We start from the raw sequence: 458,675 nt of genomic DNA, 5'->3' as shown, positions 1-458,675 counted from the left end.
CCCATCGGGCTGGAGCCGCGGCGGCGCACAGCCTTTACCTTCCCCGTGCCGGCCGGCATGCAAGCGGCCCACTGGCCAGCCGTCATCGGCATTGCGGAGGACTACTACTTCAAGCCCGACGCGGGGCAGATGCTGGGCTCCCCCGCCAATGCCGATGCCGTGGCGCCGCACGACGTGGTGCCTGAGGAACTGGACGTGGCCCTGGGCATCCACCGCATCGAGCAGGTGACGTGCTTTCAGATCCGCCGCCCCTCGCACACCTGGGCGGGGCTGCGCTCGTTCGTGGCCGATGGCGACCTGGTCATTGGCTGGGACAACCATGTGCCCGGCTTCTTCTGGCTGGCCGCGCAAGGCGGCTATGGCATCCAGAGCGCGGCGGGTGCGGCGCTGCTGACCCGGCAGTTGGCACTGGGCGAGCCGCTGGCCCCCGAGTTGGCGCGCGAGGGTGTGGACGTGGCGGGCCTGTCGCCTGCGCGGCTGCGCTGAGCAAGGCCAGAGCTGAAGCCGGCCTGAGCCGGCGAAAAAAAGCCAGCGCGCCGTGCGCGTCAGGCGTAGGTGTTGAGCTGCGTGCCCAGCGGGCCCTCGGTCGCCAGCGGTGGCTGGGGCAGGGCGGCGAGCAGGGTGGCCGCGGCCGTTTCCTGCGTGTCCAGGGCCTTCTTCAGCACGGTGACCTGGACGGCATCGGCCGTCTCGCGGCTTGCGAGGGCGTTGGCGGTGCTGACGATGGATTGGGTGAGGGCGATGTCCATGGCGATCTCCGGTGTACCTCTTGTTATCGGCCAGTTCACCGCGGATTCAAGGGTGCTTCTATAAACATAGCTGTTGGCGCTTGATACGTAAGAATTTCAAGCTGTTTTGGTGCTGAAAATCCATCCTGGCAAGCGCAGCCAGCTATTGTTTTTGTATCAGTCCAGCGCGCTCGCGCCGTAGGCCTCGCAGGCGGCGAGGTCGGAATCGCTGGCCTTGGGCAGGCGCGAGGCCGCGTCGCGCAGCGCCGTGCGCAGGCCTTCCTCCAGCACCGGATGGTAGAAGGGCATGCGCAGCAGGTCGTGCACCGTCAGCCGCTGCTCGACGGCCAGCGCCAGCAGGTGAGCCATGTGTTCGCCCGCTGGCGCGCACAGCTCGGCGCCCAGCAGGCGGCCGCTGCCGTGTTCGGCGTACACGTTCAGGCGCCCGTGGTTGCACTGCGCCACGCGCGCGCGGCCCTGGCGTGCAAAGTCCACCGTGCCCCCCACCCATTGCCCCTCGGGCAGATCGGCATGGCGCTGCCCCACCACGGCGGCATTGGGCTGGCTGAAGGTGATGGCCAGCGGCGTGCGCCGGGCGAAGCCACGCGGCGAGGGCGCCAGGGCGTTGAGCCCGGCAATGTGGCCCTCGTCCGCAGCCTCATGCAGCAGAGGGCGGTCGCCATCGGCATCGCCCGCGATGAAGACGGGCAGATTGCCCACCTGCAGGGTGCACGGATCGATGGGCGGGCGGCCCTTGTCGTCCAGCGCCACGCCCAGCGTGTCCAGTCCCAGGTGTTCCAGGTTGGGGCGCCGGCCCATGGCGGCCACCACCTGGTCCACCACCACGGTCGCGCTGCCGTTGGTGACCTGTATGCCGCCGGCCACCTCGCACAGCTCGGCCTTGTCGCCCACGTTGACGATGAATTCGTCCTTCAGCCGCGCCAGCAGCGCGTCGTTGATGGCGGGGTCGCTCAGGCCGGCCACGCTCTTGCCCGTTGCGAAGGCCATCACTTCCACCCCCAGCCGCGCGAGCGCCTGCGCGATTTCCACCCCCAGCGGCCCCAGCCCGATGACGGCCACGCGCGGGCCGAGCGTGGGCTGCTCGAACAGCGTGTCGGTGGTCAGGATGCGATCGCCAAAAGCCAGCCAGTCCTCCGGCACGATGGGGCGCGAGCCCGTGGCGATGATGATGCGCCGCGCGGTGTGCACCTGGCCGTTCACTTCCACACGTTGCGCGTCCAGTAGTCGGGCGTGGCCGCTGATGGCACGCTCGCCCGCGTCGGTGGCGGCCAGCGTGCCGGCCACGAAGTCATCGCGCAGCGCGCGCACGCGGCGCAGCACGGCGGGCAGGTCCACCCGCAGCGCATCCGCGCCCTCGATGCCGAAGGCGTGCAGCGCGCGCCGCGCATGGTAGGCGTTGGCGGCCTCGATGAGCATCTTGGACGGCATGCACCCCACGCGCGCGCAGGTGGTGCCCCAGGGGCCGTCGTTCACGATGCGCCAGTGGTCGGTGCGTTTGCGCACCTCGCGCAGCGCCGCCAGTCCGGCGGACCCGGCGCCCAGGATGATCACGTCCAGCGGCTGGCTCATGGAGGGGGCTCCTTGTCAATGCGGGCCGCCAGTGTCGCCGCGTGCGCCGGCGCGGCATGTAGGCGCGCAGGCATTGTTGGGCTTGCGCGGGCGCGGCCCCGGTCCCGGCCTTCAATCCGTGGATTCGCCCCAGGCCACGCGGCCCTGGCCTGCTTCGTTCACATGGTGGACGAAAGCCTCGGCCTCGGCCTCGGGCAGGCGCAGTTGCAGCGTGACCAGCGTGGCATGCTGCACCTGCAGCAGCTGCACGCCAGCACCGTCGATCATGCGGCGCAGCAGTCCTTCCAGGGCGTAGGGCACGCTGCATTCCAGGGTGCGCATGCGCTGCAGCGGCACCTTGTCGGCCTGCAGCAGCGCCTGGGCCACGGTATCGGTATAGGCGCGCACCAGGCCACCCGCGCCCAGCTTCACCCCGCCGAAATAGCGCACCACGGTGGCCAGCACGCCCTCCAGGTCCTGGTGGCGCAGCACATCCAGCATGGGCCGCCCGGCGGTGCCGCTGGGCTCGCCGTCGTCCACCGCGGCGGACTGGCCGCCCGCCAGCAGCGCCCAGCACACATGGGCCGCGCCCGGGTGTTCGCGCCACAGCGCATCCACCACGGCCTGCGCGCTCGCGCGGTCGGCCATGGGCTGCACGCAGCCGATGAAGCGGCTTTTCTTGATGATGAGTTCGCTGTGAACGGGGGCGCTGAGGGTGTAGGGCATGGGGGCGGCCGAGCTTACCCCATGGGCCGACGGCGGCAAGGGCCATGCGGAGGCAGTTAGGCGCAAAGGGGGCATGGCTTCTAAAATGCCCGGCCCCCACCTGCAGGCCCGCCCATGAACGCCCCGATCGATGTCTCCTTCTTCCCGCGCAACGCCAAGCCGTTGACCAGCTACCGCCCTTATTGGGCCAAGCGCTTTGGCGTGGCGCCGTACCTGCCCATGAGCCGTGCCGAGATGGAGCAGCTGGGCTGGGACAGCTGCGACGTGGTGCTGGTGACGGGCGATGCCTATGTGGACCACCCGAGCTTCGGCATGGCGGTGATCGGGCGGGTGCTGGAGGCGCAGGGCTTTCGCGTGGGGATCATCGCGCAGCCGGACTGGCAGAGCGCCGACGCGTTCAAGGTGCTGGGCAAGCCCAACCTGTTCTGGGGCGTGACCGCGGGCAACATGGATTCGATGATCAACCGCTACACGGCGGACCGCAAGATCCGCAGCGACGACGCCTACACGCCCGGCGACGTGGGCGGCAAGCGGCCCGACCGCGCCGCCGTGGTCTACAGCCAGCGCTGCCGCGAGGCGTACAAGGACGTGCCCATCGTGCTGGGCGGCATCGAAGGCTCTCTGCGCCGCATTGCCCACTATGACTACTGGAGCGACAAGGTGCGCCGCTCCATCGTGGTGGACAGCAAGTGCGACATCCTGCTGTTCGGCAACGCCGAGCGCGCCCTGGTCGAAGTGGCCCACCGCATTGCGCGGCGCGACCCGGTGGATACCATCACCGACGTGCGCGGCACGGCCTTCGTGCGGCGCGCGTCCGAGCCCGGATGGTTCGAGATCGACTCCACCGAGGTGGACGAGCCCGGCCGCGTGGATGAGCTGATCAATCCCTACATGACCACCAGCGAGCAGGCTGCGGCCCAGGGCCAGGCGTGTTCGCAGGAAGATGCTACAAATTCAATAGCTGCCAGCGCTGATCCACAAAGCGCTGCAGGCCAAAAACCCTTGCAGACCGTGCAGATCGTGCCCAACCCGGCGCTGCCCTCCAAGGGGCGCAGCGGTCGGGCGCTGCCGCCGCGCGAGCGCACCGTGATCCGCCTGCCCAGCTATGAGCAGGTGAAGGCCGATCCGGTGCTCTACGCCCACGCCAACCGCGTGCTGCACCTGGAGACCAACCCCGGCAACGCCCGCGCGCTGGTGCAGGCGCATGGTGAGGGCGCGACGGCGCGCGACGTGTGGCTGAACCCGCCGCCCGTCCCGCTCACCACGGCCGAGATGGACTGGGTGTTCGGCCTGCCGTATGCGCGCAACCCGCACCCGCAGTACCAGGACGCGCAGGGCAGCTACGAGGGGCCGACCAAGATCCCGGCGTGGGAGATGATCCGCGCGTCGATCAACATCATGCGCGGCTGCTTTGGCGGCTGCACCTTCTGCTCCATCACCGAGCACGAGGGACGCATCATCCAGAGCCGCTCGGAAGATTCCATCATTGCCGAGGTGGAGGACATCCGGGACAAGGTCAAGGGCTTCACCGGCACCATCTCCGACCTGGGCGGCCCCACGGCCAACATGTACCGCCTGGGCTGCAAGAGCCCAGAGATCGAAGCCGCCTGCCGCAAGCCGAGCTGCGTGTTTCCCGGCATCTGCCAGAACCTGCACACGGACCATGCGCCGTTGGTCAACATCTACCGCCGTGCGCGCAAGCTGCCGGGCATCAAGAAGATCCTCATCGGCTCCGGCCTGCGCTACGACCTGGCGGTGAAGTCCCCCGAATACGTGAAGGAGCTGGTGCAGCACCACGTGGGCGGGTACCTCAAGATCGCGCCCGAGCACACCGAGGCGGGGCCGCTGTCCAAGATGATGAAGCCAGGCATCGGCAACTATGACCGCTTCAAGCAGATGTTCGAGCAGTACACCGAAGAGGCGGGCAAGAAACAGTTCCTGATCCCGTACTTCATCGCCGCCCACCCCGGCACCACCGACGAGGACATGCTGAACCTGGCCATCTGGCTCAAGAAGAACGGCTTTCGCGCCGACCAGGTGCAGGCCTTCTACCCCAGCCCCATGGCCAGCGCCACGGCCATGTACCACTCGGGCCGCAACCCGCTCACGCGCGTGCGACGGCAGATGCGCGACGTGGCCGAGGAACAGGTGGACGTGGTGCGTGGCGAAAAGCGCCGCCGCCTGCACAAGGCCTTCCTGCGCTACCACGACCCCAACAACTGGCCGCTGCTGCGCGAGGCGCTGAAAAGCATGGGCCGGGCCGACTTGATCGGCAACGGCAAGCACCACCTGATCCCCACCTTCCAGCCGCTGGTCGACGGCAGCTACCAGAGCGCCCGCAAGAAGAACAGCACCGGGCCCAAGGGTGGCGGGGCCGGCGTGGGCTACACCATCAACAAGGACGGCAAGGCCGTGGCGCTGCGCCGCCGCCCGCAGGAGCTGGAGGAGCCGCAGGGAGACGTGCGTTTTCGTAGCAGTGCGCCGCAGCCGGGCCGCATGCTCACGCAGAACACCGGCCTGCCGCCACGTGCCGGCACCGGTGCCCGCACTGGCAGCCGTGGCAATGCCGGCGGCAACGCTGCGGGCGCCGCGGGGCGTCGCCAGGGCGGGGCCGGCACCCCGGCGTCGGGTAAGGGTACGGGCCGGCGGCGCTGACGGGGCGGCACCCGGCCGTCAGCGCGCGGGACCGGCGGGGGCGGACACCAACTCCTCAATGACCAGGCGGCGGTAGTAGAACGCCGCCAGCGGGCCCAGCGGCTGCAGCAGGTCGCGCAGCGTCTCCGGAGCGTCGGAATCCGTGGCACGCAGCAACAGGCCGTGGGCGCCGTCGCTGGCCAGTTGCGCGATGCGGCGCACGATCACGCCCTCCGCACCGACCGAGGGCAGGGGTGCATCGGCATTGCCCAGCGTGCGCACCACATGTTCCAGGATCATCGGCGGCGTGGCGTGCGCCACGTCATCGCGACCCTGGGCCTGCAGCGCCTGGCCTGCGGAGCGCGCCGCCTCCTCGTTCGCAAACAGCGCGAACACATGGCCCGTGGGGTAGAAAGTCCCGGTCGCCGTGGTCATGCTCGGGTCGAGGGCGAAAGGCTTCATGGCGTCGTTCTCCAATGCGGCAAAAAACTGGACCCATTGGAGGCGCAGCAGCATCGCCTGGCTGTCGGGTGATGGAAGGCCGCGCTGTCGGACGTGGCCGCAGGGCATGCCGCAGATCCCGATTAAAACCGGCCTTGCCGCAATGCTGGTAAGCGCGAGCAGCTATAAAAAAGAAAGCACTTCGCGCAGCGTCTGCGGCCGCAGCGTCCACACCGCCAGTGCGGCGCAGTTCAACACCACCGTGCCCCAATACACCGCGCGGAAGTCCTGTTTACGCGATTTATGGCGCAGCCACTGCTGGGCCCACCATGCGGCAGGCCAGCCGCCCAGCAGGGCGAGCAGGTGCAGGTGGCTCTCCCGGGTGCGCCACGTGCCGCGTTGGGCGGCGCTCTTGTCCAGCGCGTAGGTGAAGAAGGTCAGCAGGTTCAGGGCCGCCGCCGCGCCCAGCCACCACAGCGGCAACCGCTGCGCCCAGGCGCCCCAGCCCCACAGGCCCAGCCAGAGCAGCATCAGCGCCAGGGCGATGCCCGCGCCTGCGGGTGCCTGCGGTGCGCAGCGCGGGCGCGTGTGCCTGGCGGTGGCCGGCGTGGGGCGGGCGGTGGGTCGCGTGGATGGCGGGGCGGATGCTGCGCGGGCCGGAGACCGGTGGGCGGAAGGGGAGCCGCTCGGTTGGCTGCGTGGACGCACATCCATCGCGCGCGGTCCCTTGCCGCCCACGTGGATCTCTTCATACTCCACCGGCATCCCGTGGGAGGGCGGCGCCGTGCCCCGGAAGTCCCGTACATGAAAGAACACCTGGGTGCTGCCAGCGCCCTGGATGAAGCCAAAGCCTTTGTCCGCGTTCCATTGCCGGACGATGCCGTGTGTGCGCATGTTCAAACATCCGCCGCGCTGGACGGCGGAAGTGTGGCCATGGGCTGGCCGTCAGGGGGCAGGGTGGTGGCCTGTGGTCCAGGACATGCGCGGACACTGAGCCGGCGGCATGCCAGCGGGGCAGGGGGATCGAGCGCGAGAGGCATGGGTGGAAAGCGGAGGCGGTGAACGGAGGGCCGCGGCTGGAACTTCGGCGCCCGTGCGCGCCCCGATCCCGGCTGACCGCCAAAATCATATCGTGCCCTCTCACGCCTTCCTCTTGCCGCAGCGCCGCAGCACCATGGCCGCGCTGGCGGGCCTCGCCACCCTTCCCGGAGTCTTCATGAGCCCCCTGTCCGAAGCCGCCCCGTTGCTGGAGGCGCTGCGCCCCTCGCCGCGCATGCCGGTGCTGTTCGTGGGCCATGGCAGCCCCATGAACGCCATCGAAGACAACGCCTGGCGCCGCACCTGGCAGGACATGGGGGCGGAACTGCTGGCGCGCGGGCACCGGCCGCAGCTCATCCTGTGCGTGTCGGCCCATTGGCTCACGCGCGGCGGCTGGCAGCTGACGGGCATGGCCGCGCCCCGTACCATCCACGACTTTGGCGGTTTCCCGCGCGAGCTGTTCGAGCAGCAGTACCCGGCGCCGGGCGCACCGCAGGTGGCGCGCAGCCTGGCGCAGGAGCTGCGCTCACCCGCGACGGCGCGCGCCCTGGAGGTGGACGCGGGGGCGTGGGGCCTGGACCACGGCACGTGGTCCGTGCTCAAGCCCATGTTCCCGGCGGCGGATATTCCGGTGCTGCAGCTCAGCATGGACTACGCGCGCCCGGCGGCTGAGCATTACGCCCTGGGCCAGCAGCTGCGCGCGCTGCGCGAGCGTGGGGTGCTGATCGTGGGCAGCGGCAATGTGGTGCACAACCTGCGCGCCGCACGGCGCGGCACAGGTATCAATGCAGCCTACGAGTGGGCGAACGAATTCGACGTCAAGGTGCAGGAACTGGTGAAGGCGGGCCGCCTGGACGCGCTGGTGGCCTTCCAGCAGTGGGGCCCGATGGCGCCGCTGGCGCATCCCACGCATGAGCATTACCTGCCACTGCTGTATGCCGCAGGCGCCGCGCTGCCCACGGAGATGCCGCGCTTTTTCAACACGGGTTTTCAGTCGGCCTCGATCTCCATGCGCTCCATGCTCTGGGGCTGAGCTATCTAAATTGATAGCTATTAGCGCTTGCTGGATGGGTGTTTGAGCCCGAAAACACATGAAAAAACCGCCCGAAGGCGGTTGCTTTTTTGGGGCATCGCTGCGGCTCAGATCACCTTGGCGATGGCCTGGCAGACGTAGTCGATGTTCTTGCTGTTGAGCGCGGCCACGCACATGCGGCCGGTGTCGGTGCCGTACACGCCGAACTCATTGCGCAGGCGCACCATCTGGTCTTTGGACAGGCCCGAGTAGCTGAACATGCCGATCTGCGTGGTGATGAAGCCCATGTCCTGCTTCACACCGGCGGCCTTCAGGCCGTCCACCAGCTTCTGGCGCATTTCCTTGATGCGCACGCGCATCTCGCCCAGCTCCTTTTCCCACAGGGCGCGCAGCTCGGGGTTGTTCAGCACCGCCGCCACCACGGCGCCGCCGTGCGTGGGCGGGTTGCTGTAGTTGGTGCGGATCACGATCTTGAGCTGCGAGAGCACGCGCGCGGCCTCGTCCTTGTCGTTGGCCACCACGGACAGCGCACCCACGCGCTCGCCGTACAGGCTGAAGCTCTTGGAGAACGAGGTGGACACGAAGATGTTCAGGCCGGCCGCGACGAACTTGCCGATCACGGCGCCGTCCTCGGCAATACCGTGGCCGAAGCCCTGGTAGGCCATGTCGAGGAAGGCCACCAGGCCCTTGGCCTTCACGGCGGCGATCACCTGCTCCCACTGCGCGGCGGTGATGTCGTAGCCCGTGGGGTTGTGACAGCAGGCATGCAGCACCACGATGGTGCCGGGCGCGGCGGCGTTCAGGTCCGCCAGCATGCCGTCGAAGTCCACCTTGCGGTTGGCGGCGTCGTAGTAGCGGTAGCTGCCCACCTCGAAGCCGGCATTGGTGAAGATGGCGCGGTGGTTTTCCCAGCTCGGGTCGGAGATCAGCACCTTCGCGTTCGGGCTGATCTTCTTGAGGAAGTCTGCGCCGATCTTCAGGCCGCCCGTGCCGCCAATGGCCTGCACCGTGGCCACGCGGCCGGCCTTGACGACGTCGGACTCCGCGCCGAACACCAGGGCCTTGACCGCGTTGTCATAGGCGGCGATGCCGTCGATGGGCAGGTAGCCGCGCGCGGCAGGCTTGTCCATCATGGCCTTCTCGGCCGCCTGCACGCACTGCAGCAGGGGCAGCTTGCCGTTGTCGTCGAAGTACACGCCCACGCCCAGGTTGACCTTGGCTGGATTGGGGTCGGCGGCGTATTGTTCGTTGAGACCCAGGATCGGGTCGCGGGGAGCCATTTCGACGGCGGTGAACAGAGACATGAAAAGTCCTTGAGGGGATGGAAATCTGACGACGGGACCTCACCTACGGTAGGCTTTCGGTCCACTCTTGATTTTAACGGCCGCCCCCGCGCGCCGTTTACCTCCGCCATGCATGAAGTCACCTCTGAGCCGGCCGCTGGCGCGGCGGACGGGCAGTTCGTCCAGTTTCCAGGTTCGCCCTTTTCGTTGTACCAGCCATACCCTCCCGCCGGTGATCAGCCCGAGGCCATCGCCAAGCTGGTGGAGGGCGTGCAGGACGGCGAGGTGTTTCAGACCCTGCTGGGGGTGACGGGCTCGGGCAAGACCTTCACCATGGCGAACGTGATTGCCCGCCTGGGACGGCCGGCCATCATCTTCGCGCCCAACAAGACGCTGGCAGCACAGCTGTACAGCGAGTTCCGCGAGTTCTTTCCCAAGAACGCCGTGGAGTACTTCGTGAGCTACTACGACTACTACCAGCCCGAGGCCTATGTGCCTCAGCGCGACTTGTTCATTGAGAAGGACAGCGCCATCAACGAGCACATCGAGCAGATGCGCCTGTCGTGCACCAAGAGCTTGCTGGAGCGGCGCGATGTGGTCATCGTGGCCACGGTGTCGGCCATCTACGGCATTGGCGAGCCCGAGAGCTACCACCGCATGATCATGACGCTGCGCGTGGGCGACCAACTGAGCCAGCGTGACGCGATCGCGCAGCTGATCCGCATGCAGTACCAGCGCAACGAGCAGGACTTCAGCCGGGGCAAGTTCCGCGTGCGTGGCGACACCATCGATGTGTTCCCTGCCGAGCATTCCGAGTTGGCGGTGCGCATCGAACTGTTCGACGACGAGGTGGAAAGCCTGCAGCTGTTCGACCCGCTCACGGGGCGTATCCAGCAAAAGATCCCGCGCTTCACGGTGTACCCCAGCAGCCATTACGTGACGCCGCGCGACAAGGTGCTGGCGGCCGTGGAGACCATCAAGCAGGAACTGGACGAGCGGCTCAAGTTCTTCGTGGCCGAGGGCAAGTTGGTGGAGGCGCAACGGCTGGAGCAGCGCACGCGCTTCGACCTGGAAATGCTCAGCGAAGTGGGGCACTGCAAGGGCATCGAGAACTACACGCGTCACCTGTCGGGTTCTGCGCCTGGCGAGCCGCCGAGCACGCTGACCGACTACCTCCCGCCCGATGCGCTGATGTTCCTGGATGAGAGCCACCAGATGATCGGGCAACTCAACGCCATGTACAACGGCGACCGCGCGCGCAAGACCACGCTGGTCGAGTACGGCTTTCGCCTGCCATCGGCATTGGACAACCGGCCGCTCAAGTTCGAGGAGTTCGAGCAGCGCATGCGGCAGGTGGTGTTTGTATCGGCCACTCCGGCTGATTATGAGAAGGAGCACTCGGGCCAGGTGGTGGACCAGGTGGTACGGCCCACCGGCTTGGTGGACCCGGAGGTGGAGGTGCGTCCCGCTACCCATCAGGTGGATGACGTGCTGCAGGAAATACGCATTTGCACGCAAAAGAATCAACGCGTACTCATTACGACGCTGACGAAGCGCATGGCGGAGCAACTGACCGATTACCTGAGCGACAACGGGGTCAAGGTGCGCTATCTGCACTCCGATATCGACACCGTGGAACGCGTGGAAATCATTCGCGACCTGCGCCTGGGAGCCTTCGATGTCCTGGTGGGGATCAACCTGCTGCGTGAGGGGCTGGACATTCCTGAGGTCTCCCTGGTGGCCATCCTGGATGCCGATAAGGAGGGTTTCCTGCGCGCCGAACGCAGCCTGATCCAGACCATCGGCCGGGCGGCGCGCAACCTGCACGGCAAGGCCATTCTGTATGCCGACCGGATCACCGACTCAATGCGCAAGGCGATCAGCGAAACGGAACGCCGCCGCGCCAAACAGATCGCATACAACGAGGCCCGGGGTATTACGCCGCGCAGCATCGTCAAGCAGGTGCGAGACCTGATTGACGGCGTGTACAGCGAGAAGGCAGGCCAGGAAGCCCAGCGACTCCGCGAAGATGCGGCGCGGCAGGCCGAACTGGAGGAGATGTCCGAAAAGGACATTGCCCGCGAAATCAAGCGGCTGGAAAAGCTCATGCTAGAACACGCCCGCAACCTGGAGTTTGAGCAGGCAGCTCGGGTGCGCGATCAATTGACCCGTCTCAAGGACCGGGTGTTCGGAGCGCATGGCGGCGATCAAATCCCTGCCGCATGACCAGGTTTTGCGACCCTGCAGGAGAAAACGCGACTGTTTAGTCTAGTTACCCGACAAAATTAATAGGGATTTGTGCTATACTTGTCTGAAATACTCAAGAAAGAGCCCCACAACAAACAAGGGCCTTGGAGGCTGCAACCGTAGCGCTTCAGGGAAAGGGTGGAGACGGTGCCCGGTTGGCTATACGCATGCCGCGGCGTTTCTATAACGATCAAGCCTAGACAAGGAGCTTGCGATGCGTCTCACAACCAAAGGCCGTTTTGCGGTCACCGCCATGATCGATTTGGCCCTGCGCCAGAACAACGGGCCCGTCACCTTGGCGGCCATCAGCCAGCGCCAACAAATTTCGCTGTCCTATCTGGAGCAATTGTTCGGAAAGCTGCGCCGCCACGAACTGGTGGAATCCACGCGCGGCCCTGGCGGCGGTTATACGCTCGCCCGCAAGGCGGGCGATATCACCGTGGCAGACATCATCGTCTCCGTGGACGAGCCCATTGATGCCACGCAGTGCGGTGGCAAGGAAAACTGCCTGGGCGAGGCGGGCCGTTGCATGACGCACGAGCTGTGGGCCTCTCTGAACCAGCGCATGGTGGAATTCCTGGATTCCGTCACGCTGCAGAAACTGGTGGACGACCAGCTCGCCAAGGGCGTGCAAATCGAAGACAAGCCGGTCACGCGCCGCGCGATCTCCACCACGCCGGTGGTCAAGCCGATCCGTGTGAACGCACCCAATTCGGTGTTTGCCCTCGGCAACGCGTTCGCCAAATCTTGAGCTGCAGGCTGACCTGCGCCGGCCACGGGCTGCGCGCGGGGCGGGCTCGCCACGTCGACCCTATTGCTTTCTGATGCCAGCCAGAACTTTTCACTGAGCCAGCCATGGACATGACTCCGCATTTCCCTATCTATCTTGACTACGGCGCCACGACCCCCGTGGACGGCCGAGTCGTCGACGCGATGATTCCCTGGTTGCGCGAACACTTCGGCAACCCGGCGTCGCGCAGCCACGCCTGGGGCTGGGAGGCCGAAGAGGCCGTGGAGCAAGCCCGCGGCCATGTGGCCGATTTGATCGGCGCCGACCCGCGCGAGATCGTGTGGACCTCGGGCGCCACTGAATCCAACAACCTCGCCATCAAGGGCGCTGCCCATTTCTACCAAGGCAAGGGCAAGCATCTCATCACCGTGAAGACGGAGCACAAGGCCGTCCTTGACGTGATGCGTGAACTGGAGCGCCAAGGCTTTGAGGTGACCTACCTCGATGTGCAGGAGAACGGCCTGCTTGACATCGAGAAGTTCAAGGCCGCCATCCGCCCTGACACGATCCTGGCCAGTGTCATGTTCGTGAACAACGAAATCGGCGTGATCCAGGACATTCCCCAGCTGGGTGCACTTTGCCGCGAGAAGGGCATCATTTTTCATGTGGATGCCGCGCAGGCCACCGGCAAGGTCGAAATCGACCTGAACCAATTGCCCGTGGATTTGATGAGCCTGGCTTCGCACAAGACTTACGGACCCAAGGGCATCGGAGCCCTCTACGTGCGCCGCAAGCCGCGCGTGCGCCTGGAAGCGCAGATGCATGGTGGCGGCCACGAGCGCGGCATGCGTTCAGGCACGTTGCCCACCCACCAGATTGTGGGCATGGGCGAGGCTTTCCGCCTGGCCAAGCTGGAAATGGCCCAGGATTTGGGCAAGGTCCAAGCGCTGCAAAAGCGTCTGCTGGACGGTCTGAAGGATGTGGAGCAGGTCTTTATCAACGGCGACCTGGAGCGGCGCGTACCCCACAACCTGAACATGAGCTTCAACTTCGTGGAAGGCGAATCCCTGATCATGGGCATCAAGGGACTGGCGGTGTCTTCCGGGTCGGCTTGCACTTCGGCGAGCTTGGAACCCAGCTATGTGCTGCGCGCCCTGGGCCGCAGCGATGAGCTGGCCCACAGCAGCCTGCGCATGACCATTGGCCGTTTCACGACGGAAGAAGAAATTGACTACGCGATCAGCACCATCCGGCACAACGTCGCCAAGTTGCGTGAGTTGAGCCCTCTCTGGGAGATGTACCAGGATGGGGTGGACCTGAGCACCATCCAATGGGCGGCTCACTGACCACACGCGGCACGACGGAATACAGGAGAAACACACCATGGCTTACTCGGACAAAGTGATTGACCATTACGAGAACCCCCGCAATGTGGGTTCCTTCGACAAGGGTGACGACTCGGTGGGCACCGGCATGGTCGGTGCGCCGGCTTGCGGCGACGTGATGAAGCTGCAGATCAAGGTGAACCCCGATACGGGCGTGATTGAGGATGCGCGCTTCAAGACCTACGGCTGCGGCTCCGCCATTGCGTCCTCGTCGCTGGTGACGGAGTGGGTCAAGGGCAAGACGCTGGATGAGGCCGCCTCGCTCAAGAACAGCCAGATCGCCGAAGAGCTGGCGCTGCCGCCGGTGAAGATCCACTGCTCCATCCTGGCGGAAGACGCCATCAAGGCCGCCGTCAACGATTACAAGGCCAAGCACGGAGCGGCTGTCCAGGCCGCCTGAAGACCATGGCGATCACGCTGACCGAAGCTGCCGCGCGCCATGTGACGCGCTACCTCGCCCGGCGGGGAAAGGGCGTGGGCGTGCGCCTGGGTGTCAAGACCACCGGATGCTCAGGCCTGGCTTACAAGCTTGAATATGTCGATGAGCAGGCACCCGAAGACGTTGTGTTTGAAAATCACGGCGTCAAGGTGCTGATCGATCCCAAGAGCCTTGCTTATATCGACGGGACCGAGCTGGATTTTGTGCGCGAGGGACTCAATGAAGGCTTTCGCTTCAATAACCCGAACGAGCGCGACCGCTGTGGTTGTGGAGAGAGCTTCCGCGTGTGAGCACGCCGTAGGCCGCTTATTGCACAGGACCGCCATCGCCCGCCGCGCTGGCGGTTTTTTTATTGCCATGAATCTCCAATCCGACGATTTCGAACTTTTTGGCGTGCCACGCCGCTTTGCCCAGGACCGCGACGCCCTCGACGCGCGGTGGAAGGACCTGCAGCGCGAAGCCCATCCCGACCGGTTTGCGGCGCAGGGCGCCGCCGCCCAGCGTGTGGCGATGCAATGGTCGGTGCGCATCAACGAGGCATACCAACGCCTGAAGGATCCTTTGAAGCGGGCCGCTTACCTTTGCGAACTGGGCGGCTCGCCCATCCGCGCCGAGGACAACACCGCCATGCCCGCGGCCTTCCTGATGCAGCAGATGGAGTGGCGCGAAGCCCTGGATGAGGCCCGCAGTGCTGCGGAGCTTGACGCGCTGGACGACACCACCCATATGGCGCGGCAAGTGGCGTTGGCCCGTTGTGCGGAACTGCTGGACCAGCAGCAGGACTATGCCGGCGCAGCCCGCGAGGTCAGAGCCCTCATGTTCATTGCGCGATTTGCGCACGACATCGATTTGCGCCGAGAGCAACTGGGACAATAGGCGCTTTATTCGGTCACTCCTGCCTGGGCGTGCGCTCGCGGGCCCCGGCTTTTCCACACTCATTTCATGGCGCTTCTGCAGATTTCCGAACCAGGGCAATCGCCCGATCCTCACCAGCGGCGCGTTGCCATCGGCATTGATCTGGGCACCACGCATTCGCTGGTGGCGGCGGTGCGCAACGGGGTCGCCGAGTGCTTGCCCGATGCGCAGGGCAGGGTGCTTTTGCCTTCCGTCGTTCGCTACCTGAGCGGGGGCGGGCGGCAGATCGGCTACGAGGCCGCTGCAGCGCAGATGCAGGACCCGGCCAACACGGTGTCGTCCGTCAAGCGATTCATGGGCCGGGGCCTGGGCGACATCACGGGGCGCGAGAAACTGCCCTATGACTTCATTGCAGCGGCTGACAGTGGCGGAATGCTCTCGCTGTCCACCGCAGCAGGCGTGAAATCGCCGGTGGAAGTCAGTGCCGAGATCCTCGCCACGCTGCGCTACCGCGCCGAAGACAGCTTTGACAGTGACCTTTACGGCGCCGTGATCACGGTGCCTGCATATTTCGACGACGCGCAGCGCCAGGCGACCAAGGATGCCGCCCACCTCGCGGGCCTGAATCTGCTGCGCCTGATCAACGAGCCGACGGCCGCCGCGATTGCCTACGGGCTGGACAACGGAGCCGAAGGCGTCTATGCCGTGTACGACCTGGGCGGTGGCACGTTCGATATCTCCGTGTTGCGCCTGGCGCAAGGGGTGTTCGAAGTCATTGCCACCGGCGGGGACTCGGCCCTGGGTGGTGACGATTACGACGCGGCCCTGGCCGAGTGGGTGATGCAGCAGACAGGTGTTCGGGCGAGTACGCCCGAGGACAAGACGGCGGTGCGCTTGGCCGCGCGCGCCTGCAAGGAAGCGCTGACTGCTACTGATAATGTAGCTTTTACCGCAGATGTGGCGGGCGCTACAGTGCAATTTGATGTAAAGCGTGAAGATTTTGCTGCAGTGACAGCGGATCTCACCCAGCGCTCCCTGGCGGCGGTGCGCCGCACCTTGCGCGATGCGCAGATCGAGCGCGACGAGGTCAAGGGCGTGGTGCTGGTGGGCGGCTCCACGCGCATGCCGGTCGTGCGCGCCGCGGTGGCCGAATTTTTCGGCCGTGAACCGCTGACCAACCTCAACCCGGACGAAGTGGTGGCCATCGGCGCGGCCATCCAGGCCAACCAACTGGCCGGCAACGATGCGGCCGGCGATCTGTTGCTGCTGGACGTGATTCCGCTGTCGCTGGGCATCGAAACCATGGGTGGGCTGGTCGAACGCATCATCGGCCGCAACGAGACTATTCCCACGGCCAAGGCGCAGGACTTCACCACCTACAAAGACGGCCAAACCGCTCTTGCCATCCACGTGGTGCAGGGCGAGCGCGACCTGGTGCAGGACTGCCGCAGCCTAGCGCGCTTTGAGCTGCGGGGCATTCCGCCCATGGCAGCGGGCGCGGCGCGCATCCGCGTCACGTTCACGGTCGATGCGGATGGTCTGCTCAGCGTGGCTGCGCGCGAGCAGGCCAGCGGTGTGGAGGCGCGTATTGACGTCAAGCCATCCTACGGGCTCAGCGACGAGCAGATCGCGCGCATGCTGCAAGAGGGCTTTGCGACCGCGCAGCAGGACATGCAGACGCGCGCATTGGTTGAAGCCCGTGTGGATGCCGACCGCCTGCTGATCGCCACGCAGAGCGCACTGGACGTGGACGGCGATGTACTAACGGCCGCGGAGCGCACGCCGATCGACGACCTGATGCATGCACTGCGCGCCACGCTGGAGACCAGCACCGACGCGGCGGCTGTCGAGGCCGCAGCGCAGGCCCTGGCCAAGGGCACCGAGGCGTTTGCTGCGCAGCGCATGAACCGCGGTATCCGCCAAGCCCTGGCAGGCAAGAACGTCAGCGCCCTCTGAGCGCACAAACCTCATCCATTGATTCAAACACCCATGCCCGTCATCAAGATCCTGCCTCATCACGAATACTGTCCCGAGGGCGCGGAAATCACCGCGCCGGCCGGCACCTCAATTTGCGAGGCATTGCTGGACAACGGCATCAAGATCGAGCACGCCTGCGATATGAGCTGCGCCTGCACGACCTGCCATGTGGTCGTGCGCAAAGGATTCGAATCGCTCAATGATGCGGAAGAGGAGGAGGAAGACCTGCTGGACCGCGCGTGGGGCCTGGAGCCGCAATCGCGCCTGTCGTGCCAGGCCATCCTGGCGCAGAGCGATGTGACGGTGGAGATTCCCAAGTACTCGATCAACCACGCCAAGGAGAACCACTGATGTCCCGGCAGATTGTTCTGGACACGGAGACCACCGGCCTGTCGGCGGAAGGGGGCGACCGCATCATCGAGCTGGGCTGCGTGGAACTCGTCAACCGCAAGCTCACCGGCAACAATCTGCATCTGTATCTGAACCCCGAGCGCGACAGCCATGAGGACGCGCTGAAGGTGCACGGCATCAGCAATGAATTCCTGCGCGACAAGCCCAAGTTTGCCGAGCGGGTGCAAGACATCCTGCAATACCTGCAGGGCGCAGAACTCATCATCCACAACGCGAGCTTCGACGTGGGCTTCCTGGACAAGGAGCTGGAGTTGGTCGGCCTGGCGCCGCTGTCCGCGCATGTCGGGGGCGTGATCGACACCCTGGCCATGGCCAAGGAGATGTTTCCGGGCAAGCGCAACTCGCTGGACTCGCTGTGCGACCGGCTGGGTGTGGACAATTCCAGCCGTACGCTGCACGGCGCCTTGCTGGACGCGGAGTTGCTGGCGGATGTCTACATCAACATGACCCGCGGGCAGGATGCCCTGCTGATCATGGATGAGGCCACCGCCGGGGCAGGAGGCACCACCGTGGCCGCGGTAGATCTGAGCCGCATTGCACTGACGGTGCTGACCGCCAGCGCGCAGGAGCTTGCCGAACATGAGGAAGTACTCGTGCAGATCGACAAGTCCAGCAGCGGTAAAACAATTTGGCGGACTTTGTCTGAGGCGTGAGAAAGCTATGCCATAATCGCGGGCTGTCGCAGCAACGACACGGGTGATTAGCTCAGCGGTAGAGCACTGCCTTCACACGGCAGGGGTCACATGTTCGATCCATGTATCACCCACCAGTTTTGTCAGGGCCTGTACTCGCAAAAATACAGTCCTTTGGGTGATTAGCTCAGCGGTAGAGCACTGCCTTCACACGGCAGGGGTCACATGTTCGATCCATGTATCACCCACCAATCCGAACCCCTTGCAGCCGGTATGGCCGCAAGGGGTTTTTTCTTGGCGCTGAGGTCGTGAGGGACTGCCGGCGTCGATGACAATCCGGCAGTCGCGATTGACTTGGCCGCCGTCGATGATCACCTTCCATAACCCGCTGCAGCACACCCACGCTCCCGAGCACGAATTTTTCCGCGGCGAGCGTGTACCGTGTTTCGAGAACCCGACGCGCGCGGCCTATGTGAAAGCCGCTTTGACTGCGCGGGGTCATGTACTGCACCCCCCGGATGTGGATTGCACGGAGGTACTGGCAAAGATCCATGCGCCGCGCTACCTGGCTTTTCTGGCTTCGGCGTGGCAGCAATGGGTGTCGCTGGGTGAAGGGCAGGACCGTGTGCAGCCGTTTCCGTCGGTATGGCCGGTACGCACATTGCGCTCGGATATAGAGCCCGACAATTTCATTGCCAAGCTGGGGCTGTACTCCATGGACAACGGCTCGCCGCTTGCAGCGGGCACCTGGACGGCAGCCAAGGCAGGCGCCGACGCGGCGGCCAGTGCCGCGGCGCGCCTGGCGGCTGGCGAGCGCGCCGCGTTCTGCAGCACACGCCCGCCGGGGCACCATGCAGGTCCCGATTTCATGGGCGGGTACTGCTTCTTGAACAACGCGGCCGTGGCGGCCCAATGGCTGCGCGACCACGGCGCGGCCCGTGTGGCCGTGTTGGACGTGGATTACCACCACGGCAACGGCACGCAGAGCATCTTCTATGACCGTGCGGACGTGCTCTTCGTCAGCATCCATGGCGATCCCCGCACCGAATACCCGTTTTATCTGGGACATGCCGATGAAACCGGCGCGGGCCTCGGCGCGGGCTGCAACCTGAACCTGCCTCTGCCGGCCGGCACCGATGCTGCCACTTGGTTTGCAGCCCTGGAGCAGGCCTGCGCGCGCATCGCCGCTTTTGGAGCGGATGCCCTGGTGGTCTCGCTGGGACTGGATACCTATGAGGGCGATCCGATCTCGCGCTTTCGGCTGGCGACGACGGATTTTCTGCGGCTGGGTGCGCGGCTGCGTGGTGTGGGACTGCCCACCGTGCTGGTGCTGGAAGGCGGCTACGCAGCGGCGGAGTTGGGAACGAATGCGGTGAATGTGCTCGAGGGTTTCGAGCAGGCATGACAACGGAGGCATGAGCGATGAGTGAGACGGTCGATTGCGTCGTGGTGGGCGCGGGGGTGGTGGGGCTGGCGGTGGCGCGTGCATTGGCGCTGCAAGGGCGCGAGGTCTGGCTGCTGGAGGCGGCCAATGCCATTGGCACCGAGACGAGTTCGCGCAACAGCGAGGTGATCCACGCCGGCATCTATTACCCGCAGGGTTCGCTCAAGGCGCGCTTGTGCGTACAAGGCAAGGCCATGCTGTACGACTACTGCAGCGAGCGCGGCGTGCCCCATAGTCGCTGCGGCAAGCTCATCGTCGCCACGTCGACCGAACAGCAGAACGCGCTGACGGGCATCAGAGCGCGCGCGCAGGCCAATGGCGTGGATGACCTGCAATGGCTCTCGCGGGAGGAAGCGCGTGCGCTGGAGCCCGAACTGGAATGTGTGGCAGCGCTGCTCTCGCCCAGTACCGGCATCGTGGACAGCCATGCCCTCATGCTGGCGTTGCTGGGCGACCTGGAGAACGCGGGTGGTGTTCTGGCATTGAATTCGCCTCTGGCCAAGGCCCGTTGCACGCCACAAGCTATCCATTTGGAAGCAATGGATGGCACGTGCATCAGTGCGCGCACCGTGGTCAACGCGGCCGGTTTGCATGCGCCAGTCCTCGCGCGCCAGTTCGAGGGGTTGTCCGCGGTGCATGTACCGCAGGCGGCCTATGCCAAAGGCAACTATTTCACGTTGTCCGGCCGGGCACCCTTCAGCCATCTCATCTATCCCGTACCGGAGGCGGCGGGGCTGGGCGTGCACCTGACGCTCGACCTGGGGGGGCAGGCCAAGTTCGGCCCCGACGTGCAATGGGTGGAAGGCCCCGAGGACCTGGTGGTGGATGCGAGCCGCTCCGAGGCCTTTTACGCCGAGGTGCGCAAGTACTGGCCTGGCCTGCGCGACGGTGCACTGGCGGCGGGCTACGCCGGCATACGCCCGAAGATCCACGGCCCCCATGAGCCCGCGGCAGACTTCCTGATCCAGGGGCCGCGCGATCACGGAGTCTCGGGGCTGGTCAACCTGTTTGGCATCGAATCACCTGGGCTGACCAGCGCGTTGGCAATCGGTGCGCACGTGGCCGGTCTGCTGCACCAAGACGCCGTGTCTTGATGCAACGCGGTCATTCTGTGATAGCGGCCATGCCCTGCGGCGCGAGCACTGGGCTAAGATGAGATACCCGCCTACATGGTTTGCCATGCACGGCGTATTACCGTTGTTTCCTGCTATGAAAGGCTCGCGTATGACCACCGTATCCGAAACCATTTCCTCCACCCAGGCAGAACTCGAAAAGCTGGTGGGCGACCTGCGCGGTCTGCTGGCCAGCAAGGATCTGGACGGTATTCCCGAGATCAAGCAACTGCGCCAGCGCCTGGATGACGGCATTCATTCGGTGCGTGATTCCGCCGTGCGTGCCGCTCAGGAGGCAGCCCTGCAGGCCAAAGATGCCGCGCGCGCCGCCGACCGTTATGCCCACGATGAGCCCTGGCGCGTTGCCGGCGCTGCGCTGGCCGTAGGGGCGCTGGTGGGCTTCATGCTGGCCCGCCGCTGACCGGTAGCGCAATGGCAGGGCGAATCGTCAACGCTGCGGCGCGCTCCAGCGCCTGGGAGGGGCTTGCATGAACTGGTTGTCCCTGCTCGGCCTGGAAGGCTGGGTTGCACGCTGGCGTGCCGCCATCATCGAAGGCGCGATCGCGGCGGAAGACCGTATCGAACTCGCACGGCTCGAATGGGCCGACCAGAAGCGCCGCATGGCCCAGCTGGTGGTGCTGCTGGTTCTCTTCGGATGCGTGGCCGTGATCGCCCTGCTGCTGTTGTCACTGGCTGTGCTGGTCCAGTTCTGGGATTCACCGCAGCGCGTGCTGGTGGCATGGTTGCTGGCTGGCGGCTGGTTGCTGGCCTGGGTGGCAGTGGCGGTGGCCCTGGTGTCCATCGGCCGACAGGCGGGTAATGCCTTTGCCCTTACGCGGCGGGAGTTGCAGCAGGACTGGCGCACCATCAAGGAGCAGTTATGAGCCCCTCTTCCCTGGACTCTGGGCAGCCGACGCGCGTGCCCACCCCACAGCAGCAGAAGGTGCTGGACCGCATTCTGGTGCAGCGTGAGCGGCTGCGTGCTCGGCGCGCGGCCCTGCGCCAGGCGCGCGCCGTGGCCGCAGGCGCGGAAGTTCGGGTGGAACCCGATGCGCCGCTGGCGGCCCGGCTGGTGGCGTTTGCGCGCCTGCATCCCGTTGCGGTGGCAGCGGTGGCGGGCGCTGCTGTGCTGGCGGGGCCTCAACGGCTGGTGCGCTGGGCCACCCTGGTGATGCCGCTGGTCATGCGCATGCGGCGCGGCTAAGGCCCTGTTCCACAGTCTCTATCAGGCCGCATCGCGGCCTTTTTTCTTGGTTCGTTTTCAATGCAGATCGCGGATCGCCTTGGCCGCACGGCCCACGAGGGCAGGGCCTTCATAGATCAGGCCGGTGTAGATCTGCACGACATCGGCGCCTGCGCGGATTTTGCTCACAGCATCTTCGGCGCTCAGAATGCCGCCCACGCCGATGATCGGGAAAGTCGGGCCCAGCGCGGCACGCAACTGGCGGATCACGGCGTTGCTGGCTTCCAGCACGGGTGCACCGCTCAGGCCTCCAGTCTCGCCGGCATGGCGCAGGCCCTGCACGGCGTCCCGGCGGATGGTGGTGTTGGTGGCAACCACGCCATCCATGCCGTGGCGCTGAAGTGTGGTGGCAATCACGGCCACTTGGGCCTCGTCCAAATCCGGCGCAATTTTCACGAAGATGGGCACGCGGCGGCCCTGAGCGGCGGCGAGCTGTTCGCGGTGCTCGGCAATGGCGCCCAGCAGGCCGTCAAGCGCTGCATCGCTCTGCAGAGCGCGCAGGTTCTGCGTGTTGGGCGAACTGATGTTCACCGTAACGTAGTCGGCATGCGGGTACACGCCTTCCAGGCAGGTGAGGTAGTCGCGCGTGGCGTCTTCGATGGGCGTGGTGGCGTTCTTGCCGATGTTCAGACCCAGCAGCAGTTTGCTCTGGCCGCGGCCCTGTGTGCGGACCTGCGAGCGCTGCACGTTGGCAACAAAGGCATCCAACCCTTCATTGTTGAAGCCCAGGCGATTGATGAGCGCACGCGCCTCGGGCAGGCGGAACATGCGCGGCTTGGGGTTGCCGGGCTGCGCACGGGGCGTGACGGTGCCAACCTCCACGAAGCCGAAGCCCATGGCGGCCAGCGCGTCGATACAGCGGGCGTTCTTGTCGAGCCCCGCCGCGAGGCCCACGCGGTTGGGAAAGCGCAGGCCTGCCAGTTCGATGGGGTCGCTCACGGTTTCATTGCACCAGGCCCATTGCAGCGGCGTGCGCTGGCCGCGCGCCAGCATGTCCATGGTGAGTTCGTGGGCGGCTTCGGCGTCCATGCCGAAGAGAAAGGAGCGGGCGAGGGCGTAGGGCAGCAGAGACATGGGGATAATTCAATGATCTTTCCGGATTTTCCCCCATGACTGCACCCACACCCCTTTCCCAAGACGAACTCAAGACCCTGGTCGGCCAAGCTGCACTGCAATATGTGGTGCCGGGCGAACTGGTGGGCGTGGGGACCGGCTCTACCGTCAACAAGTTCATTGACGCGCTGGCGTCTATCAAGGACAGCATCCGCGGCGCGGTTTCCAGCTCCGAAGCCAGCACGGCGCGGCTGAAGGCGCTGGGCATCCCCGTGCTGGACGCCAACGACGTGCGCTCGCTGTCGGTGTACATCGATGGCGCCGACGAGATCGACGGCAACGGCTACATGGTCAAGGGCGGAGGGGCGGCCCTCACGCGCGAGAAGATCGTCGCCGCGCTGGCACGGCGCTTTGTGTGCATAGCGGACGAGTCCAAGCTGGTGAACGTGCTGGGCGCGTTCCCGCTGCCGGTGGAGGTCATTCCCATGGCCGCAGCGCACATCGCGCGGCGCTTCGAGTCGCTGGGGGGGCAGGCGACGCTGCGTCTCAAGGATGGCCAACCGCTCGTGACCGACAACGGCCAACACATACTGGATGTGCGCGGCCTCACCATCAGCGATCCGCTGGCGTTCGAGACCGAGGTGAATCAGTGGCCCGGGGTGGTGACGGTGGGCGTGTTTGCGCTGCAGAAGGCCAACGTCTGCCTGCTGGGCACGGCACAGGGCGTACGCACGCTGTCCTTGTAAGCCGGTGGACGGCAGTGGCGCGGCAATGCCGCGCCGAGCATCCCCTCGCTTTTAGAAGATGATGCCGGCCGGATTGGAGGGAGACGGCCCCGTGGGTGCTGCCGGTGGCGCCGAGGGGCGTCGTGCGGGAGCAGCGGACGCCTTGTCCGCAGCCGGTGCTGCAGGCTGCGCAGGCACCGCAACGAGCGGGGCTGCCGCAGGGCGGCGGTAGTTCGGCGGCAACTGCGACTGCTTGGGGTAGCCGGCGGCGTCCAGGTACTGCGTCCACTCGGTGTCGGAAAAGCCCCGCAGCTGCTGTGCGCCAATGGTGCCGAAGGGCAGGCTGGATTCACCGCTCATGCGCTTGAGCGCGTCGATGTCCTCGTTGGTGCTGACGGTGCGCTCGGTGAAAGGAATGCCACGGTTGATCAGCAGATTGCGCGCGCTGTTGCAGGGCACGCAGTCGCTGCTGGTGTACAGCGTCACGGGAAAGCGCGTGGCCACCTGGCGCAGAGCGTAGGGCAGGGCCTCGGCGCCGCTGCCGCCGCTGCGTGGTCCGGCGCCGACCGCTGTGCCCTCGGCGTTTGCGGCGGGAGCGCGGTCGGAGAAGGTCACCTTGCCATCCGGCCCGACGATGCGGTACACCTGCTGGGCCAGCGCGGCCGTGGACAGCAGGGCGGCCGTGGCGCATGTGGTGGCCAACACGGCAGCGTTGCGAATGATGGACATGGGTTCCTCTCCTCTTGGTTTCTTAAAAATAATAGCTGATCGCGCTTGCTGCAAGCCATTTTCCAGTAGAAAGCAGGCGCAAACGCCCGGCAGACAAGCGCGAACCGCTCACTTTTATGCTGCCATGCCCTGGTGGCGCAGCAGCGCGTCCAGTGTGGGTTCGCGCCCGCGGAAGGCCTTGAAGGAGTCCATGGCGGGGCGGCTGCCGCCCGCTTCCAGGATGGCCTGGCGGTAGCGCCGGCCGGTCTCCGCGCTGGGTTCCCCGCCCGCGCCGGCAGTTTCCTCGAACGCTGCATACGCGTCGGCGCTGAGTACCTCGGCCCACTTGTAGCTGTAATACCCCGCCGCGTAGCCGCCCGCGAAGATATGGCTGAACGTGTGGGCCGAGCGGCTGAAGGCGGGAGGCTTGAGCACGGCCACTTCGTCGCGCACGCGGTCCAGCAGCGCCAGCACGTCGCCTTGGGGGTCGTGCTCGGTGTGCAGCAGCATGTCGAACAACGCGAACTCGATCTGGCGCAGCGTGGCCATGCCGGCCTGGAAGTTCTTGGCCGCGATCATCTTGTCGTACAGCGGGCGCGGCAGCGGCTCGCCCGTGTCCACATGGGCGGTCATGTGGCGCAGCACTTCCCATTCCCAGCAGAAGTTCTCCATGAACTGGCTGGGCAGTTCCACGGCGTCCCATTCCACGCCGCTGATGCCTGACACGTCGCGCTCGTTCACCTGGGTGAGCATGTGGTGCAGGCCATGGCCGAATTCATGGAACAGGGTGATCACGTCGTCGTGCGTGAGCAGGGGTGGGCGGCCGTCCACCCCGTCAGCGAAGTTGCACACCAGATGCGCCACCGGTGTCTGCAGCAGGCCCGTGTCCGGGCGCAGCCAGCGGGCGCGCGCATCGTCCATCCAGGCCCCGCCGCGCTTGCCCTGGCGGGCAGGCTGGTCCAGGTAGAACTGACCCACCAGCTCGCCGCCGCGCTCGATGCGGTAGAACTCCACGGCGCTGTTCCATACGGGCGCAACGTCGCGGCGGATGGCCACCTCGAACAGCGTCTCGACGATCTTGAACAGCCCGGCCAGCACCTTGGGCGCCGTGAAGTACTGCTTGACCTCCTGCTCGCTGAAGGCGTAGCGCGCTTCCTTGAGTTTCTCGGAGATGTAGGGCCAGTCCCAGGACTGGGGGTTGGCCAGGCCCAGATGTTCCGCAGCAAAGGTGCGCAGGTCCGCTACGTCCTTCTCCGCAAAGGGCCGTGCGCGGTGCGCCAGGTCCCGCAGGAAGTGGATGACTTGTTCGGGCGATTGCGCCATCTTGGGCACCAGCGACACCTGGCCGAAGTTGCCATACCCCAGCAGCTGCGCCTCTTCCTTGCGCAGCGCGAGGATCTCGCCCATCACGGCGGTGTTGTCGAAACGCGCGGCGTCGCCGCTGGCCTGGTCCGATGCGCGTGTGACGTAGGCGTGGTAGAGCTTCTCGCGCAGTGCGCTGCTGGTGGCGAACTGCATCACCGGCAGGTAGCACGGCATCTTCAGCGTGAGCTTGTAACCGTCCTTGCCCTCGGCCTGGGCCGCGGCGCGGGCGGCGTTCTGCACGTCGGCCGGCACACCGTCCAGCTCCTCGGCCGTGGCGTAGTAGGCGTACGCGTCGGTGGCGTCCAGCGCGTTCTCGCTGAACTTTTGTTGCAACTCGGCCTGGCGTTCCTGGATGGCGGCAAAGCGCTCCTTGGCTGCGCCCTGCAGCTCGGCGCCCGACAGCACGAAGTTGCGGATCGCATTGCTGTGCGCCTGCCGCTGTTCCGGGTTGAGCGTGGCGGGGTCGATCGCCTTGTATTTGGCGTACAGGCGCTCGTCGGCGCCCAGGCGGGTCCAGAACTCGGTGACCTTGGGCAGCGCCTCGTTGTAGGCGGCGCGCAGCTCGGGCGTGTCCGCCACGCTGTTGAGGTGGCTGACGGCGCCCCATGCGCGGCCCAGCTCCTCGGTGGCGACATCCAGTACCTGCGCAATCGCATCCCAGCGGGCCGGGAAGTCCGGCTGGGTGACGGTTTCCAGTGCGGCGTCTGCGCGTTGCAGCAGCACATCCACCGCAGGGGCTACGTCGGCGGGGGTGATGCGGTCGAAGGGAATGTGGCCCGAGAAGCCGAGGAGGGGATTGCTCATGCTGGCTTAGATGGCGTTGCCGTGAGTGGGTTCAAGCCGTTGGCGCAAACGCGCGCCCACCGGCACTCGGGTCAGGGGTGCCTCGCGTCAGAGGCGCTCAGCCGCTTCCAGGGTGTTCACCAGGAGCATGGTAATTGTCATCGGGCCCACGCCGCCGGGCACTGGCGTGATGTAGCCCGCCACCTGCTTGACGCCCTCGAAGTCCACGTCGCCGCAGAGCTTGCCTTCGTCATTGCGGTTCATGCCCACGTCGATCACCACGGCGCCGGGTTTGACCATGTCGGCCGTGAGCACGTTGCGCTTGCCCACGGCAGCCACCACCACATCGGCCTGGCGCGTCATGGCGGCAAGATCCGCCGTGCCGCTGTGGCAGACCGTGACGGTGGCGTTGGCTGCCAGCAGCATCATGGCCATGGGTTTTCCCACGATGTTGGAGCGACCGATGACCACGGCGTGCTTGCCGCGCAGGTCCTTCATACCGATGGATTCGAGCATCTTCATGCAGCCGTAAGGCGTGCAGGCCTTGAAGCCCACCTCGCCCACCATCAGTGCCCCGGCGCTGGCGACGTGAAAGCCGTCCACATCCTTGAGGGGCGAGATCGCTTCGATGACCTTGTGGTCGTCGATGTGCTTGGGCAGCGGCAGTTGCACCAGGATGCCGTGGATGGCGGGGTCGTTATTCAGCGCCTGCACGCGCGCCAGCAGCTGTTCTTCGCTCATGCTGGCGTCGTACTTTTCCAGCACCGAGTGAAAGCCCACGTCCTCGCAAGCCTTGACCTTGTTGCGCACGTAGACCTGGCTGGCAGGGTTGTCGCCCACCAGCACCACTGCGAGGCCAGGGGTGATGCCGCGGCTTTTCAGCGCGGCCGTGCGCGCGGCGACTTCAGTGCGCAGTTGGCGGGAGAGGGCGTTGCCGTCGATCAGTTGGGCTGTCATTGATGAATCCACGATACAAATGAAAAAGCTGCCTGGCGCTTGTCTGGTATGCGCAGGCAGCTATTAAAAACGGAGCAATTAGGCCTTGGCGCTACCTGGCCCCAGGGCAATCTTGAGCAGGTCGGCCACGGTGTTGGCGTTGAGCTTTTCCATGATGTTGGCGCGGTGCGCCTCCACCGTCTTGATGCTGATGCCCAGGTCGTCGGCGATCTGCTTGTTCAAGCGGCCGGCAACGATGCGTTCCAGCACCTGCGCCTCGCGGCTGGTGAGTTTGGACAGCAGCGCGTCGCGGCTGGCGGCTTGCTGGTAGTCGGCAAAGGCTTCGCGTGCATGGTCCAGCATGCGCTCAACCAGGCCCAGCAACTCTTCTTCGTTGAAAGGTTTCTGGATGAAGTCCAGCGCGCCTTTCTTCATGGTGTTCACGGCCATAGGGACGTCGCCGTGACCGGTGATGAAGACGATGGGCAGGGGCGACTTGCGTTCGACCAGGCGGTCCTGCAGCTCCAGGCCCGTCATGCCGCCCATGCGGATGTCCACGATCAGGCAGGCGACTTCGCGCGGGTCATAGCGTGCGAGGAACGATTCCGCCGAATCAAAGCAGCGTACACGGTAGTCCTTGCCCTCCAGCAGCCACTGGAGCGAGTCGCGGACGGCTTCGTCGTCGTCGACGACATAGACGGTGCCTTTTTTCGGAATCAAACTCATGCAATAGTCCTTGGGGTTGACGTTGCTGCGGAATTGATAGTGGCATCCGCAGCAGTGGCGAGCGGAAGCCAGAAGGAGAACCGGCAGCCGGTGACCTCCGATCCATTGTAGAGGTTCTCCGCGTGCATCCGGCCCTGGTGCGACTCGACGATGCTGCGGCACAGGTTCAGGCCCATGCCCATGCCTTCGCTCTTGGTGGAGAAGAATGCCTCGAACAGGTGCGCCAGCACTTCCGGGGCCAGGCCCTTGCCCGTGTCCTGCACCGAAAACTCGATCACCCCGCGGCCATCCACATGGCGCGGCACCACGCGCAGCTCCACGCTGCGCCCGGATGGGGGGCGGTGGGCCTGGGCGATGGACTCGGCGCCGTTCTTCATCAGGTTGATGAGCACCTGCTCGATCAGGATCGTGTCGGCCATCACCTGGGGCAGGCGGGCGGCGACGTAGTGCGTCAGGTGCACGTTGTGGCGCCGCAGCTCGATGTCGGCCAGTTCCACCGCTTCGCTCACCATCTCGTGCACGTCGGCCAGCGTGCGGTTGGGTTCGCTTTTTTTCACGAAGGCGCGGATGCGCTGGATGATCTGGCCGGCGCGCTGCGCCTGGTGGGCGGTCTTTTGCAGCGCCGTGAGCAGTGCCTCCTCGCTGATCTGGCCGCCCTGGATGCGCGAGACCATGCCGCTGCAATAGTTGTTGATGGCGGTGAGCGGCTGGTTGAGTTCGTGGGCTACGCTGGAGGCCATCTCGCCCATGGTGATGAGGCGGCTGACCGACTGGGCGCGTTCGGCCTGGCGCGCGGCCTGCTCCTCGGCCTGGCGGCGCGGCGTGATGTCGGTGGCAATGACCATTTGCGCCAACCGGCCGTCCACCCAGTTCAGGTAGCGCGAGCGCACCTCCAGCCACTTGCCCAGATCGGGCAGATAGATCTCGGCGTTCTCCGAACGGGCGCTGGTCAGCGAGTCGGTGGGCAGGCCCATCAGGCCATCTTCGTCGTCCATGCCGCCGGAACTGTAGGAGGTGGGCAGCACGCCCGCCTGCGCCACCAGTTGCAGGTGGCCGCTGGTCTGCGAGCCGAACCATTGGCGGTACAGGCGGTTGGCAAACAGCAGCTCCTCGCTCCCCAGCGGCGCCACGGAGACGGAGGCGTCCAGCGCCTCCAGCACGATGGTGAAGCGCTCATGCGAGGCGGTGAGTTGCTCGCGCACGCGGTTGGGCTCGGTGATGTCCGTCATCGAGGTCATCCAGCCTGTCTGGTGACCGCGTGCGTCGATCAGCGGCGAGACGTACAGGCGCGCATCGAACAGCGTGCCGCTCTTGCGCCGCACGCGTACCTGGAATCCACCGGGCACGGTCTTGCCCGAGAGTTCGTCGCGCAGATTGGCGTGCAGCGACTCATATTCGCCCTCGGGCCAGTAGCTGTAGGGCGGGGTCTGCCCGACCAGCTCGGCCTCAGTCCAGCCTGTCATCTGGCAGAACGCGGCGTTCACATATGTGATGCGGCCCTCCAGGTCCAGCGCGCGCATGCCGGTGAGGATGGAGTTCTCCATCGCCCGGCGGAAGTTGGTTTCTGCCACCAGTGCTTCCTGGGCCTGCAGCCGCCTGCGTGTATGCCGCCAGGTGGCGATGAGCATCCATGCCGTCATCACGCTGAGCGTGCCCACGAGCCAGAACAGCCCGCTGCCCACCACGCCCAGCGACGTACGGTACGCCTGCGCCCGCATCACGAGGCCGTTGCCCACCGGGGAGACCGGGATCTCGTACTGGTTGGCCTTGGTGGTCCAGGGCAGCAGCGCATTGGTGCGCGGAGGCAGGGGCGTGCCCGCCAAGGTGCGGCCATTGCCGTCCAGCAACGTGACGGCGTAGCGCGCCAGCACCTCCGTGGGAGTGCCATAGCGCAGCAGGCTGTCGATGGAATATTCCGCCAGCACCACGCCGCCGAACTTGCCCTGGGGCGACAGGGGCACCTGCAGTTGCAGCAGGGGAGCTCTCTCGCCCTCGGTGGCCGTGGGTTGCGAATACAGCGGCTGCTGCAGGTCGCGGACGGCGTTGAAGAGGTTGGAGGTCTCGCCGGGCTTGAGCACCTCGCCGCCCACGCGCAGCTGGCTGCTGGTCACGGCGGGCGCGGCGTGGCTGGCGCGGATGCGCCGGCGCTCGTCGATCCAGGTGATGGCCTGCAGCTCGGGGTATTGGCTGATGAGCGGCTCGGCGCGGCTGCCGAAGTCCGCGCGCTCCACATCCTGGTTGGACAGATCGCGCGCGATGCGCATGATCTGCTCTTGCCGCTCCAGCAAGCGCAAACGCACGCGCTGCTGGGCGTATTCCACGTCGCGCCTGAGGGCTTCCTTCTCGCGTTCCACCTCTTCCGTGCGCAAATACCAGAACGAGGCCACGATGGCAGCGAGGAACATCAGCACCGATGCCACGGGCGCCAGCGCCGCGAACCGGTCCTGGCGCGTGGGCGAGAGGCTGCGCCACCAGGCACGCCACCAGCGCGCCGGGGTTTTAACGGCAGACACGGTGGAAGAGGGCGCGACAGGAGACTCCATGGGCGCGGAGTTTAAAGGCTTCGCGGGGACGATTTCATCTGAAGAAATAATGTGCAATCGCAGCAATTTTTCATATTAAGAGATGAAAAAGCATCATTTGAAATGATGAAAATTTGTGCGAAACTCGCGCCCGTATTACCGTTATTGCCACTGAATCAAGGAGACAGGTATGTCTGATCCGACCAAAGTCCTGACCGCTACCGACATCGACCAACAGGAAACCCGCGAATGGCTGGACGCGCTGTCGGCAGTGATCGACAAGGAGGGGCCGGAGCGTGCCCACTTCCTGCTGGAGCAATTGCTGGAGCAGGCCCGCCAGAGCAGTATTGACCTGCCGTTCTCCGCCAATACGGGATACGTGAACACCATCGAGCCGGACCAGGAGGCCCGCTGCCCGGGCAATATCGCCATCGAGAAGCGCCTGCGCGCCTACATGCGCTGGAATGCCATGGCCATGGTGGTGCGCGCCAACCGCCTGCATCCGCATGACGGCGGCGACCTGGGCGGCCACATCGGCTCCTTCGCTTCGCTGGCCTCCATGTGGGGCGCGGGCTTCAACCACTTCTGGCATGCCGAGAGCGAGAGCCACGGCGGCGACTGCATCTATTTCCAGGGCCACAGCGCGCCCGGCATCTACGCCCGCGCCTACCTGGAAGGCCGCATCACCGAGGACCAACTCGAAAACTTCCGCCAGGAAGTGGGCGGCAAGGGCCTGTCCAGCTACCCGCACCCCAAGCTGATGCCGGGCTTCTGGCAGTTCCCCACGGTGTCCATGGGCCTGGGGCCGATGATGGCCATCTACCAGGCGCGCTTTCTCAAGTACCTGCATGCCCGCGGTATCGCCAATACCGAGAACCGCAAGGTCTGGATCTTCCTGGGCGACGGCGAGATGGATGAGCCCGAGAGCAAGGGCGCGATCAGCCTGGCCGCACGTGAAAACCTGGACAACCTGATCTTCGTTATCAACTGCAACCTGCAGCGCCTGGACGGCCCGGTGCGCGGCAACGGCAAGATCATCCAGGAGCTGGAGGGTGACTTCCGCGGTGCGGGCTGGCATGTCATCAAGCTGCTGTGGGGCAAGGGCTGGGACGAGCTGCTGGCACGCGACAAGAGCGGCAAGCTCAAGCAGCTGATGATGGAGACGCTGGACGGCGACTACCAGACCTACCGCGCCATGGACGGCGCGTATATCCGCAAGCATTTCTTTGGCAGGTACCCCGAGACGGCCAAGCTCGTGGAGCACCTGAGCGACGACGAAATCTGGGAACTGCGCCGCGGTGGTCACGAGCCCGAGAAGGTGTATGCCGCCTTCCATGCGGCCAATGAACACCAGGGTCAGCCCACGGTGTTGCTGGTCAAGACCGTCAAGGGCTATGGCATGGGCAAGGCCGGTGAGGGCAAGAACACCGTGCACCAAACCAAGAAGCTGTCGGACGAGGACATCAAGTACATCCGCGACCGCTTCAACATCCCGATCCCCGACAGCGAGCTGGACAAGCTGCCCTACTACAAGCCGGCCGACGACACGCCGGAAATGAAGTACCTGCACGAGCGCCGCAAGGCCCTGGGCGGCTACCTGCCGCAGCGTCGCACGCACGCCGACGAGAGTTTCACCGTGCCGGCGCTGGAGACCTTCAAGGCCGTGCTGGAGCCCACCGCCGAGGGCCGCGAGATCTCCACCACCCAGGCCTACGTGCGCTTTCTCACGCAGCTGCTGCGCGACAAGGCCCTGGGTCCGCGCGTGGTGCCCATCCTGGTGGATGAGGCGCGTACCTTCGGCATGGAGGGATTGTTCCGCCAGATTGGCATCTACAACCCCAAGGGCCAGCTCTACACCCCGGTCGACCGCGACCAGGTGATGTACTACAAGGAAGACAAGGCCGGTCAGATTCTTCAGGAGGGCATCAACGAGGCGGGCGGCATGTGCTCGTGGATCGCGGCGGCGACGTCGTATTCGACGAACAACCGCATCATGATCCCGTTCTACGTGTACTACTCGATGTTCGGCTTCCAGCGCTTTGGCGACTTCGCCTGGGCCGCGGGCGACATGCAGGCGCGCGGCTTCATCCTGGGGGGCACGTCGGGCCGCACCACGCTCAACGGCGAAGGCTTGCAGCACGAGGACGGCCACAGCCACATCCTGGCCAACACCATTCCCAACTGCGTGAGCTACGACCCGACCTTCGCGCACGAGGTGGCGGTCATCATGCAGGACGGCCTGAAGCGCATGGTGGAGAAGCAGGAAAACGTCTACTACTACATCACGCTGCTCAACGAGAACTACGCCATGCCAGGCCTGCAGCCGGGCACGGAAGAGCAGATCATCAAGGGCATGTACCTGTGCAAGGCCGGCGCGGACGGCGACAAGCGCGTGCAGCTGCTGGGCTCGGGCTCGATCCTGCGCGAGTCGATCGAGGCGCAGAAGCTGCTCGCCGCCGACTGGGGCGTGCAGGCCGACGTGTGGAGCTGCACCAGCTTCAACGAGCTGACCCGCGAGGGCCAGGACGTGGCGCGCTGGAACCTGCTGCATCCGCTGGAGACACCGCGCGTGTCCTTCGTGGCGCAGCAGCTGGGCGGCCGCCCGGGCCCCGTGGTGGCGTCCACCGACTACATGAAGAACTACGCCGAGCAGATCCGCGCCTTCATCCCCGCAGGGCGCTCCTACACCGTGCTGGGTACCGACGGCTTTGGCCGCAGCGACTTCCGCTACCGCCTGCGCGAGCACTTCGAGGTCAACCGCCACTACATCACCGTGGCCGCGCTGAGCGCACTGGCCGACGAGGGCAAGCTGCCCAAGGCGAAGGTGGCCGAGGCGATTGCCAAGTACGGCCTCCAGACCGAGAAGATCAACCCCTTGCACGCCTGATGGCCCGGGAGACAAGACAATGGCATTGGTAAACATCCAGGTTCCCGACATCGGCGACTTCGACGAGGTCGGCGTGATCGAGCTGCTGGTCAAGGTGGGCGACACGGTGAAGGCGGAGCAGTCGCTGATCACCGTGGAGTCCGACAAGGCCTCGATGGAAATCCCGTCGAGCCACGCGGGTGTGGTCAAGGAACTCAAGGTCCAGCTGGGCGACAAGGTCAAGCAGGGCAGCGTGATCGCCGTGCTGGAGGCCGCGGGCGAAGCCGCTGCTTCTGATGAAAAACCGGCTCCAGCGCCTGCCGCACAAGCGCCGGCAGCTATCGAAACGCAAGCGCCTGCCGCGGCTGCTGCACCCGCCGCTCCTGCTGCGGGTGGTGGCGCGGTTGAGGTGCGTGTGCCCGACATCGGTGACTTCAAGGACGTCGCCGTGATCGAGTTGCTGGTCCAGCCCGGCGACGCGGTCAAGGTGGAGCAGTCGCTGTTCACCGTGGAGTCCGACAAGGCCTCGATGGAGATCCCTTCGCCCGCCGCCGGCGTGCTCAAGGAGCTCAAGGTCAAGATCGGCGACAAGATCAATGTGGGCGACCTCGTGGCGGTGCTTGAAGGTGCCGCCGCTGCACCTGCCGCCGCCCCGGCGCAGGGTTCTACACCAGCGGCCGCTTCCGCTCCGGCCGCTGCCGCGCCCGTGGCGGCTCAGGCCTCCGCGCCCGCACCAGCTGCGGCAACGGCAACGGCGCCCGTGCCGGCCCACCAGCCCTCGACGCCCACGCCGGGCCTGCCGCACGCCAGCCCCTCGGTGCGCAAGTTCGCCCGTGAACTGGGTGTGCCGCTAGCGGAGGTCAAGGGCACGGGCATCAAGGGCCGCATCACGCAGGATGACGTGGCGGCCTTCACGCGCCAGGTGATGAGCGGTGCGCTGCAGACCCAGGCGCAGGGCAGCAAGGCGCCCGCTGCGGGTGGCTCAGGGGTGGGCCTGGACCTGCTGCCGTGGCCCAAGGTGGACTTCGCCAAGTTCGGCCCCGTCGAGCGCAAGGAGCTGTCGCGCATCAAGAAGATCAGCGGCGCCAACCTGTCGCGCAACTGGGTGATGATTCCCCACGTCACCAACAACGACGAGGCCGACATCACCGAGCTGGAAGCCTTCCGCGTCTCCACCAACAAGGAGAACGAGAAGAGCGGCGTCAAGGTCACCATGCTGGCCTTCGTCATCAAGGCCGTGGTCGCGGCGCTGAAGAAGTTCCCCGAGTTCAACGCCAGCCTGGACGGCGACGCCCTGGTCTACAAGCAGTACTTCCACATCGGCTTTGCGGCCGACACGCCCAACGGCCTGGTGGTGCCCGTGCTGAAAGATGCCGACAAGAAGGGCATCCTGCAAATCAGCGCCGAGATGGCCGAGCTGGCCAAGAAGGCCCGCGACGGCAAGCTGGGTGCGGCCGACATGCAGGGCGGCAGCATGTCGATCAGCTCGCTGGGCGGCATTGGCGGCACGCATTTCACCCCCATCATCAATGCGCCCGAGGTGGCCATCCTCGGCCTGTCCAAGAGCCAGATGAAGCCCGTGTGGGACGGCCAGCAGTTTGTGCCGCGCCTCATGCTGCCGCTGAGCCTGTCGTACGACCACCGCGTGATCGACGGCGCCTCTGCCGCGCGCTTCAACGCCTACCTGGGCCAGGTGTTGGCGGACTACCGCCGCATCCTGCTGTAAGGACGGAGCACAACATATGGCAATCATCGACATCAAGGTGCCCGACATCGGCGACTTCGCCGAGGTGGGCGTGATCGAAGTGCTGGTGCAGCCGGGCGACACCATCCGGGCTGAGCAGAGCCTGGTCACCGTGGAGTCCGACAAGGCCTCCATGGAGATTCCCAGCAGCCACGCCGGCGTGGTCAAGGAGCTCAAGGTCAAGCTGGGCGACAAGGTGGCCGAGGGCTCCGTGCTGCTGACGCTGGAAGTGGCGCAGGGAGCGGCGGCGCCGGCTGCGGCCCCTGCCGCGGCGAGCACGCCCAGCGCGCCGCCATCTGAGTCAAAACCGGCTCCAGCGCCCGCTGCTCAAGCGCCAGCAGCTCCTAAAACCGAAGCGGCCAGCTTCGGCGGCAGTGCCGACGTGGAGTGCGATGTGCTGGTGCTGGGCGGCGGCCCCGGCGGTTACAGCGCCGCCTTCCGCGCGGCCGACCTGGGCCTGAACGTGGTGCTGGTCGAGCGCTACGCCACCCTGGGCGGCGTGTGCCTGAACGTGGGCTGCATTCCCTCCAAGGCGCTGCTGCACGTGGCCGCGGTGATGGACGAGGCGAGCCACCTGAAGAGCGCCGGCATCGACTTCGGCGCGCCGCAGGTCAACATCGACACCCTGCGCGGCCACAAGGAAAAGGTCATCGCCAAGCTCACCGGCGGCCTGGCCCAGATGGCCAAGATGCGCAAGGTCACCATCGTGCGTGGCTACGGCCACTTTGTCGGCGCCAACCATCTGGAGGTGGAGGAAACCACCGGCACCAGCCAGGACAAGACCGGCGCCAAGAAGGTGGTGGCGTTCAAGCGCGCCATCATCGCCGCCGGCAGCCAGGCCGTGCGCCTGCCGTTCATGCCCGACGATCCGCGCGTGGTGGATTCCACCGGCGCGCTCGCGCTCAAGGACGTGCCCAAACGCATGCTGATCCTGGGCGGCGGCATCATCGGCCTGGAAATGGGCACGGTGTACAGCACGCTGGGCGCGCGCCTGGACGTGGTGGAGATGCTGGACGGCCTGATGCAGGGCGCTGACCGCGACCTGGTCAAGGTATGGCAGAAGATGAACCAGCACCGTTTCGACAACGTGATGCTGAATACCAAGACCGTGGCCGCCGAGGCCACGCCCGAAGGTATCAAGGTGAGCTTCGCGCCCGCCAAGGACGGCGTCACGGTGCCCGAGCCCCAGGTGTACGACCTGGTGCTGCAGGCTGTGGGCCGCACCCCCAACGGCAAGAAGATCGCCGCCGACAAGGCCGGCGTCGCCGTGACGGACCGCGGCTTCATCAACGTCGACATCCAGATGCGCACCAACGTGCCGCACATCTTCGCCATCGGCGACATCGTGGGCCAGCCCATGCTGGCGCACAAGGCGGTGCACGAGGCGCACGTGGCGGCGGAGGTCATCGCCGGCGAACTGCAGGGCAACAAGGAACTGGCAAGCGCCGCCTTCAACGCCCGCGTGATCCCGAGCGTGGCCTATACCGACCCCGAAGTGGCCTGGGTGGGCCTGACCGAGGACCAGGCCAAGGCGCAGGGCATCAAGGTCAAGAAGGGCCTGTTCCCCTGGGCGGCCAGCGGCCGCGCCATCGCCAACGGCCGCGACGAAGGCTTTACCAAGCTGCTGTTCGACGACAGCCCCGAGGCGCACGGCCACGGCCGCATCCTGGGCGGCGGCATCGTCGGCACGCACGCCGGCGACATGATCGGCGAGATCGCCCTGGCCATCGAGATGGGCGCCGACGCGGTGGACATCGGCAAGACCATCCACCCGCACCCCACGCTGGGCGAGAGCATGGGCATGGCGGCGGAAGTGGCGCATGGCAGCTGCACGGATGTGCCGCCTGCGCGCAAGTAAGTCCGCAGCCAAGCTACCCTGACAAGGCCCGAACTGGCGACGGTTCGGGCCTTGTGCTTTGCGTACCCAAACAATCGCCGCAGAATACTGTGCATTTGTACAGTATTCATGTCAGCCACTTCCAAGCCCAAGCTCTACAACCCACGCCACCCCGAACGCACGCTGCTCTACCAAACGGTAGCCGAGCACTACGAGACCTGGCTAGAGTTGGCCAGCGCGGGTCAGTTCGACGGCCAGGGCGACCACCACACCCCCAAGCCCTTCGTGCGCAAAGCGTTTGCCAAGTATCTTGAGTGCGGCATCTTTGCCCATGGCTTCGCCCGCGCTCGTTACGAGGATTGCGGGCATGACTACTTCGTCGCTTTCTCCTGCAAAGGCCGTGGAGTCTGCCCCTCGTGCACCACCCGGCGGATGGTGGAGACGGCGGCACACCTGAGCGACCACGTCTTCCCCCGCCTGCCGGTGCGCCAGTGGGTGCTGTCGGTTCCCAAGCGGCTTCGTTACTTCATGCAGCGCGACGGAGCGGTGCTGAGCATGGTGCTGCGCATCTTTCTGCGGGTGATCGCACAAACTCTGCAGACCCACAGCCCCGGTGCGGCCCATATGGACAAGGCAGGCCTGCACATCGGTGCCATCGCCTTCATTCACCGATTCGGCTCCAGCCTCAATGAACACGTCCACTTCCACGTTTGTGTGGTGGACGGGGTGTTTGAGGAAGTGGAGGGCGAGGGCGATGCTGATGCGACCCCTCGAATCTCATCGCCGGGTGTCATCTTTCACGCGGCCACCGGCATCGATGCGGCTACCGTGGCCCCAGTGCAGACCACACTGCAAAAACGCATCCTGCGCGCCTTCGTTGCTCGGGGCCTGCTGGAGAACTGTGACGCCAAAGACATGCTGGGCTACAAACACAGCGGCTTCTCGGTGGACGCCGGTGTCTGCATCGAAGCCCACGACCGCGCTGCGCTGGAGCGGCTGCTGCGCTATTGCGCGCGTCCACCGTTTTCCATGGAGCGCCTACGCAAAGAGGGAAGCAAACTGGTGTACCGCTGCGGCAAGCAGCGCAGCGAACCCACCAGCGACAAGCGCGGTGCCAAGGTTGATGAGCTGCACCTCACACCGCTGGAGCTGATCGACCGCATTGCCGCGCTGGTTCCCCCGCCACGCACCCACCGGCACCGCTATTTTGGCGTGTTGGCACCCAACTCGCCGCTCAGGGCTGCGGTGACGGCGCTGGCGACACCGGCGCAAGCCGCTCCCGTGCTGGGCGCGTCGATCAGCACGGGGGAGTGCGCGCCTGGTGTGGTACCGATGAGCAGCGCGCTGCCATCCCAGAGCGAGCCGGTGCTGCCCAAGCGTGCAGCGCACTACCTGTGGGCGGTGCTGATCGCCCGCATCTACGAGGTGTTCCCCCTCTTGTGTCCGCTGTGTGGCGGGCAGATGCGCATCATCGCGTTCATTACGCACAGCGCTGACATCCGGCACATCCTGGACCACATCGGGGCAGATTCAGAGCCACCCCGCATCTCCCCGGCGCGCGGGCCACCGCTGTGGGATGACTGTAGTGATGCGCAGATGGATGACGGGGCGCAAACCGAGCCAGCAGACTGGGACCTGGCGGCGCAACCGGCACCGGACTTTGAGGTCGATCAGCGCATCAGTTGGTGAATGAACAAAGCGGCGATTTTGACTTGCCGCGAACTGGCTCTGCGCCCGGTACACGCCGAGCGCCGCAAATCACTCTCCTGAACGCCAAACCCTGGTGGTGAACCTGACACCTGGGCGGGAAAATCGAGTGTCTCAGCCGGCTTGATGGCGCTTCCGCGGTGCGATACTTGGCCTCATGCGGTTAAAACGCCTATCCGTAAACGCGGCTTAAGGAAATATTTCCATGCGCAGTGCAAAGGTCCCGGTTATAACAAGTTAGATGTGGGAAGGCGCGCAAGGCGCCTCGTACAAAGTGGTCCGATGTCTTGAAGCTCTTCTCGGACTCACGGCCTTTTGAAGAAGCAGAACAGCGAGTCTGAGCGCCTGTTGCTTCATTGTCATCTAACCCTTCAGCCTCGGTGGGCGTGGACCTGAATCATTGCCCTAGATTTTGCACGCTCCCCAGTGGCTGGCCCTCGCTGACTTGTTGTTCAAGATGATTCCAAGAAAACAACCCTAACGCGCAATAGCCGCACGCGCGCTGATCCGCGCAAGCGTCGAATGCTCGGGACCGGATGCATTTGGTCCGGCGCGCTCGCTGCTGATCAAAAAATCGTGGAACAAATTTGCAGCAGCTTCGTTTATATACAAGCCCACTCGAATCGAGACCGGGCTCATATTAGAACGAAGTTCGTAACCAATACTGGAAGATTACACATCATGAAATTCAATCGAATCACGGCAAAAGTCTCTGTCCTGGCGGGCATCTCAGCGGCACTGCTGCTCGCAGCAGGTCCTGCATCCGCGCATTGCGATGGCGTGGACGGTCCGGTGATCAAAGCAGCGCAGCAAGCGCTCGATACCGGGAACGTCAATCGCGTGCTGATCTGGGTGCAGCCTTCTGATCAGGCGCAGATCACGGACGCATTTCGCAAGACGCTCGACGTCAGGCAGTTGAATTCTTCAGCCAAGAATCTGGCTGACTACGCCTTCTTCGAGACCTTGGTGCGCGTGCACCGTGCCGGAGAAGGGGCACCCTACACCGGGATCAAACCTGCGGGCCGCGACCTTGGCCCGGCAGTGGTGGCCGCAGACAAGGCGCTTGAAACGGGCGCCGTCAAGCCCTTGGCGGAAATGCTCACGCAGGCTCTCCACAAAAGCGTCGGTGGACAATTCAAGGACGTCATCGCCAAAAAGGATTTCAAGGTTGACGACGTGGCGGCCGGACAAGAGTATGTGAAGGCGTATGTCGGCTATATCCATTCCGTCGAGCGGATCTACAAAGCCACTGAAAAACCCTCGCACAGCACTGCTCAGGGACCCGCCGCAGCAGCCCATCAGGACTAAGAACCTGCTTCAACGTGAGGGGATACCTCTCCTCATGTCCTCCTGTCAATCATTGAGAACATTATCATGAAAACGAAACTTGCAGCAACTGCACTCATCCTCGCTTCCGGCCTGATCGGTGGCACCTCGGCCTTCGCCGGAACCACGCGCGAACAGGTCAAGGCCGAACTTGCCGTAGCCATCCGCACCGGCGATATCACGGCGAACAATGAGAGTGGCCTCAAGCTCAACGAGCTATACCCGAACCAATATCCAAGCAAACAGGTGCAGTCAAGCGTGACTCGTGAACATGTCAAGGCCGAACTTGCCGCAGCCATCCGCACCGGCGATATCACGGCGAACAATGAGAGCGGCCTCAAGCTCAACGAGATATACCCGAACCAATATCCGAGCAAACAGGTGCAGTCAAGCGTGACTCGTGAACAGGTCAAGGCCGAACTTGCCGTAGCCATCCGCACCGGCGATATCACGGCGAACAATGAGAGCGGCCTCAAGCTCAACGAACTGCACCTTAGCCGCTAGGGGCGTCAACGGCTTGGATCGAGGTGGAAGAGTGGTCAATGCCGATCGAGGTGGCAACCAAAAACAGCTGAGCGAAGACTATGATGCTAGAGGATCAAATTTTGTCGCCATTCTTTTTTTCAAAATGCGATGACCGATACGCTGGCCCATGATGGCCGTGACGACGACTGGGTACAGCGCGCACAGGCAGGTGATCGGAAAGCATTTTCCGATCTGGTGCGACGCCATCAGAAATCAGTCTACCGCTATCTGTTGCGCATGCTCGGATCACACGACGAAGCGATGGAACAGGCGCAGGAAGCGTCTGCGGCGACTGTGGGCACGACTACTTTGTAGCCTTCTCCTGCAAAGGCCGGGGAGTCTGCCCCTCGTGCACCACGCGGCGGATGGTGGAGACGGCGGCACACCTGAGCGACCACGTTTTCCCCCGCCTGCCGGTGCGCCAGTGGGTGCTCTCCGTGCCCAAGAGGTTGCGGTACTTCATGCAACGCGACGGAGCGGTGCTGAGCATGGTGCTGCGCATCTTTCTGCGGGTGATCGCACAAACTCTGCAGACCCACAGCCCCGGTGCGGCCCATATGGACAAGGCAGGCCTGCACATCGGTGCCATCGCCTTCATTCACCGATTCGGCTCCAGCCTCAATGAACACGTCCACTTCCACTTGTGTGGTGGACGGGGTGTTTGAGGAAGTGGAGGGCGAGGGCGATGCTGATGCGACCCCTCGAATCTCATCGCCGGGTGTCATCTTTCACGCGGCCACCGGCATCGATGCGGCTACCGTGGCCCCAGTGCAGACCACACTGCAAAAACGCATCCTGCGCGCCTTCGTTGCTCGGGGCCTGCTGGAGAACTGTGACGCCAAAGACATGCTGGGCTACAAACACAGCGGCTTCTCGGTGGACGCCGGTGTCTGCATCGAAGCCCACGACCGCGCTGCGCTGGAGCGGCTGCTGCGCTATTGCGCGCGTCCACCGTTTTCCATGGAGCGCCTACGCAAAGAGGGAAGCAAACTGGTGTACCGCTGCGGCAAGCAGCGCAGCGAACCCACCAGCGACAAGCGCGGTGCCAAGGTTGATGAGCTGCACCTCACACCGCTGGAGCTGATCGACCGCATTGCCGCGCTGGTTCCCCCGCCACGCACCCACCGGCACCGCTATTTTGGCGTGTTGGCACCCAACTCGCCGCTCAGGGCTGCGGTGACGGCGCTGGCGACACCGGCGCAAGCCGCTCCCGTGCTGGGCGCGTCGATCAGCACGGGGGAGTGCGCGCCTGGTGTGGTACCGATGAGCAGCGCGCTGCCATCCCAGAGCGAGCCGGTGCTGCCCAAGCGTGCAGCGCACTACCTGTGGGCGGTGCTGATCGCCCGCATCTACGAGGTGTTCCCCCTCTTGTGTCCGCTGTGTGGCGGGCAGATGCGCATCATCGCGTTCATTACGCACAGCGCTGACATCCGGCACATCCTGGACCACATCGGGGCAGATTCAGAGCCACCCCGCATCTCCCCGGCGCGCGGGCCACCGCTGTGGGATGACTGTAGTGATGCGCAGATGGATGACGGGGCGCAAACCGAGCCAGCAGACTGGGACCTGGCGGCGCAACCGGCACCGGACTTTGAGGTCGATCAGCGCATCAGTTGGTGAATGAACAAAGCGGCGATTTTGACTTGCCGCGAACTGGCTCTGCGCCCGGTACACGCCGAGCGCCGCAAATCACTCTCCTGAACGCCAAACCCTGGTGGTGAACCTGACACCTGGGCGGGAAAATCGAGTGTCTCAGCCGGCTTGATGGCGCTTCCGCGGTGCGATACTTGGCCTCATGCGGTTAAAACGCCTATCCGTTGAAGTGCATCAGGCACCTCGTTCAGGTTCAGGTCATGTTGGCGGAGCCTCCTCACGTCATCAAGGATATAGGAGCCACACCATGAAAGCACTCTTTCCCATCGCCCTCGTGATCGCCATGACCAGTTCGGGCGCCGCAATGGCCAGTGACGATTGCCATCGCCCGATGGCCGAATGGCCGTCGCGCGAGAACGTCACGGCCCATGTCACCGAGCGCGGGATCACAACCGAACGCCTGCGCATCGACGATGGCTGTTACGAGGTCCGTGGCCGCGACGGCGACGGCAACCAGGTCGAACTGAAGATCGATCCAGCCTCGCTTGCGATCCTGGAGCTGGAGGTTCGCTTCCGCCCCGGTGCCGACGCGTCGCGCTACCTGCCAGGCGCACGCAGCCCGGCGGGCAAGACGGGCAAGGCACACGCTGGCAAGCCACTGAACGCGCCGGCTGCCCTCGCGTTAAGGAGCCTGTGATGCGCCGGGTCGGACCCCTCCTGGTCACGCTGGCCGTGCTGTACGCCGGCCTGCTCGGCGCACAGACCTATGCCCCCTTTGGCACAGAGACGGCCTTGGGCATTGCCCTGGGGGCGGGCGCCATTGCCGCGATGAGCCTGGCCTTGATCCTGTCCACCCGCCCTTCCTGGATTGAGCCGCTGTTTGGCGGGCTCGACCGGATGTACGGGGTGCACAAGTGGCTGGGCATTGCCGCCCTGGCGCTGATGCTCGGTCACAACATGATCGAGCCCGAGCTGGAAGACGTGGTGCGTGAAACCCGGCTGGGTGACTTTGCGGCCGATGTGGGCGAGTTCGCTTTCAACGGCTTCATCGGGCTGATCCTGCTGAGCTGGTTCAAGCGGGTGCCCTTCACCCAGCTGGAGCTGCCTTGGCCGCTCTGGCGCTTCACGCACCGCTTCACCGGCCTGCTGTTTGCGGTGGCGGCGTTTCACCAGATCGCCATCGACCAGCCCGAAGGCCTGGACGGCACGCTGAGCCTGTACCTGAACGCCTTGAGCGTGGCCGGAATCGCGGCCTGGCTGTTCACGCAACTGGTGGCGCCTTTCCTGCGTCCACGCAACTTCGTGGTGGCGCAGGTTGAGCCGCACGGCGCGGTCGCGGAGCTGACGCTGCGCCCGGAAGGTCGCCCCCTGCGCTGGCGTCCGGGTCAGTTTGCCTTCGTGTCCGCCCCGGACGCCGGGCTGCGCGAAGCCCACCCCTTCACCATCGCCAGTGCCCCGCGTGCCGACGGCGAGTTGCGCTTGGGCATCAAGGCCCTGGGCGGCTGGACGCGGCGTCTGCCCGATCGCCTGGCCCCGGGGCAGCGCCTGCGGATCGAAGGGCCTTACGGTCGCTTCGTGTTCCGCAAGCGGGTGCGGCGTCAGGTCTGGCTGGCCGGTGGCATCGGCATCACGCCCTTCCTGGCCTGGGCCGAAGCCTTGACCGAGGCCGACCAGCAGGAAATCACCCTGGTCTGGGCGGTGACGACGCGGGCCGAGGCCTTTGCCGCCGAGCGCTTGGCCGCCATCGCCGCACGCCACCCCGGCTTGAGCGTGCACATCGTGGCCAGCGCCGAAGACGGACGCTTGACGGCCTCACGGCTGGTCCAGCTGACACCCTTCCCGCTGCGCGACGCGGAGTTGTTTTACTGCGGACCGGTCGGCCTGCGCGACGCCATCGTCTCCGACCTCCAGGCGACGGGGCAGCGCCCACGCCGCGTTCACCACGAGGCGTTCGCGTTGCGCTGAAGACACCTGCGCCTCACACCACAGCCCTCATTCTTTTCAAAGGTCATCATCATGAAAACGCTCGTCTCAGTCCTGGCCCTGTCCATGGCGCTCGCCCTGCCCGGCCTGGCCCTGCCCTTCATGCCCGACGACCCGCGCGTGGTCGACTCCACCGGCGCCCTGGCGCTGCAGGGTGTACCCAAGCGCATGCTCATCCTCGGCGGCGGCATCATCGGCCTGGAAATGGGCACCGTGTACAGCACGCTGGGTGCACGCCTGGACGTAGTCGAGATGATGGACGGCCTGATGCAAGGCGCCGACCGCGACCTGGTCAAGATCTGGCAGAAGATGAACGCCCCGCGCTTCGACAACATCATGTTGAAGACCAAGACCGTGGGCGCCGAGGCTACGCCCGAGGGCATCGAGGTGACGTTTGCGCCAGCGGAAGAGGGCGGCACCGCCCCCGAGCCGCAAACGTACGACCTCGTGCTGCAGGCCGTGGGCCGCACGCCCAACGGCAAGAAAATCGCCGCCGACAAGGCCGGCGTGGCGGTGACGGACCGCGGCTTCATCAACGTCGATATCCAGATGCGCACAAACGTGCCGCACATCTTCGCCATTGGCGACATCGTCGGGCAGCCCATGCTGGCGCACAAGGCGGTGCACGAAGCGCATGTGGCGGCCGAGGTCATCGCCGGAGAACTGCAGGGAAACAAGGAGCTGGCCAGCGCCGCTTTCAACGCCCGCGTGATCCCCAGCGTGGCGTACACCGACCCCGAAGTGGCTTGGGTGGGCCTCACCGAAGACCAGGCCAAGGCGCAGGGCATCAAGGTCAAGAAGGGCCTGTTCCCCTGGACGGCCTCGGGCCGCGCCATTGCCAACGGCCGCGACGAAGGCGTGACCAAGCTGCTGTTCGACGACTCGCCCGAAGCCCATGGCCACGGCAAGATCCTGGGCGGCGGCATCGTGGGCACCCACGCAGGCGACATGATTGGCGAGATTGCCCTGGCCATCGAGATGGGCGCCGATGCGGTGGACATCGGCAAGACCATCCACCCCCACCCCACGCTGGGCGAGAGCATCGGCATGGCGGCGGAGATTGCCCACGGCAGTTGCACAGACGTGCCGCCGCAGCGCAGGTAAAGGCCACGGCCGTAGCAAAAAAGGCAGCCTCTGGCTCTAGCCGTTCTGTTAAAGTGTTGCTAAGAAAGCTGTAATGGCTCAAAATTCCGCCCTAGTCAACGACTAGGGCGTTTCTTTGTCCAAGGAAAAATCTCATCCAACTTCAGTAAAGCCGACTAAGTGGCCGCCTAGATTTCCGCCGGCCGCGGCGGGTATTCAAGTCAATCACTGCAAGAACCCCAAGTGCGGTAACTTCGGCGTACCGCCCAAGCTTGCGGTTGCCCGAGGCGGGGCCGGTACTCCAGCTTCTTCCGTTGGCCCAGGCGACTACACCGTGGTCGCTACCGGTAAGGACCAGCCGGCACTGAAGTGCCGCCTGTGCGAGGAAATCACCCCTATGCAGAGCAACTTGGCGATTGCCGAGGAGCTTATGCGCATGTCGGAGTACCTTGAACCAGTACTCCCGCAGTGTCCGAACGAGGCCTGCTCTCTATCGGAGGGGGCGCCATCCCTTGAGAATGTGACTCGCTTCGGCACCAACGCCCACGGAACTCCCCGGTTCAAGTGTGTCGGCTGCAAGAAGGCGTTCTCCTTCGGCGGCCGGTCAACCAAGCGCCAACGTCGCAGTCACTCCAATCGCGATATCTTGGTGCATCTGATGAACGCCATGCCGCTGCGGCGCATCATCAAGGTCCTCGATATCTCCCCCAGCCAGCTATACGACCGCATCGACTTCCTCTATGAGCAGGCCCAGATGTTCGCCGGCGAGCGTGAGCGAACCCTCATGGGACGCGACGACCTAGGCTCAAGATATCTGTCGGTTGACCGGCAAAAGCTGGTGGTGAACTGGCACTCTAAGAAGGTGCGAAAGAACACACTTTTGCTGTCCATTGCAACGGCCGACCAGGCTACGGGCTATGTGTTCGGGGTCAACGTCAACTTTGACCCTGCGCTGGACTCTGCTGACGTAGAGAAGGACATGGTTCGCTTTGGCGACCATGCACTTGCCAGAGCGTTTCGCCGCTACGCGAGAGTCTGGCTACCGGCTGATTGGAATGCTGCGGCTGAGAGGGCGGCGCCTCGCGGAGGTACCTCCCGAAAGCCTATGGAATCGGTCATCGAAGAGACGTACGACGCAGCCTTAGGTCGCCCCGATATAGAAGATGGTGAAGGCCCCGCGAACTCATCCCGTGCCCCCGTAAAGGGCATGCTGCTGCATGAGCAAGTGGTGATGTACGCCCACATCCAGCTTGTCACTCGACTGCTCTGCCGTGCCAAGAAGATTCGCTTCTTCACAGACCAGGAGTCGGGCATACGTGCGGCCATTCTGACGGCCGTGCCGAAAAGGGTTCTGGACCGGACGGCTGACGCTTTCTATGTCAAGGTGCTCAAAGATATGTCAGTGGACATGAAGCGCGCGCTGGTTGGTGCAACCAAGCGGCGTCTGGCGCGCTTAGCGGAGAAATACGGGGTAACCCCTGAGGCTGCAGAACTTCTGGCTGCCGAGGAAGAACTGGCGCGCATGGTTGCCATCGGCAAGTGGGGGGACCGCTGGTTCCGCCATCCCATATCGGAGATGCGTGAGCCTGAGAAATCCGTTTGCTGGCTGACCGATATCGACCCGGTCGAAACCGAACCGGACAAGCGTCGGCTCCAGCTTAGGATCTATCCGCAAATTAAACTATGTTCCTGAGTCGCCCGTGATGCGGCGCAGGAGATGTAGATGGCCAAGGTGCATGCCAATTCGTGGGAAGTGACGGACGAGTTCTGGAGCCGGGTGGAGCCGCTGGTGCCGCAGCCTGCGCGCGATCCTGACAAGCAGTACAAGCGCGCAGCCGGAGCGGGCCGCCCGAGCAAACCGCCACGGCTGGTGTTCGAGGCCATCATGTATGTGCTGCGCACTGGCTGCCAATGGAAGGCATTGCCTGCTGAGCGCTTCGGCAGCGCCAGCGCGATCCATCAGAAGTTCATGCTGTGGTCCAAGGCCGGGTTCTTTGAGAACCTGTGGCGTGCAGGTCTTGCTGAGTACGATGATTTCGAAGGCGTTGCCTGGCGCTGGCAAAGCATTGATGGGGCCATGTTCAAGGCGCCACTGGCGCAAGAGGCTGTGGGGCGCAACCCGACGGATCGGGGGAAAAAAAGGCAGCAAGCGTCACCTGCTGGTGGACGGGCGTGGCGTCCCGTTGTCACTCGTCGTGACCGGGGCCAACGCGCACGACGTGACGCAACTTGAGGCCGTGCTGGCGTCCTGCATGATCAAGCGCCCCACACCCAAGCAGCGACGCAGCAAGCACCTATGCGCTGATGCCGGCTACCGGGGAAAGAACGCCATGAAGATCATCCTGGCCCACGGCTATATCCCGCATGTAGTGGGCCGCAAGAGCGAGGCAGAGCGCAAGAAACGCAATCCGCAGAAGAAGGCGCGCCGCTGGGTAGTGGAGGCATGCCATGGGTGGTTCAACAGATTCCGCAAGCTGCTCGTGCGCTACGAAAAGCTGGAGCACACGTTTCTCGCGCTTAACCATCTGGCCGCTGCCATCATCACCTTGCGAAAGATCAGTCTACCTGTCAATATTATTTACGGATAAATCCTTAGCCACCAGGCGCTACTGCACCTGAAAGCCACCCTTACCGCTGTCGACCGCTTCTTTATGCAGGTCCGGCGAGGCCTCACGCTGGCAGAACGCGCGGTGGCCAGCGCCAACACCGACCGACGTCTCTGGTTCGGGAAGAGCGCCTACAACCCCGAAGTCCTGGTGAAGGTGCTCGGCATCTTCCGGACGTACTTCAACTACTGCGAGGTTGGCCGGGACGGGAAAACGCCGGCAATGCGGCTGGGGCTGGCGCGCGGACCCATAGCGCCCGAAGACATCATCTATTTCACTCCCGAACCGCCCGAAAGACGCCGCGCGCCTGCCGCTCGGTCGCTCAAGCCCTCCGGCCCCGTGGCTCACGCAAGCGAGTCACTTGCCGCGTAGGACCCGTAGTTCGAGGTGAGCTTGGTCCGCAGTCAGGGAGCTCACTCGCACTTGGTAGACAGAGAGGGGGGCTCCCGATTCAGGCCCCGAGGACTCTTCCCATTCGGCTACACCCCCTTCACCCTCGCCGCTCACCGAGGAAAGGTACGGGCTCCGCCCTGTGCAGGCCAGCACTACTGCCGGGGCTAGGGTCATCCGCGGCAGAATACCGGTTGGTTTGACCCAATTTGTTACTTCAGCGCCTCTGATAAGGACACGACAAGGCTGGCTGCCATTGTCTCGCCAAGCCTCAACGCTCAGAGAGACAGTCCGATTGCCGTATGCCACGGGAGTGCTGCCCCTGAAGTCCGGAGCGGGCTCGTCGTTGCAGGCAGTGAGGAAGCTGGCGGCACACACGAGCGCGACGCCTAGGGAAAGGGGCTTGAAATTCAGCATGTCCCTTATAGCGACCAAAGAAACGAAGCCCCTCGTGCCGAAGCAGAGGGGCTTGAATCAAGGGCTTAGCAACACCTTAACGGAACGGCTAGGCCTCTGGCTGCCTTTTTTATGCTTTTGATAGCGCCTGGCGCTTGCTGTGCAAGGGCTGGAGGCGTTTTTGAGTATGAGGTGCTGGGTTGGCGAGTGTGCGTGGCAGCTCAGGCCTGCACCAGTGCCACGCGGTAGCCCTGGCCCGTCGCGATCACCTGCAGCAGCCGGTCGATGTTGGGATGGCTGCCGGGATGCTGGCGGGCATCGGCGGTGTGTTCGGCGAACAGTTCCAGGCCTTCCTGCGCCGCGGCGACGGTGATGCCGCCGTGCTTGGCGGCCAGCGCGGCGTACACGGTCAGCGAGCCCGTCTTGCCCGGCTGGTTGGGAATGGTGGCCACCACTTGGCCGGCGTCGTTCAGCAGTTGCAGGGCGGCCAGGTGGGCAATGGAGGGCAATTGGCGCAGGTTGTCAGCGAAGGTCATGCAAAAGCCTTGAACGGAGCGGATGAAACCGTGACGATAACGTAAAAACCATAGCTGTTAGCGCTGGCACAATCTGCGTTAGAGGGCATTTTGATGCCTGTTTTTCTTTGCGCCCGACCCCACTCATGCAAGCCCTGCTCGACGCCATCGCCACCCTCACTCCGCCCGTTGAGGCCTGCCGCATCTTCCATGGGCGTGGCGGGCGGTTTCCCGGCAGCGAGCAGTGGACGCTGGATGCCTATCCACCCGTGCTGGTGCTCACCAGCTTCGCCCCGGTGACGGACGACGCACTCGCCACCATCGACGGCGCCCTGCGCGCACGCTGGCAGCAGGTGGCGCCAGGGCAGCCGCTGAACTGGGTGTTCCAGCACCGCGGCGAGGCGCTGCGCATCGAGGGCCGCAGCGATACGCGGCTGATGGCGGGCGAGGTGCCCGAGCCGCATGTGGTCACCGAGGATGGCGCACGCCTGCGCGTCCAGGTGCTGCGCGGGCAGAACCACGGGTTGTTCCTGGACATGGCCGAAGGGCGTCGCTGGGTGCGCGCACATGTGGCGAACCACCGCGCACGCACCGGGCGCGGCGCTCGGGTGCTCAACCTGTTCGCCTATACCTGTGCGTTTTCGGTCGCTGCGCTGCAGGCGGGCGCGGCAGAGGTGGTGAATGTGGACATGAGCCGGGGTGCCATAGCCACCGGGCAGCAGAACCACCAGCTCAACGGGCTGGGCGCCGGTGCCCGCTTTCTGGCGCATGACATCTTCAGCTCGTGGGGCAAGATCACGCGCAGCGGGCCGTACGACCTGGTGATCGTGGATCCGCCGTCCTACCAGAAGGGCAGCTTCGTCGCGACCAAGGACTATGCGCGGCTCATGCGGCGCCTGCCGGAACTGCTGATACCGGGCGGCCACGCCCTGCTGTGCCTGAACGCGCCGGAGCTGGGGATGGAGTTTCTGCGCGAGCAGATGCGATCCCAGGCGCCTTCGCTGGCGTTCGTGGAACGCGTTCCCAACCCGGCGGTGTTCGCCGATGTGGACGAGGAGCGGTCGCTGAAGGTACTGGTTTTCCGGGATACGGCGGCGGTGGGTTGAAGGGGCTCCGCGCGCCACAATGCGGTGGACATCGCTTCCCACCCACCGGTTGAAACGCAGCACATGAACACCCCTCGCATCGGACTGATCGGCGTAGGCCTGATGGGCCACGGCATTGCCATGAATATCGCCCGCAAGGGCTATGCGCTGACGGTGCTGGAGCACCCTGGCAACCAGCCCCTGGATGCATTGCGCGCCCAGGGCGTGGCCAGCGCCGCGTCGGTGCATGAACTGATGCGACAGGTGCAGGTGCTCATCCTGTGCGTGACGGGATCGCCCCAGGTAGAGGCGGTGCTGCTGGGCGAGGAGGGCGCCCTGGCCGCCCTGCAGCCCGGCACCGTGGTGATCGACTGCTCCACGGCCATTCCTTCGTCCACAGAATCCGTCGCCCGCGCCGTGGCGGCGGCCGGAGGGCGGTTCCTGGATGCGCCGATGACCCGCACCCCCAAGGAGGCCGCCGAGGGCCTGCTGAACCTGCTGGTGGGCGGCGAGGCCGCACTGCTCGACGAAGTGCGCCCGGTGCTGCAGTGCTTTGCCGAGAACATCACGCATACCGGTGCCGTGGGCAGTGGCCACCGCATGAAGCTGCTGCACAACTATGTGTCGCTGGGCAGCGTGGCGCTGATCGCGGAGGCTGCCGCCTGCGCGCTGGCGGCCGACGTGGCGCCGCAGGTGTTCCTGGATGTTCTCGCCAAGGGCGGCGGCGGCGGCGTGGCGCTGGAGCGCCTGCGGCCCTACCTGCTGCAGCAGGACCCCTCCGGGCTGCGCTTCTTCATGTCTAACGCGCTCAAGGACATGGGCTACTACACCGCCATGGCGCACGACGGCGGTGCGGCCGATGGCATTGCCCAGGCCGTGCACGACACCTTTGCCACCGCCGTTGCCGAGGGTGGGCCGCAGGCGCTGGTGCCGGAGTTGGTAGCGCTGCTGCGCGCCAAGGGGACGGGTGGATGAAGGTTGGACTTCTGGCGGGGATTCCGTCTTCCCGCCTCCAGTCCTCCCGCCTCCAGCCTGTTGATGCGTGGCGGGACACCCGCGCGGCCCGCTAGTCTGCCGCGAGCACCTGCGTGATGAAGGTCCACTCCTGCGGCTGCAGCGGCGTGATCGACAACCGGTTGCCTCGCTGCAGTACGCGCATCGACGCCAACTTGGGATGGGTGCGCAGTTCTGCCAGGCCAATGAGCCGTGTCTTGCGCACGGCTTGCACGTCCCGCAGCAGCCACCGGGGTTTCTCAAGGGGTGACTTGGGGTCGTAGTAAGGGGATTCAGGGTCGAACTGTGTGGGATCGGGGCGTACGCCCGAGGCTATGCGTGCAATGCCGGCGATACCGGGTGCAGGGCAGCTTGAGTGGTAGAAGAGCACGCCATCCCCCACCTGCATCTCGTCGCGCATGAAGTTGCGCGCCTGGTAATTGCGCACGCCGGTCCAGGGCACGGTGGCGCCCGGGGCGCCCAATGCGTCGTCAATGGAACACTCGTCGGGCTCCGATTTCATGAGCCAAAAGCGCGTAGTGGGTGTGGTCATGGCTGGAAGGACTCAGGACACCTGTGTGGCTTGCACACCGTCACCCCATGTGCAGGCACTGAAAACGCTGGCCCGGTGCGTAGCTACTTACCGCAATTACTAGAGCAGTGCCGGACAGGGTGCCGGCCTCGGTCTCAGTTGGCGGCCGGAGCGCGAGCGGAAATGGCCATGGCGGCGGCGTCTTCGTCCGTCGTCACGCGCCGTGCACCGTTGAAGCGCCGCTGCCAGTAGGAAGCGCCCATGTCTTCCACGCGCACCTGCGCACCGGAGCGCGGGGCATGGATGAACTTGCCGTCGCCCACGTAGATGCCTACGTGGCTGAACGCGCGGCGCATGGTGTTGAAGAACACCAGGTCGCCGGGTTGCAGGTCTTTTTTGTCGATGACTTCGGTGGCGGCGGCCTGCTCATTGGCGCGGCGTGGAAGCACCATGCCCTTGGCCTGCTCATAGATGGCGCGCACGAAGCCGCTGCAATCAAACCCCGTTTCGGCACTGCTGCCACCCCGGCGGTATGGCACGCCGATGAAGCCCATGGCGGTGGAAATCAGGGAGGAGGTGCGGTCTGCCACGTTGTGCTGAACGTCCTGCAACTGGACGAGCAGGCTGCGGTCAATGCTGGCTGCAGGGGTGGCGGCTGCCCGCTCTACCTCGGGGGAGGGAGCGGCGTAGGCATTCGAGCAAAGCAGCAGCAGCAGGCACAACCGACGAAACATGGGGCGCGAGGGTACCACGGCATGACGGGAAATCTGCCGACAAGTGATAGTAAATAGTTGATTTACATGGATTTTCATGAACGTGCCCGCGGCGATAGGCAACGCCTTGCTGGGTTTTGCCCGGTGATGGGGTGAAGTGCCTTTCGCATGCCGGTCACTCACCATCTCCGGAAAATGCTTCTACTTTGATAGCGGCTCGTGTTTGCTGGACAGGGCCCCACACCGTTTCTACGGACATGAACCGCGCGTCAATCCGCAAACGGGCCCCAATGGCACACTTTGTCCTTCTTTTCTGAGCCCGCCCTGGGCGATTTCATGACGCGTGCACCTGTTTCGCCCACTTCGCGCCAGCCGCTGCTGTGGCTGGTCGCCCTGGGCTTCTTCATGCAGACGCTGGACGCCACCATCGTCAACACGGCCTTGCCGGCCATGGCGCGCGACCTGGGCGAGAGCCCGCTGCAGATGCACTCGGTGATCGTGGCGTATTCGCTGGCCATGGCGGTGCTGATTCCGGCGTCGGGCTGGCTGGCGGACCGTTTCGGCACGCGGCGGGTGTTCATGTCGGCGATCGCGTTGTTCGTGCTCGGCTCGGTGTTGTGCGCGCTGTCGTCCACGCTGCCGCTGCTGGTGGGCGCGCGCGTGGTCCAGGGGCTGGGCGGTGCGCTGCTGCTGCCCGTGGGGCGGCTGGCGGTGCTGCGGGCGTTTCCGCGCGACGAGTTCATCCGCGCCATGAGCTTCGTGGCGATTCCCGGGCTGGTGGGGCCGCTGATCGGGCCGACCCTGGGCGGCTGGATGGTGGAGTACGCCTCCTGGCATTGGATCTTCTGGGTCAATGTGCCCGTGGGGCTGGTGGGCTTGATGGCCGCGCGGCGCTTCATGGCGGCGGGAGAGATGCTGGCCGTGCGTGGATTCGACGCCGTGGGCTATGGTCTGCTGGCCTTCGGCATGGCGGCCGTGTCGCTGGCGGTGGAGGGCATGGCCGGCGGTGGTGCGCGCAGCGCGTCGTCGCTGGTGATGATGATCTTTGGCCTGGCCAGTCTGGCGGCCTACTGGCTGCATGCGCTGCGCAGCGATGCGCCGCTGTTTGTGCCGGGGTTGTTCGCGGTGCGCACGCTGCGCGTGGGACTGCTGGGCAACTTGTTTTCGCGGCTGGGCAGCTCGTGCATGCCCTTCATGATCCCGCTGGCGCTGCAGGTCAGCCTGGGCTACGCACCCATGCAGGCGGGCATGATGATGCTGCCCACGGTGCTGGGCAGCATGGCCGTGAAACCTGCGGTCACCTTCATGGTGCGGCGCTGGGGCTATCGCGAGGTGCTGGTGGTCAATACCTGCGCGCTGGCGTTGCTCATCGCCAGCTTCTGCCTGATCACGCCCGGCCAGCCCCCGTGGCTGCTGATGGTGCAGCTGGCGGCGTTTGGCGGCGTGAACTCCATGCAGTTCTCGGCCATGAACACGGTCACGCTCAAGGACCTGGACACAGGTCATGCCAGTAGCGGCAACAGCCTGCTGTCCATGGTGCAGATGCTGGCCATGGGCATGGGGGTGGCAGCTGCCGGGGCGGTGCTGGCGAGCTTCCAGGGCTACTTTGGCGCCGCAGATGCGCAGGACACGCTCCACGCGTTCCGCGCCACGTTTGCCTGCATGGGTGTGCTGACGCTGGCGGCCACGGCGCTGTTCCTGCAGTTGCCGCCGCACGAGCCGCCGCGCCCCCATCCTCTGGGCCCCGAGGAGCAGAGCTGAACCGGGACTCGTCGGTCTCTTGTGCTATTGTTATAAGAGCTGTTGGCGCTTGCCAGTATTGCCTTGGAGGCCTATTTCCTTCTCGATTGCCATGATCGTGCGCGGCCGATCCTGTATCGCTCAGGCCTCGTCCGGGTCCTGTCCCATGAAGCCGCCGCTCTGGTGCGTCCACAGCCGCGCATAGACACCCCCTTGCGCCAGCAGCTGTGCGTGCGTGCCTTCCTCGACGATGCGGCCGGCGTCCAGCACGATGAGCCGGTCCATGGCGGCGATGGTGGACAGGCGGTGCGCGATGGCGATCACCGTCTTGCCCCGCATCAGTCCGTCCAGGCTCTGCTGGATGGCGGCCTCCACCTCGGAGTCCAGCGCGCTGGTGGCCTCGTCCAGCAGCAGGATCGGGGCGTCCTTGAGCATCACGCGCGCGATCGCCACGCGTTGGCGCTGCCCGCCCGAGAGCTTGACGCCGCGCTCGCCCACCTGGGCGTCGTAGCCGCGGCGGCCCTGCAGGTCGGTCAGCTCGTCGATGAATTGCGCGGCCTCGGCGCGTTCGGCAGCCAGGCGCATGTCTTCCTCGGAGGCATCGGGGCGGCCGTACAGGATGTTGTCGCGCATCGATCGGTGCAGCAGCGAAGTGTCCTGCGTGACCATGCCGATCGCTTGGCGCAGGCTGTCCTGCGTGACGTGGGCGATGTCCTGCCCGTCCACCAGAATGCGTCCGCCCTGCACGTCATGAAAGCGCAGCAGCAGGTTGACCAGCGTGGACTTGCCCGCGCCGGATCGGCCGATCAGCCCGATGCGCTCGCCTGGGCGGATGGTGAGATTCAGCCCGTCGATCACTGCCGCGCCGTCGCGGTAGCCGAAGCGCACGTTCTCAAACTGCACCTCGCCACGCGTGACCTGCAGCGGGCGAGCATCGGGCGCATCCACCACCGTGCGCGGGCGGGTGAGGGTGTTGATGCCGTCCTGGATGGTGCCCACGCTCTCGAACAGCGTGGTCATCTCCCACATCACCCAGTGGGCGTGGCCCGAAACGCGCAGTGCCATCGCGGTCACCGCGGCCACCGCGCCGGCGCCTACCTCGCCCCGTGACCACAGCCATAGCGCCGTGCCGCAGGCACCGAGGATCATGCCCACCACCAGGGCGTGGTTCACGATCTCGAAGCGGCTGACCAGCCGCATCTGTGCGTAGCCCGTGGTCTTGAACGCGTCCATCGCCGCGCGGGCAAACTCGGCCTCGCGCCGCGTGTGCGAGAACAGCTTCACCGTGGCGATGTTGGTGTAAGCGTCCGTCACGCGGCCGGTCATGACGGAGCGCGCGTCGGCCTGGGCCTTGCTCACCTGGCCCAGGCGTGGCACGAAGTACCAGCACGCGGCCGCGTAGCACAGCGCCCACGCAAGAAAGGGCAGCAGCAGCCGCCATTCAAAGCCGCCCGCCAGTGCCAGGATGGTGACCAGGTAGACGCCCATGCCGATCACCACGTCGCAGGTGGTAAAGATCATGTCGCGCACGGCCAGCGCGGTCTGCATGATCTTGGTGGTGATGCGGCCCGCGAACTCGTCTGCATAGAACGCCATGCTTTGGCCCAGCATCAGCCGGTGGAAGTTCCAACGCAGGCGCAGCGGGAAGTTGATGGCCAGCACCTGGTGGCGCACGGTGGTCTGCAGCGCCACTATGCCAATGCTGGCGACCAGCACCGCAGCCACCCCGGCGAGCAGCGTGCCGCGCTCGGCCCAGAAGCGCTCGGGCGCAGTGGCGGCGATCCAGTCCACCACCCGTCCCAGCACGGCAAACAGCAGCGCCTCGTAGATGGCCACCACGGCAGACAGGGCGGCCATGGCCCCGACATAGCCGCGCAGGCCGCGCGTGCTGGCCCACACGAAGGCGAGGAACCCGGCGGGCGGCACGGTCGGCTCGGCCGCAGGGTACGGGGGGACACGATTTTCGAACAACCGAAACAACACGATGGCGGGCACTCCTGATGCGGCCATGGTACGGGCCGACGGCTGGCGACGCCGGCGTGGGGAATTGCGCAGGCGCCGTAGCGGCGCGGTCGCAGTAGACGTTGGCGGTGTCTGTTGCCCCCGCACGGGTAAATGCCGCTATGCTCTGCGGCGCGGCGGCTGCCTATCAGCCGTTGTCCTCCTTGTCCATCTGCCCCGCATGCCGACATCCCACGCACAGCGCTCGTTCCCCTGGCACTGGCTCCCCGGAGCGGCCGTGGCGTTGGCCGGTTGCGCGGCAAGCTACGCGCTGTACCACCAGCAGCAATCCTCCATGCAGGCCATCGCGCGGGTGCGTTTCGAGCAGGAGGCCCGGCTGTTTGCCGAGACGCTGCAGCGGCGCATGGAGTCCCACGCGGATTTGCTGCAGGGCATGCGCGGCTTGCTGACGGTGAATCCGCAGCTGCGGCGCGCCGACTTCGAGCGCGTGGCGCGTGAGCTGGATCTGCAGCATTACCACCCCGGCGTGAAGAACATCAACTTTACGCGGTACGTGCCCGGCCCCCGGCGGGCGGCCTTCGAAGAGCAGGCGCGCTCCGACCCGCATCTGGACGGCGACCTACCGCGGGATTTCGCCATCCATCCGCAAGCCGTATTGCCCGACTATTTCGTGGTGGACTACCTCTGGCCGCAGGGGGGCAACAGCAGCGTGCAAGGGTTGGAGATCCATTCCCAGCCAGCCAACCTCGAAGCCATGCGCCGTGCGCGCGACACCGGCGGGCTGGTCGCCTCCGCGCCGTTCGAGCTGCACCAGGAAACCGAGCACCGCACGGGCGTCATCATCCGCATGCCGGTGTTTGCCGAGCCGGCGGCCGGACAGGCGGGGCCGGCGCGCTTTCTGGGGGCGGTGGGCGTGAGCGTGCGCATCTACGACATCGTGCATGCCGTGCGCACCGCGGGCAACATGCAGGGCCTGGCGCTGCGCATGGCGGACGTGGGCCCCTTCGACAGCGAGGAGCCTGCTCCGCCGCAATCCCTCTTTGAATCGGAGACGCACGTCGGCACCTCTGCCATGGAATATGAGCAAAGCGTGCGCGTGGGCGGAAGGCGCTGGAGCCTGCAGTTCCAGCCCGTCGTTCCGTTCCTCTCGCCGCAGGAGTCGCGCCTGCCCTGGCTGCTGGGCTCCGGCGGCCTGTTGGTGACCGCACTGCTCACCGCGCTGGTATCGATGCTGGTGCTGCGGCGGTCGCAGGCACTGGACCATGCCAAGGAGACCGATACGGCCTTGCGCGAAAGCGAGGCGCGCCTGCGCGCCGTGTTCAACCAGGCCGCGGTGGGCATCGCCCAGACCGACTCGCGCACCGGCCGCCTGGTGCGCATGAACCAGAAGTTCTGCGACCTGCTGGGCTACAGCGCGCAGGAACGGCAGCAGATGCGCTTTCAGGACTTCAGCGAGCCCAGCGACCTGGCCGCGGACCTGGAGCAATTGCAGCGGATGCTGGCCGGTGAGCTGAGCGAATACCGCATGGAAAAGCGCTACCGCCGCAAGGACGGCAGCGAGGTGTGGGTGGACCTCATGGTCTCGCCGCTGCGCCTGGAAGGCCAGCCCGAACACCACCTTGCGGTGGTGCAGGACATCAGCAAGCGCAAGCATATGGAGCAGGTGCTGCGCCAGAGTGAGGAGCACCTGCGCAACATCCTGAACCACATGCCCGTGGGCGTGAACCAGGTGCAGGACGGCAAGATCGTGTTCCGCAACGACCGTCATGTCCAGATCTGCGGCTACGACATACGCGAGGCGCCCGACGTGGACACCTGGTGGCGCCTGGTAATGCCCGACGCACACCAACGCGAGCATGCGCGCGAGGCATGGCTCGCTGCGTGCACGGCGGCGCTGAAGAACCCCGACGGTGCCATCCGTACCGTGGAATGCGTGATCACCGCCAAGTCGGGCGTGCGCCGCGCGGTCGAGCTGTCCGGCATGATCCTGGGCGACTCGCACATCGTCACCATGGTGGACCAGAGCCAGCGCAAGGCGGCCGAGGAAGAGGTGCGCTACCTGGCCTACAACGATCCGCTCACCGGCCTGCCCAACCGCCGCCTGCTGCTGGACCGCCTGGAGCAGGCGCTGGCCATGAGCGCCCGCCACCAGCTGTGCGGCGCGGTGATGATGCTGGACCTGGACAACTTCAAGACCATCAACGAGACACAAGGCCCCGACATGGGTGACCGCCTGCTGCGCGAGGTGGCCCGGCGGCTGCGCGACTGCGTGCCCGAGGACGAAACCCTGGCGCGCCACGGCGGCGACGAGTTCGTCGTGGTGCTCAAAGACCTGGGCGCCGACCCGCAGGAGGCCGCCAACCGCGCCGAGGAGATGGGCCAGACGATCCTGGCGGCCATTCGCGCGCCCTTCGACATCGACGGTCAGCAGCACCACACGGCGCTCAGCGTGGGCATCGCCATCTTCCGCGGGGTGCGCGAATCGGCGGACGAGCTGCTCAAGCGCAGCGACCTTGCCATGTATCAGGCCAAGGCCGCCGGGCGCGATACGCTGCGCTTTTTTGATCCACAGATGCAGGCTGCGGTGTCCGAACGCGCGGCGCTGGAGGCGGACCTGCGCGCCGGACTGGATGCGGGGCAGTTAGAACTGTTCTACCAGCCCAAGGTGGACCAGGGCCGCATCACGGGCGCCGAGGCGCTGGTACGCTGGCGCCATCCGGACAGGGGCTTCATCTCGCCAGCGGAGTTCATTCCCTTGGCGGAAGAAAGCGGACTGATCCTGCGCGTGGGCGAGTGGGTGATGCGCAGCGCCTGCGCACAGCTGGCGCAGTGGAGCGCGCACCCCGTGCTGGGTGAGCTCACCGTCGCGGTGAACGTGAGCCCGCGCCAGTTCCACGAGGGTAGCTTCGTGCCCCAGGTGCTGGAGGCGCTGGCCGCCTCGGGCGCCGACGCGCGCCGCCTGCGGCTGGAACTGACCGAGGGCATGCTGCTGCAGGACGTGGAGGACACCATCGCCAAGATGGTGCAGTTGCGTGGCTACGGCGTGGGCTTCTCGCTGGACGACTTCGGCACGGGCTACTCGTCGCTGGCCTACCTCAAGCGCCTGCCCCTGCACGAGCTGAAGATCGACAAGAGCTTCGTGCGCGACGTGCTCACCGACCCCAACGATGCCGTGATCGCTCGCACGATCGTCGCCCTGGGCACCAGCCTGGGCCTGCGGGTGGTGGCCGAGGGCGTTGAGACCGAGGCGCAGCGCGCCTTTCTGGAGCGCAACGGCTGCCATGCCTGGCAGGGCTATCTGCTCAGCCCACCGCTGCAGGCCGCGGCGTTCGAGGCCTTGGTGCTGAAGCGGGCCGGAGTCTGATCGCTGCGGCCTTCTTTTCCATCACGCATTCACGCATGCTGCCCGTCAAGACCCTGGCCCTGTTCCTGCTCACTGCCGTGGCGGAAATCGTCGGTTGCTATCTGCCCTGGTTGTGGTTGCGCCAGGGGCGCAGCGCCTGGCTGCTGGTGCCGGCGGCCGCCAGCCTGGCGCTGTTTGCCTGGCTGCTCACGCTGCATCCGGCGGCCACTGGGCGTGTGTACGCGGCCTACGGCGGCGTGTATGTGGCCGTGGCGCTGGTCTGGCTGTGGACGGTGGACGGCGTGCGCCCCGGCCCATGGGACTGGCTGGGCGTGGCCGTCACGCTGTGCGGCATGGCCATCATTGCCTTCGCCCCGCGTGGGGGCTGAGCTGCCGTAGGATGCTCTCGTAAGAATAGCTGCTGGCGCTTGCTGGGTAAGCGCTAGAGGCCATTTTTGCTTGCAATCGAAGGATGCCCGGCTGGGCATGGGGCCGACACGAGCGCCACGGTATGATTCCGGTCTTTCCTGCACCTGCGAACCGCCCTGTCCAACGCCTGACCCGTGCGTCTTAACTCGATCAAACTCGCCGGCTTCAAGTCGTTTGCCGAGCCCACCAACTTCATGCTGCCGGGGCAACTCGTCGGTGTGGTGGGCCCCAACGGTTGCGGCAAGTCCAACATCATGGACGCCGTGCGCTGGGTGCTGGGCGAGAGCAAGGCCAGCGAGCTGCGCGGCGAGAGCATGCAGGACGTGATCTTCAACGGCACCACCAGCCGCAAGCCGGCCAGCCGTTCCAGCGTGGAGCTGACGTTCGACAACAGCGACCACCGCGCGGGCGGGCAGTGGAACCAGTTCACCGAGATTGCCGTCAAGCGCGTACTCACGCGCGACGGCACCAGCAGCTACTTCATCAACAACCAGCCGGTGCGTCGCCGCGACGTGCAGGACGTGTTCCTGGGCACGGGCCTGGGCCCGCGCGCCTACGCCATCATCGGCCAGGGCACGATCAGCCGCATCATCGAAAGTCGCCCCGAGGAACTGCGCCTGTTCCTTGAAGAAGCTGCGGGCGTGTCCAAGTACAAGGAGCGCCGGCGCGAGACCGAGAATCGCCTGTCCGACACGCGAGAGAACCTCACGCGGGTGGAGGACATCCTGCGCGAACTCAATGCCAACCTCGACAAGCTGGAAAAGCAGGCCGAGGTGGCCGCGCGCTACAACGCGCTGCAGCAGGACGTGACCCTCAAGCAGCACCAGCTGTGGTTCCTGAAGCGCGCCGAGGCGGAAAGCGAACAGGCCCGCGTGCGCACCGAGGGCCTGGCCGCCGTGAACGACCTGGAGTCGCGCATGGCCGACCTGCGCCATGTGGAGGCCGACCTGGAGACCATCCGCCAGGCGCACTACGAGGCGGGCGACAAGGTCAACCAGGCACAGGGGCGCCTCTATGAGGCCACGGCCGAGGTCGGCAAGCTGGAAGCCGAGATCCGCTACGTGGTCGAGGGCCGTCAGCGCGTGGAGCAACGCCTGGTGCAACTGGCCGAGCAGATCGCCCAGTGGTCCGCGCGCAAGGAAGAGGCTGAAGCCGAAGTCGAGGGCATCGAAGGCGCCGGCATGAATGCCGAGGAGCAGGCCGAGATACTGGCCGCACAGGTCGAGGAGCAGGCGACACGCCTGCCCGAGCTGGAAGACGCCCTGCGCCAGAGCCAGCAGCGCAGCGACGAGCAGCGCGCCGCCGTGGCGCAGGTGCAGCAGCAGATCCAGGTGCTGGCGGCCGAGCAGCGCAGCCTGGACGAGCAAAGCCGCCAGTTGGAGGCGCGCCTGGAGCGCCTGCGCACCGACCGCAATGCCCTGGCTGCGCCCGACGAGGCGCGCCTGGCCAACCTGCGCCAGCAGTTGCAGCAGGCCGAGGAGGGCGCCGAGATGGCCGAGGCGCGCCTGGCCGAGCTGCAGGACAGCGTGCCCCAGCTCGACGAGGACCGCCGTGCGCGCCAGCAGGTCGTGAACCAGGAAACGGCCCGGCAGGCCGACCTGTCCGCGCGGCTGGAGGCGCTCAAGGCCTTGCAGGAGAAGGTCAAGGTGGACGGCAAGCTCCAGCCCTGGCTGGCCAAGCACGGGTTGGAAGGGCTGCAGGGACTGTGGAGCCGCATCCACATCGAACCCGGCTGGGAGAACGCGCTGGAGGCCGCGCTGCGCGAGCGCCTGGCTGCGCTGCCCGTGGGCCGGCTGGACATGGTGCGCGGCTTCCTGGGCGCGGGCGGGCAGGATGCGCCTCCGGCGCGGCTGGCTTTCTACAGCGCGCCGTCTGCGCCCGCGCCCGAAACCCCCGCTGGTTCATCGCGCTTGTCGGATCTGCTGCGCGTGCACGACGCCGGGCTGCACGCCGTGCTCGTGGACTGGCTGCAGGGCTGCTACACCGCGCAGACGCTGGACGATGCGCTGAACCGCCGCGCGCAGTTGCAGCCGGGCGAGGCCATCTATGTGGCAGCCGGCCATGCCGTGGGCGCGCACAGCGTGAGTTTTTATGCGCAGGACTCCGAGCAGTCCGGCCTGCTGGCCCGGGCGCAGGAGATCGAACACCTGGAGAAGGAGCTGCGTGCCCAGGCATTGATCGCCGAGGAGGCGCGCACGGCGCTGGTGCGTGCCGAGAGCCTGTACGCCGACGCGGCGCAGCGCCTGGTGGCCGCGCGCCGCGAGGCCAGCGAGGCCCAAGGCCGCGCGCACGAGCTGCAGGTTGAGACCCTGCGCCTGTCGCAATTGGCCGAGCAGACCCGGGCGCGCAGCGAGCAGATTGGCGCCGATCTGTCCGAGGTCGAGGCGCAGTTGGGCGACCTGCAGGAGCGCCGCGTCACCGCGGAGGCGCGTTTTGAAGAACTGGACATGCAACTGGCCGACAGCCAGGAGCGCCACGCCCAGCTGGGCGACCGTGTGATCGAGGCCGAGCGCCGCCTGGCCGAATGCCGTGAGCAGCAGCGCGCGCTGGAGCGCCAGGCGCAGGAGGCCCAGTTCTCCCAGCGCAGCCTGCAGGCCCGGCGTGCCGAGCTGGCGCGCACCATCGACACCGCGGCCACCCAGGCACGCGCGTTGCACGATGAGCGCCAGCGCGCGCAGGACGAGCTTTCGCGCCTGTCCGATGCCGCCGCCCAGGGCGGCCTGCAGCGGGCGCTGAACCTGAAAATCGAGCGCGAAAAAGACCTGGCCGCCCAGCGCAGCCAGTACGACGACCTGACGGCGCGGCTGCGCGCCAGCGACGAACTGCGCATGCAGAACGAGCGCACGCTGGAGCCCCTGCGTGCACGCATCACGGAGTTCCAGCTCAAGGAGCAGGCGGCGCGCCTGGGCCTGGAGCAGTACAGCACGCTGCTGGCGGACGCGCAGGCCGATCTGGCGGCGGTGGAGCGTTCCATCCAGGACGGTGGCGTGCGCATGGCGGGGTTGCAGGGCGAGATCGACCGCCTGCACCGCGAGATCACGGCGCTGGGCGCGGTGAACCTGGCCGCGCTGGAGGAGTTGCAGCTCGCGCGCGAGCGCAAGGGCTTCCTGGACGCGCAGACCGAAGACCTGACGCTGGCCATGACCACGCTGGAGGACGCCATCCGCAAGATCGACGGCGAGACGCGCACCCTGCTGTCGGGCACCTTCGAGACCGTCAACGGGCACTTCGGCCGCATGTTCCCCGAACTGTTCGGCGGCGGCCAGGCCAAGCTCATCATGACGGGTGACGAGATCCTCGACTCCGGCGTGCAGGTCATGGCCCAGCCGCCGGGCAAGAAGAACCAGACCATCCACCTGCTGTCGGGCGGCGAGAAAGCACTCACCGCGATCGCGCTGGTGTTCGCCATCTTCCAGCTCAACCCCGCGCCGTTCTGCCTGCTGGACGAAGTGGATGCGCCGCTGGATGATGCCAACACCGAGCGGTATGCCAAGCTGGTGTCCAGCATGTCCAAGGGAACGCAGTTCCTCTTCATCAGCCACAACAAGATCGCCATGGAGATGGCCGAGCAACTGATCGGCGTCACCATGCAGGAGCAGGGCGTGTCGCGCATCGTGGCCGTGGACATGGAGTCCGCGCTGTCCATGGCCGAGGCCTGACCCCGTATTCACCATGAGCAACTTCCAACTTGGTCTCATCATCGCCGGCGCGCTCGTGCTGATCGTCGTCGTCGCCTACAACGCCTGGACAACCCACCGCAACGCGCCCAAGCGCCCGCGGCCGGCCGAGGCCGATCCCGCGCAGGAGCCCGTGGCGCGCCATGAGCCCGCCTTTGATGGCGCGGTGCTTACCGGCGCGGGGCTCACCGGTGCGGGGCTTGCCGGGAGTGGCGCCGAAGGCGAGGCCGAGCCCGGCTTTGACGGCCACGCCGTGGATCTGCGTGATGCGCTGGACCTGCCCGTGCCCACGGCCGAGCGCCGCGGCGGCCTGGATCCGCTGATCGACGCCATCGCCCCCATCGTGGCCGAGCAGCAGGTTTCGGGCGATGCGGCCCTGGCCGCGCTGCCGCCCACGCGCCGCGCGGGCAGCAAGCCGTTCGCGGTGGAGGGCTTCAACGACGCTGCGCAGCAGTGGGAAACCCCCCAGCCCGGCCAGCGCTACCTGCAGTTCCAGGCGGGCGTGCAACTGGCCAACCGCCTGGGTGCGCTCAACGAGATCGAGTTCTCCGAATTCGTCATGAAGGCCCAGGGCTTCGCCGACGCGATCAATGCCGCGCCCGACTTTCCCGACATGCTGCACGAGGTGGCCCGCGCGCGCGAGCTGGACCAGTTCGCCAGCGAGCACGATGCGCAGCTCACCTTCGTACTGCGCGCGCGCCACGCGGCCTGGAGCCCCGGCTACGTGCAGCAGAACGCCGCACGCCTGGGGCTCGTCGCCGGTGCCATTCCGGGCCGGCTGGTGCTGCCGGCGCAGGGGCCGGGCCTGCCGCCCGTGCTCACGCTGACCTACGACGCGCAGGCCGCCATGTCCGACGACCCCGAGCAGTCCGCCGTGCGGGACATCGTGCTGAGCCTGGACGTGGCCCAGGTCCACCGCTCGCAGCAGCCCTTTGCGCGCCTGCGCGAGGTCGCGGCCGCGCTCGGTGAGGCCATGGACGGCGTGCTGTGCGACCAGAACGGCACGCCGCTGCCTGCCATGACCATGGAGCCCATCGCCGCCGATCTTGAGCAGCTGTACGACAAGCTGGACAGCCGCGAACTCTCAGCCGGCTCCGCGCTGGCGCGGCGCCTGTTCAGCTAGGAACCGGCATGATCGACCTGCGCGCCCATGATGTGCGCTCTTTCCTCCCAGCCCAGGACTTCGCGCTGTCCAAGGCGTTCTACGCGGCCCTGGGCTGCACCCTGGAATGGTCGGACGACGACTTGGCCCTGTTCCACCTGGGCGGGGCGCGGTTCTACCTGCAGCGCTACTACGTGAAGGAATGGGCGGACAACTGCATGCTGCACATTTCCGTGCAAGACGCGGCCCAGTGCTTTGCAGACGTTTCGCAGCTCATCGGCACGGGCCGCTTTCCTGGTGCCCGCGTGTCCGCGCCGAAGCAGGAACCGTACGGCGCGTGCGTGACCTACGTCTGGGACCCGTCGGGCGTGCTGCTGCACCTCGCCCAATGGGACCGGGCCTGACCCTTTCCGGCATGACTGAACAATCCGACCTTTTTCCGGCTTCTGGGCCCAAGGGGTCTGCGCTGGTAGCTACAAAAATCAAAGCGCTGCGCGAGCAGCTGAACCGCTGGGCGCACGAGTACTACGTCCAGGACACGCCGAGCGTGCCCGATGCCGAGTATGACCGCGCGTTCCAGCAATTGCAGGCGCTGGAGGGCGCTTACCCCGACCTGGTGACGCCCGACTCGCCCACGCAGCGCGTGCTGGGCGCGGTGCTGGACGGGCTGACACCGGTGCGCCACCGCGTGCCCATGCTCAGCATCCGCACTGAAACCGACACAGAGGCCAGCGGCGCTAAAGCCTTCGACGCGCGCGTGCGCCGCGAACTGAAGCTGCCGCCCGATGCGCCGCCGGTGGAATACGTGGCCGAACCCAAATTCGACGGCCTGGCGATGAGCCTGCGCTACGAGGGCGGGCGCTTGGTGCAGGCCGCCACGCGGGGCGACGGCGAGGTGGGTGAGGACGTGACCCACAACGTGCGCACCATCCGCCAGATCCCCCTGAGCCTGCCCGCCGGCGTGCCGCCGGTGCTGGAGGTGCGCGGGGAGGTCTACATGCGCCGCGCGGACTTCAATGCACTCAACGAGCGCCAGCGCGAGAAGGGCGACAAGACCTTCGTCAACCCGCGCAACGCCGCCGCCGGCGCGGTGCGCCAGTTGGACTCAGGCATCACGGCGCAGCGGCCGCTGTCGTTCTTCGCCTACGGCCTGGGCGAGGTCACGCCGGCCGCCGAGGGCGGGCCCGAGTTCGGCACGCACTTCGGCATGCTGCAGCAGCTCAAGGAATGGGGCTTTCCGGTTGCAGCCCAGGTGCAGATTGCGCAAGGCGCTTCTGAACTCATAGCGTTCCATCAGCGTGTGGGGGCCGAACGGGACGCGCTGCCCTACGACATCGACGGCGTGGTCTACAAGGTCAACAGCCTGGCACTGCAGCGCCAGCTGGGCTTTGTGACGCGCGAGCCGCGCTGGGCCGTGGCCCACAAGTACCCGGCCCAGGAGATGGTCACGCGCGTGGAAGGCATCGACGTGCAGGTGGGCCGCACGGGCAAGCTGACCCCCGTGGCGCGACTCGCGCCGGTGTTCGTGGGCGGCGTCACGGTGACCAATGCCACGCTGCACAACCTGTTCGAGCTGCGCCGCAAAAAAGTGCGCGTGGGCGACCAGGTGATCGTGCGCCGCGCGGGCGACGTGATTCCCGAGGTGGTGGGCGTGGTGCCGGCGGGCGCAGGCCTGGCAGTGCTGGCGGGCTCCGACGCGCTGGTGGACGCCGCCAGCAGCGCGGACGGCACCGCACCCGCGCAGCCGCTGGCGGGGCCGCGCCAACCCTACGTGCCTAACTTCCGCATGCCGCGCCAGTGCCCCATCTGCGGCAGCGCCGTGGTGCGCGAGCCGGGCGAGGTCAACCACCGCTGCTCCGGCGGGCTGTTCTGCCCCGCGCAGCGCAAACAGGCGGTGCTGCACTTCGCACAGCGCCGCGCCATGGACATCGAGGGCCTGGGCGAGAAGCTGGTGGACCAGCTCGTGGATGGCCACGTGATCCGCACGCTGCCCGACCTGTACCGGCTCGGGCTGTCCAGCCTTGCGCAGCTCGACCGCATGGCCGAGAAGTCCGCGCAGAACGTGCTGGATGCGCTCGACAAATCCAAGCGCACCACGCTGGCGCGCTTTCTCTTCGGCCTGGGCATCCGCCATGTGGGCGAGGCCACGGCCAAGGACCTGGCGCGCCACTTCGGCCAGTTGGACGCCATCATGGATGCGGGCGTGGAGCAGTTGCTGCAGGTGAACGACGTGGGGCCCGTGGTGGCCGAGGCCATACACACCTTCTTCGCGCAACCGCACAACCGCGAGGTGGTCGAGCAGCTGCGGGCCTGCGGCGTCACCTGGGACGAGAGCGAGCCCGCTGCCGCCGCCACGCTGCCCCTGGCGGGCATGACTGTGGTGCTGACCGGCACGCTGCCCACCTTGGGCCGCGACGCGGCCAAGGACCTGCTGGAGTCCGCCGGTGCCAAGGTGGCAGGTTCGGTCAGCAAGAAGACGCACTACGTGGTGGCCGGCGCCGACGCGGGCAGCAAGCTCGCCAAGGCGCAGGAGCTGGGCATCCCCGTGCTGGACGAGGACGGGTTGCATGCGTTGCTGCGGGGCATGCCGCCCAACACAGGTGGGGCCTAGATGGCACTGACCCGCCGCGCCCCACGACTGGGCCTTGCGCTGGGCAGCGGCTCGGCGCGCGGCTGGGCGCACATCGGCGTGCTGCAGGCGCTGCGGGAGGAGGGCGTGCGGCTGGACGTGATCTGCGGCTCCTCTATCGGTGCGCTGGTGGGCGCGGCCTACGCGGGGGGCGAACTGGAGCGCTTTGCCGACTGGGTGCAGGGCCTGGGCCTGCGCGATGTGTTCGGCTTCATGGACTTCAATTTGTCGGGCGGCATGCTCAAGGGCGAAAAGCTCATCGCCTTCTGGCGCCGCAACTTCGCCGATTTCGACATCGACGCGTCGCCGCTGCCCTTCGGCGCGGTGGCGACCGACCTGCACTCGGGTGCCGAAGTCTGGCTGCGCCACGGCTCCATCGCCGACGCGGTGCGCGCTTCCATCGCGCTGCCGGGCCTGTTCACCCCCGTGAACCACACCGACGGGCGGCTGCTGGTGGATGGCGGACTCGTCAACCCCGTGCCCGCATCGCTGGCCCGTGCCATGGGTGCGGACATCGTCATCGCCGTGGACCTGAATTCCGACATCCTGCACCGCCACATGCATCCGCTGGCGGTGGTGCGCGAGCCGCAGGCCTCCGTGCCCACGGATGCGGCGCCGGTCCCCGGGCCGGAGCCGGTGCCCGAACCGCTGGTCAGCGCCGACTGGATGCGCCGCCTGAAGTTCTGGGCGCCCGCCAGCGGCGAGGCGCCGCCTCCCAAGCCATCGGCGCTGGACGTGATCATGACCAGCGTGAACATCATGCAGATGCGCATCACCCGCAGCCGCATGGCGGGTGACCCGCCCGAGGTGGTGATCGCCCCGCGCCTGGCGCATTTGGGCCTGCTGGACTTTCACCGTGCCAGCGAAGCCATTGCCGAGGGCCGGCGCGCCGCCCATGCCAGCCTGCCGCAATTGCGCCAGTTCATGGGCTGACGCGGTGGCGCGGGCCACCGGGCGGTCAGTGGCATCCGTACAGCGGCCCAGCCTGGCGCGGGATTGGCGGTATAAAGCAGGCCCGGCCCATCGCCAGGCGCCGCGGCTGGTGCGGCGACCGGCGCGGCGGCGCGTGTTCTGCCTGCCGCGCATGGCCGGGCACCCCTGTCTACGCATTGCTTCTGAATTCATAGCTGCTAGCGCTTGCTGATAAAGCGCTACAGGCCATTTTTGCCCATAAATTACATGGATCTTTCCACGACCCTGCGAGCCCGCTGGGCCCGCCTGCGGCCCGCGCTGGCGCAACTGTTGCATCGGCCCGAGCGCTGGTTGTCCGCGCATGGCCTGGTGTGGCTGCTGGCGGCGCTGGCGCTGGCCGGCGTGCTGTATGTGCTGGCGCTGATCCCGTTCACGCCGGGGATCAGCGACATCCGCAAGGCCAAGAGCGACCAGCCTGCGCAACTGGTGTCCGCCGACGGGCGGCTGCTCGCCGAGTACCGGTGGGTGAACCGCGAATGGGTGCCGCTGGAGACCATCGCCAAGCCCGTAGTCGATGCGCTCATCGCCACCGAGGACCACCGTTTCTACGACCACTTCGGCCTGGACTGGCGGCGCACGCTGTCGGCCGTCGTGCGCACCGTGGGCGGTGACAAGCAGGGCGGCTCCACCATCACCCAGCAGCTTGCGCGCAATCTCTACCCCGAGGACATCGGCCGCGCGCCCACGCTCACGCGCAAGATCAAGGAGGCGATCACCGCGCTGAAGATCGAGTGGCTGTACTCCAAGGACGAGATCCTGGAGACCTACCTGAACACGGTGCCATTCCTCTACAACGCCTACGGCATCGAGATGGCGGCGCGCACGTACTTCGACAAGTCGGCCGACAAGCTCAACGTGCTGGAAAGTGCCACGCTGATCGGCATGCTCAAGGGCACGGCCTACTACAACCCGGTGCTCAACCCCGAGCGCGCGCAGGCCCGGCGCAACACCGTGCTGGCGCAAATGGCCAAGCGGGGCAAGCTCTCGCAGACGGAATACGAGCGGCTGATCAAGCGCCCGCTGCGCATCCGCTTCGAGCGGCAGGCCGAGGTGGCGGGACTTGCCCCGCACCTGGCGCAGCAGCTGCGCCGCCAGCTCATCGACTGGGCCGACCGCAACGGCTACAGCCTGTATTCCGATGGGCTGGTGATCCGCACCACCATCGACGGGCGGCTGCAGGAGATGGCCAACCGGGCCGTGCAGCAGCAGGGCCGGGCGCTGCAGGGCGTGGCCGACGGTGCGTGGGCGCCGCGCAGCGCCTGGGGTCCCAAGAGCGCGCTGGTGCAACAGCTGGTGCGCGAGTCGCCCCAGTACGAAAAGGCGGTGGCCGCGGGTGCCGCACCCGAGGAGGCGCTACGCGAGCTGCTGGACGACGGCAGCTTCCTGCGCACGCTGCGCCAGTCCAAGACCCGCGTGCAGGCCGGCTTCATGGCCATGGACCCGCGCAGCGGTGCGGTGCTGGCCTGGGTGGGCAGCCGCGACTACGCGACCGATCCGTTCGACCACGTGCAGGCTGCGCGCCGCCAGCCGGGCTCCACCTTCAAGCCCTTCGTGTACGGCGCGGCCTTCGCGATGGGACTGCAGCCGACCGACACGCTGCTGGACACCGCGGTGGAGATCCCCCTGGGTGGCAAGCGGGTCTGGCGCCCCACGGACGGCCGCACGCCGCCCAGCGAGGAGCCCATGACGCTGCGCGACGGGCTGGCGTATTCCAAGAACACCATCACTGCACAGCTCATGCAGAAGGTGGGGCCGGCGCGCGTAGTGCAGCTGGCCCGCGCCATGGGCGTGCGCGAGTCCGAACTGGAGGCGGTGCCCGCGCTGGCGCTGGGCACGAGCTCGGTCACGCTCAAGGAGATGGTCGCCGCCTACGGCACCATCGCCAACGGCGGGCGTTACCTGGCGCCCCGGGTCATCACGCGCATCGAGGACAAGGACGGCAAGCTGCTGGAGGAATTCAAACCTGCATCGCCCGAGCGCGCGCTGGACGTCACCGCCGCGCAGCAGCTGCGCGACGCGCTGCGGGGCGTGGTGGACAAAGGCACGGGCGCGGCCATCCGCAGCCGCTACGGCATCACGGCGGACGTGGCGGGCAAGACCGGCACCACGCAGGACAACACCGACGGCTGGTTCATCCTGATGCATCCGCAGCTCGTCGCGGGGGCCTGGGCGGGCTTCAACGACGGGCGCATCACCCTGCGCAGCGACTACTGGGGGCAGGGCGCGCACAGCGCGCTGCCTATGGTGGGCGACGTGTTCCGCCAGGCCCTGCGCGCCAAGGTCATCGATGCGCGCGAGCGCTTCGTGGATGAGGAGGAAAGCTCCTGGATCGGCTCGGCCGCAGGCACGCTGCGCAACTGGGTCTATGACCTGTTTGGTCGTCCCACGGGTGAGCAGGCCGGCCCGGCGGGCGCTCCGGCGCCGCAGCCCGAACTGCCGCAGACGCCGGCGCCGGCCGGCAGCGCCCCGCCGCCGGAAGAGCGCCCCGAGATCACGGATGCGCCCCTTGTGCCGCTGCAGGAGGTCACGCCCCGCCCCGCGCCCGCCGAGCCGCCGGTGTGGGTGACCGAGCCGGATGCACCGTTGCCGGGTCCGCCAGCCGCTGCTCCGGCGGCGCCCCCGGCGCCACCCGGTGGCGGCCCCACCGTGCCGCAGGTCGTTCCTGGCGTGGTGGTCGATCCCGTGCAGCGTGGCGTGGTCGTACCCCGGCCGCAGGACAACGCGCCGTTTTTCGTCGAAACCCGCTGACCACGGCCCTTTGGCATGCAGACGCCGCGCCAACCCTCGCCAGCGCGCATCCCCGCCGCCGTATGGGCGCTGGGCCTGGTGAGCATGCTGATGGACATCTCGTCCGAGATGATCCACAGCCTGTTGCCGATGTTCATGGTGGGCGCGCTGGGCATGTCGGCCTTCGCGGTGGGCCTCATCGAAGGTCTGGCAGAAGCCACGGCGCTGATCGTCAAGGTGTTCTCGGGCACGCTCAGCGACTATCTTGGCAGGCGCAAGGGGCTGGCGTTGCTGGGCTATGGGCTGGGGGCCGTCACCAAGCCGCTCTTCGCGCTGGCTTCGGGCGCCGGCTCGATCGTGACGGCGCGCCTGATCGATCGGGTGGGCAAAGGCATCCGCGGCGCACCGCGCGATGCGCTGGTCGCCGACGTGACCCCGCCGGAGATTCGCGGTGCCGCGTTCGGCCTGCGCCAGTCACTGGACACGGTGGGCGCCTTCGTCGGGCCGCTGCTGGCCGTGGGCCTGATGCTGTTGTGGGCCAACGACTTTCGCGCCGTGTTCTGGGTGGCGGTGGTGCCGGGCGTGCTGTCGGTGGCCGTGCTGGCCTGGGGCGTGCGCGAGCCTGCGTCCCAAGGGGGCGTGCGCCGCACCAACCCCATCCGGCGCGAGAACATCCGCCGCCTGGGGCCCGCCTATTGGTGGGTGGTGGCCGTGGGTGCGGTGTTCACGCTGGCACGTTTCAGCGAAGCCTTCCTGGTGCTGCGCGCCCAGAACATCGGCATACCCATGGCACTCGTGCCCCTGGTGATGGTGGCCATGAACCTGGTGTATGCGGCGGCGGCCTATCCATTTGGCAAGCTGTCGGACCGCGTGAGCCACACGCGGCTGCTGGCCTGGGGCCTGGTGGTGCTGATCCTGTCGGACGTGCTGCTCGCAACGGCCCAGCACTGGACCCTGGTGATTGCCGGCGTGGCCGTATGGGGCATTCACATGGGCATGACGCAGGGCCTGCTGTCGGCCATGGTGGCGGATGCGACTCCGGCCGACCTGCGCGGCACGGCCTATGGCGTGTTCCACCTGGCCAGCGGTTTGGCCATGCTGGTGGCCAGCGCGGTCGCCGGGTTGCTGTGGGATGCCGTGGGGCCGGCGGCCACGTTCTGGGCCGGCGGTGTGTTTGCGGCGCTGTGCCTTGCGGGTCTCGGTTGGCGCAGCGCAGGGGCTGGCCGCTTGATCAGGTGATGTCGATGCAGTGCATGCCGAAGCGCCCCGCGCGACGGTCGGCAAAGAACTGCTCCAGCGTGTGCTTGACGGTGCGAAACGCGATCTCGTCCCAGGGGATCTCGTCCTCGGTGAACAGGCGTGCCTCGATGGTCTCGTGGCCGGGGTCGAAGCGGTCGCTGAGCAGCGTGGCCAGGTAAAAAAGGTGCACCTGACCCGCCTGCGGCACGTTCAGCAGCGAAAACAGCGGGCCCATCTGGATTTGCGCGCCCGCTTCCTCGTCGGTCTCGCGCGCGGCGCCCTCGACGGTGGTCTCGTCCAGTTCCATGAAGCCGGCCGGCAGGGTCCACTTGCCCCGGCGCGGCTCGATGTTGCGCTTGCACAGCAGCACGTGGTCCCCCAGTACCGGCACCGTTCCCACCACCATCAGCGGGTTTTCGTAGTGGATTACGTTGCAACTGGGGCAGACGGCGCGCTCGCGCGTGTCACCGTCGTCGGGCACGCGGTAGGCCACGGCCGTTCCGCAGGCGCGGCAATGCTTGATGGGGCGGCGGAAGTTCATTCGTTGTATGAATAAAAAACGGCTGTAGCGCTTATGGGGAAAGCGCTAGCAGCTATTTTTATGATAGTGAATCAGGCCACGGCCACGCGCAGCGTGCCCAGGCCGTCGATGCCGCCTTCCAGCACGTCGCCGCGCACCACCGCGCCCACCCCCTCGGGGGTGCCGGTGAAGATCAGGTCGCCGGGCTGCAGCTCCCATGCGGCGGACAGGTGTTCGATGGTCTCGGCGATGTTCCAGATCAGCTGGCCCACGCTGCTGCGCTGGCGGTCCGTGCCGTTGACCTGCAGCCAGATGGCTGCTTGCTGCACGTCGCCCGCCTGCGCCGCGGGCGTGATCGGGCCGATGGGCGCGCTGGCCTCGAAGCCCTTGCCGATGCACCAGGGGCGGCCCTGCTTCTTCATCTCGCCCTGCAGGTCGCGGCGCGTCATGTCCAGGCCCACGGCGTAACCCCAGATGTGCGACATCGCGTCGGCCGCGGCGATATGCTTGCCGCCCTTGCCGATGGCCACCACCAGCTCGATCTCGTGGTGCAGGTCCTTGGTCAGCGTGGGGTAGGGCATCTGGCCGGTCTCGCCCGGGTTCACGGGCAGCACGGCGTCGGCGGGCTTCATGAAGAAGAACGGCGGCTCGCGGCCGGTGAAGCCCATTTCCTTGGCATGCTCGGCATAGTTGCGGCCCACGCAGTAGATGCGGTGCACGGGAAAGCGCTGGGTTGTGCCCACGACGGGCACGCTGGCCTGCGGTGCGGGAGGGATCACATAGCTCATGGTTCTCTCGGTGGTAGCGGCGGTGTGAAGGGATGAAGCAGTGTGCCACGGCGCGGCGCCGCGCATGGGCTGTGGCCCGCATTACGCCCGGCGCCGGCTTGGCTTATGCTGCGGCCGCATGAAGCTCTACAACTACTTCCGCTCCTCGGCATCGTTTCGCGTGCGTATCGCGCTGGAAGTCAAGGGCCTGCCCTATGACTACCTGCCGGTCCACCTGGTCAAGGCGGAGCATTTGGCGCCCGGCTATGCCGACCGCGTGGGTGACACGCTGGTGCCGGCGTTGCAGACCGATGACGGCCACCTGCTCACGCAGTCGATGGCGATCATCGAATATCTGGACGAGACCCACCGCGAGCCTGCGCTGCTGCCGGGCGACGCGCTGGCACGCGCGCGCGTGCGGGCGCTGGCGCAGATGGTGGCCTGCGAGATCCACCCCCTGAACAACCTGCGCGTGCTCAAGTACCTCAAGCACCAGCTGCAGGTGGAAGACGCCGCCAAGGACGCCTGGTACCGCCACTGGGTGCGCAAGGGCCTGGAGGCGTTCGAGCGGCAGCTGGTGCTGCTGGACGGTGAACGCCAGGCCGCCGGGCTGGCACCCTCGCGCCTGTGCTGGGGCGATATGCCCACGCTGGCCGACTGCTGCCTGGTGCCGCAGATCTTCAACGGCCGGCGCTTCCATGTGGACATGGACGGTCTGCCGCGCACGATGGCCGCGTTCGACGCATGCATGGCGCTGCCGGCCTTCCAGCGCGCGCAGCCGTCTGCCTGCCCGGACCACGAGGCCTGAAGCCCGTGGCACAGACCGCTCCCTCCGCAGTTCCGCACGACTGGCTGGTTCCGGACTGGCCCGTGCCCGCCCGGGTACGGGCGCTGTGCACCACGCGCAACGGCGGCGTGAGCGCGCCGCCCTGGGACAGCTTCAACCTGGGCCGCTTCGTGGGCGACGACCCCGCCGCCGTGCAGGCCAACTGGGCTGCGCTGCAGGATGCGCTGGGTGCTGGCGGCTCCGCGGTACGGGCGGTGTACCTGCGCCAGGTGCATGGCACGGCAGTGCAGCCGCTGGACGCGCACACGCCCGACGGGCTGGACGCCGATGGCTGCACCACGCAAGCCGCAGGCGTGGCCTGCATCGTGATGGCGGCGGATTGCCTGCCGGTACTGTTCACCAACCGCGCGGGTACGCGCGTGGCCGCGGCGCATGCGGGCTGGCGCGGTCTGGCCGCAGGAGTGTTGGAATCGACTTTGGAGTGTTTCAGGCCCGCAGCGCAGGCAGGTCAAGCGCAAGCAGCTATTGAAAACGGAGCAACGGAGGGGGCGGATGACGTAATGGCCTGGCTGGGGCCCTGCATCGGCCCCGAGGCCTTCGAGGTGGGCGCGGAGGTGCGCCAGGCCTTCTGTGCGCAGGACCCGCGGGCGGCTGCGTACTTTCGCCCGCATGCCAGCGATGGCAAATGGCTAGCGGACCTGGCCGGGCTGGCACGCCACCGCCTGCGCGCCTGCGGCGTTACGGCGCTGTACGGCAACGACAGCACCAGCGCCTGGTGCACCGTGGCCAATCCGTCACGGTTCTTTTCGCACCGGCGGGACACCGCCCGGCTCGGCAGCAGCGGGCGCATGGCCGCCTGCATCTGGCTGGCCGCCTGAGACGGCTTCCACCTCGGCCTGCTGCCGGGCGCGCAGCGCGCGTTTGCGCCCGGGCGTGCCCAGGATGTAGAGCACGATGGACATGGGCAGCAGCCCGTACAGCACGAAGGTGACGATGGCGCCCAGCACCGTGCCGTTGGCGGACGTGGCCTCGGCCAAGGCCATCAACACGGTGACATACAGCCATGCGATAACCACCAGGTACATGATCGATTCCGAAGGGGCAAAGCGGCGATTGTGGCCGGCTTACCACGGCGGCGGAAACCCAAAGCCCTGCGAATGCGCTGCAGTTTTCTGCGGCACCGCCTGCTGGGCAACAATGACACATGGGGCCCGCGCCTGGGCCGCGATGGAGGCTGCATGAGCACGAATTTCGACGCCAGCTGGGCCGACAGCGCCCGGCAGTTTCAGCAGATGGTGGGCGAGGGCTGGAGCCAGATGCTGCAGGTCCTGCAGCCCAAAGAAATGGGCGCCGCGCTGTCCATGCCAGCTGCTGGCCCGGTGAGCTTCGCGCCCGACAAGCTGGCTGCGGTGCAGCAGCGGTACCTGCAAGAGGTGCAGGCGCTGTGGAGCCATGCGCTGCATCACGACGAGGCACCCCTCAGCAACGACCGCCGGTTCGCGGGCGAGAATTGGGCGCACAACCCGTTGTCGGCGTTCTCGGTCGCGGCCTACCAGTTGCAGGCGCACGCGCTCATGGGCCTGGTCGACGCGGTGCAGGCCGACGACAAGACCCGCGCACGCATCCGCTTCAGCGTGGAGCAGTGGCTGGCCGCCATGGCGCCCAGCAACTTCCTGGTGTTCAACGCGGATGCGCAGCAAAAGGCCCTGGAAACGCACGGCGAGAGCATCGCCAAGGGCGTGGCCAACCTGCTGCACGACCTGGGCCAGGGGCATATCTCGATGACCGACGAGAGCCGCTTCGAAGTGGGTCGCAACGTGGCCACCACCGAGGGTGCCGTGGTGTTCGAGAACGAGCTGTTCCAGCTGCTGGAATACAAGCCGCTCACCCCCAAGGTGTACGAGCGGCCCCTGCTCATGGTGCCTCCGTGCATCAACAAGTACTACATCCTGGACCTGCAGCCCGACAACTCGCTGATCCGCCATGCCGTGGCCCAGGGCCACCGCACCTTCGTGGTGAGCTGGCGCAACCCCGATGCGTCGCTGGCGCACAAGACCTGGGACGACTACATCGACGAGGCCGTGCTCACGGCCATCGCCACCGTGCAGCAGATCGCTGGCGCCAAGCAGATCAACGCCCTGGGCTTTTGCGTGGGCGGCACCATGCTGGCCACGGCGCTCGCGGTGCTGGCGGCGCGTGGCGAGGAGCCTGTGGCCAGTTGCACTTTCCTGACCACGCTGATCGATTTTGCCGACACCGGCATCCTCGACGTCTTCATCGACGAAGGCTTCGTGCGCATGCGCGAACTGCAGATGGGACAGGGCGGGCTCATGAAGGGCCAGGACCTGGCATCCACCTTCAGCTTTCTGCGCCCGAACGACCTGGTGTGGAACTACGTGGTGGGCAACTACCTCAAGGGCGAGACGCCGCCGCCCTTCGACCTGCTGTACTGGAACAGTGACAGCACCAACCTGCCTGGGCCGTACTACGCCTGGTACCTGCGCAACTTCTACCTGGAAAACAACCTCATCCGGCCGGGGCGGCTCACCGTGTGCGGCGAGTCACTCGACCTGACCCAGGTTCAACTGCCTGTGTACATCTACGGCTCGCGCGAGGATCACATCGTGCCGATCGGCGCGGCCTACGCCTCCACGCAAGTATTGCCGGGGGACAAGCGTTTCGTGATGGGCGCGTCGGGCCATATCGCGGGGGTCATCAACCCGCCCGCCAAGAAAAAGCGCAGCCACTGGCTGCGCGAGGATGGGCAACTGCCCGCCACGCTGGATGCATGGCTGGCTGGGGCCACCGAACTGCCCGGCAGTTGGTGGGACGACTGGTGCGCATGGCTGCACTGCCACGCCGGTCGGCAGATCTCCGCACCCAAGGCCTATGGAAAGGCGCCGAAATTCAAGGCCATCGAACCCGCGCCAGGGCGCTACGTGCAGCAAAAGGCCTGAGGCCGGCGCCGCACGCTCCCGGGGCGGTGTTGCGGCGCGCTGCGGGGTGACTACGCAATAGTCCTGACACCGGGCCGACAGACAATGGCTACTGGCCTGCGGCCGTGCAGCCGGCAGGTGCCACTCCCGAAAGGACACACCATGGAAGACATCGTCATCGTTTCCGCCGTGCGCACGCCCGTGGGCAAGTTTGGCGGCGCACTGGCCAAGACCCCCGCGACCGATCTGGGCGCCATCGTCATCCGCGAGGCGCTGGCACGCGCCCGCGTCGCTCCCGATCAGGTGGGCGAGGTCATCATGGGCCAGGTGCTTGCGGCCGGCTGCGGCCAGAACCCGGCCCGCCAGGCCATGATGAAGGCGGGGCTGGCCCAGGAGACGCCCGCGCTCACCATCAACGCCGTGTGCGGCTCGGGTCTCAAGGCCGTGATGCTGGCCGCCCAGGCCGTGGCGACGGGCGACAGCGAGATCGTCGTGGCCGGCGGCCAGGAGAATATGAGCCTGGCACCGCACGTGCTCAATGGCTCGCGCGAAGGCCAGCGCATGGGCGACTGGAAGCTGGTCGACACCATGATCGTCGACGGCCTGTGGGACGTGTACAACCAGTACCACATGGGCATCACGGCCGAGAACGTGGCCAGGCAGCACGGCATCACGCGCGAGATGCAGGATGCGCTGGCCCTGGCCAGCCAGCAAAAGGCCGCCGCCGCCCAGGACGCAGGGCGCTTCACGGACGAGATCGTGCCGGTGACACTTGCGCAGAAGAAGGGCGACCCCGTCATATTCGCGGCAGACGAATATCTCAACCGCAAAACCAGTGCCGAAGCTCTGGCTGGCCTGCGCCCCGCCTTCGACAAGGCCGGCTCGGTCACAGCGGGCAATGCCTCGGGCATCAATGACGGTGCGGCCGCCGTGGTGGTGATGAGTGCCAGCAAGGCTGCGGCCCTGGGCCTGCAGCCGCTGGCCCGCATTGCGGCCTACGGCACCAGCGGACTGGACCCCGCCACCATGGGCATGGGCCCGGTGCCTGCATCCCGCAAGGCATTGCAGCGCGCGGGCTGGAGCGTGGGCGATGTGGACCTGTTCGAACTCAACGAGGCCTTCGCTGCCCAGGCGTGCGCGGTGAACAAGGAACTCGGCATCGATCCCGCCAAGGTCAACGTGAATGGCGGCGCCATCGCCATCGGTCACCCCATCGGTGCCTCGGGCTGCCGCGTGTTGGTGACCCTGCTGCACGAAATGCAACGCCGCGATGCCAGGAAGGGCCTGGCTGCGCTGTGCATTGGTGGAGGCATGGGCGTGTCCATGGCGCTGGAGCGTTGAAGGCGCGGCACCCTTTGGGACGGGTGCCCTGCATGCAAAAAGGCCGCACGGGGAAGCCCGTACGGCCTTTTTTGTCGGCGCAGGCGGCAACGGCTGGCTACGGAGTGCAAAAACGCGATGATGCCCGGTTTTTTGCGCCGCAACAATAATGCCGGGGCGCAGTGTTTTCCTCCTCGGTATTGTCGTAATTCTTGGGTAGAGTGGTCACTGATCTGATTCACTTTTGACACATCCAAGGAGCACACATGAGCCAGAAAGTTGCGTACGTCACCGGGGGTATGGGGGGCATCGGCACGGCCATCTGTCAGCGTCTGCACCGGGACGGGTTCAAGGTCATCGCCGGGTGCGGCCCCACGCGCGACTACAACAAGTGGCTGGGCGAGCAAAAGGCGCTGGGCTATACGTTTTACGCGTCGGTCGGGAACGTGGGCAACTGGGAGTCCACGGTGGAGGCCTTCACCCAGGCCAAGGCCGAGCATGGCAGCGTGGATGTGTTGGTGAACAATGCCGGCATCACGCGCGACCGCATGTTCCTCAAGATGTCGCGCGAGGACTGGGACGCTGTCATCGAAACCAACCTCAACAGCATGTTCAACGTGACCAAGCAAGTCGTTGCAGACATGGTGGACAAGGGCTGGGGCCGCATCATCAACATCAGCAGCGTGAACGGCGAGAAAGGCCAAGCCGGCCAGACCAACTACTCGGCGGCTAAGGCTGGCATGCACGGTTTTTCGATGGCGCTGGCGCAGGAACTGGCCACCAAGGGCGTGACGGTGAATACCGTCAGCCCCGGCTACATCGGCACCGACATGGTCAAGGCGATCCGCCCGGATGTGCTGGAAAAGATCGTCGCCACCGTGCCCGTGAAGCGCCTGGGCGAGCCCAGCGAGATCGCGTCCATCATTTCGTGGCTGGCCTCCGAAGAGGGCGGCTATGCCACCGGGGCGGATTTCTCGGTCAACGGCGGCCTGCACATGGGCTGACCTAGCGGCAGCTGGAAAAGGCTGCCTTGAAATGCAAAAGGAACGTGGCGGCACGTTCCTTTTTTTGTCTCCACCCTGAAGTGGGCGGTGTGAATCGGGGCCGGTAGCTCCCGGCAGGCCCTGGCAGTGGCTTGGAATTGCGCAGTGCGGCGATTCCTCCAACGAACGGCCTTCAGAACAGGCCGAGTGGACGCTTACAGGCGGGCCGGGGCGCGCTTGCGGTCACGTTCGTCTTCGGGCCAGGCAGAGAGGATTGCAGTCATGGTCATAGGGAAAACTCCTTAGATGTACCCACAACGCGGCCCCCTGGGGGGACGTTGACAGTGCGCTGCAAAAAAATGCAACCCCGGGATATCCCCAGAATTTACTCCTGAAAAAGGAGCTGCCTGCGCTTTATGCGTAAGGCTTGGAGGCTGTTTTTATACAGATATCAAAAATACCTGTATCCCCTCAGCGCGCCAGTTCCTCCAGCGCTGAGGAAACATCCAGCCACTTTTCCTCAAGGGCTGTCACCTCTTCGGTGCAGTCCTTGAGCCTCCGCCCGCATTCCGCGATGTCCGCGGGGGGCAACGGCTGCATGAGCCGTTCTTCCAACTGCGCTTTTTCCCGGTTCAGGGCTTCCAGGCGCTGGTCGATTTTTTCAAGCTCTCGCTTGAGGGGGCGGGTTTTCTCGGCCAGTTGCTGGCGGGCCTGGGCTTCCTGGCGGCGCTGCTCGCGGGCGTCGCGCTGGGGAGGGGCGGCAGTGGCGGTTGGGAACGCGGCCTCGGCAACGACCACCTGCTCGGCTGCGCGGGCCAGTTCGCGCAGGCGTTTGGACTCCTCAAGCAGGTAGCGCTGGTAATCGTCCAGATCGCCGTCGAAGGGCGCCACGGCACCCCGGCCCACCAGCCAGAACTCATCGCACACGGCGCGCAGCAGCGCCCGGTCGTGGCTGACCAGCATCACCGTGCCCTCGAACTCGTTGAGCGCCATGGACAACGCCTCGCGCGTGGCCAGGTCCAGGTGGTTGGTGGGCTCGTCCAGCAGCAACAGGTTGGGACGCTGCCAGACGATCATGGCCAGCACCAGGCGGGCCTTCTCCCCGCCGCTCATGGTGCCCACGGCCTGGTGCACCATGTCGCCGCTGAAGTTGAAGCTGCCCAGGAAGTTGCGCAGGTCCTGCTCGCGGCTGGGTTCCTGGGCCTGGGCACCCAGTTCGCGCGCCAGGCGCACCATGTGCTCCAGCGGGTTATCGCCGGGGCGCAGCACGTCCAGCTCCTGCTGCGCGAAGTAGCCGATCGACAGGCCCTTGCCCTCGGTCAGGGTGCCGGAGAGCGGCGCCATGGTGCGGGCGATGGTCTTGACCAGCGTGGACTTGCCCTGGCCGTTGGCGCCCAAAATGCCGATGCGCTGGCCGGCCAGCACCGAGCGGTTCACGTGGCGCAGGATGGTGGTCTCGCTGCCATCCTCGGCGCGATAACCGAAGGACGCGTCGGTGATGGCCAGCATCGGGTTGGGCAGGTTGGCCGGCTCCTTGAACTCGAAGGTGAAGTCGGCCGAGGCCAGCACGGGGGCGATCTTCTCCATGCGCTCCAGCGCCTTCACGCGGCTTTGTGCCTGTTTGGCCTTGGTGGCCTTGGCCTTGAACCGATCGATGAATTTCTGCAGGTGCGCGATTTTGTCCTGCTGGCGCTCGTAGGCCGACTGCTGCAGTTCCAGTTGCTGGGCGCGCAGCTCCTCGAACTTGCTGTAGTTGCCGCCGTAGCGGGTCAGGCGCGCGTTATCGATGTGCAGCGTGACCTGGGTCACGGCGTCGAGGAATTCGCGGTCGTGGCTGATGACGACCAAGGTACCGTTGTAGCGCTGCAGCCAGGCTTCCAGCCATACCAGCGCGTCCAGGTCCAAGTGGTTGGTGGGCTCGTCCAGCAGCAGCAGGTCGCTGGGGCACATCAGCGCGCGCGCCAGTTGCAGGCGCATGCGCCAGCCGCCGGAGAAGCTGTTGACCGGGCGCTCCAGCTCCGCCACCTGAAAGCCCAGGCCCAGGATGAGCGCCTGCGCGCGCGCGGTGGCGTCGTGCGCACCGGCGTCTGCCAGGTCGGAGTGCGCCTGGGCGATGGCCATGCCATCACCCGCCTGCTCGGCCGTGTGCAGCGCCTGGTGCAGCTCCGACAGGCGGGTGTCGCCCTCCAGTACGAAGGCGGTGGCAGACTCGTCCGTCTCTGGCATGTTTTGCGCCACCTGGGCCATGCGCCAGGCTGCGGGCAGGAAGAAGTCACCGCCGTCTTCGTGCAGCGAACCATTGAGCAGCGCGAACAGCGTGGACTTGCCAGCGCCGTTACGCCCGACCAGGCCGACATGCTCCCCGGGGTTGATGGTGACGGAAACGCCGTCGAGCAATACCTTGGCGCTGCGGCGCAGCGTGACGTTCTTCAGGGTGATCATGGGTCAAACCAATGGACGGGGCCGGGGCCGGATGGGCCGGCGCCGTCACTTTGCGGGAGCGAGTGGGAGCAGGGCCTGGCGCGTGAGCAGCAGCACCTGGTCGCTGCCGGCGCTGGTCTCCAGCCAGAACACGGGCAGGTCGGGAAAGGCGGCCTCGAAGTGTTCGCGTTCGTTGCCGATCTCCAGCACCAGCACGGCGTCTTCGCTCATGCGCGCCGGGGCGTCGGCCAACAGCTGGCGAATGAAGTCCATGCCGTCGCTGCCGCCCTGCATATTGCCGGACAGGGCCAGCTCGGGCTCGGCCCGGTATTCGGGCGGCAGCTGGGCCATGCTGGTGGCGTTGACGTAGGGCGGGTTGCACAGGATCAGGTCCCAGGGGCCGGGCAGGGCGGCCAGGCCGTCGGACTCGACCAGCGTGATGCGCTCCTGCAGCCCGTGCCGGTCCACGTTGATGCGGGCCACGGCCAACGCGTCGGGTGAGAGGTCGGCGCCCGTCACCTGCACGTCCGGGTACGCCATGGCGGCCAGCACGGCCAGGCTGCCGTTGCCGGTGCACAGGTCGAGCACGTGGCGCGTCTGGTCGCTGAGCCAGTCGTCGATGCTGCCGTCGGCCAGCAGTTCGGCAATGAAGCTGCGCGGCACGATGGCGCGCTCGTCCACGTAGAACGGCACGCCCTGCAACCAGGCCTCGCGCGTGAGGTAGGCAGCCGGCTTGCGCGTGGCGATGCGTTCTTCAAAAAGTGTAGCTACCAGCGCTTGATGGGCGGGCGTTACGGGCCGATTTGCCACTGAACCTTCAGCACCCTCGTCGAGCACGCTGTCCAGCGGCAGCCCCAGGCGCCACAGCACCAGCCAGGCGGCCTCGTCCTGCGCGTTGGCAGTGCCGTGGCCGAAGGCCACGCCGGCCTGTGTGAGGCGCGCGGCGCCGCTGGCGACCAGCGCACCGACGGTGTCACCGTGCACTTTCGCGGTCATGCGCCCGCCAGTGCGTTGAGGTGCTCGAGCGTGCGGCGGTAGATGTTCTTGAGCGGCTCGATGTCGACCAAGCGCACGTTCTCGTCGATCTTGTGGATGCTGGCGTTGGGCGGGCCCAGCTCGATCACCTGGGGGCAAATCTGGGCAATGAAGCGCCCGTCGCTGGTGCCGCCGGTGGTGGACAGCTCGGTTTCCAGACCGGTCTCGGCGCGGATGGCTTGCTGCACCGCCTGCACCAGTTCGCCCGGCGTGGTCAGGAAAGGCTGGCCGCCCAGCGTCCAGGTCAGGTCGTATTCCAGTGCGTGGCGGTCCAGTACCGCATGCACGCGCTGCTGCAGCCCTTCAGCGGTCGATTCGGTGCTGAAGCGGAAGTTGAAGTCGATCACCACCTGGCCGGGGATCACGTTGGTCGCGCCGGTGCCGCCGTGGATGTTGCTCATCTGCCAGCTGGTCGGCGGAAAGAAGGCGTTGCCCTCATCCCACACGGTGGCGGCGAGCTCGGTGAGCGCGGGCACGGCCTGATGGATGGGGTTGCGCGCCAGCTGCGGGTAGGCGATGTGGCCCTGCACCCCCCGCACGGTGAGCCGCCCGGACAGCGTGCCGCGGCGGCCGTTCTTGATCATGTCGCCGGTTTGCTCGACCGAGGTAGGCTCGCCCACGATGCACCAGTCCAGCCGCTCCCCGCGCGCGCGCAACTGCTCAATGACCACCTTGGTGCCGTCCACCGAGGGGCCTTCCTCGTCGCTGGTCAGCAGCAGCGCGATGTCCAGGCGCGGGTCGGGCGTGGCGGCCAGGAACTCCTCGACCGCGACGACGAATGCGGCGATCGAGGCCTTCATGTCACTCGCGCCGCGGCCGTACAGGCGGCCGTCCCGGTGTGTGGGGGTGAACGGCGGGCTGCTCCACTGCTCCACGGGGCCCGTGGGTACCACGTCGGTATGGCCGGCGAATACTACTGTTTTGGTAGCTGCTTGCGCTTGTCCAGAGCGCGCTGCAGTGCGTTTTGACCACAAATTGCTGACGCGGAAGTTCTCGGGCCCGCTGTCCAGTCGTTCGCAGGCAAAGCCCAAGGGAGCGAGGCGCCGGGCCAGCAGGTCCAGGCAGCCCGCGTCGTCGGGCGTGACGGAAGGGCGGGCGATGAGCTGTTCGGTCAGTAGCAGGGTGGGGGACATGGGTACAGGCGGCGCACTGCCGTGCAGCGGCCGCGAAACGGGCTCAGGCGGGCTTGACGTCCAGCACGATCTCGGTGAACGAGGGGGCATCGTCCTCGGACTGTTGGCCGGCATCGTTGACGGCGCGTGCCGACTTCGCGGCAGCCGAGAAGTCGTTTTGCAGGCGCCACATGAGGTTGGTGGGGGAATCGGCGTAGGCCAGGCCTTCCTTGCGGTCGATCTTGCCCTCCAGGATCAGGTGGGCCAGCGCTTCCTCGAAGGTCTGCGAGCCTTCGGCCATGGATTTTTCCATGGCCTCGCGGATCCCCGAGAAGTCGCCCTTTTCCACCAGCTCGGCCACCAGCTTGGTGTTGAGCATGACCTCCGCTGCGGGCACGCGATCGCCGGTCGTAGTGCGTACCAGGCGCTGCGAGATGATGGCCTTGAGCGCGGACGCCAGGTCGCCCAGCATCGTGGGGCGCACCTCCACGGGGTAGAACGACAGGATGCGGTTGAGGGCGTGGTAGCTGTTGTTGCCGTGCAGCGTGGCCAGGCACAGGTGGCCCGACTGGGCGTAGGCGATGGCGGCGGACATGGTCTCGCGGTCGCGGATTTCGCCGATCAGGATCACGTCGGGCGCCTGTCGCAGCGCGTTCTTGAGCGCGGTCTGCAGCGACTGGGTGTCGCTGCCGATCTCCCGCTGGTTGACGATGGACTTCTTGTTCTTGAACTGGTATTCGACCGGGTCCTCCACCGTGAGGATGTGGCCGGTCATGGACTCGTTGCGCGCGTCCAGCATCGCCGCCAGCGTCGTGCTCTTGCCCGAGCCCGTGGCGCCCACGAGCAGGATCAGGCCGCGCTTTTCCATGATCAGCTCGCTGAGCACCGGCGGCAGGTGCAGCGTGGACAACTGCGGGATGTTCTGCGTGATGAAGCGGATCACCACCGCATAGGTGCCGCGCTGGCGCATCGCGCTGACGCGAAAGCGCCCTACGCCGGTGAGCGGCACACCCATGTTGAGCTCACCGGTCTCTTCCAGCTCTTCGATGCGGTCGGGGGGGACGATCTCGGACAGCAGGTTCTTGGGCGCGTCAGGCGGCAGGATCTGGCTGTTGATCGGCACGCATTCGCCGTTGATCTTGATCAGCGCCGGTGCGTTGGCCGACAGGTAGACATCGGATGCCTTCTTGTCGGCCATCAGGCGCAGAATCCGCTCCATCGTGCTCATGCTGGTTCCCTCTCAGTGCTGGTTATGTATGCGTGCAGTGCCGGTGCGGCGTAGCTTCAGTCGCGCAGCAGATCGTTCAGGCTGGTGGTGGAGCGGGTCTTGGCGTCCACCTTCTTGACGATGATGGCCGCGTACATGCTGTAGCGGCCACCGTCCTTGGGCAGGTTGCCGCTGACCACCACCGAGCCAGCGGGCACGCGGCCGTAGGTGATCTCGCCCGTGGTGCGGTCGTAGATCGGCGTGCTCTGACCGATGTACACGCCCATGCTGATGACCGAGTTCTCTTCGACGATCACGCCCTCGACGACTTCGGAGCGCGCGCCGATGAAGCAGTTGTCCTCGATGATGGTCGGGTTGGCCTGCAGGGGCTCGAGCACGCCGCCCAGCCCCACGCCGCCGGACAGGTGCACGTTCTTTCCGACCTGCGCGCACGAGCCCACGGTGGCCCAGGTGTCCACCATGGTGCCTTCGTCCACATAGGCGCCGATGTTCACGTAGCTGGGCATCAGGATCGCACCCTTGGCGATGAAGCTGCCGCGGCGCGCCACGGCCGGCGGCACCACGCGCACGCCGGTGGCGGCCATCTCGTCGGCGGACAGGTGGGCGAACTTGGTGGGCACCTTGTCGAAGAAGCCCAGGTCCCCGGCCTTCATGAGCTCGTTGTCCTTCAGGCGGAACGACAGCAGCACGGCCTTCTTGATCCACTGGTGCACGGTCCACTGGCCCACGCCCTCGCGCGTGGCTACGCGCAGCGTGCCGTTGTTGAGCTCGGCGATCACATGCTCGACGGCGTCCACCACTTCCTTGGGCGCGGCGGAGGGCGAGAGGCTGGCGCGGTTGTCCCAGGCGTTGTCGATCAGGGTATGCAATTGTTGGGTCATGGATGGAATCACGTACGGGATTGGATGAATTGCACGATGCGCGAGGCCGCTTCGGCGCATTCTGCGGTCTCGGCCACAAGGGCCATGCGCACGCGCTGGGCGCCGGGGTTGGCGCCACCGGAATCGCGGGCGAGATAGCTGCCCGGCAATACCGTGACATTGTATTGAGCCAGCAGGGCCTGGGCGAACTCCGCATCGCTCATGCGCAGGGCGTCGGGCACCTTGGCCCAGAGGTAGAAACCCGCGTCGGGCAGGCGCACGTCCATCACCTCGGCGAGCATGGGCGTGACCTGGGCGAACTTCTGGCGGTAAAGGGCGCGGTTTTCTTCCACGTGCACCTCATCGTTCCAGGCAGCCACGCTGGCGGCCTGCACGGCGGGCCCCATGGCACTGCCGTGGTAGGTGCGGTACAGCAAAAACGCCTTGATGAGTGCCGCGTCGCCCGCCACGAAGCCGCTGCGCAGGCCCGGCACGTTGCTGCGCTTGGACAGGCTGGTGAAGGCGATCAGGTTGCGGTAGTCGCTGCGTCCGAGCTTGGCTGCAGCCTCCAGGCCGCCCAGTGGTGGCTCGTCGCGGAAGTAGATTTCGCTGTAGCACTCGTCTGAGGCGATCACGAAACCGTAACGGTCGCTCAGCGCGAAGAGCTTCTCCCACTCGGGCAGGGGCATCACGGCGCCCGTGGGGTTGCCGGGCGAGCACACGAAGAGCAGTTGCGTGCGCTGCCATACGTCCTCGGGCACGCTGTCCCAGTCCACGGCAAAGTTGCGGGCTGGATCGCTCGGGGCGTAGTACGGCGTGGCGCCGGCCAGCAGCGTGGCGCCTTCATAGATTTGGTAGAACGGGTTGGGGCACACCACGGTGGCGCCCGCGCGGGTGGGGTCCACCACGGTTTGCGCGAATGCGAACAACGCCTCGCGCGAACCGTTCACCGGCAGCACCTGCGTGGCGGGGTTGACGGGAATACGGTAGCGCCGCTGCATCCAGCCGGCACAGGCTTCGCGCAGGCTGGGGTCACCGGCGGTGGAGGGGTAGCTGGCCAGGCCTGCCAGGTTGGCGGCCAGGGCCTCCTGGATGAACGGCGGCGTTGCATGGCGTGGCTCGCCGATGCCCAGGCTGATGGCGCGGTGAGCGGCCGAGGGCGTCACCCCCGCAAAAAGCTGTCGCAGCCGCTCGAACGGGTAGGGCTGCAGTAGGGAGAGCAGGGGATTCATAGGGGGGCGATTATCAGGGATGCGGCCGGGCGCCATAGGGCGCGGCCCCGCCACCCGTTCCCAAAAACAACTACAGGGTTTGATCGCTCTACACAGCCGTCGAATTTGGTTACAAATGGCATCAATTCATCAGTGCGACGCGCCAGGGCGCGCATTTCAGCCAGCGAGGGGGACAAAAGCGATGACGGTTTCATTCATTCTGCGGCCGGGCGTGGGACTCATGCGGCGCCTGCGTTTCTCGGCCAAGCTGGCCCTGTTGGGAGGCGTGGCCGTGTTGGCACTGCTGGCCGTCGCGGGGGTGCGGGGATGGGGGCCGCGCGCCACGTGGGGCGTGTGTGGCGTGGCGGTGCTGGCCACCGCCTATCTGGCCACGGCTTTCCAGGCCAGTGTGGCGGGCGACCTGCGGCGGCTGAGCGGCGTAATGGAACGTACGGCGCAGGGCGACCTGTGCAGCCGGGCCGAAGTGCGCGGCCGCGATGAACTGGCGCACATGGGCGAGCAACTCAACCGCATGGTGTACACGCTCTCGTCGATGGTGGCCGACATCCGCAGCAACGCGGCGCTGGTGGCGCACGCGGGTCAAAGCCTGGCGGCGGACAACCGCGAACTGGCCGACCGGACCGAGCAACAGGCCGCCAGCCTGGAGCAGACCGCGGCCAGCGTGGAGGAGCTGTCTTCCGCCGTGAACAACAACGCGCAGGCGGCCGGCGTGGCCGATCAGCGCGCCGGCGAGGTGCGCCAAGCCGCTGAGGCGGGCACCCAGGCGATGGCGCGGGCGGTGGAGGCGGTGCAGGGCATCCAGAACGATGCCCGTCGCATGGGCGAGATCATCCAGGTGATCGACGGCATTGCCTTCCAAACCAACATCCTGGCGCTGAATGCCGCCGTGGAAGCGGCACGCGCGGGCGAGCAGGGCCGGGGTTTTGCCGTGGTGGCGGCCGAGGTGCGCACGCTGGCGGGCCGCTCGGCCGAGGCGGCGCGCGAGATCCGCGACCTCATTGGCACGTCCGTGCGGCAGGTGGAGGGCAGCGCGGGGCTGATCCGCACCGCCGGTGAGGGTATTGCGGCCATGGCGCAAGGCATCCGTGGCGTGGCCGGGCATGTGAGCGAAATCTCCCACTCGGTCAATGAACAGGGCACGGGTCTGCGCGAGATCAGCACCGCGGTGCAGCAACTGGACCAGATCACGCAGCGCAATGCCCAGATGGTGAGCGATGCCCTGCGCGAGGCGCAGGCGCTGGAGAGCCGGGCGTCTACCCTGTCCCGGGCGGTGCTGGCGTTTCGCCTGCAGCAGGGTACGGCCGAGGAGGCCGTGGCCCTGGTGCAGCGCGCTGCGGCCGTGCAGCGCGGCCTGCCGCGCGAGGCCTTTCTGCGCACGTTGACCGACCCCGCACAGCCCTACCACGACCGCGACATGTACGTGTTCGCGCTCGATGCGGGCGGCACCTACCTGGCCTTTGGCGGCAATCCCGCCAAAGTGGGAACGCGGGTGCAGGACATTCCCGGTATTGCCGGGGATGCGCTGGTCAGCGCCATCGTGGCCCAGGCCGAACGCGCGCCGGGCTGGGTGGAATACGACATCACCAATCCGGCCACGGGCGCGGTGCAAACCAAGATGTCCTACGTGCAGCGCACGGGAGATGTCTATCTGGGCTGCGGCGTCTACAAGTCGCTCGCGGCCTGATGCGGCAGGCCTGTCGCCGGTTCGCCCCGTATTGCCATAGCCCGCTGCGGTCGTGAGCGGTAGGGCTGCCGGCGCAGCGGCGTCAGCCCCGGTCGGCGCGCTGCGCGCGGGCGCGCGCCAGTGCCGCGGCAATGGCTGCGCGCTTGGGATCGGGCGCGTTGTCCGGCGCCGGAGGGGCGGGTTCGGGGGCGGTGGCCTGCGCCTCCTCGCGCTGCAGCCGCTCTTGCCGCGCCTGGTAGCGCACGCGCGCCTGCTCGGCCTGCGGGGCTGACCATGCGGCCCAGCCAGTGGCCTGGCCGCTGGCATTTTCCATGCGGATGCAATCCACCGGGCACGCGGGCAGGCACAGTTCGCAGCCCGTGCAGTGTGGCGCGATCACGGTGTGCATGCGCTTGTTGATGCCCAGGATGGCGTCTGTGGGGCAGGCCTTGAGGCACAGCGTGCAGCCGATGCACCAGTTCTCGTCGATCACCGCCACGGCGCGCGGGACCTCCGTTCCATGGGCCGCGCTCAGCGGCAGCTCGGGCCGGCCAGTGATGGCGGCCAGGCGTGCAATGCCCTGGGCCCCGCCGGGCGGGCACTGGTTGATCTCGGCCTCGCCCCGTGCGATGGCACGGGCATAGGACTGGCAGTCAGGGTAGCCGCAGCGCGTGCACTGGGTCTGGGGCAGGGCCGCGTCAATGCGCTCAACAAGCGCCTGCTGCGCTGCGGGGGATGTCATGGCCGGCGTCAAGCGGCGCTGCGTGCGCGGCGGGGGCGTGACGTGGGCTGGGCGGACTGGTTGGCACGGATGAAGTCGCGCACCTGCGGGTAGACCAGCTCGCGCCAGCGGCGGCCGCTGAAAATGCCGTAGTGGCCGGCGCCCTTCACCTCAAGGTGGTTGCGCCGGTCCGCGGCGATGCCGGTGCACAGATCCTGCGCCGCCTCGGTCTGGCCGGAGCCGGAGATGTCGTCGAGCTCGCCTTCGATGGTCAGCAGCGCGGTCTGGGTGATGTCCTGGGGGCGCACGCGCTCCACCGCGCCGTCCGGCGAGCGCACGTCCCAGGTGCCGTTGACCAGGCTGTAATCCTGGAAGACGGTCTTGATGGTCTCCAGGTAATAGTCGGCATCCATGTCGAGCACGGCGTTGTATTCGTCGTAGAACTTGCGGTGGGCCTCGGCGCTGGCGTCATCGCCCTTGATGAGGTTCTTGAAGTAATCGTAGTGGCTGCTGGCGTGCCGGTCCGGGTTCATGGCCACGAAGCCCGTGTGCTGCAGAAAGCCCGGGTACACGCGGCGGCCGGCGCCGGGGAAGTTGCTGGGTACGCGGTAGATGACGTTGTTCTCGAACCACTCGAAGCTGCGTTGGGTGGCCAGGTTGTTCACCGCCGTGGGTGAGCGGCGCGCATCGATGGGGCCGCCCATCATGGTCATGGACAGTGGCGTGGTCTCGCCGCGGCTGGCCATCAGCGAGACGGCGGCCAGTACCGGCACGGTGGGCTGGCAGACGCTCATCACATGGCAGTTGCCGTATTGGCCCTGCAGGTAGCGGATGAACTCCTGCACGTAGTTCACATAGTCGTCCAGGTGGAACTCGCCCTCCTGCAGCGGCACCATGCGCGCGTTCTTCCAGTCGGTGATGTAGACCTTGTGGCTCTCCAGCATGGAGCGTACGGTGTCGCGCAGCAGCGTGGCGTAGTGGCCCGACAACGGCGCCACGATCAGCACCACGGGCTGGCCCTTGAGCTTGAGCAAGGTGGCCGGGTCGTCCGAAAACCGCTTGAAGCGGCGCAGTTCGCAGAACGGCTTGTCGACGTCCACGCGCTCATGGATGGCCACGCTCACGCCATCCACGTCCACGGTGCTGATGCCGAACTCGGGTTTCTCGTAGTCCTTGCCCAGGCGGTACAGCAGTTCATAGCCCGCCGAAATGCGATGGGCCAGTTGCGTCTCGCTGAACGGCGACAGCGGGTTGCTGTAGAACTTGGCGGCGGCCTGCGCCAGGTCGGCGAAGGGCTCCATGAGGGAGCGCTGGGTCTCGTAGAGGGTGTACAGCATGGGGCAGGACCAAGTTATGTTGCAGTGCAATATATCAGCAGTTGCATTTGCTTGCGTGTCGTGCAACTACGCATTCAGTGTCCCGCGCGCGACATTGGCGGGCGGGCTTGATGCTATACCTTTGATAGCTGTTAGCGCTTGATGGACAAGCGCTGGAGGTCGATTTGACTTATATCAGGGTGGGATTTTCCTGCAACCACGCTTCGAAGGCTTCGCGCGAGCTGTTGCGCAGCGCGCGGCGAAACGCCTGCCGGTCGCCCAGGTACAGGCAGTGGCGGATCACGGTGAAGGGGTTGAAGCTGCCCTCGGGGTTCTGCGCCTCGTAGAACTGCTTGTAGCGCTTGACGGTGGCAATCGTTTCACGCATCAGCGTGTTGAAGCGGGCACGCGTGATGCCCGGTGACCATGCGCGCATGTCGTCCACGAACAGGTCCACCTTCTGCGCGTCGAACTCCACGTCCTTGAAGAAATGGCGGGCAATCTTCAGGAACGTGAAGGCGTTGAGCTCGCTGCCGGGCGCCGGCGTTCGGCTGGCTTCGGTCTCGGCCTCGGTGGTCTCGTCGGGTGCGTAGAGCAGTTCGGCATCGGTGGCATCGCGGATCTGGCGGAACTCGCGGTCCGCCAGTTCGAACAGGGCGGACAGCACGTTGATGCGGCGCTTGAGTTCGGCCGGAATCGACTTCTTGTACTTGATCTTGTGGTCCAGCACGCTCCACGCGTCCTGGATGATGGTGCGCACCTGCAGCTCGAACGGCTGCGCCGCGTAGGCGGCGTTCTCGGGCAGGGCGGCCTGCACGGCGTTGAGCCGCAGGTCCAGGTGCAGGCCCTTGTAGCCGAAAGAGGCCTCGGTGCCCTCCAGGGCGCTGACCTTGTCGGTCACGTCGATCACGTCGAAGTGCGACTGGACGATCTGCGCCACCTTCTCCAGCTCGTCCTCGTACAGGCAGACCACGCGCACGCCGATCAGGTCGGTGATGTAGGGGCGGATTTCATAGGGGGCCCCGCTTTCCTCCAGCGCCGCGCGGTACTTGCGCGAAAACTTGCGCAGACATTCATCGCGGTCCTTCACGCGCCCTTCGATCTTGGCAATGTCGATGTGGCGCGCCTGCGACAGCAGCGACTGCAGCAGCGCCATGTAGAACGCGCAGGCGTGGTCCAGCGCCGGGCGCTCCTGCGCATAGAACGCGTGGAACGCGGACTCCTCAGGGGTGAGATGGGTCGCGGGTGAGGGGAGGGGCACGGCAGGCGCAGGGGTCAAGGGACAGCCACGGATGGTAGGGCAGGGAAGGGCCTGTGGTGACCCTCGGCGGGGTAGGACAAGGCCGCGTCCCACAGACGGGCCGCGCGGCGCACGGCAATCTGGCGCTTCCCTATTGTGTTGCGGCGGTCGCTATGCGACGCTTGGAAACGCATGAATAAAGAGGTGGCTGCCCCGAGGGGGTTCGCACAGCACTGGGCCCCATGGCATCCGGGCATGAGGAAACGCATGAATAAAGAGGTGGCTGCCCCGAGGGGGTTCGCACAGCACTGGGCCCCATGGCATCCGGGCATGATTGCAGCAGTGGTGCTTTCACTGCTGCTGCTCGCCGTCACCTATCTGGTCTGGCAGGGTGTGGAGCGCGCACGGGACGAGCGCCGGCTGCAGGCTTTCGCCTTGTCCGTGGACCGCGTGGTTTCCAACCTGTCGGACCGCATCGCCGCCTACGAAATGGTGTTGCGTGGCGTCAAGGGCTACTACGAAGGCTCCGACAGTATCGACCAGCAGGAATTCCAGGCCTATGTGGAGGCCTTGCACCTGCCGCAGACACGCCCGGGCCTGCAGGGCGTGGCGCTGCTGTCACGCGTGGCGGAATCCACCGGGGCGCGCACGGGGCAGGCGTTGATCACGCACATCGCACCCCAAACGCCGGAAAACCAGCAGGAATTGGGACAGGATGCCATGCTGCAGCCGGTGCGGCGCGAGGCGCTGCTGCGCGCGCGCGACTCCGGGACGCTGGCGCTGTCGGGCCCGCTGGGCAGCCGCGAAGGGGATGCCGGCAGCTCCCTGGTCATGTACCTGCCGCTGTATGCCAGACACGCTGCCGTGGACACTCTGGCCCAGCGCCGCCAGAACATTGCAGGCTGGGTGGCCGCGCCATTTCGCATGGACGACGTGATCCAGGGCCTGGCGCGCGAGCTGGACAGCGACCTTGCGCTGGCCATCCATGACGGCCCCTCGGTGGCAGGTGGGGTGCTCGTGTTTGCGTCGCGCACGGACTATGCACCCCACGCGGTCAATGGCGGGCTGGAGGCCGTGCGCAGCTACGACGTAGGCGGCAGGCGCTGGACGCTGGTGCTGTACCCGCTGCCCTCATTCGAGCAGCGCTTCGAAGGATCCACACACCATCTGGTTGCCCTGCTGGGCGCCGCCTTCAGCCTGCTGGCGGGATGGTTCGTGGGGCAGCAGGTGAACGCGCGACAGCGGGCCATGGCGCTGGCCCGCGAGATGACGCGCGAGTTGCGCCGCACGCGCGATGAGCTGGAAGCCACACTCAATGCCGTGCCCGATCTACTGTTCGAGGTGGACGCACAGGGAGGCATCCACCACTACCGGTCCGCCCGCGCGGACCTGATCGGCACGCGCGCCCAGGCGCTGGTGGGGCGCACGCTGGGGGATGTGTTGCCGCCCGCTGCCGCCGCCGAATGCATGGCTGCGCTGGACGAGGCGGCCGAGTACGGTTATTCCGAAGGGCGGCAGTACAGCCTGGACATCGGGGGCAGCCAGCATTGGTTCGAGCTATCCGTGGCCTGCAAGCAGGGGGGGGCGCCGCAGACCGGGGCCGGCCCGGGCCAGCGCCACTTCATCGCGCTGTCGCGCGACGTCACGCGGCGCCACGAAGCCGAGGCCGCCATGTACCGGCTCGCGTATTTCGACGCGCTCACCGGCCTGCCCAACCGCCGCCTGCTGCTGCAGCGCCTGCAGGATGCACTGGTCACGGCCCAGCAGCAGGGGGGCATGGGCGCGCTGTTCTACATCGACCTGGACAACTTCAAGGAGATCAACGACGCGCGCGGCCACGGTGTAGGCGACGGGCTGCTGGTGCAGGTCGCCGCGCGCCTGCAGGACGCGGCCGGGCCGCAGGAGACCGTGGCACGGCTGGGGAGCGACGAATTCGTCATGCTGGTGCCGCGGCTGGGCGACGGCCCTTCCGTTGCGCGTGAGCAGGCCTGCCGGCGCGCCCAGCAGCTGCGCGAATGCCTGGATGCGCCCTATGACCTGGGCGGGGTGCACTACGGCAGTACCGGCAGCATCGGCGTGACGCTGTTTCCCAAGAACGGTGAGGGCGTGGAAGACCTGCTGCGCGAGGCCGACACGGCCATGTTCTGTGCCAAGGACCGGGGGCGCAACCAGGTGTGCTTCTTTGAGCAGGACATGCACGCCGCAGCGCAGGAGCGCCTGGCGCTGCTGCAGGACCTCAAGAGCGCGGTCGACAACGACGCGCTGCTGACCTATGCGCAGCCGCAGGTGGATGCCGCCGGCCAGCTCATCGGCGCGGAGCTGCTGCTGCGCTGGCCGCATCCGCAGCGCGGCTTCGTGCCGCCGGCGCAGTTCATCCCGGTGGCGGAACAGGCGGGGTTGATCGTGCGCATGGGTGCGCGTGTCATCCAGCAGGCCTGCGCCACGCTGGCCGAACTGCACCAGCAGGGCCGGGCGCTGTCGATCTCGGTCAATGTCAGCCCCCGCCAGTTCCGTCAGGCGGACTTCGTGGAGCAGGTGCGCGCGGCGCTGCACAGCACGGGCGCGCCCGCGGCGCTGCTCACGCTGGAGGTCACGGAAAGCTTGCTGGTGGAGAACTGGCAGGACACCGCCCGGCGCATGCACGAGCTGGTGGCGCTGGGCGTGCGCTTTTCCATCGATGACTTCGGCACCGGCTACTCCAGCCTGGCGTATCTGAAGCGCCTGCCGCTGTACGAACTCAAGATCGACCGCAGCTTCGTACAGGACGCGCCCTCCGACGCGAACGATGCGGCGATCGTGCAGGCCATTCTTTCGGTCGCGCGCCACTTGCGCCTGCGCGTGGTGGCCGAGGGGGTGGAGACGCGGCAGCAGGCGGACTTCCTCATCGCCCACCACTGCCATGGCCTGCAGGGCTATCTGTTCGGGCTGCCGCAGCCGCTGCGGGACTGGCTGGCGGGCCTCAAAGGCTGAGCGGCTCCGTTGGCAGGGCGCCGGCTTGCACGGCGCTTGCGCGCAGTGCATCGGGCGCGGTGGCGCCCGGCTTGGTGCGCGCCAGGGCCATCACTTCGCGCGCGGGCAGGTGTTTCAAGCGGTGGTCGCTCCACACCTGGCGCCAGCGTCGCGCGCCGGGCAGTCCGTTGCGCAGGCCCAGCATGTGGCGCGCCACCGCATACCAGTGCGTGCCGTGCGCGGTGGCTTCGCGCTCCATGTAGGTCACCATGTCTTCCTCGACCTGCTCGCGCGTGAGCGCGGCGGGCGCGGCGCCAAAGAACTGCTCGTCCCAGCGCGCCAGCCACCAGGGGTTGTGGTAGGCCTCGCGGCCCACCATCACGCCATCCACCCGGGCCAGCTCCTCCAGCACCGCGGCGTCGGTCTGAAAGCCCCCGTTGATGGCGATGGTCAGGTGCGGGAAGTCGGCTTTCAGCCGGGCCGCGACGTCGTAGCGCAGCGGGGGAATCTCGCGGTTCTCCTTGGGCGACAGGCCCTTCAGCCACGCATTGCGCGCATGCACGATGAACACGCGGCAGCCCGCGTCGGCCACCACGCCCACGAAGTCGCGCACGAAACCGTAGTCTTCGTTCTGGTCGATCCCGATGCGGTGCTTGACGGTGACCGGGACCTGAACCACGTCCACCATGGCTTTCACGCAGTCGGCGACCAGTTGCGGCTCGTTCATCAGGCAGGCGCCGAAAGCGCCGCGCTGCACACGCTCGCTGGGGCAGCCGCAGTTGAGGTTGATCTCGTCATAGCCCCACTGCTCGCCCAGACGGGCGCAGTGCGCCAGGTCGGCCGGCTCGCTGCCGCCCAACTGCAGCGCCACGGGGTGCTCGGCCGCGTCAAAGCGCAGATGGCGCTGCACGTCGCCGTGCACCAGCGCACCGGTGGTCACCATCTCGGTGTAGAGCAGCGTGTGGCGCGACAGCAGGCGGTGCAGGTAGCGGCAGTGCCTGTCGGTCCAGTCCATCATCGGTGCGACGGACATGCGCCAGGGACTGTGGGCGATGGAGGAGGGCGTAGCGTGCACGGTGAAGGACGGGGCGGTCTGGGGGACAAGGGAGCGAGGCCGGGGCCAATATTGTCCCAGGTCCGGTGCCGGGCCACAGTTGCAAGGGATTTAGGGCGTTTTTGGCCTCCAGCGCTTGTCCATCAAGCGCTGGCAGCTATTAATTCATGAGTGCAAGCGCGCCGCATCCCCAGGCCCTACACTTGCCGCCCGGCGCCGCGCCGGCACCTCGACCCTCTGCCCACCTTGCTGTCCTCGATCCTCGTTCCCCTGGTTCCCGTCATTCTGTGCATCGGCATCGGCTACTTCACCGCCCGCGTGGGCTGGGTGCGCGCCACGGCGGTGCCAGATCTGTCCAACATCGTGTTCCTGGTGCTCACGCCCGCGCTGCTGTTTCGCACCATGGGCAATGTGCGGCTCCAAGAGCTGGACTTTCAGCCCGTGCTGCTGTACTTCAGCGCGGCGGCGCTGCTGTTCGGGCTGACGCTGGCGTTCAGCCGGTTCTCCACGGCCGCGGCGGCGCGGGCGCTGGCGCACACCTTCAGCAATCTGGTGATGATCGGCGCGCCGCTCATGGGTCTGGTGTATGGGCCGCAGGGCCTGGTGACGCTGTTCACGCTGGTGTCCCTGCATTCGCTGGTGCTGCTGACGGCGGCCACCATGGTGTTCGAGCTGGCCGAGGCGCGCGAGCAGCAGCGCACCGGCAGTGCAGCGCCGCGCCCCATGGCGCACACCGTGTGGCAGGCCGTGCGCAACAGCATCGTGCACCCGGTGCCGCTGCCCATCCTGGCGGGCCTGCTGTTCGCGCAGACGGGCTGGAAGCTGCCCGAGATGCTGGACCGCCCGCTGCAGGTGCTGGCGGCGGCGCTGGGGCCCATGGCGCTGCTGCTGGTGGGTATTGCGCTGGCGCACACACGCATTGGCAACCACTGGCGCGGCGCGTTGCGGGTGGCGATGATCAAGAACCTGGCGCTGCCCGCCACGCTGGGGACGCTGGCGTGGGCGCTGGGGCTGTCAGGCCCGGCGATCGCGGTGATGTTCACCGCCGCGGCCATGCCGGTGGGCGCGAATGTGCTGTTGTTCACGCAGCGCTATGGCGTGATGCAGGAGGAGGTGTCCTCGGCCATCGCGCTGTCCACCGCGCTGGCGCTGATCACGCTGCCGGTGGTGCTGGTGTTGGCGCAGTTCTTCATGCATTGAACATGCGTTGAAGACGCGCGTGGAGCAGGGCGTCTTCCGGGCGCTTACGGCGCCAGCCGCTCGCGCTCCCACGCGCCGTCCTCCAGGCGGTAGCGCAACCGGTCGTGCAGGCGGCTCTTGCGGCCCTGCCAGAACTCCCACTGATCCGGCCGCAGGCGAAAGCCCCCCCAGTGCGGCGGGCGGGGCGGCTTGAGCAGGAACTGCGCGCCATACTTGGCGGCGTTGGCCACCAGCACACCCCGGCTGGGGATGACCTGGCTTTGCGGACTTGCCCAGGCGCCGATGCGCGAGTCCAGCGGGCGGCTGTGGAAATAGGTGTCGCTTTCCTCGTCGCTCACCTTTTCCACGACGCCCTCGATGCGCACCACGCGCTCCAGCTCCACCCAGTGGAATTGCAGCGCGGCATAGGGGTTGCCGGCCAGCTGGCGGCCCTTGCGGCTGTCGTAGTTGGTGTACCAGACGATGCCGCGTGCGTCATAGCCCTTGATGAGCACCACCCGGGTGCTGGGACGCAGGTCGCTGCCCACGGTGGCCACGGTCATGGCGTTGGGCTCGGGCACCTGGGCAGCGATGGCTTCGCGCAGCCATTGGTCGAACTGCAGCAAGGGATCGGCGTGGGAGGCGTCCTCGCTGAGCTCGGCGCGCTCGTAGCTCTTGCGCAGGTCGGCGATGGAGGAGGAAAGAGGGCTGTGGCTCATGCGGGGATTGTGCCCGCAGGGCGCCGAGCCCTGCACGATCAGCGACCGGCGATCACCGCGCACGCCAGGCGCGCGCCCGCGTTGCCGGTGGGTTGGGTGACGTAGTCGTCGGGGTTGGCATGCACGATCAGGCCGCGACCTACGATGTCGGTGGCGCCGGAGCCCACGCGAATGCTGCGCGACTCGAAGTTGAAGGTGGCCACGCCGTTGCCGTCCGCGCGCAGGCTGGGCAGGTCGCCGGTGTGGTGCGGTCCCTTGCCGTGTTGGCCATGCGGTGTGCCCATGGGATTGAAATGGCCGCCCGCGCTGTTGCCGTCCCCGCTGGAGCAGTCGCCTTTCTCATGGATGTGAAAGCCGTGCTCCGCCCCCGGCTTGAGCCCGCTGACCGTGCCGCTGACGCGCACCGCATCACCGCTCTGCACGAAGCGCACCGTGCCCTGGGTGCTGTTGCCGCGCGTAGGCTCCAGCCGGGCGGTGGCCGAGGGCGCGCTGGACATGGATGCGCAGCCGGCGAGTGCGACGGCAGCCGCCAGGGCCGCGGCCGTGGGGAGGTAGCGAAGGGACATGCGATTTCTCCAGGAGGGTTGAAAACCGCCAAGCTAACGCGGTTCGCGCGCCAACGCAATCAGACGCGAGAGCGCCCGGTCGTGAATGCCCATGCGTTGCAGCTCGGCGTGCGTGGCCTCGGCGTAGTCGCGCGTGGTGCCGTAGATGCCGCTGGCCTGCGCGAAGATGCGGCGGTATTCCTCGTCCGCCAACACACCCGTGTGGCTGGGGCTCTTGCGCGACAGCGTGAACGCCAGCGCGCGCACCGCACCCTGGGGCGTGCGGCAGTTGAGCCAGCGCGGGTCGTATACGCCCAGGACCATCTCGCGCTGCCACAGGTTGACCATGACCTGGCGCGCGTGGCTGTGGTCCACGCGGAACACCATGCCGCGGCAACTGCCGCCCGACAGCATGCCGAACACCAGGCCCGGGCATTCGGGCGTGCCGCGATTCACGCGGCTCCACATCTTCAAAGCCCGGTGCCAGCCGTGCACCGTGGCCGCGCGCCGCTCGGCGTAGGCAAAGTCGGGCCGCCAGATCAGCGAGCCATAGCCAAAGATCCACAGGTCGTCCCGCCCGCCCCATTCATGCAGCGCGCGGTCGAGCATGGGGGCGGGGTCACGCAGGGGAGCGGCAAGCGGCGGCATGGCGAGACTCTACAATCGATGGGTTTTGTCCAACGCACCGATTATTCACGGGAGTTCTCAACATGTCCTTCAACAGCTCCGACGACGACAGCCAGCAACGCTTCGCACTCGGGTTCCTCTTTGCGCTGATCGCGCTGGTGGTCTCCACCGTCGTGGGCGTGGTGGTCTACAAGCGTGGCATTGCCCACGCCCCCAAGGCGCCGGCCGCCGCCGTGGCCCCTGCGGCTGAGGCAGCCGCGCCCGGCGTGGTGATCATGATCACCGAGGACGCCGCCAGCGTGGTGGTGGAGGGCGGTGTGGTGAAGTTCTTCTTCGCCACCGGCAAGGCCGAGCTGGCCCCGGGCGCCAACGAAGCGCTGGGCGACGTGGTCAAGGGCGTGGTGGACGGCGGCAAGACCGCGGTGGTGTCGGGCTTCCATGACGCCACGGGCGACGCGGCCGTGAACGCCGAGCTGGCCAAGCAGCGCGCGCTGGCCGTGCGCGACGCCCTGAAGGCCCTGGGTGTGGCCGAAGAGAAGGTGGAGCTGAAGAAGCCCGAAGCCACGCAGGGCAGCGGCAGCAATGCCGAGGCGCGCCGCGTGGAGGTGATTCTGGCTCCCTGAGCCTGGATGCGCCAAGCCTGCGAAAGCCCGGTAATGCCGGGCTTTTTTGTGTCTGGCGTGCTACATATTGAGGGTTGGCCGGGAATCGTGTGAAATCCTCAAAAAAACCGCTTAGCGAGTTGTTCCTAAAAAGAAAATTTCTTGGCTGATGCGAAAACCAGCTTCGCCGATCTGCTCTCACTTGGTCACTCGGTTTGGCTTGGCGATTCGATCTCCAGTATTCGGAATCCCTCATCCAGTGCATCAACCTTGCGCCGGAAATCCAAAACGTAGTCGCCGAAACGATTGATATGCTCCAATCGGTACGGAGCCAGTCCAGCCAGAACCTCCTGGTTGATCACAGTCCCTTCAGCCTGGATTTGCTTCAGCACCCGGCTCATCCCCACCACGTTGTGCAAGATGACCAAGTTGGCGACAAGATGGTTATATTTGATGATTTTGCGCTGTTCATGGCGGAGGTTTTCGGCAATCACCCCTTCTCCACCGAAGAATAGTTTTTTCTCGAAGCCATTGAATTGCTCTGACTTATTGGTTTCCGCGTGGATGAGTCGGCGAAGTTCGACGTCGCCAACGTATTTCAGCAGGAACATGGTTCGGATTACTTTGCCGAGTTCCTTGAAGGCGAAATACAGCTTGTTCTTTCGACTGTAAGTTCCCAAGCGACGCAGGATGGCCGAGGCGGAAATTTTTCCGAGCTTGATGGAAACTGCCACACGCAGCATGTCCGGCAAATGGGTCTCGATCATCTGCCAGTTGATGTCGTCGCTGAAAAGCCGGTCGATATGCGCAAATTTCTTGTTGCTGTCGGGCCGATGGAACACCAGATCCTTGATGCCACGGATGCGCGGCATCAGTTTGATGCCTAATAGATGGGAAAGTGCAAACACCGTGTAGCTCTGGGCCTGGGTGTCGCCATGGATGGTGTCCGGCCGGATATCCGAGGTGTTGGTCATTAGCCCGTCAAGGATGTGGGTGCCCTCGTAGGTGCCGCAGGAAATGAAGTGGCTGAACAGCGCAATGAACTTGTCGGACACATGGTAGTAACCGATACCGCCATAGCCGCCGTAGCGGATGTGATGTTCGGAAATCAGGTTCTGCTCGTAGAGGTTCCATTTCGTGCCGTCGGCCGAGGCATGCTTGCCTGATCCCCAGTAGCCAGGCAATTCGAATTTGTTGTAGGCATTTATGACCTTGACGATGGCTTTTTCCAGCACATCTTCCGTCACGTACTTGATGTTGAGCCAGGCGATCTGCTTGCGGCTCATACCCCGAATTGAGCGCGTCGTCTGGGTCGGCCCGAGGTTGCAGCCATAACAGAACAAGGTGCTGATCACTCGTGGCCGCAATTCCTCGATCCGGCTTTCGGTTCCCATCAAAGGCCGAAACAACTTGTGCAATTGCAACCAGCGCTCCGTATCGATCAGTACGTCGACGATACTGATGTTCTCCATGTGCTCGGTGATCAACTGGTCGATTGCCCTGATGCCGGGCGGCGGTTCGCTGGCTGGCGGTTTCTTCAGGATCAGCCTGCCATCGACGATTTCGGCATAGGCATTTTCGGGAAATTCGGCATCGACAGCCTCAGCCGTCTCCAGCAAAGTCGCCTTCAAGGACTCGGTAAAGGCCCTGGAATTTGTTTCGACACCGGTGACCTGACCATACTGGCCCAATTCGCGATTCAGTGTGTCGTCATCAACCAGTTGCTCCCGGTAGTCGTCGTAACGTTCGCCATGCTGGATAAACAGATCGCCCGATTTCAGTTCATCGCGGATCGCGTACAGGACCGCCAGTTCGAAGTAACGGCGGTTGATGGCAACGACCTGACCGTCGGTGCGTTCAGATATGACGAGTTTTCGCCAGACCGTAGGCAGCCACAGAAAATCATCTTTGGCATCCAGCCCGACCAACGACAACGGAACGACTTCATGCCGTGTGCCGCGTAGCGCCTGCAGCGCTTTCATCATCCGGGTCAAGGTGTCGTCTTCGCTGCTGCTTTGCGGGTTGACGATTTCGATGCAGTTCAGCAACTGAGCACGAACCATCTTGTAGGGTTGGATGAGAAATGGCAGGTGATTGCGTCCAGCGTAGGCCATGTGCTCGTCACAGATAGCCACCAGGTCGTCGACTTCAGCAATCAGGCTGCCACCTATGGCCTCCACCCGTTGGTGGTCCGTGCCGTCGATCCGATAGGCCAGTAACATCTCTTTCAACTGGCCGATCAGACGATCGGTCCGCTGGAGGTGTTCCTGTTGGTACTCGCCTAATTTGTTGCGTGCTTGATTGTCCAGGTTTTGGAGCATGCGTACGAACAGGTCGGCCGCATCATCGAGCGTCTGGGCGAATTGCGAACGGATGTAGATGACCGCTAGCGCGTAGCGCTTCTGCGGTTTCATTTCCGCCATTTCACTCGCATCCAGCGAACGGGCGATGTAGCGGTATTGCTTGAGTTTCGGAACGGGAATGTCGGGTTTAGGCAGTTGGTCGACCAGCAACTGGAGCCGACGGATATGCTGAAGATAAGAGCGGGTTTCCTTGTTGGTCGGCTTCTTCGGCTCCCTCTTGAGCAGGTTCCAAGTGCTGCTGGTTTCGCCCGATTTGACCTTGAAGAGGTTGTCGATCAGGACTTTTACTTTGGTGTCGAGCTGATCGGCAATGCTCGCAAAATGGACATCGTGAATTTTTTCCCGGGCCTGGATGGCCAGCCGATCAAGCGTGGAGAATCCGGGCAACTCATAGCGATGATGCACCAACTCTTCAAGCATCACGTTGATGATATCGGCCACTACATGCCGGCTGTCCGCTGCGCTTTCTGCCACGTGCAGTAACCAGGCACGACCTTGATCATTCAGCGGACGAACATTCAGATAACGTCGTAGCGCAGTAATCAAGGTTGTTCGCGTCGTTGTCCGGTCGAACTGCCGGAGTTCCTCAAGCCTTGCCTGTCGGTACCCCGTTTGGGCCACAATATGCTGGCGGATCACCGCTGGCACATCCCTGATATGGACGAAGTAGCCAAGCCGCTGAAACAATTTCAGGTATATGAAGGCTGCCGAACGGGCAACGGGACGCTTCACCGTCTTGTCGACAAAAGCGATTTCGTCGGGCGTCAGGGTATAAATCTCGTCGAGATCCTGTGCTGACGGGTCTGCCTTCAGGCGAGGATAGGCGGTCTCGTGAAGCTGGGTCATGCAACATCAGTCCCAGTGCCTGCCGCTGGCAGGATCGCGGCAGACTGCCTCCAGAAAGCATTCACGGGCATCGGCAATCTGGTGGATTTCATCGAGCAAGGTGTACAGATGATCGTCCAATATTTCCAGCGAGATGGTCGGAACGGCGATCCGATACAGATTGCCATCGCCATTGATCTGCTGCGCCTGAAAACGAGCCAGACAGCTTTCCGTGATATCACGAAGCGCCCTGATTCTGCCTCGGCTACTTCCGTTGAATGACGTTAGCAGGATGGAAACTTCAATCGTCGTCAGTGCCACTTCCGGGAGAGCTGGCAATTGGGAAGTTGGTTTTGATGGAGATGGCACTGAGGGCTGCAATCCTTGCTCAAGCCCTTGCTCAAAACGCGACTTGAGACCGACATCGAGGCCATCTAGGTAGCGCATTGCGGCTTTAACATCGCGCCAGCCAACGTAGTTCATCAACTCCCGGATATCCCAGCCGCTCGAACCGGCCCACTGCGCAAATCCCCGGCGTAGGGAGTGGCTGCTGAATGCGTCGGCATCAGCAATACCGGCTCGCGCCAGAAACTGGCGAAGCATGGGAATGATGCTTCCGGGGAGAAGCCCGCTCCCTGAGAGATGCCCCCAACGGTCAATTTTGCGAAAAAGCGGGCCATCCTTGAGTTTGGACAAGGCCAGCCAATCCTCGACTGCCTCCACGGGACACAACCGTGACAGTGCCGGGCAGGAAAACTTTCGCCCTTCCAGTTGGCGATCCCCTTTGCTCCGCGGGAGAAAACATGTCATGCCTTCGCCAGGCTTGATCTCGATGAATTCGATGCACAAACTGGTCAATTCATCGGATCGGAATCCCCTCCAGAATCCGAGCAGCACCAAGGCCCGGTCACGGGTATGTCGCAGCGCGCTGCCGGCATCGCCTCGGACAACGGCGGCAGCCGTCGCCTGCACCAGCCAGTCGTTGGTCTGCTGCAGGATTTCCAGTTCCAATGGTTTGGCGCGTTTTTCCTGGGCTGGATGCAGCGCTCGGATGCCTTTAAGAACTTGGCGAATTTTGGCAGCCTTGGTCGGGTCGGGGAAGCCGTGTTCCTGATGCCAGCGCGACAAGGCGGCCAAGCGGTGCTTGAGGGTGTTCAGAGTCAAGGATTCGGCATGCTCAGCCAGATACCGGGCGATCGAGTCAATCGTCGCCGGCAGAAGGCCGCGCCACTCGATCTCAAAATGGCGAATGGCCGAGGCATAGCTGCGTCGGGTATTGTCCCGCTCGGCTGCATCAAGGTAGAGATCGACTTGGCCCATCACTAAACCCTTTTCACCGTATCTCCTGATATTGAAACGTACTTGTGATCACTGCCACACCATCAAGTGCATCAATAACGATCAGCTCTTTATCCAGACGATATCAAACCATTTCATCTTGTACTTGGATTCAGACTGGAGAGTTTCCCTGACACCGCCAACCAACGCACCTGTGCCTCAAGCAGATTGGCTGTTAGGTCAATTTGCGCGAGTTGTGTTTCAAAACGAGTCCGCGTTGCGTCTAATAGTTCAACAATCGATCCCTTGCCTAACCTGTAGGCATCTTCTGCCATCTGCTTCAGCGCCGGGAAACGCGAGGCCATCCGAAGGCGAAATTGTTCCAGCGCGTTTGATCGGTGAGTAACCTGTGCCGCATAGCGCGATAGATCAGATTGAATTTCGGCTTCCAATATCTGGCGCCGCAACGCCGAGGACTGCGCCTCGACACGAGCGCGATCAACCGCGCCACCTCGTGTGTCAAGAATAGGTATTTCAACGGAAATTCCCAAACCGGTTGCCGCACCAAATGGGTCGCTGGTCGATGTGCGACTGACATTGATGGACACGTTGGGGAAACGCTCCCGGCGAGCAACCTCTACCCCCGCCAAAGCGAATTCTTCTTCCTTTTTCGCTGCAATCAATGACGGGTTATTGGTAGGCAGAGCAGCTTCTGGTCGAACTTCCAGTGGCCTTAGCAAACCACTGGCCCTTGGCTTCCATCCGAAAAAACCCAATAGCGAAGCGAGCTGACTTTGTTTATCGACCAGATCGGCTTCAGCTTCGGCTACGCGGCTGCGCCATGACTCCTGTTCGATATCCATACGAAGCAAATCGTATTCACTGGCCATGCCACTAGATTGCCGGCCAGCAACAATTTCTCGCAATCGCTCAAGTTCTTTGAGACTGGAAGTCAATGCTCCTCGCCGCTCTTGTGCTGCCAGTAAGGCGACGTAGGCCGCGCCAGCATCAGCGGACAAGTCGTTCCCTGATGCCGCCACCCGGGCACGTGCCGCATCAATACCTTTTTCGGCGGCCTCCACACGAACTCCTCGCTGACCAGCAATCAATAGGGGGAGGTCAATCGATGCGCTTTGCGACCACTTGCCGTCGTACTGCGTTTGCGTGCCGCCTTGGCGTTGTTTGCCATAACTGATGGTTGGGTTGGGAAATGCCCCCGCTGTTCGTCGGTCTGCTTGCGCGGCTTCAACACTTTGGCGCTCCAAAGACAGTCGAGGGTTGGTTTCACTCGCCAACGCCAGAACAGTGTCCAGACTTACTGTTTCCGGCAATGATTGCCCGTAAGCAGAAACACCCACGAGCAGCAATGGAATCAGAACATAGCGTTTAATCATGCATCAGCCTCTTCAGGTGTTTGCAGTTGCGCAGGTGTAATCCAACTGTAGATAGTCGGCAAAACGAATAGCGCGACGAACAGGGTCGACAACATTCCGCCTACCACAACCAGGGCGAACGGGCGCTGAGTTTCGCTGCCAACGCCTGTTGAAAGAGCCATCGGCAATAACCCAAATAGAGCGAGGAACGACGCCATCAGAACCGGCCTCAAACGCTCTGACGCGCCTTGCAGCATCGCTGACAGAAAGTTCTCGCCGGCTCGCCGACGGGTTTCGGTGGCAGAAAGCACCAATACGCCCATCAGAGAGACTTGTCCAAGCAGGGCGATAAATCCGATGGCCGCGCTGACAGAGAGAGGAATCCCGGCAAGCAATAATGCGAAAGCACCTCCGGTTAGCGCAAACGGTACGGTAGCCAGAATAGCCAAGGCACTACGACCATTGCCCATGGCTGCATAAAGCAGTCCCAGAACAAGCAATACGGCGATGGGGACAACCAGTTTCAAGCGCTTGACCGCTCGTTCCTGATTCTCGAACTCTCCCCCCCAGACAAAGTAATGCCCCTCTGGTGCTTTGATTTTTTGATCCACGATGGCAATCGCATCCTTGACCACCGAGCCCATGTCGCGACCTTTGACATTGAACTTCAATGCCAAGAAGCGGACGTTTCCTTCGCGAACAATTGAGGCAACGCCATTGCTAATTTCAATATTGGCTAGTTGCTTTAATGGCACCTTGGCACCAGAAGGGGTCGGAATGTTCAAGTCGGCAACTTTCTCCAAATCATCCCGAACTGACTTCGGCAGCAACAAACGGACCGGCACAGGGCGTTCGCCTTCCCAATATTGGGTTACGACTCGTCCAGCCAGCGCAGTTTCAATTGTTTTTGCCGCATCTTCGATAGGCACTCCAGCTCTTGCCAATGCCTGGCGATCTAGGTGGATGCGTAATTGCGGGCTGGATACATCGCGATAGAGATCAAGCTCTGTTACTCCAGGAACATCCAGAAGCTCAGCCTTAGCCTGCTTCAACGTCTCACGCATCAGCGCCAAATCGCTGCCGAATATCTTGAGCACAACTTTGCCGCGAACCCCGCTTACAGCCTCCTCGACACTATCTTTGATAGGTTGTGAAAAGTTGAAGCGTACGCCGGGAATTTCATCCAGAGATTCGCGCATCGCCTGTATGAGCTTTGCCTTGTCCCAACCTGACCGCCATTCAGAAGCGGGCTTCAGACGAACGAAGGTCTTCAGCATATTGACCCCTTCGTTGTCGGTACCATCTTCGGGGCGGCCATGCTCGGTATGAACATCAATCGCTTCCGGAAACTGCATTAAGCGTTTATGTACATCCGTCAGGATTTCCTGGCCCTTTTCCATCGCAATGCTGGCTGGCATTTCGACAAAAACAGCCAGATCTCCCTCATCCAGTTCCGGAAGGAACTCTGTGCCCAGTCGAGTCGAGGCTACGCCACCGAGCAACAAAAGGCCGAGCGCGAACATTGCTGTTGTTTTGCCATTGGCCAGCGTTTTGCGCAGCAAACTCCGATAGTTGTCACGCAATTTTTCAACCCACGCAGGCTCCTTCAATGCCGCGTGTTCCGGTTTAAACATGAATGCGCACAATGCAGGGACAACAGTCAGCGAGAACACTAGGGCTCCGGCCAGGGCAAAGGCGTAGGTCAATGCCAGCGGTCGGAAAATGCGGCCTTCGACCGATTGCAAGGTGAATACCGGCAACAAAGCGGCGATGATGATCAGCATCGCGTAGAACGTCGGTCGTCCTACATCGACCGCTGATCGAATGACCAAGTGCAGGACCTCTTTGCGGTCCTTTGGTTTCTCATGGCGAATGGCGTGAATGACGTTTTCAACCAAAACCACCGCACCATCAACCAGGATGCCGAAGTCGATGGCTCCCATGGAAATCAGGTTGGCGGGCAATCCCATCAGATGCAGGCCAAGAAAAGCAACCAGCAGCGAGAGGGGGATGACAACCGCTACAACGCCAGAGCCGACAGCACTGCGCAAGAAGAGCCACACGATGCCAACAACGAGCAAGAATCCATGCAGGAGGTTTTCGTGAACGGTCGATAGCGTGTGATTGACCAGCACGCTGCGATCATGGGAGACCTCAACCCTCATGCCTGTGGGCAGGATGGTTTGATTGAGGGCTTCAACCTGTCGATGGATGCCATTCAGGACGACCGAAGGATTCTCTCCTCGGCGCATCAAAACCAGGCCTTCAACGACTTCCTTGTGCTCGTTCCAACCTACGGAGCCGCGTCGCGGTGTTGGCGCCATCTTGATGCTGGCCACATCGCCAACCGTCAAGGCAGAACTGTCCTTGGTCTTCAACGGGATTTTCTTGATGTCCTCAACGGACTCGATATAGCCCATGCCACGGATCGTAAGCTCCTGATCGCCATGGCGCAGGAACCCGCCACCCACATTGAGGTTGGCTTTGCGAATCGCCTCCTCAAGTTGGCTCAGTGTCAGACCGGCAGCGTAGAGCTTGCCCGGATTGGCTTCGACATGAATTTCCTTGAGAAATCCACCAAAGGGAACCACATCGGCCACGCCTTGTACTTGTCGCAGAACACGAGTGACATTCCACTGCATTTCGGAACGCAACTGATATAGATCATGGCGATCGCTGGTCAGCCTGAATCGGTAGATTTTTCCGAGAGGCGTCGCTTCTGGCGCCAAGGATGGCGTGATGCCTTCGGGTAGTTCAGCCTGGGTTAGCCGTTGGGCAACGACCGTGCGCGTGTTGAACGGATCGACGTTGTCATCAAAAATCAGGGTTACCAAAGAAAGGCCAAACAGGCTTTCCCCGCGCAGCATGGTCATGCCAGGGGTTCCGTTCAATGCGCGCTCCAACGGGACCGTGATTTGCCTTTCAACCTCCTCGGCCGCATAGCCGGGCATCTGAGTAATTACCTGGACCTGGACATTCGTCACATCCGGAAAAGCTTCAATGGGCGTATCAAGATAGGCACGAATCCCGAAAACAGCCACGACCGCCGTAAAGAAAAGCGCAGCCAAGCGCCGATGGACACAAGTCTCAATGAGTAAATTCAGCATGTTCGTCTCAGAGCAACTGTTCGGCTTCACTGTCGAGCAGCAATGCTCCCCGAACGACAACTTTCTCCCCGGACTGCAACCCCTCCAGAATCGTCACTCGCCCTTCACGGGACACCCCTGTACGTACTACACGGGCTTCAAACTTGCCATCAGGACGTTGCACATAAACCACCCGGCGACTTCCATCCTTGATCAGAACTGCCGTACTCGGCAAACTCAGGCCGATCTCACCGGCAGCATTCAGACGGACCTCAGCCAACATCCCCGGAGAAAGTTTCCGAACCTCGCCTTTCAGCGCAAGGTATATGGGAAGGCGTCTCTGTTCACCATCAACCACTTGGCCAACGCCATCGACCGCTGCTTCAAAATGAGCATCTGCACCGGGAACGCGGACATCGGCAAGCTGGCCGCTTACGATTCCGCCAACTTCGCTCTCGGGAATATCGGCAACCACCCAAAGCTTGCTCGGATCACCAACATCAACGAGCGCATCTCCTCCGGGCGAGACGATCGCGCCGACATTCGCCCTGATGGCAAGGACAACACCACTGGCAGGAGCGCGCAGGACAAACCGGTCACCACTTCCCCCACCGATAAGTGCCACGGCACGACCCGCCCGATCAAGTTCAGCGCGAGCCTCACGAGCGGCTGTTTCAGCCCCAAAGCGCTCGACGTCCAGACCGACGCCTTTCTTGACCATTTCGTTTTGCCGGCGTAACAAATCTTCCGCCGCTGCCGCCCTGGCTTCAGCTTGCGCCAGGGCAGAACGCGCTGCCGCGACATCGGCGCTCTGTAGGGTTATCAGGGGGGCTCCTGCCTTGACTACCTCACCTGGGCGCACATCAACCGAAAGTACGCGTGCGGCCATTGGCGTGCCGATTGCCGCCATGGCTTGCGGTCGGAACGCAACCCGACCGGGCACGACTCCGCCCAAGGCAGCTTTGCTACTTCCCACGCTTTCGATCTCAAGATACTTGAGCGAGGCTTCCTGGATCGATACACCCTCTGACTTTGCGCCAGATATGGCGCTGGTCGGGGCATTTGGGGAACAAGCCGTCAAAAAAACAACTGTAGCCAACAACCCACATCCGATGAATCTTGCCTTCGTTTGCTCTTGAACCATTTAACGCCCCTATTACTGAACAGCTTGAACTGGTATTAATACAACACCAGCCTTAATGAATCCTGAACAGCCCGTATGGACGGTCCCGGGGGAATCAGAATTCGGCATGGATACGTGCACCGTAAATATTCAGTGGCCCACGATCCGCGTTGTAGGCCGGATTCCATACCCGTTGTAGGTCGGCGGTAAGCCAGAGATTCTTGGTGATATTCAGGTTGTAGTAGGTCTCGAAAATCTGTTCGGGACGGTAGTTCAACCACCCGTCGCCAATGAAGTAGGAGATGCCGCCTTTTTCCAAATATTCGCGGCGATCCTTTGACAGGAAATGGGCTAAATATGAAATCCCCAAGGTATCCTGGGCACGACTCCAGTTGCCTCCCTTGATCGAGACTCCGGAGGCAATCGACCGGTCCACTTCGCCAAAAGCATAGGTTTCAGTTCTTCCGTCTGACCACATAGCCTTGAAAAAGACACCGAGATTGCTTGAGATAGCCTGATCCATGTTGATGCCAAAACCGTATTTGATTTTTTCGGCACCACGAACATTCAGGATGTATTCCATGCCATTGGTTGCATCCGGAACCCAGCCAACGGAATTGCCATAGTTGATGGCATCACGGAACGACGCGAGTTTTGCCCGGTTGCGATAAGCAATGACCCGGACTGCACCTGGTTGGCCGTTGATTTCATGGTCGTGCTCGACCTCGAGTTGGTCACCATAGTGGCGCAATATCTGGGCGTCGATGGGTAATTCATTGGGCCGTTTCGGTCCGGTCATCCGTCCAAATCGCATTACCCAGTTATCTCGATACCATTCAGCAGCAAATCCCCAGCCATAACCGCGGGCATCGGCTGCGTAGTCGAAGGCCACGTTATTCATGTGCCCCCAGTTCATAAATTGGCGACGCGGATCGTTCGAATAGGCGTTCTTGTCAAAGACGTCCAAGGTCGAGAAATTTCCCAGCGTGAGCACCACGCGATTCTTGTCTACGGTCCCGGCCATCCAGTTCAGATCACTTTCTATTTTTTGCTCCTCACCACCCATATTCCAGGTCTGGCGCAGGAAAAGACGCTGCCGGTATAACTTTGGGTTGGTTCCCGCTGCGCGGGTAATTTCACCGTTGTAAAACCCGCCCATCCCAATCAAATTGCTGGTAAACGGCACACCTTGAGTAACTTCAGGGTTTAGATAGACCTCGCCGCCGACCCAGGGCCGAAAGCCAAAAAAACCGGTCAGGGTTCGCGTATATGAGCGATCTGAGGTATTGGTCAGGCTGTATACAGGGAAGCTTCCCGAATATTTGCTCTCATCAAAACCAGCCGGACGCCTTTCTCCGAATGCACGGTGATATTGCGAAATGTTGGTAAATTGGAACTTGACCTGAGTCTCTTCTCTGCCGATGTCGTCAGTCGCATGGACGGCCGGCGCCCACGAGCCCAACAGAAAACCGGGCAGACTGAAAAGCGCAAGCGCACGCTTTGAAATGAATTTAAAACGCATACCTTCCCCTTGGCCCCGGTCAATTTTGCCGATAGCCGTCGCTGAGCAAGCGAACTCAGCTTTGTTTTTCGTATGGGAAGCAGACTGAGCAACCGGAACCGGTTGTCGAAATGCCACTACCCGCCAATTGGCAAGGTAGTAGAAGGGGGAATGCCCTTGTTGTTACCTAGCCAGAGTGGTTCTAATCCAAGATCGACTACTGGAGCTGTCCACGAATGGCCCCCTTGTTATGAGATGGGCGCATTTTAACATCGTCGAAATTGCCTAGCAATATCCCCTCGGGGGCAATGCTCTCAACTTAACGCTCCCTTATAGGACATATGCAAATGTGGCTTGCTTCGGGGCGGTCGTGGGTAGCTTCTGCCTGGCTGGATGCGGCATCGACTGCGGCCCATGGCGGCCAGGGTATCGGGCAATGCCGCCCATGCCTGAGCGATGCCGAGCAGGCACCCGGCGAGGATGGGCTTGAGTGCGCCGAATGCGTAGGTGCGATTCGGGCGGGAGCCGGTCTGGATGGCGTCGTCGGTGCCGCTGCCGCTGAGCAGTGCGCACAGGTTGTCGGCCAGGATCTTGGCGGCGAAGTCCTGCTGCAGGGCGAGGTAGTTCAACCCCGTCGTGGCCTCGAGGCGCAGACGATGCTTGATGCGCTTGAAGGCCTCCTCGACGCGCCAGCGCTGGTGATAGAGCGCGCTGAACTGCGCGGCCGGATACGACTGGGCATCGAGCAGGTTGGTCATCAGGACGCGGATCTGGCCGTTCGGAGCGATGTTGCGGATCAGGCGCACGGTGGTGGCGGTGCGGGCCAGATCGAACGTGCTGGCATCGCGTGCGGTGGGCGGCGACAGTGTGACCACGCGCTCGGCCTCGTTCGAGCGTCGGAAGTCGGCGACGCAACGCCAGCCGCTGGCATCGACGCGCAGACAGAAGGCCATGCCGTGTTGCGCCAGCGTCGCTGCCATGGTGTTGCCGACGTAACCTCGGTCGAGCACGAGCAGATCCTGCGCCGGATCGAGTGCGTCGAGCGCCTCGAACAGCATCTGCCGCTCCGAGCCGTCGGCCGGATGCAGACTGGCGTGCAGCGTGAGTTCGGTGCCCGGCAGAAACAAGGCAAACGCGTAGTGGTCCGCCGTCAGTGCGGCCGTCTTGCGTGTCGACACACGCAGGCGCGACGCATCAGCCGCCACCACGCGGCGGCCATTCCAGCGTGCCGCCTCTATGTGCGGGCGCGCCAGGTGCAGCAGGTGCGCACTGGCCAATTCGAACAGCCGGCCCGAAAACCCCTGGCGGGCCTTGCTGAAGGCCTGTGCGCTGACCTCGCGGATCCGCCCGGGCACCGCATGCAGGCGACCGAAAAAGGCGTCGAGTTCGGCTTGAACGCTCGCGCACATGCCCGAGATCATCATGGCCGCCAGGCGCGGCAGGGTGAGCTTGCGATCGCGGGTGAAGGCCCCAGGCCGAAGACGTACCTGCTCGGCCAGCGCGGGGTCGAGCAGAAAGTCAGCGAACTCGGACAGCAGCGACTCGTGGTCGAGTATTCGAGTTCATATTGTCTATTTATCAATGACTTAACGAACGCCATTTTACCCGTTTCCCATAGGGTTCACAAGGGCTATAAGCTAAAGTTGAGAGCATTGCCCTCGGGGGGGGTAGGATATAAAGTCAACTAGATCGGCGTGCGGCACTCGTGGCATTGATAAGCACAACGCTTACGTTGCAGGCAAGCGTCGATAAATGGGCCGACCTCTTGGCGAAAGGTGCTTGGAATTTCCGGCTCTTCGTCGTTTTCATACGGTGGACATCCGGGTTGCTGAAGCAGGCGCCGGGACATTGGCATAGAGGAACGATGGCGTATCCGGGGTGTTGAGTTGGTAGATCTTGAGCTTGAGGTAAGCGGTGTCACGAAACCCCCGCGCCCGACGCCGCAGTAGGCCAATGGACACGTTGCCGGCCTCCAGCCGGGCCGTGGTGATCTGATGATCGGCGTAGGCACAAATGCCGGAGCGATGCGACTGCAAAGTCTTCACGAATTTCGCCAAGCCAGTGATCCTGGCGGCGGTGGCCAAGCCGCACCAGTCATCAAGGCGGGCGGCCATGTCAGCGGACGAAGTGGGTTGATGCCACAAGCGCTGCAACTGCTCCTTGAGGGTGTAGAGCGTCGCGAGCGGCTGGTTCTGCGCCAGCAGCTGGTCAAGCCGGCTCTGGTCGGAGTCCTTGAGTGTGCTGCGATTGGAGAGCAGCAGCCACAGGCTCCCCTTGATGGTCTGCTGACCGGTCAGATCGTCGAGTTTCTTCGCTTCTTTGAATTGCGCCCGCCGGCAATCGCGGATCACCTTGCTGAACATCTGCATGACGTGGAAGCGATCGAAGACGATGGCGGCAGACGGCAAGCCCTTCTGCACGGCAGCGATATAGGCCAGTCCCATGTCGATGGCCACCGCCTCGATGCCGTCCGCGCATTCTCGCGAGAGCGCATCAAGGAACTCCAGCAGGGTAGCGGCGTCACGCCCCTCTTTCACCCACAGAATGCGGCCACAGCGCTCTCCGGGCGTCAGGTCATAAACCAAGGTCACGTAGTCATGCCCCTTGGCGCGCGCCACCTCGTCGACGCCCAGATAGCGGATGCCCGTGAGCAACTCAGGACGCGGCGGTACCACTGTCTCGGCCAGCGAGGCCGCATCGAGCGCCTTCACCGAGTGCCAGGACAACCCCGTGTGCCGCGCCACGGCGTCAATCGGCATGTGTCGGCACAGCCCGGACACCAGGCGGGCAAAGCGCCGCGTCGCCCGGGTGCCGGGCGCCACAAACGGCAGGGCTTCAACGCGCACGCACGACGGCGACAGGAAGACCTGCGCGTACTCGATCTCGACCTCGCAGGGTCGGCCACCCAAGGGAATATCCCGCACCGTTCGCCGCAACCAGCGATTGATCGGACCGGCACGTCCGTTCTTCGAGTCCACGGGGCGATGGCGCCGGTCACGCCGGCACACCACCGTCACCTTGCCTGTCGCTTCGTCCTGTCGAACTTCCTTGATCACTTGACCCTCGTACCCCAAAATCCCCACCGGGATGACTGCTCCCATATCGTTTGCCTATCTGCGTCCTCAGAGAACCCAGGTAGATACTCGATCTCAGGGATGTCAGTCATCCCTTTTTACCGTCGTCAAACGACGAAGAGCCGAATTTCCTCAATCCGATTCAGGTAGGCGATTTCCTCTTTTTTGGCACTATCGTGATCCCCTCTTTCGAGAAGCACTATGGCACGGGTTTTATGAGCCGCGGCCAATGCAGCCAATTTGTAGGCTTTTCCCAGTTTCATGGCTTTTCCTCTGCGGGTTACGGATGATTTTGGATAAATGAGATATATCCCATCAAGCTAGGCGTGGCTTGAGACCCTTGATGCTTCCAAAGGAAACAACGCCAAGCAGATGGTCATCCTCATTGACCACAGGAATCGCCCGGAACGTATAGCGCTCGAACATCTCGATGGCATCTCTCAGTGTTTCATCGGGTTCCAGGCTGATGATGTTGTCTGTCATGATTTCAGCCAGTCTCTGATCATCGCCGGCCATGATTAGCTCGCGAATATAGGGTTCCCGTACCTTTCGTGCTGAATTTGGCGGTTTCCCCGATTCTTCGCTCAACCACGCGGGTTTAGAGTCCGCCTGCCGACAATTATCGGCAAAATCGCCTGTCTATCAATACGTTCGTTGACCAACAACCTCACCATGGCGCAGGATGCGCCTGCTAATGCTCTGGGAGGCAGTCATGGCTGATATCCATCGCTGGCAGCACCAGTATCTCGGCACCACCATATTCCCGAAGACGCTATCAGTGGTCGAACTTCGGGCCTTCTTCACCTTTTCGGATGATGAAATCGCCGCCCTCCGCAAGCGATTTCGCGCGGAGCACCGAGTTGCCGCTGCCGTTCAAGTCGGCTTCATCAAAATGACGGGCAACCTGCTGGAAAGTGCTCAGGTTATCCCGTCCAAGTTGCTTCGGCACATTTCTGCGCAGTTGGATCAGCCTGCGCTGACCATCGCCAGCCTTCGCACGATCTACAGCCGCGAGAAAACGTTTTACGAGCACAAGTGGTGGGCTCTGGAATTGCTCGGATTTTCCCGTGCGACGCCTGAACAACAGAGAGCCCTCCTGCCCTTCCTTCGGCAGGAGGCAGCTTATGCGGCCAGTGTCGACATCCTGGTAGAACGCGGCAAGCTCTGGCTGTACCACCATCGCTACCTGACCCTCGGCGACCGAGTTATTCGGGACGTTGCCCGTCGCGCCATGTCGGATTCCGAAGAAGGCATTTTCCGGATGATCCGGCGTCAGCTTTCGGCATCCGACTTCACGCGGCTGGAAGGTGCCGTCCTAAGCCGCTACGCCAATACGGGGCGCACTGCCCTCGAATGGCTGCAACAGCCGCCACGACGGAAGTCCATCAATGCCGTGCGTGAGCGGCTTGACCGAATCGACTTTCTGAGGCTCTTCGTCGTTTTCATACGGTGGACATCCGGGTTGCTGAAGCAGGCGCCGGGACATTGGCATAGAGGAACGATGGCGTATCCGGGGTGTTGAGTTGGTAGATCTTGAGCTTGAGGTAAGCGGTGTCACGAAACCCCCGCGCCCGACGCCGCAGTAGGCCAATGGACACGTTGCCGGCCTCCAGCCGGGCCGTGGTGATCTGATGATCGGCGTAGGCACAAATGCCGGAGCGATGCGACTGCAAAGTCTTCACGAATTTCGCCAAGCCAGTGATCCTGGCGGCGGTGGCCAAGCCGCACCAGTCATCAAGGCGGGCGGCCATGTCAGCGGACGAAGTGGGTTGATGCCACAAGCGCTGCAACTGCTCCTTGAGGGTGTAGAGCGTCGCGAGCGGCTGGTTCTGCGCCAGCAGCTGGTCAAGCCGGCTCTGGTCGGAGTCCTTGAGTGTGCTGCGATTGGAGAGCAGCAGCCACAGGCTCCCCTTGATGGTCTGCTGACCGGTCAGATCGTCGAGTTTCTTCGCTTCTTTGAATTGCGCCCGCCGGCAATCGCGGATCACCTTGCTGAACATCTGCATGACGTGGAAGCGATCGAAGACGATGGCGGCAGACGGCAAGCCCTTCTGCACGGCAGCGATATAGGCCAGTCCCATGTCGATGGCCACCGCCTCGATGCCGTCCGCGCATTCTCGCGAGAGCGCATCAAGGAACTCCAGCAGGGTAGCGGCGTCACGCCCCTCTTTCACCCACAGAATGCGGCCACAGCGCTCTCCGGGCGTCAGGTCATAAACCAAGGTCACGTAGTCATGCCCCTTGGCGCGCGCCACCTCGTCGACGCCCAGATAGCGGATGCCCGTGAGCAACTCAGGACGCGGCGGTACCACTGTCTCGGCCAGCGAGGCCGCATCGAGCGCCTTCACCGAGTGCCAGGACAACCCCGTGTGCCGCGCCACGGCGTCAATCGGCATGTGTCGGCACAGCCCGGACACCAGGCGGGCAAAGCGCCGCGTCGCCCGGGTGCCGGGCGCCACAAACGGCAGGGCTTCAACGCGCACGCACGACGGCGACAGGAAGACCTGCGCGTACTCGATCTCGACCTCGCAGGGTCGGCCACCCAAGGGAATATCCCGCACCGTTCGCCGCAACCAGCGATTGATCGGACCGGCACGTCCGTTCTTCGAGTCCACGGGGCGATGGCGCCGGTCACGCCGGCACACCACCGTCACCTTGCCTGTCGCTTCGTCCTGTCGAACTTCCTTGATCACTTGACCCTCGTACCCCAAAATCCCCACCGGGATGACTGCTCCCATATCGTTTGCCTATCTGCGTCCTCAGAGAACCCAGGTAGATACTCGATCTCAGGGATGTCAGTCATCCCTTTTTACCGTCGTCAAACGACGAAGAGCCCTTTCTGAAGAAGCTGGGAATTGACAAGGTAGATATCGAAAGTGTCGCTATCGAGAAGATCCGCACCTACGCTGGCGAACTCCAAGGCATTCGACCGGTGAAATATAGGGAACTGAAGGATCCGACCCGGACGCTGCGCATGATCTGCTTCCTCAAGCTGGCCTTGATGCAGGCCACCGACGCCGCAATCATGCTGGGTGGTCGCCAGATCGCCAAGATTGCCCGCAATGCCTACGAGAAAGCCCGCGAAGTCGAGGCAAAGGGGGCACTCTCTAGAGCGGAGGCCTTCGATCAAGTCGTCGAACGAGCAAAGGATAACTCCGTCTCGGATGCCGAGGTTAGAGAGTACATCATCGCCCTGGCGGAACAGCAGAAGCCCCGTCAATTTCCGTCACGCGCAGCGGCCGCCCGTTGGATTCTGTCCGAACCCAATAATCAGCTTCGGGCGCTTCTGAGCGAAATGCAGAAGCTCGATATCCAGGCCGAACCGCATGATCCCGGCAAGGAACGGCTCGACTACCTCAGAACGCTCAACACCCAGAACATCAGGAAACTGCCTACTACGCTTGGCGTCAATGTCCCCTCCCCTTGGAAAGACATCATCGAAGGAGAGGATCGTGAGCGTGCTATGCGCGGATTGGAAGCTGCAACGCTGCTCGGATTGAGGAAATCCCTGCGCAGCGGAGCGGTGTATGTCGACCAGAGCGAGAAATTTCGCGGCCGGCACCGCCTTATGATCGCCCCCGACCAATGGGCGCGAGACAAGGTCAAACGCTATGCCCAACTGTCCCTGCCGCTGCGCCCGGAAGACTTTATCGAGTCCCTGGTCGCGGAATTGGAGACGAAACTGGTGGCTCTCGACGCTGCCGTGTCGGCCGGCACCGTCCAGATCAACGGTAAGAACATCTCCACACCCCGGGACGGTACACGGGAAGAACGTATCGAGGTCGACCAAAAGCGCGATCTCGTGTTCAACCGGATCGGGGTTGTGCAACTGCCGAACCTGATCCTAGAAATGGATAGCCGGGTGCATTTCAGCAAGATTGTCATTGGACGGACGGCCAGGACGGAAACGGAACTCTTGCAGGTTTACGCCGGCATGCTCGCCCACGCGACGGCCTTGGATGCTACGACCGTCAGCCTGATGGTGCCGCAACTCAAACCCAACCAGATACTCGCCGGCATGCAGTATTTCGAAGATCGGGAAGTCATTCGGGCAGCCAACGACGCCGTTGTCGGATTTCAGCGGCGCCTACCGATTGCGTCGCGCTGGGGTGACGGGTCGCTTGCCTCGGCCGACATGATGAGTCTCGACGTTTCCCGCAAGATTTGGGTAGCCCGGTTGGACCCCAAGCGCAATGTGCCGTCGGTTGGAACCTATACCCACATGGCGGACTTCTGGAGCGTCATCTACGATCAGCCCATCATCCTCAATGAACGACAAGCGGGAGCCGCTCTTGAGGGTGCCATCCGACAGCGGGAGGTCGACCTTGATCGACTGGCGGTCGATACCCATGGCTACACCGAGTTCGCCATGGCGATCGCCAAGCTGGATGGATTCGCGCTGTGTCCCCGCCTGAAGCGTGCATCTGAGCGCCGTCTCTACATTCCGAGCCGGATGAGGAATGTTCCCGAAGCGCTTATGGGGATCGTCGTTCCCAACATCTCACTGCGCGGAATTCAGTCCGAATGGGACGATCTGGTCAGGCTCACGGCCTCGATCGAAACCGGGCATTCGACGGCTACCGTGGCCTTGGCCCGCTATGGCTCGGCTTCTTCGGACAGCCCCATCTATCGCGCCGGAGTTCATCTGGGCCGGCTGATCCGCAGCATCTACCTGTGCGACTATTTCCTGAGCCCGGAGTTGCGGCGGATGGTAAACCGGATTCTGGTCCATGGCGAAGCCGTGCATACACTACAGCGCGCCATCAACGCCGGATCATTCTCCAAGCCGCGGGGGCAACGGGAAGAAGAACTGTATGCTGTGTCCGGCTCCCTGACGCTGCTCACTAACCTGTGTCTGGCCTGGACAGCCACCCGCATGCAAGAAGTGATCTTTGGCGAAAACGGCTTGGCCACCGAGGAAGAGAATCTGGAGTGGCTGTCGCAAATCAGCCCGGCGCACTACGCAAACATCAATTTCAGAGGGACGCTCAGTTTCGCCATCAACGAGTACGCCGAATGGCTACTTTCTGAGCCGCTTCGCACCAGCGCCCGAAAATGACAGGCTGATAAGGGTATCGCGCCCCTTAAAAGTTGTTGTTGACTTTCGCGCGAAACAAGATCACCATTCGCGCCGTTTTCATTTCGGGAGTTTCCCACATGGACAGTTGCTCTAGTCGATCTTCGCAGTAACAGCGAGATTTGCGGCACGAGTCCATACTCCCCCGCCGTCTCGCTGACTCAGCGGGACGGTGCGTCAAAGCAAGGCTTCCTCGGTAGTTGCTCCGCCACGGCGGAAATCCTTCTTTCCAGCACCTTCCTCTTCCCTGCCGGATCGGTTCGATCTTGCGTCGCTCCACAAGGCGCCGCTCATCGGCCGTAACGAGACAGCGGCGGATCGCTTGATCCGGCGATGTCTTTGCCGGCACCGTAATCCAGACCGTCGGCGCGTGCCGTTCGGGAGAATTCGGAGGTGCTCAAATGAACTTCAAAACGCAAAACAATCGCCTGTCCTTCGCCGGCCGCGCCGCTGTGGCCAAGCAGTGGATCATTGGCTGGACGGTTAGCCAGGCCACCCCCGGCAGCACGCTCCGCGCCTGGCAGGATCGAGGTCTCCCCGTAAGTATCGGCAGCTATGGTTTGCTCGCCGGAGCCGGCCGCCTGGGCTTGGGCCGCTGAAAGGCGGCCACGCCGAACGTATTTTCGGGAGTTCAAGATGTCCATCAACCAACATGACCATGCCGCCACCGCCGTCCTCGACAGTGCCCATGTCGGCGACATTCGCGGTGCCTTCGGCACCATCGCCCATCACGATACGCATCCGCGCCGTAACTTCGGTCAGCGACTGAAGACCCTGATGGCCATCCTTGGGCCGGGGCTGATCGTCATGGTTGGCGACAACGACGCCGGCGCCTTCGGCACCTATACCCAGGCCGGGCAGAACTACGGCACCGCTTTGTTGTGGACGTTGTTCCTGCTCGTGCCGGTGCTCTACGTCAATCAGGAAATGGTATTGCGGCTCGGCGCCGTCACCGGCGTCGGTCATGCCCGGCTGATCTTCGAGCGCTTCGGCAAGTTCTGGGGCGCTTTCTCCATCGTCGACCTGTTCCTGCTCAATGCCCTGACCATCGTCACCGAGTTCATCGGCATTGCGCTGGGGCTGGACTACCTGGGCATCTCGAAGGCATGGGGCGTGCCGATTGCGGCCATCGTCATCATGCTGGCCGCCAGCACAGGCGACTTCCGACGCTTCGAACGCTTCGCGCTATTTCTCGTGTTCGGCAGTCTGTTGCTGGTGCCGGTGTTTCTGATGGTGCATCCGCCGATGGGGCAACTCGCGCACGACTTCTTTGTGCCCAGGATGCCCGAGGGTGGCAAGTTGTCCGAGGTCATGCTCCTGATTATCGCCATTGTTGGCACCACCGTCGCGCCGTGGCAGTTGTTCTTCCAGCAAAGCTACATCATCGACAAGCGGATCACGCCGCGCTTCATGAAGTACGAGCAGGTCGATTTGTGGCTGGGCATCGTGCTGGTCGTGGTCGGCGCCGTGGCCATGATGAGTTTCAGTGCTGTCACTTTCGCTGATCGGCCGGAATTCGGCAACTTCGTTGATGCCGGCGCTGTCGCTGTTGGTATGGAGCAATATGTCGGCCGCACGCCGGCCGTGCTGTTTGCCCTGGCGCTGATCGATGCCTGCATCGTCGGTGCCGCTGCCGTTTCGTTGTCCACCGCTTATGCGTTGGGCGACGTGCTGTCGATCAAGCACTCTCTGCATCGCAAGCCCACCGAGGCGCTTGGTTTCTATGCCGTTTTTTTTGGCCTGATCGTGGTGGCGGCCGCGCTGGTGTTGACGCCGGGCACGCCGCTGGGGCTGCTGACCAACTTGGTGCAGACCCTGGCCGGTGTGCTGCTGCCCAGTGCGACGGTGTTCCTGCTCCTGCTCTGCAACGACAAGGCCGTGCTCGGCCCGTGGGCCAACAGCCGCAAGGTCAATATCTTTACCGCCGCCGTCATTGCTGTGCTGGTGATGCTTTCGGTGATCCTGACCGCCTCGGTGCTGTTTCCGGAAATCACCGACGGACAGATCCTCGGCGTGCTGGTCGGCGGCACTGCCCTGGGCATCGTTATGACGCTTGCGGTGCGTGCCTACGAACGGTTTCGTGGCGTAGCTCCGGAACTGGCACTGGCGGTGGCATCCGAACACAAACTGCACTGGCGCATGCCGCCGCTTGACCAACTGCCGCCGGCTCGGTTGACGCTGACCAGCCGAGTCTGGATGGGGGTGCTGCGGCTGTATCTGGTGATCGCCGCAGGATTGCTCTTGGTCAAACTGATCAAGATGGCGATATCCGGAACCACTGGAGCTTGAGCAGGGTTCACGCCCCGTCATTTGATAAATCAAACGGCATATTCGCAGTTTCCGACTGCGTAACGACCGCGTAACTAGAGGAATCGACAATGGATCCAGAAAGTTGCCCTAGACGCGCCACTTCAGCCCGGTGAACTTGTAGAGATAGTTTCCCTATTTCGTCCAAGTCGGGCTGAGGTGGCCCGATCTGTTCGAAATAGAAGAACGGCTTTAGCTGTTCTTGCTCCCCCAACGAATTCCATTCGTGGCCTTTGTACCCCACGCAGATGGAATTCGCGCTCAGGAATGGAAACTATCATGCGTCAAATTGCTGTTACCGGGCGTGTCTGCCCACGAAACGCTGAAGTCAAGATCGCGCAGAGAATAGCGCCAATAGAGGCTTTGCTGTGGGGGCTATTGATTTTTCTTGCGTCGTTGGTGCTAGGCCAATTGACCTCATCGCCGGCCAAGGCGGAAACGTCGATTCAGGCCATGAAGTCCTTTGACAGTACGCTCGGCGAGGATGAATACGAAGTCTGGAATGCGCATTACCAGACCACATATGTCTGGCAAAGACACCCGCAGTTCCGGGCTCCCTACACGGGCACCAATAGCCTGACCCCCAATCAGGACAAGAGCTATACGTTCACTGCGACGGCTTTTCTGGGGTTGCGCCCTTGGCGCGACGGCGAAATCTATCTCAATACCGAACTTGTGCAAGGCCAGGCATTTACCGGCAATCTCGTTGGCCTGGGAACTGGAACCAACGGTGAGATTACCAGAACCTCCGGAGCGACCCTCAAGGGATATTTTCCTCGCTTCTTTCTCAGGCAGACATGGAACCTCGGAGGCGAAAGACTGCCGCTCGAGGCGGCTGCAAATCAGTTGGCCGGAATTGTCGATGCCAATCGCTTTGTACTGACTATTGGGAAGTTCTCCGCACTGGATATCTTCGACAACAACAAATACGCGAAAGATTCCCGGACACAGTTCATGAGCGCGGCCAACATGACCCATGCCTCTTACGACTATGCTTCCGACGCACGCGGATACAGTTGGGGATTCGCCGGTGAATGGTATCAAGACAACTGGGTTGTTCGCTTCGGAAGAATCTCCGGCCCAACGGAACCCAATGGCCCGTTTGCAGACTATCGGATCGATCAGCACTACGGAGATCAGATCGAGATTGAACGTGGTCATGAACTGGGAGGACAACCTGGCGCAATTCGTGTACTGGCTTGGCGCAATCAGGCCCATCTCGCCCGGTTTAGCGACGCATTGGCATATGGGAATTCTGTTGGGTGGGTTCCCGATCCGGTTAATGGGCGGCAATACATTTTCAATGTTCGCCAGAGCCACCAAGTGAAATACGGGCTAGGCATCAACGTGGAGCAAGGATTAAGCAACGATACCGGCACGTTCTTTAGGGCAATGTGGTCCGATGGCGGAAGCGAAACCCACGCATTTACCGAGGTCGACAGATCCCTTGCCGCAGGGGTATCCGTGAAGGGAACCCAATGGAGTCGGGCAGACGACACGCTGGGAGTGTCGGTGATGATCAATGCCATTTCGGCAGATCGCAGACGCTATCTGGAAGCCGGCGGAATCTCATTTTTCATTGGCGACGGCGCTCTTCGCTATCGCCCTGAGACGATACTCGAAACGTATTATTCATTTTCTCTGACGAAGTGTTCAAATATCACTCTTGATTTCCAGCGGATTGCCAATCCAGCCTACAACGCGGATCGCGGCCCGGTCAATGTCGTGGGTATTCGCCTGCATGCTGAATACTGACATTGGGATGTAACGAAATGGCAACAAAATTCAGAATATCGAAGGAATTATGGAGGATTAGATTCGCATGAATTTCCTCGCCAAACTCTATTACCGCCTGCGCAAATGGACCAAGGCTATCCAACTCTATCTGGTCATCGCCGGACCGGGCCTTGTGGTCATGATCGCCGACAACGATGCTGGCGGCATCACCACCTACGCCGCCACCGGCGCCAAGTACGGCTACAACCTGATCTGGTTCCTGCTGATCCTGATCCCAGTCGCCTACTACGTGCAGGAGATGACCGTGCGTCTGGGGGCCGTCACCAAGCGCGGCCACGCCGAGGCGATCTTCGATGGCTTTGGCGCCTTCTGGGGCTGGTTCTCGCTTATCGATCTGATGATCGTCGACTGGCTGACACTGGTCACCGAGTTTATCGGCATGGCTGCAGCGCTCAAGATATTCGGCATCCCACCGTGGCTGACCGTCGTCGGTGTCGTGGCGCTGATGGGCATGATCGTCATGAACGGGCGCTATTGGACCTGGGAAAAGATCGCCATGGCGTTTTGCGCCCTGAACCTGATCTACATTCCGGGCGCATTCATGGTGCAGCCGTCGGTTTCGGACATCCTCAAGGACGGTCTGGTGCCGAATTTCCCGGGCGGCTTCAATGGCGAACTGTTCTTCTTCCTGATGGCCAACATCGGCACCACCATCGCGCCGTGGATGCTGTTCTTCCAGCAAAGCTCGGTGGTTGACAAGGGGCTCCAGGAGAAGGACATCCCATGGGGCAAGTTCGACACCCTGCTGGGGGCGACTCTGACCGTGGTCGTTGCCATCTTCATCGTCGTCGTCACCGGCACGGTGCTGAAGGGCGTCGAGATCGACAGTGCCTCGCAAGCCGCCGAGCAACTGATGCAGACCAACCACTGGGTCGGCACCTTCCTCGCCATCGGCCTGTTCGATGCCGGCCTCTTGGGCGCCATCTGCATCTCGCTGGCCAGTTCCTGGGCCTTCGGCGAGATATTCGGCTGGGCGCACTCGCTCAATACCAAGATCAAGGAAGCGCCCTGGTTCTACGCCAGTTACTTCTTCACCCTGATTACCGCCAGCATCGTTGTGCTCATCCCCGGTGCGCCGCTGGTGCTGATCACGCTATTCGTGCAGGTGATCGCCGTGACGCTGCTGCCGGCTGCGCTGGTGTTCCTGATCCTGCTGCTCAACGACAAGAAGCACATGGGGCAATACTGCAACACCGTCTGGGAGAACGTCATCGGCGGCACCATCGTATTGGCGATCGTCATCCTCTCGTCGCTCTACGGGATCAGCGTGATGTTCCCGGATCTGTTCAAGTAAGCGGAGACGTCCATGCTCACCACCATCACTCAATTCCGCCAGAAGATTCGGGAAATCAACCAGCGCTACAGCCAACCGCACATCGAGATGTCGACAGGGGTACGGATTTCGCTGATCGCTCTGCGGATTTACCTACTGTTTTTGGTTGGCTTAATGATCTACAAGTTCGTCACGCTGCTGAACTGAAGAGGAAATCAATATGGTCGCCGTACTGGAAAAAGACTTCTTTCTCAGCGAAATCGTCGGGCGCAAGGTTTATCTCAAAACCGAGCGCGTGGGCAAACTCGAAGACTTCGTGATCGTCGAAACGGGGAAACTGCCCGAGGTCAGCCACCTGGTCGTCGGTCGCTCGTTCGGCTATCCGTCGCTGCTGCTGCCGTGGGACAAGATCAGCCTGATCTCCAACACCGAGATCGTCGCGGATATCGACGATCTCGCCGCCTACGAGGCACCTGTTCCCGAAGGGGCGATCCTGCTCAAGGGACATATTCTCGACAAGAAGATCCTCGATATGGACGACCACGAGGTGGAGGTAGTCTACGACGTCAAGCTAGCTTTGCAGAACGACAAGCTTTATGCCAGCGAGGTCGATTTCAGCCGCAACCGGTTGCTGCGCCGCATGGGGCTGAAGAAGATCGCCAAGTTCTTCGCCGAAAACAATGAGGAAAGTGCCACGGTGTCCTGGCTGTACGTCCAGCCGCTGCCGGAAAAGATCGGCATGTTCAAGGGGCATGTCAAGCTCAATGTGCTCAAGGAGAACATCCACGACATCCATCCAGTCGATCTGGCGGACATCCTGGAAGAACTGGATAACGATCAGCGGCTTGCGGTATTCAATGAGTTGAGGCCGGAGTTGGCCTCGGACACGCTTGAGGAAATCGAGCCACGCGTACAACGGGAACTAATCAGCGCGATGGAACCCGAGCATGCCGCTCAATTGATCGACGAAATGAGCCCCCCTCAGGCTGCCGACCTATTGGCCGCTCTCCCTGGCAACGAGGCCGACGAACTCATCAAACTGCTCGATCCGGCGGATGCCCCGCGTATCCAGCGCATCATCGACCAGCACGACGAGAACATTCTGCTCTATGCAACGAATGACTTCATCAAACTACCGCCGATTACCCTGGCCGGCACTGTCATTGACGATTACCGCAAGATCGCTCGGGACAAGGAAGTCATCATGTACGTTTATGTCGTCGACGCTGACGACACACTGCTCGGAGTGACCGATGTCCGCGAACTGATTATGGCGGAGGACGATCAGACCTTGGCGGAAATCATGACGGATAACGTGGTCACGTTGAGACCCGATGACACCCTGCGCGATGCGGTTGAGATGTTCGAACGTTACAGCTTCCGGGCGATTCCCATCACCGATGCGAACGAGAAGCTAATCAGCGTCGTATCGTTCCGCGATATCAGGGGCATCAAGCCGAGGCTGGGTTAAGTGTTCGATGCAGGTAACTGGACTACCGACCGGAAGGGGTTTCGCCGATGAAGTTGGGAAAAGCCTACAAACTGGCCTCATTGGCGGCAGGCCATAAAGTCAAGGCGCTGGCCTGCTTGAACGCCGGGGATCATGAGGGCGCTCGACGTGAAGAGGTCCATTACATCGACCGCGTAGAAGACATCCCAAGCCACTTCCGGCAGCGACTTTCATCGTACTTGGATGAAGTCATTGCGCTGAAGCTCAGGGCTGTGGGCAGCGATCAGGTCGATCAGAAACGATGATGTCGGATGTGGCGTTGACGGGGCTCGTATCATGCAAATGATCCAGAACATCGATCTGGCATCGCTGGCCGATACGGCAGTCAGCCTTTTTGCGGCTTTCGTTCTTGGCGGCATCATCGGACTGGAGCGGCAATACCGCCAGCGGACAGCAGGCTTGAGGACCAACGTCCTTGTGGCCGTCGGCGCTGCAATCTTCGTCGATATGGCCAATCGGCTCGGCGGAACTGCCGGTGCGACTCATGTCTTGGCCTACGTTGTTTCAGGCATCGGCTTTCTTGGCGCTGGCGTAATCATGCGCGAGGAAGGCAACGTGCGCGGGATCAATACGGCGGCCACCCTGTGGGGATCAGCGGCGGTTGGAGCTTGCGCCGGCGCCGACTTGATTCTCGAGGCCATCGCGGCTTCGGTATTCGTGCTGGCGGCCAATACCCTTCTTCGTCCCGTCGTCGACCGGATCAATCGTCAGCCGCTGGATACTCAGGCGGTCGAGGTAACCAATACCGTGTATGTCATCGCGCCTGTGGCACGGCAAAAGGAAGCATTGCACGAACTCGAGGCGGCGCTGGAGGCAGCGGAATATCCGACCCGCGACATGGTGATCCATGCCTTTGGCGACGAAGCGGTCGAGATCGAGGCCGTGCTTGCAGCTACTGCCGTAGATGGAGATCGACTGGAATCGGTTATCCAGAAGCTTTCCAGCTTGGAATGCATCAGCCAGGCATTCTGGAGCCCAAGTACAACGGAATGAGTACCGTTATCTGCATCGTTAATCCGGCGTTAAGCGCAGATTGCTATCCTGTTCACTTGGCAAATCAGGCTCCCAAAGTTCCAAGCTTGGGTAAGAGCAATTATTGATGACCTCGTTATCACTGCTTCTCTGGATCGTCCTCGGAATCACCCTACAGGTGGCGATTTATCTGAGTATCGTCTTCTGGCGGCATTGGCAGGGCTACCAAGCGCTGCAGGCGCAGGCGGCGGACATGGCAATCACCGCGCCGGAGTCAGTGGCGCCCGTGGATGTCGAACCACAGCCGGCGCCCGGATGGGCAGGTCTGCGCCGCTTCAGGGTCGACCGCAAGGTGATGGAGGACGCCAACGCGTCCGTCTGCTCCTTCTACCTTGTGCCGGAAGACCTGCAGCCGTTACCGGCGTTCCTCCCCGGCCAGTTCCTGACTTTCAGCCTGGACGTGCCAGCACCCAGCGGTGGAAACGAGCGAGTCATCCGCTGCTATTCGCTCTCCGACGCTCCGTCGCCAGACCATTACCGCATCTCCGTCAAGCGCGTACCAGCCCCGTCGGGCCTGAATGTCCCACCGGGACGTTCCTCCAACTTCCTGCATGATCAGGTTGCCGTCGGCGATGTGCTTCAGGTGCGCGCTCCCGCAGGCCATTTCCACATCGACCGGAGCAATTCCCCGGTTGTTCTGATTGCCGGCGGCATTGGCATCACGCCGATGCTCAGCATGCTGAACTGGTGCCTCGCCGAGCAGCCCGGCCGGGAAGTCTGGCTGTTCTACGGCGTACGCAACAGCCGGGAACTGGTCATGCTGCCGCAACTTGAGGCCCAGGCCGCCGGCCACCCCGAGTTCCGCCTGCGCATCTGTTTTAGCGATCCGTTGCCGGGCGACCTGACCGGCGAGTCCAGCCGCCTTGCCGGCCGCGTCGATGTCGCCCAACTGCGCATGCAGTTGCCGCTCAAGCCCTACCACTACTACCTGTGCGGCCCGACACCGATGATGGCAATCCTCGTGCCGGCGCTCGAGGATTGGGGTGTTGCCGACTCCCACATCCATTTCGAAGCCTTTGGCCCCGCTTCGATCAAGCGGCGCAATGCGCCTGCCGCGCAGGTGAAGGTGTCGGCAGAGACCAGCGACATCACCGTTACCTTCAGCCGCTCGGGCAAGCAGTTCGCCTGGCGGCCGGATGCTGACAGTCTGCTGGAATTCGCCGAGGCCAACGGCATTTCCGTTGCCTCCGGCTGCCGCGCCGGCGGATGCGGCACCTGCCAGACCGCCATCCGCAGCGGCGAGGTGGCCTATCACCAGTCGCCGGACTACGATCCGGAACCGGGCACCTGCCTCATGTGCGTGTGCTCGCCCAAGACCAGCGTCACCCTGGAGGCATAGATGGCAGACTCCCTCTGGCGCAACCACATCCTGCCCTTCACCTTCCTGGTCGGCCTGCTCGCCGCCTGTACGCTGGCCGGCGACTACCTGCTGCACCGGCTGAACCTCGTCTGGGTTGGCCGCTACCTCGGCATCCCCGGCACAATCCTGATCATCGGCTCGCTGATCTACTCGCTGCGCAAGCGCAAGTTCATCACTGCCGGCAACCCGAAATCACTGCTCACCCTGCACGAGTTCGGTACCTGGCTCGGTTCGCTGATGGTGCTGATCCACGCCGGCATCCACTTCAATGCCATCCTGCCCTGGCTGGCGACGGTGGCGATGGGTATCAACGTCATCAGCGGCATGGTTGGCAAACTGTTGCTCGACCAGTCGCGCCGCCATGTGCAGGGCCAGCGCGAACATTTCCAGTTGCGTGGCCTGTCGAAGTCCGAGGTTGAAAAGGCGGTGTTCTGGGACGCCGTGACGCTTGACGCTATGAACCAGTGGCGCCGCGTGCATATCCCGATCTTCGTCGTCTTCGCGGTACTCGCCCTCGGCCACATCGCCAGCATCTTCCTGTTCTGGAGTTGGTCATGAAGTCGGGACTGAAGATCGTCCTCGCCATCAACCTCGCCATCCTGGCGTTGCTGGCCTTCGTCTACCCGCACCTGATGGTCGGGCCGGGCAAGCTGATTCCCGGCCACCGCGCCATCGACACCGACTGCTTTGCCTGCCACGCGCCCTTCACAGGTGCATCGTCAGAGCGTTGCACAACTTGCCACAAGCCGGCGGACATTGGTCGCCTCACCACCAAGGGACTCCCTGTGACCAAGCCGCTGACGGCCGTTCCGTTTCACCAGAAGCTGGTGCGGCAGGATTGCGTCGCCTGCCACAGCGACCATGCCGGCGTGAAGCGCTTTCGCCAGACCGGGCGATTCGACCATGCGCTGCTCCAGGCCGAGGCGCGAAAGGAATGCCAGGGCTGCCACAAGGCGCCGGCCGACCCGCTGCACCGCCAGATCGGCGGCAACTGCAGCCAGTGCCACAGCCAGGAACGCTGGACGCCGGCCACCTTCGATCACGACAAGTATTTCGTCCTCGACCGCGACCACAACGCCAAGTGCGTCACCTGCCACGTCGGCAACGACTATTCGCGCTACACCTGCTACGGCTGCCATGAACATACGCCCGAGAAGATCCGGCGCGAGCATATCGAGGAGGGCATCCGCGACTTCAAGGATTGTGTCGAGTGCCATCGCAGCAGTAATGAACATGAGGGCCGTGGTGGTGGCGAGCGCACAGGCGAATCACGAGGTCACGGCAGGGATGATGATTGACGTCAGCCCGGTTGGGGCACGTTAAGCAAGTGCTAAGAAATGGTCCGTAATCTAATAGTCGACTCTGTGATGGGAGTCACCTCATCGGCCCCTCCTGGCTTCCCCGGCCTCGAGGGGCCTTCTCTTGTAAAGTGACTCCATTAAGCCAGCCACAGGAAACCCGATGAGCCCAGCCGAATTGCCCGAAGACGATGATGTCGCCACGCGAGCGGCGGATACCCAGCGAAGCACCTGGGTCAGCGTCGTCGTCAACATTGGCCTGACCATCTCGCAAGTGGTGGCCGGCATTGTGTCGGGCTCCCAGGGATTGATTGCCGACGGCATTCATTCGCTTTCCGATCTTGTCGCCGACTTCGTGGTGTTGCTCGCCGTCCGGCATAGCCGCAAGGCGCCCGATGAAGACCACCACTACGGGCATCACCGCTATGAGACGGCGGCGTCTTTAGTTCTCGGCGGATTGCTGCTTGCGGTCGGCATCGGCATGCTCTGGTCGGCAATCGCAAAACTCGGAAATCCTGACAATGTCGTCCCGGTACAGAAACTCGCGCTCTGGGTAGCACTTGCTGCCCTCGTGGTGAAGGAGGGCCTGTTCCGTTACATGCTGGCCGTGGCCGAGCGGTTGCGGTCGACCATGCTGGTCGCCAACGCCTGGCACGCCCGTTCCGACGCGGCATCGTCCCTGGTGGTCGCCGTGGGCATCGGCGGGAGTCTCCTGGGTTTCCCTCTGCTTGACCCGGTCGCCGCCCTGATCGTAGGATTGATGGTGGCCAAGATGGGCTGGAAATTCACTTGGGACGCGCTGCACGACCTGATGGATCGCGCGGCGGGCGACGAGCATATCGAGGCCATTCAAACGACGCTGCGCGAAACACCAGGCGTCGTTGGCGTCCACGACCTGAAAACTCGGAAGATGGGCGACTTCATCGTGCTGGATGTGCATCTGGAGGTCGACGGCAACATCAGTGTCCGCGAAGGCCACGACATTGCCGTCGCGGCCAGGAATCGGATCATGGCTGCGTTCCCGGTCCTCAACGTCATGACGCACCTTGATCCTGTCGAATCGCCACAGGGCAACCCGTAACGCGGTGGCGAACGATGAATCACGTCATCCAGAAGGCCATCGAACACCCATTCATTCTCGCAATGCTTGGAGTGCTATTTGTGCTGTCGGTCTTGGTGTTCTGGCTCCGAGCCCGGAAAGAGAAATCAAGGAATCGACCATGAGGCGAATACATCTGCCAATCCATTGTGCGAAGGTAAACGTGCCGCCCTGGCTGAGCTTGATGCAAGCGAAGAGCGCCTTGGCAATTCACGTGGTGGTTGGTCTGCTGTTCGTGCTGGCAGGTTTCTCCGCGCAGGCAGAGTCGGATACCACCGTGTTGATTATCCGGCACGGAGAAAAGCCGGTTGACGGACTGGGGCAACTCAACTGCCGGGGCTTGAATCGCGCTCTGGCCTTGCCCGCAGTGATCCTGTCGCGGTACGGCAAGCCACAAGCGGTCTATGCGCCCAATCCCGCCGTCCTGAAGACGGACAGCGGTATTCCCTATGCCTACGTGCGGCCGTTGGCGACGATTGAGCCTCTCGCAATCCGGGTAGGTATCCCGGTTCAGGTGGCCGGCGGAATGACAGAGATCGAGCCGTTGGCCGACAGGATTCTCTCCGGTCCTTCGGGCATTCACCTCGTCGCCTGGGAACACCACTGGGCCGAGTCCCTGACCAGACTTCTCATGACGCGCCTTGGCGGCGACCCAGGCCTTGTGCCACGATGGGAGGAAGCGGATTTCGACAGCGTGTATATCATTCGATGGCTGAGGGATGAGAGTGGTAGGACATTCGTATCGTTCTCCCTTGAACAGCAGGGCCTCAACGACTTGCCTGAAAGTTGTGACGACACTCTCACTGCGCGGCGCCCTTAAACCTGGCTTAGCCCCTTCAAGAATCGAAAGATCATGGCTGACGAACCCAAGGAACCCTGGCTTAACCACATGGCGCTGGCGACAGTCATCCTCGCCGTCTGCGCAACGCTCTCCACGTTCAAGGGAAGTTCCTATTCCACCCAGAGCGTCATCAACCAGACCCTAGCCTCTGACCAATGGGCGTACTACCAGGCGAAGAGCACCAAACAGCATCTGCACGAGTTGCAGGCCGAGTTGCTGCGGCTACAGGCAATGACATTGACGGCCAATAGCCCAGCCGCAGAGGCGTTTGCCAAGAAGATCGACGAATACCACGCGCAGGTCGCTCGCTATGAGCAGGAAAAGAAGGGCATCGAGGCCAAGGTGAGGGAATTGGAGGACCAGCGTGATGAGGCGAAGCGCCACAACCGGCCATTCGGTCTGGCCGTGATGTTTCTTCAGGTTGCCATACTGCTTAACTCCATCGCGGGATTGATGAAGGTTAAGAAGATCTGGTGGACGGCGTTGCCGGTCGGGGTAATCGGGCTGGTCTTTTTTGCTGATGGGTTCTTCGCCTTCATGTGACGGTGACGAGCCGTCCGACCTGTCCGACTTGGCGAACAAATGAACGATAGTCTTCCGGAAGGATTGCCCAGTTCGGTTGCCGCCCGGCGTTTGATTGAGGACGGACCGAACGAACTCGGCACCGATCAGCGCCGCACGCTGATCGGTATTGCCGGCGAAGTCGTACGGGAGCCCATGTTCCTGCTCCTGCTTGGCGCGGGAGCCATCTATCTGGTAATGGGCGATACCCACGAGGCGTTGATCCTGCTTGGCTTCGTGGTCATCATCATGGTTGTCACCATCCTGCAGGAGCGCCGCACGGAAACGGCGCTGGAAGCCCTGCGCGACCTTTCCAGCCCACGGGCGCTGGTGATCCGGGATGGCGCCGCTACCCGCATCGCCGGCCGCGAAGTCGTCCGTGACGATATCCTGATTCTGTCCGAAGGCGATCGCATACCGGCGGATGGCGCCGTTCTTCAGGCTCACGAACTGTCCGCCGATGAATCCATGCTCACCGGGGAATCAGAGGCGGTAGCCAAGTTTCCGGATGGCGCGCAGGTCTTTGCCGGAACCTTGGTGGTTCGCGGCCAGGGGCTGGTACGGGTCACCGCGACCGGCTACAGAACCGAACTGGGGCGAATCGGCAAGTCCCTACAGGGCATTAGCGTGGAAAACTCGCCCTTGCGCGACGAGATCGGCTTGCTGACCAAGCGACTCGCGGGCATAGGGATCGTTCTCTGCCTTCTGCTGGCGTCTCTCTATTGGGCCTTGCGCGGCGGCTGGCTCGACGGACTGCTGGCCGGAATCACGCTGGCCATGGGTATCCTGCCCCAGGAGTTTCCGGTCATCATGATCGTGTTCCTGGCCTTGGGTGCGCGCCGTATCGCCCGGCACCGCGTCCTGACGCGGCGCCTGAACGCGATCGAGACGCTGGGCGAGGCGACCGTGTTGTGCGTGGACAAGACCGGGACGCTGACGCAGAACCGGATGAGCATTGCCGCCCTGTGTGTCGGCGAACAGATCCTGGACACCCGCGCGCTGGGCAACGGAGACTTCCCGGAACCATTCCACGAACTGCTCGAATATGCCGTCCTGGCCAGCGAAACCGAGCCGCACGACCCCATGGAGCAGGCGTTCCATCGGTTTGCACGCGACTATCTGGCCGAGACGGAACATTTGCATCCCGATTGGAATTTGGCGCGGGAGTATGAACTCTCCGCCGACTTATTGGCGATGTCGCACCTGTGGCGCAACAACTCCGGTCGCAATGACGTGGTTGCGGCGAAGGGCGCGCCGGAGGCGATTGCCGACTTGTGCCATCTATCGGAAAGCGAACGAACAGACGTGTTGCGGCAAGTGGAATACATGGCCGATTCGGGTATGCGCGTTCTGGCGGTCGCCAAAGCCATGCATAACGCCAGCGTCGAATGGCCGGAAATCCAGCACGACTTCGACTTTGAGTTCGTCGGACTGATTGGTTTCGCCGACCCATTGCGTGCCGAGGTTCCCGAGGCGATCGCGGAGTGCCGCCGCGCCGGAATCCGGGTGGTGATGATCACGGGTGATCATCCGCGCACGGCCCGTGCGATTGCCGCCGAGGCGGGGCTCGACAACACGAATGTGATCACCGGTGCAGAGCTTGAAATCATGGATGCCGCAAGCCTGGCCGAGCGGATTCGTCACGTCTGCGTCTTCGCCCGGGTCACCCCCCATCAGAAGCTGGCGATCGTCGAAGCGCTCAAGGCCCATGGGGAAGTGGTGGCCATGACGGGAGACGGCGTAAACGATGCTCCGGCCCTCAAGGCGGCCCATATCGGCATCGCCATGGGCAAACGTGGCACGGACGTTGCGCGGGAGGCGGCGTCGCTGGTGCTGCTGGAGGACGACTTCGGGGCGATCGTCTCCGCCATTCGACTCGGGCGTCGAATCTTCGCGAATCTTCGTCAGGCATTGATTTATACCTTGGCTGTCCACGTACCAATCATCGGGCTGTCGATTTTGCCTCTGCTGTTTGGGTTGCCACTGGTGCTGGCACCCATTCATATTGCCTTTCTCGAACTGGTGATCGACCCCGCATGTTCCATCGTGTTCGAGGCCGAAGAAGGACGCGAGAATCTGATGAACCAACCGCCGCGTTCGCCACAGGAGCGCCTCGTGGGGACAAAGCACTTGTTGTTGAGCGTGATCCAGGGCCTGCTGACGACGATTGCAGTTACAGGAATCTATACTTGGCAACTTGCTGCCGGAGTGCCATTGAATGAAGCACGGGCTGTTGCGTTTGTCACGCTTGTTGTTGCCAACACGATGCTCATCCTGTCTTGCCGATCACGTACTTCGAGTCTGGCCGGGCTGTTGTCCGGGATTTCTCCTGTCGGAGCCTGGGTGATAGCCGGCACTCTGGTTGGAGTAACAATGATCACGGGAGTCCAGGCAATCGGTGAGTTTTTTGCGTTTGAACCGCCGACGCTTACTTCATGGATTATGCCGATCATTCTCGGAGCAACCCTGCTCAAGCTCTACGAGGTTGCCAAACGTCATATCCCTCCAGGTTAAGGTGCGTCGGCCGGTACTACCGCTTCAAGTTCAGACATCCCGATTTGTTCTTTCTGAGCATGCATCATGCAGTCCGAACATCAATTATCTCTTTTTCGCTCCGGCGGCCCAGACACGATCGGCTTTGGAAACAGTTTGCGCAGGACGCTTTCATCGAACGAGAGTTCATGCCGCGGCAACCTGAGCCGCGGGTGCTTGGCGCCGGGCTGAAATACCTCTGGCGTATGCCGGTGCTTGACCTCGTAGACCTGGCGGGCGCACTCCCGATTGGTGGGATCGAGCTTTTCCAGCCAGTCGATGAATAGTCGCCGGCTCTTGGCGAGGTTACAGTCGCGGCAGACATACACGGTGTTCCGAATGGAATCCTCGCCACCGTGCGAGAGCGGATCCATGTGATCCAGATGTGCGGATTGGAACTCCGTGGTGGGCTCTGACACAAGGAGCGCCAGCATGCCGAGCGGTCCACCACAGTATGGGCAGGTCGATCGCTCGACATAAAGCGTCGCCGGGAATTCGTAGGGAACCGCGTAGTGACGCCACCAGACACCGAATATGACTTCGAGTTTGCGTTCCTTCGCCGCTTCGTCGGCAAGCATCTTGGCCAGGGAATCGCTGACCGCGGCCATCATTTGCTCGGAAAACGAATGAGTTTAAATTGCGGCTTGCCGGCGACCGGTTCCTCTGGGGCTTTCTCTATCGCGTCGGGAAGTCCGCGTTCAAAGCGCTCCCTGAGCCCTTCGGGGCTCACATCGAGATAACGAATGGCCGACTGGAGGTCGCGCCAACCCACGTACTCCATCAGTTCCTTGATATCCCAGCCATTCGCATTCGCCCAACCGGCAAAGCCTCGGCGCAGCGAATGGCTGCTGTACTCCGCGACATCCGCGAGGCCGGTAGCCGCGAAGATGCGCCGCAACAAGGGGATGATGCTAGCTGCCACCAAGCCTTCCGGCGCAATCCGGCCCCAGCGGTCAATCGCCCGGAACACCGGCCCCTCCGTCAGACCGGATGCGGCCAACCAGGATTCATACGCCGACACCGGGCACATGCGGGATAGCGCCGGGCAACGAAACGTCCGTCCTTCTGCATTACGGTCGCCTTTACTCCGCGGAATGAAGCACGTGAGGCCTTCACCCCGGGCGATGTCGACATGCTCGATACGCAGGCGCACCAGTTCGTCAGATCGGAAGCCGCGCCAGAAGCCGAGCAATACGAGTGCGCGATCACGGACGTGGCGCAGTGCCACGGCATGGTCACCTCGCGCTTGCTCGGCCTCGGCAGCCTTTTGAAGCCACGCATCGACCCGCTGCAGGACGTCTAGTTGCAGCGGCTTTGCTCGCTTTTCCTGGGCAGGATGCAGGGTTCGGATCCCCTTCATCACTTGCCGTACCCTCGTCGCCTTGGTCGGGTCTGGAAATCCGTGGGTCGTATGCCAGCGGGACAGGGCGGCTAGACGATGCTGGAGCGTATTCATGGAAAGGGACGCAGCGTAGTCGGCTAAATAGCGGGCAACCATTTCCTGCGTTGCCGGCAGGAAACCCTTCCATTCCACTTCAAAATGGCGCAATGCCGAGGCATAGCTGCGCCGCGTGGTGTCCCGCTCGGCAGCTTTGAGGTAGGTATCAACCTGGCTCATAAATCGGCGATCAGATGACCTCGGAAAGCGGTGACCATTATGTTAACGCCAAGCCGGTCCAGCATCTAGCGCATTGAAGCGGGCTCCGTCATCCAGAGCACCGGATGGATGTTGCAAACAATGTTGCAGCAGTGCAGTGTCGAATGCAACATTCGGCCCCGCCAGCCACGCGTTTACTGGGCACCGACGGCAAGGCGGTGCACTCAACTAACGCCGGAGTTAGCAGCGGCGCGCCTGTTTTTCGCGCATGTAGGCCGTATGGTCAATTTCAAGTGGCTGGAATGGATGAAGTACGCCAAGCACCGACTAATTGACCTGGTTCCGATATGTTACATTCAATAATCAACCATTATCGTGTCTTAGAATCACAGTGTTTTCGAGATTGAAATTTGTCTACCTGGTGTGTAATATCGTATTACGTAATACGGTACGAAATTCGAGGATGCCATGGCCAGAGCAGGAATCTACAAGTCAGAAGTCGTCAGAGCACGAAACAACCTGTTGTCGATGGGGCGCTATCCATCGATCGATGCTATTCGCAGTGAGTTGGGCGATACAGGTTCGAAAGGGACGATCCACCGCTATCTGAAAGAGATCGAGGAAGAGGAAGGTGGGAATACTGGCTCCCAAGTCGCTGTCAGCGAAGCCATCCAGGATCTGGCTGCCAGGCTCGCAGAACGCCTACACGAAGAAGCAGATCAGCGTTTGGCGGCACTGACTGATAAGCACAAGGCAGAAATCTCGGCGCTACACGACACCATCGCCGCATTACGTAATGAAGTGGAATCCTTTCGTAGCCAGTCTGAACGCCAGGCCCTGGAGTTGGGTGCAGAGAAAGCAGCCCACACCGAAATCCTGAGTACGCTTCAGGAAGAGAGAGTCGCCCGGGCGCAAATGACTCAGCGCATCCAGGACATGGAAGGGCAACTGGCAAAGGAAGAAGCGCACCGTGTGTCGCTGGAGGAAAAGCACCAACACGCCCGCGAGGCACTGGAGCATTTCCGGACCGCCGCGAAGGAACAACGAGAGCAGGATCAGCGCCAGTTCGAACAACAGATCCAGTTTTTGCAGGGGGAGTTGCGGAATGCCAAGGAAACGGCAAACGCGAAACAGCAAGAACTCATCCGCAGTCATGAGGACAATGCCCGTCTATCAAGCGAACTCACCCATGCGCACAGTGAACTTCATCGACACGATGGCGAAGTACGATCATTGCGCTCGGTCAAAGAGCAGTTGGCCGTTGCCGAGGTGCAAATCCAACAGCTGTCGGATCAGTTGGCGCAAGCCAAGGGGCGAGTGTCCAATCTGGACAAGGAAAACCAAACGAACCTTTGCAAGCTACGGGAGACTATGGAAACGGGGCAGCGACTGGAAGCCGAACTGATGGCGGCAAAAGCCGTTGCCGCTAGCCACGAGAAAATCTTTGAAAAGCTCGCGACATTACAGTCGCCACAGGCGAAGAGCACCAACGCCAAGAAAAATGACGTTGACAATCAAGATTCGCTTTTTAATTCAGAAGAGTAGGCGATTTTCGGGGAATTTTTCATGATTCCCGGCCAACCCTCATATTCAATAGCTGGTCGCGCTTGTTTGAAGAAGGATTCAGGTACTTTTTTGCCTTGAGTGCTTGATTTGCAAGCGCGAAAAGCTACCAAAGCTGTAGCGCACTGCGCTGCATCCTTGTTCACGTACTCTCGCGCACGATCAGTTCGTAGTCCAACTGCACGCACTGCGGCTGGGCCAGCGTGCCGCGCATCAGGCCCAGCAGCATGTCGGCGCCGGCGCGGCCGACTTCGCTGCGCGGGGTGCGGATGGTGGTCAGCGGCGGCACCATCTGCGCGCTGCCGGCCAAGTCGTTGAATCCCGCGACGGCGATGCGCCCCGGCACGTCGATGCGCATGCGGTTGGCCGCCAGCAGCCCGCCCTGGGCAATGTCGTCGTTGCAAAAGAAAATGGCGTCCACGTCGGGCATGCGTTGCACCAGGTCCTCGAACAGCCGAGCGCCCAGGGCGATGGAAGAGCGCTCGGGGCTTAGCAACTCCAGGCGCGGGTCGTACAGGCCCGCTTCGCGCAGGGTGCGCCGGTACCCTTCGGCGCGCTGCAGCACGCGCGGGTCCAGTTGCGCGGCGCAAAAGGCGATGCGCTTACGCCCGCGTTCCAGCAGGTGGCGCGTGATGGTGGCGCCCGCGTCCTGCTGCGAAAAGCCCACGCAGGCCACACCAGGCGCGGCGCTGGTCTCCATGAGGTGCACGCACGGCACGCCGCTGTGCACGATGAGCTGGCGTGCGGCCTCGCTGCGGTCGAACCCCGTTACCAGCAGGCCGGCGGGGCGGTGGGGCAGGTAGGTGCGCAGCAGCAACTCTTCCTCGGCGCTGTCGTAGTGGGTCACGCCGATGAGCGGCTGAAAGCCCTCGGGGAACAGCGTGCGGTGCACCGCCTCCAGCAAATCCACGAACAGCGCGTTGGACAGCAGCGGCACCAGCACCAGCACTTGCGTGCTGCGCTGCGACGCCAGCGCGCGCGCGGCCGGGTCGGGCACGTAGCCCAGCCGATCGGCCGCCTCGCGTACGCGTTCGGCCAATGCAGGATCCACGGTGCGTTCGCCGCGCAGGGCACGCGACGCGGTGATGGGACTCACGCCAGCGGCGCCTGCCACGTCATTCAGGGTGATGCGGCCGCTGGAGCGGCGCGGTCGTCGGTTGGCGGTCAAGGGTTATTCCTAGGAATTCTGGCCAAAATTGTCCCTTAAGATAGCGCTATCTTTCATGGGGTTTTCGCGGGTTTGTGGGGAGGGAGTAGCTTCTCCCCATGCGATGCAGCGAAATTTCTCCATGAGAAGCCGCGGCGTGAAGCCGTGAACTTCGGGTGAACGGCTTGCGTCCTGGGATGCAGCCGTTTTTTTGAATCTTTAGAGATAGCGCTATCTTGACCTGTGACATCGATGCCATCGTGGTGATGGGCGTTTCCGGCTGCGGCAAGTCCAGCGTGGGCGAGGCCTGCGCAAAAGCGCTGGGCTGGGTGCTGCATGAAGGCGATGCCCACCATGCTCCCGAGAGCATTGCCAAAATGCGCGCCGGCGTGCCCTTGACCGATGCCGACCGCGCGGGCTGGCTGGAGCGGTTGGCCGCATTGCTGGCGGCGCCCTCCGGCTCGGCGGGCGTAGTGCTGACCTGCTCGGCGCTGCGCCGCAAATACCGCGATCGCCTGCGTGAGGGCAACCCGCGCGTGGGATTCGTGTTTCTGGCGCTGGACTATGAGCAGGCATTGCAGCGCGTGCAGACGCGCGCGGGGCATTTCTTTTCGCCCGCTCTGGTGGCCGATCAGTTCGCCACGCTGGAGTCGCCCGAGGGCGAGCCGCGCGTGTTGACGCTGGATGCCACACGCCCCGTGGACGAGCTGGCCCGGTCCGTCGTCCAATGGCTGCGAGGCAACGCAGCTGCTTCCCTTTCGTCGTCTTCCGGAGACAGTGCATGAGCGCTTCTTCCCCTTCCCCGCAGGAACGGCCGCGCAAGCCCCTGGTGCAGCGCCTGGCCGAGCATTTCATGGTGCTCGCACTGGCCGGCATGGTCTTGGCCGTGTTCGTCAACGTGGTATTGCGCTACGTGTTCTCCACGAGCATCGTCTCGTACGAGGAGATCTCGCGCCTGCTGTTTGTGTGGCTGGTGGCGGTGGGCACCATCGTCGCGGCCTTTGAGGGCAAGCACCTGGGTTTCGACATGCTCACTTCGCGCCTGAAGGGCCGCTCGCGCAAGCTGCTGTTCTGGGCCAGCCAGGCTCTGGTGGCGGGCGGCATGCTGCTGCTGCTCAAGGGTTCGTGGGAGCAGGTGATCGCCGGCATGGACAGCTACAGCACCGTGCTGGGTTATCCGCTGGCGCTGGGCGCCGCGGCGACGCTGGTACTGGCCGTGGGCCTGCTGGTGGGCGTGGTGGTGGATCTGCGCCGCGGCGAGCCACTGCCGCATGGCAGCGACGCGGAAACGTCGGTGGAGTAGGGCGCACCATGATCGTTACCGCCATCTTTCTTCTGGTGCTCATCGGCGGCATGGTGATCGGCATGCCCATCGCCCACGCCCTGGTGCTGACGGGTGTGGCCCTGATGTGGCACCTGGACTTCTTCGATTCGCAGCTGCTGGCGCAAAACCTGCAGGCCGGCTTTGACAACTTTCCGCTGCTGGCCGTGCCGTTCTTCATCCTGGCGGGCGAGCTGATGAACGCGGGCGGCCTGTCGCGGCGCATCATCGACCTGGCGCGCGCCTTCGTGGGGTATATCCGTGGCGGGCTGGGCTTCGTGGTGATTGGCGCGGCCGTGCTGTTGGCGTCCATGAGCGGCTCGGCCATTGCCGACACGGCGGCGCTGGCCACCATCCTGCTGCCGATGATGCGCGAGCAGAAATACCCGATGAGCTACAGCGCGGGCCTGCTGGCGTCTGGCGGCATCATCGCGCCGATCATCCCGCCGTCCATGCCGTTCGTGATCTACGGGGTGACGACGAATACCTCGATCAGCAAGCTGTTCCTCTCGGGCGTGGCACCGGGCCTGATGATGGGCATCTTCCTGATTGGCGCCTGGGCCTGGATTGCGCGCCGCCACGACCTGCCCTCGATGGAGCGTGTGGCGTGGGGCCCGCGCATGAAGGCGCTGGCGAAGAGCTTCTGGGCCATGATGATGCCGGTCATCATCCTGGGCGGCCTGCGCGGCGGCATTTTCACCCCCACCGAGGCCGCCGTGGTCGCCGCCGTGTATGCGCTGCTGGTGTCCATGTTCGTGTACCGCGAACTGAACTGGTCGCAGCTGTACGACGTGTTCCTGGCCGCGGGCAAGACCACGGCGGTGGTCATGTTCCTGTGCGGCGCCGCCACCGTCACGGCCTACATGATCACCCTGGCCGACCTGCCCAACATGCTGGCCGACAGCTTCGCCGGCGTGATGGGCAACCCCGTGCTGTTCATGGCGCTGATGATGACCTTCCTGTTGGTGGTGGGCACGGCCATGGACCTCACGCCCACCATCCTGATCTTCGGCCCCGTCTGCGCGCCGCTGGCCGCCAAGGCGGGCATCGACCCCGTGTACTTCGGCTTCATGTTCATCTATGTGGGCTGCATCGGCCTGATCACGCCGCCCGTGGGCACGGTGCAGAACGTGGTGGCGGGCGTGGGCCGGCTGCGCATGGAGACCGTGATCCGCGGCACCACGCCGTTCCTGGCCGTGTATGTGCTGCTGGCGGTCCTGTTCACGCTGTTCCCGGCCCTCATCACCGCGCCGCTGCGCTGGATGCACTGAGCTTTTCATCCCTTTTCACCCTGACTGTCCAAAGGAGACTTCCCATGCGTATCCGCTTTGCTCTTGCCGGCCTCGTGGCCGCACTCGTTGCCACCGGCGCTGCACAGGCGCAGGACTTCAAGCCGCGCATCGTGCGTTTCGGCTATGGCCTGGTGGACAACTCCAACCAGGGCCGCGCGGCCCGCATGTTTGCGCAAGAGGTGGAAAAGGCCACCGGTGGCAAGATGAAGGTGCGTGCCATTGGTAACGCCTCGCTGGGCTCCGACACGCAGATGCAGCAGGCGCTGATCGGCGGCGCGCAGGAGATGATGGTGGGCTCCACCGCCACGCTGGTGGGCCTGGTGCCGGAGATGGCCGTGTGGGACACGCCGTTCCTCTTCAGCAACGCCAAGGAAGCCGATGTGGTGCTGGACGGCCCCGTGGGCGACAAGATCAAGGCCAAGCTGGAAGCCAAGGGCATGGTGGGCCTGGTGTACTGGGAGAACGGTTTCCGTAACCTCACCAACAGCAAGCGCCCCGTCGCCAAGCTGGAAGACCTGAACGATATCAAGCTGCGCGTGATGCAGAACAACGTGTTCCTCGACAGCTTCAAGGCCCTGGGCGCCAACGCCGTGCCGCTGCCGTTCTCCGAGCTGTTCACCGCGTTGGAAACGCGCGCCGTGGACGGCCAGGAGAACCCCTACAACACCATCGTCTCCAGCAAGTTCTACGAGGTGCAGAAGTACCTCACGGTGACCAACCACGTGTACAGCCCCTGGATCGTCACGGTGAGCAAGAAATGGTGGGACGGCCTGTCCGCCGCCGAGAAGAAGGTGCTGCAGGACGCCGCTATCAAGAGCCGTGATTTCGAGCGCAAGGACACGCGTGAAGAGGCCGCCAAGGCCCTGGCCGACCTGAAGGGCAAGGGCATGCAGGTCAACGAGCTGTCGGCCGCCGAGGCCAACCGCATGCGCGAAAAGCTGGTCAGCGTGAACGCGGGCATCGCCAAGTCGGTGGGCCAGCAGACCTGGGACGAGGTGAACGCCGCCGTCCAGCAGGCGCGCAACGCCAAGTAAGCGCAGGGTGGGGCAGGCGGCGGCGCCTGCCCTCGGTTCCCTGCCATGTGCCCTCGGCCTACACCTGTGTCGCCCACTGGCGCGTAGGATTCCGGGGGCAATGCTTGCCCGCAGTCGTTTTCTGCAACCTTCCCACAGTCGCCCTCGCGCCACCCAGCATGCCCCTGCACGACACCGTCCACACCGTCACCGAGCGCATCCGCCAGCGCAGCGCCCCTACGCGCGGCGCCTATCTGCAGCAGCTTGAGTTCCAGGCGCGCCGCGACCGCGGTGCAGACCGCCTGGGTTGCGCCAATGTGGCCCACGCCTTCGCCGGCATGCCTGGCAACGACAAGCTGCGTGTGGTGGTCCAGAAGGCACCCAACATCGGCATTGTCACGGCGTACAACGACATGCTGTCGGCCCATGCGCCGCTGCAGCATTACCCGGACCTGATCAAGGACGAGGTGCGCAAGCGCGGGGCCACGGCCCAGGTGGCCGGCGGCGTACCCGCCATGTGCGATGGCGTGACGCAGGGCACACCCGGCATAGAGTTGAGCCTGTTCAGCCGCGACGTGATCGCCATGGCCACGGCCGTGGCGCTGAGCCACGACGTGTTCGATGGCGCGCTCATGCTCGGTGTGTGTGACAAGATCGTGCCTGGTCTGCTGGTGGGTGCGCTGCAGTTCGGCCATCTGCCCACGGTGTTCGTGCCGGCGGGGCCGATGACTTCGGGCCTGTCCAACAGCGCCAAGGCCAAGGTGCGAGAGCAGGCCGCGCAAGGTCTGGTGGGCCGCGGTGAACTGCTGGAGGCCGAGATGGCCGCTTACCACTCGCCGGGCACCTGCACCTTCTACGGCACGGCCAACAGCAACCAGATGATGCTGGAGGCCATGGGCCTGCATGTGCCGGGCACGGCCTTCGTGAACCCGGGCCAGGCGCTGCGCCAGGAACTCACGCGCGAGGCCGCACGCACGGTGCTGGGCGACAAGGGGGCGTCATGCCCACCTATCGGGCGCGTGGTAGACGAGCGCGCTATCGTCAACGCCATGGTGACGCTGCTGGCCACGGGAGGATCCACCAACCACCTGATCCACTGGGTGGCAGTGGCGCGCGCGGCGGGCCTCGTGATCGACTGGGACGACTTTTCCGCCCTGTCCGCCGTCGTGCCGTTGCTGGCGCGCGTGTACCCCAACGGCAGCGCGGACGTGAACCAGTTCCAGGCCGCCGGCGGCCCCGGCTATGTGATCCGCGAGCTGCTCGATGCCGGGCTGATGCATGAGGACGTGCTCACCGTTCGCCCTGGAGGTATCCGCGAATACACGCGCGAGCCGCAGGGAACCGCCGATCAGCGACTGCACTGGGCCGACATCGGCGCCTCGCGTGATGACAGCGTGCTGCGCCCTGCGGCCGACCCTTTCAGCGCCACGGGCGGCCTCAAGCTGCTGTCGGGCAACCTGGGGCGCAGCGTGATCAAGGTCTCCGCCGTGCCGCCCGACCGGCATGTGGTGCAGGCGCCTGCACGCGTGTTTGCCTCGCAGGGCGAACTGCAGCAGGCCTTCCAGGCCGGCGAACTGGACCGGGACGTGGTCTGCGTGGTGCGCTGGCAGGGTCCCCAGGCCAATGGCATGCCAGAACTGCACAAGCTCACCCCGCCGCTGGCCGTGCTGCAGGGCAAGGGCTACAAGGTGGCGCTGGTCACCGACGGCCGCATGAGCGGCGCCTCGGGCAAGGTGCCTGCGGCCATCCACGCATCGCCCGAGGCGCATGCCGGCGGCCCGCTGGCGCTGGTGCGCGACGGTGACGTCATCCGGCTGGATGCCGTGGCGGGCACGCTCGATGTGCTGGTCGATGCGGCCGAATGGCAGGCGCGCACGCCTGCCGCCGTGCCGCCCGGCTTGCTGCAGGACAACGCACGCGGTTGGGGGCGCGAACTGTTCGCCGGCATGCGGCGCAATGCGCTCAGCGCGGAAGAGGGGGCCTGTACATGGCTGTGACGCAACCCACCCTCACGGCGCTCGATGTGATGCGCGATGCGCCCGTGATCCCGGTCATCGTTCTGCACGACGTGCGGCATGCCGTGCCGATGGCGCGCGCGCTGGTCGCCGGTGGTATCCGCATGCTGGAGGTGACGTTGCGCACGCCGCAAGCCCTCGAATGCATGCGGGCCATCGCCGCGGAAGTGCCCGATGCCGTGGTCGGCGCAGGCACCGTACGCACCAGCGCTGATGCGGTTGCTGCCGCGCGCGCCGGGGCGCGGTTTGCGGTCAGTCCGGGTTTTACGCCCGCCGTAGGCCGCGCCTGCCGCGATGCGGGCTTGCCGCTGCTGCCGGGCGTGGCCACAGGCAGCGAGATCATGACGGCGCAGGAAGAGGGCTTCTCTGCGCTCAAGTTCTTCCCTGCGGTGCAGGCGGGCGGTACGGCTATGCTGAAAGCGTGGCAGGGGCCGTTTGGCGACGTGGCGTTCTGTCCTACGGGCGGAATCCAGCCCGGCAATGCGGCGGAGTTTCTGACGCTCAAGAACGTGGCCTGCGTGGGCGGGTCGTGGCTGGTGCCCGCGGATGCGCTGGAGCAGGGCGACTGGTCCCGCATCACCCGTCTAGCGCGCGAAGCCAGCGCGTTGCAGCGGGTTTGATGAATACAAGTAAAAATGGGCTGTAGCGCTTTGTGGATAAGCGCTAGCAGCTATTAAAGGAAGAGCAAACTAGCGCAGACCGGTGCCTGCGCCGGCATCGCTCTTGCGCTCGATCAATTCAATCTTGTAACCGTCAGGGTCGGTCACAAAGGCGATCACCGTGGTGCCGCCCTTGACCGGCCCGGCCTCGCGCGTCACGGTGCCGCCGGCGGCCTTGATCTTCTCGCAGGCGGCGTAGGCGTCGGGCACGCCCAGGGCAATGTGGCCGTAGGCTGTGCCCATCTCATAGCTTTCCACCCCCCAGTTGTACGTCAGCTCGATCTCGGCCTGGCCGGGGTTGCCGCCCTCGAAGCCCAGGAAGGCCAGAGAGTATTTGTATTCAGGGTTTTCGGAGGTGCGCAGCAACTGCATGCCCAGCACCTGGGTGTAGAAATCGATGGAGCGCTGGAGATTGCCAACGCGCAGCATGGTGTGCAGAAGTCTCATGGCATGGATTGTGCCGTCAACCCAAAGACCCAGCGGCCTGTTGCGCTGAGTGATGGGCTGGGCTAGACCGGCACGGTGTAGTTGAGCGTCATGCGGCCGCCGTCCACGGTGACGATCTCGCCGGTCACATAACTGGCGGCGTCGCTGGCGAGCCATGCCACCACATCAGCGACCTCCGAGGGCTCACCCAGGCGCTTCATCGGCGTGCGGCTCAGGATCTTGAGCCGGGCCTCGTCGCTCGTCAGCACGGCCTTCGCGGCGAGTTCCGTAGCAATGGTGCCGGGCGCCACCGCGTTCACGCGGATGCCACGGTCCGCCAGCGCCAGCGCCATCACGCGGGTGAGCTGATTGATGCCACCCTTGCTCACGTTGTAGCTGGCGATGTTCGGAATGGCCAAAACGCCGTTGACGGAACTCATGTTCACGATGCTGCCGCCGCCCGAGCGCACCATTTCGCGTGCCACGGCCTGGCCCATGAGAAAGGCACCCTTGAGGTTCACGCGCAGTACCGCGTCGAAGTCTTCCTCGGTCACCTCCAGAAAGTCCGCAGCGCGGAAGATGCCCGCGTTGTTGACCAATACGTCGATGCGCCCGTGCAGCGCCATGGTTTGACCTACCATGGCATCCACTTCGGACTTGTTGCCTACATCGCAATGAATGTAGGCGGCTTGCGGCACCGCATCGGCAAGAGCACGTCCGCGGGCATCATCCATGTCTGCGATAACCACCTTGGCACCGTCGCGCGCCAGCCTGCGCACGCAGGCCTCGCCAATACCCTGGGCGCCGCCCGTGACAATACACACGCGACCGTGATGGCCGAAGGAGATAGGTGACGTGGAGAGTGTTTGGGACATGCCAGCCATCGTAGTCAATTGAAAAGGGCCGGTCACTGAATGTTTACGCGGAGGGTGGGATCGTTCCCTGAGCTGGGCGCGGATGTCAGGGTTGTGGCGACGGATACTCAGCTGCTAGTTTGATAGATACGATGTATATTATGTTAAATAATTGAACTGACTAGTCTTGCCGCTTACTCGATGGCGTACCGAAAACCGTACCCAGCTGTTGGCACCCTGATTCTTCAGCGCGCATCCTCTGTACAAAACAGCGCATGCAGATTAAACACCGCAAGCAGTTTCTGTGGTGGTTTGGTTGGGCGTACCCTTCAACCCCAGTTTGGCCAGCAGTTGGGTGTCGGCCTCTACGTCCGGGTTGCCCGTCACAAGCAGCTTGTCGCCATAGAAGATGGAATTGGCACCCGCCAAAAAGCACAAAGCCTGCACCGCGTCGCCAAGCTGCTGGCGGCCGGCGGACAGGCGTACGCGAGCCTTGGGCATGGTGATGCGGGCCACCGCGATCACGCGCACGAAGTCCAGCGGGTCCACCGGCTCGCTGTCGGCCAACGGTGTTCCGGGAACGCGCACCAGGCTGTTGATGGGCACCGACTCCGGATACGGGTTTAGGTTGGCCAACTGCGCGATGAGACCCGCCCGGTGCACCGGCGCTTCGCCCATGCCAACGATGCCGCCGCAGCACACGTTGATGCCTGCGTCGCGCACATGGCGCAGCGTATCCAGCCGGTCCTGATACTGGCGCGTGCTGACCACGTCGCTGTAGTACTCGGGGGCCGTGTCCAGGTTGTGGTTGTAGTAGTCCAGTCCAGCATCCTTCAGCGCCTGGGCCTGGTGCGACTGCAACATGCCCAGCGTGGCGCAGGTCTGCAGGCCTAGGTCTTTCACGGCGGTGATCAGCTCGCTCATCTTTTCGATGTCGCGGTCCTTCGGAGCTCGCCAGGCGGCGCCCATGCAAAAGCGCGTCGCGCCGGCGTCCTTGGCGGCTTGCGCCGCCTGGGTTACCTCCTGCACGCTCATGAGTTTTTCGGCCTTCACGCCGGTATCGAACTCCGCCGACTGGGGGCAGTAGCCGCAGTTTTCCGGACAGCCGCCTGTTTTCACGGACAGCAGCGTGGCCAATTCGATGTCGCCCTGGGGCCAATGTGCGCGGTGCGTGGCCTGCGCGCGCCAGAGCAGTTCCATGAATGGAAGATCGAGGAGCTCCTGTACCGCTTGAATGCTCCAGCCCTCCCCTCGCTGCGTCGCAACACTCTCGGCAACGCGAGGATGAAACTGCAGTGTCTGGGTTGTATGCGGGGCTGTCATGGCTGAGGTCATCAAATTTCTCCGGTTCTGCGGTCGCCACTGCTGGGCGCTGCTCCTGATTGTGTAAAGGCTTGAGTGGTCTGTGAAGCCTTCGCGTTCAAAAAGCAGGATGAAAAAAGATGTGCCTAAAAGAGGCGTATTTGCGTTATTTTTAATGTATCTTGAAAGCATATAAGTGAAAAAGGGGGAATGAAGATGGAGGAAGCAAGTCGTGTTGTTCATCTGCCATCAAGTCTCCTGTAACTCCCCTTAATTGCCAGAAACATCCTGCTGTTTTTGCTGAAGATGCGGCATGACCATAAAAAAAGCCCTGGTCGCATGGACCAGGGCTCTCTTGTTTTTCAGCAGTCAGGGGGTTGCGTCGAAGTTTGTCCTTTTCAACCCAACGCCGCGATCACCTCGGGCGGCGCCTGCACCAGTTCGATCAGGACACCCTCCCCGGCGATCGGGAACTCGTCATTGCTCTTGGGATGCAGGAAGGTGATGTCGTAGCCCGCCGCGCCTTTGCGGATGCCCCCGGGCGCAAAGCGCACACCCTGTGCGGTCAGCCATTCCACAGCCTTGGGCAGGTCATCGATCCACAGACCGATGTGGTTCAGCGGCGTGGCGTGCACGGCAGGCTTTTTCTCGATGTCCAGGGGCTGCATGATGTCCACCTCCACCTTGAAGGCGCCCTGCCCCATGGCAAGGATGTCCTCGTCCACGTTTTCTCGCTCGCTCTGGAAGGTACCCGTCTGCGTGAGGCCGAGCATGTCCACCCACAAGGTCTTCATGCGCTGCTTGTCGGTGCCGCCGATGGCCACCTGCTGAATGCCCAGCACTTTGAAGGGGCGTGTCATCCATTTACTCCTTTATTGATAGCTGCTAGCGATTGCAGGGCAAGCGTTAGATGCTGTTTTCATTGAAATTCCAGGATGACCTGATCCACCGCCAGCGATTCGCCCTTGCCCGCGACGATCTTGCCCACCACGCCGTCCTGCGCCGCGAAGAGGATGTTCTCCATCTTCATGGCCTCGATCACGGCCAGCTTCTCGCCGGCCTGCACCTTCTGGCCCGGCTGCACCGCGACGTCCACCAACAGGCCCGGCATGGGCGACAGCAGGAACGTGGACAGGTCCGGTGGTGCCTTGAAGGGCATGAGCTGGTGCAACCTTGCGCCCAGCGGCGACAGCACCAGCGCGTCGATCTGCGTACCGTTGTGGCTGATGCGCAGCGCCAGCGGGTTCTTGGCCGTACCGCGCTCCACCTGCGCCGTGAAGCCCTTACCGTTGCACTGGCCCTGTACGCGGATGTCGCCCAGGCCGGCCGTACTGCTGATGCGGTAGGTGGTGCTGCCGATGGTCACGGCGCTGGAGCGGCTCTCTGGCTCATAGTCGGTGACCGTCACTTCATGGTGGATGTTGTTGCCCTGTGCGCCCAGCACCACCACGGTGAACTGCGCGCCCACCTGCACCTCATGACCCGTGAGCTGGCCGCTGATGCCCGATGCACGCGCGCGGTAGCGGCGGTTCATGTACGCCGCCAGCGCCACCAGGAACAGGGGGTCGTCGTGCGGCACGTCTTCGGCGGCGAAGCCCTTGCCGTAGTGCTCGGCAATGAAGCCGGTGTTGAATTGGCCGGCCACGAATTTCGGGTGCGCCAGCAGCGCCGCCTGGAAAGGGATGTTGCTGCTGATGCCGCGGATCACGAAGCCGTTGAGCGCGGCGCGCATCTTCTCGATGGCGTCGTTGCGGTCCTGGCCGTGCACGATGAGCTTGGCGATCATCGAGTCGTAGTACATCGGGATTTCACCGCCTTCGAACACACCCGTGTCCACGCGCACGCCATACTTCTTGGTCGTGTCGCCCTGGAACATGGACTCTTCCGGCGCCTGGAAACGCACGAGGCGTCCGGTGGAGGGCAGAAAGTTGCGGAACGGGTCCTCGGCGTTGATACGGCACTCAATGGCCCAGCCGTCGCGCTTCACATCTTCCTGGCGGATGGCGAGCTTTTCGCCGGCGGCCACGCGGATCATGAGTTCCACCAGATCCAGGCCGGTGATGCACTCGGTCACCGGGTGCTCCACCTGCAGGCGGGTGTTCATCTCCAGGAAGTAGAAGTCCTGGTCCTTGCCGACCACGAACTCCACCGTGCCGGCGCTTTGGTAGCCCACGGCCTTGGCCAGGGCCACGGCCTGCTCGCCCATGGCCTTGCGGGTGGCGTCGCTGATGAAGGGGGATGGCGCCTCCTCGATCACCTTTTGGTGGCGACGCTGGATGGAGCACTCGCGTTCGTTCAGGTAGATCACGTTGCCGTGGGCGTCGCCCAGCACCTGGATCTCGATGTGGCGCGGCTCCTGCACGAACTTCTCGATGAAGATGCGGTCGTCGCCAAAACTGTTGCGCGCCTCGTTCTGGCAACTGGCAAAGCCTTCAAAGGCTTCCTTGTCATTGAACGCCACGCGCAGGCCCTTGCCGCCGCCACCGGCCGAGGCCTTGATCATCACCGGGTAGCCGATGCCCTTGGCGATCTCCACCGCGGCCTCGGGCCCGGCGATGGGGTCGTTGTATCCGGGGATGGTGTTCACGCCCGCCTGGTTGGCCAGCTTCTTGGACGCGATCTTGTCGCCCATGGCGGCGATCGCCGCATGCTTGGGGCCAATGAAGACGATGCCCTCCTCCTCCGCCCGCTTGGCGAAGGCTTCGTTCTCGGACAGGAAGCCGTAGCCTGGGTGCACGGCCTGCGCGCCGGTCTGCTTGCAGGCGGCAATGATCTTGTCGGCCAGCAGATACGACTCGCGGCTGGGCGCAGCGCCGATGTGCACGGCCTCGTCGGCCAGCTTGACATGGCGCGCGTCCTTGTCGGCGTCGGAGTAGACGGCCACGGTGGCAATGCCCATCTTCTTGGCCGTGGCTATCACGCGGCAGGCGATTTCGCCTCGGTTGGCAATCAGAATTTTGGTGAACATGACGAGTTCCTCAGGAGGGAATTCAAAAACCGGTAACTAAAACGTGGGGGCACTGCTGACGCAGCTGCTCCACAAACCGCTGCTTCTCGCGCGGCGATAGCAAAATGCTGCGCCCTCTTCCATAGCGGATGCGCAGGCGGTCCAGCGAAAGCGCGGGCGAAGACACCCAGCTGCGCGAGGGCGACACCTCGGTCACCTCGGCCAGTGCGATGCGCCAGCAAAATGGGCCGCACTGCACGCGCAGCGTGTCCGCCGTGAACGTGTAGTGGGTATCGAGCAGCAGCCAGATCGGCAGAATCAGCGTGGACGCGAGCACGATCCCGAGCACGGCCACCTCGGCCGTAGCGCCCGAGCGCAGGGCCGGCGGCAGCGCTATGCCGACCGCGGCAAGGCCGGTCACGGGACCGATGGCCAGGATCCAGGCATCGACCCGGGAGAAAAATACGGGGCGGGTGTGCGTCATTGCCGGCCTGGCCTGCTTACAGCGGAATGTTCCCGTGCTTGCGCCACGGGTTATCGAGCTGCTTGTTCTTGAGCATGGCCAGGCTGCGGCAGATGCGCTTGCGTGTCTCATGCGGCAGGATCACGTCGTCGATGAAGCCGCGTGCGCCGGCGACGAACGGGTTGGCAAAGCGCGCCTTGTACTCAGCCTCGCGGGCGGCCAGCTTGGCGGGGTCGTTCTTGTCCTCGCGGAAGATGATCTCCACCGCGCCCTTGGCGCCCATCACGGCGATTTCGGCGTTGGGCCAGGCAAAGTTCACGTCGCCGCGCAGGTGCTTGGAGGCCATCACGTCGTACGCGCCGCCGTAGGCCTTGCGGGTGATGACGGTGATCTTGGGCACGGTGCACTCGGCATAGGCGTACAGCAGCTTGGCGCCGTGCTTGATGATGCCGCCGTATTCTTGAGAAGTGCCGGGCATGAAGCCGGGCACATCGACAAAGGTGACCACGGGGATGTTGAACGCATCGCAGAAGCGCACAAAGCGCGCGGCCTTGATGGAGCTCTTGATGTCCAGGCAGCCCGCCAGCACCAGCGGCTGGTTTGCCACGATGCCCACCACCTGGCCCTCCATGCGGGCGAAGCCGATGAGGATGTTCTTGGCGTATTCGGGCTGCAGCTCGAAGAAGTCGCCGTCGTCCACGGTTTTGACGATCAGCTCCTTCATGTCGTACGGTTTGTTCGGGTTGTCGGGCACCAGCGTGTCCAGACTCATGTCCATGCGGTCGGCCGGGTCGTTGCTGGGGCGCACGGGCGGCTTTTCGCGGTTGTTCAGCGGCAGGTAGTTGTACAGGCGGCGCAGCATGAGCAGCGCCTCCACGTCGTTCTCAAAGGCCATGTCGGCCACGCCGCTCTTGGTCGTGTGGGTGATGGCGCCGCCCAGCTCCTCGGCCGTCACTTCCTCGTGCGTCACGGTCTTGACCACCTCGGGGCCGGTCACGAACATGTAGCTGCTGTCCTTGACCATGAAGATGAAGTCCGTCATGGCGGGCGAATAGACCGCGCCACCCGCGCAGGGGCCCATGATCATGCTGATCTGCGGAATCACGCCGCTGGCCATCACGTTCTTCTGGAACACGTCTGCATAACCACCGAGCGAAGCCACGCCTTCCTGGATGCGCGCGCCGCCCGAGTCGTTGAGGCCGATCACGGGGGCGCCCACCTTCATCGCCTGGTCCATGATCTTGCAGATCTTCTCGGCGTGCGCTTCGGACAGCGCACCGCCGAACACGGTGAAGTCCTGGCTGAACACGAACACCAGGCGGCCGTTGATCATGCCGTAGCCCGTCACCACGCCGTCGCCAGGAATCTTGTTGCCTTCCATGCCGAAGTCGGTGCAGCGGTGCTCGACGAACATGTCCCATTCCTCGAACGTGCCGTCGTCCAGCAGCAGCTCAATGCGCTCGCGCGCGGTGAGCTTGCCTTTCTTGTGCTGGGCGTCGATGCGCTTCTGGCCACCGCCCAGGCGGGCGAGTTCGCGCTTTTTCTCCAGTTGATCCAGGATGTCTTGCATGGTCGCTCTTTCAGTGAAGTGCTATTTAAATAGTAGCGTGCAGCGCTTGTCCAGATTGCGCTGCAAGCAGATTTCGTGCTGCAGTGGAGGCCGCTACGCGTCCCGCGGCCACGTCCTGCTGCAGGCGGGGCAGCAGCTCGCGCACCTGCGGGTGCTGGCGGAAGGCCTGCTTCAGGCCCGCGTCGATGCGCTCCCACATCCACGCCAGGGATTGCCGCTCGCGCCGCGCGGCCAGGCGGCCGTTGGCCGTCTGCAGGCGGCGGAACTCCTGCACCGCGGCCCAGAAGCGATCCACCCCCTCGCCTTTCAGCGCGCTGAGCGTGATGACCTTCGGCGTCCACAGGGATTCGTCGTGGTGCGCATGCTCGGGGTTGCCGTGCATGGACAGCAGGCGCAGGCTGGAAGTGATCTGCGCCTGCGCGCGTGTGGCGGCGTGCGGGTCGATGTCGGCCTTGTTGATGACCACCAGGTCGGCCAGCTCCATCACGCCCTTCTTGATGGCCTGCAGGTCGTCGCCCGCGTTGGGCAACTGCAGCACGCAGAACATGTCGGTCATGCCCTGCACGGCGATCTCGCTCTGGCCCACGCCCACGGTCTCGATGATGACCACGTCATAGCCCGCAGCCTCGCACACCAGCATGGCCTCGCGCGTCTTCTCGGCCACGCCGCCCAGCGTGCCGCTGGACGGGCTGGGGCGGATGTAGGCATCGGGGTGGACCGACAGGTGCTCCATGCGCGTCTTGTCACCGAGGATGGAGCCGCCCGAGACGGTGGATGACGGGTCGATGGCCAGCACCGCCACCTTGAGGCCTTGTCCGATCAGGTGCAGGCCCAAGGCTTCGATGAAGGTGCTCTTGCCCACGCCAGGCACGCCGCTGATGCCCAGGCGAAACGCCCGGCCCGTGTGCGGCAGCAGCGCGGTGAGCAGTTCGTCGCCCTGCGTGCGATGGTCGGCCCGCGTGGATTCCAGCAGCGTGATGGCCTTGGCCATGGCGCGGCGCCGCACGGCGGGCGCGCCGTGGAGGATGCCTTCTTGCAGCTGCTGGGGGGTCACTGCGCCTGCGCCTTCTTGATTTGCTCCAGCACATCCTTGGCGCTGGCCGGGATCGGCGTGCCGGGACCATAGACGCCCTTGACGCCTGCACCGTAGAGGAAGTCATAGTCCTGCGCGGGCACCACGCCGCCCACGAAGACGATGATGTCGTCGGCGCCCTGCTTTTTCAGTTCTTCGATGATGGCGGGCACCAGCGTCTTGTGGCCCGCGGCCAGGGTGGAGACGCCCACGGCGTGCACGTCGTTCTCGATGGCCTGGCGCGCGCACTCCTCGGGGGTCTGGAACAGCGGGCCCATGTCGACATCGAACCCCAGGTCGGCAAAGGCCGTGGCCACCACCTTGGCACCGCGGTCGTGGCCGTCTTGGCCGAGCTTCGCGATCATCACGCGCGGGCGGCGACCGAGCTGTTCGGCGGCCTGATCGATTTCACCCTTGAGCTTTTCCCAGCCTTCGGCCGAGTCGTAGGCAGCAGCGTACACACCGGTCACCTTTTGCGTATCGGCGCGGTGGCGCCCGAAGATTTTTTCCAACGCGTCGGACACCTCGCCCACCGTGGCGCGTGCGCGAATCGCCTGGATCGACAGATCCAGCAGGTTGCCTTGGCCGCTTTCTGCTGCAGAAGTAAGAGCGGCCAGCGATTGATCCACGGCGCTTTGATCGCGTTTTGCCTTGATGGCGTTGAGGCGCGCGATCTGGTTCTCGCGCACCTTGACGTTGTCCACCTCAAGGATGTCCACCGGGTCTTCCTTGGCAAGCTTGTACTTGTTCACGCCGACGATGACTTCCTTGCCCGAATCGATGCGCGCCTGCTTTTCCGCAGCCGCGGCCTCGATCTTGAGCTTGGCCCAGCCGGAGTCCACGGCGGCGATCATGCCGCCCATCGCCTCGACCTCTTCGATGATCTTCCAGGCGGCGTCGGCCATGTCCTGGGTGAGTTTTTCCATCATGTAGGAGCCGGCCCAGGGGTCGATCACGTTGGTGATGTGGGTCTCTTCCTGGATGATGAGCTGCGTGTTGCGCGCGATGCGTGCGCTGAATTCGGTGGGCAGCGCTATGGCTTCGTCCAGCGCGTTGGTGTGCAGGCTTTGCGTGCCGCCGAACACGGCCGCCATGGCCTCGATGGTGGTGCGTACCACGTTGTTGTACGGGTCCTGCTCGGTGAGCGACCAGCCCGAGGTCTGGCAGTGGGTGCGCAGCATCAGGCTTTTGGGGTTTTTGGCGTTGAAACCCTTCATGATGCGGCACCACAGCAGGCGCGCGGCGCGCATCTTGGCGATCTCCAGGTAGAAGTTCATGCCGATCGCCCAGAAGAACGACAGGCGCCCGGCGAAATCGTCCACGTCCATGCCCTTGGCGATGGCCGTCTTCACGTATTCCTTGCCGTCGGCCAAGGTGAAGGCCAGTTCCAGCGCCTGGTTGGCGCCGGCTTCCTGCATGTGGTAGCCCGAGATCGAGATCGAGTTGAACTTGGGCATGTTCTTGCTCGTGTACTCGATGATGTCGCCGATGATGCGCATCGACGGCTTGGGAGGATAGATGTAGGTGTTGCGGACCATGAACTCCTTGAGGATGTCGTTCTGGATGGTCCCGGCCAGCTTGTCCTGGCTCACGCCCTGCTCCTCGGCTGCCACCACGTAGCCGGCCAGCACGGGCAGCACGGCGCCGTTCATGGTCATGGAAACAGACACCTTGTCCAGCGGAATGCCGTCGAACAGGATCTTCATGTCCTCCACGCTGTCGATGGCGACGCCCGCCTTGCCCACGTCGCCCGTCACGCGCGGGTGGTCGCTGTCGTAGCCGCGGTGCGTGGCCAGGTCAAAGGCCACCGACACACCCTGCCCGCCCGCGGCCAGCGCTTTGCGGTAGAAGGCGTTGGATTCTTCGGCCGTGGAAAAGCCCGCGTACTGGCGGATGGTCCAGGGGCGCACGGCGTACATGGTGGCCTGCGGGCCGCGCAGGTAGGGCTCGAAGCCCGGCAGCGTGTTGGCGTAGGGCAGGTCCTGCGTGTCTTGCGCCGTGTACAGGGGCTTCACGCTGATGCCGTCGGGCGTCACCCAGTTCAGGGCATTCACGTCGCCGCCGGGCGCGGACTTGGCCGCGGCCTTGGCCCAGGCGGCAAGGTCGGCGGACTGGAAGATGGGATCAGGATGGCTGCTCATGGCGGGGGCGCTTTCGCAAAGATGGCAAAGAGATGTGGTTATGCGTGCTGCGTTTTCGCAATTTTGCGGAGTTTACCTGATCTGTAATTATTAATTCTTAGTTTTTTTCAGGTACAGTCCGCCCATGTCAGCCGTCACCCTCACTCCCCGCGCACTCTATGAACAAGTGGCGGAGCAACTGCGCCAGCGCATCTTCCGGCGCGAGCTGGAGCCTGGCAGCTGGATCGACGAGCTGAAGATTGCCGAGGAGCTCGGCATCAGCCGCACGCCTTTGCGCGAAGCACTCAAAGTGCTGGCGGCGGAAGGCCTGGTCACCATGAAGGTGCGCCGCGGCGCCTACGTGACCGAGATGTCCGACAAGGACCTGCACGATGTCTACCACCTGCTCAGCCTGCTGGAGAGCGACGCCGCAGGCGTGGTGGCCGCCCGTGCCACGCCGGAGCAACTGCGCGAACTGGAGCAGCTGCATGCCGACCTGGCCGCCGCCGTGCAGGACCGCGACCGCTTCTTCACCATCAATGAGCGCATCCACATGCGCCTGCTGGAGATGGCCGACAACCGCTGGCGCAGCCAGATGGTGGCCGACCTGCGCAAGGTCATGAAGCTCAACCGCCACAACTCGTTGCTCAAGCAGGGACGCATCGAGGTTTCGCTGGCCGAGCACGAAACCATCCTGGCCGCGCTGCGCGCGCGCGACCCGCAGGCCACCGTGGCCGCCATGTCCGCGCATTTCGCGCATGGGCTGGAGGCAGCGGGCTGACCGGGCCCGCCCCTCATCCGCCGTTCTTTTTTCCGTCGCGCGAGCGACAAGTTTGCGAACGATCGTGCGAAAACGCGCGTGCCCGGCCTATGATTCCGCTTTTTGCTCGGCGGCTTGGCTCCGCAATGGCGCCCCGCCCTGCCGGCACGCACTGCACGTATTGCACGCATGAATTCCCCCACCCCTGACCTGCGCGGCGTGCAGACGCTGCCCGAACTGCTGGCGTTCCGCGCCGCCCTCACTCCCCACAGCGAGGCCTACCGTGCCTGCGACCCCGGCACCGGCCAGTGGATCAGCCTCACCTGGGCTCAGACCCAGGAGCGCGTGCAGCAGTGGAGCCGCGCCATTGCCGCATCGGGCCTGCCACAGGGGGCGCGCATCGCCATCCTGCTGCCCAACGGGCTGGATGCCATGAGCATCGACCAGGCCGTGATGGCCACGGGCTGTGTGCCCGTGCCTCTGCATGCCATCGACAATCCGGGCAGCATCGCCTACATCCTGGCGGATGCCGAGGTGTCGCTGCTCGTCGTGGAAGAGCCAGAGCAATGGCGGCGCATCCGCGACGTGGGCATGCCGCTTCCGCACCTGATGGGCGTGGTGACGACCAACGCCAGCACCGTCCTGCCCACCGCCGCCGAGCAGGGCGTACCGGTCGCACCGCTGGCTGCCTGGCTTCAGCATGCCGCGGCAGATACGCCGCTGCCCCCGCCGCCCGGCCCTGAGGATCTGGCGGCGATCGTCTACACCAGCGGCACCACCGGCAAGCCCAAGGGGGTGATGCTCAGCCATGCCAACGTGGTGGCCGACGTGAAGGCGGTGCTGGAGCGCATCGCCCCCACGCCACAGGATGTGTTCCTGTCCTTCCTGCCGCTGTCGCACACCTTCGAGCGCACGGGCGGCTACTACCTGCCCATGGCCTCGGGCAGTTGCGTGGTCTATGCGCGCTCGGTGGCGCAACTGGCGGAGGACTTGAAGAATGTGCGCCCCACGGTGCTGGTGTCGGTGCCGCGCATTTATGAACGCGTGCATGCCAAGCTCATCGAGACGCTGTCGCCCTCGCCCTTGAAGATGCAGCTGTTCCAGGCCGCGCAGGCCGTGGGCTGGAAGCGGTTTTGCGCCGCGCAGCGCCTGCCAGCACCCCAGGACGACGGCGCGGGCGGCTGGATGCGCGCCCTGCCCTGGCCGCTGTTGCGTGCCCTGGTGGCCAAGCCGCTGCTGGCGCAGTTCGGTGGCCGCGTGCGCGTGGCCGTGAGCGGGGGCGCGCCGCTGTCGCCCACCATCGCGCACTGCTTCCTGGGCCTGGGCCTGCAACTGGTGCAGGGCTACGGCATGACCGAAACCACGCCCGTGGTCAGCGTGAACACGCTGGAGGACAACGACCCGTCCACCGTCGGCCGCGCCTTGCCGGGCGTGGAGGTGCGCATCGGCGAGAACCGCGAACTGCAGGTGCGCGGCCCCATCGTCATGAAGGGCTACTGGAAGCGCCCCGAGGATACGGCCCGCACCGTCTCCGCCGACGGCTGGCTGGGCACAGGCGACCAGGCCGAGATCGTCGACGGCCGCATCCGCATCCTGGGGCGCATCAAGGAAATCATCGTCACCTCCACGGGCGAGAAGGTGCCGCCGGCCGACCTCGAGCTGGCCATCACCGCCGATGCGCTGTTCGAGCAGGCCTTTGTGGTGGGCGAGCAGCGCCCCTTCATCGCTTGCGTGGCCGTGGTGCATGCCGAAGAGTGGCGCCAACTGGCCGGGCAACTGGGCCTGGACGCCAACGACCCTGCCAGCCTTGCGCACCCCAGCGCCCAACGGGCGGCACTGGCGCGCATCGAGAAGCTGGCGGCCGGCTTCCCGCGCTATGCGGTGCCGCGCGCCGTGCATCTGGTGCGCGAGCCATGGACGATCGAGAACGCGTTCATGACACCCACGCTCAAGCTCAAGCGCACCAACCTCATGGCGCACTACGCGGCCGCCATCGAGGCCATGTACCAAAAGCGCTGATCAGGCCCCCACCGCTTGCAATGACCGCGCAAGCGGGGCCTGGGCCGACCCGGCGTCCCCCTCGCTTCCCGGCACGCGGTAGACGCGCCCGAACCGATTGGCCAGGAAGTCCTCCAGCGCGATCTGCTCTTGCCCGATGAAACCGGCCTGCGGAAGCTGGCCAGCCATGACCAGGTCCAGCGCCGCGCAGATGCCCGCGGCCGTGGTGCGTTGGATGGCGCTGAGCATCTGCCCGCGCACCGATGCGCCCAGGATGTGGGCGGCATAGCTTTCCTGCACCAACCGGCCGTCCCGCTGGCCGCGCGCGCTGGCCAGGATCACGATCACGTCTTGCTGCGTGGTCGGGACGGCGCCGTCCAGCAGTTCCTTGAGCAGGTCGCGCCGGTCGCGCAGGCGCAGTTCGTGTAGCAGCAGCTGCAGGATGGCATGGTGGCCGGGGTAGCGCACCGACTTGTAGTCGAGCTGCTGCACGCGCCCCTCCCAGGTCTGGGGCAACGTGCCCAGGCCGCCCGAGGTATTGAAGGCCTCGTATTCCACGCCGTCGATCAGCAGCGTTTCCAACCCGCCGAGCGCAGGCACGCTGGTGCGCCGGCCCTGCACGATGGAGTCGCACGGGTTGCAGTATTCGTTGACCAGGCCCTCGGTGCTCCAGGTCATGGCATAACGCAGGGCGCCCTGGGGGTAGCGCGGTAGCGCCCCCACGCGCAGTTGCAGCCCTTCCACGCGGTCCAGGCGCTGCGCCAGGGCGTTGCCCACCACGCCGATGAAGCCGGGCGCCAGCCCGCACTGCGGCATGAGCGCGCTGCGCGCGCCTTCGGCCAGCGCCTGGATGGCACGGGTGCTGGCCACGTCCTCCGTCAGGTCGAAGTAGTGCACGCCATGGCGTGCACACAGCGTGGCCACCGGCACGGCCTGGTGGAACGGCAGTGCGTTCAGCACCGCATGGTGCCCGGCAATGGCAGCCTCCAGCATGGCGTCGCCCGTCACCTGCAAGGGGGCGGCGCTGTGGACCTGCAGGCGCTTCAGTGCGGCGGCGTCGCGGTCGGCCACGGTGAGCGTGTAGCTGCCCGCGTCCTCCAATAGCAGCGCAATGGCACGGCCGATATGGCCCGCGCCCAGGATCAGTACGCGGTGCGGGTGGGAAGCATTGACGGGATGCAGGCGGGTCATGGCGGTCTCCTTGCGTTGTCGTTCGGTAGAGACATGCTAGGCCGGATCGTTGTCAGTGTGTAGCATTACAAATGTCGATAAAAGCATCAACGATCGTCATATCGACGGCATTGCACGACTTATCGGCAGCATTGGAGATGCCCGTGGAACTGGACGCACTGGACCAACAACTGCTCAGCCTGCTGCAGGCCAACGCACGCGAGGGCACGGCCGAGCTGGCGCGCCGCCTGGGCCTGGCGCGCACCACGGTGGTGGCGCGCATCGCGCGGCTGGAGCGTGAAGGGGTGGTCGCCGGCTACGGCGTGCGCCTGGGCCAGCGGCTGGCAGGCAGCGCCGTGCGCGCGTGGTGCGCACTGCGCGTGCTGCCCAAGGCCGGGCCGGCGGTGCTGCAAATGCTGCAGGCCCTGCCCCAGGTGGAAGAGGTTTCGGCGGTGAGCGGGCCGTTCGACTACCTGGTGTTTCTGCGCTGCACCAGCCACGAGCAGCTCGACGGCCTGCTGGACCGCATCGGCCAGCTGGACGGCGTGCAGAACACGCAGACCAGCATCGTGCTCAGCCGCAAGATCGACCGTCGCAGCGTGGGCGGTTGATGCTCTATTAATGAGAGCTGCTAGCGCTTGATGGATAAGCGCTGAGGCCGTTTTCCTTCTGTAATCAGCCCAGCAGCCAACCTGCTGCGCCGCACAACGGCACCACCAGCCACGGCGGCACGCGCGCCCATACCAGCGCGGCAAAGGCCGCCAGTGCCAACGCCAGGTCGGCTGGCGCATGGATGGCGCTGGTCCACACCGGGTGGTAGAGCGCCGCCAGCAGCAGGCCCACCACGGCGGCATTCACGCCCGCCAAGGCCGCCCGGGCACGTGCGTTGTGCCGCAGCCGCTCCCAGAACGGTAGCGCGCCCGCCACCAGCAGGAATGCTGGCACGAAGATCGCCACCAGGCATACGGCCGCGCCCAGCCAGCCGCCCGCGCCGTGGCCTGCCGCAGCGCCCAGAAAGGCCGCAAAGGTGAACAGCGGCCCCGGCACCGCCTGCGCCAATCCATAGCCCGCCAGGAAATCGTCGGCCGCCACCCAGCCGGTGGCCACCACCTCGGCCTGCAGCAGCGGCAGCACGACGTGGCCGCCCCCGAACACCAGGGCGCCGGCGCGGTAGAACGCATCGGCCAGCACCAGCCATCCTTGAGGCCAAGCGCGCGCAGCCAGCGGCAGCAGCACCAGCAGCGCCGCAAATGCGGCCAGCAGCAGCGCTCCGGTACGCGGTCGCACCCCGGCCGCCAGCCCGCCCTGCGATGGTGGAGCCGGCATGGCGCCCGCGCGCCCCCACAGCCCCAGGCCGGCCAGCGCCGCCACCAGCATGGCGCCCACCTGCCCCACCACGCCCGGCCACAGCAGCGCAAGCGCACAGGCCAGCGCCATCAGCAGCAGCCGTGCGGGCCCGCGGCACAGGCTGCGCGCCATGCCCCAGACGGCTTGCGCCACCACGGCCACGGCCGCCACCTTCAGGCCGTGCAGCACGCCCGCGGACATGAGGCCCTGCCCCGCCACCAAGCCCAGGCCCAGCAGCGCCATCACCAGCGCGGATGGCAGCGTGAAACCCAGCCAGGCCGCCAGTGCGCCGCCCCACCCCGCTTGGCGCAGGCCCAGCGCCAGGCCCACCTGGCTGCTGGCGGGGCCGGGCAGGAACTGGCACAGCGCCACCAGGTCGGCATAGGCGTCTTCCGTCAGCCAACCGCGGCGCGCGACGAATTCCTCGCGGAAGTAGCCCAGATGGGCCACCGGCCCGCCGAACGACGTCAGGCCCAGGCGCAAGAAGATGAGGAACACCCGCCAGGCGCTGGCGTGGTGGCGGGTGGCGGCGAAAGGAGAAATGGGTGGCATGCAGCGGGCGAGAAACCCCGAGTATCGCTATTGCGCGTGGCGCGCGGATGACTGGCGCCGCGTGCCAGCAGCGGAGCGCGACGCGTGCGCGCGCAAGCAGACCTCCTGATTTTTGCAGCCGCAGCCGCTGTGGGCATCAGATGGCGCAGGGCCCCATCCACACCCCGCTGCGCAGGCCGGCCGGCGGCTGCTGCGCCCAGACCTGGGCACACACCTCCCAGGCAGGCTCCTGTACGTTCAGGCCCGCGAAAATGCCGTAGCCTTCGCCCGCACGGATGTCCTCACCCGCGCTCAGGCTCTCGCCGGCCTTGATGGCTCCCTGTGTGTGGATGCACTCGCCCGCCTTGATGCCCCACCCGGCCTCCAGGTGCGTCAGGCCGCTGATGGCTCCGCCGACCACGATGCCCTGCCCCGCGCGCAGGCTGCCTTCGCCGCTCACATGCCCGCCTACGCGCAGGCTTTTGCCGCAGTCGATGCCGCCGTGCACCAGCAGGTCCTGCCCCACGAAGGCGCTGGCGCCCACGCTGAGCGCGCCGTGGCAGACCACGTCCCACGCTGCGCGCAGGTCGCCGCCGCAGTGCAGCGATTCCTGCACCTGCACGCCCCAGTCGGTGCGCAGGTGGCCGCCGCAGTGCAGCCGCCCATCGCTGTGGATGTGCGCGCCGGCGCGGATGTCCTCGCCCGCCACGATGGCGCCGCCCGCGCGGATGCCGCCCCCCGCATGGAGGGAGCGGCCGACGTGGATCACGCCGTCCACCCCGATGCCGCCGCGCACCTGCACGGTCCCCGCGAACACGAAGGCCTCGGCCTCCAGGCTGTCCAGGTGCAGCACTGCGTTCGAGGGGCCGAACTGGCCGAGCAGCCACAGCGCGTCGTCCACGCGGCCGGCGGCCACCAGCTGGTCCAGCGCCTGCTGGTAGCCCACACCGTCCTCGACATGGCGCACGAACCAGCGAAAGCCGTTGGCGCAGGGGCTCTTGGCCCGGAGAAACTGCTTGGTGAATTCCATGCGACGCTCCAATCCTTGCAAGGCGCCCGTGCGGTGCTGCTGCGGGGGCCCGGGGTGACCCGGCGGACGAAGGGCCCGCGTGAGCGGGCGTGGGAAGGCGTCGTCCGCCGTTGCGCAGGGCGGGTGCCCGGCGATGGTGGTTCTGCGCGTTGGAAAGAGGAAGGGTGCTTTATCGCCGGGCGGAGGAATGTGCGACCGGCTGGTATGGCCAGAGCACACGCGCCACGACGCCCACGCGGTTGCGCGCAAGGGTGCGGCGGACGGGTGTGGTCGGGAACATGGGCGCGCATGCTAGCAGTGCGCAGCCCGCGGGACAACCTTGTCGCACGGCGGCGCGCGGTCTTTGGTGCGCCGCCGTGCGTGCTGCGCGGCGGATGTGCATGCGCACCCGCCGCGGGCCGGGGATGGCGGTGTCAGAACGACACGCGCACGCCCACCGTCACGTTGCGCCCTGCCAGCGGGGCCGCGTCTTTGATGAACGAGGTGTGGGCGTAGGCCAGGCGGTCCGTGAGGTTGCGCGCCTTCAGGTACACCTGCCACGGCGTGCCACTGCCCGTGCGGCCGTTGTAGGCCAGGCCCAGGTTCAGCATGCCGTAGCCAGGCGTGGCGGTCTCGAACGCGGCCACGCGGTTTTGCCGCGCCACCTGCACCCATTCCACCGCGCCGTCCCAGTCGCGCCAGTTGGCATCCAGGCGCAGGCCCACGCGTGCGGGGGCGATGCGCGGCAGCCGCTCGCCACCGTCCAGGCGGGCACGCACGCTGTCGCCGAACAGGGTGACCCCCAGGCGCTGCGTGATGCGCTGGCGCACCCGGCCCTCCATGCCGGTAAAGGTGGCGCCCGCCTGGCTGTACTGCAGCAGCTGCAGGCCGTCCAGTTCGTCGAGCGTGCGGCCGTAGATGTAGTTGCGGATGCGGTTGTGGAACACGCTCACGTCAAACGTGGTGTCCCCGCTGGTCTTGCGCAGGCTCAGGTCGATGTTGCGCGAGGTTTCCGCACGCAGACTGGCGTCGCCACGCTCGTAGGTGGACGTGGCCATGTGCAAGCCGCGTGCGTACAGCTCCTCGGCGGTAGGCGCCCGGTGGGCGCGGGTGATGCTCGCGCCCGCGGCGTAACCAGGCGCAAAGCGCCACACCGCGCCCAGCGATGCGGAGGTGCCGTGGTGGCGCCGCTCTACACCGCTGTCCTGCGCTTCGGCGCTTTGGCGGTCGTGGCGCAGCGCGGTCTCGATGCGCCAGTCGCCATGCCAGTCGCCCAGGCGGTATTCCTCCAGCAGAAACACGCCCCACTGGCGCGTGAGGGTGGGTTGCACGTAGGCCTCTTCTCCCGCCGCGCTGAACTTGCGCTGCCCGGTCTGCAGGCCCAGCACGCCGCGCCAGCCGGCCACGGGCTCGTGCTGCAGCTCCACGCGCAGGTCGTGGGCCTTGTTCTTGAAGGTGGTGGCGACGGTGCCCTCCTCCACCTCGTCGTGTATGTAGTCGGTCACGCCCGCGCGCAGGCGCAGCGCGGAGAAGCCGGTGAACGGGTCGCGCAGCTCACCGCGGATGTCCACGCGCTCGCTGCGCAGATCCACCACAGGAACGGCTTCGTGACCGTGGTCGTGGTCGTGGTCATGCCCGTCGTCATCGTGGTCGTGCTCGTCATGGCTGCCGCAGTGCAGGTGGTTGCCATGGGTGTGGCAGCCTTCGAAACTGTGGCTGTGGCCCGGCAGGCCGTATTTGGCGTTCTGGCGTGTGAAGGCCAGGCCCAGGTAGCCACGGCTGCCAACCCAGGACAGCCCCACGCTGCCGGTACCCGTGCGGTTGAAGCTGCCGGGCACGCGGCGCCCCTCGGCCCAGCCGCTGCCCACGCGGTAGTCGTCGGCGTCCCGACCGGCGGCCTCCACGTGCACGGCCAGGTTGCCCGCGCCGCCGGTCAGCGCGACAGCGCCGGCCTTTTCGCGTGCTGCGCTGCCGGCGCGCAGCTCGGCGCTGCCTTCGTAGCCCTTGTCGGGCACGGCCGTGGGCACCTTGCCGTCCAGCACGTTGACCACGCCACCCACGGCACCGCTGCCGTAGAACAGTGCCGACGGCCCGCGCAGCACTTCGACCTGCGTGGCCAGCAGCGGCTCGGCCGCCACGGCGTGGTCCGGGCTGACGGTGGAGGCGTCGTGCAGTTCGGACCCGTCAGAGAGCACGCGCACGCGCGGGCCGTCCATGCCGCGGATCACGGGGCGGCTGGCGCCCGCGCCGAAATGGCTGCCGGTGATGCCGGGCTCGCCGTCCAGGGTTTCGCCCAGCGTGGCTTCGCGCTGGCGCACGAGGGCGTCGCCCTCCAGCACAGACACGGGCTGCGTCATTTCGGACACGCCCAGCTGCAAACCGCTGGAGGACACGGTGACCTCGGGCAGGCGGGCATCCGCCTGCGCCCAGGCGGGTGCTGCGCTGGTCAGGCACAGCAGCGCGGCCCAGGCCAGCGGGTGCATTGCGCCCGGCATGCGGGCGAAAGGGGTGAAGGAGTTCATTACAACGATTTCCGTCAAAAGGCGGCAGGCGCGCGCGAACGCTCGGGCCGCACGCGGCCGCGCTTGAAAATTGATTTAAAACTGCCTCTAACGCTTATGTGTCAAGCGCGAGCAGCTATAAAAAGAGGAGTTTTTTGGCGCCGGCACGCAAAGGGGCGGCGCGAGGCGGGGAGCCTCAGGCGCTCAGGGGCGGAGCGCGGGCATGGAAAGGCGCCGCCCGGCCCGCGCGCGGCACCGGCGCGGGGGACCTGACAGGGGGCAGCTGCGGCTGTGCCTGGACCTGCGCGGGGGCCTGGCCCAGCGCGGCGCCCACCAGCGTCTGCTCGTCCAGCACCTGGCAGTCGGCGGCCCCGTGCCCCGCAAACAGCGCATGCAGGGTGTCCAGGGCCTGTTGCCCGGCGCTTGCCGCATCCCGTGCGTGCCCGTCGTCGTGCAAGGCATGCGGCAGCCCTTGCCCTGCGGGCAGGTGCAACACCTGGTGCATGCGCCCGAGTGCGGGCGCGAGCACCAGCGCCAGCAGCAGCCAGGCCAGGGCCAGGCGGCGGCGCAGTTGCAGCATGAGCGCGGGTGTCAGGGACATGCGGGCTGGGCGAAAGGTGCAGTCGTCAGTGGGCGTGCTTCATGCCGCAGTACTTGCCGATCGCCAGGTTCTTGCAGGCGGCCTGCAATTCCTTGCGGCAGGTTTCTTCGCCCTTGCCGGATTCCAAGCACTTGGCAGCGGCCTCGTGCGCCGCGGCCATGGCGCGGTGGCGCTCGATGTCGACCTTGGTCTGCTGCGCGGTGTGCTCCTGCGCGTGCGCGACGGCGGCGCAGCCCAGCAGCAGGGTGGCGAGCCAGGGTTTCATGGGTTGCTTCCTCCAAAGTAACACCGCGCTGCTGTTGCGGCGCGGGCCCGGGAGGATAGCGCAGGAACCCGCGGGGATTCCCAAAAGGCTGCGCGGATGCGCCGCTTTGGGAAGGCGGTGGACCCGCTGGCGGCGACCTGGGCCGCACAGCGGTCAGGCGCCGGGCTTGAGGTGCCGTGCGAAGGTCTTGCGGAACTTCTCCACCTTCGGCCCCACGACGAAGGCGCAATAGCCCTGGTTGGGGTGGTTGCGGTAGTAGTCCTGGTGGTAGTCCTCCGCGGGCCAGTAGTTCACCAGGGGCGCCACCTCGGTCACCACGGGCGCGCCAAAGAGCTTGTCCTGCCCCATCTGGCGCAACAGCTCTTCGGCCACGTCCTGGTGTGCGGGGTCGGTGAAGTAGATGGCGCTGCGGTACTGCGTGCCCACGTCGTTGCCCTGGCGGTTGAGGGTGGTGGGGTCGTGCGTGGCGAAGAAGATCTCCAGAATCTCGCGCACGCCGATCTGCGCGGGGTCGAAGGTCACGCGCACCACCTCGGCGTGGCCGGTCGTGCCGCTGCACACCTGCTCGTAGGTGGGCTCGGCTACGTCGCCATTGGCATAGCCGCTTTGCACGTCGGTCACGCCACGCACGCGGTCGAACACGGCTTCGGTGCACCAGAAGCACCCGCCGCCGAGGGTGATGGACTGCAGATCGGACATGGGATTGCGCCTCATGAAGGGAATGAAAGCCTCATCATAGAAATGAAGCGAAGGCGCCGTCCCGAAGTCTGCCCTTGCGTTGACGGGGGCAAGGCGGGTTGCTATATTACTAACCAGTCAGTCAGTAATTTATGGCCGCCCTCCCCCCAGTCCCCGAATCGTCCGAACCCCCGCGCCGTGGCCGCCGCAAGGAAGCCCGGCCCGGTGAATTGCTGGACGCTGCCCTGGACCTGTTCGTGGAAAAAGGGTTCGCCGCCACCCGGGTGGACGAGGTCGCCGCGCGCGCGGGCGTGTCCAAGGGCACGCTGTTCCTCTACTTCCCCAGCAAGGAAGACCTTTTCAAGGCCGTGGTGCGCAAGAACATTGCGGGCCGCTTCCCTGAATGGGACCTGGAGATGGAAACCTTCGAGGGCACGAGCAGCGAACTGGTGCAGTACTGCTTTCAGACGTGGTGGGAGCGCGTGGGCTCCACCAAGGCATCGGGCCTGGGCAAGCTCATGCTGAGCGAGGCCAACAACTTCCCGGAGATCGCTGAGTTCTACCGCCGGGAGGTCGTGGAACCCGGCCACCGCCTGATCCGCCGCATCCTGCAGCGCGGCATGGACCGTGGCGAGTTCCGCCCGCTGGATCTGGACCATGCCGTCTACCTGGTGCTGGCGCCCTTGATGTTCCTGATGTTCTCGCAGCCTTCGCTGTCGCTGTGCATCCCGAACCCTGACACGTTCTCCGCGCAGGAGTACATCCGCCTGCAGGCCGAGAACGTCTTGCAGGGGCTGTGCGTGCGGCCGACCTAGAATCAGGGGTTTGTCTGAACCACAGTGACCCGCCTCCGGAGTACCCCATGAACATGCCTCTGAACACGTCCGCTGACATTTGCGATCCTACCGAGCAGGCCCGCTACAACATGGTCGAGCAGCAGATCCGCCCGTGGAATGTGCTGGACGAGGCGGTGCTGGAGCTGCTGGCCACCGTGTGCCGCGAGGAGTTCGTGCCTCCGGCCTACCAGGGTGCCGCCTTCATCGACACGCAGATCCCGCTGAACCCCTCGGTGGAAGAGGCCGAGCGCCTGGGGCAGGTGATGCTGGCGCCGCGCGTGGATGCGCGCATGCTGCAGGATCTGCAGGTGCAATCCACCGACCGCGTGCTGGAGATCGGCGCGGGCTCGGGCTACATGGCCGCGCTGCTGGCCGCGCGCGCCGAGCGCGTGGTGTCGCTGGAGATCGTCCCGGAGCTGGCCGAGTTCGCCCGCGAGAACCTGCGCAGTGCCGGCGTGGACAACGCCGAGGTGCGCCAGTCCGACGGCGCGCTGGACCCCATCCCCGATGGTCCGTTCGATGTGATCGTGCTCAGCGGCTCGGTGGCCGAGATTCCCCAGCGCCTGCTGGGCCTGCTGCGCGACGGCGGCCGCCTGGGCGCCTTCGTGGGCCACACGCCGATGATGCGCGCCACGTTCGTGCGCCGCCAAGGTGACCGGTACGAGACCACTCAACCCTGGGATGTGGTGGTGCCGCGCCTGCGCCACTTCCCGGAGCCGACCCGCTTCAAGTTCTGACACCCCTTCAGCGTCCTTCAGGAACCTTTGCATGATCGACCACGTGCGCCCTGCCCAACTGGCCGACTGGCTGACCGCTAACGCCGGCAGCCGCCCGCTGGTGCTGGACGTGCGTGAGCCGTGGGAGCTGCAGACCGCCAGCGTGACGCCCCAGGGGTTTGAGCTCGTGGCCATCCCCATGGGGGAGCTGGCCGCACGGCTGGATGAACTGGACCCCGCCCGCCCTGTGGCCTGCTTGTGCCACCACGGCATGCGCAGCCTGCGGGTGGCGGGCTTCCTGGCGCACCAGGGCTTCGACCAGGTGGCCAATATCACGGGCGGCATCGAGGCCTGGTCGCATGAGCGCGACCCGGCGGTGCCCCGGTATTGAGCCACCACGGACGTCGCCCGGCGTGCTGCAGCCTTCCCATTGATCACCGCAGACCTTCCTGAAGAACGCCATGACATCACTGCAACGGTTGCTCTCCGTTTCCCTCGCCGTGGGCGCCTGCGCGCTGGGCGCCCTGCCCGCGCAGGCGCAGAGCCTGTCCACGCTGGTGGAATGGGCGCGCAGCTATGACGCCCCGTGGCAGGCCGCGCAGGCACAGTTGCAGGCCGCCGACAGCCGTGCCGAGCAGGCGCGCGCAGGCCTGCTGCCCAGCGCCGCGCTGAACGGGGGCGTGACCTACGCCCGCACCGACCTGACCCGTGGCCCCCTGCCCCCGCTGGACCTGCACGCCCCTACCCAGACCGTGGGCGTGGTGGCCTCGCAGCCGCTGTACCGGCCGGCCAACCGCATCGGCTTCGAGCAGGGGCAGCGCGGGATCGACATTGCCCGCGCGCAGCGTGACGGGGCCGAGCAGGACCTGCTGGTGCGCGTGAGCCAGGCGTATTTCGATGTGCTGGCCGCCCAGGACACCCTGACCTTCGTGCAGGCCCAAAAAGCTGCCGTGGCCGAACAACTGGCCGCGGCCAAGCGCAATTTCGAGGTCGGCACCGCCACGGTGACCGACGAGCGCGAGGCCCAGGCGCGGCACGACCTGGTGTTGGCCCAGGAGATCGCGGCCGAGAACGACCTGCACGTCAAGCGCCTGGCACTGGAGCACACCGTGGGCCGCCCGGGCCTGACCCCGCTGCCCCTGGCCCAGCCGGTGCAGCTGCCCGCGGTGCAGCCGGCCGATGTGAACAGCTGGGTGCACGTCGCGGAAGATCAGCAGCCCCAGGTGCGCCAGGCGGCCATCGCGCTGGACGTGGCGCGTCTGGAAACCGCCAAGGCCGAGACCGGCCACCTGCCCACGGTGGACCTGCAGGCGGGCTACAGCGTGCAGCGCACGCCCAACGGCACCGTCACCATGCCGGGCGTGCACTCCCGCGCCAACGTCGCCAGCGTGGGTGTGGCGCTCAACCTGCCGCTGTTCGCGGGCTTCGCGGTGCAAAACCGGGTGAAGGAAACCCTGTCGCTGGAAGACAAGGCGCGCGCCGACTTGGACCATGCGCGCCGCAACGTGGCCCAGGCCACGCGCGCCGCGTTCTTCGGCGTGCAGTCGGGCCAGAGCCAGGTGCGGGCGCTGCAGGCGGCCGAGGCGTCCACCCAGAGCGCGCTGGAAGCCAACCAGCTGGGCTACGAGGTGGGCGTGCGCATCAACATCGACGTGCTCAACGCCCAGAGCCAGCTCTACCAGACCAAGCGCGACCTGGCCGTGGCACGCTACAACGTGCTCATGGGCACGCTGCGCCTCAAGCAGGCCGCCGGCACCTTGTCCATGGACGACGTGGTGGCGGTGGACAGCCTGCTGAGTCGCTGACACCCTGCGATACCCACCGCTATTGCTATATAAACAATAGCTGCTTGCGCTTGGTGGATAAGCGCTAGAGGTCTAGGGCCTGTTCACACTATTTTTGCCAGTGCGAATGGCGTGAAAACCGCGCCAATCTAGGCGCGTGACGACGCCAAGGCCGGGGCCTTGGCTAGGAGGGCAACGACGAATGGCGCGGTTTTCACTCCGTTCCCTCCGGGTTGCGATCAAAAAGGGCCATTCGCGGCGTTGCCAAGCCTCGCTGGGGTAGCACCCCAGCTTCGTTTGGCGCCTTGCGCCTGGCCCTTTTTGATCGCAACGCATCTGGCAAAAATAGTGTGAACAGGCCCTAAAAGACCATCATTCGCGGTCAAGGTCCGCCGGGTCACTCGTCCGGTTCACGGCATAACGCAGCTCCACCATGCCCGTCCCCAGGGGCTGTGCGTCAAGCAGGCGCAACGCGGTGCCGGGCAGCCGGCGCGGAAACAGCGGCTTGCCCCGTCCCAGCGTGATCGAGCCCACCTGCAGGATCAGCTCGTCCAGCAAGCCAGCGTCGTAGAACTGGCCGGCAAGGTCCCCGCCGCCAACCACCCAGAGGTTCTTCGTCCCCGCGGCCAAGCGCATGGCCGCGTGCACCGGCCGCACGTCGCCCTGCACGAAGCGGATGTCCGCCCCGTCGATGCCCGGCAGGCGGCGCGAGGAGAAAACCCAGGCGGGCTGCGTGTAGGGCCAGGCGGAGCCCGTTTCGGCGCGCACGGCGTCCGCGTTGCGCAGCATCCATTCGTAGGTGGATGACCCCATGGCCAGGGCACCCACCTGCGCGATGAAGGCGCGATAGCTGGATTCCTCCAGGCTGCCCAGGGTGAAAAGCCAATCCAGCGAGTCGTCTTCCGTGGCGAGGAAGCCGTCCAGGCTGGTGGCGGTGAAATACTGGGTTTTCATGGACGGTTTATAGCGCGTGGGCCGTCCCGCAAAGCTCTGCAGGGTCAGGGCAGCAACTCGACGCCCAGCGGCCGCACGGCGAGCGCGAACAGGCCGAAGCAGACCACGGTGATGGCTGCGCTGGCCAGCAGGGTCAGGCCGAACCCTATGCGCGGCAGCAGCCAGGGGAAGGCCAAAAACATGGGCAGCGTGGGGACCACGTACCAGAACGTGTACCAGGCGTGGTTGGCGATTTTTTCCTGCGGCTGCTTTTCCACGTACAGCCAGACCAGCGCGAGGAACGTCACCAGCGGCAGCGCCGCCAGCAATGCGCCCAGCTTGTCGCTGCGCTTGGCTGCTTCGGACACGGCGACCACCACCGCCGCGGTGATCAGGTATTTGGTGACGAGCCAGCCCATCGGTTTTTACAGTTGGTGCACCACCAGGCGGAATTCTGGGTCGTCCTCGAAGGTGCGCACCTCGAAGCCCAGGCGCCGCATCAGCTTGAGCATGGTCGGGTTGTTGGCCAGCACCAGGCCCTGGATCTCGGCCAGGCCGCGATCGCGCGCCACGTCCATGATGCTGAGCATCAGGCGCGAGCCCAACCCTTTGCCGGCGAAGTCGTCGGCCACCAGCAACGCGAACTCGCAGCTCGTCTGGTCGGGGTTGGTCACGTAGCGCGACACGCCCACGATGCGCTCCTTGTGGCTCACCTCGCCCTCCTCGTCCACCACGCGCTCGCGGTGCACAGCCACCAGGGCCATCTCGCGGTCGTAGTCGATGAGGGTGAAACGCGCCAGCATGGAAGGCGGCAGCTCGGCCAACTGCGACACGAAGCGGAAGTAGCGGCTCTCGGGCGACAGTTCCTTGACCAGACGCTGCACCATCTGCGCATCGTCCGGACGGATCGGGCGCACCAGGTACTCACCCCCGCCGCGCAGCGGCCACACCGCCTCATAGCGCGCCGGATACGGCAGGATGGAGAGGTGGCCGTAGTGCCCGTAGCCGGCCACCTCGCCGCGCGAGCCGCCCTGGGCCGTTTCATGGATGACGATGCGCGCGTCCACGGCCACGGCGCCCTGCTCGTCCACGATCAGGGGGTTGATGTCCATCTCGCGCAGCTGGGGCAGCGCGCAGACCATCTCGGACACGCGCAGCAGCACCTGCTCCAGCCCTTCCAGGTCCACGGCGGTGGCGCCGCGCCATTCGCCCAGCGTCTCGGCCACGCGCGAGCGGTCGATGAGCCGCCGCGCCAGGAATTGGTTGAGCGGCGGCAATTCCATCGCGCGGTCGTTGATGAGCTCGATCATCGTGCCGCCGGCGCCAAAGGTGATCACCGGGCCGAAGGGCTCGTCGCTGACCAGGCCGATGCAGGTTTCGCGCCCGCGGCGCCCGCGTGCCATCTTCTGCACCGTTACGCCGTTGATGCGCGCGCCGGGCTGTACCCGCGCCACACGCTGCACCATGTCGGTGTAGGCATCGCGCGCGGCCGATCCGTTGTGCACATTCAGCGCCACGCCGCCTACGTCGGACTTGTGCGCGATGTCGGGCGAATCGATCTTGAGCGCCACGGGGAAGCCGAGCTGCGTGGCGATCATCATCGCCTCGTGGCTGCTGCGCGCCAGCAGCGTCTTGGTCACCGGGATGTGGAAGGCCGCCAGCAGCGTCTTGGACTCCATCTCGGTCAGCACGTTGCGCCGCTCGGCCAGCACGCTCTCGATCACCAGGCGCGCGCCCTCGATGTCGGGCTTGGACAGCGTCGTGAGCGGCGGCGGTGTCTGCTGCAAAAGCTGCTGGTTCTGGTAGAACGAGGCGATGTTGCCGAAGGCGCCTACCGCGGCTTCGGGCGTTCGGAAGGTGGGAATCTGCGCGGCCCGCAGGATGCGGCGCGCCGGCACCACCGAGGCGTCGCCCATCCAGCACGACAGCAAGGGCTTGGAGGCCAGGCGCTTGGCATCGGCCAGCACGGTGGCCACGGCTTCGGCGTCTGCGCCCGCCTTGGGCGAGAAGATGGCCAGCAGGCCATCGATCTGCTTGTCACGGAACGCCGCCTCCAGCGCCAGGCGATAGTGCTCCGGCCCCGCTTCTTCCGACAGATCGATCAGATCAGCCAGCGAGGCCAGCGGCGGCAGCTTGGGCGCCAACGCAGCGCAGGTCTCGGGCGAAAAGCGGCCCAGGTCCAGGCCGATCTCGTTCTCCCAGTCGGCCGCCAGCACGCCGGGGCCGCCGCCGTTGGTGATGATGGCCAGGCGCTTGCCTACGGGCCGGTAGCGCGAGGCCAGGCACTTGGCGGCCGAGAACAGCTCCACGAACGAGCGCACGCGCACGGCGCCCGCGCGGCGCAGCGCGGCGTCGAACACATCGTCGCTGCCAACGATGGCGGCGCTGTGCGTCTGCGCTGCCTCGTTGCCTGCAGGCTTGCGCCCCGCCTTGAGCACCACCACCGGCTTGGCATAGGCCGCCGATCGCAGGGCGCTCATGAATCGGCGCGCATTCTGGATGCCCTCCATGTAGACCACGATGCTCTGCGTGCGCGCATCGTTGGCCAGGAAGTCCAGCGCCTCGCTCAGCCCCACGTCGGTGTGCGGGCCCAGCGAGATCACGCTGGAAAAGCCCACCGCGTTGTTGCTGGCCCAATCCAGGATGGACGAGGTGAGCGCGCCCGACTGGCACACCAGTGCCAGCGACCCCTCGCGCGCCAGCGGCCCCGCGGCGCTGGCATTCAATTGCAGCGACGGCCGCTGCATGCCCAGCGAATTGGGCCCCAGCAGGTGGATGCCCTCGCGACGCGCGATCTTGCGCAGCTGCTCGGCCAGTTGCGCATCCACGCCGTTGGACAGCACCAGTGCCGAGCGGCAGTTGATGCGCCCCGCCACCTCCAGCGCGGCGGGAAGGTCCTGCGGCGGCTGGGCGATGATGGCCAGGTCCGCACGCGTCTGCGCCAGGTCGGCCAGCGTGCCGCTGGTATGGATGTCCAGGTAGGTGAGCGTGCCCGTGAAGCGCTGGGCGGCCAGCGCCTCGCGCAGCACCTTGGCCTGGGGCGTGTGCGTATCGGGCGCATCGGCGTTGCCGGCCAGCACGACGATGGAGCTGGGCGTGAACAGGGGCGTGAGGTAGTGCTTGTCCATCATGATGGAGCGATTCTCTGCCATCCCGGCATTGCTTGGCGAGACAGGCAACGCCGGCGGCTTGCGCTGTGTCAGCGCCCTCGCAGTCGTGATCGCAGGAAACGCGGGCGGACCGCTCAGTCGGGACGGTCGTCCACGGCCTCGCGCAGGCGCTGCAGGACGGCCAGGGCCGTGTCCAGGGCCGCGCCGCGGTGCTCCTCGGTGAACGCCACGCAGCGCTCGGACAGCGCCCTCCGCCGCTGCGGGTCCTGCGCCAGGGCGGCCGCGGCGGCCACGCCCTCGGCCATGTCGGCCACGCGCAGGGCGGCGCCAGCGTCGATGGCCAGGCGCGCGGCCTCGGCAAAGTTGAAGGTGTGCGGGCCCATGACCACGGGGCAGCCGCCTGCCGCGGCCTCGATGAGGTTCTGCCCGCCCAGCGGCGCAAAGCTGCCTCCCAGCAGCGCCACGTGGGCCAGACCGTAATACAGCGCCATCTCGCCCAGCGAGTCGCCCAGCCACACATCGGCGCTGTCCGGCTGCGCGGTCCACTGGCTGCGCCGCGACACGCGCAGGCCGGCGGCCTCGCACAGGCGCTGCACCTCGTCAAAACGCTGGGGGTGGCGCGGGACCACCAACCACTGCACGGATTGATTCACTCCTGAATCAATAGCTGCTGGCGCTTGATTGGCGGGCGCTAGAGGCGTTTTTTGCTTCAAAACCTCCAGCCACATGGCCTCTTCGCCCTCGCGGCTGCTGGCCAGCAGCACCACCGGTCGGGCGCTGGCGGCGCGCCACGCGCGGCCCTGCGCCTGCAGGGCGGGTGACGGCACCACGTCGAACTTCAGGTTGCCGAAGACTCCTGCCACATGCGCGCCGACGTCGCGCAGGCGGGCGGCGTCGTCTTCGGTCTGCGCCCACACGGCCGACAGGCCGGCGTAGGCCGGGCGCGACAGCCAGCCCAGCCGGCGCGCGCCGGCGCGCGACTTTTCGTTGAGCCGCGCGTTGGCCAGCACCAGCGGGATGCGCCGCCGGCGGCAGGCCGCGACGAGGTTGGGCCAGATCTCCGTCTCCATAAGGATGCCGATAGACGGGCGGAACTGCCGCAGAAAGCGCCGCACGGCCCCGGGCGTGTCCCAGGGCTGCCACACCTGCACGTCGCCGGGCAGCAGCAGCTTTTCGCCCTCGGCCCGGCCCGTGGCCGTGCCGTGGGTGAGCAGCAGGCGCATGCCGGGCAGCAACGGGCGCAGTTCCTTCAGCAGGATGGCCGCCGCGCGTGTCTCCCCCAGGGAGACGGCGTGGATCCAGATGAACTGCTCGTCGGCTTCGGTCTCCGATGACGGCGACAGGCTGTCCATGGGCGGCGGGTAGTGGCCGAAGCGCTCGGGCACGGCCACGGCGTAGCCGGGCTCGGTGAGCGCACGGCGGCGCAGCTTGCGCAGCAGCAGCGGCGTGGCCAGCCACACGGCCAGGCTGTAGAGCCACAGGATGACTTGGTGCATGCCGCCCGCGCTGCCCGCGATCAGTGCGCGGCGCCGCCCACCTGGGCGCCGGGCTTCACGCGTTCCAGCAGCGCCAGCATGGCGGCTTCGATGCGCTGCAGCGCGGCGTCGGTGTGGCCCTCGAAGCGCAGCACCAGCACCGGCGTGGTGTTGCTGGCGCGGATCAGGCCAAAGCCATCGGGCCAGTCCACGCGCAGGCCGTCGATGGTGCTGATGCGGGCCGGTGGCGCAAACGCGTCGGCCGCTAGCGCCTGCAACTCGGCCGTCAGGCGATGGGGCTCGCCCTCCTCGCAATGCACGTTGAGTTCGGGCGTGGAATGGCTCGTGGGCAGGGCGTTCAGCACGGCGCTGGGGTCGGCATGGCGGCTCAGGATTTCCAGCAGGCGGCAGCCTGCATACGTGCCGTCGTCAAAACCGAACCAGCGTTCCTTGAAGAAGATGTGGCCGCTCATCTCGCCGCCCAGGGGCGCGTCAAGCTCTTTCATGCGTGCCTTGATGAGCGAATGGCCGGTCTTGTACATCTGCGGCTGGCCGCCCGCGGCCTCGATGGCGGGCGCCAGGCGCTGCGTGCACTTCACGTCGAACAGGATGGGTGCGCCCGGCACGCGCGAGAGCACATCCTGGGCGAACAGCATCATCTGCCGGTCGGGGAAGATGTTCTGGCCGTCCTTGGTCACGATGCCCAGGCGGTCGCCGTCGCCGTCGAAGGCCAGGCCCAGTTCGGCGTCGCTGCTCTTCAAGGCCTCGATCACGTCGCGCAGGTTGTCAGGCTTGCTGGGGTCGGGGTGGTGGTTGGGGAAGTTGCCGTCCACCTCGGAGAACAGCTCGATCACCTCGCAGCCCAATGCACGGAAGATGCCGGGCGCCGACGCGCCGGCGATGCCGTTGCCGCTGTCCACCACGATCTTCATGGGCCGCGCGAGCTTCACGTCGCCCACGATGCGTTGCACGTAGGCGGGCAGCACGTCCTCATGGCGCACGTGGCCCCCTTCGTGCAGTTGCCAGCTCTGCTGCTCCATGGTGCGGCGTAACTGCTGGATTTCCTCGCCGTAGATCGCGCGACCGGCCAGCACCATCTTGAAGCCGTTGTAGTCCTTGGGGTTGTGGCTGCCCGTGACCTGGATGCCGCTGGCGCATAGCGTGCTGGCTGCGAAGTACAGCAGGGGCGTGGTGCTCATGCCGATGTCGATGACCTCGATGCCCGCGTCCACCAGGCCCTGGATCAGCGCGGCCGAGAGCGCGGGGCCCGACAGGCGCCCGTCGCGTCCCACAGCCACCGTACGCTCGCCCTGCGCGAGTGCGGCGGTGCCAAAGGCCCGGCCGAGGGCACGGGCCACGTCGTCGTTGAGCGTGCTGGGCACGATGCCGCGGATGTCGTAGGCCTTGAAGATCGCGGGAGAAAGCTGCACAGGGGATTCCTTGGAGATAGGGGCGGGACCGGGAGGTCCGCCGTCCAGGCAAGGCCGGCAGGAAGGCCGGCAGAGAGGCCGGAATTGTAGGCCCGGTCCAGGCGCGCCCTTGTCAGCCGGGGGCCCAACTGAGGCCGGCCAGGCGCATGTCCGAAAACGGCCAGTAGAACGGCTGCGCGTGCCTATCATGGCCCCATGCCCGACGTTCTTCATTCCCCTGCTCCACCCGCCAGCACCGCCTCTGCGGCCGACGACGACGAGGCCCGCTACCTGGCCCTGCGGGCCCGGGATGCGCGTTTTGACGGACGGTTCTTCACCGGCGTGACCTCCACCGGAATCTACTGCCGTCCCGTCTGTGCCGTACGCACGCCCCGGCGCGAAAACTGCCGTTTTTTCACGCTGGCGGCGCAGGCCGAGAGTGCCGGCTTTCGCCCCTGCCTGCGCTGCCGGCCCGAGCTGGCGCCGCAGGCGCTGGCCTGGTCGGTGCAGGACGCATCGGGCATCCTCGTGCGCCAGGCGCTGCGGATGCTGGATGCGCCGCAGTCCTGGGGCGCGTGCGAAAGCGGCGCCGTGGTGGCGCAGCTGGCCGCGCGCCTGGGCGTGAGCGACCGGCACCTGCGCCGCATCTTCGAGGCCGCGCTGGGCATCTCGCCGCTGCAGTACCTGCAGACGCGCCGGCTGCTGGCGGCCAAGCAGTTGCTGACCGATACCGATCTGCCCGTCACCCAGGTGGCGCTGGCCAGCGGCTTTGCCAGCGTGCGCCGCTTCAACGCGGCTTTCAATACCCACTACGGACTCAATCCCACCCAGTTGCGCCGGCAAGGCGCCGCATCCGATGGGGTACAGGCAGGCGCTCGAGCGGTGCGTCTGGGCCTGCGCCCGCCCTACGACACGGCCGCGCTGATGGGCTTTCTGGCGGCCCGGCAGATCCACGGCATGGAGAGCATCCGCACCGGGCCGGGGGCGCAGATTCTGCGCAGAACGGTGCGGCTGGCAAGCGCGGGCACCGTTTTCACCGGCTGGCTGGAAGCCGGCTTCGATGACGGGCGCCCCCAGCTGTGGCTGCGCGTCAGCGACGGCCTGCAGCCCGTGCTGCCGCAGCTCATCGCGCGGGTGCGCGCATTGTTCGACCTGGACGCGGACCCGCAGGCCATCAACGCGGTGCTGCACCCCTCCTTCCCGGAGGGCGACGGCCTGCGTGTGCCGGGCGCGTTCGACGGCTTCGAGCTGGCGGTGCGCGCCGTGCTGGGCCAGCAGATCACGGTGGCCGCCGCGCGCACACTGGCGCAGCGGCTGGTGGAACGCTTTGGCGAGCCCATCGCCACGCCATGGCCAGACCTGCATCGGCTGTTTCCCACACCGGCCGCTCTTGCCGGGGCAGAAGGGGACGCACTGGGCAGCCTGGGCATCGTGCGCCAGCGGCAGGCCGCCATCGTGACGCTTGCGCAGGCCGTGGACGCGGGAACGCTGCTGCTGGATGCCAGCGCCGACGTACCCGCCACGCTGGACGCGCTGCGTGCCCTGCCCGGTATTGGCGACTGGACGGCGCAGTACATCGCCATGCGCGCCCTGCGCTGGCCCGACGCCTTTCCGGCCGGGGACGTGGCGCTGCACAAGGCGCTGGGTGTGCAGGGCCAGCCGCAACCCGCGCGCGCCGCCACCGAGGCAGCGCGCGCCTGGCGCCCCTGGCGCAGCTATGGCGTGCTGCGCGCGTGGAGTGGTTTGGCTCTGGCGCTATCAGACCAATAGCTGCCGGCGCTGGGTGCGCCTGCGCAAAAGGCAAATTTCGCGTTTAATGAAGGATTCACCATGCAATACCCCCGCGACACCGTGCAAAGCCGCATCGCAACGGCCCTGGGCGACGTGCGTCTGGCCGCCAGCGCCAAAGGCCTGGTCGGGCTCTGGTTCGACGGCCAGCGCCACCAGCCTGCGCAACTGGATGCCGCGCCCGCGTGGCCCACAGACCATGCCCATCCCGTGCTGCGCGCGGCGGCCCAGCAACTGCAGCAGTTTCTGCGGGGCGAACGCACGCGGTTCGATCTGCCGCTGGACCTGTCGGGCGGCACACCCTTCCAGCAGGCCGTGTGGCAGGCGTTGCTGGCCGTTCCGCACGGCGCCACCACCAGCTATGGCGCGCTGGCACGCCAGATCGGCCGGCCTACCGCGGTGCGTGCCGTGGGCGCGGCCGTGGGCCGCAACCCCCTCAGCGTCGTCGTGCCCTGCCACCGCGCCGTCGGCAGTGCGGGCGCCCTCACCGGCTACGCGGGGGGGCTGCCGCGCAAGAAGGCGCTGCTGGCGCTGGAGTCGGGCCCGCAAGCCCGCGCCGTTCCCTTCACCCCTCTATTGAATTTCGCATGACAGCACCACACACGAGCGCTGAGGCCCTCTCCCCCCCCGCGCCCGCCTGGGTGGGCGAGTTCGTGCTGCTGTCCAGCTTGTGGGGGGCGTCGTTCCTCTTCATGCGCCTGGGCGCGGCCGAGTTCGGCCCGCTGCCCATGGCCGGGCTGCGCGTGCTGATGGCCGCCCTGTTCCTCTGGCCCTTCCTGCTGCACCGGGGCGAATGGCCCGCGCTGCGGCGCCACTGGCGGCCCGTGCTGTTCGCCGGGCTCATCAACTCGGCGATTCCGTTCGCGCTGTTCGCCTGGGCGGTGATGCACATAGCCACCGGGCTGACATCGATTCTTAATGCGACGGTGCCGCTGTTCGGCGCGCTGGTGGCCTGGCTGTGGCTGGGCGACCGCATCAGCCGGCTGCGCTGGGCGGGGCTGGCGCTGGGCTTCGTCGGCGTGGCGCTGCTGGCCTGGCGCGCACCGGCTGGCGTGGGCGCCAGCGGCAGCCAGGCGGGCTGGGCCATCGCGGCGTGCCTGCTGGCGTCCACCTGCTATGCGGTGGCCGCCAGTTACGCACGGCGCTACCTGGTGGGCATTCCGCCACTGGCCACGGCCACGGGCAGCCAGGTGGGCGCGGCGCTCGGGCTGGCCCTGCCCATGTGGTGGGCCTGGCCCGCGCAGACGCCGAGCCTGCGCGCCTGGGCGGCCATCGCCGCCATTGCCGTGCTGTGCACGGGCATTGCGTACATCCTCTACTTTCGCCTGATTGCCAATGCCGGCCCCAGCCGGGCGCTGGCCGTGACTTTCCTGGCGCCCGTGTTCGCAGTGTTCTACGGCGCGGTGTTTCTGGGCGAAGCGGTGACGCCGTGGATGCTGGGCTGCGGCGTGGTCATTGCGTGCGGCACGGCGCTCTCCACGGGGTTGGTGGGCGGCGCGGTGCGGCCGGGTACAAAGGCGCCCTGACGCGCCGCGGCAGGGTTTCACCCGACGCCTGCGGGTCCGCTGCGCGACGCGCGGCACGCACATGGACCGCCGGGCGCAATACACTCTGAAACATGTCGCCTTGCGCCCTCGCCGTATTCCCTGCCGTTGCACGCATCCCCGGGCCGCGGCCCGCGGGCGCTGCGCCATTGCGCCAGGACGGCGGGGACCGCAGGGGCGACCAGCGCGCGGATGCACAGGAGGGATATGCCCACTGAGGTGTTCCTCTCTGGCATCGTGCACCTGCTGCTGATCGCCGGGGCGACCGCGCTGCCGCAATCCGTCCTGCTGCAACCCTCGCGCGGCGTGCGCATCGCGCTGGGCCTGGTGGCCGGGGCTGCGTCGACGCTGGTGGCCCTGCAGGGCATGCCGCTAGACGCGCCCGGGGTGGCGTACATCCACCCGCCCATCATCGTTTCCGCCGCGTTCCTGTTCGGGCCGTTGTGCGGTGGCGTGGCCGCAGTGGCTGCGCTGGCCAGCGGCTGGCTGGACGCGCCGGCCCACTGGGGCGCCATGATCAGCCTGTCCGCGGCCTGCTGGGTGATGGGCTGCCTGGCGTGGCTGCTGGGGCGCTCGACACGCTTGACGGCGATATCGCTGGTGGTCGCGCTCACCGTGCTGGTGCCGCCCGCGCTGCTGCCCTGGACCGAGACGGCCAGCGCCCTCGCCGCGCAGGAGGGATCGGCCCCGTGGCAGGGCATTCCCTGGCGCTACGCCTTCGGCGTGGTGGCGCTGTGCGGCGCCGTCGAGCTGTTGCGTGCGCGGGCCCGGTCGCTGCAGACGCTGGGACAGCACGAGGACGAGCTGCTGCGCGTGCTCAAGGCCTCGGGCGGCGGGCGTTGGGAATGGGATCTGCGCAACAGCCGCTTTACCTACCACGGGCGCTTTTACCGGGCTTTTGGCCTGGCCAACAGCCCCGACGACGAGGACTTCACACCGCTGCGCGCCTTCGATGTGCGCGAGTCATGGCAACGCTGGAACGCCCGGCGCCACCCCGACGACCGCGAGCGCCTGGGTGCGTACCTGCAGCGCGTGCAGGACGGACTGGAAGAGAGCTTCCATGCCGAGTCGCGCATGCGCGATGACGAGGGCCACTGGCGCTGGGTGGTCTCGCGCGGGCACGCGGTGGAGCGCGACTCCGCCGGCCGGGTGCTGCGCATGGCCGGCATTGACCTGGACATCACCGAGCACCACGAGATGCGCGACGCGCTGCGCGTATCCGAAGCCAAATACACCACCGTCTACCAGACGCTGCCCGACGCCGCGGGCATCACCCGGCTGTCCGACGGGTGCTACCTGGATGTGAACCCTGCGTTCGAGCGGCTGCTGGGCAAGCCGCGCGACCAGATTTTGGGGCGTTCGTCCATGGAACTGGGCGTGTGGGGCGACACGCAGGAGCGCGCCCGCCTCACCGAGGCGCTGCGCAACCAGGGCGAGGTCCGCGGCCTGCCAATGACGGCGCTGCGCGACGGCGCCGAAGTGCCGGGCCTCATGTCGGGACGGGTGTCGCGCATTGAGGGCGAGGACTGCCTGGTCTTCGTGTTCCACGACATGACGCAGGAGCGCCGTGTGCGCGATGAATTGCTCGCCGCCAACCGCCTGCTGCGCCAAGCGGGCTGGATGGCGCGGCTGGGCGTGTGGGAGGAAGAGCCGGGCAAGGGCATCACCTATTGGTCCGACGTGTGCTTCGACATCCACGGGCTGGACCCGGGCACGCCGCTGCCGCGCGACTATGTGCAGCAGTTCGTCGCACCCGTCTGGCGGGAAGCCATGCACGCAGCCCTGCGCGACTGCCTGCGCAAGCGCACTGTGTGGAGCCAGGAGATCGAGATCCTGCGCGCCGATGGGCGCCTGGTCTGGGTGCGCGTGCGCGGGGAGCCCATCATCGAGGGCGACCGCGTGGTGCGCGTGCGCGGCATCCTGCAGGACATCGACGAGCCGCGCCGCGCGGCGCAGCGGCTGCGTTCTTCCGAAGAACGGCTGGCGCGCATCTTCCAGCTGCTGCCCTACCCGCTGGGGTTCTCGCGCCGCGAGGACGGCACCTACCTCGACGTGAATCCGGCGTGGGAGCAGGCCCTGGGCTACACCCGCCAGGAAGCCGTGGGGCGCACGGTGGTGGAACTGGGCATCTACTCCGCCCCCACCCGCGCGGCGCTGCTGGAGGCGGCGACGGCCGAAGGGCAGCTCGTGGGCTACGAGTTGGAACTGACCACGCGCGGCGGCGACAAGCGCACCGTGCTGCAGTCCATGAGCCCCATCGAGGTGAACGGCGAGGCCTGCTGGCTGTTCGGCCTGCACGACATCACCGAGCGCAAGCAGACCGAACAGCGCGTACGCGAACGCGAGGAACTGCTGTCGCTCACCATCGAGGCGGCGGCGCTGGGCCTGTGGGACTGGAACCTGCACAGCGGCGAAGTCACGGGCGACGCGCGCTGGCGCGCCATGTACGGACTGGCGCCGGTGGAGACCGGGGCCAGCGCTGCCGTGCACTGGGCGTCGGGTATCACGCCGGAAGACATCGACGTGGTCACCCAGGAGCTGCAGCGCCACCTGCAGGAGCCGCACAAACCGTTCGACGTGACCTGCGAGGTGCTTGCCCCCCAGGGCGACGGCCGCTGGATCCGCAGCGTGGGCAAGGTGGTGGCGTACGACGCCGCCGGGCAGCCCGCGCGCATGGTGGGCATGTCCATCGACGTGAGCAGCCAGCGCCAGCAGGAGCGGCAACTGGAGCGCATGGCCCATTACGACGCACTCACCGGCCTGCCCAACCGGGTGATGCTGGAGCGGCGGCTGCGCGCAGGCATGGAGCACAGCCGTGCGCGCGGCCAGCAATTGGGCGTGGCCTACCTGGACCTGGACGGCTTCAAGCCCGTCAACGACCGCCTGGGCCACGCGGCGGGCGACCGGCTGCTGGTGGTGGTGGCCGAGCGGCTCAAGCGCGCCCTGCGCCTGAGCGACTCAGTGGCGCGGCTGGGCGGGGACGAGTTCGTGATCCTGCTGTCGGGCTTGGCCCATGCCGAGGAATGCGAGCGGCGCCTGCATACGGTGATGGAGAGCGTCGCGGCCCCGTACACGCTGGACGGCGAGCGCGTGCTGGTCACCGCCAGCATCGGCTACACCCTTTACCCCGACGATGAGGCCGACGCCGACACCCTGCTGCGCCATGCCGACCAGGCCATGTACGCGGCCAAGCAGGCGGGGCGCAACCGCTTCCATGGCTTTGACGCCGCCGAGGAGCGCGCCCGGCAACTGCGGCGCGAGCAGTGCGGCGAACTGCTGCGCGCGCTGCAGCGCGGCGAACTGACACTGTTCCTGCAGCCCAAAGTGGACATGCGGCTGGGCACCGTGGTGGGGGCCGAGGCCCTGGCCCGCTGGCAGCACCCCGAGCGCGGCCTGCTGTCGCCCGTGCATTTCCTGCACCTCATCGAAGGGCATGCCGAGCTGCAGATGCGTTTTGGCGAATGGGTGGTGGACACCGCGCTGCAGCAGATCGCCCGCCTGATGGCGCAGGGTCTGGAACTGCCCGTCAGCATCAACATCACGCCCGAGCACCTGCACCGCCGGGGCTTTGCGGACTGGATGGCGTTGCGCCTGGCGCAGCACCCCGCGGTGCCGGCGCGGCTGCTGGCCATCGAGCTCACCGAAAGCGCCGCGCTCTACGACATCGACCACGTGGCGCGGGAGCTGACCAGACTGCGCGCGCTGGGCATGCAGATCTCGTTCGACGACTTCGGCACGGGCTACTCGTCGCTGGCGTACCTGCGCCGCCTGCCCATGGACCACCTCAAGCTGGACCGCAGCTTCGTCGCCGGCATGCTGGGCGATGCGGGCGACCGGGCCATCGTGCAGGGCGTGATCGGCCTGGCGCACTCCTTTGGCTGCGGCATCGTGGCCGAAGGGGTGGAAACGGTGGAGCAAGGCCTGGCGCTGCTGCAGATGGGCTGCCACCATGCGCAGGGCTACTGCATCGCCATGCCCATGCCCGTGGAGCAATTCATGGACTGGGCGAAGGCCTGGCAGGCCCCCGCACCATGGCGCGCCACAAGCCAGGCCGCCGCGCCCGTACCACCGGCGGCGGCGATAGCCGCTTGATGGCGTATCGAATCAAGCAATAAAAAAGCTTCCAGCGCCCGTCCAACAAGCGCTAGAAGCTATCAAATCGAGAGCAAATTGCCGCCCGTCAGCCCAGCAGTTCCTTGATCTGCTGCAGCGCGACGGGGTCTTCCATGGTGGTCAGGTCGCCCGTGTCGCGGCGCTCGGCCACGGCCTGCAGGGCGCGGCGCAGCAGCTTGCCGCTGCGGGTCTTGGGCAGCATCGTCACGAACAGCACGCGCGCCGGGCGGGCCACGGCGCCCAGTTGGGTATCGACCTGCTTCATCACCTCGCCTTCCAGCTTCAGGCGCGCGGCCTCGTCGGTAAGGCCCGAGGCATCGCGCGGCACCGCGAAGGCCATCGCGACCTGGCCTTTCAGCGCGTCGGCCACGCCCACCACGGCCACCTCGGCCACATTGGGGTGGCCGGCGATGCATTCCTCGATCTCGCGCGTGCCCAGGCGGTGGCCGGCCACGTTGATCACGTCGTCGGTGCGGCCCAGGATGAAGTAGTAGCCGTCGGCATCGCGGATGCCCCAGTCAAACGTGCTGTAGACCAGCCGGCCGGGAATGCTCTTCCAGTAGGTGTTGACGAAGCGATCATCGTTGCGCCACACGGTCTGCAGGCAGCCAGGGGGCAACGGCCCCTCGATGGCCACCACGCCCTTCTGGTTGGGCTGGGTCAGCTCCTCGCCCGTGGCCTCGTCGATCAGCTGAACGTTGTAGCCGTACACGGCCTTGCCCGGGCTGCCGAAGCGCGAGGTTTGCTTCTGCACGCCGTTGCACAGCGTGAGGATGGGCCAGCCGGTCTCGGTCTGCCAGTAGTTGTCGATGATGGGCACCTGCAGCGCGTCGCTGATCCACTGGGCCGTGGGCTCGTCCAGGGGCTCGCCCGCCAGCCACAGCGCCTTCAGGCTGCGGATGTCGTATTTCTTCAGGTAGGCCGGGTCCTGCTTCTTGAGCACGCGCACCGCCGTGGGGGCCGAGAACATGTGCGTGACCCGGTATTTCTCGACGATGCTCCACCAGATGCCCGCGTCGGGCCGCACCGGCAGGCCTTCGTACAGGATGGTGGTCATGCCGGCAATCAGCGGGCCGTAGATGATGTAGCTGTGGCCCACCACCCAGCCGATGTCGCTGGTGCAGAAATAGGTGTCGCCCGGCTGTGCCTCGAAGATGTGGCGCATGCTGGACGCCAGCGCCACGGTGTAGCCGCCCGTGTCGCGCTGCACGCCCTTGGGCTTGCCGGTGGTGCCGCTGGTGTACAGGGTGTAGCTGGGCTGCGTGGCGTCCACCCAGATGCAGGGCACCTGTGCATCCATGTGCCGCGCGCGCAGTGCCGCCCAGTCGTGGTCGCGGCCCGCGCGCATGGCGGCGGGCGCGAGGCCCCGGTCCACCAGCAGCACGGCCGCGGGCTTGTGGGCCGACAGTTCGATGGCCTCGTCCAGCAGCGGCTTGTAGGGCACCACCTTGCCGCCGCGCGAGCCCGCATCGGCGCTCACGATCACCGTGGGCTCGGCGTCCTCGATGCGCGAAGCCAGCGACGACGACGCGAACCCACCGAACACCACCGAATGGATGGCCCCGATGCGCGCGCACGCCAGCATGGCGAACGCCGCCTCGGCAATCATGGGCATGTAGATCAGCACGCGGTCGCCCTGGCGCACGCCCAGCGTCTGCAGGCTGGCGGCCATGCGCTGCACTTCCTGGTGCAGCTCGGCGTAGGTGTAGGCGCGCTCGGTATTGGTTTCGGTGGAGATGGCCACCAGCGCGTTTTGCAGCGGGCGCTCCGCCAGGTGGCGGTCCACCGCGTTGTGGCACAGGTTGGTGGTGCCGCCCACGAACCACTTGGCGAACGGCGGGTTGCTCCAGTCGCAGATCTGCTGCGGCGGCTGCTGCCAGTCGATCAGGCGAGCCTGCTCGGCCCAGAAGGCGTCGCGCTCGTCGATGGAGCGGCGGTAGAACTCGGCATAGTCGGCGGCCATGGTGCTGTCTCCTTGGAATCCTCCGCGCCGACGTGGCGCGGGTCGGTGGTTATCCAAAATTCATAATTATTCATGCCGCGCTTGCGGGAAGCTGACGCGGTCGCAGACGCGGTCCTTGACGCGGCGCTCGCCGCACCCTCTACGCCCCACCTTTGCGCTTCACTATTCATAGCTGTTTGCGCTTGGTGGGTGTGCCTGAGAGGCCTATTTGACCAAGGCCAGCATCTCCTTGAATGCCGGGTGCTCGCAGCTGCGCAGCCACTCGAAGGCCACCATCTCGGTGGTTACCAGCTCGGCGCCGGCGCCGGCCAGTCGGTCGAAGGCGGCGTCGCGGTTGCGCTCCGTGCGCGAGCTGCAGGCGTCCGTCACCACCCATACCTCGAACTCATCCTCCAGCAGGTCGAGCGCCGTCTGCAGCAGGCAGACATGGGCCTCGCAGCCGGCCACCACGATGCTGGCGCGCTCCGGCGCCTGGGGCTCGCGGCCCTTTTGCAGGTGCTTGGGCAGGCTGCGCGCATTGCCGCCCTGGGGCTTGGCGGGCGGGCGCAGCCACTCGCCCAGGCCCTCCTCGGTGGCGCTGAAGTGCATCTTGGACAAGGTGCGCTGGCACAGCGCGCGCAACGCGGCGTCGTTGGGTCCCAGGCGCGAGGGGTTCTGCTCCGTGCCCCACACCGGCACGTCCATCAGCCTGGCAATCTGCGCCAGCCTGCGCGCGTTGGCCAGCACGGCTTCTGACTCGAAGATGGCGGGCATCAGGCGTTCCTGGTAATCCACGAGAACGAGTTGGGATTCGGAGGCGTCAAGCAGCATGGCGGTCATCGTTGTTCAGTCGGGCGGTCATTGTCGCAGGCGCTACGGGTAGCAGCGGGGCAACGGCGCGCAAGTTCCCCGTGCGCCCCGTGTCCCGCTTCGGGCACAGGGGTGCCCCCTTGGCGCCGGTCCCGCACCGCGGCGCGTCCTCGCGCAGGCGTGTTCAACGTTGCCTCAGGCGCAGCAACTGCCCGTCCGGGCTGTCGGTGAGCAAGTACAACCAACCGTCCGGCCCCTGGCGCACGTCGCGGATGCGCGCGCCCAGGCCGTCCAGCAGGTACTCGTCGCGCACCACCTGCGCGCCCTGCAGCTCCAGCCGGTGCAGCCGTGCGAACTTGAGAGAACCCACGAACAGGCTCCCCTTCCAAGCCGTGCCGTACCGGTCGCTGGTGAGAAAGGCCATCCCCGACGGCGCGATCGACGGCACCCAGTAATGCAGCGGCTGCTCCATGCCGGCCTTGGCCGTGCCCTCGCCGATCTTGCCGCCGCCATAGTTTTCGCCATAGGTGATCACCGGCCAGCCGTAGTTGCGGCCTGCTTCGGGGCGGTTGATCTCGTCGCCCCCTTGCGCGCCGTGCTCATGGATCCACAGCCGGCCGTCCGGCCCCCAGGCCGCTCCCTGGGGGTTGCGGTGGCCCCAGCTCCAGATCTCCGGCAGCGCGCCCGCGCGGCCCGCCAGCGGGTTGCCGGGCGCCGCGCCGCCCGTGGGCGCTATGCGCACGACCTTGCCCAGGTGGTTGTCCAGGCGCTGGGCGTCCTCCTTGCGGCCGTAGCGCTCGCCCAGCGTGAGAAACAGATGGCCGTCCGGCGCCTGCACGATGCGGCAGCCAAAGTGCAACTGGCTCGCCACCTTGGGACGTTGGCTGAAGAGCACTTTCACGTCCTGCAGCGCCGCCGCGTCCGGCGCCAGCGTAGCGCTGGCCAGGGCCGTGCTGTTGCCGCCGCCCTTCGGTGCGGGTTCGGAATAGCAAAAGAAGATGCGCCGGTTGCGCGCGAAGTCCGCATCGGTGATCACATCCAGCAGGCCGCCCTGCCCGCCCGCCGCCACTTGTGGCAACCCGGCCAGCGGCGGCCCCAGGCGCCCGTCGGCCTCTACCACGCGCAGGCGGCCGGGCCGCTCGGTGACGAGGAAGCGCCCGCTCGGCAAGAAGGCCAGGCCCCACGGATGGCTCAGGCCCGAAGCCACTACCTCCGCCGACGCCTCACCGCGCGCGGGCACGGGGTGTACGGGTGCGACCTCCTGGGAAAGCGCCTCGCCGCCCGCCAGTATGGCGGCAGAGGTCAATGCTATGTTAATAATAGCTGCTAGCGCTCTTCCAGTATGGATTGCAGGCACTTTTGACACAGAGTTCATGGAAAGATTCCTGGGATCAACCGTGGGTGCTGCCATGGTGCTGCGCCAGCGGGCTCTACATGCGGCACGCGGGGCTACGCGGAGGGCGCCGCGTTGACACCATGGCATGTGCATTGTGCGCGGCCGGGCCGCACAGGCAACCCCATCGTTCAGCGAACCCGCACGCGGCGGCCCGCGCCGCCGGCGTGGCAAAGCGCCGGCTACTTGTCCAGGCAAGAGCGGGGCCTTGGCCTACAGCCCGCTCGGCATGCTGCCTGACCACGCCATGCGCCGCCTGCTTAGCTGCGCGCGCCCCCAGCGCCCGCACGATGAGGCCACGCGATGCCCGCGTTGCCAACGAAAGGAAAAACCATGTCGATTTCCCTCCTGCTGCTCATCATCCTGGTGCTGATCCTGATCGGCGTGCTGCCGACCTGGGGGTACAGCCGTTCCTGGGGCTACGGTCCGGGCGGTGGTGTCGGGCTGGTGGTGGTGATCGTGCTCATCCTGCTGCTGATGGGGCGCATATAAAAAACGGGGCCTGCGCCCCGCTGTGGCGAGGGCCGCCGTGGGCCCGGCCGTTGTCACGAGGTCTGGCCGCCGCCTGCTGCGCCGCTGGCGGCCGATTGGCTGCGCCGGTCAGGCTCCGAAGGACTGGAGATGTCGCGGATCGCCGTGCCGGACTGGCGCTCGTCCACGTTGGTGGCCACGTCGCCCAGCGACACGATACCCACCAGCCGCTGATCACGGTCCACCACGGGCAGCCGGCGCACCTGCATGTCGCGCATGGACGCGATGGCTTCGTCCACGGGCTGGTCTTCGTAGCAGTAGTACACCTCGCGGGACATGACCTCGTTCAGGCGCGAGTGGGTGCGCTCTTCGGCCAGGCCGCGCAGCACCATGTCGCGGTCCGTCACCATGCCCACCAGGCGCTCGCCATCGCACACCGGCAAGGCTCCCACATTCAACTCGCGCATGGCCTGCGCGGCGGTGGTCAGGGTGTCGTCGGGTGCCATGGTGCGGATCCCGCGGGTCATCACATCAGAAACGTTCTGCATAGCTCACTCCATTCATGAAAGACAAGGGTCAGGCGCGATCGCGCAGGACTTGGACACCCGTGGCCTCGGCGCAGTGGTTGCAGCAGAAGATGCGCTCTCCCGCCTGCACGCCGTGGCCGATGATGGGCACCTCGCAGTGCCCGCACCGCGGCGCCAGGCGCGAAATAGCGCACTCAAAGCTGTCGAAGGTGTGCGGCTTGCCGTCCAGAATCACATCGAACGTGCGGTCGTAGGTATTGCCGCAGGTTTCGCACTGCTTGGCCATGGGAAGTCCTTTCTTGCAACGGGTTGGCCTTCAGTGTGGAAAACGCGCAGGCGCCGGGCTGTAGGACCAGCCGCCGTACCGGGGAAGGCGCGCCTGCGCAATGCGTGGCTGGGCGGTACTGCCGACCTGGGCGGGATGCGGCGCCCAAGCGATGAGGGTCCCGGCCCATTTCTGCCCTTGTCCTACAGCCGGGCATTTTTCCCAGGCGCAGAGTGGATCGATGCGGATTCCCGAGGATGGCGCCCCTGCCGGGCAGCCCTTGCTCCTGCTGAATACACCGCGGCGGCGCCGTCCACCGCGGAGTCCGCGTGCCGGGGCGGGCCGTCCGCGCCCGCCGTCACACACCATGATCCCTGGATGAGGAGCCCCATATGAGCAGTCCTCCCATCTTCGAACAACTGCAAGCCAAAGCCTCGCAATGGTGCTCGGAATATGGGCGCTACAAGGAGGAATGCCGCGTGTTCGCGGAGCACATGCGCGTGGAGTACATCGAATACCTGGGTGCGCGGTCGGCGGACATTGAGTTCCACGTGCTGAATGAAAACCTGGAGCGCATGAAGGACGAGGGAACCACCCTCTCGCCCCGCTTGCAGCCGGGAGACGATGGCTTCATCTACTTCGGTCTCACGATCGTCTTCAAGATGAACCACGGATGTCTGGATGAGCATGTGCGCATCGGCGTGCAGCGCGTGCGCAACCAATGGCGTGTGCGCTGGAACCAGACGGAGATGGCGTATGGAGACCCGCCGCACCTCGCCTTCTTTCAGAAGGTGACCGCGCTCATCGAAGCCAAGTTCTCCACACCCTTTCACAAGCAGCGGGGTGCGCTGGGGTTCATTCCCGTGGTCAGCAACGACCACCTGGCGCTGCTGCCGCCCGCAGAGCTGCGCATTGCAGCGGAGGCCGACGCGCCCACCGCAGAAAGTGGCGGCCAGCCCGCCAAGGGGTAAGCGCCACCACGGCCTCAGCGCAACCGATTCCGACCTCTCCGTCGGAATCTTCTTACCTGTGCATGCAAATCCAGCGGCCTAGAGTGAATTGGCAGCGATTCACTGTCGCCGCTTGTTCATTTCCCCCATCACGCAGGAGCTTACGCATGCCCAGCCCTACCTCCCAACGTCCCGCCAGCCGAGATCAGCGCGCCGGCACCCCGCCCCAGGCCAGCAGCCAGGGCGGGCGGGGATTTGCCTGCATGGACCCCGAGCACCAGCGCGAGACGGCCTCGCAAGGCGGGCGCGCGGCCCATGCCTCGGGCAATGCGCACGAATTCACCTCCGCCGAGGCACGCGCAGCAGGCGCCAAGAGCCACGGGGGCACCCACGCTTCCCGCGGCGCCGGCCAGAGCAGCCCTCGCCGCAGCAGCGACCGCTGACGCGCACTGGCCAGCAGGGCCGGGCCCGCCATGGCGCGTGCCCGGCCCTGTGGTTTTCAGCCCGTCATTTCAGACACTGTTTATGCAGGAGCCAACGCCATGGAAACCGCCGCCCGTCATTGCCACATCGCGCCGCTTTGCCCCGATCCCGAGCTTCCCCACTGGAAATCCCTGGGCTGAGCAGCAGTCCTCTCTCTTTCTGAACCTTCCACGGAGCCTTCTCATGAATACACCGGCCAGCCAGACGCCCTCCTCGCCCACCGCCGACGAGACCCAGCAACAACAGCGGGACATACAGCAGCAGCAAGACCAAAAAGACGCCGCCAAGTCCTCAGGCGACACCCAGGAATCGCAGAAGGCGGCACCCGGCCCGGGCCGCGAGGAGCCCGCTCCGCCCATGCCGGACCAGCATCTGCAAAAGCCCGGGCACGAACATGCCATGGAGCTTCAGCCTCGTTTCGACGCGCCCCACTACAAGGGCAGCGGCAAACTGCAGGGCATGGCGGCCCTGATCACGGGGGGCGACTCCGGCATTGGCCGCGCGGTCGCGCTGCTGTTTGCCCGCGAGGGTGCCGACGTCGCCATCGTCTACCTGAGCGCCGACCAGGACGCACAGGAGACCGCCCGCCTGGTGCAGGCGGAAGGCCGTCAATGTGTGGTCATTCGGGGTGACGTGAAAGACGCGGCTTTTTGCCGCGACGCGGTGAAGCAGGCCGTGGCCCAGCTCGGCAAGCTGAACATCCTGGTGAACAACGCCGCATTCCAGGAACACGCGGAATCGCTGACGGACATCACCGAGGAACGGCTGGACGAAACCTTCCGCACGAATATCTACGGCTACTTCCACATGGCCACGGCCGCGCTGCCGCACTTGTCACGCGGCGACGCGATCATCAACACCGGCTCCGTCACCGGCCTGCGGGGCAGCAAGAAGCTGCTGGACTATTCGGCCACCAAGGGGGCCATCCATGCCTTCACCAAAGCCCTGGCACACAACCTGGCGGAAAAGGGCATCCGCGTGAATGCGGTGGCCCCGGGGCCGGTATGGACGCCGCTGAACCCGGCGGACCAATCGTCCAAGGACATCGTTCACTTCGGCGAGAAGACGCACCTGGGCCGGCCGGCACAGCCCGAGGAGATTTCTCCAGCCTACGTGTTCCTGGCAGCGCCGTGCTGCTCCAGCTACATCACCGGGATCGTGCTGCCCATTACCGGCAATGCGGGAGACGGCGCCTGATGCGTCTGATGCGCATGCGCTGTGTTGCCAGTCAGCGCAGGACACCTACCCGCCGATAGGACCGGTCCTACCGACCCGCGTGCACCGCAACCGAAGAATGAATCACGCACATCAGGTTTTGTGCGCCCTTCACACCACCACTTCAGGAGAAATCGATGCCCAACAACAACCCGCAAGGCCACAACCAGTACACGGAGAACTCGAACCAGCGCAAGAGCCAGAGCCGCCAGGGTGGCGCCACGGCCAGCGGTCAGAACTCCACGCGATCGCAAGGCGATTCGAATGCGAAAAGCGGTTCATCCAACCGCAGTTCAAAGCAGCGCTGAGTGTTTTCAGCCCCCTCTTCCACCCCCTTTTTTTCAGGAGTACGCAATGGCATACCGAGACAACGACGAACGCAATTACCGCCAAGACCGCAGCCGTGGCGATCACGACAATCGCATGGGCCGCGGCGGGCGCGAATCCCAGCAAGGCGGCGGCTACCGCAGCGGGGACGACCGGGAGCGCTATGCCTCCTATGGCCAGGAAGGCGGCGGCTCCCAGCGCTCTCAGCGCGAGTGGGCCGGCGACTACCAGGGCATGCAACAGCAGCGCCCTTATGAGGAAAACTACCGCGACCGCTACGAGGCGGGTTATGACAGCGACTTCCGCGCAGGGTCGCGATCAGGCCAGGGCTACCAGGGCGGTGCCGGCTATGGCGGCGACTTTGGCGCAGGCGGGCAGCAGCAGGGCATGTACGGCGGCAACAACCCGATGCAGGGCTCGTACGGCCGCGGCTACCGCGGCGCTCAAGGCTATGGCGCCCAGGGGGGCATGGGTCAGAGCGGCTATGGGGGGTACGGTTCGCAGGGGTACGGCTCCCAAGGCCAAGGTTATGAAGGCCATCGCGACGCGGACTTTGGTTCGCAGTACTCCGGCACCGGCGGAGAGCAGCGCGGGCGCTTTCAGAACGACCCCGACTACCACCAGTGGCGCCAGGACCAATTGCGCCAATTGGATGACGACTACGACTCCTGGCGCAAGGAGCGCTATGAGAAGTTTGCCGATGACTTCAACACCTGGCGCACCTCGCGCGGCGGCACCGGGCAAAAGAGCAGCGGCAGCAACAGCGCTACCTCATCCAACCAGGGCACGTCGGGCAAGAACAAAGAGCAAGGTTGATCCTCGCTGATCCCCTGGTCCGCAAGGCCTCCGCATGCGGGGGCCTTTTTCTGTATGCCGCAGCGTACCCTAGCCTGCCGCTGGTTTACCTGGGGCCAGCGATGCCGCCTCGCGCTGGCCCACGTCTTTCAGGAAGGCCCACACTGCCTGCATGCGCGCCAGGTGCTTGGACTCGGCCGGCATGCTCATCCAGAAGGTGCGTGTGAACTCGGCCTCGTGGGGCAGCACGCGCGCAAGTACAGGGTCACGGTCGGCCAGGAATGCGGGCAGCACGGCCAGGCCCGCGCCGGCGCGCACGGCCTCGTACTGCGCAGTGATGCTGGTGCTGCGCAGCGCAAAACGCTCGGGCGGGTAGAGCTGGTCGATGAACTGCAGCTCTTTTGTGAACAGCAGATCGTCCACGTAGCTGATGAAGGCGTGGTGGCGCAGGTCTTCACGCTTGGCCACCAGCGGTCTGCGCGCCAGGTACTCGCGCTGGCCGTAGAGACGCAGGGTGTAGTCGGCGAGTTTGGTGACGATCACCGAGCCGCGCTTGGGCCGCTCCAGGGAGATCACGATGTCCGCCTCGCGCCGGCTCAGGTGCAGCATGCGCGGCAGGGCCAGCAGGTCGATGGACAAGTGCGGGTGCTTCTGTGTGAGCCGCGCCAGATGCGGCGCCAGCACCACCGTGCCAAAACCCTCGGTGGCACCCACGCGCACCAGTCCCGAGGGGCCCGCGCCCGGGGAGTTGGCGGGCGATGCGCGCTCCACCCCCAGCACGGCGGCCTCCATGGCCTCGACGGCGGGCAGCAGGTGGCGGCCGGTTTCCGTCAGCCGATGTCCCGCTGCCTCGCGGGCGAACAGCGGCGCACCCATCTGTTTTTCCAGCGCCTGGATGCGCCGCGCCACTGTCGTGTGTTCCACGCCCGTGCGGCGCGCGGCCCCTGCCAGCGTGCCGGTGCGCGCCAGCTCCAGGAAGTAGCGCAAATTGTCCCAATCCATACGGCTCCTCTGCGGTGATGTGCAAATTTGCAAAGCCAAGGTGCGTGATTGTCTATTGCCTACGCAATTTCGCACAACTACGATGCAGCCATGCCAAGTCGGCACCTTGCCGTGCCGGCTTCATTGCAGACCACCCCAGGACCCCAGGAGACAACCATGGACGCATCCACCTCCCAGGCCGTGAAGGCCCCCACAGTCAAGCTGCTGATCGGCGGCCAGTTCGTCGAATCCAAGACCACCCAGTGGCGCGACGTGGTGAACCCCGCCACGCAGCAGGTGCTGGCGCGCGTGCCTTTCGCCACGCCCGACGAGATCAACGCCGCCGTGGCCTCCGCCAAGGAAGCCTTCAAGACCTGGAAGAAGACCCCCATCGGCACGCGCGCACGCATCTTCCTGAAGCTGCAGCAGCTCATTCGCGAGAACATGAAGGAACTGGCCGCCCTGCTGACGGCCGAGCAAGGCAAGACCCTGCCCGACGCCGAAGGCGACGTGTTCCGCGGCCTGGAAGTGGTGGAGCACGCGGCCAACATCGGCACGCTGCAGTTGGGCGAGCTGGCCAACAACGTGGCCAACGGCGTGGACACCTACACCCTCATGCAGCCGCTGGGCGTGTGCGCCGGCATCACGCCGTTCAACTTCCCCGCCATGATCCCGCTGTGGATGTTCCCCATGGCCATTGCCACGGGCAACACCTTCGTGCTCAAGCCCTCCGAGCAAGACCCCATGGTCACCATGCGCCTGTGCGAACTGGCGCTGGAGGCCGGCATCCCCGCCGGCGTGCTGAACGTGGTGCATGGCGGTGAAGACGCCGTGAACGCCATCTGCGACCACCCCGACATCAAGGCCATCAGCTTCGTGGGCTCCACCAAGGTGGGCACCCATGTGTACAACCGCGCCAGCCTCAACGGCAAGCGCGTGCAATGCATGATGGGTGCGAAGAACCACGCCATCGTCATGCCTGACGCCAACAAGGAGCAGACGCTGAACGCCCTGGCCGGCGCCGCCTTCGGTGCGGCCGGCCAGCGCTGCATGGCCCTGTCGGTCGCCGTGCTGGTGGGCGAGGCGCGCAACTGGATCCCCGAGCTGGTCGAGAAGGCCAAGACGCTGAAGGTGTCCGCCGGCACCGAGCCCGGCACCGACGTGGGCCCGCTGGTGAGCTGCGCCGCGCTGTCGCGCGTGGAGGGCCTGATCGAGCGCGGCATTGCCGACGGTGCCACGCTGGAACTGGACGGCCGCAAGCCCCAGGTGGCGGGCTACGACAAGGGCAACTTCGTCGGCCCCACGATCTTCAGCGGCGTGAAGCCCGGCATGAGCGTGTACGACCAGGAAATCTTCGGCCCCGTGCTGTGCCTGGCCGGCGCCGAGGACATCGACGAGGCCATCGAGTTCATCAACGCCAACCCCAACGGCAACGGCACGGCCATCTTCACGCAGTCCGGCGCTGCCGCGCGCAAGTTCCAGGAAGACATCGACGTGGGCCAGGTGGGCATCAACGTGCCGATCCCCGTGCCCGTGCCGCTGTTCTCGTTCACCGGCAGCCGCGCCTCCAAGCTCGGCGACCTGGGCCCCTACGGCAAGCAGGTGGTGCTGTTCTACACGCAGACCAAGACCGTCACGGCGCGCTGGTTTGACGACAGCACCACCAGCCACGGCGTGAACACCACCATCAGCCTGAAGTAAGCGGCGCCGCGCGGGGCGCGCATGGTGAAATCACAGGCATGACCCGATGCTTGAGACCCCATGCCGCCCGCCTGCGCGTCCTGGCCGCTGCGTGCGCCCTGTTGGCTACCACCCAGGCACAGGCGCAGGCCGGCGCTGCCTGCCGCCCCGGCGGCACGGTGGATGAGACCAACGCCTGCGCCGTGCAGCGCTACCAGGAGGCGGACACCGCCATTCAGATTCTGTATGGCGATGTGATGCGTGCCTTGTCGGCCCATGAACGCCCTGCCCTGCGCCAGGACCACGCCGCCTGGCAGCGCACGCGCGCCGCGCAGTGCAAGCAGGCGCAGCGCGCGGCGGAGTCCCGCCCCGAATGGCCGCGGCTGTACCACGACTGCCTGACGGTCCATACCCAGGCGCGGCGCGACGCCCTGATGCACTGGCTGCACCATGGCGAGGCGCCGCAGCCCACGACGAACAAGCCATAAGACACATAAGAGAAGGAGACACCCGCCATGGACTTTGAACTCAGCGAAGACCAGCGCGCTTTTGCCGACACCGCGCGCCAGTTCGCCCAGGCGGAGCTGGCGCCCCACGCCGCCGAGTGGGATGCGCAGGGCATCTTCCCCCGCGAGGCTATTTGCCGTGCGGGCGAACTGGGCTTTTGCGGCCTGTACGCGCCCGAGAGCGCCGGTGGCCTGGCCCTGCCGCGCCTGGACGCCACGCTGGTGTTCGAGGAACTGGCGGCCGTGGACCCCAGCACCACCGCCTTCATCACCATCCACAACATGGCCACCTGGATGCTGGGCACCTGGGCCACGGATGCCGTGCGCGCCGAATGGGGCGAGGCACTCACCAGCGGGCAAAAGCTCGCCAGCTACTGCCTGACCGAACCCGGCGCGGGGTCCGACGCCGCCTCCATCAAGACGCGCGCGGAGCTGGTCGGCAACGAGTACGTCATCAACGGCAGCAAAGCCTTCATCAGCGGTGCGGGCAGCACCGACGTGCTGGTGCTCATGGCACGCACGGGCGACGCGCAATCCGGCGCGGGCGGCATCAGCGCCTTTGCCGTACCCGCGAACCTGCCCGGCATCCACTACGGCAAGAAGGAAGAAAAAATGGGCTGGAACAGCCAGCCCACGCGCCAGATCAGCTTTGACAACGTGCGCATCCCCGCTAACCACCTGCTGGGCCAGGAGGGTGAAGGCTTCAAGATCGCCATGAAGGGGCTGGACGGCGGGCGCATCAACATTGCCACCTGCTCGGTCGGCGCCGCGCAAGGCGCACTGCAGCACGCCCAGCGCTACATGCAGGACCGCAAGCAGTTCGGCAAGCCGATCGCCAGCTTTCAGGCGCTGCAGTTCAAGCTGGCCGACATGGCCACCGAGCTGGTGGCTGCGCGCCAGATGGTGCGGCTGGCCGCCAGCAAACTTGACGCCGGCGCACGCGACGCCTCCACCTACTGCGCCATGGCCAAACGCTTTGCCACCGACGTGGGCTTTACCGTGGTGAACGAGGCGCTGCAACTGCACGGCGGCTACGGCTACATCCGCGAATACCCGCTGGAGCGCCTGCTGCGCGACGCGCGCGTGCACCAGATCCTGGAAGGCACCAACGAGATCATGCGCGTCATCATCGGCCGGCGCATGCTGGACGGCGACGCGCCGGAGGTGATCCGTTGACATTCAAAAACCATAGCTGCCTGCGCTGGATGGATAAGCGCTAGAGGCCTATTTGACTCCAAAACCACCATGCCTGCTCGCCCCCTGTCCGACGAAGCGCTGCACCTGATCGCCGCCGTGCGCGACGCGCTGGGCGAGCGGCTGAACGCACAGGTAGAGGTGCAAGAGCGCACGCTCTTTGGCTGCCACGCCTTCATGGTGGACGGCAAGCTCTGCCTGGGCGTGAAGGGCGAAGAGCTGTTGGTGCGCCTGCCGCCGCAGCAGCACGACGCAACCGCCGAAACCCCCGGCGTGCGCGAACTGGACCCGCGCGGCGGCATGGCCGGCTACTTCTGGCTGGAGCCTGCCGCCTACGCCACGCGCGCCCAGTGGGAGCACTGGATCGACACCGCCCTCGCCTTCAACCCGCTTGCCAAGGCCTCGCCCCGGCGGGCGAAGGCAGCCACAAGCCGCAGCAAGGGCACGCGATCATGATTTCAGGCATTTTTGCCCTGTAACGCTTACCCATCAAGCGCTAGCAGCTATCAAAACCATAGTTCCCATCACACACCACAGGAGACAACCACCATGCAAATCGCATTCATTGGGCTGGGCAACATGGGCGCCCCCATGGCCATCAACCTGCACAAGGCCGGCCACAGCGTGAAGGCCTTCGACCTGAGCGCTGACGCGCTTGCCAAGGTCCGGGCCGAGGGCCTGCAGGTCGCCACCAGCGCGCAAGACGCCGTGCAGGGTGCCGAGGCCGTCGTCACCATGCTGCCCGCCAGCCAACACGTGGAAGGCCTGTTCCTGGGCAACGGCAACCTGCTGGCCAGCATTGCCAAGGGCACGCTGGTGATCGACAGCTCCACCATCGCCGCCGCCACCAGCCAGAAGGTCGCCAAGGCCGCTGAAGCCCTGGGCATCGACTTCATCGACGCCCCCGTCTCCGGTGGCACCGGCGGCGCCATCGCCGGCACCCTCACCTTCATGGTGGGCGGCACCGACGCGCAACTGCAGCGCGCACGCCCCCTGCTGGAAAAAATGGGCGCCAACATCTTCCACGCCGGCGCCGTGGGCGCGGGCCAGACAGCCAAGATCTGCAACAACATGCTGCTGGGCATCCTGATGGTGGGCACCAGCGAAGCCATCGCGCTGGGCGTCGCCAACGGCCTGGACCCCAAGGTGCTGTCTGAGATCATGCGCCGCAGCTCGGGCGGCAACTGGGCGCTGGAAAAGTACAACCCCTTCCCCGGCGTGCACGAGAACGCCCCCGCCAGCAAGGGCTACGCGGGAGGCTTCGGCACCGACCTGATGTTGAAAGATTTGGGCCTGGCCCAGGAAAACGCCATTGCCACCAAGGCCAGCACCCCGCTGGGCGGCATGGCGCGCGCAATCTACGCGGCGCACAGCATTGCGGGGCACGGGGGGGAGGATTTCTCCAGCGTGATCAAGATGGTGCAGAAGAAGGGCTGAAGCGGGCGGGCTTTTCGGCATGCCTTCTGCAAAAAGGCGCTGTGACTTGCGTTGCAGCGCCTTTTTTTATTTTGAGCAGAGTGCCTTGCTGCGATCTCAAACTAGGCAGGTAGTAGGCAGGTGCTCATCCATCGATGGCCTCTTTCGACCCCGTTGCGGGCGCGAGAGCGCGTCGGCTGCGGTCGCTCGACTTGATGTCTCCTTCGGCGCGACTCAAAGAAAAGGACACGCATCTATGCCTACGACTTCGCCACTTCAATCTTCAGTGCGTCGGTAAATGGCTCCGTTCGCAGTGCAGCAGCCTCAAGATTACCGCCGGCTGCTGCTAGCACTGAGTCTGTTGCTCGCTTGAACATCTTTTCCGACTCTGCTGCGTTCCAGAGCTTTTCTATCAATGGTTTGCACAGGCGCTCAACTGCGTTCGAGTTCATCTTGGGAAGTGGAGATGGGATCTCGTGAAGGCGAAGCGCTAGAAGAACTTCATAGCGAGCAGATCTGAACTCACCGGCGAGGAGCTGATTCCGGAAAAGGTACTCAAGGCGATAGGAGGCAAGCGCTGCAACATAGTACGGTTCGAGCTTGTCGGCAGGCGCAAATAGGTCGGTTCCGACTCGGTCAAGAATTCGACGATAGCTCCTAGTGGCTCTGTGAGGCTCTTCCAGGAACATTGAATCGCCCCGGGTTTTGAGGAGGCTCAACACTCTGAGAGGATTGAGCCATGAGCAAGTCGAACAAGTTCTCACCCGAGGTGCGTGAGCGGGCGGTGAGGATGGTGCAGGAACACCGGGGGGAGTACCCGTCGCTGTGGGCGGCCATCGAGTCCATCGCGCCGAAGATTGGATGCGTGCCGCAGACGCTGTACGAATGGGTCAAACGCGTCGAGGTCGACACTGGCGTGCGTGAAGGCATCACGACCAGTGAGGCCCAGCGGATGAAGGAGCTGGAGCGCGAGGTCAAGGAGCTGCGCCGGGCCAACGAGATATTGAAGCTGGCCAGCGCGTTTTTCGCCCAGGCGGAGCTCGACCGCCGGCTCAAGTCCTGAAGGATTTCATCGACAAGCATCGCGATGCCTTCGGGGTCGAGCCGCTCTGCAAGGTCTTGCAGGTCGCCCCGTCGGCATATCGAAGGCATGCGGCGCTGCTGCGTGAGCCTCACAAACGCTGCATCCGGGCTCAGCGCGATGATGTGCTGGTCCCGGAGATTCAGCGCGTCTGGCAGGCCAACATGCAGGTCTACGGTGCCGACAAGGTGTGGCGGCAACTGACTCGCGAAGGCGTGACCGTGGCCCGCTGCACGGTCGAGCGATTGATGCGCCGCCTGGGCCTGCGCGGCGTGATGCGCGGCAAGGTCGTGCGCACCACGATTGGCGATGCCAGGGCGCCATGTCCGCTGGACCGAGTGAATCGGCAGTTCCATGCCGAGCGGCCGAACCAGTTGTGGGTCAGCGATTTCACGTACGTCTCGACCTGGCAGGGCTGGCTGTACGTGGCCTTCGTCATCGATGTGTTTGCCAGGCGCATCGTCGGCTGGCGAGTGAGCAGTTCGATGCGAACGGACTTCGTACTCGACGCGCTGGAGCAGGCTCTATATGCCCGGCAGCCGGAGCGCGATGGAAGCCTTGTTTGTCATTCGGACAGAGGGTCGCAGTACGTCAGCATTCGCTACACCGAACGACTGGCAGAAGCCGGCATCGAGCCGTCTGTGGGCAGCAAGGGCGACAGCTATGACAACGCCCTAGCCGAGACCATCAACGGCCTCTACAAGGCCGAGCTGATTCACCGCCGAGCGCCATGGAAAACCAAGGAGGCCGTGGAGTTCGCAACGCTCGAATGGGTGTCGTGGTTCAACCATCATCGCCTGCTCGAACCCATCGGGTATATCCCGCCTGCAGAGGCTGAGGCAAACTACTACCGGCAACTCGCCAGTCAGAACACCGAGGTGGTGGCCTGACTTAAACCAAACAGCCTCCGCGAATCCCGGGGCGATTCACCTCTTCACGTACACAGCATCAAAGCATTTCACAAATGCCCTACGTATCGTTGGCTACTTAAAAGCATCATTCAGGGCAGATATTCAACCCATCGCCACCCACTCTTGCACGCAATGGCGGGCCAGCGCTGTCACCCAGTATGGCTCCGCCGGTACGAAGGCCATCCCCGTACCGCGGGCTGACCAGAAACCCGGCGCGGTCGAATGCCCGGTCATCGCTCGATTGCACAAATGCGGCCAGGTCACGGAACGGCACGGCCACGGTGCCCAGGTGCAGCGCCTCCGCGCGGGTGGTCACCTCTTCCAGGCGGCCACTGTCCTGAAAGCGGTAGACCACGTCGCCATAGTCCAGCGCGGTCAGGCCAACGTTGTTGCGCGACTCGCTGCGTGGCTGGCCGTGGGCGCGGATGATGTCGCCGCGCGTGGCGGTGAGGGGCACGCCATTCACGCTTTCGTAGGGTTGCAGGTGCATGGTCGATTCTGTGGCGGCGCGGCGGCGCGCGGCAATCGGGGGCGTGTATCGAACCGTGAGGCGCAACACGCGCGTATATTGCCCCGTGTTGCCGTTGGCGGGCCGTAAGCACCCCGCAATGGTTCAGCATGAAAATGCCGCCCAGCACCCGTCTGAAAAGCGCGGGCAGCTATCAAAATCGAAGTTCTTTCAACCACCCTCCTCCTTTGACTGCGATGACAGCCTCCACCGACTTCGCCCCCATGCCCGATGCCGCCGGCTTCTTTGGCCCCTACGGCGGGCAGCTTGTGCCGCCGCACCTGAAAGCCGCCATGGACGACATCGCCGCGGCCTATGCCGAGATCACGCAGCGCAAGGACTTCCAGGACGAGCTGGCACAGCTGTTTGCCGATTACGTGGGCCGGCCCAGCCCGATCTTTCATGCCAAGCGGCTGTCGGGCCTGCTGGGCGGCGCGCAGATCCACCTCAAGCGCGAGGACCTGAACCACACCGGCGCGCACAAGATCAACCACTGTCTGGGCGAGGCGCTGCTGGCCAAGTTCATGGGCAAGAAAAAGGTGATCGCCGAGACGGGCGCCGGCCAGCACGGCGTGGCGCTGGCCACGGCCTGTGCGCTGGTGGGCATTCCGTGCGAGATCCACATGGGCCAGGTGGACATCGAGAAGGAGCACCCCAACGTCACCAAGATGCGCATCCTGGGCTGCAAGCTGGTGGCGGTGACGCGCGGCGCGGCCACGCTGAAGGAAGCGGTGGACAGCGCCTTCGAGGAGTACCTGACCAACCCCACCGACTACCTGTACGCCATCGGCTCGGTGGTGGGGCCGCACCCGTTCCCGATGATGGTGCACGACTTCCAGAGCATCATCGGCCGCGAGGCGCGCGAACAGTTCCAGGCCAGGCACGGCCGCCTGCCCGACTACGTGACCGCCTGCGTGGGCGGCGGCAGCAATGCCATGGGCATGTTCACCGCCTTCCTGGGCGATACCGATGTGAAGCTGGTGGGCGTGGAGCCCTCGGGCGAAGGCACCGACAAGCCCGGCCGGCACGCGGCCACGCTGAGCATGGGCCAGCCCGGTGAGATCCACGGCATGAAGTGCTATGTGCTGGAGGATGCGCCGGGCGTGCCCGCCGCCGTGCACAGCATTGCCTCGGGCCTGGACTACCCCGGCGTGGGCCCGCAGCACAGCTATCTGAAGGACATTGGCCGCGTGCAGTACGACGCCGTGACCGACAAGGAATGTCTGGACGCGTTCATGCAGCTGTCGCGCGTGGAAGGGATCATCCCCGCGCTGGAGAGCGCCCATGCCGTGGCCTGGGCCATCCGCGTGGCGCCCACGCTGCCCCAGGACCAGCACATCCTGGTCAACCTGTCGGGCCGCGGCGACAAGGATGCGGATTACGTCGCCAAGGTGCTGGGGCTTTGACGGGCGGGCGCGGCGCGTGTTCTGCCATCATGCCGCCCTTGATTCACTGAACTGAGAGAACCTGACCATGGCACTGCCACCCAACAAGCAACGCAGCCGCCGCCTTCGCAAGAAGATGCGCGTGGCCGAGTTTCAGGAATTCGGCTTCGAGTACGAGCTGAAGGTCAAGCAGGAGCTGACGCCCGAGCAAGAGGAGGCGCTGATGGACCGCTTCGTGCGGGATCTGCTGGTGCCCCGCAATCTGGCGGCCGCCGGCTGGGTGCGCGAAGGCTTCGTGACGGCCTTCGTGCGCGGCTCCGCCACCGAGGACGACCGCCAAGCCACGCAGGCCTGGCTGGCTGCACAGCCCGAGGTGGCCGAGGCCACCGTGAGCGAGCTGAAGGACGCCTGGTACGTGCAAGACTGAGCCGCGCACCACAGGGTAGCCGCGCAGCGCGGGGCTGGCGTCAGCCAGTAGGTTTCAAGCCTTTTTAGCCTCTAGCCTTTGACCAACAAGCGCCAGCAGCTATCAAAACAGAAGCGAAACAGCCGCCAACCCCCACGGGGGTGGCGGCTGTTTCCGTTGATGCGGTGCGTTTGTGCGAACGGGGCGGTTGGCTCAGCCTTCCGTGATCCCTGCGGCCCTGATGACCTGGGCCTCACGGGTCGGCCCCTGCCCTGTGGCGGGCGGCCGCCACGGGGACGTTTGCACTCAGACAGCGCCGCGCGCCTCCACGTAAAGCGCGTAGATCGAATGGCTGCTGGCCATGAACAGGCGGTTGTTCTTGGCACCCCCAAAACACAGGTTGGCACAACGCTCAGGCAGCCGGATGTGGCCGATGGCTTTGCCTTCGGGGTTGAAGACCATCACGCCATCCAGGTCCGCCGGGTTGGCGCCCACGGCGCCGTTGCTGCCCCACCCGCACCAGAGGTTGCCGAACTCGTCGCACTTGATGCCGTCCAGGGCACCCGGGCCGCCCGCGTCGATGTGCAGACGCTTGCCGGACAGCCGCCCGCCCGGGCCCACGTCGTAGGCCCACACTACGCGATGCGGCTGGTGGCGGCCCTCGACGATGTAGAGCACCTTCTCATCGGGCGAAAAGCACAGGCCATTGGCACCCGCCAGGTCGCCCAGCACCTGGCTGACCTTTGCGCCGCCCGGGTCGATGCGGTAGACGCCGTGCGGCAGCTCTGGCGCGGCCTTTTCGCCCTCCCAATGACCGGCGATGCCGAACGGCGGGTCGGTGAACCAGACCGCGCCGTCCTTGCTGCAAATGATGTCGTTGGGTGAGTTGAAGCGCTTGCCGTTGTAGCCATCGGCCAGCACGGTGATGCTTCCATCGTACTCGGTGCGCGTGATACGGCGCGTCAGGTGCTCGCAGGTCAGCAGGCGGCCCTGGCGGTCGCGCGCGAGGCCGTTGGAAAAGTTGGAGGGCTGGCGGAATACGCCCCACGCACCGGTGGCCTCATCCCAGCGCATGATGCGGTTGTTCGGAATGTCGGATACCAGCAGGTAGCGCCCGTCTCCGAACCACACGGGCCCTTCGGCCCAACGCATGCCGGTGGCGATCTGCTCCACGCTGCTGCTGTAGATGCGGTACTTGGCGAACTGCGGGTCCAGCACCTGCACCGATGGGTCGGGGTAACGCTGCTGGGGCTTGAATTCAAAACTCTGCGCCGTGGCAGCACCTGCGGCCGTGGCGGCCACCGCGCCGGCCAGGAAATGGCGCCGCGTGGCAACGCCGGGCGCCGCATTCTTCTCGTGAGGCATGTCGGGATCTCCGTTGTGGGTTTTGCCGGGGGTGGGTCGAACAAGCAGGTCAGGTCACCGGCGCCGGGTTGAACAGCACGAGCTGGTTGGCCAGCTTCCAGTGCTCGGCCCAGGTCTTTTTGCGGCCGCTGGCCACGTCGAGCATGAGGTGGAACAACTCCCAGCCCACGTCTTCGATGGTGGCCTGCCCGTCTGCGATGCGGCCGGCGTTCACATCCATCAGGTCGTGCCAACGCCGGGCCAAATCGCTGCGCGTGGCCACCTTGATCACCGGCACCTGCGCAAGCCCATAAGGCGTGCCGCGCCCCGTGGTGAACACGTGCAGGTTCATGCCCGCCGCCAGTTGCAGCGTGCCGCAGATGAAGTCGCTGGCGGGGGTGGCCGCGTAGAGCAAACCTTTTTGCACCGCCTTTTCGCCCGGAGCCACTACGCCGGCGATGGGCGCGCTACCGCTTTTGACGATGGAGCCCATGGCCTTCTCGACGATGTTCGACAGCCCCCCCTTCTTGTTGCCCGGTGTGGTGTTGGCACTGCGGTCCACGCGTCCGCGTGCCAGGTAGGCGTCGTACCAGGCCATCTGGTCGATCAGGGCCTGCGCCACCTCGGGCGTGGCCGCACGTGCGGTGAGCTGGTCGATGCCGTCACGCACCTCGGTCACCTCGCTGAACATCACCGTGGCGCCGGCGCGCACCAGCAAATCGGTGCAAAAGCCCACGGCCGGGTTGGCGGTCACGCCGCTGAAGGCATCGCTGCCGCCGCACTGCACGCCCACCACCAGTTCGCTGGCAGGCACCGTCTCGCGCCGACGTGCGTTCAGGCGCTTCAGGTGCTCGTCGGCCTGGCGCAAGATGGAGTCGACCATGGACATAAAGCCCACATGGGCTTCGTCCTGCAGACACACCACGTCCAGCGGTGCCTCCTGCAGGGTACGCTGGTCCACCAGAGCAATGGCGCCAGGCGGCATGAGGCGCTCGGGCTGCAGCTTCTCGCAGCCCAGGCTGACCACCATCACCTCGCCGCCGAAGTTGGGGTTGAGGCTGATGTTGCGCAGCGTGCGGATGGGCACCGCCGCGTCCGGCGCGTCGATGGCGACACCGCAGCCGTAGCCATGCTCCAGCGCCACCACGTCGTCCACGTTCGGGTACTTGGGCAGCAACTCGGCCTTGATGCGCTGCACGGCAAAGTCCGTCACCCCGGCCACGCACTGCACCGTCTGGGTGATTGCAAGGATGTTGCGCGTGCCCACGGAGCCATCGGCGTTGCGGTAGCCCTCGAAGGTGTAGCCCGCCAGCGGCTCCATCGGCGTCGGCTTGGCGGTGGCGATGGGCAGGCCGTCCAGCGCACGCGCATCGGGCATCTGCAACAGGCGCTCGTGCACCCAGCTGCCAGCCGCTATGAACTTGAGGGCATAGCCGATGACCACGTTGTAGCGGCGCACGGCACCGCCCTCGGGGATGTCTTCCAGCGCCACCTTGTGCGCCTGCGGCACCTTGTCCACCAGCACCTGGCCGCCGGGCAGCCGCGTGCCAGCAGGCAGGCCGCCATCGTTGGCCACGATGGCGACGTTGTCGGCCGGGTGCATGGCGATGCAAAGCGGGGCTTGTGTACTCATACCAATGTCTTTTCCAGTTTCCATGGCGCTACGGCCGCCCGCGGGCGGCGGAGCTGACGCCTGCCACCGGGTTGCCGTGCAAGGGCTACCCGGCAACGGGGCGGCATCTCCGTTAGCGAAAGGCGTGCGGCCGCTCAGGGGTCATTCCGCCTTTATGCCTGCGGCCTTGATCACCTGCGCCCACTTGGCCACCTCGGCCTTCTGGAATGTGGCCAGTTCGGCGGGCGTCATGGTGGATGGCACCATGCCGAAGGCTTTGAGGCGCGCCTGGACTTCCGGGGTGGCGACGATCTTCATGATCTCGGCGTGCAGTCGGTCCACGATGGGCTTGGGTGTGCCGGCGGGCGCGAACACGGCCTGCCAGGAGCCCATGTCGAAGCCTTTTTCTCCGGCTTCGGCAATGGTGGGCACGTCGGGTAGCGACTCCACGCGTTTGGAGCTGGTCACGGCGATGGGGCGCAGCTTGCCCGACTGGATGTGCGGGCCTACGACCAGGGCGGTGTCGAACATCATGTCCACTTGGCCACCGATCACGTCCTGCACGGCCGGGCCGCTGCCCTTGTACGGCACATGCGTGAACTTCACGCCCGTCTGATAGGCCAGCAGCTCCAGCGCCATGTGGTTGGAGGTGCCGCTGCCGGGCGACGCCGAGGACAGGCCGCCCGCCGCGGCCTTGGCCTTGCTGGCGGCGAGCACTTCCGCGAGCGTCTTGTACGGGCTGGCGGCGGGCACCACCAGCACCAGCGGACCCGAGCCCAGCATGGCAATCGGCGTGAAGGACTTGACGGGGTCGTAGTCCAGCTTGGGGTACAGACTCACGTTGATGGCGTGCGAGCTGATGGTGCCGCCAAGGATGGTGTAGCCGTCGGCGGGCGCGCGCGCGGCGATGGCCGATCCCACGCTGCCGCCCGCGCCGCCCTTGTTGTCAATGACCACGGGTGTGCCCAGGGCCTGGCCCAGAGGCTGGGCTACCACGCGAGCCAGCGTGTCGGTATTACCGCCGGGTGGAAAGGGCACCAGGTAGGTGATGGCCTTGCCCGCGGGCCAAGTGCCCTGCGCTGCCGCAGGCAAGGGGGTCAATGCGCTGCCCAGCAGCAAGGCGCTGGCGGCGGCGAGGGAGCTTTTGATCAAGGTGCGGCGTTGCATGGGGGATGTCTCCTGGTTGGATGGAAAGGACTCAGAAACGTGGCTGGCGGCCGGTGAAGCCGGGGTCGTACTTGCGCATCTGCCCGAGGTCGTCGCGGTTGCGGATGCCGCAGTGCAGGTAGTTGTCGTGCAGGCGGGCCAGCGCCTCGCGATCCAGCGTGACGCCCAGGCCCGCCGTTGTAGGCACGCGCAGGCTGCCCTGTTCGAATTGCAGGCGGCCGCCTTCGACGACCTCCTCGTCCTGCCACGGGTAGTGCGTGTCGCAGGCATAGGTGAGCTGCGGCACGCTGGCACACAGGTGCGTCATGGCGACGAGGCTGATGCCCAGGTGGGAGTTGCTGTGCATGGACAGACCCAGGTCGAAGGTCTTGCACAGCGTGGCCAGCCGTTGCGTGGCACGCAGACCGCCCCAGTAGTGGTGGTCGCTGAGCACGATCTTCACCGGGCAGCCCAGGTCAACGTTGCGGCGGAATTCGGCAAAGTCGGTGACCACCATGTTGGTGGCCAGCGGCACGTCGCCTTCGCGCTCCATCGCGCGCGCCACGGCAGCCATGCCCTCCAGGCCAGGGGCCGGGTCTTCGTAATACTCCAGCACGCCACGCAGCTGCTGCACCACCTTCAGGCTGGTCTGTACCGTCCAGTTGGCGTTGGGGTCGATGCGCAACGGCATACCCGGAAAGGCCTGGGCCAGCGCCAGGATGCCGGCCGCCTCCTGGTCGGGCGGCAAGGCGCCGGCCTTGAGCTTGATGCTCTGGAAGCCGTACTGGGCGATCATGCGCCGCGCCTGGGCGACGAGTTGCGCGGGCGTGAGCGCCTCGCCCCAGGCATCCGGCGCATAGGGCTGGTCGATGTGTTCGGCGTACTTGTAGAACAGGTAGGCCGAGAAGGGAACGCTGTCGCGCGCCGCGCCGCCCAGCAGATCCACGACCGGGGCCTGGGCCAACTGGCCTTGCAGGTCCAGCATCGCCACTTCAAACGCGCTGATGACCTTGGCCACGGTCTTGGATACATGCGTGCCCGGTGCCAACGACACCTGCTGCCCCAGGAATTCCGAGGCCGCCTGTGCGGGCGGTGCGACCAGGGCCGCCACGCGCTGCTCCATTGCGTTGAGCGCCCAGGGGGACAGACCCACCAGGGCGGGCGCCGCCTTGGTCAATGCGTCCAGCATGGGCTGGTCGCCATAGCTCTCGTTGATGCCCACCAGACCCGAGGCGGTCTCGATCTCGATGATGGAGCGCAGGGCCCACGGCTCGTGGATGCCGGCCGCATTGAGCAGCGGCGGGTCGCGGAAGGCGATGGGCGTGATGCGGATGTGGCGGATCGCGTGGGAGGTGCTCATCTTCGTGCGTTGAGAGGGGCATCCGTGCCGGCATTTCACGTTCCGGCTCGAATAAGAGATATGTTGTCTGATAACGTGCAACGAATTATGATCACATCCATGAACACGCCCTCCACGGGATTACCCGAATCCATCGCGTCCGCAGCCCAGCACGCCTCTTCACTGCGCGGCAGAGCGGGCCGCAGCGCAGGGCGCAGCCTGGCCAAGGTGCTGTTCGATGAATTTGAAAGCAAGATTCGCCAAGGCCTGCTGCGCGAAGGCGACAAGCTGCCCACGGAATCGGAGCTGGTGCAGGGCTACGATGTGAGTCGCACGGTTGTGCGCGAGGCGCTGTCCAAGCTGCAGGCCGCCGGCATGGTGGAGACCCGACACGGCATCGGCACCTTCGTACTGCCACCCCGCAGCGGCGGCATGTTCTTCCTGGACCCCTCCGAGTTGGCCGAGTCCGTGGACGTGCTGGCCGTGCTGGAGCTGCGCATCAGCCTGGAGACCGAGTCGGCTGGGCTGGCCGCGCAACGCCGTACTGAGGGGCAATTGCAGGCCATGCGTGCCGCACTGGATGACTTTGCGCAGAGCACGCAACTGGGCGAAGACACGGTAGCCCACGACTTTCGCTTTCACCTGCAGATTGCCCAGGCCACCGGTAACCGCTATTTTGCGGACATCATGAACCACCTGGGCACCACGCTGATTCCGCGCACCCGCGTGGGCACCGCGCGCAGCTCCCCGCCGAATGACGGCTACCTGCAGCGCGTGAACCGAGAGCACGAAGAGATCTACATGGCGATTGCGCGCAAGGATGCTGAATCCGCCCGCGCGGCCATGCGCGTGCACCTGACCAACAGCCGCGAACGGCTGCGCCAGGCTCAGGAAGCGGCCGCCGCGGCGGCCGCCCTGCCCGCCTGAGTAACCGTCTTCGAAGTCAAGCGCAATGAAGCGACTTGTCCCAAGGTTTTCCAGTGCGCACCATGGCGTTGAGCGTGGTGAGCAACTTGCGCATGCAAGCGACCAGGGCGACCTTGGGCAACTTGCCAGCGGCCTTCAGACGCTCGTAGAAGGCCTTGATGGCCGGGTTGTAGCGGGTGGCCGTGAGCGTTGCCATGTACAGCACGCGGCGGATCTCGAAGCGCCCGCCTTGTACGCGCCGCCTGCCCTTGCTGCCGCCGGAGTCATTGGCCATGGGCGCCACGCCCACCAATGCAGCGATCTCGCGCCGGTTCAGCCGGCCCAGCTCTGGCAGCTCGGCAATCATCGTGGCACTGGCCACCGGGCCGACTCCCGCAGCCGACTGCAGCAGCGTGTCGAGCTCCCCAAAGTGCTCGCGCACATGCGTGACCATCTGCTCTTCGATCTCATCGAGCTGCGCCTTGATCGCCGCCTCGATGGCCTCGATGCTGGCGTGCAGCTTCTTGGGCGTGATCTGCAGCCGTTGGCGCTCCGAATGGAGCATGGTCAGCAACTGGCGCCTGCGCGTGACCAGGGCCGCGAGCCACTGCTGGCGCTCATCGGCCAGGGGGCGCAAGAAGCGCTGCAGATCGTCGCGGCGCAGCAGCACCGCTGCCAGCTCGGCCAGCGTGCGCGCATCCACCGCGTCGGTCTTGGCCAGGCGTCCCATGGATTTGGCGAAGTCGCGCGCCTGGCGCGGGTTGATGACCGCCACGGGCAGGCCTGTGGCCTGCAGGGCACACGCTAACGCGGCCTCGTAGCCGCCGGTGGCCTCCATCACCACCAGACCCACGTCCAGGGGCTGCAGGGCAGCCGCCAGCGCCGAGTGGCCTTCGGCATCGTTGTCAAACCGCTGGGCGCTGCTCTTGGCACCCAGCACACAGACATCCACGTGCGCCTTGGCCACGTCGATGCCCACCGTCACTGAGGTAACAGACATGATCTTCAGATCCCTTGCTTGTGCATGCGCGCTCAATCAAGGCGCGCGTAACCGTTCGGGCTTCACGAAGACCAGCGCGGCGGCCATGCGTTCTGTACTCAGTCACGGGCTCTATCACCCCAGCGCCTACCAAACTGCACGGGCCGGTCTGGCCGCCTCAACGGCGTTCAGACTCTACCGCGCTGGTCTGGTTTAAAGATACAAGCCCCTCTCACAAGCCATCCACTGAAAAATTTGCGCTGAAACGTTTGTTGTTCTTTTGTTGATGTTATACGATGACGTATAACTTAACCCACACAACCACAGGAGACATCGCATGACTTTGACCCGCCGCCTTGCCCTCGCCTGCGCCGCGCTGGCCTGCAGCACGACCATGGTTCACGCCGCAGACAACTGGCCCAGCCGTCCGCTCAAGATCGTCGTGCCCTACCCGCCGGGCGGCAGTTCGGACATCATTGCCCGCTCGATCAGCCAGCAGTTGTCCGAGTCGCTCAAGCAGCCGGTGATCGTCGAGAACAAGCCCGGTGCGAACGGCAATCTGGGCGCCGATATCGTGGCCAAGTCGTCGCCTGACGGCTACACGCTGCTGTTGTGCGATCTGGGCGCGCTGGCCATCAGCCCGTCGATCTATACCAAGCTGCCCTTCAATCCGTCCAAGGATCTGCGCGGCGCTGCCATGCTGGCGTATTCGCCCCACTTGTTGGTGTGCACCCCTCCGTCAAGGCCAACAACCTGAAGGAACTGGTGGAGCTGTCCAAAACCAGCGACCTGAACTTCGCCGTCACGGCCACCGGCAGCGCACCGCACCTGGCGGGTGTGGAGTTGGCCCGCGCCACGGGCGCCAAGTGGGTCTACGTGCCCTACAAGGGCGGCGTGCAGTCGGTGCAGGACACGGTGGCCGGCCAGACGCAAGTGCTGATGAACGGCATGCTGGCCACCTATCCCCATGTGCAAAGCGGCAAGCTCAAGCTGCTGGGTGTGTCCAAGCGCGAGCGCATGCCGCTCATCGGCAGCTCTCCCACCATCGCCGAGCAGGGCGTGGCGGGCTTCGAAACCGGCTCGTGGCAAGGCGTGATGCTGCCCGCAGGAACACCGCCGGCCATCACCAAGCGCATTGGCGAGGCCCTGGTGGCCGCCATCCGTACGCCCGATGTGCGCTCACGCCTCACGGGCCAGGGCGCCGAAGTGGTGACCATGTCCCCGTCGGAAGTGGACAGCTTCTTTGCCAGCGAACGCGCCCGTTGGGCCAAGGTCGTGCAGCAAGAGAAGCTGCAGCTGGACTGAATGCGCAGCGCTGACCGCGCCCCGATTTCCCTTCTTTAACCCCACGTCGCCAACCTGCCGCGCAGCGGCTTTGAAAGAAAGACTGAGATGACTCCCCAAGACCTGAAGAACGTGATGAGTTCCGGCCTGCTGTCGTTCCCCATCACCGATTTCCATGACAACGGCGACTTCAATGCCAAGGGCTATGCCGAGCGCCTGGAGTGGCTCGCTCCGTTCGGCGCCAGCGCATTGTTTGCTGCGGGTGGCACGGGCGAGTACTTCTCGCTCACGGCCAGCGAATATCCGCAGATCATCCAGACGGCGGTAAACACCTGCCGCGGCAAGGTGCCCATCATTGCCGGTGCGGGCGGCCCCACGCGCTTTGCCATCGAATGCGCGCAGGCCGCCGAGAAGGCCGGCGCGCACGGCATCCTGCTCATGCCCCACTACATGACAGAAGCCAGCCAGGAAGGCCTGGCAGCCCACGTGGAAGCCGTGTGCAAGAGCGTGAACTTCGGCGTGATCATCTACAACCGCGGCATCACCCGCTACACGCCGGAAACCGTTGCCCGCCTGTGCGAGCGCAACCCGAACCTGGTCGGCTTCAAGGATGGCGTGGGCGACATCGAGGGCATGGCCTCCATGTTCCTGGCCATGGGCGACCGCCTGGCCTACCTGGGCGGCCTGCCCACGGCCGAGGTCTATGCCGCCGCCTACAAGGCGCTGGGCACGCCGGTGTATTCGTCCGCCGTGTTCAACTTCATCCCGAAAACAGCCATGCGTTTCTACGAAGCGGTGAAGAACGACGACCAGGCCACGCAGCACCAGTTGCTCAAGAACTTCTTCATGCCTTACCTGAAGATCCGCAACCGCAGCGCCGGCTACGCGGTGAGCATCATCAAGGCCGGCGCCAAGATCGTCGGCCACCCCGCCGGCCCCGTGCGTGCGCCGCTGGCCGACTTGCAGGCTGAAGAGATCGAGATGCTGGCCGAACTGATCCGCAAGGTCGAGCCTGTCTGATGCATTTTGGCCCCGCCCAGCGTTGGCGGGGCCGCTCATCCCGGCACATAAAGATCCAAGGAGCACCCCATGAAAAAAGTCCTCGTGGCCCTCGCGGCCAGCGTGGCCCTGTCTGCCGTGGCCGCCTGGCCGGAAAAGAGCGTGAACATCGTCGTACCGTTCCCGCCCGGCGGCTCCACCGACACCATTGCCCGCGCCATGGCCCAGCACATGGGCGAGAAACTGGGCCAGGCATTCGTGGTGGACAACCGCCCGGGCGCCACCGGCACCATTGGCGCCACGGCAGTCAAGCGCGCCGCGCCCGACGGCTACACGCTGCTCGTGGCCTCGCTCGGCCCCTACGTGATCGCGCCGCATCTGGTGAAGAACGTGCCCTATGACGCAGTCAAGGACTTCGACTACCTGTCCCTGCCCGTGCAAGCGCCCAATGTGCTCGTCGCATCGCCCGCGCAGAAGGCACGTACGCTGGCCGAGGTGGTGGCTGCGCTCAAGGCGCAACCAGGCAAGATCAGCTTTGCCAGCTCTGGCAATGGCTCGTCGGACCACCTCTCGGCCGAGCTGTTCTGGCAGCAAAGCGGCACCACGGGCGTGCACGTGCCCTACAAGGGTGGCGCACCGGCCATCAACGATCTGCTGGGTGGACAGGTGGATTTCTCGTTCCAGAACGTGAACGCGGTGCTGCCGCACATCCGTGCCGGTAAGTTGACGGCCATCGCCGTCACGGGCGACAAGCGCTCCCCCGTTCTGCCCGACGTGCCCACGCTGGCCGAGGCCGGTGTGAAGGGGGCCGAGATCTATTCCTGGCAAGGAATGGCCGCGCCCAAGGGCTTGCCCGCGGATGTGAAGAAGAAGCTGGCGGACGCCGCCATCCAGGCCATCAATGAGCCGACGCTGAAGAAGCGCCTAACGGACCAGGGCATGGAGATCGTTGCCAACACCCCCGAGGAGTTCACGGCCTTCCAGGCGCGCGAATATGCGCGCTGGAAGACGCTCATCGAAGCCCGCAAAATCAGCATCGACTGATTGCCACGCCCTCTCGACGTCCGCGCCGCACTTGCCGGTGCGGGCGCCCTCTTGCCTCTGCCGCCCCCATGACACACCGCCCTCCCCGCATCCTCCAGTACGGCCGCATGCCATTGCCCGCGCTGGACCACGAACTGGCCGCCCAGTTCGACGTGACCGTGCTCAGCGAGCAGCCAGACCGGGCCGGCTTCCTGGCCGCACACGGCGCAGATTTCGAATGCGTGGTGACTTCCGCCGCCATGGGGCTGCCGGGCGACGTGGTGCGCGCCCTGCCCCGCCTGCGGTTCGTCAGCAGCTTTGGCGTGGGCTTTGACGCACTGGACCAGGCTGCGCTGCTGGAGTGCGGCGCACGCGTGGGCTATACGCCCGGTGTGCTGGACGACTGCGTGGCCGACATGGCCTTCGCCCTGCTGCTGGACGCGGCGCGCAGCCTGTCCGCGGCCGACCGCTTCGTGCGCCGCGGTGACTGGAGCCGTCAGCGCTTTGGCGTGCACACGCGCGCCAGCGGCAAGCGCCTGGGCATCTTCGGCATGGGGCGCATCGGCGCTGCCGTGGCGCGCCGCGCCGCGGGCTTTGACATGCAGGTGGCCTACCACAACCGCCGGCCGGTGGAGGGCTCGCCCCATCAGTACCTGCCGTCACTGATGGAGCTGGCGCGTTGGGCGGACTTCCTCGTCATCACCGCTGCGGGCGGAGACAGCACGCGCCACCTGGTGAATGCCGAGGTGCTGGACGCGCTGGGCCCGCAGGGGTTCCTGGTCAACGTAGCGCGCGGCAGCGTGGTGGACGAGGCCGCGCTGGCCGCCGCCCTGCAGCAGCAGCGGATTGCCGGCGCCGGTCTGGACGTGTTCGAGGACGAGCCCCACCCGCTGCCAGCACTGCTCGCATTGGACAACGTCGTCCTGGCCCCGCACATCGCCAGCGGCACCCAGGAGACCCGCCGTGCCATGGCCGACCTGGTGCTGCAAAACCTGCACAGCTGCCTTGCCACGGGCGCGCCGGTGCAGGAAGTGCCCTGGTCGGCGGCTGCAGCCCGGCAGGCGCACTCCGCCTGACGTCCGGGCCGTTTTCATTTCCGTTTTTTCTGCTTCCCCGAACCATGTCACAGACTCCCACCATCACCGAGATCGAAGTCATCCCCGTCGCCGGGCGCGACGGCATGTTGATGAACCTCAGCGGCGCGCACGCGCCCTTCTTCACACGCAACGTGGTGCTGATTCATGACAGCGCGGGTCGCACCGGCGTGGGGGAAGTCCCCGGTGGCGAAGGCATCCGCCGGGCGCTGGAGGACAGTCGCGGCGTGCTCATCGGCCGCTCCATTGGTGAGCGCCTGCAGTTGCTGCAGCAGGTGCAAAAGACCCTGGAAGGGCGTGACCCTGGTGGGCGCGGCCTGCAAACCTTCGACCTGCGCGTTGGCGTGCACGCCGTGACGGCCATCGAATCCGCACTGCTGGACCTGCAGGGCCAGTACCTGGGCGTGCCCGTGGCGGCGCTCCTGGGCGAAGGCCAGCAGCGCGAGCGCGTGGAGATGCTGGGCTATCTGTTCTTCGTGGGGCCGTCGCACAAGACCGGTAAACCCTACGTGCAGGCGGGAGAGGACCGTTCAGGCACCGACGACTGGCACCAGGTACGCCACATGGAGGCCATGACGCCGGACGCCATCGTGCGCCAGGCCGAAGCCGCGCACGCGCGCTACGGCTTCAACGACTTCAAGCTCAAGGGCGGCGTGCTGGCCGGCGAGCAGGAGGTCGAAGCCGTCACCGCCCTGGCCAAGCGCTTCCCGCAAGCCCGCGTCACCCTGGACCCCAACGGCGGCTGGCTGCTCAAGGACGCCATCCGCCTGATGCGCGACATGCGCGGTGTGCTGGCCTATGCCGAAGACCCCTGCGGCGCCGAAGGGGGTTTCTCGGGCCGCGAGGTCATGGCCGAGTTCCGCCGCGCCACGGGCTTGCCTACGGCCACCAACATGGTCGCCACCGACTGGCGCCAGATGGTGCACGCCCTGTCGCTGCAGTCCGTGGACATCCCGCTGGCCGACCCCCATTTCTGGACCATGGCCGGCTCCGTGCGCGTGGGCCAGACCTGCCGCGACTGGGGCCTGACCTGGGGGTCGCACTCCAACAACCACTTCGACATCTCGCTGGCCATGTTCACCCACGTGGCGGCCGCCGTTCCGGGCAAGGTCACGGCCATCGACACGCACTGGATCTGGCAGGACGGGCAGTTCCTCACCCAGAACCCACTGCAGATCCGCGGCGGCTTCGTCGACGTGCCCAAGACCCCGGGCCTGGGCGTGACGGTGGACCGCGCCGCACTGCAGCGCGCGCATGCGCTGTACCAGGAACACGGCCTGGGCGCGCGCGACGACGCCATCGGCATGCAAAGCCTGATTCCGGGCTGGCAGTTCGACCCCAAGCGGCCCTGCATGGTGCGCTGAGAGGCCGGCACGCGCCCCTGCCTAGAATGACCGGACGCACCGCGCGCTGGGTCGCGCGGTATTCCGCCACGACAGGAAAGGAGTGCCAAGATGGAAGTCCAGCAACTGCACCGCGGCCGCCTCATCGACCATATCCAACTGGTGGTGCGCGACCTGCCCGCCAGCCTGCGGTTCTATGAGGCGGTGCTGGGCGCGCTGCAAATCCCCGTCGGGGGTCAGACCGACAGCTACTTCTGGGCTGACGAGCTGTTCGTCTCCACGGCCAGCAGCCCCGCCGCTAATGGCCACCTCACGGGGCGGCACCACCTCGCCTTCCAGGCGAAGGACCGCGAGATGGTGGATGCCTTCCACCGCGCGGCGCTGGCGCATGGCGGGCGCGACAACGGCGCCCCGGGCGAGCGGTCCTACCACCCGGGCTACTACGCCGCCTTTGCGCTGGACCCGGACGGCAACAACATCGAGGCGGTATTCCATGGCGCACACCAGCGCAGCGCGTCCTCCGTCCTGATCACGTTCTGAGCACGCGGGCGGGCGACAATCGCGCTCCACGCGCGCCCTTGATTGCCTGCATGACCACATCGCTTCCCTGGCTGGAACCCGACGATCCTTTTCCACCCACCGACGGTGCCTGGGGCACAGACTCTCCCGCGCCCGGCCTGCTGGCCGCGGGCGGCACGCTGGGGGTGCCTCGCCTGGTGCAGGCCTATGCCCAGGGCGTCTTTCCGTGGTTCAGCACCGGCCAGCCCATCCTGTGGTGGAGTCCGGACCCGCGCATGGTGCTGCATGTGCAGGAATTCCGTCTGCACCGCTCGCTGCGCCGCGTGCTGCAGCGCTTTCGCGCCACGCCCGGTTGCGAGGTGCGCATCGACAGCGACTTTTCCGCCGTGATCCACGCCTGCGCCAACAAGCCGCGGGCCGGGCAGTCCGGCACCTGGATCGTGCCCTCCATGGTTGCCGCGTATGAGGCGCTGCATGCTGCTGGCCATGCCCATAGCGTGGAAACCTGGGTGAACGGGCAACTGGTGGGGGGGCTTTATTGCGTGGCGCTAGGACGGGCCGTGTTTGGCGAATCGATGTTCGCGCACGCGACCGATGCTTCCAAGATCGCCCTGGCGGCGCTGGTATGCCTGTGCCGGCGCGAGGGGGTCCGGTTGATCGACTGCCAGCAGAACACGGGCCATCTGGCCTCGCTGGGCGCCCGGGAGATGGAACGTTCGCAGTTCCTGAATCACGTGGCGCGAGCGCGGCAAGACCCTGCCTGCACCTGGAAATTCGAGCCCGTATACTGGACCGAGCTTTTGCCCAACCCCTCAGCGGCGTGACCCAACTCAACGATCTTCCGCTGCAAAGCCTGCAGTTCTACGCCACGGCACCCTACCCGTGCAGCTACCTGCCCGAGCGGCAGGCGCGCTCGCAGGTGGCGACGCCCAGTCACCTGATTCAGAACGATGTGTATTCGGGCCTCGTGGCGCGGGGCTTTCGGCGCAGCGGCATGTTCACCTACCGCCCCTACTGCGACGGCTGCCAGGCCTGCACCCCGCTGCGCGTGGTGGTTGATCCATTCAAGCCCGACCGCAGCCAGCGCCGTGCCTGGAAGCGCCACGCCGGCCTGCAGGCGCGGGTGCTGCGCCTGTGCTACCTGCCCGAGCATTACCAGCTATACCTGCGCTACCAGAACGCACGCCACGCCGGGGGCGGCATGGACCAGGACAGCATCGACCAGTACACGCAGTTCCTGCTGCAAAGCCGGGTCAATTCGCGGCTGGTGGAGTTCCGTGAGACCGGGGCCGACGGGCAGCCGGGGACACTGAAGATGGTGTCCATCCTGGACGTGCTGGAGGACGGCCTCTCCGCCGTCTACACCTTTTACGAGCCCGAGCCGGGCGCAAGCTACGGCACCTACAACGTGCTGTGGCAGGTACAGCAGGCGCGCACGCTGGGCCTGCCGTATGTCTACCTGGGTTACTGGATCGAGCAGAGCCCGAAGATGAACTACAAGGCGCGCTTCATGCCGCATGAGCTGCGCATCGACGGCCGTTGGCAGCGTTCCAACAGTTGATGGGATTTTCAGGTCCTATCGACCTCCAAGGCCCATCCATCAAGCGCAAGCAGCTTCTTTTTTAATAGCAATCAGCGCCCGGACCGTGCGCCGTCCACGCTCCATGCCCCGGCACCGAAGGCGGCGAATGCCAGCAGGCCGCCCGTCACGGCAACGTTCTTGAAGAACAACAGCTGCTGCATCATCTGCTGGTCCGCCGGCAGAGCCCAGTAGGCGTGGAAGAAGAAACTGGCCGCCAGCGTGAACACGGCCAGCGCCAGCGCAGCGATGCGTGTTCCGAATCCGAAGAGCAGTGCCAGGCCGCCCAGTAGTTCAATCAACAGACCGACGGCAACGGCCACGGTGGGCATGGGCATGCCCACGGACGTGGCGTAGCCCACGGTGCCGGCAAAGCCGCTGATCTTGCCGAACCCCGCAGGGATGAACAACAGGGCGATGAGGATGCGGCCCACCAGGGTCAGAGGGTTTTGCAGGGTAGCAAACATGGCGGAACTCCTAAGGTTGAAATGGATGGGCAGACTTCACGCGGCGAGATCAAAAACCAGAACTTCGGCATCGCTTCCCCCGGACAGGGTCACGCTGCTTTCGTTATCCAGCAGGGCCGCGTCGCCCCCGCTCAGATGCTGTCCGTTGACCTGCAGCGTACCGCGGATCAGGTGAACGTAGGCTTTGCGCCCTGCGGCAATGGGCAGCTCCGCCGCCTCAGCACCGTCGAACAGGCCCGCGTACAGCGTGGCGTCGGCATGGATCGTGACCGAGCCTTGCGCGCCGTCGGGCGAGGCCACGCGACGCAACTGGCCGCGCTTGTCGGCGTCGGGAAAGCGCTTTTGCTCATAGCTCGGCGCGATGCCGCGCACATTGGGCTCGATCCAGATCTGCAGAAAGTGCGTCTGCTGGCCCTCGGCGTGGTTGAACTCGCTGTGCATCACGCCCGTGCCGGCGCTCATGCGCTGCACGTCGCCGGGCGGAATGCCTTTGACGTTGCCCATGCTGTCCTGGTGCGCCAGTTCGCCAGACAGCACGTAGCTGATGATCTCCATGTCGCGGTGGCCATGGGTGCCGAACCCCGTGCCCGGCGCGATGCGGTCCTCGTTGATGACGCGCAGGTTGCCCCAGCCCATGTGGCGCGGGTCGTAGTAGCCCGCGAACGAGAAGCTGTGGTACGAATTGAGCCAGCCGTGGTCTGCGTGGCCGCGATCTTGCGATTTGCGAAGGGTCAGCATGGGGTTGCTCCTGGAAATGCGTTGCGTTGGAGAGAACTGTAGGTCGCGCAGCGCACTTGCAGGGACAGCGGGCTTGAAGGCATCATTCAAACTCATTGAACGAAGAGGCCGTCGATCATGCAAAACACCCGCGATGCCCTGACCCCTGAAAACTTGGCCATGCTGCAGAGCATTGCGGAGACGGGCAGCTTTGCCGCGGCGGCACGCCAGCTCGGCGTGGTGCCCAGCGCACTGACCTACCGTGTGCGCCAGATCGAGGATGCGCTGGACGTGCTGCTATTCGACCGCAGCGCCCGCCACGCACGGCCCACCGATGCCGGCATGGAGCTGCTGCGCGAAGGCAAGCGCTTGCTGGAGGACGTGGACGCCATCGCCAACCGCGTGCGCCGCGTGGCCACGGGTTGGGAGCCGCAGCTCACGCTGTCGGTGGACGGCGTCATCTCGCCCACCACTATGCTGGAGCTGGTGGAGGCGTTCTACGCCCTCGGTCCACCCACGCGCGTGAAGTGGCGCGACGGCATCCTCGGCGGCACGGCCGAAGCGCTGACGTCGGGCCAAGCAGACCTGGCCATCGGCGTGGCCGTGGGTGCCTCCAACGTCGCCGGGCTGCAATCCGCCCCGCTGGGCGAGGTGCGCTTCATCTTCGTCGTGGCGCCCCATCACCCACTGGCCAAGGTGTCCGAGCCCATCAGCGACACCACGCTGCGCGAACACCGCGCGATCGCCGTGGCCGACTCGGCACGGCGCAGCAACGTGACCATGGGCATCCTCGCGGGGCAGGACGTCCTCACCGTGGACAACATGCGCGCCAAGATCCATGCACAGTTGCGCGGCCTGGGCGGGGGCTTTCTGCCCGAGCCCATGGTGCGTCCGTACCTCGAAGCCGGCCATCTGGTCGAGCGGCAGGTGGCGCGCCCCGCGCGCAACGTGCGCCTGAGCTACCAATGGGGTGGCCCCGGGCACGCTGCGCCAGGCCGCGCGCTGCAGTGGTGGCTGTCGCAACTGCAAAGTGACGCCACACGCCGTGCGCTGCTGGAAAACCACCACCAGTTCTGAATGCGTGGGCCGCGCGGCGCGTGTAGAGTCAACACTAGCGCTGCGCTAATTACCAGCACTGCACCAGCCCATTTCCGACGTCATCGAAGGCCTGCCATGACCCGCTTTTCCTCCCGCTCCAGCGATCGACTGAAACAAGGCCAGCAGGTCGCGCCCCTGGGCGCCGCGCGGCGCTTTGCCGTGGTGGGTGCCGGCATGGCCGGCGTGGCCTGCGCCCGCACCCTGGCCCAGGCGGGCCACATGGTCACCGTCTTCGAGAAGGCGCCGCAGCCCGGCGGGCGCACGGCGGCGCTGGCGTCGCCCTTTGGCAGTTTTGATTCGGGCGCGCAGTACTTCACGGTACGCGACGCACGCTTTCAGCGGGCGCTGGACACCGTTTCCGGCCTGTGCCGCGCATGGAGTGCCACCACCATCCGCGTGCTGGACGCTGCCGGGCGCGTCGCCACCGCCGCGCCACCGCCCGGTGAAGCGCACTGGGTGGCCGCCCCCGCGATGGATGCGCTGGTTCAGGCCTGGGCCGCACCACTGGCGCGTGAAGGGCACCTGCACACGCGCACGGCCGTCACGCACATCGAGCGCGACGCCATGCGACCCACGGCCTGGCAGCTGCGCACCGAGACGCTGGATGGGGGATCGCAGGTGTATGCGGGTTTCGATGGCGTGGTACTGGCCCAGCCCGCACCGCTGTCGCGGGCGCTGCTGCAGCAGTCCGGCGTTTCCACGCCGTGGGACGACGCCCTGGCCGGCGTGGACATCGCGCCCTGCTGGACCTTGATGCTCGCCTTTGCGCAGGCCGTGCGCCCCGGGCTGACCACGCTCGGTCCGCAGTGGAACGCTGCACGCAGTACGCACCACCGCATTGCCTGGCTGGCCCGTGAGTCCAGCAAGCCCGGCCGGACACAGATCGAGCGTTGGACGGTGCAGGCCAGTCCCGCCTGGTCGCTGGAGCACCTGAACGACGAGGCCCCCCGCGTGCAGGCCAAGCTCATCAAGGCGTTTGCCGAAGTCACCGGCATACGCGCCACGCCCACGCATGCCGAGATGCGGCGCTGGCGCCACGCGCAGACGCAAAAGCCCTTGGGTCAGAGCTTTCTGTGGGACGCCTCCCTGGGCCTGGGCGTTTGCGGAGATTGGTGCCTGGGGCACCGGCTGGAAGACGCTTTCGTCTCGGGCCTGGAGCTCGCGCTCACCGCTGCATGACAGCGGCTGCGGGCTACGTCGGCCGCTTTGCCCCCTCCCCGACCGGCCCGCTGCACGCGGGCTCGCTCGTCGCCGCCTTGGCCAGCTGGCTGGACGCGCGCGCGGCCCTTGGAGGACGCGGCGGGCGCTGGCTGGTGCGCATCGAAGACGTGGACCCGCCGCGCTGCGTGCCCGGCGCCGACGAGCGCATTCTGGCGCAGCTGGCCCGCTGCGGCCTGCTGCCCGACGAGCAGCCGCTGCACCAATCCACCCGTGGCCCCCGCTACCAGCAGGCGCTGGATGGGCTGCTCCACGCCGGCCTGGCCTACCCATGCGCATGCACGCGCCGCGACATCGAAGCCGCCTTGCAGGCGCAAGGCCTAGTGCATGAACGCCATGTGGAACGCCCCTACCCTGGCACCTGCCGCCACGGCCTGGGTGGACGCACGCCGCGCGCCTGGCGCTTCCATACCCAGAGGTATCAATCAAAAATCCCTCCAGCACCCATCCAGCAAGCGCAAACAGCTATTTATTCAATAGCAAGTTCCGGCGTCTCCTGGACCGATCGGCGCCTGGGCCCGCAGTTTCAGGATGTGGCGCGGCAGGTGGGCGACTTCGTGCTGCGGCGTGCAGATGGCCTGTGGGCCTACCAGCTTGCGGTCGTGGTCGACGACGCCGACCAGGGCGTCACCCATGTGGTACGCGGCGAAGACCTGGCCGACAACACGCCGCGCCAGATCCTGCTGCAGTCCGCACTGGGCGTGCCCACGCCGCAGTACCTGCATACGCCCCTGGTACGTGCGGCGGATGGCGAGAAGCTCTCCAAACAACATGGCGCTCCCCCCATCGACGACAGCCAGCCGCTGCAGGCTTTGACAAACGCAGCCCAGGTACTGGGACTGCCGTCACCTACAGGCATAGCAGGCATCGCCGATGCGCTCGCATTCTGGGTCAAGGCATGGCCTGGAACCTACAATTCGCCGCTGTGACTCAAACGCTTTCTTCGCAAGACCCGCAGGCCCCCGCGGCCCCCCCCATGCCCGGTGCCGCAGGCAGCGCCCCGGCAGACGTCGCCCATCCCAAGGGCATCAAAAGCTATGTGCGCCGCGCCGGCCGCACCACCACCGGCCAGGCCAAGGCGCTGGAAGAGCTGGGCCCGCGCTACGTGCTGGACTATGCGCCCGCCCTGCTGGACGCCACTGCGGCCTTCGGCCGCAGCGCGCCGCTGGTGCTGGAGATTGGCTTCGGCATGGGCGAGGCCACGGCTCACATCGCGCGCGTGCGCCCGCAAGACAACTTTCTGTGCTGCGAGGTGCATGAGCCCGGCGTGGGCGCGCTGCTCAAGCGCATCGGCGAGCAGGACATCCACAACATCCGCATCCTGCAGCACGACGCCGTCGAGGTGCTGGAGCACATGCTGGCGCCCGGATCGCTCGACGGCGTGCATATCTTCTTCCCCGACCCCTGGCACAAGAAGCGCCACAACAAGCGCCGCCTGATCCAGCCGCCGCTGGTGGCGCAGCTGGCGGCACGCCTGAAGCCGGGGGGCTACATCCACTGTGCGACCGACTGGCAGCCGTATGCGGAGCAGATGCTGGAGGTGTTGTCGGCCGAACCCTTGCTGTCCAACACCGCCGAGGGCTATGCTCCGCAGCCGGACTATCGCCCCCTGACCAAGTTCGAGAACCGCGGCATGCGGCTCGGCCATGGCGTGTGGGACCTGGTGTTCACGCGCCGCTGAGCGTCTATTCCCGTTTCCCGATGAAGCCCATCCTCCAGAACCTGGCCGAAATGACCGCCCACCGGGACCACCTGCGCCTGGAGGTCTCGGTGCTGTCCACGCTGCTCAAGCTGGGCCATATCGTGCACGTGCGGGCGCTGGAGCTGTTCACGCAGGACGAAGTCCTGATGCTGCGCCCGCGCAGCTGGAGCCACGAAGGGCAGTTAGTCTCCAGTGAGTACGACGCCGCTTCGGATCCCCAGCGCATTCCGCTGGCGCAAGAGCCTGAACTGGCCCACTGCATCGCCACCCAGGGCGAGAGCGCCGCGCGTGCCTCCGAGCAGCGCCACACGCTCTGGCTGCCCATGTGGCTGGGCGGGCGCCCCACGGCGTGCCTGGAAATCACCCAGTCCCGCCGCTTCACGCGGCACCAGCGCGACGTGATCATGGGCGTGTTCCTGGTCTACCAAAACTACCAGAGCCTGCTGGATTACAGCGAGCGGGACGCGCTCACCGGGCTGCTGAACCGCAAGACCTTCGAGGAGCAGTTCTCACGACAGACCGGCGCACCCGCCAGCCCAGGCGAGGGCGAAGACGCCGTGCGCCAATGGCTGGCGGTGATCGACATCGACCATTTCAAGTCGGTCAATGACCGCTTTGGACACCTCTATGGCGATGAGGTGCTGATCCTGGTGGCCAACCGCCTGCGCACGCAGTTCCAGAGCCAGGACAGCATCTTCCGCTTCGGCGGAGAGGAGTTCGTGGTGCTGCTGCGTTCCCTCACGCTGGCGCAGGCGCGCCAGGCGCTGGAGCGGTTGCGCGCGGCCGTGCAGACGCATGTGTTCCCGCAGATCGGACACATCACCGTGAGCATCGGCTTCGCGGCCACGCAACAGGGCTCGCCGGTGGAGATCCTGGGGCGCGCGGACCAGGCGCTCTACTATGCCAAGGAACATGGACGCAACCAGGTCTGCTTCTATGAAGATCTGGTCAACAGTGGCGCCTTGCAGATCAAGGTGGCGCACGACGAAGTGGAGCTGTTCTAGCCCATTTGCCGGCAGACGGTGCTGCGCCTGCCGTCTTTTGCCTAGCCCCGTGGGTCCGGTGCGACCGCGGCGCAGGCCACCACCGCCCACGCGGGTGCAACATGTCCGCAATTGCGCCCGGCCCCGTCGGGGGGCCCAGGCCGCCGTCAGATGCGCTCGCCCACCCAGCCCTGCACGGCTGCCAGCGCCTGCGGCAGCGCCGCCGCGTTGGTGCCGCCGGCCATGGCCATGTCGGGTTTTCCGCCCCCTTTGCCACCCACCTGAGCCGCCACGAAGTTCACCAGATCCCCGGCCTTGACACGGCCGATGCTGTCGGCCGTCACGCCAGCCGCCAGCTGCACCTTGTCGCCATCGACGGCCGCCAGCACGATGGCCGCCGTCTTGAGCTTGTCCTTGAGCTTGTCCATGGTCTCGCGCAGGGTCTTGGCGTCCGCGCCTTCCAGCCGGGCCGCCAGCACCTTGATGCCCTTGACGTCCACGGCCTGGCCGGCCAGCTCGTCGCCCTGGCTGGAAGCCAGCTTGCCCTTGAGTGCAGCCAGTTCCTTCTCGAGCGTCTTGATCTGATCGAGCGCACCGCCAATGCGGGCGGTCAGCTCCGCAGGGGGTGCCTTCAGGGCGGCTGCAGCCTGGTCCACCGTGGACTCCAGCGACTGCAGGTAGGCCAGCGCGTTCTCGCCGGTCACCGCCTCGATGCGGCGCACGCCTGCGGCCACGCCGCCCTCAGCCACCACCTTGAACAGGCCGATGTCGCCCGTGCGGCGCACGTGCGTGCCGCCGCACAGCTCGCGGCTGGTGCCGATGTCCAGCACACGCACGGTCTCGCCGTACTTCTCGCCGAACAACATCATGGCGCCCGTTTTCTGCGCGCTTTCGATGTCCATCAGGCGCGCGTTGGTGTCGGTATTGGCCAGCACCTCGGCATTCACCAGGCGTTCGATCTCGCGAATCTGCGCGGCCGTCAGCGGCGCGTTGTGCGCGAAGTCAAAGCGCGTGCGCTCGGCGTTCACCAGGCTGCCCTTTTGCTGCACATGGTCGCCCAGTACCTCGCGCAGCGCCTTGTGCATGAGGTGGGTGACCGAGTGGTTGCGCATGGTGGCCGCGCGCAGTTGCAGGTCCACCTGCGCCTGCACCGTGTCGCCCACATTCAGCGTGCCGGCTTCCAGCGTGCCGTGGTGGCCGTAGACGTCGGCCTTGATTTTCTGCGTGTCGGCCACGGTGAAGCACGCCGAGCCAGCGCCGATGGTGCCTTGGTCGCCCACCTGGCCGCCGCTTTCGGCATAGAACGGCGTGCGGTCCAGCACCACCACGCCGCTCTGGCCCGCGTGCAGGGCCGCGGTGCTGGTGCCGTCCACGTACAGCGCGACGATCTTGGCACTTTCGGCCAGTTGCTCGTAACCCGTGAACTGGTTGGCCGCGCCGGTGTATTCCAGCGCGCGGTCCATCTTGAACTTGCCTGCGGCGCGGGCAGTGCTCTTCTGGTGTTCCATGGCGGTGGCAAAGCCCGCTTCGTCCACGTTGACGCCCCGTTCGCGGCACACGTCGTTCGTCAGGTCCAGTGGGAAACCATAGGTGTCGTGCAGCTTGAACGCCACGTCGCCCGGCAGCGTCTTGGCACCGCCAGCCAAAGCGCTGTCCAGAATCTCCATGCCGTGCGCCAGGGTCTCGAAGAAGCGTTCCTCTTCCACCCGCAGCACATCCGTGATGCGCGCCTGTTGCTCGCGGATCTTGGGGTAGGCATCGCCCATCTGCTGCACCAGGTCTTGCACCAGCTTGTGGAAGAACGGCGTCTTACGACCCAGCTTGTAGCCGTGGCGAATGGCGCGGCGCACGATGCGGCGCTGCACGTAGCCGCGGCCCTCGTTGCTGGGGATGACACCGTCGGCGACCAGGAAGGCGGTGGCGCGGATGTGGTCGGCGATGACCTTGAGCGACGGGTTGGTCAGGTCGCTTGTGCCTGTTTCGCGCGCCGCGGCCTTGATCAGCGCGTCGAACAGGTCGATCTCGTAGTTGCTGTGCACGTGCTGCAGGATGGCGGCCAGGCGCTCCAGGCCCATGCCGGTGTCCACGCAGGGTGCGGGCAGCGGCTTGACGTTGCCTTGCTCGTCCATGTCGAACTGCATGAACACGTTGTTCCAGATTTCGATGAAGCGGTCGCCGTCTTCATCCGGGCTGCCCGGGGGGCCGCCGGCAATGTGCTCGCCGTGGTCGTAGAAGATTTCCGAGCACGGGCCGCAGGGGCCGGTGTCGGCCATCATCCAGAAGTTGTCGCTCTTGTAGCGGCCGCCCTTGTTGTCACCGATGCGGATCACTCGCTCGGGCGGCAGGCCGATTTCTTTGGTCCAGATGTCGTAGGCCTCGTCGTCCTCGGCGTAGACCGTGGCCAGCAAGCGCTCGGGAGGCAGCTTGTAGACCTCGGTCAGCAGCTCCCAGGCCCACTTGAGCGACTCGCGCTTGAAGTAGTCGCCAAAGCTCCAGTTGCCCAGCATCTCGAAAAACGTGTGGTGGCGCGCGGTGTAGCCCACGTTCTCCAGGTCGTTGTGCTTGCCGCCGGCGCGCAGGCAGGTCTGCACCGATGTGGCGCGCACATAGGGGCGCTTGTCCGTACCCAGGAACACATCCTTGAACTGCACCATGCCCGAGTTGGTGAACATCAGCGTGGGGTCGTTGCCCGGCACCAGCGGACTGGAGGCCACCACGGTATGCCCCTTGGCGGCGAAGAAGTCCAGGAAGGTCTTGCGAATGTCTGCAACGGAGAAAGTGGGTGTGCTCATGGTGTGTATGGGGTTCGTGGGCGGGTATGGCAGCGCAAGGCATCCCGTCGTGACCAACCCGCCATTATAGATTTCACCCTTGCGTGCACACGGCGCTATCCTGCCCCTTTGCCCTGCCCGCCGCGGCCTTCCAGGAGCCACCCCATGGACATGAAGACATCACCCCTTTCCCTGCTCAAGGATCCGAGCCTGCTCAAGACCGACGCCCTGCTGGGAGGCCAGTGGTTCGCAGGCGGCGCACGCTTTGCCGTGCACGACCCGGCCACGGGCCTGAAGTTGGCCGATGTGGCCAACCTGGGGGCCAAGGAAGCCGAGCTGGCCATCGCCGCCGCCAACGAAGCATGGCCCGCATGGAAGGCCAAGACCGCCAAGGAGCGCAGCACCATCCTGCGCCAGTGGTTTGACCTGCTCATGCAGCACCAGGACGACCTGGGCCGGCTCATGACGGCGGAACAAGGCAAGCCCTTGCCCGAGGCCAAGGGCGAGGTGGCCTATGGCGCAAGCTTCGTCGAGTGGTTTGCCGAGGAGGCCAAGCGCGTGAACGGCGAGGCCCTGCCGCAGTTCGACAACAACCGCCGCCTTTTGGTGCTCAAGCAGCCCATCGGCGTGTGCGCGGCGATCACGCCGTGGAACTTCCCCTTGGCGATGATCACGCGCAAGGTGGCGCCGGCGCTCGCGGCGGGCTGTCCGGTGGTCATCAAGCCGGCCGAGCTCACGCCCCTCACTGCCCTCGCCGCGGCCGAGCTGGCGTTGCGCGCGGGCATTCCCCCCGGCGTGCTGAGCGTGCTGACGGCCGATGCGGAGAACTCCATCGCCATCGGCAAGGTGCTGTGCGCAAGCGACGTCGTGCGCCACCTGTCGTTCACCGGCTCGACGGAGGTCGGGCGCATCCTCATGGCCCAGTGCGCGCCCACGGTGAAGAAGCTGAGCCTGGAGCTGGGCGGCAATGCGCCGTTCATCGTGTTCGACGATGCCGACCTCGATTCCGCCGTGGAAGGCGCCTTTGCCAGCAAATACCGCAATGCCGGGCAGACCTGCGTGTGCACCAACCGCTTCTACGTGCAGGCGGGGGTGTACGACGCCTTCGTCGCCAAGTTTGCCGCTCGCGTAAAAACCGCGAAGGTCGGCAATGGCTTCGAGGACGGCGTGAACCAGGGCCCGCTGATCGAACCCGCCGCGGTGGACAAGGTACAGCGCCACCTGGACGACGCCATCGCCAAGGGCGCCAGCGTCGTGACGGGCGGAAAGCACCTGGCGGAACTGGGCGCGGGCCAGTTCTTTGAGCCCACGGTGCTGGCCAACGCCACCGCTGGAATGCTGTGCGCGCGCGAGGAAACCTTCGGCCCGCTGGCGCCGGTCTTCAGGTTCGAGACCGAGCAGGAAGCCATCGCTGCCGCCAACGCCACCGAGTTCGGCCTGGCCAGCTACTTCTACAGCCGCGACGTGGGCCGCATCTTCCGAGTGGGCGAGGCGCTGGAATATGGCATGGTGGGTGTGAACGTCGGCATTCTCGCGACCGAGCATGTGCCCTTCGGCGGCGTCAAGCAGTCGGGCCTGGGGCGCGAGGGCTCCCACTACGGCATGGACGACTATGTGGAGATCAAATACCTCTGCGTGGGAGATATCCAGAAGTAGAGAGCACTTTTGCTTCTTTTTTCGTAGCTGCCAGCGCTTGCTCCTATTGCCCGATGGCCAGAAATGCCCACGAACCTATGTACCGGCAGGACAGGCTGGACGTCGGCCGGCGCAGAACGCACGGTTGCCCGGAAAGCACGCGGCAGTGCGCTAGAATCCACCGACTTTGCGGGCGTCGTTCAATGGTAGGACCTGAGCTTCCCAAGCTCAAGACGTGGGTTCGATTCCCATCGCCCGCTCCACTGCATCATTCTGCGGACTTCCGCAGAAGTCCAAGAGAGTTTGCAAGTCGTTGCCACACAAGGACTTTTCCTCTCTTTGACGTTCTGCCGTAGTCCACTGCGATCCGCCTACAGCCGGGACTTTTAAGTCCACAAACAAGTCCATTTTTGCGGGCGCGGCTGATTCCGGATTGTTGATGGAGGGGCGAGGTCGACGTGACCAGCATCTGGTTCCTGACTCATGTTCAGGAGCAAGAGCATGGCACTCTCAGACTTGGCCATTCGACAGGCCAAGGCAACTGGCAAGGCATACACCCTCCCTGACTTGGATGGCCTCTCCCTGGCCGTCACGGCTGCAGGGGGCAGGACTTGGCACTTCCGCTACTACTGGGCGGGCAAGCAGAAGCGGATGTCGCTCGGCACCTACCCGGAGGTGACGCTTCGCGAGGCCCGCAGCCTGCGCGATGAAGCGCGCGCCCTGCTGGCCAAAGGCATCAATCCTCGCGTTCACCGCAAGCAGAAGCGCACTGCCGTCCGGCTCGCCGACGAGAACACCTTCGAGGCGGTGTATCGCAAGTGGCTCAAGCATCGCGGGCTCAGCCTCAAGGAAGGCCGGCAGACGACCCTCTCGATACTTCCGCGCATCTTCGACAAGGATGTGCTGCCCGCCTTGGGCAAGCGGTCGATCTATGAGATCAAGCGTCCCGACCTCTTGGAGGTGATCGCCAAGATCGAGAAGCGCAGGGCGCTCTCCGTCGCCGAGAAAGTCAGGACGTGGTTCAACCAACTGTTCCGCTACGCGCTGGTGATCGTGCCGGGCCTGGAGCAGAACCCTGCCTCCGATCTCGATGTGGTGGCGCTGCCGCTGCCACCCGTCAACCACAACCCGTTCCTGCGCATGGCCGAGCTGCCGAAGCTGTTGCAGCGGCTGCGCAGCTATCGCGGCAGGCGGCAGACCCAGCTCGGGCTGCGGCTATTGCTGCTGACCGGCGTGCGAACCGGAGAGCTGCGACAGGCGACGCCGGATCAATTCGATCTGGACCGTGGGTTGTGGATCATCCCGCCCGACGTCGTGAAGCAACTCCAGTTGGATATGCGCAAGAAGCGGCAGCAGGCGAAGGACATCCCGCCCTACATCGTGCCGCTGTCGATTCAGGCCATGGAGATCGTCCGGCACCTGCTGGATGCGTATTCCACGCGATGGCGGACACGATTCCATGCTGATGGCGGACAGTGTTCCAGCGTGATGGCGGACAGTGTTCCACGCTGAAGGCGGACAGCATTCCAAACTGATGGCGGACACCTGCGGGGTGTTCTGAGTGACCCGAACGCGGCATACGCTGCCCGGTTTTTTGACCGGAACCAGCGATGCCCACACCCAGGGTCACCATGAGCAAACTACGACACACACTGCAACTGCTGCACCGCGGGGCCTTGAGCACCCGTCAAATCGGTGCCGCCCTCGGCATCTCCAAATCCACTGTCAGCGAGATAGCCAGCTACGCGCGCGTGGCCGGCGTGGACTGGGCACTGGCCCAGAGCCTGAACGACGACGAACTCCAGGCCCGGCTCTACAAGCCACCCGTGGCGCGCGAGTCCCGGCACCTTGAACCCGACCACGCCCACATCCACCGCGAACTGCGCCGACCTGGCGTGACGCTGCAGTTGCTTTGGGAGGAATACCAGCAACAGCACAGCGGGCAGGCGTACAAGTACAGCGCCTTCTGCGAGAAGTACAAGGCCTGGGCCCGGCGCCTGCAGCGCTCCATGCGCCAGACCCACACGGGCGGTGACAAGCTCTTTGTGGACTACGCCGGCCAGACCGTTCCCGTGGTGGATGCCGACACTGGCGAGATACGCCAGGCCCAGGTCTTCGTGGCCGTGCTGGGCGCATCGAACTACACCTACGCCTGCGCCACCGCCAGCCAGAAGACCACCGACTGGGTGGCCAGCATCATTAGCGCGCTGGAGTTCATCGGCGGCGTGCCCCGCCTGCTGGTGCCTGACCAGCCGCGCGCCCTCATGGCCCGACCCGACCGTTACGAGCCCACCGCGCACCGCCTGCTCGAAGAGCTCTGTGCGCACTACAGCCTGGCCGTGATGCCCGCGCGCCCGGCCAAGCCACGCGACAAACCCAAGGTGGAGGTCGCTGTGCAGGTGGTCGAGCGCTGGATTCTGGCCAGGCTGCGCCACCAGACCTTCTTCAGCCTGGCCGAGCTCAACCGGGCGATTGCCGCCTTGCTGGTGGACTTGAACCAGCGCGCGTTCAAGAAGCTGCCGGGCAACCGCACTAGCGCCTTCGCCGAACTCGACCGGCCAGCCCTGCGCCCCCTGCCGCCGGTGCGCATGCCCATCGCGCGCTTCAAACCCGCCCGCGTCAACATCGATTACCACGTTGAGCTCGATGGCCACTACTACTCGGTGCCCCACGCCCTGGTGGGTGAGCCGGTGGAGTTGCGCATCACGGCCGGCACGCTCGAAGTCCTGCACGGCAGCAAACGCGTGGCCGCCCACGCCCTCAATCCCCGACGGGGTGCACACACCACCACGCCCGAGCACATGCCGGCCTCGCACCGGGCGCACCTGCAGTGGACGCCGGCCAAGCTCATCGCCTGGGGTGAGCGCGTGGGCGCGGCCACCGCCGCCGTGGTGCGCTGGCAGATGGAGCACCGCCAGCATCCCGAGCAGGGTTACCGCTCCTGTCTGGGCCTCATGCGCCTGGGCCGTGAGTACGGGGCTGACCGGCTGGAGGCCGCCTGTGCGCGGGCGCAGTCGATTCGCTCACCGTCCTACAAGAGCATCGCCTCCATCCTGGGCTGCGGCCTGGACCAGCGGCCGCTGGATGCGCCGATGGCCGCACAGGCGAGCCTGCCGCTGCACGAGAACGTGCGCGGGCCGGGCTACTACCACTGAACTCCAACGTGCAAGCAAACCTAACAAGGAAGAACCATGCTCAACGAACAGACCTTGAACCAACTGCGCGCCCTGCGCCTGGACGGCATGGTGGCCGCCCTCAGCGACGCGGCCACCCACATCACGGCCAGCGAGCTGCCCTTTGAACAACGCCTGGCGCTGCTGGTGCAGCGCGAGGTGGACTGGCGTGACAGCAAGCGCCTGGAGCGCCTGTTGAAGGCGGCCCGCCTGAAGGTCTCCAGTGCCTGCCTGGAGGACATCGACTGGCGCGCCAGCCGGGGCCTGAGCCGAGAGGTCATCACCAGCCTGGCCGGCGGGGACTGGCTGCGCCATGGCCACAACGTGCTGCTCACCGGCGCCACCGGGTGCGGCAAGACGTGGCTCGCCTGCGCACTGGGGCAGCAGGCCGCGCGCCTGGGCTTCTCGGTGCTCTACACCCGCGCGCCACGGCTGCTGCAGGAGCTGCACGTGGCCCACGGCGATGGCAGCCTGGGCAAACGGCTGGCGCAACTGGCGCGGCTGGACCTGCTCATCCTGGACGACTTCGGCATCGCGCCGATTGCCGCGCACGAGCGAAACGACCTGCTGGAATTGCTGGACGACCGGGTGGGCACGCGCTCGACGCTCATCACCAGCCAGTTGCCGGTGACGGCCTGGCACGCCTGGCTGGACGAGCCCACGCTGGCCGACGCCATCCTGGACCGCATCGTGCACGGCTCGCACAAGATAGCCCTCAAGGGCGAGTCGATGCGCAAGCTCACCAAGGCCGTCTGAGCCGGCCGCGCCGACCGCCATTCCACGCTGATGGCGGACACTTCGGCTACGATTTGAGCGTCACTCAGGACACCCGCGCAACGTGTCCGCCATCGCCTGGAACGCTGTCCGCGATGGGAATGGAATCACTGTCCGCCATCAGTGGAATGCGCATGCTGGATGAGTTCAAGCCGGCCCAGCGCCACCTGTTCCGGCACGACAGCGACTTGAAGAAGCGCATCAGCGAGAACACGCTCAATGGTGCGCTCAAGCGCATGGGCTATCAGGAACGCCTGACCGGACACGGCATCCGCGGCACGATGTCCACTGCGCTCAACGAGATCGGCTACCCGAAGGTCTGGGTGGATGCACAGCTCTCGCATGTCGATCCCAACAAGGTCAGCGCGACCTACAACCATGCCGAGTACGTGGAGCAGCGTCGCCGCATGATGCAGGACTGGGCCGATCGGCTCGACCTCTTCGAGCAGAACCAGGTCGAGGCGGCCAGCATGCCGCTCACCGTGCATCTGGAAGGCGTACCCGCATTCCCGAGTGAGCAAACCGCAAGCGCACCCTCCACGCCGGTTGCCGCTTCGCCAATCCTGCTGGTGACGAAGCCGGGTGACGCCATGCCGTTGGTTTCTGCCGCCGCACATCGGCTGCCGGCGGTTCCGCCCCCTCGATCGGCCGCGCCGCTGGTGCCTTCGGACATTCAGCGCGAGAGGATGGAGCTGTTCGATGTCTTCGAAGCGCCGCACAACCTTCCCGTCGCGGCGTTTGCCAAGATGGCGGGCAAGTCCCGCAGGTGGATCAGCTACGAGATCAAGGCGGGCAACTTGCTGGCGTTGAACGTAGGCAACCGCGGCCAGCGCGTGCCGGACTGGCACCTCGACCCACTCAAGCACGAGCTGATCCAGTCCGTCCTGAAGCTGACCAGGGGTGCGGACCCTTGGCAGATCTACCATGCACTACTGCAACCGCGCTCGATGCTGCGGGGGTGTTCGGCACTGGAGGGCGTGACGGCCGGCAATCTCGACAAGCTCGTCATGGCAGTGAGCACAGCCGTGAAGGAAAGCGAATGGACCCCGCCGCGAGTCGGGGTCGCCTAGCAGCAGGAATGCGGGATCGTGGCGAAACCGCGATCCCCGCGCGTCTGTCAGGACACCAAGCGCGCGCGGCGGGCGAATCTTGCCTGGGTGTCCGACAAGGAAGCCTCGCGACGGAGCAGGTAAGCCATCACGATCGTTGGTGCGCCGGCCAGCGGCCGCATGGCGATGCCTCGGCGTAGGTAGCTCGCCAGTCTCGCGGCGGGCGCAATGGTGATCCCGTACCCGGCGGCAACCAGCGTCATCACCACATCGAATGTCTCCACCGTTTGCTCCCGCTCCTGCAGCGCGTTCTCGAACACGCGCTGCACGGTCATGCGCCATGGTTCATGAGCCGTGGACTGCGAGCAGATCAACGGCTGCTTGAGCACTTCCTGACACGGCACTTCACGGTAGGCCAGCAGGTGGGAGCGCTTGGCCACGGCGACCGCCAGCGTGTCATGCCACAGCGGCTCGCATACCCAGCCAGGCCACTGCCGGGCAACCGCAGACAAGGCGAAGTCGAAGCCGTCGCCCGGCAGCTCCGCGCCTCGACCGGGATCTGTCCAGCCGGCCAGGACGGCATGAGTCTCCGGCTCTTCGGCACGCTGCAGGGCGAGCACGTCGGCGAGCTGGGGAGGCACCCATTCGCCGAGGACGGCCATGCGAATTTCGGCGGTGATGTCACTCGATTCCACGTCCAGCTCCCCCCAGGTGGTGAACTCGTGGCAACTGATCTCGAATCCGTTGAATGAGTTAAGTTTAACGTGGTTTAAATCGTGACCGTGTTCGACGCTCTTGGCAATGCCAAAGCGTTCGATCCAAAGGGGCCGCCCCACCGGCACCACTACCTACGAAGCGGAACCAGCCATCGCGTTTGGGGCTGCCGTGCGGGAAGAAAGAACCAACCAGGGTATCGCTCAGGAAACGCTGGCCCACATGGCCGGCATCGAACGGTCGCACATGGGCAAGATCGAGCGCGGCGAGCATGTCCCCACGCTCCCTCTCATCCTCAAGATCGCCCGTGCGCTGAAATGCAGTTCCGCCCACTTGATGACTCTGACCGAAGCCAAGCTGGCAGAGTCGGCCCCATCCGCAGATTAACAGGCCGTTGAAAAATCCCCCGCCGACGCCCGCGTTGGCCGCTACGATCTGAAGCCATCGGTGAACGACCCAGACGAGGACGATGAGAGGCAGTCAAGATTTCCAGGGGGCGATGTTCAGCTACATCAGCCTTGAAGAGCGCGTGCCGCAGGCACACCCGCTGCGCAAGTTGCGCGCGGTGGTTGATGCGCTGCTGGCAACCATGAACCGCGAGTTCGAAGCGGTGTACGCCCGCCGTGGCCGCCCATCGGTGCCACCGGAGATGCTGCTCAAGGCCTTGCTGCTGCAGATCCTGTTCTCCATCCGCAGCGAGCGCCAGTTGGTCGAAGCGATCAACTACAACCTGCTGTACCGCTGGTTCGTGGGCCTGAACATCGAAGACAAGGTCTGGGACCACTCCACTTTCAGCGCCAACCGCGAACGTCTGTTCAACGAAGACCTCGCCCGCGCCTTCTTCGAGCGCGTCAAGCTCAGTGCCCAGTGGGGCAAGCTCGCCAGCGACGAGCACTTCAGCGTGGACGGCACGCTCATTGACGCCTGGGCCTCGCACAAGAGCTTCAAGCGCAAAGACGACGACAGCGGCACGCCGCCTGGGCGCAACCCCGAGGTGGACTTCAAGGGGCAGGAGCGCTGCAACGACACCCACGAGAGCACCACGGACGCCGATGCCCGGCTGTTCAAGAAGAGCCAGGGCGACAAATCCCGCCTGTGCCACATGGGGCACATCCTCATGGAGAACCGCAACGGGCTGATCGTGGATGTCGAGATCACCCACGCCAGCGGCACGGCCGAGCGCGAGGCGGCGCTGGCCATGTTGGAGCGTCGGGGCAACAGGAACAAACGGGCCACGGTCGGTGCCGACAAGGGCTACGACAGCAAGGCCTTCATCAAAGGCTGCAGAAAGCTCAAAGTCACGCCCCACGTGGCGGCCAAGGACAAACACTCGGCGGTGGATGCGCGAGTGACACGGCACGAGGGCTACAAGACCAGCCTGAAGGTGCGCAAGCGCATCGAAGAGGCCTTTGGCTGGATCAAGACCGTCGGTGGTCTGGCAAAGACCAAGCTGATCGGTCAGGCCAAGCTCACGGGCCAGGCGCTGCTGTGCTTTGCCACCTACAACCTTGTGCGAATGGGCAGCATCGGCGGCTGGTGGGACGCGCATCATGCGTGAGCCCAGGGATACGTGCGCCCGAAATGGGCGGGAGGGCCTGCAAACCGGCCAGATGGGCCGTTGCAATCGCTGCGCAGACGCGTCTGGGCAGCTCGTGTCTTCGCACTCAGCGTCCCTGATGCGTTCGAAAAGCACTTTTTCAACGGCCTGTTAGTCGGCATTTCGCCGGCCTACTTGAGCCGTATCGAGCGTGGTAAGGAGTCTCCGCCTAGGCCTGAGGTCATCAAAGCTCTAGCGAAGGTGCTGGCGGCAGATCCCGACGTGTTGTTCCGCCTATCGCATTCGACTGACCCTGAAGTCGTCGACTACTTGCACGCGCAGCCTGAAGCGATGGCTTTAGTGCGATACCTCAAGGAGGCGTCATTGCCCGCAGAGGACGTCGCAAAGTTGTTGGAGCTTGCCGAGTCGCTGTCTCGCCCTACCAAGTAGAGAACTGGGCAGGAGGCCTGCAGCAGGCGGCCCGAGTGGATAGTGAGGTGTTGCGATTTCAGTGGGAGCGGCTTCAATGCGCGGGGGATACGCATGGCACGAATCAGAAAAATCCAGATCGCCAACTTCCGCGGCATCCAGCTGCTGACCTGGTGCCCGACGCCTGGCATCAACTGCCTGATCGGTCCGGGCGACAGCGGCAAGTCCACGGTGCTGGACGCGATCGACCTATGTCTGGGGGCCAGACGCAATGTCCAGTTCTCGGATGCGGACTTCTTCGGCCTGGACATCACGACCCCAATCAGCATCACGCTGACGCTCGGCGACCTCGATGACAGCATGAGGACGCTGGAGGGCTTTGGTGCATTCCTGCGCGGATACCACGCCAACACTGGCGTCGTCGAAGACGAGCCCTCTGCCGGCGCGGAGGTTGTGCTCTGCCTGAACCTGACGGTCGCCAGTGACCTGGAGCCCTCGTGGACCCTCGTCTCCGACCGCGCCGCACAGCAAGGCATCGTCAAGACGCTCGCATGGAAGGATCGCGTCGCCCTGGCGCCCACTCGCATCGGCGCGCTGGCGGACTTCAACCTGGGATGGCAGCGCGGCTCGGTACTGAACCGCATCTCGGAAGAGCGAGCCGACGCTTCGGCCGCCCTCGTCAAGGCCGCCAGAGATGCGCGGAGTGGCTTCGGAGACCAGGCCGAACAACAGTTGGGAGAAGCGCTGGGGATCGTCACCACCACTGCTCAGGAGCTGGGCGTCAACATCGGCGCCAAGGCCAAGGCGCTGCTGGATTCGCATTCGGTGTCGTTCGGTGGCGGCACCATCTCCCTGCACAACGAAAGCGGCATCCCGCTTCGCAGCCTGGGCGTCGGGTCCACGCGTCTGCTTGTCGCTGGCCTACAGCGCAAGGCGGCCGGTCAGGCGTCAATCGTGCTCTCGGACGAACTGGAGTACGGGCTGGAGCCGCACCGCATCGCGAGGTTCTTGGGCTCCCTCGGAGCCAAGGAGGCCGCTGCTCCGCTGCAGGTGTTCCTCACCACCCACTCACCCGTGGCGCTGAGAGAACTGTCGGGCGACCAGCTCTTCGTGTTGCGCCGCGGCCCCCTCGGCCATGAGGCTCGCCTGGTCGGCGCCGACAATGACATCCAGAGCACGATCCGCCTCTATCCCGAGGCCTTCCTGGCTGGCTCCGTGGTCGTGTGCGAGGGAGCCAGCGAGATAGGCCTGCTGCGCGGGCTGGACTTATACAGGCTTGACCAGAGGAATGCGTCACTGGCTGCATTGGGCGTGGCGCTCGTCGACTGCGGTGGCGGGGAGCCGGATCGACCGTATGCGCGCGCCTCCGCATTCCAGTCTCTGGGCTACCGGGTGATGGTGCTGCGCGACGACGACAAGAAGCCCACACCTGCGGTCGAGCAGGCTTTTGTCGAGAACGGTGGCACCGTCGTCGCCTACCGCGCGGGCCGTGCGCTGGAGGACGAGCTGTTCGGAAGTCTCACGCCGGTTGCCTGCCAGAGACTGATCGGCTACGCCAACGAATTGCATGGCGACCTGATCGTCGAACACCTGCGCACTGTCTCGAACAACACGCTCACCTTCCAGCAGATCTGGGACGAGATCCAGAACACCGGCCTCCTGTCGGCCGAACGCAGGGCCATTCTTGGTCAGGCGGCGCGCATCCGAAAAGCTGGCTGGTTCAAGCAAATCTCGTGGATGGAGGACGTGGCGAGGACCATCGTTGCACCGGACCTGCATCTTTGCGATCAGGGATTCCGCGCTCTGATGGACCAGGTATTCGGGTGGGCCACTGATGGACCACGTTGAAATCGACCTTCGTGCAATCCAACGCGGAACCGTCACCGCACCGGCCGGCTGCGGCAAGACACAGCTGATTGCCCAAGCGCTTGCCGGTCATCGGGGCAACAAGCCCATTCTCGTGCTGACACACACGAATGCCGGGGTCGCGGCCTTGCGTGGCCGGCTGGACCGCGCCGGTGTGCCAGCCAGCGCCTATCGATTGAGCACGATCGATGGCTGGGCTATCCGGCTCATCTCGACCTTTCCGGGCCGCAGCGCCCACGATCCGGAGATTCTGCGGCTGGCTGCACCTGCGCGGGACTACCCGGCTATCCGCGACGCCGCCTGGAAGCTCCTGCAGGCCGGGCACGTCAGTGAGGTGCTGAAAGCCTCGTATGCGCATCTGATCGTGGATGAGTACCAGGATTGTTCGGTGCCTCAGCACTACATCGTCTATTTCCTCTCGTTGATCCTGCCGACCTGCGTGCTGGGCGACCCCATGCAGGCGATCTTCGGGTTCCGGGGCAATGCGCTGGCCGACTGGAACCAGCACGTGTGCGCACATTTTCCTGTCGTCGGGGAACTGGCAACGCCCTGGCGATGGCGCAACGCCGGCGCGGAAGCGCTGGGACAATGGTTGCTGGAGGCCCGCCGGTTGTTGACGGCGGGGCAGTCCGTGGATCTGCGTAGTGGGCCACCGGAGCATGTGAACTGGATGCAGGCCGTACCACCCAACGACCATGCCCAGCGCCTTGCCGCTGCGAGGACGGCATCGCCAACCGCTGACGGGCGCGTGCTCATCATCGCCGATAGCCGCAACCGAGCAGCTCAGCAGAACTTTGCGAGCCAGACGCCGGGCGCTTCGACGGTCGAGGCCGTCGATCTGCAAGACCTCATCGCCTTCGCCAGCAGCTTTGAAGTGGGGGCACCGAATGCCCTCGCGCAGTTGCTGGCGCTTGCACAGAGCGTCATGACCAATGTGGGCGTGGCGGAGTTGACGCGGCGCCTGGAGTCGTTGGCAAAGGGAACTGCAAGGAATCCTCCGAACGAGGCAGAAAGCCGCGCGCTGGCGTTCGGGCGCGCGCCCTCTCTCGCTGCGGCCGCCGCGCTGTTGTCGGAACTGCGTGCACTGCCGAACGTGCGTGTGCATCGGCCGGCCATCCTCTACGGCGTGCTCAAGGCGCTCCGAGAAGCCTCGTCGGGAACCGTCCCTCTGGCAGAAGCGGCCCGGCGCGTGCGGGAAGAGAACCGGCTATTGGGGCGCCCGCTACCAAAACGCGCCGTAGGCAGCACGCTGTTGCTCAAAGGGCTGGAAGCGGAAGTGGCGGTGCTGCTAAATGTCGATGGCATGAACGCACAGAACCTTTACGTCGCCATGACCCGTGGGTCGATGAAGATCGTAGTGTGTAGTGCCAGTCCAGTGATCGGCTAGAGATACTTCTTGAACGTCGCCGCCGCAATGCACACCGCCACGCCGAGCAGTGCCGCGCTGGGCAGCAGGATCAGCAGCGGGTTCACGCTGACCGGCAGTGCCAGGTAAGTCACCCACGGCAGCACGGCCAGCGGGATCAGGCTGGCCCTGGCGCGGTGATAGATGAACCCCGACTCGCGTCCCGCGCCGAAGCGGCGGATGTCCCGGCGCACCAGGCCGTCCACGAGGCCGACGAAGGCGGCCATCAGGAACAGCGGCAGGGTCAGGCACAGCACCAGCAGCCGCACGAGGAAGACCAGCGTCGTGTAGGCCGCCGCGATCAGGTAGCTCTCCACGTTCACGTAGACCAAGCCCAGGTAGTAGCGGAAATCCTTGGCCGGGCGATGGCTGCCGGCGCTGGCCTGCGCCGAGGCATCGCGTACCCAGTCCAGCAGGCCGCTTTTCTCGAACAGCCCGTCGTAGCCCTGCTCGACCAGCCGGTGCGCGGTGCGCCCCGGCTCCTGCACCAGCGCGCTGCGCGTGAAATGCGTGGAGAGTTGATCCAGCTCGTAGTGCAGCATGCCCTGCGCGTGGCGCCAGCCCTGATCGGGCCAGAAGAAGTGCATGCCGACGCATTCGATCAGGATGCACAGCAGCAGCACGCCGAAGAAGCGGAACGGCAGCGTGACCAGGCCGGCGATCAGCCCCTGCTGTCGTTGCTGCTGGCGCTGTGCCGCGACGGCCGGATCGCTCATGCTTCGGCCTCTTCAGCGGCGGCCATCTGCTTGAAGTCGTCCAGCAGGTCGTCGGGCAGCGCCTTGTCCTGCAGGCCGGGGATGCCTTGGTTCTCCCACCAGTCTCCTGCCTCGACGTAGTGCTGTCGCATGTAGCCGGCCAGCTCCTGCAGATCCTTCGGCATGGCTTCGTCGGGGTCGGGTGCCGGCAGCGGCATGCGGACTTTCCAGAGGTTGCCGCCCTCGGTCAGCGCGAAGCACTGCCCCTTGGGCAGCGCCACCACATGCGCCGGCTCGATCAACGGCACGCTGTTGCTGCTGATGCGGTCCTGGGTGTTGGACGTGAAGGCGGTAGTGCCGTGCGGGTCGGAGCTGTCGGTGGCGCCGCTCATCAGTGCCGTGGCGTACACCTCGACCTTGGGCAGTTGTCGCGTCAACAATTCGGCGGTGGCGGTCTCGCGCACGCGCAGCATGAACAGGTTGTTGAAGTTGCCGACCACCTGGCCGGCCTTGGCACGGTTACCGATGCGCGCCTCGATGTCGCTCAAGGTCTGCGTGTAGGCCGTCACCTGTACGCCGGCACCGCCGCCCTTGTTGACCATCGGAATGAACTCGTCGCCCATGAGTTCATTGAATTCGTCGGCGTGGACGTTGATCGGAATCTTGGCGCCCACCGCGGCGCCGGGCAGCCCGTCGTCGATGCCGAACTTGTAGATGTGGCCGGCGACCGAGACCAGATCGCTGAACATCGAGTTGCCCACCGCCGCCGCGACCTCGGCGTCGGACAGCGCATCCAGCCCCACGTAGACCACCGCGCGTTTGCGGATGACCTGCATCCAGTCGAAGATCGGCCTCGGGTCGGACAGGTCGGAATAGTTCGGTGCGAGCAGTTGGGCGATCTTGCCGGTGGTGAGCTTCTCCAGCAGCGGCAGCAGCGATGCGACGATCTTGTCGAAGTACGTCCGGTCGTAGCGCACGGCGCTGCGCAGGCCGTCAAGCACCGGGTCATAGATGCGCACTTGGGACAGGTACTGTTCGAGGGCTACCACGCGCTTCTCGCGCCCGATCATGTTGCGCGGGATGTTCTTGTCGTTGAGCTTGCCTTCGAGTTGGACGATGACCTCCCAGGCCTTCGGCTCGTTCGTGGCGAAGTAGTGCTGGGCGTACTCGATGAACAGCGCGTCGATGTTGATGACGTGGCGCTGGATCAGCAGGTAGTCCGGCCGCTGCCCCAGCTCGACCAGCGCGCGCGCGATGATGTTGACGAAGCGCCAGGCGAATTCGCGGAACGCTGCGCTGTTGCCTTCGCCCGAGAGCTGTCCGGCGATGCGCGTGGCCACCTCGGAGATCCGCCCGAACCTGCCGACGGCGTTGTAGCGCGCCGAGATGTCTGGCCAGCCCAGATGGAAGACGTAGAACTCGCCTTCGCGCCCGGCGCGCTTGGCCTCGACGTACATGCGCTTCAACAGGTCGGCATCGCCCTTGGGGTCGAAGACGATCACCACCTCGTGCTCGCCGCGGACCTTGCGGCGGATGTCCTGGGTGATGAACAGCTCGGCCAGCCGCGTCTTGCCCACGCGCGTGGTGCCCAGCACCAGGGTGTGGCCGACGCGCTCGCCCAGCGGCAGGGTGACGTCGACCTCGTGCGGCTCGATGCCATGCAGGCGCGGCAGTCCGCCGACCGGCGGCAGCGGCCGCGCCGGGTTGAGCGGGCTGTCCCAGGCCAGCGCGCGCGCCAGCGTCGAGACTGGAAATGGTGCGAACTCAAGCCGCTCCTCCAGCCGCCGGGCGGCCCGGTAGATCGCCGTCGGCTCGACGTAGCGGCGGAACTCCGGCCGGTAGGTCTGCATCAGCCGGTGCGTGTGCCGCTGCTCCCAGCGAAAGCCCCGGCCGACGAACAGCCGTTGCTGACTCACCGGCACGTCGCGGCTGGTCATCACGTAGCGCGGCAGGCGGCGGATGTTGCGGCGATAGCGCAGGATCGCCCAGGCATCGCGCAGGCGAATCGCGCCGAAGGTCAGGAAAGCCAGCGCCGAGCCCAGGCCGAGCAGCGGGTTCAGCGCGAGCGACCACGGTGCCACCAGGCACAGAATCGCGGCGCCGGTGCAGACCGCCACGGTGTAAAGCTCCACCGCTGGCCGCAGCAGAACCTCGACCGCATGCGGTTGGGCCATTTGCGCACCTACTGCTCGACGCCGGTGGACGTGATGAGCACCGGGTAGTGGCGCAGGCCCAGGCGCTGGGCCAGGTCGTCGCCGGAGGCCGGCGAGAGAGTCAGGCCGGGAGCCAGCCTACGCAGCGCCGTCAGCGCGGCCATCGACTCCACGTTGACCACCAGCCCCACGGCCTGCAGCTCTCGCAGCGCGGCCTGCCGCCGCCGCAGCCAGGCGCGCGAACGCTCGTCGTCGCCGATCAGGAACAGCGCGGTCAGACCCGGCGCCCGGATGACGCGGCGCTGCACGTCGCCCGGCGACAGTTGCGTCGAGCGCACCGGCAGCATGGCGGCTTCGGCGTCGGCCGCGTTGCCCGCGCGAGGGGCTGGCATCGGGGCCGGCGGTGTGGCCTGATCCGGTTGGGGATTCAGCGACCGGTAGTACGGCAGCGCTGAGGCGCCGCCGCGGTCTTCGACGACGATCAACGGCGCGGAGGCGGTCTTGGCGAAGACGGTGGTCGTGGACAGCAGCCCGATGGCGGCGATGAGGACGATGTGGTTCATGGCGTGGTGGCCTGGAGGGTGGGAACGGGAACGCCGGGGTCGAGCACGCGGGTCAGGTGCCGATGCACACTGCGCCGGTAGCGCGCCGCGGGTGCCCCGCCGGCGGGCCGGTGGTAGCGGCCGATGGCAAGCAGCCAGTCCTCGCCCGGCGTGTGCTGTTCGTGCAGGATTTCCGCAGCGATGGCGAGGTTGCGGTACGGGTCCAGCAGCTCGCAGGGCTGCGTGTAGCGATGCGCGTGGTAGCCGAGATTGACCTGGCCGAGGCCGGCGTCGATGCGATTGGCCGGCGTGTGGGCGAGCGCACGGTGCAGTCCCGCACAGGCCTCGGCGCGGGTGGCGTAGCGCTGTGGCGTGCCGGCGACGTTGAGCGTCCACGGCCAGGGGATCAGGCGCCCGCGCAGCATGGCGCCGCTCTCCTGCAAGGCCACCGCGTACAGCACCGCCGCCGGCACGTCTGCACGATGCGCCGCCAGTTGATAGGCCGGCGGCGGCACTTCCCGAGCCAGGGCGGCCAATGCCCAGCCGCCGGTGGTGAGCAGCAGCACGGCGCTGGCGCAGCGGATGGCGACGCGGGATGGCCGACGCTCCCGGCCCGGAGTAGCTATTGCCGCTGCCATTGGCCGTTCACCTCGCGCACCACGGCCGGCAGATCGCCGGGCAGCCCGAGCGACAGCCAGCGCCCCGCATCGTGGTTGAGCGTGATGGTGCGGGCGCGCACCCTGGCCGGGTCGATGCCCGCCTGGGTGGCCCACTGCCGGATGCGCGCGTCGTCCTGACGGCTGCCGACCATGTAGAGATCGAAGGCCGTGCCGGCCGCCTGCAACTGCTGCACGCGCTGCGCGCACGGTGCGCAGTCGGCCTTGATGAAGACGGCTAGGCGCCCCGAGCCGGTGTTGCCGGCACCCTGCGCCTTGGCGCCGGGCAGGCTCACGCGCGGCTGGCCGGGAAACAGGCGCTGCCACGCCGCGTCGTAGGCCCGCTGGTAGGCCAGCGTCTTGCCGACGCGCCGGGCCTCGGCCTGCACCTGCAACTCCGCGTAGCGCCTGCGCTCCTCCTCGCTGCGGGCCTCGATGCCCAGCGCCGTGAGCGGATCGAGCTGGGGCGAATAGACCCCGAGCGGCCCCTGCATCAGTTGCCGGTAACGCGCCCACTCCTCGGGGTGAAGCCCCCACTCCCGCGCCTGCCTCTCGTCGAGCGCGGCATCAGTGCCCGGCTGCACCTGGGCGGGCACCATGCGCGAGTTCGTCACCGGGGCCGGCTGGGCGGATGCGCCGAAAGCGGCGAACAGAACGACGGCAGCGAGCAACGGCCGCAGGTTCATGGTCAGCCTCCGCCGAGCCGCCTCAAGGAGGCTGAAGCCCCCTCGGGGGGCAGCGAACGAAGTGAGCGTGGGGGTCACGGCACCTCCTACGGCACCGCAACGCGCTGCGTCTGACCGTTCACCTGGAACACGCCCGCCTGCGCCTCGATGGACTGCAGTTGCCAGCCGCCCTCGGCATCGCCCTCGCGCAGCAGCCGGGCGCCCGCGAGCGAGGCCGCAGCGGTGGAGGTGATCGACAGAAAGCGCTCGCCTCCGCGCAGCTCCACGCCGAGCACCCGGAACGGCGGCTCGGGCACCTTGGTCTTCGTCGCAACGGGAGCGTGCGGGCGAGCGGCGGATGCCACCTGCCGGGTCTTCTCCAGGCGGGTTTCGATTCCGTTCACGCGCGTCTGCAGCGTCTGCAGGTCGATGGCCAGGGCCCTCGCCTCGTCGGCCTCTTCGAGGCGCGTCATCCGTTCGTCCAGCGCCTGCCGCGCATTGGCGAATTCGGCCTGGCTGATCGGCGCCGGCCGGCGCTTGCCCGCATCGGCCTGTTGTTCGAGATCGGCCACGCGCAGGCCCAGCGCATTGACCTGCGCATCCTGTGCGCTGCTCTGGGTCTGTTCGGCGAGCCGCGACAGGCCGACGCTGTTGATGAGTGCTACAGCACTGATGAGCAGCAGCCAGAAGGCCGCGGCGATCTTGAGCCAGCGCGTGCGGGAATTGCGCTCGGATGGCGCTTGGGGAAAGGTCATGGCTGCATCTCCTCGGGCCGGTCGACGTCCGGCACAGGCGTGGCGGTGCCGGGCGGGTTGGCGGAAAGGAAGGCGGGAGCACCGTGCCGGCTGAAGCAGACTTGGCGGGTCACGTCATCGACCGACAGCTCCCAGGCGGGGCCGGCAAGGGTCAGCAAGGCATCGCGCAGCATCAGCGGGCCCAGGCGCAGGTGTGCGGCGGGCAGCGGCAGCGCGTAGAGCGCGGCGGCCTCGGGCGCATCGCAGAGCCGGTAGCCCGAGCGCAGGAGCACATGGCGCATGGCATCGCCCACGCTGGCATCGAGCATGGGCGGAATCGAGACCTCCACCGCCTGTTGCAAGAGATCACGCTGCGCAGGTTCCGGCACCAGCTCGACCAGGGTGTAGCGGCCGTAGCGGGCCACCGGAACGAAACCCGGCTCCGGCGCGACGGCGGTTGGCGATGCGGCCGGCACCGCTGGCGCAGACGGCGCGGCGGTCGTGGCGCAGCCGACGGCGAACAGGCTGCCGGCCAGCAAGCCAGCGGCGAGGGCCAGGCGGTGAACAGCGCGGATGGATGGTTGCATGGAGGGCGCTTCCCTGGAACACGGAGCGCTCACCATCGCCGCCGCTTGGCCTGCGGGCAGCAAACAAAACGCACTGACGCCCGCCCGAATACATGGAGGGCGGCGCCATGGACTGTCATACGCCCAAGAAAAACGGCCCCGAAGGGCCGTGGAAGGAAGCCGGCGACCCCGAGGGGCCGCCGGCATGAGCACATGGATCAGACCGTGACAAGCTGCCGTGCCAGTGCCACCTCCACCGAGTCGCCGTCCTGGTTCAGAACATCCAGGCCCGACTCGGGTACGTCGCCCGACGTGCTCTGCGACACCATGATCTTCCGGGCCATCAACCCCAGGCAGGTCATCTGCGAGGAATCGGCGTAGCCGAGGTAGATCACGCGCACCGGCTGCTTCTGGCCGATGCGCCATGAGCGTCGGGCGGCCTGCTGCAACGAATACACGTTGTAGCCGGACTGGAGGAACACGATGGTCGGGAACTCCAGCAAGTCCAGGCCGGTTTTCACCAGCTCGGGATTGGTGATGAGCACGTCGATGCCGCGGTCGAGCTGCTCGGCGATCCAGTCTTCCCGGCGGGAGGCATCCACGCTCGCGCGCAGTACCGCCACCTTGAAGCCTTCCTGCTCCAGCAGCACCTTCAAACGCGACGTGGTGTCGCGCGTGCCGGTGTAGACCGAATAGACCAGGGTCTTGCGACCTTCTGCCTTCTCCTGCTTGCAGATCTCGATCAGCTCGCGTTCCTTGGGCATCACCTCCAGCTCGTTGAACTGAGCCGGAACGAACGCCAAGGTGTTGCGCGTGCGCGGATGCACCACCGTCTCCGACCGGAAGCAGCAGTCCGGCCAGGCCAGCAGCACGTTGAGGACTACACCGAGCAGCGTCGTGTCGCGCTTCGCCAGAGCCTGCTTCAGCTCCTGGGTCAGCCGACCGGCCAGATCGCGGTAGGCCGCGGCCTGCGCCGTGTCCATCGCGACTTCGCGGAACTCCTCGTCGTAGGGCGGCAACACGTTGCCACCGATGTCCTTCAACTTGAGGAAGACCGTGAACGGCAGGACGCAACGCAGCACGCCCTTCGGACCGAAGCCCGGCGCCTTGACCGTGCGCACCGATACCTTGGTGCCCTTGGCCGTCTTGTGCGCCGTGCCCGTGCTCTCGGAATAGATGTCCTTGAGCACGCCGTGATCGCGCATGAACGCCATCGCGGCCGACGTCATGCTGCCGCTCTTCGTCGGCCGGTAGCCGTCTTCGATCATCCGCCCCGGCAGGGCTCGGAACAGCAGGTGGAACAGGTCGTCGCCGTAGCCGCCCATCAGTGTGCCGGTGAGCAATAGCGTCTTGCGCGCCTTGGCCGCCAACACGCCCATGGCCTGGCCCTGTGCGGAGCCGCCGTTCTTGTACTCGTGCGCCTCGTCGGCGATGAGCAGGTCGAACGTGCCTTGGGGAAGCTGCCTCTTGATGAACTCGGACGGCTGGTAGCCGCCCTCGCCGAAGCCGAACTCCATGTTGGCCATCGCGCGTTCCATCCGGTGGGCTTGCCGGTCCGAGAAGACCAGCTCGCCGTTGCCATCCATCAGGTTGATGAACTCGTGGATGTTGTCCCCGAGCATCGACGCGAGGAAGGCGTCACCGAACTTTTGCATCAGCTTCTGCGCGGTGACTTCCCCGATGGTTGGAATACGCTTCAGTGCCTTGAGCACGGTCGAGGACTGGTCGCTGGCGGACAGGCCTCTGGGACGGATCAACGACCACAGCGGTGCACGGCAGTGGCTGCACTTGCGGCGGGACTCCTCGGCTTCCAGCTCGACCGGGTTGATCGGCTCGCCGTCGAGGTCGGTGATGACATGCCCGCAATCCGGGCAGGCCCCCACGTCGCCGTGAGGCGTGCGCCGCCGAACGAAGACAGGTTTCCAGTGGAACCCCATCCGCATCCGCACGCGGCCCAGGACGAAGAACTCCTGGCCCTGGGCCGGCACGCCCAACTGCTCGCGCAGTTTCAGCAGCTTGACCAGCGTGTCCGGGCCATTGAGTACCCAGACCTTGGCACCGGCCACCGTCTCCTGGATTTCGCGCCGCCACTTGTAGACTAGGTGGGGTGGCGAGAGCACCAGGGTGCGGCGGTAGCCTTCGGCGTTGAGCACGGCGGCGGTGGCAATACCCACCGTCGTCTTGCCGCAACCCATCTCGCCATTGACGATCGCGGCGCGTTCGCCGCGGTCTACCAGTAGCTCGGTGACGGCATGGACCACATCGGCTTGCGCCGGGAACAGCTTGCGCATGAGCGCGGCGAGGATCAGTTGCCGATGCACCCGCACCTGGCCGGTGTAGACCGGAGGATTGGCGCGGTTGAGCGAGTCGAGCAGCTCGTCGCCGAACTCCGATACGAAGTCCTGCAGGCTGAGCGTGAGGGGTGAAGCAGCCGTTTCGAGCAGGTCGCCCTGCACAGCGGTTTCGGGAACGGTTTCGAGATCGAGGGACATGGTGATGCTCCAAAGCAATGGGGCATGCACCTCCCCCACGGGGCGGTGACATGCCCCTGGGTGGGAAGAAAGAAGCGGCGCGAGGCCGCTGGATGTTGGATCAGTATTCGCTGGGCAACAGCAGTGTGGTGACGCTGCGATCCCATTCGGTGATGATCCAGAGCTTCAGGTCGCGCGTGACCTGGTAGGACGAGAACAGACGATCCTCACCGGATTGCAGCGCGGCGTCGTTCTGCCGTCGATCGCTGTCGTCCAGGTCGCCCCAATCGCCATGAAGATGGCGGCGCAGGTACGGCGAGGGGTTGAGCCGGCCCTGTCGGACCAGCTCGTCGACGCCGGCGGTCATGACCACCTGCCCTGGCGAAAAGCGTGCTTGTGACCCGAGGTTGAGGACTGCGAGTGCCATGGTGGTTTCTCCTTCTGGAAGAAGGGGCCACGGCACCCCGTCGGGGCAACGTGACCCCGGTGGGTGGATGAAAGCGACGGCGAACCGTCAGGGAACAGCGATCAGCGGATGGTCAGCACTTCGCCCCACGTAGGCGAGCCCAGCGTCAAGTCCCATGCACGAATGACCGGCACGAACTTGTCGGTGAGGATGCGTGTCTCGGCCACGGAGCCGTCGTCGCGTTCGGTGTATTCCGTCTGGAGCATCTTCTCCTTGTGGGTGTCACCTTTGACGACGAGCACGCGCCCGCTCTTGGACGTCACTACGCCGGAAATCGCGCCTGCGGCCAAGGCCAGGGCGAGATGCCAGTGCGACAAGGCCCGCGCGGGCGGACGCAGCGACTGCTGCGCGGCGCCCAGATGCGTATCGAGCGCCGGCCAGAGTCCTTGCAGCCGGCCGACTTCATCGGCGAACTGCTCGGGCTCCATCGTCACGCGATAGAAGTGCTCCGGCTCGGCCGGGCTGGCAGGGACGGTGTACGGCAGGAACGGCCATTCGGGCGGCAGCTCCTCGGCTTCGGCGTCACCCTGTCCGATCTGCAGCAGCAGACCGCGCAAGGACTTGGCCGACTCCGACGCCTGGTCGCGTTGACGAATCCTGCGACCGAAGATCACCACCTGCTTGAACTGCGTTTCCACCGCACGGTAGATGCGCAGGTCGGCGAAGTGGCGCGTCAGCCATCCGACCAGCTCGGCGTCGAGCACGTAGGACGGCACGATGAAGATCAGCACGCCGCCGTACTGCAGCAGCGGCAGCGCGCGCTGATAGAAGAGCTTTTCCAGCCGCGCACGGCCCTGGCCCTGATAGCCGATGTTGCCGTTCACGTCCTTGCTCAGGTCGCCATACGGCGGGTTCAGCCACAGCAGCCCGAAGGACTGGCGCGAGATCAGCGTGTCCATCAGATCACCTTGGATGCAGCGATCGACAAGTTGCCGTGCGTGGCGGGCACGCTCGGCGTCGTACTCGACGGCGAAGGCCTGGACCTGCTCGCGCCCGAGGGCGTGGGCGGCTTCGGCAATCGCCACGCCTTCGCCGGCGCAGGGATCGAGGAGGGACATGGAGCCGGGAGACGGCACCAGTGCGGACAAGGCCCGCTCCAGCGTCGGCTCGTCGGTGGGGAAGTAGCCGTTACGGATGAAATTGCGCGCCAGGCGCGGAAACATGAGTGCCATGGATTTCTCCTGGTGATGGATGAGGGAAGGCGGGCACGCGCGGCGCGCATGCCCGTGGGGATGGCTCACGCCACACGCCGAAGCGGTGCGTTCGCGGCCAGTTCGTACTGCGTGGCGCCAAGGGTGCCGTTGCGGATCAGCTCGCCCAACGCCTTCGTCAGCGCCGGGACATCGAGGGCCAGCCGATGGCCTTCCAGCGGCCCGAGGGCCAAGGGAAGACCGGTCAGCATCCGCCGTGTCTGCAACAGCTCCAGCACGGTGTCGCGCCAGTGGTCGAGCAGTGGCAGCGGGCAGGTGTCCTGCACCAGCGTCCACAGCCGGTCGAGCCGGTGAGCGGAATCCCTGGGCAGAAGCGCCAGCGCGCTGGCGTTGGCCTTGTCTGGCTTCACGCAGCGACGATCGAACAGCCACACGTTCGTCAGCGAACCGAACAGCGTTCGCCGATAGGCGCGGGTGATGCGCTTTTCCGGGTTCTCGACGTTGCCGACGAAGACCGAGATGGATGCGCCCTGCTCGGTGATGACGTGGAACTGATCCAGTCCCTGTTCGTCCCGGCCGAGGGTCAGGCGGGCGAGGAACTCCTGAACGGCGGTGTCGCGCGCCCAGATCGAGAGAAAGACGAGATTGCCCTGCTCGTCACCGACGCAACCGTCAGCCATGAGGTCGGGGCATTCGTCGATGCGGTACAGCGGTTTCGCGGAAGAAGGTGCAGGCATGGTGATGTCCTCTTGGAAAAGAAGGAGCAACCACAGCCCGCGGGGCCGTGCTCGCCCCGGTTGGGTGAAGGAAGATGCGTGCCGCTAGACAGCGCGCCCCGCGTGGAAGCGGTGAACCCGCTCGCGCCACTCGGAGCTTTGCACCGGCGCCATGTCGAGATAGCGCAGCGGGCACGAGTAGTAGTACGGATGCACGGACTCATCGAGGGACTTGTAGCCCCAATCGCCGCCCGAGCTTTCCAGAAGATGGCAGCCGATGTAGCAGACGGACTCACCGGCCGCGAGGCCCATGACGCCCGCCTGCCTGGCGGTGACGCGAACCGCGGTCCACAGAACGTCGCCGTCCAGTGTGTGGTCGATGACTTCGCAGCAAGCGCGTTCGGACGCCTGCGGAGCGAGCAGCTCGCGGATCAACTGATCGCGCGTCTGACGAACGAAGGTCCAGCCCATGAGGGTCTCCTTGAAGCAAAGGCCGGAGCCCTCCCCGTCGGGGGAGAACCCCGGCGGGTGGCGGAATGCCGCGTAAGGCGGCGGATGGATCAGGCAGCTTTGAGGTGCCAGTCCTGGGACAACGGAGCGAACTCGTAGCCGAGCTTGTCGAGACGGTCGCGCTGCTGACGCAGCACACGACGATCCACGGTCGCATCGAGCTTCACGGTCTCGCCCAGGGGCCACAAGGCACCAAACAGCACCGCGTCGTCTGCCTCGGCCGAGGCCGCAGCGGACACGGGAGCCGATTCGCTGCCGAACGGCGTGGTATCGACCAGGGGATCACGCGGACTGCGCGACTTCGCCTTCGGCTTGGCCGGGGGCGTTGCCGGCGCGGGCGTCTGCGCTTCCTCGTCGATCGGATCGACTTCCTGCGGACTCAGCCGGCGGGCCTCGTCGCGGCTCAGGGCGTCGATGTTGGACAGTGTCATCCCGCCCAGATGGGCGCGGATCTCGATGACCATGCGGCCGTTGGCGTTGTACGTGGAGGGGCGAATCTCGACGATGACGAAATCACCGTCGTACTTGCCCTCGCGGTACTGATCGAGTTCGGCGTTCTTCACGACGAACTCGCCGATCGAGGTCGCCAGGCGGCCGACGTTGAAGTCGCCGTTCCTGCCGTGGATGGTCTTGATGGCCAGTTGGCCGGGGATGGTGATCATGAAGGTCTCCTGCTGACGAAGAGAAGACAAGGCCCCGGGGATGGGGCCTTGCGGATCAGAACGACTCGGCAACGGCCAATGCGGGGGCATCGGCAGCGTCGTCGGCAGCATCGGCGTCGGGCTTGGAAGGCTCCGGTGCCGAGGCTTGCTGCGCGGCGGGCGCGTCGGACGTCACAGGGACTTCCGGGTCGCGCTCGTCGGTCTCGGTCGGCTTGGGTTCGGCCTTGTAGACGAGCTTGCCGTCGACCTTGATCCAACTGACGAACAGCAGGCGGGCCTTGAGGCTCACCCCCTGCTCGCCGGCACGCTTGCCCTTGGAGTAGGTGAAGGTGTCGGCCCACAGGTCGCCCAGGCGGAAGCCGATCATCACCTTCTTCTCGGCGTCGACCGCCTGAATGCAGCGGCGCACCAGGTGCTGCGCTTCCGAACCCGATACGCGCGTGTCGAAACGCACATACGAGACGTCATCGCTGGGACCGTTCAGAGCCGCGATGTCGCAGGCCAGGAACGCATCGCCTTTCTTGGGCTTCACTTCGCGGATGCGATTGAGATACCCGAGGCCGGTGATGTGCAGATCGAAGTAGGACTTTTCGGTGGAAGTGGTCATGGTGAATCTCCTGAGAACAATGAGGCGGAGACACACCCGACCCAAGGCGGGGAAGGTGTGGAACCCCCGCGTGGGTTGATGGAACAGCTTGGTGGCATCGCCATCGAGAACCGATGGCCGTTCGCGCATGGATGCCGGTGCGAACTGGGGTGATCAACGCGGTCGGAACCGCGTCGCAGCCTTGAAGATCGTGGCTGCCTGGGCATGTCGCTGACGGACGTCAGCGGAACATGGGCGGAAGCGTGGCGCCGGGGCGGCGCGCATGCGAGCGGTAATTGGCACTCGCGGCTGTCCGCATTGCCGGGAAGAAAGAGGCCCCCGGAGCGGGGGCCAGGGATGGGCGGTCAGTTACCGCTGGGCGCGGAAGGAACCGCCTGCAGCGACAGGTGTGTCGCGGTGGCGGACACGTCGAGATCGTCCTCGCTGTGCAGGATGCACGCAAACACGCCCTCCTTCGGATCGAAGAACTCGCCAAAGTCATCGCCGCCGAACTCGGCGCGCGCCAGCTCCCACCAGTCATCGAACGCATCGACATCCGGGTTGCAGCCAGCGGCATAGGCGATGGTCTTCTGGCGACCATCGGGTCGGCGCTCGCCGCGCTCGGCCAGGAAGTACACGCCCTGATCCTTGACCAGGATGACGCGGCATTGATTCGCCACCGCTTCGACGAGCACGGGCCGCAGCTCCGTGCCTTTGAATCGAACAGTCATGGGTGTGATCTCCAGGGATGCAGGAAGAGAGGCTTCCCGCCGCGAAGGCGGGAAGCTGCTGGGAGATCAGTGCCGGACAGCCTTGCGACCCGACAACAGGCACTGCACTCGGATGCGGCGCCAGCTCCCGTCGTCGATCAGCCGTTCCAGCGTCTCGCCGAGGGTGTCGAAGAACACCTCATCGACCCGTTGAATCAGCTCGCCGTCGCGGCGCAGCTCCACCGCGTAGAGGTCGAGGCCACGCTCATACAGCACGGTGACGCAACCCTGGAACTTCGTCGTGGCGACGGTGAAGCCGATGGCCGGCGGCGTGCGGATGATGTCGGCGGGCAGCGGATCGACCCAGGTGATGTCCCGCGCACCGGCATCCACCAGCATGTGGGTGATGCGCCGGAAGCCGTCGGGAGCGGGCAACTGCTCCAGTTGGTCGATCAGTTCCTGCAGCTCGGGGCAGCGCGGCTCGGGGATCGGCAGCTTCGCCGGTGCGGAACCGAGCACGAACCGCTTCACCGTGTAGGGCTGGCCGTCGGCGGTGAACTCGGTCTGCTCCTCGGGCGTGTCCGCCCGCTGACCGTCGAAGCGGCGTCTGACATAGGGTTCGACCTGCACCTTGGCGCCCTCGTCGGGCACCTCGGTCACGAGCGTTCGATCGAGCACCGCGAACTCGGCCCGTCCCGTCTTGACGACGATGGCCTCGTCGGTGGTGGCGATGACCTTGCCCTCGAAAGGCTTCGGGTCGATGTGAAAGCCCAGCGTCGAAACCTTGGGCTGGCCGTCGAAGATGTTGAATTTGAACGAACGGACGTTGGAAGGCACATGACCGACAACGAGCGTCGGCATCTGTGCGCGGATGGCTTGGGTATCCATGGGGAGACTCCTTGTGGCAACCAAGGGACTCCCGCCCGCAAGGGAGGTCGATCCCTTGAGGGTGAGGTGGATGGACGCGGGTGCGCCCGGAGAACGAAGCAACCAGCACGGCGAACCGCGCCGCAGTCTTGAAGGTCTCGACTGCCTGGGCATGCTGCCGGCAACGCCAGCGAACATGCGGCCAGCGTGCGGCACATGGCGGCGGCCGTCCGTTGGGAATCGGCAATGCGCCGGCACCGCGTTCCGCGCAAAAGAAGAGCCCCTACGTGGGGGCTCGAATGGGTTGCGGGTTACTCGTCGTCGTAGAGCGTCAGCCCGTCCAGCACGGGCGCGTCGGCATCGAACACCAACATGCGAACGTCGGCGAGCGCAGCCAGGTGCAACACTTCCACGAGGGGCTCCGGCATGCCCTTGGCCCGGTGCTCCTGCCGCAGTTCTTCGGCGGTGATGCCCTCGACCTGCTGCACGTTCGCATCCGTCCAGGGCGTGGCGATCAGCTTCACGCCGACCGCCGGGCTGTAGGGAATGCGGAAGGCGATGAACAGAAAACCGCTCGGCGTGGCGATGTCGGCCAGGTTGGCCAGATAGCGGCCGGCCTCCTCGGTGATGTGCGCCGAGCTGATTTCCCAGGCACGGCTGTAGAAGCCGGTCTCGAAGCGCAGGCGCCGCACCACCTCGCGTGCGGCTTCCTCGGAGTAGGTATCGCCGACGTGCAGCGGCTGGCCGGCTTCTTCGGCCATGACGGCGTAGACGAGGTTTCGGGCGATGCCGTGGCTGCGGCATTGCGCGTCCAGCTCGGGCGGCACGTTCTGGCCTTCCGTGATCAGCGCGAAGTCGTCGCAGAAGACGCAGGCATGGCGCTCGACCTGGCTGTCCGGCAGGTGCGACTGCGAGACGTGCAGCGGCAGATAGCTCAGCGGGCAGTCGTCGTCGTAGGAAATCGCCAGCAGCCGTTGCACGGACAGGCCATCGTAGCCGCGGACGAAGGGGTTGTTGGAATGGGACATGGGATTCCTCCAGCAGAGGATGGCCGAGGCAATCCCCTGCCGGGGATTGAACCCCAGCGAGTGGATGAAGTGGCAGCCGGTCAGCCGGCCGCGGCGTCGGGCCGCCCTGGTGGCGGGCGGTGCAGGTCAGTGGAAGATGGTGATTCGGGACATGGCCGCTCCTGCGAAAACAAGGAGGGACATGGCCCCAAACGGGGACGCATGTCCCTCGTAGGGTGGGATGAATGGACGGTGGGTTGCCAGGCGCGGCTCACCAGCCGTTGTAGTGCAGCGTGAGGTCAGCGATGACCTGGCGCCGTTCCAGATCGAGGCCGCCGAAATCGGACAGCCCCTCGAAGCCGCAACGCTTGAGCATCGCGCCGCCCTCGCGGGAGTTGTAGAAGCTCACCATCGCGGACAGGAACATGCGTTGACCGCTGCTCAGCACACCCAGGGCGTCGTTGAGCATCAGCATGTTGGGCCGCAGGTCCCACTTGGTGGTGGCACGCTGCAGACCTTCGCGTGTGCCGTCGCCGAACCACTCGTGGCCGGCGATCTGCGCGCCGCGCTTCCAGGCCTCGAAGAAGGCCTGCGGTGCAGCATCGAAGTGCGCCTGTTCCAGCGCCATCTGATCGAGCACGTCTTCGGGCAAAGACAGATTCATGAGAGAACTCCTTGAAGGGTGGGAATCAGGGGTGAGCGCGCTGTGTCCAGGCATGGGTATCCAGGGCGCGCTGTGCTGCGAGGTGGTTCGGGAAATACTCGACGGACTCCCGCGATACCGGGCCTTCGTCGTCTTGCGTGCCGATGTAGTGGCCGGCCGCGCTGCGCAGCACCTGTAGCGGCAGACGCTTGCCGGTCCAGGCCAGCGCCAGCGCACCACTGCGCACTGCGGTTGCAGAGGAAGATGCGGAAGGTTCAGACATGCCGTGCTCCTTGGTGGGTCGGGGAGCACGCATCCCGCAGGGGATGGGGTTCCCCTCGGGTGGTTGAGAAAAGTGCATCGTCGCCAGGCCGGCGAGCGTCCGCGGTGGGCGATGCGAAGCGGACTGGATCGGTCAACGCGGCGAACCGCGTTGCAGTCTTGAAGACCGAGACTGCCAGGGCATGCCGCTGACGACTGTCAGCAACGCATGGCGTGAGGATGGGCGCGAGGCATGGCTGCCGTCGCAGGGAAAACCGAATCGCGGACGGCCCGCTTTAGGGCAGGCTCGCGTCACGGGACAAGGCAAGGACCAGGGCGCCGAAGGCCACGCGGGCCTTCGGCTGGAGAGGAAGGAAAACCACCTGTGGGCTGCGTCAGCGCAGGCCGTCGTCAAAGCCGTTCGCTGCGTCAGCAATCGCACCCGGCCCGTTTCGTGGCTGGGGCCGGAAACCTCTGGCGTGCATCCACACACAAAGGGAGCCCGTTGTTCCGCCGGCGGGCACCGGCACGGAATACCCTCGGCCCAAGGGGCCTCCTCACGGCTCGCGCGGCGGCAAGGCGTCAGGAAGCCCCTCGTGGCCGAGGCAAGGCACACCGATCAAGGGAATGGCGGCGGGCGCGATTCGTGGAGCAATGACCTTCTCGCCCCGTCGCCCGATGGTGGGCAGACGGGGCGCGCACACCGTTGCAGAAGGAGACGCGCGCTTTGGAGTCCCGCGCGGTGCGGGACGTTTGCCTCGCCGCCAGTGAAGGGCCGGCGCGGCAGGGGGAAGCGAGGATCAGGACGCCTTGGAGGCAGCGCGCCGCTTGCGCGGTGCGCTGCGCCGGCCCGTCGGGGACTCGATCGGCAACGTGCCCTTGCAGTCCGGGTAGCGCGAGCAGGACCAGAACGCGCCGCTCTTGCCCGTGCGCTGCTGCATCGGTGCGCCGCACTGCGGGCAGGCCGGCGCCGGCGGCAGCTTGAGCGAGAGCGTTGCGCCGCGGTACTGCTGCACGAGCTGGCCGACCCACACGGACTGCTTCTCGATGAAGGTGTCCAGCGCCATCTGGCCGGCCTCGATCATGTCGAGCGCCTGCTCCCACACCGCCGTGGTGCCGGGGTCGGCGATGGCCGAGGGCACCGCGTCGATGAGCGTGAATGCCGCGTCGGAAGCGCGGACGGCGCGGCCTTTCTTGACCAGGTAGCCGCGACCGATCAGACCGTTGATGATGTTGGCGCGTGTCGCCTCGGTGCCGATGCCGGTGGTATCTCGCAGCTTCTGTTTCAGGCGCGGGTCGGTCACGAACTTGGCGACGGTCTTCATGGCCTTGATCAGCTCGCCCTGCGTGTAGGGTTTGGGCGGCAGCGTCTTCAGCGCCTTGAGATCCACCTTTCCGACCGGGCAGGACAGGCCCGCATGCAGGGCGGGCAGCACCTGGCTGCGCTGCGCGTCCTCGCCATCGGCATCGTCCGGCCCCGGCGTCGCCAGCACCTCACGCCAGCCGGTGACGGCGATCTGCTTGCCCACGGCCGCCAGCGACTGACTGCCGCACGAGAACTGCGCTACCGTCCGGTCGAACTCATGGTGCGGGAGGAACTGCGCGAGGTAATGGGCGCGGATCAGCCGGTAGACGGCCAGTTCCTTCTCGTTCATGGCCGACAGGTTGGCGGGCTCCAGCGTCGGGATGATGCCGTGGTGAGCCGAAACCTTGCCGTCGTTCCATGCACGCGAGCGCTGTTGGCGATCCAGGCGCTCGATCAGCGGCCGCAGGCTGGGGTCGGTCTTGACCAGACTGTCGAGTACGGTCGGCACCTCGGCCAGCATGCTCTCGGGTAGGTAGCCCGAATCCGAGCGCGGATAGGTCGTCGCCTTGTGCGTCTCGTACAGCGCCTGGGCAATGTCCAGCGTCTCCTGCACGTCGAGGCCCAACTGCTTGGAGCACACCTCCTGCAGCGTGCCCAGGTCGAACGGCAGCGGCGGTGCCTCGCGCACGCGCTCGGTGTCCACCGACACGACCTGCGCATCGCGTGCCGCGCGAATGCGATCCGCAGCCTGCTGCGCCACCGGCTGCTGAAGGCAGCGACCCGCTGCATCCGTGCTGCCTTCGGGCGGTATCCAGCTCGCGGTGAAGGATTGGCTGGCATGGGATAGCAGCACATCCACGGCCCAATACGGCATGGAGACGAATCGCGCGATCTCGCGATCACGATCCACGACCAACTTCAGCGTCGGCGTCTGCACGCGCCCCACCGACAGCACGCCCGTATAGCCGGCCTGACGCCCCAGCAGTGTGAACAAGCGGCTCAAGTTCATCCCGATCAGCCAGTCGGCGCGCGATCGGGCGAGTGCGGAGAAATACAGCGGCAGCGTCTCGGCGGACGGCTTGAGCGCACCCAGCGCTTTGCGGATCGACGCATCGTTGAGCGCCGACAGCCACAGGCGCTGAATCGGCCCGCGGTAGCCGCACAGGTCGATGATCTCGCGGGCGATCATCTCGCCCTCGCGGTCGGCGTCGGTCGCTATCACCAGCTCGCCCGCCTTGGCGACGAGCTGCTGCACGACCTTGAATTGCGCTGCGGTCGCCGCCTTGGGCTCGACACGCCAACGCTCGGGAAGAATGGGCAGTTGCTCGATGGCCCAGCGCTTGTATTGCTCGCCGTAGCCTTCGGGCGGAACCGCCTCCACCAGATGACCGATGCACCAGGTCACGACGACACCCGCGCCGCTGTAGCAGCCGTTGCCGCGTTGAACGGCACCCAGCACACGGGCGATGTCCTTGCCCTGAGAGGGCTTCTCGCACAGGAACACGCGCATGAAGCCTCCTTGGAAATGTGCGGTTCATCGGATGGGCGTCAGCTTGGCGGGGCCAGGAGATGCCGGCAGCAAGGAAGCCGATTGATGCAGACACCGCTTTGTGATCGGCAGGCGGCCCGTTCCCGCAGCGGTGTGCATAGACCGCAGGAGCTGGCACAGCAAGAGCGTCGTTTCGGGAGGGCGGCTGGAACTCCGTGGACGACCTTGGAGCTATCCCCTGGGGATAGCTCGCTGGTGCATCGCGGGCGTATGACGGTTGCTACAGCCGCCCTCGGGGGAACGGCGATGGGCGAATTACTGTCCGCCGGCCGGCTTGGTGCTGAGCGCCACCGACTCGATGCGGTACGGCAGGATGCCCACGCGCCGCGCCTCGACCTTGAACGTCACGCGCTCGTTCTCGTCGGCGTCCTCCCATTCGTCGCGCACGGTGCGGCCCTCGACCAGCACCCGCATACCTTTCTGGTACAGCGTCTTCCAGTGCTCGGCGTCGCGGTGCCACAGCTCCACGGGCGCCCAGAAGCCGCCGCGATCTTCGTACTCGCCGTCCTTCTTCGGGATCGGGTTGTCGAAGTAGACGTTCAGGCGAAGCAGCCGGCGTGGCTCGTCGTTGCCGTTCGGAAATTCGCGGTAGTCCGGCGCAGAACCGATGTTGCCCTCGCCGACGAAGTGCGTGCTCATGGTGACTCCTTGGTGGTGGGTGGAACGGACGCGGTATGCCCGTGGACGCGCCGCAGGTAAGCCGCTTCGGCCTGCGCGGCCTTGTTGGCGCATTCCAGGGCTTGGCGAGCGATGCTGTGGGTCAGACTGATCTGCATGTTCAGCACGATGCGCTGCAGTTCGATCGCGTACAGCTCGTCGATCAGCGAGGCCGGCGTCGCGGGGTTGGCCAGCAGGGCCTCCCACAACGCCACGCCCATGGAGGAACGGTCGAGGTTGCGCCAGCGCAGGAAGGTCGTCCCTGCGCCAGTGGCCTGCTGGGCCAGTTGCACGTCGAGCAGGCTGAAGGGATAGGCGCGCGCCTGGGGCAGCACGCGCCGCTGCGCCAGGCCAATCACGTCGTCGCGCAGCGCTGCGCACTGGCTGGCCCAGGTCTCCAGACTCCCCTTACCCTTAAAAGGCTGTAAAAGGCCTTTTAGGTAGCCTGCGTGTTCCAGCCGCTGGAAGTCCGCCTGTTCCAGCGCCACGAAGCGCGTGGAGTGGCTGATAGGGGGCGATGCTGTCATGCGCCAACACCCTCATCGCCCGCCGCACCATCGGCTGCGCCACCCGTGGAAGCCTGCGCATCGGGCACGATGGCAGGCGCAGCAGGCGGCGTGCCGGGCTTGTTCGTCCGCCGCGCGATGGGTGGCGCGAAGCGCGAGCGGCGCGTGCCTTCCAGCACGTCCTGCGGCAACTCGCCGAACTTCTCCAGCGCCGCTCGCGCCGCCGCGTTCTTCGCCGCGAAGTCGTCGCGCGTCGTGCCCGAGTAGCGGTACTGCTGGGCCAGCGAGAACAGGCTGCGCAGCGCGTGCGCACCATCATTGAGCCAGCGCTCCAAGGTGCTGCGGTCGATCAGCGCCGTGTGGTGCGCCAGGATGAGTTTGCGTGCCAGGTCGTCGTAGTCGGCCAGCAGATACACCGCCATGAAGCCGAGCTGGGCGTTCACGAACAGCGGCAGCTTCACCGGCTGCACGTTCATGTTCTCGCCCAGCGACAGCGCCGATGGCACGTCGGCCAAGGCCTGATCCACCTGGTCGCGCAGGGTCTGCAGACGGGTCTTGGTGTCGGCGAGCTTGTCCTCGATCCGCAACATCCACCAGTCCGAGTACGGGTCGTCCTGCTCGGCGCCGCGCTTCATCTTGTTCATGGCGCCGATGAAGCCGTTGAGACCGATGATGCCTGGGCGCCCCTCGGTCGGCGCGCGGCCGTGCCAGATGCGCGAAGCGTGGTGCGTGTGCAGCGTCAGCGACATCGCGCTGCGCAGCGATCCGAGATTCAGTTGCAGGGGTTCTGTGCGTTCGTTGGCCATGGGAGCGACTCGCGGTGAATTGGCGAGTCGCCAGCATCGGCATCGGCCGGAAGGCTGTCAGTCAACAAACCGCAGCCCATGCGCGCCCGGTTTGTTCCGCACGGAAGGCTGTGTGTGCCGGCTATCCCCTGGGGATAGCTCGGCGGAGTTGTTAGCGGCTCGCGCGGAGGTGAGACCGCGTTGCGGGGCTATGCTTCGCGAGGTCTGTACCAGGCGGCCCGTTGCCCCTCCACCTCACGGTAGCGAAGCTCGAACAGGCGGCACTCATGCACCACCTGCCGCCAACTGCTGCAGCCGTACTTGGCTGGAAGCTGCTCGGGATGCCGGTCCGCGATCCAGCGGCCAGCGGCGGCGATGGGTGTCCAGCCCTCGACGGCCAACTGCGCGGCGGCCTCGCGCAGCGCGCGGACGATGCCGGCGGCCGGCCAGTCCACCGTGCCGTCCGGCGCGATGCCATTGACCACCAGGTCGTGGAACACATCCGACTGGACGAACTCCGCTGCCAGGCGCCGCGCCTGATCCATGTGCTCGGCCCAGCCGCGCAGCTGCTCGAAGTGTTGATCGATGCGCGTGTAGGCGGAACCGAGTTCGTCCTGTGCAACGCGGCACCCGTCCACGGTCCATAGATCGTGCTGATCGATGAAGTGGTGCACCAGAGTGTTGCGCAGCGATACCAGGTCTTTGAGGTCGGCCTGGGTGTTGGCGTAGTCCTGCGCAGACAGGCTCAGTTGCACGCGCGTGCGAAAGGAAATCACGTCGCCGGGAAGATCGTCGTCGCGTTCCTCGCCGCCATTTCCATCGGTGACGACATACGAACCAAACAGTTGTCCGACCAACGTGCCCAGGGTCTTGGTCGCGGCATCTTCAATCCGCGCTGCGCGAATGGCCTCCAGCGAATGCGCCGGGCCTGAAATCTCGTGGTGGGCCACGATGGCTTTCATGAGGCGCTCGTATTGTTGAAGGCGCAACAGGCATCTGCCCAGCAAGCGCTGAACGTCTTGCTGTAGTGGTTGCAGTGCGTTTGTGGCGGGGGAAGTCGTCATGTCCATCGTCGGCCGGGCTCGTGCGTGGCTGTCCTCGTCTGATTCACAGGCGACAGTTTCGCCTGTCATTCGGCGGGCGACAATCGAGCGCGGCGGAAAGATGTCTGTTCCAGCTATCCCCTGGGGATAGTCAACATCAGCGATCACGCAAGGCTTCTCGGAGCTGAGCCAGGTAGGCTCGTGCGACCTCGGGGTCAGCCGCACGGGATGCCGGCGGTGACGAGGGCGCAGGTGACGGGGGCGCTGGCGGTGCCGATGCACTTTCTCCGGCCCAGGCCTTGAACTCCCCGCGGATCGCCTTCTGGATGATGCCAAACAGGTAGCCGGCCGGGTTGCGTACCGCGCTGTTGTGGCAGCGTGCCGCCCACTCGTCGAGAACGGCCTGCCTCTGCGCCTCGTCCACCTGCTGCAGCGCCACCAGCGCGCCGGCCTGCTGCTCGTCCTTCAAGCGCAGGAAACGCTCGGGTAGCCGCAGGTTCTGCAAGGCCCTCGCGCGCGGTACTGTACGTACTTCATTTATACGATCATTACGTACTGTACGGTCCTCCTTCGGAATCCGAAGAGAGCCGTCCGGCGCGGGTTTCGGTCCTGCTTCGGATTCCGAAGACGGGCGCGCAGCATTCCGAAGAAGGGCTTCCTGGCCTTCTTCGGATTCGTGGTCCGCACCCTCCTGTGGATAACCTGGCGTCGTCCAGCCATGCAGCGCCATGCGCTGCGCCAGCACCTGCAAGCGGGTCGGCAATGTGCGGCCGCTGAGCAGCGGGTCTTCGGCAATCTCCTTGAGCGTGTTCATGCCCACGATCTGTACCGCCTTGGCGGCATGGGTCAGCGCCTGGCTGACCAGGCCGAGGTAGTCGGCATCGAGCTGCATCGCCTCGAAGGGCGACAGCGGTTCGTCGTGCAGCACGTAGAGGTTGCCTTGGATGCGGCCGGTCTTCGGGTCGCGCCGCCGCCGCGCCAGGCTGAGCCAGCGCGTCAGCCGCAGCAGCGTCAAGGCGCGCGCCACGGTCTCGTGCGAGGCTTGCGCCGCACAGGGCATGGACGCCAGATAGGGGCGGAGCTGGTCGTAGGTGGGAAAGGCGGTCACGCCGTCGTCGTTGAGCTGCAGACGGAACACCTGCCAGGCGTTGCGCTCCAGCGGCGTCAGGCGCCGGTCGAGGAACAGCCTGCGCGGCACGCTCTCATGGCGGTTGCCGCTGTAGAGGAAACCGTCGGCGGCCGGCGCCGTGCCCTGCGCCGGTTCCTTCGGCTCAAGGTGCCGCAGCGCCTCGTCGAACAACGCCGACAGCGCAACCGGGCCATCGCGCCGTGATGCGCTGCCCGTGGTCATGGCTACACCAGCCCCTGGTCGATCCAGTTCCGTATCGCCGACCAGATCACCGACATGGGCAGGGTCATGGCCTCGGCCAGGTCCATGGTCAGCGCCAGCATCGCCATGTCGTCGGTCAGGGCGATATGGCGCTCGGCGACGCCGGCCTTCCAGCGCTCCCACAAGGCCACGTCCTGCGCCTCATCAAGCACCGGATGCCGGCCCTTGCGCTTGGGCAGCCCGAGGATGTCACGGCGCAGCGCCACTTCCTGATGCGTGAGGCCGTAGAACTTGCTGACCATCTCCGTGCTCGCCCCCAGGCGCAGCATGCGGTCCACCGTGGCGATCTCCCGCTCCACGTCGTGCACCTGGCTCAGAAGCCGCTTCAATACCTCCCGGTTCACCGACACCGAACACCACGACACCGTGGCATTCACCAGCATGCTCACGAGCTCGGGGTGTTTCAGCGCATCCAGCTCCTCCTCGCCGAAGCCCATGGCCTTGCAGCGGCGCAACTGGCCGTTGCGCAGGTCATGCAGGGCCTGGGCGATCACGGCCTGGTTGAGCGGGTGCGGTGCCGACATACGGGAGCCTCCTGCGCTCAGGAATCCTGGCTCGCTACGCCGGCTTCCAGATCCAGCAGCCGGCGCGCCAGGCGCAGCAGACGGAACAGCTTCACCAGCGCAGCATCGCTCAGGCGTGTGGCCGAGCCGCCGTGGCCATGCAGCAGCGCCGCCAGCTCGTCGGCCAGCCGCGCGCGGTCCAATCCGTTCGCGGAGGGCGGAGCCGCACTCAGCACATGCAGCAGGGTCAGCACCGCCCGCGCGAACGCCGGCAGCGCCTTCGCCTGGCCCACAACCGGCGCCGCGCAGACGAAGCCGATGCCGCCGACGCTGGCCTCAATGTGGTCGGCGACCGCCGCTTCCTCGCCGATCTCGCGCGCGAACTGCGCGATGTGCACGCGCAGGCGATCCGGCACGTCCAGCCCCGGCTCGACGTACCAGACGTCCGAGATGGGATAGAGCCCGCCGACCTGCACGGGGATCGCACGCAGCGCATCGGCCTCGAAGTCGGGCAGCTTGTCGCCGAGCTGATCCGCGACCATCCTCTGGATGGACTGCAGGCGCTCGGTGGTTGGGGCCGGCGTCACGATGTGCCCCTGCAGGCGCTCGTCGCGCTGCCCGTCCCGGGCGTTTGGTGCAGCGGCAGGTGGTGCCGAGGGTGTCTCTGCCGGTGGCGCGACGGGCGAGGTGTCCCGTGGCGTTGGCGCCGCGGGCGACAGTTGCGGCGTGATGGCTGGCGCCGCAGGTGCGACAGGCGTTGCCGGGTTCGGCGCGGCCGGCTCGCTGGTCAATACTCGCTGACGGCTTTCGCTGTCATCGACCTCCAATGCCAGCGTGTCGTAGTCCGCTTCCAGCAGCTCGGCCATCTGACCCACCAGTTCGTCCTGCACGCGCTGGGGCGAGAAGCCCTCCGGCTGCGTGTCGAACTGCGACAGCACATCCTGAAACAGCGAAGCGAAGTCCACGGTCAGCGGCCGGCCCAGCGCACGCCGCTCCCAGGTGCGCTCGCACGCCTTGCGCAGCACTGCGAGCCGGTCCACCTGATGCCGGCCCAATCCGCCGTACAACAGCGTCGGGATCGCCGGCAGCAGATAGCGCACCGCATCGTTCATGCGGCTGATGTGTGACTGCGGCACCGGATAGCCGTCGGCCGTCAGTCGCCGCGCGAGTTCGCTTTGCGACAGCGCCTGGCCGCTTTCCTGCTCGTAGAACTCGCGCGCCTTCTCGATGCCCAACGCCCGCTCGATGAAGGTCAGCCCGCCGCGCAGCTCGTTCTCGGCCAGATGCCCGGTCAGCGCCACGATTTCGCCGCGCGCCGGCCACGGGCGGAACAGGCACGCAATGCGGAAGAAGCGTTCCTCCTTGGTCTCGCTCCACAACTCGCGCAGGATCGCCAGCCGCGTGTTGCCGCCGTTGCGAATGATGTAGTGCGCCTCGCCCGGCCTGCGCGTGATCGCGGGGGGCGCGTCCAGCCCACGTTCGCGGATGGACGCCTTGATCTCCGCATAGGCCGGGTTGCGCGTCACGCGTGGGTCGTGGTCGTAGGGCCGCAACTGGTCCAGCGTCACCACCATCGGCGTGTCGGCGATGGGGTCGCTCAAGGTCGCGGCCGAAGGGCCGCTGCGCTCGAAGCCGGTGGCCAGCAGCTTGGCAGCCATGTCCTGCGGCGTCAGCTCAGCCACGGCCATTCTCCTGCGCTTGCCGGTCGGCGCGGCGAAGCTGTGCGCGGGCATTGCGGTCGGCACGGTTGTCGCTCGCCGTCGAGCTGGTGTAGATCGACGCGCAGCCTTGCTTCGTGAATTTCAGGTGCCCGCCGGACGTGCGAACCACGCGCCAGCCTTCGCCCAGCGCGAACTCGATCAGCGCGCGCAGCCGTTCGCGGCCGCGCGCCAGTTCATGCGCGCTCGCCATGGCCGGCCCCTCCCGCATCGGCCCGACCGGTGACCAGCGCGAAGCGCTCCCGCCACACGGGGAACAGCTCGCCGGCCAGCGTGCGCATGGTCTCCAACGCCGCGGGCGCCGTGCGCCCAGCCGGCTGCCGGTACTCCACCCGGTGCACCGGCAATCCTCGTGTCGCAGCGCGCGGATAGGCTTCGATGGCCGGTACGTCGGTGCCCAGCACCTGCACGCCGGCCTGTTCCTGAAACACCTGTCGCAGCGCCTGCTGGACCAGCCGCGCATTCGACGACACAGGATGCACACGGTTGATGAGCAGACGCAGCGGCGGCGGCTCGATGCCCAGGTGCCGATACGGCGCGATGTCCTCGATCAGTTGCAGCGTGCCGCGCCGCAGCTCGCGCGCCGCGAGGATTTCCGGCGTCACCGGCGACAGCGCCAGGTCGGACGCCAGCACCGCCATCTCCAGCAGCACGCTGCGCGCGCCCTGGGTGTCGATCAGCAGCAAGTCGTAGTGCGTGCGGAAGACGGGAAGCAGATGGCGCAGTCGCAGGCGCCCATCCGGAGCGTGCAGCAGCAGCGTGTTCAGTTCGCCGCGGTCGTCGTTGGAGAGCACCAGGTCCAGGCCCGCGATCACTGTACGCGACACCAGTTGCTCGATGCGCCGCTCGTTGAAGGCCAGCATCTGGTAGATGCCGCCGGGCGCGCGAACGTCCAGCGTGAAGTAGCTCGACAGCGTGGGCTGCACGTCCAGGTCCAGCAGCAGCACGCGCAGCCCGGCATCGGCGATGAAGCCGCCCAGGTTGGCCGCCGTCGTGGTCTTGCCCACGCCGCCCTTGGTCGAAATGATGGACACCACCTGCATGGGCTTCTCCTCGTCGAATGGCATGAACCGAGAAGAAGCGTCAGGCGCGTTCTTTGAGGCGATCGGCGATCCACTGTTCGATCTCCACCGAGTCCCAGCCCACCGCGCGCACGCCCAGGCGCAGCGCCTTGGGGAACTTGCCTTCCTTCATGAGGCTGTAGATGTGCGCGCGCTTGAAGCCGGTCTTGGCTTCGACCTCGGCGCGGCGCAGGATGCGGTGCTCGGGCGGCAAGGCCGGCGCGATGGTCTGCGAAGACATGAGAGGCACTCCTTGACGCTCGATGGCGTTGTTCAGAAAGTGCCTCGCATTCCATATGCTGCTGCTGCGAGATTCACTGCAACTGCAGAACACGCAACTGCAATTGCAGTCTGCTGTTACAGGCTCAGCGCGATGCCTCCAGGTGGCGACGCGCCTGTGCCAGCTTGCTCCACAGCGTTCGCTCGCTGATGCCGGGCCGCCCTTCATGGTGGGCCAGTAGCGCACTGATCACCGCATCCATGTTGCGGAAGGACGAGTAGGCAGAGCCCGCGGGGGACTTGCCCAACAGCAATGTCAGCAGGCCGCCAATGATGTTCAGGTAAGTCGATTCGCTGCGCAGGCCCGGTTCACTCGCATCGCCCTCACGAATGCTACTGGCATGCTCCTTCGCCAACGCTTCGTGCTGTGCCTTCAGCGCCGCATGTAGTTGTGCGAGTTCGGCAAGCTGCAGCTTGGCGGCCTCGCGATCGGCTAGCAACACGTTCAGCATGGCGACGCTCACCGAAGGATGCAGTTCGCGCTCGATGCCGTCGAACAGGAATGGAGGCCGCTCACCGGGGTAGTAATGCGACATCCACGCCTTCAGGTCGACGTGGCGCACGATCAACGCAGGATCGTCGAGTGCGGGGCGCTGAGGTTCCTGCGCCATGCCTGCCTTGCCGTAAGAAAGCTCATCGTGTGCCAATGCGTCGAAGATGCGCTCGGAGAAAAGGCGCAGCAAGGGCCAGCGCGGAAAGTCGTTCGGCTCAGGCATGGCACGTGGCCCGAGCGTTTCCAGAATCCGCGGCTCAAAGCGCAACAGTCCCGCCCAACGGACGGCCGCCTCGATCGGGCGGTAGTAGATCCTGGCGCCAAAGGCAAGGCAACTCGATTTCTCCATGTCGCGTGCGTCCCATCGTCGGATCGAACTCTGGCAGACGCGCACCGCCCAAGTGGGCGAGGCGATTGCCCAGAAATCCGGATGAAGCGCAGGACCGGCCGGGATCGTGGAAGGAAGCGTTGCATCGGCGCTGACGGCCGGCCAAGGGCAAACTACATCTTGCTACGCTTGAAACTCCTCAACCATGATGCGGGCGCTTTGCCTTTGGACCGGCACGCGGCTTGGTGGTCGCGCTCCCCTGGAGTCAAGCATGGGTGCCGCGCTTTACCCGAAACCTGGCCAAAGTTTTCCGTAGGAATTCCAACGGCGTAAAGTGCCAATGCGTCAACAGGATGAGCCGGTTTGCAACCAGCAAAAGCTCATGCGTTCCGCGTCAGTGAAATGACCGCGGCGGCGAGCCCGCAGGCGAGTGCCGGAGTACGGAAGGGCGCAGCAATTGCGTCGAAACTGGAATCAGTACAGCGCATGAGCCATGCAGATCGGGTCAGCCGCAAGACCAAAGATGAATCGCGCAATCCGAGAAAACTAGCCGCGCACCTTTCGATAGATCTGCGTCAAATCGCGCGTGATGTGCTTGCGTCCTGATGACATACACGTTCGGCGCGTTCGATGAACCGCTGCAACGGCTCCGTCATGCCACCCTCGGTTCGTAACAGATAGGTGGTTATCGATGCGCTCTGACCGGCCAACGGGCGGACAACAACATCCGCCGGCTGGCAAGTTGCCAAGTGCGCGGCAGTGGAAAAACTTAGCCCGTACCCTGCGGCCACCAACGTCAGCATCAGCCCGTGAGAAGCGGCATACTCAGCCACGATCGGTTGGACATCGACAGAGCGGAACAGTCGTTCGCTCTGCCGACCGCAACCTTGGCATGCCCGTGGATCACAAAGTACCAGCGGATAGCTCACCACTTCCTGCAACGGCACTTCCTTGAAGGCTACAAGCGGGTGCCGTGCGGGCAGGATCACTACCAAGGGGTCGGCCCACAGCGGCTCAGCAATGATCCCGTCCTCCACTTCATTGACCATTGCAAAGCCGGCGTCGAACAGATTTGCGTTCAGCCCCTGCACGAGTTCGGTCAGCGGTACTTCGGAGAGCCGGATGTTTACCTGCGGCGACTCTTCGCGGCACAGTGCAAGCAGTGCTGATAGCCTCGCCCGTCCTATGTCTCTCGACAGCGCGATTCGCAAAATGCCCTGAGAACCGGAGGCAGCAGCCTTCGCGCTGGCCACTGCCTGCTCAACGCTCAACATGATGCGGCGGGCGTCGTCGAGGAAGACTCGCCCTGCCCAAGTCAGTGTTGCGCCCCGCGGCGTGCGACTGAGTAACCGTCTTCGAAGTCAAGCGCAATGAAGCGACTTGTCCCAAGGTTTTCCAGTGCGCACCATGGCGTTGAGCGTGGTGAGCAACTTGCGCATGCAAGCGACCAGGGCGACCTTGGGCAACTTGCCAGCGGCCTTCAGACGCTCGTAGAAGGCCTTGATGGCCGGGTTGTAGCGGGTGGCCGTGAGCGTTGCCATGTACAGCACGCGGCGGATCTCGAAGCGCCCGCCTTGTACGCGCCGCCTGCCCTTGCTGCCGCCGGAGTCATTGGCCATGGGCGCCACGCCCACCAATGCAGCGATCTCGCGCCGGTTCAGCCGGCCCAGCTCTGGCAGCTCGGCAATCATCGTGGCACTGGCCACCGGGCCGACTCCCGCAGCCGACTGCAGCAGCGTGTCGAGCTCCCCAAAGTGCTCGCGCACATGCGTGACCATCTGCTCTTCGATCTCATCGAGCTGCGCCTTGATCGCCGCCTCGATGGCCTCGATGCTGGCGTGCAGCTTCTTGGGCGTGATCTGCAGCCGTTGGCGCTCCGAATGGAGCATGGTCAGCAACTGGCGCCTGCGCGTGACCAGGGCCGCGAGCCACTGCTGGCGCTCATCGGCCAGGGGGCGCAAGAAGCGCTGCAGATCGTCGCGGCGCAGCAGCACCGCTGCCAGCTCGGCCAGCGTGCGCGCATCCACCGCGTCGGTCTTGGCCAGGCGTCCCATGGATTTGGCGAAGTCGCGCGCCTGGCGCGGGTTGATGACCGCCACGGGCAGGCCTGTGGCCTGCAGGGCACACGCTAACGCGGCCTCGTAGCCGCCGGTGGCCTCCATCACCACCAGACCCACGTCCAGGGGCTGCAGGGCAGCCGCCAGCGCCGAGTGGCCTTCGGCATCGTTGTCAAACCGCTGGGCGCTGCTCTTGGCACCCAGCACACAGACATCCACGTGCGCCTTGGCCACGTCGATGCCCACCGTCACTGAGGTAACAGACATGATCTTCAGATCCCTTGCTTGTGCATGCGCGCTCAATCAAGGCGCGCGTAACCGTTCGGGCTTCACGAAGACCAGCGCGGCGGCCATGCGTTCTGTACTCAGTCACGGGCTCTATCACCCCAGCGCCTACCAAACTGCACGGGCCGGTCTGGCCGCCTCAACGGCGTTCAGACTCTACCGCGCTGGTCTGGTTTAAAGATACAAGCAACGTCACGCCTAGAGTTGTCTCCAACTTGCGGATCGTGCGTGATAGGGGAGATTGTTCTATATGCAGCCGCCTAGCGGCTCGACCGAAGTGCAGTTCCTCGGCTACAGCAATGAAACAGCGAAGATGACGTAAGTTCATGCGCAGTCCCTCGTGACGTGACCAGTCCTTATGATCGTAGGGAGCCGCATGCGTGCGGAGAAGAGGCCGGCATGTCTTGCAGCGGCTGTCGTCGCCGTCTCACAGCACGCGGGCAATGGTGTCCGGAGTTATTGCAACGCTGCTTGAACGCGGGCGGCGGTCATGGCGGATGGCTAGCTAGAGCACTCGCGCCAGCGCGCCTCGGCTAGTCTTCTGTGGCCGCAGCGACCCGAGGAAGACAGTCGCGGCGTCTTACGTCACTCCCCGAGGGCGAGCGATTTGGTCTGTCGACACGGGCGGCGGCGCAGCGTCTGAAGTTCGCGCCAGCGGGCATCGCGCCGGATGAACTGTCGATGGGCATGTTCGGCGAATTCGAGATCGCCACCTGTAACCGCGCTGCTGAAGCACTGCGGCCGGAGCAGTCGCAGCAAGCGGCTGACGCGGGCGGACAAGCAATTCCTGTAACATGTGCCGCGCCTCTTCACTGTCTTGCAGCAAGCCCGCGACAGCGTGAGGGGAGCGGCCAACGGCTTTCACGGTCAGCAACGCATTACGCTGTCCGATGGCATCACCCCGTCGCGCTTGCCGACCTTGCTGGCGTTAAGCTGGCAGGAGGAGCCCGACGTCGAGTTGCGCCTGTTCGAGGTGTCACTGTCGCAGCAAATCAAGGGGCTGCATGGCGATCTGTATGACCTAGGGCCCAGTCTGGTGAAGTGGGTGACGACATCGTGGCTAAGGCGCTTTGGAGCGCCCCCCTCATGGTCGCGGCGCCGGCATGGCGTCCGCTGCTCAAGCACAAACGTATCTCACTGGACGAGGTGCTGCGTTATCCGCTGGTGCTGGTGACCCACATGCATACGGGAGTCATGAACGTCAGATCCAACGAGTGCTGCCGCGGGTGAAGCAGGAACCCGTGATCGCTGCACGGGTGGCTTCCTGGGAACCTGAAACGCGTCGAGGTATATTGATTGGACAGAAGCTAGTCTTCCGTCAACAGGTGTAGCCATCCCTTGCTAGCGGCTTCCATAGAACTTTTCCACGAACGAGCGACGGTAACTCTGGTGGCAGGCTAGGCAGCTTTGCTGGGTCTTGGAGAAAGCCGCGATGACTGCTTGGCCGTCATTCCGCTGTGCAGCCTCGCCCATGGCGGTCGCGGCGTCATGGACCTGTCCATCAAGACCCCGAAACTTTCCAGCGTCTGCCCCAAGCCAAGCAAGGATGCGCATCTTTTCCGACATGGGCGGCTCGGCATGCTTGGCGATTCGTGGTGCTAGCTCGGCGACCAGCGGCCAGTCTTCTTTGGAGATCGCGCCCGTGACGGCTTGCATGTCGCGACCGAGTCTTTCCATTATGGTACGAAGCGCCATTGGCTTTGCCGCCTCTACGGACTGCGCACCGAGTGCCGTGGCGAAAGTTGCCAAGAGCACGGACAGCGGGACGGTGAAAAACGATCTGGGTTTCAAGGGCTGGTTCACGAATTTCTCCATTGATGTTGTGACGAATGCTTTGGGTCTAACGATTGGTTGCAGGTGTCCTCAAAATTCCAGACTCAGCGCGATCGATCCGAATGCGTGATGGCCCGCCTGCTGGTCGAACTCGCGGGTTCTCCAAACGCGCATCACGGCGAGCCGTACGCCACGTCCAGCAACGATCCATTGGCTACTGATGCCGAGAGCTGCTTGCGCGATCCAAGGCCGCCGGCTGACGTGATGGCTATGCCGGAACATGTTTCCGTCGAGTGAGAAGTCCCAGGCGACGGCTTTACCCTCCAGATTCAGGAAGACATGTGCCCCAGGTTTGGGCGCCAGGACCGACTGCGGCGTTGTCGTGCGCAGATCGGCAACACCAGAGGGCGGGCGGTTCTCTGCGCCAGGGCGGATCGGATAGCTGCCGAAGTCGTTCGGTATGTTCCAGCCCGCGCGAAACTCCACGCCGGTACTGGCGGCGGTTTCGATGTTTCCGACCCGCAGGGCATAGCTGCCGATCACGTCGCTGCCCCATCCAGGGCGGACCGCACCCTCCGTGTACGGCTTGATCTTGCGCTCCATGGCCATCTGAAACGCCGGCTCGTTGCGCAACTGGTTGTCCCAGCCGCGAAATCGCTCAATGCCGCGTGCCCGATGCACCAGATCCTGAGATTGCTCGGCCAGCGACCAGGGGCCGATCACGCCCAGGGTCAGCTCACGCACGTCAAGCATTTCGTAGCTGGCGGCTTGTGGGTGGATGCGGCGATTCCACGCCAAACCCAGGTAGAGCAAACCAGCGTACGGTCGGTCATCTGGAATCACGTCGGTGCGCGTCTTGTTCTCGGGCGTGTACATGGACTGGCCAAAGCGCACGACGAGGTTTTGCGACGATGTCTGGGCGCCGGAATCGCGCCAGAACCCGGGATCAGCCCAGCCGATGAAGCGGGCGTACAAACCAATCGGCTGAGGCAGGCACTCCGGACGGAGCCCGCCTTGCAGATCACGTGAGACTGCTGTTAGCGCGACACCGTTGGTGTAGTTGCGATCGGAGCCGGTGAACAAATCGTTCTCCAGACGCAGGGTGCCGCCCCGCCAGCGCAGGGATTGCTCTGGCGAGCAGGAGGGAGGATTTGCAGAGAGCGAGAAGTCGGAACCGAAAGCAGAAATCGGGCTGAACAATAGGCAATCAACAAGGTGGCGCACTGCATCGACTGCTGCACCTTGGTGCCGCACAGGCTCCGGCAATACCCGTCGACGCCGATCATGTCGCCCCATCGCCTGCTGCCCTGTTGACGTAAAAGCGTTCGAGGGCACTGACGATTTCCTCCGCATCGTCTACGCAGGTGAACAAGTCGAGATCGGATGAAGAGACATAGCCTTCGTCGAGCAGAAGATCGAAATCAACTACGCGACGCCAGAATGCACGGCCGACCAGCACCACCGGAACACGCTGCATCTTTCTGGTCTGGATCAAGGTGAGCACCTCGAACAGCTCATCGAGCGTTCCATAGCCACCGGGGAAGGCCACCAAGCCCTTGGCGTGTAACAAGAAGTGCATCTTGCGCAGCGCGAAATAGTGGAATCGGAACGCCAAATCCGGGCACATGTAGGGGTTGGGTGCCTGTTCGTGGGGCAGCGTGATGTTGAGGCCAATCGAACGTGCGCCGACCTCGAAAGCACCGCGGTTGGCGGCCTCCATGATGCCGGGCCCACCCCCGGTGACGACGACGAAATCACGGCGATTTTGCTGCTGGAAACGCGCCGAAATAAGGCCCGAGAAACGCCTCGCTTGCTCGTAGTGACGTGCCTGTTCGACCCGGCGATTGGCCCGCGCAAGCTCTTGCCGCAGCCCGACATCCTCCGGAGTGACGCGCGCCTGACGCTCCAGAACGCCAAGACGGGCTTCTGCCGTCTCGGCATCGCTCACGCGTGCGCTGCCGAAGACCACTACCGTCGAGCGAATGCCTTGCTCGTGCAGGATGCGCTCGGGCTTGAGCAGTTCGAGCTGTAGTCGCAGCGGCCGCAGTTCGTCCTGGCCAAGCAGCTCGATGTCTTCGTACGCAAGCCGGTACGTTGGCGACTCGCGGATGGCGCGCAGGCGTTCATCGAGATCTTCTGCGGGCTTCATCACTCGTGCGCCAGAAAGTCCGGCCAGCGCAGCGCATGGCCATACTCGGGCACCGTGACCTGCCAGCCGAGTTGCTGCTGCAAGAGGTCAGCGAAGGTTTGCGCGGCCGACGATTCCCCATGCACCACGAAGGTTTGCGCCGGTGCTTGAATGAAAGCACGGGCCCAATCCAGCAGCGCCTTCTGGTCGGCATGCGCCGAGAGGCCGTCCACGCTGTGGATCGCCGCACGTACCGGGATGTCCTCGCCGAAGATGCGTACACGTTCGGCCCCCTCGATCAGGCGCCGGCCAAGCGTCCCCTGCGCCTGGAAACCGGGAAACAAGATGCTGCATTCGCGGCGTGGCAAGTCGTGGCGCAGGTGGTGCCGGATACGTCCCGCGTCGCACATGCCGCTGGCAGAAATAATGATGGCCCCGGAGCGAATCCGGTTCAGCGCCATGGACTCCTCAGCGCTCGCTGTGAAATCCAGGTACGGGAGGTTCTCGCCGCGCGCGTGCCATCCGGCCAACCGCTTCGCCTGTTCGTCGAACAATTCGAGATGTTCACGCGTGATGCGTGTGGCCTCGGTGGCCATCGGCGAATCGACAAACACCATTGGACGCTGCAGACGCCCTTCGCAGGTGAGACGATGTAGGTGGTAGAGCACCTCCTGGGTTCGGCCGACCGCAAAGGCCGGCACGATGACGTTGCCGCCGCGCTCGAACAGGGTTTTCTCGACGATGCCGATCATGTCCGCTTCGGTCGCCGAGAAATCCTTGTGCCGGCGGTCACCGTAGGTGGACTCGATGACGAGGATGTCGGCTTCCTCAATGGGTGTCGGGTCGCGCAGGATGGGGCGTCCCGGCTGGCCCAGATCGCCGCTGAACACGATCTTCGTGGGGTAACCGTACTCGGTAATCCACACTTCCACGATGGCCGAACCAAGGATGTGTCCGGCATCACGAAAGCGGGCGCGCACCCCGACGCGGGGTGCGAACTCCCGGTCGTATTCGATACCTCGTACCTGCTGCAGGCATTCGTGTGCATCCTGCAGGGTATACAGGGGTGGCGGCACGGTCTTTTCTTTGAGCCGCTTGGCAACCCGCTTGGCATCGCTTTCCTGGATGTGAGCGCTATCGGGCAGCATCACCCCGAGCAGATCAACCGTCGCTGGCGTGGCGTAGATGGACCCCTTGAACCCGGCGCGCGTGAGTTTGGGCAATAGCCCGCTGTGGTCGATGTGGGCGTGGGTCAGCAGGACGAAGTCAATGGACGCCGGGTCGAACGCGAACGGCTCGTGGTTGCGTGCTGCTGCTATACGCCCACCTTGAACCATGCCGCAATCGACCAGGAAGCGGACATTAGCCGCTTCGACCAGGAAGCACGATCCGGTGACTTCTCGGGCTGCGCCCAAAAAACTGAGTTTCATAGGGCGTTCACTCGGGTTTTCGCATCGGGCAAGTGCTGAGGCCGAGCAGGCGATAGCCAGGACAGCGGCCTGCCAGGCCGGTGAGGAGTGGCATGATTCCAATGAGTCCCAGCCAACGCCAAGATGAGTCCAGCCACAATGGGAGACTGAGCAAAATCAGTCCGATGACGATGCGCACAATGCGGTCGAGATTTCCAACGTTGATTTGCATGACGGTCTCCTTTTGTTGAGTCAGCGGCTTGAAAACGCGACGGGGGCGGCAGCGCCCCGCAGCGGATGGGTTGCGGTCGATGCCGTCGTGGATACGTCCCAGCCACCACCAAGGGCCTTGTACAGCGCCACCAGTTGCACGGCGGCGTTGGTATGCGCGCGTGCGGCTGCGGTTTCGGCCTCGTGCAGACTGCGCTGGGCAGCCAGCAGTTCGACCAGCGCAATGTCGCCCGCCGCGTAGCGCGCCTTGGCGTGGCCGTAGCTGGTGCGCGCGGCATCCAGTGCCATACCGCGGCGCTCCAGTGTGTCCAGCCCGCCGTGGTAGTCGCCAAGCGCGCGCTCGGCATCGCCCAGCGCCGCCAGCACGGCCTGCTCATAGGCCAGCGCGGCCTGTCGCTCGGCCGCCTCGCGTGCCCGAATTTCGGCTCGCACACGGCCACCGTCGAACAGGCGCCAGGAAATCAGCGGCAGGATGGAAAAACGCGAGCTGGATGCATCGAACCAATCGCCCGTACTGAGCGCTTGGAACCCGCCGCCGACACCGATGGAGAGTTTGGGGAACAACTCGGCCGTGGCCACGCCGATGTCGGCGGAACTCGCTGCCAGGCGACGTTCCGCAGCCAGCACGTCCGGGCGCCGGCGCAGCATCTCTGCGCGCTCGCCCACCGGCAGCGCCCGCAGCGTGCTCGGCGTCAAGGGGCCATCCAGCAGTGCCAGCTCCCGCTCCGGCGGCGCGCCCAGCAGCACGCCCAGGCTGAGTATCGCGGCGCGCTGACGCGCCTGGATATCCGGGATGAGCGCGTTGACTGCTGTCCATTGGGCGTACGCCGCCTCCACGTCGGCGGCCGACGCGTCGCCCAGCGCATGCCGCAGGCGCACCAATTCCAAGGTCTGCTGCAGCGTATCCAGTGTGGCCTGTTGTGCGTGCAACTCGTAGCGGGCGCCGACGGCGGTGAACCAGGTGCGCGCGACCTCGGCCACGATGCGCATGCGTACGCCCTGCGCCTCGGCTTCGGTCGCCTGCAGGCGGGCGCTGGCGCCTTCCAGCGCCCGCCGCTTGGCCCCGAACAAGTCGGCCTCCCAGGCCGCGTCGAAGCCCGCGTCGTAGATGGTCTGCGTTGCGTCAAGGCCGGGGATCGAACCTACGGGCAGGGGTCCGTTCTCGCTTTGACGGCGCCGGTTGACGCTCGCGCCAGCGGCGGCGGTGGGCAATGCCTCGCCGGCCACACGATCGCGCAGGGCGCGTGCCTCATCGATGCGTGCCGCAGCCTGGCGCAGATCCAGGTTCTGTGCCAGCGCCGTGGCCATCAGGCGATCGAGGATGGGATCGTCCAGTGCAGACCACCATTGGCTCAAGTCTGCGGACTGGGATTCGCTTGCCAACGGCAAGCTCCAGCCGCTGCCGACGTCGACCGGCGGCGGCTCGCGGTAGTCGGGGCCCACGCTTGCGCAGGCAGTCAGCAGCACGCAGGACAGGGCCAGCGCGAGCGGACGCGCGCGCCCAGGGGTCAGGCCGGTGACGGTTGCGCGAAGAAAGGGAGTGCGGGGCTTGGATTTCATTGCAGGCGTCCTCGGACGAATACGGTGGCCATCGTCAGCGTGGCCAGGGCGATGACCGCCAGCGGCCACAGGCTGGCGAGAATGTCACCGGGCGGCATGGCCTTGAGAAAGCTGCCTTCGACGATGATGAGGAAGTGGGTCAGCGGAATGGCCTGAGCCAGCCATTGCAGGACGACAGGCATGTTTTCCACAGGCGTCGCAAAGCCTGACATCAGCACCGCCGGCACGCCGACGGCGAACGCCCCCAGGATGGCCTGCTGCTGCGTCATGCTGACCGCGGAAATCATCAGACCGATGCCGACCACCGAGGCGATGAACAGCACCAGGCTGGCAAGCAGGAGTGCAAACGAGCCCGTAAACGGGATGCCGAACAGGAAGACGCCCGCGCTGATCATGAACAGGCCCAGCGCGGTGCCAATTGCGAGTGCCGGCAGTGATTTGGAAATGATGATCTCGGGCGTCGAGGTGGGCGACACCAACAACTGGTCGAAGGTCCCGAGTTCACGTTCGCGCGCGATCGACAGCGAGGTGATGAGCAGCGCGCTGAACAGCGCCAGGATGCCCGTCAGGCCGGGCACGATGAACCAGCGGTAGACCAGATTCGGGTTGAACCAGTGGCGCACGACGACCGGCGTTGGCGCTTGCGCGTCGGGCACGACCTCGGCGCCGACATCGGCGGCGATGGTGGACAGATAGGCCACGGTGATCTGCCCAGAGTTGCTGCGCCGGCCATCGACCAGTACCTGCGCGCGGCCACTTTCGCCGGCGGCGATGGAGCGCGAAAAATCCACCGGGATGGCGAGCGCGGCGATCACCTCGCCACGGTCGATCAGCTCGTGCAGCTGCTGCTGGCTGTCGACATGCCGGACGTGGGTGATGAAGCGGGCGCTGTCCAGGCGCTGTACCAACTCGTGCGACCACCGCCCCGCATCCTGATCGTAGACGGCGATATCGACGTTGCGCACTTCCAGCGTCGCGGCAAAGGCAAACACCAGCAACTGCAGGATCGGCGGCACGAACACCACCATGCGGCTGCGCGGGTCGCGCAGGACGCTGAGTACTTCCTTGATGAACTGGGCGCGCAGGCGGGTGAACGAGAATGCGGAAGTCAACATCGCGTCACTCCAGGTTCTTGCGCGTGGCGCGCTTGGCGATCACGAAGAACAGCACCCCGATCGCCGCCATGGCCGCCAGGTTGGGCAGGAACACGGCCCAGATGTCGCCGGCCAGGAACACCGTCTTCAGCGAATCGACGAAGTAACGCGCCGGAACCAGCCAGGTGATGGCGCGGATCGGTGCCGGCATGGCGTCGATCTCATAAAGAAACCCCGACAACATGAAAGCTGGCAGGAAGCCCGTGAACAGCGCGATCTGCGCGGCCAGGAACTGGTTGCGTGCCAATGAGGAAATCAGCAGACCCTGACCCAGCGCCGGCACCATGAACACCGCCGACAAGAGCAACAGGGACAGCAAAGAGCCGCGCATCGGGACGCCGAACACGAACACCGCTAGCGCCGCTGCGCCCAGCGTGGACAGCATGCCGAGCACGAAGTACGGCAGCAGCTTGCCGATCAGGATTTCGGCCACCGAGGCCGGCGTGGACAGCACTGCCTCCATGGTGCCGCGCTCCCATTCACGCGCCACCACCAGTGCAGTCAGCATGGTGCCGATGATGGTCATGACGATGGCGATGGCGCCGGGAATCAGTGCGCGTCGGCTTTCCAGCTCGGGGTTGAACCAGTAGCGCGGCTCCAGCATGATGGACTGCGCTGGTGCTCCGACGTCCAGTCCGGCACGCCAGGACTGGACCACGCCACGGGCGTAGTTCTCGACGTAGTTGGCGGTATTGGGGTAGGAGCCATCGGTGACGATCTGCACCAGCGGCTCGCTGCCACGGAGGGCCAGACGCTGCTCGAAATCTTGCGGGATCACCACGTAGCCGCGCAGGTCGCCTGAGACCAGTTGGTCGGCCACTTCGCGTCGGTCATGAGCGAAGTGCGTATCCAGGAAGCGGGTGCCCGAAAACGCTGCGGCCAGCGACTGTGCCGATGCGCCGGGTGACTCCAGGACCACGCCGACACGGACATCCTTCGCATCCAGCGACACCGCATAGGCGAACAGCAGCAGCAACACCACCGGCAGCACGAACGCGATCAGCAGCGTCGATGGGTCGCGCAGCGCCTGGTAGCTTTCCTTGGTCACCAGAGCGATCAAGCGCCGCAGATCAAAACGGCGCAAGTCGGTCTGCAGGGGGCCACTCCCGTCTTTGTGCATTGTGGCGCCGTTCATGTGGCGGCCTCCAGCTCACGGTCTGACGACTCCACCAGATGAATGAAGGCGTCCTCCATCGTCGGGTCGGGTCGTTCGGGGCTGACCGCCGAACGTTTGAGCGCGTCGGGCGTATCCAGCGCGATCAGTTGCGCACGCGAGAGCATGGCTACGCGGTCGCAGTATTCGGCCTCGTCCATGAAGTGGGTGGTGACCATGATGGTCACGCCCTTGCGGGCCAGTCCGTTGATGTGGGTCCAGAATTCGCGCCGGGTGATCGGGTCCACGCCCGAAGTGGGTTCATCCAGGAACAGTACGGGCGGCCGGTGCATCAGCGAACAAGCCAATGCCAGGCGCTGCTTGTGGCCCAGCGGCAGGGAATCGGGCGTGGCGGACAGCCAGTCGCCCAGATCGAAGGTTTCGATCATCTCGGCAATGCGCTCGCGCCGGGTGTTGCCTTCCAGTCCGTAGACGCCGGCCGAGAATTCCAGGTTCTGCTGCACCGAGAGCAGGCCGTAGAGCGAAAACTTCTGCGCCATGTAGCCGAGCCGGCTCTTGGCTGCGCCGGTGGCGCGGCGCAGATCATGGCCCACCACATGCGCTTCGCCAGCAGTGGGTTTCAACAGGCCGCACAGCATCTTGAAGGTGGTGGACTTGCCGGCACCGTTGGGGCCGAGCAGGCCGAAGATTTCGCCCTTTTGCACCTCGAAGCTGACGTTGTCGGTGGCGGTGAACTCGCCGAAGCGCTTGGTGAGGTTTCGGCACGACACGGCAATGTCGAAACCCAGCTCAACCGGCGGCAGACGCTCGGCCAGCGTCGACGTGCCGCCGGGGCCGCCACCGAGCAGATCGATGAAGGCGTCTTCGAAGCGCGCAGGCACCTGCGCCAGCCGCACCTGCGCCTGATCGGACAGGGCCTGGAGCTGCTCCGCCTCGGCGCCCTCGCGCAACACCACGCGCACGCCGGCGCCCTGGATCACGCCATCGCTCACGCTGGGCAGGTCGAGTGCCTGGGTCAGGACCGCTCGGCGCTCGGCACCGACGTCTTCCAGACGGAAACTGCGGCCTTCGAGCCGCGCGGTGAGTTGCTGCGGCGGGCCATCGAACAGGAGCTGTCCCTGGTTCAGCAACAGCACGCTCTCGCAGCGCTCGGCTTCGTCGAGATATGCGGTGGACCAGACCACGGCCATGCCCTCGTCGGTCAGCGCCTGCACCATGCGCCACAAATCCTGGCGGCTGACCGGGTCGACACCCACGCCCGGCTCGTCCAGCAGCAGCACCTTGGGCCGCGCCATGAGCGCACAGGCAAGGCCCAGCTTCTGCTTCATGCCGCCGGAGAGCTTGCCGGCCAGACGCTTGGTGAAGGGCCCGAGCCGCGTGAACTCCAGCAGCTCGGCAAACAGATCGGCGTTGCGATCCACATCCATGCCGCGCAACTGCGCATACAGGCGCATGTTCTCCATCACCGACAGGTCTTCGTACAGACCAAAGCGTTGCGGCATGTAGCCGCTGGCGACGTGGATGGCGTCGTTGTCCTTGACTACGTCATAACCGGCCAAGGTGACGTGGCCGGCGTTCGGCATCAGCAGGCCGGTCAGAATCCGCATCAGCGTCGTCTTGCCGGCGCCGTCGGGGCCGACCAGACCCGTCAGCCGTCCATAGTGGATGCGCGCGCTCAAGCCCCGCAGCGCCTTTACGTCGCCGAAATGCTTGTCCACGTCTTCGATGACGATGGCAGCGTCTTCGCCCGCACCCGCAGGCACGGCGGCGATAGCAGGGCTTGCCTGCATTTCAACGCTCCCCCGCCGGGATACGGGTGCCGGCTTTCGCATCGACCTCGATCGTCACCGGCATGCCCTGGCGCAAGGCACTGTCGCTGTCGGCTTCGTCGATGACGATGCGCAGGCGGTAGACCAGATCCGTGCGCAAATCCGTCGTCTCCACCGTCTTGGGGGTGAACTCGGCGCGCGGCGAGATGAAGCCGATCTGGCCGCGATAGACCTTCTCTGATGAATCGCTTTTGACGCGCACCACAGTACCGGGCGCGATGCGCCCCAAGTCCGACTCGCCCACGTAGGCGCGCACGTAAACCGGCTTGTCCAGGCTCAGGCTGTAGACCGCGCTCTGGCTTGCGACCATGCTGCCGGGCTCCCGCACTCGTGCGATGACGGTGCCGCTACTGGGCGCCATCAACTCGGTGTCCGCCAAGGCTGTCGTGGCTTGCGCTGCGGCGGCCTGTGCGGCCGCAAGGCGAGCTTCTGCCGCGGCGATGTCTTCCTTGCGAAAACCTTCGGATGCTTGCGATAGGGCCGCCTTGGCCGCTTCGACGCCAGCGGTTGCCTGGTCGCGCGCCGTGCGGGCGGCATCGACCGTGCGCTGGCTGCTGGCGCCCGATGCCAGCAGGCCACTCTGGCGCTGGAAATTGCGCTCGGTCTCGGTGGCGAGCGCCTGGGCCTGCCTGAGGGCTTCGCGCGCCTGGGTGATTTCCTGCGGTCGCAGGCCGCGGCGCAGCTTGGCCAGTTCCGCCTGCGCCACCTGCACCTGGGCCTGTGCTGCCGCAAGTGCTTCCCGATAGGGTTGCGCGTCAAGCGCCGCCAGGCGCGCGCCCGCGCTGACGGCATCGCCCTCATCGAAAGCCATTTGCATCACGCGCCCGGGCTGACGGAAGGCCAGTTGCACCTCGCGGATGTCGACGTTGCCGTAGAGGCGCAATGCATCTTGTTGTCCATGGTCGCGCGACAGCCAGAACGCCAGTGCGCCGCCAAGAGCGAGCACGACGACGGCGATCACGACCCAACGGGTTTTCTTGAAGAGGAGGTTTGGAGTTTTCATCGATGGGTTTCCGCTGGATAAAGGTGCTCAGTGCTCGCGTGCGACCGGCGCATTCGCCGCTGACCGGCGCCAGGCGATGGCCGCTATGCCAGCCCACACCAACGTGCGCAGCGTCATGGCGACCACCGTGCGTCGCTCCCAGGCGCCACCCAGAGCCACATGCACTCCGAAAGCGAGGAACACGAGTGCGGTCGCCACCGTGATGACAATCGCCAACCACGCGGCCCAGCGCCGGCGCATCCACAAGCCGACGCCGGCGACGATGTAGGCGAACCCGGCCAGAAAATTGAACCAGAGCACGAAAGGCACATAGTGGCCGGCGGCTTGGCGCGCCGCGCCGTCGACAAACAGAACGGCGCCGCCCTCCCGAAGAGTGAGCAGGCCGAAGCCGATCGCGAGCAGGGAGATCAGCCAGTTCCAGAGGCTGCGTTGTGGATGAGTGGTCATCTTCATGGCCTTTACTTGATCGGGGAAACTCCCAGGCCTTCGTCGTCGTCGCGGCGTGCGTGTGCGTTCCGCCGGGCGGTCGGGCTGAGTGTTGAATGACGCGGATTCGCGCTGGAGGCGCAACGCGATCGCATGACCGTGGTGTGCCTCTCGGCCGACCGGGCAACTGCGTGGCGGCAGGATGGAAGGCGTTTCATCGGGTGTGCGTGATGCCACGGAGATAGATGGCAAACACGGCTGGCGCATCACGACGAATGCGACTGACCTTGCCGGCCAACAGCGACTGCATGACCAGTCCCTGGATCGTGCCGATGAACAACACGGCGGCGGCATCTACGTCCAGATCCGCATCCAGGTCGCCTTGGGCCTTGCCTGCCTCCATCAGGCGGCGCAGGCGCTGTTCGTATTGACGGAGCAAGGTCTGCACCATCCGCTTGGCGAGCGTCTCGCCAGAGCGTTGCAGTTCTCCGAACAGCATGCGCGGCACGCCGGGATGCTTGGCCACGAAGTCGATGTGCGTCATGAACATGGCTTCGAGTGCCGCGGCAGGAGACGCGGCGCCCTCGGCCGCCTTGTCCACGCGCACCAGCAGACGCTCACCGACCCAGGTCATCGTTGCCTCCAGGATCGCGTCCTTGGTGGGGAAGTGGCGAAACAGCGCGCCCTGCGTCAAACCCATTCGATCGGCGATGGCCGTGGTCGTGATTTCGGCCGGGTTTTGCTCCGCGGCCAAGTCCACCACCGCTTGCACTGTGGCAGCACGCCGCTCTTCAGCGGACAGATGTTGAGGACGTTCGCTCACCGATCAGACTCCATAAAGTAAGTGACTTATTACTATCCTAACATGCAAAACATCCGCGTCGCAAGATCGGGAATACGGTTCATCGCATGGGAAAGGATGGTTCCTGCCCCATCCATGGATCGTGGCCAAGTGAGCTGACGAGACCCAGGAAGCGAACACACTCCTCTGGCACATCATGAGTAATCGGTCGGCAGGTCGGCCACCCCAGTCAGAGCAAGAGAAGCGGTTTCGTTCGAGCGAAGGCAGAAATCCCCCGGGCGTTCTTCAAGGCTTTGCATCTTTTCCCGTAGGCATTATGATAGTAATAAGTTACTTACAACATCGGAAGACCAGAGATGAACACCCTTGCCATACCTGACAAGCCCGCGCCGGCACCGTCCGAAGTCGTCTGTCGCCCCGATGTCCTGGATACGCTTGCGAACGCGTGCCGGGCACGCGGCACTGGCGGGTTGTCACCGGCGGCGGGTTTGCTGGCTTGGTACGACTGGGCGCTGCACCTGAGCCTTTCACCGGGCAAGCAGCGCAGCCTGATCGAAAAGGGATTGCACAAGCAGCGACGCTTGGCGCGCTACGTCGCGCACGCTGCAAGTGCCCACGGCTGCCCCACGTGCATCGAGCCGTTGGAGCAGGATCGGCGCTTCGAGGCGCCGGCCTGGCAGCAATGGCCGTTCAACGTGATCCACCAGGGCTTTTTGCTGCAGCAGCAGTGGTGGCACAACGCCACCACCGGCGTGCGCGGCGTGTCGCGCCATCACGAGAACATGGTCACTTTCGCCGGGCGGCAGTGGCTGGACATGTGGTCGCCATCGAATTTCATCTGGACCAACCCGGAAGTGCTGGAAGCCATCAGAACCAGCGGCGGCGCCAACCTGTGGCGCGGCGCGATGAACTTCCTCGACGATACACAGCGTCTTGCGCTTGACGATGAACCGGCCGGGGTCGAAGGCTTCAAGGTCGGCCAGGACGTGGCGGTCACGCCAGGAAAGGTGGTGTTCCGAAACCACCTCATCGAACTGATCCAGTACACGCCGACGACGCCCGATGTGTATGCCGAGCCGGTGTTGATCGTGCCTTCCTGGATCATGAAGTACTACATCCTCGACCTGTCACCGCACAACTCGATGGTGAAGTACCTGGTCGACCAGGGGCATACGGTGTTCATCCTTTCCTGGAAGAACCCGACCGCGGCCGATCGCGACCTCGGCCTCGAGGATTACCGGTGGCTGGGGGTCATGGATGCACTGGACGCGGTCACGGCCATCGTGCCCGAGCGCAAGGTGCAGGCGGTTGGCTATTGCCTGGGCGGCACCTTGCTGACGATCGCCGCAGCCGCGATGGCGCGCGATGGCGACGAACGGCTGCGCAGTTTGACGCTGCTGGCGTCGGAGACCGACTTCCGCGAGTCGGGCGAAATCGCGCTTTTCATCGACGACAGTCAACTCGCCTGGCTGGAAGCCGGGATGTGGGACAAGGGCTATCTCGACGGCAAGCAGATGGCCGCCTCTTTCCAGATGCTCAACTCGCGCGACCTGATCTGGTCGCGCCGCGTGCGCGAGTACCTGCTGGGCGAACGGCAGGAGTTCAATGACCTGATGGCATGGAATGCCGACGTGACGCGCATGCCGTATCGCATGCACAGCGAGTACCTGCGGCGTTTGTATCTGAACAACGATCTGGCCGAGGGACGCTACCGGGTCGGCGGACGGCCGGTGGCGATCGCCGACATCGAAGTGCCGATGCTCATCGTCGGCACGGTGCGCGACCACGTTGCCCCCTGGCCATCCGTGTACAAGATGCATCTGCTCAGTGATGCGGAGCTGACCTTCGTACTGACCAGCGGCGGGCACAACGCCGGCGTGGTCAGCGAGCCGGGGCACCCCCGGCGCAGCTACCAGATTGCGACCCGCAGCGTCGGCGCTCGCTACGTCGATCCGCAAACGTGGCGTACCGAAACCCCTCTGAATGAGGGCTCCTGGTGGCCAGCCTGGCAGCAGTGGCTGGCACGACATTCGACCGAGCGGGTATCGCCGCCCGCCATGGGCGGCACGCAGGTCCCGCTTGGTGATGCACCGGGAACCTATGTGGCAATGCGCTGATACGACGCGCCGAAGCCGAGACAAGACAAGACTATTTCAACAGGGACATCGCTAGGGATGGCCTACACCCGCCCCGAAGGGGGCCCACCATGACCGAAGGGCACTGCAATGAGCAACGAACTGCCAATCCATCTCTACAAAGCCAATGCCGAGCTGCAACTGCAGATCACGCGCTTGCTGCAGGAGAGCAGCCATCACTGGCTCGAAGTCATGCAACAGCTCAGCGCTGGCGGCGTGCTGGAGACCACCTCGCGCATCCAGGGCCTCCAACAGGCGGCCGACTGGAAAGCGCTCGCGACCTTGCCGTCCGAGGTGTTCTGGCGTCTGTGCCAAGGCCGCATGGGCGATGCCCAAGCGGTCGGGCAAGTAGCAGCCAAGAGCCAGACGGCCTTTGCCAATGGACTGCGCCAGGCGCTCACGACTTGGCAGGAGTCTGTCTCCGAGGCATTCGGCGCGAGTGGCGACGCAGCCTCTTTCACGCAGCTTTGCCAGCGCTGGACGCAGCCCTGGACCGCCCCAAGCGCCGTACCCCAAGGCAAGACCAAGAAATGAGGGGACGGCAATGAATACGACGCAACGGACGGCGCTGGTGACGGGAGGCAACCGGGGGTTGGGCGCTGCGATCGCCCGTGCCCTGCACGATGCCGGCCACCGCGTGATCGTCACGCATACCCCCGGCAACACCACGATTGGCCAGTGGCAGCAAGCGCAAGCGACACAGGGCTACACCTTTGCTGCCTACTGGGTGGATGTATCCGACTACGAATCAACGCAGGAACTGGCGCGGCGCATCCACGCCGACGGTCATCGGATCGACATCCTGGTGAACAACGCCGGCATCACCCGCGATGCAACGCTGCGCAAGCTCGACAAGGCCGGTTGGGATGCCGTACTGCACACCAACCTGGACTCCATGTTCAACGTCACCAAGCCGTTCATTGATCCGATGGTCGAGCGCGGCTGGGGTCGCATCGTCAACATCTCGTCGATCAACGGCAGCAAGGGCCAGTTCGGGCAGACCAATTATTCGGCGGCCAAAGCCGGCGTGCACGGGTTCACGAAGGCGCTGGCGCAGGAGGTCGCGCGCAAGGGTGTGACGGTCAACACCGTGTCGCCGGGTTATCTGGCCACCGAGATGGTGATGGCGGTGCGGGAGGACATGCGCCAGAAGATCATCGATGCGATTCCGGTTGGCCGTCTGGGCCAGCCGGACGAGATTGCGGCACTTGTCGCCTTCATCGCCAGCGAAGCCGCCGCCTTTATGACCGGCAGCAACGTGGCGATGAACGGCGGCCAGCATATGTATTGAGTAGTCGAGGGGCCTGCGGCATGAAAGTCTGGACCATTCGCTTGGGCAGTTCACCGAAGAGCATCCTTTACACACTCGGGTGCTCGGACACGAAGCATGCGCATTGACACGAGGGTGTTTGCGTGCTGACGGATAGTGATCTGCAAGTCCTCCGGTTGACCGCACGTTTAGCAGGCGTCGTCACCCTGATCCTGATTGACATCCCCATCGCTTGGTGGCTGGCTCGTACCAAGACCTGGTGGAAAGGGCCGATGGGAGGCTGCCTTGGAGCCTAGATTGCTACGCTATTTCGTTGCAGTCGCGGAAGAGCTGCATCTCGCCCGCGCGGCCGAGCGTCTCGGGATCGAGCAATCTCCCGTATCGCGAGCAATGCGCGACCTGGAAAGCCAGCTTGGCGTGCAGTTGTTCGACCGCAGCACCCGCCTGACGCGGCTGACCTGGGCCGGCCAGGTGTTCCTCGGCGAATGCCGGTGCGTGATGGCCACCGTGGAGCAGGCAGTCAAGAGCGCCAAGGCGGCGGCACAGGGCTACCAGGGCCATCTGCGCATCGCCATCTGCGACAGCCTGGCGCAGCCCCACATCGCCACCTTGCTGGCACGCAGCCGCGAGGATGAGCCCGAGCTGGAGATTCGCGTCTTCGAGCTGCCGTTCGCGCAGCAGCTCAAGATGCTGCACAACGATCTGCTGGACATCGGCTTTGGCTTGTCAAACGCGGTGCATGATGGCCTCGTCGCCGAGCCGGTGTGGACCGATCCGCTGTCGGTGATCGTGCCCGCACGCCACCCCTTGCTGGCACACGTGCAGGTGCCGCTGGCCGAAGCCTTGAAGTTCCCGCTGGTTCTGTGCCATCCCGAATCGGGATCGGGCTGCCGCCATCAGATTCAAGCGCTGCTGCAGGACGCAGGCACGCCCCTCAAGCTGGTCGATGAAGTGACCAGCCTGGGCGTGATGCTGACCCTGGTCGGCGCCGGCTACGGCATCGGTTTCGCCATCGCCTCGCAGGTGCAGACGCTACAGCGCCCGGACATCTCCATTCGTCCCCTGGCCGGCATCCCACCGATGCTCTCTACCTACCTACTGCGCCGCCATGGCGAACCCTCCGAGCCGATGAAGCGGTTCATCGAGCGGGTGAAAGACGAGGCCGCACCGGTCGATGAAGAGCCAGTCCTTTGAGGACGGCAGCTCGCCTGTCCGTTGCGACCTGTGGCGTGGTGTGCCAGTAGACAGATAGACTTCCGAATGAAACCCGATGCTCTGGCTGTTGATGGATGTGCTTGGCTCGCTTTGGATCACCCGCAACGGCCTGCGTTGACCAGGCCGAAGACTTGAGTCCACAATCGAGTCCATTCCGTGACGCCTGGATCGGAAAAAACGTTCGTAATAAACGAGTTAGCGACCGGGTGCTGTTCCCATCGCCTCCAGCATTCCGGCAAGGCGTGCTGCAACGCGGCCTTCCGGCTGCTCTCCCCTCCCCCACTTTCCTACACGCTAATCCGTCAGCGGGCACAGTTCCAGCCGGCTGTCAAACCGGCGCGTCTCTCCGCTGAGGGGATCGGTAAAGGCAAGCGTGCGCGCCAGCAGTTGCAGCGGGTTGGAATAGTCCCCTTCCGGCGGGTCGTTCACCTCCGGGTAGAACGCATCGCCGCGCAGCGGCAGGCCCAGCGCGGCCATGTGCACGCGCAACTGGTGGCGCTTTCCGGTGATGGGCTCCAGGCGGTAGCGCGCCCAGGGTGACGCAACCTCCAACACGTCGATGTGCGTGCGCGCGTTGGGCGTGCCGGGCACCTCGTGCATGCGAAAAAAATGGCCGCTTTCCTCCAGCCGGCTTTCATGGATGCACGGCAGCGGCAGGTCGGCACGCCATGGGGCAACGGCCTCATAGACCTTGTGCACCTGTCTGTCGCGAAAGAGGGCCTGGTAGGTGCCGCGCGTTGCCCGCTGCACGGAAAACAGCACCAGGCCTGCCGTGTCGCGGTCGATGCGGTGCAGGGGGGACAACTCGCTCAGGCCCAGCCGGCGCTTCAAACGCACCAGCAGGGTCTGCTGCAGGTAGCGGCCCGTGGGCACCACGGGCAGAAAGTGGGGTTTGTCGGCCACAAGGATGTGCGCATCCTGGTAGAGCACGGTTTCGTGGAACGGCAGCTCGGGCTCGGGCGGCAGTTCGCGATAGTAATAGTAGCGTACGCCCGGCGTGAACGCGCTGCGCTCCGTGGCGGCCGTGCCGAACTCGTCCACCACTTCGTTCGCGCGCAGGCGGCGCAGCCAGTCCTCGCGCGACACGGCGGGCAGGCGCTGTGCGAGGAAGTCCACCAGAAGCCCCTGCCCCGCCGAGGGCAGAACCACGCAACTGGGGTTGACGCCGTCGCGCATGGGCAGGACCCGGGGATCGTGGCTGTTGTGCATGGGGCCGCGATTGTAGGGGCCCAGGTTCCCACTCTATGCACCAATACTATTGTTTTGATAGCTATCAGCGCTTGATGGTAAAGCGCTAGATGCTATTTTGTCTTGGGTTACAAACCGACGATCACGAAGCGCGATCCACGCCGTCCAACGCCTCGTCGATGGCTTGCTTGATCCGTGCGAGCGTGTGCAGGTCGCCCTCCGATCCTTCCACGGGCGCCCAGCGTATGGCGTCCATATGGGCTATCGCGTGTTGCGAGATGGCTGCCACGCTGACCTGGACCGGCGTGCCGGCAGCGGCAGGCGTGGCCTCAGGAATAGGAATGCGGATCAGGAAGCCGCGATAACCCTCTTCCAGGACCTGGGGCAGCGCAGGCGTTGCATCCATCGCGGGGGGCTCCGGTGTCATGCGACCGCGGGCTTGCTCTCGCCCGATGCGATGGCCGCCAGGCCGCGCACCGCGGCATCGCGCGAGGTCCAGTGGTCATGCGGTAGGGGCAGCGTGCGTCCATCCACCTGGGCATGGGCGTAAAAGTAGCGGCGGCCATCCGGCGCCAGGCACAGCATGCCGGAATAGGTCACGCTGTCGGCCACGCCGAAGATCGTTTCCTGGGTGAGTGCGTCGGTCGTTTGCATGAGGAGCGCCTTGGTGTAAGTGAATGCAATGGCGCCATTCTTGAAGCAACAGCTGTGGTTCAACGTAGGCCAAAGGCGCATGCACGCCCCGGCGGCGTCCTATGGGTGGGCTGTAGGACAAGCCCGGCAATCGCCGTACGCACTGCCCAGCGCGAGGATGTTCGCACTAGCATGGCTTCAAACAACACTCCGCGCCCTGCGGCAAGGCACACCCGTTTGGCCAGCTTGCGGCGCCTTTGCCATGCCCCCTGAGAACACGCCCACCGCCGCCTCCCTCCCCCCCCGTTCCACGCGCCAGCGCGTGCTGCGCTGGACGCTGGGCACGATAGGCGCAGTGGTGGCGGCCCTGGTGCTGTTCATCGTGGTGCTGGTGAACTGGGACTGGAACCGCGCCAAGCCCTGGGTGAACGACAAGGTGAGCGAGGCCACGGGGCGCACCTTCTCCATCGATGGCGATCTGTCCGCGGAGTGGCACTGGCCCCAACCGCTGGAAGAAGGCTGGCGCCGTTGGGTACCCGGTGTGACCGTGCGTGCCCAGCAGCTCTCCCTGAGCAACCCGGAGGGCTTTGAGGTACCGGAAGCGCCGGGCAAAGGCACGGACCAACTGCCCGCCCTTCCCCCGCGCCCCGAGCCAGCCGCACCCGCAGGTGATGCCGACGCGCCCACGGCGGCAGCAGCGCCTGCGTCTGCGGGTTCGGCGGCGTCCGACGCCGCGCGCGCCGTCGCGCTGGAGGTGGGGCGTACCCAAGCGAATGCTCCGGCACGCCCGCCCACGGGCATGGGCACCATCGCCAGCGCCAGCGCCACAATGCGCCTGCTGCCGCTGCTGTCCCGCACGCTGCTGCTGGACACGGTCGTACTGACGGCGCCCGACATCGTGCTGGCGCGCCGGCAGGACGGGCGCAACAACTGGACCTTCACGCGCTCCCATGCCCGAGAGAGCACTGCCGAGGACAACCCTTGGGATCTGCGCTTGAACCAGCTCGTCGTGCGCGGCGGCTGGTTGGGCTATGCCGATGGCCTGAAGGATTTGGCGCTGCGTGCCCGCATCGACACCCTGCCCACTGGTGCACCGCAGGCCGAAGGCAAGTACGGCATGAAGATCGCGCTGCAGGGCACCTACCGCAAGGCGCGCATCACCGGAGAAGGACTGGCAGGACCGGTGCTGTCGCTGCGCCAGGAGGCGGCGCGCTATCCGCTGCGTTTTTCCGCACGCTCGGGCAGCGTGCAGACGCGGGTGGAAGGCGTGCTCAACAATCCCGCCGCGCTTTCGGGCATGGATCTGCAGGTGTTTGTGAAGGCGCCCAGCATGGCGGACCTGTATGAACTGACCGGCCTGGTGCTGCCCAACACGCCGCCGTTCCAGGTCGAGGGGCGCCTGCTCGGCAACCTGGCACCGGCCAAAGCGGTGTGGGAATACCGCGACTTCAACGGCACCGTGGGCAGCAGCGACCTGCACGGCAGCCTGACCTACACAGGCGGCGAGCCCCGTCCCAAGCTGCAGGGCCATATGACGTCCAAGCAACTGCGCCTGGCGGATCTGGGCCCGGTCCTGGGCGCGCCCAGCGGCGTGCGCGCACAGGAGAAAGGCACCTCGCGCCGCCCCGGCAAGGTGTTGCCCGATGCCCGCTTCGCCACCGACCGCTGGGGCGCCATGGATCTGGACCTGGCATTTGCCGGGCAGAAGGTGGTGCGCCCCGACAGCCTGCCGCTGGACAACCTGAGCGTGCGCGCGGTGCTGGAAGACCGCCAGCTGCGCCTAACACCGCTGCGCTTTGGCGTGGCCCACGGCCGCATCGACTCCAACGTGCTGCTGGACAGCCGCACCGATCCGCTGCAGGTGCAGTTGCAGGGCTCGGTCCAGGGCCTGCAGCTGTCGGCTCTCTTTCCCAAGGTGGAGCGCATGCAAAAGAGCCTGGGGCGGCTGGACGGCGCTCTGGCGCTGACCGGCCAGGGGCAGTCGGTGGCGCGCATGCTGAGCACCAGTGGGGGCGAAATGCGGCTGTACATCCGCGACGGCACGCTGAGCAAGGAATTGCTGGATCTGGCGGCGCTCAACCTGGGCAGCGTCATCGTCTCCAAACTGTTCGGCGACGACAAGGAGGTCAAGCTGCGCTGCGCCGTGGCCAACCTGGACGTACAAGGTGGCGTGGCCAGCACGCGCACCGTCAAGCTCAACACCGAGGAGGCCATCGTCGAAGCCAAGGGCACGGTGGACCTCGGCGACGAACTGCTCAACCTGCGCATCACACCCGATTCGCTGAAGTGGAAATTCTTCTCACTGCGCACGCCGTTGTATGTGCGCGGCACCTTCGCAGATCCGCAGGTGGGGGTAGAACCCGGGCCGCTGCTGCTGCGCGCGGGGGCGGCGGTGGCTGCCGCCCTCACGGCGCCCGCGGCGCTGGCGCTGCTGCCGATTACCGTGCCCGCCGCCGAGGACGATGCGCACTGCGCTGCGCTTTTGGCCAAGGCCGGCGCGGCACCGGCATCTGCGCCGGCCAAGCCCGCCTCGCGCGCTCAACGTTAAAGCAGCCTGCAAGGCGCTCCAATAAAGCGCTAGCAGCTATTGTTTTAATAGTTTCTGGATGTGCGGCCTGGGTGGCACGCACTGGTCGTGTTCACTGCACGGCCGGAACCGTGAGTTGCACACACAGACCACGGCCTTCTTGCGGCAGCAGCTCCAGCCAGCCCGCCACCGCCGCCGCACGCGAGCGCATGCTGTCAATGCCGCGTCCCAGACTGTGGCACGCGGGCTCGCCGCTCGGCAGCCCTGCGCCGTTGTCTGCCACCTGCAACTGCCATGCCCTGCCCTGCGGCGTTTGCACGGAGTGCAGGCGGATCACGAGCGCCGTGGCGTCCGCATGCTGCAGCACATTGCTCACGGCTTCCTGGACGATGGCGGCTATCTCCCGCGCCACCTTGCCTTCTGGCAGGGCCAGTTCATCGTGTGGCGCAATCTCCCAGTGCAGCGCGATGCCGCGCCGGTCCAGCGCAGGCTGGATGCGGTGGCGCAGCCGCGCGAGCCGGTCTGCCAGGGAATCGTCCTCGCCGTCCATCGAATCCACCAACAGGCGCAGGTCGAGCAGGCACAACTCCAGCGACTGCATCAGCGTCCCGTGTTCGGGGTCCCGCTCGTCCACCAGGGCGATGGCGTTGACGAGCTGGGACCCCACCTGGTCGTGCAGGTTGCGTGCAATGCGTTCGCGCTCGCGCTTCACATCAGGGCTGGGCCGGATGCTGCGCCGTGGGCGCCACTGCAGTGCGCGCGGCAACTGCACGATCAGCAAGATGCCCAGCACACCAGGGCCCCCAGGCCCAGGAGCTTCCAGCGCAACTGCGCCTGCAGACTCAGTTGCTCCGCAGAGACCAGCAGCAGGGTCTCGACGGACATGGCAAGCAACCAGACAGCAACGCAGGCGATTGCAAAGGCCGGCGGACGGGTGCGAAACATGGAAATCTCCCTCATCCCTGCAGCAGGTGCGACGGACGTTTGTGCGCCCAGGCGGCTCTTCTTTCAGAACAGCCCGCGCAGTGACGCGAAGCGCACGGCCTGCGCCCGCGTGCGCACCTGCAGCTTGCGGTAGATGTTCTTGATGTGCGTGTTCACGGTCAGGCTGCTGATGAACAGCCGGTTGCCGATCTCGGCGCTGGTGTAACCGCTGGCCACCATGCGCAGCACTTCTTTCTCGCGCTGGGACAGGCGCTCGGTTTCCTGCTCCACGCGCCGCTGGGCGTGCGGGGCCGCGGCGCCGCTCGGGTCAAACCGCTGCAGCAGGCGACGCGCAAGGTTGGGGGTGATGGAAGCACCGCCGTTGGCTACCTGCAGTACCGCCTGCGGATAGCTGCCGAACCATGAGTTCTTGACGAGATAGCCCGTGGCACCCAGCTCGAAGGCGTGCAGCACCTGCTCATCGTTCTGCATGATGGAGATGACGATGGCCTCGGCCGTGGGGCGCACCGACTTCATGTAGTCGATCAGCATGAAGCCCTCGCCATCGCCGAGGTTCAGGTCCACGAGCATCACATCGAACTCATGCTGCTTGATGGCCTTGCGGCCCTCGCGCACGCTGGTGGCCTGCGCCACCAGCAGCGTACGCTGGTCGCTCATCAACTCTTGCGCGATGACGCGCCGCATGTGCGCATCGTCATCCACCAGCAAAACGCGCACAGGCTTTTCTAGCTGCCCCGCCAGAAAGTCCGGCCAGATGGAGGGCGGATTCTGGTGCATGGCGAATTGGCCTGGGGTGACAGACGTCCCCCGCGGAGCGGCCATTGCACCAGGAGGATCGTTGACGGGCAGCATAAAGAAGTCTCCAGACGGGGGCGCCTGTTGGCGGCCCCTCAGCGTTTGCACACCGTAACCACGGAAAGATCATCCCAACGCTTTGGGTGCTTTCCTCACAGGAAAACAAATTACACCGAAACATCCGGAGATATTCGTAATTTCTTCGTGAGTTACCTGACTCACATTTTGAAACTAACGCAGATAAGGGATAAACCTCGCTCAAACACATTAATGGGAAATTTTCCCTGCGAAAGAATATGCAGGCGTGCCAGCCGTTTTTTGCAGTCCCGCCCGGTCCGTCCATTACTGGTAATAAACACATCCCATCCGCAGCGATTCGATTGTTACCGAATGACACTACCTGAGAAACACCCCTGCGCCGATCCTTTTCAGCGCCTCTCTTGGCCCTCTTTCCTCTCTGACGCACGCATTTGCAGTGCTGTCAGAGCGCCCCCTTCTTCGGCTACCCGCGATGGGAGATGGATGCCGGAGGCCCCCCTGCGGAAACTGGAGCCAGACAAAAAGACGGGCGGCCTCCGGCATTCCTCCTCGGGTTGGGCGCGGTCTTTCTTCTTGTCGATGTAGCCGTGACACCGGTCATAACCCAAGCCACCGGAGGGCGCGGTCTTTTTGACACGGCGGTCTCAAATCTGAAGTGCAACACCCTCACCAAGGGTAATGTACGCAAATGGGAACGAGATACGAGCACTTGCAGCCAGAAGACAGAGTGACGCTGGCATCGCTGCGCCAGCAGGGCTGGAGCATCAGGGCCATAGCCCGCCTTCAAGGCCGCAGCCCCAGCACCATCAGCCGTGAGTTGCGGCGCAACGCCTGCCACGGCGGTTACGCCAGCGCGCCTGCGCAGCGTCTGTGCCAGCTGCGGCGCATTCAGGCCAAGCCATACCCCAAGCTGCACAGCTGCGGGGCGTTGTGGACTCTTGTGACCACCATGCTGTGCTGGCTGTGGTCGCCCCAGCAGATTGCACGCACACTCCAGCGCATGTATCCCCAGGACCCAACCATGCATGCCTCGCACGAGAGCATCTACACCGCCATCTATGCATACCCACGCGGTGAGTTGCGCCGCCAGCTCATCGCACTGCTGCGCCAAGGCAAGAGTACACGCCGCCCGCGTTCAGCAGGCTCTGATCGGCGTGGTCAGATTCCAGACATGGTCTCTATCCATGTTCGCCCACCCGAGGTCAATGATCGCGTGATCCCGGGGCATTGGGAGGGGGATCTGATCAAGGGTGCTGGCAACCAATCGGCGGTGGGTGTGCTGGTAGAGCGCTCAACGCGCTTGGTGCTGCTGTGCAAGATGCCTGACGCATCCGCAGACAGTGCGCTGGCCGCGTTCACCAACAAGCTGCGCCAGATCGCACAGCCGATGCGCCAGACGCTCACCTACGACCAGGGCAAGGAGATGGCCCGGCACAAGGAACTCGCCCAAGCCCTTGGCATGCGGGTGTACTTTTGTGATCCGCACAGCCCTTGGCAAAAAGGCAGTTGTGAGAACACGAATGGGCTGCTGCGCCAGTTCATGCCCAAGGGCACAGACCTGAGCATGCATGACCAGGATGCGCTGGACTCCATGGCCGATCTGATGAACAACCGTCCTCGTCAGACTCTCGGCTGGGATTCTCCCTACCAGGCTTTTCAGCGATTCATGGCGGCTATCGCCGAGAAAAGCTCCGCTACCATTCATTGAATATCAACCAGCGGTGTTGCACTTCAGATTTGAGACCGCCCACGTTATAGGAGAGACAGTCATGAAAGTTCTTGCATTTTTTGCGTTGAGTGCCGTCGCGACTGCTGCCATGGCAGTGCAACCGCCCAGCACCATCACCCTGAATGGGCCGTCCGTGCAAATGACCAACTCGGTCGGCACCGCCATCTCCAATACGTCCGGCGCACACAACGAGGCATTGCAAAACATTGCCTCCAACGCCGGCCCCGTGCAGGTCTTTGCTGGGGGCTCGTCTACACAGACCGCCAATTTGGGCCTGGGTGCCGTGACCAACGAAGCCAAGGGTGACGACGCCCTTGCCCGCCAGAACCTCGCCAGCAACAACGGCAAGGTGGAAATCCGCGCTGCTTCCAACCAGACGGTGAACAGCCTGGGTGCCGTGCTGAGCAACCTGGCTGACGGCAGCGATGCACACGCCACCCAGAACGTCGCCTCCAACTACGGGCATGTGGTGGTAGCGGCAGCTTCCACCCAGACGGCCAATTTCATCGGTGGCAGTGCAGTCAACCAGGCCAAGGGCTCGCACTCGTTCGCGGTGCAGAACATCTCCTCCAATGACGCTTGCGCCGAGGATCCCTGCCCCGGCGGCAACTGCTATCGGCCCAACTGGTGAGTCCGTGAGCGCCGGGCCTACTGAAGGCCTGGCGCTTTTTGTGCAGGTTGCTTGAGGAGATTCGCCATGCTCAGTCGCGCAACACGCTTCCTGGCGCCCGCCACGGCAGCCCTGGCCTTGTGCGCCGCGGCACCCGCCTGGGCCGCGCCGGGAGAAGACCCGGTGGTGCTGGACAAGAAGGTCAATGTGCAGATGCAGCCGTTGCCTTCTGCGCCGCGCTCCGGCTACATCAACCACGACACCGGCCTGCCCGCCTGGCAGCAGGCGCGCCTGACTCGTTACGTGGCCAAGGCGTTTTCTGGCGACACCACGGGCATCGTGACCGAAAAGGACGTCGTCAACGCGGTGAACACGCAAGGCTCCAAGGTCGTGTGCTCGCAATCCGTGGGCAGCAACTTCGGCACCGCGGCCTCGGGTGGCACCGGCAAGCCCGGCGCCGACCAGGTGGTGGTGCTGCGAGGGGATCTGGTCAATATCTGCTGGTGACGGCCATCAGCGTGCGGGCGCGGCCGGGCATGCGCCGCGCGCCTGCTCGGCCGCGCCAGAGGGTTGGATAACGCGAAGACGAGAGGGCTTTGCCATGAACACCGCAACCACACTTCCCCGCGGTCCCGGCCGCAACGGCGCCCCACGCCGTGGCGCTGCCTGGCTGATGCTGGCGGGCGCTCTACTGCTCAGCGCCTGCACAACGCCGCTAGACCCCCGCAAGGACGCATCGCTGCAGCAGGCGGCTTATACGACGGACCGCCCCGTCGTGCGCCCGACGCGCTCGGTCTCCAGCTTCTCGGATTCGCTGATGTGCATGGACCACATGCTGCGCGCCGCGCAGGTGCCCACCACGCTCATCACCAGCAAGCAGGTCATCGACTATTCCAGCCGCGTGCCCGTTGCTGCCAAGGACATGATCATCACCTCTCTGTCGCAGATGTCGCGGCTGTCCAACGCCTTCCGCTACGTGGACTATGAGGTGGACATCGTGCGCCAGGATACGGTGCAGAACCTCACCACCATCTTGCTCAACAACAACCTCATGCAACTGCAGCGCCCCGCGCTGTACGTGTCGGGTGCCATTGCGTTCGTGGACCAGAACGTGACCACCAACCGCTTCGACGCCGGCACCTCCGCCAGCCGGCTGGACACAGGCTACAGCCGCAACCGCTCGGCCACCGTGATCGGGCTGGAGATGCACCTGGGGGACTTTCGCACGCGCACGCTGATTCCCGGACTGGACTCAGCCAATGAGGTGGTCATCGGCAGCGGCAGCCAGGGCCTGGACGTGGCCGGGCGCATCGGCAGCTACGGCGTCAACTTCAACGTGGGGCGCGACTACGCGCTGGGCGCCGGCGGCGCCATGCGCACGCTGATTGACCTGGCCACCATCGAACTGGTGGGCAAATGGGCACGCGTGCCCTACTGGCAGTGCCTGACGCTGGAACAAACGCATCCCGACTTTCAGCGCCAGATGCGCGACTGGTTCGACGAAAGCGGCGGCGTAGGCCAGGCCACGCTGGTGCAGAACTCGCTGATCGCCCAGGGCTACCTGCAGGCGGGCACCGACCTGCTGGCGCTGGACTCGCCCGCGCTGCGCACCGCGCTCACGCAGTTCCAGATCGACAGCCTGCTGGTGCCCACCGGCGTGCTGGACTTCTCCACCTACGAGCGCGCGATGCGCCACTTCGTGACGTTGGCACCCGATGGCTCCCTGCAACGGGTGGGCTGGGGCCCGTCGGGCCCCACCGGCAGCATGGCCGAGAACAAAGGGGATTCCACGCCCGTGCGCACCTCGGGCCTCGTGCTCACCTCCACCACGCCCCCGCCACGGCGCATCGACATGCAGATCGAGAATGCGCTGCCCCCGGGCATGGAGCCCACTTTCGAAGTCGGCGAGCAGGTGTTCGTGTCGGCCACCGTGTCGCGCACCTCACACATGTACTGCTACTTTGCCGACCCCTCGGGCAACGTCATGCGACTCACGCCCAACCAGGTCACGCCGTATTCGCTGGTGGCGGCGAACCAGGCGCTGCGACTGCCCGACTGGCTGGTGCCCAACCCGGCTTTCATCATGGACGCGAGCCGCCCTGGCACCGAGCGCGTGGCCTGCTTTGCCGCCGAAACCGACGTGCTGCCTCGGCTGCCCGCGCCACTGCAAGGCGCAGGGCTGGTCAACATTCCCGGCTACCGCACCATCGAGGACATCGACAAGGCCTTCCAGCAGGGCGTGGGCACCAGTGGCTACGTGAAGTCCGAGGTGTACTGGAAGACCCAGCCCAAGAAGGCCCAGCCCGCGGCGGCCGCACCTGCCGCCCCGCAGCCCGCCAAGCGCTGAGGGCGCGGCCCGCCCCACCTCGCCAGGACGCCGCCATGACGCCCCTGCTCCGCCCTTTCGCGCCCCGGGCCGGTGCCGCCCTGCCGCCCGGGGGCAGACGACTGGCCCTGCCGGCCGTGCTGCTCCTGGCGTGCATGCTGCTGGCTCCGGCCCAAGCGCGCATCGAAGCGCTGCCGCAGCCCGCCATCCAGCCCAGCCAGGGCGGCGGCGACTTCACGCCGCCGGCGGTGCAGCCCGCGGCCCCGCTGATCGAGCCATCCGGCTCCTCCAGCGTGCCGCGCATCCAGCCCTCCGGCCAACCCCAGGCCGAACCGTTGCGCCTGCCCCAGCCCGAGGACGAGGCCACCCTGGCGCAGTTGCGCCGGTTGCGCGCCACGGCGCTGGCGCCAGCGCGCAAGGGCAGCGCAGCGGAAAAGGCCGCCGCGCGCAGCGCCTGGGTCCTGGGCCTGCTGTACCTGCACGGCGAGCGCGTGCCCCTGGACCGCACGCAGGCGCGGTACTGGTTCGAGCGCGCCCGCGCGCTGGGTGAGCCCCACGCCAGCGCCGGCCTGGCCTGGTGCGAAATCGATGGCTGCGTGGGCCCGCCGCAACCTGCGGCCGCGCGCCCGTGGATCGCCCAGTTGCGTGCGGTGGACGCGCCGCTGGCGCTGCTGCTGGAATGGTGGGCGCAGGAGCGCCTGGCCCCGCTGCCGCCTCCCGCCGCCGCACCGCGCGCGCCGGATGCCCCCCCACAGGAGAACGGACACGCAGCCCTGCTGCAGCGCGCCGCCCAGGCCGGCAGTGCCCAGGCGCTCAACGAACTGGGCCTGCGCCAGATCGCCGCGGCGCGCCTGCCCGATGCGCTGGCACAGTTCCGCGCGGCGGCGCCGCGCTCGCCCGCGGCGGCCTCCAATGCCCGGCTGCTGGCCAGCCGCATGGAGCAGACCATCAGCGCACAGCCCGCCCCGCACACGGCCGACGAATGGCTGGCGCAGGCGCGCCGCTACCACCGCGGCGACGGCGTGCCGTCCAATTACACCGAAGCCATCCGCCTGTACCAGATCGCCGCCGCCAGCGGCAGCCGACCCGCCAAGCGCATGCTGGAGCTGATCTACTCGCGCCCCGCGCCCGACGGCACGATCGATGTGGCCTGGATGCGCCAGCTCTCCACCATGGAGCTGTCGCCCGAGGGTTCGGTGCTCACCCTGCAGCCGCCGCCCACGCCGCAGCTGTTCGTGCGCGACCCCACGCCGCTGTATGCGCTGATTCCACAGGAATGGCGCTCGGGCCGGTCCGTGGGGCCACGCTGACTATCGTTTTGATAGCTGTCAGCGCTTGTCACATAAGCGCCAGAGCCTTATTTCTCTTGAAACTCAATGGAAGTCGCGGCTGCCGTCCAGCGCCTGCGCCAGGCGGCCCAGCAGCGGCGTGAGGTCCTTGAACCGCTCGCCCACCAGGTGGCGCACGGCCGTGTCCGCGCCCGGTGCGCGGGCGCACTGCCACACGCCCTCCACCGCCAGCAGGCGCGAGCGCAGCAGCGCGCTGCGCCAGCGCTCCAGCCGCGCGGGCCACACGATCACATTGACCGAGCCGGTCTCGTCCTCCAGCGTGACGAACATCGTGCCGTTGGCCGAGCCCGGCCGCTGGCGCACGGTGACGATGCCGCAGGCACGCACGCGCCGCCCATGGGGCGCCGATTGCAACTGCTGCGCCGTGGCCAGCCGCCAGCGCTGCAGCTTCTCGCGCAGCAGCGCCAGGGGGTGGCGCCGCAGCGTCAGGCCCGTGGCGGCGTAGTCCCACAAGATGTCTTCGCCCTCTGGTGCGGCGGGCAACTGCGGGGCGGCCTCATGCACGGGCGCGTCCTGCAGCAGCGGCGGAGCGCGCAGCTGGGCCGCGGCGTCCCACATCTGCTGGCGCCGGTGGCCCGCCAGCGCGCGCAGCGCATCAGCCGCGGCCAGGGCCTGCAGATCCTGCCGGTCCAGCCGCGCGCGCAGGGCCAGGTCTTCGCTGTTGACAAAGGGGCCGCTGCCGCGCGCCTGCACCAGCCGCTCGGCCGCCGCCGCGCCCAGCCCCGCCACCAGTCGCAGGCCCAGGCGCACGGCCGGCTGCGCCAAGGACACGCCGGCAACGGGTGCCAGGGGCTCCTCCAGTGTGCAGTCCACGTCGCTCGTCGCCACGTCGATGGGCAGCACGCTCACGCCATGGCGGCGCGCGTCCTGCACCAGTTGCGCCGGTGTGTAAAAGCCCAGCGGCTGCGCATTGAGCAGCGCGGCCAGGAAGCACGCAGGCTCGTGCCGCTTGAGCCAGCTGCTGGCGTAGGCCAGCAGCGCAAAGCTGTAGGCATGGCTTTCGGGAAAGCCGTATTCGCCAAAGCCCAGGATCTGCTGGAACAGCCGGTCGGCAAATTCCGGCGGGTAGCCGTTCGCCAACAGACCGTCCTTGAAGGGCTTCTCGAAGCGGTGCACCTCGCCCTTGCGCCGCCAGGCGGCCATGGAGCGGCGCAGCTCGTCGGCCTGGCCCGCGCTGAAGCCCGCGCCGTCGATGGCGATCTGCATCACCTGTTCCTGGAAGATGGGCACGCCCAGCGTGCGCCGCAGGGCGTTGCCGAGCCTCGGGTATTCAATGGGGAACGGCTCCTCGCGCTTCGTGCGCTGCCTGCGCTGCCACTGGCGCCGGCGCTCGCGCGCCTGCAGGTAGGGGTGCACCATGCCGCCCTGGATGGGCCCGGGCCGCACGATCGCCACCTGCACCACCAGGTCGTAGAACTCGCGCGGCTGCAGGCGCGGCAGCATGCTCATCTGCGCGCGGCTCTCGATCTGGAACACGCCCACGGTGTCAGCGCGACAGACCATGTCGTAGGTGGTCGGGTCTTCGGGCGGGATGTCGGCCAGGTCCCATGATTCGCCCCGCAGCGCGGCACGCATTTCCAGGCAGCGGCGCAGCGCGCTGAGCATGCCCAGCGCCAGCACGTCCACCTTCAAGAGGCCCATGGCGTCCAGATCGTCCTTGTCCCACTGGATGATGGAGCGCCCGTCCATGGCGGCCGGCTCCACGGGCACCAGGCGTGTGAGCTTGCCCTCGGTGAGCACGAAGCCGCCCACGTGCTGGCTCAGGTGGCGCGGAAAGCCACGCAGCTGGCGCGCCAGTTGCAGCCACAGCGCGGCCGTGTGCGCGCCCAGCGGCTCGCCCAGGCGCTCGGCCAGCGCCAGCAGGTGCTCCGTGGCCAGCACGTCGTCGAACCAGTGGTGCTCCTTGGCGAACGCATCCACCAACGCCGGCGCCACACCCAGGGCCTTGCCCACGTCGCGCAGGGCGCTGCGCGTGCGGTAGCTGATGACCACCGCGGTGATCGCGGAGCGCTCGCGCCCGTACTTGTCGTAGATGTACTGGATGACGGTCTCGCGCCGGTCGTGCTCGAAGTCCACGTCGATATCGGGCGGCTCGCTGCGTTCGCGGCTGATGAAACGCTCGAACAGCAGGCGCGTCTTCTGCGGGTCCACCGCCGTGATGCCCAGGCAGTAGCACACCGCCGAGTTGGCCGCCGAGCCCCGCCCCTGGCACAGGATGCCTTGGCTGCGCGCATAGCGCACGATGTCGTGCACCGTGAGGAAGTACATCTCGTACCCGCACTCGGCGATCAGCGCCAGTTCCTTCTCGACCTGCGTCACCACCGCTTCTGGCACGCCATCGGGGTAACGGACACGCGCGCCCTCCCAGGTGAGGCAGGCCAGCGTCTGGCTTGCCGTCATGCCGGGCTGCACGGTCTCCAGCGGGTAGCGGTACTTGATCTCGTTCAGGCTGAAGGTGCAGCGCGCCGCCACCTGCAGCGTGGCCGCCAGCAGCGCGGGCGGGTACAGGCCCGCCAGCCGGCTGCGCGGGCGCAGGCGCTTCTCGGCATGCGGCTGCAGCGCGAAGCCGCACGCGGCCACGCTGCGGCCCAGGCGCACGGCGGTCAGTACGTCCTGCAGCGGCTTGGCCGCGCGCGAGTGCATGTGCACGTCACCCGCGGCCACCAACGGCAGGCCCAGCTGCGCGCCGGCCTGCGTGAGCGTGCGCAGCCACAGGCCGTCGTCCGGCGCGGTGTGCAGCTCTACCGCCAGCCAGCAGTTAGAGCCAAATAGGCCTCTAACGCTTTCCAGACAAGCGCTGACAGCTACTAAATCAGAAGCATCCACAAACGCCTCGCGCCGGGGCGCCAGCAGCACCTCGCAGCCCTGCAGCAGCGCCCAGGGCGACTGGGCATCCACGCGGTAGCCGCCCTTGCCGGCACGCTGGCGCGCGGCGGTGATGAACTCGCACAGGTCGCCCCAGCCCTGCACGTCGCGCGCCAGTGCCACGATGCGCACGTCGCCCCAGCAGAACTCGCTGCCCACGATGAGCGGCAGGCCCAGCGCCTGCGCCGTGCCATGGGCGCGCACCACGCCGGCGACGGAGCATTCGTCGGTCAGCGCCAGGGCGCTGTAGCCCAGTTCGTGCGCGCGCTGCACCAGTTCCTGTGGGTGCGAGGCGCCGCGCTGAAAGCTGAAGTTGCTCAGCGCGTGCAGCTCTGCGTAGGCGGGCAGCATCATCCGTACACCCCCTGCAAGAACCAGCCGCCCGTGGCCCGGTCGCGGAAGATCCAGACGGTGCCCGCCGCCGGGTTGTGGGCAACGAAATAGTCGCGCCGCACCAGGGCCGAGCCACCATCCTGCGCGCCATTTTGTGCACTGACCTGCACATCGCTCTCGTCGTCGTTCAGGTCCGCTGCGGCCTCCCACCAGCCGGTTTCCACGCGCTGCGGCCCGTCCAGCAAGCGCAGCGGCTGGCCGTGCAGGCAAGGCCGGCTGCCGCGCAGGGCCAGCGGCCGCGCAGGCCGCACGAGCCAGGGCGGAAGCAAGGGCGCGAGGGTGCAGTCCTGTGCGGGCGCCGGCGGCGAGGCGCGGGCCGCCAAGGCCGGTTGCCACTGTTGCATGCATTCGGGACGGTGGTCTGCCTGGGACCGCGGCACCCGCAGGCTGTCCGCGCCCAGGCGGGCCGAGAGGCGCTCGACGAACTGGTGCCAGGGCTCGCCCTGCCCCGCCCCCGCGTCGCCTGGCTGGGGCGGCAGCAGGTCCGCGCTGGCCTGTGGCATGGGCGCGGTTTGCAGGCTGCGCAGCGCCAGCCGGCTCACGGGCGCGGCCAGGCGCTGGTGCGCCAGGCGCTCGGCCAGCAGGCGGCGCAGGTGCGCCATGCCCTGCAGCGGTTCGGCCGTGCGCAGCGTGAGGCTCTGCCAGGGGGGCAGGTCCACGCCGTCGATACGGCGCAGGTCATGGCGCCAGGCCAGCTCCAGCGCCTGCACGCCCTGGTGGCGCGCGCGCAGCCAGCCCTGCAGTGCATCCAGCAGGCGCTGGCCGGCCCACAGCAGCGCGGGGGCCGATTCGGCCAGCGCGGGCAGTTCCAGCTCCAGCGCGAACTGCTCGGGCAGCGTGATCCAGTCCAGGCCATGCGGTGCGTCGCCCCAGGCGCGGTCCAGCGCCGCCAGGGGTTCGGCGCCGAAGCGCCGCGCCACCCCGGCGCGCGGCAGCGCACGCACGGCGCCCCAGGTGCGGCAGCCCAGCTGCTGCAGCGCCTGGGCATGCGGGCGCAGCGCCGAGAGGGTGGCAACCGGCAGATCGTGCGGCAGCCGCCGCGGCACGGGCCGGCCCTGGCGCTGCAGGCGCAGCAGGGCCAGGGCTTGCAGCGCCGTGGGCGCACTGGCCCAGAGAGACCCGCCCTCCAGGGTTTCGGGCCCGGGGGGCGCGTGGTCACGCAGCAGGCTTTGCAGAGCGGCGCGCCCGCCCCACAGGCGTTCGGTACCGCTCACCTCCAGCAGCAGCGCTTCGTCCACAAGGGCTACGCGCGGCGTGAAGCGCAGCGCCCACCAGCCCTGCGCGGCAGGCGGCAGGCCGATCACGGGCCCGGTGGCAGGCCCGGTCGTGGCCTCAATGGGTGGCAAGTGCCAGGCAAGCCAATGCATCCTCCACCTCCTGCGGTGTGCGGCCCCCCATGCCCCAGGCGGCCGCCTGCACCTGGCGGCGCCATTGGGCCTGTGCCTGCAGCGCCACGGCCAGTACCGGCGTGCGTGCGGGCAGTGCCACGGGCTGCGCCAGCGGCGGGCCGCGCCGCTTGACGACATGGACGTGCAGCTCCTCGCCCTGCGGTTGCAGCCACAGGCGCAGCGGCGCGGGCGATGCCTGCGCGCGCGAGCGCTCGGGACGCATCACCCACAGCAGTTGGCGGTGCTGCGCGGCCGCCAGCTGCAGCCGCCGCAGCATGGCGGCAGGCACCTGCGGCAGCCAGGCCAGCACGGCGCGCACGTCGCGGCAACGCAGCGCCTGCTCGCAAGCCCATGCCGCGGCCATGTCCGCACGCGGGCTGGACGGGTGAATGCAGCACAGCCGGTCGGCGGCAAGCCCCAGGGGTTGCAGCGCCGGCAGGAAGGGCTCCAGCGGCGGCGTGACCAGTACCGCGCGTCCCGGGCCTTGCGCCAGGTGCGCGGCCAGGGCCGGCATCACCAGGGTCCACTCGGGATGGGCCTGGGGAGGCAGCAGCAACTCGCTCATGCACCCCAGCGGCCACCCCCCACCGGGCAGTTGCGCATCCAGCGGCGCATGGCCCGTGGCCAGCGCCGGCTGCGGCGCGTGCGCCCAGGCATCGCCCTGCCAGACGCCGGGCAGCGCGTTCAGGGAAGAGGAAAGAAAAGCCGCCATGCGAACCGCCGATGAATACTGTTCAAATATACAGTAATCATCGGCGGTTGGCGGTTTCAACCCGGCCGGCGTCAGGGCCTAGCGTCTGATCCGGCGGTGCGTCAGGAGCGCAGATTTCAGCGCTGCGCCAAGCGCACTGCGCAGGCATCGCGCCACTGCACGACCGCCTGGTCGCCCGCCTGCGGGCTGTGTTGCAGCGTGAGCCAGCGGCTGTGGGTGGCGTCCACGATGCCCTGCAGTTGCCACAGGGCTTCCCGCCCCAGCAGGGCCAGTTCGGCCAAGCCTTGTTCATCGCCCTGCAGGTATTGCAGGGCCTCGGCCTGCTGCTGGGGATGGGAGCCGGCCTCGAACAGGGTTTTTTGCAGCGCGGAAAGCCGCTGCTCCACGAAGGCGCAGGCCTCGGATTCCGCAGCCTCTGGCGACAGCCCGGCGCGGCGGGTGTCCCAGTCGCCGAAGGCCGTGGACAGCTGTTCAATGAGCCGCTCCACATCTGCCGGCGTGACCTGCACATCGGTCTGCACGGCGCGTATCTGCAGCACGGGCAGCAGACAGGCGATGAGCGCTGCGGGGAACTTGCGGTGGTTCAGGCGCAGCGTGAGCGACAGGCGCTGGGCCGCGGCCTCGTTGGCGTATTTTTCAAAGAAGGCGGCCACCACCTCGGCCACCATCAGGATCTGCCCCATGAGCGAGATCTGGTCCCCCTGCAGGCCGCGCGGATAACCGCTGCCATCCATGCATTCATGGTGTTCCAGCACGGCCTGCTCCACCACGCGCGGGAACATGTTCTGCCCCCGGATGATCAACATGGCCGTGATGGGGTGCGCCATGAGCTGCTGGCGCCCGACGGCCGTCATCTTGTTGGCCGGGTCGTGCCAGACGGGGTCCATGTGCAGCACGCCGATGTCGTGCAGCAGCGCCGCAGTCGCCAGAGGCACGCATTCGCGGTCGCTCCAGCCGCTCTTGATGCCCAGGTACACGGCCGCCAGCATCATGCGCACGCTGTGCTCGAACAGCGCCGGATGCTGCTCGCGCATGACGGTGAGCTTGAAGGCCAGCGACGGCGGCAGCAGCAAGGCGCGCACGGGCGCGAGCAGCTTCTCGGCGGTCATGCCATCCAGCGTGTGCACCAGCAGATAGGCCAGCGTGTCGTGCTCGCACTGCGACGCGGCCAGTTGCACGATGGACTGCACGCTGACCATGTCGTCCATGGCCAGATGCTCGTCGATGCTACCGCGCAGCTTGTGCTTGACCAAGCGGTCGTAGAGCCGGCTGTCCACGCGCGCGCCCTTGTCTACCAGCTTGATGCCCCGGTCGGTGTAAAGCGCTTCCTGCGTGACCACGGTGCGGCGATCGGCCATGTCGGTGATGGCACGCAGGTAATGGCTGTCTCCGTCGGCAAAAGCCGCCGGGCTGAGGTCGGGTGCGTTCATGCGCAGACGAAATGTTAAAAAATGTCACGCGCACTATACGGCGCTTTGCCTTGCGCAAAAAGACAAAAAAGCCGGGTGATCCCACCCGGCCCGTAGTTTTGGCCCCGCGCCCCCGCCGTGCATGCGCATGGCGGCCTGGCGGGTGCCTGTCCTCAGCGCAGCAGCGGCACGCCGGTCTTGGACTGGATGTCCTCGAAGCTCACACCCGGCGCCAGTTCCACCAGTTTCAGGCCTTCGGGGGTGACGTCCATCACGCCCAGGTCGGTGATGATGCGGTCCACCACGCCCACGCCCGTCAGCGGCAGCGTGCAGGCCGGCAGGATCTTCAGGTCGGTGGTGCCGTCCTTCTTGCGCGCCACATGCTCCATGAGCACGATCACGCGCTTGACACCGGCCACCAGGTCCATGGCGCCGCCCATGCCCTTGACCATCTTGCCGGGGATCATCCAGTTGGCCAGGTCGCCCTTCTCGCTGACCTGCATGGCGCCCAGGATGGACAGGTTGATCTTGCCGCCGCGGATCATCGCGAACGACTGGTCCGAACTGAAGATGGACGAACCGGGGATGGTGGTGACGGTCTGCTTGCCGGCGTTGATGAGGTCGGCATCCACCTTGTCCTCGGTGGGAAAGGCTCCGATGCCCAGCATGCCGTTCTCCGACTGCAGCCACACCTCTTTATCGCCGGTGAAATTGGCCACCAGCGTGGGAATGCCTATCCCTAAGTTGACGTAGAAGCCGTCTTCGAGTTCTTGCGCGGCGCGGGCCGCCATCTGGTCTTGGGTCCACGGCATGGTTCAGGCTCCTGCTTTCTCGGTGATGGTGCGCTTCTCGATGCGCTTCTCGGGGGTCGGGTTGTGCACGATGCGGTGCACGTAGATGCCGGGCAGGTGGATCTGGTCGGGGTCCAGGGCGCCGGTCTCCACCACCTCCTCCACCTCGACGATGCACAGCTTGCCGGCCATGGCGGCGGCCGGGTTGAAGTTGCGCGCCGTCAGGCGGAACTGGAGATTGCCCGACTTATCGGCCCGCTGCGCCTTGACCAGCGAGACCTGCGGCACCAGCGAGCGTTCCATCACGTAGGTCTCGCCGTCGAACTCGCGCAGCTCCTTGCCCTCGGCCACGATGGTGCCCACACCGGTTTTGGTGAAGAAGGCCGGGATGCCCGCGCCGCCGGCGCGCAGCTTCTCGGCCAGCGTGCCCTGCGGGGTGAACTCCAGCTCCAGCTCGCCCGCGAGGTACTGGCGCTCGAACTCCTTGTTCTCGCCCACGTAGGAGCTGATCATCTTCTTGATCTGGCGCGTCTCCAGCAGCTTGCCCAGGCCGAAGCCGTCAACGCCCGCGTTGTTGGAAATCACCGTGAGGTCCTTCACGCCGCTGGCCTGCAGCGCATCGATCAAAGCCTCTGGAATGCCGCACAGGCCGAAACCGCCAACGGCCATCAGCTGGCCATCGGCCACGACGCCCTTGAGCGCTTCGGCCGCCGAGGGGTAAAGCTTGTTCACTACAGTCTCCTGGTTTGCTGGGTGGATGCGCTACGATACTACGTAGTTTTCTAAGTAGTTTTCCCTAAAGACTTGCACCACTATGAATGTTGCCGACTACCGCTTGGCCTTCGAGATGGCACCCGTGGGCCTGGTGATTTCGCGCAACCGCACCATGGTGGACTGCAACCGCCATGTGTGCGAAATGTTCGGCGCCTCGCGCGAACTGCTCATCGGCCAGTCCTTCCAGATCCTCTACCCCAGCCCGGACGAATATGAGCGGCTGGGCGCACGCATGGCGCCCATCCTGAACGCACGCGGCCACTATGCCGACAACCGCATCATGAAGCGCGCCAACGGCGAAACCTTCTGGTGCCACGTGTCCGGTCGCGCGCTGGATCGCAACGATCCGCACGCCTCGGGCATCTGGAGCTTCGAGGACCTGAGCGCGCAGCGCCCCGTGCGCGCCGAGCTGACGGCGCGCGAACGCGAGGTGGCCGCGCGGCTGCTGGACGGCATGACCTCCAAGGAGATCGGCCGCGCGCTGGACATCAGCCACCGCACGGTGGAGATTTACCGCGCGCGGCTCATGCGCAAGTACGGCGCGTCCACGGCCGCGGACCTGGTGCAGAAGCTGCTGGCGGGATAAGTCATCAAAAAAGTGAGCTGTTGGCGCTTGCCATTCAAGCAATTCAAGGCATTTACTGCCTGAAATCTAATCGCAGCAAGCGCTGCCAGCTATGGTTTTTGAAGCCGCCGTCGCGCCGGTCAGTGCAGTTTGAGCCGCCCCGACACGCGTTGCTGCAGCAGCCGCGCCAGCGCCAGCACCGCCGTCTTGCCCAGGCCCAGGATGGCGCGGTGGTGCATCAGGTGCAGCGACATGTACATCCACTTGGCGATCAGCCCTTCCACGAAGAAGTTGCGCCCCGCCAGGCCGCCCATCAGGTTGCCCACGCCCTTGTTCTCGCCCAGCGACACGAGTGAGCCGAAGTCGCGGTAGACGAAGGGCTCCGCCACCTCGCGCTCGCGCAGCAGCGCCAGCAGCACGCGCGCCAGGTAGTCGGCCTGCTGGTGCGCGGCCTGCGCGCGTGCCGGGACCATGCGGCCACCGTCCCACACGCAGGCCGCGCAGTCGCCCAGGGCCAGCACGTCAGGGGCCGAGGTGCGCAGCCGCTCGTCCACCACGAACTGGTTGAGCCGGTTCACTTCCAGGCCCAGCGCGGCGTTGGCGTCCGCGGCCTTGATGCCCGCGGCCCAGACCATCATCTCGGCCGCGATCTCTCCGGCCGAGGTGACCAGCACGCCCGGGCGCAGCTCCAGCACGCGCGTGCCCGTCATCACCCGCACCTGCTTGCGGCGCAGGGCCACGGCGGCCTGGGCAGAGATGCGCTCGGGCAGGCCGCCCAGAATGCGGTCGCCCGCCTCCACCAGCGTCACGTCCAGCCGAAAACGCTGGCTGCTGCCCAGGCTCTCCAGCAGCTCTGCATGGGCTTCCAGCAGCTCGGCGGACAGCTCCACCCCCGTGGCGCCCGCGCCTACGATGGCGATGGACAGCGCGCGCTTGTCCGTGAACGATGCCCGCGCGCAGGCGCTCAGCCAGTCGGCATGAAAGCGCTGCGCATCGCGCACGTTTTCCAGCAGATAGGCGTGTTCGATGCCCGGGGTGCCAAAGGCGTTGGAGCCGCTGCCCAGCGCCAGCACCAGGCGCGTGAAGCTCAGCGTGCGCGCGGGCACCACCTCCTCGCCATGTGCATTGCGCTGAGGGGCCAGGGCGATGGTCTTGCGCGCGGCGTCCAGCCCGGCCAGTTCGCCCATGGTGAAGCTGAAATGGTTGCGCCGCGCGAGCACGGGGTACGACAGACCCTCCTGATGGGCGTCCAGCGTCCCGGCCGCGACTTCGTGCAGCGTGGGCTTCCAGATGTGGAACGCAAAGCGGTCCACCAGCAGCACCCGCTCACGCCCCTGTCGCGGCCCCAGCGCGCGCCCCAGGCGTGCAGCCAGTTCCAGGCCGCCGGCCCCACCCCCCACGATCACGATGTCGTAATGCATGTCAAACCTTTTTCCAGGTTACCGCTCTACAGTGTAGGCAAGCCTGCGTCTATTGCCGCGTTGCGGAAATTCAATGGGTTTGGGCTTGCCGTTTAAATAGATGAAAACAATAATTATTCAAAACAAATAGTTCACATCTATTTAACCCGCAGCAGTCCAGAAAGGAGCTCTCCCATGACCCATCGCCTCACTACCGCCGCCGGCGCACCCGTGGCCAATAACCAGGATTCGCTGACCGCGGGCCCGCGCGGCCCCATGCTCCTGCAAGACCTGTGGCACCTGGAAAAGCTCGCCCACTTCCACCGCGAGGTGATCCCCGAGCGGCGCATGCACGCCAAGGGCTCGGGCGCCTTCGGCACTTTCACGGTGACCGGTGACATCACCCGCTACACCCGCGCCAAGGTGTTCTCGTCGATCGGCAAGCAGACCGAGTTGTTCGCGCGCTTTTCCACGGTGGCCGGCGAGCGCGGCGCGGCCGACGCCGAGCGCGACATCCGCGGCTTCGCCGTGAAGATGTACACCGAGGAAGGCAACTGGGATCTGGTGGGCAACAACACGCCGGTGTTCTTCTTCCGCGACCCGCTCAAGTTTCCCGACCTGAACAAGGCCGTCAAGCGCGACCCCTACACCAACATGCGCAGCGCCGAGAGCAACTGGGACTTCTGGACCGGCCTGCCCGAGGCGCTGCACCAGATCACCATCGTGATGAGCGACCGCGGCATTCCGCGCGGCTACCGCCACATGCACGGTTTTGGCTCGCACACCTACAGCCTCATCAACCACGCGGGCGAGCGCCACTACGTGAAGTTCCACTGGGTCTGCCAGCAGGGCATCGAGAACCTGTCCGACCAGGAGGCCGCCGCCGTGGTCGCCCATGACCGCGAAAGCAGCCAGCGCGACCTGCTGCAAGCCATCGACCGCGGCGACTTTCCGAAGTGGAAGCTGTGCGTGCAGATCATGACCGAGGAAGAGGCGCAGACCTACCGCTTCCACCCCTTCGACCTGACCAAGGTGTGGAGCAAGAAGGACTTCCCGCTGATCGAAGTCGGCGTGATGGAGCTCAACCGCAACCCCGACAACTACTACGCCGACGTGGAGCAGGCCTCGTTCGCGCCCAGCAACCTGGTGCCCGGCATCGGCCCGTCGCCCGACCGCATGCTGCAGTCGCGCCTGTTCTCGTACGCCGACGCCGCGCGCTACCGCCTGGGTGTGAACCACCACCAGATCCCGGTGAACGCCGCGCGCTGCCCGGTCAACATCTACCACCGCGACGGCGCCATGCGCGTGGACGGCAATGCCGGCCGCACCATTGCGTACGAACCCAACACCCAGGGTGCGTGGCAAGAGCAGCCCGCGTACGCCGAACCGGTGGAAAAGCTCTACGGTGACGCCAGCCGCTGGAACTACCGCGAGGACGACGATGACTACTTCACCCAGCCCGGCGACCTGTTCCGCCTGATGACGCCCGAGAAACAGCGCCTGCTGTGCGAGAACACCGCGCGCAACATCAACGGCGTGTCGCAGCACATCATTGACCGCCACATCGCGCACTGCACCCAGGCCGACCCGGCCTACGGCGCCGGCGTGAAGGCTGCCCTCGAAGCCGTGCGCGCCGGCACGCTGTAATAAGCACCGCCGCCGCCCTGCTCAGGCCCACACCCGGGCCAAGCATCAAAATACCGCCCAGCCCTTACCTGACAAGCGCTGGGCGCTTCTGTTTTTGACAACCCCGATGCCCTCCTGCACCCATCTGGCCCGCCGGCTCGTATGCCTCCGCTGCCAGCGCCCCGCCGCAGCCTGCATCTGCGCCGCCGTGCGGCCCGTGGCGCACCAAGTGCAGGTACTGATCCTCATGCACCCGCTGGAGCAGCACCAGGCCAAGGGCACGGCACGGCTGCTGCACCTGTGCCTGCCGGGCAGCCGCATCGTGGTGGGCGAAACGTTCGGCGACGCTGCCTTGGTGCAGGAAATCAACGCCCCCTGGGTTGATGGCGACCGGCAGGCACCGCGCCGCGCAGTGCTGTTGTACCCGCCCACGCCGCCCGACCCGCAGCACCCCATGCTGCCCGCGCCGCCGCTGTCGACCGACTGGCTGGCAGTGCCCGAACGGCTGCGCCTGGTGGTGCTGGACGGTACCTGGCGCAAGAGCCGCAGGATGCTGTGGGCCAACCCTGCGTTGCAGGCCCTGCCGCGCCTGGCCCTGCAGCAGGTACCGCCCACGCGTTACGCCGTGCGCAAGGCGCACGCGCCGCACCAGCTCAGCACGCTGGAGGCCGCGCAGTGCGCACTGCAGCAACTGGAACCCGCCAACCCGCACATCGCCGCACTGGGTCAGGCCATGGACGCATTGATGGCGCTGCTGCGCTCGCGCGATGGCGCGGCACGCTCGGCTATGCTCGGACCAGACCTTTCATAAAAAATCAGGAGACACCCATGGCCGAGCGCTATCCCTTCCCCGACCTGAACACATTGCCCGAGGACATCCGCGCCCGCATCCTGGAGGTGCAGGAAAAGGCCGGGTTCATCCCCAACGTGTTCCTGGCGTTCGCCCGCCGCCCGGCCGAATGGCGCGCGTTCTTCGCCTACCACGATGCGCTGATGCTGAAGGAAGAAGGCAGCCTCACCAAGGGCGAGCGCGAGATGATCGTCACCACCACCAGCGCCGCCAACCAGTGCCTGTACTGCGTGGTGGCACACGGGGCCATCCTGCGCATCTACGAGAAGAAGCCGCTGGTGGCCGACCAGGTAGCGGTGAACCACCGCAAGGCCGACATTCCGCCGCGCCAGAAGGCCATGCTCGACTTCGCCATGAAGGTCTGCCAGCGCGCGCACGAGATCGAGGACGCCGACTTCGAGGCGCTGTACCCCCACGGCTTTGACGATGAGGACATCTGGGACATCGCGGCCATCACCGCGTTCTTCGGCCTGTCCAACCGCATGGCCAGCTTTGCCGGCATGCAGCCCAATCCCGAGTTCTACCTGATGGGCCGCCTGCCGCGCGAGAAGAAGGCCTGAGCGCCAAGGCGCTCTTAAAACAATAGCTGCTAGCGCTTGATAGATAAGCGTTGGCGGCTGTTTTTATTTGGATGCCAACACGGTGCTCCGGCAGCCGCTGAAGGCATCCAGCGGGCGCTGGTAGGAAGGCGACTGCACGTCCAGCAGGCCCAGCACGGTGTGGTAGAGGTTGTCGTGCGTCAACGGCGCATCGCCGCTGGCGCGCAGGCAGTCGGCCGCCAACCCGTCACGGCGCAGGAACGCGCCATCCATCCAGGCCACCATGGGCACATGTTTCTGCACATCAGGCGCCACGCCGTAGGGCATGCCGTGCAGGAACAGCCCGTACTCGCCCAGCGACTCGCCATGGTCGCTCAGGTACAACATGGCCGTGTCGTACTTGGCACTCTGGCCGCGCAGCCAGTCGATGGTCTTGCCCAGGAAGGCGTCCGTTGCGGCGATGGAGTTGTCGTAGGCGTTCACCAGTTCGCCGTGGGTGCAGTCGGCCAGCACTTCCGTGCGGCATTCGGGCATGAAGCGCTTGCCTGCATCGGCCGAGCGCTTGTAGTAGGCCGGCCCATGGCTGCCCATCTGGTGCAGCACCAGCAGCACGCCGCGCTCGCGCTGCGCCGCAGGCAAGGCGGCCAGGCGCGCATCCAGGTTGTGCAGCATGGCCTCGTCGCGGCATTCTCCGCCATCGCACAACTGCTTGCGCGCCTCGGCATCCAGGCCTTCGGCGGCCGATGCGTGCGGCACGCGGTCGCACACGCCCTTGCAGCCGGACTGGTTGTCCAGCCACAGCACGCCCATACCCGCGGCCTGCGCCACGTCCAGCAGGTTCTCGTAGTCGTTGTCACGCGACTCGAATGCACTCTTGCCCAGTGGCGAGAACATGCAAGGCAGCGACGCCAGCGTGCTGGTGCCGCACGAGCGCACTTCGCGCCAGCTCATCACGTTGCGTTTGGTCAGTTCCGGCGTGGTGTCGCGGCCATAGCCGTTGATGCCGAAATGGTCCGCACGCGCCGTCTCGCCCACCACCAGCACGAACAGCATGGGCCGCGCCCCGGCCGCATAGCTGGCGCCCAGCGCGGCGCCCTGGGTCATCGGCACCAGCGTGCGGCTGCGCGCGAACAACGGTCGCAGGGCCGACACGGAGGTGGAGTACAGGCTGGCCAAGGGGTTCATCAGGTAGCGCAGGTGCGGGTGGTTGCGCATCAGCGGCGCCAGGTCCCGCGACATGGCCGCCACCGTGCCGGCGGCCAGACCCAGCGCCAGCACCAGCAGCGCCAGGTTGCGGCCCACCTGGCGCAGCGGCCGCATGGCGGGAATACGCACACGCAGCAACCACCAGGAGGGAAGCGCCGCGACGGCCAGCACCGCAGCCAGCATGCGCAGGCTCAGCAGATCGGCCACCTCGCGCGCATCGGTCTGCAGCACATTGGCGGCCATGCCGGGATCCATGACCACGCTGTAAGTCAGCATGTAGTACTGCGACAGCGCGGCCACCATGACCACCAGCCACCACAGCAGCTTCATGCCGCGCGTCCAAGCGGTGAATGCCAGGATGGCCACCGTGCCGCACGCCGTCAGCACGGCCAAGGCAGCCGCTGAACGCAGGTACAGGCTGGGCGCGCCGCCAATGCGCGTGATCTGCAGCCACAGCGGCCAGTTGGCCGCCAGTACCAGGTACAGCGACAGGCGCACCACCACCTGCTGCGCCGACAGCGGGGTGGTCATCCAGCCATCCAGCCGGCGCAGCGCACCACGCAAGAGGCCTTCGTCGGCAGGGCTGGAAGATGACACAAGCGGCACGGAGGCCGAGGAGGCAGAGGCAATAGAGGCGCGCGAAGACATGCCGCCATCGTGGAACCTGCCACTGAAGCCAAGCTGAAGACGCCGCTCAGGCTTCGTTCAGCTTTGTATCTGCCGCTACTCCCAGGCGCACGTGCAGCTGCGCCAGACTTTCCCACGCAAGGCCCACGGTCCAGCAGGTCCAGGCGGACCACAGTGTGTGGCTCATGAAATGTGCACCGCGCATCTGCTGCGCCCAGCCCAGTGCCAGCCCGGCCATCAGAGCGCCGGGCAGCCAGAGGCGTGCCACGTTCGGCGCCGCGCGGCGCAGTACGAACCAGCCCGCTACAAAACCAAACGCGGCCGAGGCATGCCCCGCAGGGAAGCAGTGCCCCGGCCCCAGGTCGCGCACGCCCCACACCCAGTGCGAGATGTACTGCGCCACCCCGCCGAACTCGGCCAGATCCCAGGGACAGCTGGTGGTGTTCAGGCGCTTGAACACCGAAACCGCCAGCATCGCCCCGATGACGGACAGCACCAGTTGCGCGCGCTGCGCCGGCGCCATGATGCGCAGGAATCCCCAGGGCCGCCACACCCCCACCGCCAGTGCGGCCAGCAGCGCGCCGCTCGCATAGCGCGGACCCTCGTGCGTCAGCAGGGCAAAGGTGTGGTGGTCACGCCAGGCAAAGCCCTGCGCCCCCCCAAACAGGCGGGCCAATGGCAGATCCAGGCCCGAAGCGTCCCACAAGACGAGCAACAGGAAAAGCAACAACGTCACCGCATACAGGCGGCGCAAATTCCAGAAGGGCATGGCAAGGGCTGGCGGCACAACAACCGCCGTGGGCAGAAAACGGCACCCCGTCAGGCTACGCCCGCGGCCTGAATGCACCATGAACACCAGACCGCCCGCACAGCGCCCTACACTTTCGGCCTCACCCACCTTAGAGAAATTTGCATGCGCGTGCTGCTGGTAGAAGACGACGAAGCCCTGTCAGAGGCCGTGTGCGGCTATCTGCGCGCCAAGGCCTTCGTGGTCGATGCCGTTCCCAGCCTGGCGCAGGCCGGCGCCGCCCTGCGCGCGGCCCAGTACGCCGCGGTACTGCTGGACCTGCACCTGGCCGACGGGGATGGCCTGAGCCTGCTGCCGCAGATCCGTGCCCTCAAGGACCGGCCCATCGTCATCGTGCTGACGGCGCGCGACCAGGTCAGCGACCGCATCGCCGGTCTGGACGCGGGAGCGGACGACTACCTCGTCAAGCCCTACGACCCCGGTGAACTGCTGGCCCGCCTGCGCGCGGTGGAACGCCGCCGCAACGCCGCCTATGTACCGGTATTGGCGCTGGGCGACCTGCAGATTGACCTGTCGCGCGAGCAGGTGCGCCGCGCCGGGGTGCCGATCGCGCTCACGCAGAAGGAATGGGCGCTGCTGCGCGTGATGGCAACCCGCCCCGAGCGCATCCACACGCGCGAAAGCCTGCAGGACGCGCTGTATGGCTTTGACGACGAGGCCGATAGCAACACGCTGGAGGTGTTCATCAGCCGGCTGCGGCGCAAGCTGGGGCGCGAACACATCGAGACCCTGCGCGGGTTGGGCTACCGCCTCGTGCACCGTCCTGACGAAGGCGCAACGGCATGAGGGCGCACCTGCGCGGGCCATTGCGCACGCAGACCCTTGCGGGGCGACTGACGCGCAGCCTGATCCTCTGGGTGGGCGGCGTGTGGCTGCTGTGCGTGCTGGGCGTGGTGTGGTACACGGACCGCGAGATCAGTTACAACTTCGACAACGAATTGGTCGAGGTCTCACACCGTTTCTTCGATATTGCCCTGGACCACCTGGACGCGGCCGGCCCGCGCGACGCGACCGAGGGGCCGCTGGTCCTGCCCTCTCCGGGATCGTTTGCCGATGCCGACCTGCTCTACCAGATCGTCGCGCCCGACACGCGCGTGCTGGCGCGGTCGGCCGAGGCCCAGCCCGAGCAGTTCGACGTACCGTTGGCGCCAGGCTTCGAGAACACGCACGGATGGCGTGTCTACACCCTGTCGCACCCCACTCGCCCCCTCTTCATGCAGGTGGCCGACCCGCTGCACGAGCGGCGCGAGGCGGTGAACCGCACCCTGGTCGGCCTGGGCATCGTCATGGTGGCCATGCTGCCCCTGCTGGCGCTGCTGCTGCGGCGCATCGCGCGGCGCGAATTGCAGGTGCTGGACGCTCTCACGCACGAGATCAGCCTGCGCGACGGGCAGCAGCTCACCCCGATCGCCCTGCCCGGCCTGCCGCGTGAACTGCGCAGCGTGGAAGACCATGTAAACCGGTTGCTGGACCGCCTGTCCCGCGCGTTGGACGTGGAACGCGCCCTGGCCGCCAACGCTGCGCACGAACTGCGCACGCCGCTCACCGCGGCCCGCCTGCGGTTACAGACCGCGCTGGAACATGGCCTGCACCGTGATGACGTGCAGGCCGCCATCGCCGCGCTGCAAACGCTGAGCCGCCGCACCGAAAAGCTGCTGCAGCTGTCGCGCGCCGAGTCCAGTGCTCCCTACACCCGGGAGCCCGTGGACCTGGCCCATCTGGCCACCACGGTGGCGCAGGAGTTTTGGCAGGATGATCGCGCCGCCGACCGGCTGGACCTGGTGACCGCTTACGAAGGGCCCGCTCCCGTAGCGCGGGGCGATTTCGACGCGCTGGCCATTGCCCTGCGCAACCTGCTGGAGAACGCACTGAGCTATGCCGGCGACAGCGCGGTGGAACTCATCGTGGGCCCCGGCTGCGCCATCGCCGTGCGCGACCACGGCCCGGGTGTGAGCAGCGACCGCCTGCAGACCCTGCAGCAGCGCCATGTGCGCCAGAGCGCGGACCGCACGGGGTATGGGCTGGGTCTGTCCATCGTCGCGACCATTGCGGCCAAGCACGATGCCCAACTACAACTCACGTCACCCCTGGCTGGCGAGACTGGCGGGTTCGAGGCGCGGCTGTTGCTGACGCCCAGGTAAGCCAACCGTTGCCCTTATGCCAGCGCCAGGCCCCGGGGGCCCGCCGGGGTGGCAAGTGCGGTGGTATCCCGGATCAGGCTTGCGGTGCCGGCAATGCGACTGCCGAGGAATCAACGCGGAAGACCCCTACGGCCTGGGCCACTTGCGCCGCCTGGCCCTGCAGCGATTGCGTCGCAGCGGTGGCCTCTTCGACGAGCGCGGCATTCTGCTGCGTCGCCTGGTCCATGTGCGCCACCGCGATATTCACCTGCTCGATGCCCGAGCTCTGTTCACGGCTTGCCGCACTGATTTCGCCCACCAGCGCGCTCACTTGGTCAACGCTGCGAATGATGTCCTGGATGGATGTGCCGGCCTTCGCCACGAGTTGGTTACCCGCCTCGACGGTATCGACCGAACGTCCGATCAAGTCCTTGATCTCCTTCGCCGCTTCGGACGAACGGCCGGCCAATGAGCGCACCTCGGAGGCCACCACGGCAAACCCCCGCCCTTGCTCGCCGGCCCGTGCCGCTTCGACCGCCGCGTTGAGCGCAAGGATGTTGGTCTGGAAGGCAATAGAGTCGATCACGCCAATGATGTCCACGATCTTGCGCGACGACGCATCGATGGCGCGCATGGTCTGCATCACATCGTCCATCACCTGGCCGCCCTGCTGGGCCTGCTCTGCCGCCGTGCGCGCCAGTTGGTTGGCTTGATGGGCGTTGTCGGCGTTCTGACGCACCGTCGACGTCAGCTCTTCCAGGGAAGCTGCCGTTTCCTCCAGCGAACTGGCTTGCTGTTCCGTTCGCCGGGACAGGTCCAGGTTGCCTGCGGCAATCTCTGCCGACGCGCCCGCGATACTGTCGGCGCCCTGGCGCACCTCGCCCACGATGGTACGCAAACGGTCGGTCATGGCTTGCAGCGCTTGCAACAGCTGGGCACCTTCGTCCCGGCCGCTGGAGTGCACGGCATGCGTGAGGTCTCCTGCGGCGACCACCTGCGTTGCTTGGACAGCGCGGGCCAACGGCGCAGTGATGCTGTGGGTAAGGATCCAGGCCACACCGATGCCCGCCACCAGGACCACCAGCCCGATGCCGCCCATCAGCCAGGAGCTTGCGGTAGCGCTGCTGTCGATGTCTTGCCCGGTGCGATCGATACTGGCCCGCTGGAAGTCGCGCAGCGCCGCCAGGCTTTCCAGATAGCCACGGGAGGCAGGAACGAACTGGCGCTCGAACAAGGTGGTCACCTGCTCTGCCTGCCCGCCCTTCTTGGCGGCGATGATGGCGTCGCGGGCCTGGATGTATGCCTGACGGTGTCCACTGAGAGTGTCAAAGAGGGCTTGCTCTTCGCTGCCGGAAATGAGCTTGACGAACTGGGCCTGCCGTTCGTTGGTTTCCTTGCTCGACGCGGCGTTCTCTGCGGCGAACAACTCCGTCAGCGAGTCGTCGCTGCTGCGCGCGACAGCAGTGGCACGCTGGATGCTGGCGCGAATCACTCCGTACCAGTCGGTCACCAGCCGTTCCTTCTGGAGCGGCACAGAAAGGATTTGCCGCGTGCTCCCGGCCACCTCCTGCAACTGCCACACCCCCACTGTGAGCATGAGCACCGCAAACAGGATGAGCAGGCCAAACCCAGCCGTCAGGCGGGTGCCGATACGAAAGTTTTCCATGTGTACCTCGGAACGTGAACGGCTGACTTACCGTCCGTGAAGCAAACACGAGAAGGAAAAACCGCCAAATGTAAATAAGTGTGACTTTATTCGGAAGTGGCTGGTAACAAGCATCTCCCGCGGAATGCCCCTGCTCTAGCTAAGTGTTTACCCTAGTGTCCCGTCCAATTTTCGCCAGGTTGCCACACCACAGCGCTGGCCGTCGCGGTGCCAGACTCGGGTTTTGCCGTGGCCTTCACTTTCACATAACGAAAGTGCTGCCAAATTACGGAATGCGGGATTCGAAAAAGCGGGCATCGCTTGCCGTTTTTCAGTTCGTTCCCCCATAAAGCGAAGGTACGCGAACGCCCCGTTTGCGCTTGTGCACTGCACAAAATGAAGTGTCTGGACGGCACAGCGAGAAGTGAACGACCGTGCGATTCCTGTGCGACGGCCTGAATACAATCGGTCACCACACAGGGCCATCGCTCCCACAGGCCGGCACCCTGCCTTTTTCCACTATCGAAGCAGAAGAGACACCCATGACGAACGACGAAATTCTGAGCACCTACGGTCCCCGGGAAGCCATGGAATATGACGTGGTGATCGTCGGCGGCGGCCCCGGCGGGCTTGCCACCGCCATCCGCCTGAAGCAACTGGCGGCCGAGAAGGGCCAGGACGTTTCCGTCGTCGTGCTCGAAAAAGGCTCCGAGCCGGGCGCGCACATCCTGTCCGGCGCCATCATGGACCCGAAGGCATTGACCGAACTGATCCCTGACTGGAAGGCCAAGGGCGCGCCGCTGAACCAGCCCGTGACCGACGACGCCATGGTGTTCCTGGGCGAGAAGTCCTCCCTGCGCACGCCCAATTTCCTGCTGCCTCAGTGCTTTCAGAACCACGGCAATTACATCGTCAGCCTGGGCAACGTGGTGCGCTGGCTGGCCGAACAGGCGGAAGGACTGGGCGTGGAGATTTTCCCCGGCTTTGCCGCCGCTGAAGTGCTCTACAACGAAGACGGCTCCGTCAAGGGCGTGGCCACCGGCAACATGGGGGTGGGCAAGGACGGCAAGCCCACGAGCGAATTCCAGCTGGGCATGGAATTGCATGCCAAGTACACCATCTTTGCCGAGGGTGCGCGTGGTCACCTGGGCAAGCAGATCATCGCCCGCTACAAGCTGGATGCGGAGAGCGACCCCCAGACCTACGGCATCGGCATCAAGGAGTTGTGGGAGATCGACCCCCAGCGCCACCAGCCCGGCTTCGTGCTACACACCGCCGGTTGGCCCATGGACAACAGCACCTACGGTGGCGCCTTCCTCTACCACCTGGAGGACAACAAGGTCACGCTGGGCTTCATCACCGGCCTGGACTATAGCAACCCCTACCTGAGCCCGTTCGAGGAATTCCAGCGCTGGAAGACCCACCCCAACATCCGCTGGTACCTGGAGGGCGACGAGGCTAAGGGCATCAAGCCCGCCAAGCGCCTGGGCTACGGCGCACGCGCCATCACGGCCGGCGGCCTGATGAGCCTGCCCAAGTTCGTCTTCCCGGGCGGCGCGCTGGTGGGCTGCGAGGCGGGCTTCCTGAACGTGAGCCGCATCAAGGGCAGCCATGCCGCCATCAAGACCGGCATGCTGGCCGCCGAGGCGGCATATGACGCCATTCAAAGCGGCCGCCAGCACGATGAGCTCTTGGCCTATCCCAAGGCCTTCGAGGGCAGCTGGCTCTACACCGAACTGAACAAGGCACGCAACTTCAAGGCCTGGTTCAAGAAGGGCCTGGTCACGGCCACGGTGATGAACGGCATCGAGCAGTTCGTGCTGAAGGGCCACATTCCATGGACGCTGCACCGCGACAAGCCTGACCACGCTTACCTGAAGCCCGCGGCCGAGTGCAAGCCCATCGTGTATCCCAAGCCGGACGGCAAGCTGACCTTCGACCGCCTGTCCAGCGTGTTCATCAGCAACACCAACCACGCCGAGGACCAGCCCGCGCATCTGACGCTCAAGGACGCCAGCGTGCCGGTGAATGTGAACCTGGCCAAGTACGCCGGCCCCGAGGCGCGCTACTGCCCGGCCGGCGTATACGAGTTCGTGCCGGACGAAGCCAAAGGCGGCAGCGCACAACGCCTGCAGATCAACGCCCAGAACTGCGTGCACTGCAAGACCTGCGACATCAAGGACCCGACGCAGAACATCGTCTGGGTCACGCCGGAAGGCGGCGGTGGTCCGAACTATTCGGGCATGTAACCAAGGGGCTGCTGCGCAATGCTATATTTTTAATAGCTGTTAGCGCTTGACTGAAAAGCCGTGGAGGCACTTTCCACACCAAAGTGCCGCAGCGCCCGTTCCGTCCACGGACGGCAGGCAAACGGTAGACTCCCCACAAGGCCGCGCGTGGTTCCTGCGCCGGCCTGGTACTACAAACACAGGAAAACACCGCACGTTCAATTGGAGAGTGAACCGTTATGAAGAGTTTGTCTTGGGCGCCCCTGGGCGCTATCGCCCTGGCCGCAGCCGCCCTCGCGCCCGTGGCGCATGCGCAGCAAAAGTCCGTTGCCGTGACCGCCATCGTGGAGCACCCCGCCCTGGACTCGATCCGCGACGGCGTGAAGGCCCAGTTGCAGGCCGCCGGCTTTGAAGAGGGCAAAAACCTCAAGTGGCAATACCAGAGCGCCCAGGGCAACACGGGCACCGCCGCGCAGATCGCGCGCAAGTTCGTAGGTGACAAGCCCGACGCCATCGTCGCCATCGCCACGCCCTCTGCCCAGGCCGTAGTGGCTGCCACCAAGACCGTGCCTGTGGTGTTCTCTGCCGTGACGGATCCCGTGGCCGCCAAGCTGGTGAAGAACTGGGAACCCTCCAAGACCAACGTGACCGGCGTGTCCGACATGCTGGCGCTGGACAAGCAGATGGACCTGGTCAAGCAGGTCGTGCCCGGCGCCAAGCGCGTGGGCATCGTGTACAACCCGGGCGAGGCCAACTCCGTCGTCGTGGTCAAGGAACTCAAGCAACTGCTGCCCAAGATGGGCATGACGCTGGTGGAGGCTTCAGCCCCGCGCTCGGTGGACGTAAGCAGCGCCGCGCGCAGCCTGGTGGGCAAGGTGGACGTGATCTACACCAACACCGACAACAACGTCGTCTCGGCCTACGAGTCGCTGGTGAAGGTCGGCCAGGAGGCCAAGGTGCCGCTGGTGGCATCCGACACCGACAGCGTCAAGCGCGGCGCCATCGCCGCCCTGGGCATCAACTACCGCGACCTGGGCGAACAGACCGGCCGCATGGTGGTGCGCCTGCTCAAGGGCGAGAAGCCCGGCGACATCAAGCCTGAAGTCAGCACGAAGATGGAACTGTTCGTGAACCCCGGCGCCGCCGAGAAGCAGGGCGTGAAGCTCTCCGACGCGCTGGTGAAATCCGCCACGCAAGTGGTCCAGTAAACCTTCGCGCCACGGCCGGGCCGCCGCGGCAGCCCGGGCCACTGGCACCCCACGCAGGAGCCATGGCGCCATGGCTCCTGCTTTGTTTTCTATCCGCCACTGTCCATGTCACTCTTTTCCCTGCTGGGTGCCGTCGAGATCGGCCTGATCTTCAGCCTGGTCGCGCTGGGCGTCTTCATCTCGTTCCGGCTGCTGCGCTTTCCCGACCTGACGGTGGACGGCAGCTTCCCGCTGGGCGGCGCGGTCTGCGCCATCCTCATTTCCACCGGCCATAACCCCTATGTGGCCACGGTGGCCGCCACCGCGGCGGGGGCTGTTGCCGGCCTGGTCACGGGCTGGCTGAACGTGCGCCTGAAGATCATGGACCTGCTGGCGTCCATTTTGATGATGATCGCGCTGTATTCCATCAACCTGCGCATCATGGGCGGCCCCAACGTGCCGCTGATCAACGACGAGACGCTGTTCACCTTGCTGCAGCCGCCGGGCCTGGACGACTACTGGTCGCGCCCGATGATCCTGCTGGTGATCGTGATCGCGGCCAAGCTGTTCATGGACTGGTTCTTCGCCACCGAGCGCGGCCTGGCCATCCGAGCCACCGGCTCCAACGCGCGCATGGCCCGCGCGCAGGGCATCAACACCGGCGCCATGGTGCTGCTGGGCATGGCCGTATCCAACGCGCTGGTGGCACTGGCGGGCGCGCTGTTCGCGCAGACGCAGGGCGGCTCGGACATTTCCATGGGCATCGGCACCATCGTCATCGGCCTGGCCGCCGTGATCGTGGGCGAGAGCATCCTGCCCTCGCGCCGCCTGGTGCTGGCCACGCTGGCCGTGATCATCGGCGCCATCGTGTACCGCTTCTTCATCGCGCTGGCGCTCAACAGCGACTTCATCGGCCTGAAGGCGCAGGACCTCAACCTGGTGACCGCCGTGCTGGTCACCATCGCCCTCGTGATTCCGCAGCTCAAGCGCAAGCTGGCCGCACGCGGCCGCTGAAAGGAAGGCTCTCCCCATGCTGAGCGCACAAGACCTCTTCATCACCTTCAACCCCGGCACGCCCATCGAGACGCGCGCGCTGCGCGGCATGTCGCTGGACATCCCGGCGGGTCAGTTCGTCACCGTCATCGGCTCCAACGGGGCAGGCAAATCCACCTTCCTGAATGCCATCTCGGGCGACCTGTCGGTGGACACCGGCCGCATCGCCATCGACAACCAGGACGTGACGCGCCAGCCCGTGTGGGAGCGCGCCCGCCGCGTAGCGCGCGTGTTCCAGGACCCCATGGCCGGCACCTGCGAAGACCTCACCATCGAGGAGAACATGGCCCTGGCCCAGCAGCGCGGCACGCGTCGCGGCCTGCGCGGCGCCGTCAAGCAGTCTGAACGCGCCATGTTTCGCGAACGTCTGGCCACGCTGGGCCTGGGCCTGGAGAATCGCCTCACCGACCGCATCGGTCTGCTGTCGGGCGGCCAGCGCCAGGCCGTGAGCCTGCTCATGGCGGCATTGCAGCCCTCGCGCATCCTGCTGCTGGACGAGCACACCGCCGCGCTGGACCCACGCACGGCCGATTTCGTGCTGCAGCTCACGGCCCGCATCGTGGCCGAGAACCAGCTCACCACCATGATGGTCACGCACAGCATGCGCCAGGCGCTGGACGTAGGCCAGCGCACCGTCATGCTGCACCAGGGGCAGGTGGTGCTGGACGTCTCGGGCGACGAGCGCGCGCGTATGGACGTGCCCGACCTGCTGCAGATGTTCGAGAAGGTGCGCGGCGAGAAGCTGGCCGACGACGCGCTGCTGCTCGGCTGATGCTTCTCTATTAATAGCTGCTAGCGCTTTTCAGGAAAGCGCTAGAGGGCAATTTCGCTTCAAATACGGGAAGCGTGCGCCGCGCGGTAGTCAGCGCTTCGCGCGGAGATTTTTGGGCGAAAAGCCGTAGAGCCGGCGAAAGGCGGTGGAGAAATTCGCAGGGCTGCGGTAGCCCGCCAAGTCCGCCGCCTGCGCCACGGTGATGCCCTGTGCCGTGATGGCATCGGCCGCCCTGCGCAAGCGGCCTTCGCGCAAGTGTTCGAAGATGGGCTTGCCGAATGCCTGGCGGAACTGCGTTTGCAGGGTGCTGGCGTTGCAGCCCATGTGCCGCGCGATTGCGCCCATGGTGAGGGAGTCAGCGGCGCCGCTGTCGAGCCAGTCGCGCAGATGGCATGCCCTCTGGTACGCGGTTGGCCGCAATCCGGCTGCCTCGCATGCGGCGGCGGAATTGGCGGGCGCGACCCACTGCGCCAGCGCCTCGATGACCAGTTCGAGCGTCAGGCACTCCTGCTGCAGCCCCCTGAGCCGCCCGTACTGCACCTGGCCCTCTGCCAACAACTGCTCGGCAACGCACACCGCCCTGGGCGAAGGCGCCCACGCCGTCATGGTCAGGTGGGGCAGCGCATTCAGGTGGCCCAGCCCCGCCTTGTCCAGCCAGTGCGGCGCCAGCGTGAGAACCAGCATGCGCTCGCGCGACGGCGCGCGGCAGCGGTGCTCGTACGGCGCCGGCCCGCGCAGTGCCACCACCGCCGCCCGGGCACCCCCGCCTGGGGGCACCTCCACCGGCAGGACCAGGGGGCCGATGCGCAGCCTGCCGCCGCCCTGCAGCTTGAGCACGATCTTGATCCCGCTCTTGGTCAGCGGGAAGCGGCTGGTCAAGCCACGCAGGTACGCGATGTCCGTGCGGTGCAGGAAGAACCCGTCGCGCAGTTCGGCCAGGGACAGCGTGCCGTTGAACACGGAACCGCCGACGGCCTGCTCGGGCCCGCTCAAAGCCCCACCGTGCGCCAGACGGTCCAGCAGCAGGGCCGTCATTTCCCCCGCCTGGGGCTCGGCCTGCCGGCGATTCACGATCGAGGCAAAGGTTTTTGTCGCGGCAAACATATTCCCTGTCAGCGCAAAAGAAGAAGAACGGAGCTGTCCCGATACTACACGCCAGTTGATAACCATTCTCAATCTCAGCGGTCTCGCCACACCTACCAGGCGCTCCCTCTTCCATGTTCGTGAAACACCCTTGCCCCTACCCCTTGCTTCTGGCCCTGCCCGGCCTGTTCTCGGCCTCTCTCGCGCTGGCGCAGGAGCCCACACTCGCCACTGTCAGCGTGCAGGAAAAACTCGTGTCCGACGTAACCACCACCGTCACCAGCGAAGCTGTGCAGACCCACGCGGCGCGCAGCCTGGGTGAGATGCTGCGCGACGAGCCCGCCGTGTCGGTGGGTGGCGGTGCGGCCATCGCACAAAAACTCTACATCCGGGGCGTGGAGGATTCCATGCTCAACACCACGCTGGACGGCGCGGCGCAGAGCGGCCGGGCGTTCCACCACCAGTCCCGCCTGCTGATCGACCCGGAACTCATCCAGAGCGTGGAGATCGACCGCGGAGCCACACCCGCGAGTGCCGGGCCGGGGGCGCTGGCAGGCTCCATCCGCATGACCACCAAGGATGGCCGCCAGCTTCTGCGCGATGGCCAGACCTTTGGCGCCAGCGTGCGCGGCGGCGTAGCCTCCAATGACGGACACCGCTGGGATGCGGCGCTGTACGGCCTGGCGGGCGAGAGCGTGGACTTTCTGGTGTCCGCCAACCGTGACGACAACGGCGACTACAAGGCGGGCGACGGCACCCGGCAGACGCACAGCGGCTCCACGCAAAGCAGCGGTCTGGGTAAGCTCAACTGGCGCATCGCCCCCGGCCACCGCCTCACGATGGGCTATCAGGCCGTGCAGGACGAGGGTTCGCGCTACCTGCGCCCCAACTTCTGGCAGGGCCAGGGAAATTCGCTCATGCCCCAGAAGACCATGCGTGACACGCTCACCGTCACCTACCGCTATGACGGCACGCGCACCCTTCCGGCCGTGGAGTTAGGTCTGTTCTCCGACACGATGAAGGTCACGCGCACCACGACGGCCGCGCAGCCGCAGTTCAACAAGCCGCTGGGTTATCAGTTCGGCGAAGAGATCGCCTCCAGCGGGCTGAACCTGAAAGCCGCCACCCGCGTGGCGGACGCCACCGTGCGCTACGGACTGAACATCCATCGCTTCGAGATGAACGCCGTCCATGCCCGCCCGCCCGCCGCATCCACCAGCAACGGGCGCGAAGAAAGCAGCGTGAAGGGACTGTTCGCCGAAGGCAGCATCCCACTGGGCGACCAGTTCCTCCTGGGGGCGGGCGCGCGCTACGACTGGTACGGCTACACCGACAACCACGCGCAGCGTATCTCCAGCCGCGGCTTGAGCCCCAACATGTCTCTGACCTGGATGGCGACCGACGCGCTGAGCGTGCGCGCGTCCGCAGGCACCGCCCTGCGCGGCGCGGGACTCAAGGAGGCGTTCTATGTGGACAACACCCGCTGGCGGAACGACCCCGGACTGCAGCCAGAAAAGGCCCGCAACGTCGAGCTGGGCGTGAACTACAACGAGGGCCCGTGGAGCGCTAAAGCCACCGTGTTCCGCCAGCAGATCCGCAACTTCATCTCCACCACCACCGGCGCAACCTGGGCCGTGGCCAACGTAGGTACGATGAAGTCCTCAGGCTACGAGGTCGGTGTGGCATGGAATCGCAGCGTGTGGCGCAGCGGTCTTGCTGTGGCCAGCGCCAAGCCCCAGCTCAACGGCTACGACCTGGGCGACGAGGCCTACGGGCTGGGCGTGTCCACCGGCCGCAGTTGGAACCTGAACCTGGGCTACCGCATCCCCACGTGGAACCTGGACCTGGAATGGTTTGGGCGCTTCGTGGAATCCAAGACCTCGACCGAATATCTGATTTCCGAAAGCCGCACCGCCACCAAGCACAAGCCCGGCTTTGGCGTGCACGACGTCTACGTCAACTGGCTGCCCTACGGCAACGACCGCTTGCGCGTGACCTTCGGCGCGCGCAACCTGCTCAACAAGTTCTACTACGACCAGGGTAGCTACGCCTACTACGTGAGTACCGCTGGCGCCATCAGTGGCCGGGGCTTCGCCGAGCCGGGCCGCAACGTACGCCTGGACGTGACGTGGAAGTTCTGACGGCCAATCGCCGCGAGAAGTGTTAACCCGGGAACAGGGGCAGGTCCGCCTTCTTGAGCGTGCGCAACACGAAGCTCGAGCGGCTGTGGCGTATACCCTTGATCCTGTAAAGCTTCTCGCGCAGCAGGCGCTCGTAGTCGCGCGTGTCTTTGACCACCACGCGCAGCAGGTAATCGTAGTCGCCAGAGACCAGGTGCGCCTCCACCACTTCCGGGATACTGGCAAGCATCTCGCCGAACTTTTCCAGCGTGTTGTCCGAATGGCTGTCCAGCGTCACCTGCACCAGCACCGTGTCGCCCAGGTCCAGCGCCAGCGGGTTCAGGCGCACGGTATAGCCTTCGATCACGCCGGCCTCCTCCATCTTCTTGATGCGGCCCCAGCACGGCGAGGGGCTCAGGCCGACGGCGGCGCCGATCTCTTGCAGGCTGGCGCGTGCATTGCCTTGCAGGACGGAGAGAATTTTTCTGTCTAGGCGATCCATGTGCTGCATTATTCGTGAAACCTAGATACTGCAGAAAATTTTTCTTCAATGTAGGTTTTTATAGAGAAATTCAGCAAATTCATCCACAACCCGCGGCGCATACTTCTTCTCCATCAAGGCGCTCTTACCGGGGCGCACGACATTGACGAGACCCCGCCTGGTTACCGCTGGGCGGGGACTTGGCAAGACGGGTCAGGACTGCCCTCCTCAAGTCCCCGCGCAAACCCCTATGACCTGCGTCATGTTGCATTGCCATAATTTTTCGGCAGCACCCGCAGATTCACAGGAGACAACATGCAGCTGACCAAACTTGCGCTGGGCCTGGGCTTGGCACTGGGCATGGCCGCAACGGCCTTGGCACAAACCACAATGCGCATCAGCATCTCGACGGCGCAGAACTCCCACCAGGGCGTCGCCATCGACACGTTTGCCAAGGAGGTCGAAAAGCGCACAGGCGGGCGCTACAAGGTGCAGACCTTCTACAACGGCGCGCTGGGCGGCGAGCGCGAATCTATCGAGGCGGTGCAGCTGGGCACGCAGGAGTTGGCCTTCAGCTCCACCGGTCCGGTGCCCAACTTCGTGCCCGAGACCAAGATCCTGGACGTGCCCTTCCTGTTCCGTGACAAGGCCCACGCCCGCGCCGTGCTCGACGGCCCGATCGGCCAGGACCTGCTGACCAAGTTCGATGCCAAGGGCTTCAAGGCGCTGGCCTGGGCGGAGAATGGCTTTCGCCACATGACCAACAGCAAGCGCGACGTGAAGACGCCCGAGGATCTGAAGGGCCTGAAGATGCGCACCATGGAGAACCCGGTGCACATCGCCGCGTACAAGGGTTTCGGCATCATCACCACGCCCATGGCCTTCCCCGAAGTGTTCACCGCCCTGCAACAAGGCACGGTGGACGGCCAGGAAAACCCCCTGCCCGTCATCATCTCGGCCAAGTTCGACCAGGTGCAAAAGCACCTCTCGCTCACCGGCCACGTCTACTCGCCCTGCATTTTCGTGATGAACAAGGGGGTGTTCGACAAGCTCTCCGCCGCCGACAAGCAGGCCTTCATCGACGCCGCCAAGGAAGGCACCAAGGCCAACCGCGCTCGCGTGGACGAGGACGACGCCAAGGGCGTGGCCGACCTGCGCGCCAAGGGCATGACGGTGATCGACGATCTGGACAAGTCCAAGTTTGTCGCCGCGCTCGCGCCCGTGAACGCGCAGTTCGAGAAAGAGTTCGGCAAGGCCAACCTCGACAAGATCCGCAACTACAAGTGACGCTCACTTTTCAGTAGCTGCTACCGCCCGTGGATCATGCGCCACGGGCGTTTTTATTCATATTTTCGTGAGTGCGCATGAAAACCTTCTTCCTCTCCTGCGAGCGCTGGAGCACCGCCGTCGCCATGTGGGGCGCCTGCGCCATGCTGGCGCTGGCCTCGGCGCTCGGCATGTTCCAGATCCTGATGCGTTTCGTTTTCGAAGAGCCGGCCGAGTGGACCGAGGTGCTGATCCGCTTCAGCCTGATCTGGATGGTGTTTCTGGCGATTCCCATGGCATTCCGGCAGGGCGCCATGGTCAGCGTCGACGTGCTCTACCGCTGGAGCCCGCGCCCGCTGCGCCGCGTGCTGGACTGGGTGGTGTGCCTGGCAGCGCTGGCGCTCATCGCCGTGATCATCTGGTGGGGGTGGGACTACGCGCGCCGCGGCGGCGTGCAGTCGATGGCAGGGCTGGAGTCGGTTTCCATGTTCTGGGCCTATCTGGCCATGCCCGTGGGTGGGCTGTTCAGCATCCTCGGCATCGTGGGCAATCTGATCGACCCGCAGCGCCATGAACTGGAGACTGCCCAATGAGCGCCGCGCAGAGCCGCCTCAAGCAAGCGAGCGGCCCCCTCGGCGGGCGGCGGGTACATGAAATGACGCGCGTGGGGGCCCTATGACCACGGTCATGATCTCCACCATGGTGCTGTGCTTCGCGCTCACCATCTCCGTGGCCGTCTCCATCGGGCTGGCCTCCATCCTGGGCATCCAGGTGGCGAACGCCAACATGCTGATCTCCGTGAAGGAGATGTTCGCCTCCATCAACAAGTTTCCGCTCGCAGCCATTCCGTTCTTCATCCTGGCGGGCAACCTCATGGAGACCGGCGGCATCTCGCGACGGCTCGTGGAGTTTGCCAAGAGCATCGTGGGCGGCGTGCAGGGTGGCTTGCCCATGACCTGCGTGCTCACCTGCATGATCTTCGCAGCTGTGTCGGGCTCGTCGGTGGCAACCACATTCGCCATCGGCGCCATCCTGATTCCCGCGCTCATCAAGCACGGTTATCCCACCAGCTACGCGGCCGCGCTGCAGGCCACCAGTGCCGAGCTGGGCGTGATCATCCCTCCGTCGATCCCCATGATCCTGTACGGCGTGGCGGCCGAGGTGTCGATTGGCGAGCTGTTCATCGCCGGCTTCGGCCCCGGCATCCTCATCAGCGGTGCGCTGATGTTGTTCGTCTGGGTGTATTGCAAGTACAAGGGCTGGGGCAAGCATGACGGCGATGGGCGCATGCCCTTCGGCCGCGCGCTGCTGCAGGCGGGCTGGGCACTGCTGATGCCAGTCATCATCCTGGGCGGCATCTACGGCGGCGTGTTCACGCCCACCGAGGCCTCTGCCGTGGCCGTGTTCTACGCGCTGGTGGTGGGCATGCTGATCTACCGCGAGATCCGCGTCGCGGACCTGTTCGCCATCCTGCGCAAGTCGGCCATCTCGTCGGCGGTGATCATGTTCATCATTGCCAATGCGGGCCTGTTTGCCTTCCTTATCACGCGCGCTGGCGTGCCGGACGCCATCGGCCGCTGGCTGCAGGAGGTGCTGCAGTCGCCCGCGCTGTTCCTGCTGGGCGTGAATGCCGCGCTGTTCGTGATCGGCATGTTCATCGAGACCAGCGCCGCCATCATCGTGCTGGCGCCGATCCTGGCGCCGGTGGCCCAGCACTTCGGCGTGGACCCGGTGCACTTCGGGCTGATCATGGTGGTGAACCTGGCGCTCGGCATGATCACGCCGCCCTTTGGCGTGAACCTGTTCGCGGCATGCACGGTGGCGCGCATCTCCCTGGATCGTATCGTCGCCCACCTGTTGCCGTTCGTGGGCGTGGTCCTGCTGTGCCTCCTGGTCATCACCTACGTGCCATCGCTTTCACTGGCCCTGCGTGATCTCGTGTACGCAAAATAGATAGAATCCGTCCCGTCAGGAGAGAGTCCGCGCCCCCCAGGGCCGGGCCGCCGAAGGCGCAGGCAGCAGCCGAACGCTCAGGCAAAAGGACTGGCGACACGCCCGCAGGGATGCGGGTGTTTCCCTTGCTGGAGAGAGGCCGCAGCAGCATGCGGCCCACCGAAGGAGCAAGCCCCGTGACATGCCATGCAGGCGGGGTGAATCTCTCAGGTAAAGCGGACAGCGGGGCAAATCGGCGATCGAGAGATCGCTCCACCATTTGCCTTCGCCCATTGCCATGTCCGCCATGTCCGACCTGCTCACCACTCCCCTCAACGCCCTGCACATCGAACTGGGCGCCCGCATGGTGCCCTTCGCCGGCTACTCCATGCCCGTGCAATACCCCTTGGGCCTGATGGCCGAGCACCACCACACGCGCACGGCGGCCGGCCTGTTTGACGTGTCGCACATGGGGCAGCTCAAGCTGGTCGGCCCTGACGCCGCAGCAGCATTCGAGACGCTGATGCCCGTGGACGTGGTCGACCTGCCCGTGGGCAAGCAGCGCTACGGCCTGCTCCTCAATGACGAGGGCGGCATCATCGACGACCTCATGTTCTTCCGCATGGCGCAGGACGAGCTCTTCGTGATCGTCAACGGCGCCTGCAAGGTGGGCGACATTGCCCACATCCAGGAGCGCATCGGCCAACGCTGCCAGGTGATTCCCCTGCCCGACCAGGCCCTGCTCGCGCTGCAGGGCCCACAGGCGGCTGCGGTGCTCGCGCGTCTGGCCCCAGGCGTGGACAAACTGGTGTTCATGACCGGCGGGCATTTCGACATCGCCGGGGCGCAGTGCTTCGTGACGCGCAGCGGCTACACCGGAGAGGACGGCTTCGAGATCTCGGTGCCCGTCGCGCAGGCCGAGGCCTTGGCGCGCACGCTGCTGGCCCAGCCCGAGGTCAAGCCCATCGGCCTGGGTGCACGCAACTCGCTGCGCCTGGAAGCCGGCTTGTGCCTGTATGGCAACGACATCGACACCACCACCACCCCGTCCGAAGCCGGCCTGAACTGGGCCATCCAGAAGGTGCGCCGTACAGGCGGCGCGCGCGCTGGCGGTTTTCCCGGTGCCGACAAGGTGCTGGCCCAGATCGACAACCCGGCCACTCTCACGCGCAAGCGCGTGGGCCTGGTGGCGCTGGAGCGCGTGCCCGTGCGTGAGCACACCGAGTTGCAAAACGAGTCGGGCGAGCGCATCGGCGAAGTCACCAGCGGCCTGCTGGCCCCCACTGCCGACAAGCCCATCGCCCTGGCCTACGTGACGCCTGCCTATGCTGCCGCAGGCGCGCGCATGAACGCCATGGTGCGCGGCAAGGCCGTGCCCATGGAAGTGGCTGCCACGCCCTTTGTTCCCACACGCTACTACCGCGGCTGAATTCACCGCAGCGAACTATCACCGCGCCCAGGTCAGCCCGGCTACAGTGCGGGCTGACCACTCTCATACCCTTTCCTTCCACCTCTTCTTCCCGGAGCCCCTCATGAGCATCCAGTTTTCCAAAGACCATGAATGGATCAACGCAGCCGACCCGGCCGCGGCCGTCGTCGGCATCACCGTCCACGCGCAGGATGCGTTGGGCGACGTGGTGTTCGTGGACCTGCCCGCGGTGGGCACCACCTTTGCCCAGGGCGACGTGGCCGGCGTGGTCGAGTCCGTCAAGGCCGCTGCCGATGTCTACATGCCCGTGTCCGGCGAAATCGTCGAGGTCAACGAGGCCCTGCGCGCCGACCCGTCCCTGGCCAACTCCGACCCGCTGGGCGCCGGCTGGTTCTTCAAGGTCAAGCTCAGCGACGCCGGCCAACTCGCCGGTCTGATGGACGAAACGGCCTATACCGCCTTCGCCCAGAACGCCTGATGCACCCGCGGCGCCGTGCACACGGCGCCGCCGCACCGCCCCATCGCTCTTGAGACTGGTCCCTCGCCATGCAGATGCCCTCCCCCCTGCCCCTGGCGGCGCTTGAAAACGCCGCTGAATTCCTGCCCCGCCACATTGGCATCGACGCCGCCGACGAAGCACACATGCTGTCGGTGATCGGCGAGGCTTCGCGCCGCGCGCTCATTGATTCCATCGTGCCGCGCTCCATCGCGCGCCAGCGCCCCATGGACCTGCCCGCGCCGGCCACCGAGGCCGCAGCGCTGGCTGAACTCCAGGCCATTGCGTCGAAGAACCGCATCCTCAAGAGCTTCATCGGCCAGGGCTACTACGGCACGCACACGCCGGGCGTCATCCTGCGCAACGTGCTGGAAAACCCTGCCTGGTACACGGCCTACACGCCCTACCAGGCCGAGATCTCCCAGGGCCGCATGGAGGCGCTGCTCAACTTCCAGACCATGGTGTGCGACCTCACGGCCATGCCCATCGCCAACGCCTCCATGCTCGACGAGGCGACCGCTGCCGCCGAGGCCATGACGCTGGCTAAGCGCTCGGTCAAGTCCAAGAGCGACGTCTTCATCGTGGCAGGCGATGCGCACCCGCAGACCATCGAAGTCATCCAGACCCGCGCCGCCCCCATCGGCATCACCGTGGTGGTGGCCAATTCCCAGGAGGAATGGCAGGCGGCCCTGGCCGGCGACTTCTTCGCCGCCCTCATCCAGTACCCTGCCAGCAGCGGCTGGGTGCAGGACTGGCAGGCCGACGTGGACGCCATCCACGCCAAACAGGCCGCCGCCATCTTCGCTACCGACCTGCTGGCGCTCACGCTGCTCAAGGCCCCCGGCGAGTGGGACGCCGACATCGTGGTGGGCTCCACCCAGCGCTTTGGCATGCCCATGGGCGCCGGCGGACCGCACGCCGCCTTCATGGCCTGCCGCGACGAATTCAAGCGCAGCCTGCCCGGCCGCCTGGTGGGCGTGAGCGTGGACGTGCACGGCAAGCCCGCCTACCGCCTGGCGCTGCAAACGCGCGAGCAGCACATCCGCCGCGAGAAGGCCACGAGCAACATCTGCACGGCCCAGGTGCTGCCGGCCGTGATCGCCAGCATGTACGCCGTGTACCACGGCCCCGAGGGCCTCACGCGCATCGCCCGCCGCGTGGCGCGCTTCACCGCCATCCTGAGCCGCGGCCTGGCGCAGCTGGGGTTCACCAGCCGCCACCATGGCTCGGCCTTCGACACACTCAGCCTGCACACCAAGGATGCTACGGATTCAATAGCTGCTCGCGCAGTCCAGATGGGCGCAAACCTGCGAAAAGCCTGGAATGAATACCTGTGCATCTCGCTGGACGAGACCACCACCCGCGCCGATATCGAGCTGCTGTGGAAGATCTTTGCGCGGGACGGCCAGCAACTGCCCACCATCGAGGCGATGGACGCCGCCGGCGCACCGGCGCTGTTCCCCGACACCCTGGCGCGCACCAGCCGCTTCTTGGCGCACCCGGTGTTCAACACCCACCATTCCGAAACCGGCATGCTGCGCTACATCCGCCAGCTGTCCGACAAGGACCTGGCGCTGGACCGCACCATGATCCCGCTGGGCTCGTGCACCATGAAGCTCAACGCCACCAGCGAGATGATCCCCATCACCTGGCCCGAGTTCGCCCACGTGCACCCGTTCGCCCCGGCCGACCAGCTCGAAGGCTACCGCCTGCTCGACGAGCAACTGCGCGCCTGGCTGTGCCAGGCCACGGGCTACGCCGGCATCAGCCTGCAGCCCAACGCAGGCAGCCAGGGCGAATACGCCGGCCTGCTGGCCATCAAGGCCTACCACGCGGCCCAGGGCCACGCCCACCGCAACATCTGCCTGATCCCCAGCAGCGCGCACGGCACCAACCCCGCCAGCGCCCAGATGGTGGGCATGCAGGTCGTGGTGACCAAGTGCGACGAGAACGGCAACGTGGACATGGCGGACCTGCAAGCCCAATGCGAGAAGCACAGTGCCAACCTCGCCTGCGTGATGATCACCTACCCCAGCACGCATGGCGTGTTCGAGACCCAGGTGAAGGCCTTGTGCGAGCTGGTGCACAGCCACGGCGGGCGCGTGTATGTGGACGGCGCCAACATGAACGCCCTGGTCGGCGTGGCCGCGCCGGGCGAGTTCGGCGGCGACGTGAGCCACCTGAACCTGCACAAGACCTTCTGCATCCCCCACGGCGGCGGCGGCCCCGGCGTGGGCCCGGTGTGCGTGGTGGAGGACCTCGTGCCCTACCTGCCCGGCCATGCCACGGGCGGCATTGCTTCCAAAACAGGAGCTGTCAGCGCAGCTCCCTTGGGCAATGCAGCCGTTTTACCCATCAGCTGGATGTACATCCGCATGATGGGCGCCGACGGTCTGCAGGCCGCGACCGAGACAGCGATCTTGAGCGCCAACTACATCAGCGCGCGCCTGAAGGACCACTATCCCACGCTGTACGCTTCCGCCAACGGCCATGTGGCGCACGAGTGCATCCTGGACCTGCGCCAGTTGAAGGACACCAGCGGCGTGATGGCCGAGGACGTGGCCAAACGCCTGATCGACTACGGCTTTCACGCACCCACGCTGTCGTTCCCCGTGCCCAACACGCTGATGGTGGAGCCCACCGAGAGCGAGACGCTGTTCGAGCTGGACCGCTTCATCGACGCGATGATCGCCATCCGGCGCGAGATCCGCCAGATCGAGGCCGGCACCTGGCCGGAGGACGACAACCCCCTCAAGAACGCACCCCACACGGCCGAGTGCCTGCTGGCTGCCGACTGGCAGCACCCCTACCCGCGCGATGCGGCAGCCTATCCCGTTGCCGCCCTGCGCCAGAACAAGTACTGGAGCCCCGTGGGCCGTGTGGACAACGTCTACGGCGACCGCAACCTGTTTTGCAGCTGTGTTCCGGTGAGCGAACTGGGCTGACGGCCTTCTCCGCTCAGGCATTCACAAAGGCCCTACCATCGGGCCTTTGTTGCTTCTGAACGTTTGACCCATGCGCCCCCTTCTCGCACTGCTCGCATCGCTTGCCCTCGCCTCCGCAGCCCAGGCACAGGCCCCTGCCGTCACCACCGGCAGCGGCCTGGTCTATGAGTCGCTCAAGGACGGCAGCGGTGAATCACCCAAGGCCACCGACACCGTCAAGGTGCACTACCGCGGCACCTTCCCCGACGGCAAGGAGTTCGACAGCTCCTACAAGCGCGGCGAGCCGACCGAGTTCCCGCTGAACCGCGTCATCCCCTGCTGGACCGAAGGCGTACAGCGCATGAAGCCGGGCGGTAAGGCCAAGCTGACCTGCCCGCCGGCGATTGCGTATGGCGCGCGCGGCGCGGGCGGCGTGATTCCGCCCAACGCCACGCTGAATTTCGAGATCGAGCTGCTGTCGGTGCGCCGCTGAACGAGGCAGCGGCACCGGCCTGTAGGGCACCAGGCAGACGCGTACACTGGCAGGCCTGCGGATTGCCCGATTCCCATGAGCCGCCCCGACCTGTCCCTGCTGTTTCCCGCCGCGGAGCCTGCCTCGTCCCCCCCTGAGCAGCCGGAGCGCCGCGGCCCTCAACGGGCCAACGGCGACGTGGCCGAGCTGATTGCGCAGCTGCGCGCCTCACAGGCCGAGCTGGAGGCGCAAAACCAGGTGCTGCGCTACAGCCAGGCCGCGGCCGAAAGCGCTTCCGAGCGATTCGAGGCCCTGTTTTCCAGCGTGCCGCTGTCGCTCATGGTGGTGGACGAGCATGACATGGTGGTCCAGGCCAACTCCATGGCACAGCGCTCGTTCCAACCGCGCGAGACGGACCGCCCCCTGACGGCACTGATGCCCTTCGTGAGCGACAGCCACGCGCCGCGTGTGCGCGAGGCTTTCGACCAGGCGCGGGCCATGGGCACGGCCGAGGCCACGGAGGTTGTGTTCCACATCAGCGAGGGCCGCCATATCACTGGCGACCTGCACATCGCGCGCATCGAGTCGCGCTCCGAGCAGGACGCGCCGCTCACGCAGTTTCTGTGCGCCGTGATCGACCAAGGGCCGCTGCTGGCCGAACGCCAGGCCCTGCAGCGCAGCGCACAGGAGCTGCAGGAGCGCAACGTGCAACTGCACACCAGCGAGCGCCGGCTGGAGGCGGTGATCAACTCCGCGCTCGACGCGATCATCTGCGTTGACCAGCACGAGCGCATCACCGTGTTCAACCCCACGGCAGCGATGCTGTTCCAGTGCGCCACCAGCGACGCGCTGGGCAGCCCGTTGAGCCGTTTTCTGCCCGAGGCCCAGCAGGTGCTGGCGTTCGCGCAACTGACCACGCAGGCGGCGCTGGGGGAGATGACGGCGCTCACGGCATCAGGCCGCGAGCTGGCGGTGGAGATCAGCGTGTCGTTCGAGCGCCATGCGGAAGGCGAGACCACCACCGTGTTTGCCCGCGACCTTACGGCCCGTAAGCGCGAAGAAGCCCGCCGCAACGCGCTGGAGGGACAGCTGCGCGAGTCGCACAAGATGCAGGCCGTCGGCACCATGGCCGGCGGCATCGCGCACGACTTCAACAACATCCTGCATGCGATCCTGGGCAACGTGGAGCTGGCCAAAGCCGATTGCCCACCCGGCACGCCGATGTACGAAAGCCTGCTGGAAATCGACAAGGCCGGCCGGCGCGCCCGCGACCTGGTGCGGCAGATCCTCACCTTCAGCCGCAACGAGCCGCCCAAGCGTGCCGCCGTCACCCTGGCAGAGGTGGTGCACGACACCGAACGGCTGCTGAGGGTCACGCTGCCCCCCGAGATCGAGCTGACCGTGCATGTCCCCCCCGACCTGCCCCCCGTATTGGCGGATGCCACGCAGGTGGAGCAAGCGGTGCTGAACCTGTGCACCAACGCCGTGCACGCCATCGGCAGCCGCCGTGGCCGGATTCGCGTGGATGCTGCGCTGATCCAGCCCGACCAGCGCATGCGCGAGAGCCTGGGCCTGAGCGCGGGCGACTACGTGGCCGTGCGCGTGCATGACAACGGCCCGGGCATGGACGCCGCCACCCAGTCGCGCATCTTCGAACCCTTCTTCACCACCAAGCCCGTGGGCCAGGGCACCGGCCTGGGACTGGCGGTGGTGCACGGCGTGATGCGCACCCACGGTGGTGGCGTGGACGTGCACAGCGCACCCGGCGAGGGCAGCCGCTTCACGCTGTACTTTCCCGTGGCGTCGTACACCATGGTGGCCGCCCTGCCGGAGGTTCCCGCGCCGGTCGCGCCCGCCAGCCCGCCCGCGGTGGCGCCGGCAACAGACCGCCTGCTGCACGTGATGTACGTGGACGACGACGAGGCGCTGGTCTTTCTGGTGCAGCGCCTGCTGCGCCGCCGCGGCTACGAGGTCAGCGGTTTCACCGACCCGCACCAAGCCACAGACGCCCTGCAGGCCCACCCCGAGCGCTACGACCTGCTGGTGACGGACTACAACATGCCGGGCTACTCGGGCCTGGATCTCGTGCGCGCGGCCCGCACCATCCGCAGCGACCTGCCAGTGGCACTGGCCTCCGGCTATGTGACGGCGGAAATCGAACAGGCCGCGCTGGCCGAAGGCGCACGCGCGCTGATCCACAAGCCCAATGACGTGGAAGAGCTGTGCGCGACCGTGGACCGGCTGGCCCATGGCGGTTGAGTTGACAGCACCACAGGCCGTACAGACGGCGGGGGCGCATGCACCTTTGCAGGGTATGCCGGCCAGCCCATCAGAGGGCGTCCGCAGCGTGCACGTGGACGACACGCTGCTGGTGCTGGAGAAACCCTCGGGATTGCTGTGCGTGCCCGGACGGGGCCCCGACAAACAGGATGCCTTGAGTACGCGTGCCCAGGCGCTGTGGCCCGACGCGCTCATCGTGCACCGGCTGGACCAGCCCACGTCGGGACTGGTGCTCATGGCGCGGGGCGCCGCGATGCAGCGGGCCCTCAGCCACAGCTTCGCCCAGCGGCTGGTGCACAAGCGCTACCGCGCCGTGGTGGCGGGCCGCATGCCGCCGCCCGACCCTGCGCACGCGGACGGCTGGGGCGAGATCGCGCTGCCCATCGCGGCGGACTGGGAACGCCGTCCGCTGCGCGTGGTGGATGCCACGCACGGCCAGCCCAGCCTCACGCGTTGGCGCGTGCTGGCGCACGACGCCGCCCGCGACACCACCTCCGTGGAGCTTGAACCCGTCACCGGTCGCACACACCAGCTGCGCGTGCACCTGGCGGCACTGGGCCACCCCATCCTGGGCGACCAGCTCTATGCCGATGCGTCCGTACAAGCCCGCGCACCGCGCCTGTTGCTGCACGCCTGCGTGCTGGAGTTCGCGCACCCGCTGCAGGGTGGCTGGTGCGCGTTTGCCTCGGCACCGCCGTTTTGATCGCCGCGTGCGTGGCCGTTACCATGCCCGCATGACGCAACACCTCTACATCCTCACCGGCGGCTCGCGCGGCATGGGCCTGGCCATGGCACACCAGTTGCTGAAACCCGGCAACACGCTGATCAGCCTGGCGCGCAGCACCTCTGCGCCGTTGTCCACGGCCGTGCCGCAGGGCGCGACGCTGGAGCAATGGAGCGTGGACCTGGCCCAGCCTGCGCAGGCCGCTCAGCGCCTGCGCGAATGGCTGGCCACGCAGCCTGCCAGCCGGTACGCCAGCGCCACGCTGATCAACAACGCCGGCGTGATCCCGCGCATCGCGCCGCTGTCGGCATGCACCAGCCCGCAGGACATGGCCGAGCTGTCCAACGCGCTGCGCGTGGGACTGGAGGCGCCGATGCTGCTGACGGCCGCCTTCCTGGGCGCGACCGAAGGCTGGGCTGCACCGCCCCACTCCGTGGCGCGCAAGGTACTGAACATCTCTTCGGGGCTGGGGCGTCGCGCCATGGCGTCCCAGTCCGGCTACTGCGCGGCCAAGGCCGGCATGGACCATTTCACGCGGTGCCTGGCGCTGGACGAAGCCGCCAAGCACCACGGCGCCAAGGTATGCTCACTGGCTCCCGGTGTGATCGACACCGACATGCAGATCCAACTGCGCGGCGCCAACCCGGCCGACTTTCCGGATGTGCAGAACTTCGCCGCCCTCAAGACGGGCGGCATGCTCACCTCGCCACACGCCGCGGCTGCCCGCGTGCTCGCCTGGCTGCAGCGTACAGACTTCGGCGCCAACCCCGTGGCCGACGTGCGCGAGGCCTGATGCCGTGCCCCGGCGCAGTGCAACTATTACTATGCATTTTGTAGCTGCTAGCGCTTATCCAATAAGCGCTAGAGCCTGATTTGATTCAAAACCATTACAGGAGAAAACCATGTCCCGTGACGTCGTCGTAGTCAGTGCCGTGCGCACCGCCATTGGCACCTTTGGCGGTAGCCTGAAGGACGTTCCGCCCACCGAGCTGGGCGCGCTCGTGGTGCGCGCGTCGCTGGCACGCGCGCAAGTGGACGGCAAGGACGTCGGCCATGTGGTGTTTGGCCACGTGGTGAACACCGAGCCCAAGGACATGTACCTCTCGCGCGTGGCGGCCATCCAGGGCGGCTGCGCCGAGGGCACGCCCGCGTTCAACGTGAACCGCCTGTGCGGCTCGGGCTTGCAGGCCATCGTGTCCGCCGCACAGACCATCCAGCTGGGCGATGCCGACGTGGCCATCGGCGGCGGCGCGGAGGTGATGAGCCGCGCACCCTACGCGAGCCTCGCCAGCCGCTGGGGCGCGCGCATGGGCGACTTCAAGATGATCGACATGATGATCGGCGCCCTGCACGACCCCTTCCACAACATCCACATGGGCGTGACGGCCGAGAACATCGCCGCCAAGTGGGGCATCACGCGCGAAGACCAGGACCGCCTGGCCGTGGAGAGCCACAACCGTGCCGAGCGTGCCACGGCAGCGGGCTACTTCAAGGACCAGATCGTCCCGGTCACCCTCAAGAGCAAGAAGGGCGAGGTGCAATACGCCACCGACGAGCACTTCCGCGCCGGCGCGACACTGGACGACATGGCCAAGCTCAAGCCCGTGTTTGCGAAGGACAACGGCACGGTGACGGCGGGCAATGCCTCGGGCATCAACGATGCGGCTGCCGCTGTGGTGCTGATGGATGCCAAGGCAGCGCAGGCCCGCGGCGCAAAGCCTTTGGCGCGCCTGGTGGCCTACGCCCATGCGGGCGTGGACCCGAAGTACATGGGCATCGGCCCTGTGCCCGCGACGCAGTTGGCGCTCAAGAAGGCAGGCCTCACGGTCAACGACCTGGACGTGATCGAGGCCAACGAGGCCTTTGCCGCGCAGGCCTGCGCCGTCACGCGCGACCTGGGCCTGGACCCGGCCAAGGTCAACCCCAACGGGTCGGGCATTTCGCTGGGCCATCCCATCGGCGCCACCGGTGCGCTGATCACCGTGAAGGCACTGCACGAACTGCAGCGCATCCAGGGCCGGTACGCGCTGGTGACCATGTGCATCGGCGGTGGGCAAGGCATCGCTGCCATTTTCGAGCGCCTCTGAGACGCCACGCCCCGCCATCGCCGATGGCGATGGCATGCGCGCGCTTCGGCACGGTGCGGCCCACGATGGCTGGGCCATCATCCAGGCGGGCGCGCGCCAGATGCGCCATGTCCCATACCAGGTTCTCCAGGAGACTTTTCCCCATGCTTCGTCGACACATCCTTTCTCTTGCCACCCTCGCCTGTGCATTGGGCGCTATGCCCGCCCATGCCCAGACCAGTGCACCCGCTGCCGGCGCCTATCCCGCCAAGCCCATCCGTTTGATCGTGCCCTTCCCGCCCGGCGGCGGCACCGACATCCTGGCACGCCTGGTCGCCGCCAAGCTGACGGAAGCCAACAAATGGACCGTGGTGGCCGACAACAAGCCGGGAGCTGGCGGCACCATCGGTATTACCGAGGCGGTGAAGGCCGCTCCCACAGGCTATGACATCGTCATGGGCCAGAAGGACAATCTGGTCATCGGCCCCTGGCTGTACAAGAACCTGCCGTGGGACCCCACCAAGGACCTGACGGCCGTGGCCCACGTGGCGTACACGCCAGTGGTCATCGCCACGAGTGTCAACTCCAAGTACAAATCTTTGGCCGACGTGGTGGCGGCCGCCAAGGCCGCGCCGGGCACCGTCACCTATGGCTCGCCCGGCAACGGCACCTCCATTCACTTGGCGGGCGACCTGTTCGAGAAAGCTGCCGGCATCAAGCTGAGCCACGTGCCCTACAAAGGCTCCAACCCGGCACTCATGGATGCGTTGGCGGGCAATGTGGAACTGCTGGTTTCGTCGCTGCCCTCGGCCATGGGTCAGATCAAGGCGGGCAAGCTGCGTCCGTTGGCGGTCACCTCGGCCAAGCGCAGTTCGTCGCTGCCCGACGTGCCCACGGTGGCCGAGTCCGGCTTCAAGGGCTTTGACGTGAGCACCTGGTACGGCGTGCTGGCGCCGGCAGGCACGCCGCCAGCCGTGGTGAACACGCTCAACGCGGAAGTCAACAAACTGCTCGCCACCGCGGACATGAAGGCCGCCATCCAAGCGCAAGGCGCAGAGCCACAGGCCATGTCGCCGGAACAGTTCTCGACCCTGCTCAAAAACGAATACGTACAGTGGAAGGGTATCGTGGAAGCCTCGGGTGCACGGATTGAGTGACCCGTGCTCGCAGCGCCCCGTTCCGTGATCGGGGCGCGAAAAGAAAACGGCTCGCGTTGCGAGCCGTTTTCATGTGTGGCGATGTCCGCCCGGTCAATCCCGCACGACCAGTACCGGCACGTGGGCCACGCCCAGCACGCGCTGTGTGACGCTGCCCAATACCAATTTTTCCAGCCCGCGGCGACCGTGCGATCCCATCACGATGAGGTCCGCGCCCGTGCTCTCGACGGCGCGCTGGATGCCGTCGTGGATCGCATGCCCCTCGCCTACCATGGTGTTGACGCTGGCGACCCCTGCCTGGGTGACAGCGGCCTTGGCGGCGTCCAGGGCCGTGTTCGCCTCGGCCGTCGCGGCACTGAGGTATTGCGCCTGGCCGTAGGCGAAATCGGCGCCCACCCCCGTGAAGGGATAAGGGTCGATCACGTACAGCGCCGTCACGGCGCTGCCGAAGGTCTTGGCCAGCGCTGCCGCCTTGGCCACGGCCTTCATGGACGTCTCCGAGCCATCGACGGGAATCAGAATGTGCTTGAACATGGAACCTCCTTTTGGTTAGGGTGGCAGGCCTGGAAGGCCTGCAACAACAACGAGTGTGATGCGTACGCGGCCTTCAAGGCTTGATTCGCATCAATTATTGGGACGCATCCCCTTGAAAGCCACCGCCCAGGCAGGTAACCACCAGGGTATCGCGCCAGCCGCCATCTTCGGTGGGCTGGATGGGTGTGGTTTCATGGATCATGCGCGCATCGTCCAGCAGCATGACGGACCAGGGCTCGCTCAAGGTAAACCGCTGTCCATTCGGGCCCGTGGCTTCGAAGATGCGGGTCTCTCCACCCTTGATGCCCTGGCGGCTTACCAGGAACACCGCCACCAGGTCCACGCCGTCGCGGTGCGCGCCTTCGGGTGTCGGACGGCCGATGCCGCCCTCGGTGTCAATGCGAAACTGATGTGCTTCGATGTAGCAGGGTTGAGACGGCTGCCCGCACATCGCTTGCGAGAGGCCCGCAGCCGCCTGCATGAGTTGCCGCCACACCGGTCGAGCCACCATTTCGTCACGCATGGGCGCAAACCAGCGCTGCAGCCCTCCGTGCAGCGCGTTGTACTCCACCGGCTGCCAGTGCGCGCGGTGCGGTGCCTGGTTCACGGCGGGTCCCTCGACAATGAAGCAGGAGTGGCGCCGCCTGCGGTACCGGCCTCCGTCCTTGAGGTAGTCATCCGGGGGCAGGTCCGACCAGTCGGCCCCCAGAGCCTCCAAATCGCGCAGGGCACATCCCACCCATGTCGCTGTGTCCCGGGGTTGCAGCACCGCATAACCTCGGTCACGCAACTGCGCGACGACCTGTGAGGGCGGTGTATAGGGAGGGGAGAACGTCACATGTGCCATAGGCACACAAGCTTAAGGCAACACCGCCGAGCACACGCAGTGTTGGCTCGAAAACTTCGGGAGGGAAATGCCTCCCTCGAAAAGCCTGGACCCTCATCGTGCTGCGGCCATCAGATGCCAGGCTTTAGGCCTGCCTCAGCGATCACCGCGCCCGTGGCCTCGGCCGTTGCCGTTGCCTTTTCCATTCCCACGGCCGCGATGGTCATCATCCCGGTCGCGGCCGTTCCAGTGGCCGCGGCCATCGTCAAACGAACGGCCATCGAACCGGTCGCGGTCATCGCGGAATTTGCCGGGCCGGCGCGGGGGCTCCTTCACGAAATACACGGGTTGACCGCAAGCAGAGTAGCGCGCGCAGTGCTTGGACCAGTTCTTGGCATGGCCCGGCGGCACATACATATAGATGGGCGAACGGGGAACATACACCGCGGGAGGTGCGATCACCACCGGCTGCGGGTACAGCAGCGCAGGCGCGCTGTTGCCGATATCCACGCGGCCGTAGACGCCGGGAGCGATTTGCCCGCCCACCGTGGCGTTGATGTAGGTCTGGGCTGCCACGCCACCGGCGGAGGCTGCCACGGCCAAGGCCATAGCCAAACCGCGGGCCAGTTGGAGGGTTGAGGAGAGGGCGTGAGGCTCGCGGTTTTTCATGGTGATTGCTGATGCCGAAAACAAACTGGTGGAATGCACGGCCATTTGTAACTGCACAAATGGGAAAAAGGCGCAGATACTCTCTGAAAATGTAAGCAATAGCGTATTCGCCACGGTAATGCGCCTGGTGCCCATCGGTGGAACTACGCTGCACAGGTTTTCTTATCAGCGACAATGATCCATTGAGACCGGCAATGCGCTCCTTTGGAACCATTGCAGAGAAACAAAGCTGCGCCACTGTGTGCGCAGTAAGTGGACAAGATGAACATCGTAATACTCGACGATTACCAGGACGCCGTGCGCAAGCTGCATTGCGCGGCACGGTTGGACCCCTACTCCGCAAAGGTCTACACGAACACCGTCAAGGGGTTGGGGCAGCTATCGGTGCGCTTGCGGGACGCAGATGTCATCGTGCTGATCCGCGATCGCACGCAGATCACGCGGCAGTTGGTGGAGAAGCTGCCGCGGCTCAAGCTCATCGCGCAGACGGGGCGGGTAGGCTCGCACATCGACCTCGCCGCCTGCACCGAGCACGGCATCGCCGTGGCCGAGGGCGTGAGCTCGCCCGTGGCGCCCGCGGAGCTGACCTGGGCGCTCATCATGGCCGCCATGCGCCGCCTGCCCCAGTACATCGCCAACCTCAAGCATGGCGCCTGGCAGCAATCGGGACTGCGCACCGCCTCGATGCCGCCCAACTTCGGGCTGGGCTGCATACTGCGCGGTAAGACCCTGGGCATCTGGGGCTATGGCCGCATCGGGCAGATCGTCGCCGGATACGGCCGCGCGTTCGGCATGAACGTCCGCGTTTGGGGCCGGGAGGCGTCGCGTGCACAGGCGCTCAGCGACGGGCTGCAGGTGGCCGCGACGCGGGCGGAGTTCTTTTCGCAATGCGACGTGGTGTCGCTGCACATCCGGCTCACGGACGAGACGCGCGGCCTCGTGACGCTCGACGACCTGTCGTGTATGAAGCCGACGGCGCTGCTCGTGAACACCTCGCGCGCGGAGCTCATAGAACCCGACGCGCTGATCGCCGGGCTCAACCGCGGGCGCCCCGGCATGGCCGCCGTGGATGTCTTCGAGAGCGAGCCCATCCTGCAAGGGCACGCCCTCCTGCGGCTGGAGAACTGCATCTGCACCCCCCATATCGGCTATGTGGAGCAGGACAGCTACGAGCTTTATTTCGGTTCCGCCTTCGACAATGTCGTGAATTACATTAAGGGAACGCCCACCAACATCGTCAATCCGGGAGCCCTGCAGGTACGCCGCTGAAAGCGTGCGTGCAGGCATGCAAAAGGGGCTTCATCGAAGCTAGCCGTTCCGTTAAGGTGTTGCTAAGCCCTTGATTCAAGCCCCTCTGCTTCGGCACGAGGGGCTTCGTTTCTTTGGTCGCTATAAGGGACATGCTGAATTTCAAGCCCCTTTCCCTAGGCGTCGCGCTCGTGTGTGCCGCCAGCTTCCTCACTGCCTGCAACGACGAGCCCGCTCCGGACTTCAGGGGCAGCACTCCCGTGGCATACGGCAATCGGACTGTCTCTCTGAGCGTTGAGGCTTGGCGAGACAATGGCAGCCAGCCTTGTCGTGTCCTTATCAGAGGCGCTGAAGTAACAAATTGGGTCAAACCAACCGGTATTCTGCCGCGGATGACCCTAGCCCCGGCAGTAGTGCTGGCCTGCACAGGGCGGAGCCCGTACCTTTCCTCGGTGAGCGGCGAGGGTGAAGGGGGTGTAGCCGAATGGGAAGAGTCCTCGGGGCCTGAATCGGGAGCCCCCCTCTCTGTCTACCAAGTGCGAGTGAGCTCCCTGACTGCGGACCAAGCTCACCTCGAACTACGGGTCCTACGCGGCAAGTGACTCGCTTGCGTGAGCCACGGGGCCGGAGGGCTTGAGCGACCGAGCGGCAGGCGCGCGGCGTCTTTCGGGCGGTTCGGGAGTGAAATAGATGATGTCTTCGGGCGCTATGGGTCCGCGCGCCAGCCCCAGCCGCATTGCCGGCGTTTTCCCGTCCCGGCCAACCTCGCAGTAGTTGAAGTACGTCCGGAAGATGCCGAGCACCTTCACCAGGACTTCGGGGTTGTAGGCGCTCTTCCCGAACCAGAGACGTCGGTCGGTGTTGGCGCTGGCCACCGCGCGTTCTGCCAGCGTGAGGCCTCGCCGGACCTGCATAAAGAAGCGGTCGACAGCGGTAAGGGTGGCTTTCAGGTGCAGTAGCGCCTGGTGGCTAAGCTGGAGCCGACGCTTGTCCGGTTCGGTTTCGACCGGGTCGATATCGGTCAGCCAGCAAACGGATTTCTCAGGCTCACGCATCTCCGATATGGGATGGCGGAACCAGCGGTCCCCCCACTTGCCGATGGCAACCATGCGCGCCAGTTCTTCCTCGGCAGCCAGAAGTTCTGCAGCCTCAGGGGTTACCCCGTATTTCTCCGCTAAGCGCGCCAGACGCCGCTTGGTTGCACCAACCAGCGCGCGCTTCATGTCCACTGACATATCTTTGAGCACCTTGACATAGAAAGCGTCAGCCGTCCGGTCCAGAACCCTTTTCGGCACGGCCGTCAGAATGGCCGCACGTATGCCCGACTCCTGGTCTGTGAAGAAGCGAATCTTCTTGGCACGGCAGAGCAGTCGAGTGACAAGCTGGATGTGGGCGTACATCACCACTTGCTCATGCAGCAGCATGCCCTTTACGGGGGCACGGGATGAGTTCGCGGGGCCTTCACCATCTTCTATATCGGGGCGACCTAAGGCTGCGTCGTACGTCTCTTCGATGACCGATTCCATAGGCTTTCGGGAGGTACCTCCGCGAGGCGCCGCCCTCTCAGCCGCAGCATTCCAATCAGCCGGTAGCCAGACTCTCGCGTAGCGGCGAAACGCTCTGGCAAGTGCATGGTCGCCAAAGCGAACCATGTCCTTCTCTACGTCAGCAGAGTCCAGCGCAGGGTCAAAGTTGACGTTGACCCCGAACACATAGCCCGTAGCCTGGTCGGCCGTTGCAATGGACAGCAAAAGTGTGTTCTTTCGCACCTTCTTAGAGTGCCAGTTCACCACCAGCTTTTGCCGGTCAACCGACAGATATCTTGAGCCTAGGTCGTCGCGTCCCATGAGGGTTCGCTCACGCTCGCCGGCGAACATCTGGGCCTGCTCATAGAGGAAGTCGATGCGGTCGTATAGCTGGCTGGGGGAGATATCGAGGACCTTGATGATGCGCCGCAGCGGCATGGCGTTCATCAGATGCACCAAGATATCGCGATTGGAGTGACTGCGACGTTGGCGCTTGGTTGACCGGCCGCCGAAGGAGAACGCCTTCTTGCAGCCGACACACTTGAACCGGGGAGTTCCGTGGGCGTTGGTGCCGAAGCGAGTCACATTCTCAAGGGATGGCGCCCCCTCCGATAGAGAGCAGGCCTCGTTCGGACACTGCGGGAGTACTGGTTCAAGGTACTCCGACATGCGCATAAGCTCCTCGGCAATCGCCAAGTTGCTCTGCATAGGGGTGATTTCCTCGCACAGGCGGCACTTCAGTGCCGGCTGGTCCTTACCGGTAGCGACCACGGTGTAGTCGCCTGGGCCAACGGAAGAAGCTGGAGTACCGGCCCCGCCTCGGGCAACCGCAAGCTTGGGCGGTACGCCGAAGTTACCGCACTTGGGGTTCTTGCAGTGATTGACTTGAATACCCGCCGCGGCCGGCGGAAATCTAGGCGGCCACTTAGTCGGCTTTACTGAAGTTGGATGAGATTTTTCCTTGGACAAAGAAACGCCCTAGTCGTTGACTAGGGCGGAATTTTGAGCCATTACAGCTTTCTTAGCAACACTTTAACAGAACGGCTAGTTCATCGAAGCCCCTTTTGCATCCAGGCAGCACCGCATGTGCCGCCTGGCGGATACGCCGGTCAGTTCAGCGGCGCCTTCTTGCCATCCTTGTACACGTACAGCGTGATGGCGGGGTTCACGAGCTCGCCATTCGGCTCGAACTTGATATTGGCCGTCACGCCCTTGTAGTTGGACTTGAGCAGTTCGGGGATGTACACCTTCGGGTCCCACGAGCCAGCGCGCTTCATGGCATCGACGAGCAGCATGGTGGCGTCGTACTTGTAGGGGCTGTAGAGCACGTACTGGCCGGGGTACTTGGCGTCATAGCGCTTCTTCCACTCCAGGCCGCCAGGCATCTTGGCGAGCGACGCGCCGCCCTCGGCACAGATGACGTTGCCGATCGTCTTGGCGCCCGCCGCGAGTCTGGGCAGCTCGGTGGTGCAGATGCCGTCGCCGCCGAAGTACTTGACGTTGGCCATGCCAAGCTGCTCCATCTGGCGCAGCATGGGACCTGCCTGCGGGTCCATGCCGCCGAAGAAGACGCCGTCGGGGTTCTTGGCCTTGATGGCCGTGAGGATGGCCATGAAGTCTGTGGCCTTGTCCGTGGTGAACTGCTCGTCGACCACCTTGATGCCCTTCTCGGCGGCCGCGCGCTTGAACACGTTGGCGACGCCCTGGCCATAGGCCGTACGGTCGTCGATCACGGCCACGCTCTTGAGCTTGAGCGTTTCCGCCGCATACATCGCAAGGCCCACGCCCAGCGCGTTGTCGTTGGCGATGATGCGGAACGTGGTCTTGTAGCCGGGCTTGGTCAGGCTGGGGTTGGTGGCCGCGCCCGTGACGTGGGGAATACCGCAGTCGTTGTAGACCTTGGAGGCGGGAATGGTGGTGCCGGAATTCAGGTGGCCCACGACGCCTGCGACCTTGGCGTCGCACAGCTTCTGCGCGGCCGCGGTGCCCTGCTTGGGGTCGGACGCATCGTCCTCGTTGACCAGTTCCAGCTTGACTTTCTTGCCGCCGATGACCACGCCCTGGGCGTTCATGTCGTCGATCGCCATGCGCACGCCGTTTTCGATGTCCTTGCCATAGTGCGCCTGCGGACCGGACATCGGGGCGACGTTGCCGATCTTCACCACCGTCACGCCCTGGGCAGCGGCCACACCGGCAACCGCTGCGATCGCAGCAGCCACGGTCATTTTCAACTTCAGTTGCATATGGATCTCCAATTAAGAAAAGCGCTGGAAATATTGTTGTGAACCAACGCGGAGAAACATATCGCAATTTATGTTCCATATCACTAGGGAACACAAGGAGGTTCTGCGAAACGACACAGGGAAATACCCTGACGCAGCATCAATGGCCGCTGCGCTCGCCTGCCAGTTCCTCGGCCACGGCTTCGTAGACGGCCTGCCGCACTACCGATTCCACTTCCTCTCGCAGACGAGGCACCATGGACCGTGTCTGCTCCTGTACCACCACTGCGATCGCCTCGCGCAAACGTTGGTCCAGCACGACGTCCACGCGCTGCATCACGCGATGCACCACGTACTCCTCAAACCCGTAGGGCAGCCCTGCAGGCAGCGGCGCAACCGGCGCGGGAGCTGCGAGGGGCGGTGGTGAATGCGGAGCCGCTGGCAAAGGCACAGAGAGCGACGCAGCGGTGGTCGCAGGCCGTGTCACCGGAGGCGACGGACGCGCCGAGCTCCCTTCGGCTTCGGGCATCTGCACCACGTCGGTGAGCGTGGGCACGAATCTGGGAGGTTTCTTGGTGGGTGTTGTCATCCCGCGCTTTCCTTGAGTACCAGATCGTGGCGAACGATGTCATACCCCAGCGCGGCGTAGCCGCGCCAGCGCTCCCGCGCGCGCTTACGATCATCCTCATCCGCCTGGCTGACCACCTCCACGACCCGAGCGTACTGCGCAAATCCGTCGGGCAAGACATTTCCCAGGTTGACCAGCACGTCCCGATTCGGACTGGTACGAGGGTCTTGCACCAACACGGTGGGAGAGGCACGCAGAATTTCCTCGTCGGCGTCTCCCAGGCAATGGCCGACGAAATCCGAAGGCGCCAACGCCCAGAGCTGGCGATCCAGCCGCAGCAAGGTGTCTGCATCACCCGTGACCGTCACCCGCGCATCCTGCCGGGTGGCTTTTCGCACCAGGCGACAGACATACGCCAGTTTGTCGGGTGCATTGAAGTGGAATGCCACCTGTGTCATGCGGGCACCTTCAACGACATGGCCCTCAAGCCACCGACTTGCGACTGCGCGTCTTTTGCTTGGGTTTCACGGTACTCACTGTCGCCCGCTCCAGCAGATAGTGCACCAGCAGTCCCACAGGCCGGCCGGTGGCGCCCTTGGCGGCACCGCCCTTCCAAGCCGTTCCAGCGATGTCCAGGTGTGCCCACGGCGTGTCCCCGACGAAGCGCTGCAGGAACTTCGCGGCGGTGATCGAACCACCTGCCCGGCCTGCCACATTGGCCATGTCGGCAAAATTGCTCTTGAGCCCTTCTGCGTACTCGTCATCCAAGGGCATACGCCAGCAGGGGTCAAGCGCGGCATCGCCTGCCGATAGGAGTTGTGCCGCCAACAGGTCATCGGAGGCAAACAGTCCGCTGCGCAAGCCACCAAGCGCCACCACACAAGCGCCTGTCAATGTGGCAATGTCCACCACGGCGGCTGGCTTGAAGCGTGCCGCGTAGGTCAGCGCGTCGCACAGGACCAAACGCCCTTCTGCGTCTGTGTTGAGGATTTCGATGGTCTGGCCGCTCATGCTCGTCACGACATCGCCGGGCTTGACCGCTTTGCCATCGGGCATGTTTTCGCACGCGGGAATGAGCCCCACCACGTTGATCGCCGGCCGGAGTTCCGCCAGCGCCCGGAACACGCCCAGGACGCTCGCCGCCCCGCCCATGTCGAACTTCATCTCGTCCATCTCCGCCGCGGGCTTCAGCGAGATCCCCCCGGTGTCGAACGTGATGCCCTTGCCCACCAGCACCACGGGAGCCTGCGTGCGGGCCGCGCCGTTGTAGCGCAATTCCACCAGGCGAAGCGGCTGGTCTGACCCTTGAGCCACCGCCAGAAACGCCCCCATGCCCAGCTTGGCCACCTCGGCAGGGCCCAGCACCTGGCACTGGACGCCGGGGTATTTCGCAAGGGTCTTGGCGGCATTGGCCACCAGCGTGGGGGTCGCATGGTTGGCAGGGCGGTTGGCCCATTCGCGCGCAAACTCTACACCGGCCGCCACGGCCGTGGCCGTGGCGAATTCCGGCTGCGCCGCACCCGCATCGGGCACGCCCAGGGTGACACGCAGCAAGGCACGCGGCTCAGCCTTGGTCTTGGTGGCCGTGTAGACATAGCTCCCATCGGCCACCGCACGCACCGCAGCGCCGATGGCGCCCCGCTGGGCCGAGGTTCCAAACACCAGTGCCACGCGCTTGACCGACGGCAACTTGAACGAGGGGGCTAAGGCTTGCATGGCCTGGCGCACCGCATGTGCATCGGCCGCACCGCACCCCAGCAGCACAACCCGACGCGCCGCAACACCGGCGGGGGCGTAGCACTGCAGGAGCTTGCCCGGCTTCACCTCCAGATCGCCTTGCTTGAGCGCATGCGCAACCATGGTCGACAGAACGTCGCTGCCCGGCAGGAAGCCTTCAGGCACCAGCACCACCAGCAGGTCGCATTTGTGCGCAGCAGCGGCAGCCAGCGAAAGCGTCTTCAGTTCGAAGTTCATAATCAGCGTTTTCCTTCGAGCCAATGTTATTCGATTCATCCATTCGCAAGGAGCTGGCCCGCACCTTCGGCGCGACCCTGGTGGTTCTGGTCACCGTCGTGATGACCATGATGCTGATCCGTACGCTGGGCCAGGCATCCCGGGGCAGCGTGAACCCTTCCGACGTGATGCTGGTCATGGGTTTCACGGTGCTGGGACAACTGCCCACCATCCTCAGCCTGAGCCTGTTCGTCACCGTGGTGGGGGCGCTGTCGCGCATGTACCGCGACAGTGAGATGGTCATCTGGTTTTCGGCAGGGCGCGGACTGATGAGCCTGCTGGCACCGCTGTTCCGGTTTTCCTGGCCCGTCATGCTGACCATCGCCGCGCTGTCGCTCGTGGTCTGGCCCTGGGCCAACCGGCAGATCCAGGAGCTCAAGACGCAATACGAGCAGCGCAGCGACGTGGACCGTATCGCGCCCGGGGAATTCCAAGAATCCTCCAATGGCTCACGCGTGTTCTTCATTGACAAGGACGCACCGGATGCCAACTCGGCCAGCAACGTTTTCATTGCCACCAACGAACCCAACCGCGAAACCGTCACCTCCGCGCAAAGCGCCCGCCTGGAGATCCGCAACGGCGAACGCATGGCGCTGCTGAGCAACGGGCAGCGGCTGGAGACGCTGCGGGACAAGCCGGGCCTGCGCGTCAGTGAATTTGCCGAGTACGGCACGCTTGTGGGTGGCGGATCGCAGAACGACCCCGAGGCGGCCTCCATCAAGACCCGCGACACCTGGGAGCTGGTCATCGACCCGCAGCCGCGCCACCAGGCGGAACTGGGCTGGCGCATCGGCATGGCGCTGGCCGCGTTGAACTTCGTCGTCCTGGGCCTGGCGGTGGCCGTCGTCAACCCGCGGGCGGGGCGCAGCACCAGCCTGGTGTTCGCACTGTTCGCCTTTGTCGTGTACTACAACCTCATGACCGTTGGACAGACATGGATCGGCGTGGGCCGGCTGGGCTTGCTACCGTTCATGCTGATGCTGCACGGCGGTACCCTGGCCCTGGGCCTGCTGCTGCTGGCCGCGCGCCACAACCACTGGTCGCTGCGCAGCCTGCTGGGCAGGAGAACGGTATGAAAACCATCCGCCGCTTCATCTACCGCGAAGTCGTCGTGGGCGTGGCCTTCGTCACCCTCGCCTTCCTCGCGCTGTTCTTCTTCTTCGACATGGTGGACGAGCTACGCTGGGTGGGCCGCGCGGGCGCCAATGGCTACCAGCTCTCGCACGCGCTGCTGTTCGTGGCGCTGAGCTTGCCGCAGCACCTCTACGAACTGCTGCCCATCACCGTGCTGATTGGCACCATCTTCGTGATGGCACGGCTGGCGCAGAGTTCGGAGTTCACCATCATGCGCACCAGTGGGCTGGGTCCCTGGCGGGCGCTGAGCACGCTGCTGATGCTCGGCTGCGCGTTCGTCATGGTCACAGTCATTGTCGGGGACTACATTGCCCCGGCGAGCGAAAAAGCGGCCTCTCTCGTGAAAGCCCGCCGGCTGGGCCAGATCAGCACTGGCGCCACGGGCGCATGGCTGAAGGAGCGCCAGGGCGACCATTCGATCGCTGTGAATGTGCGCGCCGTGGACCCCAATGGCGCCATGCGCGGCGTGCGGGTGTTCGAGTTCGATGCGCGCGGACGCGTCGCCGCTACCATCCAGGCGGAACAGGCCACCTTCGACGACGCCCGCGATGCGTGGAATCTGCAGCAGGTCGAGCGCACCCTTTTTGAGGCCGAGGCCGATGGCGGCATGCGCGTGTCGCGCCTGCAAGAGCCCACGTTGCGTTGGCCCACACGCATCAGCCCCGACATGGTGGCCGCGTCGCTGCTCAAGCCGGACAAGATGGCGACGATCGAACTGTTCCGCTTCGTACGCCACCTGGAGGCCAACGGCCAGTCGGCACAGCGCTACGAGATCGAGTTCTGGCGCAAGGTCTTCTACCCCTTGAGCTGCCTGGTGATGGTGGTGCTCTCCCTGCCCTTCGCCTACCTGCATTTCCGCTCGGGGGGCATTGCGGGCTATGTGTTCGGCGGGGTGATGGCGGGCATCAGCTTCTTCCTGCTGAACAATGTGTTCGGCTTCGCGGGCAATCTGCAGAACTGGTCGCCCTGGCTGACCGCGGCCGCGCCGGGCCTGATCTATTCCGTGCTTTCGCTGGCAGCGTTTGGATGGCTGGTATTGAGACGCTAGACCCCTTAGCAGTAGACCCATGACGAACCCCAGTACCAACGGCATCGTGCTGTTCGCACACGGCTCCCGCGACCCCCTGTGGCGCCTGCCCATGGAGGCGGTGCTCGCGCGCATGCGCGCCGAGCAACCCGCGCTGGAAGTGCGCTGCGCCTACCTGGAGCTGTGCGCGCCCGACCTGCCTTCAACGGTTGCCGCAATGGCGGCGCAGGGCATCACCCAGGTGGGCATCGTGCCCATGTTTCTCGGCACCGGGCGGCATGCGCGCGAAGATCTCCCCCGCATGGTCGAGGATCTGTCCCAGGCGTTTCCACAGATGCGCCTGCACCTCAGCCCTCCCATCGGCGAGGACGAACGCATGACGGCCCTGATGGCGCGCATTGCCGCCGAAGCATTGGTGCCTTAACGATATCTGCGCCTTTCACGCCCGCCGTTTAGATTGATGCAGCATAATGATGCGACTTCTTAGCCGCATTTCAATATGAATCTGCACCAGTTTCGCTTCGTTCAAGAGGCGGCGCGCCGCAACCTCAACCTCACCGAGGCCGCCAAGGCACTGCACACATCGCAGCCGGGGGTATCCAAGGCGATCATCGAGCTGGAGGACGAGTTGGGCGTGGACATCTTCGCGCGCCACGGCAAGCGGCTCAAGCGCGTGACCGAGCCCGGTCAGCACGTGCTCAAGAGCATCGAACTCATCATGCGCGAGGTGGGCAACCTCAAACGCATCGGCGAGCAGTACAGCGCCCAGGACAGCGGCACCCTCGCCATTGCCACCACCCACACCCAGGCGCGTTATGTGCTGCCCGTACCGGTGGCCAAGCTGCGCGAGGCGTATCCCAAGGTCAACATCAGCCTGCACCAGGCCACGCCGCACGAGGTGGCGCGCATGGTGATCGACGAAGTGGCCGAGATCGGCATGGCCACGGAGTCGCTGGCGGAGTATCCCGACCTCGTCACCCTGCCCTGCTACGAGTGGCAGCACGTCCTGGTGCTGCCACCCAGCCATCCGCTGGCGCAAAAGGAGCGCGTGGGGCTGGAGGACATCGCGCACGAGTCGCTCATCACCTACCACCCCTCATTCACCGGGCGCGGCAAGATCGACCAGGCCTTCGCCACCCGCAAGCTGCAGCCGCGCATCGTGCTGGAGGCCATCGACTCCGACGTGATCAAAACCTACGTGCGCCTGGGGCTGGGCATCGGCATCGTGGCGGAGATGGCCATGCGCGACGACCCACTGGGCGACCTCGTCGTGCGCCCCGTCGGCCATCTGTTCGGTCAGAGCGTGGCGCGCGTGGCTTTCAAGCGCGGTGCTTACCTGCGCAACTTCGTCTACAGGTTCGCCGAGCTGCTGAGCGACCGACTGAGCCGCGACCTGATTGCCCGCGCCATGACCGGGCACGTCAACGACTATGAGTTGTGATGCGCCCTGAGCCGCTTTAAGGCTTCCCGCATGGGGACGACGCCAGCGGCCTGGGCAAGCCCGCCCCAAGACCCGTGTTCGCAAGGCATGCGGCCGTCGGAACGCCACGCGTTGCGCCAGTTTTGAATGAGTGACACCCAATGACCACGCCCCACTTTCCCAGCCGCCTGCCCAACGTGGGCACCACCATCTTCACCGTGATGTCCGCGCTGGCGGCCGAACACCAGGCCGTGAACCTCGGCCAGGGCTTCCCTGACTTCCACTGCGACCCGCAGCTGGTCGACGCCGTCACGCGCGCCATGCAGGCCGGCCACAACCAGTACCCGCCCATGGCCGGCGTGCCCGCGCTGCGGCAGGCCGTTGCTTCAAAAATTGAAGCACTCCACGCTCGCCAGTATTGCCCCAACGCCGAAATCACCATCACAGCCGGGGCGACCCAAGCCATTCTCACCGCCATCCTCGCCTGCGTGCAGCCAGGCGACGAGGTGATCGTGCTGGAGCCCTGCTACGACAGTTACGTGCCCAACATCGCACTGGCCGGCGGCGTCGTGGTCCGGGTGCCGCTCACGCCGGGCAGCTTCCGCCCTGACTTTGCCAAGATCGCGGCGGCCATCACGCCGCGCACGCGTCTGTTGATCATCAACACGCCGCACAACCCCAGCGCCACCGTGTGGACGGCCGACGACATGCGCACGCTGGAGGAACTGCTGGCCCCCACGGACGTGCTCCTGATCAGCGACGAGGTGTACGAGCACATGGTCTTCGACGGCGCCGAGCACCAGAGCGCCGCGCGCTTCGCGGGCCTCGCGGAACGCGCCTTCATCGTCTCCAGCTTCGGCAAAACCTTCCACGTCACGGGTTGGAAGGTGGGCACGGTGGCCGCCCCCGCCGCCATGACGGCGGAGTTCCGCAAGGTGCACCAGTTCAATGTGTTCACCGTAAACACACCCATGCAGTACGGCCTCGCGGACTATCTGCAGAACCCCGCGCCTTACCTGCAGCTGCCGGCCTTCTACCAGGCCAAGCGCGACCTGTTCCGCCGGGGGCTGGAGGGCTCGCGACTCAAGCTGCTGCCCAGCACCGGCAGCTACTTCCAGTGCGTGGACATCTCGGCCGTGAGCGACCTGAACGAAGCGGACTTCTGCCAATGGCTCACGCGCGAGATCGGCGTGGCCGCCATTCCCCTGTCGGCCTTCTATGGCGACGGCTTCGACCAGCGCGTCGTGCGTTTTTGCTTCGCCAAGAAGGACGAAACGCTGCGTGCGGCCATCGAACGCCTGCGCACGCTTTAAGCCAAAACAGGCCCCCGCGCTTATCCAGCAAGCGCTAGCAGCTCATCATTCAATAGCACCCAGGAGCGTTGCCTCCTGGCGCACGCAATCGACGGCGAGCGACGTAGCGCATGGCGCGGGCCAGCACCTGTGACACCCCGTGTGGCACACAGGTGCCGCGGAAAGTCGCGCCACTGCGCCGCGCAGCCGAGCAAGCCGTGGAGCAGTACGGCGGATGCCACCATTGCCCGCCCGCCACAGCCGGGAGACCTGAGGCGCACGAGAGGGGCCCGCATTCACCTCGACCTTTCCGCCGTCGACCGGCACGGGCGATAGCCGCGGCGCACCCTGGCTCACGACGTTGGTATGTTTTTGATAGCTGCCAGCGCCCGTCCCACAAGCGCTAGAGGCCAATTTGACCTCAACTCACAACAGCACGATGTCGTACTGCGCCTGGCCCATGGCGCTTTCGGCCTGCAGGGAGATCGGCTTGCCAATGAAGTCCGACAGGCCCGCCAGGTGCTGGCTCTCCTCGTCCAGGAACAGCTCCACCACGCGCGGGGACGCCACCACGCGGAACTCGCGTGGATTGAACTGGCGCGCCTCGCGCAGCACCTCGCGCAGGATGTCGTAACACACACTGCGCGCGGTCTTCACCTGGCCCGCGCCCTGGCACGTGGGGCACGGCTCGCACAGCATGTGCGCCAGCGATTCGCGCGTGCGCTTGCGCGTCATCTCCACCAGGCCCAGTTGCGAAAAACCGCCCACCATGGTCTTGACCCGGTCGCGCGCGAGCTGCTTGCGGAACTCCGCCAACACTGCGGCCTGGTGGTCCTCGCGCAGCATGTCGATGAAGTCGGCAATGACGATGCCGCCCAGGTTGCGCAGGCGCAACTGCCGCGCGATGGCGCCCGCGGCCTCCAGGTTGGTCTTGAAGATGGTGTCGTCGAAGTTGCGCGCGCCCACGTAGCCGCCGGTGTTCACGTCGATGGTGGTCAGCGCTTCGGTCTGGTCCACGATGAGGTAGCCGCCCGACTTGAGCTGCACGCGCCGGCCCAGCGCCAGGGCGATCTCCTCGTCGATGGAATACAGATCGAAGATGGGGCGCTCGCCCTTGTACAGCTGCAGCTTGGCGGCGGCCGCAGGCATGAATTCATTGCCGAACGCCTTCAGCGCCACGAACTGCTCGCGCGAATCAATGCGGATGCTCTGCGTTTGCTCGCCCGCCAGGTCCCGCAGCACACGCTGCAGCAGGCTCAGGTCCTGGTACAGCAGTGAGGTGGGCGGATGCGTCAGCGCTGCCTGCCGGATGCCTGCCCAGGTCTTGCGCAGGTAGGCGATGTCTTCGGCCAGCTCTTCGTCGCTGGCGTCCTCACCATTGGTGCGCAAAATGAAGCCGCCGCCGCTGCCCGATGCCTGGTCATCCACCAGCTTCTGCAACCGCGTGCGCAAGGCGTCGCGCTCGGCCTGGGGAATCTTCTGCGACACGCCCACATGGTCGTCCTGCGGCAGGAAGACCAGCAGCCGCCCGGCGATGCTGATCTGCGTGGACAGGCGTGCGCCCTTGCTGCCGATGGGGTCCTTGATGACCTGCACCATGAGCGCCTGGCCCTCGAAGACCTGCTTCTCGATGGGCACGGGCGGTTCGTTCTTGCGCGCGAACATCGGCGCTTCGCCGCCTTCCTGGCGGTGCCACACGTCCGCCACGTGCAGAAAGGCCGCACGCTCCAGCCCAATGTCGATGAAGGCCGATTGCATGCCCGGCAGCACGCGCGAGACTTTGCCCAGGTACACGTTGCCGACCAGGCCCCGCTCCAGCGTGCGCTCCACGTGCAGTTCCTGCACGGCGCCGTTTTCGACCACGGCCACGCGCGTTTCCTGCGGCGACCAGTTGATGAGGATGTCTTGTTGCATGGGCTTTTGCCAGATGAGGCGCCCATGATGCCTCAGAACCAGCGCTACCCGCCACCCTACCGGCGGCCGGCGCCCGTCACACCATCGTCGCCAGCATGCCCTGCATGAGTTGCGGCTGCAGCGCCACCACGTCGCCCACGATGATGAGCGCCGGCGGACGCACGCGGTGCTGCTGCGCCAGCGCGGGCAGGTCCTGCAGCGTGCCGGTGATGCAGCGCTGCCCGGGCAGCGAGGCTTGCTCCACCAGCGCTGCGGGCGTGCTGTCCGGCAGGCCGTGGCGCACCAGTTCGCGGCAGATGATCGGCAGCGTGCCCATTCCCATGTAGATCACCACGGTCTGGCGCGGGCGCGCCAGCGCCTCCCAGTCCAGCGCCACTTCGTTGTCGCCGCGCAGGTGGCCGGTGGCAAACACCAGGGTCGCGGAATGGTCACGGTGCGTGAGCGGGATGCCGGCGCAGGCGCCCGCACCCTGCGCGGCCGTGATGCCCGGCACCACGTCGAACGCGATACCGGCCTCGGCCAGCGCCTGCACCTCTTCGCCGCCACGGCCGAAGATGAAGCCATCGCCGCCTTTCAGACGCACCAGGCTGCGCCCGCTGCGCGCCAGGCGCACCATGAGGTCGATGATCGATTCCTGCGGCAGCGTGTGGTGCGAGGACTGCTTGCCCACATAGATCAGGTCGGCATCGTCAGCCACATAGCGCAGCACCTCCTTGCCGACCAGGTGGTCGTAGAGCACCAGGCGCGCGCCGCGCAGGGCCTTGACGGCGCGCAGCGTGAGCAACTCAGGGTCGCCCGGGCCTGCGCCCACCAGCGTCACGTGTCCAGGCTTCGGGGGCTGTCCGGACTCTCCTGCTGCGGGTGCCACGGTGAACCAGCGCGCATCTTCAATGAAGCTCATATGGGCCTCTCCTTTGCGGATCATGGGGTGGCTCCATTGTTCAAAGGCTGCACCGTTTGCGTCCTTGAACCAGTTCAAGGACAGCGGCAACACCCGCTGCGACGATGCTCCCACTCGCATGAAGAGGGGATGGACAGCGACCTCGCGAGAGTGGCCGTGGCAGCCGCCAGGGCCCACCCAAGCGCTGATCCGTGACGCAGAGGACCCACAATGACAGCAAAGAGGATCGCCAGGCTGGTCGCATTAGCGGCCGCCACCCTGGTGTCTGCCACCGCTATGGCCCAGCACGAAAAGGACGTCTCCAAGCCCGAGCTGAACTACCAGGCCGGCTCTTCGCCACTGGCGGACGTGCCCATGTACCAGAGCACGAACCCCAAGGCACCCAAGATGACGCAGGCCGAGTTCGACCGCGCACGCCAGATTTACTTCGAGCGTTGCGCGGGCTGCCACGGCGTGCTGCGCAAGGGCGCCACGGGCAAGCCGCTCACACCGGACGTGACCCTGCCCAAGGGCACGGACTACCTCAAGGTCTTCATCGCCTACGGCTCGCCTGCCGGCATGCCCAACTGGCAGACGTCCGGCGAATTCGACGAGGCGACCGTGGACCTGATGGCCCGCTACATCCAGCAGGACCCTCCCACACCGCCCGAGTGGAGCCTGGCCGACGCCAAGAACACCTGGAAGGTCATCGTGCCGCCAGACCAGCGTCCCAAGAAGAAGATGAACAAGTACAACTTGGACAACATCTTCTCCACCACGCTGCGCGACACGGGCGAAGTGGCGCTGATCGACGGCGACACCAAGCAGATCATCAACATCGTCAAGACCGGCTACGCGGTGCACATCTCGCGCATGTCGGCTTCGGGGCGTTATCTGTTCGTGATCGGCCGCGATGCCAAGATCAACATGATCGACCTGTGGATGGAAAAGCCCGACAACGTGGCTGAAATCCGCGTGGGCCTGGAAGCACGCTCGGTGGACACCTCCAAGTTCAAGGGCTATGAGGACAAGCTGGCGATCGCCGGTGCATACTGGCCTCCCCAGTACACCATCATGGACGGCAACACCCTGGAGCCCCTGAAGATCGTGTCCACCCGCGGCATGGTCGTCGGGACGCAGGAATACCATCCCGAGCCGCGCGTGGCTTCCATCGTGGCATCGCACTACAAGCCCGAGTTCCTGGTGAACGTGAAGGAAACCGGCAAGACGATGATGGTGGACTACTCCAACCTGAATGCGCTGAAGACCACCGAGATCGGCTCGGCTCCCTTCCTGCATGACGGTGGCTGGGATGCATCCAAGCGCTACTTCATGGTGGCTGCCAACAACAGCAACAAGATTGCTGCGATCGACGCCAAGGACGGCAAGCTGGCCGGTCTGACCGAAGTGGGCAAGATCCCCCACCCCGGCCGCGGCGCCAACTTCACGCACCCCAAGTACGGTCCGGTGTGGGCCACGGGTCACCTGGGCGACGAGACCATCTCGCTGATCGGCACCGACCCGCAGAAGAACAAGCAATACGCCTTCAAGGAAGTGGCCAAGCTCAAGGGCCCGGGCGGCGGAGCGCTGTTCATCAAGACCCATCCCAAGTCCAAGCACCTGTGGTCCGACGCACCGCTGAATCCTGATCCCAAGGTTTCGCAAGCCGTGGTGGTGTTCGACATCAACAACCTGGACAAGGGCTACGTCACGCTGCCGATCGCCGAATGGGCAGGTCTGCCCGATGACGGCGGCGCCAAGCGCGTGACCCAGCCTGAGTACAACAAGGCAGGTGACGAAGTGTGGTTCGCCGTGTGGTCGGCCAAGGACAAGCAAAGTGCGCTGGTCGTCGTGGACGACAAGACGCTCAAGCTGAAGTCCGTGATCAAGGACCCGCGCCTGATCACGCCGACCGGCCACTTCAACGTGTACAACACCCAGCACGACGTCTATTGACGCACTTCGAAGGCCAGCCATGTCACGCACCGCGTTCCTGTCCCTGGCCCTGGCATTGGCCGCTTCGGCGGCCGGCGCACAGGGCACGCCCGACCCTGACCGAGCCGCCCAGCTCGTGCGCATGGTGCGGCAGGACTGCGGTTCGTGCCATGGCATGCGCCTGACGGGCGGCCTGGGTCCCGCGCTCACCCGCGAGGCCCTGGCCGGCAAGCCGCCCGAGTATTTGGCTGCCGTCATCACCCACGGCATCCCCGGAACACCCATGCCGCCCTGGAGCGCCATGCTGCAGGGAAGCGAGGCCCTGTGGGTCGCCGAACAGCTGGCCAATGGGTTCCCCGAAGAAAACAGGAGGTCCGCCCCATGAAACGGCGTGCCCTGCTCTCCCTTACCGCCAGTGCACCCCTGATTGCCACGGGCTGTGCGGCTCCCTCTTCCACCACCTCCACCTCCGCCGCTCCTGCAGCCACGCTGCAGGGCACGGGCGATCTGGGCGTGGTCATCGAGCGCGCCAAGGGCGCACTCACCCTGATCAACACCAGCCGGCGCGAAGCCGTGGGCCGGGTTACCGGCCTGGGCGACCTGTCGCACGCCTCGGTGGTGTTCTCGCGTGACGAGCGCTTTGCCTACGTCTTCGGCCGCGACGGCGGCCTGACCCAGGTAGACCTGCTCACCCAGCGCATCACGGGCCGTGTAATGCAGGCCGGCAACTCCATCGGTGGCGCCATCAGCGCCGACGGCAGCCTGGTCGTGGCGCAGAACTACACGCCCGGCGGCGTCAAGGTCTTCGACGCCGCCACCCTTGAGTTGCTGGCCGACCTTCCCGCCCACACGGCCAGCGGCGAACGCTCGCGCGTCGTCGGCCTGGCCGACCTGCCGCAGCGCCGGTTCATCTACAGCCTGTTCGACGCGAACGCCATCTGCATCGCCGACTGCTCCAACCCCCGAAAGCCGCAGGTCACCACCATCCCCAACATCGGCCGCCAGCCCTACGACGCACTGGTCTCGCCCAACGGACGCCACTACATCGCCGGCCTGTTCGGTGAAGACGGCCTGGCCATGGTGGACCTCTGGGACAACCCGCCGCGCGTGCGCCGCATCCTCGCAGGCTACGGCCGCGGCCAGCAACCGCTGCCGGTGTACAAAATGCCCCATCTGCGCGGCTGGGCCATCGCGGGAGGCCATGCTTATCTGCCGGCCATTGGCCGCCATGAGGTGCTGGTGGTCGACACCGCCACCTGGGCCGAGGTCGGCCGCATTCCGGTCGCGGGCCAGCCGGTGTTCGTGATGGCGCGACCCGACGGACGTCAGGTGTGGGTCAACTTCTCTGTGCCAGACTACAACCGCGTGCAGGTCATCGACACTCCGAGCCAGCGCGTGGTGCAGACGCTGGAGCCCGGCAAGGCCGTGCTGCACATGGAATTCACGCCGCGCGGCGAATCGGTCTGGATCAGCTGCCGTGACGACAACCGCGTTCAGGTCTACGACACGCACACCTTGCAGTCCCAAGCCAGGCTGGACGTGGACGCCCCCAGCGGCATCTTCTTCACTGCCCGCGCACAGCGCATGGGGTTCTAAGCCATGCCGAGCAGCCAGAACGCAACCCACCTCGCGCTGCTCAACCACTGGCAGCGCGGCTTTCCCTTGTGCGCCGAACCCTTCGCGGCCATCGGCCACAGCCTGGGGATGGATGCCGAGGCGGTGCTCAGCGGCTACGCACGGTTGTGGCAGGCGGGCGCGCTCAGCCGCATCGGCGCGGTGTTCGCGCCGGGCGCGGGGGGCGCCTCCCTGCTGGCGGCCATGGCCGTGCCGCCCGAGCGGCTCGACGACGTGGCCGCCACGGTGTCGGCCCACCCGGGCGTCAACCACAACTACGAGCGCGAGCACACCACCAACCTCTGGTTCGTGGCCACCGGCCATGACGCGGACCAGGTAGAGCGCCTGCTCCAGTCCATCGAGCACACCACCGGCCTGCCCGTGCAGCGCCTGCCCATGCTGCGCCCCTACCGCATCGACACCGCCTTCGACCTGGAGAGGACGTCCGCATGCGTGGGGGACGGCGTCGGCACCACGGGCCCCACGGGCCGCGCACGCACCCCCCTGGCACCCGAAGACTGGCCCCTGGCCGCGCTGGCCGAGCAGGGCCTGCCGCTGACCGAGCGGCCCTATGACGTATGGGCCGACCAGCTTCACAGCAGCACGCCCGCCGTGCTGGCCACCATTGCCCGCTGGCAGGACGAAGGGCTGCTCAGCCGCTTCGGCGTGGTGGTGCGTCACCATGAACTGGGCTACACAGCGAATGCCATGGCCGTGTTCGACGTGCCGGACGACCACGTGGACACCCACGGCATGGCCCTGGCCCATGCGCACGGCGTAACGCTGGCGTACCGCCGTGCGCGCACGTCAGACTGGCGCTACAACCTGTACTGCATGGTGCATGGGCGCGACCGCGCAGCGGTGCATACCCAGCTGGCGCAGGCCGTGGCCCAGGCGGGCCTGGCCACTTGCCCCAGCGCCGTGCTGTTTTCGTTACGGCGCTTCAAACAGACGGGTGCGCGGCGGTTTGCCCACCATGCGCCCCATGCCATTCCCGAACCCATGCAGGAGGCCGTCGATGCTCTCCCCTGAAGACGCTCGGCTGATCGACCACCTGCACGGCGGCTTTCCGCTGGTGGACCACCCTTTCGCCGCCGTCGCCGCCGACATCGGCTGGACCGAAGAGCAGGTCATCGAACGCCTGCACCGCCTGCTCGCCCAGGGTGTGCTCACGCGCTTCGGCCCGCTGTTCCAGATCGAACGCGCAGGCGGCCAATTCGTCCTCGCGGCCATGGCTGTGCCCGAGGATCGTTTTGACGCCGTGTGCGCTGCCGTCAATGCCTTCACCGAGGTGGCGCACAACTACCGCCGCGAGCATGCGCTGAACATGTGGTTCGTGGTGGCGGCCGAGTCCCCCGCGCTGGCGCGCGAGACCCTGGCACGCATCGAGGCCGCGACTGGCCTGCCGGTCTACGCCTTTCCCAAGGAAGAAGAATATTTCGTGGAGTTGCGCCTGCCGCCCCTGCCGGCGCAGTCCACCGGAGAACACCATGGCGCTTGATGCCTTCGACCGTGCGCTGATCGCCGCCACGCAGGGCGGGCTGCCGCTGGTGGCGCGCCCCTACGAAGCCGTGGGCGCCATGCTGGGCGTGCCCGGCGAGCAGGTGCGCGAGCGCCTGGCCAGGATGATCGACGAGGGCCTGGTGCGCCGCATCGGCGCGGTGCCCAACCATTACCGCCTGGGCTACACGGCCAACGGCATGAGCGTGTGGGACGTGGACGATACCCAGGTCGCCGCGCTGGGCCGCCAAGTCGCCGCGCTGCCGGGCGTGAGCCACTGCTACCGCCGCCCGCGCCACCTGCCCCACTGGCCCTACAACCTGTTTGCCATGCTGCATGGCCCCAGCCGCGCGCATGTCGAGCAACAGGCCGTGCAGATTGCCGGCCTGCTGGGCGATGCCTGCCGCGCCCACGACATCCTGTACTCCACGGCCATCCTCAAGAAGACCGGCCTGCGCCTCAAGGAAGACTGACCATGTTTCGCATCAGCCAGTACCTGCGTGAACTCGCCCAGGCCCAAGCCACCGGAACCTACCCCACTTCGCGCGAACGGCACGCGCGCGGCCCCGTGGTCATCTGGAACCTGATCCGGCGCTGCAACCTGACCTGCAAGCACTGCTACGCGCTCTCGGCCGACCACGACTACGCTGGAGAGCTGTCGTTGCAAGAGGTATACACCGTCATGGACGACCTCAAGGCCTTCGGCGTGCCTGCGCTCATCCTCTCCGGCGGCGAGCCACTGCTGCGCCCCGACCTCTTCGAGATCGCGGCGCGCGCGCGTGACCTGGGCTTCTACACCGGCCTTTCGACCAACGGCACGCTGATCGACGCGCCCATGGCCGCGCGCATCGCGGGCGCAGGCTTCGACTACGTGGGCATCAGCCTGGATGGCCTGAAGCCCACGCATGACAAGTTCCGCCGTCTGGACGGTGCGTTCGACCGCAGCCTGGCCGCCATCCGCCACCTGGCCACGCACAACGTCAAGGTGGGCCTGCGCTTCACCATGACAGCGCTGAATGCACACGATCTGCCCGCACTGCTGCAGCTCATGAAGGACGAGGGCGCCAACAAGTTCTACTTCTCGCACCTGAACTACGCGGGGCGTGGCAACATCCACCGCGACAAGGACGCGCACCACCAGGCCACACGCCAGGCCATGGACCTGCTGTTCAACCACGCCTGGGCCGATGCCCAGGCCGGCAGCCTGGATGACTACGTGAGCGGCAACAACGATGCCGACGGCCCCTATTTACTGCAATGGGCGCGCGAGCACCTGCCGCAATGGGAAGACGCCTTGCGCCAGCGCCTGGTGGCCTGGGGCGGCAATGCCAGCGGCCAGATGGTGGCCAATATCGACAATCTGGGCCATGTGCACCCCGACACCATGTGGTGGCACCACGACCTGGGCAGCGTGCGCGAACGCCCCTTCTCGCAGATCTGGAACGACACCAGCGACCCGCTCATGGCGGGGCTCAAGCAGCACCCGCGCCCTGTCCAGGGCCGCTGCGCCGGTTGCCAGTACCTCTCGATCTGCAATGGCAACACCCGCGTGCGCGCACAGCAGCTCACGGGCAACCCCTGGTTCGAGGACCCCGGCTGCTACCTCACCGATGCCGAAGTGGGCGCATCCAGCACGCCCTTCGAATCCCCTGCCAAGCATGAGCGCCGTCGCACGATCGAGATTGCCCATGCGTAAACTAGAAACACCTTTCCCTGAGCGGCTACGCCGCTTCCCCCTTCTCTGCGCTATCGCGAAAAAGGTGGATACCGCCGCGGCGAAGCGGCCCTTGCGCGGCAGCCGCTGGTCTGGGCCGAGCCGGTATCTGGCGGCCTTGGGTCTGTTCTGGCTCACGGGCCTGCACGCCCAAACCACCGAAGCCCTCCAGCCCAACGCCCCCGCCCTGTACCAGCAGCACTGCGCTGTATGCCACGGCGCGCAGCGCACCGGCATCATGGGCCCTGCGCTGCTGCCCGAGAGCCTGGAGCGCGTACGCCCCGCCGAGGTGTTGCGCGTCATCCAGCAAGGGCGCCCCGCCACCCAGATGCCCGGGTTCTCCGAGCAGTTGGGCGACGCGGAGATTCGCGCCCTGGCCGCGTGGGTACGTACCCCCGTGGTGCCCGCGCCGCGTTGGGGCGAGGACGATATCCGGGCGTCACGCACGTTCACGCCCGTGGCCGACGATGAGCCCGCCAAGCCGAAGTGGAACGCAGACCCGATGAACCTCTTCCTCGTCGTGGAGGGAGGCGACCACCATGTCTCGCTGCTCGACGGCGACCGCTTCGAGGTCATCACGCGCTTTGCCAGCCGCTATGCGCTGCATGGCGGTCCCAAGTTCACGCCGGACGGGCGCTACGTGTTCTTCGGTTCGCGCGACGGCTGGATCACCAAATACGACCTGTGGCGCCTGCGCGTGGTGGCCGAGGTACGCGCGGGCCTGAACATGCGCAACGTGGCCGTGAGCGGCGACGGGCGCTGGGTGATGGCCGCCAACTACCTGCCCCACACGCTGGCGCTGTTCGATGCCGATCTGAACCTCGTGCAGACATACGCCGCAGCCACGCTCGACGGCAAGGCGAGTTCACGCGTTTCGGCCGTGTACGACGCCACGCCGCGCAAGAGCTTCGTGGTGGCGCTCAAGGACATCCCCGAGCTCTGGGAAATCTCGTACGACCGGAACGCGGCCCCCATCTACGATGGTCTGGTGCACGACTACAAGATGGGAGAGGCCATCGCCAAGCCCGGCTACCTGGGCGTGCGGCGCACCCCCCTGAGCGAGCCGCTGGACGACTTCTTCTTCGACCAGTCCTACCGCCACGTACTCGGCGCCACGCGCCCGCGCAGTGGCGCCGACGAACGCGCAAGCGCGCAGGTCGTAAACCTGGACATCCGGCGCAAGGTGGCCGATCTGCCCATCGCCGGCATGCCGCACCTGGGCTCGGGCATCACCTTCGCCTGGGGCGACACCACTGTGCTGGCCAGCCCCAACCTGGGCGGCGGGGCCGTGGACGTCATCGACATGCAGACCTGGAAGACGGTACGCACCATCGCCACGCCCGGCCCGGGTTTCTTCATGCGCAGCCATGAGGACACGCCCTACGCCTGGACCGACTCCATGATGAGCCCCACGGCCAAGGACACTCTGACCATCATCGACAAGCGCACGCTGCAGCCGGTGGCCCAGGTGCGCGAGCCCGGCAAGACGCTGGCGCACATCGAGTTCACCCGCGATGGCCGCTACGCCCTCGCCAGTGTCTGGGAAATGGACGGCGCCCTGGTGGTCTACGACGCCGCCACCTTCAAGGAAGTCAGGCGCCTGCCCATGAAAAAGCCCGTGGGGAAATACAACGTCTGGAACAAGATCACCCGCAGTGAGGGCACATCGCACTGAACGATTTGAGATAGATCAAGTCAAAACCTAGGGGTCTCCCCTGTAATGCGCGCATGGACATCGCGCACTTCGACATACCGCGCTACCTTGCGGCGCTGCCCCTGTTCCAGGAAATGGCACCCCAGGAGCTGGAACGCCTGGGCACGGGCTGCCGGCTACGCCGCTATGAGCGCAGCGAGATGGTGTTCAGCGTTGGCATGCCCTGCGAGGAATTCCACGTCACCGTAATGGGGCAGGTGAAGCTGTTTGCACTGTCGCCAGCGGGGCAGGAGAAGGTGATCGAGCTTGCCGGCCCCGGCATCAGCTTCGCCGAGGCGCTGATGTTTACTGATCGTCCCTATATCGTGAACGCCCAGGCCCTGACCGATACCCTGCTGCTCTCCGTAGGCAAGGCGGCCGTGGTGCGCGAGATCGAGAGCGAGCCGCGCTTTGCCATGCGCATGCTCGCCGGCATCTCGCGCCGCCTGCACGGCCTGGTGCATGACGTGCAGACCTATACGCTGCACAACGGCGCGCAGCGCGTGATCGGCTACCTGCTGCACGCCCTGCCCGAGGATGCGCCCCATCCCCCTGCCGCGCCTGTGCCGCCACAATGCCCGGCCCGCGCGGCACTGCAGTCCGTTGCTCCCGCGCCGCCAGCCAGCGCGCGCAGCATCTCGCTGCCGGTGAGCAAGGCCACCATCGCTTCGCGGCTGTCGATCACGCCCGAGTATTTCTCTCGCGTACTGCACGACCTGGAGGCCGCCGGCCTGATCCACATCGACAAGCGCGACATCCACATCCCGGATACGGCGCGCCTGGCGAAATACCCGATGTAACCAGGCTCCGGGCCTGACAGGCTGCGCCTAGACGGCCAGCACGCCCGCCGCGCGCAACAGGCGCGCCGTCTCATACATGGGCAGGCCCATGATGCCGGAGTAACTGCCCGACAGGTGCTCCACATAGGCGGCGGCGCGCCCCTGGATCGCATAGGCGCCCGCCTTGCCCAGCGGCTCGCCCGTAGCCACGTAGTCCTCGATCTGCGCCCGCGACATGAGCGCAAAGCGCACGCGCGAGACTGACAGCGCCGTGAGGCGTCGGGGACCCACCTGCAGCGCGACGGCCGTCAATACGCGGTGTTCATGCCCCGCCAACTCCCCCAGCATACGCACCGCGTCGTGCGCATCCTCGGGCTTGCCGTAGATGGTGCGGCCCAGGGCCACGGTGGTGTCGGAGCACAGAATGGGCGCTGGCGACAGCCCGCGCCGCGCATGGCGCGCCACGGCAGCGTCCAGCTTGAGCCCCGTCACCCGCTCGACATAGGTCGTGGGCGCCTCACCAGGCAGCACGGCTTCGATGGCCTCGGCATCCTCGGCCTCGTCCCCCGCCGCGTTGGGCAGCAGCAGCTCATGGCGCACCCCCAACTGCTCCAGCAACTGGCGGCGCCGCGGGCTCTGGGAGGCCAGGTAGATGAAGCGGTGTTCTTGAGTCAAATGTGCCTCCAGCGCCCGACCAGCAAGCGCGAGCAGCTATCAAATCTGAAGTTATTCGCGATGGTACGGGTGCCCGGCATTCACCGACCAGGCACGGTAGAGCTGCTCGATAAGCAACACGCGCACCATGGCATGCGGCAGGGTCAGGTCGGACAGGCGGATGCGCTCGTGCGCCGCCTGGCGGAAGGCCGGGTCTAGGCCGTCGGGGCCGCCGATGACCAGGGCCACATCATCCCCCCCGAACTGCCAGTCCTTCAGCCGCTGGGCCAGGGCCTTGGTGGTGAGACTCGTGCCCCGCTCGTCCAGCACCACCACACGCGTGCCACGCGGGATGGCCGCTTCGATACGCTCGCGCTCGGCAGCATAGAGCGTCTCCAGCGTCTTGGAGCCGCGCGGCTCGGTCTTGACGGCCTTGAGCTCGACCTTCAGCTCGGGCGGAAATCGCTTGGCATAGTCGTCATAGGCCGTCTGCGCCCAGTCGGGAACCCGCTGGCCCACGGCCACGATCAGCAGCTTCATGGGTCAGGGCAAGGCTCAGGCCTTCTTGCGTGCGGGGGCCTTCTTCGCGACAGCCTTGCCGGTGGATTTGGCGACCGGCTTGCGTGCCGTGGTGGTAGCGGCGGCCTTGGCGGGTGCCTTCTTGGCCACAGGCTTGTTCACCACGACGGTCTTCACCGCGTTCTTGATGGCTGGCTTCTTCGCCGCCACGGGCTTTGCCGTGGTCTTCTTCACTGCGGGTTTGGATGCGGCCTTGACCGGTGCCTTCTGTGCCTTGCTCGCGAGCTTGCCAGCGGGCTTGGATGCGGGCTTCACTGCGGATTTCGCTGCCGGTTTGGCCGCGGCGGGAGCTGCCGCCTTGGCCGGCTTCTGGCCAGCTGCGGACTTCGTGGCGGGCTTGGCTGCTGCCTTCTTGGCAGCCGGCTTGCGCGCGGGCGCCTCGTCGTCGCCTTCCGAGGCCATGATCTTGCGCGGCTTGGCAGCGCCCAGCTTCAGGCGCACGGGCTTCTCGCCCCAGATCTCCTCCAGCCGGTAGTACTGGCGGATGGCGGGCTGCATGACATGCACCACGGCCTGGCCGCAGTCCACGATGATCCATTCGCCGTTGTCCTCGCCCTCGCTGCGCGGCTTGGGGAACCCGGCCTTGCGCACGGCGTCGCGCACGCTGGCCGCCAGCGCCTTGGTCTGGCGGTTGGAGCTGCCGGTGGCGACGACCACGCGCTCGAACAGCGGCGAGAGATGCTCGGTGTTGAAGACCTGGATGTCTTGCGCCTTGACGTCTTCCAGGCCATCGACGATGGCGCGCTGGAGCTTGGTGACGTCTTTCTTGGCGGCGGTTTCCGATTTGCTGGAAGTGGTCATCAGGTGGTCTTCAGTGAAGGAATGGAATCAATATAGCCTGCAAGCACCGCCACGGCCAAGGGGGGCGCGGAGCGGTTGTCAGGGCATGTTTCAGATATCAAAAACGGGTCTGGCGCTTGATGATCAAGCGCAGGCAGCTATTGAAATTATAGTTACCCGCGCTCACCCCCTCAGATCCAGTCGCGGCGCTGCAGAAAGCGCTCGGTCAACAGCGCCTCGGGCGAACCCGGCTGCGGCTCGCGCTGGTAGGACCAGGCCGCCAGCGGCGGCATGGACAGCAGGATGGATTCCGTGCGCCCGCCCGACTGCAGGCCGAAGTGCGTGCCGCGGTCCCACACCAGGTTGAACTCCACATAGCGGCCACGCCGGTAGAGCTGGAACTCGCGTTCGCGCTCGCCATGGTCCATGTGCATGCGCCGCTGCACGATGGGCAGGTAAGCGCCCAGGAAGGCATCGCCCACGCTCTGCGTCATGGCCAGGCTCTGCTCGAAGCCCAGCTCCGCGAAGTCGTCAAAGAAGATGCCGCCCACGCCGCGCTGCTCATTGCGGTGTTTAAGGTAGAAGTACTCGTCGCACCAGGTCTTGAAGCGCGGGTACAGGCCTTCGCCGAAGGGCGCGAGCGCATCGCGGCAGGCACGGTGAAAGTGCACCGCATCCTCGTCGAAACCGTAGTACGGCGTGAGGTCCATGCCGCCGCCGAACCAGCAGATGGGGTCCTGGCCTGCCTGACCTGCCGCACCTGTGCCGGCCGCACCTGTGCCGGCTGCGATCATGCGCACGTTCATGTGCACCGTGGGCACATAGGGGTTGCGCGGGTGAAACACCAGCGACACGCCCATGGCCTCGAACGGCGCACCCGCCAGCTCCGGCCGGTGCTGCGTGGCCGAGGGCGGCAGGCGCGGCCCGCTCACATGCGAGAAGCCGCAGCCCGCGCGCTCGAAGACACGCCCACCTTCCAGGATGCGCGTGATGCCGTCGCCCTGCAGTGCAGAGCCGCTTTCGCGCCGCCAGGCATCGGACCGAAAGCGCGCCCCGCCCTGGCTTTGCGGCCCCTCGATGTCCTCCAGCGCGCTGGTGATGCGCGCCTGCAGGCCCTCTAGATAGCCGCGCACGCGGGCCACGGTGTCCGCCGTGGTGAAGGTGGGTTTTTGTGTGGTCATCCGTTGGCCTTCACCGCGCGGTGGCCAATGTCGTGGCGGTACTGCGCGCCGTCGAAGTGAATGCCGCGCGCCACGTCGTACACACGCTGCTGTGCCTGCTTGACGCTGTCGGCCAGCGCCGTCACGCACAGCACGCGCCCGCCACTGGTACGCACCACGCCATCCACGAGCTGTGTGCCGGCGTGGAAGACCATGGCGTCGTCCGCGTCCTGCGGCAGGCCGGTGATGGCATCGCCCTTGCGCGGGTTCTCGGGGTAGCCCTGGGCAGCCATCACCACGCCCAACGCCGTGCGGCGATCCCATTGCAGTTCCACCTGGTCGAGCTTGCCGTCCACGGCCGCCCCCAGCACCTCCACCAGGTCGCTCTTGAGGCGCATGAGGATGGGCTGTGTCTCGGGGTCGCCCATGCGGCAGTTGAACTCCAGCGTTTTGGGATGGCCCGTCGCGTCGATCATCAGGCCGGCATACAGAAAGCCCGTGTAGGGGATGCCGTCTTTTTCCATGCCACGGATGGTGGGCATGATCACCTCGCGCATGGCGCGCGCATGCACATCGGCCGTGACCACCGGCGCAGGCGAATACGCGCCCATGCCACCGGTGTTGGGGCCTTGGTCGCCATCCTTCAGGCGCTTGTGGTCCTGGCTGGTGGCCAGCGCCAGGACGTTCTTGCCGTCGCACAGCACGATGAACGAGGCTTCCTCACCTTCGAGGAATTGCTCGATCACCACGCGGGCGCCGCCTTCGTTGTGGGCGACGCCGTACTTGTTGTCCACCAGCATGAAGTCCACGGCGTCGTGGGCCTCCTGCAGCGTCATGGCTACCACTACGCCCTTGCCCGCCGCCAGGCCGTCGGCCTTGATGACGATGGGTGCGCCCAGACGGTTCACGTAGGCATGCGCGGCCTGCGGGTCGGTGAAGGTCTCGTACTCGGCCGTGGGGATGCCGTGGCGCTTCATGAAAGCCTTGGAGAAGGCCTTGGAGCTTTCCAGTTGCGCGGCAGCCTGCGTGGGGCCGAAGATGCGCAGGCCGTGGGTACGGAACTCGTCCACCACGCCAGCGGCCAGCGGTGCCTCGGGGCCGACCACGGTGAGCGCGATCTTCTGCGCCTGCGCCCACTCGCGCAGGGCCGTCACGTCGCTGATGGGCACGTTCTCATACTTTGGCGACAGCGCCGTGCCGCCGTTGCCGGGCGCCACGTACACCTTGGAGGTCTTGGGGGACTGGCTCAGCTTCCAGGCCAGTGCGTGTTCCCGGCCGCCGCCGCCAATGACTAGGATTTTCATAGGGTGTCGGTGCTCAAGTTCCTAGCAGGCCGTTGAAAAATCCCCCGCCGACGCCCGCGTTGGCCGCTACGATCTGAAGCCATCGGTGAACGACCCAGACGAGGACGATGAGAGGCAGTCAAGATTTCCAGGGGGCGATGTTCAGCTACATCAGCCTTGAAGAGCGCGTGCCGCAGGCACACCCGCTGCGCAAGTTGCGCGCGGTGGTTGATGCGCTGCTGGCAACCATGAACCGCGAGTTCGAAGCGGTGTACGCCCGCCGTGGCCGCCCATCGGTGCCACCGGAGATGCTGCTCAAGGCCTTGCTGCTGCAGATCCTGTTCTCCATCCGCAGCGAGCGCCAGTTGGTCGAAGCGATCAACTACAACCTGCTGTACCGCTGGTTCGTGGGCCTGAACATCGAAGACAAGGTCTGGGACCACTCCACTTTCAGCGCCAACCGCGAACGTCTGTTCAACGAAGACCTCGCCCGCGCCTTCTTCGAGCGCGTCAAGCTCAGTGCCCAGTGGGGCAAGCTCGCCAGCGACGAGCACTTCAGCGTGGACGGCACGCTCATTGACGCCTGGGCCTCGCACAAGAGCTTCAAGCGCAAAGACGACGACAGCGGCACGCCGCCTGGGCGCAACCCCGAGGTGGACTTCAAGGGGCAGGAGCGCTGCAACGACACCCACGAGAGCACCACGGACGCCGATGCCCGGCTGTTCAAGAAGAGCCAGGGCGACAAATCCCGCCTGTGCCACATGGGGCACATCCTCATGGAGAACCGCAACGGGCTGATCGTGGATGTCGAGATCACCCACGCCAGCGGCACGGCCGAGCGCGAGGCGGCGCTGGCCATGTTGGAGCGTCGGGGCAACAGGAACAAACGGGCCACGGTCGGTGCCGACAAGGGCTACGACAGCAAGGCCTTCATCAAAGGCTGCAGAAAGCTCAAAGTCACGCCCCACGTGGCGGCCAAGGACAAACACTCGGCGGTGGATGCGCGAGTGACACGGCACGAGGGCTACAAGACCAGCCTGAAGGTGCGCAAGCGCATCGAAGAGGCCTTTGGCTGGATCAAGACCGTCGGTGGTCTGGCAAAGACCAAGCTGATCGGTCAGGCCAAGCTCACGGGCCAGGCGCTGCTGTGCTTTGCCACCTACAACCTTGTGCGAATGGGCAGCATCGGCGGCTGGTGGGACGCGCATCATGCGTGAGCCCAGGGATACGTGCGCCCGAAATGGGCGGGAGGGCCTGCAAACCGGCCAGATGGGCCGTTGCAATCGCTGCGCAGACGCGTCTGGGCAGCTCGTGTCTTCGCACTCAGCGTCCCTGATGCGTTCGAAAAGCACTTTTTCAACGGCCTGCTAGAGCTCTGCGTTGTGGTAGACCTCTTGCACATCGTCGAGGTCTTCGATCATGTCCAGGAGCTTTTGCATGCGCGCGACATCGTCGCCCTCCAGGGCGATGGTGTTCTCGGGGCGCATGGTGACCTCGGCCACCTCCGGCTGAAGGCCCGCAGCCCCCAGCGCATCGCGCACCGCCTCGAAATCGCCGGGCGCGGTCAGCACCTCGATGGCGCCCTCATCATCGGTGATCACGTCCTCGGCGCCCGCCTCCAGGGCCACTTCCATGACCTTGTCCTCGCTGGTGCCGGGGGCGAAGATGATCTGGCCCACGTTCTTGAACTGAAAGGCCACGGAGCCTTCCGTGCCCATGTTGCCGCCGTACTTGCTGAAGGCGTGGCGCACTTCAGCCACGGTGCGCACGCGGTTGTCGGTCATGGTGTCCACGATGATCGCGGCGCCGCCGATGCCGTAGCCCTCGTAGCGGATTTCCTCGTAGCTCACGCCTTCCAGCGTGCCCGAGGCCTTGTCGATGTTGTACTTGATGCGGTCGGCCGGCATGTTGGCGGCCTTGGCCTTGTCGATGGCCAGGCGCAGACGCGGGTTGGCCGAGGGGTCGCCGCCACCCGTGCGCGCCGCGACGGTGATTTCACGAATGATGCGGGTCCAGATCTTTCCGCGCTTTTCATCCTGGCGCCCCTTGCGGTGCTGGATGTTGGCCCATTTACTGTGTCCTGCCACTGCAGCGTCCTTTGATTGATTTAATCTTGCGGCCGCGATTTTACTTTTGACTCACCCCATCACTACCGCCATGTCCGAACCTCTCCTGATTGCACAGCGTGATTCCACGCAATGCCACCTGCTGCCGGGCCTGGCCAACCGGCACGGCCTGATCACCGGCGCCACCGGCACCGGCAAGACCGTGACGCTGCAGACGCTGGCCGAGCAGTTCTCGCGCATCGGCGTGCCGGTGTTCATGGCCGACGTGAAGGGCGATCTCACCGGCATCAGCCAGAAGGGCAGCATTGGCGAGAAGCTGGGCAAGACGCTGGCCGACCGCGGCTTGGCCGCGCCCGAGCCCACGGCCTGCCCCACCACGCTGTGGGACGTGTTCGGCACGCAGGGCCACCCCGTGCGCGCCACCATCTCGGACATGGGGCCGCTCTTGCTGGGGCGCATGCTGAACCTGAACGAAACCCAGCTGGGCGTGCTGAACCTGGTGTTCAAGATCGCGGACGACAACGGCCTGCTGCTGCTGGACCTGAAGGACCTGCGCGCCATGCTCACCTACGTGGGCGACAACGCCAAGGACTTCACCACCGAGTACGGGAACATCTCCACGGCCAGCGTTGGCGCCATCCAGCGCGGGCTGCTGCAGATCGAGACGCAGGGCGGCGACCAATTCTTTGGCGAGCCCATGCTCAACATCCAGGACTTCATGCAGACCGTGGACGGGCGCGGCGTGGTCAACATCCTGGCGGCCGACAAGCTCATGAATTCGCCGCGCCTGTACGCCACGTTCCTCCTGTGGATGCTGTCGGAGCTGTTCGAACAACTGCCCGAGATCGGCGACCCCGAAAAGCCCAAGCTGGTGTTCTTCTTCGACGAGGCCCACCTGCTGTTCAACGAGGCGCCCAAGGTGCTCGTGGAGCGTATTGAACTGGTGGTGCGCTTGGTGCGTTCTAAGGGGGTCGGCGTGTATTTCGTCACCCAGAACCCGCTGGACATCCCCGACAGCGTGCTGGCCCAGCTGGGCAACCGCGTGCAGCACGCGCTGCGCGCCTTCACCCCGCGCGACCAGAAGGCCGTGAAGGCCACGGCCACCACCATGCGCCCCAAGGCGGGCCTGGACATCGAGGCCGCCATCACCGAGCTGGCCGTGGGCGAGGCGCTGGTGAGCTTCCTCGACGCCAAGGGCCGCCCCAGCGAAACCGAGCGCGTGTACGTGCTGCCGCCCGGCAGCCAGATCGGCCCCATCGCCGACGTGCAACGCCGCGCACTCATCGGCGGATCGCTCGTCGCGGGCACCTACGAGCAGGCCGTGGACCGCGAATCTGCCTACGAGAAGCTGCGCGGCCGCGCCGAGCAGGCTGCCAGCAACGCCCCCAGCGCCCCCGGCAACGGCACGGCACAGGGCGACAGCGGCCTCATGGGCGGCCTGAACGACGTGCTGTTCGGCAGCACCGGGCCGCGCGGCGGCAAGCGCGACGGCCTGGTGCAGACCATGGCCAAGTCGGCCGTACGCACCATGGGCACCAGCCTGGGCAAGGAGATCCTGCGCGGCGTGCTGGGCGGCATCTTCGGCGGCAGGAAGCGCTGAGGCGTTCCAAGCCAAATTCAGCTCCAGCGCCCGTCTATCAAGCGCTAACAGCTATTATTTAAGGAGCATCCGATGATCGACCTGTATTACTGGACCACGCCCAACGGCCACAAGATCACCCTCTTCCTGGAAGAAAGCGGCCTGCCCTACCGCGTGCACCCGGTGAACATCGGCCGGGGCGAGCAGTTCGCGCCGGACTTTCTGCGCATCGCGCCCAACAACCGCATCCCCGCCATCGTGGACCAGGCGCCCGCGGATGGCGGCGCGCCGCTGTCGGTGTTCGAGTCCGGCGCCATCCTGCTGTACCTGGCCGACAAGACCGGCCGGTTCATCCCGCAGGACCTGCGCGGGCGCAACGAGGCGCTGCAATGGCTGTTCTGGCAGATGGGCGGCCTGGGGCCCATGGCCGGGCAGAACCACCACTTCACGCAATACGCGCCCGAGCCAGTGCCCTACGCCATTGACCGCTACGTGAAGGAAACCGCGCGCCTGTACGGTGTGCTGGACAAGCACCTGGCCGACGGGCGCGACTACATCGCAGGGGACTATTCCATTGCCGACATGGCCTGCTACCCCTGGATCGTGCCGCATGAGAGGCAGCGCCAGGACCTGGCGGATTTCCCGCACCTGCGGGCCTGGTTCGAGCGCATCCAGGCACGGCCCGCCACCGGCCGCGCCTACGCGCTGGCACAGGCCATCAATACCGCGCCCACGGTGGACGAGGCAGCCAAGAAGATTCTCTTCGGCCAGGACGCCGGCACGGTGCGCCGCTAACAAAGCACCGAGGCGCCCATGAAAAAAAGCCGCTGTTCAGCCTAGCCGTTCCGTTAAGGTGTTGCTAAGCCCTTGATTCAAGCCCCTCTGCTTCGGCACGAGGGGCTTCGTTTCTTTGGTCGCTATAAGGGACATGCTGAATTTCAAGCCCCTTTCCCTAGGCGTCGCGCTCGTGTGTGCCGCCAGCTTCCTCACTGCCTGCAACGACGAGCCCGCTCCGGACTTCAGGGGCAGCACTCCCGTGGCATACGGCAATCGGACTGTCTCTCTGAGCGTTGAGGCTTGGCGAGACAATGGCAGCCAGCCTTGTCGTGTCCTTATCAGAGGCGCTGAAGTAACAAATTGGGTCAAACCAACCGGTATTCTGCCGCGGATGACCCTAGCCCCGGCAGTAGTGCTGGCCTGCACAGGGCGGAGCCCGTACCTTTCCTCGGTGAGCGGCGAGGGTGAAGGGGGTGTAGCCGAATGGGAAGAGTCCTCGGGGCCTGAATCGGGAGCCCCCCTCTCTGTCTACCAAGTGCGAGTGAGCTCCCTGACTGCGGACCAAGCTCACCTCGAACTACGGGTCCTACGCGGCAAGTGACTCGCTTGCGTGAGCCACGGGGCCGGAGGGCTTGAGCGACCGAGCGGCAGGCGCGCGGCGTCTTTCGGGCGGTTCGGGAGTGAAATAGATGATGTCTTCGGGCGCTATGGGTCCGCGCGCCAGCCCCAGCCGCATTGCCGGCGTTTTCCCGTCCCGGCCAACCTCGCAGTAGTTGAAGTACGTCCGGAAGATGCCGAGCACCTTCACCAGGACTTCGGGGTTGTAGGCGCTCTTCCCGAACCAGAGACGTCGGTCGGTGTTGGCGCTGGCCACCGCGCGTTCTGCCAGCGTGAGGCCTCGCCGGACCTGCATAAAGAAGCGGTCGACAGCGGTAAGGGTGGCTTTCAGGTGCAGTAGCGCCTGGTGGCTAAGCTGGAGCCGACGCTTGTCCGGTTCGGTTTCGACCGGGTCGATATCGGTCAGCCAGCAAACGGATTTCTCAGGCTCACGCATCTCCGATATGGGATGGCGGAACCAGCGGTCCCCCCACTTGCCGATGGCAACCATGCGCGCCAGTTCTTCCTCGGCAGCCAGAAGTTCTGCAGCCTCAGGGGTTACCCCGTATTTCTCCGCTAAGCGCGCCAGACGCCGCTTGGTTGCACCAACCAGCGCGCGCTTCATGTCCACTGACATATCTTTGAGCACCTTGACATAGAAAGCGTCAGCCGTCCGGTCCAGAACCCTTTTCGGCACGGCCGTCAGAATGGCCGCACGTATGCCCGACTCCTGGTCTGTGAAGAAGCGAATCTTCTTGGCACGGCAGAGCAGTCGAGTGACAAGCTGGATGTGGGCGTACATCACCACTTGCTCATGCAGCAGCATGCCCTTTACGGGGGCACGGGATGAGTTCGCGGGGCCTTCACCATCTTCTATATCGGGGCGACCTAAGGCTGCGTCGTACGTCTCTTCGATGACCGATTCCATAGGCTTTCGGGAGGTACCTCCGCGAGGCGCCGCCCTCTCAGCCGCAGCATTCCAATCAGCCGGTAGCCAGACTCTCGCGTAGCGGCGAAACGCTCTGGCAAGTGCATGGTCGCCAAAGCGAACCATGTCCTTCTCTACGTCAGCAGAGTCCAGCGCAGGGTCAAAGTTGACGTTGACCCCGAACACATAGCCCGTAGCCTGGTCGGCCGTTGCAATGGACAGCAAAAGTGTGTTCTTTCGCACCTTCTTAGAGTGCCAGTTCACCACCAGCTTTTGCCGGTCAACCGACAGATATCTTGAGCCTAGGTCGTCGCGTCCCATGAGGGTTCGCTCACGCTCGCCGGCGAACATCTGGGCCTGCTCATAGAGGAAGTCGATGCGGTCGTATAGCTGGCTGGGGGAGATATCGAGGACCTTGATGATGCGCCGCAGCGGCATGGCGTTCATCAGATGCACCAAGATATCGCGATTGGAGTGACTGCGACGTTGGCGCTTGGTTGACCGGCCGCCGAAGGAGAACGCCTTCTTGCAGCCGACACACTTGAACCGGGGAGTTCCGTGGGCGTTGGTGCCGAAGCGAGTCACATTCTCAAGGGATGGCGCCCCCTCCGATAGAGAGCAGGCCTCGTTCGGACACTGCGGGAGTACTGGTTCAAGGTACTCCGACATGCGCATAAGCTCCTCGGCAATCGCCAAGTTGCTCTGCATAGGGGTGATTTCCTCGCACAGGCGGCACTTCAGTGCCGGCTGGTCCTTACCGGTAGCGACCACGGTGTAGTCGCCTGGGCCAACGGAAGAAGCTGGAGTACCGGCCCCGCCTCGGGCAACCGCAAGCTTGGGCGGTACGCCGAAGTTACCGCACTTGGGGTTCTTGCAGTGATTGACTTGAATACCCGCCGCGGCCGGCGGAAATCTAGGCGGCCACTTAGTCGGCTTTACTGAAGTTGGATGAGATTTTTCCTTGGACAAAGAAACGCCCTAGTCGTTGACTAGGGCGGAATTTTGAGCCATTACAGCTTTCTTAGCAACACTTTAACAGAACGGCTAGGCTGTTCAGCGGCTTTTTCGTGGGTGGACGGGGGCCTCGGCGGCACGGTGCATCGCGTGCATCAGTCCACGAGCCCCACGAACACGTTCTGCACGTCGTCGTTGTTCTCGATGCCCGCCAGGAAGGCCTGCACTTCCTCCTGCGCCTCGGGCGAGAGGCTGGCCATGCTCACCGGGTTCTTGGCCTTGTAGCCCAGCTTGACCGACAGCACCTTGAAGCCGAAGCCCGGCAATGCCTTGGCCACCGCGTCCAGATCCGAAGGGTCGGTCAGGAACAGGGTCTGGCCCTCTTCCTCGCCGGGCTCGAAGTCCTGGGCACCGGCCTCGATGGCGGCCAACTCCGCGTCGGCGCCGGCTTGCTCGGGCTCGCCCTCGATCATGCCCACGTGGTCGAAGTCCCAGGCCACGGCGCTCATCTGCCCCTTGCGAAAGCACACGCGCATCTCGGGCGCCGTGCGGTTCACGTTGTCGGTCAGGCACTCCACCATCACCGGCACCTGGTGCGGGGCAAAGCCCTCGTAGATCACGCGCTCGTAGTTCACCGCGTCACCCCCCACGCCCGAACCCTTCTTGATGGCACGCTCCAGCGTGTCCTTGGGCATGGACGCCTTGCGCGCCGCCTCGATGGCCAGGCGCAGGCGCGAATTGCCGGCCGGGTCGGCCCCCGCGCGCGCGGCGACGATGATTTCCTTGACCAGCTTCCCAAAAAGCCTGCCCTTGGCATCGGCGACCAGCGCCTTGCCCTTTGCCTTCCATTGCGCGCCCATGGCTGCGATTCCTTTGCTTGGAGCCAACAAAAAATGCGGCCTGCGCCGCAGCGGCAAAGTGTATACCTCGCCGCCAGACCGGCTGGACCGCGACAGAGGGGCGCCTGCCGGTGGCGCCGCGCGAGATGGCGCTTCTTTGCTATGCATCAAATAGCTGCCTGCGCTTGCCCTACAAGCGCTGCAGGCCGATTTCGCTCTGTGCCCGATGACCGCCGCACCGTCGCGCAAGCGACGCCCCGGCCCGCCGGCCACTCCTACAGTCGCGCCATGAACACCCTCACCTGCTTCACCCTCACCGTCACCGACCACGTGGCCCACCTGGTGCTGAACCGCCCCGAGGCCATGAACACCATGCACCCGCAGTTCTGGCGCGAGCTGGACGCCGTGCTGGCCGACCTGCACCGCGGCAGCGATGCGCGCGCGCTGGTCATCAGCAGCACGGGCAAGCACTTCAGCGCGGGTATGGCGCTGGAGACCTTCGGCGGCGCGATCACGCTGGACGACCGCAGCCCCGAGGGGCGCGCCGCCGTGTTCGACCTGCTGACGGACATGCAGGCCACCTTCACGCGCATCGAAGAGCTGCGCATCCCCGTGATCGCGGCCATCCACGGCGGCTGCATCGGTGGCGCACTGGACATGGTGGCGGCCGCCTGCATCCGCTATGCCACGCGCGATGCCTTCTTCTGCATCCAGGAGATCAACATCGGCATGGTGGCCGACGTGGGCAGCCTGCAGCGCCTGCCCAAGCTCATGCCGCTGGGCCTGCTGAACGAGCTGGCCTACACCGGCCGCCGCCTGCCGGCCGAGCGCGCGCTGGAATGCGGACTGGTCACGCAGCTGTTCGACTCGCACGAAGCGCTGGTGGCCGGCGCCCTGGCCTGCGCGAACGAGATTGCCACCAAGCCTCCGGTGGCCGTCTGGGGCACCAAACAGGCCGTGCGCTATGCGCGCGACCACGGCGTGCACGACAGCCTGCGCCAGATGGGCTGGCTACAGGGCGCCATCTGGAGCAACCGCCACGTGGGCGAGGCCGTCTCCGCCATGCAGGCCAAGCGCGCGGGCGACTTCCCGGCGCTGGCGCCGCTCAAGCGCTTCAGCGAACTCGGCTGACGCACGCGCCGCGCGGCCCCGGTTTCAAAGTTGATAGCTGGGCGCGCTTGCTGCAAGGGCGTTGCAGGCCAATCGAGGCATATACCGCCGGGTGTCGGGCTATGATGCGGCAACCCGCCTGCGGCGCGGCACCGCGCCGCGTTTCCATTCACCAGCGTTCGCCCACAGCCATGCACCTGCCGCGCCCTCCGCTGCCCACCTACGACGACGTTGCCGAAGCGGCCCATCGCCTCAAGGGCATGGCACACCGCACGCCGGTGCTGAGTTCCAGCACGTTGGATGCGCTGCTCGGAGCGCAAGTGTTCTTCAAGTGCGAGAACCTGCAGCGCATGGGCGCGTTCAAGTTCCGCGGCGCGTTCAACGCACTGGTGCAGTTCAGCGACGCGCAGCGCCAGCGCGGCGTGATCGCGTTCTCGTCGGGCAACCATGCGCAGGCCATCGCGCTGTCGGCGCGGCTGCTGGAGATTCCCGCAGTCATCGTCATGCCGGAGGATGCGCCGCTTGCAAAGATAGCCGCCACGCGCGGCTACGGCGCCGAGGTGGTCACCTACAACCGCTTCACCGAAGACCGCGAGGCCATCAGCCGCCGCCTAGCCACCGAGCGCGGCATGACGCTGATTCCGCCCTTCGACCACGCCCACGTGATCGCCGGCCAGGGCACGGTGGCCAAGGAGCTGTTCGAGGACGTGCCGCACCTGGACTACCTGTTCGTGCCGCTGGGCGGCGGCGGCCTGCTGTCGGGCTGCCTGCTGGCAGCGCGCGAACTGGCGCCGCAATGCAAGGTGGTCGGCGTGGAGCCCGAGACCGGCAACGACGGACAGCAGTCCCTCAACGCGGGCCACGTGGTGCGCATCGACACACCGCAGACGATTGCCGACGGTGCACAGACGCAGGCACTGGGCGCGCTCACCTTCCCCCTCATCCACGCCGGCGTTTCTGACATCGTGACCGCAACCGATGCGCAGCTCATGAGCGCGATGCACTTCTTTGCCGAACGCATGAAGATCGTGGTCGAGCCCACGGGCGCGCTGGGACTGGCGGGCGCGTGCCATGGCGGCGTGCGGCTGCGGGGCAAGCGCGTGGGCGTCGTCATCAGCGGCGGCAACGTGGACATGACCCGCTACGCGCAACTGCTGACCGCGGCGTCGGCAGATTGACCTGAGGCGGATGGGCCCCTGGCCGGCGGTGCGTCGGCGCTGCCCGCGCGCAGGGGCTTGGCGCCAGAGTGCAAAATTCCGGCTCCGATCTTTTTTTCTACCCCAATAAGAGGCACCAGCCCATGAGCAACGTCCACGTCATCGACCACCCCCTGGTACAGCACAAGCTGACCCTGATGCGCAAGAAGGACGCCAGCACCAACAGCTTCCGCCGCCTGCTGGGCGAGCTGTCCACCCTGATGGCTTACGAAGTCACGCGCGACATGCCGCTGCAGGACATCCAGATCGAAACCCCCCTGGAGACCATGACCGGCAAGGTCATCGACGGCAAGAAGCTCGTGCTCGTGTCCATCCTGCGCGCGGGCAACGGCTTCCTGGACGGCATGCTCAACGTGGTGCCGGGCGCGCGCATCGGCCACATCGGCCTGTACCGCGACCCGGACACGCTGCAGCCGGTCGAGTATTACTTTAAGATGCCCTCCGAGATGGCCGAGCGCGACATCATCGTCGTGGACCCGATGCTCGCCACCGGCAACTCCGCCGCCGCGGCCGTCGCGCGCCTCAAGCAACTGCAGCCGCGCTCGATCAAGTTCGTGTGCCTGCTGGCTGCACCCGAGGGCGTGGCCACGCTGCAAAAGGCCCACCCCGACGTGCCCATCTACACCGCCGCCATCGACCGCGAACTCAACGACCACGGCTACATCCTGCCCGGCCTCGGCGATGCGGGCGACCGCATCTTCGGCACCAAGTAACGCGCTGGAGACAGGGCCTGCCCCGGCCCTGGCCGCGCCGGTCGCTCCTACTTCAGACGATTTCGGACGATTTCGGACAACGTCGGCTACTGCGGCACCACCTGACCCACCGTGGCCGATGGCGCGGCCTGGCCCGCGGGTAGCGCCGGGCCGCCCGCGGCCTGGGCGTCGCGCCAGCCGGCCATGAGGTCATTGGCCATGGCCTGCAGCAACCGCTTTTCCCGCTCATCGAACGCGCGCGGCGCGGTGTCCATCAGGCACAGCGTGCCCAGCGCATGGCCCGCCGCGTCGCGCAGCGGAACGCCCGCGTAAAAGCGCAGACCCTGCTCGCGCAGCGCCGGATTGCCGGCAAAGCGCGCATCCCGCGCAATGTCGGGCACCACCAGCGACCGCTGCCGCGCCACCACATGCCCGCACAGCGACAGGCCGCGCGGCAGGCCCTGGCCCGCCGAGCAGGCCTGCCCCCCGCCGGCCGACAACGGGCCGTGCGCACACAGCGTGACCTGCCGCTCGCGATCCACCAGCGACACCATCGCCAGCGGTACGTCGAAGATGTCGGCCGCGCGCTGGGCCGTGTGCTGGCACAGCTGCTGCAGCGCGGGGCTGTCGAGCACGCCGCTGGCCTGCAGGGCGCGCAGGCGCGCCTCGTCGTCCGCGGGAATGGGCGCGGGGGTGTAGGCGCCTTCCACGCTGGCGCCCTGCAGCTGCGCCACCTGGGCCAGGGTTTCCTCCAGCGACAGCGCCAGCGCGTCGGCGCCCAGTTGGGCACTCAGCTCGTCTTGCGGCTGGGACTGCACCCCACCCCACAGCGCCAGCACGATGTGCACATGCGGCCAGCGGCGCTTGAGCCTGCGGCACAGGTGCCGCGCGGCGGCGGTGGGCTCGGGCGCGAGCCACACCACGCAGACCACGCGCACGGCGTCCAGGTCCAGGCCATCCAGATGTTCGGCGCTCATGGCGCCCTCCACGCGCGCCAGCGCCGGGCAATGCTGCAGCGACAGCGCATGCGCCAGCATGCGCGCCGCGAACAGGTCTACCTCCCACTTGCCGCCCAGGCACACCACCGGCTCTTGCGCTGCGGCGTCGGGCACCGGGTACTGCTCCTCCAACTCGTCCAGCAGCGCGTCCATGCCTTCGACCAGGCGCAGGCGGTGCTCGGGCGTGGCCACCTGCGCATGGTCGCCCACGGCCATGCGCAGCACGGGCACGCCCACCTGGCCGTAGAAAGCGGGCACGGCGCCCTTCAGGGCCTCGATGCGGGTGGTGCTCAACTCGATCGCCTCCGCCGCGTCGCCCGCCAGCAGGCGCTGGTAGATGCGCGTGGGCTCGTCCAGCACCGGCCGGCTGCCCAGCAGCACCTCCAGGAAGGCCAACTGCGGCAGGTAGCGGCCGATCACCAGCAGGCACACGGTGAGCGGCGTGGACATGATGAGCCCCACCGGCCCCCACAGCGCCGCCCAGAAGGTGGCCGCCACGATGAGCGACAGCGCCGACAGCCCGGTGCTGGACCCATACAGCCAGGGCTCGATGACGTTGTTGCTCACCAGTTCCAGCAGCACGATGAGGCCGATCGTCCACAGCACCAGGTCCCAGCCCGGGTCCACCGCGAAAGCGAGGGTGAGCGGAAACGCCGCGGCAATGAACGGCCCCAGGTAGGGCACGAAGCGCATCACCGCGGCCAGCGACCCCCACAGCACGGCACCGGGCACGCCGATGAGCCACAGGCCCGCCGCCATGGGAATGCCGTAGGTCACGTTCACCAGCAGTTGCATGGTCAGGTAGCGCGTGATGCGGTCGCCCGCCTCGTCCATGGCATCGGTGGCGCGGTGCAGATTGCCCCCCCACAGGCGCAGCAGGCGGTCGCGCAGGTCTACACGGTCCAGCAGGATGAAGATCACGAACACCAGCACCAGGCCCGCCTGGGTGAGCGGCCCACTGACCGCCGAGAGCGCGGCCATGAGCTGGTTGGCGGGCGACAGCACGGGCGGTTGCACCTGCACCTTTTGCACGGCCGGCGCGCGCGCGGCACCCGACAAGGCGGGAGCGGCCGCCTCCACCTCGCGCTGCACGATGTCGAAGGTGCGCTTGGCGCCGTCGAACATACCGGGCGCGCGCAACTCCTGGCGCAGGCTGCGCAGCTTCTTGCGGATGGTGCTTTGGTAGGAGGGCAGCTGCGCGCTCAGCTCGCGCGCCTCGTTACCCACGAACAGCGCCCCCACGCCCAGCACCATCAGCATGGCCATCACCACCGCGATGACCGAGGGCAGGCGCGGCAGGCCCATGCGCTTGAGCTGCGCCACCAGCGGCTCCAGCACGAAGCTCAGCAGGAACGCCAATGCCAGCGGCACCAGCAGCGTACGGCCGAAATACAGGCCCGCGACCACCAGCGCCGCGATCACCAGGCCGATCATGAACCGCAGGCTGGGCACCGTGGCGTCCATGGCCGTGGCGGTGTGCACGGTGCGCTGCGGCGGATAGCCCGAAGCGGTGGCGCCGCGCGCCGCCCCCGTATCCCTGGCCGGCCTGGAATCGGTCGGCTCCTGCGGCCCGCTGTTGCCCATGGCGTTGTCCCCTTGCATCGCTTCTCGAAGTCGTGTCCGGCGCGTATTGTCCGCTGCGCGGCCCCGCGGCCCTGTAGGCGGCAGCCGCCACAGACTGCACGCGGGCGGGCGACTGACAGCGCACGCCGTGCACCGCGCCGCCCGCAGGGCGCTCCGCCCTACCGATCAATGACCTAAAATAGCCCCAGCGCGCTTGTAGCAAGCGCGAGCAGCTATCAAAATAAAAGCGCCTCTGCCGCACCGCCCCGTCGGCACGCACCTACCGGTCCACCCCCAACAAAGCCACCGCGCCGCCGCCTTGACCGCCACCGCCACTCCCCTGATTGCCGCCGGCACTCTGCTGGGCGGCATCGGCCTGTTCCTGCTGGGCATGACCATGCTGACCGACGGGCTCAAGCTGGCGGCCGGGCGCGCGCTGGAGCGCATCCTGGCCGCCTGGACGCGGACGCCGCTGCACGGGCTGGTGACGGGGGTGGCGCTCACGGCGCTGGTGCAATCGTCCACCGCCATGACGGTGGCGGCCATCGGTTTCGTCAACGCGGGGTTGCTGGGCTTCAGCTCCGCGCTGTGGGTGGTGTTCGGCTCCAATCTGGGTTCATCGGTCACCGGCTGGCTCGTGGCGTGGCTAGGCTTTGCGGTGAAGGCCGATGCCTTCGCGCTGCCCTTCATCGGCATCGGCATGGCGCTGCAAATCACCGGCAGCGGCACGCGGCGCGGGGCGCTGGGCCAGGCAGTGGCGGGGTTCGGCGTGCTGTTTTTGGGTATCGAACTGCTGCGCAACGGCTTCACCGGGCTGGGTCCGCAGGCGCTGCCACCGCTGTCCAGCGACCTACCGGGCCTGGCGCTGGCAGTGCTCATCGGCCTGGGCATGACGGTGGTGCTGCAGGCCTCGTCGGCCACGCTGGCGGTGGTGCTCACAGCCGTGGCGGGCGGCTCGCTGGCGGTGGAAGTGGGCGCGGGCGTGGTCATCGGCGCCAACGTGGGCACCACGCTCACGGGCATCCTGGCCGCCATCCACGCCACGTCCAACGCGCGGCGCCTAGCGGCGGCACACGTGCTGTTCAACGTGGTGACGGCCGCGGCGGCCCTGGCGCTGCTGTCGCCCCTGCTCGCGGCCATCCACCACCTGGGCGTATGGCTCACGGGTGAGGGAGACGCAGTGACGCAGTTGGTGATCTTCCACACCGCGTTCAACCTGCTGGGCGTGCTGCTCATGTGGCCGCTATCGGGGCCGCTCGCGCGCTTTCTGCTGGCGCGCTTTCGCTCGGCGGACGAAGACGTGGCCCGCGCGCAGTTCCTGGACCACAACGTGGCCGCCGTGCCCGCGCTGGCCCTGCAGGCGCTGCGCCGCGAGATGGCGCGCGTAGGCCACCTGGCACTGCAGCTGGCGTCGGATGCCACCCGCATGGCGCCCGTCGCCCTGCCCTGGCAACCGGCCGGCGCACAGGCCGCGAGCCAGCTCACGCGCCAGTTGCAGGCGCTGGAGCAGCTACAGCAGCAGGTGGGCGCGTTTGTGAGCGACGTGAGCCGCCAGCCGCTGTCGCGCGACGTGGCCGACCAGATGCCCGAGCTGCTGCGCAATGCGGGCTACTACGACACGCTGGCGCGTGTCATGCACCAGGTGGGCCAGCAGGCGCTGCGCGTCACGCACCCCGCAACGGTGGCGCCCACCACGCCCGAAGGCCACCCCCTGGCCGCGCTGCCCCTGGCCTTCACCGCGGCGCTGGATTTCTTTGCTGCCGCTGATCCCAAGGCCCACGACCTGGACCAGGTGAACGCCGCACACGCCGTCTTCGATGCAGCGTATGAAGCCGCCAAGGCCGCCGTGCTGCGCGCGGGTGCCCAGGGCTTGCTGGAAGTAACAGCCGTGCACGAGTGGACGGGCCTGCTGGGCGACCTGCGCCGCGCCGTGGAACAGGCCCACAAGGCCGCGCAGCATCTGGCGGCCCTGCCGCGTCTCAAGCCCACCCCGCCCGCCAGCGGCCCGGCAAGCGTTACGCCCGGTGCCGAGTGATTCGCGGGAGTAGATTAGGTAAAAAGTGCCTGCAACGCCCTTGCATACTGCGCTGGCAGCTATATAAAGCATAGCAATCTGAGCACATCCGTACGGCTGCACTCCCAACGGGTGTTCCGTCATGGGCCGGCGCACTGTTGCGTTATGGCACACGGCTGCGCCGCTGCGGCACAGCCGCGGCACGCCCCACCGCCCCCTTCCCTCTGTCGCCGTGCTGGCACGGCGCTTGCACTGAGGCACTGCCGCCGCCGCATCGGTGGCATTCCTTCATAAGCACTCAGGAGACACCACATGAACATGGCCGAAATCGCCAGCCTTGGCATCGCCAACCCCTACAAGCAGCAGTACGGCAACTACATCGGCGGGCACTGGGTGGCGCCCGTGGACGGGCAGTACTTCGAGAACATCTCGCCCATCAACGGCCAGAAGTTCACGGCCGTGCCGCGCTCCAACAGCAAGGACATCGACGCCGCGCTGGACGCCGCGCACAAAGCCAAGGCCGCGTGGGGCCGCACCTCGACCACCGAGCGCGCCAACATCCTGAACCGGATCGCCGACCGCATGGAAGCCAACCTGCTACAGATCGCCGTGGCCGAGACCATCGACAACGGCAAGCCGCTGCGCGAGACCATGGCGGCCGACATTCCGCTGGCCATCGACCACTTCCGCTACTTCGCGGGCGCGGTGCGCGCGCAGGAGGGCGGCATCAGCGAGATCGACGCCGACACCATCGCCTACCACTTCCATGAGCCGCTGGGCGTGGTCGGGCAGATCATTCCGTGGAACTTCCCCATCCTGATGGCGGTGTGGAAACTCGCCCCCGCGCTAGCTGCGGGCAACTGCGTAGTGCTGAAACCCGCGGAGCAGACGCCCGCCTCCATCCTGGTACTGATGGAGATCATTGGCGACCTGCTGCCGCCGGGCGTAGTCAACGTGGTCAACGGCTTTGGCCTGGAGGCTGGCAAGCCGCTGGCCTCCAGCAACCGCATCGCAAAAATAGCCTTCACCGGCGAGACCACCACCGGCCGGCTCATCATGCAGTACGCCAGCCAGAACATCATCCCCGTGACGCTGGAGCTGGGCGGCAAGAGCCCCAACATTTTCTTCGAGGACGTGATGTCCGCCGACGACGGCTTCTTCGACAAGGCGCTGGAAGGCTTTGCGATGTTCGCGCTGAACCAGGGCGAGGTCTGCACGTGCCCCAGCCGCGCGTTGATCCAGGAATCGATCTACGAGCGCTTCATGGAGCGCGCGCTCAAGCGCGTGGCCGCCATAAAGCAGGGCCACCCGCTGGACAAGAACACCATGATCGGTGCCCAGGCCTCGCAGGAGCAACTGGAAAAGATCCTTTCTTACCTGGACCTGGGCAAGCAGGAAGGCGCCCAGTGCCTCATCGGCGGCGCGCGCAACACCGCGCTGGGCGGCGACCTGGCCGGCGGCTACTACGTGCAGCCCACGGTGTTCAAGGGCCACAACAAGATGCGCATCTTCCAGGAAGAAATCTTCGGCCCCGTGGTCTCGGTGACCACCTTCAAGACCGAAGAAGAGGCGCTGGAGATCGCCAACGACACGCTCTACGGCCTGGGCGCGGGCGTGTGGAGCCGTGATGGCGCGCGCGCCTTCCGCATGGGCAAGGGCATCCAGGCGGGGCGCGTGTGGACCAACTGCTACCACCACTACCCCGCGCACGCCGCGTTTGGCGGCTACAAGCAGTCGGGCATCGGCCGTGAGAACCACAAGATGATGCTGGACCACTACCAGCAGACCAAGAACCTGCTGGTGAGCTACACCCAGCAGCCGCTGGGCTTCTTCTAAGCCCATACAGCGCCCCCACTGGCCGTCCCAGCGGGGGCGGCTGGTGCACGGGGGCTCCCCTTGCGTTCATTTGCACAGAGAAGGAGGTTTATCCCATGCCAGCCAAGACAATGAAAGCCGCCGTGGTCCGCGAGTTCGGCAAGCCGCTGACGATCGAAGAGGTGCCCGTGCCCACCCCCGCCGCCGACCAGATCCTGGTGAAGATCGAGGCCTCGGGCGTGTGCCACACCGACCTGCACGCCGCCGAGGGCGACTGGCCCGTCAAGCCCAATCCGCCCTTCATCCCGGGGCACGAGGGCGTGGGCTTCGTCGCCGCCGTGGGCGCCAACGTCAAGCATGTGAAGGAAGGCGACCGCGTGGGCGTGCCCTGGCTGCACTCGGCCTGCGGCCGTTGCACGCACTGCCTGGGCGGTTGGGAGACGCTGTGCGAGTCGCAGAGCAACACGGGGTATTCGGTCAACGGCGGTTTTGCCGACTACGCGCTGGCCGACCCCAACTACGTGGGCCACCTGCCGAAAGACGTGGGCTTCGTGGACATCGCCCCCGTGCTGTGCGCCGGCGTGACCGTGTACAAAGGCCTGAAGGTGACCGACACCAAGCCCGGCGACTGGGTGGCGATTTCCGGCATTGGCGGCCTGGGCCACATGGCTGTGCAGTACGCCCGCGCCATGGGGCTGAACGTGGCTGCGGTGGACGTGGACGACGACAAGCTCGCGCTGGCCCGCCAGCTGGGCGCCAGCGTGACGGTGAACGCGCGCGACACCGACCCGGCCGCCTTCCTGCAAAAGGAGATCGGCGGCGCGCACGGTGCGCTGGTCACGGCCGTGTCGCCCAAGGCCTTCGAGCAGGCGCTGGGCATGGTGCGGCGTGGCGGCACGGTGTCGCTCAACGGGTTGCCGCCGGGCAACTTCCCGCTGCCCATCTTCGACATGGTGCTGCGCGGCGTGACCGTGCGCGGCTCCATCGTCGGCACGCGGCTGGACCTGCAGGAGTCGCTGGACTTCGCCGCGCGCGGCCAGGTGAAGGCCACGGTGCGCACCGAGAAGCTGGAGAACATCAACGACGTGTTCGCGCGCATGCACAAGGGCCAGATCCAGGGCCGCGTGGTGCTGGACATGGCGGCCTGACGCCGCGGCACAGGCAACGCCATGACCACGCCAGCGCCGCCCGCCACCCGCGTGTCGGCCACGCCCGAGGCCACGGCGCTCATCAAGCGCCTGGTGGCCCAGCACGGTCCGCTGATGTTCCACCAGTCGGGTGGCTGCTGCGACGGCAGCGCGCCCATGTGCTTTGCCCGCGGGGAGTTCCTGCTGGGCGATGCCGACGTGCTGCTGGGCGAGATCGCCGGGCAGCCGTTCTATATGAGCCGCTCGCAGTTCGCGTACTGGGAGCACACGCACCTCCTCATCGATGCGGTGCCGGGCGGCGGGGGCATGTTCTCGCTCGAAGGGCCCACGGGCATGCGCTTTCTCACGCGCTCACGGCTGTACACCGACGAGGAATGGGCCGCCATCGAAGCGCTGGGGCCGCCGCCAACGGGCGGCCAGTGACGCTGTTCTAGAGTTGCTCTTTATTTAATAGCTGCTCGCGCTGTATCGGTGGCGTTTTTCAGGTCAATTTCGATTGAATCACCCGCCCAACCAGCGCAAAGCGCTCCTTTTTCAGGAGCGACACGACTGCGCGCGCAGGTAGCGGTACACCGTGTTGCGCGACACGCCCAGCGCGCGCGCGGCCGCGGAGACATTGCCCGCGTGTGCATCCAGTGCCTGCTGCAGCGCATGGGCCGCCACGTCGCCCAGCGGCCGCACGCTGGCCGGGGCTGGGGCCGCGGCGCGCGCGCCGTCCGCTGGCGGCACCGCCGGCTGAGAGAACGCCTGCGCCACCACGCGGCCCTGCTGCGCCAGCGCCTCGCATTCCTCCAGGAAGTCCTCCGGCAGGTGCGCGCACGTGATCGCGTCCGCGCCCTCGGCCAACAGCGCCGCCGTGCGCAGCACGTTGGACAGCTGGCGCAGGTTGCCCGGCCAGGCGTGGGCGGCGAACAGCGCCATCACCTCGGGCGCCACCGGTATGGGGCTGTCTGCGGCGGGAGAGTCATGCTGGGCGCGCAGCAACCGCTGCACGATCACCGCCAGGTCCGTGCGCTCGCGCAGCGCAGGCAGTCGCACCACCAGGCCGTTCAGCCGGTAGTACAGGTCGTCACGGAACTGGCCGTCGGCCATCATGGCGCGCAGGTTGCGGTGCGTGGCGCAGACCACGTTCACGTCCACCTCGATCTGCCGCGTGCTGCCCAGAGGCGCCACGCTGCGCTCCTGCAGCACGCGCAGCAGCCGCGCCTGCATGGCCAGCGGCATGTCGCCAATCTCATCCAGGAACAGCGTGCCACCGTGCGCCTGCACGATCTTGCCCACGCTGCCCTTGCGCCGCGCGCCGGTGAAGGCGCCCTCTTCGTAGCCGAACAGCTCGGCCTCGATCAACGACTCGGGAATGGACGCGCAGTTCACCGCCACGAAGGGCCCCCGCGCGCGCGGGCCGTCGTTATGGATGGCACGCGCCAGCAGCTCCTTGCCGGTGCCCGTCTCACCCAGGATCATCGTGGGCACGCCACGCCCCAGCAGCCGCGTGACGCGCTCGATCACCTGCGCCAGCTGGGCATCGCCCGTGTCCAGGTAGCGCAGGCTGGACAGGCCGGGGGGCGCGGCGGGCCTTGCGCGCGGCGGCGGGGCCTCGGCCGGGCCGTCCGGGCACACTGGCAGCGTGACACCGCCGCGTGGCGCAAATTCCACCTGTGCGTGCACCGACACGCCTGCCGGCAGTTGCAGCGCAAGCAGCGTGGGCACCGAGCGGCGCGCATGCTCCAGCAGCGCGCCCATCGACAGGCCGAACAGCGAGGTGAAGGTGTGTGCCGCCAGCGCCGGTCCCGACAACCCCAGCTGGAACTGCGCGCTGCGGTTGGCTGCCAGAAAGCGCCCCTGCGGGGTGAACGCCGCCAGCCCTTCCATGAGCGTGCCCAGGAACTCCGCGCGCGCATGAAAGCGCAGGCGCACGGCATCCTCGTACACCTTGCCGAAGAGGTGGTTCTCCACCATCGCGGCGGACATGCGCACCAGCGCCAGCGTGTGGGCGCTGTGGCCGCGGCGGTCGCCGCTCACGTCCAGCGCGCCGAGGATCTGCCCCTGCGGGTCCAGGATGGGAGCGCATGAACAGGTGAGGAACTGGTTGGCTTCCAGGTAATGCTGGCGCCCGTTGATCTGCACCGCATCGCCCAGGGCCAACGCCGTACCAATGGCGTTGGTGCCCTTGCTGCGCTCCGACCAGCTCGCACCGGGCTGCAGGGCCACGCGGCCGGCGCGGTCCAGGAAGGCATCATCGCCCTCGGCATGCAGGATCACCCCCTGCGCGTCGGTCAGCATCACCATGCTCTGCGTGCCGCGCAGCTGCTGCGCCAGGGTTTCCATGACGGGGCGCGCGTGGGCGCACAGGGCCTCGTTGCGTGCCACGGTCCAGGCCAGGGTCTGGCGGTCCAGCAGGTGCAGGTCGGCCTGCTCATGGGGTTGCAGCCCGAACGACTGCGAGCGGGCGTGGGCCTGGGCGACGACGCCTGCCGTGGTCAGCGCCAGCGCGGCACCCGCGGAAGGATGCGCGCCGGGCGTTGCGGTGCGGTGCATGGTGTCTCCTATGCAAGCTATGCGCTGCACGGCACGCGGCCAGGCGGCGCTTTGGGACCGCACGATAGCATCAACGGCCGCTGACGAGCCCAGCAACCGCGGCGGGCACGCTGGCATGGGGCTGCGCCCACGCGTGGGCCAACGCCTGCAGGGCAGTGCCTGCGTCCTGCTCCAGCTTGAGCGCCAGCAGCCCGTCGGCTCGTGTACGCCCCTGGTTGACCGCTGCCACCGGCAAGCCGGCATCGGCCGCCGCCTGCACGAACCGGAAGCCCGAATACACCATGAGCGACGAGCCCACGACGAGCACCGCGTGCGAGCGTGCCAGCGCCGCGCGCGCGGCCTCCACACGCTCGCGCGGCACGCTCTCGCCAAAGAACACCACGTCGGGCTTGAGCAGGCCGTTGCCGCAATGTGCGCAGGAAGGCACATCGAAGCCGCCGAAATCCAGCTCCTCCAGATCGGCGTCCCCATCGGGCGCGGCGCCGGCCTGCAGCGCCACCCATCCGGGGTTGCGCCGCTCCAGTTCGTGTTGCAACGCCACACGCGGCGCACGCATGCCGCAGTCCATGCACAGCACGGTGTCGATGCGCCCGTGCAGGTCCAGCGTGCGCTGGCTGCCCGCTGCGTTGTGCAGGCCGTCCACATTCTGGGTCAACAGCAGTTCGATACGGCCCGCCGCTTCCAGCGCAGCCAGCGCACGGTGCGCAGAACCGGGCTGGGCGCGGCCCATCACCCGCCAGCCCAGCAGGCTGCGCGCCCAGTAGCGCCGGCGCGTGGCTTCATCGCCCATGAAGGCCTGGAAGGTGACGGGTTGGGGGCGCTTCCATTCACCGTTGTGGTCGCGGTAGTCGGGAATGCCCACCTCCGTACTGCAGCCCGCGCCCGTGATGACGAACAACCGCGGGTGGCGGCGCACGAAGTCATACAGCGCGTCAACGTTGGCGGCAGCTTGCATCACAGCCCCTCAGTCCATGCCGGGCGCGATGCTCTCGGCGTAGTCGTACACCGCGCCCAGAATAGCCTCGGTGCGTTCGTCATCAGCCTCGGCACCCAGCGTGTCCAGGCGCTCGAACAGCGCGTCGAACGTCAGCCCGCCGCCCTCGCCCTCCACCAGCATGGCGACGCGGTGCGACTCCCAGCGCTCCTGCTCCTCGGGCGAGAGCGTGTGCGGGAAGTTGCGCGCACGGTAGCGCCAGACCAGCTCGGCCAGGCGCGCGTCGTCAAAACCCAGGCGCTCGTGCGCCAACTCTTCGCCGGGCAATGCGCGCAGACGGTTCAGGCGGCGGCGGTCCTCATTGCCCACGAAGCCCCCGTAGAGGTCCTGGTCCACATCCAGCGGCCCCTCCGCAGGGCGCTGGAACACCTGGGCCCACACGGCTGTCAGGTCGGGCAACGCGCGCGCCGCGGCGGCATGCAGCGCGGCCTGTGGCAGGTCGATGCCCCAGCGCTGCGCCATGTCCGGCGTGAGCGTATTGAGGTTACCCACCACCATCGGCGACTTGTTCAGATGCACGCTCTTGAGCGGCAGGCGCGTCACGCCCTCAGGCAGGTCGGCCGCGCGCGTGAACACGCGCGTGCGGATCTCGTCAGCGGACAGCCGGGCCAGCTCGGAAGGGTCTCGCGCCAGATCCCAGGCCAGCAGCTCATTCTTGTTGGTCGGGTGGCTGGCCAGCGGCCACATCACGGCCAGGCAGCCGCGTTCGGCAGGGACCATGCCCGAGACATGCAGGAACGGCCGTGCCTCCTGCGCCGTGGTGGGCAGGCGCAGCTCGGCCGCCACGCGGTCCTTCTTGTGCAGGGACAGCGCGAAGTCGAACAGCCGGGGGTTGTGTGAACGGATGAGCCGCGCCAGTGCGATGGTCGCGCGCACGTCCGACAGCGCGTCGTGCGCGGCCTCGTGCGCCAGGCCGTTGGCTTTGGACAGATGCTCCAGGCGGAAGCTGGGCTTGCCGTCCACCTCGGGCCACTCGATGCCCTCGGGACGCAGCGCGTAGGTCAGGCGCACCACATCCAGCAGGTCCCAGCGGCCGCACTGGTTCTGCCACTCGCGCGCATACGGGTCCATGAGATTGCGCCAGAACATGAAGCGCGTGATCTCGTCGTCGAAACGGATGGTGTTGTAGCCCACGCCAATGGTGCCGGGCAGCGCCATCTCGGCCTCGATGCGGGCGGCGAATTCGCGCTCGGGCAAACCCTTTTCCAGGCACAGCTGGGGCGTGATACCGGTGATCAGGCACGACTGCGGATCCGGCAGATAGTCGTTGGCCGGGCGGCAGTAGATCATCAGCGGCTCGCCGATCTCGTTGAGCTCGGCATCGGTGCGCACGGCGGCGAACTGTGCGGGGCGGTCGCGGCGCGTGTTGGCGCCAAAGGTTTCGTAGTCGTGCCAGAGAAAAGTGTGCATGAGGAAGAAGTTGCAGCCGGAAACAGTGCCAGGGCGAAGTATGCATGGCAGGCCGGCACAATGGCCGCATGCGTTTTCTCTTCATGCCCGACACCCTCGCCCGGCGCCGCGCCGCCGCCTCCGCACTGGGCGTGGCAGCACTGGCGGGGTGCGTCTCCGCTCCGCCCGCTACCCCCGCCGTAGCGGCTCCATCCGCTGCACCCAGCGCCCCTGCGCCCGCGGCGGGTATCCCCCAACTGCCGTCGCCCGCAGCGCCCACCACCCCGGCGCCTGCCCCGGCAACATCCACCGTGGAACCTGCGAGCACGCCGGTCGCGCCGCCGGTGCCCGACACCACCGCAACCACGCTGGTCGGCTTCCACGCCTGGGTGAGCGCCTTTGCACGCGAGGCGCTGGCCGCCGGCATCCGCCCGCAGACCGTGGCCGCCACCCTGGGCCAGGCGCAGTGGCAACCGCGCGTGGTGGAACTGGACCGCGCCCAGCCCGAATTCACCCGCCCGCCCTGGGCCTACCTGGACAGCGCCGTGTCACCCCAGCGTATTGCGCAGGGACGCGAGCAGCGCCGCCAGTACGCCGACGCGCTGGACGCGGCAGCGCAGCGCTACGGCGTGCCCGCCAGCGTGATCACGGCCATCTGGGGCATGGAGAGCAACTATGGCCGCAACTTCGGCAGCTTCCGCACCGTGGATGCGCTGGCCACCCTCGCCTACGACGGGCGCCGCAGCGCATGGGCCCAGCGCGAGCTGCTGGCCGCGTTGCGCATCGTGGACCAGGGCGACATCGCGGCCGACGCGCTCATCGGCTCCTGGGCCGGGGCCATGGGGCACACGCAGTTTCTGCCTTCGGTGTTCCTTGCCCATGCGGTGGATGCCGACGGGGACGGGCGGCGCGACATCTGGGGCAGCGTGCCCGACGTGGTGGCGTCCACGGCCAACTTCCTGTCCCATTCGGGCTGGAAGAGCGGTGAGCCGTGGGGCGCCGAAGTGCTGCTGCCGCCCGGCTTCGACTACGCACGCGCCGAACTGAGCGTGCGCCAGGCCAGCAGCGACTGGGCCGCTGAAGGGGTGCGCGGCGTGGGTGGCGCGGAGCTGCCGCCGCTGCAGGACGCCTCCGTCCTTACCCCGGCAGGCGCGCGTGGTCCCGCCATCCTGGTCGGGCCCAACTTCCGCGCGCTGCTGCGCTACAACAACTCGGTGAACTACGCCCTGGCCGTGGGCCTGCTGGCACGGCAGATCGACGGCGGCGCGGGCCTGGCATCCGCCTGGCCGCGCGAACTGCATCCTCTGTCGCGCAGCGAAGTACGCGCGCTGCAGGAGGCGCTGAATGCACGCGGCCTGGACACCGGCACGCCCGACGGCGTGGCGGGGCCCGCCACGCGCGCTGGGGTGCGCCGCTACCAGCAAAGTGTGGGCTTGCCCGCCGATGGCTATGCCACGCGCGAACTATTGCAGCGACTGCTGACGCCCTGAGCCGGCGTCACCGCGTTGTTTTACTCCTTTTTTGATAGCTACTAGCGCTTGCTTCATGGGCGCTAGAGCCTGATTTCATCAAGATCGCCGCTTCACTCGAAGCCGCGCCCCTCGCCGGCCTCCTCGTGGGTCACGCCGTCGCGTATGTGGTAGATGCGCTTGAAGGTGGGGATGATCTTCTCGTCGTGCGTGACGACGATGATGGCCGTTTCCAGGCGCCGCGCCATGTCGTTCAGGATGCGGATCACCGCCATGGCACGTTGCGAATCCAGTGGCGCCGTGGGCTCGTCGGCCAGGATCACCGGCGGGCGGTTGACCAAGCCGCGGGCGATGGCCACACGCTGCTGCTCCCCGCCCGACAGTTGCGATGGCATGGCCGTGGCCCGGTGCTGCACGTCCAGGGCCGTGAGCAACTCCAGTGCGCGGCGGCGCGCCTCGTCGTTGGGCACGCCGGCCAGCATGGGCAGCAGCGCCACGTTGTCGGTGGCATCCAGAAACTGGATCAGGTACGGCGCCTGGAACACGAAGCCGATCTGGTCGCGGCGCAGCGCGCGCAGGTCGGGTACTTGCCAGCCGTCGTCATAGATCACGGTGTCGCCCAGCGTCATGCGGCCCGACGTGGGATCGATCACCGCGCCCAGGCACTTGAGCAGCGTGCTCTTGCCCGAACCGGACGGGCCGATCAGGCCCACCACCTCACCCGGTGCCACGTGCATGTTCACGTCCTTGAGGGCGAGGAACGCCGTGTCGCCGGAGCCGTAGCGCTTGGTCAGGCGCTCGATGTGGATCCCTTTCCTGCTCATTGCTGCGTCCTCACCCTATCGCCTCGGCCGGATCGACCCGCAGCGCCATGCGGATGGCCACCACGCTGGAGAGCACGCAGATCGCCAGCACCGCGATGAACCCCGCCACCGTATCGAACGGCACCAGCAGCACGTATTTGGGAAACAGCGGCGCGGCAAAGGTGGCCGTGATCTTGCCGACGACGAAGCCGATCACGCCCAGCACCAGCGCCTGCTGCAGGATCATCCAGGCGATGGTGCGGTTGCGCGTGCCGATGAGCTTGAGCACGGCAATCTCGCGGATCTTGTCCATCGTCAGCGTGTAGATGAGAAAGGCCACGATGGCCGCACTGACCAGCGCCAGGATCACCAGGAACATGCCGATCTGCTTGGCCGATGTGGCGATGAGCTTGCCCACGAGGATGCCTTCCATCTGCGCCCGGTCATACACCGTGAGCCGCTTCCAGCGGCGGATGGGCTCGGCCACCTCCTGGGATGTGAAGCCCGGCTGCATGCGCACCAGCACGGCATTCACATAGCTGTTGCTGGTTTGCGAGGCCACCACCGCATCCAGCAGGTCGGGAACGCCGGGGCGGTTGAAGGCCGGGTTGGCCTCGGTGCGGCGGCGCTGCATGAGGATGGCGTCGTTGTCCTTGAGAAACTGCGCCTCCTGCGCATCTTTCAACGGTATGAACACCATTGGGTCGCCGCTGGACGAGACCATGCGCCGCGTGAGGCCCACCACCGTGTAGTGGTTGCGCCGGATCTTCAGCACATCGCCCAGACGCACGCCGGCTGCCACGTCGGCGACGGCCTCGTAATGGCCGCGCGTGATCTGGCGCCCCGCCACCAACTGCGGTGGCCAGCCGGGCGCGCCTGGGCCGCTCGCGGTGATGCCCACCACCATGGAGCGCACATCCTTGTCGCCGTGGCCCACCTGCATGGTCAGGTAGGTGATGTTGGCGGCCTGCGCCACGCCCGGCATGGCGCGGATGCCGCGCCACAGGTCGTCGGGCACGCTGGAGGATTCCGCGTAGGGGCCCAGCGTGTCTTTCTGCACCACCCACAGGTCGGCGCCGCTGTTGTCCAGCAGCACCTTGCCGTCGTCCACCATGCCGCGGTAGACGCCCGCCATGGTCAGCGTCACGCCGATCAGCAGGCCCAGGCCGATGCCGGTGAAGACGAACTTCCCCCAGGCATGCAGAATGTCGCGCCCTGCCAGGCTGATCAAGGCGCCACCCCGGCAATGCGCTCGACCACGTGCACGCGGCTGCGCGCCGTGAGCGCCCTCTCGCTGTACACCACGATGGAGTCGCCCACGGCCAGCCCGTCCAGCACCTGCACATGGCCGTCGAGGTCCGCACGGCCCAGGCGTACCTGCGCAAACTGCGGCTTGCCACCGACCAGCTTCCACACGCCGCGCTGCCCGTCCACGAAGCGGATGGCCGCATTGGGGATGGTGGGCGCTTCGGGCAGTGCCGGCAGGCGCACGGTGACCTCGGCCAGTTCACCGACGGGGGGCAGCGGTGTAACCGGTGCATCGAAGACGATCTTGGCCAGCGTCTCCTCTGTCACCGCGTCCGCCAGGGGCTCGACGCGCAGCACGCTGCCGACCAGGTTGTCCCCGCGGCGCGAGCGCAGCACCACCTCGGCCGGTAGCTGTGCCGCCAACCCTTGGGCGGTGATCTGGTCAAAGCGCGTGTCGATCCACAGGCTGGCCGGGTCGATGAGCTTTACCACCGCCTGCCCCGCCACCACGGTCGTGCCAGGGTCGGCATCGCGCGCAGCCACCATGCCGGCCACGGGCGACACCAGCCGCAGGTTGCCACGCTGCGCGCGCAATGCCTGCAAGTCAGCGCGCAGACGGCTCGCATCCTCGCGGGCAGCGGCGAGCGCGGCGTCTGCCACGGCCAGTTCCTGCTGCTTGGTGGCGTAGCTTTCCTCGCTGGTGCCGCGCACCGCCACCAGTTGCCCGTAGCGCTGGTGCTGGGTCTGCGCATAGCTCTGCCTGGCCTCTGCCTGGCGCAGCGCGGCTTCGGCGCTCTTGATGGCCGCCTGCTGTGCGCGCACGCGGTCGTCCAGGTCCACCGGGTCCATTTCGCCCAGCACCTGCCCAGCCTCAACCCTGTCGCCCACCTGCACGTCCAGGCGCTGCACGCGCCCCGCGAAGGTGGGGCCGATCTTGTACAGATACCGCGCCTGCACCGTGCCGATGCCCGAGAGTGCCGGGGCAATGGCGCGCGATTGCACGCTGCCCAGCGTGACCGCCACGGGCGCCAGCGGCCCCGAACGCAGAGCGACATAGACGAACAGCGCCACCAGCGGCGCAATGACGGCGATCAGCGCCAGCGTGCGGCGCTGCAGACGGGGAAACTTCATAGCGCTCTTCCGATGCCGCGGCGGTAAATGGCAAACACGCCCTGCGCATCGCGGCGCATGCGCTGCACGTCGCCCGCGAGCAGCGACTGCATCACCAGCCCCTGCACGGTGCCGATGAACAGCACGGCAGCGGCCTGCGCATCCAGTTGCGGGTCCAGCTCTCCCGCGGCTTTGCCGGTCTCCAGCAGCCCGCGCAGGCGCTCGCCGTAGGCCGTGATCAGGGTCTGCACCATCTGCTTGGGCAGGGCTTGGCCAGGGCGTTGGAGCTCCCCAAAGATGAGGCGTGGCACACCGGGCCGCTCGCACACGAAATGGATGTGCGCCATGAACACAGCCTCCAGCGCCGCCAGGGGAGAGGCTGCCCCATCCGCGGCCGCGTCCACGCGCGCCATGGGACGCTGCGCCACCCACGACATCACCGCCTGCAGGATGGCGTCCTTGGACGCGAAATGCCGAAACAGTGCCCCCTGCGTCACGCCCATATGCTGGGCAATGGCGGTGGTGGTGATGTCGCTGGGGTTCTGCTGGGCCGCCAGATCGACCACGGCCTCCACCGTGGCGATGCGCCGTTCGTCGGCGGGCAGGTACTTGGGCAGCTCACTCATGCAATCACCAAAAGAAAGTAATTTATTACTATCTTATCAATAAACACGTTCGGCACAAGGCACGCAGCCCCCTGGAGCGTCCCCGGGGCTCCCATTCGCACGACCACCCCAGCAATTCGCTCTCTTATCGATAGCTGCTCTCGCTTGGTGGTTGGGCGCCGGAGGCGCTTTTGTTCATAAGCATGGCGCGCGCCCATAAAAAAACCCGCAGCGCGGGCTGCGGGTTTGTTAAAACGCGGCGGTGCCGGAATCAGTCGGCGGTGGCTTCTTCGGGTTCGGCCGGTTCGGACTTGGCTCCGCGCTCCTTCTTGGGCACCGGCTGGATGTCCAGCAGCACCTCGGAAGTCTCCACGCCCTTGTCGTCCGTCTTGAGCTCAATGTCCACCGTCAGACGCCCGCCTTCGGTCAGACGACCGAAGAGCAGCTCATCCGCCAGCGCCTTGCGGATAGTGTCCTGGATCAAGCGCTGCATGGGGCGCGCGCCCATGAGCGGATCAAAGCCCTTCTTGGCCAAGTGCTTGCGCAGCGCGTCGGTAAAGGTAACTTCCACCTTCTTCTCGGCGAGTTGCTGCTCGAGCTGCAGCAGGAACTTGTCCACCACGCGCAGGATGATCTGCTCATCCAGCGGCTTGAAGCTCACGATGGCATCCAGGCGGTTGCGGAACTCGGGCGTGAACAGGCGCTTGATGTCGCCCATCTCGTCGCCCGCCTGGCGCGGATTCGTGAAGCCGATAGCGGCCTTGTTCATGGTCTCGGCGCCCGCGTTCGTCGTCATGATGATGATGACGTTGCGGAAGTCGGCCTTGCGCCCGTTGTTGTCCGTCAGCGTACCGTGGTCCATGACCTGCAGCAGCACGTTGAAGATGTCCGGGTGTGCCTTCTCGATTTCGTCGAGCAGCAGCACGGCGTGCGGCTTCTTGGTGATGGCCTCGGTCAGCAAACCACCCTGGTCGAAGCCCACGTAGCCCGGAGGCGCACCGATGAGGCGGCTCACGGCGTGGCGCTCCATGTACTCCGACATGTCGAAGCGGATCAGGTCCACACCCATGATGTAGGCGAGCTGCTTGGCGGCCTCGGTTTTGCCCACGCCTGTGGGGCCCGAGAACAGGAAGGAGCCGATAGGCTTGTCCGCCTTGCCCAGTCCCGAGCGTGCCATCTTGACGGCGGCGGCGAGCACCTCCAGCGCCTTGTCCTGGCCGAAGACCACGCTCTTGAGGTCGCGCTCAAGCGTCTGCAGCTTGCCGCGGTCGTCATTGGACACGTTGGCAGGCGGAATGCGGGCGATCTTTGCCACGATCTCCTCGATCTCGGCCTTGCCGATGGTCTTCTTGCGCTTGGACGGCGTCAGGATGCGCTGCGCGGCGCCAGCCTCGTCGATCACGTCGATGGCCTTGTCGGGCAGGTGGCGGTCATTGATGTACTTGGCACTCAGCTCGGCCGCGGCCTGCAAGGCGGCGGCGGCGTACTTCACGCTGTGGTGCTCCTCGAAGCGGCTCTTGAGTCCCTTGAGGATGTCGATGGTCTCCTGTACCGTTGGCTCGACCACGTCCACCTTCTGGAAGCGCCGCGACAGCGCCGCGTCCTTTTCGAAAATGCCGCGGTATTCGGTGAAGGTAGTCGCGCCGATGCACTTGAGCTGCCCGCTGGACAGCGCAGGCTTCAGCAGGTTGGACGCATCCAGTGTCCCGCCCGACGCCGCGCCCGCACCGATCAGCGTGTGGATCTCGTCGATGAACAGGATGGCGTTGGGCTTGTCTTTCAGGCTCTTCAAGACGCCCTTGAGGCGCTGCTCGAAGTCGCCGCGGTATTTGGTGCCCGCCAGCAGCGCGCCCATGTCCAGCGAATACACCGTGGCCTCGGCCAGGATCTCGGGCACGTCGTTCTGCGTGATGCGCCAGGCCAGGCCCTCGGCAATCGCGGTCTTGCCCACGCCGGCCTCACCCACCAGCAGCGGGTTGTTCTTCCGGCGGCGGCACAGGATCTGAATAGTGCGCTCGACCTCGTAGTTGCGGCCGATCAGGGGGTCGATCTTGCCGTCCTTGGCCGCCTGGTTCAGGTTCTGGGTGTATTGCTCCAGGGGCGACGCTTTTTCACTGCGCTCGCCTTGCGCGCCCTCTTCCCCGTCGGCCTGGCCCTCGGCCTTGGCAGGCTCCGGCGGCTCGCCCTTCTTGATGCCGTGGGCGATGTAGTTCACCACGTCCAGGCGCGTCACGCCCTGCTGGTGCAGGTAGTACACGGCATGGGAGTCCTTTTCGCCGAAGATGGCCACAAGCACGTTGGCGCCCGTGACCTCCTTCTTGCCGTTGCCCGTGGACTGCACGTGCATGATGGCGCGTTGAATCACCCGCTGGAAGCCCAGCGTGGGTTGTGTGTCCACCTCGTCGGTACCGGCGACCTGCGGGGTGTTGTCCTTGATGAAGTTGGTCAGCGATGCGCGCAGATCGTCGATGTTGGCAGCGCATGAACGCAGCACCTCGGCCGCGCTGGGGTTATCGAGCAGTGCCAGCAGCAGATGTTCCACGGTGATGAACTCGTGGCGTTGCTGGCGGGCCTCGACAAAGGCCATGTGCAAGCTGACTTCCAGTTCCTGGGCAATCATGTGAGAACTCCTTTGTGCTTGCGTGTTAGGGATGACTGTAGATCGGGAGCAATGCCCCCTTATTCAACGGGCTCACTCAAACATTGCAGGGGGTGGCCCGCTTTGTGCGCCGCTTCCAGCACCTGGTCCACCTTGGTAGCGGCGACATCGCGCGTATACACGCCGCACACGCCTTTGCCGTCCAGATGGATCTTCAGCATGATCTGCGTGGCGGCCTCGCGGTCCTTGTTGAAGAACTCCTGCAACACGACGACGACGAACTCCATGGGGGTGTAGTCATCGTTGAGCATGACCACCTGGTACATCTGGGGCGGCTGGGTCTTCTGTGTACGCCGCTCCAGCACGACCGAACCACCCTCGTCCCAGGACGGAGGGGTGGGAGCCGGCACCGGCGCGGGGATTGGGGGGGTGGTTGCCATGAATTTCATTCTAGCGAGGCCGATGCGGCACCTGAGCAGACCGCACATGGTGCCGCGCAGGCTTTTTTCAAGCGCTGATCACAGTCCTACTCATAGACCACATTCACAGCACCGCTGCCCGCCTGAGCGCTCCACGCGGCCAGCGCAGCATCGCTGGGAAAGAACCGGCTGGCTTCTCCCAACTGCACCTCGGCCGTGGCCGCGCCAGCCGCCGCTGTGCAGCGCAACTGCATGCGCACGCGCAGGCCATGGGTAAGCACCTCGCCGTGCTCGGTTTCCTCCCGTTGCGGAGGATAGTCACGCACCAGCGCCCCGATGTCTGGCAACTGCTGCCCCAGGCACACCTGCAGATAGCGCCCATAGCGTGCCCGCGCACCCGCCAAATCCCAGACCTGCTGCACCTTCATGCGCAGGCCTCCGCTGAAGTGGTCCAACTGCAGCCGACCACTCACCACTACGAATTCATCGTCCTTGAGCAGGCCGGCGTTCGCATTGATCAGCCCTTCGTCGGCGGAAGCCTCGATGACGCCCGACTTGTCGTCCAGCTTGAACAACGCCAGCCTGCCGCGCTGCCCGTTGATGACGCGGTAGTCACTCACGATGCCGGCGACCACCTGCGTCTCGCGGCTGTCCACCAATTCGTCGATAGCAGTGCGCACGAAGCGGCGCACTTCCTGGTGCACTTCATCGAACAGGTGGCCCGAGAGGTAGAAGCCCACCGCGGTCTTCTCCTGCATCAGCCGTTCCTTGATGCCCCAGGGCATCACATCCACCAGATCAGGCTCCTGCGTGCTGGAGCCGATGGCGTCATCGCCCATCATGTCGAACAGCCCGCCTTGGTTGGCGTTGGCGATCTGCGCATTGGCAAACTCGAACGCCCGATCGAGGGATGCCACGAGCGCGGCACGGTTGAGCTGCAGGGCATCGAAGGCGCCCGCCTTGATGAGCGCCTCCACCGTGCGCTTGTTGACGCGCGTGCGGTCCACGCGTACGCAAAAGTCAAACAAGCTCTTGAAAGGCCCCCGGGTTGCGCCCTGTGGGCCCACGCCCTGCCCTTCGCGTGCAGCGATGATGGCCTCGATCGCCTGCTGTCCCGTGCCCTTGACTGCGCCCAGGCCATAGCGGATGACCTTGTCCGTCACCGGCTCGAAGCGGTAATTGCCGCGGTTGATGTCCGGCGGCTCGAAGGTCATGCCGAAATGTTTGACCGCATCTTCATAGAGCACCTTGAGCTTGTCGGTGTCGTCCATTTCCACGGTCATATTGGCGCAGTAAAACTCCGCCGTGTAGTGCACCTTGAGCCACCCGGTGTGGTAGGCCAGCAGCGAATAGGCGGCGGCGTGCGACTTGTTGAAGCCGTAACCCGCAAACTTTTCCATCAGGTCGAAGACCTCGTCGGCCTTGTCCTGACTGATACCCTTTTCGGCTGCACCCTTGCGGAAGATGGCACGGTGCTCGGCCATTTCCTCGGCCTTTTTCTTGCCCATGGCGCGGCGCAGCATGTCGGCGCCGCCGAGCGAGTAACCACCCAGCACCTGCGCCGTCTGCATCACCTGCTCCTGGTAGACCATGATGCCGTAGGTCTCGGCCAGCACGGGCTCCACCAGCGGATGCGGGTACTCCACCACCTCCTTGCCGTGCTTGCGGTTCACGAAGCTGGGAATCAGGTCCATGGGGCCGGGCCGGTACAGGGCATTCAAGGCGATCAGGTCTTCCAGCCTGCTTGGGCGCGCTTCCTTGAGCATGCCTTGCATGCCCCGGCTTTCAAACTGGAACACGGCTTCTGTCTTGCCGTCCGAGAACAGTTTGTAGGTCGCAGCATCGTCCAGGGGAATGTTCTCGAACGCGAAGTTTTCCTGCCCTTTGTGACGCTGCATGATGAACTCACGCGCGATTTCCAGGATGGTCAGCGTCGCCAAGCCCAGGAAGTCGAATTTCACCAGGCCGATGGCCTCCACGTCGTCCTTGTCGTACTGGCTCACCGCCGATTCGCTGCCTGGCTGCTGGTACAGCGGGCAGAAATCGGTCAGTTTGCCCGGCGCGATCAGCACGCCGCCGGCGTGCATGCCAATATTGCGCGTCATCCCTTCGAGCTTTTGCGCCATCTCGATGATGGTGCGCACGTCCTCCTCCTTGCGCACGCGCTCGTACAGGATGGGTTCCAACTCCAGGGCGTAGTTGTTCTTGTCCCCTTCCTTCTTGGGCTCTGGCGGGTAGGCCAGCGTATAGGTCTGGCCGGGTTTGCCGGGCACCAGCTTCGAGATACCGTCACAGAACGTGTAGCTCATATCCATCACCCGCCCCACGTCGCGGATGGCAGCCTTGGCCGCCATCGTGCCGAACGTGGCGATCTGGCTCACGGCCTCCTTGCCGTACTTGTCCTTCACATAGTCGATCACGCGGTCGCGGTTGGCCTGGCAAAAATCGATGTCGAAGTCGGGCATGGACACCCGCTCGGGGTTCAGGAAGCGCTCGAACAGCAGGTTGTATTGCAGCGGATCCAGATCCGTGATCTTGAGCGCATAGGCCACGAGCGAGCCCGCACCCGAGCCGCGCCCGGGGCCCACCGGGCAGCCGTTCTTCTTGGCCCACTGGATGAAGTCACCCACGATGAGGAAGTAGCCGGGAAAGCCCATCTTCAGGATCGTGCCCAGTTCAAACTCCAGCCGCTCCTGGTAGCGGGGGCGCTGGCGGTCGCGCTCGGCGGTGTCCGGGTACAGGTGCAGCAGCCGCTCCTCCAGGCCCTCGTGGGACGCGTGGCGGAAGTACTGCTCCATCGTCATCCCACCCGGAATGGGGAAGTTCGGCAGTTGCGGCTTGCCCAGCACCAGCGACACATTGCAGCGCTTGGCCACCTCCACGGTGTTGGCGAGGGCGCTGGGTACGTCGGCGAACAGCGCTTCCATCTCGGCACTGCTCTTGAAATACTGCTCGCGCGTGAAACGGCGCACGCGCCGCGGATTCGCCAAGATCTCGCCCTCGGCAATGCACACGCGCGCCTCGTGCGCCTCGTAATCGTCCGGCGTTGCGAACTGCACCGGGTGGGTGGCTACCACCGGCAGGGCCAGGCGCGCGGCAAGCTGTACCGCCGCGGTGACATGGGCTTCGTCGTCAGGGCGTCCGGCGCGCTGGACCTCCAGGTAGAAGCGGTGCGGGAAGATGCCCGCCAGACGCAGCGCCAGCTGCGCAGCTCCGGCGTCATCGCCCTTCATGAGCGCCTGCCCCACGGGACCGGCCTGCGCTCCAGCGAGGGCAATCAGGCCGTCGCCCAATTCCTGCAGCCACTCCCAGGTGCACAGCGCCTGGTTCCTGACGATGTTGCGCGTCCACGCGCGGGCCAGCAGTTCGGAGAGGTTCAGATACCCGGTGCGGTTCTGCACCAGCAGCACCATGCGCGAGGGTGCGCCTGCCGCTTCGCCCTCCAGGTAGATTTCGGCGCCCAGGATGGGCTTGACGCCCTTGCCCCGGCCTTCCTTGTAGAACTTGATCGCGCCGAACAGGTTGTTCAGATCCGTGATCGCCAGGGCGGGCTGGCCGTCTTTCGCCGCCGCCTTGACGACCTCGTCGATACGGGTGGTTCCGTCCACGACGGAAAATTCAGTGTGCAAGCGCAAGTGGACAAACATGCGGCATTGTAGGAACGCGGGCATGTCCCATGCTTGCTCAGGGCCCCGCGCGCAGCATCCTTACAATGGCGCCATGCGGCCGCTCCATGGAGGTGCCGCCGCCGTCGCATACCCTTAATCCAAGAGCTGCCGCCATGCCGCGTTTTCCCCTGCCTTTGATTTCTGCCCTGCTCGCCGCCGGCCTGCTGGTTGCCTGCTCCAGCACGCCTGAAGACAAGACCGCTGGCTGGAGCACCGACAAGATTTATTCGGAAGCACGCGACGAGCTCAATGGCGGCTCTTACGACAAAGCCGTGCCGCTGCTGGAAAAGCTGGAAGGACGCGCCGCCGGCACGCCGTTGGCACAACAGGCCCAGTTGGAAAAGGCCTACGCGCAATACAAGGGCGGCGAGAAGGCGCAGGCTATTGCCACGCTGGACCGCTTCATGAAACTGCACCCCGCCAGTCCCGCGTACGACTATGCGCTATACCTCAAAGGCTTGGTGAATTTCAACGACAACCTGGGCCTGTTCTCGTGGCTCTCGCGCCAGGATCTGTCGGAGCGTGACCAGAAGGCCGCCAAGGACTCGTTCGAGTCCTTCCGCGAACTGGTGACCCGCTTCCCCGAGTCGCGCTACACGCCCGACGCGCGCCAGCGCATGACCTACATCGTCAACTCGCTGGCGCAGTACGAAGTACACGTGGCGCGCTACTACTATGAGCGCGGCGCGTATGTGGCCGCCGTGAGCCGCGCGCAGAGTGCGGTTGCCGACTACAAGGACGTTCCGGCGACGGAAGAGGCTCTGTACATCCTCGTTCGGTCGTACGACGCACTGGGGCTCACGCAACTGCGTGACGACACGCGCCGCGTGATGGATGCTTCCTATCCCCAGAGCAGCCTGCCGCAGACGGGATTCAAGGCGAAGGCGAACCCCTGGTGGAAGTTCTGGTAAGGGCATCCAGCGCCGCGCCGAACTCTTCCTGCGTATGCAGCCTCCGCATGGGGGGCAATGCCCGCAGCAGAGGCTTGCCATAGCCCTTGTGCAACAGGCGTGTGTCGGCGATGACCAGTATGCCGTGGTCGCTCTCGTTGCGGATCAGCCGGCCGGCCCCCTGCTTGAGCGCCACTGCCGCCGATGGCAGGGCGTGTCTGCGGAACACGTTGCCACCCTGGTCCGCCAGCCGCCGTGCCTGCGCCTGCTCCCACGGGTCACCCGGAGCGGGGAATGGCAGCTTGTCGATCACCACCATCTGCAGGGCCTCGCCTGGCACGTCGATCCCCTCCCAGAACGACGCCGCCCCCACGAGCACATGGCCCGCCGGCCGGCCGCTCGCGTCAAGCTGGGCACGAAAGCGCTCCACCATGCGCGACCGTGAGGCATGTCCCTGCACCAGCACCTCGATGCCGCCGCCGGGCGCGAACCGGCGGCATAGCTCATCCGCGATCACCGCAAGCGCCCGCAGACTGGTGGTCAACACCAGCGTATGCCCGCCAAGCCGTGCTACGGCATCACCCACCCAGCGCGCAAGCTGAACGCTGTGCCCCGCGTCGGAAGGCAGCGGGAGTGCGGGTGGCACATACAGCGCCGCCTGCCGCGCGTAGTCGAAGGGGCTAGGCACCTGCAGGGTACGAGCGCCCTCCAATCCACAGGCATCGGTGAACCAGCGCAGGTCCTTGCCATCGCCCAGCGTGGCGGAGGTATAGATCCACGAACGCGGTGCGGACGCGGCAGGCGGTTCGTCGCTCTCGTCCCAGGCACCCTCCGTGGGGGGCTTTCCCTTCCACAGCGTGCGCAGGGCGCCGGCCACATCCAGGGGCGTTTCCACCATGCGCAACGCACCTGCAGATTCAACCCAGCGCACCGTGCCAGCTTCCGCAGATGAACAGAAATGCAGTACACGCTCCAGCAACGCGACCGTCCGGCTGTGCAGGTGGGCCAGATCGGGAGCGTGCTGCGCCACGCCGTCCAGTGCGGCCAGCACCGCGCGGAGTGCCGCCACTACTCCCTCCAGCGCACCGTCCCAGGCTGACGGATCCAAGGCCTCGGGTGTGACGCCCGTCCAGGCGATGCGGGAGCCGGCTGCATCGGCATCTTCGCCCGGAGCGACCGCCAGGCGCAGCGCGTGCGCGCACTGGCGCAGGTGCTGGAGCAACCCCTGCCAATCCGCAGCGCCGCGCGCATGCCGCGCCCCAGCCGCCACCACATCCTGCCCAAGTTGCAGCAGCTGGCTGGTGCTGACATGCGTGCCCAGGAACTGGGCCGCGGTCTCGGCCAACCGATGGGCTTCATCGAACACCACGACCCCGGTGTCCGGTAGCAGTTGCGCGGCCCCCGCCCCCTGCGCACCGAGGTCCGCAAAGAAAAGGTGGTGGTTGATGATGAGCACATCCGCCGCCTGCGCGTCGTGCCGTGCCCGGTAGACATGGCATTGGCGCAACCGCGGGCACATGGAACCCAGGCAGTTGTCCACCGTCGAAGTGACCTGCCTCCAGGCGGCTGAGTATTCATCCAGACCGGGGACCTCCTCCAGGTCTCCGCTGCGCGTGGACTGGGCCCATCGCTCAACACACGCCAGATCGTGGGCGACTGCTTCGTCATGCCCCTCCCCGTCGCGACGCGCCTGCTCCAGTCGGTAAAGGCAAAGGTAATTGGCCCGGCCTTTGAGGGCCGCTACGCGTAGCGGGAGCGCCAGCGCCTGCTGCAGCAGCGGCAGGTCGCGCGTCAACAGTTGGTCCTGCAGTGTCTTGGTGGCCGTGGAAATGAGCACACGCTCGCCGCTCAGCAGTGCGGGAACCAAATAGGCAAAGGTCTTTCCAATCCCCGTTCCCGCTTCCACCACCAGTGACTCCCGGGCGTTGATGGCCTGCGCCACTGCGAGGGCCATGGCCGCCTGCCCCGGGCGGGAACGCAGATCAGGCCGCACACGCGCCAGGGGTCCGTCGGGCGCAAACACCGGGAGGACGAGATCGCTCAAGGACATGCGCCGTGGGCCAAAAGAAGTGTCAGAAAGGAATGGCCCTGCACCGGCCGTGATGCTCTAAAAACACAAGCAGACGCACCAGCGATGACAAGGCCCGGGAGTTGATCATAATAGGCGGCTCCCCCGCTTTCGCGACTGCGAGGCGGCCTTTCGTCCTCCGCTCCAATCCCATGACCAAAGCGTTCCGCCTCATTGCGTCGACCGGCATCCACAAGGGTGACCGCGAGTACCAGCAAGACCAGGTCGCCCTGCTGTCGCACCCGCGTTTCAATGGATGCGTACTGGGCGTGGTGGCCGATGGCATGGGTGGCCGCAGCGGAGGGCGCAAGGCGTCCGACCAGGTGATGCTCACCGCGCGCCAGTTGTTTGAACGCTATTCGCCAGAAACGGACGACGCCGCCGCCCTGCTCAAGCACATCGTAGAGGAGGCGCACATCGTGATCCGCCTCACCGCGATTTCCGCGGAACAGGAGCCACACAGCACCATCGCGGCATTCGTGATCAACCCACGCGGCGATTGCCACTGGGCCCACGCAGGGGACTCGCGCATCTACCACTTCCAGGGGGGGCGGCTGGTGTTCCGCACCAGCGACCACTCCTATGTGCAGGCGCTCGTGGACCGTGGCGAGATCACGGAAGCCGAGGCCAACACCCATCCCCACTCCAACATCCTCGTCGGCTGCCTGGGCACCGAGAGCGACCCTCCCATTACCACCCACCTGATTCCGCAGATGCAGCCGGGCGACGTGCTGTTGGCTTGCAGCGACGGCGTGTGGCACTACTTCTCACCTGCGGAACTGGCATCGGTCCTGGATTCGCTGACGCCGCGCGAGGCCACCGAGTTCCTCATCGACAAGGCGCGCTCGCGCGCACGCGGGGGCGGCGACAACCTGTCGCTCGCCATCGTGAAGATCGAAACGCTGGTAGAGGAAAAGAAGCCTCCACGCTTGGCGCAACTCACACCCGCCACCTAAAACGCGCGTGGAAGACGGCCCCGCATGGGCCGTGGCGTCCACCGGGCCCTAAAGAGGCCCTCAACGGTCGCTGCTCGCGGCCGGGGCCGGCGGCGGCAATGCCGGCGACGGCTTGCGGCCGGCCGCCTCGGCTTGCTGGCGCTCAAGGCGTTCGCGGCGCTCACGCGCTTTCTGCTGCTTGGCCTCGTAGCGGGCGCGGGAATCCTGGATGCGCTGGGGCTGTGTTTGCTCACGGCGTTGCACATCGGCCGCATGCTCGGCTGCGCGGCGGCTCTGCTGCTGCGCACGGTCGCGCGCCTCCTGCTCGCGGGGCTTCTGCGGCGCGTTGCGGGGCGCCACCCGCATCGGGGCGGGACGCTCCCCTGCTTCCAGTTTCTGGCGTTGCTCCTGCTTGCGCTCCTCGATTGCTTGCAGGCGTTGCCCCGCCTTCTCCCGGCGCTCCGCATCGTTGATCTGCACTTCCTGGCGGTGCAGCACGTTGTCGGCCTCACGTGCCTGTACACGCACCCTGCGCAGGCAATCCTCCACGGCAAATTGCTGGTAGCAAGCCGCCTCGCCACGCTCACGCTGCGCCTCGATCTCCCGGCGCTGCGCCTGGATGTGCTCACGCTGGGTCTGGCGCTGCCGCTGCGCCTGCGCTGCATCGGTCGCTGGAGCGTCGGCAGCCCACGCCGCCAGGGGAGGCAGCGCTGCACCACCCACGCACAGGAGGGCTGCGGCAAGAAAGCGGGAAGGCAGTGCAGGCATCAGGTCAGTCCGGTATCGACGACGCGCCGCTCAAGCGCCAGGAATTCCTTGGATTGCATCTCGTTGAGGCGCGAAATGGTGCGTGGAAATTCATGCGCCAGGGGGCCTTCCGTATAGAGCTGCTCGGGCGGCACGGCGGCGGAGACGACGAGTTTCACCCGCCTATCGTAGAGCACGTCCACCAGCCAGGTAAACCGGCGCGCGGGCGACGCCATGCTGACAGGCATGTAGGGCACGTTGGACAGCAGCACCGTGTGGAACTGCGAGGCGATTTCCAGATAGTCGTTCTGCGACCGCGGGCCCATGCACAGCTCGCGGAAGTCGAACCACACCACGCCGCCCGCACGGCGGATGGCCTTGATCTCGCGCGCCTCGATGTGCAGCACCGGGTCTTCGTCACGCACTTCGGCCAGCTGCTCGAAGGCGTGCTGCATGGCCGCGTCAGCCGCGGGGCCCAGGGGCGTGTGGTAGAGCTCGACCAGCTCCAGCGCACGGCGCCGATAGTCCGTGCCGTTGTCCACGTTCACCACCTCCATGCGCTCGTTGAGCAGGTCGATGGCGGGCAGGATGCGGTCGCGGTGCAGGCCGCCCGGGTACAGTTCGTCGGGCTTGAAGTTGGAAGTGGTGACAAAGCCCACGTCGTTGTCGAACAGCGCCGCCAGCAGGCGGTGCAGGATCATCGCGTCGGTGATGTCCGCGACGTGAAACTCGTCAAAACAAATCAGCTTATAGCGCTTGGCGATGCGCGCACCCAGCACATCCAGGGGGTTCTGCGTCCCCTGCAGGCCAGCCAGCTCACGGTGCACTTCGCGCATGAATTCGTGAAAGTGCAGACGCACCTTGCGTTTGATGGGTACGGCGTTGAAGAAGCAGTCCATGAGGAAGCTCTTACCCCGCCCCACACCGCCGTACATGTACACGCCCCGCGGCACCTGGGGCCGGTTGATGAGCTTCTTCAGCGTGTTGGAGCGGCGTTGCTTGTACGCTCCCCATTCCTGGGCACAACGCTCCAGTGCATCCACGGCCCGCAACTGGGCCGGATCGCTCTTGAAGCCCTTGGCGACCAGCTCGGCCTCGTACGCCTGCCTGACGTTCACCCGCATGTTATCCCTATGCTTCAAAAACAATAGCTGCCAGCGCTTGCCACACAAGCGCTGGCAGCCATTTTTGCCTCAAATTATCAGAAGTTGAGGGTGCGCTTGTCCACGGCCAGCGCCGCTTCCTTGGTGGCTTCGGACAGCGAGGGGTGGGCATGGCAGATGCGCGCAATGTCTTCGCTCGATGCCTTGAACTCCATGGCGACCACCGCCTCGGAAATCAATTCGCTGACCAGCGGACCCACCATGTGCACGCCGAGGATCTCGTCCGTGGCGGCATCGGCCAGGAACTTGACCATGCCGGTGGTGTCGCCCAGGGCGCGCGCGCGGCCGTTGGCCATGAACGGGAAGGTGCCCGCCTTGTACTTCACGCCGTCGGCCTTGAGCTGCTGCTCGGTGCGTCCGACCCAGGCGATCTCGGGGCTGGTGTAGATGACCCAGGGGATGGTGTTGAAGTTGACATGGCCGTGCTGGCCAGCCATGCGCTCGGCCACGGCCACGCCCTCTTCCTCGGCCTTGTGCGCCAGCATGGGGCCGCGCACCACGTCGCCCACCGCCCACACGCCGGGCAGGTTGGTCTTGCAGTCGCCATCAACCACCACGGCGCCGCGCTCATCCAGCTTCAGGCCCACCCCTTCGGCGTTCAGGCCGGTGGTGTTGGGCACGCGGCCGATGGAGACGATCAGCTTGTCCACTTCCAACGCCTGGGCCTCGCCCTTGGCGTTGGTGTAGGCGATACTCACGCCCTTCTTGCCAGTCTTGACTTCGCCAATCTTCACGCCCAGCTCGATCTTCAGGCCTTGCTTGTCGAAGGCCTTCTTGGCCTCCTTGGCGATCTGCTCGTCCACCGCGCCCAGGAACGTGGGCAAGCCTTCCAGAATGGTCACGTCGGCACCCAGGCGGCGCCACACGCTGCCCATTTCCAGGCCGATCACGCCGGAGCCGATCACGCCCAGCTTCTTCGGCACGCTGCCGATGGCGAGCGCGCCGTCGTTGGACAGGATCTGCTCTTCGTCGAAGGCCGCACCGGGCAGCGCACGTGCGTTGGATCCGGTGGCCACGATGACCTGCTTGGCGGTCAGCGTTTCTTCGGCCTTGCCGGTGACCTTGATTTCATAGCCCCCGTCCACCGCCTTCACGAAGGAGCCGCGGCCGTGGAAGAAGGTCACCTTGTTCTTCTTGAACAGGTACAGGATGCCGTCGTTGTTCTGCTTCACGACGTTGTCCTTGCGGGCAATCATCTTGGCCACGTCCATCTTCACGCCCGTGGCGGTGATGCCGTGGTCGGCAAAGTGCAGGTTGGCATGTTCGAAATGCTCGGACGACTGCAGCAGCGCCTTGGAGGGAATGCAGCCCACGTTGGTGCAGGTACCGCCGGGTGCGGCGCCGCCAGCGGCGTTCTTCCACTCGTCGATACAGGCCACATTCATGCCCAACTGGGCGGCGCGGATGGCGGCGATGTAGCCGCCAGGGCCTGCGCCGATCACGATGACGTCAAATTGCTTGCTCATGGTTCAAAAACAGTATCTGGTGATGAGAAAAAACCCACCGCTGGACCGGGCCGGGGGTGGGTTTTCGTATGCGTCGAACCCTGTGGGAATTACAGGTCGAACAACAGGCGCGACGGGTCTTCCAGCGCGTCCTTCATGGCCACGAGGCCCAGCACGGCTTCGCGGCCGTCGATGATGCGGTGGTCATAAGACATGGCCAGGTAGTTCATCGGGCGCACCACGACCTGGCCGTTTTCGACCACGGCGCGGTCCTTGGTGGCGTGCACGCCCAGAATGGCCGACTGCGGCGGGTTGATGATGGGGGTGGACATCATCGAGCCGAAGGTGCCGCCGTTGGAGATGGAGAACGTGCCACCGGTCATCTCTTCGATGCCCAGCTTGCCGTCGGCCGCCTTCTTGCCGAATTCGGCGATCTTCTTTTCGATGTCGGCAAAGCTCATCTGGTCTGCGTTGCGCAGGATGGGCACCACCAGGCCGCGCGGCGAGCCCACGGCGATACCGATGTCGAAGTAGCCGTGGTAGACGATGTCGTTGCCGTCCACCGAGGCGTTGAGCACCGGGTACTTCTTGAGCGCGTGCACCGCGGCCTTCACGAAGAAAGACATGAAGCCCAGCTTCACACCGTGCTCCTTGGTGAATGCGTCCTGGAACTTCTTGCGCAGGTCCATCACCGGCGCCATGTTCACTTCGTTGAACGTGGTGAGGATGGCGTTGGTGGACTGCGATTGCAGCAGACGCTCGGCCACGCGGGCACGCAAGCGGCTCATGGGCACGCGCTGCTCGGGGCGCTCGCCCAGATCAGCAGCGGACGACGGGGCCGCCACCTGGGGCAGCGCCTTGGTGGGCACGCCGGTGGGGATCACGGCGGCCGTCGACTTCACGCCGCCTGCCACTGCGGCCAGCACATCGCCCTTGGTCACGCGTCCGTCCTTGCCGGAGCCCGTCACATCGCCGACCGACAGGTTGTTGTCGGCCAGCAGCTTGGCGGCGGCCGGCATGGCCACGTCGCCCTTGCTGCCGCCAGCAGCGGCAGGCGCAGCGGCCGCCGGGGCAGATGCCGCTGCGGGCGCCGGTGCAGCGGCAGCAGCTGCCGGCGCGGCCGCGCCGGCCTTGCCCTCGGTGTCGATCTTGGCGATGACCTGGTCCGAGGCCACGGTGCCGCCGTCGGCGACCACGATCTCGGCCATCACGCCGGCGGCCGGTGCGGGCACTTCCAGCACCACCTTGTCGGTCTCGATCTCGATCAGGATTTCATCGATTGCCACGGCCTCGCCGGGCTTCTTCTTCCACTGCAGCAGGGTGGCCTCGGCCACGGACTCGGACAGCTGGGGGACTTTGACTTCTACGATAGCCATTTGATTCTTTCCAAAGAGGGTTCTGTACTGAAGGTGTGGGTTGCGGCCTTACTTGGTCAGGACAAAACCCTTGAGCTTGGCGAAAGCGGCTTCCACCAGGGCCTTTTGCTGCTCCTGGTGCAGATGGGCGTAACCCACTGCGGGGGAGGCAGATGCGGCGCGGCCGGCATAGCCCAGCTTCTGGCCATCGAGCATGTTCTCGTGGATGTTGTGCTGGATGAAGAACCAGGCGCCCTGGTTCTGCGGTTCGTCCTGGCACCACACGATGTCGGTGGCATTCGGGTACTTCTTGAGCTCGGCGGCAAAGGCCTTGTGCGGGAACGGGTAGAGCTGCTCGACGCGGATGATGGCCACGTCGGTAGCTTCCTTCTCCACGCGCTTCTTCACGAGGTCGTAGTAGACCTTGCCCGAGCACGCGATCACGCGCTTGACCTTGTCGGCCTTCTTGGCGATCGCTTCGTCCTGCTCCGAGATGACGGTCTGGAAACCGCCCTTGGTGAACTCGGACAGCGGCGACGTGGCGTCCTTGTTACGCAGCAGCGACTTCGGCGTCATGATGACCAGGGGCTTGCGCAGGTTGCGCACCATCTGGCGACGCAGCACATGGAAGATCTGGCTGGCCGTGGTGGGCTGCACGATCTGCATGTTGGTGTCAGCGGCCAGCTGCATGAAGCGCTCCAGGCGGGCCGAGCTGTGCTCGGGGCCCTGGCCTTCGTAGCCGTGCGGCAGCATCAGCGTGATGCCGTTCACGCGGCCCCACTTCACTTCGCCCGAGGCGATGAACTGGTCGATCACCACCTGTGCGCCGTTGGCGAAGTCGCCGAACTGCGCTTCCCAGACCACCAGCGTGTTGGGGTCGTTGGAGGCGTAGCCGTATTCGAAGGCCAGAACGGCCTCCTCGGACAGGATGGAGTCGATCACCGTGAACGGCGCCTGGTTCTCGGCCACGTTCTGCAGCGGGATGTAGGTGCCTTCGTCCCACTTCTCACGCTTCTGGTCATGAATCACGGCGTGGCGGTGCGTGAACGTACCGCGGCCGCAATCCTCGCCAGACAGGCGCACCGGATAGCCCGAGGCCACCAGCGATGCGAAGGCCATGTGCTCGCCCATGCCCCAATCCACGTTGACCTCGCCACGGCCCATGGCGGCGCGGTCGTCGTAGACCTTCTTCACCAGTTGGTGCGGTGCGACGGTCTCCGGAATGGTCGTGATCTTCTCGGCGATGCGCTTCCACTCGGCCAGCGGGATGGCGGTGTCGCCGGCATCGGTCCACTTCTGGTCCAGGAAGGGGCTCCAGTCCACGGCGTACTTGCTCTTGAAGTTGGTCAGCACCGGATCGACCGTGTGCTTGCCCTCGTCCATGGCGGCGCGATAGGCCTTGGCCATGTCGTCGCCCAGCGTCTCGCCCAGACCCTGGGCTGCCAGCTTGTCGGCGTAGAGCTTGCGCGTGCCGGGGTGTTGACCGATCTTCTTGTACATCAGCGGCTGGGTCAGCGCCGGCGTGTCCTGCTCGTTGTGGCCCAGCTTGCGGTAGCAGATGATGTCCACCACCACGTCCTTGGCGAATTCCATGCGGAAATCCAGCGCCAGCTGCATGGCCAGGCACACGGCCTCGGGATCGTCACCGTTCACGTGCAGCACGGGCGACTCGATCATCTTCACGATGTCGGTGCAGTACAGCGTGGAGCGCAGGTCGCGCGGATCGGACGTGGTGAAGCCGATCTGGTTGTTGATGATCAGGTGCACCGTACCGCCCGTGGTGTAGCCGCGGGTTTCCGACAGCGCCAGGGTTTCCTGGTTCACGCCCTGGCCGGCAAAGGCCGCGTCACCGTGCACCAGCACGGGCAGCACCTGTTTACCCTTGGGGTCGCCGCGGCGGTCCATGCGCGAGCGCACGGAGCCCTCGACCACCGGGTTGACGATTTCCAGGTGCGAGGGGTTGAACGCGAGCGACAAGTGCACCGGGCCGCCAGCCGTGGAGACGTCGGAGCTGAAGCCCTGGTGGTATTTCACGTCACCGGCGGGCAGGTCCTCAGGGGCGGTGTGGTCGAACTCGGCGAACAGGTCCTTGGGCATCTTGCCCAGGGTGTTGACCAGCACGTTCAGGCGGCCGCGGTGGGCCATGCCGATCACCACTTCCTGCACGCCCTTCGCGCCTGCGGAGTTGATCAACTCGTCCATGGCGGCAATGAAGGACTCGCCCCCCTCGAGCGAGAAGCGCTTCTGGCCCACGTACTTGGTGTGCAGGTAGCGTTCCAGGCCTTCGGCGGCCGTCAGGCGCTCCAGGATGCGCTTTTTCTTGTCGGCAGAGAAGTTGGGCTTGCTGCGGATGCTTTCCAGCTTTTGCTGCCACCAGCGCTTTTGCACCTGGTCGGTGGCGTACATGTACTCCACGCCGATGGTGCCGCAGTAGGTCTCGCGCAGCGCGTTCAGCAGCTCGCGCAGAGGCATCTTGTCCTTGCCGAAGAAGGTGTTGCTCGCGTCGAACACCGTTTCCTGGTCGGCATCGCTGAAGCCATAGAACGACGGCTCCAGTTCGGGAATCTGGGGGCGCTCGGTGCGCTTGAGGGGGTCCAGGTCGGCCCAGCGCTGGCCCACGTTGCGGTACGCGGCGATCAGTTGCTGGACGGCGGTGCGCTTGCGGCCCATCTCGGCGTCGGCGCTGGCCACCACGACCTTGGTGCCGCCGGCCTTGGCGCGCTCGGCGAAGGCGTTGATGACGGGCAGGTGGGGAACGTCCTTGGCATTGCTGCCGTCTACCGCGGGCACATGTTGCAGTGCGTCAAAGTATTCGCGCCAGGAGTCTGGCACGCTGCCAGGGTTGGCAAGGTAGTTCTCATACATCTCTTCGACGTAGGGCGCGTTGCCGCCGAAAAGATAGGTGTTGCCTTGGTAGGCTTGGTAGACGGATGTCGGATCGCTCATATTCCGCTGACCTCCACTTCCCTGAAGGAAGCGTTAGCTGGTTAACAAACCTTCCGCGTCACGGCTGAACCGGTTGGCGGATGCGACTGTGGCAGGGGAAGGGCCTCGTTTGCGGCCGCTATTGTGCCATTGAACGCCTGCGCGCGCGGCGAGCGGTGTATCAAGACAGGCGTGTGTGTGGCTTACATTTTGGGCTTCGCTCCTTCCACCGCCCCCATGAACCCGCCCACGCTCCAGTCCCGCACCCTGCTGCTTCTGCTCACCGTCGTGACGCTGGCCTTTGGCGCCATCCTCTGGCCGCTCAACGGCGCCATCTTCTGGGGTGTGGTGCTCGCCATCCTGTTCACGCCGCTGCACCGGCGGCTGCAGCGGCGCATGCCGCGCAGGCGCAACCTGGCCGCGCTTGCCACCCTGGGCGTGTGCCTGGTGATCGTGATCTTGCCGGTCACGCTGATTGGCGCTTCGCTGGTGCAGGAGGCCAGCGTGGCCTACGAGCGCGCCCGCTCGGGGCAGCTGAACTTCGGCGCCTACCTGCAGCAGGTGCTGGCCGCACTGCCCCCTTGGATGCTGGAACTGCTGGACCGCTTTCACCTCACCACCCGCGCGGAGCTGCAAGCCCGACTGACCACGATCGGCGCCCAGGCCAGCCAGTTCCTGGCCACCAAGGCGCTGGACGTGGGCCAGAACACGCTGCAGTTCGTGGTGAGCTTCGGCGTCATGCTCTACCTGTTGTTCTTCCTGCTGCGCGACGGCGCGCGGCTGGCGGCGCGCATCCGCGAGGCCATCCCCCTGGATGCGCGGCACAAGGAGCAGTTGGCCATCAAGTTCACCACCGTGATCCGCGCCACCGTGAAGGGCAACATCGTGGTGGCCGCCGCCCAGGGCGCCCTGGGCGGCCTGATCTTCTGGCTGTTGAACATCCAGGGGCCGGTGATGTGGGGCGTGCTGATGGCGTTCCTGTCGCTGCTGCCCGCCGTGGGCGCCAGCCTGATCTGGGGGCCCGTGGCCATCTACTTCCTGGCGACCGGCGCGCCGGGGCAGGCCGTGATCCTCACCGCCTATGGCGTATTCGTCATCGGGCTGGTGGACAACGTACTGCGTCCCGTGCTGGTCGGCAAGGACACCAAGCTGCCCGACTACGTGGTGCTGATCTCCACCTTGGGCGGCATGGCGTTGTTCGGGCTCACGGGCTTTGTGATCGGCCCGATGATCGCCGCACTGTTCATCGCCACCTGGGACCTGTTCGCGCCGCACGACGGCTCAGAACGCTCCTGAAATAGGAGCTACTAGCGCTTGATGGGCGGGCGCTGAAGGCCAAAACGCCTTCAACCCCGCCGACGCACTCATTCCGCCTCAATACCGGCGGCCTTGATCACCCTGCCCCACTTCTGGGTCTCGGCGGCCTGAAAGCGCGCCAGCTCTTCGGGCGTGGTGGTCCAGGCCTCGGAGCCTGCGGTCTCGAAGAACGACTGAGTAACCGTCTTCGAAGTCAAGCGCAATGAAGCGACTTGTCCCAAGGTTTTCCAGTGCGCACCATGGCGTTGAGCGTGGTGAGCAACTTGCGCATGCAAGCGACCAGGGCGACCTTGGGCAACTTGCCAGCGGCCTTCAGACGCTCGTAGAAGGCCTTGATGGCCGGGTTGTAGCGGGTGGCCGTGAGCGTTGCCATGTACAGCACGCGGCGGATCTCGAAGCGCCCGCCTTGTACGCGCCGCCTGCCCTTGCTGCCGCCGGAGTCATTGGCCATGGGCGCCACGCCCACCAATGCAGCGATCTCGCGCCGGTTCAGCCGGCCCAGCTCTGGCAGCTCGGCAATCATCGTGGCACTGGCCACCGGGCCGACTCCCGCAGCCGACTGCAGCAGCGTGTCGAGCTCCCCAAAGTGCTCGCGCACATGCGTGACCATCTGCTCTTCGATCTCATCGAGCTGCGCCTTGATCGCCGCCTCGATGGCCTCGATGCTGGCGTGCAGCTTCTTGGGCGTGATCTGCAGCCGTTGGCGCTCCGAATGGAGCATGGTCAGCAACTGGCGCCTGCGCGTGACCAGGGCCGCGAGCCACTGCTGGCGCTCATCGGCCAGGGGGCGCAAGAAGCGCTGCAGATCGTCGCGGCGCAGCAGCACCGCTGCCAGCTCGGCCAGCGTGCGCGCATCCACCGCGTCGGTCTTGGCCAGGCGTCCCATGGATTTGGCGAAGTCGCGCGCCTGGCGCGGGTTGATGACCGCCACGGGCAGGCCTGTGGCCTGCAGGGCACACGCTAACGCGGCCTCGTAGCCGCCGGTGGCCTCCATCACCACCAGACCCACGTCCAGGGGCTGCAGGGCAGCCGCCAGCGCCGAGTGGCCTTCGGCATCGTTGTCAAACCGCTGGGCGCTGCTCTTGGCACCCAGCACACAGACATCCACGTGCGCCTTGGCCACGTCGATGCCCACCGTCACTGAGGTAACAGACATGATCTTCAGATCCCTTGCTTGTGCATGCGCGCTCAATCAAGGCGCGCGTAACCGTTCGGGCTTCACGAAGACCAGCGCGGCGGCCATGCGTTCTGTACTCAGTCACGGGCTCTATCACCCCAGCGCCTACCAAACTGCACGGGCCGGTCTGGCCGCCTCAACGGCGTTCAGACTCTACCGCGCTGGTCTGGTTTAAAGATACAAGCGGCCTGGCTCCTCGTCGCCTGCGCCAGCAGCGCGTTCAGCCGCGCCACCACGGGCGCGGGCGTGCCGGCGGGCACGTAGGCTGCAAACCAGTAGCCCATGTCATAGCCCTTCACACCGGCCTCATCCAGCGTGGGCACCTCGGGCAGCTGCGTGCTGCGCTTTTGCGTGGAGTACCCCAGCGCGCGCAGCTTGCCCGCCTTGACCTGCGGGACGCCGGTGGACGTGTCGGTGATCATCAGGTCGATCTGCCCGCCGAGCAGATCGGTGATGGCCAACGGGTTGCTCTTGTACGGCACATGCAGGATGTCCACCCCCGCCAGTTGCTTGAGCATCTCGCCGGCCATGCGGCTGGAAGAACTGCCGCTGCCAAAGCTCAGCTTGCCGGGGTTCTTGCGGGCGGCGGCCAGCAGGTCGCCCACGTTCTTGTAGGGAGCGCCCGCGTTCACCACCAGCACCTGGCCGCCCTTGCCCAGGCCGGTGACGGGAGCGAAATCCTTCACTGGGTCGTAGGGCAGTTTCTTGTACAGGTGTTCGTTTGCGGCATGCGTGGTGTTGGTGGTGATGAGCACCGTGTACCCATCCGCCGGTGCCTTGGCGACGGACTGCGCGGCGATCATGCCGCTGGCGCCGGCCTTGTTCTCCACGACCACGGGTTGCCGCGCATCGGTGCTCACGGCCTGGCCCAGTGCCCGCGCCAGTTGGTCGGTGGCACTGCCGGCCGCAAACGGCACGACGAAAGTGACGGGCTTGGCAGGATAGGCGGGGGCCTGTGCGTTGGCGGCGCCGGCCGCGGCACACAGGACGGCCGCAGCGGTGGCAGCCAGTACACGGCGGCGATGCGGGAACGGGTTCATGGTGTCTCCTTGGTTGTGGTGATGAAAAATGTCCACTGTCAAGTCCTTCATTCAGACATGCAGTGGGGAAAAAGCTCTTACAGGGCAATAGGTTAGGCTAGATTTCAGCCGCTGAGTGCTCTTGCTGCCTTTCGAGCTAGGTGCTGCATAGGCGCTTCGCGGTGGTAAGCGTGGGGGCGCCGCGGCGGGCAAGATCGCACCATCATAGTCTCGCCCTGCCGCAAGCCCCGTCAAAAGCGAAAGCGCAGTCAGTGGACTGCGCTTTCATCGTGAAGGGGTAGTGGATGCGACCACATCGTCAACCCTACTTCAGGGTATGGCCTTGCTCCCGCCACCCTTCCTGAATCCCCGGTCGCCGGCCATGAATGCCTCCAGCATGTGGGGAATCAACGTCGCGGCATCGACCGCCTCGCCATACGCCTGCGCGTGCAGCGCGGCGTAGCGGTCGAGGTCGGCTTTCAGGCTGGATGGGCAAGCGAAGGTCAGCTTCACGTTCTCGGTCTTGGGCAGCGGCCCGAGCCGCAGCTTCTTGGTCGCGCTCATCGCATTGCTCCCCGATTGAAGAACAGTGGCTGGTACGGCCGCAACACCAGATCGCGGTTGACGATGATCCGCACAGGTAGGCCCGGCCGCTCGGTCAGCGTCGGCTGGATGTTCATGTTGCGCCGGGTCATCTCCTGTCCCGCCTGGTTCACGCTGTCTTGCAGACTCTGGCGCCCGGCGACGATGACGCGATCACCATTGCGGTTCTCCGGCGCGGCCAGCTCGGCGCCCACGCCCAGCAAGGTCGTCAGCGCCGCACCGGCAAAGACGCGATCCCAATGCCAATCGACGTCATCCTCCAGGCCGGAATATCCCGCCGGGTCAGTGCCCGCGAGGTTGTCGAGCTTCAGCGAAGACGTGTCCGGCAGGATGATGCGATTCCACACCACCTGCACGCGACTTTGCCCGTAGCTCACCTGGCTGTTGTACTTGCCCAGGATGCGCGAGCCCTGCGGGATCAACAGAAACTTACCCGTGGCCGAATCGTAGACCGGCTCCGTCACCGTGGCGATCACGTCGCCCGGCAAATCCGACTTGATGCCCGTCACCAGCGCCCCGGCGATCACCGTTCCCGCCATGACCTGATACGGCGAGGCCGACATTTGCAGATTGCCGGAATTGCGGGTTTCCGTAGAACCGGCTTTCAGGAACGCCTCTTTCTGGTCTTGCCGGTTCTGCACAGCGGTGGGGTCGGCAGGCTGGGCCGCCGTCGAGGCCGGCCCGGCGGCCAGCGGGTCGAAGCCCGCCAAGGCCGACGCCGGGCCAGCCGCAGCGACTTGCGCAGTCGCTGGCGCCGCGGTCTTGCCGGGCGTACCGGAACGGAAGAACACCGAGGAAGCTGCGGCCGCTTCAGCCTCCTTGCGCCGCGCATCCTCCGGGTCGTGGCCCGGTGGCGCATACGTCGGCGTCACCGGCTGCTGCGACTTCACGATGGCCGGGCCAAGATCACCCGGCAGCGGTGGCCCCAGTTCCGGCACCTTGGCCGGCAGCTTGGAATAGTCCGAAGGCAGGCCATCCAGCCCTTCGGACTTCGAGACGCGATCGACGTTGTACAGCTCGGTCTGCTCGCTCGCTCCACGCCGATGCGGCTGCAACGACCAGATCGTGGCCCCGAGCACGGCGACCGACAGGCCGCCGACGAGGATGGCCAGCGTGCGCCGATTCAGGCGCGTGACCGGGCGCGGCTGGGCGCGCAGCGCCACCGCCTCGGGTGCGACCTTGCCCGCCGGCGGCGCAAGGTCGGGGGAATCGTCCTGGCTCATGGTCAGTTCCTCCGCGTGCCGTCCGTGCGCTCGATCCGCACCACGTCGCCCTTGTCATCGCCCAGGCGCAGTTCGGCCGCGCCGAACAGGCGATCCACGATGTAGTACGGCGAGCGAAAACGGTAGTTCACCAACTGCCCATCTCCCTGCGCCCCGATCACGAACAACGGCGGCAGCTCGCCTTGCGCGATGCCGGCGGGGAACTGGATGTAGACCTTCTCGCCGTCATCGAAGGCGCGCAGCGGCTTCCACGGCGGATTGCTGCCGCTGACGGCGTAGCGGAAGCGGATCTTCTCCAGCGACAGGCCCGCATCGACCGGCGCGGCGGCGCTGGCCGCTTGCGCCTGGCGCTGCAAGGCCAGCATCTTGTCCTTCGGATATTCCCAGGACACCGACGCCATCCACGTCTTCTCGGTCGAAGTCAGCTCCAGCAGGTATGTCCTGCGACTGGTGGTGATGACGAGATTGGTCTTCAGGCCCGAGCGGATCGGTTTGACCATCACATTGACGCGCAGCGCGTCAGCGCTGCCGCTCGACGTGTCGCCCACGATCCAGCGCACGGTATCGCCGGCAGCCACCGTCACCAGTTCCTCGCCGGGCTGGAGCGCGATCACGGTCACGCGGCCCACGGCCGCATAGACCTGATACAGCGCGCCATCGGTGAAAGGCCACACCTGAATCGCGTTGACGTATCCCTCGCGCGTCGGTGCAATGCGCGCCTCGGCATTGGCGCGGGATACGCGCAAGGTTTCATCGGCGGGTTCTGCGGTGGGCTTGGCATCCGGCACAGGCTTCATCTGCGCCGGCATCGGCAATACCTGCGGCACCGCCACCACCTCCACGGGCGCGGGCGGCTCCGGCAGCGGCTGGGCCTGCACCGGCTCATCGAGCGAAATGGACGGCGGCGGCTTGCCCTGCGAAGCGCAGCCTGTAAACAGGACGGTGGATGCCAACATGGTCGGCAAGACGGATTTACGGAAAAGATCATTCATGGTTTTGCTCCTTCGTTCGCTTCCAGTTCACGGCTCCACGACAGCCCGTTGACGTAGATGCCCAAGGGGTTCTTGCGCACGCGCTGCTCGGTGCGCGGCGTCTGCTGCACTATGGAAACCACGGCGTTCCAGCGTTCGGTGCGATCCAGCGCGCCATTGACAAAGCGCGTCTCCGTCCAGCGCACGTTGAAAGACGTGTCGCTGGCGCGGGTCACGCTGGTGATCTGCACCGTCACCGACTCCTTGCCGATGCGCGCGAACGGATCGTTCACGCGGGCGTACTCGTTGAGCACCACAGCGCCCTTGTCGGTCGTGTAGTCGTAGGCATCGAGCCAGTTCTGGCGGACGACGATGGGGTCAATGGATAGCGAGCGCACCAGCCCGATAAAACGGCCCAGGTGATAAGCCACCTGCGCATCGCTGGGCCGGTACGGCGTGGCGGCTTCGCCAACGGCGCGCACCTGGCCTGCGTTGTCCACCTCGATCACATAGGGCGTGACGATGGACTGCGCCGAGCGCCAGACGAGGCCGCCGGCCATCAACACCGCCAGCGTCAGGCAGCCAAACGCCATCAGGCGCCAGTTCTTCGCCTGCACGCGGGCCGAGCCGATGCGCTCGTCCCAGACTTGCGCCGCGGATTGGTACGGGGTGGCAGGTTGCGGCGCATCGGCGTAGCGCACCTGCGGTCGTTTGAATCGCATGGAAGTTCTCCTTGAGGATCAGGAATCGGAATCGCGAAGGCTTGGCCCCTGGCTGGAGCTGCCGCCGTCGCCGCCGCGCAGCGTGTGGGCGGCGGTGGTTGCGGCATGGGTGATCTGTTGCCTGCGGTGCAGGCGCTTGGCCCAGGCGGGTTGTGCAGCGGATGGGGTCGGCTCGTTTGCCGCCTGCGCGGCACCGGCTCCCGAAGCCGATCCGGCGTCATCGGTGTTGATTTCCACGCAGAAGTGACCCACTAACCCCCGGGAGGGGGTGCGGACGAAAACTTGGACTACCAAGAGGTAGTTCATGTATTCCTACGAAGACCGAATCCGAGCCGTTGAGCTCTACATCAAGCTGGGTAAGCGCGTCAGACCGACCATCCGTCAGCTGGGTTACCCCACCAAGAATTCCTTGAAGGGCTGGTTCCGTGAATACGAGCAACGTCTTGATTTGCCAGCCGGCTACGCAGGTCGAGAACCCAAGTTCTCACCGGCCCAGAAAGCGGCAGCGATCGAGCACTACCTCACCCATGATCGATGCATCGCGGCCACGATGAGGGCTCTGGGTTACCCCGGTCGTGGAACGCTGACCAAGTGGGTCCGCGAGGCATTCCCTGAGGCCAGGAGGGCCGTCGTCGGCAGTGTGGGCCAACGAAGGTATCCCGAGTCCTTGAAGCAGGCCGGAGTCATGGAGCTTTGCACCCGGCAGGAAAGTGCACAGGCAGTGGCCAACAAGCTCGGCGTGTGCCGACCAACGTTGTACAACTGGAAGAACCAGCTTCTGGGACGTGAGGCACCCGCATCCATGAAACACACCGATCAATCCCCGCAGGCACGAGAGCGCGAAGAGCTCGAGCGCCAGGTTGAGATACTTCGGCGCGAAGTGAGGCAACTGCGCCTTGAGCAAGAGCTCTTGAACAAGGCCAATGAATTGCTAAAAAAAGGCCTGGGCGTCGATCTGCAACTCCTGTCCAACCGGGAGAAGACACTGCTGATTGACGCCCTCAAGGAGCACTATGGCTTGTCAGAGCTCCTTGCACAGTTGGGTCTTGCTCGTAGTTCGTACTTCTACCATCGGGCCCGTGCAGCGGCGGGCGACAAGTACTTCTCTGCGCGTCGTGCGATCACTGAAATCTTCGAGTCGAACCACCGCTGCTACGGCTACCGCAGGTTGCAGGCCTCGCTGACTAGGCAGCAAGGCCCGATCTCCGAAAAGGTGGTACAGCGGCTGATGAAGCAAGAGAGCCTAGTCGTTGCAAAACCCAAGAGGCGACGGTATGCGTCTTACCTGGGCGAGATCAGCCCGGCACCAGAGAACATCATCAACCGTGACTTCCAGGCTGCAGCCCCCAACGAGAAATGGCTCACCGACATCACGGAGTTCCAGATACCGGCGGGTAAGGTCTACCTGTCGCCGATCATCGATTGCTTCGACGGGATGGTGGTGAGCTGGACCATTGGCACGAGCCCAGACGCTGAACTGGTCAACACCATGCTGGATGCCGCCATAGAGACGGTGGCGGAAACAGCCGACCGACCCGTGGTCCATTCCGACCGCGGAGGGCACTACCGTTGGCCTGGTTGGCTATCGAGAATGAGCGAGGCCAACCTCACCCGCTCCATGTCCCGCAAGGCATGCTCGCCTGACAACGCGGCGTGCGAGGGCTTCTTCGGTCGCATCAAGAACGAACTGTTCTATCCTCGCGACTGGAAGAACGTCACCATCGAGCAGTTCATTGAGGTGGTCGACGACTACATCCGCTGGTACAACGAGAAGCGGATCAAGATCTCTCTTGGCTCTCTCAGCCCCATCGAATACCGGGTGAGCCTTGGACTTGCGGCATAAACCAGTCCAAGTTTTTATCCGCACCCCCGGTGGGTCAGGTTTGCATGGAAATCAACAGTGCGGATAAACAGGCGGGCGCCAAGCTCCTCCTCCAACTCCTTGATGGTGCGAGACAGCGGCGACTGGTCGATGTGCAGCCGCTCGGCAGCGCGAGCAAAGTGGAGTTCTTCGGCGACGGCGATGAAGCAGCGAAGATGGCGCAACTCCATAAACAAGTCCCTGTGGCCAGAAAAGCCTCTTGTTCAAGAAACACCTGACAGGGAAGTACCTCCAAGTGCATGGCACAGATAGCCGGGTTGACGTGCAGACTTTGCGATGACAAGAACACTTGGCATCATCTCTGCGCATGACAATCTAAGTCATGTTAAGTGAATCGACCAAGATATCTATGGTCTGCCTTTGGTATACCGCCGTATATTCTTATACGATGATTGGTAATGTGGCTTGGCGCTACAGCCCAAGTTTCTCAGTGATTTTTACAAGCTCTGCCAGCGAGCCTGCTTGCATTTTGCGCATGGCATGCCCTCTGCGAACCTTCACGGTGATCTCACTGATATTCAGTTGGGCGGCGATTTGCTTGTTCAACAGACCTTGCACGACCAGGCGCGTGACGTCCTGTTCGCCCGCTGTCAATGACGCCCATCGGGCTTGGAGCGCGGATGCGATCGCCTGACTTTGACGCCGCTCCCGATCTTTCTCAATTCCTTTGTGGATCGCATCCAGCAAGCTCTGGTCCCTGAACGGCTTCGTCAGAAACTCGATCGCTCCGTTCTTCATCGCTTCGACACTCATGGCAATGTCGCCGTGGCCGGTGATGAACACAACCGGAAGACCGATACCCATCTCGATCATCTGCCGATGAAAGTCCATGCCACTCTGGCCAGGCATGCGGACATCCAGTACAAGGCACCCAGGCGCCTCCTCCAGCGGATATGCCAGGAATTCCTTGGCGGAGCCGAACGTCGAGACCTTCAACCCCACCGAGGTCAACAGGTCTTCAAGGGCCGCGCGCACCGAGCAATCGTCGTCCACGATGTAGACGATGGGATCGCCCATTTTATTGATGGCATTGATGGAATTCGTCGTCACTGGCGTTTCTCCTGTGAGCCGATCGGCACGCTGAACCGAAAAACCGTGCCACCGCGCTCACCTCGTGCTGCCCATATCTGACCGCCGTTGGCTTCGATGATCGCCCGGCTGATACTCAGGCCAACCCCGATACCTTCTTCCTTGGTCGTCCAGAACGCTTCGAACAAGTGCTCGTAGACTTCAGCCGGAATACCGATGCCCGAATCAAAGACGGCGAGCACAATGGCGTTGTCCCTTGCCTCCGATGTGATCCGAATGCTTCGCATGGGTGCAGGAACTGGAACCAACGCGTCGATGGCGTTCAGCACCACATTGCCGACCACCTGTTGTATCTGCACTTGATCCGCCAGAGCTGGCGGCAGATCTGGACTCAACTCCATCACCAGCCGGATTCCGTTCCGCTCAATTTCGGCTTCGGACAGGGCAATGATCTCAAGAATGGCTTTGTTGAAATCGAACCTGCTTTTGTGCGGCGGCTCCCCTCGTGTGAGGCTGCGCACGCGGGCGATGATGCTGCTTGCCCGGCCGGCGTCGCTCAATATCCGGTCAAGCGCCTGGCGCGCTTTTTCGAGATTCGGAGGCTCCTGCGCCAGCCAGCGTTGACAGGCGTTGCCGCTGGTCACGATGGCAGCGAGCGGCTGGTTGACCTCGTGCGCAATCGAAGTGGTCAGCGCCTCCAAGCTTTTTACGCGCGCGATCCGCATCAAGTGAGCTTGTGCGACATGCGCCGCCGCCCGTGCAGCCTCCATCTTGAGCACCAGGTAGGTCGTCATCACGATCGCAACAATGCTGATGCCCATATTGACCAAGCCGGAACGCAAATTCCCCTGCGGTGTAAACGGAAGACTGACCGCGGTCAGGACAATGCAAATAATGGCGAGTGCGATAAGGGCGCGCTGAGACAATATGCGTACCGCCGCCAGAATGACGACCGTATAGAACACCGCCGCCGCAATCTCATAACTCGTCACCGTGTCTGCCACGAATATGACAGCCATCACGACTCCCATGAGCGTCAGCTTCAGGGCGAACTGAATACGAGGTGAGATGTGCATGCAATCTTCCAGCATGGGTTATAGGTACTCGCAGATCGCCCAAAGCTCCTGAGTTTTGGAGCGTCTAGCTACCTGTAGGCAGCGATTGATGTGTTCATGTTTCATATTCATATCTCATCTTGGGTGATGGGTCATATGCCAACCGAGGATTGCGCGCGGCATCTTCGTCAGCCTTCGTCGCCTGCGTTCCAGAAGGCTTGCCTGACACCAGGCAAAGCCTCGGCCATTCTGACCGTCTCATTCAGTTCATCTGCCTGCACGGCGGTCGCGTACAAGGTGAACTCGATCTCTACCTCGCCTTCGCCAAAAGGATGGTCGTCGATTTGGCGCGCGGGATAGCTGGAGTCATCCAGAATCTCGGCCATCCTTTCCCGGACATCGGATTGAACCTCGCGCGAGCAAATCACGAAGACCATGTAGGTTGCCTCGCTGGTCTCTTCTCGGAAGGGGCTGCGATTGATCCGATTCGCAACTGGTCGCAGTAACGTGTTGCTCGCCAGTACGAACAGCGCGGCCAGGCCCGCTTCCCCCAGCAGGCCCGCCCCGGCACAAGCCCCCACGGCACCCGATCCCCATAACGTGGCCGCGGTGTTCAAGCCGGAAATGCTCGCACCCTCCTTCATGATGGCGCCCGCACCGAGGAAGCCAATGCCAGAGACGACGTAGGCGACGACGGTTATCGTGGTCTGCGAGCCCCCGTTGATCTCAAACAGCCGGGAACCCAGCGAGACGAAGATGGCGCCGCCGACCGACACCAGGGTGTTGGTGCGCAGTCCGGCCGTGCGTTGTCGCACCTGTCGCTCGATCCCGATCAACGCGCCGAGGATGAAGGCGGCCGCGAGGTTCACGAACGTGACCGCCAATGCGCCGAGACTACTGAAGTGGATGGCGTTCATCAATTTTCGACTCCGGTGCAATCCTTGGGTGGCATGGTCTCATTGCCAACCGAACTTGCGGATGTAGATCGTCTTCATGGCCGTCGTCAGTGCCGCGTAACCGAACAGGATCGCGATCAGCCACGGGAAGTAGCCCGGTGGCAGCGCCTGCAGCTTGAAGTAGTCCGCCAGTGGGCTCATCGGCAGGGCCACACCGATGACCACGATGACCAGCGTCATGAGCGAAAGCGGCCAGGCTGCGCGGCTTTGGATGAAGGGCAGCTTCGGCGTGCGGATCATGTGAACGACCAAGGTCTGCGTCAGCAGGCCAACGACGAACCAGCCCGACTGGAACAGCGTTTGCTCGGCCACGGTGTTGGCACCGAAGACGTGCCACATGACCGCAAAGATAGTGATATCGAAGATCGAGCTGATCGGGCCGAAGAAGACCATGAAGCGCCCGATGTCCGCCGGATTCCATTTCAGCGGCTTGGCAACCAGTTCGCGATCCACGCCGTCAAACGGGATGGCGATCTGAGAAATGTCATACAGGAGGTTCTGCACGAGCAGTTGCAGCGGGAGCATGGGCAAGAACGGCAGGAACGCACTACCCACGAGGACGGAGAAGACGTTGCCGAAATTGGAGCTGGCGGTCATGCGGATGTACTTGAGCATGTTGCTGAAGGTCTTGCGGCCTTCAATCACACCCTCCTCCAGCACCATCAGGCTCTTTTCCAGCAGGATGATGTCGGCGGCCTCTTTGGCGATGTCCACGCCCGAATCCACCGAGATCCCGATGTCCGCGGCGCGCAAGGCCGGGGCGTCATTGATGCCGTCGCCCATGAAGCCGACCACATGGCCATTGCCGCGCAGAGCGCGCACGATCCGCTCCTTGTCCTGCGGTGTGAGCCGTGCGAAGAGTTGACACGTCTCGACAGCATGGCTCAGCGCCTCATCGCTCATTTTTTCGACCTGCGATCCCAGCAGGAAGTGGTCGTGCTCCAGTCCGACCCGTCCGCAGACATGCGCGGCGACGAGTTCGCTGTCACCCGTGAGTACCTTGACCCGCACGCCGTGATCCGCCAGGGCCTGTAGCGCCGGTGCGGTGGACTCTTTCGGCGGATCGAGGAATGCGATGTAGCCGATGAGCGTCAGGCCCGTTTCATCGGCTGTCGAATATGCCGCTTGCGATGCGGGCAACTCCTTCATCGCCACGGCGACAACACGCAGACCTTCTTCGTTCAGCTCACGGGTGACCGCGCGCACGCGCTCCAGTAGCACCCTTTCGATGGGGACTTGCCTCGGCCCCTGGGCGGTCTCGATGCGAATTTGGTGGCAAACGGAGAGCACTTCTTCGACTGCTCCCTTGCAGATCAATTCGTGATGGTCTTCCCGCTCGGAAACTACGACCGACATGCGCCGCCGCACGAAATCGAACGGAATCTCATCGACCTTGCGGTAGTCCTGCGCCACCCGCAGCTCTCCATGCAGTTCAGCGTGCTCGAGCACCGCGTGGTCAAGCAGGTTCTTCAAGCCGGTCTGGTAATAGCTGTTCAGATAGGCGTACCGCAGCACGTCTTCGGAATTGGTTCCGAAGACGTCTGTGTGCCTTTCCAAGGCGATCTTGTCCTGCGTGAGGGTGCCGGTCTTGTCGGCACACAGCACGTCCATCGCACCGAAGTTCTGTATGGCATCCAGGCGCTTGACGATGACCTTCTTGCGCGACATCACGACCGCGCCCTTGGCCAGCGTTGAAGTCACGATCATCGGCAGCATTTCGGGCGTGAGCCCGACGGCGACCGAGAGCGCGAACAGGAACGCCTCTGTCCAGTCGCCCTTCGTGAAGCCGTTGATGAGCAGCACGATGGGCACCATCACCAGCGCGAATCGGATGAGCAACCAGCTCACGCTGTTCACGCCGGCCTGGAACGCGGTCAGCGTGCGATCCGTCGTCGTCACACGCGCAGACAGCGCCCCGAAATAGGTCCGACTGCCAGTGGCGACGACCAATGCGGTCGCGGAACCTGAAATGACGTTGGTGCCCATGAAGACGAGGTTGGGCGCATCGAATATGGAATGGAACGGTTGTGCGATGCCTGCAAACTTCTCCACGGGCAATGACTCGCCCGTCATGGCCGCCTGCGATACGAACAGATCCTTGGTCGTCAGCAGGCAACAGTCCGCGGGGATCATGTCGCCAGCGGAGAGCACGACGTGGTCGCCTGGCACGAGGTCGCGAATCGGCAGTTCGATCTGCGTGGCCGTCCTACGCGAACGACTGCGGGCAGCGGCGTGCTTTTCGCTGGCCTCGGTGCGTCGTTCTTCGGCAGGCTGGCGTCGGATCACCGTCGCGGTATTGCTGACCATGACCTTCAGGCGCTCGGCGGCCTGGCTGGAGCGGCCCTCCTGCACGAAACGAATCAAGGTGCTCAGCACCACCATCGTGCTGATCACGACCGTGGCCTTCATGTCGTCCGTCGCGAAGGAAATGCCGGCCAGCAGTGTCAGCAGGAGATTGAACGGATTCTTGTAGCAGTGCCAAAGGTGCAGCCACCACGGCAGCGGCTTCTCGTGCTCCACCTCGTTCGGGCCAAAGCGCGCGCGCCGTTGATCCGCTTCGTCATGGGTCAGCCCTTCCTCGTGCGACCGGGTGCGAACGATCGCGGCGGGCACGTCGTCGGACGCAATGCGCTGCATGTCGCGGGCGACACGCCCGGACACAGCCTGGCCTTCGGCGTCTCCCATCTTGCGCAGGGTTTCAAGAACGGCCTGGCGCTTGAAATGGCGGTTCTCGCGCCTCCGGTCGAGGAAGCCGCTGAAGAGGTTTTTCAGCATGTGATCAACGAAGCTCATAGGGGCGCTCCCGTTTGGGTTGTGCTTTGTTGTGCAAGAGGCGGCGCGTCATTGCCCGTCTGCCACCATCCGCCCAGCGCCTGGTACAGCGCGACGGTGTTCGTGTAGCGGGCGGCTTGCGCCTGAACCAGCGCCAGCGCGGCTCCCTGGTAGGTTTGCTGGGCGAGGAGCACATCCGCCTGGGCTGCGCCGCCCAGTTCCCGCTGGCGGCGCACGATGCTCAGGCTGCGCCGTGCTGCGGCTTCGGCGTGGCTGGTGGCGCGCAAGGTCTCCGAGTCGCTGACGATGGCCTGCAAGGTGTCGGCCGTGTTCTGGAAGGCGGTCAGCACGGTGCTGCGGTACTGCTCTGCGGCCTGCTCGTAGGCCGCCTCGGCTGCGCGCTGCTGGTGCAGCAGCGTTCCACCGCGAAAGATCGGCTGCAACAAGTCCCCGCCGACCGACCAGAAGCCGCCACCGCTGCGAAGGAGTTGCGGCAGGGAAAGCGCGGAGCTGCCCAAGGCTGCCGTCAGCGTGAGGCTGGGCAGCCGGGCCGCAGTTGCGACGCCGATCTGTGCGCTGGCCGCGTGCAACTGTGCTTGCGCCGCGCGCACGTCCGGCCGCTGCTCGACCAGGCGCGATGGCAGGCTGAGCGGCAGTTCCACGGGCAGGGTGAGCGAAGCCAATTCGAAATGCTGCGCAAGCTGCTCGCTGGGCAGGCGCCCGGCCAGCACCGCGAGCTTGTTCCGCTGTGCGGCCAGTTGCTTCTCCAACGGTGGCAGCGAGGCTTGGGCCTGTGCCAGCGCCGCTTCCTGCGCGGCCACGTCCGCAGCGCCGAGGTGGCCGGCCAGGCGCTGGCGGCGCGTGATGTCCAGTAGTTGCGACGCCAAGTCGATGAGGCCGCGCGTCGCATCAATCTGCGCGCGCAGCGACGCTTCCTCGATGGCCGTGTTGACCACGTTGGAGACCAATGTCATGTAGACGGCCTCGCGCTGAAAGCGCTGCACGTCCACCCCGGCGGACAGCGCCTCGACCTGGCGTCGCGTGCCCCCGAACACGTCCGGCACGTAGCTGATGCTGAGCTGGGCCGTATGCAAGGTGTAGAACGTGTCGCCGGATTCGGCCGGACTGGCCAAGGTTGCGGCAATCTTCTGCCGGGTCGAATTCACGTTGGCATCGACACTGGGCCAGAAAGCCCCGCGCTGGGCCGTGGCCGCCTCGCGCGCCGCGCGCAACGCGGCCTCGGCGGCCTTCAAGTCCGGGTTGGCCTGCAGGGCAGACGCGACCAGTTCGTCAAGCGCCGGTGAGCCGAACGCCTTCCACCACTGCGCCGCGACTTCCTGTCCTGGCGCGAAGCGTTGCGCTTCGCCGCCCAGGCCCGGCGCCGATGCGGTTTGCGCGGGTAGCTCCGCAGCAGCATAAGAATGCACGGTGGGCGCGGCCGGGCGCTGGAAGTCTGGCCCGACGGCGCAGCCGCCCATCGCCGCCGTGAGCGTGGCTAGCATGGTGTAGCGAGCAAGGGTGTTCATGGTTGCGCTCCCGGTTGTGTCTCCTGTGGCGAGACGGTCAACGCCGCGAGCCGGGCTTGCCGGCGCGCCAGACGTTCTTCGATCAGGTGGTACAGCGATGGCAACAGCACCAGGGTCAGCACGGTGGCGGTCAGCAGGCCGCCCACGACGACCGTGGCGAGCGGTCGCTGCACGTCGCTTCCCAATCCGGTGGCCAGCATGGCGGGTGTGAGGCCGAGGGCAGCCACTGTTGCCGTCATCAGGACAGGACGCATCCGGCTGCGGGCACCTTCGAGCACCGCATCGCGCAAGGACTTGCCTTCCTCATCGCGCAGGCGATTGATCTGCGCGAGCATCAGCACGCCGTTCAGCACGGCCACACCGAACAGCGCGATGAACCCGACCGCGCTCGATACGTTGAGCGTCATGCCGCGCAAATGCAGCCCTGCCAGCCCGCCAAGCATGGCCAGGGGCACCGTGGCCAGCACCAGCAGTGGCTGGCGCAGGTTGCGGAAGGCGCCGAATAGCAGCAGGAACATGATGCCCAGCGTCATCGGCAGAATCAGCGCCAGCCGCGCCTCGGCGCGCTCCAGGTGCTCGAACTGGCCACCCCACATGAGCTGGATGCGCTTGGGATCGAACTTCATCTCGCGCTGAACGACGGCCTGGGCGTCGTTCAGAAAGCTCGCCAGATCGCGGCCACGCACATTCAGCCGCACAATGATGTTGCGCCGCGCCATCTCTCGCACGATCACGCTTTCGCCGGAAACCGTGCCGATGCGCGCCACGTCTGAGAGCGGAACTCGCTCGCCCGACGGCGCCTTCAGCGCCAAGTTGCCGATAGCATCCGGGCTGAACCGGGACTTCGCCGGGAAGCGCGCGGTCATGTCGTAGCTTTTTTCGCCGACATAGAGCTGGCCGATCGGCGTGCCGCCGATGCCAGTGGCGATCAGGTCGGCCACGTCGGCCGCGTTGATGCCGTGGCGCGCAGCGGCGGCGCGGTCGAGCGCGATCTTCAGGTTAGGCAGCGGTGGCTCCACGTCCACCGCGACATCCGCGGAGCCCGATACCTGCTTGAGCACGTCAGCGAGCCGGTTGGCGACGCCGCGAACCTCGGCCAGGTCGTCGCCGAAGACCTTGACCGTGAGGTCGCTGTGCGCGCCCGACAGCTTGTCCTGCACGCCGTCGATCATGGGCTGCATGAATCCGACCGTATAACCGGGCATCTGCGCGTAGCGCGCGGCCAGCTGGGCAATCAGCTCCTGCTTGGTCAGGCCGGATTTCCACTCCTTGTAGGGATGCAATCCCACGCTCGCCTCGATGTGCGAAGGCGTCCAGTAGTCGGTACCGTCGTCGTTGCGGCCGGTCTGCGTGACCATGTAGGAGACTTCGGGAAACTCCAGCGTCGCCCGTCGCAGATCGCTCGCCATCGCCGACGCCTTGTCCAGCGTGATGCCGGGCGGCATCTGCACCTGCAGCCACAGCGAGCCTTCGTCCAGGTACGGCAGGAAGTCCCGCCCGATGGTGGAAAACAGTACGCCCAGGCCCAACGCGGCAGCGGCGCAGGTGGCAACGAGCCAGCGGATCTTGCCCAGCGCGCGCCTGAGGAACCAGGCATAGCGTGCGGACAGTGCGTCGATCACCGGGTTGTGGAACACCTTGCGCGGCTTGCGGAAGGCCAGCCATGCCAGGGCCGGAATCAGCGTGAGCGCGACGACCAGCGCACCGACCAGTGCCGCGCCGACTGCATAGGCCATCGGCGAGAACAGCTTGTATTCGATGCGCTGGAAGGCAAACAGCGGCAGGTAGGCGCAGACGATCACGGCCATGCCGAAAGAGATCGGCCGCGCGACCTGCAGTGTCGCCTGGATGGCATCCTGCGCCTGCAGGGGGCGGCCCTCGTTCTCCTCGCGCTTGCGCAGGATGTTCTCGACCAGCACCACGGCGCCGTCCACCAGAATGCCGAAGTCAATGGCACCGAGCGACAGCAGGTTCGCCGGAATCTTGAAATGGTGCATGAAGATGAACGCGATCAGCAGCGACAGCGGAATCGTCAAGGCGACGATGGCTGCTGCGCGCGGGCTGCCGAGAAACAGCAGCAGCACCACGCTGACAAGCACCATTCCCTCGGCGAGCGTGAAGCCCACGGTGTGCAGGGTGGCGTCGATCAGCGACGTGCGGTCGAGGTACGGCACGACCTTCACGTCCTTGGGCAGCAGGTTCTCGTTGAGGTCGCGCACGGCCGCGTGGACGCCCGCGAGCGCATTCGACGGGTTGTAGTCCTTCAGCAGCAGCGTGATGCCTTCGATCGTGTCGGGGTTGCCGTCCTTGCCGAGGATGCCGCGGCGTTCGACATTGCCGTAGGCAAGCGTGCCCAAATCCTTCACCAGCACCGGGACGCCGTTCTTGGTCTTGACCACGACATTGCCCATGTCGTCAAGCGAACGCAGCAAGCCGACGCCGCGCACCACGTAACTCTGCTCGCCGCGATCGACGATGCTGCCACCACCGTTGGCGTTGTTCGCATTGATCGCGCTCTTGACGTCCTGCAGAGACAGGTCGTACTGGCGCAGCCGGTCGGGATCGAGTTCGAGCATGAACTGCGTCGTCAGGCCACCGAAGTTGCTCACGTCCACGACACCCGGAACCTTCTTCAGGCGCGGGATCACTGTCCAGAACTGCAATTCGGATAGTTCGCGCAGGCTGCGCGATTTGGACTCCAGCGTGTAGCGGTAGATCTCGCCCGTTGGTGAGGTGTACGGGTCGAGGCCAGGCACAGCGCTGTAGGGCAGCGACACTTGATTCAGCCGCTCCTGCAGCCGTTGGCGCGCGAAGTAGCCGTCGGTGCCGTCCTCGAAGACCACGGTGATGAGGGAGAGCGCGAAGAGGCTGCGCGAGCGCAGCACATGCATGCCCGGCGTGCCGAGCAAGGCGCGCTCCAGCGGAATGGTGATCTGCTGCTCCACCTCCTCGGCGCCGAGTCCAGGCACCTGCGTGACGATCTGCGAGGTCACGTCGGCGATGTCTGGATAGGCTTCGATCGGGAGCTGCTTCCAGCTCCAGGCGCCGTACAGAGCCACGAACACGAACACGAGCCAGGCGATGCCGCGGCGTTGGAAACAGGTGTTGACGATGGCGTTAATCATTGAGCAGCACCCCGTCCTTGACCACGATGCGCTCGCCCGCCTTCAACCCGGACAACACCTCGACGCGATCGGCGACCGTCGTCCCCACGCTAACGATGCGGGACTCATAACGGAACGGCGCCTGTTCGACGAACACTCGCGTGTAGAGGCCGCTTTGCAACAAGGCCGTTGCCGGGACGAGCAGTGCCGAATGTGCTGGGCCGGAGAAGCTGACGCGGGCGAACATGCCCGGTTTGAACAAGCCACTGCGGTTGTCGATGGCGACGCGAACGCGCGCTGTGCGCGTGTCGGGGTCAAGCAAATCGCCGATGTATTTCACCTTGCCATCGAATTCGCGGCTGGCGTAGGCGTTGGGAACGATACGCGCTGTCTGACCAACGAACATCTGCGCTAGATCTTTCTCCGCGACGCTGGCTGCAAGCCATACGGTGGAAAGATCGGCGACCGTCATGATCGACGCGGTGGTGTCGCTCCAATAGCTGCCCTGAGCGCCATTCATCTCGACCACACGGCCAGCGATGGGAGCGCGCAGCACGTATTCGCGCCGCGACCCGGCGCTGGCAGATGCGCCAAGCTGAGCCAGCCGGTTGCTCGTCGCGCGGGCATCGCTCTCGGCAGCGGATAGCGCCAGTTGTGCGGCCTCGAAATCCTTCCCTGCAGAGATGTCGTCGTCTTTCAGAGCCTTCTGCCGATCGAACTCCCGGCGGGCCTGCAGCAGCGCCGCCTGTGCCTTGATCTGGTCGTTATAGGCAGAGCCGAGATCAGGTGAGTTGATAGTGACCAGCGGGTCACCTGCTTTGACCGCATCGCCTAGCTGGTGGTGCAGGCGCACGATGCGCCCGCCCAACGGCGGTGCAATCTTCACCAGCTTCTCGGGCGCCGCCTCGATCGTGCCCGGCGCGTCGATCGTCTGAGCGAACGCCTGCGGCTCGACGCTGGCGACAACCAGGCTCTTGCGCAGCGGCGATGCCGCAGGCACGTTGACGAATGCGCCGTCGCGCTGCACATCGGCGGTTTCTGGCTTGCCCTCCGCAGCATAGGCGCCGGGCAAGAAATGCTTGACATCGCACGCCGTCAGCAAAGAGGCGCAGGCGATGGCCAATACGACATGGATTATTTTTATGGGAAGGTTCCTGTCTCGATGGACGCGAATGGGTCGTCGCGCAACTGTCCCGGCCACGCCGTCGAAGCGAGGCCAGGTCAGTCGAACGGGCGAGCTGGGTGCTGTGAGAGGCGTGGGCGCTCGGACAGTCCGTGCCAGCCTCACCAAAGTAGAAAGAGCGGCGAGCCAGACGCAGCCGACCGCGCATAGAGCGAATCGCGTGCATGGCTACCTTCGTTTTCGCGCAGGCGATTGCGAGCAGCGAGGGAAAGCCGATTCAAGACGCCTGCACGATTCGACGCCGGGAGCATGGACAGCGCGTCGGCGATGACGCGGCCCGAAAGATCGGAGAGCGCCTTGGCAAACGCGCGGTCGCCGTGAGAGGCCAACAGGGCGTGTAGCGCAGCGGGACGGTGGGAAGCGACAGCCGCGCGCAGGGCGCGCACGAAAACGTCGTCGGAGCGGAAATAGCGAAACAGCATGAGAACCTCCTGGGGCGCGCAGCCGCGGAGGCTCCTCATGCGCTCAGATGAGCGAGAACCTCGAAGCAGGCGCCCGATGCGTTGTTGCGTTCATGGGCCTATGGGGCGAGTGGTGTGGCGCGTTGGAGCGCCTATGCGGGTCGGGATCCATGACTTCCTCCTGTTTCAAGCTGACAAGCGAGCTGGACAAGGTGCTAAGCCAAATCGCGGTTGTATGTGCTGACGACAAATGGAATTCTGTCATTGAGATTTCCCACGCACCAGCGAGCATTAGGTTTCTCTCAAGCAACTTGCGAATAGCTTAGATATACCAACGTATATCCTGGTCTATTTGAATTCACCGGATTATTTCTTTGAGCGCGCGGCGAGCTGCTCTCATGCGCGCAGCGTTGGAGTCGGGCTGCTTGAAAATCGCGTGTCGATGAGAACTCGGTAAAACTGACATTCATTGCAGTCGCATCTCTTGCCTAAGGCAACGCTGAACAAGCCGTCGTAATTTGCTATGCGGCACTGAACGACGCAGTTTTTCGGATGTTTTGGCCCCTCGCACCGCCCATTTGGGCAGTTCGCGGGGCCTTCAGGCCCGATTCCCGCCCTTACGGGCGCACCTGTCCCAACAGATGACTGCGGCACAGGTAAATGTTGGCCAGCGCCAGGGCCGTGAATGCGCGCGTGGCGTTCTTCTGCAGCCCGCGATAGCGCACCTTGCTGAACCCCCATAGCCGCTTGACCACGGCAAAGACATGTTCGACCCGAGCACGCACCCGCGACTTGTTGCGGTTCTTGGCCCGCTGCACTTCGTCCACCTCGCCAGCGCAGCGCGTGCGCTGGTTGGTGAAGTCCTTGGCCCTGGGCGCCTTGCTCGCGATCAGTGCCTTCTGGCTGGCATAGGCCGAGTCGCCATAGACCCGTTGCTCATTGCCGTGCAGCAAATCAGGCAGTGGATGCTTGTCATGCACGTTTGCCGCTGTGACCACCGCGCTATGGCTCAGCCCCGTTTGACTGTCCACACCGATGTGCAGCTTCATGCCGAAGTACCACTGCTGGCCCTTGCGGGTCTGGTGCATCTCGGGGTCTCTTGCCTTGTTAGCGTTCTTGGTCGAGCTGGGCGCACCGATGATGGTGGCGTCCACGATGGTTCCGGTATTGACCTTGATGCCGCGTGCCTGCAGCTCCTTGCCAACGCGTGCAAACAGGGCTTCGCTCAACCTGTTGTCGTTGAGCAGCCGACGGAACCTGAGCATCGTGGTCGCGTCGGGCACGGGTTCACAGCCCAAGTCAATGCCGACGAAGCGACGCAGACTGGCACTGTCGTAGAGGGCTTCCTCACACGCCAGGTCGGCGAGATTGAACCAATGCTGGATGAAGTGGATGCGCAGCATGCGCTCCAGGCCAATGGGAGGGCGCCCATTGCCGGCCTTGGGGTAGTGCGGTGCGATTTCTTCGCACAGCGCCGCCCAGGGCACCAGCGAATCCATAGTCTTGAGGAATTCGTCGCGCCGCGTAGGCTTACGGTGTTGTTCAAAGCCCAACTGCGCGTCGGCTGCCATAGCAAGGGTCTGCTGCTTCATGGCCCAGTAATTTACCCAGGCTGGAGCAGCAGCGGAGACTTTTTCAGCATTGCCCTAATGAATACCGCGACTTCGCGTGAGCATCCAGGTTGCGTCATTGCCCCGTATCGTTGCCGCAACCTGCTGCCCCAGCCGCTGCTCGATCACCGGCTTCCAAGGCACCAGGCTGAACCCCATGCCGTCATCCAGCATCGCGTAGCGGCCACTGGCGAGCATGACGCTGCGGCGGTAGATGCCCGCCACGCGCTGGCCGTCGGCCACCGGGCGATGCTCCAGGCCGGTGTCGGCAGCAATGTCCTTCGCGGCCTGCGCCAGCTCCCGGTTGCGCAGCGTTCCCAGCAGGTTCCGGGCGAGGATCACACGCTGCCCGCGCCGCTCGGCCAATCCCTGTTCGGCCAGGAAGTCGGCGCGTTGCTGCATGGCCTGCTTGGCGTCGCTGCCAAAGCCCAAATCGCCCAGCCCTTTGCCACCGCCGATCAATTGCTGGTCAAGCCAGGTGGCCCCGATCACGCGGGCCTGCCGCTCGATGGGCAGATGCGATTTCAGCTCCACGGCCACGCTGCCCAGGCGCTGCGCGTCGTACTGGCGACCACGCTCGGGCAGGTCGTCCGGCACCTTCCATAGACCCTCGGCCACACGTTCCACGATGCCTGCCCGGCGCAAGGCTTCCAGCCGGCGGACGTGGGTTGCGACCACCTCTTGCGGATCACGGCCCGGCAGGGCCTGGCCCTGGGCGATGGCAAGGTGATGGTCGGTGCGGTACAGGCCACCGCTCGCCAGCGCGGCAATGTTGCGGTCGGCCGCGCGCGCGTCGGCCGATCCCTTCACCTCCACCACGGCGCCGGCCGGATAGTTCGCCAGCTCGTCACGGGCATTCAGCGCGACATAGTGGGCCTTGCCGTCCACGCCGTCGATGACCAGATAGCCCCGGTCGTGCAGTTCGTCGGCCAACCCTTTCGCGGCGACACGCCCGATGACCGTGCGGCCATCATCGCCCGGCTCGAACACCGCCAGCTCGCGCGGCTCGCCGCGCATGGCCCGCTGCATGGTGCGGATGATGTCGCCACGCTCGCCCAGGGCGCGCAGGGTCTTTTCCGCGTCGGCATGGACGGCCCAGGTGCCGGGCTGCGTTTCATCGGCCAGGCCCAGGCGCTGCAAGCGTTGCAGGCGGCCGATCAGCAGCAGGCGCTGGCGTTGCAGCCGCGGTTCGTTGAACCGTTCGACATGCAACAAGCCATCGTCGCCCAGCTCGCGTTTGAGCGTGCGATCCAGGCTCGTCCATCGCTCCTGATCCACTTCGCGCTGCAAGGTCTGCTGGATCTCCAGCTCGGTGCGCGGCCCCAGCCATTCGGTCGCCAGTTCGGCGGCACGATGGCGGAAGCCATCAGCGATGTAGTCGCCCGCGATGATGAGGTCTTTGCCGGTGTCGTCGCGCCCGCGCACGATCAGGTGGGTATGCGGGTTGTCGGTGTTCCAGTGATCGACGGCCACCCACTCCAGCCGTGTGCCCAGGTCGGCCTCCATGCGGCCCATGAGGTGCCGCGTGTAGGTGCGCAGGTCTTCGAGTTCCGCGCCATCCTCGGGTGAGAGGATGAAGCGGAAATGGTGTCGGTCGTCGGCGCAGCGTTCCTTGAAAGCGTCGAGGTCGGCGGCATCGGTCTGCGGCCCGTAGGCTTGGCCCGGCTCGCCATCACGGCCCACACCATCGCGCTCAACGTAGCGCAGGTGCTTGGCGAGCGACTGCGGACTGGCCCGCTGCTGGTTGACCAGCAAGGTCTTGATGGTCACGCGCCGCGACATGGGCGTGAGCTTCGCCCCCGCGAAGCGCGCCGCCGTGTGGCCGCGCCCCAGGCGCGAGCCGGGCCGTTGGCCGGTGCCACTGGCAGCGCCAGTACGGCGCACCGAGGACTTGCCGCTGCTGGCCTTGCCGGTCTGCTGGAGCACCTTGGCGATGAAGCCCTGGCCCCGGTTCTTGGGGGCGCTGGGGCGGATGCGGAAATCGTCATCGCGGCGTTTGGTCATGGCTGCGCCCCTTGAAAGCTGGGGCGTAGGCCGTCGTGCGAAGCACGCGGACATGCCTGCATTGGCGCGGGCCTCGCGCCCCCAGCAGCACGGCGGCGAAGCTGCGCCGTGCCGCGCCACCCCCACGTGCAGACTGGCTTTGCGGCCCGACAGGTGCCGTCCCCTTTTGTCTTGCCTTCCGCATTTGCCTCCCGCATCCGCTCCCGGCAACTGCGGCCCGGTGGCGCTGCTGCACAAGCAGTCAGCGCCCCGGCGAACACGGCGATGGCCGCAGGCCAGCCGCGTTGGAGGCAAGACGCCTGCACGTGGGACGGCTGCGCCGGAGGCCGCGCGAAGTGCGGTGCCAGATACGCAGGATCGGTACGCGCACTGCACGCACGACGACGCGGCGACAGCAGCCGGAACGACACGCCCGATAGCACGCTGACGCGCAGCGAATCGGCGGTCATCATGGGCGCGACTCCAGCCAGACCGGGCGCGCAACGCCGATCACGGAGGCGGCGTTGACCGGCCCGAAATACCGGCTGTCGAACGACGCCGGATTGGTGACGCTGAGCAGGAACAGCTCGCCAGGCCGAAGGCGGCGGCACTGCTGCCAGGATGGCAGCGGCCGGCCCCAGCGGTCGGCAGGCAGCACGGCGGCCGAAAGCACGCCGTCGATGCGGACGCTGCCGTCAGCAATGCACACCTCTTGCGGCGCCACCGCGCCCACGCGCTTGAGCAACGGGATGCGCGTCGGCAGGTAGCCGCGCTGCGCAGCGAGCGCGGCGGCCTCGACGGGCAGCGGCACCAGCACGATGCTGCCCACGTGCAATGGAGGTTGCAGCGGATGTAGCGGCGAGCTGGTGCGATGGTCGAGCGGATCGACGCGATACCAGCCGACCGCTACGCTGTCCGACGGGTTGTAGGTCAGGCGCGGCAGCGGATGCACGAAGGAGGCCCAGGCCAGCGCAGCGAGGCCGCAGGCGGACAGGCCCGCCAGCATGAGGCGAGCGCGCAGGCGCGAGCGTGGATGCGTGAGAGCAGTGGGAACAGAAATCGTGGTCATGACAGCGCCCTCCCGGCCAGCCAGGCGGCGTGCCGCTCGGCGCTGTATTCGGGCAGCGGCAAGCGAGCCGCGAGCCGGTTGCCCAACGTGCGCCAGTACACGGGCGAAGCCGCAGCAGGTGCGATGCCCAGCGCCTCGATGGCGTCGATGCGCGCCAGGACGGCACGCACCGACTGCTCACCCTCGGCGTGCAGCAACAGGCGCGCGCCCGGCTGCACGCCGGCAATGCGCTGCGCGCCATCCATCGGCATGCACGCCTGCATCACCATGAGCTGCCAGCGGATCGTGCCGTAGTCGTTGGCCTGCCAACGGATGCGGCAGAAAACCGCATTCGGTGTGAACACCGCGCAGCGGCGCCAGCGGTCGAAACGGATGATGCGGGCAGGATCACCGAAGCGCAGGTAGAGGTCGAAGCGTTGGTCGATGTACGCGAGCGCAACGCGCGTCAGCGGCACGCCGTCGGCCACGCCGACAGGCGGGATGGATGGCGGTGCCGAAGCCGTCGAGGCGGGTGTGTTCATGAGGACTTCTCCGGGAATTCCCGCTCCAGCAGCGCGCGCAACAGATCGGCCACCGTCACGCCTTGCGTGAAGGCCGATACCTTGATGCGCGCCCGCATGGCGGGCGTGATGTCGAGGGTCAGGCGGGCCGTGTAGAGATCGCCTTTCTGGAGGTCATCGGCGCTGCCCTGGCGAATCCACGCCTCGGCGTGCGGATTCGCCGGCGGACGCGCGCCGATGCCGACGCGCTTGGCCGTGCGTTTGCTGCTGGGTGGCGGCTTCGCAGTCATGTCGGCCACCGCAGAAGTTCGTCCACCAGCGTGGTGATTTCTCGCGCGGCGGTACTGTCGGGCGCCGTCTCGCGGGCAAGCCGACCAGCGGCCACGCTGTCGGCGAACACGATGCGTTGATGCACTTCCGAGCGCAGCGCGGGAAGCGGCTGGTCGGCGAGCGCCTGGCGCGCTTCGCGTCCGATCACGGTGGTGCTCACGCGCCGGTTGATGACGAAGGCCGCGCGCAGCGCAGGCCGGAATACCTGCGCCTCGCGGATCAGTGTCACCATCTCGGCGCTGGCCCACAGGTCATAGGGGCTGGGCTGCACGGGGATCAGCACGCGCTCGGCCGCCAGCAGCGCGGAGCGCGCTAAGGCGGCGATGCGCGGCGGGCCGTCGATGACGACGTGATCGGCCCGCCTAGCGAGTTCTGGTGCCTCCTGATGCAGCGTTTCGCGTGCGAGGCCCACGGCGCTGAACAGCCTTGGCAAGCCTTGCTGGCTTCTGCGCTGCGTCCAGTCCAGCGATGAACCCTGCGGGTCGGCGTCCAGCAGCACGACGTGCTGGCCGCGCATCGCCAGCTCGCCGGCGATGTGGGTGGCGAGCGTGGTCTTGCCCACGCCGCCTTTCTGGTTGAGCAGGGCAACGATCATGGCCTGGCCCTCCGCGTTGGAGAGCCCGGCTGTTGCTGCTGCTTTTCGTGCCCTTCTTTCGCCGACTTGGTGCTTGTCCACCGTGGCGAGGCGCTTCTACTACCAATTAGAGAATTTAAGTTAGGGAAGTTAAGGGAGGCCGAAACCCGCGCCAGCATTGGCTTTGCGGCCAATTTTGTTGCCTGATAGCACGAGGATTCGTTGCCTGATAGCACGATACCTCTGTTGCCTGATAGCACGAGTCCGTCCACAGGCTTTGTCGCAGTTATCCCCGTGCCGTTTGCGGCACGGGCCGGAACGTCAGCAGCGGCGAGGCAATGCCCGAGACGTACTCGATGCCCAACTGGTAGCCAGGCAAGGCTTGCCGCGCCACCAGCGCCCGCAGGTCGGCGGCGAAGTCGTAGTACCGCGCCACGCTGCCTGACTTGCGGTACAGGTGCTGGAAGTCGAACTGCCACCCGCCCGGCTGTCGCCCGCCGTGCTTGCGCACCAAGCGGTACAGCCATCGCTCGATCCCGCCCGTGAGCCGGAAATACGCCGGGTCGATGGTCAGCACCAGGGCAGCATCGAGCACGCCCGCATAGAACCAGTCCGGCAGGATCAGCTCCAGCCCCAAGGGCGTTCCCCTGGCATCGGCCAGCTCCTTCCACTCGTTGATCCACGAGAAGCGGTGCAGCCGCCTTCCCGTGGTCTCCCGAATGGACGTGGCCACCGTCGTGGATTGCAGGCGATCCAGCGCGGCCTTGAGGCGCTGGTAGTCGCGCAGCGATGTACCGCGCCCGATGAAGCGCAGGATCTCGTAGGGCGTGGCCTGCATCAGCCGCGACGGGCGCAAGCCCGCGTCGCGCGCCTCCACGATCTGCGAGGCCGCCCAGATCAGCACGTCGGCATCCCAGATCGTGGCGATGCCGTGTTCCTGCGTGCCTTCCACGCGGATCGTGATGCCGCCGGCCTGGAAGTCGATCGGCGCCGTACGCCGCGACTTCGCCAGCGAGAAGAACGGAAAGGCCATCAAGTCCTGGCTGTCGCGCGGCGCCATGTCGCCCGGCAAGGCGCGGAACAGATCGAGCTGTTCGCGCTCTGGCACGGGCCGCTGCCGGGACGGCAGCGCAGGGCTGGACATGGCGAAGGCCACCCGCGCGCAAGCGATCAGCGCGCACGGCTGTCCGCCGAATGCTGCTCGGCGTACTCGGGATCGGATGTGCTCTCGAAGCTGCGCTCGGAAGCCCAGGCATCAAGATCGGCCACGGCGTACATGACGCGGCGGCCGAATTTGCGGAACTTGGGGCCGCCACCCAGCACACGCTGTTTCTCCAACGTGCGCGGCGACAGGCGCAAGTAGTCGGCGGCTTCGTCGTTGGTGAGATAACGCTGCGGCTGCGCAGCAGGATTCATGGGAGCGGCGGCAGGCCGCAAGGGAGCGGGACGCATGGTGTGAGCCTCCATAGCTTTCAAAGCTCCGGCCGCACAGCGCAACCGGATGGAGGCAGTCTCAGAAAACGAAGCTCTCCTGCTCAGGGTCGTTTTGCGTCCTCTTCAAAACGACCCTTCTCAAGCGGGGACAGTTGTGCTAGGCGGCGATAGCCGCCGCGCATCAACGCATCGCCGCGCCGCACCAGGCGACGCACCTTGGAGCGCAGGCCGCCGTCGCTGTACCAGTCGGCCACAGCGTCGGCACCGAACAGTCCTTCGCCCACATCGCGCAAGGACGCGCCTGCGAGGGTCGCATCGAGCGCCTGCAAGGTGTGCAGCTCCAGCAGCGCGGCGGGCGTCGGCCTGGGCTTGGTGGCGGCCTGGGCCGCGTCGAGCGCATGACCGCGCGTAGGCGCGAAGGCGCCGCCGCGATGGGCATAGGCGACAGCCATGCCGTCTTGCAGGCCAGGCGCGAGCGCGAAGCGCAGACACTGGCCGGGGCTGCGCGCGATCAGCGCCAGTCCCTTGCCATCGTGGAGAAGTTGCTTGTGGCCAGGGATACGCCAGAACGCGAAGGGCTCGGCATCCACAGGCGGATCGGCATCGGGGTAGAGCTGCACTACATCAGCTTGGCCGGGCTGCCAGGCCGGATGCGCATCGCGCGCATCCAGCGCCGGGTCTTCCAGCACGCGCAAGCCCCAGCGATGCGCCGCATCGGGGCGGCGCGCACGGCGCAGCCAGTCGAGCCGGTAATCGGGGTGCCTGCGCAGGTACTCCCAAGCCAGCGCAAGCGCATCCAGCCACAAGACATAGAGGTAAGCCGCAGTGGGATACCAGTGCGCGACATGATGAGGATTGACCATGACCCAAGCTCCCGTCGAACAGCAGGAACGTCGCCACGGCGTCAAACATGCGGGAGCATTAAATCAAGGTGGAAATCCGGTTAAGCTGTAACGGCTGGTGTCAAGACTGGTTGGCTCCGGCATGTTGCGAAATTCGTCCGAATGCGACGGCCGCACGGCACCAAAAACGTCATGCGGTACTGACACCGTGCCGCAAGCCGCATGAAAGATCGTGGCTGATTCCGCCACGCACGCACAGGTTTGGTGCAAGAGTGCTGATTCAGACTGGACAGGTCTGGAGCAAGACCGAAATAGTCTGAATGCCCCCAGCTTGGCTGTAGCACGAGCGGTTCAATCGACGACGGAACCGTTTTCCTGCGCCAGCCGCAGATATTCCGAAAGCGGGCGCATCGCCTGGAAATACCGATCCCGCATCACGGGTTGCTGGCGCGGCCCGACGATGGAAGCCAGGTCGGAAAGTTTCACCGTCCCCAGCTCGGGCAAGCTGATTCCCAGGTCGATCAGGCCGTAGGCCGTGTCGCCATCGACGGGATCGAGCGAGGTCAGCAGCCAGGTGGCGTGCGCGTCGGGAGTGAACAGCCGCACAACCGGCAACGGGTCGTGCGGTTCACCGGCGGTGGCCCGCCGTCCGTTCTCCAGCAGCGCGGCGCGCTGCGCATCGGTGACGAGGGGAGCGTTCATCGTGGTGCTCCTGTTCCAACGCGGAAAGTCGGTTTTGCACATCCACGCCAAAGCGTGGAAACACGAAAGCGCAAAAGCTCAATTGTAGAAATCTGCAAAGTCACGTTGGCGGTTTTCCGGTTCTGTCGGAATCCGCAGAAGCGGATTTCCGTAAAAGCACGAATAAGGGCCAAAAGCATGAATGAGTTAAAGATAACGTGGTTTTAATTGTGCTGCGAATTGACGCTTCTGTCTATGCAGAAGCGATCCATCCAGCGCGGCCGGCCAGCGGGCGCCACCACCTACGATGCCGAGTTGGCGCAAGCCTTCGGCGCGGCGGTGCGCGCGCTGCGGACGGAGCGCGGCATCGCGCAGGAATCGCTGGCGAACCTCGCCGGCATCGAGCGTTCGCACATGGGCAAGGTCGAGCGCGGCGAGCACATGCCCACGCTGGCGATCATCTTCAAGATCGCCAGTGCGCTCGAATGCAGCACGGCGGTGCTGATGAGCGAGGCTGAAAGCCAGCTCGCAGCAGCGGCCCAGCCGTAGGCGCTGGGCCACCGATCCGGCGCAGCCGGTTCGGGGACTTCAGGGGCGCCAAGCATCGCGCGGCGGGGATAGGCCGCAGGGCTTTCCCCTGGGGGCAAGCGCAGCGCCACCGGCGCGAAGCCGCGATAGGGATTGAAGCCGAATGGCCATGACGGCGAAGTCGGCATGGGGCGCAGCCCGCAAAGCCCGGTCGGCGCAGTGCGCCGAATCGCCCAGCATCCGCCCTGGCAACACGAAGTCATGGTGATGCTGCCCGACCACCACCATCACGAAGCTGGAAGAGCCAAGCCTTCCAGTCTGCTAATCCACGCAGTACAGCGCCCCGCCGCAGCGGGCGGGGGCGCTGGCGGCCGTCAGGCCGCCTGGGGCTTGCTGCGCGACCAGAACAGGTCGTGCGTGCCGTCCTCGTCTTCGATCAAGCGGGCGTAGACCGTGGCCGGGAACGAAGGATCGTCGAGGGTCACGGAGATGTACTCCCGCCCGGCCTCGCTGATCTTCTTCCACGCCGCGCCGATGTCGTGACTGGCGGCCTGCAGGCGGAAGTCCGGGGCCTTCTCGTTGTCGCCCTTGTCGTTGGGCACCAGCTTGACCTTGACGTTGAGTGTCAGGGTGCGAAGTGTGCCGGTGAAGCCGTCTTTGTCTGCGGTGAAGGTGCCGATGTTGGCCATGATGATTTCTCCTTTCGGTGGAACAAGGTTCGCGCCCATCGCGTCCTTGTTGTGATCCGGCCGGCGGGGGACGGGCAGGCTGCACCGCTCGCGGTCGCAACGCAGTGGAGAGTCGGGAGGCGAAAAGAATTTGGCCCGCGAGGAATCTGCGCAGCAGAGGGGAAATTGTTTTCGCCGGACGGTTGCAGCCATGAAGCCCGAGGCGCAGCCGCGCCACCGCCAGGATTCACAACAACACAAGGACGCCTTGGGCCGAACCGCACCGAATGGAGATAGGGCCGGCTCGGCATCCCCGCACGAAGGCAGCACCGGCTCGCCCACTGACGCGGGCCAGGTCAACCACCCGACGACAGGCGAGAACGCCCCTGCCGCACTTTGCGGCGCCGGTCTTGAGGCGTGGCGTGGAAGCTCCATAGCGGTGCCGGGCGGGATGTCCGTGAACCGTCCTTCGTGACGTGATGGGCAAGAACCGCCAGCGTTGAGGACGGCACGCATTCGCACAACCTGCCGCAGCAAGCCTCGGCGTACCGGCCCCAGCCCCGCCCATTGCGGCGGAGCGCTGACTCTGGCCGATCCGGCGCAGCCGGTTCGGCGGTATCAAGGGGCGCCAAGCTCGCGCGGCGGGGATGGGCCTTGCGCCAATCCCCTGGAGGCAAGCGAAGCGCGCAGCGCCGCAGGCGCGAAGGCGTGAGCAACTGTCTTGAAAGTCAAGCCACGCAGGCTTGATCCAGCATAAGCGGCATTGCCATTGATTCAATAATTGATGTATTATTGAATAATGAATGAAGCCCAAGCCGTTTCCGCCCTCGGTGCCCTGGCCCATGCCCAGCGCCTGCGCGTGTTCCGATCCCTAGTCGTCGCCGGCCCCGAAGGGCTCACGCCCAGCGTTCTGGCCGATCAGCTCGACGTGGCCCGCAACGCGCTGTCCTTCCACCTGAAGGAACTGGCTCATGCTGGCCTCGTCACCATCGAACAGCAAGGCCGCAACCTGATCTACCGCGCCGACTTCAGCCAGATGAATGGGCTGCTCGGCTACCTGACCGAGCACTGCTGCCAAGGCAGCACGTGCGAGGTCAGTGATTCCTCCTCTGCCTGTACCTCCTGCTGAAAGGATCTCCCCATGAAGCGCTTCCACGTCCACCTGCACGTCGATGACCTGAACCGCAGCATCGGCTTCTATTCCCAACTGTTCGCCGCGCAGCCCGCGCGCGTCGAAAGCGACTACGCCAAATGGATGCTCGAAGACCCGCCGGTCAACTTCGCCATCTCCACACGTGGCAACAAGCCGGGCATTGACCACCTGGGTATCCAGACCGACGATGCCGAGGAATTGGCGGTGCTGAAGGCCCGCGCCGAGGCGGCCGACATGACGCTGCTGGACGAGGGCACCACGACCTGCTGCTACGCGCGCAGCGAGAAGCACTGGATCACCGACCCGCAGGGCGTGGCCTGGGAGCACTTTCACACGCTGGGCAATATTCCGGTCTTTAACGAAGCGGCGCCTGCAGCGACTTCCGCCGCAGCGTGCTGTACCCCGGTGCGCGGCAAGCCGATGGGCGTTGCGGTGAAGCCGGCCTCCTCCTGCTGCTGATGTGAGATACCCATGACCACCGACAAGATCTACAGCGCCCTGTTCATCTGCACGGGTAACTCGGCTCGCTCCATCCTGGCCGAAGGCATCCTCAATGAATTGGGCCAGGGGCGCTTTCGCGCCTACTCGGCGGGCAGCCACCCCAAGGGCGAAGTCCACCCACTGGCGCTCGCCACGCTGGAGCGGCTGCACATGCCGACCGCTGGCTACCGCAGCAAGAACTGGGATGAGTTCGCGGCGCCCGGTGCACCGGAGCTGGATTTCATATTCACGGTCTGCGACAACGCCGCCGGCGAGGTCTGCCCGGTGTGGCCGGGACGGCCAATGTCGGCGCATTGGGGCGTTCCTGACCCCGCAGCCGTCAAAGGCACCGATGAGCAGAAGCGCAAGGCATTCACGGATGCGGCGCTGACGCTGCGCCGACGCATCGAGCTGTTCCTGTCGCTGCCGCTGCAGCGGCTGGACGCCATGTCGTTGCAGCATGAGCTGCGCAATATCGGTACGAAGTGAGGCCGGGGCAATGAATGCAATCCCTGAAGCGCTGCGGCCTGAACAAGCGCCGCAGCCCATGAGCCTCTTCGAGCGCTACCTGACGCTGTGGGTGTTCCTGTGCATCGTGCTGGGCGTGGCCCTGGGCCAGTTCGCACCCGGCGTGTTCCAGGCCATCGGCCGCCTCGAGGTCGCGCAGGTCAACCTGCCGGTGGGCCTGTTGATCTGGGTCATGGTCATTCCCATGCTGCTCAAGGTGGACTTCGGTGCGCTGGGCCAGGTCAGGCAGCATTGGCGCGGCATTGGCGTGACGCTGTTCATCAACTGGGCCGTCAAGCCGTTTTCGATGGCGCTGCTGGCCTGGATCTTCGTGCGCCAGATCTTCGCCCAGTGGCTGCCGGCCGACCAGCTCGACAGCTATGTTGCCGGCCTGATCCTGCTGGCCGCCGCGCCCTGCACGGCCATGGTCTTCGTCTGGAGCCGGCTGACCGGCGGCGACCCGGCGTTCACGCTGTCGCAGGTGGCGCTGAACGACACCATCATGGTCTTCGCCTTTGCGCCCATCGTCGGCCTGCTGCTGGGCCTGTCGTCCATCAGCGTGCCCTGGAGCACGCTGATGGTGTCGGTGCTGCTCTACATCGTGATCCCGGTCATCCTCGCGCAACTCTGGCGCCGCGCGCTGCTGCGCCAGGGCCAGGCCGCCTTCGATGCCGCGCTGGCCCGCATCGGCCCGCTGTCCATGGCCGCGCTGCTGCTCACGCTGGTGCTGCTGTTCGCCTTCCAGGGCGAGGCCATCCTGCGCCAACCGCTGGTGATCGCCATGCTGGCCGTGCCCATCCTGATCCAGGTGCTGTTCAACTCGGGGCTGGCCTACTGGCTCAACCGCCAGGTGGGCGAGCAGCACCGCATCGCCTGCCCGTCGGCACTGATCGGCGCTTCCAATTTCTTCGAATTGGCGGTGGCCGCCGCCATCAGCCTGTTCGGCTTCCAGTCCGGCGCGGCGCTGGCCACCGTGGTCGGCGTGCTGATCGAGGTACCCGTGATGCTGCTGGTCGTGCGCGTGGTCAACCGCTCGCGCGGCTGGTACGAATGCGGCCCGAACCCTTCCTCCCGCTAACCCAGGCAAGCCACCATGAGCAACATCACCATCTACCACAACCCCGCCTGCGGCACGTCGCGCAACGTGCTGGCCCTGATCCGCAACAGCGGCGAGGAGCCCACGGTCATCGAGTACCTGAAGACGCCGCCCGACCGGGCGACGCTGACGGCACTGATCGCCGCGATGGGCGTATCGGCGCGCGCCGTGCTGCGCGAGAAAGGCACGCCCTATGCCGAGCTGGGCCTGGATGACCCGCAGTGGAGCGACGTGCAGTTGATCGACTTCATGCTCCAGCACCCCGTCCTCATCAACCGGCCCATCGTGGTCACGCCGCTGGGCACGCGCCTGTGCCGGCCATCGGAGGCCGTGCTGGACATCTTGCCGCAGCCGCAGCGCGGCGCGTTCAACAAAGAGGATGGTGAGGCCGTGGTGGATGCTGAGGGTCGCAAGGTCTAAATACCTCTGCGTGCGCAGTCGGGTGATCTGAAGCTGATATTATCGAATTTCGTTATCGATATTCGATATGAAAGAACAATCGACACCGCGCGCTATGGAGCACCACGACTTGCTGTCGGGACTGATCCGCCTGCATGTGCTGCACCACGCGGCCGAGCAGGAGATCTACGGGCAATGGATGATCGACGAGCTGGCCCACCACGGCTACCGCCTCTCTCCCGGAACGCTGTACCCGATGTTGCACAAGATGGAGCGCGACGGCTACCTCGTCTCCCGCCAGGAGCGTGAAGGGCGCACCGTGCGCAAGCTCTACACGATCACGCCCAAGGGCAAGGAAGGCTTGGCACTGGCCAAGGAACGCATCCGGGAGTTCACCGGGGAGGCGATGCACAAATGACAGATTCAACCAACACCTTGCAGCATGAGTCCGCAGCCGCGCGCGGCTCACCCGTCGAAGTCTTCGGCGCCTTTCTCAAGCTGGGGCTGACCTCCTTCGGCGGGCCGATCGCGCACCTGGGCTATTTCCGCTCGGAGTTCGTCGAGCGTCGCCGCTGGCTGGATGACCGCAGCTACTCCGATCTGGTCGCCCTGTGCCAGTTCCTGCCGGGGCCGGCCAGCAGCCAGGTCGGTATGGCGCTGGGGTTGGGCCGCGCGGGCTGGCTGGGGCTGCTGGCGGCCTGGGCCGGATTCACCTTGCCATCGGCGATTGCGCTGATCCTGTTCGCCTTTGGCATCGCCGAGTACCAGGGGCTGGCCCAGTCCGGCTGGGTGCACGGGCTCAAGGTCGTCGCCGTGGCCATCGTGGCGCAAGCGGTCTGGGGGATGGCCAAGTCGTTGTGCCCGGACCGGCCGCGCGCCGCGCTGGCCATTCTGGCGGCGCTGCTGACCATGGTCCTGCCCTCGGCCGCGGGACAGCTTGCCGCCATCGCGGTGGCTGGGCTGCTGGGCTGGTGGACATTGAAGATCGCGCAACCCGGCGGCGGCCACGCCCACAGCTACCCCGTCTCGCGCAAGCTGGGCATCGTGGCGCTGCTGCTGTTTGCCGCACCGCTCGTCGGGCTGCCCCTGTGGGCGGCAGCCACGGACTCGTCCACGATAGCCCTGCTGGAAGGGGTGTACCGCTCCGGTGCACTGGTCTTCGGCGGTGGACACGTTGTGCTGCCGC

General features: G+C 65.7%; 403 protein-coding genes, 3 tRNA genes, 9 pseudogenes, 2 riboswitches and 1 other annotated feature (2 of these 418 cut by a window edge). Of the genes and pseudogenes, 201 read left to right on the top strand and 214 right to left on the bottom strand.

What is annotated here, in order from left to right; genetic code table 11:
* Positions 1-486 carry the 3' portion of an NAD(P)/FAD-dependent oxidoreductase gene (locus MRB47_RS11730; protein WP_252100790.1) on the top strand. The gene continues 642 nt to the left of window position 1, outside the view, so only the last 486 of its 1,128 coding nucleotides appear in the window; the start codon falls outside the window, past its left edge; it ends in the stop codon at positions 484-486.
* Positions 487-545: 59 nt separating this feature from the next.
* On the opposite strand, the gene MRB47_RS11725 is transcribed toward MRB47_RS11730, so the two are convergent.
* The 3 genes from MRB47_RS11725 to MRB47_RS11715 form a co-directional block, all read right to left on the bottom strand.
* Complete coding sequence (locus tag MRB47_RS11725) at positions 546-749, bottom strand: YjfB family protein (protein WP_252100789.1); 204 nt, start codon at positions 747-749, stop codon at positions 546-548.
* A gap of 156 nt (positions 750-905) precedes the next feature.
* On the bottom strand, positions 906-2,318 hold the full coding sequence (locus tag MRB47_RS11720) for a dihydrolipoyl dehydrogenase (RefSeq protein ID WP_252100788.1): 1,413 nt from the start codon (positions 2,316-2,318) through the stop codon (positions 906-908).
* A gap of 111 nt (positions 2,319-2,429) precedes the next feature.
* Entirely contained in the window at positions 2,430-3,023 is a 594-nt protein-coding gene (locus tag MRB47_RS11715) for an IMPACT family protein (protein ID WP_252100787.1), read from the bottom strand.
* A 114-nt stretch (positions 3,024-3,137) separates the two neighbouring features.
* On the opposite strand from MRB47_RS11715, the gene MRB47_RS11710 reads away from it, so the two are divergent.
* On the top strand, positions 3,138-5,678 hold the full coding sequence (locus MRB47_RS11710) for a YgiQ family radical SAM protein (protein WP_252100786.1): 2,541 nt from the start codon (positions 3,138-3,140) through the stop codon (positions 5,676-5,678).
* An 18-nt stretch (positions 5,679-5,696) separates the two neighbouring features.
* Here the strand turns inward: MRB47_RS11710 and MRB47_RS11705 are convergent, their stop codons facing one another.
* Together MRB47_RS11705 and MRB47_RS11700 are read right to left on the bottom strand one after the other, a co-directional pair.
* The gene (locus MRB47_RS11705; protein ID WP_047350354.1) at positions 5,697-6,119 is read right to left on the bottom strand and encodes a hypothetical protein; all 423 of its coding nucleotides are present in this window, start codon (positions 6,117-6,119) and stop codon (positions 5,697-5,699) included.
* Between the two features lie 162 nt (positions 6,120-6,281).
* Positions 6,282-6,992: a DUF1294 domain-containing protein gene (locus MRB47_RS11700; RefSeq protein ID WP_252100785.1), complete on the bottom strand. Its 711-nt coding sequence runs from the start codon at positions 6,990-6,992 to the stop codon at positions 6,282-6,284.
* A gap of 322 nt (positions 6,993-7,314) precedes the next feature.
* Between MRB47_RS11700 and ygiD the strand changes: the two genes are divergently transcribed.
* Positions 7,315-8,169 carry a 4,5-DOPA dioxygenase extradiol gene (gene ygiD, locus MRB47_RS11695; protein ID WP_252102621.1) on the top strand — a complete coding sequence of 285 codons (855 nt, stop codon included), beginning with the start codon at positions 7,315-7,317 and terminating at the stop codon, positions 8,167-8,169.
* 107 nt (positions 8,170-8,276) lie between these two features.
* On the opposite strand, the gene MRB47_RS11690 is transcribed toward ygiD, so the two are convergent.
* Positions 8,277-9,473: an amino acid aminotransferase gene (locus MRB47_RS11690; protein ID WP_123676324.1), complete on the bottom strand. Its 1,197-nt coding sequence runs from the start codon at positions 9,471-9,473 to the stop codon at positions 8,277-8,279.
* A 108-nt stretch (positions 9,474-9,581) separates the two neighbouring features.
* Between MRB47_RS11690 and uvrB the strand changes: the two genes are divergently transcribed.
* The 16 genes from uvrB (at position 9,582) to MRB47_RS11610 (ending at position 21,888) form a co-directional block, all read left to right on the top strand.
* Entirely contained in the window at positions 9,582-11,678 is a 2,097-nt protein-coding gene (gene uvrB / locus MRB47_RS11685; protein WP_015913189.1) for an excinuclease ABC subunit UvrB, read from the top strand.
* A gap of 235 nt (positions 11,679-11,913) precedes the next feature.
* The gene (gene iscR / locus MRB47_RS11680) at positions 11,914-12,450 is read left to right on the top strand and encodes a Fe-S cluster assembly transcriptional regulator IscR (RefSeq protein WP_011805376.1); all 537 of its coding nucleotides are present in this window, start codon (positions 11,914-11,916) and stop codon (positions 12,448-12,450) included.
* Between the two features lie 104 nt (positions 12,451-12,554).
* Positions 12,555-13,775 carry an IscS subfamily cysteine desulfurase gene (locus MRB47_RS11675; RefSeq protein ID WP_015913190.1) on the top strand — a complete coding sequence of 407 codons (1,221 nt, stop codon included), beginning with the start codon at positions 12,555-12,557 and terminating at the stop codon, positions 13,773-13,775.
* Positions 13,776-13,812: 37 nt separating this feature from the next.
* Complete coding sequence (gene iscU, locus MRB47_RS11670; RefSeq protein ID WP_252100784.1) at positions 13,813-14,214, top strand: Fe-S cluster assembly scaffold IscU; 402 nt, start codon at positions 13,813-13,815, stop codon at positions 14,212-14,214.
* Between the two features lie 5 nt (positions 14,215-14,219).
* A complete protein-coding gene (gene iscA / locus MRB47_RS11665) occupies positions 14,220-14,543 on the top strand; it encodes an iron-sulfur cluster assembly protein IscA (protein ID WP_011805373.1) in 324 nt (107 codons plus the stop codon).
* Between the two features lie 67 nt (positions 14,544-14,610).
* Positions 14,611-15,129, top strand: coding sequence for a Fe-S protein assembly co-chaperone HscB (gene hscB / locus MRB47_RS11660; protein WP_011805372.1), 519 nt, complete (start codon positions 14,611-14,613; stop codon positions 15,127-15,129).
* A 66-nt stretch (positions 15,130-15,195) separates the two neighbouring features.
* The gene (gene hscA, locus MRB47_RS11655; RefSeq protein ID WP_252100783.1) at positions 15,196-17,064 is read left to right on the top strand and encodes a Fe-S protein assembly chaperone HscA; all 1,869 of its coding nucleotides are present in this window, start codon (positions 15,196-15,198) and stop codon (positions 17,062-17,064) included.
* A 33-nt stretch (positions 17,065-17,097) separates the two neighbouring features.
* Positions 17,098-17,436 carry an ISC system 2Fe-2S type ferredoxin gene (gene fdx, locus MRB47_RS11650; protein ID WP_011805370.1) on the top strand — a complete coding sequence of 113 codons (339 nt, stop codon included), beginning with the start codon at positions 17,098-17,100 and terminating at the stop codon, positions 17,434-17,436.
* Positions 17,436-18,149 carry a DNA polymerase III subunit epsilon gene (gene dnaQ, locus MRB47_RS11645; RefSeq protein ID WP_011805369.1) on the top strand — a complete coding sequence of 238 codons (714 nt, stop codon included), beginning with the start codon at positions 17,436-17,438 and terminating at the stop codon, positions 18,147-18,149. Before fdx ends, dnaQ begins: the two co-directional genes overlap by 1 nt.
* Positions 18,150-18,190: 41 nt before the next feature.
* Positions 18,191-18,265 (top strand) — tRNA-Val (locus MRB47_RS11640).
* Between the two features lie 39 nt (positions 18,266-18,304).
* Positions 18,305-18,379 (top strand) — tRNA-Val (locus tag MRB47_RS11635).
* A 116-nt stretch (positions 18,380-18,495) separates the two neighbouring features.
* A complete protein-coding gene (locus tag MRB47_RS11630; protein WP_252100782.1) occupies positions 18,496-19,533 on the top strand; it encodes a histone deacetylase family protein in 1,038 nt (345 codons plus the stop codon).
* Between the two features lie 17 nt (positions 19,534-19,550).
* Positions 19,551-20,666: an NAD(P)/FAD-dependent oxidoreductase gene (locus tag MRB47_RS11625; RefSeq protein WP_011805367.1), complete on the top strand. Its 1,116-nt coding sequence runs from the start codon at positions 19,551-19,553 to the stop codon at positions 20,664-20,666.
* A gap of 130 nt (positions 20,667-20,796) precedes the next feature.
* A complete protein-coding gene (locus tag MRB47_RS11620; protein ID WP_015913196.1) occupies positions 20,797-21,105 on the top strand; it encodes a DUF883 domain-containing protein in 309 nt (102 codons plus the stop codon).
* Between the two features lie 67 nt (positions 21,106-21,172).
* Positions 21,173-21,568 carry a phage holin family protein gene (locus MRB47_RS11615; protein ID WP_015913197.1) on the top strand — a complete coding sequence of 132 codons (396 nt, stop codon included), beginning with the start codon at positions 21,173-21,175 and terminating at the stop codon, positions 21,566-21,568.
* The gene (locus tag MRB47_RS11610) at positions 21,565-21,888 is read left to right on the top strand and encodes a hypothetical protein (RefSeq protein WP_015913198.1); all 324 of its coding nucleotides are present in this window, start codon (positions 21,565-21,567) and stop codon (positions 21,886-21,888) included. The genes MRB47_RS11615 and MRB47_RS11610 overlap by 4 nt, the downstream gene beginning before the upstream one ends.
* Before the next feature lie 57 nt (positions 21,889-21,945).
* Here MRB47_RS11610 and MRB47_RS11605 read toward each other — a convergent pair whose 3' ends face one another.
* Positions 21,946-23,001: a quinone-dependent dihydroorotate dehydrogenase gene (locus tag MRB47_RS11605; RefSeq protein ID WP_252100781.1), complete on the bottom strand. Its 1,056-nt coding sequence runs from the start codon at positions 22,999-23,001 to the stop codon at positions 21,946-21,948.
* Between the two features lie 35 nt (positions 23,002-23,036).
* On the opposite strand from MRB47_RS11605, the gene rpiA reads away from it, so the two are divergent.
* Positions 23,037-23,726, top strand: coding sequence for a ribose-5-phosphate isomerase RpiA (rpiA, locus tag MRB47_RS11600; protein WP_252100780.1), 690 nt, complete (start codon positions 23,037-23,039; stop codon positions 23,724-23,726).
* A gap of 51 nt (positions 23,727-23,777) precedes the next feature.
* Here rpiA and MRB47_RS11595 read toward each other — a convergent pair whose 3' ends face one another.
* The 5 genes from MRB47_RS11595 to MRB47_RS11575 all read right to left on the bottom strand — a co-directional run bounded on the left by MRB47_RS11595 (position 23,778) and on the right by MRB47_RS11575 (position 30,766).
* Complete coding sequence (locus MRB47_RS11595) at positions 23,778-24,434, bottom strand: glutaredoxin family protein (protein WP_047350346.1); 657 nt, start codon at positions 24,432-24,434, stop codon at positions 23,778-23,780.
* Between the two features lie 114 nt (positions 24,435-24,548).
* Positions 24,549-26,582, bottom strand: a complete 2,034-nt coding sequence (locus MRB47_RS11590) for a M3 family metallopeptidase (protein WP_252100779.1) — start codon at positions 26,580-26,582, stop codon at positions 24,549-24,551.
* A gap of 87 nt (positions 26,583-26,669) precedes the next feature.
* Entirely contained in the window at positions 26,670-27,518 is an 849-nt protein-coding gene (gene folD, locus MRB47_RS11585; RefSeq protein ID WP_252100778.1) for a bifunctional methylenetetrahydrofolate dehydrogenase/methenyltetrahydrofolate cyclohydrolase FolD, read from the bottom strand.
* A gap of 78 nt (positions 27,519-27,596) precedes the next feature.
* Positions 27,597-28,223 (bottom strand): response regulator transcription factor, encoded by a 627-nt coding sequence (locus MRB47_RS11580; protein WP_011805358.1) that lies wholly within the window; start codon positions 28,221-28,223, stop codon positions 27,597-27,599.
* Positions 28,220-30,766, bottom strand: a complete 2,547-nt coding sequence (locus MRB47_RS11575) for a PAS domain S-box protein (protein WP_252100777.1) — start codon at positions 30,764-30,766, stop codon at positions 28,220-28,222. The genes MRB47_RS11580 and MRB47_RS11575 overlap by 4 nt, the downstream gene beginning before the upstream one ends.
* Positions 30,767-30,935: 169 nt before the next feature.
* Between MRB47_RS11575 and aceE the strand changes: the two genes are divergently transcribed.
* The 14 genes and pseudogenes from aceE to MRB47_RS11505 all read left to right on the top strand — a co-directional run bounded on the left by aceE (position 30,936) and on the right by MRB47_RS11505 (position 48,387).
* Positions 30,936-33,632, top strand: a complete 2,697-nt coding sequence (gene aceE, locus MRB47_RS11570) for a pyruvate dehydrogenase (acetyl-transferring), homodimeric type (protein ID WP_252100776.1) — start codon at positions 30,936-30,938, stop codon at positions 33,630-33,632.
* A gap of 19 nt (positions 33,633-33,651) precedes the next feature.
* Positions 33,652-35,337, top strand: a complete 1,686-nt coding sequence (gene aceF / locus MRB47_RS11565; protein WP_252100775.1) for a dihydrolipoyllysine-residue acetyltransferase — start codon at positions 33,652-33,654, stop codon at positions 35,335-35,337.
* Between the two features lie 16 nt (positions 35,338-35,353).
* Positions 35,354-37,213, top strand: coding sequence for a dihydrolipoyl dehydrogenase (lpdA, locus tag MRB47_RS11560; RefSeq protein WP_252100774.1), 1,860 nt, complete (start codon positions 35,354-35,356; stop codon positions 37,211-37,213).
* 108 nt (positions 37,214-37,321) lie between these two features.
* Entirely contained in the window at positions 37,322-38,881 is a 1,560-nt protein-coding gene (locus MRB47_RS11555; protein WP_252100773.1) for an IS91 family transposase, read from the top strand.
* A 699-nt stretch (positions 38,882-39,580) separates the two neighbouring features.
* A complete protein-coding gene (locus MRB47_RS11550; protein WP_252100772.1) occupies positions 39,581-40,207 on the top strand; it encodes a DUF6448 family protein in 627 nt (208 codons plus the stop codon).
* A 66-nt stretch (positions 40,208-40,273) separates the two neighbouring features.
* Complete coding sequence (locus MRB47_RS11545) at positions 40,274-40,729, top strand: DUF4148 domain-containing protein (RefSeq protein ID WP_252100771.1); 456 nt, start codon at positions 40,274-40,276, stop codon at positions 40,727-40,729.
* Between the two features lie 129 nt (positions 40,730-40,858).
* Positions 40,859-41,065 carry an RNA polymerase sigma factor gene (locus MRB47_RS11540; RefSeq protein WP_252100770.1) on the top strand — a complete coding sequence of 69 codons (207 nt, stop codon included), beginning with the start codon at positions 40,859-40,861 and terminating at the stop codon, positions 41,063-41,065.
* A pseudogene (locus tag MRB47_RS11535) lies at positions 40,996-42,370 on the top strand (IS91 family transposase). The gene MRB47_RS11540 and the pseudogene MRB47_RS11535 overlap by 70 nt, the downstream one beginning before the upstream one ends.
* Positions 42,371-42,650: 280 nt before the next feature.
* Positions 42,651-43,040: a PepSY domain-containing protein gene (locus tag MRB47_RS11530; RefSeq protein ID WP_252100769.1), complete on the top strand. Its 390-nt coding sequence runs from the start codon at positions 42,651-42,653 to the stop codon at positions 43,038-43,040.
* A complete protein-coding gene (locus tag MRB47_RS11525) occupies positions 43,040-44,308 on the top strand; it encodes a ferric reductase-like transmembrane domain-containing protein (protein ID WP_236637087.1) in 1,269 nt (422 codons plus the stop codon). The genes MRB47_RS11530 and MRB47_RS11525 overlap by 1 nt, the downstream gene beginning before the upstream one ends.
* Before the next feature lie 6 nt (positions 44,309-44,314).
* Positions 44,315-45,430 carry a dihydrolipoyl dehydrogenase family protein gene (locus MRB47_RS11520; RefSeq protein WP_411275752.1) on the top strand — a complete coding sequence of 372 codons (1,116 nt, stop codon included), beginning with the start codon at positions 44,315-44,317 and terminating at the stop codon, positions 45,428-45,430.
* 115 nt (positions 45,431-45,545) lie between these two features.
* Positions 45,546-47,102: a hypothetical protein gene (locus MRB47_RS11515; RefSeq protein ID WP_252100768.1), complete on the top strand. Its 1,557-nt coding sequence runs from the start codon at positions 45,546-45,548 to the stop codon at positions 47,100-47,102.
* Positions 47,103-47,132: 30 nt separating this feature from the next.
* Positions 47,133-47,997, top strand: a protein-coding gene (locus tag MRB47_RS11510; protein WP_252100767.1) for an IS5 family transposase whose coding sequence is annotated in 2 segments (ribosomal slippage) — positions 47,133-47,551 and positions 47,550-47,997 — 867 coding nt in all. Because the reading frame shifts where the segments join, the coding sequence is not laid out codon by codon here.
* Positions 47,998-48,060: 63 nt separating this feature from the next.
* The gene (locus tag MRB47_RS11505) at positions 48,061-48,387 is read left to right on the top strand and encodes a hypothetical protein (RefSeq protein ID WP_252100766.1); all 327 of its coding nucleotides are present in this window, start codon (positions 48,061-48,063) and stop codon (positions 48,385-48,387) included.
* A 635-nt stretch (positions 48,388-49,022) separates the two neighbouring features.
* On the opposite strand, the gene MRB47_RS11500 is transcribed toward MRB47_RS11505, so the two are convergent.
* Complete coding sequence (locus MRB47_RS11500) at positions 49,023-49,337, bottom strand: DUF2322 family protein (protein ID WP_252100765.1); 315 nt, start codon at positions 49,335-49,337, stop codon at positions 49,023-49,025.
* Between the two features lie 125 nt (positions 49,338-49,462).
* Between MRB47_RS11500 and MRB47_RS11495 the strand changes: the two genes are divergently transcribed.
* Entirely contained in the window at positions 49,463-50,422 is a 960-nt protein-coding gene (locus MRB47_RS11495; protein WP_252100764.1) for a class I SAM-dependent methyltransferase, read from the top strand.
* Positions 50,423-50,452: 30 nt separating this feature from the next.
* Positions 50,453-51,376, top strand: coding sequence for an NAD(P)-dependent oxidoreductase (locus tag MRB47_RS11490; protein ID WP_411275751.1), 924 nt, complete (start codon positions 50,453-50,455; stop codon positions 51,374-51,376).
* 91 nt (positions 51,377-51,467) lie between these two features.
* Here the strand turns inward: MRB47_RS11490 and MRB47_RS11485 are convergent, their stop codons facing one another.
* Both MRB47_RS11485 and MRB47_RS11480 read right to left on the bottom strand, forming a co-directional pair.
* Positions 51,468-51,947, bottom strand: coding sequence for an EVE domain-containing protein (locus MRB47_RS11485; protein WP_252100762.1), 480 nt, complete (start codon positions 51,945-51,947; stop codon positions 51,468-51,470).
* A 134-nt stretch (positions 51,948-52,081) separates the two neighbouring features.
* Positions 52,082-52,660, bottom strand: coding sequence for a C40 family peptidase (locus MRB47_RS11480; protein WP_135148604.1), 579 nt, complete (start codon positions 52,658-52,660; stop codon positions 52,082-52,084).
* A 315-nt stretch (positions 52,661-52,975) separates the two neighbouring features.
* Between MRB47_RS11480 and mdtD the strand changes: the two genes are divergently transcribed.
* A complete protein-coding gene (mdtD, locus tag MRB47_RS11475) occupies positions 52,976-54,400 on the top strand; it encodes a multidrug transporter subunit MdtD (protein ID WP_252100761.1) in 1,425 nt (474 codons plus the stop codon).
* A 120-nt stretch (positions 54,401-54,520) separates the two neighbouring features.
* On the opposite strand, the gene MRB47_RS11470 is transcribed toward mdtD, so the two are convergent.
* On the bottom strand, positions 54,521-56,389 hold the full coding sequence (locus tag MRB47_RS11470) for an ABC transporter ATP-binding protein (protein WP_270173696.1): 1,869 nt from the start codon (positions 56,387-56,389) through the stop codon (positions 54,521-54,523).
* Positions 56,390-56,561: 172 nt separating this feature from the next.
* Here MRB47_RS11470 and MRB47_RS11465 point away from each other — a divergent pair, with 172 nt between their 5' ends.
* The 9 genes from MRB47_RS11465 (at position 56,562) to MRB47_RS11425 (ending at position 72,459) form a co-directional block, all read left to right on the top strand.
* On the top strand, positions 56,562-59,705 hold the full coding sequence (locus MRB47_RS11465; RefSeq protein ID WP_252100760.1) for an EAL domain-containing protein: 3,144 nt from the start codon (positions 56,562-56,564) through the stop codon (positions 59,703-59,705).
* A gap of 35 nt (positions 59,706-59,740) precedes the next feature.
* Entirely contained in the window at positions 59,741-60,073 is a 333-nt protein-coding gene (locus tag MRB47_RS11460) for a YnfA family protein (protein WP_123676303.1), read from the top strand.
* A gap of 174 nt (positions 60,074-60,247) precedes the next feature.
* Entirely contained in the window at positions 60,248-63,772 is a 3,525-nt protein-coding gene (gene smc, locus MRB47_RS11455) for a chromosome segregation protein SMC (RefSeq protein ID WP_252100759.1), read from the top strand.
* A gap of 13 nt (positions 63,773-63,785) precedes the next feature.
* Entirely contained in the window at positions 63,786-64,913 is a 1,128-nt protein-coding gene (locus MRB47_RS11450) for a cell division protein FtsZ (RefSeq protein WP_047351463.1), read from the top strand.
* 8 nt (positions 64,914-64,921) lie between these two features.
* Positions 64,922-65,296 carry a hypothetical protein gene (locus MRB47_RS11445; protein ID WP_252100758.1) on the top strand — a complete coding sequence of 125 codons (375 nt, stop codon included), beginning with the start codon at positions 64,922-64,924 and terminating at the stop codon, positions 65,294-65,296.
* A gap of 11 nt (positions 65,297-65,307) precedes the next feature.
* On the top strand, positions 65,308-67,503 hold the full coding sequence (ligA, locus tag MRB47_RS11440; RefSeq protein ID WP_252100757.1) for an NAD-dependent DNA ligase LigA: 2,196 nt from the start codon (positions 65,308-65,310) through the stop codon (positions 67,501-67,503).
* On the top strand, positions 67,504-68,454 hold the full coding sequence (locus MRB47_RS11435) for a patatin-like phospholipase family protein (RefSeq protein ID WP_015913220.1): 951 nt from the start codon (positions 67,504-67,506) through the stop codon (positions 68,452-68,454).
* A gap of 246 nt (positions 68,455-68,700) precedes the next feature.
* Positions 68,701-71,241: a penicillin-binding protein 1A gene (locus tag MRB47_RS11430; protein WP_252100756.1), complete on the top strand. Its 2,541-nt coding sequence runs from the start codon at positions 68,701-68,703 to the stop codon at positions 71,239-71,241.
* A gap of 15 nt (positions 71,242-71,256) precedes the next feature.
* Entirely contained in the window at positions 71,257-72,459 is a 1,203-nt protein-coding gene (locus MRB47_RS11425; RefSeq protein ID WP_252100755.1) for an MFS transporter, read from the top strand.
* On the opposite strand, the gene MRB47_RS11420 is transcribed toward MRB47_RS11425, so the two are convergent.
* Together MRB47_RS11420 and MRB47_RS11415 are read right to left on the bottom strand one after the other, a co-directional pair.
* Entirely contained in the window at positions 72,452-73,000 is a 549-nt protein-coding gene (locus MRB47_RS11420) for an NUDIX hydrolase (protein WP_015913223.1), read from the bottom strand. The two genes, MRB47_RS11425 and MRB47_RS11420, sit on opposite strands and share 8 nt — an antisense overlap.
* A gap of 71 nt (positions 73,001-73,071) precedes the next feature.
* Positions 73,072-73,767, bottom strand: coding sequence for a fumarylacetoacetate hydrolase family protein (locus MRB47_RS11415; RefSeq protein ID WP_252100754.1), 696 nt, complete (start codon positions 73,765-73,767; stop codon positions 73,072-73,074).
* Between the two features lie 118 nt (positions 73,768-73,885).
* On the opposite strand from MRB47_RS11415, the gene maiA reads away from it, so the two are divergent.
* Together maiA and pgeF are read left to right on the top strand one after the other, a co-directional pair.
* The gene (gene maiA / locus MRB47_RS11410) at positions 73,886-74,554 is read left to right on the top strand and encodes a maleylacetoacetate isomerase (RefSeq protein WP_103738250.1); all 669 of its coding nucleotides are present in this window, start codon (positions 73,886-73,888) and stop codon (positions 74,552-74,554) included.
* Between the two features lie 5 nt (positions 74,555-74,559).
* Positions 74,560-75,411 (top strand): peptidoglycan editing factor PgeF, encoded by an 852-nt coding sequence (gene pgeF, locus MRB47_RS11405; RefSeq protein ID WP_252100753.1) that lies wholly within the window; start codon positions 74,560-74,562, stop codon positions 75,409-75,411.
* Here the strand turns inward: pgeF and MRB47_RS11400 are convergent.
* Positions 75,328-75,618 (bottom strand): hypothetical protein, encoded by a 291-nt coding sequence (locus tag MRB47_RS11400; protein ID WP_252100752.1) that lies wholly within the window; start codon positions 75,616-75,618, stop codon positions 75,328-75,330. The genes pgeF and MRB47_RS11400 overlap by 84 nt on opposite strands.
* A 153-nt stretch (positions 75,619-75,771) precedes the next feature.
* Between MRB47_RS11400 and MRB47_RS11395 the strand changes: the two genes are divergently transcribed.
* The 3 genes from MRB47_RS11395 to phbB (MRB47_RS11385) all read left to right on the top strand — a co-directional run bounded on the left by MRB47_RS11395 (position 75,772) and on the right by phbB (MRB47_RS11385) (position 79,793).
* Entirely contained in the window at positions 75,772-77,490 is a 1,719-nt protein-coding gene (locus tag MRB47_RS11395) for a PHA/PHB synthase family protein (protein ID WP_252100751.1), read from the top strand.
* Positions 77,491-77,631: 141 nt separating this feature from the next.
* The gene (locus tag MRB47_RS11390; protein WP_123676294.1) at positions 77,632-78,810 is read left to right on the top strand and encodes an acetyl-CoA C-acetyltransferase; all 1,179 of its coding nucleotides are present in this window, start codon (positions 77,632-77,634) and stop codon (positions 78,808-78,810) included.
* A 245-nt stretch (positions 78,811-79,055) separates the two neighbouring features.
* Positions 79,056-79,793, top strand: a complete 738-nt coding sequence (gene phbB, locus MRB47_RS11385; protein WP_015913416.1) for an acetoacetyl-CoA reductase — start codon at positions 79,056-79,058, stop codon at positions 79,791-79,793.
* A 450-nt stretch (positions 79,794-80,243) separates the two neighbouring features.
* Here the strand turns inward: phbB (MRB47_RS11385) and MRB47_RS11380 are convergent, their stop codons facing one another.
* From MRB47_RS11380 to dapC, 6 genes are read right to left on the bottom strand one after another with little or no spacing between them, the layout of a single operon-like run.
* Positions 80,244-82,214 carry an ATP-binding cassette domain-containing protein gene (locus tag MRB47_RS11380; protein ID WP_252100750.1) on the bottom strand — a complete coding sequence of 657 codons (1,971 nt, stop codon included), beginning with the start codon at positions 82,212-82,214 and terminating at the stop codon, positions 80,244-80,246.
* A gap of 45 nt (positions 82,215-82,259) precedes the next feature.
* Positions 82,260-83,189 carry a 50S ribosomal protein L3 N(5)-glutamine methyltransferase gene (prmB, locus tag MRB47_RS11375; protein ID WP_252100749.1) on the bottom strand — a complete coding sequence of 310 codons (930 nt, stop codon included), beginning with the start codon at positions 83,187-83,189 and terminating at the stop codon, positions 82,260-82,262.
* Positions 83,186-84,361 (bottom strand): succinyl-diaminopimelate desuccinylase, encoded by a 1,176-nt coding sequence (gene dapE / locus MRB47_RS11370; protein WP_252100748.1) that lies wholly within the window; start codon positions 84,359-84,361, stop codon positions 83,186-83,188. The genes prmB and dapE overlap by 4 nt, the downstream gene beginning before the upstream one ends.
* A 43-nt stretch (positions 84,362-84,404) precedes the next feature.
* Positions 84,405-85,568 (bottom strand): PilT/PilU family type 4a pilus ATPase, encoded by a 1,164-nt coding sequence (locus MRB47_RS11365; protein WP_088886622.1) that lies wholly within the window; start codon positions 85,566-85,568, stop codon positions 84,405-84,407.
* Positions 85,569-85,624: 56 nt separating this feature from the next.
* Positions 85,625-86,449, bottom strand: a complete 825-nt coding sequence (gene dapD / locus MRB47_RS11360) for a 2,3,4,5-tetrahydropyridine-2,6-dicarboxylate N-succinyltransferase (protein WP_252100747.1) — start codon at positions 86,447-86,449, stop codon at positions 85,625-85,627.
* An 8-nt stretch (positions 86,450-86,457) separates the two neighbouring features.
* Positions 86,458-87,660 (bottom strand): succinyldiaminopimelate transaminase, encoded by a 1,203-nt coding sequence (gene dapC / locus MRB47_RS11355; protein ID WP_252100746.1) that lies wholly within the window; start codon positions 87,658-87,660, stop codon positions 86,458-86,460.
* Positions 87,661-87,841: 181 nt separating this feature from the next.
* Here dapC and MRB47_RS11350 point away from each other — a divergent pair, with 181 nt between their 5' ends.
* Positions 87,842-89,344 carry a methyl-accepting chemotaxis protein gene (locus MRB47_RS11350; RefSeq protein ID WP_252100745.1) on the top strand — a complete coding sequence of 501 codons (1,503 nt, stop codon included), beginning with the start codon at positions 87,842-87,844 and terminating at the stop codon, positions 89,342-89,344.
* Between the two features lie 82 nt (positions 89,345-89,426).
* Here MRB47_RS11350 and MRB47_RS11345 read toward each other — a convergent pair whose 3' ends face one another.
* From MRB47_RS11345 to MRB47_RS11335, 3 genes are all read right to left on the bottom strand, one after another.
* The gene (locus MRB47_RS11345) at positions 89,427-90,065 is read right to left on the bottom strand and encodes an RnfABCDGE type electron transport complex subunit B (protein WP_252100744.1); all 639 of its coding nucleotides are present in this window, start codon (positions 90,063-90,065) and stop codon (positions 89,427-89,429) included.
* A gap of 8 nt (positions 90,066-90,073) precedes the next feature.
* Positions 90,074-91,381 (bottom strand): polyhydroxyalkanoate depolymerase, encoded by a 1,308-nt coding sequence (locus MRB47_RS11340; RefSeq protein WP_088886626.1) that lies wholly within the window; start codon positions 91,379-91,381, stop codon positions 90,074-90,076.
* Positions 91,382-91,550: 169 nt separating this feature from the next.
* Positions 91,551-92,621 (bottom strand): GTP pyrophosphokinase family protein, encoded by a 1,071-nt coding sequence (locus MRB47_RS11335; protein ID WP_252100743.1) that lies wholly within the window; start codon positions 92,619-92,621, stop codon positions 91,551-91,553.
* A gap of 309 nt (positions 92,622-92,930) precedes the next feature.
* Here MRB47_RS11335 and MRB47_RS11330 point away from each other — a divergent pair, with 309 nt between their 5' ends.
* A complete protein-coding gene (locus MRB47_RS11330; RefSeq protein ID WP_252100742.1) occupies positions 92,931-95,570 on the top strand; it encodes an EAL domain-containing protein in 2,640 nt (879 codons plus the stop codon).
* Here MRB47_RS11330 and dusA read toward each other — a convergent pair.
* Positions 95,560-96,624, bottom strand: a complete 1,065-nt coding sequence (dusA, locus tag MRB47_RS11325; protein ID WP_411275688.1) for a tRNA dihydrouridine(20/20a) synthase DusA — start codon at positions 96,622-96,624, stop codon at positions 95,560-95,562. The genes MRB47_RS11330 and dusA overlap by 11 nt on opposite strands.
* Positions 96,625-96,849: 225 nt before the next feature.
* Between dusA and MRB47_RS11320 the strand changes: the two genes are divergently transcribed.
* Positions 96,850-97,803 carry an AEC family transporter gene (locus MRB47_RS11320; RefSeq protein WP_103737690.1) on the top strand — a complete coding sequence of 318 codons (954 nt, stop codon included), beginning with the start codon at positions 96,850-96,852 and terminating at the stop codon, positions 97,801-97,803.
* 44 nt (positions 97,804-97,847) lie between these two features.
* Here MRB47_RS11320 and pdxH read toward each other — a convergent pair whose 3' ends face one another.
* The 3 genes from pdxH to MRB47_RS11305 are packed head-to-tail and all read right to left on the bottom strand — an operon-like array spanning position 97,848 to position 99,694.
* On the bottom strand, positions 97,848-98,501 hold the full coding sequence (pdxH, locus tag MRB47_RS11315) for a pyridoxamine 5'-phosphate oxidase (protein ID WP_252100740.1): 654 nt from the start codon (positions 98,499-98,501) through the stop codon (positions 97,848-97,850).
* Between the two features lie 38 nt (positions 98,502-98,539).
* Positions 98,540-99,067, bottom strand: coding sequence for a superoxide dismutase family protein (locus MRB47_RS11310; RefSeq protein WP_252100739.1), 528 nt, complete (start codon positions 99,065-99,067; stop codon positions 98,540-98,542).
* 33 nt (positions 99,068-99,100) lie between these two features.
* The gene (locus tag MRB47_RS11305) at positions 99,101-99,694 is read right to left on the bottom strand and encodes a gamma-glutamylcyclotransferase (RefSeq protein WP_015913401.1); all 594 of its coding nucleotides are present in this window, start codon (positions 99,692-99,694) and stop codon (positions 99,101-99,103) included.
* Between the two features lie 62 nt (positions 99,695-99,756).
* Here MRB47_RS11305 and MRB47_RS11300 point away from each other — a divergent pair, with 62 nt between their 5' ends.
* Entirely contained in the window at positions 99,757-100,296 is a 540-nt protein-coding gene (locus MRB47_RS11300) for an OmpA family protein (protein WP_015913400.1), read from the top strand.
* A gap of 185 nt (positions 100,297-100,481) precedes the next feature.
* Here the strand turns inward: MRB47_RS11300 and MRB47_RS11295 are convergent, their stop codons facing one another.
* The 10 genes from MRB47_RS11295 to MRB47_RS11250 form a co-directional block, all read right to left on the bottom strand.
* Positions 100,482-103,484 carry a Tn3 family transposase gene (locus tag MRB47_RS11295; RefSeq protein ID WP_252100738.1) on the bottom strand — a complete coding sequence of 1,001 codons (3,003 nt, stop codon included), beginning with the start codon at positions 103,482-103,484 and terminating at the stop codon, positions 100,482-100,484.
* A gap of 6 nt (positions 103,485-103,490) precedes the next feature.
* The gene (locus tag MRB47_RS11290) at positions 103,491-104,783 is read right to left on the bottom strand and encodes a site-specific integrase (RefSeq protein WP_252100737.1); all 1,293 of its coding nucleotides are present in this window, start codon (positions 104,781-104,783) and stop codon (positions 103,491-103,493) included.
* A 113-nt stretch (positions 104,784-104,896) separates the two neighbouring features.
* Positions 104,897-106,135 carry a TolC family protein gene (locus MRB47_RS11285; RefSeq protein WP_252100736.1) on the bottom strand — a complete coding sequence of 413 codons (1,239 nt, stop codon included), beginning with the start codon at positions 106,133-106,135 and terminating at the stop codon, positions 104,897-104,899.
* A complete protein-coding gene (locus tag MRB47_RS11280; RefSeq protein WP_252100735.1) occupies positions 106,132-109,221 on the bottom strand; it encodes an efflux RND transporter permease subunit in 3,090 nt (1,029 codons plus the stop codon). The genes MRB47_RS11285 and MRB47_RS11280 overlap by 4 nt, the downstream gene beginning before the upstream one ends.
* A 7-nt stretch (positions 109,222-109,228) precedes the next feature.
* Positions 109,229-110,344: an efflux RND transporter periplasmic adaptor subunit gene (locus MRB47_RS11275; RefSeq protein WP_252100734.1), complete on the bottom strand. Its 1,116-nt coding sequence runs from the start codon at positions 110,342-110,344 to the stop codon at positions 109,229-109,231.
* A 94-nt stretch (positions 110,345-110,438) separates the two neighbouring features.
* Positions 110,439-111,845, bottom strand: coding sequence for a carbohydrate porin (locus tag MRB47_RS11270; protein WP_252100733.1), 1,407 nt, complete (start codon positions 111,843-111,845; stop codon positions 110,439-110,441).
* 293 nt (positions 111,846-112,138) lie between these two features.
* Complete coding sequence (locus MRB47_RS11265) at positions 112,139-113,323, bottom strand: IS4 family transposase (RefSeq protein ID WP_110820759.1); 1,185 nt, start codon at positions 113,321-113,323, stop codon at positions 112,139-112,141.
* 306 nt (positions 113,324-113,629) lie between these two features.
* A complete protein-coding gene (locus MRB47_RS11260; RefSeq protein WP_252100729.1) occupies positions 113,630-114,925 on the bottom strand; it encodes an ISL3 family transposase in 1,296 nt (431 codons plus the stop codon).
* Positions 114,926-115,005: 80 nt separating this feature from the next.
* Positions 115,006-115,161, bottom strand: coding sequence for a hypothetical protein (locus tag MRB47_RS11255; RefSeq protein ID WP_252100732.1), 156 nt, complete (start codon positions 115,159-115,161; stop codon positions 115,006-115,008).
* A gap of 52 nt (positions 115,162-115,213) precedes the next feature.
* Positions 115,214-115,381 carry an HPP family protein gene (locus tag MRB47_RS11250; RefSeq protein WP_252100731.1) on the bottom strand — a complete coding sequence of 56 codons (168 nt, stop codon included), beginning with the start codon at positions 115,379-115,381 and terminating at the stop codon, positions 115,214-115,216.
* A 229-nt stretch (positions 115,382-115,610) separates the two neighbouring features.
* Here MRB47_RS11250 and MRB47_RS11245 point away from each other — a divergent pair, with 229 nt between their 5' ends.
* Complete coding sequence (locus MRB47_RS11245) at positions 115,611-116,420, top strand: DUF4158 domain-containing protein (protein ID WP_252100730.1); 810 nt, start codon at positions 115,611-115,613, stop codon at positions 116,418-116,420.
* Here the strand turns inward: MRB47_RS11245 and MRB47_RS11240 are convergent.
* On the bottom strand, positions 116,341-117,636 hold the full coding sequence (locus MRB47_RS11240; RefSeq protein WP_252100729.1) for an ISL3 family transposase: 1,296 nt from the start codon (positions 117,634-117,636) through the stop codon (positions 116,341-116,343). The genes MRB47_RS11245 and MRB47_RS11240 overlap by 80 nt on opposite strands.
* Before the next feature lie 38 nt (positions 117,637-117,674).
* Between MRB47_RS11240 and MRB47_RS11235 the strand changes: the two genes are divergently transcribed.
* Positions 117,675-119,957 carry a Tn3 family transposase gene (locus MRB47_RS11235; RefSeq protein WP_411275750.1) on the top strand — a complete coding sequence of 761 codons (2,283 nt, stop codon included), beginning with the start codon at positions 117,675-117,677 and terminating at the stop codon, positions 119,955-119,957.
* A gap of 308 nt (positions 119,958-120,265) precedes the next feature.
* Here the strand turns inward: MRB47_RS11235 and MRB47_RS11230 are convergent, their stop codons facing one another.
* The gene (locus MRB47_RS11230; RefSeq protein ID WP_252100728.1) at positions 120,266-120,619 is read right to left on the bottom strand and encodes a hypothetical protein; all 354 of its coding nucleotides are present in this window, start codon (positions 120,617-120,619) and stop codon (positions 120,266-120,268) included.
* Between MRB47_RS11230 and MRB47_RS11225 the strand changes: the two genes are divergently transcribed.
* The 14 genes from MRB47_RS11225 (at position 120,612) to MRB47_RS11160 (ending at position 135,567) form a co-directional block, all read left to right on the top strand.
* Positions 120,612-122,264: an NRAMP family divalent metal transporter gene (locus MRB47_RS11225; protein WP_252100727.1), complete on the top strand. Its 1,653-nt coding sequence runs from the start codon at positions 120,612-120,614 to the stop codon at positions 122,262-122,264. The genes MRB47_RS11230 and MRB47_RS11225 overlap by 8 nt on opposite strands.
* A 297-nt stretch (positions 122,265-122,561) precedes the next feature.
* The gene (locus MRB47_RS11220; protein ID WP_252100726.1) at positions 122,562-124,037 is read left to right on the top strand and encodes a carbohydrate porin; all 1,476 of its coding nucleotides are present in this window, start codon (positions 122,562-122,564) and stop codon (positions 124,035-124,037) included.
* A gap of 67 nt (positions 124,038-124,104) precedes the next feature.
* Entirely contained in the window at positions 124,105-125,373 is a 1,269-nt protein-coding gene (locus MRB47_RS11215) for an NRAMP family divalent metal transporter (RefSeq protein WP_252100725.1), read from the top strand.
* Positions 125,374-125,385: 12 nt separating this feature from the next.
* Complete coding sequence (locus MRB47_RS11210) at positions 125,386-125,559, top strand: hypothetical protein (protein ID WP_252100724.1); 174 nt, start codon at positions 125,386-125,388, stop codon at positions 125,557-125,559.
* A gap of 13 nt (positions 125,560-125,572) precedes the next feature.
* The gene (locus MRB47_RS11205) at positions 125,573-126,823 is read left to right on the top strand and encodes a magnesium transporter MgtE N-terminal domain-containing protein (protein WP_252100723.1); all 1,251 of its coding nucleotides are present in this window, start codon (positions 125,573-125,575) and stop codon (positions 126,821-126,823) included.
* 47 nt (positions 126,824-126,870) lie between these two features.
* On the top strand, positions 126,871-127,107 hold the full coding sequence (locus MRB47_RS11200) for a hypothetical protein (protein ID WP_252100722.1): 237 nt from the start codon (positions 126,871-126,873) through the stop codon (positions 127,105-127,107).
* A 31-nt stretch (positions 127,108-127,138) separates the two neighbouring features.
* Complete coding sequence (locus MRB47_RS11195; RefSeq protein ID WP_252100721.1) at positions 127,139-127,855, top strand: MgtC/SapB family protein; 717 nt, start codon at positions 127,139-127,141, stop codon at positions 127,853-127,855.
* Positions 127,856-127,961: 106 nt separating this feature from the next.
* Complete coding sequence (locus MRB47_RS11190; protein ID WP_252100720.1) at positions 127,962-129,233, top strand: 2Fe-2S iron-sulfur cluster-binding protein; 1,272 nt, start codon at positions 127,962-127,964, stop codon at positions 129,231-129,233.
* Complete coding sequence (locus tag MRB47_RS11185; RefSeq protein WP_252100719.1) at positions 129,234-129,812, top strand: hypothetical protein; 579 nt, start codon at positions 129,234-129,236, stop codon at positions 129,810-129,812. It abuts the gene before it with no gap.
* On the top strand, positions 129,809-130,552 hold the full coding sequence (locus MRB47_RS11180) for a cytochrome c3 family protein (RefSeq protein ID WP_252100718.1): 744 nt from the start codon (positions 129,809-129,811) through the stop codon (positions 130,550-130,552). The genes MRB47_RS11185 and MRB47_RS11180 overlap by 4 nt, the downstream gene beginning before the upstream one ends.
* Before the next feature lie 163 nt (positions 130,553-130,715).
* Positions 130,716-131,633: a cation diffusion facilitator family transporter gene (locus tag MRB47_RS11175; RefSeq protein ID WP_252100717.1), complete on the top strand. Its 918-nt coding sequence runs from the start codon at positions 130,716-130,718 to the stop codon at positions 131,631-131,633.
* Positions 131,599-132,471 carry a hypothetical protein gene (locus MRB47_RS11170; protein ID WP_252102659.1) on the top strand — a complete coding sequence of 291 codons (873 nt, stop codon included), beginning with the start codon at positions 131,599-131,601 and terminating at the stop codon, positions 132,469-132,471. The genes MRB47_RS11175 and MRB47_RS11170 overlap by 35 nt, the downstream gene beginning before the upstream one ends.
* A gap of 33 nt (positions 132,472-132,504) precedes the next feature.
* A complete protein-coding gene (locus MRB47_RS11165; RefSeq protein WP_252100716.1) occupies positions 132,505-133,035 on the top strand; it encodes a DUF4337 domain-containing protein in 531 nt (176 codons plus the stop codon).
* A gap of 39 nt (positions 133,036-133,074) precedes the next feature.
* Entirely contained in the window at positions 133,075-135,567 is a 2,493-nt protein-coding gene (locus MRB47_RS11160) for a cation-translocating P-type ATPase (protein ID WP_252100715.1), read from the top strand.
* An 80-nt stretch (positions 135,568-135,647) separates the two neighbouring features.
* On the opposite strand, the gene MRB47_RS11155 is transcribed toward MRB47_RS11160, so the two are convergent.
* Positions 135,648-136,193, bottom strand: a complete 546-nt coding sequence (locus MRB47_RS11155) for an HNH endonuclease (protein WP_252100714.1) — start codon at positions 136,191-136,193, stop codon at positions 135,648-135,650.
* Positions 136,193-137,203 carry a site-specific integrase gene (locus MRB47_RS11150; RefSeq protein ID WP_252100713.1) on the bottom strand — a complete coding sequence of 337 codons (1,011 nt, stop codon included), beginning with the start codon at positions 137,201-137,203 and terminating at the stop codon, positions 136,193-136,195. The genes MRB47_RS11155 and MRB47_RS11150 overlap by 1 nt, the downstream gene beginning before the upstream one ends.
* A gap of 447 nt (positions 137,204-137,650) precedes the next feature.
* On the opposite strand from MRB47_RS11150, the gene MRB47_RS11145 reads away from it, so the two are divergent.
* Positions 137,651-138,727 carry a DNA-binding protein gene (locus tag MRB47_RS11145; protein WP_252100712.1) on the top strand — a complete coding sequence of 359 codons (1,077 nt, stop codon included), beginning with the start codon at positions 137,651-137,653 and terminating at the stop codon, positions 138,725-138,727.
* On the opposite strand, the gene MRB47_RS11140 is transcribed toward MRB47_RS11145, so the two are convergent.
* Positions 138,697-138,891, bottom strand: a complete 195-nt coding sequence (locus MRB47_RS11140) for a hypothetical protein (RefSeq protein WP_252100711.1) — start codon at positions 138,889-138,891, stop codon at positions 138,697-138,699. The two genes, MRB47_RS11145 and MRB47_RS11140, sit on opposite strands and share 31 nt — an antisense overlap.
* Positions 138,888-139,913 (bottom strand): LacI family DNA-binding transcriptional regulator, encoded by a 1,026-nt coding sequence (locus tag MRB47_RS11135; protein WP_252100710.1) that lies wholly within the window; start codon positions 139,911-139,913, stop codon positions 138,888-138,890. The genes MRB47_RS11140 and MRB47_RS11135 overlap by 4 nt, the downstream gene beginning before the upstream one ends.
* A 245-nt stretch (positions 139,914-140,158) precedes the next feature.
* On the opposite strand from MRB47_RS11135, the gene MRB47_RS11130 reads away from it, so the two are divergent.
* The 6 genes from MRB47_RS11130 to eda all read left to right on the top strand — a co-directional run bounded on the left by MRB47_RS11130 (position 140,159) and on the right by eda (position 146,153).
* The gene (locus tag MRB47_RS11130; RefSeq protein ID WP_252102619.1) at positions 140,159-140,677 is read left to right on the top strand and encodes a gluconokinase; all 519 of its coding nucleotides are present in this window, start codon (positions 140,159-140,161) and stop codon (positions 140,675-140,677) included.
* The gene (locus tag MRB47_RS11125; protein ID WP_252100709.1) at positions 140,674-141,195 is read left to right on the top strand and encodes a TRAP transporter small permease; all 522 of its coding nucleotides are present in this window, start codon (positions 140,674-140,676) and stop codon (positions 141,193-141,195) included. Before MRB47_RS11130 ends, MRB47_RS11125 begins: the two co-directional genes overlap by 4 nt.
* A gap of 8 nt (positions 141,196-141,203) precedes the next feature.
* Positions 141,204-142,484 carry a TRAP transporter large permease gene (locus tag MRB47_RS11120; protein WP_252100708.1) on the top strand — a complete coding sequence of 427 codons (1,281 nt, stop codon included), beginning with the start codon at positions 141,204-141,206 and terminating at the stop codon, positions 142,482-142,484.
* A 44-nt stretch (positions 142,485-142,528) separates the two neighbouring features.
* On the top strand, positions 142,529-143,539 hold the full coding sequence (locus MRB47_RS11115) for a TRAP transporter substrate-binding protein (protein WP_047351486.1): 1,011 nt from the start codon (positions 142,529-142,531) through the stop codon (positions 143,537-143,539).
* Between the two features lie 158 nt (positions 143,540-143,697).
* Positions 143,698-145,515, top strand: a complete 1,818-nt coding sequence (gene edd / locus MRB47_RS11110; protein WP_252100707.1) for a phosphogluconate dehydratase — start codon at positions 143,698-143,700, stop codon at positions 145,513-145,515.
* The gene (gene eda, locus MRB47_RS11105; protein WP_252100706.1) at positions 145,506-146,153 is read left to right on the top strand and encodes a bifunctional 4-hydroxy-2-oxoglutarate aldolase/2-dehydro-3-deoxy-phosphogluconate aldolase; all 648 of its coding nucleotides are present in this window, start codon (positions 145,506-145,508) and stop codon (positions 146,151-146,153) included. The genes edd and eda overlap by 10 nt, the downstream gene beginning before the upstream one ends.
* A 69-nt stretch (positions 146,154-146,222) precedes the next feature.
* Here the strand turns inward: eda and gloA are convergent, their stop codons facing one another.
* The 9 genes from gloA to scpA all read right to left on the bottom strand — a co-directional run bounded on the left by gloA (position 146,223) and on the right by scpA (position 156,967).
* The gene (gene gloA, locus MRB47_RS11100) at positions 146,223-146,639 is read right to left on the bottom strand and encodes a lactoylglutathione lyase (protein ID WP_011805290.1); all 417 of its coding nucleotides are present in this window, start codon (positions 146,637-146,639) and stop codon (positions 146,223-146,225) included.
* 62 nt (positions 146,640-146,701) lie between these two features.
* Positions 146,702-147,493, bottom strand: a complete 792-nt coding sequence (locus MRB47_RS11095; RefSeq protein ID WP_252100705.1) for an SDR family NAD(P)-dependent oxidoreductase — start codon at positions 147,491-147,493, stop codon at positions 146,702-146,704.
* A gap of 261 nt (positions 147,494-147,754) precedes the next feature.
* Positions 147,755-148,807, bottom strand: coding sequence for a biotin synthase BioB (gene bioB / locus MRB47_RS11090; RefSeq protein ID WP_252102618.1), 1,053 nt, complete (start codon positions 148,805-148,807; stop codon positions 147,755-147,757).
* Between the two features lie 365 nt (positions 148,808-149,172).
* Entirely contained in the window at positions 149,173-149,634 is a 462-nt protein-coding gene (locus MRB47_RS11085) for a VOC family protein (protein WP_015913377.1), read from the bottom strand.
* A 59-nt stretch (positions 149,635-149,693) separates the two neighbouring features.
* On the bottom strand, positions 149,694-151,742 hold the full coding sequence (locus tag MRB47_RS11080; RefSeq protein WP_252100704.1) for an acetyl/propionyl/methylcrotonyl-CoA carboxylase subunit alpha: 2,049 nt from the start codon (positions 151,740-151,742) through the stop codon (positions 149,694-149,696).
* Positions 151,743-151,764: 22 nt separating this feature from the next.
* Positions 151,765-152,205: a PH domain-containing protein gene (locus MRB47_RS11075; protein WP_252100703.1), complete on the bottom strand. Its 441-nt coding sequence runs from the start codon at positions 152,203-152,205 to the stop codon at positions 151,765-151,767.
* A gap of 16 nt (positions 152,206-152,221) precedes the next feature.
* Positions 152,222-153,754, bottom strand: a complete 1,533-nt coding sequence (locus MRB47_RS11070; protein WP_252100702.1) for an acyl-CoA carboxylase subunit beta — start codon at positions 153,752-153,754, stop codon at positions 152,222-152,224.
* Between the two features lie 25 nt (positions 153,755-153,779).
* Positions 153,780-154,808 (bottom strand): methylmalonyl Co-A mutase-associated GTPase MeaB, encoded by a 1,029-nt coding sequence (gene meaB / locus MRB47_RS11065; protein ID WP_252100701.1) that lies wholly within the window; start codon positions 154,806-154,808, stop codon positions 153,780-153,782.
* A complete protein-coding gene (gene scpA / locus MRB47_RS11060) occupies positions 154,805-156,967 on the bottom strand; it encodes a methylmalonyl-CoA mutase (RefSeq protein ID WP_252100700.1) in 2,163 nt (720 codons plus the stop codon). Before scpA ends, meaB begins: the two co-directional genes overlap by 4 nt.
* A gap of 124 nt (positions 156,968-157,091) precedes the next feature.
* Between scpA and MRB47_RS11055 the strand changes: the two genes are divergently transcribed.
* Both MRB47_RS11055 and MRB47_RS11050 read left to right on the top strand, forming a co-directional pair.
* Positions 157,092-157,727: a GntR family transcriptional regulator gene (locus tag MRB47_RS11055; protein ID WP_252100699.1), complete on the top strand. Its 636-nt coding sequence runs from the start codon at positions 157,092-157,094 to the stop codon at positions 157,725-157,727.
* Between the two features lie 168 nt (positions 157,728-157,895).
* Entirely contained in the window at positions 157,896-159,725 is a 1,830-nt protein-coding gene (locus MRB47_RS11050) for an AMP-dependent synthetase/ligase (RefSeq protein WP_252100698.1), read from the top strand.
* On the opposite strand, the gene MRB47_RS11045 is transcribed toward MRB47_RS11050, so the two are convergent.
* Complete coding sequence (locus tag MRB47_RS11045; RefSeq protein ID WP_252100697.1) at positions 159,726-160,895, bottom strand: saccharopine dehydrogenase NADP-binding domain-containing protein; 1,170 nt, start codon at positions 160,893-160,895, stop codon at positions 159,726-159,728.
* Between the two features lie 137 nt (positions 160,896-161,032).
* On the opposite strand from MRB47_RS11045, the gene MRB47_RS11040 reads away from it, so the two are divergent.
* Positions 161,033-161,485, top strand: a complete 453-nt coding sequence (locus MRB47_RS11040; RefSeq protein ID WP_047351494.1) for an Lrp/AsnC family transcriptional regulator — start codon at positions 161,033-161,035, stop codon at positions 161,483-161,485.
* Positions 161,486-161,549: 64 nt separating this feature from the next.
* On the opposite strand, the gene chrA (MRB47_RS11035) is transcribed toward MRB47_RS11040, so the two are convergent.
* The 6 genes from chrA (MRB47_RS11035) to msrA all read right to left on the bottom strand — a co-directional run bounded on the left by chrA (MRB47_RS11035) (position 161,550) and on the right by msrA (position 167,827).
* On the bottom strand, positions 161,550-162,773 hold the full coding sequence (chrA, locus tag MRB47_RS11035; RefSeq protein WP_252100696.1) for a chromate efflux transporter: 1,224 nt from the start codon (positions 162,771-162,773) through the stop codon (positions 161,550-161,552).
* Between the two features lie 136 nt (positions 162,774-162,909).
* Positions 162,910-163,782, bottom strand: a complete 873-nt coding sequence (locus MRB47_RS11030) for a hypothetical protein (RefSeq protein WP_252100695.1) — start codon at positions 163,780-163,782, stop codon at positions 162,910-162,912.
* A 413-nt stretch (positions 163,783-164,195) separates the two neighbouring features.
* Positions 164,196-166,283 (bottom strand): TonB-dependent receptor domain-containing protein, encoded by a 2,088-nt coding sequence (locus tag MRB47_RS11025; protein WP_252100694.1) that lies wholly within the window; start codon positions 166,281-166,283, stop codon positions 164,196-164,198.
* Positions 166,284-166,458: 175 nt separating this feature from the next.
* Positions 166,459-166,863, bottom strand: coding sequence for a hypothetical protein (locus tag MRB47_RS11020; RefSeq protein ID WP_252100693.1), 405 nt, complete (start codon positions 166,861-166,863; stop codon positions 166,459-166,461).
* A gap of 25 nt (positions 166,864-166,888) precedes the next feature.
* The gene (locus tag MRB47_RS11015) at positions 166,889-167,128 is read right to left on the bottom strand and encodes a hypothetical protein (protein WP_015913363.1); all 240 of its coding nucleotides are present in this window, start codon (positions 167,126-167,128) and stop codon (positions 166,889-166,891) included.
* Positions 167,129-167,281: 153 nt separating this feature from the next.
* Complete coding sequence (gene msrA / locus MRB47_RS11010; protein WP_011805273.1) at positions 167,282-167,827, bottom strand: peptide-methionine (S)-S-oxide reductase MsrA; 546 nt, start codon at positions 167,825-167,827, stop codon at positions 167,282-167,284.
* A gap of 131 nt (positions 167,828-167,958) precedes the next feature.
* On the opposite strand from msrA, the gene MRB47_RS11005 reads away from it, so the two are divergent.
* The 4 genes from MRB47_RS11005 (at position 167,959) to MRB47_RS10990 (ending at position 171,163) form a co-directional block, all read left to right on the top strand.
* On the top strand, positions 167,959-168,621 hold the full coding sequence (locus tag MRB47_RS11005) for a TetR/AcrR family transcriptional regulator (RefSeq protein ID WP_088886759.1): 663 nt from the start codon (positions 167,959-167,961) through the stop codon (positions 168,619-168,621).
* A 47-nt stretch (positions 168,622-168,668) separates the two neighbouring features.
* Positions 168,669-169,379 carry a protein-L-isoaspartate O-methyltransferase family protein gene (locus tag MRB47_RS11000; RefSeq protein WP_252100692.1) on the top strand — a complete coding sequence of 237 codons (711 nt, stop codon included), beginning with the start codon at positions 168,669-168,671 and terminating at the stop codon, positions 169,377-169,379.
* A gap of 31 nt (positions 169,380-169,410) precedes the next feature.
* On the top strand, positions 169,411-169,749 hold the full coding sequence (locus tag MRB47_RS10995; RefSeq protein ID WP_011805270.1) for a rhodanese-like domain-containing protein: 339 nt from the start codon (positions 169,411-169,413) through the stop codon (positions 169,747-169,749).
* A 70-nt stretch (positions 169,750-169,819) separates the two neighbouring features.
* Positions 169,820-171,163: a TolC family outer membrane protein gene (locus MRB47_RS10990; RefSeq protein ID WP_252100691.1), complete on the top strand. Its 1,344-nt coding sequence runs from the start codon at positions 169,820-169,822 to the stop codon at positions 171,161-171,163.
* 351 nt (positions 171,164-171,514) lie between these two features.
* Here MRB47_RS10990 and MRB47_RS10985 read toward each other — a convergent pair whose 3' ends face one another.
* The 5 genes from MRB47_RS10985 to MRB47_RS10965 all read right to left on the bottom strand — a co-directional run bounded on the left by MRB47_RS10985 (position 171,515) and on the right by MRB47_RS10965 (position 178,090).
* Complete coding sequence (locus MRB47_RS10985; protein WP_252100690.1) at positions 171,515-172,096, bottom strand: dihydrofolate reductase family protein; 582 nt, start codon at positions 172,094-172,096, stop codon at positions 171,515-171,517.
* 44 nt (positions 172,097-172,140) lie between these two features.
* Positions 172,141-172,494: a DUF3147 family protein gene (locus MRB47_RS10980; protein WP_011805267.1), complete on the bottom strand. Its 354-nt coding sequence runs from the start codon at positions 172,492-172,494 to the stop codon at positions 172,141-172,143.
* Positions 172,495-172,500: 6 nt separating this feature from the next.
* Positions 172,501-175,206: a bifunctional acetate--CoA ligase family protein/GNAT family N-acetyltransferase gene (locus tag MRB47_RS10975; RefSeq protein ID WP_015913357.1), complete on the bottom strand. Its 2,706-nt coding sequence runs from the start codon at positions 175,204-175,206 to the stop codon at positions 172,501-172,503.
* Positions 175,207-175,319: 113 nt separating this feature from the next.
* Positions 175,320-176,681 carry a 3-deoxy-D-manno-octulosonic acid transferase gene (locus MRB47_RS10970; protein WP_252100689.1) on the bottom strand — a complete coding sequence of 454 codons (1,362 nt, stop codon included), beginning with the start codon at positions 176,679-176,681 and terminating at the stop codon, positions 175,320-175,322.
* A 20-nt stretch (positions 176,682-176,701) separates the two neighbouring features.
* On the bottom strand, positions 176,702-178,090 hold the full coding sequence (locus tag MRB47_RS10965) for a phosphomannomutase/phosphoglucomutase (protein ID WP_252100688.1): 1,389 nt from the start codon (positions 178,088-178,090) through the stop codon (positions 176,702-176,704).
* A gap of 195 nt (positions 178,091-178,285) precedes the next feature.
* Here MRB47_RS10965 and MRB47_RS10960 point away from each other — a divergent pair, with 195 nt between their 5' ends.
* The 4 genes from MRB47_RS10960 (at position 178,286) to MRB47_RS10945 (ending at position 185,493) form a co-directional block, all read left to right on the top strand.
* Positions 178,286-179,839, top strand: coding sequence for a DNA-3-methyladenine glycosylase 2 family protein (locus tag MRB47_RS10960; RefSeq protein WP_252100687.1), 1,554 nt, complete (start codon positions 178,286-178,288; stop codon positions 179,837-179,839).
* A 60-nt stretch (positions 179,840-179,899) separates the two neighbouring features.
* Positions 179,900-180,448, top strand: coding sequence for a methylated-DNA--[protein]-cysteine S-methyltransferase (locus MRB47_RS10955; protein ID WP_220637421.1), 549 nt, complete (start codon positions 179,900-179,902; stop codon positions 180,446-180,448).
* The gene (locus tag MRB47_RS10950) at positions 180,445-181,383 is read left to right on the top strand and encodes a DMT family transporter (protein WP_123676714.1); all 939 of its coding nucleotides are present in this window, start codon (positions 180,445-180,447) and stop codon (positions 181,381-181,383) included. The genes MRB47_RS10955 and MRB47_RS10950 overlap by 4 nt, the downstream gene beginning before the upstream one ends.
* 225 nt (positions 181,384-181,608) lie before the next feature.
* Positions 181,609-185,493: an EAL domain-containing protein gene (locus MRB47_RS10945; protein WP_252100686.1), complete on the top strand. Its 3,885-nt coding sequence runs from the start codon at positions 181,609-181,611 to the stop codon at positions 185,491-185,493.
* Between the two features lie 88 nt (positions 185,494-185,581).
* Here MRB47_RS10945 and MRB47_RS10940 read toward each other — a convergent pair whose 3' ends face one another.
* The 3 genes from MRB47_RS10940 to MRB47_RS10930 form a co-directional block, all read right to left on the bottom strand.
* Complete coding sequence (locus MRB47_RS10940) at positions 185,582-187,477, bottom strand: propionate--CoA ligase (protein ID WP_047349565.1); 1,896 nt, start codon at positions 187,475-187,477, stop codon at positions 185,582-185,584.
* A 204-nt stretch (positions 187,478-187,681) separates the two neighbouring features.
* Positions 187,682-188,287 carry an isochorismatase family protein gene (locus tag MRB47_RS10935; RefSeq protein WP_252100685.1) on the bottom strand — a complete coding sequence of 202 codons (606 nt, stop codon included), beginning with the start codon at positions 188,285-188,287 and terminating at the stop codon, positions 187,682-187,684.
* Positions 188,288-188,450: 163 nt separating this feature from the next.
* Positions 188,451-189,641, bottom strand: a complete 1,191-nt coding sequence (locus tag MRB47_RS10930) for a PQQ-dependent sugar dehydrogenase (protein WP_411275687.1) — start codon at positions 189,639-189,641, stop codon at positions 188,451-188,453.
* 351 nt (positions 189,642-189,992) lie between these two features.
* On the opposite strand from MRB47_RS10930, the gene MRB47_RS10925 reads away from it, so the two are divergent.
* Entirely contained in the window at positions 189,993-190,151 is a 159-nt protein-coding gene (locus MRB47_RS10925; RefSeq protein WP_011805256.1) for a DUF3309 family protein, read from the top strand.
* Between the two features lie 53 nt (positions 190,152-190,204).
* On the opposite strand, the gene MRB47_RS10920 is transcribed toward MRB47_RS10925, so the two are convergent.
* On the bottom strand, positions 190,205-190,678 hold the full coding sequence (locus MRB47_RS10920; RefSeq protein ID WP_015913348.1) for a CBS domain-containing protein: 474 nt from the start codon (positions 190,676-190,678) through the stop codon (positions 190,205-190,207).
* A gap of 28 nt (positions 190,679-190,706) precedes the next feature.
* Positions 190,707-190,943, bottom strand: coding sequence for a hypothetical protein (locus MRB47_RS10915; RefSeq protein WP_015913347.1), 237 nt, complete (start codon positions 190,941-190,943; stop codon positions 190,707-190,709).
* A gap of 371 nt (positions 190,944-191,314) precedes the next feature.
* On the opposite strand from MRB47_RS10915, the gene MRB47_RS10910 reads away from it, so the two are divergent.
* From MRB47_RS10910 to MRB47_RS10890, 5 genes are all read left to right on the top strand, one after another.
* Entirely contained in the window at positions 191,315-191,893 is a 579-nt protein-coding gene (locus MRB47_RS10910) for a hypothetical protein (RefSeq protein ID WP_015913346.1), read from the top strand.
* Positions 191,894-192,039: 146 nt separating this feature from the next.
* Positions 192,040-192,315 (top strand): KGG domain-containing protein, encoded by a 276-nt coding sequence (locus tag MRB47_RS10905; RefSeq protein WP_252100684.1) that lies wholly within the window; start codon positions 192,040-192,042, stop codon positions 192,313-192,315.
* A 223-nt stretch (positions 192,316-192,538) separates the two neighbouring features.
* Positions 192,539-193,552, top strand: coding sequence for an SDR family oxidoreductase (locus MRB47_RS10900; RefSeq protein ID WP_252100683.1), 1,014 nt, complete (start codon positions 192,539-192,541; stop codon positions 193,550-193,552).
* Between the two features lie 155 nt (positions 193,553-193,707).
* Positions 193,708-193,878 (top strand): hypothetical protein, encoded by a 171-nt coding sequence (locus tag MRB47_RS10895; protein ID WP_187306019.1) that lies wholly within the window; start codon positions 193,708-193,710, stop codon positions 193,876-193,878.
* Positions 193,879-193,924: 46 nt separating this feature from the next.
* Complete coding sequence (locus MRB47_RS10890; protein ID WP_252100682.1) at positions 193,925-194,713, top strand: hypothetical protein; 789 nt, start codon at positions 193,925-193,927, stop codon at positions 194,711-194,713.
* A 69-nt stretch (positions 194,714-194,782) separates the two neighbouring features.
* On the opposite strand, the gene MRB47_RS10885 is transcribed toward MRB47_RS10890, so the two are convergent.
* Positions 194,783-195,694, bottom strand: coding sequence for a LysR family transcriptional regulator (locus tag MRB47_RS10885; RefSeq protein ID WP_011805253.1), 912 nt, complete (start codon positions 195,692-195,694; stop codon positions 194,783-194,785).
* A 156-nt stretch (positions 195,695-195,850) separates the two neighbouring features.
* On the opposite strand from MRB47_RS10885, the gene MRB47_RS10880 reads away from it, so the two are divergent.
* The 5 genes from MRB47_RS10880 to mmsB all read left to right on the top strand — a co-directional run bounded on the left by MRB47_RS10880 (position 195,851) and on the right by mmsB (position 200,490).
* Positions 195,851-197,374, top strand: a complete 1,524-nt coding sequence (locus MRB47_RS10880) for a CoA-acylating methylmalonate-semialdehyde dehydrogenase (RefSeq protein ID WP_252100681.1) — start codon at positions 195,851-195,853, stop codon at positions 197,372-197,374.
* 38 nt (positions 197,375-197,412) lie between these two features.
* On the top strand, positions 197,413-197,841 hold the full coding sequence (locus tag MRB47_RS10875; protein WP_252100680.1) for a lysozyme inhibitor LprI family protein: 429 nt from the start codon (positions 197,413-197,415) through the stop codon (positions 197,839-197,841).
* 27 nt (positions 197,842-197,868) lie between these two features.
* Positions 197,869-199,035 carry an acyl-CoA dehydrogenase family protein gene (locus MRB47_RS10870; protein ID WP_015913338.1) on the top strand — a complete coding sequence of 389 codons (1,167 nt, stop codon included), beginning with the start codon at positions 197,869-197,871 and terminating at the stop codon, positions 199,033-199,035.
* Positions 199,036-199,104: 69 nt separating this feature from the next.
* Positions 199,105-199,509, top strand: a complete 405-nt coding sequence (locus tag MRB47_RS10865; RefSeq protein ID WP_252100679.1) for a TfoX/Sxy family protein — start codon at positions 199,105-199,107, stop codon at positions 199,507-199,509.
* Between the two features lie 12 nt (positions 199,510-199,521).
* Positions 199,522-200,490: a 3-hydroxyisobutyrate dehydrogenase gene (mmsB, locus tag MRB47_RS10860; RefSeq protein WP_287985720.1), complete on the top strand. Its 969-nt coding sequence runs from the start codon at positions 199,522-199,524 to the stop codon at positions 200,488-200,490.
* A 239-nt stretch (positions 200,491-200,729) separates the two neighbouring features.
* Here the strand turns inward: mmsB and MRB47_RS10855 are convergent, their stop codons facing one another.
* Positions 200,730-200,921 carry a hypothetical protein gene (locus tag MRB47_RS10855; RefSeq protein ID WP_252100678.1) on the bottom strand — a complete coding sequence of 64 codons (192 nt, stop codon included), beginning with the start codon at positions 200,919-200,921 and terminating at the stop codon, positions 200,730-200,732.
* A gap of 287 nt (positions 200,922-201,208) precedes the next feature.
* Between MRB47_RS10855 and MRB47_RS10850 the strand changes: the two genes are divergently transcribed.
* Positions 201,209-202,440, top strand: a protein-coding gene (locus MRB47_RS10850; RefSeq protein WP_411275686.1) for an IS3 family transposase whose coding sequence is annotated in 2 segments (ribosomal slippage) — positions 201,209-201,500 and positions 201,500-202,440 — 1,233 coding nt in all. Because the reading frame shifts where the segments join, the coding sequence is not laid out codon by codon here.
* Positions 201,487-201,603: a sequence feature (AL1L pseudoknot), on the top strand. (Overlaps the previous gene by 117 nt.)
* Positions 202,441-202,546: 106 nt before the next feature.
* Here MRB47_RS10850 and MRB47_RS10845 read toward each other — a convergent pair.
* Positions 202,547-202,951: a hypothetical protein gene (locus tag MRB47_RS10845; protein WP_252100676.1), complete on the bottom strand. Its 405-nt coding sequence runs from the start codon at positions 202,949-202,951 to the stop codon at positions 202,547-202,549.
* 215 nt (positions 202,952-203,166) lie between these two features.
* Between MRB47_RS10845 and trpB the strand changes: the two genes are divergently transcribed.
* On the top strand, positions 203,167-204,375 hold the full coding sequence (trpB, locus tag MRB47_RS10840; RefSeq protein ID WP_252100675.1) for a tryptophan synthase subunit beta: 1,209 nt from the start codon (positions 203,167-203,169) through the stop codon (positions 204,373-204,375).
* A 67-nt stretch (positions 204,376-204,442) separates the two neighbouring features.
* Positions 204,443-204,781: a YggL family protein gene (locus tag MRB47_RS10835; RefSeq protein ID WP_011805244.1), complete on the top strand. Its 339-nt coding sequence runs from the start codon at positions 204,443-204,445 to the stop codon at positions 204,779-204,781.
* 285 nt (positions 204,782-205,066) lie between these two features.
* Here the strand turns inward: MRB47_RS10835 and MRB47_RS10830 are convergent, their stop codons facing one another.
* The 4 genes from MRB47_RS10830 to MRB47_RS10815 all read right to left on the bottom strand — a co-directional run bounded on the left by MRB47_RS10830 (position 205,067) and on the right by MRB47_RS10815 (position 210,222).
* Complete coding sequence (locus MRB47_RS10830) at positions 205,067-206,125, bottom strand: SMP-30/gluconolactonase/LRE family protein (protein WP_252100674.1); 1,059 nt, start codon at positions 206,123-206,125, stop codon at positions 205,067-205,069.
* 49 nt (positions 206,126-206,174) lie between these two features.
* A complete protein-coding gene (gene garD / locus MRB47_RS10825) occupies positions 206,175-207,737 on the bottom strand; it encodes a galactarate dehydratase (RefSeq protein ID WP_252100673.1) in 1,563 nt (520 codons plus the stop codon).
* Between the two features lie 141 nt (positions 207,738-207,878).
* A complete protein-coding gene (locus tag MRB47_RS10820; protein WP_011805241.1) occupies positions 207,879-208,883 on the bottom strand; it encodes a Bug family tripartite tricarboxylate transporter substrate binding protein in 1,005 nt (334 codons plus the stop codon).
* Positions 208,884-208,914: 31 nt separating this feature from the next.
* On the bottom strand, positions 208,915-210,222 hold the full coding sequence (locus MRB47_RS10815; RefSeq protein WP_252100672.1) for a glucarate dehydratase family protein: 1,308 nt from the start codon (positions 210,220-210,222) through the stop codon (positions 208,915-208,917).
* Between the two features lie 99 nt (positions 210,223-210,321).
* On the opposite strand from MRB47_RS10815, the gene MRB47_RS10810 reads away from it, so the two are divergent.
* Positions 210,322-211,128, top strand: a complete 807-nt coding sequence (locus MRB47_RS10810; protein WP_088888518.1) for a FadR/GntR family transcriptional regulator — start codon at positions 210,322-210,324, stop codon at positions 211,126-211,128.
* A 16-nt stretch (positions 211,129-211,144) separates the two neighbouring features.
* On the opposite strand, the gene MRB47_RS10805 is transcribed toward MRB47_RS10810, so the two are convergent.
* Positions 211,145-212,107: an IS110 family transposase gene (locus MRB47_RS10805; RefSeq protein WP_011804582.1), complete on the bottom strand. Its 963-nt coding sequence runs from the start codon at positions 212,105-212,107 to the stop codon at positions 211,145-211,147.
* Between the two features lie 316 nt (positions 212,108-212,423).
* On the opposite strand from MRB47_RS10805, the pseudogene MRB47_RS10800 reads away from it, so the two are divergent.
* The 8 genes and pseudogenes from MRB47_RS10800 to MRB47_RS10765 all read left to right on the top strand — a co-directional run bounded on the left by MRB47_RS10800 (position 212,424) and on the right by MRB47_RS10765 (position 219,909).
* Positions 212,424-213,391, top strand: a pseudogene (locus MRB47_RS10800) (Bug family tripartite tricarboxylate transporter substrate binding protein).
* Between the two features lie 87 nt (positions 213,392-213,478).
* Positions 213,479-214,390 carry a 5-dehydro-4-deoxyglucarate dehydratase gene (gene kdgD, locus MRB47_RS10795; RefSeq protein ID WP_252100671.1) on the top strand — a complete coding sequence of 304 codons (912 nt, stop codon included), beginning with the start codon at positions 213,479-213,481 and terminating at the stop codon, positions 214,388-214,390.
* A 69-nt stretch (positions 214,391-214,459) separates the two neighbouring features.
* Complete coding sequence (locus MRB47_RS10790; RefSeq protein WP_011805236.1) at positions 214,460-215,413, top strand: Bug family tripartite tricarboxylate transporter substrate binding protein; 954 nt, start codon at positions 214,460-214,462, stop codon at positions 215,411-215,413.
* Positions 215,414-215,481: 68 nt separating this feature from the next.
* Complete coding sequence (locus MRB47_RS10785) at positions 215,482-216,468, top strand: 2-hydroxyacid dehydrogenase (RefSeq protein WP_252100670.1); 987 nt, start codon at positions 215,482-215,484, stop codon at positions 216,466-216,468.
* Between the two features lie 44 nt (positions 216,469-216,512).
* Positions 216,513-217,850, top strand: coding sequence for an enolase C-terminal domain-like protein (locus MRB47_RS10780; protein ID WP_252100669.1), 1,338 nt, complete (start codon positions 216,513-216,515; stop codon positions 217,848-217,850).
* Between the two features lie 90 nt (positions 217,851-217,940).
* A complete protein-coding gene (locus MRB47_RS10775; protein WP_123676737.1) occupies positions 217,941-218,369 on the top strand; it encodes a VOC family protein in 429 nt (142 codons plus the stop codon).
* Positions 218,370-218,419: 50 nt separating this feature from the next.
* Positions 218,420-219,172 carry a leucyl/phenylalanyl-tRNA--protein transferase gene (gene aat, locus MRB47_RS10770; RefSeq protein WP_041835987.1) on the top strand — a complete coding sequence of 251 codons (753 nt, stop codon included), beginning with the start codon at positions 218,420-218,422 and terminating at the stop codon, positions 219,170-219,172.
* A complete protein-coding gene (locus MRB47_RS10765) occupies positions 219,169-219,909 on the top strand; it encodes an arginyltransferase (protein ID WP_252100668.1) in 741 nt (246 codons plus the stop codon). Before aat ends, MRB47_RS10765 begins: the two co-directional genes overlap by 4 nt.
* A 71-nt stretch (positions 219,910-219,980) precedes the next feature.
* On the opposite strand, the gene MRB47_RS10760 is transcribed toward MRB47_RS10765, so the two are convergent.
* Together MRB47_RS10760 and MRB47_RS10755 are read right to left on the bottom strand one after the other, a co-directional pair.
* The gene (locus tag MRB47_RS10760; RefSeq protein ID WP_252100667.1) at positions 219,981-220,394 is read right to left on the bottom strand and encodes a DoxX family protein; all 414 of its coding nucleotides are present in this window, start codon (positions 220,392-220,394) and stop codon (positions 219,981-219,983) included.
* 36 nt (positions 220,395-220,430) lie between these two features.
* Positions 220,431-221,132, bottom strand: a complete 702-nt coding sequence (locus MRB47_RS10755) for a pirin family protein (protein ID WP_252100666.1) — start codon at positions 221,130-221,132, stop codon at positions 220,431-220,433.
* 117 nt (positions 221,133-221,249) lie between these two features.
* Between MRB47_RS10755 and MRB47_RS10750 the strand changes: the two genes are divergently transcribed.
* The 5 genes from MRB47_RS10750 (at position 221,250) to MRB47_RS10730 (ending at position 226,133) form a co-directional block, all read left to right on the top strand.
* Positions 221,250-222,188, top strand: a complete 939-nt coding sequence (locus MRB47_RS10750) for a LysR family transcriptional regulator (protein WP_103738228.1) — start codon at positions 221,250-221,252, stop codon at positions 222,186-222,188.
* Between the two features lie 96 nt (positions 222,189-222,284).
* Positions 222,285-223,388 (top strand): NAD(P)/FAD-dependent oxidoreductase, encoded by a 1,104-nt coding sequence (locus MRB47_RS10745; protein WP_088886793.1) that lies wholly within the window; start codon positions 222,285-222,287, stop codon positions 223,386-223,388.
* Positions 223,385-224,356 carry a tRNA glutamyl-Q(34) synthetase GluQRS gene (gene gluQRS, locus MRB47_RS10740; RefSeq protein WP_252100665.1) on the top strand — a complete coding sequence of 324 codons (972 nt, stop codon included), beginning with the start codon at positions 223,385-223,387 and terminating at the stop codon, positions 224,354-224,356. The genes MRB47_RS10745 and gluQRS overlap by 4 nt, the downstream gene beginning before the upstream one ends.
* Positions 224,326-225,108 (top strand): tRNA (guanosine(46)-N7)-methyltransferase TrmB, encoded by a 783-nt coding sequence (gene trmB / locus MRB47_RS10735; protein ID WP_252100664.1) that lies wholly within the window; start codon positions 224,326-224,328, stop codon positions 225,106-225,108. Before gluQRS ends, trmB begins: the two co-directional genes overlap by 31 nt.
* A gap of 20 nt (positions 225,109-225,128) precedes the next feature.
* The gene (locus MRB47_RS10730) at positions 225,129-226,133 is read left to right on the top strand and encodes a GGDEF domain-containing protein (protein WP_123676742.1); all 1,005 of its coding nucleotides are present in this window, start codon (positions 225,129-225,131) and stop codon (positions 226,131-226,133) included.
* A gap of 146 nt (positions 226,134-226,279) precedes the next feature.
* Here the strand turns inward: MRB47_RS10730 and alaS are convergent, their stop codons facing one another.
* Positions 226,280-228,904, bottom strand: a complete 2,625-nt coding sequence (alaS, locus tag MRB47_RS10725) for an alanine--tRNA ligase (protein ID WP_011805223.1) — start codon at positions 228,902-228,904, stop codon at positions 226,280-226,282.
* 144 nt (positions 228,905-229,048) lie between these two features.
* Here alaS and MRB47_RS10720 point away from each other — a divergent pair, with 144 nt between their 5' ends.
* From MRB47_RS10720 to MRB47_RS10695, 6 genes and pseudogenes are all read left to right on the top strand, one after another.
* Positions 229,049-230,539 (top strand): NAD-dependent succinate-semialdehyde dehydrogenase, encoded by a 1,491-nt coding sequence (locus MRB47_RS10720; RefSeq protein ID WP_252100663.1) that lies wholly within the window; start codon positions 229,049-229,051, stop codon positions 230,537-230,539.
* Between the two features lie 168 nt (positions 230,540-230,707).
* A tRNA-Gly gene (locus tag MRB47_RS10715) sits at positions 230,708-230,781 on the top strand.
* A 238-nt stretch (positions 230,782-231,019) separates the two neighbouring features.
* Positions 231,020-231,985 (top strand): annotated as a pseudogene (locus MRB47_RS10710) (tyrosine-type recombinase/integrase); the annotation flags it as partial.
* Between the two features lie 143 nt (positions 231,986-232,128).
* Positions 232,129-233,673 carry an IS21 family transposase gene (gene istA, locus MRB47_RS10705; protein WP_252100662.1) on the top strand — a complete coding sequence of 515 codons (1,545 nt, stop codon included), beginning with the start codon at positions 232,129-232,131 and terminating at the stop codon, positions 233,671-233,673.
* Between the two features lie 36 nt (positions 233,674-233,709).
* Entirely contained in the window at positions 233,710-234,447 is a 738-nt protein-coding gene (gene istB, locus MRB47_RS10700; RefSeq protein WP_011805003.1) for an IS21-like element helper ATPase IstB, read from the top strand.
* Positions 234,448-234,533: 86 nt separating this feature from the next.
* Positions 234,534-235,535 (top strand): annotated as a pseudogene (locus MRB47_RS10695) (tyrosine-type recombinase/integrase); the annotation flags it as partial.
* A 47-nt stretch (positions 235,536-235,582) separates the two neighbouring features.
* Here MRB47_RS10695 and MRB47_RS10690 read toward each other — a convergent pair.
* Positions 235,583-236,209, bottom strand: a complete 627-nt coding sequence (locus tag MRB47_RS10690; RefSeq protein ID WP_252100661.1) for a LysR substrate-binding domain-containing protein — start codon at positions 236,207-236,209, stop codon at positions 235,583-235,585.
* A gap of 106 nt (positions 236,210-236,315) precedes the next feature.
* Between MRB47_RS10690 and MRB47_RS10685 the strand changes: the two genes are divergently transcribed.
* The 5 genes from MRB47_RS10685 to MRB47_RS10670 all read left to right on the top strand — a co-directional run bounded on the left by MRB47_RS10685 (position 236,316) and on the right by MRB47_RS10670 (position 241,447).
* Positions 236,316-236,615, top strand: coding sequence for a helix-turn-helix domain-containing protein (locus MRB47_RS10685; RefSeq protein ID WP_003282197.1), 300 nt, complete (start codon positions 236,316-236,318; stop codon positions 236,613-236,615).
* An 82-nt stretch (positions 236,616-236,697) separates the two neighbouring features.
* Positions 236,698-237,786: an IS5-like element ISDisp1 family transposase gene (locus MRB47_RS10680; protein WP_011803559.1), complete on the top strand. Its 1,089-nt coding sequence runs from the start codon at positions 236,698-236,700 to the stop codon at positions 237,784-237,786.
* A gap of 12 nt (positions 237,787-237,798) precedes the next feature.
* Complete coding sequence (locus MRB47_RS19990) at positions 237,799-238,215, top strand: helix-turn-helix domain-containing protein (RefSeq protein WP_411275685.1); 417 nt, start codon at positions 237,799-237,801, stop codon at positions 238,213-238,215.
* Between the two features lie 93 nt (positions 238,216-238,308).
* Positions 238,309-240,042 carry an ATP-dependent nuclease gene (locus MRB47_RS10675; protein ID WP_252100660.1) on the top strand — a complete coding sequence of 578 codons (1,734 nt, stop codon included), beginning with the start codon at positions 238,309-238,311 and terminating at the stop codon, positions 240,040-240,042.
* Positions 240,029-241,447, top strand: a complete 1,419-nt coding sequence (locus MRB47_RS10670) for a UvrD-helicase domain-containing protein (RefSeq protein WP_252100659.1) — start codon at positions 240,029-240,031, stop codon at positions 241,445-241,447. Before MRB47_RS10675 ends, MRB47_RS10670 begins: the two co-directional genes overlap by 14 nt.
* Here the strand turns inward: MRB47_RS10670 and MRB47_RS10665 are convergent.
* The 31 genes from MRB47_RS10665 to MRB47_RS10515 all read right to left on the bottom strand — a co-directional run bounded on the left by MRB47_RS10665 (position 241,444) and on the right by MRB47_RS10515 (position 269,165).
* Positions 241,444-242,181, bottom strand: a complete 738-nt coding sequence (locus MRB47_RS10665; protein WP_252100658.1) for a TIGR03747 family integrating conjugative element membrane protein — start codon at positions 242,179-242,181, stop codon at positions 241,444-241,446. The genes MRB47_RS10670 and MRB47_RS10665 overlap by 4 nt on opposite strands.
* On the bottom strand, positions 242,178-244,334 hold the full coding sequence (traD, locus tag MRB47_RS10660; RefSeq protein ID WP_252100657.1) for a type IV conjugative transfer system coupling protein TraD: 2,157 nt from the start codon (positions 244,332-244,334) through the stop codon (positions 242,178-242,180). The genes MRB47_RS10665 and traD overlap by 4 nt, the downstream gene beginning before the upstream one ends.
* Before the next feature lie 8 nt (positions 244,335-244,342).
* On the bottom strand, positions 244,343-244,876 hold the full coding sequence (locus tag MRB47_RS10655; protein WP_252100656.1) for an integrating conjugative element protein: 534 nt from the start codon (positions 244,874-244,876) through the stop codon (positions 244,343-244,345).
* Complete coding sequence (locus MRB47_RS10650; protein WP_252100655.1) at positions 244,873-245,493, bottom strand: lytic transglycosylase domain-containing protein; 621 nt, start codon at positions 245,491-245,493, stop codon at positions 244,873-244,875. Before MRB47_RS10650 ends, MRB47_RS10655 begins: the two co-directional genes overlap by 4 nt.
* Positions 245,478-246,197 (bottom strand): TIGR03759 family integrating conjugative element protein, encoded by a 720-nt coding sequence (locus tag MRB47_RS10645; RefSeq protein ID WP_252100654.1) that lies wholly within the window; start codon positions 246,195-246,197, stop codon positions 245,478-245,480. Before MRB47_RS10645 ends, MRB47_RS10650 begins: the two co-directional genes overlap by 16 nt.
* A gap of 86 nt (positions 246,198-246,283) precedes the next feature.
* Positions 246,284-246,931 (bottom strand): hypothetical protein, encoded by a 648-nt coding sequence (locus MRB47_RS10640; RefSeq protein WP_252100653.1) that lies wholly within the window; start codon positions 246,929-246,931, stop codon positions 246,284-246,286.
* Entirely contained in the window at positions 246,928-247,497 is a 570-nt protein-coding gene (locus tag MRB47_RS10635) for a PilL N-terminal domain-containing protein (protein WP_252100652.1), read from the bottom strand. The genes MRB47_RS10640 and MRB47_RS10635 overlap by 4 nt, the downstream gene beginning before the upstream one ends.
* 197 nt (positions 247,498-247,694) lie before the next feature.
* Entirely contained in the window at positions 247,695-249,968 is a 2,274-nt protein-coding gene (locus tag MRB47_RS10630) for a helicase-related protein (protein ID WP_252100651.1), read from the bottom strand.
* A gap of 100 nt (positions 249,969-250,068) precedes the next feature.
* Positions 250,069-250,374 (bottom strand): hypothetical protein, encoded by a 306-nt coding sequence (locus tag MRB47_RS10625; protein ID WP_013721855.1) that lies wholly within the window; start codon positions 250,372-250,374, stop codon positions 250,069-250,071.
* Between the two features lie 101 nt (positions 250,375-250,475).
* Complete coding sequence (locus MRB47_RS10620) at positions 250,476-251,585, bottom strand: DUF6094 domain-containing protein (RefSeq protein WP_023657726.1); 1,110 nt, start codon at positions 251,583-251,585, stop codon at positions 250,476-250,478.
* Between the two features lie 65 nt (positions 251,586-251,650).
* Positions 251,651-252,301 carry a hypothetical protein gene (locus tag MRB47_RS10615; RefSeq protein WP_252100650.1) on the bottom strand — a complete coding sequence of 217 codons (651 nt, stop codon included), beginning with the start codon at positions 252,299-252,301 and terminating at the stop codon, positions 251,651-251,653.
* Positions 252,302-252,385: 84 nt separating this feature from the next.
* Positions 252,386-252,751, bottom strand: a complete 366-nt coding sequence (locus MRB47_RS10610) for a hypothetical protein (protein ID WP_034031705.1) — start codon at positions 252,749-252,751, stop codon at positions 252,386-252,388.
* A gap of 89 nt (positions 252,752-252,840) precedes the next feature.
* Positions 252,841-253,452 carry a DUF3275 family protein gene (locus tag MRB47_RS10605; protein ID WP_023124351.1) on the bottom strand — a complete coding sequence of 204 codons (612 nt, stop codon included), beginning with the start codon at positions 253,450-253,452 and terminating at the stop codon, positions 252,841-252,843.
* A gap of 55 nt (positions 253,453-253,507) precedes the next feature.
* Entirely contained in the window at positions 253,508-254,059 is a 552-nt protein-coding gene (locus MRB47_RS10600; RefSeq protein ID WP_023124352.1) for an STY4534 family ICE replication protein, read from the bottom strand.
* Positions 254,060-254,403: 344 nt separating this feature from the next.
* A complete protein-coding gene (locus tag MRB47_RS10595; protein ID WP_252100649.1) occupies positions 254,404-254,769 on the bottom strand; it encodes a DUF3085 domain-containing protein in 366 nt (121 codons plus the stop codon).
* Between the two features lie 66 nt (positions 254,770-254,835).
* Positions 254,836-255,636 (bottom strand): GTPase, encoded by an 801-nt coding sequence (locus MRB47_RS10590; RefSeq protein ID WP_252100648.1) that lies wholly within the window; start codon positions 255,634-255,636, stop codon positions 254,836-254,838.
* Positions 255,637-255,926: 290 nt separating this feature from the next.
* The gene (locus tag MRB47_RS10585) at positions 255,927-256,643 is read right to left on the bottom strand and encodes a hypothetical protein (RefSeq protein WP_023124355.1); all 717 of its coding nucleotides are present in this window, start codon (positions 256,641-256,643) and stop codon (positions 255,927-255,929) included.
* Positions 256,644-256,893: 250 nt separating this feature from the next.
* Complete coding sequence (locus MRB47_RS10580) at positions 256,894-257,286, bottom strand: hypothetical protein (protein WP_003141051.1); 393 nt, start codon at positions 257,284-257,286, stop codon at positions 256,894-256,896.
* 25 nt (positions 257,287-257,311) lie between these two features.
* A complete protein-coding gene (locus MRB47_RS10575; protein WP_013982118.1) occupies positions 257,312-257,548 on the bottom strand; it encodes a hypothetical protein in 237 nt (78 codons plus the stop codon).
* A gap of 778 nt (positions 257,549-258,326) precedes the next feature.
* The gene (locus MRB47_RS10570) at positions 258,327-260,342 is read right to left on the bottom strand and encodes a DNA topoisomerase III (RefSeq protein ID WP_252100647.1); all 2,016 of its coding nucleotides are present in this window, start codon (positions 260,340-260,342) and stop codon (positions 258,327-258,329) included.
* Between the two features lie 294 nt (positions 260,343-260,636).
* A complete protein-coding gene (locus tag MRB47_RS10565) occupies positions 260,637-261,020 on the bottom strand; it encodes a single-stranded DNA-binding protein (RefSeq protein WP_003141056.1) in 384 nt (127 codons plus the stop codon).
* The gene (locus MRB47_RS10560) at positions 261,017-261,565 is read right to left on the bottom strand and encodes a DUF3158 family protein (RefSeq protein WP_004362273.1); all 549 of its coding nucleotides are present in this window, start codon (positions 261,563-261,565) and stop codon (positions 261,017-261,019) included. The genes MRB47_RS10565 and MRB47_RS10560 overlap by 4 nt, the downstream gene beginning before the upstream one ends.
* Positions 261,562-262,350: a PFL_4669 family integrating conjugative element protein gene (locus MRB47_RS10555; RefSeq protein WP_023101517.1), complete on the bottom strand. Its 789-nt coding sequence runs from the start codon at positions 262,348-262,350 to the stop codon at positions 261,562-261,564. Before MRB47_RS10555 ends, MRB47_RS10560 begins: the two co-directional genes overlap by 4 nt.
* 188 nt (positions 262,351-262,538) lie before the next feature.
* On the bottom strand, positions 262,539-263,291 hold the full coding sequence (locus MRB47_RS10550; RefSeq protein WP_023101518.1) for an OST-HTH/LOTUS domain-containing protein: 753 nt from the start codon (positions 263,289-263,291) through the stop codon (positions 262,539-262,541).
* 238 nt (positions 263,292-263,529) lie between these two features.
* Complete coding sequence (locus MRB47_RS10545) at positions 263,530-264,723, bottom strand: STY4528 family pathogenicity island replication protein (protein ID WP_004255084.1); 1,194 nt, start codon at positions 264,721-264,723, stop codon at positions 263,530-263,532.
* A gap of 2 nt (positions 264,724-264,725) precedes the next feature.
* Positions 264,726-265,286: a DUF2857 domain-containing protein gene (locus tag MRB47_RS10540; RefSeq protein ID WP_004255086.1), complete on the bottom strand. Its 561-nt coding sequence runs from the start codon at positions 265,284-265,286 to the stop codon at positions 264,726-264,728.
* Positions 265,287-265,303: 17 nt separating this feature from the next.
* Entirely contained in the window at positions 265,304-266,947 is a 1,644-nt protein-coding gene (locus MRB47_RS10535) for a ParB family protein (protein WP_411275684.1), read from the bottom strand.
* Positions 266,940-267,176 carry a hypothetical protein gene (locus MRB47_RS10530; RefSeq protein ID WP_023124360.1) on the bottom strand — a complete coding sequence of 79 codons (237 nt, stop codon included), beginning with the start codon at positions 267,174-267,176 and terminating at the stop codon, positions 266,940-266,942. The genes MRB47_RS10535 and MRB47_RS10530 overlap by 8 nt, the downstream gene beginning before the upstream one ends.
* A complete protein-coding gene (locus MRB47_RS10525; RefSeq protein ID WP_013721843.1) occupies positions 267,160-268,026 on the bottom strand; it encodes a ParA family protein in 867 nt (288 codons plus the stop codon). The genes MRB47_RS10530 and MRB47_RS10525 overlap by 17 nt, the downstream gene beginning before the upstream one ends.
* Before the next feature lie 40 nt (positions 268,027-268,066).
* Positions 268,067-268,285 (bottom strand): AlpA family transcriptional regulator, encoded by a 219-nt coding sequence (locus tag MRB47_RS10520; RefSeq protein WP_004255100.1) that lies wholly within the window; start codon positions 268,283-268,285, stop codon positions 268,067-268,069.
* A gap of 124 nt (positions 268,286-268,409) precedes the next feature.
* Positions 268,410-269,165 (bottom strand): hypothetical protein, encoded by a 756-nt coding sequence (locus MRB47_RS10515; RefSeq protein ID WP_010792182.1) that lies wholly within the window; start codon positions 269,163-269,165, stop codon positions 268,410-268,412.
* A 342-nt stretch (positions 269,166-269,507) separates the two neighbouring features.
* Between MRB47_RS10515 and MRB47_RS10510 the strand changes: the two genes are divergently transcribed.
* The gene (locus MRB47_RS10510; RefSeq protein ID WP_134586898.1) at positions 269,508-269,750 is read left to right on the top strand and encodes a hypothetical protein; all 243 of its coding nucleotides are present in this window, start codon (positions 269,508-269,510) and stop codon (positions 269,748-269,750) included.
* Here MRB47_RS10510 and MRB47_RS10505 read toward each other — a convergent pair.
* The 3 genes and pseudogenes from MRB47_RS10505 to MRB47_RS10495 form a co-directional block, all read right to left on the bottom strand.
* Positions 269,720-270,418 carry a LysR family substrate-binding domain-containing protein gene (locus MRB47_RS10505; RefSeq protein ID WP_252100646.1) on the bottom strand — a complete coding sequence of 233 codons (699 nt, stop codon included), beginning with the start codon at positions 270,416-270,418 and terminating at the stop codon, positions 269,720-269,722. The genes MRB47_RS10510 and MRB47_RS10505 overlap by 31 nt on opposite strands.
* An 87-nt stretch (positions 270,419-270,505) precedes the next feature.
* On the bottom strand, positions 270,506-271,468 hold the full coding sequence (locus MRB47_RS10500; protein ID WP_011804582.1) for an IS110 family transposase: 963 nt from the start codon (positions 271,466-271,468) through the stop codon (positions 270,506-270,508).
* Positions 271,469-271,670: 202 nt separating this feature from the next.
* Positions 271,671-271,814: pseudogene (locus tag MRB47_RS10495) on the bottom strand (LysR family transcriptional regulator); the annotation flags it as partial.
* 396 nt (positions 271,815-272,210) lie between these two features.
* On the opposite strand from MRB47_RS10495, the pseudogene MRB47_RS10490 reads away from it, so the two are divergent.
* A pseudogene (locus MRB47_RS10490) lies at positions 272,211-272,751 on the top strand (LysR substrate-binding domain-containing protein); the annotation flags it as partial.
* A gap of 76 nt (positions 272,752-272,827) precedes the next feature.
* Here MRB47_RS10490 and MRB47_RS10485 read toward each other — a convergent pair.
* The 12 genes from MRB47_RS10485 to MRB47_RS10430 all read right to left on the bottom strand — a co-directional run bounded on the left by MRB47_RS10485 (position 272,828) and on the right by MRB47_RS10430 (position 284,936).
* The gene (locus MRB47_RS10485; protein ID WP_004255128.1) at positions 272,828-273,301 is read right to left on the bottom strand and encodes a cytochrome c; all 474 of its coding nucleotides are present in this window, start codon (positions 273,299-273,301) and stop codon (positions 272,828-272,830) included.
* A 48-nt stretch (positions 273,302-273,349) separates the two neighbouring features.
* The gene (locus tag MRB47_RS10480) at positions 273,350-274,483 is read right to left on the bottom strand and encodes a lipid A deacylase LpxR family protein (RefSeq protein ID WP_252100645.1); all 1,134 of its coding nucleotides are present in this window, start codon (positions 274,481-274,483) and stop codon (positions 273,350-273,352) included.
* 58 nt (positions 274,484-274,541) lie between these two features.
* Entirely contained in the window at positions 274,542-275,408 is an 867-nt protein-coding gene (locus MRB47_RS10475) for a TIGR00730 family Rossman fold protein (RefSeq protein ID WP_017462957.1), read from the bottom strand.
* Entirely contained in the window at positions 275,408-276,817 is a 1,410-nt protein-coding gene (locus tag MRB47_RS10470; RefSeq protein WP_252100644.1) for an MBL fold metallo-hydrolase RNA specificity domain-containing protein, read from the bottom strand. Before MRB47_RS10470 ends, MRB47_RS10475 begins: the two co-directional genes overlap by 1 nt.
* 7 nt (positions 276,818-276,824) lie before the next feature.
* Positions 276,825-277,028, bottom strand: coding sequence for a DUF2892 domain-containing protein (locus MRB47_RS10465; RefSeq protein ID WP_010792188.1), 204 nt, complete (start codon positions 277,026-277,028; stop codon positions 276,825-276,827).
* A 20-nt stretch (positions 277,029-277,048) separates the two neighbouring features.
* Positions 277,049-278,587, bottom strand: a complete 1,539-nt coding sequence (locus MRB47_RS10460) for an efflux transporter outer membrane subunit (protein WP_017462959.1) — start codon at positions 278,585-278,587, stop codon at positions 277,049-277,051.
* A complete protein-coding gene (locus MRB47_RS10455) occupies positions 278,584-279,702 on the bottom strand; it encodes an ABC transporter permease (RefSeq protein ID WP_059401255.1) in 1,119 nt (372 codons plus the stop codon). Before MRB47_RS10455 ends, MRB47_RS10460 begins: the two co-directional genes overlap by 4 nt.
* 4 nt (positions 279,703-279,706) lie before the next feature.
* The gene (locus tag MRB47_RS10450; RefSeq protein ID WP_252100643.1) at positions 279,707-280,876 is read right to left on the bottom strand and encodes an ABC transporter permease; all 1,170 of its coding nucleotides are present in this window, start codon (positions 280,874-280,876) and stop codon (positions 279,707-279,709) included.
* A complete protein-coding gene (locus MRB47_RS10445) occupies positions 280,873-282,645 on the bottom strand; it encodes an ATP-binding cassette domain-containing protein (RefSeq protein ID WP_059401256.1) in 1,773 nt (590 codons plus the stop codon). Before MRB47_RS10445 ends, MRB47_RS10450 begins: the two co-directional genes overlap by 4 nt.
* 1 nt (position 282,646) lies before the next feature.
* Entirely contained in the window at positions 282,647-283,687 is a 1,041-nt protein-coding gene (gene hlyD, locus MRB47_RS10440) for a secretion protein HlyD (protein WP_017462963.1), read from the bottom strand.
* A 27-nt stretch (positions 283,688-283,714) separates the two neighbouring features.
* On the bottom strand, positions 283,715-284,134 hold the full coding sequence (locus MRB47_RS10435) for a hypothetical protein (protein ID WP_012584795.1): 420 nt from the start codon (positions 284,132-284,134) through the stop codon (positions 283,715-283,717).
* A gap of 193 nt (positions 284,135-284,327) precedes the next feature.
* A complete protein-coding gene (locus tag MRB47_RS10430) occupies positions 284,328-284,936 on the bottom strand; it encodes a TetR/AcrR family transcriptional regulator (protein ID WP_004255154.1) in 609 nt (202 codons plus the stop codon).
* A gap of 335 nt (positions 284,937-285,271) precedes the next feature.
* Here MRB47_RS10430 and MRB47_RS10425 point away from each other — a divergent pair, with 335 nt between their 5' ends.
* The 4 genes from MRB47_RS10425 to MRB47_RS10410 all read left to right on the top strand — a co-directional run bounded on the left by MRB47_RS10425 (position 285,272) and on the right by MRB47_RS10410 (position 289,514).
* Positions 285,272-287,032: a PHA/PHB synthase family protein gene (locus MRB47_RS10425; protein ID WP_252100642.1), complete on the top strand. Its 1,761-nt coding sequence runs from the start codon at positions 285,272-285,274 to the stop codon at positions 287,030-287,032.
* Positions 287,033-287,140: 108 nt separating this feature from the next.
* The gene (locus MRB47_RS10420) at positions 287,141-287,584 is read left to right on the top strand and encodes a phasin family protein (protein ID WP_252100641.1); all 444 of its coding nucleotides are present in this window, start codon (positions 287,141-287,143) and stop codon (positions 287,582-287,584) included.
* Between the two features lie 10 nt (positions 287,585-287,594).
* Positions 287,595-288,341: an acetoacetyl-CoA reductase gene (gene phbB, locus MRB47_RS10415; RefSeq protein WP_059401259.1), complete on the top strand. Its 747-nt coding sequence runs from the start codon at positions 287,595-287,597 to the stop codon at positions 288,339-288,341.
* A gap of 264 nt (positions 288,342-288,605) precedes the next feature.
* Positions 288,606-289,514 (top strand): LysR family transcriptional regulator, encoded by a 909-nt coding sequence (locus MRB47_RS10410; RefSeq protein WP_252100640.1) that lies wholly within the window; start codon positions 288,606-288,608, stop codon positions 289,512-289,514.
* A gap of 315 nt (positions 289,515-289,829) precedes the next feature.
* Here the strand turns inward: MRB47_RS10410 and MRB47_RS10405 are convergent, their stop codons facing one another.
* From MRB47_RS10405 to MRB47_RS10395, 3 genes are all read right to left on the bottom strand, one after another.
* Positions 289,830-290,744, bottom strand: coding sequence for a pseudouridine synthase (locus tag MRB47_RS10405; RefSeq protein ID WP_252100639.1), 915 nt, complete (start codon positions 290,742-290,744; stop codon positions 289,830-289,832).
* Positions 290,745-290,865: 121 nt separating this feature from the next.
* The gene (locus MRB47_RS10400; protein WP_015913306.1) at positions 290,866-291,129 is read right to left on the bottom strand and encodes a hypothetical protein; all 264 of its coding nucleotides are present in this window, start codon (positions 291,127-291,129) and stop codon (positions 290,866-290,868) included.
* Positions 291,130-291,146: 17 nt separating this feature from the next.
* Positions 291,147-291,377, bottom strand: coding sequence for a hypothetical protein (locus MRB47_RS10395; protein ID WP_041839010.1), 231 nt, complete (start codon positions 291,375-291,377; stop codon positions 291,147-291,149).
* 241 nt (positions 291,378-291,618) lie between these two features.
* Here MRB47_RS10395 and MRB47_RS10390 point away from each other — a divergent pair, with 241 nt between their 5' ends.
* Positions 291,619-293,904: an AsmA family protein gene (locus MRB47_RS10390; RefSeq protein WP_252100638.1), complete on the top strand. Its 2,286-nt coding sequence runs from the start codon at positions 291,619-291,621 to the stop codon at positions 293,902-293,904.
* Positions 293,905-293,995: 91 nt separating this feature from the next.
* Here MRB47_RS10390 and MRB47_RS10385 read toward each other — a convergent pair whose 3' ends face one another.
* The 3 genes from MRB47_RS10385 to MRB47_RS10375 form a co-directional block, all read right to left on the bottom strand.
* The gene (locus MRB47_RS10385) at positions 293,996-294,676 is read right to left on the bottom strand and encodes a sensor histidine kinase (protein ID WP_252100637.1); all 681 of its coding nucleotides are present in this window, start codon (positions 294,674-294,676) and stop codon (positions 293,996-293,998) included.
* Positions 294,658-294,828 carry a hypothetical protein gene (locus MRB47_RS10380; RefSeq protein WP_252100636.1) on the bottom strand — a complete coding sequence of 57 codons (171 nt, stop codon included), beginning with the start codon at positions 294,826-294,828 and terminating at the stop codon, positions 294,658-294,660. The genes MRB47_RS10385 and MRB47_RS10380 overlap by 19 nt, the downstream gene beginning before the upstream one ends.
* A 63-nt stretch (positions 294,829-294,891) precedes the next feature.
* Positions 294,892-295,605, bottom strand: coding sequence for a response regulator transcription factor (locus MRB47_RS10375; protein WP_162844542.1), 714 nt, complete (start codon positions 295,603-295,605; stop codon positions 294,892-294,894).
* A gap of 745 nt (positions 295,606-296,350) precedes the next feature.
* On the opposite strand from MRB47_RS10375, the gene MRB47_RS10370 reads away from it, so the two are divergent.
* The 5 genes from MRB47_RS10370 (at position 296,351) to MRB47_RS10350 (ending at position 301,637) form a co-directional block, all read left to right on the top strand.
* Positions 296,351-297,370 (top strand): IS30 family transposase, encoded by a 1,020-nt coding sequence (locus MRB47_RS10370; protein WP_252100635.1) that lies wholly within the window; start codon positions 296,351-296,353, stop codon positions 297,368-297,370.
* Positions 297,371-297,431: 61 nt separating this feature from the next.
* On the top strand, positions 297,432-298,022 hold the full coding sequence (locus MRB47_RS10365; protein WP_011805219.1) for a hypothetical protein: 591 nt from the start codon (positions 297,432-297,434) through the stop codon (positions 298,020-298,022).
* A gap of 66 nt (positions 298,023-298,088) precedes the next feature.
* Complete coding sequence (locus tag MRB47_RS10360) at positions 298,089-298,508, top strand: hypothetical protein (RefSeq protein WP_011805218.1); 420 nt, start codon at positions 298,089-298,091, stop codon at positions 298,506-298,508.
* 94 nt (positions 298,509-298,602) lie between these two features.
* Positions 298,603-300,348, top strand: coding sequence for a DUF4384 domain-containing protein (locus tag MRB47_RS10355; protein ID WP_252100634.1), 1,746 nt, complete (start codon positions 298,603-298,605; stop codon positions 300,346-300,348).
* Between the two features lie 35 nt (positions 300,349-300,383).
* Positions 300,384-301,637 carry a hypothetical protein gene (locus tag MRB47_RS10350; RefSeq protein WP_252100633.1) on the top strand — a complete coding sequence of 418 codons (1,254 nt, stop codon included), beginning with the start codon at positions 300,384-300,386 and terminating at the stop codon, positions 301,635-301,637.
* Positions 301,638-301,700: 63 nt separating this feature from the next.
* Here MRB47_RS10350 and MRB47_RS10345 read toward each other — a convergent pair whose 3' ends face one another.
* From MRB47_RS10345 to MRB47_RS10320, 6 genes are all read right to left on the bottom strand, one after another.
* Entirely contained in the window at positions 301,701-304,895 is a 3,195-nt protein-coding gene (locus MRB47_RS10345) for an error-prone DNA polymerase (RefSeq protein WP_252100632.1), read from the bottom strand.
* Positions 304,892-306,301: a Y-family DNA polymerase gene (locus MRB47_RS10340; protein ID WP_252100631.1), complete on the bottom strand. Its 1,410-nt coding sequence runs from the start codon at positions 306,299-306,301 to the stop codon at positions 304,892-304,894. The genes MRB47_RS10345 and MRB47_RS10340 overlap by 4 nt, the downstream gene beginning before the upstream one ends.
* On the bottom strand, positions 306,267-307,034 hold the full coding sequence (gene imuA, locus MRB47_RS10335) for a translesion DNA synthesis-associated protein ImuA (RefSeq protein WP_252100630.1): 768 nt from the start codon (positions 307,032-307,034) through the stop codon (positions 306,267-306,269). Before imuA ends, MRB47_RS10340 begins: the two co-directional genes overlap by 35 nt.
* A gap of 116 nt (positions 307,035-307,150) precedes the next feature.
* Complete coding sequence (locus MRB47_RS10330) at positions 307,151-308,464, bottom strand: HD-GYP domain-containing protein (RefSeq protein ID WP_252100629.1); 1,314 nt, start codon at positions 308,462-308,464, stop codon at positions 307,151-307,153.
* A gap of 152 nt (positions 308,465-308,616) precedes the next feature.
* Positions 308,617-309,255 carry a 3-oxoacid CoA-transferase subunit B gene (locus tag MRB47_RS10325; RefSeq protein WP_011805210.1) on the bottom strand — a complete coding sequence of 213 codons (639 nt, stop codon included), beginning with the start codon at positions 309,253-309,255 and terminating at the stop codon, positions 308,617-308,619.
* 3 nt (positions 309,256-309,258) lie between these two features.
* Complete coding sequence (locus MRB47_RS10320; RefSeq protein WP_252100628.1) at positions 309,259-309,966, bottom strand: CoA transferase subunit A; 708 nt, start codon at positions 309,964-309,966, stop codon at positions 309,259-309,261.
* An 82-nt stretch (positions 309,967-310,048) separates the two neighbouring features.
* Here MRB47_RS10320 and MRB47_RS10315 point away from each other — a divergent pair, with 82 nt between their 5' ends.
* On the top strand, positions 310,049-310,594 hold the full coding sequence (locus MRB47_RS10315) for a PAS and helix-turn-helix domain-containing protein (protein ID WP_088886809.1): 546 nt from the start codon (positions 310,049-310,051) through the stop codon (positions 310,592-310,594).
* Between the two features lie 119 nt (positions 310,595-310,713).
* Here MRB47_RS10315 and MRB47_RS10310 read toward each other — a convergent pair whose 3' ends face one another.
* Positions 310,714-311,994: an NAD(P)/FAD-dependent oxidoreductase gene (locus MRB47_RS10310; protein ID WP_123675814.1), complete on the bottom strand. Its 1,281-nt coding sequence runs from the start codon at positions 311,992-311,994 to the stop codon at positions 310,714-310,716.
* Between the two features lie 174 nt (positions 311,995-312,168).
* Here MRB47_RS10310 and MRB47_RS10305 point away from each other — a divergent pair, with 174 nt between their 5' ends.
* The 3 genes from MRB47_RS10305 (at position 312,169) to MRB47_RS10295 (ending at position 315,009) form a co-directional block, all read left to right on the top strand.
* Complete coding sequence (locus MRB47_RS10305) at positions 312,169-313,620, top strand: catalase (protein WP_252100627.1); 1,452 nt, start codon at positions 312,169-312,171, stop codon at positions 313,618-313,620.
* Positions 313,621-313,726: 106 nt separating this feature from the next.
* Positions 313,727-314,410, top strand: a complete 684-nt coding sequence (locus MRB47_RS10300) for a tRNA-uridine aminocarboxypropyltransferase (protein ID WP_252100626.1) — start codon at positions 313,727-313,729, stop codon at positions 314,408-314,410.
* 17 nt (positions 314,411-314,427) lie between these two features.
* The gene (locus tag MRB47_RS10295; protein ID WP_015913292.1) at positions 314,428-315,009 is read left to right on the top strand and encodes a peroxidase-related enzyme; all 582 of its coding nucleotides are present in this window, start codon (positions 314,428-314,430) and stop codon (positions 315,007-315,009) included.
* Between the two features lie 63 nt (positions 315,010-315,072).
* On the opposite strand, the gene MRB47_RS10290 is transcribed toward MRB47_RS10295, so the two are convergent.
* Together MRB47_RS10290 and MRB47_RS10285 are read right to left on the bottom strand one after the other, a co-directional pair.
* Entirely contained in the window at positions 315,073-316,725 is a 1,653-nt protein-coding gene (locus tag MRB47_RS10290; protein WP_252102615.1) for a phosphoethanolamine transferase, read from the bottom strand.
* A gap of 163 nt (positions 316,726-316,888) precedes the next feature.
* Positions 316,889-317,590: a phosphatase PAP2 family protein gene (locus tag MRB47_RS10285; RefSeq protein WP_252100625.1), complete on the bottom strand. Its 702-nt coding sequence runs from the start codon at positions 317,588-317,590 to the stop codon at positions 316,889-316,891.
* Between the two features lie 144 nt (positions 317,591-317,734).
* On the opposite strand from MRB47_RS10285, the gene MRB47_RS10280 reads away from it, so the two are divergent.
* Both MRB47_RS10280 and MRB47_RS10275 read left to right on the top strand, forming a co-directional pair.
* Positions 317,735-318,415: a response regulator transcription factor gene (locus MRB47_RS10280; protein ID WP_011805201.1), complete on the top strand. Its 681-nt coding sequence runs from the start codon at positions 317,735-317,737 to the stop codon at positions 318,413-318,415.
* Entirely contained in the window at positions 318,412-319,770 is a 1,359-nt protein-coding gene (locus MRB47_RS10275; RefSeq protein ID WP_252100624.1) for a sensor histidine kinase, read from the top strand. The genes MRB47_RS10280 and MRB47_RS10275 overlap by 4 nt, the downstream gene beginning before the upstream one ends.
* A gap of 73 nt (positions 319,771-319,843) precedes the next feature.
* On the opposite strand, the gene MRB47_RS19985 is transcribed toward MRB47_RS10275, so the two are convergent.
* Positions 319,844-320,659 (bottom strand): methyl-accepting chemotaxis protein, encoded by an 816-nt coding sequence (locus MRB47_RS19985; RefSeq protein ID WP_370567819.1) that lies wholly within the window; start codon positions 320,657-320,659, stop codon positions 319,844-319,846.
* A pseudogene (locus MRB47_RS19980) lies at positions 320,651-321,415 on the bottom strand (MCP four helix bundle domain-containing protein); the annotation flags it as partial. The gene MRB47_RS19985 and the pseudogene MRB47_RS19980, both read right to left, overlap by 9 nt.
* A 521-nt stretch (positions 321,416-321,936) precedes the next feature.
* On the opposite strand from MRB47_RS19980, the gene MRB47_RS10265 reads away from it, so the two are divergent.
* The 4 genes from MRB47_RS10265 to MRB47_RS10250 all read left to right on the top strand — a co-directional run bounded on the left by MRB47_RS10265 (position 321,937) and on the right by MRB47_RS10250 (position 326,634).
* Positions 321,937-323,643 (top strand): electron transfer flavoprotein-ubiquinone oxidoreductase, encoded by a 1,707-nt coding sequence (locus tag MRB47_RS10265; protein ID WP_252100623.1) that lies wholly within the window; start codon positions 321,937-321,939, stop codon positions 323,641-323,643.
* 218 nt (positions 323,644-323,861) lie between these two features.
* The gene (locus MRB47_RS10260) at positions 323,862-324,830 is read left to right on the top strand and encodes an ABC transporter substrate-binding protein (RefSeq protein ID WP_252100622.1); all 969 of its coding nucleotides are present in this window, start codon (positions 323,862-323,864) and stop codon (positions 324,828-324,830) included.
* Positions 324,831-324,935: 105 nt separating this feature from the next.
* A complete protein-coding gene (locus tag MRB47_RS10255) occupies positions 324,936-325,823 on the top strand; it encodes an ABC transporter permease (protein ID WP_015913285.1) in 888 nt (295 codons plus the stop codon).
* A 16-nt stretch (positions 325,824-325,839) separates the two neighbouring features.
* A complete protein-coding gene (locus MRB47_RS10250) occupies positions 325,840-326,634 on the top strand; it encodes an ABC transporter ATP-binding protein (RefSeq protein WP_011805195.1) in 795 nt (264 codons plus the stop codon).
* 90 nt (positions 326,635-326,724) lie between these two features.
* On the opposite strand, the gene MRB47_RS10245 is transcribed toward MRB47_RS10250, so the two are convergent.
* Complete coding sequence (locus tag MRB47_RS10245; RefSeq protein WP_252100621.1) at positions 326,725-327,738, bottom strand: helix-turn-helix transcriptional regulator; 1,014 nt, start codon at positions 327,736-327,738, stop codon at positions 326,725-326,727.
* A gap of 113 nt (positions 327,739-327,851) precedes the next feature.
* On the opposite strand from MRB47_RS10245, the gene MRB47_RS10240 reads away from it, so the two are divergent.
* Positions 327,852-329,858, top strand: coding sequence for a TonB-dependent receptor domain-containing protein (locus MRB47_RS10240; protein WP_252100620.1), 2,007 nt, complete (start codon positions 327,852-327,854; stop codon positions 329,856-329,858).
* A gap of 22 nt (positions 329,859-329,880) precedes the next feature.
* On the opposite strand, the gene MRB47_RS10235 is transcribed toward MRB47_RS10240, so the two are convergent.
* Positions 329,881-330,339: an Lrp/AsnC family transcriptional regulator gene (locus MRB47_RS10235; RefSeq protein WP_041836275.1), complete on the bottom strand. Its 459-nt coding sequence runs from the start codon at positions 330,337-330,339 to the stop codon at positions 329,881-329,883.
* Positions 330,340-330,633: 294 nt separating this feature from the next.
* Between MRB47_RS10235 and MRB47_RS10230 the strand changes: the two genes are divergently transcribed.
* The 12 genes from MRB47_RS10230 to MRB47_RS10175 all read left to right on the top strand — a co-directional run bounded on the left by MRB47_RS10230 (position 330,634) and on the right by MRB47_RS10175 (position 345,064).
* Complete coding sequence (locus tag MRB47_RS10230) at positions 330,634-331,605, top strand: TRAP transporter substrate-binding protein (protein WP_252100619.1); 972 nt, start codon at positions 330,634-330,636, stop codon at positions 331,603-331,605.
* 77 nt (positions 331,606-331,682) lie between these two features.
* A complete protein-coding gene (locus MRB47_RS10225; RefSeq protein ID WP_015913282.1) occupies positions 331,683-332,177 on the top strand; it encodes a TRAP transporter small permease in 495 nt (164 codons plus the stop codon).
* A gap of 82 nt (positions 332,178-332,259) precedes the next feature.
* Complete coding sequence (locus tag MRB47_RS10220) at positions 332,260-333,537, top strand: TRAP transporter large permease (RefSeq protein ID WP_011805188.1); 1,278 nt, start codon at positions 332,260-332,262, stop codon at positions 333,535-333,537.
* A 6-nt stretch (positions 333,538-333,543) separates the two neighbouring features.
* A riboswitch (glycine riboswitch) is annotated at positions 333,544-333,636 on the top strand.
* A 19-nt stretch (positions 333,637-333,655) separates the two neighbouring features.
* A riboswitch (glycine riboswitch) is annotated at positions 333,656-333,770 on the top strand.
* Between the two features lie 44 nt (positions 333,771-333,814).
* A complete protein-coding gene (gene gcvT, locus MRB47_RS10215) occupies positions 333,815-334,945 on the top strand; it encodes a glycine cleavage system aminomethyltransferase GcvT (RefSeq protein WP_252100618.1) in 1,131 nt (376 codons plus the stop codon).
* Between the two features lie 103 nt (positions 334,946-335,048).
* Positions 335,049-335,423 (top strand): glycine cleavage system protein GcvH, encoded by a 375-nt coding sequence (gene gcvH, locus MRB47_RS10210; protein ID WP_011805186.1) that lies wholly within the window; start codon positions 335,049-335,051, stop codon positions 335,421-335,423.
* Between the two features lie 68 nt (positions 335,424-335,491).
* On the top strand, positions 335,492-338,386 hold the full coding sequence (gcvP, locus tag MRB47_RS10205) for an aminomethyl-transferring glycine dehydrogenase (protein ID WP_252100617.1): 2,895 nt from the start codon (positions 335,492-335,494) through the stop codon (positions 338,384-338,386).
* 70 nt (positions 338,387-338,456) lie between these two features.
* Positions 338,457-338,858, top strand: a complete 402-nt coding sequence (locus tag MRB47_RS10200) for an FKBP-type peptidyl-prolyl cis-trans isomerase (RefSeq protein ID WP_015913278.1) — start codon at positions 338,457-338,459, stop codon at positions 338,856-338,858.
* A gap of 75 nt (positions 338,859-338,933) precedes the next feature.
* Entirely contained in the window at positions 338,934-341,096 is a 2,163-nt protein-coding gene (locus tag MRB47_RS10195; RefSeq protein WP_252100616.1) for an ATP-binding protein, read from the top strand.
* Between the two features lie 55 nt (positions 341,097-341,151).
* On the top strand, positions 341,152-341,820 hold the full coding sequence (locus MRB47_RS10190) for an RluA family pseudouridine synthase (protein ID WP_252102614.1): 669 nt from the start codon (positions 341,152-341,154) through the stop codon (positions 341,818-341,820).
* 31 nt (positions 341,821-341,851) lie between these two features.
* Positions 341,852-342,634: an SDR family NAD(P)-dependent oxidoreductase gene (locus tag MRB47_RS10185; RefSeq protein WP_252100615.1), complete on the top strand. Its 783-nt coding sequence runs from the start codon at positions 341,852-341,854 to the stop codon at positions 342,632-342,634.
* A 109-nt stretch (positions 342,635-342,743) separates the two neighbouring features.
* Positions 342,744-343,928 (top strand): beta-ketothiolase BktB, encoded by a 1,185-nt coding sequence (gene bktB, locus MRB47_RS10180; protein WP_011805180.1) that lies wholly within the window; start codon positions 342,744-342,746, stop codon positions 343,926-343,928.
* Between the two features lie 143 nt (positions 343,929-344,071).
* A complete protein-coding gene (locus MRB47_RS10175; protein WP_088886825.1) occupies positions 344,072-345,064 on the top strand; it encodes a Bug family tripartite tricarboxylate transporter substrate binding protein in 993 nt (330 codons plus the stop codon).
* A gap of 93 nt (positions 345,065-345,157) precedes the next feature.
* On the opposite strand, the gene MRB47_RS10170 is transcribed toward MRB47_RS10175, so the two are convergent.
* The 3 genes from MRB47_RS10170 to MRB47_RS10160 form a co-directional block, all read right to left on the bottom strand.
* On the bottom strand, positions 345,158-345,598 hold the full coding sequence (locus tag MRB47_RS10170) for a universal stress protein (protein ID WP_015913273.1): 441 nt from the start codon (positions 345,596-345,598) through the stop codon (positions 345,158-345,160).
* A gap of 94 nt (positions 345,599-345,692) precedes the next feature.
* On the bottom strand, positions 345,693-346,445 hold the full coding sequence (locus MRB47_RS10165) for a 2OG-Fe dioxygenase family protein (RefSeq protein WP_252100614.1): 753 nt from the start codon (positions 346,443-346,445) through the stop codon (positions 345,693-345,695).
* 135 nt (positions 346,446-346,580) lie between these two features.
* Positions 346,581-347,093: a hypothetical protein gene (locus MRB47_RS10160; RefSeq protein WP_047350659.1), complete on the bottom strand. Its 513-nt coding sequence runs from the start codon at positions 347,091-347,093 to the stop codon at positions 346,581-346,583.
* 261 nt (positions 347,094-347,354) lie between these two features.
* Between MRB47_RS10160 and MRB47_RS10155 the strand changes: the two genes are divergently transcribed.
* Positions 347,355-348,362: a D-2-hydroxyacid dehydrogenase family protein gene (locus tag MRB47_RS10155; protein WP_252100613.1), complete on the top strand. Its 1,008-nt coding sequence runs from the start codon at positions 347,355-347,357 to the stop codon at positions 348,360-348,362.
* 566 nt (positions 348,363-348,928) lie between these two features.
* Here MRB47_RS10155 and MRB47_RS10150 read toward each other — a convergent pair.
* The 5 genes from MRB47_RS10150 to MRB47_RS10130 form a co-directional block, all read right to left on the bottom strand.
* Positions 348,929-350,836: a hypothetical protein gene (locus MRB47_RS10150; protein WP_252100595.1), complete on the bottom strand. Its 1,908-nt coding sequence runs from the start codon at positions 350,834-350,836 to the stop codon at positions 348,929-348,931.
* Positions 350,837-350,976: 140 nt separating this feature from the next.
* Positions 350,977-352,110 (bottom strand): branched-chain amino acid ABC transporter substrate-binding protein, encoded by a 1,134-nt coding sequence (locus MRB47_RS10145; RefSeq protein WP_135147924.1) that lies wholly within the window; start codon positions 352,108-352,110, stop codon positions 350,977-350,979.
* Positions 352,111-352,249: 139 nt separating this feature from the next.
* A complete protein-coding gene (locus MRB47_RS10140) occupies positions 352,250-352,678 on the bottom strand; it encodes a hypothetical protein (protein ID WP_135148542.1) in 429 nt (142 codons plus the stop codon).
* Complete coding sequence (locus MRB47_RS10135; RefSeq protein WP_196995311.1) at positions 352,675-353,115, bottom strand: DNA polymerase III subunit chi; 441 nt, start codon at positions 353,113-353,115, stop codon at positions 352,675-352,677. The genes MRB47_RS10140 and MRB47_RS10135 overlap by 4 nt, the downstream gene beginning before the upstream one ends.
* A 25-nt stretch (positions 353,116-353,140) precedes the next feature.
* A complete protein-coding gene (locus MRB47_RS10130) occupies positions 353,141-354,631 on the bottom strand; it encodes a leucyl aminopeptidase (RefSeq protein WP_252100612.1) in 1,491 nt (496 codons plus the stop codon).
* A 23-nt stretch (positions 354,632-354,654) separates the two neighbouring features.
* Here MRB47_RS10130 and lptF point away from each other — a divergent pair, with 23 nt between their 5' ends.
* The 5 genes from lptF to MRB47_RS10105 all read left to right on the top strand — a co-directional run bounded on the left by lptF (position 354,655) and on the right by MRB47_RS10105 (position 359,564).
* The gene (lptF, locus tag MRB47_RS10125; protein ID WP_252100611.1) at positions 354,655-355,746 is read left to right on the top strand and encodes an LPS export ABC transporter permease LptF; all 1,092 of its coding nucleotides are present in this window, start codon (positions 354,655-354,657) and stop codon (positions 355,744-355,746) included.
* The gene (lptG, locus tag MRB47_RS10120) at positions 355,743-356,852 is read left to right on the top strand and encodes an LPS export ABC transporter permease LptG (RefSeq protein WP_015913265.1); all 1,110 of its coding nucleotides are present in this window, start codon (positions 355,743-355,745) and stop codon (positions 356,850-356,852) included. Before lptF ends, lptG begins: the two co-directional genes overlap by 4 nt.
* A gap of 19 nt (positions 356,853-356,871) precedes the next feature.
* Positions 356,872-357,255, top strand: a complete 384-nt coding sequence (locus MRB47_RS10115) for a sirohydrochlorin chelatase (protein ID WP_252100610.1) — start codon at positions 356,872-356,874, stop codon at positions 357,253-357,255.
* A gap of 75 nt (positions 357,256-357,330) precedes the next feature.
* Positions 357,331-358,272 (top strand): CysB family HTH-type transcriptional regulator, encoded by a 942-nt coding sequence (locus tag MRB47_RS10110; RefSeq protein WP_252100609.1) that lies wholly within the window; start codon positions 357,331-357,333, stop codon positions 358,270-358,272.
* A gap of 140 nt (positions 358,273-358,412) precedes the next feature.
* Entirely contained in the window at positions 358,413-359,564 is a 1,152-nt protein-coding gene (locus MRB47_RS10105; protein ID WP_252100608.1) for a pyridoxal phosphate-dependent aminotransferase, read from the top strand.
* A 405-nt stretch (positions 359,565-359,969) separates the two neighbouring features.
* Here the strand turns inward: MRB47_RS10105 and rng are convergent, their stop codons facing one another.
* Together rng and cobA are read right to left on the bottom strand one after the other, a co-directional pair.
* Positions 359,970-361,457 carry a ribonuclease G gene (gene rng / locus MRB47_RS10100; RefSeq protein WP_172206944.1) on the bottom strand — a complete coding sequence of 496 codons (1,488 nt, stop codon included), beginning with the start codon at positions 361,455-361,457 and terminating at the stop codon, positions 359,970-359,972.
* Positions 361,458-361,533: 76 nt separating this feature from the next.
* Positions 361,534-362,358 (bottom strand): uroporphyrinogen-III C-methyltransferase, encoded by an 825-nt coding sequence (gene cobA / locus MRB47_RS10095; RefSeq protein ID WP_088888522.1) that lies wholly within the window; start codon positions 362,356-362,358, stop codon positions 361,534-361,536.
* 210 nt (positions 362,359-362,568) lie between these two features.
* Here cobA and MRB47_RS10090 point away from each other — a divergent pair, with 210 nt between their 5' ends.
* Genes MRB47_RS10090 through MRB47_RS10050 form a run of 9 tightly spaced genes read left to right on the top strand, consistent with a single transcriptional unit; the run spans position 362,569 to position 371,593 of the window.
* Complete coding sequence (locus MRB47_RS10090; RefSeq protein WP_252100607.1) at positions 362,569-364,293, top strand: nitrite reductase; 1,725 nt, start codon at positions 362,569-362,571, stop codon at positions 364,291-364,293.
* Positions 364,294-364,312: 19 nt separating this feature from the next.
* The gene (locus MRB47_RS10085; protein ID WP_220637470.1) at positions 364,313-364,657 is read left to right on the top strand and encodes a c-type cytochrome; all 345 of its coding nucleotides are present in this window, start codon (positions 364,313-364,315) and stop codon (positions 364,655-364,657) included.
* Positions 364,654-365,868 carry a cytochrome D1 domain-containing protein gene (locus tag MRB47_RS10080; protein WP_011805161.1) on the top strand — a complete coding sequence of 405 codons (1,215 nt, stop codon included), beginning with the start codon at positions 364,654-364,656 and terminating at the stop codon, positions 365,866-365,868. Before MRB47_RS10085 ends, MRB47_RS10080 begins: the two co-directional genes overlap by 4 nt.
* Before the next feature lie 3 nt (positions 365,869-365,871).
* Positions 365,872-366,918, top strand: a complete 1,047-nt coding sequence (locus tag MRB47_RS10075) for an Lrp/AsnC family transcriptional regulator (protein WP_252100606.1) — start codon at positions 365,872-365,874, stop codon at positions 366,916-366,918.
* Positions 366,905-367,387: an Lrp/AsnC family transcriptional regulator gene (locus MRB47_RS10070; RefSeq protein WP_015913256.1), complete on the top strand. Its 483-nt coding sequence runs from the start codon at positions 366,905-366,907 to the stop codon at positions 367,385-367,387. The genes MRB47_RS10075 and MRB47_RS10070 overlap by 14 nt, the downstream gene beginning before the upstream one ends.
* A complete protein-coding gene (locus tag MRB47_RS10065; protein WP_252100605.1) occupies positions 367,377-367,859 on the top strand; it encodes an AsnC family transcriptional regulator in 483 nt (160 codons plus the stop codon). The genes MRB47_RS10070 and MRB47_RS10065 overlap by 11 nt, the downstream gene beginning before the upstream one ends.
* Before the next feature lie 2 nt (positions 367,860-367,861).
* Positions 367,862-369,082, top strand: a complete 1,221-nt coding sequence (nirJ, locus tag MRB47_RS10060) for a heme d1 biosynthesis radical SAM protein NirJ (RefSeq protein WP_252100604.1) — start codon at positions 367,862-367,864, stop codon at positions 369,080-369,082.
* The gene (locus MRB47_RS10055; protein ID WP_252100603.1) at positions 369,075-370,775 is read left to right on the top strand and encodes a cytochrome D1 domain-containing protein; all 1,701 of its coding nucleotides are present in this window, start codon (positions 369,075-369,077) and stop codon (positions 370,773-370,775) included. The genes nirJ and MRB47_RS10055 overlap by 8 nt, the downstream gene beginning before the upstream one ends.
* A 53-nt stretch (positions 370,776-370,828) precedes the next feature.
* Positions 370,829-371,593: a Crp/Fnr family transcriptional regulator gene (locus MRB47_RS10050; RefSeq protein WP_252100602.1), complete on the top strand. Its 765-nt coding sequence runs from the start codon at positions 370,829-370,831 to the stop codon at positions 371,591-371,593.
* Between the two features lie 27 nt (positions 371,594-371,620).
* On the opposite strand, the gene MRB47_RS10045 is transcribed toward MRB47_RS10050, so the two are convergent.
* The 5 genes from MRB47_RS10045 to purD all read right to left on the bottom strand — a co-directional run bounded on the left by MRB47_RS10045 (position 371,621) and on the right by purD (position 376,049).
* Entirely contained in the window at positions 371,621-372,247 is a 627-nt protein-coding gene (locus MRB47_RS10045; RefSeq protein ID WP_252100601.1) for a Maf family protein, read from the bottom strand.
* Between the two features lie 51 nt (positions 372,248-372,298).
* On the bottom strand, positions 372,299-372,766 hold the full coding sequence (gene rlmH, locus MRB47_RS10040; protein WP_196995606.1) for a 23S rRNA (pseudouridine(1915)-N(3))-methyltransferase RlmH: 468 nt from the start codon (positions 372,764-372,766) through the stop codon (positions 372,299-372,301).
* Between the two features lie 15 nt (positions 372,767-372,781).
* The gene (gene rsfS, locus MRB47_RS10035) at positions 372,782-373,606 is read right to left on the bottom strand and encodes a ribosome silencing factor (protein WP_252100600.1); all 825 of its coding nucleotides are present in this window, start codon (positions 373,604-373,606) and stop codon (positions 372,782-372,784) included.
* A gap of 170 nt (positions 373,607-373,776) precedes the next feature.
* Complete coding sequence (gene hemF / locus MRB47_RS10030; protein WP_252100599.1) at positions 373,777-374,766, bottom strand: oxygen-dependent coproporphyrinogen oxidase; 990 nt, start codon at positions 374,764-374,766, stop codon at positions 373,777-373,779.
* Positions 374,763-376,049 (bottom strand): phosphoribosylamine--glycine ligase, encoded by a 1,287-nt coding sequence (gene purD, locus MRB47_RS10025; RefSeq protein WP_252100598.1) that lies wholly within the window; start codon positions 376,047-376,049, stop codon positions 374,763-374,765. The genes hemF and purD overlap by 4 nt, the downstream gene beginning before the upstream one ends.
* Positions 376,050-376,156: 107 nt before the next feature.
* On the opposite strand from purD, the gene MRB47_RS10020 reads away from it, so the two are divergent.
* Positions 376,157-377,245, top strand: a complete 1,089-nt coding sequence (locus MRB47_RS10020; protein ID WP_011803559.1) for an IS5-like element ISDisp1 family transposase — start codon at positions 376,157-376,159, stop codon at positions 377,243-377,245.
* 150 nt (positions 377,246-377,395) lie between these two features.
* Here MRB47_RS10020 and MRB47_RS10015 read toward each other — a convergent pair whose 3' ends face one another.
* A complete protein-coding gene (locus tag MRB47_RS10015) occupies positions 377,396-378,115 on the bottom strand; it encodes a YebC/PmpR family DNA-binding transcriptional regulator (protein ID WP_011805149.1) in 720 nt (239 codons plus the stop codon).
* A gap of 70 nt (positions 378,116-378,185) precedes the next feature.
* Between MRB47_RS10015 and MRB47_RS10010 the strand changes: the two genes are divergently transcribed.
* Together MRB47_RS10010 and MRB47_RS10005 are read left to right on the top strand one after the other, a co-directional pair.
* The gene (locus tag MRB47_RS10010) at positions 378,186-379,694 is read left to right on the top strand and encodes a helicase HerA-like domain-containing protein (protein ID WP_252100597.1); all 1,509 of its coding nucleotides are present in this window, start codon (positions 378,186-378,188) and stop codon (positions 379,692-379,694) included.
* Between the two features lie 72 nt (positions 379,695-379,766).
* Positions 379,767-380,468, top strand: coding sequence for a glutathione binding-like protein (locus tag MRB47_RS10005; RefSeq protein ID WP_252100596.1), 702 nt, complete (start codon positions 379,767-379,769; stop codon positions 380,466-380,468).
* A 568-nt stretch (positions 380,469-381,036) separates the two neighbouring features.
* Here MRB47_RS10005 and MRB47_RS10000 read toward each other — a convergent pair.
* The gene (locus MRB47_RS10000; RefSeq protein ID WP_252100595.1) at positions 381,037-382,944 is read right to left on the bottom strand and encodes a hypothetical protein; all 1,908 of its coding nucleotides are present in this window, start codon (positions 382,942-382,944) and stop codon (positions 381,037-381,039) included.
* Between the two features lie 140 nt (positions 382,945-383,084).
* The gene (locus MRB47_RS09995; RefSeq protein WP_015913245.1) at positions 383,085-383,789 is read right to left on the bottom strand and encodes a YebC/PmpR family DNA-binding transcriptional regulator; all 705 of its coding nucleotides are present in this window, start codon (positions 383,787-383,789) and stop codon (positions 383,085-383,087) included.
* 267 nt (positions 383,790-384,056) lie between these two features.
* Between MRB47_RS09995 and MRB47_RS09990 the strand changes: the two genes are divergently transcribed.
* The 3 genes from MRB47_RS09990 (at position 384,057) to upp (ending at position 386,808) form a co-directional block, all read left to right on the top strand.
* On the top strand, positions 384,057-384,899 hold the full coding sequence (locus MRB47_RS09990; protein ID WP_252100594.1) for an enoyl-CoA hydratase-related protein: 843 nt from the start codon (positions 384,057-384,059) through the stop codon (positions 384,897-384,899).
* Positions 384,900-385,069: 170 nt separating this feature from the next.
* Entirely contained in the window at positions 385,070-386,056 is a 987-nt protein-coding gene (locus MRB47_RS09985; RefSeq protein ID WP_088886845.1) for a threo-3-hydroxy-L-aspartate ammonia-lyase, read from the top strand.
* Between the two features lie 122 nt (positions 386,057-386,178).
* Positions 386,179-386,808 carry a uracil phosphoribosyltransferase gene (upp, locus tag MRB47_RS09980; protein WP_015913242.1) on the top strand — a complete coding sequence of 210 codons (630 nt, stop codon included), beginning with the start codon at positions 386,179-386,181 and terminating at the stop codon, positions 386,806-386,808.
* 86 nt (positions 386,809-386,894) lie between these two features.
* Here upp and MRB47_RS09975 read toward each other — a convergent pair whose 3' ends face one another.
* Complete coding sequence (locus MRB47_RS09975; RefSeq protein WP_252100593.1) at positions 386,895-389,387, bottom strand: AI-2E family transporter; 2,493 nt, start codon at positions 389,385-389,387, stop codon at positions 386,895-386,897.
* Between the two features lie 280 nt (positions 389,388-389,667).
* Between MRB47_RS09975 and MRB47_RS09970 the strand changes: the two genes are divergently transcribed.
* From MRB47_RS09970 to MRB47_RS09955, 4 genes are all read left to right on the top strand, one after another.
* The gene (locus tag MRB47_RS09970; protein WP_252100592.1) at positions 389,668-391,383 is read left to right on the top strand and encodes a Na/Pi cotransporter family protein; all 1,716 of its coding nucleotides are present in this window, start codon (positions 389,668-389,670) and stop codon (positions 391,381-391,383) included.
* Between the two features lie 291 nt (positions 391,384-391,674).
* Positions 391,675-393,198 carry an aldehyde dehydrogenase gene (adh, locus tag MRB47_RS09965; RefSeq protein ID WP_252100591.1) on the top strand — a complete coding sequence of 508 codons (1,524 nt, stop codon included), beginning with the start codon at positions 391,675-391,677 and terminating at the stop codon, positions 393,196-393,198.
* A gap of 95 nt (positions 393,199-393,293) precedes the next feature.
* A complete protein-coding gene (gene adhP, locus MRB47_RS09960) occupies positions 393,294-394,325 on the top strand; it encodes an alcohol dehydrogenase AdhP (RefSeq protein WP_252100590.1) in 1,032 nt (343 codons plus the stop codon).
* Positions 394,326-394,346: 21 nt separating this feature from the next.
* Positions 394,347-394,748 (top strand): DUF779 domain-containing protein, encoded by a 402-nt coding sequence (locus MRB47_RS09955; RefSeq protein ID WP_047351214.1) that lies wholly within the window; start codon positions 394,347-394,349, stop codon positions 394,746-394,748.
* A 111-nt stretch (positions 394,749-394,859) separates the two neighbouring features.
* On the opposite strand, the gene MRB47_RS09950 is transcribed toward MRB47_RS09955, so the two are convergent.
* The 3 genes from MRB47_RS09950 to sbcB form a co-directional block, all read right to left on the bottom strand.
* The gene (locus MRB47_RS09950; RefSeq protein ID WP_252100589.1) at positions 394,860-396,863 is read right to left on the bottom strand and encodes a sigma-54-dependent Fis family transcriptional regulator; all 2,004 of its coding nucleotides are present in this window, start codon (positions 396,861-396,863) and stop codon (positions 394,860-394,862) included.
* A 70-nt stretch (positions 396,864-396,933) separates the two neighbouring features.
* Positions 396,934-397,818, bottom strand: a complete 885-nt coding sequence (locus tag MRB47_RS09945) for an NAD-dependent protein deacetylase (RefSeq protein ID WP_252100588.1) — start codon at positions 397,816-397,818, stop codon at positions 396,934-396,936.
* 9 nt (positions 397,819-397,827) lie between these two features.
* A complete protein-coding gene (gene sbcB / locus MRB47_RS09940; RefSeq protein ID WP_252100587.1) occupies positions 397,828-399,267 on the bottom strand; it encodes an exodeoxyribonuclease I in 1,440 nt (479 codons plus the stop codon).
* Between the two features lie 68 nt (positions 399,268-399,335).
* Here sbcB and MRB47_RS09935 point away from each other — a divergent pair, with 68 nt between their 5' ends.
* Positions 399,336-400,736, top strand: coding sequence for a lytic murein transglycosylase (locus tag MRB47_RS09935; RefSeq protein WP_252100586.1), 1,401 nt, complete (start codon positions 399,336-399,338; stop codon positions 400,734-400,736).
* Between the two features lie 92 nt (positions 400,737-400,828).
* Here MRB47_RS09935 and MRB47_RS09930 read toward each other — a convergent pair whose 3' ends face one another.
* From MRB47_RS09930 to dnaE, 7 genes are all read right to left on the bottom strand, one after another.
* Positions 400,829-401,539 (bottom strand): ABC transporter ATP-binding protein, encoded by a 711-nt coding sequence (locus MRB47_RS09930; RefSeq protein WP_015913233.1) that lies wholly within the window; start codon positions 401,537-401,539, stop codon positions 400,829-400,831.
* Positions 401,540-401,549: 10 nt separating this feature from the next.
* Positions 401,550-402,749: an ABC transporter permease gene (locus MRB47_RS09925; protein WP_047351218.1), complete on the bottom strand. Its 1,200-nt coding sequence runs from the start codon at positions 402,747-402,749 to the stop codon at positions 401,550-401,552.
* Entirely contained in the window at positions 402,746-403,897 is a 1,152-nt protein-coding gene (locus MRB47_RS09920) for an efflux RND transporter periplasmic adaptor subunit (protein WP_011805097.1), read from the bottom strand. Before MRB47_RS09920 ends, MRB47_RS09925 begins: the two co-directional genes overlap by 4 nt.
* Positions 403,894-404,502: a TetR/AcrR family transcriptional regulator gene (locus MRB47_RS09915; protein WP_252100585.1), complete on the bottom strand. Its 609-nt coding sequence runs from the start codon at positions 404,500-404,502 to the stop codon at positions 403,894-403,896. The genes MRB47_RS09920 and MRB47_RS09915 overlap by 4 nt, the downstream gene beginning before the upstream one ends.
* A 250-nt stretch (positions 404,503-404,752) precedes the next feature.
* Positions 404,753-407,101 (bottom strand): ATP-dependent Clp protease ATP-binding subunit ClpA, encoded by a 2,349-nt coding sequence (gene clpA / locus MRB47_RS09910; RefSeq protein WP_011805095.1) that lies wholly within the window; start codon positions 407,099-407,101, stop codon positions 404,753-404,755.
* Between the two features lie 59 nt (positions 407,102-407,160).
* Positions 407,161-407,529, bottom strand: coding sequence for an ATP-dependent Clp protease adapter ClpS (gene clpS / locus MRB47_RS09905; protein ID WP_015913417.1), 369 nt, complete (start codon positions 407,527-407,529; stop codon positions 407,161-407,163).
* A 77-nt stretch (positions 407,530-407,606) separates the two neighbouring features.
* Positions 407,607-411,146 (bottom strand): DNA polymerase III subunit alpha, encoded by a 3,540-nt coding sequence (dnaE, locus tag MRB47_RS09900; protein WP_015913418.1) that lies wholly within the window; start codon positions 411,144-411,146, stop codon positions 407,607-407,609.
* Between the two features lie 134 nt (positions 411,147-411,280).
* Here dnaE and MRB47_RS09895 point away from each other — a divergent pair, with 134 nt between their 5' ends.
* Positions 411,281-412,078: an outer membrane protein assembly factor BamD gene (locus tag MRB47_RS09895; protein WP_252100584.1), complete on the top strand. Its 798-nt coding sequence runs from the start codon at positions 411,281-411,283 to the stop codon at positions 412,076-412,078.
* Here the strand turns inward: MRB47_RS09895 and MRB47_RS09890 are convergent.
* Positions 412,041-414,107 (bottom strand): ATP-dependent DNA helicase, encoded by a 2,067-nt coding sequence (locus tag MRB47_RS09890; protein ID WP_252100583.1) that lies wholly within the window; start codon positions 414,105-414,107, stop codon positions 412,041-412,043. The two genes, MRB47_RS09895 and MRB47_RS09890, sit on opposite strands and share 38 nt — an antisense overlap.
* Before the next feature lie 170 nt (positions 414,108-414,277).
* Here MRB47_RS09890 and MRB47_RS09885 point away from each other — a divergent pair, with 170 nt between their 5' ends.
* Positions 414,278-415,081: a PP2C family protein-serine/threonine phosphatase gene (locus MRB47_RS09885; protein WP_011805090.1), complete on the top strand. Its 804-nt coding sequence runs from the start codon at positions 414,278-414,280 to the stop codon at positions 415,079-415,081.
* A 60-nt stretch (positions 415,082-415,141) separates the two neighbouring features.
* Here the strand turns inward: MRB47_RS09885 and MRB47_RS09880 are convergent, their stop codons facing one another.
* The 5 genes from MRB47_RS09880 to MRB47_RS09860 all read right to left on the bottom strand — a co-directional run bounded on the left by MRB47_RS09880 (position 415,142) and on the right by MRB47_RS09860 (position 422,716).
* Positions 415,142-415,828 (bottom strand): hypothetical protein, encoded by a 687-nt coding sequence (locus tag MRB47_RS09880; protein WP_252100582.1) that lies wholly within the window; start codon positions 415,826-415,828, stop codon positions 415,142-415,144.
* Complete coding sequence (zapE, locus tag MRB47_RS09875) at positions 415,828-416,925, bottom strand: cell division protein ZapE (RefSeq protein ID WP_252102613.1); 1,098 nt, start codon at positions 416,923-416,925, stop codon at positions 415,828-415,830. Before zapE ends, MRB47_RS09880 begins: the two co-directional genes overlap by 1 nt.
* An 83-nt stretch (positions 416,926-417,008) precedes the next feature.
* Positions 417,009-418,436 (bottom strand): dihydrolipoyl dehydrogenase, encoded by a 1,428-nt coding sequence (gene lpdA, locus MRB47_RS09870; protein ID WP_252100581.1) that lies wholly within the window; start codon positions 418,434-418,436, stop codon positions 417,009-417,011.
* 89 nt (positions 418,437-418,525) lie between these two features.
* Positions 418,526-419,791, bottom strand: a complete 1,266-nt coding sequence (gene odhB / locus MRB47_RS09865) for a 2-oxoglutarate dehydrogenase complex dihydrolipoyllysine-residue succinyltransferase (protein ID WP_015913423.1) — start codon at positions 419,789-419,791, stop codon at positions 418,526-418,528.
* A gap of 48 nt (positions 419,792-419,839) precedes the next feature.
* Positions 419,840-422,716 (bottom strand): 2-oxoglutarate dehydrogenase E1 component, encoded by a 2,877-nt coding sequence (locus tag MRB47_RS09860; RefSeq protein WP_011805085.1) that lies wholly within the window; start codon positions 422,714-422,716, stop codon positions 419,840-419,842.
* A 216-nt stretch (positions 422,717-422,932) separates the two neighbouring features.
* Between MRB47_RS09860 and MRB47_RS09855 the strand changes: the two genes are divergently transcribed.
* Entirely contained in the window at positions 422,933-423,991 is a 1,059-nt protein-coding gene (locus MRB47_RS09855; protein WP_015913425.1) for an AI-2E family transporter, read from the top strand.
* A 68-nt stretch (positions 423,992-424,059) separates the two neighbouring features.
* Here the strand turns inward: MRB47_RS09855 and MRB47_RS09850 are convergent.
* From MRB47_RS09850 to MRB47_RS09815, 8 genes and pseudogenes are all read right to left on the bottom strand, one after another.
* A pseudogene (locus tag MRB47_RS09850) lies at positions 424,060-424,185 on the bottom strand (tripartite tricarboxylate transporter substrate binding protein); the annotation flags it as partial.
* A gap of 20 nt (positions 424,186-424,205) precedes the next feature.
* On the bottom strand, positions 424,206-425,168 hold the full coding sequence (locus MRB47_RS09845) for an IS110 family transposase (protein ID WP_011804582.1): 963 nt from the start codon (positions 425,166-425,168) through the stop codon (positions 424,206-424,208).
* Positions 425,169-425,335: 167 nt separating this feature from the next.
* Entirely contained in the window at positions 425,336-426,229 is an 894-nt protein-coding gene (locus tag MRB47_RS09840) for a Bug family tripartite tricarboxylate transporter substrate binding protein (RefSeq protein WP_252100580.1), read from the bottom strand.
* Between the two features lie 309 nt (positions 426,230-426,538).
* The gene (locus tag MRB47_RS09835; protein ID WP_252100579.1) at positions 426,539-426,772 is read right to left on the bottom strand and encodes a DUF2274 domain-containing protein; all 234 of its coding nucleotides are present in this window, start codon (positions 426,770-426,772) and stop codon (positions 426,539-426,541) included.
* Positions 426,769-428,034 (bottom strand): TrbI/VirB10 family protein, encoded by a 1,266-nt coding sequence (locus MRB47_RS09830; protein WP_252100578.1) that lies wholly within the window; start codon positions 428,032-428,034, stop codon positions 426,769-426,771. Before MRB47_RS09830 ends, MRB47_RS09835 begins: the two co-directional genes overlap by 4 nt.
* Before the next feature lie 2 nt (positions 428,035-428,036).
* Entirely contained in the window at positions 428,037-429,026 is a 990-nt protein-coding gene (trbG, locus tag MRB47_RS09825) for a P-type conjugative transfer protein TrbG (RefSeq protein WP_252100577.1), read from the bottom strand.
* A complete protein-coding gene (trbF, locus tag MRB47_RS09820; RefSeq protein ID WP_049395573.1) occupies positions 429,023-429,727 on the bottom strand; it encodes a conjugal transfer protein TrbF in 705 nt (234 codons plus the stop codon). The genes trbG and trbF overlap by 4 nt, the downstream gene beginning before the upstream one ends.
* Positions 429,728-429,745: 18 nt before the next feature.
* Positions 429,746-429,952 (bottom strand): annotated as a pseudogene (locus MRB47_RS09815) (P-type conjugative transfer protein TrbL); the annotation flags it as partial.
* Positions 429,953-430,031: 79 nt separating this feature from the next.
* Between MRB47_RS09815 and MRB47_RS09810 the strand changes: the two are divergent.
* Positions 430,032-431,570 (top strand): IS3 family transposase, encoded by a 1,539-nt coding sequence (locus MRB47_RS09810; protein WP_252100576.1) that lies wholly within the window; start codon positions 430,032-430,034, stop codon positions 431,568-431,570.
* Positions 431,571-431,584: 14 nt separating this feature from the next.
* Here MRB47_RS09810 and MRB47_RS09805 read toward each other — a convergent pair whose 3' ends face one another.
* From MRB47_RS09805 to MRB47_RS09715, 19 genes are all read right to left on the bottom strand, one after another.
* Positions 431,585-431,779: a LysR family transcriptional regulator gene (locus MRB47_RS09805; protein ID WP_411275683.1), complete on the bottom strand. Its 195-nt coding sequence runs from the start codon at positions 431,777-431,779 to the stop codon at positions 431,585-431,587.
* A gap of 241 nt (positions 431,780-432,020) precedes the next feature.
* Positions 432,021-432,626 carry a response regulator transcription factor gene (locus tag MRB47_RS09800; protein WP_252102612.1) on the bottom strand — a complete coding sequence of 202 codons (606 nt, stop codon included), beginning with the start codon at positions 432,624-432,626 and terminating at the stop codon, positions 432,021-432,023.
* Between the two features lie 29 nt (positions 432,627-432,655).
* A complete protein-coding gene (locus MRB47_RS09795) occupies positions 432,656-433,729 on the bottom strand; it encodes a sensor histidine kinase (RefSeq protein WP_252100575.1) in 1,074 nt (357 codons plus the stop codon).
* A 152-nt stretch (positions 433,730-433,881) separates the two neighbouring features.
* Positions 433,882-434,610 carry an MgtC/SapB family protein gene (locus MRB47_RS09790; protein ID WP_252100574.1) on the bottom strand — a complete coding sequence of 243 codons (729 nt, stop codon included), beginning with the start codon at positions 434,608-434,610 and terminating at the stop codon, positions 433,882-433,884.
* Positions 434,611-434,649: 39 nt separating this feature from the next.
* Positions 434,650-437,442, bottom strand: coding sequence for a magnesium-translocating P-type ATPase (mgtA, locus tag MRB47_RS09785; protein ID WP_252100573.1), 2,793 nt, complete (start codon positions 437,440-437,442; stop codon positions 434,650-434,652).
* Entirely contained in the window at positions 437,439-438,947 is a 1,509-nt protein-coding gene (locus MRB47_RS09780; protein ID WP_252100572.1) for an efflux transporter outer membrane subunit, read from the bottom strand. The genes mgtA and MRB47_RS09780 overlap by 4 nt, the downstream gene beginning before the upstream one ends.
* On the bottom strand, positions 438,944-442,072 hold the full coding sequence (locus tag MRB47_RS09775; RefSeq protein ID WP_252100571.1) for an efflux RND transporter permease subunit: 3,129 nt from the start codon (positions 442,070-442,072) through the stop codon (positions 438,944-438,946). The genes MRB47_RS09780 and MRB47_RS09775 overlap by 4 nt, the downstream gene beginning before the upstream one ends.
* The gene (locus MRB47_RS09770) at positions 442,065-443,174 is read right to left on the bottom strand and encodes an efflux RND transporter periplasmic adaptor subunit (RefSeq protein ID WP_252100570.1); all 1,110 of its coding nucleotides are present in this window, start codon (positions 443,172-443,174) and stop codon (positions 442,065-442,067) included. Before MRB47_RS09770 ends, MRB47_RS09775 begins: the two co-directional genes overlap by 8 nt.
* A gap of 161 nt (positions 443,175-443,335) precedes the next feature.
* Positions 443,336-443,656, bottom strand: coding sequence for a hypothetical protein (locus MRB47_RS09765; protein WP_015914723.1), 321 nt, complete (start codon positions 443,654-443,656; stop codon positions 443,336-443,338).
* Positions 443,657-444,252: 596 nt separating this feature from the next.
* Positions 444,253-445,227, bottom strand: a complete 975-nt coding sequence (locus MRB47_RS09760; protein ID WP_252100569.1) for an IS5 family transposase — start codon at positions 445,225-445,227, stop codon at positions 444,253-444,255.
* A 54-nt stretch (positions 445,228-445,281) separates the two neighbouring features.
* Positions 445,282-447,249, bottom strand: a complete 1,968-nt coding sequence (locus MRB47_RS09755; protein ID WP_015914724.1) for a relaxase/mobilization nuclease domain-containing protein — start codon at positions 447,247-447,249, stop codon at positions 445,282-445,284.
* Positions 447,250-447,697: 448 nt separating this feature from the next.
* On the bottom strand, positions 447,698-448,297 hold the full coding sequence (locus tag MRB47_RS09750; RefSeq protein ID WP_252100568.1) for a S26 family signal peptidase: 600 nt from the start codon (positions 448,295-448,297) through the stop codon (positions 447,698-447,700).
* The gene (locus tag MRB47_RS09745) at positions 448,294-448,818 is read right to left on the bottom strand and encodes a DUF2840 domain-containing protein (protein ID WP_252100567.1); all 525 of its coding nucleotides are present in this window, start codon (positions 448,816-448,818) and stop codon (positions 448,294-448,296) included. The genes MRB47_RS09750 and MRB47_RS09745 overlap by 4 nt, the downstream gene beginning before the upstream one ends.
* The gene (locus tag MRB47_RS09740; protein ID WP_252100566.1) at positions 448,815-449,087 is read right to left on the bottom strand and encodes a chromosome partitioning protein ParB; all 273 of its coding nucleotides are present in this window, start codon (positions 449,085-449,087) and stop codon (positions 448,815-448,817) included. Before MRB47_RS09740 ends, MRB47_RS09745 begins: the two co-directional genes overlap by 4 nt.
* Positions 449,084-449,722, bottom strand: a complete 639-nt coding sequence (gene parA, locus MRB47_RS09735) for a ParA family partition ATPase (protein ID WP_252100565.1) — start codon at positions 449,720-449,722, stop codon at positions 449,084-449,086. Before parA ends, MRB47_RS09740 begins: the two co-directional genes overlap by 4 nt.
* A 265-nt stretch (positions 449,723-449,987) precedes the next feature.
* Complete coding sequence (locus tag MRB47_RS09730) at positions 449,988-450,845, bottom strand: replication initiator protein A (RefSeq protein WP_252102571.1); 858 nt, start codon at positions 450,843-450,845, stop codon at positions 449,988-449,990.
* Between the two features lie 26 nt (positions 450,846-450,871).
* Positions 450,872-451,153 (bottom strand): helix-turn-helix transcriptional regulator, encoded by a 282-nt coding sequence (locus MRB47_RS09725; protein WP_009517015.1) that lies wholly within the window; start codon positions 451,151-451,153, stop codon positions 450,872-450,874.
* Positions 451,154-451,236: 83 nt separating this feature from the next.
* Positions 451,237-451,998, bottom strand: a complete 762-nt coding sequence (locus MRB47_RS09720; RefSeq protein WP_252102570.1) for a DUF2285 domain-containing protein — start codon at positions 451,996-451,998, stop codon at positions 451,237-451,239.
* A gap of 330 nt (positions 451,999-452,328) precedes the next feature.
* Positions 452,329-452,679, bottom strand: coding sequence for a DUF2958 domain-containing protein (locus MRB47_RS09715; protein ID WP_252102569.1), 351 nt, complete (start codon positions 452,677-452,679; stop codon positions 452,329-452,331).
* Positions 452,680-452,913: 234 nt separating this feature from the next.
* On the opposite strand from MRB47_RS09715, the gene MRB47_RS09710 reads away from it, so the two are divergent.
* A complete protein-coding gene (locus MRB47_RS09710; protein ID WP_059400945.1) occupies positions 452,914-453,207 on the top strand; it encodes a helix-turn-helix domain-containing protein in 294 nt (97 codons plus the stop codon).
* Between the two features lie 353 nt (positions 453,208-453,560).
* Here MRB47_RS09710 and MRB47_RS09705 read toward each other — a convergent pair whose 3' ends face one another.
* Positions 453,561-453,875 carry a DUF736 domain-containing protein gene (locus MRB47_RS09705; RefSeq protein WP_252102568.1) on the bottom strand — a complete coding sequence of 105 codons (315 nt, stop codon included), beginning with the start codon at positions 453,873-453,875 and terminating at the stop codon, positions 453,561-453,563.
* 778 nt (positions 453,876-454,653) lie between these two features.
* Here MRB47_RS09705 and MRB47_RS09700 point away from each other — a divergent pair.
* From MRB47_RS09700 to chrA (MRB47_RS09670), 7 genes are all read left to right on the top strand, one after another.
* The gene (locus MRB47_RS09700; protein ID WP_027457577.1) at positions 454,654-454,983 is read left to right on the top strand and encodes an ArsR/SmtB family transcription factor; all 330 of its coding nucleotides are present in this window, start codon (positions 454,654-454,656) and stop codon (positions 454,981-454,983) included.
* Between the two features lie 12 nt (positions 454,984-454,995).
* Entirely contained in the window at positions 454,996-455,466 is a 471-nt protein-coding gene (locus MRB47_RS09695; RefSeq protein ID WP_027457578.1) for an ArsI/CadI family heavy metal resistance metalloenzyme, read from the top strand.
* Between the two features lie 12 nt (positions 455,467-455,478).
* Complete coding sequence (locus MRB47_RS09690) at positions 455,479-455,976, top strand: arsenate reductase ArsC (protein ID WP_027457579.1); 498 nt, start codon at positions 455,479-455,481, stop codon at positions 455,974-455,976.
* Between the two features lie 10 nt (positions 455,977-455,986).
* Entirely contained in the window at positions 455,987-457,072 is a 1,086-nt protein-coding gene (gene arsB, locus MRB47_RS09685) for an ACR3 family arsenite efflux transporter (protein ID WP_049405857.1), read from the top strand.
* A gap of 15 nt (positions 457,073-457,087) precedes the next feature.
* The gene (arsC, locus tag MRB47_RS09680; RefSeq protein WP_027457581.1) at positions 457,088-457,510 is read left to right on the top strand and encodes an arsenate reductase (glutaredoxin); all 423 of its coding nucleotides are present in this window, start codon (positions 457,088-457,090) and stop codon (positions 457,508-457,510) included.
* Positions 457,511-457,604: 94 nt separating this feature from the next.
* Positions 457,605-457,907 carry a PadR family transcriptional regulator gene (locus MRB47_RS09675; RefSeq protein WP_027457582.1) on the top strand — a complete coding sequence of 101 codons (303 nt, stop codon included), beginning with the start codon at positions 457,605-457,607 and terminating at the stop codon, positions 457,905-457,907.
* Positions 457,904-458,675: the 5' portion of a chromate efflux transporter gene (gene chrA, locus MRB47_RS09670; RefSeq protein ID WP_027457583.1), read on the top strand. Its footprint extends 458 nt past the window's final position; 772 of the gene's 1,230 nt are visible here — the first part of the coding sequence; it begins with the start codon at positions 457,904-457,906; its stop codon lies off the right edge, out of view. Before MRB47_RS09675 ends, chrA (MRB47_RS09670) begins: the two co-directional genes overlap by 4 nt.

This window comes from Diaphorobacter sp. LI3 (assembly GCF_022807955.1).
Classification (GTDB): domain Bacteria; phylum Pseudomonadota; class Gammaproteobacteria; order Burkholderiales; family Burkholderiaceae_C; genus Diaphorobacter; species Diaphorobacter nitroreducens.
The sequence above is the reverse complement of the archived record's forward strand: the minus strand, read 5'-3'. Positions and strand labels throughout refer to the sequence as shown.

Coding starts and splice junctions, on each gene's coding strand:
- MRB47_RS10105 (WP_252100608.1), top strand. CDS start 358,413: ATGACCACGCCCCACTTTCCCAGCCGCCTGCCCAACGTGGGCACCACC.
- MRB47_RS10370 (WP_252100635.1), top strand. CDS start 296,351: ATGGGAACGAGATACGAGCACTTGCAGCCAGAAGACAGAGTGACGCTG.
- nirJ (WP_252100604.1), top strand. CDS start 367,862: ATGTTTCGCATCAGCCAGTACCTGCGTGAACTCGCCCAGGCCCAAGCC.
- MRB47_RS10975 (WP_015913357.1), bottom strand. CDS start 175,206: ATGATGGACAAGCACTACCTCACGCCCCTGTTCACGCCCAGCTCCATC.
- MRB47_RS11015 (WP_015913363.1), bottom strand. CDS start 167,128: ATGAAACCCTGGCTCGCCACCCTGCTGCTGGGCTGCGCCGCCGTCGCG.
- MRB47_RS09915 (WP_252100585.1), bottom strand. CDS start 404,502: ATGAGTGAGCTGCCCAAGTACCTGCCCGCCGACGAACGGCGCATCGCC.
- istA (WP_252100662.1), top strand. CDS start 232,129: ATGCCCACACCCAGGGTCACCATGAGCAAACTACGACACACACTGCAA.
- MRB47_RS10070 (WP_015913256.1), top strand. CDS start 366,905: ATGCTCTCCCCTGAAGACGCTCGGCTGATCGACCACCTGCACGGCGGC.
- sbcB (WP_252100587.1), bottom strand. CDS start 399,267: ATGCACACTTTTCTCTGGCACGACTACGAAACCTTTGGCGCCAACACG.
- MRB47_RS10310 (WP_123675814.1), bottom strand. CDS start 311,994: ATGCATTACGACATCGTGATCGTGGGGGGTGGGGCCGGCGGCCTGGAA.
- MRB47_RS11040 (WP_047351494.1), top strand. CDS start 161,033: ATGCCCGTGGAACTGGACGCACTGGACCAACAACTGCTCAGCCTGCTG.
- dnaQ (WP_011805369.1), top strand. CDS start 17,436: ATGTCCCGGCAGATTGTTCTGGACACGGAGACCACCGGCCTGTCGGCG.
- MRB47_RS10290 (WP_252102615.1), bottom strand. CDS start 316,725: ATGACCACCCCGCTGTCGGCGCAGCAGGTGGTGGTGCGCCTGTCGCTG.
- uvrB (WP_015913189.1), top strand. CDS start 9,582: ATGCATGAAGTCACCTCTGAGCCGGCCGCTGGCGCGGCGGACGGGCAG.
- MRB47_RS11505 (WP_252100766.1), top strand. CDS start 48,061: ATGCAGGTCCGGCGAGGCCTCACGCTGGCAGAACGCGCGGTGGCCAGC.
- MRB47_RS10785 (WP_252100670.1), top strand. CDS start 215,482: ATGACACACCGCCCTCCCCGCATCCTCCAGTACGGCCGCATGCCATTG.
- aceE (WP_252100776.1), top strand. CDS start 30,936: ATGTCTGATCCGACCAAAGTCCTGACCGCTACCGACATCGACCAACAG.
- MRB47_RS10275 (WP_252100624.1), top strand. CDS start 318,412: ATGAGGGCGCACCTGCGCGGGCCATTGCGCACGCAGACCCTTGCGGGG.
- MRB47_RS11210 (WP_252100724.1), top strand. CDS start 125,386: ATGCTCACCACCATCACTCAATTCCGCCAGAAGATTCGGGAAATCAAC.
- traD (WP_252100657.1), bottom strand. CDS start 244,334: ATGGCCCAACCGCATGCGGTCGAGGTTCTGCTGCGGCCAGCGGTGGAG.
- MRB47_RS10005 (WP_252100596.1), top strand. CDS start 379,767: ATGATCGACCTGTATTACTGGACCACGCCCAACGGCCACAAGATCACC.
- MRB47_RS11305 (WP_015913401.1), bottom strand. CDS start 99,694: ATGCCGCCGCTTGCCGCTCCCCTGCGTGACCCCGCCCCCATGCTCGAC.
- msrA (WP_011805273.1), bottom strand. CDS start 167,827: ATGTCCGATCTGCAGTCCATCACCCTCGGCGGCGGGTGCTTCTGGTGC.
- MRB47_RS09700 (WP_027457577.1), top strand. CDS start 454,654: ATGAATGAAGCCCAAGCCGTTTCCGCCCTCGGTGCCCTGGCCCATGCC.
- MRB47_RS09730 (WP_252102571.1), bottom strand. CDS start 450,845: ATGTCCAGCCCTGCGCTGCCGTCCCGGCAGCGGCCCGTGCCAGAGCGC.
- iscR (WP_011805376.1), top strand. CDS start 11,914: ATGCGTCTCACAACCAAAGGCCGTTTTGCGGTCACCGCCATGATCGAT.
- MRB47_RS10140 (WP_135148542.1), bottom strand. CDS start 352,678: ATGACAACACCCACCAAGAAACCTCCCAGATTCGTGCCCACGCTCACC.
- MRB47_RS09810 (WP_252100576.1), top strand. CDS start 430,032: ATGTATTCCTACGAAGACCGAATCCGAGCCGTTGAGCTCTACATCAAG.
- MRB47_RS11155 (WP_252100714.1), bottom strand. CDS start 136,193: ATGGCCGCGGTCAGCGATTCCCTGGCCAAGATGCTTGCCGACGAAGCG.
- MRB47_RS11125 (WP_252100709.1), top strand. CDS start 140,674: ATGAGCGCTTCTTCCCCTTCCCCGCAGGAACGGCCGCGCAAGCCCCTG.
- MRB47_RS10940 (WP_047349565.1), bottom strand. CDS start 187,477: ATGGCCGCCGACTATGCCGAGTTCTACCGCCGCTCCATCGACGAGCGC.
- MRB47_RS10235 (WP_041836275.1), bottom strand. CDS start 330,339: ATGGATCGCCTAGACAGAAAAATTCTCTCCGTCCTGCAAGGCAATGCA.
- iscA (WP_011805373.1), top strand. CDS start 14,220: ATGGCGATCACGCTGACCGAAGCTGCCGCGCGCCATGTGACGCGCTAC.
- MRB47_RS10830 (WP_252100674.1), bottom strand. CDS start 206,125: ATGCCTCACGAGAAGAATGCGGCGCCCGGCGTTGCCACGCGGCGCCAT.
- MRB47_RS10085 (WP_220637470.1), top strand. CDS start 364,313: ATGTCACGCACCGCGTTCCTGTCCCTGGCCCTGGCATTGGCCGCTTCG.
- MRB47_RS11465 (WP_252100760.1), top strand. CDS start 56,562: ATGCCGACATCCCACGCACAGCGCTCGTTCCCCTGGCACTGGCTCCCC.
- MRB47_RS10960 (WP_252100687.1), top strand. CDS start 178,286: ATGCCCGACGTTCTTCATTCCCCTGCTCCACCCGCCAGCACCGCCTCT.
- MRB47_RS10925 (WP_011805256.1), top strand. CDS start 189,993: ATGTCGATTTCCCTCCTGCTGCTCATCATCCTGGTGCTGATCCTGATC.
- MRB47_RS10375 (WP_162844542.1), bottom strand. CDS start 295,605: ATGCACCAGAATCCGCCCTCCATCTGGCCGGACTTTCTGGCGGGGCAG.
- lpdA (WP_252100581.1), bottom strand. CDS start 418,436: ATGAGCAAGCAATTTGACGTCATCGTGATCGGCGCAGGCCCTGGCGGC.
- MRB47_RS09895 (WP_252100584.1), top strand. CDS start 411,281: ATGCCGCGTTTTCCCCTGCCTTTGATTTCTGCCCTGCTCGCCGCCGGC.
- MRB47_RS11025 (WP_252100694.1), bottom strand. CDS start 166,283: ATGAACTCCTTCACCCCTTTCGCCCGCATGCCGGGCGCAATGCACCCG.
- MRB47_RS10400 (WP_015913306.1), bottom strand. CDS start 291,129: ATGGATGCAACGCCTGCGCTGCCCCAGGTCCTGGAAGAGGGTTATCGC.
- MRB47_RS10425 (WP_252100642.1), top strand. CDS start 285,272: ATGAACACCCTTGCCATACCTGACAAGCCCGCGCCGGCACCGTCCGAA.
- rng (WP_172206944.1), bottom strand. CDS start 361,457: ATGCAACAAGACATCCTCATCAACTGGTCGCCGCAGGAAACGCGCGTG.
- MRB47_RS09990 (WP_252100594.1), top strand. CDS start 384,057: ATGAACACCCTCACCTGCTTCACCCTCACCGTCACCGACCACGTGGCC.
- MRB47_RS11675 (WP_015913190.1), top strand. CDS start 12,555: ATGGACATGACTCCGCATTTCCCTATCTATCTTGACTACGGCGCCACG.
- MRB47_RS10200 (WP_015913278.1), top strand. CDS start 338,457: ATGCGCCCCCTTCTCGCACTGCTCGCATCGCTTGCCCTCGCCTCCGCA.
- MRB47_RS10720 (WP_252100663.1), top strand. CDS start 229,049: ATGGACATGAAGACATCACCCCTTTCCCTGCTCAAGGATCCGAGCCTG.
- MRB47_RS10050 (WP_252100602.1), top strand. CDS start 370,829: ATGGACATCGCGCACTTCGACATACCGCGCTACCTTGCGGCGCTGCCC.
- MRB47_RS10620 (WP_023657726.1), bottom strand. CDS start 251,585: ATGGCACTCATGTTTCCGCGCCTGGCGCGCAATTTCATCCGTAACGGC.
- MRB47_RS11225 (WP_252100727.1), top strand. CDS start 120,612: ATGTCCATCAACCAACATGACCATGCCGCCACCGCCGTCCTCGACAGT.
- MRB47_RS10230 (WP_252100619.1), top strand. CDS start 330,634: ATGCAGCTGACCAAACTTGCGCTGGGCCTGGGCTTGGCACTGGGCATG.
- MRB47_RS11255 (WP_252100732.1), bottom strand. CDS start 115,161: ATGAAACTGGGAAAAGCCTACAAATTGGCTGCATTGGCCGCGGCTCAT.
- adhP (WP_252100590.1), top strand. CDS start 393,294: ATGCCAGCCAAGACAATGAAAGCCGCCGTGGTCCGCGAGTTCGGCAAG.
- dnaE (WP_015913418.1), bottom strand. CDS start 411,146: ATGTTTGTCCACTTGCGCTTGCACACTGAATTTTCCGTCGTGGACGGA.
- MRB47_RS10680 (WP_011803559.1), top strand. CDS start 236,698: ATGAGAGGCAGTCAAGATTTCCAGGGGGCGATGTTCAGCTACATCAGC.
- MRB47_RS10790 (WP_011805236.1), top strand. CDS start 214,460: ATGAAAAAAGTCCTCGTGGCCCTCGCGGCCAGCGTGGCCCTGTCTGCC.
- MRB47_RS10575 (WP_013982118.1), bottom strand. CDS start 257,548: ATGTCTGAACCTTCCGCATCTTCCTCTGCAACCGCAGTGCGCAGTGGT.
- edd (WP_252100707.1), top strand. CDS start 143,698: ATGCCCCTGCACGACACCGTCCACACCGTCACCGAGCGCATCCGCCAG.
- MRB47_RS10980 (WP_011805267.1), bottom strand. CDS start 172,494: ATGGGCTGGCTCGTCACCAAATACCTGATCACCGCGGCGGTGGTGGTC.
- MRB47_RS09805 (WP_411275683.1), bottom strand. CDS start 431,779: ATGGAGTTGCGCCATCTTCGCTGCTTCATCGCCGTCGCCGAAGAACTC.
- MRB47_RS11460 (WP_123676303.1), top strand. CDS start 59,741: ATGCTGCCCGTCAAGACCCTGGCCCTGTTCCTGCTCACTGCCGTGGCG.
- MRB47_RS09790 (WP_252100574.1), bottom strand. CDS start 434,610: ATGAACGCCATCCACTTCAGTAGTCTCGGCGCATTGGCGGTCACGTTC.
- MRB47_RS11270 (WP_252100733.1), bottom strand. CDS start 111,845: ATGCGTTTTAAATTCATTTCAAAGCGTGCGCTTGCGCTTTTCAGTCTG.
- MRB47_RS10760 (WP_252100667.1), bottom strand. CDS start 220,394: ATGTTTGCTACCCTGCAAAACCCTCTGACCCTGGTGGGCCGCATCCTC.
- trbG (WP_252100577.1), bottom strand. CDS start 429,026: ATGAATGATCTTTTCCGTAAATCCGTCTTGCCGACCATGTTGGCATCC.
- MRB47_RS10910 (WP_015913346.1), top strand. CDS start 191,315: ATGAGCAGTCCTCCCATCTTCGAACAACTGCAAGCCAAAGCCTCGCAA.
- MRB47_RS10345 (WP_252100632.1), bottom strand. CDS start 304,895: ATGATGCTGCCCGCCTACGCAGAGCTGCACGCGCTGAGCAACTTCAGC.
- MRB47_RS10675 (WP_252100660.1), top strand. CDS start 238,309: ATGGCACGAATCAGAAAAATCCAGATCGCCAACTTCCGCGGCATCCAG.
- MRB47_RS11415 (WP_252100754.1), bottom strand. CDS start 73,767: ATGAGCTATGTGATCCCTCCCGCACCGCAGGCCAGCGTGCCCGTCGTG.
- MRB47_RS10885 (WP_011805253.1), bottom strand. CDS start 195,694: ATGGATTGGGACAATTTGCGCTACTTCCTGGAGCTGGCGCGCACCGGC.
- maiA (WP_103738250.1), top strand. CDS start 73,886: ATGAAGCTCTACAACTACTTCCGCTCCTCGGCATCGTTTCGCGTGCGT.
- MRB47_RS10240 (WP_252100620.1), top strand. CDS start 327,852: ATGTTCGTGAAACACCCTTGCCCCTACCCCTTGCTTCTGGCCCTGCCC.
- MRB47_RS10600 (WP_023124352.1), bottom strand. CDS start 254,059: ATGACCACTTCCACCGAAAAGTCCTACTTCGATCTGCACATCACCGGC.
- MRB47_RS10905 (WP_252100684.1), top strand. CDS start 192,040: ATGCCCAGCCCTACCTCCCAACGTCCCGCCAGCCGAGATCAGCGCGCC.
- MRB47_RS11485 (WP_252100762.1), bottom strand. CDS start 51,947: ATGACCACACCCACTACGCGCTTTTGGCTCATGAAATCGGAGCCCGAC.
- MRB47_RS10670 (WP_252100659.1), top strand. CDS start 240,029: ATGGACCACGTTGAAATCGACCTTCGTGCAATCCAACGCGGAACCGTC.
- MRB47_RS11470 (WP_270173696.1), bottom strand. CDS start 56,389: ATGGCCGCATCAGGAGTGCCCGCCATCGTGTTGTTTCGGTTGTTCGAA.
- MRB47_RS11245 (WP_252100730.1), top strand. CDS start 115,611: ATGGCTGATATCCATCGCTGGCAGCACCAGTATCTCGGCACCACCATA.
- MRB47_RS10525 (WP_013721843.1), bottom strand. CDS start 268,026: ATGCAGGTGGTGTCCATCATTTCGACCAAGGGCGGCGTGGGCAAGACC.
- MRB47_RS10550 (WP_023101518.1), bottom strand. CDS start 263,291: ATGAAAGCCATCGTGGCCCACCACGAGATTTCAGGCCCGGCGCATTCG.
- gluQRS (WP_252100665.1), top strand. CDS start 223,385: ATGACAGCGGCTGCGGGCTACGTCGGCCGCTTTGCCCCCTCCCCGACC.
- MRB47_RS09715 (WP_252102569.1), bottom strand. CDS start 452,679: ATGAACGCTCCCCTCGTCACCGATGCGCAGCGCGCCGCGCTGCTGGAG.
- MRB47_RS10110 (WP_252100609.1), top strand. CDS start 357,331: ATGAATCTGCACCAGTTTCGCTTCGTTCAAGAGGCGGCGCGCCGCAAC.
- MRB47_RS11705 (WP_047350354.1), bottom strand. CDS start 6,119: ATGAAGCCTTTCGCCCTCGACCCGAGCATGACCACGGCGACCGGGACT.
- MRB47_RS10315 (WP_088886809.1), top strand. CDS start 310,049: ATGAATGTTGCCGACTACCGCTTGGCCTTCGAGATGGCACCCGTGGGC.
- MRB47_RS10330 (WP_252100629.1), bottom strand. CDS start 308,464: ATGAACGCACCCGACCTCAGCCCGGCGGCTTTTGCCGACGGAGACAGC.
- MRB47_RS10460 (WP_017462959.1), bottom strand. CDS start 278,587: ATGAAATCCAAGCCCCGCACTCCCTTTCTTCGCGCAACCGTCACCGGC.
- MRB47_RS10650 (WP_252100655.1), bottom strand. CDS start 245,493: ATGGCAGCGGCAATAGCTACTCCGGGCCGGGAGCGTCGGCCATCCCGC.
- adh (WP_252100591.1), top strand. CDS start 391,675: ATGAACATGGCCGAAATCGCCAGCCTTGGCATCGCCAACCCCTACAAG.
- MRB47_RS10160 (WP_047350659.1), bottom strand. CDS start 347,093: ATGAAAAACCGCGAGCCTCACGCCCTCTCCTCAACCCTCCAACTGGCC.
- MRB47_RS11480 (WP_135148604.1), bottom strand. CDS start 52,660: ATGTTTCGTCGGTTGTGCCTGCTGCTGCTGCTTTGCTCGAATGCCTAC.
- MRB47_RS09830 (WP_252100578.1), bottom strand. CDS start 428,034: ATGAGCCAGGACGATTCCCCCGACCTTGCGCCGCCGGCGGGCAAGGTC.
- MRB47_RS11445 (WP_252100758.1), top strand. CDS start 64,922: ATGATCGACCTGCGCGCCCATGATGTGCGCTCTTTCCTCCCAGCCCAG.
- MRB47_RS11725 (WP_252100789.1), bottom strand. CDS start 749: ATGGACATCGCCCTCACCCAATCCATCGTCAGCACCGCCAACGCCCTC.
- MRB47_RS09690 (WP_027457579.1), top strand. CDS start 455,479: ATGACCACCGACAAGATCTACAGCGCCCTGTTCATCTGCACGGGTAAC.
- MRB47_RS10920 (WP_015913348.1), bottom strand. CDS start 190,678: ATGCAGAACGTTTCTGATGTGATGACCCGCGGGATCCGCACCATGGCA.
- MRB47_RS11070 (WP_252100702.1), bottom strand. CDS start 153,754: ATGCAAGACATCCTGGATCAACTGGAGAAAAAGCGCGAACTCGCCCGC.
- MRB47_RS10355 (WP_252100634.1), top strand. CDS start 298,603: ATGAACACCGCAACCACACTTCCCCGCGGTCCCGGCCGCAACGGCGCC.
- MRB47_RS11365 (WP_088886622.1), bottom strand. CDS start 85,568: ATGAGCACGATGGAGCGGATTCTGCGCCTGATGGCCGACAAGAAGGCA.
- MRB47_RS09935 (WP_252100586.1), top strand. CDS start 399,336: ATGCGTTTTCTCTTCATGCCCGACACCCTCGCCCGGCGCCGCGCCGCC.
- MRB47_RS11620 (WP_015913196.1), top strand. CDS start 20,797: ATGACCACCGTATCCGAAACCATTTCCTCCACCCAGGCAGAACTCGAA.
- MRB47_RS10130 (WP_252100612.1), bottom strand. CDS start 354,631: ATGAACTTCGAACTGAAGACGCTTTCGCTGGCTGCCGCTGCTGCGCAC.
- hscA (WP_252100783.1), top strand. CDS start 15,196: ATGGCGCTTCTGCAGATTTCCGAACCAGGGCAATCGCCCGATCCTCAC.
- MRB47_RS10165 (WP_252100614.1), bottom strand. CDS start 346,445: ATGGCACATGTGACGTTCTCCCCTCCCTATACACCGCCCTCACAGGTC.
- aat (WP_041835987.1), top strand. CDS start 218,420: ATGACCACATCGCTTCCCTGGCTGGAACCCGACGATCCTTTTCCACCC.
- MRB47_RS09800 (WP_252102612.1), bottom strand. CDS start 432,626: ATGGGCGATCCCATCGTCTACATCGTGGACGACGATTGCTCGGTGCGC.
- phbB (WP_015913416.1), top strand. CDS start 79,056: ATGAGCCAGAAAGTTGCGTACGTCACCGGGGGTATGGGGGGCATCGGC.
- aceF (WP_252100775.1), top strand. CDS start 33,652: ATGGCATTGGTAAACATCCAGGTTCCCGACATCGGCGACTTCGACGAG.
- MRB47_RS09855 (WP_015913425.1), top strand. CDS start 422,933: ATGAACCCGCCCACGCTCCAGTCCCGCACCCTGCTGCTTCTGCTCACC.
- clpS (WP_015913417.1), bottom strand. CDS start 407,529: ATGAAATTCATGGCAACCACCCCCCCAATCCCCGCGCCGGTGCCGGCT.
- MRB47_RS10390 (WP_252100638.1), top strand. CDS start 291,619: ATGCCCCCTGAGAACACGCCCACCGCCGCCTCCCTCCCCCCCCGTTCC.
- dapE (WP_252100748.1), bottom strand. CDS start 84,361: ATGTCCCCCACCCTGCTACTGACCGAACAGCTCATCGCCCGCCCTTCC.
- MRB47_RS09920 (WP_011805097.1), bottom strand. CDS start 403,897: ATGAAGTTTCCCCGTCTGCAGCGCCGCACGCTGGCGCTGATCGCCGTC.
- MRB47_RS11605 (WP_252100781.1), bottom strand. CDS start 23,001: ATGTCTCTGCTGCCCTACGCCCTCGCCCGCTCCTTTCTCTTCGGCATG.
- MRB47_RS09950 (WP_252100589.1), bottom strand. CDS start 396,863: ATGCACCGCACCGCAACGCCCGGCGCGCATCCTTCCGCGGGTGCCGCG.
- MRB47_RS11175 (WP_252100717.1), top strand. CDS start 130,716: ATGAGCCCAGCCGAATTGCCCGAAGACGATGATGTCGCCACGCGAGCG.
- MRB47_RS11055 (WP_252100699.1), top strand. CDS start 157,092: ATGTCAGCCGTCACCCTCACTCCCCGCGCACTCTATGAACAAGTGGCG.
- MRB47_RS11400 (WP_252100752.1), bottom strand. CDS start 75,618: ATGTACCTGGTGGTTATCGCATGGCTGTATGTCACCGTGTTGATGGCC.
- ygiD (WP_252102621.1), top strand. CDS start 7,315: ATGAGCCCCCTGTCCGAAGCCGCCCCGTTGCTGGAGGCGCTGCGCCCC.
- MRB47_RS10640 (WP_252100653.1), bottom strand. CDS start 246,931: ATGACCTTTCCCCAAGCGCCATCCGAGCGCAATTCCCGCACGCGCTGG.
- MRB47_RS10870 (WP_015913338.1), top strand. CDS start 197,869: ATGGACTTTGAACTCAGCGAAGACCAGCGCGCTTTTGCCGACACCGCG.
- MRB47_RS10845 (WP_252100676.1), bottom strand. CDS start 202,951: ATGCACCTGCAACCCTACGAAAGCGTGAATGGCGTGCCCCTCACCGCC.
- MRB47_RS09740 (WP_252100566.1), bottom strand. CDS start 449,087: ATGACTGCGAAGCCGCCACCCAGCAGCAAACGCACGGCCAAGCGCGTC.
- MRB47_RS11260 (WP_252100729.1), bottom strand. CDS start 114,925: ATGGGAGCAGTCATCCCGGTGGGGATTTTGGGGTACGAGGGTCAAGTG.
- MRB47_RS10570 (WP_252100647.1), bottom strand. CDS start 260,342: ATGCGCGTGTTCCTGTGCGAGAAGCCCTCTCAGGGCAAGGACATCGCC.
- MRB47_RS10020 (WP_011803559.1), top strand. CDS start 376,157: ATGAGAGGCAGTCAAGATTTCCAGGGGGCGATGTTCAGCTACATCAGC.
- MRB47_RS10915 (WP_015913347.1), bottom strand. CDS start 190,943: ATGGCCAAGCAGTGCGAAACCTGCGGCAATACCTACGACCGCACGTTC.
- MRB47_RS10890 (WP_252100682.1), top strand. CDS start 193,925: ATGGCATACCGAGACAACGACGAACGCAATTACCGCCAAGACCGCAGC.
- MRB47_RS11115 (WP_047351486.1), top strand. CDS start 142,529: ATGCGTATCCGCTTTGCTCTTGCCGGCCTCGTGGCCGCACTCGTTGCC.
- alaS (WP_011805223.1), bottom strand. CDS start 228,904: ATGAGCACACCCACTTTCTCCGTTGCAGACATTCGCAAGACCTTCCTG.
- MRB47_RS10195 (WP_252100616.1), top strand. CDS start 338,934: ATGAGCCGCCCCGACCTGTCCCTGCTGTTTCCCGCCGCGGAGCCTGCC.
- gcvH (WP_011805186.1), top strand. CDS start 335,049: ATGAGCATCCAGTTTTCCAAAGACCATGAATGGATCAACGCAGCCGAC.
- MRB47_RS09795 (WP_252100575.1), bottom strand. CDS start 433,729: ATGCTGGAAGATTGCATGCACATCTCACCTCGTATTCAGTTCGCCCTG.
- MRB47_RS10305 (WP_252100627.1), top strand. CDS start 312,169: ATGACCCATCGCCTCACTACCGCCGCCGGCGCACCCGTGGCCAATAAC.
- MRB47_RS11700 (WP_252100785.1), bottom strand. CDS start 6,992: ATGCGCACACACGGCATCGTCCGGCAATGGAACGCGGACAAAGGCTTT.
- parA (WP_252100565.1), bottom strand. CDS start 449,722: ATGATCGTTGCCCTGCTCAACCAGAAAGGCGGCGTGGGCAAGACCACG.
- MRB47_RS11550 (WP_252100772.1), top strand. CDS start 39,581: ATGAAATTCAATCGAATCACGGCAAAAGTCTCTGTCCTGGCGGGCATC.
- MRB47_RS10815 (WP_252100672.1), bottom strand. CDS start 210,222: ATGAGCACCTCCCACGCGATCCGCCACATCCGCATCACGCCCATCGCC.
- MRB47_RS10530 (WP_023124360.1), bottom strand. CDS start 267,176: ATGGCGAGCGCGCATGAACTGGCGCGCGGCCGCGAACGGCTGCGCGCG.
- MRB47_RS11540 (WP_252100770.1), top strand. CDS start 40,859: ATGACCGATACGCTGGCCCATGATGGCCGTGACGACGACTGGGTACAG.
- MRB47_RS10300 (WP_252100626.1), top strand. CDS start 313,727: ATGCCCTCCTGCACCCATCTGGCCCGCCGGCTCGTATGCCTCCGCTGC.
- MRB47_RS11690 (WP_123676324.1), bottom strand. CDS start 9,473: ATGTCTCTGTTCACCGCCGTCGAAATGGCTCCCCGCGACCCGATCCTG.
- MRB47_RS10545 (WP_004255084.1), bottom strand. CDS start 264,723: ATGACCACGGGCAGCGCATCACGGCGCGATGGCCCGGTTGCGCTGTCG.
- MRB47_RS10730 (WP_123676742.1), top strand. CDS start 225,129: ATGAAGCCCATCCTCCAGAACCTGGCCGAAATGACCGCCCACCGGGAC.
- MRB47_RS10560 (WP_004362273.1), bottom strand. CDS start 261,565: ATGACAGCATCGCCCCCTATCAGCCACTCCACGCGCTTCGTGGCGCTG.
- MRB47_RS10185 (WP_252100615.1), top strand. CDS start 341,852: ATGACGCAACACCTCTACATCCTCACCGGCGGCTCGCGCGGCATGGGC.
- MRB47_RS11165 (WP_252100716.1), top strand. CDS start 132,505: ATGGCTGACGAACCCAAGGAACCCTGGCTTAACCACATGGCGCTGGCG.
- MRB47_RS11310 (WP_252100739.1), bottom strand. CDS start 99,067: ATGTCCCTTCGCTACCTCCCCACGGCCGCGGCCCTGGCGGCTGCCGTC.
- chrA (WP_252100696.1), bottom strand. CDS start 162,773: ATGCCACCCATTTCTCCTTTCGCCGCCACCCGCCACCACGCCAGCGCC.
- MRB47_RS10280 (WP_011805201.1), top strand. CDS start 317,735: ATGCGCGTGCTGCTGGTAGAAGACGACGAAGCCCTGTCAGAGGCCGTG.
- purD (WP_252100598.1), bottom strand. CDS start 376,049: ATGAAAATCCTAGTCATTGGCGGCGGCGGCCGGGAACACGCACTGGCC.
- MRB47_RS10630 (WP_252100651.1), bottom strand. CDS start 249,968: ATGTCCCTCGATCTCGAAACCGTTCCCGAAACCGCTGTGCAGGGCGAC.
- MRB47_RS11610 (WP_015913198.1), top strand. CDS start 21,565: ATGAGCCCCTCTTCCCTGGACTCTGGGCAGCCGACGCGCGTGCCCACC.
- MRB47_RS10055 (WP_252100603.1), top strand. CDS start 369,075: ATGCGTAAACTAGAAACACCTTTCCCTGAGCGGCTACGCCGCTTCCCC.
- gcvT (WP_252100618.1), top strand. CDS start 333,815: ATGTCCGCCATGTCCGACCTGCTCACCACTCCCCTCAACGCCCTGCAC.
- rlmH (WP_196995606.1), bottom strand. CDS start 372,766: ATGAAGCTGCTGATCGTGGCCGTGGGCCAGCGGGTTCCCGACTGGGCG.
- MRB47_RS10855 (WP_252100678.1), bottom strand. CDS start 200,921: ATGAACTCGAACGCAGTTGAGCGCCTGTGCAAACCATTGATAGAAAAG.
- eda (WP_252100706.1), top strand. CDS start 145,506: ATGGCTGTGACGCAACCCACCCTCACGGCGCTCGATGTGATGCGCGAT.
- MRB47_RS10900 (WP_252100683.1), top strand. CDS start 192,539: ATGAATACACCGGCCAGCCAGACGCCCTCCTCGCCCACCGCCGACGAG.
- MRB47_RS10990 (WP_252100691.1), top strand. CDS start 169,820: ATGACATCACTGCAACGGTTGCTCTCCGTTTCCCTCGCCGTGGGCGCC.
- MRB47_RS09880 (WP_252100582.1), bottom strand. CDS start 415,828: ATGCCTGCACTGCCTTCCCGCTTTCTTGCCGCAGCCCTCCTGTGCGTG.
- MRB47_RS10435 (WP_012584795.1), bottom strand. CDS start 284,134: ATGACCACTCATCCACAACGCAGCCTCTGGAACTGGCTGATCTCCCTG.
- MRB47_RS11580 (WP_011805358.1), bottom strand. CDS start 28,223: ATGAGTTTGATTCCGAAAAAAGGCACCGTCTATGTCGTCGACGACGAC.
- MRB47_RS10595 (WP_252100649.1), bottom strand. CDS start 254,769: ATGACTGTTCGATTCAAAGGCACGGAGCTGCGGCCCGTGCTCGTCGAA.
- garD (WP_252100673.1), bottom strand. CDS start 207,737: ATGAGTACACAAGCCCCGCTTTGCATCGCCATGCACCCGGCCGACAAC.
- odhB (WP_015913423.1), bottom strand. CDS start 419,791: ATGGCTATCGTAGAAGTCAAAGTCCCCCAGCTGTCCGAGTCCGTGGCC.
- lptF (WP_252100611.1), top strand. CDS start 354,655: ATGTTATTCGATTCATCCATTCGCAAGGAGCTGGCCCGCACCTTCGGC.
- MRB47_RS10485 (WP_004255128.1), bottom strand. CDS start 273,301: ATGGAGAAATTCGTGAACCAGCCCTTGAAACCCAGATCGTTTTTCACC.
- MRB47_RS09945 (WP_252100588.1), bottom strand. CDS start 397,818: ATGCAAGCTGCCGCCAACGTTGACGCGCTGTATGACTTCGTGCGCCGC.
- MRB47_RS10750 (WP_103738228.1), top strand. CDS start 221,250: ATGCAAAACACCCGCGATGCCCTGACCCCTGAAAACTTGGCCATGCTG.
- MRB47_RS10295 (WP_015913292.1), top strand. CDS start 314,428: ATGGCCGAGCGCTATCCCTTCCCCGACCTGAACACATTGCCCGAGGAC.
- MRB47_RS10285 (WP_252100625.1), bottom strand. CDS start 317,590: ATGCCCTTCTGGAATTTGCGCCGCCTGTATGCGGTGACGTTGTTGCTT.
- MRB47_RS11630 (WP_252100782.1), top strand. CDS start 18,496: ATGATCACCTTCCATAACCCGCTGCAGCACACCCACGCTCCCGAGCAC.
- MRB47_RS11160 (WP_252100715.1), top strand. CDS start 133,075: ATGAACGATAGTCTTCCGGAAGGATTGCCCAGTTCGGTTGCCGCCCGG.
- MRB47_RS11250 (WP_252100731.1), bottom strand. CDS start 115,381: ATGACAGACAACATCATCAGCCTGGAACCCGATGAAACACTGAGAGAT.
- MRB47_RS10755 (WP_252100666.1), bottom strand. CDS start 221,132: ATGCTGACCCTTCGCAAATCGCAAGATCGCGGCCACGCAGACCACGGC.
- MRB47_RS11710 (WP_252100786.1), top strand. CDS start 3,138: ATGAACGCCCCGATCGATGTCTCCTTCTTCCCGCGCAACGCCAAGCCG.
- MRB47_RS09835 (WP_252100579.1), bottom strand. CDS start 426,772: ATGAGCGCGACCAAGAAGCTGCGGCTCGGGCCGCTGCCCAAGACCGAG.
- MRB47_RS09710 (WP_059400945.1), top strand. CDS start 452,914: ATGCAGAAGCGATCCATCCAGCGCGGCCGGCCAGCGGGCGCCACCACC.
- MRB47_RS09765 (WP_015914723.1), bottom strand. CDS start 443,656: ATGCTGTTTCGCTATTTCCGCTCCGACGACGTTTTCGTGCGCGCCCTG.
- MRB47_RS09860 (WP_011805085.1), bottom strand. CDS start 422,716: ATGAGCGATCCGACATCCGTCTACCAAGCCTACCAAGGCAACACCTAT.
- MRB47_RS10780 (WP_252100669.1), top strand. CDS start 216,513: ATGTCACAGACTCCCACCATCACCGAGATCGAAGTCATCCCCGTCGCC.
- MRB47_RS10265 (WP_252100623.1), top strand. CDS start 321,937: ATGACGAACGACGAAATTCTGAGCACCTACGGTCCCCGGGAAGCCATG.
- trbF (WP_049395573.1), bottom strand. CDS start 429,727: ATGCGATTCAAACGACCGCAGGTGCGCTACGCCGATGCGCCGCAACCT.
- MRB47_RS10170 (WP_015913273.1), bottom strand. CDS start 345,598: ATGTTCAAGCACATTCTGATTCCCGTCGATGGCTCGGAGACGTCCATG.
- MRB47_RS11000 (WP_252100692.1), top strand. CDS start 168,669: ATGAACATGCCTCTGAACACGTCCGCTGACATTTGCGATCCTACCGAG.
- gcvP (WP_252100617.1), top strand. CDS start 335,492: ATGCAGATGCCCTCCCCCCTGCCCCTGGCGGCGCTTGAAAACGCCGCT.
- scpA (WP_252100700.1), bottom strand. CDS start 156,967: ATGAGCAGCCATCCTGATCCCATCTTCCAGTCCGCCGACCTTGCCGCC.
- dapD (WP_252100747.1), bottom strand. CDS start 86,449: ATGACCCAACAATTGCATACCCTGATCGACAACGCCTGGGACAACCGC.
- MRB47_RS10835 (WP_011805244.1), top strand. CDS start 204,443: ATGGCACTGCCACCCAACAAGCAACGCAGCCGCCGCCTTCGCAAGAAG.
- prmB (WP_252100749.1), bottom strand. CDS start 83,189: ATGACCGCGAAAGTGCACGGTGACACCGTCGGTGCGCTGGTCGCCAGC.
- MRB47_RS10590 (WP_252100648.1), bottom strand. CDS start 255,636: ATGGATACCCAAGCCATCCGCGCACAGATGCCGACGCTCGTTGTCGGT.
- MRB47_RS10865 (WP_252100679.1), top strand. CDS start 199,105: ATGCCTGCTCGCCCCCTGTCCGACGAAGCGCTGCACCTGATCGCCGCC.
- MRB47_RS10950 (WP_123676714.1), top strand. CDS start 180,445: ATGACAGCACCACACACGAGCGCTGAGGCCCTCTCCCCCCCCGCGCCC.
- MRB47_RS11720 (WP_252100788.1), bottom strand. CDS start 2,318: ATGAGCCAGCCGCTGGACGTGATCATCCTGGGCGCCGGGTCCGCCGGA.
- MRB47_RS11395 (WP_252100751.1), top strand. CDS start 75,772: ATGAGCACGAATTTCGACGCCAGCTGGGCCGACAGCGCCCGGCAGTTT.
- MRB47_RS11075 (WP_252100703.1), bottom strand. CDS start 152,205: ATGACGCACACCCGCCCCGTATTTTTCTCCCGGGTCGATGCCTGGATC.
- MRB47_RS10220 (WP_011805188.1), top strand. CDS start 332,260: ATGACCACGGTCATGATCTCCACCATGGTGCTGTGCTTCGCGCTCACC.
- MRB47_RS09760 (WP_252100569.1), bottom strand. CDS start 445,227: ATGAAGCAGCAGACCCTTGCTATGGCAGCCGACGCGCAGTTGGGCTTT.
- MRB47_RS10615 (WP_252100650.1), bottom strand. CDS start 252,301: ATGCCTGCACCTTCTTCCGCGAAACCGCTGTACCGCATCGACGAATGC.
- MRB47_RS11045 (WP_252100697.1), bottom strand. CDS start 160,895: ATGACCCGCCTGCATCCCGTCAATGCTTCCCACCCGCACCGCGTACTG.
- MRB47_RS09930 (WP_015913233.1), bottom strand. CDS start 401,539: ATGAGCAGGAAAGGGATCCACATCGAGCGCCTGACCAAGCGCTACGGC.
- ligA (WP_252100757.1), top strand. CDS start 65,308: ATGACTGAACAATCCGACCTTTTTCCGGCTTCTGGGCCCAAGGGGTCT.
- MRB47_RS11085 (WP_015913377.1), bottom strand. CDS start 149,634: ATGACACGCCCCTTCAAAGTGCTGGGCATTCAGCAGGTGGCCATCGGC.
- MRB47_RS10260 (WP_252100622.1), top strand. CDS start 323,862: ATGAAGAGTTTGTCTTGGGCGCCCCTGGGCGCTATCGCCCTGGCCGCA.
- MRB47_RS09675 (WP_027457582.1), top strand. CDS start 457,605: ATGGAGCACCACGACTTGCTGTCGGGACTGATCCGCCTGCATGTGCTG.
- MRB47_RS10395 (WP_041839010.1), bottom strand. CDS start 291,377: ATGCAAACGACCGACGCACTCACCCAGGAAACGATCTTCGGCGTGGCC.
- hlyD (WP_017462963.1), bottom strand. CDS start 283,687: ATGAAAACTCCAAACCTCCTCTTCAAGAAAACCCGTTGGGTCGTGATC.
- MRB47_RS11200 (WP_252100722.1), top strand. CDS start 126,871: ATGAAGTTGGGAAAAGCCTACAAACTGGCCTCATTGGCGGCAGGCCAT.
- MRB47_RS10350 (WP_252100633.1), top strand. CDS start 300,384: ATGACGCCCCTGCTCCGCCCTTTCGCGCCCCGGGCCGGTGCCGCCCTG.
- MRB47_RS11185 (WP_252100719.1), top strand. CDS start 129,234: ATGGCAGACTCCCTCTGGCGCAACCACATCCTGCCCTTCACCTTCCTG.
- MRB47_RS10365 (WP_011805219.1), top strand. CDS start 297,432: ATGAAAGTTCTTGCATTTTTTGCGTTGAGTGCCGTCGCGACTGCTGCC.
- MRB47_RS10970 (WP_252100689.1), bottom strand. CDS start 176,681: ATGCACCAAGTCATCCTGTGGCTCTACAGCCTGGCCGTGTGGCTGGCC.
- MRB47_RS10360 (WP_011805218.1), top strand. CDS start 298,089: ATGCTCAGTCGCGCAACACGCTTCCTGGCGCCCGCCACGGCAGCCCTG.
- MRB47_RS10540 (WP_004255086.1), bottom strand. CDS start 265,286: ATGTCGGCACCGCACCCGCTCAACCAGGCCGTGATCGCCCAGGCCCTG.
- MRB47_RS10515 (WP_010792182.1), bottom strand. CDS start 269,165: ATGGAGAAATCGAGTTGCCTTGCCTTTGGCGCCAGGATCTACTACCGC.
- MRB47_RS10470 (WP_252100644.1), bottom strand. CDS start 276,817: ATGAAACTCAGTTTTTTGGGCGCAGCCCGAGAAGTCACCGGATCGTGC.
- MRB47_RS11275 (WP_252100734.1), bottom strand. CDS start 110,344: ATGGTTCAAGAGCAAACGAAGGCAAGATTCATCGGATGTGGGTTGTTG.
- MRB47_RS10635 (WP_252100652.1), bottom strand. CDS start 247,497: ATGCAACCATCCATCCGCGCTGTTCACCGCCTGGCCCTCGCCGCTGGC.
- MRB47_RS10420 (WP_252100641.1), top strand. CDS start 287,141: ATGAGCAACGAACTGCCAATCCATCTCTACAAAGCCAATGCCGAGCTG.
- MRB47_RS10580 (WP_003141051.1), bottom strand. CDS start 257,286: ATGAATCTGTCTTTGCCCGAAGACGTGCTCGATCAGATGGCGCTGGAA.
- MRB47_RS09885 (WP_011805090.1), top strand. CDS start 414,278: ATGACCAAAGCGTTCCGCCTCATTGCGTCGACCGGCATCCACAAGGGT.
- MRB47_RS11380 (WP_252100750.1), bottom strand. CDS start 82,214: ATGATCACCCTGAAGAACGTCACGCTGCGCCGCAGCGCCAAGGTATTG.
- MRB47_RS10135 (WP_196995311.1), bottom strand. CDS start 353,115: ATGACACAGGTGGCATTCCACTTCAATGCACCCGACAAACTGGCGTAT.
- MRB47_RS10500 (WP_011804582.1), bottom strand. CDS start 271,468: ATGTCTGTTACCTCAGTGACGGTGGGCATCGACGTGGCCAAGGCGCAC.
- mgtA (WP_252100573.1), bottom strand. CDS start 437,442: ATGAGCTTCGTTGATCACATGCTGAAAAACCTCTTCAGCGGCTTCCTC.
- rpiA (WP_252100780.1), top strand. CDS start 23,037: ATGACTGCACCCACACCCCTTTCCCAAGACGAACTCAAGACCCTGGTC.
- MRB47_RS11500 (WP_252100765.1), bottom strand. CDS start 49,337: ATGACCTTCGCTGACAACCTGCGCCAATTGCCCTCCATTGCCCACCTG.
- MRB47_RS10555 (WP_023101517.1), bottom strand. CDS start 262,350: ATGGCCAACGAACGCACAGAACCCCTGCAACTGAATCTCGGATCGCTG.
- trmB (WP_252100664.1), top strand. CDS start 224,326: ATGGCCTGGAACCTACAATTCGCCGCTGTGACTCAAACGCTTTCTTCG.
- MRB47_RS10475 (WP_017462957.1), bottom strand. CDS start 275,408: ATGAAGCCCGCAGAAGATCTCGATGAACGCCTGCGCGCCATCCGCGAG.
- MRB47_RS10610 (WP_034031705.1), bottom strand. CDS start 252,751: ATGGGCTGGACCTTCGTTCGTCAGACGCGCGATCAGTTGATCCGCGAG.
- MRB47_RS10995 (WP_011805270.1), top strand. CDS start 169,411: ATGATCGACCACGTGCGCCCTGCCCAACTGGCCGACTGGCTGACCGCT.
- phbB (WP_059401259.1), top strand. CDS start 287,595: ATGAATACGACGCAACGGACGGCGCTGGTGACGGGAGGCAACCGGGGG.
- MRB47_RS10875 (WP_252100680.1), top strand. CDS start 197,413: ATGACCCGATGCTTGAGACCCCATGCCGCCCGCCTGCGCGTCCTGGCC.
- MRB47_RS10935 (WP_252100685.1), bottom strand. CDS start 188,287: ATGCTGCTTGACGCCTCCGAATCCCAACTCGTTCTCGTGGATTACCAG.
- MRB47_RS10465 (WP_010792188.1), bottom strand. CDS start 277,028: ATGCAAATCAACGTTGGAAATCTCGACCGCATTGTGCGCATCGTCATC.
- kdgD (WP_252100671.1), top strand. CDS start 213,479: ATGACTCCCCAAGACCTGAAGAACGTGATGAGTTCCGGCCTGCTGTCG.
- MRB47_RS10155 (WP_252100613.1), top strand. CDS start 347,355: ATGAACATCGTAATACTCGACGATTACCAGGACGCCGTGCGCAAGCTG.
- MRB47_RS11430 (WP_252100756.1), top strand. CDS start 68,701: ATGGATCTTTCCACGACCCTGCGAGCCCGCTGGGCCCGCCTGCGGCCC.
- MRB47_RS09755 (WP_015914724.1), bottom strand. CDS start 447,249: ATGACCAAACGCCGCGATGACGATTTCCGCATCCGCCCCAGCGCCCCC.
- MRB47_RS10625 (WP_013721855.1), bottom strand. CDS start 250,374: ATGGCACTCGCAGTCCTCAACCTCGGGTCACAAGCACGCTTTTCGCCA.
- MRB47_RS10080 (WP_011805161.1), top strand. CDS start 364,654: ATGAAACGGCGTGCCCTGCTCTCCCTTACCGCCAGTGCACCCCTGATT.
- MRB47_RS19985 (WP_370567819.1), bottom strand. CDS start 320,659: ATGACCGACCGTTTGCGTACCATCGTGGGCGAGGTGCGCCAGGGCGCC.
- MRB47_RS11120 (WP_252100708.1), top strand. CDS start 141,204: ATGATCGTTACCGCCATCTTTCTTCTGGTGCTCATCGGCGGCATGGTG.
- MRB47_RS11545 (WP_252100771.1), top strand. CDS start 40,274: ATGAAAACGAAACTTGCAGCAACTGCACTCATCCTCGCTTCCGGCCTG.
- MRB47_RS11195 (WP_252100721.1), top strand. CDS start 127,139: ATGCAAATGATCCAGAACATCGATCTGGCATCGCTGGCCGATACGGCA.
- MRB47_RS11340 (WP_088886626.1), bottom strand. CDS start 91,381: ATGCTGTACACCCTCTACGAGACCCAGCGCTCCCTCATGGAGCCCTTC.
- MRB47_RS10605 (WP_023124351.1), bottom strand. CDS start 253,452: ATGATCACCATCCCCGGCCAACTGGCCATCAAGACCATCCACGGCAGG.
- MRB47_RS11280 (WP_252100735.1), bottom strand. CDS start 109,221: ATGCTGAATTTACTCATTGAGACTTGTGTCCATCGGCGCTTGGCTGCG.
- rsfS (WP_252100600.1), bottom strand. CDS start 373,606: ATGACCACTTCCAGCAAATCGGAAACCGCCGCCAAGAAAGACGTCACC.
- MRB47_RS10665 (WP_252100658.1), bottom strand. CDS start 242,181: ATGAGCGATCCGGCCGTCGCGGCACAGCGCCAGCAGCAACGACAGCAG.
- MRB47_RS10075 (WP_252100606.1), top strand. CDS start 365,872: ATGCCGAGCAGCCAGAACGCAACCCACCTCGCGCTGCTCAACCACTGG.
- MRB47_RS10810 (WP_088888518.1), top strand. CDS start 210,322: ATGAACACGCCCTCCACGGGATTACCCGAATCCATCGCGTCCGCAGCC.
- MRB47_RS10190 (WP_252102614.1), top strand. CDS start 341,152: ATGCCGGCCAGCCCATCAGAGGGCGTCCGCAGCGTGCACGTGGACGAC.
- MRB47_RS10340 (WP_252100631.1), bottom strand. CDS start 306,301: ATGCATTGGCTTGCCTGGCACTTGCCACCCATTGAGGCCACGACCGGG.
- MRB47_RS09725 (WP_009517015.1), bottom strand. CDS start 451,153: ATGCGTCCCGCTCCCTTGCGGCCTGCCGCCGCTCCCATGAATCCTGCT.
- MRB47_RS11300 (WP_015913400.1), top strand. CDS start 99,757: ATGTCCTTCAACAGCTCCGACGACGACAGCCAGCAACGCTTCGCACTC.
- MRB47_RS11615 (WP_015913197.1), top strand. CDS start 21,173: ATGAACTGGTTGTCCCTGCTCGGCCTGGAAGGCTGGGTTGCACGCTGG.
- imuA (WP_252100630.1), bottom strand. CDS start 307,034: ATGGCGGCTTTTCTTTCCTCTTCCCTGAACGCGCTGCCCGGCGTCTGG.
- MRB47_RS10955 (WP_220637421.1), top strand. CDS start 179,900: ATGCAATACCCCCGCGACACCGTGCAAAGCCGCATCGCAACGGCCCTG.
- MRB47_RS11180 (WP_252100718.1), top strand. CDS start 129,809: ATGAAGTCGGGACTGAAGATCGTCCTCGCCATCAACCTCGCCATCCTG.
- MRB47_RS11220 (WP_252100726.1), top strand. CDS start 122,562: ATGCGTCAAATTGCTGTTACCGGGCGTGTCTGCCCACGAAACGCTGAA.
- MRB47_RS10520 (WP_004255100.1), bottom strand. CDS start 268,285: ATGTCTTCGCAGACCATCGCGCCGGCCTTGCCGCCCGAGCACCGCATC.
- trpB (WP_252100675.1), top strand. CDS start 203,167: ATGACAGCCTCCACCGACTTCGCCCCCATGCCCGATGCCGCCGGCTTC.
- MRB47_RS10455 (WP_059401255.1), bottom strand. CDS start 279,702: ATGTTGACTTCCGCATTCTCGTTCACCCGCCTGCGCGCCCAGTTCATC.
- MRB47_RS10505 (WP_252100646.1), bottom strand. CDS start 270,418: ATGTTGAGCGTTGAGCAGGCAGTGGCCAGCGCGAAGGCTGCTGCCTCC.
- MRB47_RS11215 (WP_252100725.1), top strand. CDS start 124,105: ATGAATTTCCTCGCCAAACTCTATTACCGCCTGCGCAAATGGACCAAG.
- MRB47_RS10585 (WP_023124355.1), bottom strand. CDS start 256,643: ATGTCCCATTCCAACAACCCCTTCGTCCGCGGCTACGATGGCCTGTCC.
- MRB47_RS10895 (WP_187306019.1), top strand. CDS start 193,708: ATGCCCAACAACAACCCGCAAGGCCACAACCAGTACACGGAGAACTCG.
- MRB47_RS09845 (WP_011804582.1), bottom strand. CDS start 425,168: ATGTCTGTTACCTCAGTGACGGTGGGCATCGACGTGGCCAAGGCGCAC.
- MRB47_RS11230 (WP_252100728.1), bottom strand. CDS start 120,619: ATGGACATCTTGAACTCCCGAAAATACGTTCGGCGTGGCCGCCTTTCA.
- fdx (WP_011805370.1), top strand. CDS start 17,098: ATGCCCGTCATCAAGATCCTGCCTCATCACGAATACTGTCCCGAGGGC.
- folD (WP_252100778.1), bottom strand. CDS start 27,518: ATGACAGCCCAACTGATCGACGGCAACGCCCTCTCCCGCCAACTGCGC.
- MRB47_RS10250 (WP_011805195.1), top strand. CDS start 325,840: ATGCTGAGCGCACAAGACCTCTTCATCACCTTCAACCCCGGCACGCCC.
- MRB47_RS10010 (WP_252100597.1), top strand. CDS start 378,186: ATGTCCGAACCTCTCCTGATTGCACAGCGTGATTCCACGCAATGCCAC.
- MRB47_RS10405 (WP_252100639.1), bottom strand. CDS start 290,744: ATGCACAACAGCCACGATCCCCGGGTCCTGCCCATGCGCGACGGCGTC.
- bioB (WP_252102618.1), bottom strand. CDS start 148,807: ATGACCTCAGCCATGACAGCCCCGCATACAACCCAGACACTGCAGTTT.
- pdxH (WP_252100740.1), bottom strand. CDS start 98,501: ATGAGCCACAGCCCTCTTTCCTCCTCCATCGCCGACCTGCGCAAGAGC.
- MRB47_RS11595 (WP_047350346.1), bottom strand. CDS start 24,434: ATGTCCATCATTCGCAACGCTGCCGTGTTGGCCACCACATGCGCCACG.
- MRB47_RS10685 (WP_003282197.1), top strand. CDS start 236,316: ATGCCAAAGCGTTCGATCCAAAGGGGCCGCCCCACCGGCACCACTACC.
- MRB47_RS10775 (WP_123676737.1), top strand. CDS start 217,941: ATGGAAGTCCAGCAACTGCACCGCGGCCGCCTCATCGACCATATCCAA.
- MRB47_RS11555 (WP_252100773.1), top strand. CDS start 37,322: ATGTCAGCCACTTCCAAGCCCAAGCTCTACAACCCACGCCACCCCGAA.
- MRB47_RS11715 (WP_252100787.1), bottom strand. CDS start 3,023: ATGCCCTACACCCTCAGCGCCCCCGTTCACAGCGAACTCATCATCAAG.
- MRB47_RS11020 (WP_252100693.1), bottom strand. CDS start 166,863: ATGTCCCTGACACCCGCGCTCATGCTGCAACTGCGCCGCCGCCTGGCC.
- MRB47_RS09975 (WP_252100593.1), bottom strand. CDS start 389,387: ATGCAAGGGGACAACGCCATGGGCAACAGCGGGCCGCAGGAGCCGACC.
- lpdA (WP_252100774.1), top strand. CDS start 35,354: ATGGCAATCATCGACATCAAGGTGCCCGACATCGGCGACTTCGCCGAG.
- MRB47_RS11285 (WP_252100736.1), bottom strand. CDS start 106,135: ATGATTAAACGCTATGTTCTGATTCCATTGCTGCTCGTGGGTGTTTCT.
- MRB47_RS09775 (WP_252100571.1), bottom strand. CDS start 442,072: ATGATTAACGCCATCGTCAACACCTGTTTCCAACGCCGCGGCATCGCC.
- MRB47_RS11030 (WP_252100695.1), bottom strand. CDS start 163,782: ATGGAATTCACCAAGCAGTTTCTCCGGGCCAAGAGCCCCTGCGCCAAC.
- MRB47_RS11130 (WP_252102619.1), top strand. CDS start 140,159: ATGGGCGTTTCCGGCTGCGGCAAGTCCAGCGTGGGCGAGGCCTGCGCA.
- MRB47_RS10255 (WP_015913285.1), top strand. CDS start 324,936: ATGTCACTCTTTTCCCTGCTGGGTGCCGTCGAGATCGGCCTGATCTTC.
- MRB47_RS11050 (WP_252100698.1), top strand. CDS start 157,896: ATGAATTCCCCCACCCCTGACCTGCGCGGCGTGCAGACGCTGCCCGAA.
- MRB47_RS10145 (WP_135147924.1), bottom strand. CDS start 352,110: ATGCAACTGAAGTTGAAAATGACCGTGGCTGCTGCGATCGCAGCGGTT.
- mdtD (WP_252100761.1), top strand. CDS start 52,976: ATGACGCGTGCACCTGTTTCGCCCACTTCGCGCCAGCCGCTGCTGTGG.
- hemF (WP_252100599.1), bottom strand. CDS start 374,766: ATGACCACACAAAAACCCACCTTCACCACGGCGGACACCGTGGCCCGC.
- gloA (WP_011805290.1), bottom strand. CDS start 146,639: ATGAGACTTCTGCACACCATGCTGCGCGTTGGCAATCTCCAGCGCTCC.
- istB (WP_011805003.1), top strand. CDS start 233,710: ATGCTCAACGAACAGACCTTGAACCAACTGCGCGCCCTGCGCCTGGAC.
- MRB47_RS11080 (WP_252100704.1), bottom strand. CDS start 151,742: ATGTTCACCAAAATTCTGATTGCCAACCGAGGCGAAATCGCCTGCCGC.
- MRB47_RS09955 (WP_047351214.1), top strand. CDS start 394,347: ATGACCACGCCAGCGCCGCCCGCCACCCGCGTGTCGGCCACGCCCGAG.
- MRB47_RS11095 (WP_252100705.1), bottom strand. CDS start 147,493: ATGTCCCAAACACTCTCCACGTCACCTATCTCCTTCGGCCATCACGGT.
- MRB47_RS09750 (WP_252100568.1), bottom strand. CDS start 448,297: ATGACCACGATTTCTGTTCCCACTGCTCTCACGCATCCACGCTCGCGC.
- MRB47_RS11330 (WP_252100742.1), top strand. CDS start 92,931: ATGATTGCAGCAGTGGTGCTTTCACTGCTGCTGCTCGCCGTCACCTAT.
- arsC (WP_027457581.1), top strand. CDS start 457,088: ATGAGCAACATCACCATCTACCACAACCCCGCCTGCGGCACGTCGCGC.
- MRB47_RS10245 (WP_252100621.1), bottom strand. CDS start 327,738: ATGTTTGCCGCGACAAAAACCTTTGCCTCGATCGTGAATCGCCGGCAG.
- lptG (WP_015913265.1), top strand. CDS start 355,743: ATGAAAACCATCCGCCGCTTCATCTACCGCGAAGTCGTCGTGGGCGTG.
- MRB47_RS11435 (WP_015913220.1), top strand. CDS start 67,504: ATGGCACTGACCCGCCGCGCCCCACGACTGGGCCTTGCGCTGGGCAGC.
- bktB (WP_011805180.1), top strand. CDS start 342,744: ATGTCCCGTGACGTCGTCGTAGTCAGTGCCGTGCGCACCGCCATTGGC.
- MRB47_RS10115 (WP_252100610.1), top strand. CDS start 356,872: ATGACGAACCCCAGTACCAACGGCATCGTGCTGTTCGCACACGGCTCC.
- dapC (WP_252100746.1), bottom strand. CDS start 87,660: ATGAATCCCCTGCTCTCCCTACTGCAGCCCTACCCGTTCGAGCGGCTG.
- MRB47_RS09745 (WP_252100567.1), bottom strand. CDS start 448,818: ATGAACACACCCGCCTCGACGGCTTCGGCACCGCCATCCATCCCGCCT.
- MRB47_RS11425 (WP_252100755.1), top strand. CDS start 71,257: ATGCAGACGCCGCGCCAACCCTCGCCAGCGCGCATCCCCGCCGCCGTA.
- MRB47_RS10655 (WP_252100656.1), bottom strand. CDS start 244,876: ATGAACCACATCGTCCTCATCGCCGCCATCGGGCTGCTGTCCACGACC.
- MRB47_RS11575 (WP_252100777.1), bottom strand. CDS start 30,766: ATGGAGTCTCCTGTCGCGCCCTCTTCCACCGTGTCTGCCGTTAAAACC.
- MRB47_RS11150 (WP_252100713.1), bottom strand. CDS start 137,203: ATGAGCCAGGTTGATACCTACCTCAAAGCTGCCGAGCGGGACACCACG.
- MRB47_RS10450 (WP_252100643.1), bottom strand. CDS start 280,876: ATGAACGGCGCCACAATGCACAAAGACGGGAGTGGCCCCCTGCAGACC.
- MRB47_RS11390 (WP_123676294.1), top strand. CDS start 77,632: ATGGAAGACATCGTCATCGTTTCCGCCGTGCGCACGCCCGTGGGCAAG.
- MRB47_RS10805 (WP_011804582.1), bottom strand. CDS start 212,107: ATGTCTGTTACCTCAGTGACGGTGGGCATCGACGTGGCCAAGGCGCAC.
- MRB47_RS11495 (WP_252100764.1), top strand. CDS start 49,463: ATGCAAGCCCTGCTCGACGCCATCGCCACCCTCACTCCGCCCGTTGAG.
- MRB47_RS11450 (WP_047351463.1), top strand. CDS start 63,786: ATGAGCAACTTCCAACTTGGTCTCATCATCGCCGGCGCGCTCGTGCTG.
- MRB47_RS11345 (WP_252100744.1), bottom strand. CDS start 90,065: ATGACATCCCCCGCAGCGCAGCAGGCGCTTGTTGAGCGCATTGACGCG.
- MRB47_RS11590 (WP_252100779.1), bottom strand. CDS start 26,582: ATGAGCAATCCCCTCCTCGGCTTCTCGGGCCACATTCCCTTCGACCGC.
- MRB47_RS09890 (WP_252100583.1), bottom strand. CDS start 414,107: ATGTCCTTGAGCGATCTCGTCCTCCCGGTGTTTGCGCCCGACGGACCC.
- MRB47_RS10945 (WP_252100686.1), top strand. CDS start 181,609: ATGCCCACTGAGGTGTTCCTCTCTGGCATCGTGCACCTGCTGCTGATC.
- arsB (WP_049405857.1), top strand. CDS start 455,987: ATGAATGCAATCCCTGAAGCGCTGCGGCCTGAACAAGCGCCGCAGCCC.
- MRB47_RS09705 (WP_252102568.1), bottom strand. CDS start 453,875: ATGGCCAACATCGGCACCTTCACCGCAGACAAAGACGGCTTCACCGGC.
- MRB47_RS10325 (WP_011805210.1), bottom strand. CDS start 309,255: ATGCCGTGGACCCAAGACCAGATGGCGGCCCGCGCCGCGCAAGAACTC.
- MRB47_RS10065 (WP_252100605.1), top strand. CDS start 367,377: ATGGCGCTTGATGCCTTCGACCGTGCGCTGATCGCCGCCACGCAGGGC.
- MRB47_RS11290 (WP_252100737.1), bottom strand. CDS start 104,783: ATGGGCCAAGTCGATCTCTACCTTGATGCAGCCGAGCGGGACAATACC.
- MRB47_RS11295 (WP_252100738.1), bottom strand. CDS start 103,484: ATGACCCAGCTTCACGAGACCGCCTATCCTCGCCTGAAGGCAGACCCG.
- clpA (WP_011805095.1), bottom strand. CDS start 407,101: ATGATTGCCCAGGAACTGGAAGTCAGCTTGCACATGGCCTTTGTCGAG.
- hscB (WP_011805372.1), top strand. CDS start 14,611: ATGAATCTCCAATCCGACGATTTCGAACTTTTTGGCGTGCCACGCCGC.
- iscU (WP_252100784.1), top strand. CDS start 13,813: ATGGCTTACTCGGACAAAGTGATTGACCATTACGAGAACCCCCGCAAT.
- MRB47_RS11530 (WP_252100769.1), top strand. CDS start 42,651: ATGAAAGCACTCTTTCCCATCGCCCTCGTGATCGCCATGACCAGTTCG.
- MRB47_RS10225 (WP_015913282.1), top strand. CDS start 331,683: ATGAAAACCTTCTTCCTCTCCTGCGAGCGCTGGAGCACCGCCGTCGCC.
- cobA (WP_088888522.1), bottom strand. CDS start 362,358: ATGAGCTTCATTGAAGATGCGCGCTGGTTCACCGTGGCACCCGCAGCA.
- MRB47_RS11145 (WP_252100712.1), top strand. CDS start 137,651: ATGGCCAGAGCAGGAATCTACAAGTCAGAAGTCGTCAGAGCACGAAAC.
- MRB47_RS10930 (WP_411275687.1), bottom strand. CDS start 189,641: ATGAACTCTGTGTCAAAAGTGCCTGCAATCCATACTGGAAGAGCGCTA.
- MRB47_RS11625 (WP_011805367.1), top strand. CDS start 19,551: ATGAGTGAGACGGTCGATTGCGTCGTGGTGGGCGCGGGGGTGGTGGGG.
- upp (WP_015913242.1), top strand. CDS start 386,179: ATGAGCAACGTCCACGTCATCGACCACCCCCTGGTACAGCACAAGCTG.
- MRB47_RS10985 (WP_252100690.1), bottom strand. CDS start 172,096: ATGAAAACCCAGTATTTCACCGCCACCAGCCTGGACGGCTTCCTCGCC.
- MRB47_RS10820 (WP_011805241.1), bottom strand. CDS start 208,883: ATGCAACGCCGCACCTTGATCAAAAGCTCCCTCGCCGCCGCCAGCGCC.
- MRB47_RS10445 (WP_059401256.1), bottom strand. CDS start 282,645: ATGCAGGCAAGCCCTGCTATCGCCGCCGTGCCTGCGGGTGCGGGCGAA.
- MRB47_RS09840 (WP_252100580.1), bottom strand. CDS start 426,229: ATGAACCCGTTCCCGCATCGCCGCCGTGTACTGGCTGCCACCGCTGCG.
- MRB47_RS10380 (WP_252100636.1), bottom strand. CDS start 294,828: ATGTTTCGCACCCGTCCGCCGGCCTTTGCAATCGCCTGCGTTGCTGTC.
- MRB47_RS11420 (WP_015913223.1), bottom strand. CDS start 73,000: ATGAACTTCCGCCGCCCCATCAAGCATTGCCGCGCCTGCGGAACGGCC.
- MRB47_RS11240 (WP_252100729.1), bottom strand. CDS start 117,636: ATGGGAGCAGTCATCCCGGTGGGGATTTTGGGGTACGAGGGTCAAGTG.
- MRB47_RS10880 (WP_252100681.1), top strand. CDS start 195,851: ATGGACGCATCCACCTCCCAGGCCGTGAAGGCCCCCACAGTCAAGCTG.
- MRB47_RS11350 (WP_252100745.1), top strand. CDS start 87,842: ATGACGGTTTCATTCATTCTGCGGCCGGGCGTGGGACTCATGCGGCGC.
- MRB47_RS11525 (WP_236637087.1), top strand. CDS start 43,040: ATGCGCCGGGTCGGACCCCTCCTGGTCACGCTGGCCGTGCTGTACGCC.
- MRB47_RS11205 (WP_252100723.1), top strand. CDS start 125,573: ATGGTCGCCGTACTGGAAAAAGACTTCTTTCTCAGCGAAATCGTCGGG.
- MRB47_RS10745 (WP_088886793.1), top strand. CDS start 222,285: ATGACCCGCTTTTCCTCCCGCTCCAGCGATCGACTGAAACAAGGCCAG.
- MRB47_RS10565 (WP_003141056.1), bottom strand. CDS start 261,020: ATGAGCACGCACTTCGTCGGCGAGGGCAACATCGGTTCTGCGCCGGAC.
- MRB47_RS11190 (WP_252100720.1), top strand. CDS start 127,962: ATGACCTCGTTATCACTGCTTCTCTGGATCGTCCTCGGAATCACCCTA.
- MRB47_RS09780 (WP_252100572.1), bottom strand. CDS start 438,947: ATGAACACCCTTGCTCGCTACACCATGCTAGCCACGCTCACGGCGGCG.
- MRB47_RS09995 (WP_015913245.1), bottom strand. CDS start 383,789: ATGGGCGCGCAATGGAAGGCAAAGGGCAAGGCGCTGGTCGCCGATGCC.
- MRB47_RS11005 (WP_088886759.1), top strand. CDS start 167,959: ATGGCCGCCCTCCCCCCAGTCCCCGAATCGTCCGAACCCCCGCGCCGT.
- MRB47_RS10175 (WP_088886825.1), top strand. CDS start 344,072: ATGCTTCGTCGACACATCCTTTCTCTTGCCACCCTCGCCTGTGCATTG.
- MRB47_RS09985 (WP_088886845.1), top strand. CDS start 385,070: ATGCACCTGCCGCGCCCTCCGCTGCCCACCTACGACGACGTTGCCGAA.
- MRB47_RS09695 (WP_027457578.1), top strand. CDS start 454,996: ATGAAGCGCTTCCACGTCCACCTGCACGTCGATGACCTGAACCGCAGC.
- MRB47_RS09720 (WP_252102570.1), bottom strand. CDS start 451,998: ATGGTCAATCCTCATCATGTCGCGCACTGGTATCCCACTGCGGCTTAC.
- MRB47_RS10090 (WP_252100607.1), top strand. CDS start 362,569: ATGACAGCAAAGAGGATCGCCAGGCTGGTCGCATTAGCGGCCGCCACC.
- MRB47_RS10645 (WP_252100654.1), bottom strand. CDS start 246,197: ATGAACCTGCGGCCGTTGCTCGCTGCCGTCGTTCTGTTCGCCGCTTTC.